General features: G+C 65.7%; 388 protein-coding genes, 9 tRNA genes and 2 riboswitches (1 of these 399 only partly in view). Of the genes, 205 read left to right on the top strand and 192 right to left on the bottom strand.

Annotated features, from left to right (window positions below; translation table 11 throughout):
• The 4 genes from peaA to LC060_RS15915 all read right to left on the bottom strand — a co-directional run.
• Nucleotides 1-515: the start of a quinohemoprotein amine dehydrogenase subunit alpha gene (gene peaA / locus LC060_RS15930; RefSeq protein ID WP_226637223.1), read on the bottom strand. 1357 nt of this gene lie to the left of the window's left edge; only the first 515 of its 1872 coding nucleotides appear in the window; its start codon is at nucleotides 513-515; its stop codon lies off the left edge, out of view.
• Between the two features lie 233 nt (nucleotides 516-748).
• Nucleotides 749-1948 (bottom strand): MFS transporter, encoded by a 1200-nt coding sequence (locus LC060_RS15925; RefSeq protein ID WP_226637221.1) that lies wholly within the window; start codon nucleotides 1946-1948, stop codon nucleotides 749-751.
• A gap of 98 nt (nucleotides 1949-2046) precedes the next feature.
• Nucleotides 2047-2742: a TetR/AcrR family transcriptional regulator gene (locus tag LC060_RS15920; RefSeq protein WP_226637220.1), complete on the bottom strand. Its 696-nt coding sequence runs from the start codon at nucleotides 2740-2742 to the stop codon at nucleotides 2047-2049.
• A 150-nt stretch (nucleotides 2743-2892) separates the two neighbouring features.
• The gene (locus LC060_RS15915) at nucleotides 2893-4932 is read right to left on the bottom strand and encodes a tetratricopeptide repeat-containing sulfotransferase family protein (RefSeq protein WP_226637218.1); all 2040 of its coding nucleotides are present in this window, start codon (nucleotides 4930-4932) and stop codon (nucleotides 2893-2895) included.
• 463 nt (nucleotides 4933-5395) lie between these two features.
• Here LC060_RS15915 and LC060_RS15910 point away from each other — a divergent pair, with 463 nt between their 5' ends.
• The 4 genes from LC060_RS15910 to LC060_RS15895 all read left to right on the top strand — a co-directional run bounded on the left by LC060_RS15910 (nucleotide 5396) and on the right by LC060_RS15895 (nucleotide 12455).
• Nucleotides 5396-8092 carry a TonB-dependent receptor gene (locus tag LC060_RS15910; RefSeq protein WP_226637217.1) on the top strand — a complete coding sequence of 899 codons (2697 nt, stop codon included), beginning with the start codon at nucleotides 5396-5398 and terminating at the stop codon, nucleotides 8090-8092.
• Between the two features lie 256 nt (nucleotides 8093-8348).
• A complete protein-coding gene (locus LC060_RS15905) occupies nucleotides 8349-8804 on the top strand; it encodes a (2Fe-2S)-binding protein (RefSeq protein WP_226637211.1) in 456 nt (151 codons plus the stop codon).
• Nucleotides 8801-11080 (top strand): xanthine dehydrogenase family protein molybdopterin-binding subunit, encoded by a 2280-nt coding sequence (locus LC060_RS15900; protein ID WP_226637210.1) that lies wholly within the window; start codon nucleotides 8801-8803, stop codon nucleotides 11078-11080. The genes LC060_RS15905 and LC060_RS15900 overlap by 4 nt, the downstream gene beginning before the upstream one ends.
• Before the next feature lie 280 nt (nucleotides 11081-11360).
• Nucleotides 11361-12455 carry a TauD/TfdA family dioxygenase gene (locus LC060_RS15895; RefSeq protein WP_226637209.1) on the top strand — a complete coding sequence of 365 codons (1095 nt, stop codon included), beginning with the start codon at nucleotides 11361-11363 and terminating at the stop codon, nucleotides 12453-12455.
• A gap of 40 nt (nucleotides 12456-12495) precedes the next feature.
• Here LC060_RS15895 and LC060_RS15890 read toward each other — a convergent pair whose 3' ends face one another.
• Both LC060_RS15890 and LC060_RS15885 read right to left on the bottom strand, forming a co-directional pair.
• Nucleotides 12496-13170: a cysteine hydrolase family protein gene (locus tag LC060_RS15890; protein ID WP_226637208.1), complete on the bottom strand. Its 675-nt coding sequence runs from the start codon at nucleotides 13168-13170 to the stop codon at nucleotides 12496-12498.
• Entirely contained in the window at nucleotides 13170-14000 is an 831-nt protein-coding gene (locus LC060_RS15885) for an oxidoreductase (RefSeq protein WP_226637204.1), read from the bottom strand. Before LC060_RS15885 ends, LC060_RS15890 begins: the two co-directional genes overlap by 1 nt.
• Before the next feature lie 96 nt (nucleotides 14001-14096).
• Here LC060_RS15885 and LC060_RS15880 point away from each other — a divergent pair, with 96 nt between their 5' ends.
• The 7 genes from LC060_RS15880 (at nucleotide 14097) to LC060_RS15850 (ending at nucleotide 22658) form a co-directional block, all read left to right on the top strand.
• Nucleotides 14097-15167: a ribokinase gene (locus LC060_RS15880; RefSeq protein ID WP_226637202.1), complete on the top strand. Its 1071-nt coding sequence runs from the start codon at nucleotides 14097-14099 to the stop codon at nucleotides 15165-15167.
• A 36-nt stretch (nucleotides 15168-15203) separates the two neighbouring features.
• Nucleotides 15204-16328, top strand: coding sequence for an LLM class flavin-dependent oxidoreductase (locus LC060_RS15875; RefSeq protein ID WP_226637200.1), 1125 nt, complete (start codon nucleotides 15204-15206; stop codon nucleotides 16326-16328).
• Nucleotides 16321-16971, top strand: coding sequence for a cysteine hydrolase family protein (locus LC060_RS15870; RefSeq protein WP_226637198.1), 651 nt, complete (start codon nucleotides 16321-16323; stop codon nucleotides 16969-16971). Before LC060_RS15875 ends, LC060_RS15870 begins: the two co-directional genes overlap by 8 nt.
• A gap of 76 nt (nucleotides 16972-17047) precedes the next feature.
• Nucleotides 17048-18298 (top strand): MFS transporter, encoded by a 1251-nt coding sequence (locus LC060_RS15865; protein WP_226637196.1) that lies wholly within the window; start codon nucleotides 17048-17050, stop codon nucleotides 18296-18298.
• Between the two features lie 41 nt (nucleotides 18299-18339).
• On the top strand, nucleotides 18340-19740 hold the full coding sequence (locus LC060_RS15860; RefSeq protein WP_226637194.1) for a peptidase M20: 1401 nt from the start codon (nucleotides 18340-18342) through the stop codon (nucleotides 19738-19740).
• Between the two features lie 133 nt (nucleotides 19741-19873).
• On the top strand, nucleotides 19874-22240 hold the full coding sequence (locus LC060_RS15855) for an acetamidase/formamidase family protein (protein ID WP_226637192.1): 2367 nt from the start codon (nucleotides 19874-19876) through the stop codon (nucleotides 22238-22240).
• A 199-nt stretch (nucleotides 22241-22439) separates the two neighbouring features.
• On the top strand, nucleotides 22440-22658 hold the full coding sequence (locus LC060_RS15850; protein WP_226637191.1) for a hypothetical protein: 219 nt from the start codon (nucleotides 22440-22442) through the stop codon (nucleotides 22656-22658).
• 7 nt (nucleotides 22659-22665) lie between these two features.
• On the opposite strand, the gene LC060_RS15845 is transcribed toward LC060_RS15850, so the two are convergent.
• The 10 genes from LC060_RS15845 to LC060_RS15800 form a co-directional block, all read right to left on the bottom strand.
• On the bottom strand, nucleotides 22666-24096 hold the full coding sequence (locus LC060_RS15845; RefSeq protein WP_226637189.1) for an MFS transporter: 1431 nt from the start codon (nucleotides 24094-24096) through the stop codon (nucleotides 22666-22668).
• Nucleotides 24097-24202: 106 nt separating this feature from the next.
• Entirely contained in the window at nucleotides 24203-25015 is an 813-nt protein-coding gene (locus LC060_RS15840; RefSeq protein ID WP_226637187.1) for a TauD/TfdA dioxygenase family protein, read from the bottom strand.
• Nucleotides 25016-25138: 123 nt separating this feature from the next.
• On the bottom strand, nucleotides 25139-26233 hold the full coding sequence (locus LC060_RS15835) for an acetamidase/formamidase family protein (protein WP_226637186.1): 1095 nt from the start codon (nucleotides 26231-26233) through the stop codon (nucleotides 25139-25141).
• Between the two features lie 60 nt (nucleotides 26234-26293).
• Nucleotides 26294-27076, bottom strand: a complete 783-nt coding sequence (gene ygiD, locus LC060_RS15830; protein ID WP_226637184.1) for a 4,5-DOPA dioxygenase extradiol — start codon at nucleotides 27074-27076, stop codon at nucleotides 26294-26296.
• A gap of 166 nt (nucleotides 27077-27242) precedes the next feature.
• Nucleotides 27243-27728 carry a VOC family protein gene (locus LC060_RS15825; protein WP_226637182.1) on the bottom strand — a complete coding sequence of 162 codons (486 nt, stop codon included), beginning with the start codon at nucleotides 27726-27728 and terminating at the stop codon, nucleotides 27243-27245.
• Between the two features lie 192 nt (nucleotides 27729-27920).
• Nucleotides 27921-29135 carry an aromatic ring-hydroxylating oxygenase subunit alpha gene (locus tag LC060_RS15820; protein WP_226637181.1) on the bottom strand — a complete coding sequence of 405 codons (1215 nt, stop codon included), beginning with the start codon at nucleotides 29133-29135 and terminating at the stop codon, nucleotides 27921-27923.
• A 168-nt stretch (nucleotides 29136-29303) separates the two neighbouring features.
• Entirely contained in the window at nucleotides 29304-30563 is a 1260-nt protein-coding gene (locus LC060_RS15815; protein ID WP_226637179.1) for a CynX/NimT family MFS transporter, read from the bottom strand.
• A 298-nt stretch (nucleotides 30564-30861) separates the two neighbouring features.
• On the bottom strand, nucleotides 30862-33270 hold the full coding sequence (locus LC060_RS15810) for a TonB-dependent receptor (protein WP_226637177.1): 2409 nt from the start codon (nucleotides 33268-33270) through the stop codon (nucleotides 30862-30864).
• A 353-nt stretch (nucleotides 33271-33623) separates the two neighbouring features.
• Entirely contained in the window at nucleotides 33624-35045 is a 1422-nt protein-coding gene (locus tag LC060_RS15805) for a sensor histidine kinase (RefSeq protein WP_226637175.1), read from the bottom strand.
• Nucleotides 35042-35698 carry a response regulator transcription factor gene (locus tag LC060_RS15800; RefSeq protein ID WP_226637173.1) on the bottom strand — a complete coding sequence of 219 codons (657 nt, stop codon included), beginning with the start codon at nucleotides 35696-35698 and terminating at the stop codon, nucleotides 35042-35044. Before LC060_RS15800 ends, LC060_RS15805 begins: the two co-directional genes overlap by 4 nt.
• A gap of 115 nt (nucleotides 35699-35813) precedes the next feature.
• Between LC060_RS15800 and LC060_RS15795 the strand changes: the two genes are divergently transcribed.
• The 3 genes from LC060_RS15795 to LC060_RS15785 are packed head-to-tail and all read left to right on the top strand — an operon-like array spanning nucleotide 35814 to nucleotide 41290.
• A complete protein-coding gene (locus LC060_RS15795; protein ID WP_226637171.1) occupies nucleotides 35814-36932 on the top strand; it encodes an efflux RND transporter periplasmic adaptor subunit in 1119 nt (372 codons plus the stop codon).
• A gap of 4 nt (nucleotides 36933-36936) precedes the next feature.
• A complete protein-coding gene (locus tag LC060_RS15790) occupies nucleotides 36937-40047 on the top strand; it encodes an efflux RND transporter permease subunit (RefSeq protein ID WP_226637169.1) in 3111 nt (1036 codons plus the stop codon).
• The gene (locus tag LC060_RS15785; RefSeq protein ID WP_226637167.1) at nucleotides 40040-41290 is read left to right on the top strand and encodes a TolC family protein; all 1251 of its coding nucleotides are present in this window, start codon (nucleotides 40040-40042) and stop codon (nucleotides 41288-41290) included. The genes LC060_RS15790 and LC060_RS15785 overlap by 8 nt, the downstream gene beginning before the upstream one ends.
• 17 nt (nucleotides 41291-41307) lie before the next feature.
• On the opposite strand, the gene LC060_RS15780 is transcribed toward LC060_RS15785, so the two are convergent.
• Nucleotides 41308-42597, bottom strand: coding sequence for an MgtC/SapB family protein (locus LC060_RS15780; protein WP_226637165.1), 1290 nt, complete (start codon nucleotides 42595-42597; stop codon nucleotides 41308-41310).
• A gap of 205 nt (nucleotides 42598-42802) precedes the next feature.
• On the opposite strand from LC060_RS15780, the gene LC060_RS15775 reads away from it, so the two are divergent.
• Nucleotides 42803-45586: a DUF3857 domain-containing protein gene (locus LC060_RS15775; RefSeq protein WP_226637163.1), complete on the top strand. Its 2784-nt coding sequence runs from the start codon at nucleotides 42803-42805 to the stop codon at nucleotides 45584-45586.
• On the opposite strand, the gene LC060_RS15770 is transcribed toward LC060_RS15775, so the two are convergent.
• On the bottom strand, nucleotides 45579-46700 hold the full coding sequence (locus tag LC060_RS15770; protein WP_226637161.1) for a putative zinc-binding metallopeptidase: 1122 nt from the start codon (nucleotides 46698-46700) through the stop codon (nucleotides 45579-45581). The two genes, LC060_RS15775 and LC060_RS15770, sit on opposite strands and share 8 nt — an antisense overlap.
• Nucleotides 46701-46946: 246 nt before the next feature.
• Between LC060_RS15770 and LC060_RS15765 the strand changes: the two genes are divergently transcribed.
• From LC060_RS15765 to paoC, 4 genes are all read left to right on the top strand, one after another.
• Complete coding sequence (locus tag LC060_RS15765; protein ID WP_226637159.1) at nucleotides 46947-49223, top strand: FdhF/YdeP family oxidoreductase; 2277 nt, start codon at nucleotides 46947-46949, stop codon at nucleotides 49221-49223.
• Between the two features lie 315 nt (nucleotides 49224-49538).
• Nucleotides 49539-50183: an aldehyde dehydrogenase iron-sulfur subunit PaoA gene (gene paoA, locus LC060_RS15760; protein ID WP_226637158.1), complete on the top strand. Its 645-nt coding sequence runs from the start codon at nucleotides 49539-49541 to the stop codon at nucleotides 50181-50183.
• Nucleotides 50180-51136 carry an FAD binding domain-containing protein gene (locus tag LC060_RS15755; protein WP_226637156.1) on the top strand — a complete coding sequence of 319 codons (957 nt, stop codon included), beginning with the start codon at nucleotides 50180-50182 and terminating at the stop codon, nucleotides 51134-51136. The genes paoA and LC060_RS15755 overlap by 4 nt, the downstream gene beginning before the upstream one ends.
• Entirely contained in the window at nucleotides 51133-53334 is a 2202-nt protein-coding gene (paoC, locus tag LC060_RS15750) for an aldehyde oxidoreductase molybdenum-binding subunit PaoC (RefSeq protein WP_226637154.1), read from the top strand. The genes LC060_RS15755 and paoC overlap by 4 nt, the downstream gene beginning before the upstream one ends.
• Nucleotides 53335-53531: 197 nt before the next feature.
• Here paoC and rlmN read toward each other — a convergent pair whose 3' ends face one another.
• Nucleotides 53532-54857 (bottom strand): 23S rRNA (adenine(2503)-C(2))-methyltransferase RlmN, encoded by a 1326-nt coding sequence (gene rlmN / locus LC060_RS15745; RefSeq protein ID WP_226637152.1) that lies wholly within the window; start codon nucleotides 54855-54857, stop codon nucleotides 53532-53534.
• Between the two features lie 241 nt (nucleotides 54858-55098).
• Between rlmN and LC060_RS15740 the strand changes: the two genes are divergently transcribed.
• On the top strand, nucleotides 55099-55770 hold the full coding sequence (locus LC060_RS15740) for an outer membrane protein (RefSeq protein WP_226637150.1): 672 nt from the start codon (nucleotides 55099-55101) through the stop codon (nucleotides 55768-55770).
• An 87-nt stretch (nucleotides 55771-55857) separates the two neighbouring features.
• Here LC060_RS15740 and LC060_RS15735 read toward each other — a convergent pair whose 3' ends face one another.
• Both LC060_RS15735 and LC060_RS15730 read right to left on the bottom strand, forming a co-directional pair.
• A complete protein-coding gene (locus tag LC060_RS15735) occupies nucleotides 55858-56370 on the bottom strand; it encodes a hypothetical protein (RefSeq protein ID WP_319005438.1) in 513 nt (170 codons plus the stop codon).
• Nucleotides 56367-56861, bottom strand: a complete 495-nt coding sequence (locus LC060_RS15730; RefSeq protein ID WP_226637149.1) for a GreA/GreB family elongation factor — start codon at nucleotides 56859-56861, stop codon at nucleotides 56367-56369. Before LC060_RS15730 ends, LC060_RS15735 begins: the two co-directional genes overlap by 4 nt.
• Before the next feature lie 124 nt (nucleotides 56862-56985).
• Between LC060_RS15730 and LC060_RS15725 the strand changes: the two genes are divergently transcribed.
• Nucleotides 56986-58410, top strand: coding sequence for a glycoside hydrolase family 27 protein (locus LC060_RS15725; RefSeq protein WP_226637147.1), 1425 nt, complete (start codon nucleotides 56986-56988; stop codon nucleotides 58408-58410).
• A gap of 147 nt (nucleotides 58411-58557) precedes the next feature.
• On the opposite strand, the gene LC060_RS15720 is transcribed toward LC060_RS15725, so the two are convergent.
• Entirely contained in the window at nucleotides 58558-60534 is a 1977-nt protein-coding gene (locus LC060_RS15720; RefSeq protein WP_226637146.1) for a lytic transglycosylase domain-containing protein, read from the bottom strand.
• Between the two features lie 103 nt (nucleotides 60535-60637).
• Here LC060_RS15720 and dapA point away from each other — a divergent pair, with 103 nt between their 5' ends.
• Nucleotides 60638-61519, top strand: coding sequence for a 4-hydroxy-tetrahydrodipicolinate synthase (dapA, locus tag LC060_RS15715; protein ID WP_148628043.1), 882 nt, complete (start codon nucleotides 60638-60640; stop codon nucleotides 61517-61519).
• Between the two features lie 67 nt (nucleotides 61520-61586).
• Here dapA and LC060_RS15710 read toward each other — a convergent pair whose 3' ends face one another.
• Nucleotides 61587-63542: an alpha/beta hydrolase family protein gene (locus LC060_RS15710; protein ID WP_226637144.1), complete on the bottom strand. Its 1956-nt coding sequence runs from the start codon at nucleotides 63540-63542 to the stop codon at nucleotides 61587-61589.
• Between the two features lie 311 nt (nucleotides 63543-63853).
• On the opposite strand from LC060_RS15710, the gene smpB reads away from it, so the two are divergent.
• The 4 genes from smpB to recA all read left to right on the top strand — a co-directional run bounded on the left by smpB (nucleotide 63854) and on the right by recA (nucleotide 68988).
• Nucleotides 63854-64336, top strand: coding sequence for an SsrA-binding protein SmpB (smpB, locus tag LC060_RS15705; RefSeq protein ID WP_226637143.1), 483 nt, complete (start codon nucleotides 63854-63856; stop codon nucleotides 64334-64336).
• A 115-nt stretch (nucleotides 64337-64451) separates the two neighbouring features.
• Nucleotides 64452-65054, top strand: a complete 603-nt coding sequence (locus tag LC060_RS15700) for a DUF2062 domain-containing protein (RefSeq protein ID WP_319005437.1) — start codon at nucleotides 64452-64454, stop codon at nucleotides 65052-65054.
• Complete coding sequence (locus LC060_RS15695) at nucleotides 65051-67516, top strand: ATP-binding protein (RefSeq protein ID WP_226637141.1); 2466 nt, start codon at nucleotides 65051-65053, stop codon at nucleotides 67514-67516. The genes LC060_RS15700 and LC060_RS15695 overlap by 4 nt, the downstream gene beginning before the upstream one ends.
• 398 nt (nucleotides 67517-67914) lie before the next feature.
• Nucleotides 67915-68988: a recombinase RecA gene (gene recA, locus LC060_RS15690; RefSeq protein WP_148628041.1), complete on the top strand. Its 1074-nt coding sequence runs from the start codon at nucleotides 67915-67917 to the stop codon at nucleotides 68986-68988.
• Between the two features lie 296 nt (nucleotides 68989-69284).
• Here the strand turns inward: recA and LC060_RS15685 are convergent, their stop codons facing one another.
• The 4 genes from LC060_RS15685 to LC060_RS15670 are packed head-to-tail and all read right to left on the bottom strand — an operon-like array spanning nucleotide 69285 to nucleotide 72422.
• The gene (locus tag LC060_RS15685; protein WP_226637139.1) at nucleotides 69285-69539 is read right to left on the bottom strand and encodes a hypothetical protein; all 255 of its coding nucleotides are present in this window, start codon (nucleotides 69537-69539) and stop codon (nucleotides 69285-69287) included.
• A gap of 16 nt (nucleotides 69540-69555) precedes the next feature.
• Entirely contained in the window at nucleotides 69556-70533 is a 978-nt protein-coding gene (locus LC060_RS15680) for a threonine/serine dehydratase (protein WP_226637138.1), read from the bottom strand.
• 16 nt (nucleotides 70534-70549) lie between these two features.
• A complete protein-coding gene (locus LC060_RS15675) occupies nucleotides 70550-71188 on the bottom strand; it encodes a class I SAM-dependent methyltransferase (protein ID WP_226637136.1) in 639 nt (212 codons plus the stop codon).
• Nucleotides 71189-71192: 4 nt separating this feature from the next.
• Complete coding sequence (locus LC060_RS15670) at nucleotides 71193-72422, bottom strand: DUF3419 family protein (protein WP_226637492.1); 1230 nt, start codon at nucleotides 72420-72422, stop codon at nucleotides 71193-71195.
• Nucleotides 72423-72657: 235 nt separating this feature from the next.
• On the opposite strand from LC060_RS15670, the gene LC060_RS15665 reads away from it, so the two are divergent.
• The 4 genes from LC060_RS15665 to LC060_RS15650 all read left to right on the top strand — a co-directional run bounded on the left by LC060_RS15665 (nucleotide 72658) and on the right by LC060_RS15650 (nucleotide 77251).
• The gene (locus LC060_RS15665; protein ID WP_226637134.1) at nucleotides 72658-73869 is read left to right on the top strand and encodes a saccharopine dehydrogenase family protein; all 1212 of its coding nucleotides are present in this window, start codon (nucleotides 72658-72660) and stop codon (nucleotides 73867-73869) included.
• Nucleotides 73870-73886: 17 nt separating this feature from the next.
• The gene (locus tag LC060_RS15660) at nucleotides 73887-74417 is read left to right on the top strand and encodes an O-acetyl-ADP-ribose deacetylase (RefSeq protein WP_226637132.1); all 531 of its coding nucleotides are present in this window, start codon (nucleotides 73887-73889) and stop codon (nucleotides 74415-74417) included.
• 6 nt (nucleotides 74418-74423) lie between these two features.
• Nucleotides 74424-75626, top strand: coding sequence for a carboxynorspermidine decarboxylase (locus LC060_RS15655; protein ID WP_226637131.1), 1203 nt, complete (start codon nucleotides 74424-74426; stop codon nucleotides 75624-75626).
• A 395-nt stretch (nucleotides 75627-76021) separates the two neighbouring features.
• Nucleotides 76022-77251: a type III PLP-dependent enzyme gene (locus LC060_RS15650; protein WP_226637129.1), complete on the top strand. Its 1230-nt coding sequence runs from the start codon at nucleotides 76022-76024 to the stop codon at nucleotides 77249-77251.
• Nucleotides 77252-77327: 76 nt separating this feature from the next.
• Here LC060_RS15650 and LC060_RS15645 read toward each other — a convergent pair whose 3' ends face one another.
• From LC060_RS15645 to murI, 3 genes are all read right to left on the bottom strand, one after another.
• Nucleotides 77328-78425, bottom strand: coding sequence for an NADH:flavin oxidoreductase/NADH oxidase (locus tag LC060_RS15645; RefSeq protein ID WP_226637127.1), 1098 nt, complete (start codon nucleotides 78423-78425; stop codon nucleotides 77328-77330).
• A 156-nt stretch (nucleotides 78426-78581) separates the two neighbouring features.
• Nucleotides 78582-79796 carry a 5-aminolevulinate synthase gene (hemA, locus tag LC060_RS15640; protein WP_226637126.1) on the bottom strand — a complete coding sequence of 405 codons (1215 nt, stop codon included), beginning with the start codon at nucleotides 79794-79796 and terminating at the stop codon, nucleotides 78582-78584.
• A 361-nt stretch (nucleotides 79797-80157) separates the two neighbouring features.
• Entirely contained in the window at nucleotides 80158-81003 is an 846-nt protein-coding gene (murI, locus tag LC060_RS15635) for a glutamate racemase (protein ID WP_226637124.1), read from the bottom strand.
• A gap of 161 nt (nucleotides 81004-81164) precedes the next feature.
• Between murI and plsY the strand changes: the two genes are divergently transcribed.
• The 4 genes from plsY to LC060_RS15615 all read left to right on the top strand — a co-directional run bounded on the left by plsY (nucleotide 81165) and on the right by LC060_RS15615 (nucleotide 86054).
• A complete protein-coding gene (gene plsY, locus LC060_RS15630) occupies nucleotides 81165-81746 on the top strand; it encodes a glycerol-3-phosphate 1-O-acyltransferase PlsY (RefSeq protein ID WP_226637122.1) in 582 nt (193 codons plus the stop codon).
• 19 nt (nucleotides 81747-81765) lie between these two features.
• Nucleotides 81766-82917 (top strand): DNA-processing protein DprA, encoded by a 1152-nt coding sequence (gene dprA / locus LC060_RS15625; protein WP_226637120.1) that lies wholly within the window; start codon nucleotides 81766-81768, stop codon nucleotides 82915-82917.
• A 180-nt stretch (nucleotides 82918-83097) separates the two neighbouring features.
• Nucleotides 83098-85761 carry a type I DNA topoisomerase gene (gene topA, locus LC060_RS15620; RefSeq protein WP_226637118.1) on the top strand — a complete coding sequence of 888 codons (2664 nt, stop codon included), beginning with the start codon at nucleotides 83098-83100 and terminating at the stop codon, nucleotides 85759-85761.
• Nucleotides 85762-85874: 113 nt separating this feature from the next.
• Nucleotides 85875-86054: a hypothetical protein gene (locus tag LC060_RS15615; protein ID WP_148628027.1), complete on the top strand. Its 180-nt coding sequence runs from the start codon at nucleotides 85875-85877 to the stop codon at nucleotides 86052-86054.
• Between the two features lie 157 nt (nucleotides 86055-86211).
• Here the strand turns inward: LC060_RS15615 and LC060_RS15610 are convergent, their stop codons facing one another.
• From LC060_RS15610 to lepB, 4 genes are read right to left on the bottom strand one after another with little or no spacing between them, the layout of a single operon-like run.
• The gene (locus tag LC060_RS15610) at nucleotides 86212-87246 is read right to left on the bottom strand and encodes an SGNH/GDSL hydrolase family protein (protein WP_226637117.1); all 1035 of its coding nucleotides are present in this window, start codon (nucleotides 87244-87246) and stop codon (nucleotides 86212-86214) included.
• Between the two features lie 46 nt (nucleotides 87247-87292).
• Entirely contained in the window at nucleotides 87293-88204 is a 912-nt protein-coding gene (gene era / locus LC060_RS15605) for a GTPase Era (protein ID WP_226637115.1), read from the bottom strand.
• The gene (gene rnc / locus LC060_RS15600; protein ID WP_226637114.1) at nucleotides 88201-88869 is read right to left on the bottom strand and encodes a ribonuclease III; all 669 of its coding nucleotides are present in this window, start codon (nucleotides 88867-88869) and stop codon (nucleotides 88201-88203) included. Before rnc ends, era begins: the two co-directional genes overlap by 4 nt.
• A 3-nt stretch (nucleotides 88870-88872) precedes the next feature.
• The gene (lepB, locus tag LC060_RS15595; protein ID WP_226637107.1) at nucleotides 88873-89763 is read right to left on the bottom strand and encodes a signal peptidase I; all 891 of its coding nucleotides are present in this window, start codon (nucleotides 89761-89763) and stop codon (nucleotides 88873-88875) included.
• Nucleotides 89764-89930: 167 nt separating this feature from the next.
• Here lepB and pgi point away from each other — a divergent pair, with 167 nt between their 5' ends.
• The 15 genes from pgi to LC060_RS15520 all read left to right on the top strand — a co-directional run bounded on the left by pgi (nucleotide 89931) and on the right by LC060_RS15520 (nucleotide 107039).
• On the top strand, nucleotides 89931-91451 hold the full coding sequence (pgi, locus tag LC060_RS15590) for a glucose-6-phosphate isomerase (RefSeq protein WP_226637106.1): 1521 nt from the start codon (nucleotides 89931-89933) through the stop codon (nucleotides 91449-91451).
• 277 nt (nucleotides 91452-91728) lie between these two features.
• On the top strand, nucleotides 91729-93075 hold the full coding sequence (gor, locus tag LC060_RS15585; RefSeq protein ID WP_226637105.1) for a glutathione-disulfide reductase: 1347 nt from the start codon (nucleotides 91729-91731) through the stop codon (nucleotides 93073-93075).
• A gap of 347 nt (nucleotides 93076-93422) precedes the next feature.
• Nucleotides 93423-94949 carry an acyl-CoA carboxylase subunit beta gene (locus tag LC060_RS15580; RefSeq protein ID WP_213502316.1) on the top strand — a complete coding sequence of 509 codons (1527 nt, stop codon included), beginning with the start codon at nucleotides 93423-93425 and terminating at the stop codon, nucleotides 94947-94949.
• Nucleotides 94950-95039: 90 nt separating this feature from the next.
• On the top strand, nucleotides 95040-96221 hold the full coding sequence (locus LC060_RS15575; RefSeq protein ID WP_226637104.1) for an acetyl-CoA C-acyltransferase family protein: 1182 nt from the start codon (nucleotides 95040-95042) through the stop codon (nucleotides 96219-96221).
• Nucleotides 96221-96661 carry a VOC family protein gene (locus LC060_RS15570; protein WP_226637103.1) on the top strand — a complete coding sequence of 147 codons (441 nt, stop codon included), beginning with the start codon at nucleotides 96221-96223 and terminating at the stop codon, nucleotides 96659-96661. The genes LC060_RS15575 and LC060_RS15570 overlap by 1 nt, the downstream gene beginning before the upstream one ends.
• Nucleotides 96658-97107, top strand: a complete 450-nt coding sequence (gene mce, locus LC060_RS15565) for a methylmalonyl-CoA epimerase (protein ID WP_226637102.1) — start codon at nucleotides 96658-96660, stop codon at nucleotides 97105-97107. Before LC060_RS15570 ends, mce begins: the two co-directional genes overlap by 4 nt.
• Entirely contained in the window at nucleotides 97107-97886 is a 780-nt protein-coding gene (locus LC060_RS15560) for an enoyl-CoA hydratase-related protein (protein ID WP_226637101.1), read from the top strand. The genes mce and LC060_RS15560 overlap by 1 nt, the downstream gene beginning before the upstream one ends.
• Before the next feature lies 1 nt (nucleotide 97887).
• The gene (scpA, locus tag LC060_RS15555) at nucleotides 97888-100035 is read left to right on the top strand and encodes a methylmalonyl-CoA mutase (protein ID WP_226637100.1); all 2148 of its coding nucleotides are present in this window, start codon (nucleotides 97888-97890) and stop codon (nucleotides 100033-100035) included.
• Nucleotides 100036-100063: 28 nt separating this feature from the next.
• Nucleotides 100064-100867 carry a heme-dependent oxidative N-demethylase subunit alpha family protein gene (locus LC060_RS15550; RefSeq protein ID WP_226637099.1) on the top strand — a complete coding sequence of 268 codons (804 nt, stop codon included), beginning with the start codon at nucleotides 100064-100066 and terminating at the stop codon, nucleotides 100865-100867.
• A 20-nt stretch (nucleotides 100868-100887) separates the two neighbouring features.
• On the top strand, nucleotides 100888-102162 hold the full coding sequence (locus LC060_RS15545; protein WP_226637097.1) for an O-acetylhomoserine aminocarboxypropyltransferase: 1275 nt from the start codon (nucleotides 100888-100890) through the stop codon (nucleotides 102160-102162).
• 2 nt (nucleotides 102163-102164) lie between these two features.
• A complete protein-coding gene (gene bioB / locus LC060_RS15540; protein ID WP_226637095.1) occupies nucleotides 102165-103217 on the top strand; it encodes a biotin synthase BioB in 1053 nt (350 codons plus the stop codon).
• Nucleotides 103218-103220: 3 nt separating this feature from the next.
• Nucleotides 103221-103850 (top strand): hypothetical protein, encoded by a 630-nt coding sequence (locus tag LC060_RS15535; protein ID WP_226637093.1) that lies wholly within the window; start codon nucleotides 103221-103223, stop codon nucleotides 103848-103850.
• Between the two features lie 5 nt (nucleotides 103851-103855).
• Nucleotides 103856-105877 (top strand): acetyl/propionyl/methylcrotonyl-CoA carboxylase subunit alpha, encoded by a 2022-nt coding sequence (locus LC060_RS15530; RefSeq protein ID WP_226637091.1) that lies wholly within the window; start codon nucleotides 103856-103858, stop codon nucleotides 105875-105877.
• 3 nt (nucleotides 105878-105880) lie between these two features.
• A complete protein-coding gene (locus LC060_RS15525) occupies nucleotides 105881-106252 on the top strand; it encodes a tRNA-binding protein (protein WP_226637089.1) in 372 nt (123 codons plus the stop codon).
• A 4-nt stretch (nucleotides 106253-106256) separates the two neighbouring features.
• Nucleotides 106257-107039 carry a thioesterase family protein gene (locus LC060_RS15520; protein WP_226637087.1) on the top strand — a complete coding sequence of 261 codons (783 nt, stop codon included), beginning with the start codon at nucleotides 106257-106259 and terminating at the stop codon, nucleotides 107037-107039.
• A gap of 6 nt (nucleotides 107040-107045) precedes the next feature.
• Here LC060_RS15520 and LC060_RS15515 read toward each other — a convergent pair whose 3' ends face one another.
• The 4 genes from LC060_RS15515 to LC060_RS15500 all read right to left on the bottom strand — a co-directional run bounded on the left by LC060_RS15515 (nucleotide 107046) and on the right by LC060_RS15500 (nucleotide 110713).
• Nucleotides 107046-108440: a peptide MFS transporter gene (locus LC060_RS15515; protein WP_226637085.1), complete on the bottom strand. Its 1395-nt coding sequence runs from the start codon at nucleotides 108438-108440 to the stop codon at nucleotides 107046-107048.
• Nucleotides 108441-108537: 97 nt separating this feature from the next.
• Nucleotides 108538-108723 carry a DUF3008 family protein gene (locus LC060_RS15510; protein WP_226637084.1) on the bottom strand — a complete coding sequence of 62 codons (186 nt, stop codon included), beginning with the start codon at nucleotides 108721-108723 and terminating at the stop codon, nucleotides 108538-108540.
• 308 nt (nucleotides 108724-109031) lie between these two features.
• The gene (gene aroB / locus LC060_RS15505; RefSeq protein WP_226637082.1) at nucleotides 109032-110147 is read right to left on the bottom strand and encodes a 3-dehydroquinate synthase; all 1116 of its coding nucleotides are present in this window, start codon (nucleotides 110145-110147) and stop codon (nucleotides 109032-109034) included.
• Complete coding sequence (locus tag LC060_RS15500; RefSeq protein ID WP_226637081.1) at nucleotides 110138-110713, bottom strand: shikimate kinase; 576 nt, start codon at nucleotides 110711-110713, stop codon at nucleotides 110138-110140. Before LC060_RS15500 ends, aroB begins: the two co-directional genes overlap by 10 nt.
• A gap of 58 nt (nucleotides 110714-110771) precedes the next feature.
• On the opposite strand from LC060_RS15500, the gene LC060_RS15495 reads away from it, so the two are divergent.
• Genes LC060_RS15495 through LC060_RS15485 form a run of 3 tightly spaced genes read left to right on the top strand, consistent with a single transcriptional unit; the run spans nucleotide 110772 to nucleotide 113747 of the window.
• Entirely contained in the window at nucleotides 110772-110924 is a 153-nt protein-coding gene (locus LC060_RS15495) for a hypothetical protein (RefSeq protein WP_159108079.1), read from the top strand.
• On the top strand, nucleotides 110921-112837 hold the full coding sequence (locus LC060_RS15490; protein WP_226637079.1) for a hypothetical protein: 1917 nt from the start codon (nucleotides 110921-110923) through the stop codon (nucleotides 112835-112837). Before LC060_RS15495 ends, LC060_RS15490 begins: the two co-directional genes overlap by 4 nt.
• A gap of 22 nt (nucleotides 112838-112859) precedes the next feature.
• On the top strand, nucleotides 112860-113747 hold the full coding sequence (locus LC060_RS15485) for a tyrosine recombinase (RefSeq protein WP_226637077.1): 888 nt from the start codon (nucleotides 112860-112862) through the stop codon (nucleotides 113745-113747).
• 144 nt (nucleotides 113748-113891) lie between these two features.
• Here LC060_RS15485 and LC060_RS15480 read toward each other — a convergent pair whose 3' ends face one another.
• Together LC060_RS15480 and LC060_RS15475 are read right to left on the bottom strand one after the other, a co-directional pair.
• Nucleotides 113892-114065, bottom strand: a complete 174-nt coding sequence (locus LC060_RS15480; RefSeq protein WP_148628005.1) for a Flp family type IVb pilin — start codon at nucleotides 114063-114065, stop codon at nucleotides 113892-113894.
• A gap of 126 nt (nucleotides 114066-114191) precedes the next feature.
• A complete protein-coding gene (locus LC060_RS15475) occupies nucleotides 114192-114365 on the bottom strand; it encodes a Flp family type IVb pilin (RefSeq protein ID WP_226637075.1) in 174 nt (57 codons plus the stop codon).
• Nucleotides 114366-114424: 59 nt separating this feature from the next.
• Here LC060_RS15475 and LC060_RS15470 point away from each other — a divergent pair, with 59 nt between their 5' ends.
• From LC060_RS15470 to LC060_RS15455, 4 genes are all read left to right on the top strand, one after another.
• Entirely contained in the window at nucleotides 114425-114952 is a 528-nt protein-coding gene (locus LC060_RS15470; RefSeq protein WP_226637073.1) for an NUDIX domain-containing protein, read from the top strand.
• Nucleotides 114953-114989: 37 nt separating this feature from the next.
• Nucleotides 114990-115066: transfer RNA gene (locus tag LC060_RS15465), tRNA-Arg, on the top strand.
• 50 nt (nucleotides 115067-115116) lie between these two features.
• Nucleotides 115117-115193, top strand: a tRNA-Arg gene (locus LC060_RS15460).
• 50 nt (nucleotides 115194-115243) lie between these two features.
• Nucleotides 115244-115320 (top strand) — tRNA-Arg (locus LC060_RS15455).
• 104 nt (nucleotides 115321-115424) lie between these two features.
• On the opposite strand, the gene LC060_RS15450 is transcribed toward LC060_RS15455, so the two are convergent.
• Complete coding sequence (locus LC060_RS15450; protein WP_226637071.1) at nucleotides 115425-116729, bottom strand: chloride channel protein; 1305 nt, start codon at nucleotides 116727-116729, stop codon at nucleotides 115425-115427.
• Between the two features lie 283 nt (nucleotides 116730-117012).
• The gene (locus LC060_RS15445) at nucleotides 117013-117591 is read right to left on the bottom strand and encodes a hypothetical protein (RefSeq protein WP_226637070.1); all 579 of its coding nucleotides are present in this window, start codon (nucleotides 117589-117591) and stop codon (nucleotides 117013-117015) included.
• 451 nt (nucleotides 117592-118042) lie between these two features.
• Between LC060_RS15445 and LC060_RS15440 the strand changes: the two genes are divergently transcribed.
• Both LC060_RS15440 and folE read left to right on the top strand, forming a co-directional pair.
• On the top strand, nucleotides 118043-119641 hold the full coding sequence (locus LC060_RS15440; protein ID WP_319005436.1) for a phospholipase D-like domain-containing protein: 1599 nt from the start codon (nucleotides 118043-118045) through the stop codon (nucleotides 119639-119641).
• Nucleotides 119638-120246, top strand: coding sequence for a GTP cyclohydrolase I FolE (folE, locus tag LC060_RS15435; protein WP_226637068.1), 609 nt, complete (start codon nucleotides 119638-119640; stop codon nucleotides 120244-120246). The genes LC060_RS15440 and folE overlap by 4 nt, the downstream gene beginning before the upstream one ends.
• Nucleotides 120247-120332: 86 nt before the next feature.
• On the opposite strand, the gene LC060_RS15430 is transcribed toward folE, so the two are convergent.
• Nucleotides 120333-120812 carry a peroxiredoxin gene (locus LC060_RS15430; RefSeq protein WP_226637066.1) on the bottom strand — a complete coding sequence of 160 codons (480 nt, stop codon included), beginning with the start codon at nucleotides 120810-120812 and terminating at the stop codon, nucleotides 120333-120335.
• Nucleotides 120813-121211: 399 nt separating this feature from the next.
• Between LC060_RS15430 and ahcY the strand changes: the two genes are divergently transcribed.
• The 8 genes from ahcY (at nucleotide 121212) to trxA (ending at nucleotide 134255) form a co-directional block, all read left to right on the top strand.
• The gene (ahcY, locus tag LC060_RS15425) at nucleotides 121212-122633 is read left to right on the top strand and encodes an adenosylhomocysteinase (RefSeq protein ID WP_148627998.1); all 1422 of its coding nucleotides are present in this window, start codon (nucleotides 121212-121214) and stop codon (nucleotides 122631-122633) included.
• Between the two features lie 152 nt (nucleotides 122634-122785).
• Nucleotides 122786-125143 (top strand): PAS domain-containing sensor histidine kinase, encoded by a 2358-nt coding sequence (locus LC060_RS15420; protein ID WP_226637064.1) that lies wholly within the window; start codon nucleotides 122786-122788, stop codon nucleotides 125141-125143.
• Nucleotides 125140-125604, top strand: coding sequence for a tRNA (adenosine(37)-N6)-threonylcarbamoyltransferase complex ATPase subunit type 1 TsaE (gene tsaE, locus LC060_RS15415; protein ID WP_039392791.1), 465 nt, complete (start codon nucleotides 125140-125142; stop codon nucleotides 125602-125604). The genes LC060_RS15420 and tsaE overlap by 4 nt, the downstream gene beginning before the upstream one ends.
• On the top strand, nucleotides 125601-126599 hold the full coding sequence (locus LC060_RS15410; protein ID WP_226637063.1) for an aminoglycoside phosphotransferase family protein: 999 nt from the start codon (nucleotides 125601-125603) through the stop codon (nucleotides 126597-126599). Before tsaE ends, LC060_RS15410 begins: the two co-directional genes overlap by 4 nt.
• Nucleotides 126596-127321, top strand: a complete 726-nt coding sequence (locus LC060_RS15405) for a nucleotidyltransferase family protein (protein WP_226637061.1) — start codon at nucleotides 126596-126598, stop codon at nucleotides 127319-127321. The genes LC060_RS15410 and LC060_RS15405 overlap by 4 nt, the downstream gene beginning before the upstream one ends.
• On the top strand, nucleotides 127314-130358 hold the full coding sequence (gene addB, locus LC060_RS15400; protein WP_226637059.1) for a double-strand break repair protein AddB: 3045 nt from the start codon (nucleotides 127314-127316) through the stop codon (nucleotides 130356-130358). The genes LC060_RS15405 and addB overlap by 8 nt, the downstream gene beginning before the upstream one ends.
• On the top strand, nucleotides 130355-133855 hold the full coding sequence (gene addA, locus LC060_RS15395) for a double-strand break repair helicase AddA (protein ID WP_226637057.1): 3501 nt from the start codon (nucleotides 130355-130357) through the stop codon (nucleotides 133853-133855). The genes addB and addA overlap by 4 nt, the downstream gene beginning before the upstream one ends.
• Before the next feature lie 79 nt (nucleotides 133856-133934).
• A complete protein-coding gene (gene trxA, locus LC060_RS15390; protein WP_039392795.1) occupies nucleotides 133935-134255 on the top strand; it encodes a thioredoxin in 321 nt (106 codons plus the stop codon).
• Between the two features lie 67 nt (nucleotides 134256-134322).
• Here the strand turns inward: trxA and LC060_RS15385 are convergent, their stop codons facing one another.
• Genes LC060_RS15385 through argJ form a run of 3 tightly spaced genes read right to left on the bottom strand, consistent with a single transcriptional unit; the run spans nucleotide 134323 to nucleotide 137019 of the window.
• A complete protein-coding gene (locus LC060_RS15385; protein ID WP_226637055.1) occupies nucleotides 134323-135132 on the bottom strand; it encodes an inositol monophosphatase family protein in 810 nt (269 codons plus the stop codon).
• A 23-nt stretch (nucleotides 135133-135155) separates the two neighbouring features.
• A complete protein-coding gene (locus LC060_RS15380) occupies nucleotides 135156-135779 on the bottom strand; it encodes a glutathione S-transferase family protein (protein WP_226637054.1) in 624 nt (207 codons plus the stop codon).
• A 13-nt stretch (nucleotides 135780-135792) separates the two neighbouring features.
• Nucleotides 135793-137019 (bottom strand): bifunctional glutamate N-acetyltransferase/amino-acid acetyltransferase ArgJ, encoded by a 1227-nt coding sequence (gene argJ, locus LC060_RS15375; protein ID WP_226637052.1) that lies wholly within the window; start codon nucleotides 137017-137019, stop codon nucleotides 135793-135795.
• Nucleotides 137020-137102: 83 nt separating this feature from the next.
• On the opposite strand from argJ, the gene LC060_RS15370 reads away from it, so the two are divergent.
• Nucleotides 137103-137423 carry a hypothetical protein gene (locus LC060_RS15370; RefSeq protein ID WP_226637486.1) on the top strand — a complete coding sequence of 107 codons (321 nt, stop codon included), beginning with the start codon at nucleotides 137103-137105 and terminating at the stop codon, nucleotides 137421-137423.
• A 136-nt stretch (nucleotides 137424-137559) separates the two neighbouring features.
• On the top strand, nucleotides 137560-140307 hold the full coding sequence (secA, locus tag LC060_RS15365; protein ID WP_226637051.1) for a preprotein translocase subunit SecA: 2748 nt from the start codon (nucleotides 137560-137562) through the stop codon (nucleotides 140305-140307).
• Nucleotides 140308-140409: 102 nt separating this feature from the next.
• Here secA and LC060_RS15360 read toward each other — a convergent pair whose 3' ends face one another.
• The 3 genes from LC060_RS15360 to LC060_RS15350 form a co-directional block, all read right to left on the bottom strand.
• Nucleotides 140410-140817, bottom strand: a complete 408-nt coding sequence (locus tag LC060_RS15360; protein ID WP_226637049.1) for a hypothetical protein — start codon at nucleotides 140815-140817, stop codon at nucleotides 140410-140412.
• Nucleotides 140818-140912: 95 nt separating this feature from the next.
• Nucleotides 140913-141359, bottom strand: a complete 447-nt coding sequence (locus LC060_RS15355) for a GFA family protein (protein ID WP_226637048.1) — start codon at nucleotides 141357-141359, stop codon at nucleotides 140913-140915.
• An 85-nt stretch (nucleotides 141360-141444) separates the two neighbouring features.
• Entirely contained in the window at nucleotides 141445-144042 is a 2598-nt protein-coding gene (locus LC060_RS15350) for a TonB-dependent receptor domain-containing protein (protein ID WP_226637046.1), read from the bottom strand.
• Nucleotides 144043-144190: 148 nt separating this feature from the next.
• On the opposite strand from LC060_RS15350, the gene LC060_RS15345 reads away from it, so the two are divergent.
• Nucleotides 144191-144703 carry an RNA polymerase sigma factor gene (locus tag LC060_RS15345; RefSeq protein ID WP_226637484.1) on the top strand — a complete coding sequence of 171 codons (513 nt, stop codon included), beginning with the start codon at nucleotides 144191-144193 and terminating at the stop codon, nucleotides 144701-144703.
• A gap of 6 nt (nucleotides 144704-144709) precedes the next feature.
• Entirely contained in the window at nucleotides 144710-145774 is a 1065-nt protein-coding gene (locus tag LC060_RS15340; protein ID WP_226637044.1) for a FecR family protein, read from the top strand.
• Nucleotides 145775-145901: 127 nt separating this feature from the next.
• Here LC060_RS15340 and LC060_RS15335 read toward each other — a convergent pair whose 3' ends face one another.
• From LC060_RS15335 to LC060_RS15310, 6 genes are all read right to left on the bottom strand, one after another.
• Entirely contained in the window at nucleotides 145902-147395 is a 1494-nt protein-coding gene (locus tag LC060_RS15335; RefSeq protein WP_226637038.1) for an amidohydrolase, read from the bottom strand.
• A 101-nt stretch (nucleotides 147396-147496) separates the two neighbouring features.
• The gene (locus tag LC060_RS15330; RefSeq protein ID WP_226637036.1) at nucleotides 147497-150493 is read right to left on the bottom strand and encodes a TonB-dependent receptor domain-containing protein; all 2997 of its coding nucleotides are present in this window, start codon (nucleotides 150491-150493) and stop codon (nucleotides 147497-147499) included.
• Nucleotides 150494-150642: 149 nt separating this feature from the next.
• Nucleotides 150643-153423: a M14 metallopeptidase family protein gene (locus LC060_RS15325; protein WP_226637034.1), complete on the bottom strand. Its 2781-nt coding sequence runs from the start codon at nucleotides 153421-153423 to the stop codon at nucleotides 150643-150645.
• Nucleotides 153424-153539: 116 nt separating this feature from the next.
• Nucleotides 153540-154991, bottom strand: coding sequence for a 2OG-Fe(II) oxygenase family protein (locus LC060_RS15320; RefSeq protein ID WP_226637032.1), 1452 nt, complete (start codon nucleotides 154989-154991; stop codon nucleotides 153540-153542).
• A 150-nt stretch (nucleotides 154992-155141) separates the two neighbouring features.
• Nucleotides 155142-155216 (bottom strand) — tRNA-Asn (locus tag LC060_RS15315).
• A 121-nt stretch (nucleotides 155217-155337) separates the two neighbouring features.
• Nucleotides 155338-156147 (bottom strand): NAD kinase, encoded by an 810-nt coding sequence (locus LC060_RS15310; RefSeq protein ID WP_039392863.1) that lies wholly within the window; start codon nucleotides 156145-156147, stop codon nucleotides 155338-155340.
• 110 nt (nucleotides 156148-156257) lie between these two features.
• On the opposite strand from LC060_RS15310, the gene LC060_RS15305 reads away from it, so the two are divergent.
• Entirely contained in the window at nucleotides 156258-157595 is a 1338-nt protein-coding gene (locus tag LC060_RS15305) for an EAL domain-containing protein (protein ID WP_226637030.1), read from the top strand.
• A 38-nt stretch (nucleotides 157596-157633) separates the two neighbouring features.
• Here LC060_RS15305 and LC060_RS15300 read toward each other — a convergent pair whose 3' ends face one another.
• From LC060_RS15300 to LC060_RS15285, 4 genes are all read right to left on the bottom strand, one after another.
• The gene (locus LC060_RS15300; RefSeq protein ID WP_226637029.1) at nucleotides 157634-159190 is read right to left on the bottom strand and encodes a S10 family peptidase; all 1557 of its coding nucleotides are present in this window, start codon (nucleotides 159188-159190) and stop codon (nucleotides 157634-157636) included.
• A 110-nt stretch (nucleotides 159191-159300) separates the two neighbouring features.
• Complete coding sequence (mfd, locus tag LC060_RS15295; protein ID WP_226637027.1) at nucleotides 159301-162774, bottom strand: transcription-repair coupling factor; 3474 nt, start codon at nucleotides 162772-162774, stop codon at nucleotides 159301-159303.
• 67 nt (nucleotides 162775-162841) lie between these two features.
• Nucleotides 162842-163111: a succinate dehydrogenase assembly factor 2 gene (locus LC060_RS15290; protein ID WP_213502275.1), complete on the bottom strand. Its 270-nt coding sequence runs from the start codon at nucleotides 163109-163111 to the stop codon at nucleotides 162842-162844.
• 80 nt (nucleotides 163112-163191) lie between these two features.
• Nucleotides 163192-163611 (bottom strand): host attachment protein, encoded by a 420-nt coding sequence (locus LC060_RS15285; protein ID WP_226637026.1) that lies wholly within the window; start codon nucleotides 163609-163611, stop codon nucleotides 163192-163194.
• A gap of 107 nt (nucleotides 163612-163718) precedes the next feature.
• On the opposite strand from LC060_RS15285, the gene recG reads away from it, so the two are divergent.
• Nucleotides 163719-165776, top strand: a complete 2058-nt coding sequence (gene recG / locus LC060_RS15280; protein WP_226637020.1) for an ATP-dependent DNA helicase RecG — start codon at nucleotides 163719-163721, stop codon at nucleotides 165774-165776.
• 11 nt (nucleotides 165777-165787) lie between these two features.
• Here the strand turns inward: recG and LC060_RS15275 are convergent, their stop codons facing one another.
• The 3 genes from LC060_RS15275 to LC060_RS15265 are packed head-to-tail and all read right to left on the bottom strand — an operon-like array spanning nucleotide 165788 to nucleotide 167396.
• Nucleotides 165788-166357, bottom strand: a complete 570-nt coding sequence (locus LC060_RS15275; protein WP_226637018.1) for a hypothetical protein — start codon at nucleotides 166355-166357, stop codon at nucleotides 165788-165790.
• A complete protein-coding gene (locus LC060_RS15270) occupies nucleotides 166354-166629 on the bottom strand; it encodes a hypothetical protein (protein WP_226637017.1) in 276 nt (91 codons plus the stop codon). The genes LC060_RS15275 and LC060_RS15270 overlap by 4 nt, the downstream gene beginning before the upstream one ends.
• Nucleotides 166626-167396, bottom strand: a complete 771-nt coding sequence (locus LC060_RS15265) for an N-acetylmuramoyl-L-alanine amidase (protein ID WP_226637015.1) — start codon at nucleotides 167394-167396, stop codon at nucleotides 166626-166628. Before LC060_RS15265 ends, LC060_RS15270 begins: the two co-directional genes overlap by 4 nt.
• A 337-nt stretch (nucleotides 167397-167733) precedes the next feature.
• On the opposite strand from LC060_RS15265, the gene LC060_RS15260 reads away from it, so the two are divergent.
• On the top strand, nucleotides 167734-169260 hold the full coding sequence (locus LC060_RS15260) for a tetratricopeptide repeat protein (protein WP_226637013.1): 1527 nt from the start codon (nucleotides 167734-167736) through the stop codon (nucleotides 169258-169260).
• 77 nt (nucleotides 169261-169337) lie between these two features.
• Here LC060_RS15260 and LC060_RS15255 read toward each other — a convergent pair whose 3' ends face one another.
• The 3 genes from LC060_RS15255 to LC060_RS15245 form a co-directional block, all read right to left on the bottom strand.
• Entirely contained in the window at nucleotides 169338-170051 is a 714-nt protein-coding gene (locus LC060_RS15255; RefSeq protein ID WP_226637011.1) for a cistern family PEP-CTERM protein, read from the bottom strand.
• Between the two features lie 254 nt (nucleotides 170052-170305).
• Nucleotides 170306-171772 carry an alginate export family protein gene (locus tag LC060_RS15250; protein WP_226637010.1) on the bottom strand — a complete coding sequence of 489 codons (1467 nt, stop codon included), beginning with the start codon at nucleotides 171770-171772 and terminating at the stop codon, nucleotides 170306-170308.
• Between the two features lie 135 nt (nucleotides 171773-171907).
• Nucleotides 171908-173251: a dicarboxylate/amino acid:cation symporter gene (locus LC060_RS15245; protein ID WP_226637008.1), complete on the bottom strand. Its 1344-nt coding sequence runs from the start codon at nucleotides 173249-173251 to the stop codon at nucleotides 171908-171910.
• 232 nt (nucleotides 173252-173483) lie between these two features.
• On the opposite strand from LC060_RS15245, the gene LC060_RS15240 reads away from it, so the two are divergent.
• Nucleotides 173484-175232, top strand: coding sequence for a sensor histidine kinase (locus LC060_RS15240; protein ID WP_226637007.1), 1749 nt, complete (start codon nucleotides 173484-173486; stop codon nucleotides 175230-175232).
• Entirely contained in the window at nucleotides 175229-176557 is a 1329-nt protein-coding gene (locus LC060_RS15235) for a sigma-54-dependent transcriptional regulator (protein ID WP_226637005.1), read from the top strand. The genes LC060_RS15240 and LC060_RS15235 overlap by 4 nt, the downstream gene beginning before the upstream one ends.
• A 67-nt stretch (nucleotides 176558-176624) precedes the next feature.
• On the opposite strand, the gene LC060_RS15230 is transcribed toward LC060_RS15235, so the two are convergent.
• From LC060_RS15230 to LC060_RS15220, 3 genes are all read right to left on the bottom strand, one after another.
• Nucleotides 176625-176701 (bottom strand) — tRNA-Pro (locus tag LC060_RS15230).
• A gap of 98 nt (nucleotides 176702-176799) precedes the next feature.
• Complete coding sequence (locus LC060_RS15225; protein WP_226637003.1) at nucleotides 176800-178335, bottom strand: methyl-accepting chemotaxis protein; 1536 nt, start codon at nucleotides 178333-178335, stop codon at nucleotides 176800-176802.
• Complete coding sequence (locus LC060_RS15220) at nucleotides 178332-178676, bottom strand: hypothetical protein (RefSeq protein WP_226637002.1); 345 nt, start codon at nucleotides 178674-178676, stop codon at nucleotides 178332-178334. The genes LC060_RS15225 and LC060_RS15220 overlap by 4 nt, the downstream gene beginning before the upstream one ends.
• A 131-nt stretch (nucleotides 178677-178807) precedes the next feature.
• On the opposite strand from LC060_RS15220, the gene thyA reads away from it, so the two are divergent.
• The 7 genes from thyA (at nucleotide 178808) to LC060_RS15185 (ending at nucleotide 185663) form a co-directional block, all read left to right on the top strand.
• Complete coding sequence (gene thyA, locus LC060_RS15215; protein ID WP_264191914.1) at nucleotides 178808-179791, top strand: thymidylate synthase; 984 nt, start codon at nucleotides 178808-178810, stop codon at nucleotides 179789-179791.
• A 135-nt stretch (nucleotides 179792-179926) separates the two neighbouring features.
• Nucleotides 179927-181255, top strand: a complete 1329-nt coding sequence (locus tag LC060_RS15210; protein WP_226637000.1) for a thiamine pyrophosphate-dependent enzyme — start codon at nucleotides 179927-179929, stop codon at nucleotides 181253-181255.
• On the top strand, nucleotides 181252-182304 hold the full coding sequence (locus LC060_RS15205; protein ID WP_226636998.1) for an alpha-ketoacid dehydrogenase subunit beta: 1053 nt from the start codon (nucleotides 181252-181254) through the stop codon (nucleotides 182302-182304). The genes LC060_RS15210 and LC060_RS15205 overlap by 4 nt, the downstream gene beginning before the upstream one ends.
• Nucleotides 182305-182308: 4 nt before the next feature.
• Complete coding sequence (locus tag LC060_RS15200; protein ID WP_226636996.1) at nucleotides 182309-183640, top strand: dihydrolipoamide acetyltransferase family protein; 1332 nt, start codon at nucleotides 182309-182311, stop codon at nucleotides 183638-183640.
• Between the two features lie 357 nt (nucleotides 183641-183997).
• Nucleotides 183998-184074, top strand: a tRNA-Asp gene (locus tag LC060_RS15195).
• Nucleotides 184075-184174: 100 nt separating this feature from the next.
• Nucleotides 184175-184251 (top strand) — tRNA-Asp (locus LC060_RS15190).
• Nucleotides 184252-184352: 101 nt separating this feature from the next.
• Nucleotides 184353-185663, top strand: coding sequence for an Hsp70 family protein (locus LC060_RS15185; protein WP_226636994.1), 1311 nt, complete (start codon nucleotides 184353-184355; stop codon nucleotides 185661-185663).
• Nucleotides 185664-185676: 13 nt separating this feature from the next.
• Here LC060_RS15185 and LC060_RS15180 read toward each other — a convergent pair whose 3' ends face one another.
• The 5 genes from LC060_RS15180 to LC060_RS15160 form a co-directional block, all read right to left on the bottom strand.
• On the bottom strand, nucleotides 185677-185892 hold the full coding sequence (locus LC060_RS15180) for a DUF2842 domain-containing protein (protein WP_226636992.1): 216 nt from the start codon (nucleotides 185890-185892) through the stop codon (nucleotides 185677-185679).
• Nucleotides 185893-185895: 3 nt separating this feature from the next.
• Nucleotides 185896-186492 (bottom strand): 5-formyltetrahydrofolate cyclo-ligase, encoded by a 597-nt coding sequence (locus tag LC060_RS15175; RefSeq protein ID WP_226636990.1) that lies wholly within the window; start codon nucleotides 186490-186492, stop codon nucleotides 185896-185898.
• Nucleotides 186493-186725: 233 nt separating this feature from the next.
• Nucleotides 186726-186980, bottom strand: a complete 255-nt coding sequence (locus LC060_RS15170; protein WP_226636989.1) for a hypothetical protein — start codon at nucleotides 186978-186980, stop codon at nucleotides 186726-186728.
• A 628-nt stretch (nucleotides 186981-187608) separates the two neighbouring features.
• Nucleotides 187609-187959, bottom strand: coding sequence for a cell division protein ZapA (locus LC060_RS15165; RefSeq protein ID WP_226636987.1), 351 nt, complete (start codon nucleotides 187957-187959; stop codon nucleotides 187609-187611).
• Nucleotides 187956-188183 (bottom strand): hypothetical protein, encoded by a 228-nt coding sequence (locus tag LC060_RS15160; RefSeq protein ID WP_226636985.1) that lies wholly within the window; start codon nucleotides 188181-188183, stop codon nucleotides 187956-187958. Before LC060_RS15160 ends, LC060_RS15165 begins: the two co-directional genes overlap by 4 nt.
• Before the next feature lie 213 nt (nucleotides 188184-188396).
• Here LC060_RS15160 and tkt point away from each other — a divergent pair, with 213 nt between their 5' ends.
• The 6 genes from tkt (at nucleotide 188397) to thiE (ending at nucleotide 195060) form a co-directional block, all read left to right on the top strand.
• Complete coding sequence (gene tkt, locus LC060_RS15155) at nucleotides 188397-190385, top strand: transketolase (RefSeq protein WP_226636983.1); 1989 nt, start codon at nucleotides 188397-188399, stop codon at nucleotides 190383-190385.
• A gap of 15 nt (nucleotides 190386-190400) precedes the next feature.
• Entirely contained in the window at nucleotides 190401-191408 is a 1008-nt protein-coding gene (gap, locus tag LC060_RS15150) for a type I glyceraldehyde-3-phosphate dehydrogenase (protein WP_226636982.1), read from the top strand.
• 5 nt (nucleotides 191409-191413) lie between these two features.
• Nucleotides 191414-191890 (top strand): MOSC domain-containing protein, encoded by a 477-nt coding sequence (locus LC060_RS15145; RefSeq protein ID WP_226637480.1) that lies wholly within the window; start codon nucleotides 191414-191416, stop codon nucleotides 191888-191890.
• Nucleotides 191887-193086: a phosphoglycerate kinase gene (locus LC060_RS15140; protein WP_226636980.1), complete on the top strand. Its 1200-nt coding sequence runs from the start codon at nucleotides 191887-191889 to the stop codon at nucleotides 193084-193086. The genes LC060_RS15145 and LC060_RS15140 overlap by 4 nt, the downstream gene beginning before the upstream one ends.
• 266 nt (nucleotides 193087-193352) lie before the next feature.
• Nucleotides 193353-194264 carry a fructose bisphosphate aldolase gene (locus LC060_RS15135; RefSeq protein WP_226636977.1) on the top strand — a complete coding sequence of 304 codons (912 nt, stop codon included), beginning with the start codon at nucleotides 193353-193355 and terminating at the stop codon, nucleotides 194262-194264.
• Nucleotides 194265-194406: 142 nt separating this feature from the next.
• A complete protein-coding gene (thiE, locus tag LC060_RS15130) occupies nucleotides 194407-195060 on the top strand; it encodes a thiamine phosphate synthase (protein ID WP_226636975.1) in 654 nt (217 codons plus the stop codon).
• A 26-nt stretch (nucleotides 195061-195086) separates the two neighbouring features.
• Here the strand turns inward: thiE and LC060_RS15125 are convergent, their stop codons facing one another.
• The gene (locus LC060_RS15125) at nucleotides 195087-196193 is read right to left on the bottom strand and encodes a helix-turn-helix transcriptional regulator (protein WP_226636973.1); all 1107 of its coding nucleotides are present in this window, start codon (nucleotides 196191-196193) and stop codon (nucleotides 195087-195089) included.
• 10 nt (nucleotides 196194-196203) lie between these two features.
• On the opposite strand from LC060_RS15125, the gene cysD reads away from it, so the two are divergent.
• From cysD to LC060_RS15110, 3 genes are read left to right on the top strand one after another with little or no spacing between them, the layout of a single operon-like run.
• The gene (gene cysD / locus LC060_RS15120) at nucleotides 196204-197214 is read left to right on the top strand and encodes a sulfate adenylyltransferase subunit CysD (protein ID WP_264191913.1); all 1011 of its coding nucleotides are present in this window, start codon (nucleotides 196204-196206) and stop codon (nucleotides 197212-197214) included.
• Nucleotides 197214-199151, top strand: coding sequence for a sulfate adenylyltransferase subunit CysN (cysN, locus tag LC060_RS15115; RefSeq protein WP_226636972.1), 1938 nt, complete (start codon nucleotides 197214-197216; stop codon nucleotides 199149-199151). Before cysD ends, cysN begins: the two co-directional genes overlap by 1 nt.
• Before the next feature lie 5 nt (nucleotides 199152-199156).
• A complete protein-coding gene (locus LC060_RS15110; protein ID WP_413465130.1) occupies nucleotides 199157-199888 on the top strand; it encodes a 3'(2'),5'-bisphosphate nucleotidase CysQ in 732 nt (243 codons plus the stop codon).
• A 93-nt stretch (nucleotides 199889-199981) separates the two neighbouring features.
• Here the strand turns inward: LC060_RS15110 and LC060_RS15105 are convergent, their stop codons facing one another.
• From LC060_RS15105 to infA, 9 genes are all read right to left on the bottom strand, one after another.
• On the bottom strand, nucleotides 199982-200470 hold the full coding sequence (locus tag LC060_RS15105; RefSeq protein WP_226636969.1) for a MarR family winged helix-turn-helix transcriptional regulator: 489 nt from the start codon (nucleotides 200468-200470) through the stop codon (nucleotides 199982-199984).
• A 153-nt stretch (nucleotides 200471-200623) separates the two neighbouring features.
• A complete protein-coding gene (locus LC060_RS15100) occupies nucleotides 200624-202066 on the bottom strand; it encodes an efflux transporter outer membrane subunit (protein ID WP_226636967.1) in 1443 nt (480 codons plus the stop codon).
• Nucleotides 202063-205275: an efflux RND transporter permease subunit gene (locus tag LC060_RS15095; protein WP_226636965.1), complete on the bottom strand. Its 3213-nt coding sequence runs from the start codon at nucleotides 205273-205275 to the stop codon at nucleotides 202063-202065. Before LC060_RS15095 ends, LC060_RS15100 begins: the two co-directional genes overlap by 4 nt.
• Before the next feature lie 6 nt (nucleotides 205276-205281).
• Nucleotides 205282-206364, bottom strand: a complete 1083-nt coding sequence (locus tag LC060_RS15090) for an efflux RND transporter periplasmic adaptor subunit (RefSeq protein WP_226636963.1) — start codon at nucleotides 206362-206364, stop codon at nucleotides 205282-205284.
• Nucleotides 206365-207035: 671 nt separating this feature from the next.
• Nucleotides 207036-207111 (bottom strand) — tRNA-Phe (locus tag LC060_RS15085).
• A gap of 98 nt (nucleotides 207112-207209) precedes the next feature.
• Nucleotides 207210-207401 (bottom strand): DNA gyrase inhibitor YacG, encoded by a 192-nt coding sequence (gene yacG / locus LC060_RS15080; RefSeq protein ID WP_084592214.1) that lies wholly within the window; start codon nucleotides 207399-207401, stop codon nucleotides 207210-207212.
• Entirely contained in the window at nucleotides 207398-208372 is a 975-nt protein-coding gene (locus tag LC060_RS15075) for a ribonuclease (protein WP_226636961.1), read from the bottom strand. Before LC060_RS15075 ends, yacG begins: the two co-directional genes overlap by 4 nt.
• A gap of 7 nt (nucleotides 208373-208379) precedes the next feature.
• On the bottom strand, nucleotides 208380-208976 hold the full coding sequence (locus LC060_RS15070; RefSeq protein WP_226636959.1) for a Maf family protein: 597 nt from the start codon (nucleotides 208974-208976) through the stop codon (nucleotides 208380-208382).
• An 18-nt stretch (nucleotides 208977-208994) separates the two neighbouring features.
• Complete coding sequence (gene infA, locus LC060_RS15065; RefSeq protein ID WP_039392992.1) at nucleotides 208995-209246, bottom strand: translation initiation factor IF-1; 252 nt, start codon at nucleotides 209244-209246, stop codon at nucleotides 208995-208997.
• 228 nt (nucleotides 209247-209474) lie between these two features.
• Between infA and LC060_RS15060 the strand changes: the two genes are divergently transcribed.
• Together LC060_RS15060 and uvrC are read left to right on the top strand one after the other, a co-directional pair.
• Nucleotides 209475-212192: a hypothetical protein gene (locus tag LC060_RS15060; RefSeq protein WP_226636958.1), complete on the top strand. Its 2718-nt coding sequence runs from the start codon at nucleotides 209475-209477 to the stop codon at nucleotides 212190-212192.
• A gap of 76 nt (nucleotides 212193-212268) precedes the next feature.
• Nucleotides 212269-214212 carry an excinuclease ABC subunit UvrC gene (gene uvrC, locus LC060_RS15055; RefSeq protein WP_226636956.1) on the top strand — a complete coding sequence of 648 codons (1944 nt, stop codon included), beginning with the start codon at nucleotides 212269-212271 and terminating at the stop codon, nucleotides 214210-214212.
• 16 nt (nucleotides 214213-214228) lie between these two features.
• Here uvrC and LC060_RS15050 read toward each other — a convergent pair whose 3' ends face one another.
• The 6 genes from LC060_RS15050 to LC060_RS15025 all read right to left on the bottom strand — a co-directional run bounded on the left by LC060_RS15050 (nucleotide 214229) and on the right by LC060_RS15025 (nucleotide 220228).
• Nucleotides 214229-216331: a sodium-translocating pyrophosphatase gene (locus LC060_RS15050; RefSeq protein ID WP_226636954.1), complete on the bottom strand. Its 2103-nt coding sequence runs from the start codon at nucleotides 216329-216331 to the stop codon at nucleotides 214229-214231.
• A gap of 116 nt (nucleotides 216332-216447) precedes the next feature.
• Nucleotides 216448-217407, bottom strand: coding sequence for a thiamine-phosphate kinase (thiL, locus tag LC060_RS15045; protein WP_226636952.1), 960 nt, complete (start codon nucleotides 217405-217407; stop codon nucleotides 216448-216450).
• 52 nt (nucleotides 217408-217459) lie between these two features.
• Nucleotides 217460-217903: a transcription antitermination factor NusB gene (gene nusB, locus LC060_RS15040; RefSeq protein ID WP_226636950.1), complete on the bottom strand. Its 444-nt coding sequence runs from the start codon at nucleotides 217901-217903 to the stop codon at nucleotides 217460-217462.
• A complete protein-coding gene (gene hisD, locus LC060_RS15035; protein WP_226636948.1) occupies nucleotides 217903-219192 on the bottom strand; it encodes a histidinol dehydrogenase in 1290 nt (429 codons plus the stop codon). The genes nusB and hisD overlap by 1 nt, the downstream gene beginning before the upstream one ends.
• Nucleotides 219192-219848, bottom strand: a complete 657-nt coding sequence (gene hisG, locus LC060_RS15030) for an ATP phosphoribosyltransferase (RefSeq protein WP_226636946.1) — start codon at nucleotides 219846-219848, stop codon at nucleotides 219192-219194. The genes hisD and hisG overlap by 1 nt, the downstream gene beginning before the upstream one ends.
• A gap of 107 nt (nucleotides 219849-219955) precedes the next feature.
• A complete protein-coding gene (locus LC060_RS15025) occupies nucleotides 219956-220228 on the bottom strand; it encodes a BolA family protein (protein ID WP_039393004.1) in 273 nt (90 codons plus the stop codon).
• Nucleotides 220229-220268: 40 nt separating this feature from the next.
• On the opposite strand from LC060_RS15025, the gene LC060_RS15020 reads away from it, so the two are divergent.
• A complete protein-coding gene (locus LC060_RS15020; protein ID WP_226636943.1) occupies nucleotides 220269-220868 on the top strand; it encodes a J domain-containing protein in 600 nt (199 codons plus the stop codon).
• Nucleotides 220869-221048: 180 nt separating this feature from the next.
• Here LC060_RS15020 and LC060_RS15015 read toward each other — a convergent pair whose 3' ends face one another.
• Together LC060_RS15015 and LC060_RS15010 are read right to left on the bottom strand one after the other, a co-directional pair.
• Nucleotides 221049-221531 (bottom strand): GFA family protein, encoded by a 483-nt coding sequence (locus LC060_RS15015; RefSeq protein WP_226636941.1) that lies wholly within the window; start codon nucleotides 221529-221531, stop codon nucleotides 221049-221051.
• A 30-nt stretch (nucleotides 221532-221561) separates the two neighbouring features.
• Nucleotides 221562-222194 (bottom strand): glutathione S-transferase family protein, encoded by a 633-nt coding sequence (locus LC060_RS15010; protein ID WP_226636939.1) that lies wholly within the window; start codon nucleotides 222192-222194, stop codon nucleotides 221562-221564.
• Between the two features lie 206 nt (nucleotides 222195-222400).
• Between LC060_RS15010 and LC060_RS15005 the strand changes: the two genes are divergently transcribed.
• The 3 genes from LC060_RS15005 (at nucleotide 222401) to LC060_RS14995 (ending at nucleotide 226223) form a co-directional block, all read left to right on the top strand.
• Nucleotides 222401-223138, top strand: a complete 738-nt coding sequence (locus LC060_RS15005) for a winged helix-turn-helix transcriptional regulator (protein WP_226636937.1) — start codon at nucleotides 222401-222403, stop codon at nucleotides 223136-223138.
• 121 nt (nucleotides 223139-223259) lie between these two features.
• Nucleotides 223260-224237 carry a cobaltochelatase subunit CobS gene (gene cobS / locus LC060_RS15000; RefSeq protein WP_413465125.1) on the top strand — a complete coding sequence of 326 codons (978 nt, stop codon included), beginning with the start codon at nucleotides 223260-223262 and terminating at the stop codon, nucleotides 224235-224237.
• Nucleotides 224238-224603: 366 nt separating this feature from the next.
• Nucleotides 224604-226223 carry an FAD-dependent oxidoreductase gene (locus LC060_RS14995; RefSeq protein WP_226636935.1) on the top strand — a complete coding sequence of 540 codons (1620 nt, stop codon included), beginning with the start codon at nucleotides 224604-224606 and terminating at the stop codon, nucleotides 226221-226223.
• 64 nt (nucleotides 226224-226287) lie between these two features.
• Here the strand turns inward: LC060_RS14995 and LC060_RS14990 are convergent, their stop codons facing one another.
• From LC060_RS14990 to fmt, 3 genes are all read right to left on the bottom strand, one after another.
• The gene (locus LC060_RS14990; RefSeq protein ID WP_226636933.1) at nucleotides 226288-227103 is read right to left on the bottom strand and encodes an acyl-CoA thioesterase; all 816 of its coding nucleotides are present in this window, start codon (nucleotides 227101-227103) and stop codon (nucleotides 226288-226290) included.
• A 277-nt stretch (nucleotides 227104-227380) separates the two neighbouring features.
• On the bottom strand, nucleotides 227381-228127 hold the full coding sequence (truA, locus tag LC060_RS14985) for a tRNA pseudouridine(38-40) synthase TruA (protein ID WP_226636932.1): 747 nt from the start codon (nucleotides 228125-228127) through the stop codon (nucleotides 227381-227383).
• On the bottom strand, nucleotides 228124-229032 hold the full coding sequence (gene fmt, locus LC060_RS14980) for a methionyl-tRNA formyltransferase (RefSeq protein WP_226636930.1): 909 nt from the start codon (nucleotides 229030-229032) through the stop codon (nucleotides 228124-228126). The genes truA and fmt overlap by 4 nt, the downstream gene beginning before the upstream one ends.
• A 73-nt stretch (nucleotides 229033-229105) precedes the next feature.
• Between fmt and recR the strand changes: the two genes are divergently transcribed.
• From recR to rmuC, 3 genes are all read left to right on the top strand, one after another.
• Entirely contained in the window at nucleotides 229106-229702 is a 597-nt protein-coding gene (gene recR, locus LC060_RS14975) for a recombination mediator RecR (RefSeq protein ID WP_226637478.1), read from the top strand.
• 79 nt (nucleotides 229703-229781) lie between these two features.
• Nucleotides 229782-230348, top strand: coding sequence for a peptide deformylase (locus tag LC060_RS14970; RefSeq protein ID WP_226636928.1), 567 nt, complete (start codon nucleotides 229782-229784; stop codon nucleotides 230346-230348).
• A gap of 71 nt (nucleotides 230349-230419) precedes the next feature.
• A complete protein-coding gene (gene rmuC / locus LC060_RS14965) occupies nucleotides 230420-231991 on the top strand; it encodes a DNA recombination protein RmuC (protein ID WP_226636926.1) in 1572 nt (523 codons plus the stop codon).
• A 110-nt stretch (nucleotides 231992-232101) separates the two neighbouring features.
• Here rmuC and LC060_RS14960 read toward each other — a convergent pair whose 3' ends face one another.
• The 8 genes from LC060_RS14960 to LC060_RS14925 form a co-directional block, all read right to left on the bottom strand.
• Nucleotides 232102-232515 carry an META domain-containing protein gene (locus tag LC060_RS14960; protein ID WP_226636925.1) on the bottom strand — a complete coding sequence of 138 codons (414 nt, stop codon included), beginning with the start codon at nucleotides 232513-232515 and terminating at the stop codon, nucleotides 232102-232104.
• 91 nt (nucleotides 232516-232606) lie between these two features.
• Nucleotides 232607-233413 (bottom strand): TrmH family RNA methyltransferase, encoded by an 807-nt coding sequence (locus tag LC060_RS14955; protein WP_226636923.1) that lies wholly within the window; start codon nucleotides 233411-233413, stop codon nucleotides 232607-232609.
• A gap of 16 nt (nucleotides 233414-233429) precedes the next feature.
• Nucleotides 233430-233714 carry an HPr family phosphocarrier protein gene (locus LC060_RS14950; RefSeq protein WP_039393091.1) on the bottom strand — a complete coding sequence of 95 codons (285 nt, stop codon included), beginning with the start codon at nucleotides 233712-233714 and terminating at the stop codon, nucleotides 233430-233432.
• The gene (locus tag LC060_RS14945; protein WP_039393093.1) at nucleotides 233711-234115 is read right to left on the bottom strand and encodes a PTS sugar transporter subunit IIA; all 405 of its coding nucleotides are present in this window, start codon (nucleotides 234113-234115) and stop codon (nucleotides 233711-233713) included. The genes LC060_RS14950 and LC060_RS14945 overlap by 4 nt, the downstream gene beginning before the upstream one ends.
• Before the next feature lie 42 nt (nucleotides 234116-234157).
• On the bottom strand, nucleotides 234158-235150 hold the full coding sequence (gene rapZ, locus LC060_RS14940) for an RNase adapter RapZ (protein WP_226636921.1): 993 nt from the start codon (nucleotides 235148-235150) through the stop codon (nucleotides 234158-234160).
• Nucleotides 235151-235239: 89 nt separating this feature from the next.
• Nucleotides 235240-235689 carry an HPr kinase/phosphatase C-terminal domain-containing protein gene (locus LC060_RS14935; protein ID WP_319005434.1) on the bottom strand — a complete coding sequence of 150 codons (450 nt, stop codon included), beginning with the start codon at nucleotides 235687-235689 and terminating at the stop codon, nucleotides 235240-235242.
• Nucleotides 235686-237272, bottom strand: a complete 1587-nt coding sequence (locus LC060_RS14930) for a sensor histidine kinase (RefSeq protein ID WP_226636917.1) — start codon at nucleotides 237270-237272, stop codon at nucleotides 235686-235688. Before LC060_RS14930 ends, LC060_RS14935 begins: the two co-directional genes overlap by 4 nt.
• 27 nt (nucleotides 237273-237299) lie before the next feature.
• Nucleotides 237300-238103, bottom strand: a complete 804-nt coding sequence (locus tag LC060_RS14925) for a response regulator transcription factor (protein ID WP_226636910.1) — start codon at nucleotides 238101-238103, stop codon at nucleotides 237300-237302.
• A 269-nt stretch (nucleotides 238104-238372) separates the two neighbouring features.
• Between LC060_RS14925 and LC060_RS14920 the strand changes: the two genes are divergently transcribed.
• Both LC060_RS14920 and LC060_RS14915 read left to right on the top strand, forming a co-directional pair.
• Nucleotides 238373-239980, top strand: coding sequence for a phosphoenolpyruvate carboxykinase (locus LC060_RS14920; protein WP_226636908.1), 1608 nt, complete (start codon nucleotides 238373-238375; stop codon nucleotides 239978-239980).
• A gap of 111 nt (nucleotides 239981-240091) precedes the next feature.
• On the top strand, nucleotides 240092-240442 hold the full coding sequence (locus tag LC060_RS14915) for a hypothetical protein (RefSeq protein WP_226636906.1): 351 nt from the start codon (nucleotides 240092-240094) through the stop codon (nucleotides 240440-240442).
• Between the two features lie 75 nt (nucleotides 240443-240517).
• On the opposite strand, the gene LC060_RS14910 is transcribed toward LC060_RS14915, so the two are convergent.
• A complete protein-coding gene (locus LC060_RS14910) occupies nucleotides 240518-242380 on the bottom strand; it encodes a DUF885 domain-containing protein (protein WP_226636903.1) in 1863 nt (620 codons plus the stop codon).
• Between the two features lie 117 nt (nucleotides 242381-242497).
• On the opposite strand from LC060_RS14910, the gene LC060_RS14905 reads away from it, so the two are divergent.
• Nucleotides 242498-242710, top strand: coding sequence for a hypothetical protein (locus tag LC060_RS14905; RefSeq protein WP_039393103.1), 213 nt, complete (start codon nucleotides 242498-242500; stop codon nucleotides 242708-242710).
• Nucleotides 242711-242753: 43 nt separating this feature from the next.
• On the opposite strand, the gene LC060_RS14900 is transcribed toward LC060_RS14905, so the two are convergent.
• Entirely contained in the window at nucleotides 242754-243410 is a 657-nt protein-coding gene (locus LC060_RS14900) for an alpha/beta hydrolase (RefSeq protein WP_039393106.1), read from the bottom strand.
• Nucleotides 243411-243597: 187 nt separating this feature from the next.
• On the opposite strand from LC060_RS14900, the gene LC060_RS14895 reads away from it, so the two are divergent.
• From LC060_RS14895 to LC060_RS14885, 3 genes are read left to right on the top strand one after another with little or no spacing between them, the layout of a single operon-like run.
• Nucleotides 243598-244608: a cysteine desulfurase family protein gene (locus LC060_RS14895; RefSeq protein WP_413465124.1), complete on the top strand. Its 1011-nt coding sequence runs from the start codon at nucleotides 243598-243600 to the stop codon at nucleotides 244606-244608.
• Nucleotides 244605-245684: a cysteine desulfurase family protein gene (locus tag LC060_RS14890; protein ID WP_226636901.1), complete on the top strand. Its 1080-nt coding sequence runs from the start codon at nucleotides 244605-244607 to the stop codon at nucleotides 245682-245684. The genes LC060_RS14895 and LC060_RS14890 overlap by 4 nt, the downstream gene beginning before the upstream one ends.
• Before the next feature lie 2 nt (nucleotides 245685-245686).
• A complete protein-coding gene (locus LC060_RS14885; RefSeq protein ID WP_226636899.1) occupies nucleotides 245687-246019 on the top strand; it encodes a 2Fe-2S iron-sulfur cluster-binding protein in 333 nt (110 codons plus the stop codon).
• A 78-nt stretch (nucleotides 246020-246097) separates the two neighbouring features.
• Here the strand turns inward: LC060_RS14885 and LC060_RS14880 are convergent, their stop codons facing one another.
• Both LC060_RS14880 and LC060_RS14875 read right to left on the bottom strand, forming a co-directional pair.
• Nucleotides 246098-246637, bottom strand: coding sequence for a type 1 glutamine amidotransferase domain-containing protein (locus LC060_RS14880; protein ID WP_226636897.1), 540 nt, complete (start codon nucleotides 246635-246637; stop codon nucleotides 246098-246100).
• 122 nt (nucleotides 246638-246759) lie between these two features.
• Entirely contained in the window at nucleotides 246760-247629 is an 870-nt protein-coding gene (locus LC060_RS14875; protein ID WP_226636895.1) for a DUF4349 domain-containing protein, read from the bottom strand.
• Nucleotides 247630-247737: 108 nt separating this feature from the next.
• Between LC060_RS14875 and parC the strand changes: the two genes are divergently transcribed.
• Nucleotides 247738-250026, top strand: coding sequence for a DNA topoisomerase IV subunit A (gene parC, locus LC060_RS14870; protein ID WP_226636892.1), 2289 nt, complete (start codon nucleotides 247738-247740; stop codon nucleotides 250024-250026).
• A gap of 141 nt (nucleotides 250027-250167) precedes the next feature.
• Here the strand turns inward: parC and LC060_RS14865 are convergent, their stop codons facing one another.
• From LC060_RS14865 to LC060_RS14835, 7 genes are all read right to left on the bottom strand, one after another.
• Entirely contained in the window at nucleotides 250168-250833 is a 666-nt protein-coding gene (locus tag LC060_RS14865; RefSeq protein WP_226636890.1) for a TIGR02281 family clan AA aspartic protease, read from the bottom strand.
• 55 nt (nucleotides 250834-250888) lie between these two features.
• Nucleotides 250889-251512 carry a TIGR02281 family clan AA aspartic protease gene (locus LC060_RS14860; protein WP_226636888.1) on the bottom strand — a complete coding sequence of 208 codons (624 nt, stop codon included), beginning with the start codon at nucleotides 251510-251512 and terminating at the stop codon, nucleotides 250889-250891.
• Entirely contained in the window at nucleotides 251509-252681 is a 1173-nt protein-coding gene (locus LC060_RS14855; protein WP_226636887.1) for a CCA tRNA nucleotidyltransferase, read from the bottom strand. The genes LC060_RS14860 and LC060_RS14855 overlap by 4 nt, the downstream gene beginning before the upstream one ends.
• Nucleotides 252674-253267: a CoA pyrophosphatase gene (locus LC060_RS14850; protein ID WP_226636884.1), complete on the bottom strand. Its 594-nt coding sequence runs from the start codon at nucleotides 253265-253267 to the stop codon at nucleotides 252674-252676. Before LC060_RS14850 ends, LC060_RS14855 begins: the two co-directional genes overlap by 8 nt.
• Nucleotides 253264-253809 (bottom strand): DUF1285 domain-containing protein, encoded by a 546-nt coding sequence (locus tag LC060_RS14845; RefSeq protein WP_226636881.1) that lies wholly within the window; start codon nucleotides 253807-253809, stop codon nucleotides 253264-253266. Before LC060_RS14845 ends, LC060_RS14850 begins: the two co-directional genes overlap by 4 nt.
• A 103-nt stretch (nucleotides 253810-253912) precedes the next feature.
• Nucleotides 253913-254440, bottom strand: a complete 528-nt coding sequence (locus LC060_RS14840; RefSeq protein WP_226636879.1) for a GNAT family N-acetyltransferase — start codon at nucleotides 254438-254440, stop codon at nucleotides 253913-253915.
• A gap of 38 nt (nucleotides 254441-254478) precedes the next feature.
• Entirely contained in the window at nucleotides 254479-255666 is a 1188-nt protein-coding gene (locus LC060_RS14835; protein WP_226636877.1) for a PQQ-dependent sugar dehydrogenase, read from the bottom strand.
• 16 nt (nucleotides 255667-255682) lie between these two features.
• On the opposite strand from LC060_RS14835, the gene LC060_RS14830 reads away from it, so the two are divergent.
• The 5 genes from LC060_RS14830 to LC060_RS14810 all read left to right on the top strand — a co-directional run bounded on the left by LC060_RS14830 (nucleotide 255683) and on the right by LC060_RS14810 (nucleotide 260789).
• Entirely contained in the window at nucleotides 255683-256321 is a 639-nt protein-coding gene (locus tag LC060_RS14830) for a ribonuclease HII (RefSeq protein ID WP_052322643.1), read from the top strand.
• 263 nt (nucleotides 256322-256584) lie between these two features.
• Nucleotides 256585-257718, top strand: a complete 1134-nt coding sequence (locus LC060_RS14825) for a site-specific DNA-methyltransferase (RefSeq protein WP_319005433.1) — start codon at nucleotides 256585-256587, stop codon at nucleotides 257716-257718.
• A gap of 58 nt (nucleotides 257719-257776) precedes the next feature.
• The gene (folP, locus tag LC060_RS14820) at nucleotides 257777-258889 is read left to right on the top strand and encodes a dihydropteroate synthase (protein WP_226636875.1); all 1113 of its coding nucleotides are present in this window, start codon (nucleotides 257777-257779) and stop codon (nucleotides 258887-258889) included.
• A gap of 239 nt (nucleotides 258890-259128) precedes the next feature.
• Nucleotides 259129-259503 carry a hypothetical protein gene (locus tag LC060_RS14815; RefSeq protein ID WP_226636873.1) on the top strand — a complete coding sequence of 125 codons (375 nt, stop codon included), beginning with the start codon at nucleotides 259129-259131 and terminating at the stop codon, nucleotides 259501-259503.
• Between the two features lie 128 nt (nucleotides 259504-259631).
• Nucleotides 259632-260789: an alkaline phosphatase D family protein gene (locus LC060_RS14810; RefSeq protein ID WP_226636871.1), complete on the top strand. Its 1158-nt coding sequence runs from the start codon at nucleotides 259632-259634 to the stop codon at nucleotides 260787-260789.
• Here LC060_RS14810 and LC060_RS14805 read toward each other — a convergent pair.
• Nucleotides 260786-262210 carry a sigma-54-dependent transcriptional regulator gene (locus tag LC060_RS14805; RefSeq protein WP_226636869.1) on the bottom strand — a complete coding sequence of 475 codons (1425 nt, stop codon included), beginning with the start codon at nucleotides 262208-262210 and terminating at the stop codon, nucleotides 260786-260788. The two genes, LC060_RS14810 and LC060_RS14805, sit on opposite strands and share 4 nt — an antisense overlap.
• A gap of 284 nt (nucleotides 262211-262494) precedes the next feature.
• Here LC060_RS14805 and LC060_RS14800 point away from each other — a divergent pair, with 284 nt between their 5' ends.
• The 11 genes from LC060_RS14800 to gcvPB all read left to right on the top strand — a co-directional run bounded on the left by LC060_RS14800 (nucleotide 262495) and on the right by gcvPB (nucleotide 272820).
• A complete protein-coding gene (locus LC060_RS14800) occupies nucleotides 262495-262620 on the top strand; it encodes an aa3-type cytochrome c oxidase subunit IV (RefSeq protein ID WP_084592220.1) in 126 nt (41 codons plus the stop codon).
• A 44-nt stretch (nucleotides 262621-262664) separates the two neighbouring features.
• Nucleotides 262665-263798: an NAD(P) transhydrogenase subunit alpha gene (locus LC060_RS14795; RefSeq protein ID WP_226636867.1), complete on the top strand. Its 1134-nt coding sequence runs from the start codon at nucleotides 262665-262667 to the stop codon at nucleotides 263796-263798.
• Nucleotides 263799-263818: 20 nt separating this feature from the next.
• Nucleotides 263819-264103, top strand: coding sequence for an NAD(P) transhydrogenase subunit alpha (locus LC060_RS14790; protein ID WP_039393145.1), 285 nt, complete (start codon nucleotides 263819-263821; stop codon nucleotides 264101-264103).
• Between the two features lie 32 nt (nucleotides 264104-264135).
• Nucleotides 264136-265602 (top strand): NAD(P)(+) transhydrogenase (Re/Si-specific) subunit beta, encoded by a 1467-nt coding sequence (locus LC060_RS14785; RefSeq protein ID WP_226637456.1) that lies wholly within the window; start codon nucleotides 264136-264138, stop codon nucleotides 265600-265602.
• A gap of 39 nt (nucleotides 265603-265641) precedes the next feature.
• Nucleotides 265642-265959, top strand: coding sequence for a hypothetical protein (locus LC060_RS14780; protein WP_226636865.1), 318 nt, complete (start codon nucleotides 265642-265644; stop codon nucleotides 265957-265959).
• A 48-nt stretch (nucleotides 265960-266007) separates the two neighbouring features.
• On the top strand, nucleotides 266008-267168 hold the full coding sequence (locus LC060_RS14775; protein WP_226637454.1) for a deoxyguanosinetriphosphate triphosphohydrolase: 1161 nt from the start codon (nucleotides 266008-266010) through the stop codon (nucleotides 267166-267168).
• Entirely contained in the window at nucleotides 267161-267862 is a 702-nt protein-coding gene (locus LC060_RS14770; RefSeq protein ID WP_226636863.1) for an NAD(P)H-binding protein, read from the top strand. Before LC060_RS14775 ends, LC060_RS14770 begins: the two co-directional genes overlap by 8 nt.
• 62 nt (nucleotides 267863-267924) lie before the next feature.
• A riboswitch (glycine riboswitch) is annotated at nucleotides 267925-268045 on the top strand.
• A riboswitch (glycine riboswitch) is annotated at nucleotides 268046-268173 on the top strand. It begins immediately after the preceding riboswitch.
• A 44-nt stretch (nucleotides 268174-268217) separates the two neighbouring features.
• On the top strand, nucleotides 268218-269366 hold the full coding sequence (gcvT, locus tag LC060_RS14765; protein WP_226637452.1) for a glycine cleavage system aminomethyltransferase GcvT: 1149 nt from the start codon (nucleotides 268218-268220) through the stop codon (nucleotides 269364-269366).
• A 13-nt stretch (nucleotides 269367-269379) separates the two neighbouring features.
• Entirely contained in the window at nucleotides 269380-269751 is a 372-nt protein-coding gene (gene gcvH / locus LC060_RS14760) for a glycine cleavage system protein GcvH (protein ID WP_039393152.1), read from the top strand.
• Nucleotides 269752-269884: 133 nt separating this feature from the next.
• The gene (gcvPA, locus tag LC060_RS14755) at nucleotides 269885-271255 is read left to right on the top strand and encodes an aminomethyl-transferring glycine dehydrogenase subunit GcvPA (protein WP_226636861.1); all 1371 of its coding nucleotides are present in this window, start codon (nucleotides 269885-269887) and stop codon (nucleotides 271253-271255) included.
• Nucleotides 271252-272820: an aminomethyl-transferring glycine dehydrogenase subunit GcvPB gene (gene gcvPB, locus LC060_RS14750; protein WP_226636859.1), complete on the top strand. Its 1569-nt coding sequence runs from the start codon at nucleotides 271252-271254 to the stop codon at nucleotides 272818-272820. The genes gcvPA and gcvPB overlap by 4 nt, the downstream gene beginning before the upstream one ends.
• A 94-nt stretch (nucleotides 272821-272914) precedes the next feature.
• On the opposite strand, the gene LC060_RS14745 is transcribed toward gcvPB, so the two are convergent.
• The 3 genes from LC060_RS14745 to LC060_RS14735 all read right to left on the bottom strand — a co-directional run bounded on the left by LC060_RS14745 (nucleotide 272915) and on the right by LC060_RS14735 (nucleotide 274423).
• Nucleotides 272915-273046 carry an entericidin A/B family lipoprotein gene (locus tag LC060_RS14745; protein ID WP_226636857.1) on the bottom strand — a complete coding sequence of 44 codons (132 nt, stop codon included), beginning with the start codon at nucleotides 273044-273046 and terminating at the stop codon, nucleotides 272915-272917.
• A 164-nt stretch (nucleotides 273047-273210) separates the two neighbouring features.
• Nucleotides 273211-273342: an entericidin A/B family lipoprotein gene (locus tag LC060_RS14740; RefSeq protein WP_148627888.1), complete on the bottom strand. Its 132-nt coding sequence runs from the start codon at nucleotides 273340-273342 to the stop codon at nucleotides 273211-273213.
• A gap of 70 nt (nucleotides 273343-273412) precedes the next feature.
• Nucleotides 273413-274423: a DMT family transporter gene (locus LC060_RS14735; RefSeq protein ID WP_226636855.1), complete on the bottom strand. Its 1011-nt coding sequence runs from the start codon at nucleotides 274421-274423 to the stop codon at nucleotides 273413-273415.
• Nucleotides 274424-274467: 44 nt separating this feature from the next.
• On the opposite strand from LC060_RS14735, the gene LC060_RS14730 reads away from it, so the two are divergent.
• Nucleotides 274468-274674 carry a hypothetical protein gene (locus LC060_RS14730; RefSeq protein WP_226636854.1) on the top strand — a complete coding sequence of 69 codons (207 nt, stop codon included), beginning with the start codon at nucleotides 274468-274470 and terminating at the stop codon, nucleotides 274672-274674.
• Between the two features lie 76 nt (nucleotides 274675-274750).
• Nucleotides 274751-276064 (top strand): phospholipase A, encoded by a 1314-nt coding sequence (locus tag LC060_RS14725; RefSeq protein WP_226636852.1) that lies wholly within the window; start codon nucleotides 274751-274753, stop codon nucleotides 276062-276064.
• 74 nt (nucleotides 276065-276138) lie between these two features.
• Here LC060_RS14725 and LC060_RS14720 read toward each other — a convergent pair whose 3' ends face one another.
• Nucleotides 276139-277659 (bottom strand): CpaF family protein, encoded by a 1521-nt coding sequence (locus LC060_RS14720; RefSeq protein WP_226637450.1) that lies wholly within the window; start codon nucleotides 277657-277659, stop codon nucleotides 276139-276141.
• Between the two features lie 154 nt (nucleotides 277660-277813).
• Here LC060_RS14720 and LC060_RS14715 point away from each other — a divergent pair, with 154 nt between their 5' ends.
• The gene (locus tag LC060_RS14715; protein ID WP_226636850.1) at nucleotides 277814-278092 is read left to right on the top strand and encodes an HNH endonuclease; all 279 of its coding nucleotides are present in this window, start codon (nucleotides 277814-277816) and stop codon (nucleotides 278090-278092) included.
• A 235-nt stretch (nucleotides 278093-278327) separates the two neighbouring features.
• Here LC060_RS14715 and LC060_RS14710 read toward each other — a convergent pair whose 3' ends face one another.
• From LC060_RS14710 to LC060_RS14685, 6 genes are all read right to left on the bottom strand, one after another.
• Nucleotides 278328-278585, bottom strand: coding sequence for an ATP synthase F1 subunit epsilon (locus LC060_RS14710; RefSeq protein ID WP_039393165.1), 258 nt, complete (start codon nucleotides 278583-278585; stop codon nucleotides 278328-278330).
• A 127-nt stretch (nucleotides 278586-278712) separates the two neighbouring features.
• Nucleotides 278713-280170, bottom strand: coding sequence for a F0F1 ATP synthase subunit beta (gene atpD / locus LC060_RS14705; RefSeq protein WP_226636849.1), 1458 nt, complete (start codon nucleotides 280168-280170; stop codon nucleotides 278713-278715).
• Nucleotides 280171-280195: 25 nt separating this feature from the next.
• Nucleotides 280196-281077 carry a F0F1 ATP synthase subunit gamma gene (locus LC060_RS14700; RefSeq protein ID WP_226636847.1) on the bottom strand — a complete coding sequence of 294 codons (882 nt, stop codon included), beginning with the start codon at nucleotides 281075-281077 and terminating at the stop codon, nucleotides 280196-280198.
• Between the two features lie 103 nt (nucleotides 281078-281180).
• Nucleotides 281181-282710: a F0F1 ATP synthase subunit alpha gene (atpA, locus tag LC060_RS14695; RefSeq protein WP_226636845.1), complete on the bottom strand. Its 1530-nt coding sequence runs from the start codon at nucleotides 282708-282710 to the stop codon at nucleotides 281181-281183.
• Nucleotides 282711-282724: 14 nt separating this feature from the next.
• Complete coding sequence (locus LC060_RS14690) at nucleotides 282725-283279, bottom strand: F0F1 ATP synthase subunit delta (protein ID WP_148627881.1); 555 nt, start codon at nucleotides 283277-283279, stop codon at nucleotides 282725-282727.
• A gap of 540 nt (nucleotides 283280-283819) precedes the next feature.
• A complete protein-coding gene (locus tag LC060_RS14685) occupies nucleotides 283820-285997 on the bottom strand; it encodes a primosomal protein N' (RefSeq protein ID WP_226636843.1) in 2178 nt (725 codons plus the stop codon).
• A gap of 48 nt (nucleotides 285998-286045) precedes the next feature.
• Here LC060_RS14685 and LC060_RS14680 point away from each other — a divergent pair, with 48 nt between their 5' ends.
• Both LC060_RS14680 and fsa read left to right on the top strand, forming a co-directional pair.
• Nucleotides 286046-286771 carry a DUF4197 family protein gene (locus LC060_RS14680; RefSeq protein ID WP_226636841.1) on the top strand — a complete coding sequence of 242 codons (726 nt, stop codon included), beginning with the start codon at nucleotides 286046-286048 and terminating at the stop codon, nucleotides 286769-286771.
• Nucleotides 286772-286952: 181 nt separating this feature from the next.
• Nucleotides 286953-287603, top strand: a complete 651-nt coding sequence (gene fsa, locus LC060_RS14675; RefSeq protein ID WP_039393175.1) for a fructose-6-phosphate aldolase — start codon at nucleotides 286953-286955, stop codon at nucleotides 287601-287603.
• Here the strand turns inward: fsa and LC060_RS14670 are convergent.
• On the bottom strand, nucleotides 287591-287815 hold the full coding sequence (locus LC060_RS14670) for a hypothetical protein (RefSeq protein ID WP_226636839.1): 225 nt from the start codon (nucleotides 287813-287815) through the stop codon (nucleotides 287591-287593). The genes fsa and LC060_RS14670 overlap by 13 nt on opposite strands.
• A gap of 135 nt (nucleotides 287816-287950) precedes the next feature.
• Here LC060_RS14670 and LC060_RS14665 point away from each other — a divergent pair, with 135 nt between their 5' ends.
• From LC060_RS14665 to LC060_RS14635, 7 genes are all read left to right on the top strand, one after another.
• On the top strand, nucleotides 287951-288220 hold the full coding sequence (locus tag LC060_RS14665) for a hypothetical protein (RefSeq protein ID WP_039393177.1): 270 nt from the start codon (nucleotides 287951-287953) through the stop codon (nucleotides 288218-288220).
• Nucleotides 288221-288454: 234 nt separating this feature from the next.
• Nucleotides 288455-290278 (top strand): cobaltochelatase subunit CobT, encoded by a 1824-nt coding sequence (cobT, locus tag LC060_RS14660; RefSeq protein ID WP_226636837.1) that lies wholly within the window; start codon nucleotides 288455-288457, stop codon nucleotides 290276-290278.
• The gene (locus LC060_RS14655) at nucleotides 290275-290937 is read left to right on the top strand and encodes a nitroreductase (RefSeq protein ID WP_226636835.1); all 663 of its coding nucleotides are present in this window, start codon (nucleotides 290275-290277) and stop codon (nucleotides 290935-290937) included. Before cobT ends, LC060_RS14655 begins: the two co-directional genes overlap by 4 nt.
• Before the next feature lie 25 nt (nucleotides 290938-290962).
• Nucleotides 290963-291868 carry an EamA/RhaT family transporter gene (locus LC060_RS14650; protein WP_226636833.1) on the top strand — a complete coding sequence of 302 codons (906 nt, stop codon included), beginning with the start codon at nucleotides 290963-290965 and terminating at the stop codon, nucleotides 291866-291868.
• Nucleotides 291869-291920: 52 nt separating this feature from the next.
• The gene (gene cysS / locus LC060_RS14645; protein ID WP_226636825.1) at nucleotides 291921-293372 is read left to right on the top strand and encodes a cysteine--tRNA ligase; all 1452 of its coding nucleotides are present in this window, start codon (nucleotides 291921-291923) and stop codon (nucleotides 293370-293372) included.
• A 275-nt stretch (nucleotides 293373-293647) separates the two neighbouring features.
• Nucleotides 293648-294598, top strand: a complete 951-nt coding sequence (locus tag LC060_RS14640; RefSeq protein WP_226636823.1) for a D-2-hydroxyacid dehydrogenase — start codon at nucleotides 293648-293650, stop codon at nucleotides 294596-294598.
• Between the two features lie 118 nt (nucleotides 294599-294716).
• Nucleotides 294717-296390 carry an acetolactate synthase large subunit gene (locus LC060_RS14635; RefSeq protein ID WP_226636821.1) on the top strand — a complete coding sequence of 558 codons (1674 nt, stop codon included), beginning with the start codon at nucleotides 294717-294719 and terminating at the stop codon, nucleotides 296388-296390.
• A gap of 12 nt (nucleotides 296391-296402) precedes the next feature.
• Here LC060_RS14635 and LC060_RS14630 read toward each other — a convergent pair whose 3' ends face one another.
• Together LC060_RS14630 and LC060_RS14625 are read right to left on the bottom strand one after the other, a co-directional pair.
• Nucleotides 296403-296786 (bottom strand): hypothetical protein, encoded by a 384-nt coding sequence (locus LC060_RS14630; protein WP_226636819.1) that lies wholly within the window; start codon nucleotides 296784-296786, stop codon nucleotides 296403-296405.
• Nucleotides 296776-296976, bottom strand: a complete 201-nt coding sequence (locus LC060_RS14625; protein ID WP_039393190.1) for a hypothetical protein — start codon at nucleotides 296974-296976, stop codon at nucleotides 296776-296778. Before LC060_RS14625 ends, LC060_RS14630 begins: the two co-directional genes overlap by 11 nt.
• A gap of 103 nt (nucleotides 296977-297079) precedes the next feature.
• Between LC060_RS14625 and LC060_RS14620 the strand changes: the two genes are divergently transcribed.
• Together LC060_RS14620 and LC060_RS14615 are read left to right on the top strand one after the other, a co-directional pair.
• Entirely contained in the window at nucleotides 297080-297724 is a 645-nt protein-coding gene (locus tag LC060_RS14620) for a helix-turn-helix transcriptional regulator (RefSeq protein ID WP_226636817.1), read from the top strand.
• Nucleotides 297725-297801: 77 nt separating this feature from the next.
• Nucleotides 297802-298482: an MBL fold metallo-hydrolase gene (locus LC060_RS14615; RefSeq protein WP_319005432.1), complete on the top strand. Its 681-nt coding sequence runs from the start codon at nucleotides 297802-297804 to the stop codon at nucleotides 298480-298482.
• A 13-nt stretch (nucleotides 298483-298495) separates the two neighbouring features.
• Here LC060_RS14615 and LC060_RS14610 read toward each other — a convergent pair whose 3' ends face one another.
• Nucleotides 298496-298888: an MAPEG family protein gene (locus LC060_RS14610; RefSeq protein WP_226636815.1), complete on the bottom strand. Its 393-nt coding sequence runs from the start codon at nucleotides 298886-298888 to the stop codon at nucleotides 298496-298498.
• 163 nt (nucleotides 298889-299051) lie between these two features.
• Here LC060_RS14610 and rpmF point away from each other — a divergent pair, with 163 nt between their 5' ends.
• The 5 genes from rpmF to LC060_RS14585 all read left to right on the top strand — a co-directional run bounded on the left by rpmF (nucleotide 299052) and on the right by LC060_RS14585 (nucleotide 302133).
• Nucleotides 299052-299231: a 50S ribosomal protein L32 gene (gene rpmF / locus LC060_RS14605; RefSeq protein ID WP_013833797.1), complete on the top strand. Its 180-nt coding sequence runs from the start codon at nucleotides 299052-299054 to the stop codon at nucleotides 299229-299231.
• 28 nt (nucleotides 299232-299259) lie between these two features.
• Nucleotides 299260-300321, top strand: coding sequence for a phosphate acyltransferase PlsX (gene plsX / locus LC060_RS14600; protein ID WP_039393202.1), 1062 nt, complete (start codon nucleotides 299260-299262; stop codon nucleotides 300319-300321).
• The gene (locus LC060_RS14595; protein WP_319005440.1) at nucleotides 300318-301292 is read left to right on the top strand and encodes a beta-ketoacyl-ACP synthase III; all 975 of its coding nucleotides are present in this window, start codon (nucleotides 300318-300320) and stop codon (nucleotides 301290-301292) included. The genes plsX and LC060_RS14595 overlap by 4 nt, the downstream gene beginning before the upstream one ends.
• A gap of 110 nt (nucleotides 301293-301402) precedes the next feature.
• Entirely contained in the window at nucleotides 301403-301699 is a 297-nt protein-coding gene (locus LC060_RS14590; protein WP_148628114.1) for an integration host factor subunit alpha, read from the top strand.
• 17 nt (nucleotides 301700-301716) lie between these two features.
• The gene (locus LC060_RS14585; RefSeq protein ID WP_413465129.1) at nucleotides 301717-302133 is read left to right on the top strand and encodes a MerR family transcriptional regulator; all 417 of its coding nucleotides are present in this window, start codon (nucleotides 301717-301719) and stop codon (nucleotides 302131-302133) included.
• Nucleotides 302134-302955: 822 nt separating this feature from the next.
• Here the strand turns inward: LC060_RS14585 and LC060_RS14580 are convergent.
• The 4 genes from LC060_RS14580 to LC060_RS14565 all read right to left on the bottom strand — a co-directional run bounded on the left by LC060_RS14580 (nucleotide 302956) and on the right by LC060_RS14565 (nucleotide 308769).
• The gene (locus tag LC060_RS14580; RefSeq protein ID WP_226636811.1) at nucleotides 302956-303501 is read right to left on the bottom strand and encodes a SixA phosphatase family protein; all 546 of its coding nucleotides are present in this window, start codon (nucleotides 303499-303501) and stop codon (nucleotides 302956-302958) included.
• A 59-nt stretch (nucleotides 303502-303560) separates the two neighbouring features.
• Nucleotides 303561-306281, bottom strand: coding sequence for an ATP-dependent DNA helicase (locus LC060_RS14575; RefSeq protein ID WP_226636810.1), 2721 nt, complete (start codon nucleotides 306279-306281; stop codon nucleotides 303561-303563).
• A 90-nt stretch (nucleotides 306282-306371) separates the two neighbouring features.
• On the bottom strand, nucleotides 306372-307814 hold the full coding sequence (locus tag LC060_RS14570; RefSeq protein ID WP_226636802.1) for an amidohydrolase family protein: 1443 nt from the start codon (nucleotides 307812-307814) through the stop codon (nucleotides 306372-306374).
• Nucleotides 307815-307893: 79 nt separating this feature from the next.
• On the bottom strand, nucleotides 307894-308769 hold the full coding sequence (locus LC060_RS14565) for a mechanosensitive ion channel family protein (RefSeq protein ID WP_226636800.1): 876 nt from the start codon (nucleotides 308767-308769) through the stop codon (nucleotides 307894-307896).
• 135 nt (nucleotides 308770-308904) lie between these two features.
• On the opposite strand from LC060_RS14565, the gene LC060_RS14560 reads away from it, so the two are divergent.
• Nucleotides 308905-310524 carry a lysine--tRNA ligase gene (locus LC060_RS14560; RefSeq protein ID WP_226636798.1) on the top strand — a complete coding sequence of 540 codons (1620 nt, stop codon included), beginning with the start codon at nucleotides 308905-308907 and terminating at the stop codon, nucleotides 310522-310524.
• Between the two features lie 17 nt (nucleotides 310525-310541).
• Here the strand turns inward: LC060_RS14560 and LC060_RS14555 are convergent, their stop codons facing one another.
• The 4 genes from LC060_RS14555 to ettA all read right to left on the bottom strand — a co-directional run bounded on the left by LC060_RS14555 (nucleotide 310542) and on the right by ettA (nucleotide 316096).
• Nucleotides 310542-312305 carry a DUF885 domain-containing protein gene (locus tag LC060_RS14555; RefSeq protein WP_226636797.1) on the bottom strand — a complete coding sequence of 588 codons (1764 nt, stop codon included), beginning with the start codon at nucleotides 312303-312305 and terminating at the stop codon, nucleotides 310542-310544.
• Nucleotides 312306-312451: 146 nt separating this feature from the next.
• Complete coding sequence (locus tag LC060_RS14550; protein WP_226636795.1) at nucleotides 312452-313117, bottom strand: 2OG-Fe(II) oxygenase; 666 nt, start codon at nucleotides 313115-313117, stop codon at nucleotides 312452-312454.
• 113 nt (nucleotides 313118-313230) lie between these two features.
• Nucleotides 313231-314163, bottom strand: a complete 933-nt coding sequence (locus LC060_RS14545) for an RcnB family protein (protein ID WP_226636793.1) — start codon at nucleotides 314161-314163, stop codon at nucleotides 313231-313233.
• Nucleotides 314164-314416: 253 nt separating this feature from the next.
• Nucleotides 314417-316096: an energy-dependent translational throttle protein EttA gene (ettA, locus tag LC060_RS14540; RefSeq protein ID WP_226636792.1), complete on the bottom strand. Its 1680-nt coding sequence runs from the start codon at nucleotides 316094-316096 to the stop codon at nucleotides 314417-314419.
• A gap of 177 nt (nucleotides 316097-316273) precedes the next feature.
• Here ettA and LC060_RS14535 point away from each other — a divergent pair, with 177 nt between their 5' ends.
• Nucleotides 316274-317647 carry a M28 family peptidase gene (locus LC060_RS14535; RefSeq protein ID WP_226636790.1) on the top strand — a complete coding sequence of 458 codons (1374 nt, stop codon included), beginning with the start codon at nucleotides 316274-316276 and terminating at the stop codon, nucleotides 317645-317647.
• Between the two features lie 48 nt (nucleotides 317648-317695).
• On the opposite strand, the gene LC060_RS14530 is transcribed toward LC060_RS14535, so the two are convergent.
• Entirely contained in the window at nucleotides 317696-318574 is an 879-nt protein-coding gene (locus LC060_RS14530) for an HpcH/HpaI aldolase/citrate lyase family protein (protein WP_226636788.1), read from the bottom strand.
• A gap of 389 nt (nucleotides 318575-318963) precedes the next feature.
• On the opposite strand from LC060_RS14530, the gene LC060_RS14525 reads away from it, so the two are divergent.
• The 4 genes from LC060_RS14525 (at nucleotide 318964) to LC060_RS14510 (ending at nucleotide 323225) form a co-directional block, all read left to right on the top strand.
• A complete protein-coding gene (locus tag LC060_RS14525; protein ID WP_226636786.1) occupies nucleotides 318964-319503 on the top strand; it encodes a peroxiredoxin in 540 nt (179 codons plus the stop codon).
• 185 nt (nucleotides 319504-319688) lie between these two features.
• On the top strand, nucleotides 319689-320816 hold the full coding sequence (gene prfB / locus LC060_RS14520; protein ID WP_226636785.1) for a peptide chain release factor 2: 1128 nt from the start codon (nucleotides 319689-319691) through the stop codon (nucleotides 320814-320816).
• Nucleotides 320817-320959: 143 nt separating this feature from the next.
• Entirely contained in the window at nucleotides 320960-321712 is a 753-nt protein-coding gene (locus LC060_RS14515) for a class I SAM-dependent methyltransferase (protein WP_226636783.1), read from the top strand.
• Between the two features lie 106 nt (nucleotides 321713-321818).
• Nucleotides 321819-323225, top strand: coding sequence for an NAD(P)H-dependent flavin oxidoreductase (locus LC060_RS14510; RefSeq protein WP_226636782.1), 1407 nt, complete (start codon nucleotides 321819-321821; stop codon nucleotides 323223-323225).
• 59 nt (nucleotides 323226-323284) lie between these two features.
• On the opposite strand, the gene LC060_RS14505 is transcribed toward LC060_RS14510, so the two are convergent.
• Together LC060_RS14505 and LC060_RS14500 are read right to left on the bottom strand one after the other, a co-directional pair.
• Complete coding sequence (locus tag LC060_RS14505; protein ID WP_226636774.1) at nucleotides 323285-324613, bottom strand: ammonium transporter; 1329 nt, start codon at nucleotides 324611-324613, stop codon at nucleotides 323285-323287.
• 93 nt (nucleotides 324614-324706) lie between these two features.
• Nucleotides 324707-325723, bottom strand: a complete 1017-nt coding sequence (locus LC060_RS14500; protein ID WP_226636772.1) for a 2-hydroxyacid dehydrogenase — start codon at nucleotides 325721-325723, stop codon at nucleotides 324707-324709.
• 82 nt (nucleotides 325724-325805) lie between these two features.
• Here LC060_RS14500 and LC060_RS14495 point away from each other — a divergent pair, with 82 nt between their 5' ends.
• Nucleotides 325806-326282, top strand: coding sequence for an SH3 domain-containing protein (locus tag LC060_RS14495; protein ID WP_226636771.1), 477 nt, complete (start codon nucleotides 325806-325808; stop codon nucleotides 326280-326282).
• Between the two features lie 82 nt (nucleotides 326283-326364).
• Here the strand turns inward: LC060_RS14495 and LC060_RS14490 are convergent, their stop codons facing one another.
• The gene (locus LC060_RS14490) at nucleotides 326365-327558 is read right to left on the bottom strand and encodes an acetyl-CoA C-acyltransferase (protein ID WP_226636769.1); all 1194 of its coding nucleotides are present in this window, start codon (nucleotides 327556-327558) and stop codon (nucleotides 326365-326367) included.
• Between the two features lie 504 nt (nucleotides 327559-328062).
• Between LC060_RS14490 and ndhC the strand changes: the two genes are divergently transcribed.
• The 20 genes from ndhC to LC060_RS14390 are packed head-to-tail and all read left to right on the top strand — an operon-like array spanning nucleotide 328063 to nucleotide 346499.
• Nucleotides 328063-328437, top strand: coding sequence for an NADH-quinone oxidoreductase subunit A (gene ndhC / locus LC060_RS14485; RefSeq protein WP_039393231.1), 375 nt, complete (start codon nucleotides 328063-328065; stop codon nucleotides 328435-328437).
• Nucleotides 328428-328997 carry a NuoB/complex I 20 kDa subunit family protein gene (locus LC060_RS14480; RefSeq protein WP_413465128.1) on the top strand — a complete coding sequence of 190 codons (570 nt, stop codon included), beginning with the start codon at nucleotides 328428-328430 and terminating at the stop codon, nucleotides 328995-328997. Before ndhC ends, LC060_RS14480 begins: the two co-directional genes overlap by 10 nt.
• Before the next feature lie 13 nt (nucleotides 328998-329010).
• Nucleotides 329011-329760: an NADH-quinone oxidoreductase subunit C gene (locus tag LC060_RS14475; RefSeq protein ID WP_226636767.1), complete on the top strand. Its 750-nt coding sequence runs from the start codon at nucleotides 329011-329013 to the stop codon at nucleotides 329758-329760.
• Nucleotides 329757-330968 carry an NADH-quinone oxidoreductase subunit D gene (locus tag LC060_RS14470; protein ID WP_226636766.1) on the top strand — a complete coding sequence of 404 codons (1212 nt, stop codon included), beginning with the start codon at nucleotides 329757-329759 and terminating at the stop codon, nucleotides 330966-330968. The genes LC060_RS14475 and LC060_RS14470 overlap by 4 nt, the downstream gene beginning before the upstream one ends.
• Entirely contained in the window at nucleotides 330965-331315 is a 351-nt protein-coding gene (locus LC060_RS14465) for a nuclear transport factor 2 family protein (protein ID WP_226636764.1), read from the top strand. Before LC060_RS14470 ends, LC060_RS14465 begins: the two co-directional genes overlap by 4 nt.
• The gene (locus LC060_RS14460) at nucleotides 331312-331512 is read left to right on the top strand and encodes a hypothetical protein (protein ID WP_039393239.1); all 201 of its coding nucleotides are present in this window, start codon (nucleotides 331312-331314) and stop codon (nucleotides 331510-331512) included. Before LC060_RS14465 ends, LC060_RS14460 begins: the two co-directional genes overlap by 4 nt.
• Nucleotides 331505-332173 (top strand): NADH-quinone oxidoreductase subunit NuoE, encoded by a 669-nt coding sequence (gene nuoE, locus LC060_RS14455; RefSeq protein ID WP_226636762.1) that lies wholly within the window; start codon nucleotides 331505-331507, stop codon nucleotides 332171-332173. The genes LC060_RS14460 and nuoE overlap by 8 nt, the downstream gene beginning before the upstream one ends.
• A 3-nt stretch (nucleotides 332174-332176) precedes the next feature.
• Nucleotides 332177-333478, top strand: a complete 1302-nt coding sequence (nuoF, locus tag LC060_RS14450) for an NADH-quinone oxidoreductase subunit NuoF (protein ID WP_226636760.1) — start codon at nucleotides 332177-332179, stop codon at nucleotides 333476-333478.
• Nucleotides 333478-335496, top strand: coding sequence for an NADH-quinone oxidoreductase subunit NuoG (gene nuoG / locus LC060_RS14445; RefSeq protein WP_226636758.1), 2019 nt, complete (start codon nucleotides 333478-333480; stop codon nucleotides 335494-335496). Before nuoF ends, nuoG begins: the two co-directional genes overlap by 1 nt.
• Nucleotides 335493-336536 (top strand): NADH-quinone oxidoreductase subunit NuoH, encoded by a 1044-nt coding sequence (gene nuoH / locus LC060_RS14440; protein WP_039393247.1) that lies wholly within the window; start codon nucleotides 335493-335495, stop codon nucleotides 336534-336536. Before nuoG ends, nuoH begins: the two co-directional genes overlap by 4 nt.
• On the top strand, nucleotides 336536-337021 hold the full coding sequence (gene nuoI, locus LC060_RS14435; protein WP_039393248.1) for an NADH-quinone oxidoreductase subunit NuoI: 486 nt from the start codon (nucleotides 336536-336538) through the stop codon (nucleotides 337019-337021). The genes nuoH and nuoI overlap by 1 nt, the downstream gene beginning before the upstream one ends.
• 15 nt (nucleotides 337022-337036) lie before the next feature.
• The gene (locus tag LC060_RS14430; protein WP_226636755.1) at nucleotides 337037-337654 is read left to right on the top strand and encodes an NADH-quinone oxidoreductase subunit J; all 618 of its coding nucleotides are present in this window, start codon (nucleotides 337037-337039) and stop codon (nucleotides 337652-337654) included.
• The gene (nuoK, locus tag LC060_RS14425; RefSeq protein WP_039393252.1) at nucleotides 337651-337956 is read left to right on the top strand and encodes an NADH-quinone oxidoreductase subunit NuoK; all 306 of its coding nucleotides are present in this window, start codon (nucleotides 337651-337653) and stop codon (nucleotides 337954-337956) included. The genes LC060_RS14430 and nuoK overlap by 4 nt, the downstream gene beginning before the upstream one ends.
• 4 nt (nucleotides 337957-337960) lie before the next feature.
• Nucleotides 337961-339988: an NADH-quinone oxidoreductase subunit L gene (gene nuoL / locus LC060_RS14420; RefSeq protein WP_226636753.1), complete on the top strand. Its 2028-nt coding sequence runs from the start codon at nucleotides 337961-337963 to the stop codon at nucleotides 339986-339988.
• 4 nt (nucleotides 339989-339992) lie between these two features.
• Nucleotides 339993-341528, top strand: a complete 1536-nt coding sequence (locus LC060_RS14415; RefSeq protein ID WP_226636751.1) for an NADH-quinone oxidoreductase subunit M — start codon at nucleotides 339993-339995, stop codon at nucleotides 341526-341528.
• On the top strand, nucleotides 341528-342991 hold the full coding sequence (gene nuoN / locus LC060_RS14410; protein WP_226636749.1) for an NADH-quinone oxidoreductase subunit NuoN: 1464 nt from the start codon (nucleotides 341528-341530) through the stop codon (nucleotides 342989-342991). The genes LC060_RS14415 and nuoN overlap by 1 nt, the downstream gene beginning before the upstream one ends.
• 12 nt (nucleotides 342992-343003) lie before the next feature.
• Nucleotides 343004-343726: a biotin--[acetyl-CoA-carboxylase] ligase gene (locus LC060_RS14405; protein ID WP_226636747.1), complete on the top strand. Its 723-nt coding sequence runs from the start codon at nucleotides 343004-343006 to the stop codon at nucleotides 343724-343726.
• Between the two features lie 17 nt (nucleotides 343727-343743).
• A complete protein-coding gene (locus tag LC060_RS14400; RefSeq protein ID WP_226636745.1) occupies nucleotides 343744-344523 on the top strand; it encodes a type III pantothenate kinase in 780 nt (259 codons plus the stop codon).
• Nucleotides 344520-346148 carry a ribonuclease J gene (locus LC060_RS14395; protein WP_226636743.1) on the top strand — a complete coding sequence of 543 codons (1629 nt, stop codon included), beginning with the start codon at nucleotides 344520-344522 and terminating at the stop codon, nucleotides 346146-346148. The genes LC060_RS14400 and LC060_RS14395 overlap by 4 nt, the downstream gene beginning before the upstream one ends.
• A 60-nt stretch (nucleotides 346149-346208) precedes the next feature.
• Nucleotides 346209-346499, top strand: coding sequence for a DUF1467 family protein (locus LC060_RS14390; RefSeq protein ID WP_226637443.1), 291 nt, complete (start codon nucleotides 346209-346211; stop codon nucleotides 346497-346499).
• A gap of 46 nt (nucleotides 346500-346545) precedes the next feature.
• Here the strand turns inward: LC060_RS14390 and LC060_RS14385 are convergent, their stop codons facing one another.
• The gene (locus LC060_RS14385) at nucleotides 346546-349308 is read right to left on the bottom strand and encodes an ATPase (protein ID WP_226636741.1); all 2763 of its coding nucleotides are present in this window, start codon (nucleotides 349306-349308) and stop codon (nucleotides 346546-346548) included.
• Nucleotides 349309-349398: 90 nt separating this feature from the next.
• On the opposite strand from LC060_RS14385, the gene LC060_RS14380 reads away from it, so the two are divergent.
• From LC060_RS14380 to LC060_RS14365, 4 genes are read left to right on the top strand one after another with little or no spacing between them, the layout of a single operon-like run.
• On the top strand, nucleotides 349399-349680 hold the full coding sequence (locus LC060_RS14380) for an Hpt domain-containing protein (RefSeq protein WP_413465123.1): 282 nt from the start codon (nucleotides 349399-349401) through the stop codon (nucleotides 349678-349680).
• Nucleotides 349681-349737: 57 nt separating this feature from the next.
• Nucleotides 349738-350949, top strand: a complete 1212-nt coding sequence (locus tag LC060_RS14375; RefSeq protein ID WP_226636733.1) for a hypothetical protein — start codon at nucleotides 349738-349740, stop codon at nucleotides 350947-350949.
• A gap of 35 nt (nucleotides 350950-350984) precedes the next feature.
• Complete coding sequence (locus LC060_RS14370; protein ID WP_226636731.1) at nucleotides 350985-351956, top strand: hypothetical protein; 972 nt, start codon at nucleotides 350985-350987, stop codon at nucleotides 351954-351956.
• A complete protein-coding gene (locus LC060_RS14365; protein ID WP_226636729.1) occupies nucleotides 351946-353328 on the top strand; it encodes a sensor histidine kinase in 1383 nt (460 codons plus the stop codon). Before LC060_RS14370 ends, LC060_RS14365 begins: the two co-directional genes overlap by 11 nt.
• A 129-nt stretch (nucleotides 353329-353457) precedes the next feature.
• Here the strand turns inward: LC060_RS14365 and LC060_RS14360 are convergent, their stop codons facing one another.
• Entirely contained in the window at nucleotides 353458-354741 is a 1284-nt protein-coding gene (locus LC060_RS14360) for a citrate synthase (RefSeq protein ID WP_039393269.1), read from the bottom strand.
• A 13-nt stretch (nucleotides 354742-354754) separates the two neighbouring features.
• Complete coding sequence (gltX, locus tag LC060_RS14355; RefSeq protein ID WP_226636727.1) at nucleotides 354755-356224, bottom strand: glutamate--tRNA ligase; 1470 nt, start codon at nucleotides 356222-356224, stop codon at nucleotides 354755-354757.
• Here gltX and LC060_RS14350 point away from each other — a divergent pair.
• Complete coding sequence (locus tag LC060_RS14350) at nucleotides 356187-358532, top strand: ComEC/Rec2 family competence protein (RefSeq protein WP_226637440.1); 2346 nt, start codon at nucleotides 356187-356189, stop codon at nucleotides 358530-358532. The genes gltX and LC060_RS14350 overlap by 38 nt on opposite strands.
• Nucleotides 358533-358557: 25 nt before the next feature.
• Here LC060_RS14350 and lexA read toward each other — a convergent pair whose 3' ends face one another.
• From lexA to LC060_RS14305, 9 genes are all read right to left on the bottom strand, one after another.
• Nucleotides 358558-359244, bottom strand: coding sequence for a transcriptional repressor LexA (gene lexA / locus LC060_RS14345; protein WP_226636725.1), 687 nt, complete (start codon nucleotides 359242-359244; stop codon nucleotides 358558-358560).
• A 122-nt stretch (nucleotides 359245-359366) separates the two neighbouring features.
• Nucleotides 359367-360614: a molybdopterin molybdotransferase MoeA gene (locus LC060_RS14340; protein WP_226636723.1), complete on the bottom strand. Its 1248-nt coding sequence runs from the start codon at nucleotides 360612-360614 to the stop codon at nucleotides 359367-359369.
• Nucleotides 360611-361108 (bottom strand): cyclic pyranopterin monophosphate synthase MoaC, encoded by a 498-nt coding sequence (moaC, locus tag LC060_RS14335; RefSeq protein ID WP_226636721.1) that lies wholly within the window; start codon nucleotides 361106-361108, stop codon nucleotides 360611-360613. The genes LC060_RS14340 and moaC overlap by 4 nt, the downstream gene beginning before the upstream one ends.
• A gap of 194 nt (nucleotides 361109-361302) precedes the next feature.
• Nucleotides 361303-362094 (bottom strand): indole-3-glycerol phosphate synthase TrpC, encoded by a 792-nt coding sequence (gene trpC / locus LC060_RS14330; RefSeq protein ID WP_226636719.1) that lies wholly within the window; start codon nucleotides 362092-362094, stop codon nucleotides 361303-361305.
• Nucleotides 362095-362108: 14 nt separating this feature from the next.
• Nucleotides 362109-363119, bottom strand: coding sequence for an anthranilate phosphoribosyltransferase (trpD, locus tag LC060_RS14325; protein ID WP_226636717.1), 1011 nt, complete (start codon nucleotides 363117-363119; stop codon nucleotides 362109-362111).
• Entirely contained in the window at nucleotides 363116-363712 is a 597-nt protein-coding gene (locus LC060_RS14320) for an anthranilate synthase component II (RefSeq protein ID WP_226636715.1), read from the bottom strand. Before LC060_RS14320 ends, trpD begins: the two co-directional genes overlap by 4 nt.
• On the bottom strand, nucleotides 363709-364530 hold the full coding sequence (locus LC060_RS14315) for a phosphodiester glycosidase family protein (protein WP_226636713.1): 822 nt from the start codon (nucleotides 364528-364530) through the stop codon (nucleotides 363709-363711). Before LC060_RS14315 ends, LC060_RS14320 begins: the two co-directional genes overlap by 4 nt.
• Nucleotides 364527-366074: an anthranilate synthase component I gene (gene trpE, locus LC060_RS14310; RefSeq protein WP_226636712.1), complete on the bottom strand. Its 1548-nt coding sequence runs from the start codon at nucleotides 366072-366074 to the stop codon at nucleotides 364527-364529. Before trpE ends, LC060_RS14315 begins: the two co-directional genes overlap by 4 nt.
• Before the next feature lie 52 nt (nucleotides 366075-366126).
• The gene (locus tag LC060_RS14305; RefSeq protein ID WP_226636710.1) at nucleotides 366127-368097 is read right to left on the bottom strand and encodes a peptidylprolyl isomerase; all 1971 of its coding nucleotides are present in this window, start codon (nucleotides 368095-368097) and stop codon (nucleotides 366127-366129) included.
• A gap of 428 nt (nucleotides 368098-368525) precedes the next feature.
• On the opposite strand from LC060_RS14305, the gene tpiA reads away from it, so the two are divergent.
• The 6 genes from tpiA to LC060_RS14275 all read left to right on the top strand — a co-directional run bounded on the left by tpiA (nucleotide 368526) and on the right by LC060_RS14275 (nucleotide 375203).
• Nucleotides 368526-369284: a triose-phosphate isomerase gene (gene tpiA, locus LC060_RS14300; protein WP_226636708.1), complete on the top strand. Its 759-nt coding sequence runs from the start codon at nucleotides 368526-368528 to the stop codon at nucleotides 369282-369284.
• Nucleotides 369285-369474: 190 nt separating this feature from the next.
• Entirely contained in the window at nucleotides 369475-369867 is a 393-nt protein-coding gene (gene secG, locus LC060_RS14295) for a preprotein translocase subunit SecG (protein WP_226636706.1), read from the top strand.
• A 170-nt stretch (nucleotides 369868-370037) separates the two neighbouring features.
• Nucleotides 370038-371669 carry a CTP synthase gene (locus LC060_RS14290; RefSeq protein WP_226636704.1) on the top strand — a complete coding sequence of 544 codons (1632 nt, stop codon included), beginning with the start codon at nucleotides 370038-370040 and terminating at the stop codon, nucleotides 371667-371669.
• Entirely contained in the window at nucleotides 371666-372727 is a 1062-nt protein-coding gene (locus tag LC060_RS14285) for an oxidoreductase (protein WP_226636702.1), read from the top strand. Before LC060_RS14290 ends, LC060_RS14285 begins: the two co-directional genes overlap by 4 nt.
• A 220-nt stretch (nucleotides 372728-372947) precedes the next feature.
• A complete protein-coding gene (locus LC060_RS14280; RefSeq protein ID WP_226636697.1) occupies nucleotides 372948-373673 on the top strand; it encodes a PepSY domain-containing protein in 726 nt (241 codons plus the stop codon).
• Nucleotides 373674-373718: 45 nt separating this feature from the next.
• A complete protein-coding gene (locus tag LC060_RS14275) occupies nucleotides 373719-375203 on the top strand; it encodes an MFS transporter (protein WP_226636696.1) in 1485 nt (494 codons plus the stop codon).
• Between the two features lie 66 nt (nucleotides 375204-375269).
• Here LC060_RS14275 and LC060_RS14270 read toward each other — a convergent pair whose 3' ends face one another.
• The gene (locus tag LC060_RS14270) at nucleotides 375270-375746 is read right to left on the bottom strand and encodes an Hsp20 family protein (RefSeq protein ID WP_039393302.1); all 477 of its coding nucleotides are present in this window, start codon (nucleotides 375744-375746) and stop codon (nucleotides 375270-375272) included.
• A gap of 175 nt (nucleotides 375747-375921) precedes the next feature.
• Here LC060_RS14270 and grxC point away from each other — a divergent pair, with 175 nt between their 5' ends.
• The 4 genes from grxC to LC060_RS14250 all read left to right on the top strand — a co-directional run bounded on the left by grxC (nucleotide 375922) and on the right by LC060_RS14250 (nucleotide 377740).
• Complete coding sequence (grxC, locus tag LC060_RS14265) at nucleotides 375922-376185, top strand: glutaredoxin 3 (protein ID WP_226636694.1); 264 nt, start codon at nucleotides 375922-375924, stop codon at nucleotides 376183-376185.
• A gap of 12 nt (nucleotides 376186-376197) precedes the next feature.
• A complete protein-coding gene (locus LC060_RS14260) occupies nucleotides 376198-377049 on the top strand; it encodes a carbon-nitrogen hydrolase family protein (protein ID WP_226636692.1) in 852 nt (283 codons plus the stop codon).
• Nucleotides 377050-377067: 18 nt separating this feature from the next.
• Nucleotides 377068-377595, top strand: coding sequence for a DUF1178 family protein (locus tag LC060_RS14255; protein WP_226636691.1), 528 nt, complete (start codon nucleotides 377068-377070; stop codon nucleotides 377593-377595).
• A gap of 68 nt (nucleotides 377596-377663) precedes the next feature.
• Nucleotides 377664-377740: transfer RNA gene (locus LC060_RS14250), tRNA-Arg, on the top strand.
• Between the two features lie 10 nt (nucleotides 377741-377750).
• Here the strand turns inward: LC060_RS14250 and LC060_RS14245 are convergent.
• The 8 genes from LC060_RS14245 to LC060_RS14210 all read right to left on the bottom strand — a co-directional run bounded on the left by LC060_RS14245 (nucleotide 377751) and on the right by LC060_RS14210 (nucleotide 386147).
• Complete coding sequence (locus LC060_RS14245) at nucleotides 377751-379367, bottom strand: PepSY-associated TM helix domain-containing protein (protein WP_226636689.1); 1617 nt, start codon at nucleotides 379365-379367, stop codon at nucleotides 377751-377753.
• Nucleotides 379364-379654, bottom strand: a complete 291-nt coding sequence (locus LC060_RS14240; protein WP_226636688.1) for a hypothetical protein — start codon at nucleotides 379652-379654, stop codon at nucleotides 379364-379366. Before LC060_RS14240 ends, LC060_RS14245 begins: the two co-directional genes overlap by 4 nt.
• Nucleotides 379651-379950, bottom strand: a complete 300-nt coding sequence (locus LC060_RS14235) for a hypothetical protein (protein ID WP_226636686.1) — start codon at nucleotides 379948-379950, stop codon at nucleotides 379651-379653. The genes LC060_RS14240 and LC060_RS14235 overlap by 4 nt, the downstream gene beginning before the upstream one ends.
• Nucleotides 379947-380621 carry an alpha/beta hydrolase gene (locus LC060_RS14230; protein ID WP_319005431.1) on the bottom strand — a complete coding sequence of 225 codons (675 nt, stop codon included), beginning with the start codon at nucleotides 380619-380621 and terminating at the stop codon, nucleotides 379947-379949. The genes LC060_RS14235 and LC060_RS14230 overlap by 4 nt, the downstream gene beginning before the upstream one ends.
• A complete protein-coding gene (locus tag LC060_RS14225; RefSeq protein WP_226636683.1) occupies nucleotides 380594-380812 on the bottom strand; it encodes a hypothetical protein in 219 nt (72 codons plus the stop codon). The genes LC060_RS14230 and LC060_RS14225 overlap by 28 nt, the downstream gene beginning before the upstream one ends.
• Nucleotides 380806-383067, bottom strand: a complete 2262-nt coding sequence (locus LC060_RS14220) for a TonB-dependent siderophore receptor (protein WP_226636682.1) — start codon at nucleotides 383065-383067, stop codon at nucleotides 380806-380808. The genes LC060_RS14225 and LC060_RS14220 overlap by 7 nt, the downstream gene beginning before the upstream one ends.
• 333 nt (nucleotides 383068-383400) lie before the next feature.
• Complete coding sequence (gene cueR / locus LC060_RS14215) at nucleotides 383401-383793, bottom strand: Cu(I)-responsive transcriptional regulator (RefSeq protein WP_226636680.1); 393 nt, start codon at nucleotides 383791-383793, stop codon at nucleotides 383401-383403.
• Complete coding sequence (locus LC060_RS14210) at nucleotides 383790-386147, bottom strand: heavy metal translocating P-type ATPase (RefSeq protein ID WP_226636678.1); 2358 nt, start codon at nucleotides 386145-386147, stop codon at nucleotides 383790-383792. Before LC060_RS14210 ends, cueR begins: the two co-directional genes overlap by 4 nt.
• A gap of 139 nt (nucleotides 386148-386286) precedes the next feature.
• Here LC060_RS14210 and LC060_RS14205 point away from each other — a divergent pair, with 139 nt between their 5' ends.
• The 3 genes from LC060_RS14205 to LC060_RS14195 are packed head-to-tail and all read left to right on the top strand — an operon-like array spanning nucleotide 386287 to nucleotide 389221.
• The gene (locus LC060_RS14205) at nucleotides 386287-387522 is read left to right on the top strand and encodes a GTP-binding protein (protein WP_226636677.1); all 1236 of its coding nucleotides are present in this window, start codon (nucleotides 386287-386289) and stop codon (nucleotides 387520-387522) included.
• Nucleotides 387519-388118, top strand: coding sequence for a DUF1826 domain-containing protein (locus LC060_RS14200; protein WP_226636675.1), 600 nt, complete (start codon nucleotides 387519-387521; stop codon nucleotides 388116-388118). The genes LC060_RS14205 and LC060_RS14200 overlap by 4 nt, the downstream gene beginning before the upstream one ends.
• Nucleotides 388115-389221, top strand: coding sequence for a CobW family GTP-binding protein (locus LC060_RS14195; RefSeq protein ID WP_226636673.1), 1107 nt, complete (start codon nucleotides 388115-388117; stop codon nucleotides 389219-389221). The genes LC060_RS14200 and LC060_RS14195 overlap by 4 nt, the downstream gene beginning before the upstream one ends.
• Here the strand turns inward: LC060_RS14195 and LC060_RS14190 are convergent.
• Entirely contained in the window at nucleotides 389218-390783 is a 1566-nt protein-coding gene (locus tag LC060_RS14190; RefSeq protein WP_226636665.1) for a hypothetical protein, read from the bottom strand. The two genes, LC060_RS14195 and LC060_RS14190, sit on opposite strands and share 4 nt — an antisense overlap.
• Nucleotides 390784-390904: 121 nt before the next feature.
• On the opposite strand from LC060_RS14190, the gene LC060_RS14185 reads away from it, so the two are divergent.
• On the top strand, nucleotides 390905-391540 hold the full coding sequence (locus LC060_RS14185) for a TetR/AcrR family transcriptional regulator (protein WP_226636663.1): 636 nt from the start codon (nucleotides 390905-390907) through the stop codon (nucleotides 391538-391540).
• Nucleotides 391541-391542: 2 nt separating this feature from the next.
• Here the strand turns inward: LC060_RS14185 and LC060_RS14180 are convergent, their stop codons facing one another.
• Nucleotides 391543-392544, bottom strand: coding sequence for a helix-turn-helix transcriptional regulator (locus LC060_RS14180; RefSeq protein WP_226637438.1), 1002 nt, complete (start codon nucleotides 392542-392544; stop codon nucleotides 391543-391545).
• 499 nt (nucleotides 392545-393043) lie between these two features.
• Between LC060_RS14180 and LC060_RS14175 the strand changes: the two genes are divergently transcribed.
• The 6 genes from LC060_RS14175 (at nucleotide 393044) to LC060_RS14150 (ending at nucleotide 397269) form a co-directional block, all read left to right on the top strand.
• Nucleotides 393044-393592 carry a hypothetical protein gene (locus LC060_RS14175; RefSeq protein ID WP_226636662.1) on the top strand — a complete coding sequence of 183 codons (549 nt, stop codon included), beginning with the start codon at nucleotides 393044-393046 and terminating at the stop codon, nucleotides 393590-393592.
• Nucleotides 393593-393624: 32 nt separating this feature from the next.
• Nucleotides 393625-393879 (top strand): hypothetical protein, encoded by a 255-nt coding sequence (locus tag LC060_RS14170; protein WP_226636660.1) that lies wholly within the window; start codon nucleotides 393625-393627, stop codon nucleotides 393877-393879.
• Nucleotides 393880-393947: 68 nt separating this feature from the next.
• Complete coding sequence (locus tag LC060_RS14165) at nucleotides 393948-394211, top strand: GlsB/YeaQ/YmgE family stress response membrane protein (protein WP_226636659.1); 264 nt, start codon at nucleotides 393948-393950, stop codon at nucleotides 394209-394211.
• Nucleotides 394211-395275 (top strand): L,D-transpeptidase family protein, encoded by a 1065-nt coding sequence (locus tag LC060_RS14160; protein WP_226636657.1) that lies wholly within the window; start codon nucleotides 394211-394213, stop codon nucleotides 395273-395275. Before LC060_RS14165 ends, LC060_RS14160 begins: the two co-directional genes overlap by 1 nt.
• Before the next feature lie 59 nt (nucleotides 395276-395334).
• Entirely contained in the window at nucleotides 395335-396126 is a 792-nt protein-coding gene (locus LC060_RS14155) for a hypothetical protein (RefSeq protein WP_226636656.1), read from the top strand.
• A gap of 210 nt (nucleotides 396127-396336) precedes the next feature.
• Nucleotides 396337-397269, top strand: coding sequence for a LysR family transcriptional regulator (locus LC060_RS14150; protein ID WP_226636654.1), 933 nt, complete (start codon nucleotides 396337-396339; stop codon nucleotides 397267-397269).
• On the opposite strand, the gene LC060_RS14145 is transcribed toward LC060_RS14150, so the two are convergent.
• Together LC060_RS14145 and LC060_RS14140 are read right to left on the bottom strand one after the other, a co-directional pair.
• Nucleotides 397266-398702 (bottom strand): sulfatase, encoded by a 1437-nt coding sequence (locus tag LC060_RS14145; protein WP_226636653.1) that lies wholly within the window; start codon nucleotides 398700-398702, stop codon nucleotides 397266-397268. The two genes, LC060_RS14150 and LC060_RS14145, sit on opposite strands and share 4 nt — an antisense overlap.
• Before the next feature lie 108 nt (nucleotides 398703-398810).
• Nucleotides 398811-401378 (bottom strand): TonB-dependent receptor, encoded by a 2568-nt coding sequence (locus tag LC060_RS14140; protein ID WP_226636651.1) that lies wholly within the window; start codon nucleotides 401376-401378, stop codon nucleotides 398811-398813.
• 156 nt (nucleotides 401379-401534) lie between these two features.
• On the opposite strand from LC060_RS14140, the gene LC060_RS14135 reads away from it, so the two are divergent.
• Nucleotides 401535-402461 carry a LysR family transcriptional regulator gene (locus tag LC060_RS14135; RefSeq protein WP_226636650.1) on the top strand — a complete coding sequence of 309 codons (927 nt, stop codon included), beginning with the start codon at nucleotides 401535-401537 and terminating at the stop codon, nucleotides 402459-402461.
• 162 nt (nucleotides 402462-402623) lie between these two features.
• Here LC060_RS14135 and LC060_RS14130 read toward each other — a convergent pair whose 3' ends face one another.
• The 3 genes from LC060_RS14130 to LC060_RS14120 all read right to left on the bottom strand — a co-directional run bounded on the left by LC060_RS14130 (nucleotide 402624) and on the right by LC060_RS14120 (nucleotide 408274).
• Complete coding sequence (locus LC060_RS14130) at nucleotides 402624-403991, bottom strand: FAD-binding oxidoreductase (protein ID WP_226636648.1); 1368 nt, start codon at nucleotides 403989-403991, stop codon at nucleotides 402624-402626.
• A gap of 84 nt (nucleotides 403992-404075) precedes the next feature.
• Nucleotides 404076-404984 carry a mechanosensitive ion channel family protein gene (locus LC060_RS14125; RefSeq protein WP_226636646.1) on the bottom strand — a complete coding sequence of 303 codons (909 nt, stop codon included), beginning with the start codon at nucleotides 404982-404984 and terminating at the stop codon, nucleotides 404076-404078.
• Nucleotides 404984-408274: a hypothetical protein gene (locus LC060_RS14120; protein WP_226636644.1), complete on the bottom strand. Its 3291-nt coding sequence runs from the start codon at nucleotides 408272-408274 to the stop codon at nucleotides 404984-404986. Before LC060_RS14120 ends, LC060_RS14125 begins: the two co-directional genes overlap by 1 nt.
• A 546-nt stretch (nucleotides 408275-408820) precedes the next feature.
• Between LC060_RS14120 and LC060_RS14115 the strand changes: the two genes are divergently transcribed.
• The 3 genes from LC060_RS14115 (at nucleotide 408821) to LC060_RS14105 (ending at nucleotide 415429) form a co-directional block, all read left to right on the top strand.
• Nucleotides 408821-412699, top strand: coding sequence for a hypothetical protein (locus LC060_RS14115; RefSeq protein WP_226636643.1), 3879 nt, complete (start codon nucleotides 408821-408823; stop codon nucleotides 412697-412699).
• 55 nt (nucleotides 412700-412754) lie between these two features.
• Nucleotides 412755-413819 carry a DUF2235 domain-containing protein gene (locus tag LC060_RS14110; protein WP_226636641.1) on the top strand — a complete coding sequence of 355 codons (1065 nt, stop codon included), beginning with the start codon at nucleotides 412755-412757 and terminating at the stop codon, nucleotides 413817-413819.
• Nucleotides 413820-414028: 209 nt separating this feature from the next.
• Nucleotides 414029-415429 carry an aldehyde dehydrogenase gene (locus LC060_RS14105; RefSeq protein ID WP_226636639.1) on the top strand — a complete coding sequence of 467 codons (1401 nt, stop codon included), beginning with the start codon at nucleotides 414029-414031 and terminating at the stop codon, nucleotides 415427-415429.
• A gap of 88 nt (nucleotides 415430-415517) precedes the next feature.
• Here LC060_RS14105 and LC060_RS14100 read toward each other — a convergent pair whose 3' ends face one another.
• A complete protein-coding gene (locus LC060_RS14100) occupies nucleotides 415518-415982 on the bottom strand; it encodes a MarR family winged helix-turn-helix transcriptional regulator (RefSeq protein ID WP_226636638.1) in 465 nt (154 codons plus the stop codon).
• 82 nt (nucleotides 415983-416064) lie between these two features.
• Here LC060_RS14100 and LC060_RS14095 point away from each other — a divergent pair, with 82 nt between their 5' ends.
• From LC060_RS14095 to LC060_RS14085, 3 genes are all read left to right on the top strand, one after another.
• Nucleotides 416065-416898, top strand: coding sequence for a p-hydroxycinnamoyl CoA hydratase/lyase (locus tag LC060_RS14095; protein WP_226636636.1), 834 nt, complete (start codon nucleotides 416065-416067; stop codon nucleotides 416896-416898).
• A 93-nt stretch (nucleotides 416899-416991) separates the two neighbouring features.
• Nucleotides 416992-419121, top strand: a complete 2130-nt coding sequence (locus tag LC060_RS14090) for an acetate--CoA ligase family protein (RefSeq protein ID WP_226636634.1) — start codon at nucleotides 416992-416994, stop codon at nucleotides 419119-419121.
• Nucleotides 419122-419206: 85 nt separating this feature from the next.
• Nucleotides 419207-420532, top strand: coding sequence for an MFS transporter (locus tag LC060_RS14085; protein WP_226636632.1), 1326 nt, complete (start codon nucleotides 419207-419209; stop codon nucleotides 420530-420532).
• Here LC060_RS14085 and LC060_RS14080 read toward each other — a convergent pair.
• The 11 genes from LC060_RS14080 to LC060_RS14030 form a co-directional block, all read right to left on the bottom strand.
• The gene (locus LC060_RS14080; RefSeq protein WP_226636630.1) at nucleotides 420529-422280 is read right to left on the bottom strand and encodes a hypothetical protein; all 1752 of its coding nucleotides are present in this window, start codon (nucleotides 422278-422280) and stop codon (nucleotides 420529-420531) included. The two genes, LC060_RS14085 and LC060_RS14080, sit on opposite strands and share 4 nt — an antisense overlap.
• A 3-nt stretch (nucleotides 422281-422283) precedes the next feature.
• Nucleotides 422284-423366, bottom strand: coding sequence for a protein-glutamate methylesterase/protein-glutamine glutaminase (locus tag LC060_RS14075; protein WP_226636628.1), 1083 nt, complete (start codon nucleotides 423364-423366; stop codon nucleotides 422284-422286).
• Nucleotides 423367-423370: 4 nt separating this feature from the next.
• On the bottom strand, nucleotides 423371-424234 hold the full coding sequence (locus LC060_RS14070; protein ID WP_226636626.1) for a CheR family methyltransferase: 864 nt from the start codon (nucleotides 424232-424234) through the stop codon (nucleotides 423371-423373).
• Between the two features lie 31 nt (nucleotides 424235-424265).
• A complete protein-coding gene (locus tag LC060_RS14065) occupies nucleotides 424266-426482 on the bottom strand; it encodes a methyl-accepting chemotaxis protein (RefSeq protein ID WP_226636625.1) in 2217 nt (738 codons plus the stop codon).
• Between the two features lie 77 nt (nucleotides 426483-426559).
• Nucleotides 426560-427051 carry a chemotaxis protein CheW gene (locus LC060_RS14060; protein ID WP_226636623.1) on the bottom strand — a complete coding sequence of 164 codons (492 nt, stop codon included), beginning with the start codon at nucleotides 427049-427051 and terminating at the stop codon, nucleotides 426560-426562.
• On the bottom strand, nucleotides 427048-427596 hold the full coding sequence (locus LC060_RS14055; RefSeq protein ID WP_226636621.1) for a chemotaxis protein CheW: 549 nt from the start codon (nucleotides 427594-427596) through the stop codon (nucleotides 427048-427050). Before LC060_RS14055 ends, LC060_RS14060 begins: the two co-directional genes overlap by 4 nt.
• Before the next feature lie 6 nt (nucleotides 427597-427602).
• Entirely contained in the window at nucleotides 427603-429615 is a 2013-nt protein-coding gene (locus tag LC060_RS14050) for a chemotaxis protein CheA (RefSeq protein WP_226636619.1), read from the bottom strand.
• Nucleotides 429612-429977: a response regulator gene (locus LC060_RS14045; protein ID WP_039393349.1), complete on the bottom strand. Its 366-nt coding sequence runs from the start codon at nucleotides 429975-429977 to the stop codon at nucleotides 429612-429614. Before LC060_RS14045 ends, LC060_RS14050 begins: the two co-directional genes overlap by 4 nt.
• Complete coding sequence (locus tag LC060_RS14040; protein ID WP_226636617.1) at nucleotides 429974-430288, bottom strand: STAS domain-containing protein; 315 nt, start codon at nucleotides 430286-430288, stop codon at nucleotides 429974-429976. Before LC060_RS14040 ends, LC060_RS14045 begins: the two co-directional genes overlap by 4 nt.
• 163 nt (nucleotides 430289-430451) lie before the next feature.
• Entirely contained in the window at nucleotides 430452-431510 is a 1059-nt protein-coding gene (locus LC060_RS14035) for a sugar phosphate isomerase/epimerase family protein (protein ID WP_226636616.1), read from the bottom strand.
• A 30-nt stretch (nucleotides 431511-431540) separates the two neighbouring features.
• The gene (locus tag LC060_RS14030; protein WP_226636614.1) at nucleotides 431541-432683 is read right to left on the bottom strand and encodes a Gfo/Idh/MocA family protein; all 1143 of its coding nucleotides are present in this window, start codon (nucleotides 432681-432683) and stop codon (nucleotides 431541-431543) included.
• A 254-nt stretch (nucleotides 432684-432937) separates the two neighbouring features.
• Between LC060_RS14030 and LC060_RS14025 the strand changes: the two genes are divergently transcribed.
• The gene (locus LC060_RS14025; protein ID WP_226636612.1) at nucleotides 432938-433969 is read left to right on the top strand and encodes a LacI family DNA-binding transcriptional regulator; all 1032 of its coding nucleotides are present in this window, start codon (nucleotides 432938-432940) and stop codon (nucleotides 433967-433969) included.
• A gap of 317 nt (nucleotides 433970-434286) precedes the next feature.
• On the opposite strand, the gene LC060_RS14020 is transcribed toward LC060_RS14025, so the two are convergent.
• Entirely contained in the window at nucleotides 434287-435684 is a 1398-nt protein-coding gene (locus LC060_RS14020) for an amidase (RefSeq protein WP_226636610.1), read from the bottom strand.
• Nucleotides 435685-436435: 751 nt separating this feature from the next.
• Between LC060_RS14020 and LC060_RS14015 the strand changes: the two genes are divergently transcribed.
• A complete protein-coding gene (locus tag LC060_RS14015; protein ID WP_226636608.1) occupies nucleotides 436436-437254 on the top strand; it encodes an alpha/beta fold hydrolase in 819 nt (272 codons plus the stop codon).
• 10 nt (nucleotides 437255-437264) lie between these two features.
• On the opposite strand, the gene fabI is transcribed toward LC060_RS14015, so the two are convergent.
• The 6 genes from fabI to LC060_RS13985 all read right to left on the bottom strand — a co-directional run bounded on the left by fabI (nucleotide 437265) and on the right by LC060_RS13985 (nucleotide 447427).
• The gene (gene fabI, locus LC060_RS14010; RefSeq protein ID WP_226636606.1) at nucleotides 437265-438038 is read right to left on the bottom strand and encodes an enoyl-ACP reductase FabI; all 774 of its coding nucleotides are present in this window, start codon (nucleotides 438036-438038) and stop codon (nucleotides 437265-437267) included.
• Nucleotides 438035-439225, bottom strand: coding sequence for an acetate/propionate family kinase (locus LC060_RS14005; protein WP_226636604.1), 1191 nt, complete (start codon nucleotides 439223-439225; stop codon nucleotides 438035-438037). Before LC060_RS14005 ends, fabI begins: the two co-directional genes overlap by 4 nt.
• On the bottom strand, nucleotides 439222-440634 hold the full coding sequence (locus LC060_RS14000; RefSeq protein ID WP_226636602.1) for a bifunctional enoyl-CoA hydratase/phosphate acetyltransferase: 1413 nt from the start codon (nucleotides 440632-440634) through the stop codon (nucleotides 439222-439224). Before LC060_RS14000 ends, LC060_RS14005 begins: the two co-directional genes overlap by 4 nt.
• A gap of 13 nt (nucleotides 440635-440647) precedes the next feature.
• Entirely contained in the window at nucleotides 440648-442429 is a 1782-nt protein-coding gene (locus tag LC060_RS13995) for a PHA/PHB synthase family protein (RefSeq protein WP_226636600.1), read from the bottom strand.
• Between the two features lie 209 nt (nucleotides 442430-442638).
• Nucleotides 442639-444630 carry a tetratricopeptide repeat-containing sulfotransferase family protein gene (locus LC060_RS13990; RefSeq protein ID WP_226636598.1) on the bottom strand — a complete coding sequence of 664 codons (1992 nt, stop codon included), beginning with the start codon at nucleotides 444628-444630 and terminating at the stop codon, nucleotides 442639-442641.
• 109 nt (nucleotides 444631-444739) lie between these two features.
• On the bottom strand, nucleotides 444740-447427 hold the full coding sequence (locus tag LC060_RS13985; protein WP_226636597.1) for a TonB-dependent receptor: 2688 nt from the start codon (nucleotides 447425-447427) through the stop codon (nucleotides 444740-444742).
• A gap of 423 nt (nucleotides 447428-447850) precedes the next feature.
• Here LC060_RS13985 and LC060_RS13980 point away from each other — a divergent pair, with 423 nt between their 5' ends.
• Complete coding sequence (locus tag LC060_RS13980; RefSeq protein ID WP_226636595.1) at nucleotides 447851-449374, top strand: BCCT family transporter; 1524 nt, start codon at nucleotides 447851-447853, stop codon at nucleotides 449372-449374.
• A gap of 9 nt (nucleotides 449375-449383) precedes the next feature.
• Here the strand turns inward: LC060_RS13980 and LC060_RS13975 are convergent, their stop codons facing one another.
• Entirely contained in the window at nucleotides 449384-450079 is a 696-nt protein-coding gene (locus LC060_RS13975) for a trehalase-like domain-containing protein (protein ID WP_226636594.1), read from the bottom strand.
• Nucleotides 450080-450232: 153 nt separating this feature from the next.
• The gene (locus LC060_RS13970; protein ID WP_226636592.1) at nucleotides 450233-452917 is read right to left on the bottom strand and encodes a cation-translocating P-type ATPase; all 2685 of its coding nucleotides are present in this window, start codon (nucleotides 452915-452917) and stop codon (nucleotides 450233-450235) included.
• Between the two features lie 141 nt (nucleotides 452918-453058).
• On the opposite strand from LC060_RS13970, the gene LC060_RS13965 reads away from it, so the two are divergent.
• On the top strand, nucleotides 453059-454069 hold the full coding sequence (locus tag LC060_RS13965; protein ID WP_226636590.1) for a 2-hydroxyacid dehydrogenase: 1011 nt from the start codon (nucleotides 453059-453061) through the stop codon (nucleotides 454067-454069).
• A 25-nt stretch (nucleotides 454070-454094) separates the two neighbouring features.
• Here LC060_RS13965 and LC060_RS13960 read toward each other — a convergent pair whose 3' ends face one another.
• The 3 genes from LC060_RS13960 to LC060_RS13950 form a co-directional block, all read right to left on the bottom strand.
• Complete coding sequence (locus tag LC060_RS13960) at nucleotides 454095-454322, bottom strand: hypothetical protein (protein ID WP_226636589.1); 228 nt, start codon at nucleotides 454320-454322, stop codon at nucleotides 454095-454097.
• Between the two features lie 112 nt (nucleotides 454323-454434).
• Entirely contained in the window at nucleotides 454435-455625 is a 1191-nt protein-coding gene (locus LC060_RS13955) for a CaiB/BaiF CoA transferase family protein (protein ID WP_226636587.1), read from the bottom strand.
• 3 nt (nucleotides 455626-455628) lie between these two features.
• Nucleotides 455629-456198, bottom strand: a 570-nt coding sequence (locus tag LC060_RS13950; protein ID WP_226636585.1) for a hydantoinase B/oxoprolinase family protein, incomplete at its 5' end; no start/stop codon positions are given.

Below are 456198 nucleotides of genomic sequence, written 5' to 3'. Positions count from 1 at the left end.
ATGATGGTCTCGTCCTGGATGCGCTTTTCGGCGAGATACATCACCGGCTTGGCTTCCTCGGGGGCAAGGCCATGGTAGGTCGAGAGGTACTTCACCACTTCGCGCGCTTCGCCCGGTTCGATCTCGAGGCCGTTCAGCTTGACCATGCGCTTGATGGTCTGCGCCCAGCCTTCGGGCGTCGCGCGGATCCAGGAGATGCGCGAGAGATTGCCGTCCGCGTCGGGCGCGTGGCAGGTGCCGCACTTCTGCATGGTAAGGCTGTCGGTGACCGGAATGCCGGCTTCGGTTTCATCCCAGCCGGCCGGGTCGCTGGTGAAATCGTCCTCACCCCCGGCCTGCGCGACGACCACGCTGGTCGAAAGGGCGCCTGCGGCCAGCAGCGCGGCGACGGGCAGACGGTGCCAGCTGCGGGTGGATGGGCCCGTGGCGGCAAGTACGCTGTCCGCTTCAACATCGGATGTGACTTGGGGCGTGCGCGCAAGGGCGTCGCCGCGATTCTTTCGCGAAAGGCGCATTATTTGAAAATACCCCCCTGATTACACGCGCAATTCGGTGATTCCGCGCTTGGGCAGTAGAAAACTGGACAATCATCAAGAGTTGGTCAAGGCGCTTTTTCGTGTCGCCGCATTTTTGTGTCGGGGCAGCGCTGGGATCGGGCTTCGTTGCCTTCGCAAAGGGCCGTAAAAGCGCCAGATCTTGCGCAATACCTGACGCCTTCAAGCCATCACGCAGATGCAGCATGGGGGGCTCAGGCGGCCTGGCGTTCCTCGTAATAGAGCTCCGCCGGGAGGACTTGCGGTACGGGGCGGCGCTGCCAGGCGATGAAGGCGCTGCAGGCCAGGATCGTTGCGAGCGCGGCAGCCTCGAGAGGGCCGTTGCGGCTGTCGCCCATCGCGGCCAGCGATCCCAGCGCGGGGCCCGCGATCATGCCCAGGGTCTGCATCGAGGAGACGAAGCGCAGCGCGCGGGTGGAGGTGCACGAAGCCGCGGCAAGCCCGGAGCAGCGAATGACGCTGGCCGTCGCGCCGATGTTGAAGAGGACGATGGTTGCAATGAACAGCTCCGGCTGGCCCGGGCGCGCGCCCAGCATGGGGGCCAGCAGCGCTGCCCCGCACAGGAGCGCGGTCAGGGCAGGGGGCACCACGATCCGCTCGCGAAGAACGGCGAGGGCGGTCACGGCTCCGGCGAGCGAACCCAGGCTGACTGCGGTTCCAAGCGTGTCATTGCCCAGCCCGGCGCCGAGCGCGAGCGCCCCGGTCAGCGACCACACAATCATGTTGGCGCAGACAAAGGCGAAGATGGCGCCCGCGATCAGCAGTGTGCGGGGCGTGATCGCGCGCGCGGTGGCGCTGGTGTTCCTGGCCTCAAAGCGGGGGGCGATGTCCCATTCGGCACGCTGGCCCAGCGCATCGCGGCAGGTGGCAAGGATAAGCAGAATGGTGAAGGGGGCGAGGGCAAGCAGTTCGAGAGCCGCGGGCGCGCCGCGCTGGTCGGCGAGGCTGGGCAGAGCGGCGGCCACCACCATCGAAAGCAGCAGTTGGACAAGCAGCGCGGCGGCAAAGGCACCGGTCGGGCGATGGCGCGCGGCGTGGGCCATGGCCTGCGTGTAGATGAGCCCCATCGCCGCGCCGTGGGCGGCGCGTAAGGCCAGGAGCGCAGGGAAGTCGGCAATCGCGCCGGTCGCCAGGGCGGCGACCATGGCGGCCAGCGCGGCGGCGGCAAAACTCCATGAGGGCAGGCGTGCACCCGCAAAGAGGCTCAGCAGCGAGCCGAGGGCGAGGCCCGCCTGGGCGGCGGCCACGACCCAGCCATGAAGTTCCGGCGAGAGAGCATGGGCCTCGCTCAGCAGGGCGAGGAAGACCGGGTCGATGCCCGGTTGCAGGATCGCGAGCGCGGCGACGCCGATGGCCGGTGCAATGCCGCGAAATCCGGAACCGAAAACCTCCACGAGCCCCCCTGATGTGCACGAGTGCATGCACGCCCCCACGTGCATGTCCCATCAGGTCATCGCTCTCCCCGTCCGGCGAATTCGCGAAGTCCTCTTCGTCAGAAATCGATCGCCTTGGTCATCTCGGCAATGTCACCGGGTTTCAGGGTCTTTGCAAGATGAATAAAGGTCTCGACACTGAGCGCCATTATCTGGGGCATCTTGGCACGCCAGGGCTTCTCGTAGCCCAGGAACGGCGTGGTGCCTTCCATCGAGGCGCTGATGAAGAGGGCGAGGGTGTGGACCTCCTCGTCCTCGAGCGCGGGGTTGAGCACGCGGATCTGCTCGCCGATCTGGACGTGGACGTCGCTGTAGAAGGCCTCGATGCGCTCGGCGATGAACGCGCTCTGGTTGGCGAGCGACCACAGTTCGGTGAAAAGGCGGGTGGTGCGCTTGGAGCAGATGTCCTCCAGGCACATCAGGATCACGCGGCGCAGGCGCTCCTCGGCCGAGATGTCGGCAAGGCGCACATCGTCGTCGAGCTTGGTCTGGTAGCTCTCCATCATGTCGTCGAGCATGACCTTCACCAGCAATTCCTTGCGAGGGAAATGGTAGCTGACGTTGCCGACCTTGAGGCCGCACTCGGCGCCGATCCGGCGGATCGAAAAGGCGGTTGCGCCCTCGTCGATGATCACACGCAGCGCGGCCTTGATGATGGTGTCGACCGTGTCCGCACCGCGCGCGTAGACGCCGGGGCGCTGGTGCTCGGAGCCTGTGTCCTTGGGATTCTCGTTGGTTGCCGCTTTGCGGGGCATGGCGATTCTCCCTTGCCGTGTTGCCCGTCGATCCTCTTCCCTCGGTCCGCGTGTACCCGAGAAGGTGAAACGGGGCCGGAGGGGCGCCCTAGGCCCCTTTGCTGCGCACGTAAATACAGTGTCTTGCCCGTCCTGCGGGTGAGAGCGCTCTCAGCGTGCGGGAGGTTCGGGGTAGATCGCCTCGATCGGGCCGAGCGCCTCTTGGAGGGGCGCGAGCCAGGGGGCGTAGTGGGTCCAGGCGTCGAGCCCTGTGGTGAAGATGGGTTGGCGTACCTGCTCGGAACTGGCCGTACGCACCGCGCGCGCGTTGGTGTGGAAGTGGAGGCAGGCTTCCTCGAAAGGAAGATCGAGGTAGGTGAGCAAGCGGCGGATCTCAGCCTCGGTGGAGCGCACCATATCCTCGTAGATCACGCGGTGAACAGCGCCCGGCGCGGCGGCATCGTAGGCGGCCATCAACCCCACGTAGTCGCGGTAGTAGCGCGCGATCTCGGCGAGGTCATAGGTGAAGGTCTGCCCGCGCGCGAAGTGCTGTTTCCAGCCTGAGAAGCAGCACGACATCGGGTGGCGTCGCGCATCCACGATCTTCGCGTTGGGCAGGATCGTGCGGATAAGGCCAACGTGCTGCCAGTTGTTGGGCATCTTGTCGATGAAGAGCGGCGCATCGCTCTTGCGGTGGACGCGCGTGCCTTCAAGATATTCTTCGCCCAGGCGCACGCGGTCGCGCGCCGTCAGGCTTTCGATCATGGTCTTGAAATCGGCAAACTCACCCTCGTCGACGCGCGCCTGCAGGCGGCTGGCGATGATCATCATGTCGGGCAGTTCGAGCGTGCCTTCGACCTGGCTGTGGCTGGAGAGGATCTGTTCGACCAGCGTCGAGCCTGACCGTGGCAGTCCCACCACGAAGATCGGGTCGGGCGCCGGGCATCCGCCGTCGCCCAGCGTGGCGAGGAAGGGGGCGGTAAAGGTCTGCGCCGTGGCGGTCGCTTCCGCGGAAAAGGCTTCCGGATCGTGGGGTACGCGGGCGCGGCGCAGGCGGTTGCCTTCATCGTAATGGCGAAACGAGGCGGCGTAGTCCTTGGCATCTTCCAGCGCCTTGCCGAGCGCGAAGTGCAGGTGGAAGCGGTCTTCGGCCTGCTCGTCGCCGTCCTCGGGCAAGGTTGCCAGAGCGGCCTCCATCGCGGCGATGTCCTCGGCCCCGAGCCGGGCGGTCTTGAGGTTGGCGAGGCTCCACCAGGCCTCACCCATCGAGGGCTGGCGGGCGACAGCCTCGCGGTAGGCGGCGATGGCCTCGGCCTGTTTGCCCAGGGTCTTGAGAACATGGCCCAGGTTCTGCCAGAGCTGGGGCTGGTCGGCCTTGAGATCGAGCAGCGCGCGGTAAAGGTCGCAGGCGCGCTCGTGTTCGCCCAGGCGCACCAGCACCGAAGCGAGGAGCAGGCGATGCGCCGGGTTCTCAAGCGGGGATTCGACCAGAATCTCGGCTTCGCGGCGCGCGTCGTCCAGGCGGTTGGTCTGGAGTAGCAGGCGGATGCGGAAATCGCGGGCAAGGTCGAAGCCCGGCGCGCGTTCGAGTGCGCGTCCGGAATAGTCGAGCGCCTCGCTCATGTCGCCCCGGCGCCAGTGCAGTTCGCCCAGCAAGCGCAGCGAGGGGGCATCCTCGCCGCCCCGCGCCGCACGGGCTTCCAGCAGGGCAATGCCCTCGTCCAGCCGTCCCTCGTTCATGGCGAGGGCCGCGTCGACCAGTTCGGGATCGCCCGCCGAGGCGTGGACGCCCGAGATGTCCGCGCGCCAGGCGTCCTGGGCCCTTCCGGCCTTGCGCAGTTCGCTGGCGAGGAGGAACCAGCCGTGGCTGATGCCGGGCTGCAGCGCGGTCAGGCGTTCGAGCGCGGAGATGGCCGTCGCGCTCGCGTTCGCGGCGAGCGCGGTCTGGGCCAGATCCCAGAGTACGGCCGGTACCCTGGTGTCACGGCGTGCGAGCGTTTCGAGCCGGGACAACGCCTCTTGCGTGCGGCCAAGCTGGCGCAGCGCCTGGCAGGCAAGCAGTTCGGCTGGGCCAAGGCCGGGCGTGGTCTGCAGCAGGTTCTCGGCTTCGGCCAGAGCCCGGGCGGGCGCGCTGCTGATAAGCGCGGCGATGCGGGGCAGAGCGCGTGCGGGCGAAACGGGACGGGCGGCCTCAGTCGTCGATCCGGTCATGGTCTGGCGGTCTATGTCCTTTCTGCGAGAGGCAGGCCCGATTGCCAAAGGCGTCGCGGCGCGGGTGAAGTTGCGCGGCTGCGAACATTTTTACGTGTGCACATGCACATCTTCAGGATCATCATTTCCCCGGCTTCGGCAAGCACGAAATAAAGCTCCAAAATTCGTACCGATAGGCGCTTGACAGGATCGGGTCGTGTCGGTTTACTCAATCTAGGACAGGCGTTCAAGTTTGTGCAATAGCGAACGCGTCCGGACGAATTTTTCAATACGAGTTCTTTGTAGGTGCAAGTTGCACCTGCGAACCCGAGGGCGACTTCGGGGCAGGAGGTGTGCGTCTGCAAGGGCCAGCAAAAGGTCGCGGGCGCACTATTCGTGAAAATGGGGGGACCCGCGCCAAGCGGGCAGTCTTCTTGGGGGAGGAGACGCACGAATTTCAGGGAAATAGGGGGACTCCAACAGTATGAGTATTCGTACCCGTGTGCGCCGGTGGAACGCCGTGTGCCTTCTTTCCACGACCGCGATCGTCGCGCCGCTCGCAGGAGCCGGAACGGCCTACGCCGAGGACGACGTGCCGGCGGCGGCCGCCGAGGCACCCGCGCCGGCCCCCGAGGCCGCGCCCCAGGCGCAGTCCTCGCTCGGCGATATCGTCGTGACCGCGACGCGCACTTCGGAGAGCGTCCAGAAGGTGCCGATCTCGATCCAGGCGCTGGGCGAGGCAAAGCTGGAGGCGCGCCAGATCAACGGCCTTTCGGATTTTGCCAACCTGCTTCCCTCGGTCACCATCGCCGGGCTTGGGCCGGGCCGTCAGACCCCGTATTTCCGCGGCATCGTGCCCGCAGGTGGCGCCTATGCCTCGGTCGGCTACTATCTCGATGACATTCCCATCGCGGGCACCGACCTTCCCGACATCCACGTCTATGATATCGAGCGCATCGAGGCGCTTTCAGGGCCGCAGGGCACGCTCTATGGCGCGGGCTCGCTCGCGGGCACGATCCGCTTCATTTCGAAGAAGCCCGAAATTGGCGAGTTCGAGTGGGGCTACAACGCCGAGCTCAACAAGTACGGCTCGGGCGATTTTGGCCAGCAGATCGAGGGCTACGTGAACATTCCGGTGAGCGACACGCTCGCCGTGCGCGCGATGGGCTACTATCGCCATGATGGCGGTTTCATCGACAATGTCGCCAACAATGGCCTCAACAACGTGGGCGATTCGCTTGCGCTGGAGCTGGGCGACCTCAACCCGGCCACAAGCTATACGCTCGACAATGGCGACATTGCCGAGAACGACTACAACCCGATCTACGAAGTGGGCGGGCGCCTCCAGCTTCTGTGGGAGCCGGCACCGGGCTGGGAAATCCGCCCCGAAGTCACCGCGCAGCGCCAGATCGCCTATGGCTATTTCGGCTACGATCCGCGCGTGGGCGATCTGGAAGTCCACGACTACGACCTCACCCGCCAGAACGACAAGTGGTACCAGGCGCAGCTCGCGATCCATGGCCACATCGGGGACTGGGACGTGGTCTCGGCAACCGGGTACTTCAACCGCAAGGTGAACCTGCGCAACGACTACACCTACTACACCGTCACCTACGACAGCTTCGGCCCGGGTTACGAAAGCTACCTGCAGTTCTGGGATCCGGCGAGCTGTTCGGGCGCGGGTGCGGACATGGCTTGCACCGGGCTTATCAACCCGCAGCAGTATTATAAGGGCCTGACGCGCGACAAGCAGTTCACCCAGGAACTGCGCGTGACCACCCCGTCGAGCTGGCCCTTCGATGTCACCTTCGGCGGCTTCTACCAGTCGCGCAAGGAGCAGACGAACGACCAGTACGCGACCCACGGGCTCGCCGACATGATGGGCTACACCCAGGCCGGTGGCGGCGACGTCGCGGGCGGCTTGCTCGGTGTTCCGGGCATGTACGGCATCGCCTGGGACGATGATGGCACGCCGTTCTTCGACACCAGCGACGTCATCAATCCCAACGGCGATCCGATGGGCACGATGATCCTGGGCTCGCGCGCGGTGAAGTACGATGCCTTCTACCTTTCGGAACGCAACAACGACTGGAAGGACAAGGCGCTCTTCGCCGAAGGGCACTACGACATCACGCCGACCCTCAAGGTCACGGGTGGCATCCGCTTCTTCTGGACCAGCTTCAAGTCGGAAGGCTTCAGCGGCGTTGCGGCCTCGGCGGCAGGCGCGGGCTGTTCGGTGCCGTTCCCGATGGAGCGCCTCTCGTGCATCAACGCCAACGGTTCGTACAAGGAATCGGGTGAGACCCACAAGATCGCGCTCGACTGGCAGATCGATACCGACAAGATGGTCTACGCCACCTACTCCACCGGCTTTCGTCCCGGCGGCTACAACCGAGCCCTGCGCGTGAACGGGGTAGGTTTGGTGACGGTGCAGCCCTACGATTCCGAAACGCTCTCCAACTACGAAATCGGCTTCAAGACGACCTGGGGCAACATTTTCCGCTTCAACGCGGCAGTCTACTACGAAACCTGGGACAACATTCAGTACAGCGTCGTCGTGTCGGGCACGCAGGGCGCCGGCATGACCGGCAATGCCGGCAAGGCCGAGGTGAAGGGCATCGAATACGATGCCGATCTGAAGCTGGGCGATGTCACGATCTCGTCGTCGGGCGCGTTCAACGATGCCAAGCTGAAGGGCAACTTCTGCAACTTCGCGCTCGATCCGGTGGCCATGTCGATCTCGCAGCTTTCAAGCTGTACCGCCGGGGCTTATGTGCCCGATTCCTATCCGCCCACGCCGCAGGTCGCGGCCGCGGACGGCACCCGCCTGCCGCGCCAGCCCCGCTTCAAGGGGACGACATCGGTGCGTTACGACACGTTCCTGGGCGGGATGGATGCCTACCTGATGGGCTCGGCCAACTACCAGACCGGCGCTACGCAGGACCTCAACGTCGCGAACAACGCGCTGCTCGGTAACACGCCCGGCTTCGTCTCGTTCGACTTCTCGGCGGGCCTCAAGCGCGATGGCTGGACGCTCGACCTGTTCATCCAGAACGCCTTCGACAAGCGCGGGCAGCTGACCAAGAACACCTTCTGTTCGATTACCTTCTGCTCGGGCTCGTCGCGCACCTTCGCGATCAAGCCGCAGTTCTTCGGCCTGCGCTGGGGGCAGAAGTTCTGAACCATCCGTCTCTGACGACCTGAACGGCTCCCTCCTGTGGTCTTGCACCCCGGGAGGGAGCCATTTTTTCAGGGGCTTGAAAGAAAATTGATCGAGGGCGGGGGAGTCTCTAGAGGCCCAGGGGCTGCGCACCTGCGTTGGGGCGTTGTCTCGCGCGAAACGATTGCGTATTCCTTTTGGCCGGGTTGGACGACAGGTACGCGCCGCCGCTGCGATGGACGGCCACGAAGCCGACAGAATTATCAGGGGAAAGACCATGAAGCTTGAGATCAACGGCGAGATGCGCGAGCTCGACGCCGAGCCCGAAATGCCGCTGCTGTGGGCACTTCGCGACGTGCTGGGCATGACCGGCACCAAGTACGGCTGCGGTATTGCGCAGTGCGGCGCCTGTTCGGTGCTGGTCGATGGCGTCGTTACCCGTTCGTGCGTGACGCCGGTCGGCAGCCTTGAAGGCAGCAAGGTCTCCACCATCGAGGCGATGGAACAGGACGCGGTGGGCCAGAAGGTCGTCGAGGCCTGGGTCAAGCACCAGGTCCCTCAGTGCGGCTACTGCCAGTCGGGCCAGGTCATGGCGGCGGTCTCGCTGCTCAAGGAAAATGCGGCGCCGAGCGAAGAGGACGTGCGCGCCTCGATGCAGAACCTGTGCCGCTGCGGCACCTACAACGCCATTCACGCCGCGCTGAGCGACCTTGCCGGACAGGAGAACGCATGATGGCCCGCATCTTCCTCGATGGTCCCGCGAACGGCAGCGGCGATGAGCGCTTCGCTGCGCCCGCAAAGCCTGTAAACCTTTCCCGCCGCCGCTTCCTTCTGGGCAGCGCAGGCGTCGCCACGGGCGCGCTCGTCCTGGGCTTCGGGATCCCCGTCGGTCCGGCGCGCGCGCAGGGCCCGGCCGCGCCTGCGCCCAAGGCGCTCGACGTGCCCGCGTTCCTGGAAATCCGCCCCGACAACACGGTGCGCTTCCTCAGCCCCTTCATGGAAGGCGGGCAGGGGGCCTTCACCGCGATGGCGCAGATCGTGGGCGAGGAACTCGACATGGACCCGGCTGTCTTCGAGGTGGAAGCCGCCCCTGCGGGCAAGGTCTTCCAGGTCATGTTCGGTGGCACCATGCGCATCACCGGCGGCTCGATGTCGGTGCGCACCAGCTATGACACGATGCGCCGTCTGGGCGCCTCGGCCCGCGCGATGCTGGTCAGTGCGGCTGCGCAGCGCCTGGGCGTCGGCGCCGACACGCTCACGACCGAGCCGGGCAAGGTGATCCACGCCGCCTCGGGCCGCTCACTCAGCTACGGCGAACTGGCCGAGGGCGCGCTTGACATGGGTGTGCCCGAAGCGGGACGTATTTCGCTGAAGGATCCCAAGGACTTCCGCTGGATCGGCAAGCCCGTCGCGCGCATCGACATGCACGCCAAGTCGACGGGCCAGGCGATGTACGCCATCGACAGCCAGGTCGAGAACATGCTTCAGGCCGCGGTGCAGCACGCGCCGCGTCTGGGCCTCCAGCCTGGCGCCATCCGCAACGAAGCGGCAGTAAAGGCGATGCCGGGCGTTCACTCGGTGCACACGCTCGATGGCGCGGTGGCCGTGGTTGCCCCGTACTGGTGGCACGCACGCCAGGCCGTCGATGCGCTCGATGTCGACTGGCAGGATCCGGGTGAGAGCGAGGACGTGCGCTACATGCCCGCCGATTTCGCGACCGATGCCTTCACGCAGCACCTCTCCAGCCAGACCGGGCGCGGCGAGGAAGCCGAGACCGCGGGCGACAGCGCAGCCGCCTTTGCCTCGGCGGCCAAGGTCGTGGAAGGCGAATTTACCAGCCAGTACCTTCACCACGCCCAGCTGGAGCCGCCCTCGACGCTCGCGCGTTTCAATGACGACGGCAGCCTGGACCTGTGGATGCCCAACCAGGGGCCCGAGATCTTCCAGGCGGCAATTGCTGCCAAGACCGGCCTCGCGCCCGAGAAGATCAACATTCACAGCCCCTTGCTGGGCGGCTTCTTCGGGCGCCACTTCCAGTACACCTGGGGCAATCCCTATCCCCACGCCATCGCGCTCGCCAAGGCGACGGGGCGTCCGGTCAAGGTGATCTGGAGCCGCGAGGAGGAGTTCCTGCGCGATCCGATGCGCCCGATGGCGGTCGTCAAGTTCAAGGGCGCGCTCGATGCCGATGGCTGGCCGGTCGGTCTGGACGTTGTCAGCGTGTGCGAGGGCCCGGGTGAAGGCATTGCCAACAAGCGCGGTGAGAAGCTCGACGAATCCGCGCTGGAGGGCATTACCGCCAAGTCCTACGCGATCCCCAACCGGCGCATCGCGCAGCTTTTCGTCAAGAACCCGACCACGCTCGCCTACTGGCGCTCGGTCGGCAACTCGATGAACGACTTCTTTTACGAGAGCTTCCTCGACGAAATGGCCGATGCTGGCGGCAAGGATCCCTACGCGCTGCGCCTGAAACTGCTGGAGGGCAACGAGCGCCTGACGACGCTCCTCAACGCGGCGGTCGAACTTTCGGGCGGCTGGAAGCGCGGGCCCTTCACGGCAGCCGATGGCACGCGCCGCGCGCGCGGTATCGCCATGGCCTCGCCCTTCGGATCGGAAGCGGCGGCGGTTGCCGAAGTTTCCATCCAGGACGGGCAGGTCGTGGTCCATGACGTGTGGGAAGCCATCGATCCGGGCAGCATCGTCAACCCGGCCATCGTCGAGGCGCAGGTCAATTCGGCCGTGGCCTTGGGCCTGTCGCAGGTCCTTGTCGAAGGGGCCGAATACGAGGCCGGGATGCCGGTCGCGCGCAATTTCGATGTCTACCAGATCCTGCGCCCCGAACAGATGGCCAAGGTCCACGTGAAGATCGTCGAAAGCGGCGCGGAGATGGGTGGTATCGGGGAGCCGCCGCTGCCCGCGATCCCGCCCGCCGTCGCCAACGCGGTTTCGGTCCTCACCGGCAAGCGCGTGCGCGTGATGCCGCTCTCGAAAGAAAGCTTCGAGGCGTAAGGCGGGAAGACAGCAAGACAGCAAGAATAAGGGTCCGAGGGCCATCGCCCTCGGGCTCCCCAAACTGGCGACCTCACCTTGCATGCGCCCGGGTGGCTGAGATTGGTGAGGTCTCCCGTTATGGGGTCAAGGGGTAATAACTCCTTGAATCAAATTCTTGCTGATTCTTCACTGCAGGGCTTACCCAACTTTTTGAACATCGCGCGACAAGTCTTGCCCTGACTGCGCGGCTAGTCTGCCCGTAACACAGACCGCATTTTCAAGGAGCAAGGATCAGCGCATGGCCACCAATCCGTCCGCGTCGATGGAGGCAATTCCTCCGGTTACCACCGCGGCTGCCTGGCGCGGCGATGAACTGGTGAAGTCGGGGGAGTGGATCTACCTTCTCTCCGATGCGCAGGTCCTCGAACTGGAGCAGCTGGGCAAGCGCTTCCTGGATGAAAACCCGGACCTTCGCACCGTGCAGGCCTCGGACTATCCGCTCGTCGCCTGTGCGGATGCGGTGAAGGAATGGGGCGCGGACGTCGACTACGGGCGCGGGTTCGTGCTCGTGCGCGGTCTTCGCACCTATCTCTATTCCGACGCGTTCTCTGCGGCGATCTATTATATCCTCGGCCTGCATATGGGCGATCCGATCCGCCAGAACGAGATGGGCGATCTCATCGACCATGTCTACGCGACCTCAGACAAGACGATGGACGATCCGACCGCCCTTTCGGCCAAGGTGCGCGACAAGCTGGTGTACCACTCGGACAGCTCGGACATCGTTTCGCTGATGTGCCTGCGCCCGGCCAAGGAAGGGGGCGCCTCGTGCCTCGTCTCGGGCGCGCAGATCTACAACGAGATCCTGAAGCGGCGTCCCGATCTGGCCCCGCTGCTCCTGGAGCCTTTCCACTGGGACTGGCGCAAGCAGGATCACAGCGCGCCGGCCGACACGTATACATCGCCCATTGTCAGCCTCGTGGACGGCGTGTTCTCGATGTACGCGGGCTCGCTCTACATCCTGACCGCGCAGGAGTATGAGGGCGTGCCCAAGCTGACGCCGGAGCAGATCGAGGTGCTCGAACTCTTCGACACGATCACCTACGAAGAGGGCATGGCCATCGAGATGGATTTCCGCCCCGGCGACATCCAGTGGCTCTCCAACTACGCGGCGCTTCACGCGCGCACGACGTTCTGGGACTATCCCGAACCGCAGCGCCGCCGCCACCTGCTGCGCCTGTGGCTGAGCCGCGATGCCGGGCGTCCGGTCGTTGACGGGTTCGGCAAGAACGGCGTCGTCCAGGTCCGCTCGGCCCCGCGCGACGGCGCGCCCGAGCATCCCGAAGCCCATTTCGACATTTACGGCATGTCCGTCCCGCGCGTCATCGAATGAGCGCGGGGTAAAGAGGTCCCAACTGCAAGGGCGCCGTTCCTCAAGGAGCGGCGCCCTTCGTCATTTCCAGGACCTGTGCGGAAGGCTTTACGTCGGCGAAGTTGAGCCGAAGGTTGAGAAGCGCGGCGTCCTGCTCGGCATCGGTGACGGCCGAGCAGGCATCGGCGACAACCAGCACCTTGTAGCCGCGCATGTTGGCTTCGCGCGCGGTCGAATCCACGCAGACATTGGTGAGTGTGCCCACCAAGACCACCATCTCGATCCCGCGCCGCGCCAGGGCCCGGGCAAGCCCGCCATCGGGGCACGAGAAGGCCCCGTAGCGATACTTGTCGAGAAGGGCGTCGCCCTCGTGAAAGTCCATCGCGGGATGCAGCGCGTGGGAGGAACTGCCGGGCCGCAGGGCCTCGACCGCACGGGCGACCTCGGGATCGGTGAGATTGTACTGCCAACTGGGCATGGCCAGTGGCGCGCGGTCGCTGACGGTCTGGCGCGTCCAGATCACCGGCGCGCGGAGGGCTCTAAAGGCGGCGCAGAGCGTGTTGATCGCCGGGATCGTGGCGCGCGAACTGGCCTTACCGAAAACCTCGCCGTCGCCCACGAACGCGCTTTGCATGTCGATGACGACAAGCGCGGTCGCGCCCGGTTCGAGCGCGTCGAAGCGGTTGAGGCCTTGGCCGCGCGCGACGGCCCAGTCGGGCAGGTGGAACGGATGCATCAGGCCTTGGCGAAGGCGATGGAGCGCGCGAGCGTTTCCCAGGTCTGCATGTCTTGCGCGACGCGGGCGTGCTGGTCGCTCGCGTAATGCAGCGCATCCTCGCCCAGAAGCAGATGCAGCGGCGGCTCTGGGGCATCGAGCGCTTCCAGGATCGCTTGCGCAGCGCGTGCGGGATCGCCTGCTTCCGTGCCCGCATTCTCGGTCAGCGAGCGGCGGGCGAAGTGGGCGACCTCGTCGTATTCGGCAATGTCGCGCGCGGCGATGGTGAGGCTGCCGCTTGCAAACTCGGTGCGCATGCCGCCCGGTGCGACGTTGGTGACGCCGATGTTCATGGGAGCGACCTCCTGGGCAAGCGTCTGCCCGATGCATTCAAGAGCGTACTTGCTGGCTCCGTAGATGCCGGTTCCGGCCCAGGGCGCGTGGCCGCTGACCGAGGTCACGTTGACGATGTGGCCGCGCTTTTGCGCGCGCATCGCAGGCAGCACGGCGCGGATCATGCGCAGGGCGCCGAAGACATTGATTTCGAAGAGCGCGCGGGCCTCTTCGATGGAGACTTCCTCGATTGCCCCGACAAGGCCGTATCCGGCGTTGTTGACCAGCCGGTCGATGCCGCCGGTGAGGATCTGCGCGCGCGCGACGGCCGCTTCGACCGAGGCTTCGTCGGCGAGATTGACCTGGACGATGTGCATGCGCTCGGGTGCGAGGGCGGTCAGCTCTGCATCCTCCCGCTTGCGGGTAAGGCCCACGACCGTGTCCCCGCGCGCGAGGGCGGCTTTTGCCAGTTCGCGGCCAAGCCCGCCGCCGATGCCCGTGATAAGCCAGTTCGTCATGTCTGAGGTCTCCTTGTTGGCGCTGAGACTAGGTAGTGGCCCTGTGCATCCTCTTTGCGCTGGCGCCCGCAAATCTTGTGCGAGGGCGCACCGCCCGTGCCCACGCTTGACCAGCGCGCGCAACCCATGCTGCACCAGTCGGGCTGCAATGCCATTCGCGGCATTTTCGGCAAGGTTTTTTGGGTAACGGGACGGGGCGCGCACTTGGCTGTTCACATCGTCGGTTCGATCAACATTGATATCATCACCTCGCTCCAGCGCCTGCCGCTGCCGGGCGAAACGGTTCTGGCCGAAGCCACCGCCCGCCTGCCGGGGGGCAAGGGCGCCAACCAGGGCGTGGCCGCGGCCCGCATGGGGGCGCAGGTCCACTTCGTGGGCGCGGTCGGCGAGGACGACTCGGGCAAATGGATGGTCCAGCGTCTGGCCATGGAAGGCATCGACGTCGCGGGTATTCGCACGCTTCCCGGCGAGGCGACCGGCACCGCCTACATCGCGGTCGATGCGCTGGGCGAGAACCAGATCATCGTCGTCTCGGGTGCCAATGCGCGGCTGGAAGGCTGCGCGCCGGTGGAGAGCGGGGTGCTGCTCTCGCAGCTCGAGGTGCCGGTCCCGGCGCTCGCCTCGCTTCTGGCCGAGAGTCGGGCGCTGCGGATCCTCAACACCGCGCCCGCCCTGGTCGAGGCCAAGGCGCTGTTCGCGCACGTTGATATCCTTGTCCTTAACCGTCCCGAACTCGACGTCTACGCGCCAGCCGCGCAGGTCAGCGCGCCGTTGCCGGGCGAGGACGTCGAGATGGCGGCGCTGGCGACACGCACGCGCACGCTGTTCTGCCGCGAGGATCAGGCCGCGATCGTGACGCTGGGCGCGGCAGGCGCCTTGATCGTGCGCCAGGGGAGCCTTGTCCATGTGCCCTCGATCCCGGTGCAGCCGGTCGACACGGTGGGCGCGGGCGACTGTTTCTGCGGGGCGCTGGCCGCGCTGCTTGACGAGGGGCGCACGCTCGAACAGGCGGTTCCCTTCGCCTGCGCGGCGGCGGCGCTCTCCACGCTTTCGCATGGGGCCGCGCCCTCGATGCCCTCGCGCGCGGTGGTTTCCGACCTGCTTTCCGAACCGGCAACAGAACATGCGCTGCCAATCAAGAACCGGTCGGCCGCCATCCTACCTTGATGGGGCGAGACACGAGAGAGACGATGGGACAAAGTGATGGCTGAACTGCAACCGACCCAATTCGGCGTGCCTTCCGATACGGGCGGCAAGGATCTCGGGATTTTCCTGCCGATCGCCAACGGCGGCTGGATCATCTCGAAGAACAAGCCCGAGATCGACGGCTCCTACGATTACTGCCGCCAATGCGGTGTACTGGCCGAGGAGGCCGGGTTCGACTTCATCATGGCGATGGCCAAGTACCGCGGCTACGGCGGTGAGACGCACCACTGGGACAGTTCGCTCGATTCGGTGATGACCATTGCCGGTCTTGCCGAGGCGACCAGCCGGGTGAAGACCTGGGGCACGGTTCATACCCTGCTCCAGAACCCGGGCGTTGTTGCCAAGATGATCGCAACGCTCGACCAGATTTCGGGCGGACGCGCCGGGCTCAACGTCGTCACCGGCTCCTACAAGGGCGAGTTCTCGCAGATGGGGGCCTGGCCCGAAGGCGTGGACCACGACGCGCGCTACGATCTCGCCAAGGAATGGGTCACTGCGATCAAGCGCCTGTGGGCCGAGAATTCGGTCACGATGGACGGCACCTACGTCAAGCTTGAGGACTGCCAGTCCTGGCCCAAGCCGCAGAAGCGCCCATTTCTCGTGTGCGCAGGCTCGTCCAAGAAGGGCATGCGCTTCACCTCCGAGGAGATGGACGCGATCTTCCTGTCGGGCGGCGATGCCGAGCAACTGGCGCAGGCCAGCAAGGACGCCAAGGAGGATGCCGCCAGCATCGGGCGTTTCGTGCGCACCTATTCGATGATGACCATCGTGCTGGGCGAAACCGACGAGGAGGCGCAGGCCAAGGCGAAGCACTACGCCGACGGGTTCGACGAAGGCGCGCTGGAAGGCATGATGCGCGCCTACGGGTTCCTCGATAATGAAATCGGCAAGGAAAACGACTTCACCCGCAAGGCGCGCTCCAGCTTCATGTCGGCGCACATCGCGGGCTCCTCCGAGACAGTTGCAGCGCAGCTGACCGAGCTGTTCGAGGTGGCCGGGACCGATGGCCTGATGCTGATCTTCGACGACTACGTCACCGGGATACCCAAGTTCGGCAAGGAAGTCCTGCCTGTCCTGCGAGAGCGCTTCCCGGGCAAGATCGCGGTCGGCTCGAATGCCTGAAGTGGCCGATCTGCCCCACGTTGCGGGCCCTGATCTTGCAGGCATGATCGATCCGGCAAAGACGGCGCTCGTCGTCGTCGACATCCAGGTCGATTTTGCCTCGCCCGAAGGCGTAGCAGGCACGTTCTGCAGCGACTTCGCGCCGATCGCGACGACCATTGATCGGATCGAGGATCTGATCGCGGATATGCGCCGTGCAGGCGGCACGGTTGCCTTCATGCGCGTGGTGACGCGCCCGGAAACCGACAGCGATGCGCTCAAGACCCTGATGGTCCGGCGCGGGATGCCGGGCGGTGAGGCGATCTGCCGGGCCGAGGGCGGCGGGGCGGACTATTACCGCGTGGCCCCGCAAGCGGGGGACATCGAGATCGAAAAGCTGCTCTTCGACAGCTTTCACGGAACCGATCTCGATGCGCAGCTGCGCGCCCGCGGCATCGACACGCTGCTGATGAGCGGCATGACTACCGAGTGCTGCGTCGACAGCACCGCGCGTACGGCCTTTCATAAGGGCTACAACGTGTTCCTCGTGAGCGATGCCTGCGTGGCTTACGAGGAGCATCTGCACGCCAGTACGCTCGACGTGCTGGCGCAGAACATCGGTCTTCTGACCACGAGCGCGGCCGTGCACGAGGCGCTGGCCTGATGCGCGGCGGGCCGGGCCTTGCACAGCGGCACGCCCGGCCAGCCTCCCGAGACATTTTCAGGAAAGGTGCTTGCCGATGACCCCGCGAGATCCCTCCGCCGTAGCGGGACGCACACCTGTCCTGTTCGCCTGCACGCTGGGCAATGCGGTCAGCGTGACGCCTGCGGTTCACGCCGTCTTCGGCCTGTTTCTGGTGCCCTTGTCCGAGACCTTCGGATGGTCGCGCGCGAGCATTTCGGGCGTGCTCGGCATTCTCGCGGTCGTGGGTGCGGTCAGTTACCCGATCATCGGGCGCCATGTCGACGCGCACGGCGCGCGCCGTACCCTGCTGACGGGTGTGGTCGGACTGGCTCTCTCCATCGCCGCGCTGGCGCTGACGAGCGGCAGTCTGATCCAGTTCTACGCGACCTTTGCCGTACTCTCGGTCTTCAGCGCGATGGCCGGGACGCCGATCTACCAGAAGGTGGTGGCCGACTGGTTCGAAAGCAACCGGGGCACGGCGCTGGGCATCAGCGCGGGCGGAGGCTGCGGGATCGGATCGGTCATCATGCCGGTGCTGGCCGCCGTTCTCGTCGGCGCTTGGGGCTGGCGCGCAGGGTATCTGGGGATCGCCGCCTTCGTCCTGCTACTGGCCTTCCCGCTCCTCGTACTGTTCCTGCGCGACCGGGTTGCAAGCGCGAGCGCGGCGCAGGAAGAGGCCCCGCGCGAAGGTCTGACGCTGGCCGAGGCTGCCAGGCTTCCCGCATTCTGGCTGGTTCTTCTGGCGGTTGCCGCAGGGGCTGGTGGGACGACCGCGATCTTCAGCCACGTCGTGCCGATCCTGGGGGACCGGGGCGTTTCTGTCGCGACGGGCACTGCGGTGGTCAGCGTCTTTGCGCTCGCGACCTCGGGCTGGCAAGTCGTGACCGGGCGGGTCATGGACAAGATCCAGACCCCGCGTGTCGCGGTGCCGATGTACGGCCTTGCCATCGGCGGCCTCGCGCTCCTGGAATTCGGGGTGGGAACTCCGGTGCTGCTCTTCGCCGGATTGCTGCTGGGCGTGGGCATGGGGGCGCAGTACGGAGCGCTCCCCTATTACATCGCGCGCTATTTCGGGGTGCGCCACTTCGGCTCGATCATCGGGGCCATGTACTCGGCGGTGATCGCCGCACAGGGCATCACCCCGATCCTGCTCGACCTCGTCTTTGATAACGTCCATTCCTATCGCCCGGCGCTCCTGGGTGTAGGTGCGGCGCTTGCGGGCGGCGCGGTGCTGCTCCTGCTGCTGCCGCGCTATGGCGAAGTAGAGGGCACTTCCCCGGACGCCATGCCCGTGCCATCCCACTGACGCCTTACCTCCGGCAACACCTTACAAGACAAGGATCTTTCGTGGCCGATATTCCTGCCTGTGCCCCCATCTTCGCTGATCCTGCCGCTGCGCCTTACGCGGTGAGCGAGGAGGAGCGCGAGGCGATTGCCGCCGCGATCGACACCGACGAACTGGTCGCCCTGGCGCTGGAGTTGGGCAATATTCCCAGCCGTTCGCGCGAGGAACTGGCGGCGGCCGAGTTCGTCCACGACTGGATGGGCCGGGAAGGCTTCAAGCCGCGCAAGGTCGGCGCCGTGCCCGAACGACCCAACGTGATCGGTGAATACGGCGGCACCGCGCCGGGCGCGAACCTGCTCTTCACCGCCCATCTCGACACCGAGAGCCCGAGCGGCATCGCCGAGCAGGACCGCTTCCGCTACCGCGAGAGCACGATGGCCGACCCTGAGTGGACGAAGTGCTGGCTCGACGAGGAGGGATGCCTGCGCGGCTTTCCCATTTCCAACGACCGGGGGCCCATGTCCTGCTTCCTGATCGCGGCGAAGGCGCTGAAGAAGGCGGGCATCGGGCTTGCCGGAAAGACCTGGCTGACCGCATGCCCGGGCGAGATTGGCCCTGAACCGATCGAGGAATTTTCCGGCATCGACTACATGGGCAAGGACATCGGCGCCCACTACCTGTTCCACCACGGCGGCGTAGCGCCCGATTACGCCATTGCGGCGGAAGGCACCGACTTCGGCCTCACCTGGCAGGGCTCGGGCTATGCGGTCTTTCGGGTGCGGATCTATGGGCAGGGCATGTTCACACCGATCCTAGAAGCGCCGCGCCTGGCCACGGCCCACCCCAACCCGATCTACCGCCTTGGTCCGGTGATCGAGGCGCTGCATGCCTGGGGCCTCACGTGGGAGGCGAACTCGGTCCTGCGCACCGCGAGCGGCGAGGTCGCGCCCAAGGTGCAGATCGCCTCGGTGCGCGGCGGCATGCCCACCGACTTCGGTGCGGGCACCGAGATCTGCGCGCTCTACATCGAGGTCGGCCTCAACCCGCGCCAGAAGGCGGCCGAGGCCATGCACGGGATCATGGCGGCCATGCGCAGCGTCGATGTCGAGAGTTTCGATGTCGAGCCGGTCGTCGTGCGCCACGGTTTCGAGGCCGCCGAACGCGAAGTCGCCGCTCTCTCGGGCGCTGTCGATGCCGCGACCCGGCTGGCGCGTGGTGCCCCGCTGGAGGTGGCCCATCCGGTCTATTCGAGCATGTGGCGCGACCATAACGTCTTCAACATGCATCGTATTCCGGCGGTGACGACAGGGATGCCGCGTTGGCGCCCGACCCCTGACGACATGGCCTCCAGCGCGCTTGTCTACGCGCTCACCATGCTTGCTGTCTGCGGACGCGGCGAAGCTCCGGGCGACGATGGTCCGACCAGCGTCTATGGCAGCGCCGAGACCCCGTTCGAGAGCTGATCCCTGCGCTTTTGTCTGGGTACTTGCCGTAATGGGAAGGGCGCGCTAGCCATGCGGGCGCGGTGGCGGATGAGGGTGGAGCGAAGGCTCCGGCCGCCCCCGTGCAGATAGCAGGATAACGGGTGGAAATTCCTTGCGCATAACGACAAATGTCTATCCCAAGGAACAGCGCCGCGATGCCTGGCGCTTTGCCTTGAAACGCCTTTCGCTAACGCTCGATGAGGCCGACGAGGCGACGCTCTATGGGGAGCTGATCCAGTTCAAGTCGAGCACGGGCATCAGCTTCATCCGTGTGACCGGGACCCAGCAGACCTGGACCATCGATTTTCGCGATCAGCCTCAGACTTACTGGGTAGCGCTGCTGCTGGATGGCAGCGCGACGATGCGCGATGCCAAGCAGGAACTGCGCCTTTCCGATGGCGAACTGATCTGCGGGCAGGGCGATGTGCCGGTGCAGCTCTCCTTTGCAGGCGACAACCGCACGCTCATCGTGCAGGTGCCCCACAGCGAACTGACCGCGCGGCTCAAGACCCCGGTCGGCGCTGCGCCGCGCCAGATCGCGACCGACACGGGGACCGCGCGCGTCTTTGCCGGCATGCTGCGCTCGCTGGCCGACACCATCAACGAGATCACCACTGACCAGGCGCGCCCGGTGGAGCTGGCCTTCCCTGAGTTCCTCGTCACCAGCCTGCTCGACAACGCGCCGCCCAAGGCGCTGGGCGGGGCGGCGGGTATGCGCGCGGCCCTCTTGGAGCGGATCTTCCAGACCATCGAGATCCGCCTGTCCGATCCTGATCTCAACTACCAGCAGGTCGCAGCCGAGCACGGCATTTCGCCGCGCTACCTCCAGAAGCTGTTTGAATCGATCAACGACAGTTTCGGCCATTACGTGAAGGTGCGAAGGCTGGAGCGCTGCCGCCTCGACCTGCGCAGCCCACTGCACGTCCAGAAGTCGATCTCGGACATCCTGTTCGAATGGGGCTTCAACGATTCCGCCTCGTTCAGCCGGGCCTTTCGCGAGCAGTACGGCATCTCGCCGCGTGAGTACCGCAAGGGCCAGCCGCAGGAAAACGAGGCGGTCGAGCTCCTGCGCCGCGGCAAACCTGCACGCGGGGAGGCACCTGCCGCCAAGGCCGAGAACGAACCTGCCGAGAGCGAAGATGCCACTGATGCGGAAGCCCCGGACATTGCGGAGGCAGCGCCGGGCGGTCCGAAGGTCGGCGCGCCCTACAGCCCCCATCCCGAAGGCGAGCAGGTGCGCCACCACCACCTTCCCGCATCGCCTGAGACGGTGCACTGGGGTTTTTTGAGCAAGGACCTGAAACCGGCGCTCTCCATCCGCTCGGGTGACTTCGTGACCCTCGAGACTCTGACTCACCACGCCAACGACGATGCCGAACGCATGGTCGAAGGCGATGGCGGTGCGGAAAGCGTGTTCCATTGGGACGTGCAGGGCAAGGCGGTCAACCGGCGCGGCGCCGGGCCGATGGACGCCTCGGCGCTCGGGCGTGGTCCTGGCGAGGGTTTCGGCGTTCATATCTGCACGGGCCCCATCGCCATCGAAGGCGCGATGCCGGGCGATCTGATCGAGGTGCGCATCCTCGATCTGAAGCCCCGGCCCAGCGGGAATCCGCGCTTTGCGGGCAAGTCCTTCGGCTCGAACGCGGCGACCTATTGGGGCTTCCACTACCAGGACCTTCTGACCGAGCCCAAGCAGCGCGAGGTCATCACCATCTACGAGGTGGAAGCAGGCGGCATGCGTCCACCCACGGCCCACGCAGTCTATTCCTACCGCTGGACCGAGCAGACCGACCCGGCCGGTGTCGTGCACCCGCGCTACGATTATCCGGGCGTGCCGGTCGATCCGGCGACGATCGAGAAGAACTTCGATGTGCTGCGCAACGTCGAGATCCCGATCCGGCCGCACTTCGGCGTGATCGCAGTGGCGCCCAACCACAACGGCCTTGTCGATTCCGTGCCACCGTCCAGCTTCGGCGGCAATCTCGACAACTGGCGCACGGGGCCGGGCGCACGCGTGTTCCTGCCGGTACAGGTCGAGGGCGGGCTCCTTTCGCTGGGCGATCCGCACGCCTCGCAAGGTGACAGCGAGCTATGTGGCACGGCCATTGAATGCTCGATGACCGCGCTGATCCAGGTCGTGCACCACAAGGCGCAAGGCGTCATGGAGCAGCTGCGCGATGTCGATTACCCGCTGATCGAGACCGAGACCGAGTGGGTCATCATGGGCTTTTCGCACCCCGATTACCTCAAGGAACTGGGCGCGGACGCGCAGAGTGAGGTTTACAAGAAGTCCTCGCTCGACGAGGCCATGCGCGATGCCTTCCGCAAGGCGCGGCGCTTCCTGATGACGGCCAAGCAGCTTTCCGAGGACGAGGCGATCTCGCTGCTCTCGGTCGGCGTCGATTTCGGCGTGAGCCAGGTCGTGAACGGCAATTACGGCGTTCACGCGGTGATCCGAAAGGCGCTCTTCACGAGTTGAGCAGGAAGAGATTATTCAAGGGGTTATTACCCCTTGATCCCAAGAATGAGCGACGTTGCCTGTCTCGGCCAGGATAGCGCGTGCGAGGTGAGCTCGACCGTTCGGGGAGCCCGAGGGCGATGGCCCTCGGATATGTTCTTCCTGCTCTGGGGCAATTCGTCCGCTGGCAGCTCTCGAGGCCCTGTGCTAGCGGCTGCCCATGCCTTCCAAACTTGCTGCCGGGGCGTTCGTTCTCCTCGCCCTTGTCTTCACGTTCGTCATCCTCTTTGCGATCCTCGTCATTGTAGGCTTCGCCGGGTTCGATGCGCTGTTTCGACGTCCGCTCGAATTTCTGATCGTGCTGCTTCTGGCAGGCTCGCCTGTCCCGGTGTGGAGCTGGAGCGCGCGCCGTGCGCGGCGCGCCTGGGCGAAGGGCTAAGCCGGGCTCAGGCCTGCGACTTGCGGCCCACGAAGCTGTCGCCCGCATCGCGCGGCAGGCGTAGCGCTTCGATCAGCGTGGCAAGACACAGCAGGCTGAGTGGCAGGAAGGCGAGGCGGTAGGGCACGTCGGGCGCGCCGCTGTCCAGCGTGTCGCCCAGCTTCACCGCGAGGGCGGAGAGCGCGATGCCGCTGGCCATCATCAGCTGGATCGAGGTGTTGAACAGGCTCGTCGCATCGCTCATCTGCGGCTTGGGAATGTCCGAGAAGGCCATCGTTCCCAGAGTCGTGAAGTGCATCGAGCGGGTCATGCCTGAGAAGAACAGAAAGGCGCAGATCAGCGTGACGGGGGTTCCCGGTGCGAGCAGCGCGCCGCCGGCGATCCCGGCAAAGCTGGCGAGCGAGGAGCCGATGAGCACGCGGCGATAGCCGAAGGTACGCAGGACCGGTGTCGTCACCGACTTCATGGCCAGGTTGCCCGCAAAGAGCGCGATCAGGATCAGGCCCGCTTCGGACGAGCTGTAGCCCAGGCCAACCTGCAGCAGCAGCGGCACGAGGAAGGGCGCGGCGGCTACCCCGATGCGCGAGAGCGAGCCGCCCCGGATGGTGGCGCGGAAGGTCGGTATCGCGAAATTGTCGAGCCGGACCATGGGCGTGGGTACGCGCGCCATGTGCCGGAGCGCGAGGACCAGGAAGGCCAGTCCCAGCGCGACGAGGGCGAGTGCGGCCGGATTTCCGGTTGCCCCCATGAGTTCGAGCCCGGCCAGGAGGCCGAAGGTGCCGAGCGCCGTGATCGCAAATCCCGCCCAGTCGAAGCGGCGGCCTTCTGCCGTGCGGGCGCTCTCGGGCACCAGTGCCCAGGCACCTACAAGGCCGATGAGGCCGAGCGGTACGTTGAGATAGAAGATCCAGCTCCAGCCCAGGTGCTCGGTGATGAAGCCACCCACGGGCGGTCCGACCACCGGCGCGATGAGCGCGGGCCAGATGAGGTTCGACATCGCCACCATCAGCTTGTCGCGCGGCGTGCAGGTCAGGACGATGACCTGGCCGACCGGCACCATCATCGCGCCCGCTGCCCCCTGGAAGACGCGCAGGGCGACGAACTCGGTCAGGGAGGATGCCTGCCCACACAGCGCCGAGGCGAGAGTGAAGAGACCGATGGCTATGGCGAAGATACGCCGCGCCCCGAAACGTTCGGCGACCCAGCCACTTGCCGGGATGAGGATGCCGAGGGTCAGGATATAGGCGGTGACGCCGATGTTGAGCCCCACAGCGCTCGTCCCGAAATCGCGCGCCATGCGCGGCAGTGCGGTGATGATGATGGAGGCGTCGAGGATCTCCATGAACAGGGCGCCGGTGACCAGCGCCATGATGAGACGCAGGCGCAGCGGCGAGAGTGCCTCGGGCTCGGGGGCAGGGCTCGTCGTGTTGCGGCTCATCGTGCGGCTTGCCTCGTTGCTGGCGATGGTTGGGACCACCTCTCTAACGCACTTGGCGGCCCGGGACCTTGCGCCAGCGCAAATGCCTGCGCTTTGCAGTTGCGGCTCAGTAGGGGCGATCGCCCGCGATGGTCACGCGGTACCCCGAGCGCGTTTCGGGGAAGTAGTCCCACACCGCGAAGTGCTGGGTACAGCGGTTGTCCCAGAAGGCGATGGAGTGCGGGCGCCAGCGGAAGCGAACCTGGAAATTGGGGTCCTTCACGTGCTCGTAAAGGCACTTCAGGACAGCATCGCTTTCGGTCTTGGACAACTCGTTGATCTTCGTAGTGTAGGAGGAGTTCACGAACAGCAGCTTGCGGCCCGTTTCCGGGTGGGTCCGGATGACCGGGTGCGTGTTGCACTCGTACTGCTTGTCGATGTCCGGGAAGATCGCCTTGTAGACTGGGTTCGCGTCGTGAACCGCGGTGAGCGGTTCGAGGAAGCGCTTCATCGGCTCGGACAGCGCTTCGTAGGCTGCGGTCATGCTGGAAAACAGCGTGTCGCCGCCGTCCTCGGGCATGGTGTGCATGTAGAGGATCGAGCCCATCGGCGGTTCGGGATCGCACGAGAGATCGGAATGCCAGTTGTCGCCCGCGATGTACTTGCTGTCGGCATCGGCGTGGATCTGCACGATGTGCGGGTGGTCGGGCAGGCCCTTTACCGCCGAGTGCGTGTGAAATTGCCCGAAGGCCTGCCCGAAGGCGAGGTGCGCTTCGTGGTCGATCTCCTGCTCGCGGAAGAACACGACCTGGTGCTTCAGAAGGGCTTCGCGGATCTCGGCATAGGTCTGGTTGCCGAGCGGCTTCGTCAGGTCGACCCCGAAGATCTCCGCGCCGATCCGCTTGGTCACCGGCCGCACGTCGATCGTTTCATAGCTCATCGTCATTCTCCGTCGGGGCCTTGCCCGTCTCTCTAGCGCGGTCGGTGAAGAGGCGCGAGGCCGGACGGGAAAGAGGAGGTTTTCCGGTCCGGCCTCGCCTTGCGGTCGCCCGCAAGCGGTATGTCATTCAGGATCGGTGAAGGTGCCCTTTTCGGGGAAGATGCGCCGTTCGATGCGGCAGTGGATGCCCTGCGTGCCGTCCACCACCTGCGTTACGCCGAAGTCCGAGGCGACGCTCATCAGCGAGTAGCTGTCGTGGCGCGAGAGGCCCTGATGCTCGGTCAGAAGGTGCATCATGTCGAGCGAGGCGCCCTTCATGGCCGCGTCGAGATCCTCGCCGAAGCCGTGGACGATCCAGTAGTCGGGCGTCTCCAGAAGCGGCGAGGGGAACGAGAAGTCCTTGCGCAGGATGATCTGGAAGAGGACGTCGAGCGAGCTTTCGATCGCCGTGCCGCTGATCTCGCCGTCGCCCTGGCTGACGTGGGGGTCGCCGATCGAGAAGAGGCCGCCCTTGACCTGCACGGGGTAGTACATTTTCGCGCCGGCACCGATGCGCCAGTTGTCGATGTTGCCGCCGTGAAGGCCGGGCGGGATCGTGCTGACCGGCTCGTTGACGGCGGGCGCGACGCCTGCGGTGCCCAGGTGCGGACGGGCCGGGATGGTGATGCCGGGCAGCGCCTCGGAGCGGTCGCAGGTGGGGCAATGGGTGATGCGCCCGGGCGTCGTGTATACGCCCTCGACATCGTAGGCGTAGAGCGCAGACGCCGTCATCGCGTTGGGATCGAGCTTGTAGATCGTCACGCGCTCGGTCTCGTCGAACTCCTTGTAGAGGTGGCCCCAGTTGGCCTGGAGGTTCGAGCCGTAGTTGTGGCGCGGCTTCATCTCGAAGTAGCGCACTTCCAGCATGTCGCCTGGTTCCGCGTCCTCGATGTAGATCGGGCCGGTCATGATGTGGCAGCCGGGCGCGCGGGTGGTGGGATCGATCTCTGTGAAGATGCGCTTGATGTTCTCATCGAACATCAGGTCCGGGTCATCGCCTGCGTGGTGGGTGATGGCCTCGCCGTGGATGAGGTCGCCGCTCTTCACGCGCAGCACCGGCTTGATCTCGGGCGAGAAATAGCCCCAGTGCACGGTCTCGGGCGTGGCCTTGAGGTGGTGCAGGGCGCCGGGCATCGCGGTCGCGCGCGCGGCTTGGGACTTGGGGTTGATGAGGGCCATCGAAACTCCTGTGGGCGTAGAAAGGGCGAATGCGCGAGGTGCAGGATACGGCGGGACGGATCAGTCCGCGCCGATCAGCACGCTCGTCATGGAAAGCGACTTGTGCTGGATGAAGTGGGGCGCGAAGGTGGCGTCTTCCCCGTCATGGCGGGCACCCAGGAAATAGAGCAGCGGCAGGAAGTGGTCCGAGGAGGGCACCGAATAGCGCGCCGCATCGCCCAGCTGCTGGTAATCGATCACGACCTGCGGATCATCATTCTCGACCGCCTTGCACATCGTGTCGTTGAAGAGGGTGGCCCAGGGGTAGGGCTCGGCCATCGGATTGGCCCAGTCCATCGCGGGCAGATTGTGGACGATGTTGCCGGTCGCCATGATGAGCACGCCCTCGTCACGCAAGGGGCGCAGCGCGCGGCCCACCTCCCAGTGCTCCTGCGGGGTCTTGGCCAGGTCCATCGAGAGCTGGATCACCGGCACGTCGGCCTCCGGGTAGGCGTGGACGAGGACTGTCCAGGTGCCGTGGTCGAGCCCCCAGTTGGCGTCCATCTTCACATCCATGGGCGCGAGCAGTTCGCGCACGCGCTGGGCAAGTTCGGGATCGCCAGGCGCGGGGTACTGCACGTCGAAGAGCGCCTGCGGAAAGGCGCCGAAGTCATGGATGGTGCGCGGCTGGGCCATTGCGGTGACGGCGGTGCCGCGCGTCTGCCAATGGGCCGAGATGCACAGGATCGCGCGCGGCTTGCCGATGCGCTCGCCCATGGCCTTCCACTGGCGGGTCACGTCGCTCTTTTCCAGCGCGACCATCGGGCTGCCGTGCCCGAAGAAGACGATGGGAAGTCGGCTCATTGCTCTTGGCTCTCCTTGGACCTGTCGGCCCCCTTGCCGTGTTGTCGTGGGTCGGTGGGGGCTGCTCGGACGCTATGGCGCAGGCTGCCTTCCGGTCTTGGATCGCGGCGCACAAGAACTTGTCGCGCGGCTTTCGGGCCGGAAGGCAGGTCCTCCTGCGTCCCGCTTATTCGCGGGTATAGTTCTCGGGCACCTTGGGCGGATTGCCGGCCTTGCCCCAGAGCATGATGTGGTTGCCCCAGGGGTCCACAAAGCAGTGGTTGAGGCCGTTGAACTCGGCCCAGTAGTGGTTGCGCCACAGGACCGTCGCGCCCAGCTTCTCGGCGGTGGCGAGGATGCGCTCGGGCGTGTCGTTGTCGTCGATCAGGATCCAGATGCGCGGGCCCCGGCCACCGCTGCTCATCGTGCGCGGCTCGATGCCCTCGGGATCGGGATGCGGACGCATGTTGGAGACCTTGCCGATGCCCATGTGCAGGTGTCCGATCTCGCTGTCCGAACCGTCCTTGTTGGCGAAGAAACCGCCGGGGACCATGCGGTGGTACGCGCCGCCCAGGCGCGGATCGTCTTCCCACCCGAAGACCTCGGCGTAGAACTTACCCGCCGCATCGGGATCGTCGCTGGGAATGTCGAAGAAGATGAGGCTGTTGGTCATGTGCCGGTATGCTCCCCTTGGCTGGCATGTCACGGCCTCGTGGGTAGCCAGGGGTCGCGCATGAAGGCTGGAGCGGGCACGCACGAAAGCTTGATCGGCAGCGACCGGAGCCTGTCTTGGTCCGCAAAGAAAACGGCGCCCGGACAGGCCGGACGCCGCGAAGTTGGGAGGGTATCCAGTGAAGGATCAGGTTCAGCCGGACGAACCGGCACGAAGGCGGGTGACGGGTGCGGAGGGGCCGCGGCGGCGGTCCCATTCGGCCCAGTAGCGATCGACCAGCCAGACGTTGAGGAGGCGCTGGGCGCCTTCCTGCCAGGAATAGCGGCCGCGCGGTGCATGGCGTGAGCGCAGGCCCTGCTGGACGAGCTCGTCGACATGGAAGTCCTGCGCGACGATGCGCTCCACCGCCTCGTCGGTCATCTTGACCTTGAGGTCGTAGAGCGGGTCTTCCATCGCCTCGGGTGCCATCAGCGTGCCGATGGTGAGCGCGTGCGAGTTCGCGGACTTGGGGTCCATGATGAGGTAGATGACGCTGTCGTTCAGCACGACCAGGCTGAGGCTGGGCGGCAGGTTCACGAAGAGCAGGCGGTTCTGCTCCTCCTCGGTCAGCTTGGGGAAGACCGGGAAGATCGACTTCTGCGTCGCGTTGAACCCGGCGTTCTTGTGGAGCGTGCCGTTCAGGCGATAGTAGCCTGCGCTGTCCGCCGGAACTTCGGGGAAGGTCGCAAGCCCGCTCGGGATGAAGTCGTGCAGGGGCCCGGCATGGAGACGGCTGGCGTGGTAGCCGTCGTTGTTGTTCTCCAGCATGACCTTCCAGTTCCAGGGGAACACGGTGGGCTCTTCGGGCCGGGGGCCGCGCAGCGAGGCGAAGTCGTAGTTGGCCACGACGTCCTCCAGCGCGGCGAGGCGCGGGGTGAGCGGCTCGGCTTCGGGATCGAGGTTCACGAAGATGAAGCCGTGCCAGATCTCCATGCGGATTTCGGGCAGCGAGGCGGCCTTCTTGTCGAAGTTGCAGGTCCGGCTCATCGCGGGCGCGCCGACCAGCGTGCCGTCGAGGTCGTAGGTCCAGTGGTGGTAGGGGCACACGAAGGCGCGGGTGTTGCCATGGCCTTCGGCGACCAGCATCGCGCGGTGCTGGCAGACCGAGGAGAGCGCCTTGATCGTGCCGTCGCGGGTCTTGCACACGATCATGGGTTCATCGGCGCGGCTGACGGTGAAGAAGTCGCCCGGCTCCTCCAGCCATTCCGCGCGCCCGACGCAGAGCCATTCGTGGGCGAAGACGGCTTCCATCTCGAAGTCGTGGAATTCCTCGCTCGCGTAGCATTCGCGCGGCAGGGTCTCGGCCTCCAGCGTATCCAGCTTCGAGCTGGCGAGGCTGTCGAAGAACTGGTCGGTGAGGAGTGTCATGCGTGCCTGTTCCCGTCGTTGTGGTCTGGTGCGGCCTTCATCTGGCGCACGAGGGCGCCGGGCCGATACGAGGGAGACTAGAAAGGCAAGAGCGCGCAGGCTTTACCCAGCGCGCCCTCATTCTTGGCAAATGTGATCCTGGACGCCGGTGCGCGTGGAGGAAGGGCCTTATTCGGCGGGTTCCAGCTTGAGTGCACGCGCGTCCGGGGTGTCTTCGCTCTGTGCGGCGCCCAGCGGGCGCGGGGCCTTGAGGAAGAGCAGCGCGATGATCGCGGCGGCGAGCAGCAGGCCGGAGAAAACCACGATGGCAGGCGCATAGGTGCCGGTAACATCGGCGACGCGGCCTGCGCCGATGGGGCCGAAGACGGCGAGTGTGGAGGCGGTCGTCACCATCGCAGTCATCGTGCCCGCAAGGCGCGCGCCGAAGTAGCGCAGAAGCAGGATATGGCCCGAGAGCCAGGCCATGCCCCAGCCCGCGCCGAACACGATGGCCGCGGCAATGGCGATGGCAACGCCCGGGGCATAGGACAGGAGCGCCATGGCGAGCGCCTGGAGGACGAGGCCGCCGATCAGGATCAGGCGCGGCGAGACCCGCTCGCAGATGGCGCCGGTTACCCCCTTGGTGCCCGTGCCGGCAAAGGCCAGGAGGCTCATCGCGATGGCGCCCGGCGCCGCGCCATGGCCCAGATTGGCGATGTGCGCGACCAGCAGCGAGTGGGTCGCGGTGACGACGGTCTGCACGACGGTGAGGATCACCGCAAGGATGAGGAAGGTGCGGGTGAAGAGCGCCTGGCGCACGGTGTATCCGCTGTCCGCGATGGTGCCGCTGGCCTCGGTGCTCTCCTGCGTTTCGGTCGTGGTGGCGGCCTCGGTGTCGCGGATGCAGACAAAGCAGATAAGGCCAAGGACGGCCGCGGCCACGGCCATGACCATCCAGTGCAGGCGCCAGTCTCCGGTCGCCCCGGCAATGGCGCTGACGATGAGGGGGCCCGCGATCCCGCCCGAGGAGCCCACCATGAAGTAGAACCCGATCATCCGGCTGGAGGTGCGCGGAAACCAGTTGGCGAGGAGATAGACCGCAGGCGAGGGCGCCAGCAGGGTGAAGCCTGCCCCCATCAGCGAGGTCGCGACAAAGAAGAAATTGAGGTCGTTGATGACAGAAGCCATCGCGAAGCCGCCCGCCAGCACGAGCGCGCCCAGAACCATCGTCAGGCGCGTCCCGAAGGTCTTCATCAGGTAGGGCGGCAGCGGACTGGCAAGCCCGCAGGCAAGGCCGAGCAGGGCGAAGCTGAAGCCCGCAGCCGCAGCCGACCAGTCGAGCTGGTCGACCATGATGTAGAGGACATAGCCCAGCGAGGTGAAGGTCGTGGCCGTCACGAAGAAGAACGCCAGCGAGGCGGCAATCATGACCTGTGCGTTGCGGGGCATCGTATCTCCTGCTTACAGCTTCGTCCCGGCTTCGTGGCCGGGATTCGTGTGGCAGCATGTTCCCGAACTGGCGGGGTGCACTCTTGATGGTGTGCGCCTCAACACTTGATCCGGCAGCGGTTTCAGCTCTGGTGTCCTTGCGTGCGACAGGGGCATGGCGGCGTGGCGGCTCATGGGGTCCATTCTACACCTCCATGATGCGCTGCAGCGTCTTATGCCGCACTTGCGCACAAAAGGGAACGGGCGCGAGGAGCCTTGCTCCCCGCGCCCGCAGACCGGCCATTGCGGATGGATTGGCTTAGAAGGTGTAACCGAACGACAGGATGAACTGGCGCGGCGGAATGTAGGTCTCCATCACCTGCGCGCTGCCATAGGGATCGGAGAAGCGCGAGTTCACACCGTTCGTGTCGAACAGGTTGATGACGCGGAACATCATCGAGAAGTTCGTGTCCTCGGGCTCGTACTTCACCATGGTGTTGACCTGGGTGTAGGAGGAGGCGAGGTCGACGTCGGCGTCGTTGAAGACGCGGTACTGGTACTTGCCGCGATAGATCGCCTGGGCGCGGGCGGTCAGGTTACCCGGGCCAACCTTGTTGGTGTAGGTTGCCGCCAGCGTGCCCTGCCAGCGCGGCAGCTTGGGAATGCGGTTGCCGTTGATGTTGGCGCGCGCGCCATCGCGCACGACCGAGGCGTCGTAATAGTTGCTCCAGAACAGCCAGTCGCCATAGCCCGCCGCGTTCTGCGCCGCCGCCGCCGCCGCCGGATCGAGCGCGAAGTAGTCTTCGGTGAACTCACCCTCCAGCCACGAGCCCGAGGCATCGACGCGGAAGTGCTCGGTTGGCGCCCACTGGGCTTCGAGCTCGATGCCGTAGACGCGGGCCTTGGGCGCGTTCGAGATGCCCTCGCCGTAGAGCACGGGGTCTTCCTCCAGGAACTGCATGTCCTTGTAGAGATAGAGGAAACCCGAAGCGTTCAATTGGAGCGTGTCGTTCGCGAAGCGGTTCTTGGTGCCGATCTCGAAGCTGTCTACGGTCTCCTTGGTGTAGGTGGGCTGGACCGAGTCCATCAGGCCCAGCGCGAGGCCCCCGCTGCCCGCCGAGGCCGCCGAGTTGATGCCGCCCGGCTTGAAACCGCGCGTCCAGCTGGCGTAGACCATGTTCTCCGGCGTGATCTGGTAGTCCAGCGCGACCTTGCCGGTCCAGGCCTTGGTCTTGCGGCTGCCGGTGTAGGCGGGCTGGAGATAGGCGCCTGATGTCTGGCTGGATGAGCCGCCCGACACGCTGTCCGACATGCCCTGTGCCTTGTCGTGGTTGTAGCGAACGCCTGCGGTGAGCGCGAGCTTGTCGGTCAGGTCGTAGGTGGCTTGCGCGTAGACGGCCCAGAGGTCACGCTCGATCGAGGAAAGTTCCGCATAGGCCAGGTTGCCCACCAGCGGGTCGTCCCAGGGCGTGGTCAGGGGCAGCGCGGGCTGGATGATGTTGTCGTCGGCCGCGCGGTACTCGTTGATGTACTGCTCGTTATCGGAATGCAGGTAGACGCCGCCCGCAACCCAGCTCAGCGGACCCGAGCCGTTGGAGGTGATGTTGAATTCCTGGCTCCAGCTTTCCGTGTCCGACTGCCACAGGGGCACGTGGTCGTAGTTGGAGTAGGTCCAGCTGTCCGGGTTGTAGGTCACAGCCGAGAAGGTCGCGGCATCAAGCCCGTCCGCGTCCCAGGCCTGGATCGAGTGCAGCTTCTGGTAGCCGGTGATCGACTTGAACGTGGCGAACGGTGCCTCGTAGCGGATCGTGCCGGTGTAGAGCTCGGTCTCGACCAGCGAGCGGCCCGGATAGTCCTGGGTCAGGATACGCGGATCGTCCTCGGGATCGAGGATGTTCTTCTGCGCCGGGCCGTTGGTGTCGGAGTGGAAGTTGATCGCGTTGAGGGTAATCGAGAAGTTGGCCGTGGGCGCCCACTTTGCGCCGAGACGCCAGCCGTACTCGTCCTGATCGTCCAGATCATAGCTGTCGGTGCCGGGGACCTCGGTGGCCTTGGCGTAGCCATCGTGCTTGGTCATCTGGAAGGCGCCGCGCACGGCCAGCGTGTCGGTGAGTGGCACGTTGAGCGCCGCGCTCGCTTCCTTGTAGGCGTAGTTGCCGAAGCCGCCGTTGGCATAGCCGGTGACCGCGTCCATCGTCGGGTCGACCGAGACGACGTTGATCGTGCCGCCGGTCGAGCCCTGGCCGAACAGCGTGCCCTGGGGGCCGCGCAGGACTTCGACCTGGGCGACGTCGATGAAGGCGGCCGAGGCGGCGATCGAGTTGAAGATGTAGACGCCGTCGATGTGGTAGGAGACGCCGGGCTGGGTGTTGGTGTTCTCGGGCGTTTCCGAGCCGATGCCGCGGATCGAGATGATACGCTCACCACCGCCCGAACGCGCGACGACAAGGCCCGGGACCGAACCGTTGAGGCCGGTGATGTCGGTGATATTGGCAGCCTTCAGGTCCTCGGCGCTGATCGCCGAGACCGAGAGCGGAGCATCCTGGAGGCTGACCTCGCGGCGCTCGGCGGTCACGATAATGTCGTTGAGGCCGGTGGCGGCCGGAGCCGGGGCGGGTGCAGGCGCTGGTGCCGGCGCGGCCTCTTCGGCCTGCGCGGTCCCGGCCGTGAAGGCTATCAGCGAAACACTGCAGGCCAAGGCCCTGGCGAAATGGATCTTCGTCAACATGAAAGCTCCCCAAACCATGAATCTAATGGCAGTCCCGTGGTGGCGGCCGCTGGTTTTGTGGTTTGGCCGCTTGCCGGGGAAGCTGGCGAGAATTGGCCCGTCCGGTCTTGTGCGCGTGCGAATAAGTAGTTGACTGTAGACCCTCGTGGAGATGCCGTTTCGGGCAATCGTCGGGCCGATTTCAGGCGCGTGGGCAAGGATTACTGTTCCATAAGGGCTGTGGGGCGCGGGCCGCGACAGGGCGCGCTGCAGTGCAGGGTGGCTCCTCTACTGCGCGTGCGCGAAGGGTCAATGGGGCGGGGCGATGCGCGACAAGACGCGCTATCTCCCGCAGACCGACCGGCAGGCCTGCGTCAGTCGGTGCCGTCCGGGACGGGAATTTCCACGCGCGCTTCGAGGCCGCTTGGGGCATCGCGGCGCGGGGAAAGGGCAAGTTCCAGGCCATAGGCCCCGGCGATGTCGCGCGCGATGGCAAGGCCAAGGCCTGAGCCCGCCATGGCCGGATCGAAGCGTGAGCCGATTTCGAAGGCTTGTGCGATCTGTTCGGGCGTGAGGCCCGGACCATCATCCAGGATGCGCACCACGAGCAGGCTTCCCGTCGCCGTGCCCCGTTGCTCGACGGCGACGAAGACCTTGCGCGTGGCCCACTTGCCCGCGTTGTCGAGGAGGATCGCGAGCAGTTCGGAAAGGTCCACCGGGTCGACCGGAAGGGCAAGGTCGGTCTGCTCGGACATGGCGACGGAGAAGCTGGTGTCGCGGTGCAGGCGCTGCATCGCGGAGACCAAGGGGGGGAGGACCTTGGCGATGCGGCTTACCGTTCCGGGACGCCGCGCGCTGGCCGTCGCGCGGGCGCGGGCGAGCTGGTACTCGATCTGCTGGACCATGATCCGGCTCTGCTCCAGCAGCGTTGCGCCCGCCGCCTGCGTCGCCGGATCCTGGCTGAGGCGCTCGGCCTCGTCGGTCATCACCGCAAGCGGGGTACGGAGCGAATGAGCGAGGTTGCCCGCCTCCAGCCGCGCGCGTTCGACTGCGCCCTGGCTGTGCTCGATGAAGACATTGAGGTCCGAGACAAGCGGGGCAATTTCGGTCGGGTAGGTCCCTTCCAGGCGCGCGGCCGTGCCCTCGCGCAGCCGCGCGCTGGCCGCGCCCAGCCGGTCAAGCGGACGCAGGCCGAAGGCAACATACACTACCCCGGTCGTGCCCAGCAGCGCGGCCAGCAGCCCCAGCCAGAGCCGCAGCTCGTGATCGAAACGGGCGATGATGTCGTCGAGGATGCGCTCATCGGTGGCGATCACGTAGTGGACATCGCCCAGCCCCTCAGCCTTGCGCACGAAGCCGTAGGTGATGGTAGGGCCCGTGGGGCCGCTCTCGACGTGGTGGTGGATCGAACTGTCATGCGCGATCGAGGTGTCGAGCTCACCGTGGGTGAGCGAGGCCGAGCGCAGCGGCGGATAGCCATCGATGCTGACCTGCCAGTAGAAGCCGCCATCGGGCACTGCGAAGCGCGGATCGGACAGCGGACGGTCGAGCCGGATCGTGCCGTCGGGCTCGACGCGCACGAGGCGGCCCAGTTCCCGGACGTGGACCTGAAGCTCGTCGTGGTAGTTCTGCTCGACGTGCTTGGCAAAGAGGCGGGTTGCCGAATACCAGATCCCGGCGATGCCAAGCGCGATCCAGGCCAGCGAGGCGAAGAGCAGGCGCACTCTCAGCGAGCGCCAGTTCCAGCGCCCGCGCCTCGGGGTGTGCGCGGTGGTGCAGGCGGCGGAATGGCTCATGCGCCGAACCTGTAGCCAAGCCCGCGCACGGTGCGAATGCGGCTCTTGCCGATCTTGCGGCGCAGGCGCGAGACCAGGACCTCGACCGAGTTGAGATCGTAATGGCTGGACAGCTCGTAGAGGTGCTCGCCGATATCGGCCTGCGAGAGGATCTGGCCCGAACGCCGCACGAACAGGCTGAGCAGGCGAAATTCCTGTTTGCTGAGCGCCAGTGCTTCCCCGTCGCATTCGACCACGCGGCCGACCGGATCGATGCGGATGCCGCTGTCCTCCAGCCAGGTTTCGCGTGCGCCGTTCTCGCGCCGCAAGAGCGCGTGAAGGCGGGCGAGCAGTTCCTCGAAGCGCACCGGCTTGACCACGAAGTCGTCCGCGCCCGCGTTGAGCCCGGCAACCTTGTCCTGCCAGCTACCGCGTGCGGTGAGGATCAGGATCGGGCAGGTCACCTTGCGCCGCCGCCAATAGTCGAGAAGCTCCATGCCCGAGCCGTCGGGAAGGCCAAGGTCGAGGATGATGACCGCGATCTTGTCCATGTCCGGCCAGTCCTCGCCTTCGCTGCGCGAGCGCGCGACATCCACGGCAAAGCCTGCCGAGCGCAGGCGCCCGGAAAGGCGCTCGCTCAGTTGGTCATCATCTTCCACCAGAAGTGCGCGCATGGCCGCTGTTCTCCCTCGGCTGGGCTAGGGCCTCATCGGCCTGTCCTCGTGAACCTGTCAATACGCTGCGAAACTGACAGGGTCCTGTCAGGTTGAAGGCGCATTTCAGGAGACCATGAACAGGACCACTCTTGCCGGCCTTGCCGCCGCCGCGCTTGCCCTTGCGGGCGGTGTCTATTTCGCCTTGCGCCCGGACGCCCGGGTCGAGGAAAGCAGCGAGGCGGCGCAGGATGGCCCTGCGGGTGCCCTGAGCGCCGAGCAGGTCAAGGCGCTGGGGGTCCGGACCGAGGCGGCCGTACGCGCCGAGGGCGTGCCGCTGGGGACCGTCCCGGCGCAGGTGACGCTCCCGCCTCAGGCGAAGGTCGCGGTGACGACGCCGTTCACCGGCACGGTCGCGCAGCTCTTCGTGCTCGAAGGCGAGAATGTCGCGCACGGGGCTCCGCTCGCGGTGGTGCGCGCGGCCGATGCGGTGCAGTTCAGCGCGGCCCTGCAGCGCTCCCGCGCCGATCTCGCGCTCGAACGGGCGCGGGCACAGCGGCTGGAGACGCTCGCGAAGGAAGGCGTCGTGGCTGGAGCCCGCGCGGACGAGGCGCGCGCCAGCCTGCGGCAGGCAGAGGCGAGCGTATCGGAAAACCAGCGCCTCCTCGCGCTCGCAGGAGCAGGGGCGGATGGTACCGTGACCCTGCGTGCGCCGATTGCCGGGCGTGTCGCCCATGTCGGCGTGGAAACGGGCGGCGGTGTCGGCAGCGACGAAGCTCCTTTCGTCATCGAGAATACCGCGGCGTTGACCCTCGATCTCCAGTTGCCCGAGCGGCTGGCGGGCAAGGTGCGTCCGGGCATGGATGTCGAAGTAGCAGTGCGGGAGGGCGACGCTACGCCGATTGCGGGCCGGATCGTGTCCGTTGGCGCCTCGCTTGATCCCCAGACGCGCTCGATCCTTGCCAAGGCGCGGCTGCACGACACGGCAGGCCTTGTGCCCGGGCGCGGGGTCATGGCGGTGATCCGCGATCCCGGCAGTGGGGGAGAGGGGGTCTCCGTCCCCGCCACCGCAATTACCCGGATCGGCGAGGCGAACGTCGTCTTCGTAGCGCAGAAGGGCCGCTTCGTGCGCCGCGATGTGCAACTGGTCGCCGAGGCCGGTGGGCGTGCCATCGTGGCCGAGGGCCTGAAGGCGGGAGAGCAGGTGGCAACGCACGGCGTGGCCGAACTCAAGTCCCTTCTGGCGGAGCAGTAAGGCCATGTTGCGCACCCTTGTCGAACGGGCGCTGGCCTGGCGTCTCGCCATGCTTGCGCTCGCGATTGCGCTGGCCGGGCTCGGCACCTGGTCGTTCCTGCGCCTGCCCATCGATGCCTTTCCGGACATCTCCAGCACGCAGGTCAAGATCATCCTGAAAGCGCCGGGCATGACGCCCGAGGAGGTCGAAAGCCGCGTCATCACCCCCATCGAGATGGAGATGCTGGGCATCCCCAGCCAGGCCACGCTGCGCTCGGTCGCCAAGTACGCCATCGCCGACATCACCATCGACTTCGACGACAGCGCCGACATCTACTGGGCGCGCACGCAGGTGGCCGAGCGGCTGAACGGGATCATGGGCGACCTGCCCGAGAACGTGTCGGGCGGCATGGCGCCGATCTCGACACCGCTCTCGGACATGTACATGTTCACGCTGGAGGGACCACAGAGCCTTGCCGAGAAGCGCCGCACGCTCGACTGGGTGATCCGCCCGGCGCTGCGCACGGTGCCCGGCGTTGCCGACGTCAACGCGCTGGGCGGCCGGGTCGAGACCTTCGAGGTCGCTCCTGACATGAGCGCGCTGGCCGCAGCCGGGCTCACCATTTCGGACCTTGCCGAGGCGGTCGAGGCCTCCAACCGCAACGATGGTGCGGGCCGTCTCGATACAGGTGAGGAGGCGCTCATCGTGCGTTCCACCGCGCGGGTGGAAACGCTGGAGGATCTGGCCGCCGTGGTCGTGCGCAGTGACGGGCAGCGCGTGGTGCGCGTAAGCGATGTCGCCGATGTGCGCACCGGCAGCCTGACCCGCTACGGCGCGGTCAGCAAGAACGGCACGGGCGAGGCGGTGGAAGGCCTTGTCATCGGTCTTCGCGGGGCGGACGCAGCGCAGGTCGTCGATGGCGTGAAAGCACGCCTTGAGGATCTCCAGCCGAGCCTTCCCGAGGGCATGAAGGTGGCGGTCTTCTACGACCGTTCGGACCTCATCGAACGGGCCGTGGGCACGGTGGAAAAGGCGCTGCTGGAGGCGACCATCCTGGTCGTTGTTCTGCTCCTCCTGTTCCTGGGCGACGTGCGCGCCTCGCTGATCGTGGCGCTGGCGCTGCCCATGGCGGTGCTCCTCACCTTCATCTTCATGCGCGCGATCGGCCTCACCGCCAACCTCATGAGCCTTGGCGGCATTGCGATCGCGGTGGGTATGCTCGTCGATGGCGCGGTCGTCGTGGTCGAGAACGTGGTCGAGCGCCTTTCCGACCCGAAACATGCCAAAAACGGCAAGCTTCCCAACGTGCTCGTCGCCTCGGCCGAAGTGGCCAAGCCGGTCGCTTCGGGCATGGCGATCATCGCGCTGGTCTTCCTGCCGCTCCTCACGCTGCAGGGGCTGGAGGGCAAGCTTTTCGCGCCCGTCGCCATGACCATCGTCCTGGCGCTGTTGTCCGCGCTGGTGCTCTCGCTGACGCTGGTGCCGGTGCTTGCCTATTTCGTCCTCAAGGTGAAGGCCGAAGAGCACGGGCACGCGCACGAACCCTGGCTGATGCGCCAGCTCAGCCCGCGCTATCATGGCGTGCTGGCAGGCGCCTTCGCGCGGCGGCGGCTGGTCTACGCGGTTGCGGGGCTCTCGCTGGTGGTCACCGTCTTTGCCTATAGCCTGACCGGCAAGACCTTCCTGCCGACGATGGACGAGGGTTCGGTCATCGTGCAGCTGACCAAGCTGCCCTCGATCTCGCTCGAACACAGTGTCGAGGGCGACATGAAGGCGCAGCGGGTGATCCTCGACAAGGTGCCCGAAGTGCGTGCGGCAATTGCCCGCGTGGGCTCGGACGAACTGGGCCTCGACCCGATGAGCCCCAACGAGACCGACACCTTCCTGGAACTTGCCCCGCGCGAGGAATGGCGCGTGGCCGACAAGGAGTGGCTGATCGGCGAGATCCGCACGGCGCTTGCCGCGCTGCCCGGCATCGAGCCCAGCTTCACCCAGCCCATCGACATGCGCATTTCCGAAATGCTCACCGGTTCGCGCGGGGACCTTGCGATCAAGGTCTTCGGGCCGGACCTGGTCGAGCTCTCGCGCATCGCGGGCGCCATCCAGGGCCGTCTCGAAGCCATTCGCGGAACCAGTGAGGCGATGACGGTCGCGAACGACAGCGTCGACTACCTCCAGCTTGCGGTTGACCGCGTCGAGGCGGGCCGCGTCGGCATGCCGGTCAGCGACCTGCAGGACGCCATGCGCGCCCAGATCGAGGGCGTGCACGCGGGGGTCGTCGCGCAAGGCATCCGGCGTGTCCCCATTGTCATTCGCGGCGAAGGCGAGGGGCTGACCGCGCAGACCTTTGCCGATACGCTCTACCGTTCGCCCAGTGGCCAGCTCGTGCGTGCGAGCGACGTCGCGCACGTTGCACGGGTCGAGGGGCCGGTGAAGCTGGAGCACGAGAACGGCTCGCGCTTCGCGCTTGTCCAGGCCTTCGTCTCGGGTCGCGACCTTGTCGGTTATGTCGAGGAGGCCAAGGCCGATATCGCGCAGAACGTAGCGCTGCCGGCGGGCTATCGCATCGTCTGGGGTGGCCAGTTCGAGAACCAGCAGCGCGCCTCGGCCCGGCTGATGGTGGTGCTGCCGATCTCTCTGGTGATGATCTTCGTGATCCTCTACGCGACGCTCCACTCGCTGCGCGCCTCGCTGCTGATTCTGGCGATGATCCCCTTCGCGGTGGTGGGCGGCATGGTCTCGCTCGCGCTCTCGGGCGAGTACCTCTCGGTGCCTGCCTCGGTCGGCTTCATCGCGCTGCTCGGCATCGCGGTGCTGAACGGGCTCGTCATGGTCAGCTACTTCCGGCAACTGCGCGAGGAGGGCGTGCCTCTTGCCGAGGCCGTCCGGCGCGGCGCGGAGCGGCGGCTGCGCCCCGTTCTGATGACCGCAACGATCGCGGCTTTCGGCCTTGTTCCGCTGCTCTTTGCCAGTGGTCCGGGCTCGGAGATTCAGAAGCCGCTCGCCATCGTTGTCATCGGGGGGCTCGTCTCCTCCACGCTGCTGACGCTGATCCTCCTGCCCATGCTCTACGAACGCTTCGGGGAGAGCCGTGCCGAGACCCGCGCCGAAGAGGAGGATAACGCCCATGCGTAAGCGTCTTCCCATCACCGCGGCGCTGGTCCTGACCCTGGCCGCCCCATGGGCCCATGCGCAGGAGGCCGGACTGCCCGACCTCGCCCAGGTCCAGGCCGCGCTCGATGCACACCCGTCGGTCCAGGCCGCGCAGGCGCGGACCGGAGCCGCGCAGGCCCAGGCCCGCGCGCTTGCGCGCGGCAGCCACGAGGTGACCTTCCAGGGTAGTTACATGAACCGCTCGGTCACCCGCGAGGGAACCTACGACGAGTTCGACGCTCAGCTCATGCGGCCCTTCCGTCTGCCCGGCAAGGCGCGGCTCGACAAGGAGATCGGCAGCTACGGCATTGTCGCGGCCCAGAACCGGGCCGAGGATGCACGCCATCAGGCCGCGACACTCCTCAACGACAGTTGGTGGGACTGGCTGGGCGCGGCCGAGGACGTGCGCATCAACCGCCAGGCGGTGGCGAACTACGAGACGCTGCTCAAAGCCGTGTCCCGGCGCGTGGAGCTGCGCGATGCGGCCCAGCTCGAAGCCGATCAGGCCGAAGCGAGTCTGGCAGCGGCGCGGCTCGCGCTTCAGCAGTCGGAAGGGCGCGCGGCGCTTGCCCGCACGCGCCTGAGAGCTCAGTTTCCCACCCTTGCCCTGGATGGGGAGGCACCTTCGGTTCCCGTGCCGGTGTTGCCCGAAGCGGGTATCGCCGCGCTCGGCCAGAAGGTGATCGAGCACAGCCATGAGATCGCGGCGGCCGAGGCAGCGGCGGGCGGTGCGGACGCTTCGGCAGCGCGCGCGCGGGCCGAGCGCACGGCAGATCCGTCGCTCGGCTTTCGCGTCTTTTCCGAGCGCAGCGGCGAGGAGCAGGGCGCCGGCGTCCTTTTCCAGATGCCGCTGGGGGGAGGGCACCGCCGGGCGCTTGCCGATGAGGCGCAGGCGCAGGCCAGCGCCGCACGCGCCGAGGCCATGGCAACCCGCTTCGCCGTGACCGAGATGGCCGAGGCGGACATGTCCGAAGCGCGCTTCCGGCACGCGGCCTGGCAACGTGCGCGCGAGGGCTTGAAGGCGCAGATGGCAGCGCTCCTGAAGCTGCGCATCGGCCACAAGGCGGGCGAGATCGACCTCTCGGACGAGCTTCTGGGCGAGCGGCAGGTGCACGACGCCTTGCGCCAGGAAGTCCAGGCACGGGCCGAGGCGATGCGCGCGCTGACCCGGTTGCGGCTCGATGCCCACGCGATCTGGATCGGCGATCCGGCGGAACGCGACTAGAGGCGGGCGCGGCGCGTTCAGCGAAGGAGCGGGATTGCGCCCAAGGCCAGCGTGACCAGCAGTACGGCCAGACTGGCAAGGAGGGCGAGCCCGGCGCGTCGCCCGGCGCGAGGACCTGCGTTGACAAAGACGAGGACGGTCTTGAAGGCCATGTTGCTCGCCACGGTCCCGGCAAGCGCGAGAGAGGCAATGGCCGAGGCGACCGCGCCTTGTGGCAGCGTTGAATAGGCCACCATCGCGGCATCGACGTCGAAGCTTCCCGCGAGGAACAGCGAGAGCCCTCCGCCCGCCTCGCCGAACTGGTCCTGCGCCCAGCGCACCAGAAGCGCGGCGCCCGCAACAGCCAGAAGAAAGCCGAAGGCGGGGAGCAGTTCGAAGGGCTTGCCCCCTTGCGCGGGGCTGCTCGCGCCGGAACTCGTCTCGCGGCGCCAGGCAAGACCCGCGACGAGGAAGGCGACCAGGAGCGCAGGCCCGAGCAGTACGGCGAGGCGCATCAGGATGTCGGGCGCGAGGACAGCGGCGAGGATCAGCACGCGCAGGTACATCACTGCCGAGGCCAGCGCGATGCCGGTTGCGAGCGGTCCCTCGCTCCCCTTGCGCAGCTGGCTGGCGAAGGCGGCGGTGACCGCGGTCGAGGAATAGGCTCCGCCGATGAGAGCCGTTGTCAGCGTCCCGGCCGAGGCACCGATGGCGCGCCGCGCGATGTAACCCGCAATCGAGAAGCCGGTAATGAGAATTACGACGAGCCAGAGCTGGAACGGGTTCCAGGCCGCGTAAGGGCCCATGCTGCGGTCGGGGAGGAACGGGAGGACGGCCACCGCGATGACCGCAAAGCGCACCAGCGCGCGCAGTTCTTCCGGGCTTAGTGCGCGCAGCAGGGCATGGGCCTGCTGCCGGGCCGAGAGGAGAAGCGTGGCGATCGCGGTCAGGGCCAGCGCAAGGGCGGGGTATCCCGCTCCTGCAAGAAGCCCGAGACCGATCGTCATCAGGGCCGCGACGGGCGTGGTCGCATCGAAAGTGGCGGCGGCCCGGCGCGAGACGAAGAAGGCGCCAATGAGAAGGGCGAGGAGGGCGCTGAGCAGCACGGCGCCCAGGATCGCGGAAACGGTGAGCGAGAGCGCTGCGACGAGCCCCCCGCAGGTGCCGATGAGCGCGAAGGTGCGCACCCCTGCGACCCGGCTGCCATCAGCGGCCTCGCGCTGGCGCCAGCCGCGCTCGATGCCCACCAGCAACCCTGCGGCGAGCGCCGCCAGGAGGTGGCTGGCAAGATCCAGCTGGCTGTTCCAGTCCACGGTCTCGATTGGCACGCGCATTTTCCCTGGTGACTGCCTGGAACGATCCGCTTCCCCTAGGCCGGATCGGACCTGGGTGAAAGCGTCCTGTATACTTTCCGAAATAGTCCTGTAGTCCCACGACTTGTGCAATAGTTTAACCCCAAGTCGGAGGTGAGCCACCTTGCCTTGGCGCGGCGTTCTTGCCACTCTTCCACCGAGTAATTCTTGAGGGGGTATGATGCGGTTTGTTTCTCTGTGCCTGGCCGGGGTTTCGTTGCTGGCGGCGGGTACGGCCATGGCGGGTGAAGAGGTGCTCTATGCGCCTGCGCCCGATTGGGTCGAGGAAGTCGATGCGGATGTCATCGATACCTCGACCTCGACGCCGCTGGCGCTCTACGACATGCAGCAACGCATCGAGGATGGCACGCTGTCGATCTATGTCGACCGGGCGTTCAAGCTCGATGCGCCCCAGGCACTGACCCAAGCAGGGACAAGCACCGCATCGTGGCTCCCGGACAAGGGCGATCTCACCATCCACAGGGTCGAAATCCTGCGTGGAGACAAACGCATCGACGTGCTGGAAGGCGGCGCGAAATACACCGTTCTGCGCCGGGAGACCCAGCTGGAAAAGCGCACGCTCGATGGCGCGCTGACCGCAACGCTCGCGGTGCCGGGGCTCGAACTGGGCGACGTGCTGCGCATCGCCTTCACCCAGTCGGTCAAGGACCCCACGCTAAAGGGCGAGGTCCAGATGACCAATGTGCTGTTCGCGGCTCCCACCGAGGCGGGCTTCGCGCGGGACATCGTGTCCTGGCCCGAGGACGAGGACGTGCGCTGGCAGACCGGCCCCGTCGACGTCGCGGTGGAGGAAACCAGCAAGGGCGGCGAGCACCGGCTCACCGTCGCGCTCCCGCTGCCTGAGCCCGAGGACATGCCCTCCGATTCGCCGGTCCGCTACCGGCGCCCCACGCTCATCCAGGCAGGGACCTTCTCGACCTGGGAGGAAGTCTCCAGCATCTTCGCGCCGCTTTACGATCCGGCAGGGCGTATAGAGCAAGGCAGCGCGCTCGCGGGTGAAGTCGCGACGATCCGCGCGGTGAGCACCGATCCGCTGGAACGCGCCGCACTCGCGACCCGCCTCGTCCAGGACAAGGTCAGTTACCTGATGAACGGCATGGCCTCGGGCAACTACGAGCCCCAGGCCCCCGACGAGACCTGGCAGCTGCGCTATGGCGACTGCAAGGCCAAGACGCTGCTCCTGCTTTCGCTGCTCCATGAACTTGGCATCTCCAGCGAGGCGGTGCTCGTCCACTCCTCGGCCGGCGATGCGATTCCCGACCTTCTGCCCATGCCCAGCGCATTCGATCACGTGCTGGTGAAGGCGAATATCGGCGGGACCGACTACTGGCTCGATGGCACGTCGGCGGGCACGCGCATGAGCAACATTGCCGACACCCCGCCGTTCCGCCACGTCCTGCCGATCCGGGCCGAGGGGACGGGCGTGATGGCTCTGGCCCCGCGTGTCCCCGCTACCCCGCAGGCTTTCGTCAAGCTGACATTCGATGAGCGGGGCGGGGTTGATCTGCCCGTGCTCGTTACCGCTCGGGCGACGCTGTCAGGGCCCGTGGGCGTGGGCCTTGGCGCGGTCATCAAGCAGGTCGGGGAGGACCAGAAGGACGAGCTGATCGACAAGTTCGCCTCCTCGACGCTGGACGGACTGGTCGTGACCGAAGGTTCGATGTCCTTCGACGAGGAGCAGGGCATTGCCCATGTCGATGTGTCGGGCATTCGCACCGCAGCCTGGAGCCGGCAGGGCTCGCGCAAGCGCCAGGACTTTGCCGACCTGCCAAGTCAGGATGTCGACTTCTCGCCTGACCGCGCGCGTCCGGCCTGGCGCGAGATCCCCGTCGACACGGGCGCTCCCACGCTTCAGGTGACCGAACTGACCGTGCTCCTGCCCGAGGACGAGGACGGCTATCTCCTGCGCGGGCGCCCCGAGCTCGACATGAGCTATGGCACCACCCATTTCGTGCGCCGTGCGCAGCTGGAAGGACAGACCCTCACCGTGACCGAGCGGGTCGAGGGGCTGGGCGGGGAAGTGCCAAGCGAGGCCATCGCGGCCGAGAAGGGCAAGGCGGCGCGGATCTCCAATTCCGCCATCTTCCTCCTCGCGCCCGGAGATGCGGTGCGCCAGTGGCAGCTGGCCATGCCCGCCTACAAGAGCCGCCTGACACCTTACGAAGAGGCCTACGCCAAGGCCATCGCGCGCGATCCGGACGAGGCGCAAGGGTACATCAACCGCGCGCTGTTTCGCTGGCGCACGGCGAACCTTGAAGGTGCACTGGCCGATTACGACAAGGCGCTGGAGCTTGACCCGTCTGCAGGAACCTACCGCTCGCGCGGTTCGGTCCTGTTCGCCATGGACCGCTTCGAGGATGCTCTGCCGTCCTACAGGAAGGCGTTCGAGATCGATCCCTCGGCGGCTTCCGCGCTTGGCCTCGCCGGTGCGTTGGGACGCAACGGCGAGGCCGAAGAGGCGTTGGCGCTGCTCGACGAATACGATGATTACGGAACCCAGCACCCTCAGTTCGTGGAGCTGCGCGCGGAGGTCCTTGCCTATGACGGGCGTGCCGAGGAGGGCCTGGCGGCCATCGACGAGTTGATCGAGGAGCGTCCCGGACAGGGGTACCTCTACAACAATTCGTGCTGGTACCGTGCGCGCTTCAAGGTGGGCACCGAGGGCATGATCGAGACGTGCGACAAGGCGGTCGAACAGTCCTCGATGGCGGCCGCCGCGCTTGACAGCCGCGCCCTTGCCTGGCTGCAACTGGGGGAGCCGGCAAAAGCACTGGCGGACGCGGATGCGGCCATCGATCTGGCGCCCGAACAGACTTCGAGCCGGTACTTCCGCGCCGTGGCGCAGCAGCGGCTGGGCGATGACAGCGGCAAGGACTTCATCGCCTATATGGATCGCTTCTGGCCCGGACAGGCCCGTGATTTCGCCTTCTACGGCCTCAAGTAGCCGTCACCGGCCGGGCCTTCGCGCCCGCCTCGACGCGGTTTTTCGCGACGAGGCGGGCGATGAAGTCGAGCTTGGCGACGATGGTTCGTGACAGGCGGAAGGGGTAGAGGTCCCCAGTCCCCATGGCGCGGTTCATGGAGTTCAAGGCAAAGGCGATCGGCTCCATGTGCCGGGCGAGGGTTGCGGCATCGGCGCGGTAGGGATCGAAGCGCACCTCGACATCGTTGCCGGGCGTGGCATCGGCACTTTCGCCGGGCAGGTGCAGCGAGAGGTCGAAGCTCTCGGCCGTTGCCTGCAGGTCCACCATGTGGAGGTAGTGCGCCCAGGTCTCGGCGAAATCCTCCCATGGGTGCGAGGTCGCGTAGTAGCTGACATAGGCGTCGGTCCACACGGTATTGCCTTTGCCGTTGTAGTGCTCGGCCAGCGCCTGCTGGTAGTCGATCCGCTCATCGCCGAAGATTTCGCGGAATTCGGCAAGGCTGTTCGCGTCCGTCTCGACCAGGCGCGACCAGTAGTGGTGGCCGACTTCGTGGCGGAAATGGCCGAGCAGCGTGCGGTAGGGCTCTCCCATGTTCTGGCGGATGCGCTCGCGCTCGGCATCGTCGGCCTCGATCAGGTTGAGCGTGATGAGACCCGAGGCATGGCCTGTCATGACTTGCGGGGCCTCGTCGTTCTCGGCCGCCGGGTCGTAGAGGAAATCGAAGGCAAGGCCCTGGCGCCCCGGCGCCTCTTCGGCCTTGGTCTCCATCGGCAGGCCCAGCTTGAGGAGCGTGTGGACCATGCGCCGCTTGGCTGCCTCGATCCGCGCCCAGCGCGGCGGTACGGAGGGTTCGGCAAGATCGGGGATCGTGCGGTTATGACGGCAGGCCCGGCACAGGTGCGAAGGCTCGTCCGGTTCCACCAGCCAGTTGCAGATCGCGTGCTCGTTGTTGTTCGCGCAGACCACCACGTCGCGCGCCGCGCCGTCCTCGCCGCGCCAGCGCGTGGCTCCGTCGGTCAGGTGGCGGAAGGCGTCGAGGACGGGATCGTAGCCCAGCGTCGCCTGGCAATGCGGGCACAGGCGGGCCTCGAAATGGATCGGCTGGTGGCAGTTGGGGCAGGCAAAGGCGTGCATGGACACTCTCGTTCCCGAAACAGGACTTCTGGATAAGCGGCGGGACGCCGTCTCGTGGCTCGCATAACGCATGGAAGGCGCGTAAGGTTCGAGAAGAGATGAAGGGCGGCGCGGCAAAGCGTTTTGTGCCGTAAGGTGTCAGTTCCTATACCATTGGAATGCTTACCCCTTGCGGGCCCTTTGCGAAACGTGGAACCAGCGCTAGGCGTCGCGCATTGCGCGCACAGGAAGATCGGGAGAATACGAATGACGAAGGCCCCCAAGGTGCAGGGTTACAAGGGATCGGCAGGGGGCTGGGGATCGCTCAAGGGCATTTCGCGTATCGAGCGCTCGCAGAAGGCGGGCCCGTCCGTGCTCGACACCCTGCGCCAGCTCAACAAGCCGGGCGGCACGATGTGTACCTCCTGCGCGTGGGTAAAGTCGGAGAAGCCCAAGCCCTTCGAGTTTTGCGAAAACGGCGCCAAGGCCACCTTGTGGGATCTGACCACCGACCGCTGCTCGCCCGAATTTTTCGCCCGGCACACCGTCAGCGAACTGGCCATGTGGTCGGACTACGAACTGGAGATGGAAGGGCGCCTGACGCACCCCATGCGTTACGAGCCCGAGGTTGATCGCTACGTTCCGACCAGTTGGGAGGAGGCCTTCAAGGCCATTGGCGCGAAGCTGCGCACCCTCGATCCCAAGGGGGTGACCTTCTACGCCAGCGGGAAGGCGGCGCTGGAGCCCAGCTACCTCTACGCGATCTTCGCGCGGATGTACGGGCACAACAACCTGCCCGACAGCTCCAACATGTGCCACGAGACGACCTCGGTCGCGCTCAAGAAAGTGGTCGGCTCGCCCGTCGGCACCTGCCAGATGGAGGATTTCGAGCACTGCGACGCGATCTTCTACATGGGCCAGAACCCGGGGACGAATTCCCCGCGCATCCTCCACCCCTTGCAGAAGGCGGTGAAGCGCGGATGCAAGATTGTCGTCTTCAACCCCCTGAAGGAAAAGGCCCTTACCGAGTTTCGCAGCCCTCAGAACCCGCTGCAGATGACCTTCGGCAAGGCCACGAAGATGAGCCAGCTCTACCTGCAGGTGCGCCCGGGCGGCGACATCGCGGCGCTGATGGGCACGATGAAGCGCGTTCTCGAACGCGACGAGGAAGCCAAGGCGCGCGGAAGCCGCCGCGTCCTGGACACCGCGTTCCTCGAACAGCACACCAACGGCCTTGAGAGCCTCCTGGAAAAGCTGGCCGCCACGAGCTGGGACGAACTGGAAGAGGCCAGCGGCGTCACCCGCGCCGAGATGGAAGCGGCTGGCGACATCTACGCCGATGCCACCAAGGTTATCGGCATCTACGGCATGGGCCTCACCCAGCACGTCCACGGCAACCAGGCCATCGGCATGCTGGTCAACCTGCTGCTCCTGGGCGGCAACATGGGCCGCCAGGGTGCTGGCTGCTCGCCGATCCGCGGGCACTCCAACGTGCAGGGCCAGCGCACCGTCGGCATCACCGAGAAGGTCGCGCTCGCCCCGGTCGAGAAGTACCGCGAGGTGCTGGACCTGGAGACCCCGCAGGAGGACGGCCACACCACCGTCGAATTCCTGGAAGCGCTGCTGGCGGGTACCAACACCGGCTTCATCGGGCTTGGCGGCAACCTGGCGCGCGCGATTCCCGACCATGATCGGGTCTATCCGGCCTGGCGCAACATGGAACTGACCGTCCACGTCGCGACCAAGCTCAACAAGACGCACTGCATGCCGGGTAAGGAATCCTGGCTGCTGCCCTGCCTCGTGCGCGCCGAGGAGGACATCCAGGCGACCGGCAACCAGTGGGTCTCGATGGAGGACAGCTTCAGCCACGTCTCTGCCTCGAAGGGCAAGCGCAAGCCTGCGAGCGAGCACCTGATGAGCGAGACCGCGATCATCTGCGAGATCGCCAAGGCCACCCTCGATCCGAACCCGAAGTGGCAATGGGACGCCTGGCGCGGCGACTATGCGCGCATCCGCGACCTCATCGCGCGGACCTACCCCGATCAGTTCTACGAGATGAACACGCGCATGCACGAGCCGAGCGGCTTTTATCGCGGCAATCCGGCGCATGAACGGATCTGGAAGACCGAGAGCGGCAAGGCCGAGTTCACCACGCCCAGCGTTCTCAACGCCTGCGGCATTCGCGGCAATCCGGGCGGCATGCACCTTGTCACGCTGCGCTCGAACGACCAGTTCAACACGACGATCTACGGCTTTTCCGACCGCCTGCGCGGGCTAGAGGGCAACCGCATGATCGTGCTGGTCAGCCCCGAGGAAATCGCGCGTCTGGGCCTGCACGAATACCAGCAGGTCTCGCTCGTCACCGAAGTGGACGACAACATCGAGCGCCGCGTTTCAGGGCTCTCGGTGCGCGCCTACGATCTGCCCAAGGGGGCGGTGGTCGGCTACTTCCCCGAGCTCAATCCGCTGGTGCCGCTGTGGTACCACGACGAACTGGCCAAGGTGCCCGCGAGCAAGGGCATTCCGGTCCGTATCGAGCCCTGAGGTCCGCCGTGAGCGGTCCCGATGCGGACCGCTCATCGCGACGGTGAATTATTTACAGTGTCGTTTCGTGTGCGTTTGCGGAACGAGTGCGCCGCATACGCATTAGCTTAGGCGAGGGGCCCCGGACCATTTGGGTTTCGGAGCCCTTTCGTATTCTGGCGTCGAGGCCGGGTGCTCTCGATGCCTGCGGGCAAACAGGCAGGATAATCGCGCATCGGGCGCAGAAATACGGGTCGCTCGCGCCTTGCAAGGGGGCGTGGTCCGGACATCGCCCCCGAGGATAGGTGCGCGGCACAGGACGGAGAAGCTTTCCCGATGGATCAACCCGACTATTTCTCGGTGTCCCGGCGCGGCGTGCTCGCCAGCGGCGCGGCAGGGCTGGCAGCCGGATCGATATCGCCACAGGTCGCCTTCGCGGCCTCCACACCGGCCGCGGAAAGGGCAATCACGATGCAGACCGTTTCGATGCGCATCAACGGCAAGGCGCAGACGCTCGAACTCGACACGCGTACGACGCTGCTCGATGCCCTGCGCGAGCACGTCAAGCTGACCGGCACCAAGAAGGGTTGCGACCACGGCCAGTGCGGCGCCTGCACGGTGATCGTGAATGGTGAGCGCATCAATTCCTGCCTCAGCCTTGCCGTCATGCACGAAGGCGACGAGGTCACCACGATCGAAGGCCTCGGCACGCCCGAGAACCTCCACCCCATGCAGGCCGCCTTCGTGAAGCACGATGGCTATCAGTGCGGATACTGCACCCCGGGCCAGATCTGCTCGGCTGTCTCGGTTCTGAAGGAAATTGCCGATGGGGTTCCCAGCCACGTCAGCGCCGAACTGACAGGACCGATGGAAGCCAGCAACATCGAGATGCGCGAACGCATGAGCGGCAATATCTGCCGCTGCGGCGCCTATTCCAACATCGCCGAGGCCATGGCCGAAGTCGCAGGAGAGCGCGCATGAAGCCCTTCAGCTACGAACGCGTTTCGAGCCCTGCCGAGGCGGCCGCCGCGGCCGCGCGCGCAGGCGGCGCCAAGTTCATCGCAGGCGGCACCAATCTCCTTGACCTGATGAAGCTCGAGATTGAAACCCCGCGCCACCTTGTCGACGTGACGGGAACCGGCCTCGATGAGATTACTGAAACCGACGAGGGTGGCCTGCGCATCGGCGCGCTTGTCAGCAATACGGCGCTCGCCAGCGATGAGCGGGTCAAGCGCGACTACGCCGTCCTCTCGCGCGCCATCGTGGCGGGGGCTTCGGGCCAGTTGCGCAACAAGGCGACGACGGGTGGCAACCTGCTCCAGCGCACGCGCTGCCCCTATTTCTACGACACCAACCAGGCCTGTAACAAGCGCAAGCCCGGGAGGGGCTGCGCGGCCAAGGAGGGCGTCAGCCGTCAGCTCGGCATCGTCGGTGTCAGCGATGCCTGTATCGCGACCTATCCGGGCGATATGGCCGTGGCGCTGCGCGTGCTCGATGCAGTGGTGGAAACGGTCAAGGCCGACGGCACGACCCGCGCCATCCCGCTGGGGGACTTTCACCGCCTCTGGGGCGATACCCCGCACATCGAGACCGTGCTGGAGCCGGGCGAGATGATCACGGCGGTGACCCTGCCCAAGCCCCTTGGCGGCACGCATATCTATCATAAGGTGCGCGACCGCCGCTCCTACGCCTTTGCGCTGGTTTCGGTGGCCGCCGTTCTCGACGCAGATGGCCATGGCCGGGTCGCCATCGGCGGCATCGCCCCCCGCCCCTGGCGTGTCGAGGCGGCCGATGCGGCGCTGCCTGACGTGAAGGTTGCCGCGCGTGCGCTCACGCAGGGGGCCAGCCCCACCGATCAGAACGCGTTCAAGATCGCCCTTGTCGAGCGCACGCTCGCGGGCGTCATGGCCAAGGCACGAGGAGAGGCGGCATGAAGTACACCACCCCTGCAGGCGACACCGTCATCGACCGCCAGCGCGTTGTCGGTCAGCCCACCACCCGTATCGACGGCCCGCTCAAGGTGACCGGCCACGCGCCCTATGCCTACGAGCGCCACGATGTCGCGGCGAACCAGGCCTATGGTTACATCGTGCCCTCGGCCATCGCCAAGGGCCGCGTGCGCAGCATCGATCTGGCCGAGGCCAAGGCCCAGCCCGGCGTCATCACCATCCTGACGACGACCGAGGTCGACGAACTTCCGCTGGGCATGGGGCACACCGTGCCGCTGTTCGGCGGTTCGGAAATCCGCTTCTACCACCAGGCGCTCGCGCTCGTCGTGGCCGAGACCTTCGAGCAGGCCCGTGCGGCGGCCAAGCTCGTGCGCGTCGATTACGAGCGCACGCAGGGCAACCACGATTTCCACGCGCTTGCCCCCGATGCTCCGCTCGTCGAGGGATCGGATGGCCCCGACGTCAGCAAGGTCGGTGACTTTGAGGCCGCCTACGCCTCGGCGCCGGTCTCGATCGACGTGACGTACGAGACCCCGCACGAGAGCCATGCGATGATGGAGCCTCACGCCAGCATCGCGGCGTGGGAGGGCGAGAAGCTAACTCTGTGGACTTCGAACCAGATGATCGCTTGGAGCAAGCAGGCGGTTGCCAAGATGCTCGATCTCGACCCGGCCAATGTCCGTCTCGACAGTCCGTTTCTGGGCGGCGGCTTCGGCGCCAAGCTGTTCGTGCGTGTCGATGCGGTCGTGGCCGCGCTGGCCGCGAAGAAGGCGGGCCGTCCGGTCAAGGTCATGCTCGACCGACCGCTGGTGTTCAACAACACCACGCACCGTTCGGCCACGATCCAGCGCCTGCGCTTCGGTGCCGAGCGCGACGGGCGCCTGACCGCGATCTCGCACGAGTGCACCTCGGGCAACCTGGCGGGCCAGGAAGGCGAGAACGGCATTGCCCAGACGCGCCTCCTTTATGCGGGCGCCAACCGCTACACCGCGCAGCGCATTGCCCGCCTTGACCTTCCCGAAGCGAACGCGATGCGCGCGCCGGGCGAGACGGCGGGCCTCATGGCGCTGGAAGGCGCGATGGACGAACTGGCCGAGAAGCTGGGCATGGACCCGGTTGAGCTGCGCATCGTCAACGACACGCAAGTTGATCCCGAGACGCCCAACCGTCCCTATTCGAGCCGCATGATGGTCGAATGCCTGCGCCGCGGCGCCGAGGCTTTCGGCTGGGACAAGCGCAACAAGACGCCGGGCGGCATGCGCGAGGGCCGCTGGCTGATCGGCCACGGCATGGCCGTGGGCTTCCGCAACTCGGTCCAGATGAAGTCGGCCGCGCGCGTGCGCCTGTCGAGCAACGGCAAGCTGACGGTCGAGACCGACATGACCGACATCGGCACCGGCTCCTACACCATCCTTGCTCAGACCGCGGCGGAGATGTTGGGTCTGCCGCTGGAGGACGTCACGGTCACGCTGGGCGATTCCGACATGCCCGCCTCGTGCGGTTCTGGCGGCCAGTGGGGCGCGCAGAACTCGACCTCGGGCGTTTATGCTGCCTGCGTGAAGCTGCGCGAGGACATCGCGGGACGCTTTGCAATGGACCCCAACACGGCGGAATTCATCGATGGCGAAATCCGCGCCGGGGCCGAGAGTCGCAAGCTCACCGAGGCCACCGCCTCGGGCGAAATCGTGGCCGAAGACTCGGTCGAATACGACGAGCTTTCCAAGAAGTACCAGCAGTCGACTTTTGCCGGGCACTTCGTGGAGATCGCGGTCGATGCCTACACGGGCGAGACCTACGTGCGCCGCATGCTCGCGGCCTGCGCAGCCGGGCGCATCCTCAACCCGATCTCGGCGCGAAGCCAGGTGATTGGTGCGATGACGATGGGTGTGGGCGGCGCGCTGACCGAGGAACTGGCGGTCGACACCCGCTTCGGCTTCTTCGTCAACCACGACCTTGCCGGGTACGAAGTGCCGGTGCACGCCGACATCCCGCACCAGGAAGTGATCTTCCTCGACGAACTCGACGCCATTGCCTCGCCGATGAAGGCCAAGGGTGTGGGCGAGCTGGGCCTGTGCGGTGTGGGCGCGGCGGTTGCCAACGCGCTCTACAACGCAACCGGCGTGCGCGTGCGCGAGTACCCGCTGACGCTCGACAAGTATCTCGACAAGCTGCCCGCTGTCTGAGCGGGCAGAACGTACGAAAAAGGGCGGCCGGAGTGATCCGGCCGCCCTTTTTGTATGTCCAGGAAATAGATCCGAGGGCCATCGCCCTCGGGCTCCCCGAACTGTCTAGCTCACGTCCCGCGCGCCGCCGTGGCGGAGGGACGTGAGGTCGCCCATTCTGGGGTCAAGGGGTGATATCCCCTTGAATCCTGCCTTCCTTATTCGGGAAGCTGCGCCAGTTCCTCGACCACTTCCTTGTCCTTCTCGGCATAAAGGCGGTCGATCTCGGCGCGGCTCATCTTCTTGGCTGCGGTCTTGAGCTGGCCGCAGGCCGCATCGATGTCGCGCCCGCGCGGGGTGCGCACAGGCGCCGAGATACCCGCCTCGAAGACGATGTTGGAAAACGACTTGATACGTTCGGGCGTCGAGCATTCATACGCCGCGCCCGGCCAGGGGTTGAACGGGATGAGGTTCACCTTGGCGGGGAGCTTGTACTTCTTGAGCAGGCGGACCAGTTCGCGCGCGTCCTCGTCGCTGTCGTTCTTGTCCTTGAGCATCACGTATTCGAAGGTGATGCGCCGCGCGTTGCTGGCGCCGGGATAGTCGGCGCAGGCCTGCAGCAGTTCCTCGATGCCGTACTTCTTGTTGATCGGCACGATCTCGTCGCGCACTTCCTTGGTCACCGCGTGGAGCGAGACCGCCAGGTTGACGCTGATTTCCTGGCCGCACCGTTCGATCTGCGGGATCACGCCCGAGGTCGAGAGCGTGATGCGCCGGCGCGAGAGGGCAAGGCCATCGCCGTCCATGACGAGCTTCAGAGCATCGCGCACATTGTCGAAGTTGTAGAGCGGCTCGCCCATGCCCATCATCACGATGTTGGTGAGCAGGCGCCCGTCCGCGCTGTACGAGCCTTCATCCTCGTCCTCATCAAGGCCAGCCATGGTGGCAAGGCGCGTGTCCGAGGCGGACTTGGGCCATTCGCCCAGCGCATCGCGCGCGAGCATGACCTGGCCCACGATCTCGCCCACCGTCAGGTTGCGCACGAGGCGCATCGTGCCGGTGTGGCAGAAGCGGCAGTTCAGGGTGCAGCCAACCTGCGAGGATACGCACAGCGTGCCGCGGTCCGCATCGGGGATGAAGACCATCTCGTAGTCGTGGTTGTCGGCGGTGCGCAGCAGCCACTTGCGGGTGCCGTCGCTCGAATGCTGGGCCTGCACGATTTCCGGGCGGCCGACCACGAAACGCTCGGCCAGCCAAGGGCGCATGGTCTTGGCGATGTCGGTCATCGCCTCGAACTCGGTCACGCCGCGGTGGTAGAGCCAGTGGTAGACCTGCTTGGCGCGCAGCTTGGCCGCCTTCTTGTCGAGACCGGCGGTCTCGAACAGTTCGGCGATGCGGGTCTTGGGCAGACCGATGAGATCGGTGCGGCCATCTTCGCGCGGGGTCACGCCGTCCACCAGCGTCGGGCGCGGGACGGGCATCGGTTCGTTCGGGCCGGGGATCGTCATGATCCCCCCGGAGGGCTGGGAATTCGTGTCTGTCATGATTGGGCCTGCCTATACCCGATTTGGTCTCCAAGCGAAAGATGGCCTCGCGAACGCCGCTTCGGCCCTTTCCGTTCCCGGAATCCATCGCGCCCAAAATGCGTCTCGTCGATCCAGTGTGGCCTAAAAACATCAGTGATTTCGTTGTCTTACGTTAATGAAACTGGCTGGCTCGCTCTCGCATTTGACAGGTCCATGCGGGTCGCAACCTGCAACAGGACAACAAGACTGGAGTTTGAGAATGAAGAAGATCGTGTTTGCTCTCGCCGCCGGAACCACCGCGCTCGCAACCCCCGCGATGGCGCAGAATGTCGGTCCGGTCGGTCCCTTCGAGGGTTTCCACGTCGAGGCTCTGGGCGGCTATGACCGCGTGGAAGCCGGCAGCAGCATCGATGACATGCCCCAGTTCGACAACGACGAGGGCATGGATGGCTTCACCTACGGCGTGGGCGCGGGTTACGACCTCAAGATCGGCGAGCGCTTCGTGGTTGGCCCCGAGGCGGAAATCACCTGGTCGACCGGCGATACCGACTTCGAGGATGGCAATTTCGGCGGCTTCGGCATCGGCGATGTCAGCGCCAGCCGTGACATCTACGCAGGCTTGCGCGCCGGCTACATCGTCAGCCCCTCGACCATGATCTACGCCAAGGGTGGTTACACCAACGCCAAGTTCGACGTGAACAACGCGTTCGAAGGTACCCGCTACGAGCGCGATGTCGACGCCGACGGTTGGCGCATTGGTGCCGGTGTCGAGCAGGCGGTGACCAACAACGTCTTCGCCAAGGTCGAGTACCGCTACTCCAACTATGGCCGCGCCGAGATCGACTATGGCGCCGACATTCCCGACAGCTCGCGCTTCGATGTCGACTTCGACCGCCACCAGGTCATGGCCGGCGTGGGCGTGCGCTTCTGATCTGTTCCGGTTTTACGACCACCGAGCGGGAAGGGCGGGGGACCGAAAGGTCGTCCGCCCTTTTCCGTTGTGCGGGACTTGTCGGTTTCAACGCAGGCGCGCGCAGCCCAGCAGCGCGGAGTCGATGGCCGAGGCCGCACCTTGAAGCTCCCAGGTATTGGAAAAACGCCCGCCCTTGGCACCGGTCGCGCTTAGCGTCATGCGCGGGGCGGCGCGCATGGCCGCGATAATCGCGGCGTTCTCGGCGTCGTCGGCAGGCCAGGCATCGCCGCCACCGCCGGTCAGGCGAAAGCGCTCCGATCCGACTCGAAGCGAGATCGCGCTGCCCTTGGCTATCGCGCGCGAGACGCGGAAATGCAGCTGGTTGCGCCGTCCGCGCTTGGGCCAGGTGCCGATCGCGGCAAATGGCTCGTAGTCGCGCCAAAGCTGGCTGGGCGCGGCCTTGGCAATGGCATAGCAGCGCGGCACCACCGGATCGCGGAACACGCCCCAGTCGCCATAGAGCCCCAGGCTTTCGCGCGCCGTGGCCGGTGTGGCGAGAAGCGCCCCGCCACAGACCGCCCCAAACAGAGCCAGGACCATCGACCAGGCGCGTGTCACGGCAGCCGGTCTTCGGGGTAGGTGATGGTCATGACTTCCCATTCCTTCGCGCCCGACGGCAGGCGCACCGTGCGCAGGTCGCCAATGGCCGCGCCGCGAAGGGCCTTGGTGAGCGGGGCGCTCCAGCCGATGCGGCCCTGGCTGGCGTCCTGCTCATCGTCACCGACAAGGGTCACGACCATGCGTTCGTCGTCCTCGTCCGCCAGTTCGACAGTCGCGCCGAAGAAGACCTTGCCGCGCTGGACCTGGCGGGAAGGGTCGATCACGCGCACCTTCTTCATGCGCCGGGCCAGATAGCCCAGTTCACGGTCGATCTCGCGCATGCGCTTGCGGCCGTAGAGGTAGTCGCCGTTTTCCGAGCGGTCGCCATTGCCCGCGGCCCACGAGACGATCTCGACAATCTCGGGGCGCTCCTTGCCCAGAAGATGGTCGTAACGCGCGCGCAGGGCGGCAAATCCGGCAGGGGTGATCGGCGGGCCTTCGGGTTTCATGGGCTGTGTCATACGGTGCGGGAGAGGCGGGGCCAAGATGGCTTGCGATCTTCGTCCCCGGCTTGCGATCCGGTTATTAGTCGGACAAAAGGGGCGCGAGAGTTCACGGGAGCAAGGACCGGACATGACGAAGACGAGCATCGACCTTTCGCGCCGCAAGGCCCTCCAGGCTGCGGCGGGCCTTTCCGGCGTGGTCGCGGGCGCGGTGCCGCTTTGCGCCCTCGCGGCAACGGGGGCAAAGGGGCAGACAAAAGCTGGCGCGGGTGCGCAGGCGAGCGCGCTGGCTCCGGTCACCGATCTCGCGCCGAGGCCGCCGATGGGCTGGAACAGCTGGAACAGCTTTGCGGGCACGATCAACGAGGAGCAGTCACTGGAAACGGCGGCCATCATGGCCGAGAAACTGCTGCCCTTCGGCTACGATGTCTTCACCGTGGACATCCAGTGGTATGAGCCCGATGCGACGAGCTACTCCTACAATCCCAACCCGGTGCCCGCGCTCGATGCCCATGCGCGCCTCCAGCCCGCACCCAATCGCTTCCCGTCCGCCAAGGATAAGCAGGGCTTTGCGCCGCTAGCCGCCAGGGTTCACGCACTCGGGCTCAAGTTCGGTATCCACGTCATGCGCGGGATCGCGCGCCATGCCGTGAAGCTGGACCTGCCGATCGAGGGCACGCCCTACACCGCGCGCGACATCGCCGACACGTCCAGCGTGTGTCCCTGGAACCCGGACATGTACGGCGTCGACATGAGCAAGCCCGGTGCGCAGGAGTACTACGACGGGCTCTTCCGCATGTACGCGAGCTGGGGCGTCGACTTCATCAAGATGGACGACATGAGCCGTCCCTACGACGCGCACGCGCCCGAAATCGAAGCTGCAGCCAAGGCCATTGCACGTTGCGGCCGTCCGATGGTGCTCAGCCTTTCGCCAGGCGAGACGCCGGTGCCGCGTGGAGGTCACGTGCGCCAGCACGCGCAGATGTGGCGCATCTCCGACGATTTCTGGGACGATTGGGGCCTGCTTGCCGCGCAGTTCACCCGGCTCGAGAACTGGAACATGTGGATGGGGCCGGGGTCCTGGCCGGATGCCGACATGCTGCCGCTCGGGCGCCTCGCGCTGGGCGACAGGGATACCAAGTTCACGCCCGACGAACAGGGTACGCTGATGACGCTGTGGTCGATTGCCCGTTCGCCGCTCATCATGGGCGGGGACCTGCGCTATCTTGACGCCAAGACACTGGCGCTGCTGACCAATCCCGAGGTGCTGGAGGTGAACCAGAACTCGACCGCGAACGCGCCGCACTTCCTGGAGGATGGTCTCAAGGTCTGGACGGCACGGGACGAGCGCGGCTTCGCAATCTACCTGGCGCTCTTCAACCTGGCACCCGAGGCGCGCGAGGTCTCGATCCAACTCGACAGGGTGGGACTTGTCGGAAGCTTCCTGCTGCGTGACCTCTGGGAACGCCGGGACATGGGCGATGTGAAGGACACTGTCACGGCGCAGGTGCCGGGGCATGGGGCGAAGCTCTACAAGCTGACGCCGCTGGTTTGAGGACGAAAAGGATCGTTCCGAGGGCCATCGCCCTCGGGCTCCCCAAACTGTCGACCTCACCTCTCGCGCGCCGCGCTGGCTGTGAAAGGTGAGGTCGCCAATTTTGGGGTCAAGGGGCGATGGCCCCTTGAATCGTTCTTCTTATTCTTAACCCGGCGTACGCTTGCCCATCAGCTTCGAGGTCAGGTTGGGGCCCTTATAGTCCCCCTTCGCAGGATACATCGCCTCGTAGACAGTCGCGTTTTCGAGCACGCGCATGACGTAGTTCTTGGTCTCGTAGAAGGGGATCTGCTCGATCCAGTCGACCCATTCGATCTCGCCCTTGCGCGGGTCGCCATTGGCGCGCAGCCACTTGTTCACGTTGCCCGGACCTGCGTTGTAGGCGGCAATCGCCAGGGGGCGTGCGCCGCCATAGTAATCCATCATCCGCGCGAAAAAGCCGGTGCCGAGCTGGATGTTGTAGACCGGATCGGCCGTCAGCTTGTCGACCGAATAGGAAAGGCCGAGCTTGCCTGCCGTTTCACGCGCGGTCGCGGGCATGAGCTGCATCAAACCGCGCGCGCCTGCATGGCTGATCGCGTTCTGGGCGAACTGGCTTTCCTGCCGGGTGAGGGCGTGGGCCATCGTCCAGTCCGCGCCGGAGGGTAGCGGCATGGTCGGGAAGGCGACGGCACCGAAGGCATCGTGGCCTTCGCCGTGTGCGCTCTGGCCCAGGATCACGGCAAGGTCGCGCCGCCCGATTTCGCGGGCAAGGTCGGCGACAAGCTTGTGCTCGATCTCGGTCTCGGCCTGGCCTGCGATCTCGCGGAAGAACTGGACGCCGGTGCGCCAGTCGGCGCTGCGGGCCACGTCACGCACGGCCTTGGTGATGGGCCTTGCGTTGAACTCGGCGCGCTGGGCCGGCGTGGGCTGCGCGTTGGAACGGGTGTCGAGATCGGGCAGCGGACGGCCAAGGCGTTCGAGCGAGAGCTGACCGTAGAAATAGTGCGGGTACTGGGCCGCCATCTCGAAGTAGCGGCGTGCGCCGCTTTCATCGCCCGCCTTGGAGAGCGCACGACCTGCCCAGTAGAAGCCCTTGGAGCGGGTGCCGGGTGTCTGCGCAGCCGCGCCGTAGCGGTAGAACAGCGGTGCGGCGCGGCGCGCATCGCCCAGCGACCACAGCGCCTTGGTTCCGCCCAGCCACACGAGCGAGGTGTAATCGTCGCGCAGGCGGTAGGAGAGGCGGGAAATGTCGGTGCCGGGGGCGAAGGCATCGTCGATCGACGCGGCGATGGCGACGGCGTTCGACGGGCCCGTGCCGCGCGCGGCGGTCAGCAGTTCGCGCACCCACTTCTCGGGTTCGGGAACCGGCGCGCGAAGCTTGGGGCGATTGACCAGAAAGGCGATGGCGCCGGGCAGGTTGCCGTTGCGGCGCGCTTGCGAGACACGGTTGTACGCATAGCCGGGATCGGTCGCGACATCGCCGGGAAGATCGAGGCCGAGCGTGCCGGGTGCGGTCCCCTGAAGCAGGGCGAGGCGCTCCATGAAGACGGGGCGGCGTGCAGGGGAGACGAACGAGATCTGCCGTTCGGCCTGCGGCGTCTGGCCCTGCCACAGGAGCGCATCCATGCGCGCGTCGTGATCGGCCGGGGTGAACTGGTTGCGATAGAGCGAGAGCAGGGTGGTTTCCGCGTTCTCGGTCAGGTCACCGCCGCGCCAGGCCGCGCGGGCCTTGTCCAGCGCATCGTCGCGGCGCACGGCGGCAAGGGCCGTCGCATAGCGGCCAGATGCTTCGTTGCCGAGCGGGGGGAAGCGGTCGAAGAAGGAGAGCACGGTGCGTGGCTCGGGCGATTCGCGCAGCATCGCCTTTTCGGCGTAGCCGCGCATCTTCTCCTCCTGCGGATAGCCCGGATAGGTGAGCAGGAAGCTGGCGTAGGTGCCGAAATCGAGTCGGTCGCTGGCCACCACGCGGCGCCAGTCATCGATTGATTGGTGGACGCGAATGTCGATGTCCTGGGACTGACGGGCGCGCGCAAGGTCCCATTCCCGGGCCTCCTGGGCCGATTCCTGGGCCATGGAGGGCGAGGGGAGTGCGCCGAGCGCAACCGTCGCCAGGAGAGAAGAAACTCGCAACATACTGGACATCGTGGAGGGTGGCTCCTTATCAGGCCCTGAACGTAAGGCTTGGCGGCGGGACATGTTCCCGATGGCCAGCCCGAACAATTGCGCATCACTAGGGGTAAAGTCCATGTTCTCGGGGTCCATACCGGCACTTGTCACACCGTTTCGCGACGGTGCGTTCGATGAAGCGGCGTTTCGCCGCCTGGTCGACTGGCAGATCGAAAGCGGTTCCTCGGCGCTCGTGCCGTGCGGCACGACGGGTGAGAATTCCACGCTTTCCAACGCCGAGCACCACCGCGTCATCGAAGTCTGCATCGAGCAGGCCGCGGGCCGGGTCCCGGTCATCGCGGGCTGCGGCAGCAACGACACGATGAATGCACTTCTCCACATGAATTTCTCGAAGAAGTGCGGGGCCACCGCGGCCCTCGTCGTCGCGCCCTACTACAACAAGCCGAGCCAGGAAGGCCTCTTCGCGCATTTCGCCTATCTGGCCGAGCATGCCGAGCTGCCGATCCTGCTCTACAACGTGCCGGGCCGCACGGTCTCGGACCTCAAGCCCGAGACCGTGTGCGAGCTGGCGCGTCGCTATCCCGGCAAGATCATCGGCATCAAGGATGCAAGCGGAGACCTTAGCCGCGTGACCGACCACCGCATGGGGATCGGCAAGGACTTCTGCATGCTCTCGGGCGATGATGAACTGGCGCTGCCCTTCAATGCGGCGGGCGGCGCGGGCTGCATCTCGGTGACGGCAAACGTCGCGCCGGCGCTGTGCGCCGAGTTCCAGGCGGCCTGTGCGGCCAATGACCTGGCCCGCGCGCGCGAGCTCAACGACAAGCTCTACCCGCTGCACTACGCCATGTTCGAGGACAGCTCGCCGGGCCCGTGCAAGTACGCGCTGGCGCAGGTCCATGACTGGATGGAGAACGAGCTGCGCCTGCCGCTCGTCCCCTGCAACGACACGGCCCGCAAGGCCGTGGACGAGGCGCTGGTTCACGCCGGTCTGCTCTGAGCCTTCCGGCCAGACACCGATGAAAAGAAGAAGGGGGCGGGCCGCAAGGTCGCCCCCTTCTTCGTGGTCAGTCCGCCGGGTTGTGCCTGGCAACGAAGCCGACGACGGCTTTCAGCATCGCCTTGCGCGTTTCGGCGCGTGAGAGCCAGTGATCCTCTTCGTCGAGCACCACGACGTTATAGGGTTTGCCCGCGTCCTTCAGCGCATCGGCCATCTTGCTGCTCTGCTCGAAGGGCACGACCGTGTCGTCCTTGCCGTGCACGAGAAGGATCGGGGCGTCGGCATCCTCGGCATGGCGGCGCGGCGAGATCGCATCGAAGTCGTCCCTGTCGCCCAGGTCCTCCTGAAGGGAATTGCGTACCATGCGCGAGCCTCCGCTCTCGTAGACGTCGGTGCGGTACATGAGCGCAATGTCCGAGACCCCCGCGACCGAGGCCGCGCAGCGGTAGAGGCCCTGTTGCAGCGTGACCCCCGCGAGCGCGGCATAGCCGCCGTAGCTTGCGCCCACGATGCAGGCCCGCGTGGGGTCGATGATCCCTTTCTCGGCGAGCGCGTGTACGCCATCCGAGATGTCGGTCTGCATGGCGCGGCCCCATTGGCCATGTCCGGCGTTGCGCAGTTCGGCCGTTCGGCCGGTCGAGCCTCGAAAGTTGGGCTGGAACACGGCGTAACCGCGCGAGGCAAAGGCCTGGGCCCACCAGTCGAAGCCGACCTCGTCGCTCGCATGCGGGCCACCGTGGGGCAAGACGACGAGCGGCAAGTCACGCGCCTCGCGGCCCGGCGGCAGGCTGAGCACGCCATCGAGTTCGAGGCCGTCGCCGGCGGTGTATTCGAATGCGGAGACAGGGCCGACCTGCGCGGTGTCGATTGCAGGGCGATCATTGCCAATGGCCTCGGCTCTGCGGCCGGGAACGTCGACCCAGTACCAGGTGCCGCTGTCGGCGTTGCCTTCGGTATGGACAAGCACCTGGTCGAGGTTCGCCGTCCAGTCCTGGAGGCGCGGGTTGCGGCCGGGAAAGGCCTTGAAGATCATCGCCAGCTTGGTGTCGAGCAGGGGATCGAACATGACCGTCTTCGGGCTCTCGCCCGCTTCGCGGTAGCCCATGATCTGCCCGTTGCGCGGATCGGTGTACAGCCGTCCGATGGCGATATTAGGCAGGTATTCGACGGGTTCGCCGCCTGCGAGGGGAACCTCGAACCAGCGGTCGCGGCCTTCCTGGTCGCGCAGTTCATAGACGATGGTGCGCCCGTCCTTGCCAAAGGCGATGAGGCCCGCGCCATGGGTGGGGTCGTTGCCCCGCGCCAGTTCGTCGCCCTGCGCATTGACGATGTCCCAGGCGCCGGTGCGGGTATTGATGTCGAGCGTGGCTGCGACCACGCCCTGGCCGTCGACCAGCCAGTCGCGCCGGTGATCCTCACTGGCTGCCCGCGCGGCAAGATCCACCCGGTTGCGTGCCAGATCAACGGCGTAGAGTGTCGGGCGGCCGTGGAGGAACTGCGGATCGCCCATCCCGCGTACACCCAGTTCGATCCCCCCGTAGTAGCCGATGGTCCTGCCATCGACTCGGCGGATGCCATGCGCCCCGCGCGTCGTGTCCGCGACCCTGCGCGTGTTGCCAAAGACAAGCCCGGTGGCGTTATCGGGATTGAGCGGGACGATGATCGTGCCGGTCATCTCGTATTTGGAAGCGGTGAAATTCATGCCCAGCGACACCGTCGCCGAGTTGGTGATGAGGATCGTCTCGTCGTCGGCCCAGGTCAGACCGCGAAACTTGTTGGTGCCCATCGGTACGCGCTCGATCGGCTGGATCTGCGAATCGAGAACGACCAGCCAGAACTGTCCTCCGGAGTAGCGGATCGATGCGGTCCGGGTGCCGTCTGGCGATATTGCGATGTCGACAACGGCGGGAAGATCGCCATAGGCATCGAGCGCGGGCGGTTCGGGCGCGGCGGCGAGGGCGGACGCGGAGCCAAACGTCGGCATGGCGGCGAAAAGAAGGCAGCTGCCGACAAGGCGCGCCACGGTGCGCCGTTTCCGGCGGCTGCAAGCTGGCATATCGAAAAGAGGTCCCCCCTGGCCGGTCCCCCATGACCGGCCGGACGAGACTAACCTGCGATTTCTTAAAATCCAGATTTGCTTTCAGAGAGTTAATACATCAGTCGTGGACAGAGCCGTTGCGCGCAGGGGCGCGCGCTCTGTCCGCCAGGCGAGAGCGCACCAGCTTCGCTTCGTTCAAATTCCGCAGGCGCGTGATACGCATGTCCTCCCAAAGTCGGGCTAATCGTTTTCAGCCGTTTCTTTTTGCCGCGCGCATCACTACATGCGCCTTCACCATGGCACGTCCGCAACGCACTACATTCGACAAGACCAAGACCGTCGCCGAAAACCGCCGGGCCCGCTTCGATTACCATATCGAGGAAAAGTTCGAGGCCGGCATCGCGCTGACGGGCACCGAGGTGAAGTCCCTGCGCTTTGGCGAGGGCTCGATCGCCGAATCCTACGCCGAGATCAGCGGTGGGGAATGCTGGCTGATCAACGCCAACGTGCCCGAGTTCAGCCACGGCAACCGGTTCAACCACGAGCCCAAGCGCCCGCGCAAGCTCCTGCTGCACGAGCGCGAGATTGCGCGCCTGCAGGGCGCGGTCGAGCGCAAGGGCATGACCCTCGTACCGCTCTCGGTCTACTTCAACAGCCGGGGGCGGGCGAAAGTCGAACTCGCGCTCGCCAAGGGCAAGAACGCCGCCGACAAGCGCAACACGGTCAAGGAGCGGGACTGGAAGCGCGAACAGGGCCGCTTGCTGCGAGAACACGGATGATCACCGCCTTCGGGCGCCGGGCACGCCGGTTTGACCGGCACGTGCCGGCCCAGGATCAGATCGCGGCCAAGTGCCGCCCGGACCTGCGCCTCGGTCTTGAGGGCGGTTTGGTCTCGTGAGCCACGGATCTCTCCTCCACCGGATTTCGGCGGCGCTGCAAAAGCGCATGCCGAGCCGTGAAGACGTGGCGGGGAACAAGTGGCTTGCGCCGGTCGCGGGTCGGGCGCTCAGCCCCGAGCTTTGGCGCTTTACCCGCCGCTCGGTGCCGCGCGGTGTGGCGCTGGGCCTCTTTGCAGCCTTCATCATTCCAATCGGGCAGATCTTCCTGGCCTGCCTGCTGGCCTTTCCGGCCCGCGCGAACGTGGCGGTCGCCGCGCTCCTCACCTTCGTGACCAACCCGCTGACCCTGCCCTTCTGGTTCGTGGTCGCGAACCGGGTCGGGCACTTCTTCCTGAAGCCGGGAAGCGCTGACGAAGTGGTGCAGGCCGCCGCGCAGGGCAGCAGCGTGTGGAACGATGTCAACTGGTTCGCCCATTCTGCAGGCCAGGCCGCGCTCGGCTTCGTCATCCTCGCCATCGTCAGCTCGGCGCTGGGATATCTTGTCGCGGGTTGGGTATGGCGGTACTGGATCGGGCACAAGCAGCGCGAGCGGCGCCTGCGCAAGCCGGGCAAGCGCGGGCGCACGCCGCCGGACATGAGGACGGAACAGGACGAGTGATCTCAGCCGAGGATACGCCGCAGCCTGCAAGCCGCCGCTCCCTGATCGATGTACTCGTCGTGGTCGGCGCCCTTGCCGCGAGCCTCGCCCTGGTCTGGGTCCTGACCCGCGATCCGGTGCTGAGCGCGGTCTTTGGCGGGGCCATGCTCGTTTTTGCAGGACTGGCCTTCGCTCTGTCCCGGCGCGGCGGCGAAGTTGCCAGCCCCGATTTTGCCCAGCCCGACTGGTCGGTCACGGTCGCCGCGATCGAGCGTCCGGACGTGGCCGTGGCGATTACCGACAGGGCCGGGCGGCTAACCTGCGCCAACACCATCTTCGAGAGCCAGTTCGGGGTCGCGAGCGCGCCGCCGATGCTGGCGCTCGATGCGCCCTCGCAGGAGCGGCTCGCCCAGGCGACGCGCATGGCCCTGCGCGATGGACAGGCCGCGTGCGATGTCGCAGCCGAGTCCACATCCGGGCTCGGTGCTCCGCTCTGGACCGCGCAGCTGCGCCGGGCCGGGCGCGGTGACGATTTCCTGATCTGGACCTTTACCCCCCAGTCGGCGCCCGATCTTGTCGGGGGCTTCGTCCAGCATCTTGAAGGCGGCCTTGGCCGGGGGCTTGCGCGGGCGGGCATCGCCGCGGCGCTGGTCGAGCCAGATGGCACGATCCGCGCGGCCAGTGCGCTCTTTGCCGAACAGGCGGCGGGCGATCCCGAGGCAAGCCTTGCCGGAACCGACTTCATCGAACTTCTCGCCCGTGACGAGAATGATACGATCAGCTGGGCCCGCAGCGAAGGTCACGGCGAGCCGATGGTTCTCTACGCCGTGCCGGTCGCCGATCCCGATACGCCCGACCCGCTCGACGAGACGACGACCCCTTCCTTGATGCTGGCGGTTCCCGCCTCGCAGGGGATCGGCGCGCGCGCCGGAGGCAGCGGGGCTTCACCGCATCTGGAAGCGCTTCTGGCGCAGCTTCCGCTGGGGCTCGCCATGGCGGATCGCGACGGCCGTCTGCTCTTTGCCAATTCCGCCTTCATGCGCGCGGCTGGCCGGGAGGGTGAGGAGGCGCCGACCTATCCCACCGACCTTGTCGTACGCGAGGACAAGCGGGCACTCTCCGAAGCGATCCGACGCTTTGCGCAAGGCCCCTCCAGCGCGGGCGACATCGCCGTGCGCCTGTCCGCACAGGCCGAGGATCCGGTCTCGCTCAGCCTGGCAGGCGTGCGCGGCCTGGGCGATGCGGCGGTCCTCCTGGGGCTTACGGATACGTCGGAGGAAACGCGTCTCAAGCGCCAGGTCGCGCAGGCCACCAAGATGCAGGCCGTGGGCCAGCTGGCGGGCGGTGTCGCCCATGATTTCAATAACGTGCTGACCGCGATTCTGGGCACCTGCGATCTCATGCTGATGCGCCATACTCCGGGCGATTCCGACTACGACGACATCCAGCAGATCCGCGCCAATTCCAACCGCGCGGCCTCGCTGACGCGCCAGCTTCTCGCGTTCTCGCGCCAGCAGACGCTGCGCCCCGAAGTGCTCCAGTTGCCCGATGTCGTCGCCGATGTCGCGCAGATGCTGCGCCGCCTGATCGGTGAGAAGATCGAGCTGGTGGTCAAGCACGACCGCGACCTTGGCCCCGTGCGCGCCGACCCCACGCAGCTCGAGCAGGTGATCGTCAACCTGTGTGTCAATGCTCGCGATGCCATGCAGGGTCGCGGCGACGGCTCGGGCAAGCTCACGCTTTCTACCCGCAAGGTCCTGACAAGCGACGCGCGCACCTCGCGCAGCGAGATCATCCCGGCAGGTGACTACACCGCGCTCATCGTCGAGGATACGGGTGGCGGCATTCCGCCCGAGGTCATCGGCAAGATCTTCGAGCCGTTCTTCACCACCAAGGAACAGGGCAAGGGCACCGGCCTTGGTCTCTCCACCGTCTATGGCATCGTCAAGCAGTCGGGCGGCTTCATCTTCGCTGAAAGCGAACCGGGCAAGGGCACGCGCTTCGTAGTTTACCTGCCGGTCTACCATCCCGCGCCAGGCGCACAGGTAGAGGGCGATGCGCCCGAGACCCAGGCCGAGGTCGAGCCCAGCCAGTGGGCCGGGGGAGGGCGCATCCTGCTCGTCGAGGACGAGGTGACCGTGCGGATCATCGCCGAGCGCGCGCTGGTACGTCAGGGCTACGAAGTGACCTGCGCCGAGGATGGCGAGGACGGCCTTGCCAAGGTCGAGGACGTGATTGCGGCAGGGGGCGGCTTCGACTTGGTCGTCTCCGACGTCGTCATGCCCAGCCTCGACGGGCCCGGCATGGCGCGCGAGATCCGCGCCATCGTGCCGGGCATGCCGGTGCTGTTCATGTCGGGCTATGCCGAGGAGCAGCTGCGCAAGGAAATAGGCCTCGCCAATGCCTGGTTTATGCCCAAGCCGTTTTCGGTGCAGCAGCTCTCCGAAAAGGTCGGCGAGGTTCTGGCCCGCACGGCAAAGTAGCGCCGACTCCGCGCGCATCTGTTCGAAACTGTGGAAACGGGCGGTTCGTGCATCCGTGTCGCTGTGGCCATGATGTGCTGGCCTTCGAGACCGGTGTTGGCGGGCGGTGAGTGGCGCTAGAGGGCGAAGGCGTACAGGCGATCATCCGAGGGTGGTAGAAGTGTGCGCCGCCGAAAAGTCCCCATTTCGGAAGGTTTAGGGGCGGGGGTACGTGCGGCCAGAGCGTGCACACCTTCGCCATGCGCATGATCGATGCAGTCCGCGGCACGCCCACCGGCAGGCGGTTAAAATTTGTTCAAATGCAGATGTTCTCATCTTGTTCACGAAGAACAAATGGAATACATAGTCCCCGGTGACGTTGACCTTTCCGGTCAGCCCGGTAGCACAGGGGAAGTTTTATGGCTGCTCAGCTCAAGCTGATCCAGGAAGGCAAGGAAAAGGACGCGATGGACCGTCAGAAGGCGCTCGACGCGGCACTCGCACAGATCGACCGTGCGTTTGGCAAGGGCTCGGCTATGAAGCTGGGCTCGAAGGAAACGATGCAGGTCGAGGCGATCTCGACCGGCTCGCTGGGGCTCGACATTGCGCTCGGTATCGGCGGCCTGCCCAAGGGCCGCGTGATCGAGGTGTACGGCCCGGAAAGCTCGGGTAAGACCACGCTCGCGTTGCACGTCATTGCCGAGGCGCAGAAGAACGGCGGCACGGCGGCCTTCGTCGACGCCGAGCACGCGCTCGACCCGGTCTACGCCAAGAAGCTGGGCGTGGACATCGATGAACTGGTCGTCTCGCAGCCGGACACCGGTGAGCAGGCGCTGGAGATCACCGACACCCTGGTGCGCTCGAACGCGATCGACGTGCTGGTGGTCGACTCGGTCGCCGCGCTTGTTCCCCGCGCGGAAATCGAAGGCGAGATGGGCGACAGCCACGTCGGCCTCCAGGCCCGCTTGATGAGCCAGTCGCTGCGCAAGCTGACCGGCTCGATCAACCGCTCCAAGTGCATGGTGATCTTCATCAACCAGCTGCGCATGAAGATCGGTGTCATGTACGGCAACCCGGAGACGACGACGGGCGGCAACGCGCTCAAGTTCTACGCCTCGGTCCGTCTCGACATTCGTCGCACCGGCCAGATCAAGGATCGTGACGATATCATCGGCAACTCCACCCGCGTGAAGGTGGTGAAGAACAAGGTGGCCCCGCCCTTTAAGCAGGTCGAGTTCGACATCATGTACGGCGAAGGCATCTCCAAGATCGGCGAGATCCTCGATCTGGGCGTGAAGGCGGGTATCGTCGAGAAGTCGGGTTCGTGGTTCAGCTACGATTCGATCCGCATCGGCCAGGGCCGTGAGAACGCCAAGAACTTCCTTAAGGAAAATACGGAAGTCTGTGAGCGTCTCGAGAAGGCGATCCGCGGCCAGCGCGAGGGCCTCTCCGAAGAGATGATGGTGGGCCCCTCGGCAGAAGACGAGGAATAAGCCTTCCCATGTCTTCGCCGCGAAGCGGTGGGAGGCACGATCGAAACACGAAAAGAGCCCCGGCCGGAAGGTCGGGGCTCTTTTCGTTTCGCCGTGATAGGGCGCGACGAAGTTCAGGAATGTAGGAGGAAGAAAGACAAGAAGGTCTTGATTCAAGGGGCCATCGCCCCTTGACCCCGGAATTGGCGACCTCACCTTTCCCAGCCAGATTAGCGCGAGTGAGGTGAGTGTGGCCGTTTGGGGAGCCCGAGGGCGATGGCCCTCGGAACTATTCCTTCAAACCTTATGGACCTGTTTCAGGAATTTCGATCCAGCAGGTCGAGGAAATTGCGCGCAGCCTCGCGTTCGGCTTCGTCCTTGAAGGCGACGTCGAGATCAGGCGCCTGTCCGAACATGTGTATGAGCGCCCAAAGCGCGAAGCGACGGCCGGGATCTTTCTCCATGCCCAGGTCCACTTTCATCTTTTCCAGTCCGCTCTCGAGCGCGCCGGGGCTGATGGTTGTGGGATCGTCGGTGCCGAAGTAGCGGCGAAGTTGGTCGTTGAAATCCATGGCGTGGGCTCGCGTGTCAATCGGTGGAGGTCAAGACCTTTGCGTAGGCCTGCGCGTCGGTATTGCCGCCGGAGAGGACAACAGCGGTTTGCGGGCCGACCTCGACCTTGCCCGCAAGAACGGCGGCAAGCGCGGCCGCGCCGCCCGGTTCGACGACCAGCCGTAGTTTCTCGAAGGCGAGGCGCTGGGCGCGGCGCACTTCGGCAAGCGAAACCGTCAGCCCGAAGGGGCAGTGCAGCGAAAGCACCGCGAAGTTGATGGGGTGCGTCGCGGGTGTCTGCAGCGCATCGCATGCTGTTGGCGGGGCATCAGGCCCGACGGGGAGGATCTTTCCTGCCGCCAAGCTGCGGCAGACATCGTCCCAGCCCTCGGGCTCTACGGGTATGATTGCGGCGTCCGGGCAGGCGAGGGCAAGGCCGGCGGCGAGGCCGCCGCCACCGCAGGGGGTGACGATCCGGTCGGGTCCAAGGCCGGTCATGTGTCCCATCTGCGCGGCAATCTCGATCCCGACCGATCCCTGTCCCTCGATAACCCAGGGATCGCCGAAGGGATGAACGAGCGTCGAGCCGCGCTCGGCGCAGAGTTTGCGGGCGACCTCATCGCGGTCGACGCCGCCGGGGCGGTCGTAGAGCACCACTTCGGCGCCAAGAGCGCGCGTGTTGGCGAGCTTCACGGCGGGCGCATCGGTCGGCATGACGATGGTCGCTGCAATGCCCAGCCTGCGCGCGGCCCAGGCGATGCCTTGCGCGTGGTTGCCGCTGGAAACCGCGAGGACCCCACGGGTGCGGGCCTCGGCGTCGAGATCGGTCAGTCGGTTCCAGGCGCCCCGGATCTTGAAGGCCCCGATGGGCTGCAGGCACTCGGCCTTGCACCAGATCGTGGTGCCTTCGATGTCGAGGGGGAGCAGGGGTGTCTCGGGCAGGATCTCGGCGACCTTGCGGGCGGCGAGTTCGACGCCTTCGTGCGTCGGATGGCGTAGATGGGGCTCGGTCATGCCCCGTTTCATAGCCTCAGCGTGTCAGCCGTACCAACTGGTAATAGCGCATGGGGCCGTCCTGAATGTCACAGGCAAGCCCGTGGGCATGGGCAAGGTCACGGGCAACATCGGGTAGCGCATGGCGTGGGCTGACGTGGAACTTCGTGAGCCAGGCACGAAGCGCGCGCCGGGCGGGTTGGGGGAGGCCCGCCGCGTCGCCAAAGTCGACAATATGGAGTGAGCCGCCCGGCGCGAGGCAGGCGGCCGCGTGGGCTACGCAGGACTGCCAGTCCGGGATCATCGAGATCGCGTAGGAAAGGACGATCCGGTCGAAGCCCTCGCGTCCGAAGAGGGCGATGGGATCGAACGCCGTCGCATCTCCAAGCGCCAGTTCGCCCTGGCCACCCAAGCGTTTGCGCGCGCTCTTGAGCATCTCGCGCGAGATATCGAGGCCGAACGGGCGGACACCGGGCCAGGCCTCAGTGATCTGGGCAAGGTTGCGCCCGGTGCCGCAGCCCAGTTCAAGCACGGCCATGCCGGGCTGCGCGTCCAGCTCGCGGATCAGCCGGTCGCGCCCGAACAGGTAGTACTTGCGCGTCAGGTCATAGATCGGGCGCTGCCAGCGGTAGATCGTGTCCATCAGGCGCGCGTGATCGCGGGGCTGGCTGGCCATGGCCCTATCCCTTGCGCACGTAGAGGTGGACCCCGCCGTAGATCGAGGAGCGGTCCGCCTCGGTCGCGCGGCGCGATTCGTCCTCGCGGTAGTGCCAGCAATCGAGAATGGCGTCGGGCACCCGGCCCGGCAGCAGCGAGGGTTCGGCCGCGGTGCGGAAGAGGACGCGCGCGCCCGGGGCGGCGACTCGGGTCATCTCGTGCCACAGGTCGGTCAGCTGCGTGTCGCTCATCCAGTCCTGCGCATCGAGGAGGATGAAGCGGTCGAAGGCGCCGTGATCGCTTGCACGCACGGTCTCTGTGAAATTGGCATGTTCCACCTGCACGCGCTCCAGACGGTCGCGCACCGCCTGGATGTTGTCGCGCTGGAGGTAGGGCGGGAGCGGCGCCTCGCAGGTGCGGCCATAGCCGCGCGAAAAGGCCTGCCAGGCAAAGTAGTTGTCGTTGACCGGAAAGCCGCAGGCGAGCTTTTCGAGGCGCGCGCGCAGCACATCGGCCATGCGCTGCTCGCCGCCCAGCGCGTCGTACTGGGCAGGCGGAATGCCCAGGCCGAAAAGCGAGGCGGGATGGTTGGTGAGCCAGCGCACGAGGCGGCGCTCGAAGACAGGGGCGAAGCGCTCGTCGAACAGGCGGCGCTGTTCCTCGACGCTTTCCGCGCCCAGGATCTCGGCCGGATCGAGGCGATAGAGGCGCGCGATCATGTGCGCCGCGCCGATGAACCCGCCGAGCAGACCCTGCTTGTAGATCCCGCGCGTGAAGGCACGGATACGGCGGCGCCCGACAAGGTCGCGCCCTTCCCAGTAGCGGCGCGTCGTTTCATCGAGGTGCGGGGCAAGCCGTTCGCGGTAGATCGCGACATTGCTCGGATGGTCCGCCTCGGCGATGAAGCGGCGAAGTTCGGCGTAAGTGGTGAGTTCGCGGATCGCGACGTGCTTTAGCTTGTTGAGCGCAACGTGCGCGGTGTTGAGGTCCACCACCGTCACCGAGGCCGGGTTCGCGGTGAGGTAGGAGAGCGCGTTGCAGCCGCCGCTCGCAATCGTGAGGATGCGGCTGTCGGCATCGAGCGCGAGCGCCTCCATGTCCGCGACCGGGTCCTCCCAGATCTGGGCGTAGACCAGCCCTTTGAAGGCGAGCGCGAAGGCCTTGTCGAGCAACCTGGCGCCCGCGCGCGCTTCGCGGCGGACGACGGCGCCATCGATCAGGTTGGCTTTCGTGGCGGGGGCTGTGGCGGTCATGCGGGAGGTCACGGGCGGGATGTCCTTTGCCGATGCGAGGGTGTGTCGCGTCTCGTGACCGCTGTGCCGCCTTCGCGTGACCGCGCGATGACGTCTCGGGGACGCTTTATGACACCTCGAAAAGCGCACCTGCATGCACCTTGATGTGCAAATCGGGGAGGGCGCGCAGTTGAGTTGTCACGCAGGACCCTTATATGCGGGCCTTTCCCCGGCTCGCGGCGAAGGAGAATGACAGGTGAGCAAGGTTCTGGTGATCGGCGCAGGTGGCGTCGGCTCGGTCGCGGTCCACAAGATGGCCATGAATCCCGATATCTTCAGCGATATCCATCTTGCGAGCCGCACGGTCTCCAAGTGCGAGGCGATTGCCGAATCGGTCAAGGACCGCACCGGCGTCACGATCAATACCTACGCCATTGACGCCGACGATGTCGCGGCGACCTCGGACCTGATCCGCCAGATCGGCCCGGAACTCGTCGTCAACCTCGCGCTGCCCTACCAGGATCTCGCGATCATGGATGCGTGCCTGGCGACCGGCGTCAACTACATGGATACCGCGAACTACGAGCCCAAGGACGTGGCCAAGTTCGAGTACCACTGGCAGTGGGCCTACCAGGACAAGTTCAAGGAAGCCGGCCTCACCGCCCTCCTGGGCTCGGGCTTCGACCCGGGCGTGACCAGTGTCTTTGCGATGTGGCTCAAGAAGCACAAGTTGAAGACCATCCGCACGCTCGACATCCTCGACTGCAATGGCGGCGACCACGGCCAGGCCTTCGCGACCAACTTCAATCCGGAAATCAACATCCGCGAAGTGACCGCGCCCGCGCGCCACTGGGAGAACGGCGAGTTCGTCGAGACCCCGGCGATGGCGAACAAGCAGGCCTTCGACTTCGAGGCGGTCGGCCCCAAGAACATGTACATGATGTACCACGAGGAACTGGAAAGCCTCGCCAAGTTCCTGCCCGAGATGGAACGTGGCCGCTTCTGGATGACCTTTGGCGATGAGTACATCAAGCACCTCACCGTGCTGCAGAACGTGGGCATGACCCGCATCGATCCGGTCCTGTACAACGGCGTCGAGATCGTGCCGCTGCAGTTCCTCAAGGCGGTCCTGCCCGAGCCCAGTTCGCTCGGCTCGACAACCAAGGGCAAGACCAACATCGGCGACATCGCGACCGGCGAAGCGCTCGACGGTTCAGGTGAGAAGACGTTCTACATCAAGAACATCTGCGATCACGAAGACGCCTTCGAGGAAACCGGCAACCAGGCCGTCTCCTACACCACCGGTGTTCCCGCCATGGTCGGCGCGGCCATGCTGCTGACGGGCAAGTGGAAGGGCGAGGGCGTGTTCAACATGGAGCAGTTCGATCCCGATCCGTTCCTGGAGATGCTGGGCGAGCAGGGCCTGCCCTGGCACGTCGAGGAACTCGCCGAACCTCTGCCGTTCTGATCGCACGCGGCGCGTCGATGGAGTTGGGCGGCACCCGTGTCGAGGTCTGGCAGGGGGACATCACCCAGCTGGCGGTGGATGCCATCGTCAACGCGGCGAATTCCTCCCTGCTGGGCGGTGGGGGCGTCGATGGCGCCATCCATCGCAGCGCAGGGCCCCAGCTCCTGGCCGAGTGCCGCGAACTGGGGGGCTGCCCGACGGGTGAGGCGCGCCTGACGCGAGGCCACCAGCTTCCTGCGCGCCACGTCATCCACACCGTCGGGCCGGTATGGCATGGCGGGGAGCAGGGCGAGCCGGAGCTTCTTGCCCGGTGCTACCGCTCCAGCCTTGATCTGGCTCGCAGCGCAAGCTTGCGCACGCTGGCCTTCCCGGCGATCTCGACCGGGGTTTATGGCTATCCCGCGGCGAGGGCGGCGCAAGTCGCGGTTAGCACGATTGCCTATGCGCTTCGGGAACATCCCGGAGCTTTCGACACTATCCTGCTGGTCGGTTTCGACCAGGACGCCACGGCCGTGCTCCGCGCGGCGCTGGCCGCGCTGGAGAACTAGGGAACCATGGAAACCAAAGCCGGTGATCCGGGCGCCTTTGCCCATTTCGATCTGTCGCGCGTCGACAGCCCTGCCTTCGTGGTCGATGCGGCCAAGCTGCGCGCCAACCTGCAGATCCTGCAGGACGTGGGTGAGCGATCGGGGGCCAAGGTGCTGTCGGCCCTGAAGGCGTTTTCGATGTGGTCGACCGCGCCCATCATTGGCGAGTACCTTGATGGCGTGTGCACCTCGGGGCTGTGGGAAGCGCGTCTGGCGAGCGAATTCTACGACGGCGAGATCGCGACCTACTGCGCGGCCTACAAGCCCGATGAGCTGGACGAGATCCTGCGTCTGTCGGACCATGTGATCTTCAATTCGCCCCAGCAGATCGTGCGCTGCTCGGCGATCATCGAGAACGCGCGGGCGCGCGGCGAGACCTTCGACATCGGCCTTCGCATCAACCCGATGCAGCCCGAGGGCGAGGTCGCCAAGTACGATCCCAGCGCGCCGCATTCGCGTCTGGGCTTCCCCATCGACCAGCTCAGCGAAGAGCATGTCGAGCTTGTCGACGGCATCCACTTCCACAACTTGTGCGAGCAGGGCTTCGGCCCGCTTGACCGCACCTGGGACAAGGTGTTCGACTACCTCGAACCCTTTTTCGGCCAGCTCAAGTGGATCAACGTGGGCGGAGGCCACCATATCACCCGCGCCGATTACGAGCGCGAGGAGCTGATCACCTTCCTCTCCGACATGGCCGAGGATACCGGCGCTGAAATCTACATCGAGCCGGGCGAGGCCGTGGCGCTCGATGCGGGCATCCTGGTCGGCACCGTTCTCGACACGGGCTGGAACGGCATGCCGGTCGCCATTGTCGACATCTCGGCGACCTGCCACATGCCCGACGTGATCGAGGCGCCTTATCGCCCCGCCATGCTGGGCGAGATCCCGGCGGCCGATCACGGCATGGTCGATGAAGGTGAGGGCGGGGCGATCCGTCTGGGCGGTCCTTCGTGCCTCGCGGGCGATGTCATCGGCGACTACCGCTTCCCCAAGGACCCGCAGCCCGGCACGCGCTTCGCGTTCCTCGACCAGGCGCACTACTCGATGGTCAAGACCACGACCTTCAACGGGGTCACGCTGCCTTCGATCTGGCTGTGGGATTCGGAGACCGATGCGCTCGAGTGCATCCGCCACTTTGACTACGAGGATTTCCGTAACCGGCTGAGCTGAGCTTTGGTTGAAACGCACGCCAAGGCCTGTTAGGCGCGCGCCCCTCAGCTGGTCCCGGACAGGGGCCGGGTGGGCACGTGCCACGCGAATCGTGCGGAGCGACTCGTTAAGTTCTGCGTTTGGAACGGCTGATAGAGTCGGTTCGAGGCGCATGCGAGAGCGGCGCCGCGCGGATCGATGGTCTGCAACATCGTGTTGTTACGGAAAGGAAAAATTTGGCTGATTGGCAAGCTCTCGTACGTGTGAACCGACATTTGTGACGGTTTCGTGAAATCTTTGGTTTTTCACTTGCGATTCAGCGCATCAGTCTTATATCCCGCCCCTCGCTGCCCCATGGGGACTTCCAAACCGCAAGGCAGCTTTGTCGCTAACAATTTCGCTGGGGGTCCCTTGAATTGCTCCAACATCTCGACGCACCGGCCGTAGCGCGCGAAATCGCGCCTGACGAACCCGTTATCCTGAACCGCCCGCACGCTGCAGCGCGCGCGGCCCGATTCTTCGCTACGAAGTTTCCGGGCAAGTCGCTCTATGCGGTAAAGGCCAATCCCTCGCCCGATCTGATCCAGATCCTGTGGGACAACGGGATCACGCATTACGACGTGGCCTCCATCACCGAAGTGCGCATGGTGCGCGCGACGCTTCCCGAAGCGACGCTGTGCTTCATGCACCCGGTGAAGACGGCGAGCGCGATCCGCGAGGCCTATTTCAAGCACGGTGTGCGCACCTTCAGCCTGGATACCCAGGAAGAGGTCGACAAGATCGTGGCCGCGACCACCGACGAGAACGGTGTGCGCGCGAAGGATCTGCGCCTGTGCGTGCGTCTGCGTGTCTCCTCGGAATATTCCGAGCTCAGCCTCGCCTCCAAGTTCGGTGTCGACCTTGTCGATGCGGGCCAGCTGCTCCAGTCGACCCGTCAGGTCGCGGACTGGCTGGGCGTGTGCTTCCACGTCGGCAGCCAGGCGATGACGCCGTTTGCCTACGTCCAGGCGCTGGAGCGCGCGCGCGCGGCGATTGCTGATGCCGGTGTCGTGATCGACATGATCGACGTGGGCGGGGGCTTCCCCTCCAGCTACCCGGGCATGGAACCGCCGCCGCTCGAGGACTACTTCGCGATCATCCACCGCCACTTCGAGGCAATGCCGATTGCCTACAACGCGGAGTTGTGGTGCGAACCCGGCCGTGCGCTGTCGGCCGAGTACAACTCGCTGATCGTCAAGGTCGAGAAGCGCCGCGGCGAAGAGCTGTACATCAACGACGGGGCGTACGGCGCGCTCTATGACGCGGCGCACGTGGCCTGGCGTTTCCCGGTCCGCCACATCCCGCGCGATGTCGACAACGACAATGCGGCGATGGACGCGGCCGAACTGGAAGCCTTCTCGTTCTACGGGCCCACCTGCGACGATGCCGACTTCATGGAAGGCCCCTTCATGCTGCCCCCGGGCATCAAGGCGGGGGACTGGATCGAGGTCGGCATGCTGGGCGCCTATGGCGCGGCGATGAAGACCGCGTTCAACGGCTTTGGCGGCGCGGAAGTCGTCATTGTCGAGGATGAGCCGATGGCCAGCCTCTACACCGGCGAGCGTGCGGATCCGCGCGTGTCGGACAACGTGGTCTCGCTGCGCTGAGGCGTCGCTTCCGAACGGAATGAAAAAGGCCCCCGGAACGATGTGTTCCGGGGGCCTTTTCGTGTGGCTCAGGCTCTTACGTGGAGAACAGGTCCTTGAGGCGATGGGGCTGGCAGCGCAGGTACTGCGGCGCGGCCTTGACTTGCGCACCCAGCGCGGCGGCGGCGTGCCAGGGCCAGCGCGGGTCGTAGAGAACCGTGCGCGCCAGCGCGATCATGTCGGCATCGCCCGTCGCGACGATGGCTTCGGCCTGTTCGGGCTCGGTGATGAGGCCGACCGCGATGACAGGGACGTTCACCGCCTCCTTGACGGCGCGGGCGAGCGGAACCTGGTAGCTGGGGCCGACAGGGATCTTCTGGTCCACGTGTAGTCCGCCCGAGGAAATGTGCATGGCCGCAACCCCGCGCGCTTCCAATGCCTTCGAGAACGCCACGGACTGCTCGATGTCCCAGCCACCCTCGACCCAGTCGGTGCCCGAGATGCGCATGGTGACAGGCTTTTGCGCCGGAAAGGCCGCGCGCACGGCGTCGAAGACCTCAAGCGGGAAGCGCATGCGGTTTTCGAGGTTGCCGCCGTATTGGTCGGTCCGGTGGTTGGAGAGGGGCGAGAGGAACTGGTGGAGCAGGTAGCCGTGCGCGCCGTGAAGCTGGATGGCATCGATGCCAAGGCGCGCGGCGCGCACGGCGGCGTTGGCAAAGGCGTCGCGAAGGCGCGCCAAGCCCGCGGCGTCGAGGCCGGTGGGGGCGTTGTCGTCGGCATCGAAGGGAATGTCCGAGGCTGAGACGGTCTGCCAGCCGTTTGCCGCGTCAGGCGCGATCTGGCCGCCACCGTCCCAGGGCTTCTCGCAGCTGGCCTTGCGGCCCGCGTGGCCGAGCTGGATGACGATGGGCATGTCCGACCAGCGCCGCACCGATTGCAGCACCTTGTCCATCGCGGCTTCGGTCGCATCGTCCCACAGGCCGACGTCGGCATAGGTAATGCGCCCTTCCGGGCTGACCGCGGTGGCCTCGATGGTGAAGGCGCCCGCGCCCGATTGCGCGAGCTGGCCGATGTGCATCGCATGCCAGTCGGTCATGCAGCCATCCTGTGCCGAGTACTGGCACATAGGCGCGATGACGATGCGGTTGGAAAGGGTGAGATCGCCCAGCGTGATCGGCGCGAAGATTTTTGCCATTGGGTCCTCGGATCAACGGGCCGCGAGACGTGCGGCCCTTGCGTGACCCTCTAGATGGGACCTTGCGGGCATAAGGGAAGGGGGCGGCGGGCCGGAAGCTATCCAGCCGCGCCAAAAAGGAATTTTCTGCTGGGAAAGGCCGGGGCGCAGGTGCGCTCAGGCGGCCTTGCGCATCTCCAGGCGTTCCCAGATCTCGACCAGAGCGCGGGTGAGGTCGTCCATCATCGCCTCGGTGTGTGCAGGACCCGGCGTGAAGCGCAGGCGCTCCTTGCCGCGCGGTACGGTCGGGAAATTGATCGGCTGCACGTAGGCGCCGTACTCGGCGAGCAGGATGTCGCTGATCTTCTTGGCCTTGACCGGATCGCCCACCATCAGCGGCACGATGTGTGTGGTCGAGTTCATGACCGGAAGACCTGCCTCGCGGAACTTGGCTTTCATCATCGCGGCCGACTTCTGCTGCGCCTCGCGCTCGACGCTCGAACTCTTGAGGTGCTTCACCGAGGCGAGCACGCCCGCGACCAGCACCGGTGAGAGCGAGGTCGTGAAGATGAAGCCCGGCGCATATGAGCGGATGCAGTCGATGATTTTCTGGTCGGCGGCGATGTAGCCGCCCATGACGCCGAAAGCCTTGCCCAGCGTGCCCTCGATGATGTCGATGCGGTGCGCGGCTTTGTCGCGGTCGGTGATGCCGCCGCCGCGCGGGCCGTACATGCCCACCGCGTGAACCTCATCGATGTAGGTCAGCGCGTTGTACTTTTCGGCAAGGTCGCAGATCTCGTGGATCGGGGCGACGTCGGCGTCCATCGAATAGACCGATTCGAACGCGATCAGCTTGGGCAGGGCCGGGTCGGTCTCGGCCAGCAGTTCCTCGAGGTGTTCAAGGTCGTTGTGGCGGAAGATCTTCTTGGGGCAGCCTGCGTTGCGGATGCCAGCGATCATGCTCGCGTGGTTCAGCTCGTCCGAGAAGATCACGCAGCCCGGCAGCAGTTTGGCGAGCGTGGAAAGCGTCGCATCGTTCGAGACGTAGCCCGAGGTGAAGAGCAGCGCGCCTTCCTTGCCATGCAGGTCGGCCAGCTCGGATTCCAGCTCGATATGGTAGTGGGTGTTGCCGCCGATGTTGCGCGTGCCGCCCGAGCCCGCGCCCACGTCGTGCAGCGCCTCTTCCATGGCCTCGATCACCTTGGGGTGCTGGCCCATGGCAAGGTAGTCGTTCGAGCACCACACCGTGATCGGCTTGGGGCCATTGTGCCCGGCAAAGCAGCGGGCGTTGGGGTAGGCCCCCTTGTTGCGCAGGATATCGATGAAGACGCGATAGCGACCTTCGGAGTGAAGGCGATCGATCGCCTGGTCGAAAATCTGATCGTAGTTCACGAAAGCCTTGTCCTGCTCTACGCCGTCATGCCTTTTGCTCTGCGCCGGCTTAACCTTTGCCTCTATCCGTCCCCCGGTCCAGTCCTTTCGGGACTTTCCCATGGAAAGACGAACTCTACCCCGTATCGCGGGCCAATACATTATCCCTTGGTCCATGACCAGAACGTTGTCCCATATAGACGTATCGACTTTGTACGGAAGTGGACGCCTTGTCCTAGCCGTGATGCCGGTTTTCTCCCGATTTGCGAAAGCTTCTGTGGCTCTCTGCGTGACTGTGCCTATTGCCGCGCGGCGACTTGCAAACATTGATCGCCATCAAGGTTTGCAAGGAGTTTCAATCTGAAGGGCGCTCAGGGCGGTGTCAGAAGTGTTCGATGCTCGCGAGCCCGAAGCGGGCAAGGGCAGTGGTGTAGGCGCGCGCAGCTACGGGATCTCCGGTGAAGAGCGCGCGGTCGGGCGCGCGGCGGGCAAAGGCCTGTCCCTGGGTCAGCCGTGCGACCTGCCGCGCGATCCCCTCAGCGCCGTGGACGAAGCGCACATCGGGCCCGAAGGCGTTGGAAAGTTCAGGTTCCAGAAGCGGGAAATGGGTGCAGGCCAGCACCACCGTGTCGATCCGCGCGCCGCCGGGCATGGCGCGCAGGGCCTCCACCGCGCGCGAAATGGCGGCGGGATCGACGCTTTCGCCGCGCAGCTTGGCTTCGGCGGCATCGACCAGTTCCGGCGCGCCGTGGCGCAGGAGCTGCTGGTCGGCGGCAAACTCGCGCTCGAGCCGGTCGACATAGCCCTGCCGGATCGTCGCCTGGGTGCCGAGGAGGCCGATCACCCCGCTTTGCGTCATCGCGGCGGCCGGCTTTATCGCGGGGACGGTGCCGACGATGGGCGTTTCGAGGACTTCGCGCACCATGCCCAAAGCGATCGTGGAGGCGGTGTTGCAGGCAATGCAGATGAGCCGGGGGCGAAAGCGCTCGGCCATGCGGCCAAGGAGGCCCGCCACGCGCGCGGCGATCTGCGCTTCGGTCTTGGTGCCATAGGGCAGGCCGGCGGTGTCGGCGGCGTAGAGGATCGGAGCCTCGGGCAGGAGTCGGCGCACCTCGTCAAGGACGGTGAGACCGCCCACACCCGAATCGAACAGCAGCACGGGTGCGGCTGCGTCGAGCCCTCCGATATCCGCCTTCACCGTGTCCGCTTCGAGAATTTCGCCTGCCATCACCTTGCCTTGAGCCCACTAGGCTGCCTTGAGCCAAGCTCCAGTTAGCCGCGATAGCGCGCATGTCGCAACGCGGGAAGCGGCAACTGGTCGCACCAGCGCGGCAGTTGCGCGCGCAAGATGTCTTCGCCTTGCCTTCCAATCGGGCTATGGGGCGCGCCATGGATTGGATTCTTGCTCTTCTTGTCGGCTACGGCTTCGGCTCGGTGCCCTTCGGTCTCATGCTCACCCAGCTTGCCGGGATGGACGATCTGCGTTCCATCGGCTCGGGCAATATCGGGGCGACCAATGTCTTGCGCACGGGCAACAAGAAGCTCGCCGCTGCAACCCTTCTGCTTGACCTCGCCAAGGGCCTGGCGGCGGTGGCGATGACGTCGCTGCTCTGGCCGGAGTGGACCTGGCTGGCCGCGCTCGGCGCCTTCTTCGGCCATTGCTTCCCCATCTGGCTCAAGTTCAAGGGCGGCAAGGGCGTGGCGACGACGGCGGGCATCGCCTTTGCCTACGCCTGGCCCATTGGCCTTGCCTATGCGGTTGCGTGGATTGGCCTGCTTGCTGTGGTGCGTATTTCCTCGGTCGCGGGGATGAGTGCGGCGGTCATCGCGCCGCTCGTCGCCTACCTTGTCGGTCAGAACGAGGCCGCGATGGTGCTTGGGGTTATTGCCCTTGTCGTCCTCTTCCAGCATCGTGCCAATATCGGGCGCCTGATCGCGGGGACCGAACCCAGGGTGGGCAGCAAGAAGTAGAACGTATCGGCGGGGGCGAATGGACGAGGCGAAGGAGCCTGCGGGCACGGTCGGGAAAGAACGACTGCAACTGAGCCAGGAGGAAGCCTTCGCGCGCATCCGCCTGCTGCGCTCGCCCAATGTCGGGCCGGTCAGCTACCGCCAGCTTCTGGGCCGCTTTGGCTGCGCTGTCGCCGCGCTTGAGGCGTTGCCCGATCTCGCGGGGAAGGGCGGCAAGCGCTACACTGCCTCCCCGGTCAAGCGGATCGATGGCGAGACGAGCGCGATGCGCAAGCTTGGTGCGCGCTATCTCTTCCACGATTCGCCGGACTATCCCCCATTGCTCGCGCAGGGGAGCGGGGCGCCGCCGATCCTGACCTGCCTTGGCGATCTGTCGCTCATGCATCGCCCCAGCGTTGCCATGGTCGGCGCGCGCAACGCTTCGGCCGCCGCGGTGCGGCTGTCGCGCGACTTCGCCTATGGTCTGGCGCAGGCAGGTTTCACCGTCGTCTCGGGGCTTGCTCGGGGCATTGACGGGGCCGCGCACCAGGGTGCGCTTGCAGCGGGCGGCGCGACCGTGGGCGTGATCGCGAGTGGTATCGACATCGCCTATCCTCCCGAGCACGAGGCACTTCAGGCCGAGGTTGCGGAGAAAGGCCTGCTGCTTGCCGAACAGCCCTGCGGCACCGAGCCGCTGGCGCGCCATTTTCCGGCCCGTAATCGCATCATCGCCGGGCTTTGCGCAGGCACGCTTGTGGTCGAGGCCGCGCCCAAGTCCGGCTCGCTCATCACCGCGCGGCTGGCAGGCGAGATGGGGCGCGAGGTCATGGCGATCCCCGGTTCCCCGCTCGATCCGCGCGCCCACGGCTGCAACGGTCTCATCCGCGACGGGGCGGTGCTGGTCCAGTCGGTCGAGGACGTACGCGAACTGATCACCGCCTTCGACGGCACGTCCCCGCGCTCCACCTTCCGCGAGGAGGGCGAGGACTGGGACGTCTGCGAAGAAATCGCGCCGGTGGATGACAGTCCCGCCGAAATCGCCGATCTTCTCACCACCGCGCCGGTTGGCGTCGATGAACTCATTCGCCAGACCGGGGCAAGCCCGTCGGCGGTGCAACTGGCCTTGCTCGAACTCGAACTGGCCGGGCGCCTGACCCGCCATGCCGCAGGCCGGGTCAGTCTTGCGGGGTAAGTCGGTGGCTCTGCTGCGCACCGGAACCTTGTTCGCAGGCCCTGCCATCCCCACCTTTGCCATCGCGCCGTCACGCATTGGTGCTTGACGAACGGTTCATCCGATTCCCACCCTATGCGTACACACATACACGTGTATGTGCATGCGCACGCACGTGAGGGGCATACTAGAAAGTCTGAAATGCAGCTTGTTATCGTCGAGTCACCCGCCAAGGCCAAAACCATCGAGAAGTATCTCGGCAAGGACTACAAGGTGCTCGCCAGCTACGGCCACGTCCGCGACCTGCCGCCCAAGGACGGCTCGGTCCGCCCGGACGAGGGCTTCGAGATGGACTGGGAGCTTTATGGCGACAAGCAGAAGCAGGTCCGCGCGATCACCGATGCGGCAAAGGAAGCCGACCGCCTGATTCTCGCGACTGACCCTGATCGCGAAGGCGAGGCCATTTCCTGGCACGTGCTGGAGCTTCTCAAGAAGCGCCGCGCGCTGCCCAAGGAGGTGGAGCGCGTCACCTTCAACGCGATCACCAAGGCCACCGTCACCAAGGCGATGCAAGAGCCGCGCGAGCTCGACCAGGACCTGATCGACGCCTACCTCGCGCGCCGTGCGCTTGACTACCTGTTCGGTTTCACGCTCTCGCCGGTGCTCTGGCGCAAGCTGCCCGGCGCCAAGTCGGCGGGCCGCGTGCAGTCGGTGGCGCTGCGCCTGATCGTGGACCGTGAGCGCGAGATCGAGGCGTTCAAGCCGCAGGAATACTGGTCGGTCGCTGCGCTCATGGCGCACGATGGCACGGACTTTACCGCCAAGCTCGTGCAGTTCGAGGGTGAGAAGCTCGACCGCCTGTCGCTCGGCGATGAGGGCGTTGCGATGCGCGCCAAGGCCGCGGTCGAGAGCGGGGCCTTCAAGGTCGAGAACGTCGAGACCAAGCCGCACCGCCGCAACCCGCAGCCGCCGTTTACCACCTCGACCCTGCAGCAGGAAGCCGCGCGCAAGCTCGGCTTCTCGGCCAGCCAGACCATGCGCGTGGCGCAGGGGCTCTACGAGCAGGGCGCGATCACCTACATGCGTACCGACGGCGTGCAGATGGACCCGAGCGCGATCCAGGACTGCCGCAAGGCCGTTGCAGACCGCTATGATGGCCACTTCCTGCCCGACAAGCCGCGCCACTACGAGACCAAGGCGAAGAACGCGCAGGAAGCCCACGAGGCGATCCGCCCGACCGACTTCACCAAGGACAAGCTGGGCTCGGGTGACGCCGGGCGTCTCTACGACCTCATCTTCAAGCGCGCGATGGCGAGCCAGATGGCCTCGGCCCAGATGGAGCGCACCACGGTCACCTTGCGCGATGGAACGGGGCGCACCGAGCTGCGCGCCTCGGGCCAGGTCGTGAAGTTCCCGGGCTTTCTGGCCGTCTACGAGGAAGGTCAGGACAACAAGTCGGACGATGATGAAAGCGGCCTGCTGCCCTTCATGAAGGCCGGTGACATGCCCGCCAAGAAGGACGTTTCGGCCGAGCAGCACTTTACCCAGCCGCCGCCGCGCTTCTCCGAGGCCAGCCTCGTCAAGCGGCTGGAGGAACTGGGCATCGGGCGCCCGTCGACCTACGCGGCGACGATCCAGGTGCTGAAGGACCGCAACTACGTGCGGACCGAGAAAAACCGTTTCTTTGCTGAGGAATCGGGCCGACTTCTCACCTCGTTCCTTCAGCGCTTCTTCGAGCGCTATGTCGCCTATGACTTCACGGCGGGCATGGAGGACGAACTCGACGACGTCTCAGACGGCCGCCAGGCGTGGAAGGACCTGCTCGAAGCGTTCTGGCGCGACTTCAAGCCCAAGTCCGACGAGATCATGGAGCTCAAGCCCTCGGATGTGACCAAGGAACTCGACGAGTTCCTGTCCGACTTCCTGTTTCCGCCCAAGGACGATGGCTCGGACCCGCGCCAGTGCCCCAAGTGCGCGGATGGCAAGCTGGCGCTGCGCGGAGGCCGTTATGGCGCCTTCATCGCCTGCTCGAACTACCCCGAGTGCAAGTTCACCCGCAAGTTCGCCCAGCCCGGCGCCAATGGCGAGCAGCAGGACGATCAGGAACTGGGCTCGCACCCGGAAACGGGTGAAGAGATCCTGCGCAAGGTCGGACGCTTTGGTCCCTACATCCAGATGGGTGAGGGCAAGGAAGCCAAGCGCGCCTCGATCCCCAAGGACATCGACGAGCTTGATCTGGACTGGGCGGTCAAGCTGCTGAGCCTGCCGCGCACGGTCGGCACGCACCCCGAAACGGGTGAGGAAATCGTTGCGAACATCGGGCGTTACGGGCCGTACCTCCTGCACAATGGCAAGTACGGCAAGCTCAAGACCACCGCGGACGTGTTCGAGACGGGCATGAACGCCGCGGTCTCGATCCTCGCCGAAGCGGCGGCGGGCCGGGGCGGGGGGCGCACCAAGGCCGAACCGATCAAGGTCCTGGGCAAACACCCCACCAGCGAGGGTGAGATGAAGGTCATGTCGGGTCGTTATGGCCCCTACGTGACCGACGGCACCTACAACGCCACGCTCCCGCGCGACAGCAAGCCCGAGGACCTGACCGAGGCCGAGGCGATCGCCCTGATCGACGCGAAGGCCGCCAAGGGCCCGCCCAAGGGCAAGAAGAAGGCGCCCGCGAAGAAGAAGGCTCCGGCCAAGAAGGCCGCGCCCAAGAAGAAGGCCGACGACGGCGAGGGCGAGACGGCCGCGAAAAAGGCTCCGGCCAAGAAGGCGGCGCCGAAGAAGGCCGCCGCGAAGAAGGCCCCGGCGAAGAAGTCGGCTGCCTCGGGCGAGGACCAGGGCGACGACGTGCCCTGGGACGCGTAAGTTCCCATGATCGCGCTGCGGATGCGCTTGTGTGCGCTCCGCGGCGTGGATCAGCAAAGGGCTGAGTTCAGCCCCAATCAGTTGAGGCCCATGTCGGGGCCGGAAAGCAGGCCGTGAGCAACAAGATCGCCAAGCACAAGCAGCCCTGGAAGCCCGAAGAATTGCAGAAGCTGCAGACGCTTGCGGGCAAGGGCAAGGGCCTCAAGGAAATCGCCAAGGCCCTCAACCGTACCGAGGAATCGACCAAGGACGCCGCGCGCCAGCACGGGTTCTCCATCGCGAAGGCACGGTAAGGTAGAAACAAGAGGTTTCCGAGGGCCATTGCCCTCGGGCTCCCCGAACTGGCGACCTCACCTTCCTTGCGTGACCGTGGCTGAAAGACGTGAGGTGGTCCGTTCCGGGGTCCAAGGGGCGATGGCCCCTTGAGCAGTCCTCTTTATCTTCTTGAAATTAGCCGATTGCGGCCGCGCTGTCCTGGCTCTGTACCTCGGGCGCATCGTCGTACGCAGGCGGGTTGATTTCCTTGATACCGCTGTTGATCAGCCACCAGGAGATGTCCTGTGCGGTTGCGCGCATGCCCGCAAGGTTGAGGTGCCACTGGAGGCCCAGACTCCCGTTGTAGCCCGCCGGTGAACCGATCATCCAGGCGTTTTCGCCGTCGCAGGGCGTATGCCCCTTCGAGGCGATATTCATTTCCACGACCAGAACACCGCGCTCGCGGGCAACCTTGTCGGTAATCTCGCCAAGGCGCTTGCCGATGGTGCGCACGATGGCGGCGTGTTCGGGGCTGACAGGCGTCGCCTCGCACAGCTGGCCTGCGGGCGGCAGCGGGGTCAGATACTGGACGAGTACGATCCGCGCGCGCGGGGCCTGGCTGCGCACGCGGCGGACTATCTCGTTCATCTGCATCTCGACGCGGGCGTAGTCGACGTTCTGGGGTGTGCGCACGGCATTGCACGTGCGAGGCTTGGAGCCTGGCGTGCGGTTGGCGTTGCGATAGTGGCAGGTCGCCGAGAAGAGGTTCCCGATGTAATTGAGATCGTTGCCGCCGATGGTGATCGTCACCAGCCGGGTCTGGGGCGTAACCGCCTCGATCTGCGGGGCGATTTCCTTCCACGGGCCCAAGATGTTCGTCGTCATCGCACCCGAGCAGGTGCGGTCGGTCAGGTTCAGCCCGAAGCGCTCGGCAAGAAGCGTGGGATAGTTGTTCTGGCTCTGCCCGCAGCGCGGGTGGGGGCCGGGCTTGGCCGGGCGCAGGCCCGGGCCCGCCGAGAACGAGGAGCCCATCGCCACGTAGCGCTCGCCTTCCAGGCTCACGGGGTCGGGCGGCGGGGGTGCCTCGATGGTCACGAGCGGTTCGGGTGTGGTCGGCTCGACGCGGATGGGAGTGCGTGTCTGGGCCTGTGCCGCACTCATCGAAAGCGCGCAGGCACCGGTAAACAGCGCGGCCAGCCCAAGGCGGCCCGCGCGGGAAAAGAACGTCATCGTGCCTCCTGGAAGGGAACGCGGGGGTATCTCCCGCGAGAAACGCCTAGCGGACCCAGTCGAGCCCGATTTCCTCGTAGATATCTTTCGTCTCGGCCCAATTTTCCTCGACCTTCACGTGGAGGAAGAGGTGGACCTTCTGCCCCAGGATCTCGGCGAGTTCCTTGCGGGCCGCTTCGCCGATGGCCTTGATCTTGGCGCCACGCTTGCCCAGCACGATGGCGCGCTGGTTGTCGCGGGTGACCACGATCTGCTGGCGGATCTCGACCGAGCCGTCCTTGCGCTGGGTGTAGCTTTCGGCCCGCACCGCGCTGTCGTAGGGCAGTTCCTCGTGGAGCTGGCGGTAGAGCTGTTCGCGCGTGACCTCGCAGGCGAGCAGGCGCTCGCTGGCATCCGACACCTGTTCCTCAGGGTAGTGCCAAGGGCCCTCGGGCATGAGCCCGGCCAGATGGGCCTTCAGTTCCGGCACGCCGTCCCCGGTCAGGGCGGAGACGAAGTAGATTTCATCGAAGGTGACCGAGGCGGCGAGGTCCTGAGCGAGCTTGAGCAGCGGTTCCTTGGCGCAGGCATCGACCTTGTTGAGGACGAGGATCTTGCGCTCCGAACGGTCTTTCAGTGTCTCGAGCAGGGGCTCCAGTTCGTGGCGACGCTGCTTGATCGGGTCGACCACGAGCAGGATCGCGTCGGCTTCCTCGGCGCCTTCCCAGGCCGCGGCCACCATCGCGCGATCGAGCCGGCGCTTGGGCGCGAAGATGCCGGGCGTGTCGGCCAGGATGATCTGGACCTTGCCTTCGAGGGCAATGCCCATGAGGCGCGCGCGGGTGGTCTGCGCCTTGGCCGAGGTGATCGCCACCTTCTGGCCAACAAGGGCGTTGACCAGCGTGGACTTGCCCGCGTTGGGCGCGCCGATGACGGCGACAAGGCCGCACTTCTCCGCGCTATTTTCGGGCGACGTCATGCAAACTTCCTCATGAATTCCTCAGCCGCGCGGGTTTCGGCATCCTGCTTGGAATTGGCCGTGGCCTGTGCGCGGCCCACATTGTGAATAGCAACCTCGACGGTGAATTGCGAGGCGTGATCGGGGCCGGAGCGGTCGAGCAGCTTGTACTCGGGCATGCGGCGGCGGTTGCCCGCGGCCCATTCCTGCAGCGCCGACTTGGGGTGCTTGCGCTGGCCGGTCTTGCCCTCCAGCGTCTTGGCCCAGAGGCGCCGCACCATGGCCTGCGCGGCTTCGAAGCCGTGGACGAGGAAGCAGGCGCCGATCAGGGCCTCCATGACGTCGCCCAGGATGTTCTCGCTGTCCTCGCCCCCGTCGTCGCGCGCCTGCTTGCCAAGGCGCATGTGCGGACCAAGGCCCAGGCCACGCGCAATGACGGCGCAGGTCGCGCGGCTGACGAGCGCGTTGAGGCGCTGCGACAGGCGGCCTTCCGCTTCGGCGCTGTGTTCGTAGAGCCACTCGGCAATGGAGAGGCCAAGAACACGGTCGCCCAGGAACTCCAGGCGTTCGTAGTTGCGCTTCTCACCGGTGCTGCCGTGGGTGAGGGCGGCGATCCAGATCGCCTCGTCGCCGATGGGCTGGCCGACCGTCTCTTCGAGAAAGCGGCGGGTATCGTCAGTGAGCACGGATCAGAAGGTCCCACCGATGCGGTTCCAGCGCGCGGCCGTGAACCAGGTCCAGGGCAGCAGCCAGTTGGCCGAGCCGTCGGTCGAGAACATCATCAGCGCCGCCTTGCCCACCAGGTTTTCCTGCGGGACAATGCCGATGCCACCGCCTTCGATGGCCGGGAATCGGCTGTCCAGCGAGTTGTCGCGGTTGTCCCCCATCAGGAACATATGGCCTTCGGGCACGATGTAGGTGCCGGTGTTGTCCTTCTCGCGCGACCCCATGTCGAGCACGTTGTAGCTGACCCCGTTGGGCAGCGTTTCACGGTACTGCGGATAGCGGCAGGCCGACGAGCCATCGGCGCGTACAATCTCGAAACGCGGCTCGACGCAGGGGAGGCGCATTTCCGTCTTGGCGGAATCGCGCATGTTCTGCGTGACGGGCAGGATGAAGTCGTCGATGCGTTCCTTGGGCACGGGCGTGCCATTGAGGATGACCTGGCCGCCCTGCATGCGGATTTCGTCGCCGGGGAGGCCGATCACGCGTTTGATGTAGTCGAGGTCGTTGCCCGGGGGCGCCTTGAAGATGACGACATCGCCGCGCTCGGGCTGGCTGGCGAAGACGCGGCCCGGGATCAGCGGCGCGCTGAAGGGCAGCGAGTACTTCGAGTAGCCGTAGGACCACTTCGAAGCGAACAGGTAATCCCCGATCAGCAGGCGCGGCAGCATCGATTCGCTGGGAATGTTGAACGGCGAGACGATGAAGCTGCGCAGCACGACCACGCCCAGCACCAGCCAGAACAGGAACGCGAAGAAGTTCTCGTCCTTCTTGGGCTTTTCGTCAGGCTTGGCCGCAGGGGGCTGGGGCGCCTTGGCGGCGGGCGCCGTGTCGGGAACGCTATCGGTTTCGCTCATGCCCGACCCATGTTGCGCGAGGCCCCAAAGGTCAAGTGAATTGCCGAGGAGCGGCGAACTTGGCTCGACCGGGGACAGGCGCGTCGCCGCTCTTGTGAAACGGCTTGGTTTTCGCATCTGCAATAACCATAAGGCGATCCAAATGCGCCATGAACGAGGAGACTGGCATGACTGACGCGATCTGGGACGCTCTCAAGGGGCTTGCAAAACCGAGCCTGACCGAGCTCTTCGATGGCGATTCGCAGCGCCTCGACAAGCTTTCGACCCGTTTTGAACTGGGCGAGGAAGAGACGCTGGGCGAGATCCGATTCGACTGGTCGAAGACCCACCTCGATGACGCGCACATCTCCGCGTTCGAGGAACTGGCCGGCGCCATGGACTTTGCCGGGCGCCGCGCGGCGCTGTTCGCGGGCGAGATCGTCAACCCGACCGAAGGCCGCGCGGCCGAGCACACCGCGCAGCGCGGCGTGGGCAAGGAAGAGAGCGTCCAGCTGGCGCTCGACTACCACCACAAGACCGCCGCGATTGTCGAGGCGATCCTGCGCGGCGCGATGGGCGAGGTGAAGCACCTCATCCATGTCGGCATCGGCGGTTCGGCGCTGGGCCCGGCTCTGGCGGTCGACGCGCTTTCGGAAGAAGGTGCGCTGGTCGACGTGCATGTCGTCTCCAACATCGACGGGGTTGCGCTGGAGCGCGCGCTGCGGGCCTGTGATCCGCAAACCACGATGCTGGCCATCGCGTCCAAGACCTTCACCACCATCGAGACCATGACCAACGCGGAAAGCGTGATGAACTGGTTCCGGGAGAACGAGGTCGCCGATCCCTATGGCCGCGTCGTCGCGCTCACGGCCTCGCCGGAGAAGGCGGTCGAATGGGGCGTCGATGAAACGCGCATCCTGCCGTTCTCGGAAAGCGTGGGCGGGCGTTATTCGCTGTGGTCTTCGATCGGCTTCCCGGTCGCGATGGCGCTGGGCTGGCCGGACTTTGCCGAATTTCTCGCGGGCGCGGCTGCCATGGACGAGCATTTCCGCGACACCGACGGGGCCGACAACCTGCCGCTGCGCGCGGCCTTTGCCGACCAGTACTACGCGCGCCTGCGCGGCTGCCAGACCCGCGCGGTCTTCGCCTATGACCAGCGCTTGGCGCTGCTGCCTGACTATCTCCAGCAGCTCGAGATGGAATCGAACGGCAAGAGCGTGAAGGCCGACGGCACGCCGGTCGAAGGGCCGACCGCGCCGATCACCTGGGGCGGCGTGGGGACTGATGCGCAGCACGCGGTGTTCCAGCTCCTCCACCAGGGCACCAACCTTGTGCCGGTGGACTTCATCGCCTGCATCGCGCCGGGCGATGACCTGGCAGAGGATCACCACCGCATCCTGCTCTCCAACTGCTTTGCGCAGGGCGCCGCGCTCATGGCGGGCAAGGCGAGCGACGACGCGGCGCGCGCCTATCCGGGCGACCGTCCTTCGGCGACGATCCTTCTCGACGACCTGACGCCCGCCACATTCGGTGCGCTGGTGGCGTTCCATGAACACCGCACGTTTGCGAACGCGGTACTCATGGGGATCAATCCCTTCGACCAGTTCGGCGTCGAGCTGGGCAAGGCGATTGCCAAGCAGATCGAGAAGGGGGGCACGACCTTTGACCCCTCGACCGAAGCGCTGCTCCAGGCCGCCGGGATCGCCTGAAGTATAAACAGAGGATTCAAGGGGCCATCGGCCCTTGACCCCAAAATCGGCGACCTCGCTATTCTGCGCCCGCCTGGTGCGGGAAGGGTGAGGTTGCCCGTTTTTGGGAGCCCGAGGGCGATGGCCCTCGGAATCCTTCCTGCTTGCATGCTCTTGATTGTTTGCTAGGCAAACAATCGGGGTGCGCGGTTGTCAAAGGGACCTGTCCCGGCCCATATGCGCACGCAGCGATCCATAGTCTCGAATGCAAGGCCCACGCGCCGGGAGCGACCAGCAGATGTCCGAATACGATTACGACCTTTTCACCATCGGTGCCGGTTCGGGGGGCGTGCGCGCCAGCCGTGTGTCGGCGGCCCATGGTGCGCGCGTGGCGGTGGCCGAGGAGTTTCGCGTGGGTGGTACCTGTGTGATCCGCGGCTGCGTGCCCAAGAAGATGCTCGTCTATGGTGCCCACTTCGCCGAGGATCTTGAGGACGCCAAGCACTTCGGCTGGGAAATCGGTGAAGCCAAATTCGATTGGGTGAAGCTGCGCGACAATGTCCTCAATGACATCGACCGTCTGAATGGCCTCTACAAGCAGACGCTGGAGAACAACGGCGTCGAGGTGTTCCACGAACGCGCGACGATCACCGGCCCGCACGAGATCACGCTCTCGAGCGGCGAGGTGAAGACCGCCAAGGTGATCCTCATCGCCACTGGCGCGCGTCCTTTCGTGCCCGGCTTTGCAGGGCACGAGCACGGCATCACCTCGAACGAGGCGTTCCATCTCGACGCCATTCCCCAGCGCGTCCTGATCGCAGGCGGGGGCTATATTGCCAACGAGTTCGCCGGGATCTTCAACGAGTTCGGCGCGAAGGTCACCATCATGAACCGCTCGGATCAGATCCTGCGCGGCTATGACGAGGCCATGCGCGACCGCCTGCTGCAGATCTCGATGGCCAAGGGCATCGACTTCCGCTTCCAGGCCGAGTTCGAGAAGATCGAGAAGAACGCGGACGGCTCGCTCAAGGTCTTCATGACCAACCATGATCCGATGGACGTCGACTGCGTGCTCTATGCCACGGGCCGCGTCCCCAATGTCGAAGGGCTTGGCCTTGGCGAGGTGGGGGTTGCGACCAACGATCGCGGCGCCATCGCGGTGGACGAGTACAACCGCACCAGCGTTGAGAGCATCTATGCGGTGGGCGATGTCACCGACCGCATCCAACTCACCCCGGTCGCGATCCGCGAGGGCCAGGCCTTTGCCGACACCGTCTTTGCCGGCAAGCCGACCACGGTCGATTACGGCTGCGTCCCTTCGGCGGTGTTCAGCCACCCCCCGATTGCCTCTGTCGGCATGACCGAGAGCGAGGCGACCAAGGCGTTCGGATCGTGCAAGGTCTACACCAGCGATTTCAGGCCGATGAAGAACGCGCTCGCGCATCGTAACGAGCGCGCGCTCTACAAGATGATCTGTGAGCCTGAGACCGGCAAGGTGCTGGGCCTGCACATGATCGGCCCGGATTCGCCCGAGATCATCCAGGTCGCCGCCGTGGCCGTTAAGGCCGGGCTCACCAAGGCGGACTTCGATGCGACCGTCGCGGTGCATCCCACGATGTCGGAGGAACTTGTCCTCCTGAAGTAGAGCGCGTCCGACAGGGGCCACTTCGCCGCAGATGCGAAGCCAGTGGCGAAATGGGGCAGGGGGTAACTCCTGCCCTTTTTCGTGCGCGCACGTGCATGAAACGATACAGTGTTTCGCGCAAAGTGACGCAAGCGCACCGTTTGCGCCTGCCGGACGGGAAGATCGCTTGCCGGATATTGTCCGGCCAGAATACGATTTCTGTTTAACCGGGCGATTAAAACTGTTGACCTGAGCGCCGTGACCTGCCTTAGCACGCGCAGAAAAAGTTTTGCTCGTACCACCATGGACCGTTCCGCAGCGGGGCCATTTCCGCCGTGGTCTGGGACAGCACTGCCAAGGGAAGTCGGATGTCAGCCAATATTGCCGAACTGGAGAAGCGTCGTGCCGGTGCCAAGATGGGCGGAGGCCAGCGCCGCATCGATGCACAGCATGCCAAGGGCAAGCTGACCGCACGCGAACGCCTGGAAGTTCTCCTCGATGAGGACAGCTTCGAGGAGATGGACCTCTATGTCGAGCACGATTGCATCGATTTCGGCATGGAAGAGCAGAAGATCCCGGGCGACGGTGTGGTGACCGGATCGGGCACGATCAACGGCCGTCTTGTCTATGTATTCAGCCAGGACTTCACCGTGTTCGGCGGCTCGCTCTCGGCGCGCCACGCGCAGAAGATCTGCAAGGTGATGGACGCGGCGCTCAAGGTCGGCGCGCCGGTGATCGGCCTCAACGATTCGGGCGGCGCGCGCATCCAGGAAGGCGTCGCTTCGCTGGGCGGCTATGCCGACGTGTTCCAGAAGAACGTGCTGGCCTCGGGCGTGGTGCCGCAGCTTTCCCTGATCATGGGCCCGTGCGCGGGCGGTGCGGTCTATTCGCCCGCGATGACCGACTTCATCTTCATGGTGAAGGACAGCTCCTACATGTTCGTGACCGGCCCGGACGTGGTCAAGACGGTGACGAACGAGGTCGTCACGCAGGAAGAGCTGGGCGGCGCGATCACCCACTCGTCCAAGACCTCGGTCTCGGACCTGGCGCTGGAAAACGACATCGAGGCGCTGCTGGCCGCGCGCGAATTCATCGACTTCCTGCCTGCCTCGAACCGCGACGAAGTGCCCGAGCGTCCCAATGCGGACCCCTGGGACCGTCTCGAGCCGAGCCTCGACACGATCATTCCGCCGTCTGCCAACCAGCCCTATGACATGCACGAAGTCATCCGCAAGACGCTGGACGAGGGCGAGTTCTTCGAGATCCAGCCGCTTCACGCGGGCAACATCCTGTGCGGCTTCGGCCGTGTCGAGGGCAAGACGGTGGGCATCGTCGCCAACCAGCCGATGGTGCTGGCAGGCGTGCTCGACATCAACGCGTCCAAGAAGGCCGCGCGCTTCGTGCGTTTCTGCGATGCCTTCAACATCCCGATCATCACCTTCGTTGACGTGCCGGGCTTCCTTCCGGGCACCGACCAGGAGCACAACGGCATCATCAAGCACGGCGCCAAGCTGCTCTTCGCCTATGGCGAGGCGACCGTGCCCAAGATCACCGTGATCACCCGCAAGGCCTATGGCGGCGCCTATGACGTCATGGCCTCCAAGCACCTGCGCGGCGATCTCAACTACGCCTGGCCGACCGCCGAAATCGCGGTGATGGGTGCCAAGGGCGCGGTGGAGATCATCTTCCGCGGTCTCGACGCCGATGGCATCGCGGCCAAGACCAAGGAATACGAGGACCGCTTCGCCAATCCGTTCGTGGCGGCGAGCCGGGGCTACATCGACGAGGTCATCTACCCGCAGTCGACCCGCAAGCGCATTGCGCTGGGCCTTCGCAAGCTGCGCAACAAGAACCTCGAGAACCCCTGGAAGAAGCACGACAACATTCCGCTGTAAGGCGGGCCATCGTCCGGGCGCAGGCGCGATGCCAGGAAGGCCGCGCCGCCTCCGGGGCGAACCATCATTTGAAGAGGATAGAGGGCACTCATGGAAGAGATCTACATCGTCAGCGGTACACGCACGGCGGTCGGCACCTTTGGCGGCAGCCTGGCCTCGTTCCGTCCGGCGGAGCTCGGCGCCATCGCCATCAAGGAAGCCATCGCCCGTGCCGGGATCGAGGCCGACCTGATCGAGAACGTGGTCGTGGGCACGGTCGTCCCGACCCAGCCCAAGGACGCCTATGTCTCGCGCATGGCGGCGGTGAACGCGGGCGTGCCGATCTCTTCGCAGGCGATGAACGTCAACCGCCTGTGCGGCTCGGGCCTCCAGGCTATCGTTTCGGCGGCGCAGGCGATTGCGCTGGGTGAGCACCAGTTCGCCGTGGGTGCCGGGTGCGAGGTCATGTCAAACTCCACCCACATGACCAGCGCCGTGCGCAAGGGCGTGAAAATGGGCGGCGTCACTTTCGAGGACGGCATGCTCGGCGCGCTGACTGATCCCTTCGACGACATCCACATGGGCGTCACCGCCGAGAACGTCGCGGCGCAGTGCGAGATCACTCGCGAGGACCAGGACGCGCTTGCGGTCGAGAGCCACAAGCGCGCCGCGAACGCGATCGAGAAGGGCTACTTCAAGGACCAGATCGTTCCGGTCGAGATCAAGACCCGCAAGGGCGTGACCGTGTTCGACACCGATGAGCACGTGCGCGCCGACGCCACGCTGGAATCGATGGCCAAGCTCAAGACCGTCTTCAAGAAGGACGGCACGGTGACCGCGGGCAACGCCTCGGGCATCAACGATGGTGCGGCCGCGGTCGTCCTGGCAAGTGGCAAGGCCGTGGCCGAGAAGGGCCTGAAGCCGATGGCCAAGATCCTGGGCTGGGGCCACGCGGGCGTCGAGCCTACGGTCATGGGCCTTGGCCCCGTCAAGGCGGTTCCGGTCGCGCTGGAGCGCGCTGGCCTCACGCTGGACCAGATCGACGTGATCGAAAGCAACGAGGCCTTCGCCGCGCAGGCCTGCGGCGTTGCTAAGGAGCTGGGCTTCGATCCAGCCAAGACCAACCCCAACGGCTCGGGCGTCTCGCTCGGCCATCCGATTGGCGCGACCGGCACGATCCTCACCGTCAAGGCGATGTACGAGCTGAAGCGCACGGGCGGCAAGTACGCGCTCATCACCATGTGTATCGGTGGCGGACAGGGCATTGCCATGGTCATCGAGGCCTGCGCCTGATGCAGCTGGGCCGGCTCAATCACGTGGGCATCGCGGTCCCCGACATGGAGGCTGCGCTCGCGCACTGGACGGGCGTGATGGGCGCAATCCATGTCCACGAGCCCATCGTGATCGAGCGGGCCGGCATCCTCATCCGTTTTGTCGACACGCCTGCGGGCGGGGCGATGAACGGCACGCAGGTCGAGCTGATCCAGCCCCTGCGCGCAGACAGCACGGTGAGCCCGTTCCTGGCCGAGAACCCGGGCGGCGGGCAGCATCACCTGTGCTTCGAGGTGCCCGACATCCACGAGGCCAAGGCCTGGTTCGAGGCCCAGGGCAAGCGTGTCCTGGGCGAGCCGCGCCCGGGCGCCCACGGCCATCCGATCTTCTTCGTCCATGGCGATGACATGGGCGGCATCCTCACCGAAATTCTCGAAACTCCCAAGGAGCCTCAGCCATGAAGCTTGGCCGTCTCAACCACGTCGGCGTCGCGACGCCCGACCTCGATGCCGCCATCGCCTTCTACAAGGACGTGATGGGCGCGGCTGTCGTGACCGAGCCCTTCGTGCTCGAAAGCCAGAAGGTGCGTGTCTGCTTCGTCGAGACGCCGCAGGAGAGCGGGGCGCTGGGCACCACGGGTGGCACGCAGATCGAACTGCTCGAACCCACCGATCCCGATTCCGCGGTTGGCAAGTGGCTGGCGAAGAACCCGCTCGGGGGCCAGCACCACATCTGCTACGAGGTCGAGGATATTGCCGAGGCCAAGGCCTGGTTTGAGGGGCAGGGCAAGCGGGTCCTGGGCGAGCCGCGCATTGGCGCACACGGCACGATGATCTTCTTCGTCCACCCCAAGGACATGGGCGGCCAGCTGACCGAGATCATGGAACGTCCCAGGGGCGCGCACTGATGGCCGAGGTTCTCAAGGTCGAGCGTGAGGGCGATGTCGCCATTCTCACGCTCTCGCGCGAGGAGCGCCTGAACGCGCTGACCCCGCGTCTCATCACCGAACTGCGCCTCGCGCTGGAGACGAGCGTGGCCGAAGGTGCGCGCGCGCTGGTGCTGACGGGCGCGGGCCGGGCCTTTTCGTCGGGCGCGGACCTGCAGGCTGATGGCGAGGACGCGCTGCCCGAGGACCTGGGCGAGATTCTGGGCACCACCTACAACCCGCTGGCGCGCACGCTGGCCGAACTGCCCGTGCCGCTCGTCGTCGCCGTCAATGGCCCGGCGGTGGGCGCAGGCATGGGCTTTGCGCTTGCCGGTGATATCGTCGTTGCCGAGCGCTCGGCCTACTTCCTGCTCGCCTTTGCCAACATTGGCCTTGTCCCCGATGCAGGCGCAACCTGGATGGTGGCCAAGTGCGTGGGCCGCGCGCGCGCAATGGAACTGGCGCTGCTGGGCGAAAAGCTCTCGGCCGAGGATGCGCAAGGCATGGGCCTTATCGCGCGCGTGGTCGAAGACGGAACTTCGCTGGCCGAGGCGAAGGCGTTGGCCGCGAAGCTCGCCAAGGGGCCAACGCGGGCGCTGGGGATGATCCGCAAGCAGGTCATCCACGCGCTTGACCATGATTTTGACCAGAGCCTCCGAATGGAAGCGGCGAACCAGAGCGATGCCGGCTTCTCCGAGGACTTCAAGGAAGCGGTCACCGCCTTCCGCGAGAAGCGCAAACCCGAGTTCAAGGGATTCTGAGATGAGCGACACACCCAAGCTGGACGACTGGAAGGCCCTTGCCGACAAGGAAGTGAAGGGCCGGGACCTCACCTGGAACACGCCTGAAGGTATCGCGGTAAAGCCGCTCTACACCGCCGAGGACGTGACCACCGATCCGGGCCTGCCCGGCTTTGCGCCTTTCACGCGCGGTGTGAAGGCCTCGATGTACGCAGGGCGCCCCTGGACGATCCGCCAGTATGCGGGCTTCTCGACCGCCGAGGAATCGAACGCCTTCTACCGCCGTAACCTTGCGGCAGGGCAGAAGGGGCTCTCGGTCGCCTTCGACCTTGCTACGCACCGTGGCTACGATTCCGATCACCCGCGCGTGACTGGCGACGTCGGCATGGCGGGGGTCGCCATCGACAGCGTCGAGGACATGAAGATCCTCTTCGATGGCATTCCGCTGGACGAGATGTCGGTTTCGATGACGATGAACGGCGCGGTGATCCCGTGCCTTGCCTTCTACATCATCGCCGCCGAGGAACAGGGCGTTTCGCCCGACAAGCTGACCGGTACCATTCAGAACGACATTCTGAAGGAGTTCATGGTCCGCAACACCTACATCTATCCGCCCGAGCCTTCGATGCGGATCATCTCGGACATCTTCGCCTATACGGCGGACAACATGCCCAAGTTCAACTCGATCTCGATTTCCGGCTACCACATGCAGGAAGCGGGCGCGACGCAGGTCCAGGAACTCGCCTTCACCATCGCCGACGGCATGGAATACGTGAAGTACGGCGTGGCCTCGGGCCTCGACATCGACAAGTTTGCGGGCCGCCTTTCGTTCTTCTTCGCGATCGGCATGAACTTCTTCATGGAGATCGCCAAGCTGCGCGCTGCGCGCACCTTGTGGCACCGCGCGATGACGCAGCTCGGCGCCAAGTCCGAGCGCTCCAAGATGCTGCGCACGCACTGCCAGACCTCGGGCGTCAGCTTGCAGGAGCAGGACCCGTACAACAACGTCATGCGCACCACCATCGAGGCGATGGCCGCGATGCTGGGGGGCACCCAGTCGCTCCATACCAACGCGCTGGATGAGGCGATCGCCCTGCCGACCGACTTCTCGGCCCGCATCGCGCGCAACACCCAGATCGTGATCCAGGAAGAGACCGGCATGACCAATGTCGTCGATCCCCTGGGCGGCTCCTACTACATCGAGGCGCTGACCAGCGAACTGGTCGAGAAGGCCTGGGAGATCATTGAGCGCGTCGAGAGCGAAGGCGGCATGGCCAAGGCCGTGGCGGCTGGCTGGCCCAAGGGCATGATCGAGGAAGCCGCGGCCGGGCGTCAGGCCCGCGTCGACCGGGGCGATGACGTGATCGTGGGCGTCAACAAGTACCGCCGCGATCAGGAAGACCCCATCGAGACCCTCGCGGTCGACAACGCCAAGGTCCGCGCCAGCCAGATCGCGCGCATCAACAAGGTCAGGGCGGGCCGCGATGAGGCCAAGTGCCGCGCCGCGCTCAAGGCCCTGACCGAAGGTGCGAAGGGCAAGGGCAACCTTCTGGCACTCGCCGTCGATGCCGCGCGCGAACGCGCAACGCTGGGCGAGATCTCGGCGGCGATGGAAGAGGTCTTCGGCCGCCACGGCACGATGCCGACCCCGGTGAAGGGCATCTATGGCACTGCGTACGAGGGCGACAGCCGCTACCAGCAGGTGCTCGACGGGGTGGAGGCGGTCTCGCGTCGCCTCGGCCGCGCGCCGCGCCTGTTCGTCGCCAAGATGGGCCAGGACGGCCACGACCGCGGCGCCAACGTGATCGCCTCAGCCTTTGGTGACATGGGTTTCGATGTGGTGTCGGGTCCGCTGTTCCAGACCCCGGAAGAGGCCTGCAAGATGGCGCTCGACAACGAGGTCGAGGTGGTCGGCGCTTCCAGCCTTGCGGCTGGGCACAAGACTCTCATCCCCGAGATGATCGAGCACCTGCGTGAAGCCGGGCGCGGCGATATCAAGGTGGTGGCGGGCGGCGTCATTCCGGCGACCGACTACGACTACCTCAAGGAGCGCGGCGTTCAGGGCATCTATGGGCCGGGTTCGAACGTGGTGGAATGTGCGGCCGACGTGCTGCGTCTTCTGGGCCACAACATGCCGCCTGCGGGCGAAGCGCTGGACGCGGCCGAGTAAGCGGCGGGACGGGCGTGGGATAGAGACGATGACACTCGGTTTTTCCGTGGAGGCACTCCTCCCCCAGGCGCGGGTCGAAGGGCCTTTGCGCATGGGGCTGGTGCGCTTGCGCGAGGCCGACTGGCTCGATCCCACGCCCGACCTCACCGCGCGCGCCGCCGCCTTCGATGCGCACCCGCACAGCGTGATTGTGCGGCCCGAGGCGGCCGACGCGATTGCCGAGCTGGGCGAGTTGCTGGGTGTCGAGGGGGACCTTGAGGATTGCGCACGGGCCTGCTGGGAGGACCTGTGCATCATGGTTCAGGATGCCCCCGGCGCGCCGTTCCGTCTTGCCGCGGGGGCGGTCGCCTTTCCAACCGACTGGCGTCTTGAGGAGAAGATGGGCCTCTCCACCGCGGCGATCCATGCGCCCATCGATGGGTATGAAGAGGCGCTTGCCAGCGGCGTCGACAAGTTCATGGAGGGCTTGCAGTCCTTCAACATCTTCGGGCGCACCAACGCCTTCGTAGTGGCGAGCGATGCGCTGCGGTATCTCCCCGACACGGCGCCCGAGGCCCGCTTCGCGCATGTTACGCCCGAGAACGCAGGCAGTACTCTCTTCGTGCGCTGCGAGCGTGAGGCGCTGCGCCGTCTCAAGCGCTCGCGCGCCATCGTCTTCACCATCGGTATCTACCGCGCGCGGCTGGACAGTCTGAGCGATGCGGCTCTGGCGCGCATTGCGCGTTCGGTCGAAGGGTTCGGGGCGGACGAGGGCGCACGCCGCGCCGCGCCGCACTACGCCGATGCACTGCGCGGTTATGCGACGCGCCGCCTTGGCGAAACGGTTCAGTGACGAGAGGACAGGAGAGGGACATGACGCACAAGCTCGAGACCATGACCATCCACGCCGGTACCCAGCCCGATCCGGCGACGAATGCGCGCATCACGCCGATCTATCAGACGGCCAGCTACGTTTTTGACGGCCCCGAGCACGCGGCCGACCTCTTTGCGCTCAACGAATTCGGCAACATCTATACCCGCATCATGAACCCCACCAACGGCGCGCTCGAAGGCAAGATCGCCGCGCTCGAAGGCGGGGTGGCGGCGCTCTCGACCGCCTCGGGCCATGCCGCGCAGTTTCTTGCCTTCCACACGCTGATGGAGCCGGGCTGCAACATCGTGGCGGCCAAGAAGCTCTACGGCGGTTCGCTCAACCAGATCGGGCACAGCTTCAAGAAGATGGCCTGGGATTCGAAGTTCGTGAACGCGGACGATCCCGAGGAAGTCGCCGCCGCCATTGATGACAAGACCCGCGCGGTCTTCATCGAGAGCCTCGCCAATCCCGGCGGCGTGGTTCAGGACATTGCCGCGATTGCCAGGGTCGCCCATGCGGCAGGCGTGCCGCTGATCGTCGACAACACCATGGCGACGCCAGCGCTGTGCCGTCCTATCGAACATGGCGCCGACGTTGTGGTTCACTCGGCCACCAAGTTCCTGGGCGGGCACGGCAATTCGATTGCGGGCCTGATCGTGGACGCGGGCACCTTCGACTGGAACGCAGGGGGCAAGTACCCCTATCTTTCCCAGCCCAACCCCAGCTACCACGGCAAGGTCTTCACCGAGGCGTTTGGCAACCTGGCCTTTGTCCTGGCCTGCCGCGCGCTGGGAATGCGTGACCTTGGCCCCACGCTCGCGCCGCAGAACGCCTTTAACGTATTGACAGGCATGGAAACCCTTGCGCTGCGCATGGAGCGCCACTGCGACAACGCGCTGCATCTGGCCACGTGGCTCCAGGCCCATCCCAAGGTCGCCTGGGTCAGCTATGCGGGTCTGCCCGAGAGCGACTATCACCAGCTTGCGAAGACCTATCTGGGCGGCAAGGGCGGCGCCGTCTTCACCTTCGGGGTCAAAGGCGGCTATGAGGCGGGCGTGAAGCTCGTGTCTTCGGTCCAATTGTTCAGCCACCTGGCCAATATCGGGGACACGCGCTCGCTGATCATCCACCCGGCTTCGACGACGCACAGCCAGCTGCGCGACGACGAACTGGTCGAGGCAGGCGCAGGGCCCGATGTCGTGCGCGTGTCCGTGGGGATCGAGCACATCGACGATATCGTGGCCGACCTCGCGCAGGCCCTGGAGCAGATTTGACTATGACCGACGCCCCCCACACCGCCATCCGCAACGACTGGACGCGCGAGGAGATCGCCGCGCTGTTCGACCTGCCGTTTACCGAGCTGGTCTTTCGCGCCGCCGAGGTCCACCGCGCCAATCACAAGGCGAACGAGGTCCAGCTTTCGACGCTGCTCTCGATCAAGACCGGCGGCTGCCAGGAAGACTGCGGCTACTGCTCGCAGTCGGTCCACGCCAAGAGCGGCGTCAAGGCGACCAAGCTGATGGGCGTGTCGGAAGTTCTCCAGCGCGCCGCGCAGGCCGCCGACCAGGGATCGACCCGCTTCTGCATGGGCGCGGCCTGGCGCAACCCCAAGGACCGCGACATGCCCGCCATCATCGAGATGGTGAAGGGCGTGCGCGCAATGGGCATGGAAACCTGCATGACGCTGGGCATGCTGACGGCCGAACAGGCCGACATGCTCAAGGAAGCCGGTCTCGACTACTACAACCACAACATCGACACCTCGCCCGAACGCTATGACGATGTCATCACCACGCGCACCATGGAGGACCGTCTCGACACGCTCTCCAACGTGCGCATGGCGGGCATGAACGTGTGCTCGGGCGGCATTGTGGGCATGGGTGAGACGCGGGCTGACCGTGTCGGCTTCGTCCACACGCTGGCGACGCTCCCCGATCATCCGCAGTCGGTGCCGGTGAACGCGCTCGTGCCGGTCAAGGGCACGGTGCTGGGCGACATGCTGGCCGACACGCCGATGGCCAAGATCGACGATGTGGAGTTCGTCCGCACCGTCGCGGTCGCGCGCATTACCATGCCCCATTCGATGGTGCGCCTCTCGGCGGGCCGCGAATCCATGTCCGAGATGACGCAGGCCATGTGCTTCATGGCGGGCGCCAACTCGATCTTCACCGGCGACAAGCTGCTCACCGCCCCCAACGCGGGCGATGACAGCGACCTTGCCATGTTCGAACGCCTGGGCCTCAAGCCCATGGCGATCACCGAGACATCCGCCGATGTCGAAGCCAGCCGCATGCCCAAGGGCTGCGCCAAGCTCGAATTCGAGGAGTGAATATTGGCTTGGTCTTGGGTGAAGAAGGATGAGCGATATAAATATCTGGCTCCAGCGATTGAGAAGATGATAGCTGGCGCAGATGAAATATCTGAGGGGATGGCGGCTTGGTATGAGCAGTATTCGCCATTCTTTGACAATGAGACTGCTGGAGTGAGTGTTCTTTTGGCGGGGGCGAGCCGTAAGGGAATGATCCCGTTGGCTGAATACCCGCTGAGCAAGCGAGCTTGGGAGGTTTTAGAGAAAGAACGTCTCGGGAAAGTGCTGTCTAAAACAGATCGGGAAAATCTCATCCAAGGGCGTGCCGATCTTTGGTTTCATGATGGTGAACGCTCATTTTCGTTTGAGTTTAAGAAGACTTCTGAACGCGACAATTGGGGGTTTGGCGAGAAGCGTACAATTAATGATCTAGTGAGGATGATGAATTGGGCTGTGGAAGAAGTCAGCAGACTGGATTCTTATGAGTATAATCATGCGATGGGTGGCTTGATTTCTCCAGTTTTTGATTTGGAGAGAGTCGATCTGTACGAGGAGTTTGCTGGTTACGTTCCTCTTTCTTTAAAGATCGAATCTTCTGGCGGTCCTGTTACGTACTTCTATTTTGCTAATAAGTCGCTGAGTTTGATGAGGTAGTTGGGATGTTCAAGAAGATTCTGATCGCAAACCGTGGCGAGATTGCCTGCCGCGTGATCAAGACCGCGCGGCGCATGGGTATCGAGACCGTGGCCGTGTACTCCGATGCCGACGCACAAGCGCCCTTCGTCAAGATGGCGGATGAGGCGATCCACATCGGGCCCTCGCCCGCGGCGGAAAGCTACCTGATCGCGGACAAGATCATTGCCGCGTGCAAGCAGACAGGCGCCGAGGCCGTACACCCGGGCTATGGCTTCCTCTCCGAGCGAACCTCGTTCGCCGAGGCGCTGGCCAAGGAAAACATCGCCTTCATCGGCCCGCCCCCGGGCGCGATCGCGGCGATGGGCGACAAGATCGAATCCAAGAAGCTGGCGCGCGAGGCCGGTGTGAACGTGGTCCCGGGCTTTGTCGGCGTGATCGAGGACACCGAGCACGCGGTGAAGATCTCCAACGAGATCGGCTACCCGGTGATGATGAAGGCGTCGGCTGGCGGCGGCGGCAAGGGCATGCGCCTCGCCTGGTCGGAAACCGACGTGCGCGAAGGCTTCGAGGCAACCCGCCGCGAGGGTCTCAACTCCTTTGGCGATGACCGTGTCTTCATTGAAAAGTTCATCGAGAACCCGCGCCACATCGAGATCCAGATCCTGGGCGACAAGCACGGCAACATCCTCTACCTGAACGAGCGCGAATGCTCGATCCAGCGCCGCCACCAGAAGGTGGTCGAAGAAGCGCCGTCGCCCTTCGTCACCGACAAGATGCGCAAGGCCATGGGCGAGCAGTGCGTCGCCCTGGCGCGCGCGGTGGACTACCACTCGGCGGGCACGGTCGAACTCATCGTCTCGGGTGCGGACCCGACGGGCGAATCGTTCTACTTCCTGGAAATGAACACCCGTCTCCAGGTCGAGCACCCGGTGACCGAGGCGATCACCGGGGTCGACCTTGTCGAGCAGATGATCCGCGTCGCCTATGGCGAGAAGCTGGCGATGACGCAGGACGACGTGAAGATCGAGGGCTGGGCCATCGAGAACCGCGTCTACGCCGAGGACCCCTACCGCGGCTTCCTGCCCTCGACCGGGCGCCTTGTGCGCTACAATCCGCCGGTCGACGGCTGGAGCGATGATGGCACGGCCAATGGCCGCCGGGGCATCGACGGCATCCGCGTCGACGATGGTGTCTACGAAGGTGGCCAGGTCTCGATGTTCTACGACCCGATGATCGCCAAGCTGATCACCTGGGGCGAGACCCGCGACGAGGCGGCCGACAAGCAGATCGCCGCGCTCGACGCCTTTGAGATCGAGGGGCTGGGCCACAACATCGATTTCGTGAACGCGATCATGCAGCACGAGCGGTTCCGTTCGGGCGAACTGACCACCGGCTTCATTGCCGAGGAATACCCCGAAGGCTTCCACGGGGCACCCGCTTCGGACGAACTCAAGATCAAGCTGGCGGCCGTCGCCGGTTTCATCGCCGCCGCCCGTGCCGACCGTGCGCGCCGCGTCGATGGCCAGCTGGCGACCCCGCTCGATCCGCCGGGTGAATGGACCGTGACGCTCGGGAAGGAGCCCTACACCGTGGTCGTCGAGGAGGACACGATCCTCGTCAACGATGTCGAGGTGGACCTTGCGCTCGAATATACGCCGGGCGATCGCTTCATCGATGCCGACATCGATGGCGAGCCGATCACGATCAAGCTCGAGACCACGCGCATGGGCTTCAAGATGACCACGCGCGGGGCGATCCACACGCTCGACTGCTTGCCGACCCGCGTGTCGCAGCATTCCAGGCACATGATCGAGAAGATTCCGCCCGATCTTTCCAAGTACCTCATCTGCCCGATGCCGGGCCTCCTCGTCTCGCTCAACGTGGGCGAGGGCGACAAGGTCGAGACCGGCCAGCCGCTGGCCGTGATCGAGGCGATGAAGATGGAGAACATCCTGCGCGCCGAAAAGTCGGGCACGGTCAAGGCGGTCAACGCCAAGGCGGGCGACAGCCTGGCAGTCGACGCGATCATCCTGGAACTGGAGTAACCCTTGCACCTCGACCACGACGCAGATGCGGCGCCTGCCGAAACCATTGCCTTTGACGATTTCCTGAAGGTCGACATTCGCGTGGGGACCGTGGTCGAGGCCACGGTCTACGAGGGGGCGCGCAAGCCCAGCTACAAACTCCTGATCGACTTCGGGCCCGGCATCGGGACGCGCAAGTCGATCGGGCAGGTGGCTGCGCTCTATGAATGCGAGGACCTGGTCGGCAAGCAGATCGCCGCGGTGGTGAACTTTCCGCCGCGCCAGATCGGCAAGGCCATGTCCGAGTGCCTGACGCTGGGGTTCGGGGACGAAGAGGGGCGCATCACGCTCTTCTCGCCCGACACGCCGGTTCCCAACGGCGCGCGGCTGGCCTGAGGCGATGCCTGCGCTTGTCGAAATGCTCTCCGGCGCCGAGGTGCTGGAGGACGGCTTTGCCCTTGCGATCACGCCCGACTGGCAGCAGGGGCGCACCGCTTATGGCGGGTTGACCTCGGCGCTGGCGGTGGAAGCCGCGCGCCGGGTTCTGCCCGAGCCCTTGCCGCTGCGTTCGGCGCAGTTCTCGATGATTTCCCCGCTGGTGGGCCGCATCGAGGCGCGCGCGAAGATCGTGCGGGCGGGCCGCAACGCGGTCTGGGTGACTGCCGAGCTGGTGGGGGAGAAGGGAACCGGGTTCCTGGCGAACTGCGTCTTCATGCACCCGCGTGAAAGCGTGCTGGCGCTGGGCGGCTATGCGCTGCCCGATGGCCTGGTGCCCTTGGAGGACGCTCCGGTCTTCGAGACCAAGGTGCTTCCGGCCTTCATGCAGATGCACTTCGACGTGCGCGTGGCGGTTCCGGCGGATCGCCTTCAGGAAGCGGACTTGTGCTGGTGGGTCCGCGTGCGCGAGCGCGAGGGGCTCGATGCCGATGTCGAGGCGGTGCTGCTGGGCGATGCCCTGCCGCCTGCCGTTCTCCCGCATCTGCCGCCGCGCACGCCCGTCAGTTCGATGCAGTGGCACGTCAACATGCTGAATACTGCGGCGCGGCCGCGCGATGGCTGGTGGCTGATCCGCTCGACCAGCCGTCAGTCGGGGCACGGTCTGGCGAGCGAGGACATCCTGCAGTGGGGCGAGGGCGGCACGCCGGCCGTGGCCGGCATGCAGTCCGTCGCGGTCTTCGCCTGATTGCGATCAGGCGGGGGCCTGATCGGCGAGAGTCTTGCCCAGGAATACCTTGAGCAGTGCGAAGGCGACGAGGCCGAAGGCCGCGCTCGCCACGTGCAATAACCAGAACTGCGTCGTGTCCATCGAGGAATACCACCCGCCCACGATGCCGATGGTCTTGTTCGCGGCGAAGAAGGCCAGATAGTAGATGCCCACGACCGTCGCGTTCAGCGCGCGCGGGGCGATCTTGGTGAAGAGCGCCAGGCTGACCGGCATGAGGTGGGCAAAGCCGATCGAGTTGAAGAGGTGGAACAGGACCGGCCAGAACAGGCCGATCTTCACGTCTGCCGCCGTGGTGGCCGAGGCGACGACAAGGCACAGGCCGCCCACGATCACGAAGACCGAGCCGATCACCATCTTGCCCAGCTCATCGGGCTCGGTGCCGGTGCGCTGCGCGCGCCACTTCCAGAACCAGGCGACCGCAACCAGCATCGAGAAGGCAAGCGCGGCATCGATCGTGATCATCCACGAGGTCGGCACCTTGTGGCCGAAGAAGGTGAGGGCAAAGCGTTCATCGGCCCAGACGAGGTAGGCGTTGAAGATTTCCTGGTTGGTCAGCATCGCGATGGCGAGCACGGGTACCAGGACGGCGAGCGTCGCGAGGCGCGGCACGTCGGCGCGGGTGAGCTTCGCGCCGTCCTTGGCGGCTTTGGTCCCCATGGCACTCTCGCCGGGCAGCCAGGGTCGGGCTTTCAGGTAAATGAGAAGGCCGATCACCATGACCACGCCCGCGGTGCCGAAGCCGTAGTGCCAGCCCAGTTCCTCGCCCGCGGTGCCCGCGACAAGCGGGGCGGCGATGACCGAGACGTTGATCGCGATGTAGAAGATCTGGAAGGCCATCGCGCGGCGCAGGTCCCCGGGGCCGTAGAGTTCGCCAACTTGGCTGGCGATATTGCCCTTGAAGAGGCCCACGCCAACGACCAACGCGATAAGCGCAAAGAGGAACAGGCCCTCGAACGCCATGAGGAAGTGGCCCACCGACATGATGACGGCGCCTGCGACGAGCGCGGCGCGGCGGCCAAGCCAGCGGTCAGCGAGGATGCCGCCCAGCACCGGGGTCAGGTAGACAAGCGAAGTGTAGTCGCCAAAGATCGCCGAGGCGAGGGGCTGCCCCTCCAGCCCGGTGTAATGCACCGAACGCAGCCAGGAGAGGCCCACCACATTGCCCACGTTCTCGGGCAGCAGCAGGTACTTGACCATGTAGAGCACGAGAAGCGTCTGCATGGAGTAGTAGGAGAAGCGCTCACACCCCTCGACGAAGGACAGATAACCCAGGCCCTTGGGGTGGCCGAGGAAGGCGCGGTCGTCGCGTGAGGGTATGTCGTCGTGTTCGAAATCGGGTGTCGCTTCGGGGGCTGTCATGCAGGGGATGCTCGCGTAACTTTCTTATGATTGCGGGCACCATTACCATATGTTTGCGCAATGTCATGGGGGAGCTTCCCGGCGCTTTTGCGCGGGCTCAGCCGTCCTTGCGTTCGGGCTTTCCGCTCTGCTTGGTCGAGGCCATGTCCTCGAGTTCGGCCTCGCTCATGGTCTCGACCATTTCGTGCGAGGCGCCTTGCAGTTCGGACTTGGGCGTCTCGCCGCGCTTGGCCGAAAGGGCCGCGCCTGCGGCTTTCTGCTGGGCCTTGGATTGGGCTTTCATGGAGTATCTCCTTTCGCAAAGGAGAATGCGCCGGGGCATGTAGCCGTTCCCGAGGCCGGGCATCGCTCCCGGCGCGGACGGCGGCAGGCCGTGGGGACCTGCCGCCTGTGCATGCCGCTGTCAGGGGGATTCGCGAAGTGGCATGCGCGCCGCTCCCCGATCGGGCCTCGGGGACGACCTATGCGTATACATACTCCCATTTCCTGACGGCTTTGCGAACAGAGCGCGCGCACGGTCGCACGCCGCACACATGTCGTCGCCTTTTGGATGGTGGCGATAGTTTGAAGGAACTTGGCGCCCCCTGAAAACTACTTGGTCAGGCGGGCCAGTTCACTGTCGAGGAAGGGGGCGACATCGGAAAGATCGACCTTCTTGTCGAGATAGGTCTTACCGATTCCCTGCATCAGCAGGAAGGGCAGGGTGCCCGCGTCCATCTTCTTGTCGTGGAGCATGTGGCGCACCAGCGCGGCGCCGTCGCAAGTAAGGCCAAGCTCGGCGATCTCGGCGCGCAGGCCGACCTCGGCGATGTGGCGGGCAACGCGCTCGGCACTGGCGGCGCTCATGTGGCCCAGACGCGCCGAATAACGCGCGGCGAGCACCATGCCGAGCGCCACGCCCTCACCGTGAAGAAGGTCGCTCGAAAAGCCGGTTTCGGCTTCCAGGGCGTGGCCGAAGGTATGGCCAAGGTTGAGCAGTGCGCGCTTGCCGGTCGTCTCGAACTCGTCCTCGGCCACGATCCGCGCCTTGGCGGCGACCGAGTGGGCGACTGCGTATTCGCGAAGCGCGCCGTCGCCCGCCAGCATGGCCGCACCGTTTGCCTCGCACCAGGCGAAGAAATCGGCATCGTCGATCAGGCCGTACTTCACGACTTCGGCGTAGCCTGCGAGGCGCTCGCGTTCGGGCAGGGTGTCGAGCGCGGCAAGATCGGCAAGCACCAGCGAGGGCTGGTGGAAGGCACCGACGAGGTTCTTGCCAGCAGGCGTGTTGATCGCGGTCTTGCCGCCCACGCTCGAATCGACCTGGGCGAGGAGCGTCGTGGGGATCTGGATGAACTTGCAGCCGCGCTTCAAGATCGCCGCGCAGAAGCCGGTCAGATCGCCGATCACGCCGCCGCCCAGCGCGATCACATGGTCGCCGCGCTCGACTTCAAGCGACAGAAGCCAGTTCACCGTGGCGGCCAGTTCGTCCCAGGACTTGGTCTGTTCGCCGGCGGGCAGGATGCGCCAGTGAACCTCGTGGCCGTGCGCGCGCAGCGAGGCCTCGACGACGTTCCCCCAGGCCGCGTGCACGTTCGCATCGGTGATGACAGGAACGGCGCGTTTGCGCAGAAAACCGCGGCACTCGGCACCGATCTCGGCAAGGAGGCCCTGGCCCACGCGGACCTCGTAGGGGCGCTGGGCGATGTCGACACGGATCACAGCCATTGGGTAAGTTCCTGCAAGACCTTGTTGATTGTCTGGACGTGGGGCCCTTGTCCGCTGACGATGTGGATCGGGGCCTGCGCATAGAAGGGCTGGCGGGTCTCACGCAGTCGCGTCAGGATCTCGCGCGGATCGCCGTTCTGGAGAAGGGGGCGGTTGTCCTTGCGCGCGGTGCGCTCGACCAGGGTATCGACGTCGCTGTCGAGCCAGATCGTGACTGCCTTTTCCAGGATGAGTGCGCGGGTTTGTGCGTTGACGAAGGCGCCACCGCCCGTCGCGATCACGATGCAGCCTTCGTTCTCGGCCATGAGGCGGGCGATCACGCGGCGTTCGCCATCACGGAAATAGTCCTCGCCATAGGTCTCGAAGATTTCGGGAATGGGCATCTGCGCCGAGCGTTCGATCTCGTCATCGGCGTCAACGAAAGGGCAGTCGAGGATCGAGGCGAGGCGCTTGCCCACGCTCGACTTGCCGACGCCCATCATACCGACGAGCACGATGGGGCGATCGATCTGGCGGGCAAGCGCGGATATCTCCTGCGCCGAGTAGCGGGTCTGTTGAACGTCCATTGCCCCACCGCCTATAGTTGCGCTAGGTCGCAGCGCAAGCATCGGTGAAGGAAGGCGAGTGACGATTAGAATGCGTGGGCGTTTGGCTCTGGCTATGGGGCTTGTCGTTCTGGCCGCAGGTGCGGTTCTGGCCGTTGCCTGGATCGATGCCGGCGAGATGCCGATCGAGGACCAGGTCGTGCCGGTCGCCGTGCCGGAGCTGCAGCCGTGAGGGCGGTCTATCTCCTTGCGGGCGCCGCGCTCAGCCTGACGTCGGCCTGGGCGGTCGCGCAGGATTCGCCCGAGTCGCTCCTTCCCAAGATGTTCCAGGATCCCAAGCCGGCCGCAACGCCGAGCCCGGCGCCGACGCCCGCGCCGCGCACGAGTGCGCGTCCGGCAAACCGGCCCGCGCCAAGTGCCGCGCCAAGCCCTGCGGCTGCCGCGACGCGGCCCGGTTCGGCGCAGCCTGGCCAGGGGGCGGTCGTACAGCCGTTGCCGCAGCAGGTCGCGGCCGAAGATGATGCGCGCCGGAATGATGACGGGCTCACCCTCAAGCGCCTTCCCACACTGGAAGAATTGGCCAAGATGTCCCCGGAAGATTTCGAGGGGCTGATCGGGCGCAAGGTCGAGTTCGACATGCCCCCGCAGGCGCGCCGCGCGATGACCCATGTCGGCCTGTTCGATGCCGATGAAGGCGGTCTGGCGGCGGATTCGCTTCAGGACGGTGACCCGGGGCTGCTGCGCCTGGCGCTTTCGGGGAATCGCGGCGCGCTGGTTTCGCGCTGGGGGCACATCGCGCTGCGCCGCGCGCTGCTCTCGCGCCTCGATGCGCCCGAGGGCATGAGCGCGCAGGATTTCCTCGCGCTGCGCGTGGCCCTGCTGGTGCGCATGGGCGAATATGATGCGGCCCGCGCGCTCCTGCAGGACATTGATATCGCGAACTACACGCCCGAGATCGGCGCGCAGGTGCTCGACGTCTATCTCGGTACGGCGGACATGACGGGTCTGTGCCCGATCATGGCGACGCAAGGCTCGATGCGAAGCGATGCCGAATGGAATGTCGCAGGCGCCATCTGCGATGCGTTTCGGGGCAACAGCAACGCCGCGCTGTCGCGCCTCGACCGGGACATGACCCGCAAGGAAATGCCGCGCATCGATCTCCTGCTGGCACAGCGCTATGCGGGCGCGGCGGGCAAGGCGCGCCGTGCGGTCACGATCGAGTGGGACAATGTCGCGGACCTCACCCCCTGGCGTTATGCGCTGGCGCGCGGGGTCGGCATTGCGCCGCCCGAATCGCTCATGGCCCCCACCGAGGGACGTTATGATGCGGCCACGGCGCTGGCGCCGATGGTGGGCCTGGAGCGCCGTGCGAAGGCCTCGGTGCGGGCAGGGGCCTCGGGCATCCTCTCGAACGCGGCGCTGGTCGATCTCTACGCGCAGCTTTATGCCGATCCCGATACTGGCAGTGCCTGGCAGACGCGCGCGGAAAGCCTGCGCGATGCCTACGCGCTTCCCTCGTCGGCGGCGCGCATCGCGGCGATGCGCACGCTGTGGAGCGAGCTGGAGGACGATGGCAGCGCCTATTGCGGGCGGGTTCTGACCGCCGCTGCCGCCGCGCGGATCGCACCGAGCGAGGATGTCGCTGCCGAAGCTCCGGCCCTGCTGGGCTCGATGCTGGCGGCCGGCTTCGATGCCAATGCGGCGCGCTGGGCGCCGGTTGTCGAAGGTGGCAGCGAGGGCTGGGCACTGATCGTACTCTCGGCGCCCGGTGCCAACCAGAGCGCATCGTCGGGAAGCCTCGACAGCTTCATCGACGAGGACGCGAGCGCGGGCAAGCGCAAGGCCGGGTTCCTCGTGGCCGGACTGGCCGGGCTGAACCGCATCGATCGCAGCCGTGCGATGGGCTATTCGAACGATCTGTCCTTGGCGCTCGATGGCGAGACGCGCTGGACGCGGGCCATCGATGCGGCGGCGGCACGCGGCGATGCCGCAAGCGTGGTGATCCTGGCAGGCTTTGGCATGCAGGGCGCCAACTGGAGGCAGATGACCCCGCGTTATCTTTACCACATCGTGGCAGCCATGCGCGAAGTTGGTCTCGAGGCCGAGGCGCGCATGATCGCGGCCGAGGCGGTCGCGCGCACCTGATCGCGACCGGCATGGAGGCGTGATGGCATTGCGGGAGGATCCGCTCGAGGCGTTCCTCACCATGATGGCCGCCGAGCGCGGTGCGGCCGCCAACACCCTTGCTGCCTATCGCAGGGACCTGGAAGGCGCACAGTCGGCGCTGGGGGACCTGGCTGGGGCGGACGCAGAGAGGCTGGCCTCGCTTGCCGATCATTGGGCCTCGCTCTCGGCCTCCAGCCTTGCGCGCAAGTGTTCGACCCTGCGCCAGTTCTACGGGTTCCTCGTCGATGAGGGGCTGCGCGAAGACGATCCTTCGCCCGCCTTGCCGCGCCCACGCACGCGGCGTCCCTTGCCCCGGCTGCTCTCGCGTGAGGACGTGACGCGCTTTCTCGCGCAGGCGGAGGACGAGGCGCGAGATGGCGAGAGCGGACCCGTTCGCCTGCTGGCGCTGTTGGAACTTCTTTACGGATCGGGGCTCCGCGCAAGCGAACTCGTATCCCTGCCACTGGCTGGCGTACCGCGCGACACGCCGTTTCTGCATGTGCAGGGTAAAGGTGGGCAACAGCGCATGGTGCCTGTCAGCACGCGTGCGCGCGGGGCTCTCTCGCGCTGGCTCGCGGTGCGCGGGGAGGCGGTGGGCTCGCGCTTCCTGTTCCCTTCGCGCGGAAGTTCCGGGCATCTGACCCGGATTCGCCTTTTCCAGCTGCTACGCGATCTTGCCGTTCGGGCCGATCTCGACCCGGCGAGGGTTTCGCCCCATGTCCTGCGCCATGCCTTTGCGACGCATTTGCTGGAGGGCGGGGCGGATCTTCGTGTGCTGCAGACGCTGCTGGGCCATGCCGATATCGCCACTACCCAGATCTACACCCATGTCGACAGCGCGCGGCTCGTCGCGCTCGTCAATGCGCGGCACCCCTTGGCCGGGCGTTGAGGCTGACGGGGCGGGCGTCGTCGTATTGTAAAGATTTCCGACGGCGTGCTGGGGGTACACGAAAACGGGCGGCAGGATGCCCTGCCGCCCGCTTCTGTGACCCGCCATCGCCGGGACGGCGAATGGCTCGGTAGACCTGCGAAATTAGGTGTTCGCGTTCGACAGCGTGGTCGAGGTCTTGTTGAAGGTGTTGCTCAGGTTGGTGCCGAGGCTGGTCATCGCGGTGATCGCGGCAACGGCGATGAGGGCGGCGATCAGGCCGTATTCGATCGCGGTGGCACCTTCTTCGTTGCGACGCAGCTTGGTGAGAAACTTCATGAAATGTCTCCTGATGAAAAGCAGTCTAATGTACCCGGTCCGGCCCACCTTCATTTTGTCTCAGGCTTGCCGAACGTCTTGATTGGTAGGTTGGAATAGTTGAAAAATGTTTAAGTCTGCAGAGGGCTAGCCCGATGATGAAATGGCCTCGGAGGTCTTGTCGTTGACGTTGCCCCACATCGCGATGGTCTCGTCGGCGACGCTCTGCATGGCCACTACGATGACGAGGGTGATGAGGCCCATGATCAACCCGTATTCGATTGCACTCGCGCCCTGGGCGTCGCGAAGCAGGGTTTGCATTCTGGTCAGGGGGAGCATCGCGGCCTCGGCCCTCGTCGTGGTTGGATTGACGTTGAAACTTGCGGATCGAGCTTAAGGATTCATTAAATGAAGGCGGCAAAGTGGAAAAAAATCTGACACCGCTCGTGGTGGTCGCGGTGGCGCTGGTCGATGCGCAAGGGCAGGTCCTCATGCAGCAACGGCCTGAGGGAACGATGCACGCGGGGCTCTGGGAATTTCCGGGCGGCAAGGTCGATCCCGGTGAAAGCGCCGAGCAAGCCGCTGTGCGCGAGATGGAAGAGGAACTGGCCGTGGGGCTGGATCGGGAATCGCTTGTGCCTGTGGGGTTCGCCAGCGGCCTTTTGGGCGAAGGGAGTGCGGGAGCGGTTGCAGGCGGGGCATCCGGGCGCAGGGCGCTCATCCTTCTCCTCTATGCCGCGCGCGCGTGGGAGGGGGCTCCGGTCTCGCAGGAGGGCGGCCAGGCGCAATGGTATGCGGCTCAAAGCCTTGGAAAATTGGCCATGCCGCCGCTCGACTACCCGCTGGCAGATGCACTTAAGATTTGGCTGAAACACGATTTTTCAGAAAAATATGCAGATAGGCATTGACCGATTTCGATTCCTTTTCTAGAGGCGCCTCTCCAACGCGCCCGTAGCTCAGCTGGATAGAGCATCAGACTACGAATCTGAGGGTCGGACGTTCGAATCGTTCCGGGCGCACCATTTTCTCCGAATGGTCTGTTGGAGTTTCAGGAGAAACACAAAGTGCATGCGCGCCCGTAGCTCAGCTGGATAGAGCATCAGACTACGAATCTGAGGGTCGGACGTTCGAATCGTTCCGGGCGCACCACTTGTTCCAAATGGGCTGCTGCAGCATCAGAAGGAACACAAAGTGCATGTGCGCCCGTAGCTCAGCTGGATAGAGCATCAGACTACGAATCTGAGGGTCGGACGTTCGAATCGTTCCGGGCGCACCATTCACTTCCAAGCGTTGATCGCATCAAAAAGCCGCATCCCACGGGAGTGCGGCTTTTTTGTTGTCTATGCTCCGGAGAGCCTGAGGAGGGGCGAGGGCGGGCGCTCAGGCCTGCCGCTCGCGGTTGTCCTCTCCCTGGCGCAGGAAGCCCTGCGAGAGCCCGTGGTAGAGCTTGGTCTGGCACACCAGCTTGCTGGCCGCGTCGGCGATGATGGCGGTCAGGAAGAGCGGCAGGATCATGCCCCGGTTCGCGGTGGTCTCCATGAGGATGATGACGGCCGTAAGCGGCGCGCGCACGACGCCCACGAAGTAGCCGGTCATGCCCAGGAGGACGACCGCAGGCATGGCGTCGTCGGGGAACGCGAACGTGAGAAGTTCACCGAAGCCCGCGCCCACGGAGAGAGACGGGGCGAAGATACCGCCCGGGGCTCCCGAGACCGCCGTTGCGGCCGTCGCCAGGAACTTGGCGGGGCCAAACCAGCCCGAGGGGGTGGATTCGCCCTCGATCATCAGCTTGGTCGTTTCGTAGCCGGTGCCCCAGGTCGCACCGCCTGTGGCCACGCCCACGATGGCGACAACAAGGCCGCAGGCAAAGGCCGAGAGCACCGGGCGCCTGCGGATGGCCTGGAAGACCGGGTGCCCGCTGCGCGCGAAGGAGAGCATGATGCGGGCAAAGAGGCCGCCTGCAATACCGCCCAGGATCCCGGCGACGGGCGTGATGAGGAGCACCGAGGTCAGTTCCAGCGTCTCATGCATGACGCCGAAGTAGACATAGTCGCCCGCGATGCCGAGCGATACGAGGCCGGCGATGACGACCGCGCCCATAACGAGGACGGCAACGCGTTGCTCGAAGGCGGAGGCGAGCTCTTCGATGGCGAAGGCGACACCGGCGAGCGGGGTGTTGAAGGCCGCCGCGACACCGGCGGCGCCGCCTGCGATGAGCACGCCCGCCGTCATCGGCACGCGCATGACCTTGTGGCAGGCGACCATGATGGCCGCCGCGATCTGGACGGTGGGGCCTTCACGGCCGACCGAGCCGCCCACCAGCAGCACGCCAACGGTCAGCAGCAGCTTCACGACCGCGGTGGGGATCGTGAGCAGCCGGGTGTAGGCGAGGTCGAGGTTCTTGGTCGCGGCCATGACCTGCGGGATGCCCGAGCCGCGCGCCGCCGGGCTGACCCGGTTGGTGAACCACACGATCGCGGCAAAGCCGCAAGGCGTGAGCGCAAGGGTCAGGTAGATATTGTCGGATTGGAAGCGGGTGAACAATTCCTGCGCCTTGTCACCCATCCAGGCAAAGGCGATGGCGATGAGCCCCAGGATGATCGCGCCGATGGCAGTGGCAATGCGGCGGCGGGCAAGGTCGAGCGATGAGTCGAAGCTGTGAAGAGCCTGTAGAATGCGTCTCATGCGCGCAGGGAAGGTCAACGCGGGTCCAATCGTGGTTATAAGGGGCTTGCAGGTCTCGTGCAGGTTGTTGCCGGGACAATTTCTGCGCCCTCTTGCTCCAAACCTGCGATGAATCGCAAGGTATTTCCCCGGATTTCCGCGCGCAGGGGCTGAAGTTGCAATCTATGCAATGCGATGGCGGGGCCCTTTACGCAACGCGCCCATGAAAAAGGGCCGGGATGGTATGTCCATCCCGGCCCCGTTTCGTCTGAGGCTCTCCAGCCGGGGCTGGAGCCGCACATCATTATTCGGCTGCGGGGCTTTCCTCGGCAGGCGCGGCCGGAGCCGAGCCGCCGATGGCCTGCGCGAAGGCGGCCGCGGTCATGCCGATGGCGAGCGAGCCGTCGGGCATGAGGCCGATGTTGGCCTTCTTGAACAGGGCGGTCGCGCCGTCGCCGTTGGCGAGTTCCATGGTTACGTCCTCACCCTCGAGCTTGGCAATGGTGCCGAGCACCTGGCCGTCGCTGCTCTTGATCGGGGCGTCGACGACCATGGCCGCTTCCTTGGCCTGGCCGGTTTCGGCCTTGGCGCCCATGACGGCGGATTCGAGCTGCGCCTTGGTCATGCCGATGGTCAGACCCTTTTCGCGCATGGCGAAGGCCTTGGTGGGAAGACCGGCACGGGCCACGCCCGTGTTCACGGTGACCACCTCACCCGCAACGGCTTCAACGGCGCCGACTTCGTTCCCCTCGGGATCGAAGACCTTGGCGCCCACCGTCGGGGCGACCGTCTCGGCTGCGGGAGCCGCAGCATCCTGCGCCACGGCGGCGGCGGGAGCCAGGCCCGCAGCGAGGATCGCGGCGGCGATGAGCGAATTCTTCATGGTGTACTCCTTGTTTGCTCCACGAGGCCGGTTGGGCTCGACTTCACGGAGAGTTGCCCCGGGATAACGCAGGGCCGTGAATTTGGGTCCGGCTCAAGTTGTCCGGACAACGAACGCCGTCCGAAAACGAACCGCGCGAGGCCGCGCCGGGCAACAGCGTGCTGCACTGCAAATGGGCGACCAGAGGTGGTGCATATGTTGCACACGCCTAATGGATGACCGCTGAACGGCTCCAGATCAACCGCTAAAATGACACTTTTTCACGGCTCGCTGCTCCAGGTCCTTGCTATCCGTTCGCCATCTCTCTGAAACCGAGCGTGGGCAGGGGGCGTCTCTATAATGTGCGCAGGTGGTACCAGTAATGCCTATGCTGCAGTGCACAATCGCAGCCAGCGCAGAGCCCTGATCTCCTTTTCAGAGGGGAACATTCCGGTATGTCGGCACTTTAGGGATGAGCAATCGGGCGCAGCAGGACATGGACATCGCAATGGACGAGGAGGATCACACGGGCCTTGGAACGGACCTGGAGGAGGTCTCCGGCCCCTCGGTGTGGCGCTATGCGATGGCGCGCAAGGCCCATGTCGTCATCGATGCGGACGACTATTTCAAGCTCGTGCGTGAGGCGATGGAGGCGGCGCGCCAGCGAGTCTTCCTGATCGGCTGGGACTTCGATTCGCGGATCCTGCTCTCCGATGGGCGCCGGTGGTGGCAGAAGGGACGCAAGCACCGTTTTCCGGCGCGCCTGGGCTCTTTCATCCTATGGCTGGTGGACCATAACCCGGACCTCGAAGTGCGCATCCTCAAGTGGAATTTCGCGCTCTTCAAGTCGCTGTTTCGGGGCACCATGCTGGTCGACCTGCTGCGCTGGGCGCGGCGCGAGCAGATCGATTTCAAGTTCGACGCGGCGCATCCGCTGGGCTGCAGCCACCATCAGAAGATCGTCGTCCTCGACGATGTCTTTGCGGTGTGCGGTGGGATCGACATGACGACGGACCGCTGGGACACCAGCGAGCACTTGCCGCGCGACACCCGCCGTCGCCGTCCGACCGGGCGCCTCTACGCGCCCTGGCACGACATCACGATGATGATGGAAGGCGAGGTGGCCGGCGCGCTCGGAGAGCTGGGGCGCGACCGCTGGGACGTGGCGGGCGGCAAGCCGCTCGAGCCCTGCAAGGCGCAGGAGGAAAGTCCCTGGCCGGATAGCCTGCACGGCGAATTTCGCGACGTGGAGCTGGGCATCGCGCGTACGCGCGCAAAATATGGCGACTGCCCGCAGGTGAGCGAGATCGAGGCGCTCTTCGTGGAGCAGATCCGCTCGGCCCGGCACTTCATCTATGCCGAAACGCAGTACTTCGCCTCGCGCGTTATCGCCGAGGCCATCTGCGAGCGTCTCATGGAAGAGGATCCGCCCGAGATCATCATCGTCAATCCCTTTACCGCCGATGGCTGGCTGGAACAGGTGGCGATGGATACGGCACGAACGCGGCTTCTTGAGATCGTGCGCGAGGCTGATCACGCCGGGCGCTTTCAGCTCTACTATCCGGTTGCGAGTGACGGGACCCCGATCTACGTCCATGCCAAGCTCACGATCATCGATGACCGTATCCTGCGCATCGGTTCGGCCAACATGAACAACCGTTCGATGGGGCTCGACAGCGAGTGTGATGTCTTCCTCGACCTGGACCGGCCCGCCAACGCCGGGAGGCCCGAGCTGGCGCAAACCATCCGCAAGGTGCGTCATCGCCTGATTGCCGAGCACTGCGCGCTCGACATGGACGAGGCGGCGCGCCGTCTGAAGGAAACCGGCTCGATGCGCACGATGATCGATGGCCTGAATGAGGCGCGCGGAAATCAGGGGCGCCGACTGGTTCCTCTGCCCTTGAAAGAGCTCTCCGACACCGAAAAGAAGCTGGGCGACAGCGCGCTGCTCGACCCGGAACGTCCTGACGAAATGTTCGAGCCGATCGAACGTCGCGGGTTGTTTCGCCGGAAAGGGGCTCTAATGCGGGTGCGCCTGAAAGAAAGATGGAAAAGGAGAAGGCGCAGATGAGCTGTCTGGACGAGCCGGACATGGACAATCCGCTCGGCAAGCCCGATGTGCCGGAGAACGTCCAGGAGGCCATTCGCACCCTGATCGGCTGGGCGGGCGATGATCCGACCCGTGAGGGGCTGCTCGATACGCCCAAGCGCGTGGCGCGCGCCTGGCTGGAATATTGCCAGGGCTACCAGGAAGATCCCTCGATTCACCTGTCCCGCGTCTTCGAGGAAGTGGGCGGCTACGACGAGGTCGTGTTGCTCAAGGACATTCCGTTCCAGTCGCACTGCGAACACCACATGGCGCCGATCCAGGGTAAGGCGGCAATCGCCTACCTGCCGCGCGATCATGTCGTGGGCATTTCCAAGCTCGCGCGCGTTCTGCACGGCTATGCGCGCCGCCTGCAGATCCAGGAGCGCCTGACCGCCGAGGTTGCCCAGTGCATCTGGGATCACCTCAAGCCCCACGGCGTAGCCGTGGTGATCGAGGCCCAGCACGGCTGCATGACCGGGCGCGGTGTGCGCACGCCGGGCGTGGGTATGATCACCAGCCGCATGATGGGCACGTTCCTGGAAGACGAGCGCAGCCGCAAGGAAGTGCTGAGCCTGATGGGCTACTGATCCTTCACCGCAGGTCCTGAACGAATGAAAAAAGGGCGGCGCACCATAGGTACGCCGCCCCTTTTCGTTTCGGATGGTGTCCGGGCTCAGAGCTTGCCGAGCATGTATTCCGCCGCGCTCACCTCGAAGGTACCCGGAGCCTCGACGTTGAGCTGCTCGACCACGCCGTCGTTCACGACCATCGAGAAGCGCTGGCCGCGCGTGCCCATGCCGAAGCCCGAGCCGTCCATGGTAAGGTCCATCGCCTTGACCAGGTCGCCGTTGCCGTCCGCCAGCATCGTGACATCGGACGAGCCGGCGGCCTTGCCCCAAGCGCCCATCACGAACGCGTCGTTGACGGCGGTGCAGGCGATCTCGTCGATGCCCTTGGCCTTGAGTTCGGCCGCCTTGTCGACGAAGCCGGGAAGGTGCTTGGCCGAACAGGTTGGGGTGAAGGCGCCCGGAACCGAGAACAGCGCGACCTTCTTGCCCGCGAAGTATTCGGCGCTCTGGACCGGCTCGGGGCCGCTCTCGCCCGCCTTCATCAGCTTCACGTCGGGAAGTTTGTCACCTACGGCGATGGTCATGCGTTCATCCTTCTTGGCATGGGTGTGCGGTTTCGCGTCCCCGATATAGGCCGGGCAGGGCGCCCTGCAATGCCCTTGCACGCAATACCGAGGGGGCGGGCGGTGCTGCCGTACATTCCTGAAATCGGGAAACTCCGGACCCGTGCGGATGGCGCGAGAAAGCAGGCGTGCATGTTTGCGGGATAGCCCTGAGCCGCTCGCGAGGTCCGGAATGATGCGTCTTTGTGCGCTCGCCCGGCGCGGTCAGGGCGGCGCTTAGTGGTGGTGCGTTCAGGGTGGATATAAAGATGTCTTTATATTCGGTTTGCGTTTTGGCCGGGGGTCCTTTAATCCCTCACCAACCGCCGGCGCTTTCGGGCGTCGACATCATTCACACGATCATTCCCCAGGAGTTCCCTCGTGGCCACAGCTGATACCGCCGTTCACGACTACGCCATCGCCGACATGTCGCTCGCCGATTACGGCCGCGCCGAAATCGCGATCGCCGAGACCGAAATGCCGGGCCTGATGGCCCTGCGCGAGGAATATGGCGCACAGCAGCCGCTCAAGGGCGCGCGCATCACCGGCTCGCTCCACATGACGATCCAGACCGCCGTGCTCATCGAGACGCTGGTCGCGCTGGGTGCTGAAGTGCGCTGGGCGACCTGCAACATCTTCTCGACCCAGGACCACGCCGCCGCCGCGATCGCCGCGCAGGGCATCCCGGTCTACGCCATCAAGGGTGAGAGCCTGGCCGATTACTGGGATTACGTCGGCAAGATCTTCGAATGGGGCACCGAGGCCGACGGCGAGCAGACCGCCAACATGATCCTCGACGATGGCGGCGATGCCACCATGTTCGCGCTGTGGGGCGCGCGCGTGGAAGCGGGTGAAGACCTGTTCGAGCCGAGCAACGCCGAGGAAATCGAATTCGTCCGCTCGCTCAAGAAGTTCCTCAAGGAAAAGCCGGGATACCTGACCAAGTCGGTCCAGGCCATCAAGGGCGTTTCGGAAGAGACCACCACCGGCGTGCACCGCCTCTACCACATCGCCAAGCAGGGCAAGCTCCCGTTCCCGGCGATCAACGTGAACGACTCGGTCACCAAGTCGAAGTTCGACAACCTTTACGGCTGCCGTGAATCGCTGGTCGACGCGATCCGTCGCGCCACCGACGTCATGCTCTCGGGCAAGGTTGCCTGCGTCGCCGGCTTCGGCGACGTCGGCAAGGGCTCGGCCCAGTCGCTGCGCAACGGCGGCGCCCGCGTTCTCGTCACCGAAGTCGACCCCATCTGCGCGCTCCAGGCCGCTATGGAAGGCTTCGAGGTCGTCACCATGGAAGAGGCTGTCACCCGCGCCGACATCTTCGTGACCGCGACCGGCAACGAAGGCGTCATCACCGGCGAGCACATGAAGGGCATGAAGGACAAGGCCATTGTCTGCAACATCGGCCACTTCGACAGCGAGATCCAGATTTCCGCGCTCGACAATTACGAGTGGCAGGAAATCAAGCCGGGTACCGACCTCGTCACGCTGCCCGACGGCAAGCAGCTGCTGATCCTCGCGCAGGGGCGCCTGGTGAACCTGGGCTGCGCCACCGGCCACCCCAGCTTCGTGATGTCGGCCAGCTTCACCAACCAGACGCTGGCGCAGATCGAGCTTTTCACCAAGTCGGAGAACTACAAGAACGACGTCTACGTCCTTCCCAAGTTCCTCGACGAGAAGGTCGCCGCGCTTCACCTCAAGAAACTGGGCGTCAAGCTGACCGAGCTTTCGCAGCGCCAGGCCGACTACATCGGCGTGCCGGTGGAAGGCCCGTTCAAGCCGGACCACTACCGCTACTGATTTCGGGCGGGCAGCCGGTCTGCCCATCCGTTTCGCATGAGGAAGGGGCTGCGCGAAGGCGCGGCCCCTTTTTCGTTATCCGGCACAGTTTTGGGGTGGCCTTGCGGAGAGGGCATTGTCTTTGTGCGCCGTGCGCACCATAGCCAAAGGTGATGGAGACTGATCGTTTTCTGCCCCTCGTGATCGGCATTCTGCTTGCGGCCTGGACGCTGACAGCCGCTTGGGCGATCCTCGTTGCGCGCCGTCGCCAGAAGCGTGCGGAAATGCAGCTTCGCTCGGCCCGGCGGCTTGCCCGCATGATCGAGGAAAGCCCCGCGCTGCCCTTGCTGGTCCGCTCGGACGGCCGGATCGAAGCCTCGCCCCGGCTGGCGCAGTGGCTGGGGCTCGATTCCGTGCCGCAGTACCTGACCGAACTCGACAGCGGCGAGCGGGGCCTGCCCGCCGACAAGCTGACCGAACTGGCCGAAGCGGTGCGCCGCACGCAGAAGACGGCTTCGCCCTTTCGTCTGGCCGCGACGCCGCGCAATTCCTCGCGCAGCCTGGCCTTGCGCGGGCACCTGGCCGATCCGCAAGTGTCGCCCGGCGGCGCGGCGCTGGTCTGGGTTTTCGACTTTTCCGAAAGCGAGAGTGAACTCAGCCGTCTGCGCGAAGAGGCCGCGCGCGCGCGCGGCGATTTCAGCGCGCTCGTTTCGCTGATCGAGGCCGCGCCGATGCCGATGTGGTTCCGCCGCCCCGATGGCGCGCTGCAACTGGTGAACCGCGCTTATGTCGACGCCGTGGGCGGGCAGAGCGCGGAACAGGTCGTCAACGCAGGGATCGAGCTGATCGAGACGGTGGAAGGCTTCACGCCAGGCGATGTCGCGCTGCAGGCGGCAGAGCGCAACGTGCCGGTCGAGCGCGTGGTCTCGACCACCATCGATGGCGAACGCCGGGCGCTGCGCGTCTCCGACCTCCCGCTCGGCGGCGAGGGTGTGGCCGGGTACGCGGTCGATATCGAAGACATGGAAGAGCTCTCGCGCTCGTTCCGGGCCTTCCGTGATGCACAGCGCGCGCTGCTTGACCAGCTTTCGGCCGGTGTCGCCCAGTTCGACCGCCAGCGCCGCCTGTCCTTTGCCAACCAGCCTTTTCAGCGCGTCTTCAACCTGCCCGCGAGTGCCGAGCACGACCCGCCCGCCTTTGAGCGTCTGCTCGATGCCGCGCGCGATGCCGGGCGTGTGCCCGAAGTGCGCGACTTCCCGGCCTGGCGCCGCGAGAAGACGGCCTGGTTCCTTTCGGATGTCACTCGGGAAGAAGCCTGGACCCTGCCTGATGGCACCTACATGCGCATTGTCGCGCAGCCGCTCCCCGATGGCGGGCTGCTCCTCATTGCCGAGGATCGTACCGAGCAGCTGCGCCTCTCGGCGATGCGCGACACGCTGCTGCGCACGCGCACGGCCATCGTCGATAGCCTGTTCGAATCCATTGCCGTTTTCGCGCCCGATGGTCGCATGCAGATCTGGAACCGGCGCTTTGCCAACGACTGGGGGTTGGAGAGCGATTTCCTCGACACCCACCCGCACGTCGAGACCCTGCTCAAGAAGATCGCGCCGCGCCTTCGCCGCGGTGCCGAGGCGGAGAAGGTGGGCAACGTGGTGCGCGCCTCCACACTCGACCGTACGCAGAAGGGCGGGCGCATCGCGCTTTCCGATGGCCGTATCCTGGAGTTTGCAGGCGTTCCGTTGCCGGACGGGAACGGGCTTCTGGCCGTCCTCGATATCACCGATTCGCAGAAGGCCGAGGACGCCCTGCGTGAAAGCAACGCCGCGCTGGTCGAGGCCGACGCGATCAAGACGCGCTTCCTGGCGAGCATGAGCTACGAACTGCGCACCCCGCTCACCACCATCGGTGGCTTTGCTGAGATGCTGGACGCAGGCATCGGCGGAGACTTGAACGACAGCGGTAAGGAATACCTCGCGGCAATCCTCGCCTCGGTCGCGCAGTTGGGTGAGCATATCGAGAGCCTGCTCGATCTGTCGCAGAGCGAGGCGGGCATGCTGCCGCTGCGCAAGGAACCGCTCGAGCTCATGCCGTTCCTGCGCCAGGTGGCCGAGGAAAGGGCGGCCCGGCTCGACGCCATGGAACTCACGCTCGACCTGCGCGCAGACGGCCTGCTGCGCCCGATCGAGGCGGACCGCAAGCGCCTCGCCCGGGCCGTTGGCGCGCTGCTCGACAACGCCATCGGCGCCTCGCCCAAGGGTGGACGCATCCTCTTGCAGGCCACGCGCAAGAGAAACGCGGCAGGTGCCGACGTCGTGCGTATCCAGGTCGAGGACAAGGGCGCAGGCATGGACGGCCGCACGCTTGCCCGCGCGCTCGACGGGATGAAGGTGAGCGCGGACGGCAAGAGCGTCGAGCGCCGTCAGGGCCTCGGCCTGCCGCTCGCCCGCCAGCTGATCGAGGCGCACGGCGGTACGCTCACCCTGCAATCCGAGCCCGGCCAGGGCACCCAGGCCCTCGTGGAGCTGCCATGACGACAACACTCGAACTTCCCGACCTTGCCGCCATGGAACGGCTGGGCAGGACGATTGCCGAGGCGCTGCGCCCCGGCGACGTGGTCGCGCTCGAGGGCGGACTTGGCGCGGGCAAGACCACCCTTGCGCGCGCCATTGTCGCAGGCCTCGGGCACGAAGGCGAGGTTCCCTCGCCCAGCTTCGCGATCATCGAGGTTTACGAGCCGGGCCCGGACGGCACGGGGGTACGCCTGCCGCTGGTCCACGCCGACTTTTACCGGCTCGAACATCCCGACGAAGCCTACGAGATCGGTCTTGACGAATACCGCGAGGGCGCGGCGCTCATCGCCGAGTGGCCCGATCACGCCGGAGGCTTTGAACATGAGCCCGCCTGCCTCACGCTTGCGCTCGAAGTTGCGGATGCCGGGCGCATCGCCATTGCCCGGGGCGGGGCGGATTGGCTAGGGCGGATGCCGAAATGACAGACGCTGGTGTGACAGGCCCTGAAGGGCTCGATTCGTTTGTGGCCAAGGCTGGCTGGGGGGGCGCGCGCGTGGAGCCGCTGCCCGGCGATGCCTCGTTCCGCCGCTATTTCCGCCTGCGCCGGGGTGAGGACGCCTCGGCCATGCTGATGCACGCGCCCCCGCCGAATGAGGACCCGGTGCCGTTCCTGCGTGCCGCGCGCTGGCTCGATGACAATGGCCTGCGTCCCCCGCGCATTCTGGCCGAGGACGCCGCTCAGGGTTTCGTGCTCCTCGAAGACTTCGGCGATGCGCGTGTGCGCGATTACCTTGATGAATGGCCGGGCGATGAAATGGCGATCTACACTGGCGCGGTCGATGCACTGGTCCAGCTTCATGACCTTCCGGGCGGACCGTTCAACGACTACACGCTGAGCGAGTACCTGCGCGAGGCGAGGCTCTTTACCGAGTGGTACGTGCCCGCCCAGAAGCTTTACGTCGATGTCGAGGGCTATGCGAAAGCCTGGGAGACGGTGCTGGCCGACCTGTTGCCGCGTCAGCGCCCGGGCGTCGCGGTCCTGCGCGACTACCACGCCGAGAACATCATGCTCCTGGGCTCGCTGGAAAAGCAGGGCCTGCTGGATTTCCAGGACGCGCTGGTCGGGCACCGCGCTTACGATCTCGTCTCGCTGCTGCAGGACGCGCGCCGCGACGTCTCGCCCGAAGTCGAGCAGGCCATGATCGCGCATTACGTGCGCGCGACCGGTTGCGATCCGGAAGTGCTTCTGGCCGACTACGCGCGTCTTGGCGCGCAGCGGAACGCCAAGATCGTGGGCATCTTCGTGCGCCTGTGGAAGCGCGACGGCAAGCCGCGTTACCTCGACATGATCCCGCGCGTCTGGGCGCATCTCGAACGCGATCTTGCGCACCCCGCGCTCGCCCCAGTCGCGGACTGGTTCGCCGCCAACATCCCGGCCGAATTGCGCCAGGCCAAGGGCGGGAGCTTCGCGCTGTGAGCCGCGCGCCCCTTGCCAGCGACACCGCGATGATCCTGGCCGCTGGTCTGGGCAAGCGGATGCGTCCGCTCACCGCGACCCAGCCCAAGCCGCTCGTGCGCGTGGCGCACAAGGCGCTGATCGACCATGCGCTCGACAAGCTCGAGGCGGCGGGTATCGCGCAGGCCTTGGTCAACGTGCACTATATGGCCGATGCGCTGGAAGGCCATTTGAAGGTGCGCAAGGCAGGCCCGCAGACGGTCATTTCCGACGAACGCGTGCAGCTTCTGGAAACGGGCGGAGGCATGGTCCATGCCGCCGACAAGCTGCCCGATCCCTTCTTCTGCCTCAACAGCGACAACATCTGGCTCGATGGCCCCGAGAACGTCTTTGCCGACCTTTCGAACGGCTGGGACCCGGAGCGCATGGATGCGCTGCTCCTGATGGTGCCGCACGCCCGCGCGCGCAACTACCGGGGCGAGGGGGACTTCCACCTCGACGCCGAGGGTCGCGTTTCGCGCCGCAAGCCGGGCCGTGTCGCGCCCTTCATCTACACCGGCATCCAGATCGTTTCGAAGCGCCTCTTGCGTGAGGCGCCGGAAGGCCCGTTCTCGACCAACCTTCTGTGGAGCCGCGCCATCGAGGAAGGCCGCCTCTTCGGCATCTCGCACCAGGGCGAGTGGTTCGAGGTGGGCGAGCCAGGCGCGATCAAGCCGACCGAAGAGTATCTCCTTGGTGCCTGATCTGTTTGCGGCGGGGGACGAGCCTTCGCCCAGTGTCTATTCGATTGCCGCCCACCGCGGGTTTGCCGATGCGCTCGTGGCAGGTCTCGTGCCGCGCTACGCCGATGCGGATCTGGGCCTTGCGCGGCTGACCTTGCTGCTCCCCAGCCGCCGTACCGTGCGCACGGTGACCGAGGCCTTCGTGCGCTATGCGGGCGAGCAGGGGCTGGGAGCCGAGGCCGCCGACGGGGCGCGCGCGCCCACGGGCATGCTGCTGCCGCGCATGGCGGTGGTGGGCGACCTTGATCTTGACGAGGCACTCGGGCCCTTGCTCGATCCCCTGGGCGCGGCGGACATTCCGCCTGCCTGCGATCCCACGCGCCGCTGGCTGCGTCTGGCCCATTACCTGCGCCATGTCGAAGGCGATGCGGCGGGCAAGGGGCCTGCGCTTCTGCGCCGTGCGTTCGAACTTGGCAGCACCATGGATCGGCTTCTGGTCGAAGGCATTGCGCCGATCGATCTCCTCTCCGACGAGGTCGTCGCTATCGTTGGTGACCTCTCGAAGCACTGGGAGGACAACACCCGCAGCTTCCTCAAGGTCCAGCAGTTCTGGATTGCCGAACTGGCGGGGCGCGGCGAGATCGACGCGCCCGAGCGGCGCAACCGGCTCTTTGCCCACGCCGCCGAGAGCTGGGCGGCGAACCCGCCCGAATTCCCCATCGTCGCGGCCGGTGTGACCAGCGCCTCGCCTGCGCTTGCCCGCCTGCTGCGGGTGGTGAGCGAACTGCGCGATGGCGCGGTGATCCTGCCCGATCTTGACCTTGGCCTCGATCCGGAGGTCTGGGAGGAATTGGGCAGCGCCGGCAAGCCCGCCGAGCCCGAGGACCCGCCCTTCGGGCGCCACGATGCGGTCACGCACCCCCAGTATCACCTGAAGCTCCTGCTCAACCGCATGGGCCTGTCGCGCACGGACGTGCGGCCCTGGCACCGCTCGGGGATGGCGGCGTCACCGCCCGAGCGCAAGGCGGCGATTTCCAACCTCTTCCTGCCGCCGCGTGCCTCGGCAGCCTGGGTGAACCTGCCAGCTGACAAGCGCCGTCTTTCCGACGTGCGGCTGATGGAGAGCGTCCATCCCGGCGAGGAGGCGCAGGCCATTTCGCTGCTCATCCGCGAGGCGCTGGAAACACCCGAACGCCGCGTCGCGCTGGTGACGCCCGACCGCGGCCTTGCCGCACGCGTTGTCTCGCACCTTCAGCGCTGGGGGATCACCGCAGACGATACCGCAGGCCAGCCCCTGCCGCAGACGGCGGCCGGGCGCCTGTTCCTGTTGTTGGCCGAAGTGCTGGCCGAGCAGGGCGCTCCGGTCCCGCTCATCGCACTTCTTACCCATCCGCTGGCGGGGAGCGGCGAGGGGCGTGCGCGCTGGCTCGAATCCGCGCGCCGTCTCGATCTGGCGCTGCGCGGGCCGCGTCCGGCCGCCGGGCTTGCCCCGCTGGCGGCACTCGCCCACGAAAACAGGCTCGGCACATGGTGGCAGAAGGTCGAGGCCTGCCTTGCGCCCCTGTTCGAACTCTACGCCGCCGAGCCGCTCGAAAAGGCGCTGGGGGTCCTCACCGAAGCGGCCGAGGCGCTGTGCGGCGAGAACCTGTGGACCGGCGCGGATGGCCGCGCGCTCAGTGCTTTCATCGAGGAGCTGCGTGCCGGAGCCTCGGCGGCGGGCACACTTGTCGACGCGCGCGATATCCATGCGGTGCTGCGCGATGCGATGGACCGCACTTCGGTACGTCCGCCCTGGGGCGGGCATCCGCGCGTCTCCATCTACGGCCTTCTCGAAGCGCGCATGAGCCGCGCGGATCTCGTTATCTGCGGCGGCCTCACCGAGGGTGTCTGGCCCGCCAGTCCGTCGCAGGATTCGCTCCTGCCACCGGCTGTCCTGCGCGCTCTGGGCGTGCCGGGTGCGGATTTCCGCATCGGCCTTGCCGCACACGACCTTGCTGCCGCGCTGGGCGCGCCCGAGGTGGTGCTGAGCTGGGCGCAGCGCGATGAGGGTGGCCCCGTCATTCCCTCGCGCTTCGTCCTGCGCGTCAAGGCGATGCTGGGCGATCAGGTCGGGCGCCATCTGGAGCGCGAGATCCCGCGCCTCGCCCGTCTCCTCGACGATGCGCCGCGCGGCGCGCCTCACCCGCGCCCGCAGCCGATGCCGAGTGCTGAGCAGCGCCGGGTCGCCGTCTCGGTCACCGGGCTCGACCGCCTGCGCGGCGATCCCTACCAGTTCTACGCCAGTGCGGTTCTCAAGCTGCGCAGCCTCGACAGCCTCGATGCGGAGCCGAGCGCGGCCTGGCGCGGCGAGATCGCGCACCTCATCATGCAGAAGTGGCACGAGGCGGGCGAACCCAGGGAGGGCCTCCACGCTATCGCGCAAAAGGTGCTCGACGATGAGAGCGCCCACCCGCTGATGCGGGCCTTGTGGTGGCCGCGCCTGTCCGCCGCGCTGGAAACCTTCGAGGGCCTCGTCTTGGCTGGCAAGGAGCAGGGCCGCGAGGTGCTGGGCGTCGAGAAGTGGGGCCGCATGGACTACCGCGAGGTCACGATCCTGGGGCGGACCGACCGGCTCGACCGCAAGGCCGACGGCACCATCGCGGTGGTCGACTACAAGACCGGACAGCCACCTTCGGGCACGCGCGTCGAGGAAGGCTTCGCGCTTCAGCTTGGCGTCACCGGCCTCATCGTCGAGGCGGGTGGTTTCGAGGGTGTCGCGGGCGATGTCACGGGCTTTGAATACTGGTCGATGGCCAAGGCCAAGGACGGCTCGATCGGGTATATGAACGAGCCGGTGCGCGAGGGGCGCAAGAAGTCGGGCCTCTTGCGTGAAGAGTTCCTCGACCGCACGCGCGAATATCTGGACGATGCTTTGAACCGCTGGATCCTGGGCAATGAGCCTTTCACCGCGCGGCTCAATCCTGATCTCGATCTCTATTCCGATTACGACCAGCTGATGCGCCTCGACGAATGGATAACCGGGCTGGGTAAGCCCGCCCGCAAGGAGGACACCCCATGAGCGGTCCGGCCAAGGTCTACCCGCTGCACGGCAACCAGATGCCCGCGGTGAACCCTCTGGACACCGTCTGGCTCTCGGCCTCGGCGGGAACGGGCAAGACGCAGGTACTCTCCTCGCGCGTGCTGCGGCTGCTGCTGCAGCCGGGGATCTCGCCTTCGCAGATCCTGTGCCTGACCTTCACCAAGGCGGGCGCAACCGAGATGGCCGCGCGCATCAACGGCACGCTCGCCGAATGGGTGCGCATGGAGGACGTCGAGCTTTTTCCGCGCCTTGAAGCCATCGGCGCGCCGACCGATGCGGCGACGATGGCGCGCGCGCGCACGCTCTTTGCCGCCGTGCTCGATTGCCCGGGCGGCGGGCTTCGTATCGACACCATCCACGCCTTCTCGCAGTGGCTGCTCGCAACCTTCCCTCTGGAAGCCGACCTCATTCCGGGCAGCCGCCCGATGGAGGACCGCGAACGCACGCTGCTCGCCAAACAGGTCCTCGCCGACCTGCTGGTCGAAGCCGAGGAGGACCCGCTCGGCGATCCACAGCTGCTCGATGCCATCTCGGCGCTGTCGCTGCGCCATGGTCCCGATGCCGTGGTCGGCTTCCTGTTGCGTTGTGCGGGCGCGCGCGAGGTCTGGTTTGGTCCCGGAAGCTGGCAGGCAGGCGACATGCGCGCACATGTCCTGCGCCTCCTCGACCTTCCCCCGCAGGCCGACGCCGACATGCTGGCCGAGCTGTGCTCGGACGCGCGTTTCGATGTCGCCTCGCTGCGCCGCTGCATGGAGGTGAACCACGAGTGGGGCACCAAGACTGGCCTCGAAGCGGTCGACCGGATCAGCGAGTGGCTGCTGGGCAACCCGACCCAGCGGGCGGCCTCCATCGACGACATGGCCAAGGCTTTCCTCACCCAGAAGGGCGAGCCCAAGGCCAGCAAGTCGCAGGACAAGATCGAACCCTCCTATCCCGACTACGCCGCGCGCGTGGTGGCGGGGATCGAGGGCGTGCGCACCCTGCGCGCGATGCTCGACCTTGTCGATCATCTGGTCCCTTCGCTGCGTCTGGGCCGGGCCTTTGCGATTGCCTGGGACGAGGCGAAGAGCCGCGAGGGGCTGATCGACTTCGACGACCAGATCCGCCGCGCCGCCTCACTCCTCAAGGACAAGGCCCAAGCCGACTGGATCCGCTACAAGCTCGACCGCCAGTTTGATCACATCCTCGTCGACGAGGCGCAGGACACGAACGAGCAGCAGTGGGACATCATCTTCGCGATGGCCGAGGAGTTCTGGGCGGGCGCGGGCCAGCACGAGGATCGGCTGCGCACGCTTTTTGTCGTGGGTGACTACAAGCAGGCGATCTTCCGCTTCCAGGGCACCAGTCCCGAAAATTTCCGCAAGGCGGCCGGGCGCGTGCGCAGCCTGATGCGCGCCGCCGCGCGCAATGCCGCGCAGCTGCGCGCCGAATACACGCCGCGCGAGATGCAGGAACTGGGCCTCGAACGCAGTTTCCGGACAGCCCAACCCGTGCTCGATTTCGTCGACCAGGCAATTGCCGGGATCGGCCACGAACGCTTCGGCCTCGACCGGGCCGCGCAGCGCCACCAGGGCGAGGAGCGCCCGGGCTACGTCGCGCTGTGGCGTCCGGTCGGCTTCGACACGGGCGAGGACGAGGACGCGCCGGAGGACCCCGGCGAGGGGGACGAAGGCGAGGAGACCTGGCTCTCCGGCCCCAACCGCCAGATGGCCGACCGTATCGCACAGCAGGTGCGCGAGTGGCTCGACCCGCACGGCGATGGCTTCACGCTCTCCAAGGGGAAGGTCCGCCGCGCGACGGCCGGCGACATCATGGTGCTGGTGCGCCAGCGCAAGGAGCTGGCCGGGCTCATCGTTGCGCGGCTCCATGCCGCGGGCGTGGATGTGGCCGGTGTCGACCGCTTGCGCCTCGGCGCGCCGCTCGCGGTCAAGGACCTGGTTGCGGCGCTGCGCTTTGCGGCCCAGCCGCTCGATGACCTGAACCTGGCGAGCCTGCTTGTCTCCCCGCTCGTCGGCTGGAGCCAGGAGCAGCTTCTCGCCCATGGCTACCGCGACAAGCACGTGCGCTTGTGGGATCACTTGCGCGCCTCTTCGGACGCCGAGGTCGGGCGCACGCTGCTCCAACTGGGCGAACTGCTTGCGCTGGCCGATTACGAGCCGCCCCATGCGCTGCTGCAGTGGTTGCTCGTCGGGCCGTGGAATGCGCGGCGCAAGTTGATCGCGCGGCTGGGCAGCGAGGCGGGCGATCCCATTGACGAGCTGGTCAACGCCGCGCGCGCCTATGCCGTCACCGATACGCCGAGCCTGGCCGGGTTCCTCGCCTGGTTCGAGGCGGGCGATGGCGAGCTGAAGCGCGAGGCGGACAACGCGGGCGGGCAGGTACGCGTGATGACCGTGCACGGCTCCAAGGGTCTGCAGGCGCCCATCGTGATCCTCGCCGACGCTACCGGAAATCCTGAAAGCGCGCGTGAAAGCGGGGTTTCGCTGCCCGATCCGCGTGACAAGAACCGGCGCATCCCGTTCCCCCCGCTCTCCAAGGCGGAGAAGGTGGGCCCGGTCGCCGAGGAAATCGCGCAGGCGCGCGAGGCGGACGAGCAGGAGCACTGGCGCCTCCTCTACGTCGCCATGACCCGCGCCGAGGAAGCGCTTTTCGTGGGCGGCGCGCTGGGCCCGCGCGACAAGGGCCAGCCTGCACCCAAGAGCTGGTACGCGCAGCTGCGCACGCTGTTTGAAGGGCAGGAGGAAGAGGCCGACGCGATCTGGGGCGGGGCCTTCACGCAAGGCTCGCTGGGGCCCTTCGTGCCAATGCGCACGGCACCGGCCGAGCTTCCCCTGCGTGCGCCTCTGCCCGAGTGGACCGGACGCGCGCCAGCCGCCGAACCGCGCCCGCCGCGCCCTCTGGCGCCCTCGGCGCTGGGCGAGGAGGATGCGCCCGATCCGCCGTTTCCGCCGGGCGCCGGGCAGCAGGCCGCGCGGCGCGGCACAGTGCTCCACGCGCTTCTGGAGCGGCTTCCCGCACTTGCACCTGAACAGCGCGAGGCCGAGGCCGAACGCTGGCTCAAGCGCAACGCGAAAGACCTGCCGACAGAGATGCGCAGTGCTATCCTGGCGGATGCTCTGGGCGTGGTGGCCAATCCTGCGTGGGCCGAGATCTTCGGGCCGGACAGCCTCGCCGAAGTGCCGGTGGCCGCCATTGTCGGCGGACAGGTGGTGGCGGGCACGATTGACCGGCTCGTGATCGGGCCCGACCGGGTGCGGCTGGTCGACTACAAGACCTCGCGCCGTCCGCCCGCTTCACTAAGCGAGGTTCCGCGCGGGGTTCTGCGCCAGATGGCGGCCTATGCCGCGGCGCTCGAACAGACCTTCCCGGGCCGCGATGTCGAGGTCGGCATCCTCTACACGTCCAGCCCGCAGCTCATCGAGGTGCCCAGCGACGTGCTCGAGGCGCACAAGCCCGTCTTGGCGGCAACGCAGTAAAGCTTTCGGTCCCAGCCGTTGCCAGCGGCGGTTTCATCCCTAGATTGACGATCAAACACCGTTTCGAGGAGTTCTCCCAATGCCCACGATTGCCGTAACCGATTCCAGCTTCGAAGATGACGTCCTCAAGTCCGAGACGCCCGTTCTCGTCGATTTCTGGGCCGACTGGTGCGGTCCGTGCAAGATGATCGGCCCGGCTCTCGAAGAGATCTCGGACGAGCTCGACGGCAAGGTCAAGATCGCCAAGATGGACATCATGGCCAACACCGAAGTGCCCGGCCAGATCGGCGTGAAGTCGATCCCGCTCATGGTGCTGTTCAAGAACGGCGAAGCCGTCGCCCAGAAGCTGGGTGCCGCGCCCAAGAACGCGCTCAAGGGCTGGATCGAAAGCGAGATCTGATCGCGCCGCTCCCAAGCGCCCTTCAGGGCTCTACCGGACCCCTTCCACGCCTCGGCGCGGGAGGGGTTCAGTGCATCTGGAGAGCGAGCTTGGCGAAGTCGGCCCACAGTTCGGGCGAGGCCGCGCCGACGAGATCACGGCGCTCGTATTCGTCAACCCGGTACGGGGAGCCGTCGGGGCGCGCAGCCATGCCGCCCGCTTCGTTGAGGAAGAGGACGCCCGCCGCGTGGTCCCAGGGGAGCGTGCGGTTGAACATCGAGACGTCGTTGGTGCCCAGCACCAGACGCGGGTACTGCTCGGCCGCACAGCGCGGGATGTCGACGAGCGTGTAGTGCGGGGCGGCCAGCGCCATGAATTTCTCGCGCATGCCATCGTTCATGAACAGCGTCGAGATTGCCGCGACGGGCGGGGCCTCGCCGCTGGTGCGTGCCTGGATGCGGTAGTCGCCGATATGTGCGCCCTTGCCGAGCCCTGCGTGGCAGAAGCGTCCGGTCAGCGTGTCGAGGATCCAGCCGCCGATGGTCTCGCCCTTGTCGGCAAGCGCGACGAGCACGCCGAAGGGGGCTTTGCCCTGCGAGAAGTTCATCGTCCCGTCGAGCGGGTCTACGATCCAGCACAGGTTGTCCTTGAGCTTTTCCATCACTGAGGGATCGGTGGCGACGGCCTCTTCGCCCACGACACAGGCTTCGGGCAGGATCTGCGAGAGGCGCGCGGTCAGGATCGCCTCGCTCTCCTGGTCGGCGATGGTGACGACATCGTTCACCCCCTTCTCCATGATCTGGTCGAGCTCGAGCTTGCGGTAGCGCGCCTTGATGGCCCGGTCCGAGGCTTCGCGCATCACCGTCTCGACGGCGCGGGTCAGGGCAGGGGTGATCATGGGAGGGACCTTTCGGGTCTGGCTCAGGAGAGGGGGAGGGCGACGTGCTCTGCGTAGGCCGGGCGTTCGAGCAGGCGCTGGTACCAGGCGTGGACGCGGGGCAGGTCGGCGGTTTCGGGCGCGAGCGTGAACCACGAGTGGATGAACGGGCCCATCGCGATGTCACCGACGCCGATCTGGTGGCCCGAGAGCCACGGCGTTGCCGCAAGCTGGGCTTCCAGCACGGCCAGCAGGCGCTCGCAGGCGGCCTTCGAGGTGGCAATGGCGGTGGCATCGCGCTGATCTTCGGGCGTGCGCACGAGGCCAAGGTACATGTCCTTCTGCGCCGCGCCGTAGCCGGTCTGCCAGTCCATCCAGCGCTCGGCGAGGGCACGGTCGATGGGATCGGCGAGGTACCAGCGCGGGCCGCCGTATTCGGCCGCCATGTAACGCACGATGGTGTTCGATTCCCACAAGGTCAGCTTGCCGTCCGCGATGGTCGGGATCAGCCGGTTGGGGTTCTGCGCGAGGTATTCCTCGGAGAACCCGAAGGACCCGCCCATGTCGATGCGCGTGAAGGCGAGGCCCAGTTCGGCGGCGAACCAGACGACCTTCTTCACGTTGTGCGAATCGGGCCGTCCCCAGATGCGGAAGAAAGGCTCGGTCATGGGGGGCTGTGCCTTAGCTGCGGTAGTCGGCGTTGATCGAGATGTAGCCGTGCGTGAGGTCGCAGGTCCACACCGTCGCCTGGCCTTCGCCAAGCCCCAGGTCCACCTCGATGGTGACGTCCTGGCCCTTGAGGTGGGCAGCGACCGGTGCCTCGTCGTAGTCGGCCAGCGGCAGGCCTTCCTTCGCGGCCCAGGTGCCCCCGAAGCCGATGGAGAGCGTGTCGCGATTGGCCGGCTCGCCCGCCTTGCCCACGGCCATGACGACGCGGCCCCAGTTGGCGTCCTCGCCCGCGATGGCGGTCTTCACCAGCGGTGAGTTGGCAATGGCCATGCCGACCTTGCGCGCGCTCTCGTCCGAAACCGCGCCCGTCACCGAGACGGCGATGAACTTGTTGGCGCCCTCGCCATCACGCACGACGAGGTGGGCGAGCTGGCGGCACACGTCCTGGATGGCGGCGGCAAAGGCATCGGCGCCCGGGCTCTGCGCGGTGACGAGCGGGGCGTTGCCCGCCTTGCCGGTCGCAAAGGCGAGCACGGTGTCGCTGGTCGAGGTGTCGGAATCGACCGTGATGCACGAGAAGCTGCGCAGGTTCGCGGCCGAGAGGCATTCCTGCAGGAAGGCCGGTTCCACCGCGGCATCGGTGAAGATGTAGCCCAGCATCGTGGCCATGTCGGGCGCGATCATGCCCGAACCCTTGATGATGGCACCCAGCGTCACCTTGGTGTCGCCGATCATGGCCGTGGCGCTCGCGCCCTTGGCGAAGGTGTCGGTCGTCGCGATGGTGTTGGCGGCCTCTTCCCAGGTGCAGGGCGCGGCGGAGAAAGCCTTTTCGACACCCTCGCGCGCCTTGTCCTTGGGGAGCGGCACGCCGATCACCCCAGTCGAGGAAACGAACACTTCCTCGCGTGGACAGGCAAGGTTTTCGGCCACCTGGTCCATGATCTGTTCGACCGCCTCGCGCCCGCGATAGCCGGTAAAGGCGTTGGAATTGCCCGCATTCACCACCAGCGCGCGGGCGGTGCCGCGCTTCACATTCTCGCGGCCGATCTCGACCTCCGAGGAGCAGCACAAGTTCTTGGTGAACACCCCCGCGACCGCGGTCCCCTCGGTAAAGGTCACGTAGGTGAGGTCGCAGCGGCCCCAGTCCTTGTACCCCGCGCGCACGACATGCGGGGTCACGCCTGCAATGGCAGGCACTTCGGGGAAGGGCTGGGCGAGCGGGCTGACGGGATGACTCATGGCAAAAGCGCCTAGCGCATGGCCCCGCAAGGTCAAGTATCGGCGAGGAAGCGGCCGAAATTTGGGACCAATTGCGCTTGGTAGTGGACAGTGGTGATGAGGGTTACTATCTCCCCGGCATGGCCAATCGCCTGCTATTGACCCTGCTTGCCCTCCTGACGGGCCTTGCCGCCCATGCCGAGGCGCCGCAGGCGCGCGCCGGTCAGGTGCCTTCCGCGCAGCAGGTGGCGCTTCTGGTCGACACCGGACAGACACGCGCGCCCCGGGCGCCCGTGGCGCTGGCCCGTCTTCCCGAGCCGGGGCTTCGCAATACGCGCCTTGTCGCGCTTTCGGCCCAGCCGGGACAGCCCGCTGCGCCGCGGGTTCGGACCGCGCAGACCGGGATTGACCGCGCACGCGAATAACGCGCCCTGCCATCACGAATTTCGCCGCCCCACCGGAGCGGCCTTTTCCGCGTGCGCCTGCCCTCCTGTGTGAGGGACATTCGCGCCGCGTGATCACCGCATATTCCAAATTCTCCTAAAAACAGGGATTCCCGCCATGCTCGGCGCACTCGTCAAGAACATCTTCGGCTCGTCCAACGAGCGCCACGTCAAGTCTCTGCGCAAGGTCGTGGACCAGATCAACGCGTTCGAACCCGCCATCGAGGCGATGAGCGATGAGGAACTGGCCGCCCAGACGCCCAAGTTCCGCGAGATGCTCGCGAACGGCTCTACCCTCGATGACCTTCTACCCGAGGCTTTTGCGACCGTGCGTGAGGCCTCGCGCCGCGTCTTCGGCATGCGCCACTTCGATGTGCAGATGATTGGTGGCATTGTCCTGCACCGCGGCGAGATCGCGGAAATGCGCACGGGTGAGGGCAAGACCCTGGTGGCAACGACCGCCACCTACCTCAACGCGCTGGAAGGCAAGGGCGTCCACGTCATCACCGTGAACGACTATCTGGCTCGCCGCGACGCCGAGGAAATGGGCCGCCTGCACAACTTCCTGGGCCTCACCATCGGCGTCATCGTCCCCAATCTCGATGAGTTCCAGCGGCGTGAGGCCTATGCTGCGGACATCACCTACGGCACGAACAACGAGTTCGGGTTCGATTACCTGCGCGACAACATGAAGCACGAGCGCAGCCAGATGGTGCAGCGCGACTTCAACTTCGCCATCGTCGACGAGGTCGACTCGATCCTGATCGACGAGGCGCGCACCCCGCTCATCATTTCGGGCCCGACCGACGACAAGTCCGAGCTCTACATCGCGGTCGACGCGGTGGTGAAGCAGCTCTCGGACGAGGACTACGAGAAGGACGAGAAGACCAAGAACATCACGCTGACCGAGGATGGCGTGGAGAAGGTCGAGCGCATTCTCGAAGCCGAGGGTCTGCTGGAAGGTTCCAACCTCTACGACGTCGAGAATACGCAGGTCGTCCACCACCTCGACCAGGCCCTGAAGGCCGTGGTCATGTTCAAGCGCGACACCGACTACATCGTGAAGGACGACAAGGTCGTCATCATCGACGAGTTCACGGGCCGCATGATGGACGGACGCCGCTGGTCGAATGGTCTGCACCAGGCCGTCGAGGCCAAGGAAGGCGTCAAGATCGAGCCGGAGAACCAGACGCTCGCCTCGATCACCTTCCAGAACTACTTCCGCATGTACCCCAAGCTTTCGGGCATGACCGGTACCGCGGCGACCGAGGCGGCCGAGTTCTTCGACATCTACAAGATGAACGTCGTCACCATCCCGACGAACAAGCCGATTGCGCGCATCGACGAGGAAGACGAGTTCTACAAGAACACGATGGACAAGTTTGCGGCCATCGCGAAGCTGATCCGCGACAAGCACGAGATCGGGCAGCCGGTGCTGGTGGGCACGGTCTCGATCGAGAAGTCGGAACTGCTCTCCGACTTCCTCAACAAGGAGGGCGTCAAGCACTCGGTCCTCAACGCCCGTTTCCACGAGATGGAAGCGCACATCGTGGCTCAGGCGGGCCGTCTGGGGGCGGTGACGATCGCCACCAACATGGCCGGGCGCGGCACCGACATCCAGCTGGGCGGTAACCTTGAGTTCCGGATCGAAGCCGAGCTTGCCGACGTGTCCGAAGGGGCTGAGCGCGAAGCCGGCGTGGCCCGCATCAAGGAGGAAATCGCGGCCGAGAAGGCGCAGGTGCTGGAAGCTGGCGGCCTGTGCGTGATCGGTACCGAGCGCCACGAAAGCCGCCGCATCGACAACCAGCTGCGCGGCCGTTCGGGTCGTCAGGGCGATCCCGGCCTTTCCAAGTTCTACCTGTGCCTCGAAGACGATCTCCTGCGCATCTTCGGCCCGGACACGCTGTTCTCCAAGATGATGAACAGCAACCTTGCCGATGGTGAGGCGATCGGTTCCAAGTGGCTCTCCAAGGCCATCGAGACCGCGCAGAAGAAGGTCGAGGCGCGCAACTACGAAGTGCGCAAGCAGGTCGTCGAATACGACGATGTGATGAACGACCAGCGCAAGGTCATCTACGAGCAGCGCTCGGACATCATGGATGCAGAGGCGCTCGATGACGTCGTGCTCGACATGCGCCACGACACGGTCAACACACTGGTGGCCGAGGCCTGCCCGCAAGGCTCCTACCCCGAGCACTGGAACATCGAGGGCCTCAAGGAACGCGCGAAGGAAATCCTGGGCGTCGAGGCTCCCATCGATGCGTGGGTCGAGGAAGACGGCATCGACCCCGAAGGCATCGAGGAGCGTCTTGCCGAACTCGCCGACGCGCATATGACCGCCAAGATGGAGAAGGACGACCCTGCGATCTGGCGCCAGGTCGAGAAGTCGATCCTGCTCGATCGTCTGGACCACCACTGGAAGGACCACCTCGCCACGCTTGACGCGCTGCGCCAGGTCGTCTTTCTGCGCGCCTACGCGCAGAAGACCCCGATCAACGAGTACAAGCAGGAAGCCTTTGGCCTGTTCGACTCCATGCTCTCGGCCATCCGCGAGGATGTGACCCGCATTCTGGCGATCAGCGAACTGCGCATGCCCGAGCCGATCCAGGAGCCGAGCCTGCCCGAACTGCCCGACTTCCTGACCGGGCATATCGATCCGCTGACGGGCCTCGACAATTCGAACGACGGCGACGGTTCGGCGCTCAACCCGGCGCTGTTCGGCTCGCTCGCGGGCAGCCCGCAGGCGACCGCGAGCCCGGGCGGCACGGCCGAGAACCCTTACGCGCACATGGAGCTCAGCCGTAACGCGCTGTGTCCGTGCGGTTCGGGCAACAAGTACAAGCACTGCCACGGCGCGCTCGTCTGAGCCTGCGACCGACCGGCTGAATAGAACGAAGGCCCGGCTCCCGCAGATTGTGGGAGCCGGGCCTTCGTGCATTTGGTGGTAGCAATATGTCCGGCCCGCTGGTCAGACTGGCATGTCGATGAAGGTCCCGTGCGCGATGGTGTGAAGGTAGCTGTCGGCGTCCTCCTGCCCATAGGCGCTGGCCACCAGCGGAATGGCGCGCGCGCTGCCGCTCTCATCGAGTGTCTCTTCCCGCGACTCCGCTGATGGCGCGAAAGTGCGCACGAGCGCCTGGCGGATCGCGCGGGCGTCCTCGGCGCTCAGCTTGCCGCTCGCCACATCGCTGTCGATGCGCCGGGCGAGCGCAGTGCGGAAGGCGTCGGCATCGAGCGTGCGCGTGGCGATGGCGGCCGCTTCCTGCGTGAGGTCGCGTATCTCGTGTTCGACATAGGCCACCCTCTGCGCGGCCAGTCCGCTTCCACGCAGCAGGTTGGTCACTTCGGCCCCGGATACGACAGCACTGATGCTCATGTCCCTCACCTCGCGTTTCCCGTCGATTGCATGATGGCACCGCAAAAAGATTGCAAAGGTGCAAGCGTGGTGTTCCGCAGAGTTCCGGGGGACGCTCAGGTGGGCTCGCGGGTGACCGGGTCGAACGGGGGATAGAGTTCGTAGACTTCAAGCGCCGGGTCGAAATGGTCCCAGGGCAGGGCGTCCTTGCCGTAGATCACGTTCTCGGGCGTGACTTCGCCAGGCTCGTCGAGCGATCCGGCCTGGATCATCACGTTTTCACCCGGCAGCGCGCCTGAGGTGAAGATGCGCCCGCCGCAGGTGCCGCAAAAGTGGCGCGAAACCGCACCCCCGCTCTCGCCGACGCTGGTGTAGATCGCCGGCTCACCGTCGATGTGGAGCTGGTCGCGCGCGATCCCGACGATGGTCGTGTGCCCGGTTCCGGTCGCCTTCTGACAGTCCCGGCAACAGCACTGCGTCTCGAACAGACTGGGGCCGCTCACGCGGTACCGGATCGCGCCGCACAGGCATCCTCCGCCGTATTCACGGTTCGCTTTCAGCATCCTCTTACCTCTTCCATTTTGGTTCTTGTCGTTTGGAGCAAGGCTAACAGCGATGCTCCGGCCTGCCTACCGGCAAGAGAGACCTTCAGAACGCCAAGCCAAGTTCCAGACCAAGTGTGCGCGGGCGCGGGGCGAAGATCTGACGCGCGCCCAGCGAGGTGGCCAGCACCTGCTCGGGGCGGTGCGTATCGAGTGCATTGCGCAGGTTGAGCGACAGGTCCCAGCCGCTCCGTTCCACCCCCACCGCCAGATCAAGGCTCGCCCGCGCGGGCGTTCGGGCGTAGCTCGATTGCAGGGTATTGAACTGCGAGGCAAAGCCGCTCGAGGCCACGGCGTCGAGGTGTCCCCATAGCCTTGTTCCCGAAGTGAGGCGGCGTTCGTAGGCCAAGCTGAACGAGGCGGCGAGGCGCGGGATCATCGGCACCCGGTCGCCTGCGAAAAGCTGGCCCAGCGTGCCGGCTCGTTCCTGGTCGCGGGCGACACGGGCATCGGTCCAGCTGGCGGAAAGCGCGAGGGCGAGCTCGTCGCTGGCCTGCCAGTGCGCGTTCACTTCTGCGCCGTCGATCGCGATCGAGCCGATATTGGTGTTGTAGACGAAGGCGCTGTTGGGACTGGAGGCGTTGTAGATCATGTCCGACCAGCCGATGTGGTAGAGCGCGCCTTGCAGCTCGATCCCGGCGGCAGGCAGACCAAGGCGCAGGCCCACTTCGTAGCTGCGCAGCGAATCGGCGGCGTAACTGCGGTTCTCTTCACTCAGCGAAGGGGTGATGTTGACGCCGCCCGGACGGAAGCCATCGGCCATCTGCAGGTAGGCCACGAGATCGGGGGAGGGGCGCCAGGTTGCCTGCAACTTGAGGTTCGAGCCGCTCTCGCGCGTGCTGAAGCGGCCCGGGGCAATATCCGCGGTGCCCGTGATGAGGTTGGGCGTGAAGATGTCGCCCCTTGCGGTCTTGCCATAGTGGAACAGGCGCAGGCCTGCGGTCAGGCGGACGCGGGGGAAAAGGTCGTAGGAGGCTTCGCCAAACAGCGCGGTCTGGTTGAGGCCGGTCCAGATGGCCCGTGCCCCGGTGATGTCGAGCGGGCGAACCAGCAGGCCCGAGCCCGCATCGGCGCGGGCGGTGATGCTGTCGACGCGGTCGCGCCGGGTTTCGGCAAAAAGCCCCAGGGTGAGGGAGGTGCGGGCGAGGGCCTCGCTGTGGAAGCGCACTTCGCCGTTTGCGCTGGTGACCCACATCGGCTGATAGAGGATCGCGGGAAGGCGCGTCGAAACGAAGGCGCGATAGGCCTCCCATTGCGACGGCGTGCAACTGGCGCTCTCGCCAAGTCCTGCGTGGCGCAGGCAACTGGCCGGATTGTCAATGAGCCCTGCAAGGACGTCGCTGAAGTCGCTCTGGCGTAGGACCTTCCAGCGGTAGAAGGTCGCAAGCGCGGTCAGCGTGCCCCAATCGCTGCGCCAGTCGAAAGCGGCGTTGGCGAGGTTGAGCGTGTTCGCATTGGGGGTGCGCACGGCAAGGTCGTTCGTTCGCACGCCGTCGCGCTGGTCAAAGAACTGCGCACCATCGCTGCGCGTCTCCTGGTGGAAGAACGAGATCTTGAGGTCGAGATCGGGCCTGGGCGTCCAGGCGAGGGCCAGGCGTGCGCCTTGGCGCTCGGTTCCGCCCTGGTCGGCGAGGGCGAAGCGGGGGTGATCTATATAGCCCCCCGTCGTGCGGTCATAGGCCACCGCGCGCAGCGCAAGCGTGTCGGAGGCAAGCGGAAGGTTGACCATGGCCGAGAGGTGATGGCCGGGGCGGCCATGCCGGGTAATCGAGGCTCCGCCGCGCACTTCGCCGGAAGCCCCCGTCGCATCGGGCGTGTTGAAGAGGAAGCGCAAGGTGCCTCCCATCGAACTTGCCCCGTAAAGGGTCCCCTGCGGGCCGCGCAGGACCTCGATGCGGGCAAGATCGACCAGTTCGAGATCGAGCGCGATACCGCCCGGATCGAACGTCGTGCCCGAGGGGCCGCTGACGGGGGAATCGCCGTAGTAGACGCCGACCGTCGGCTCGCCGCGCCCGTAAACGCCGCGCAGGGTGAGGCGGCTTGCTGCGCTGTTGTTCTGGGCGATGTTGAGCGAGGGCGTGGCCTGCGCGAGCGTGGCAAGACCGTCGATGCCCCGCTCGCGCTGGAGCTGGGCACCGATCACCGTGAGATCGGCCGCACTCTGGGCCAGCAGGGTCGGGTACTTGAAGGCGGTGACGAGAATGTCCGGACGCGGGCTTTCGAGCCCCTGCGGGCGCACACCATCCGGCGACTGGTCATGGGCGGAAACGAGCGGGGGCGCGGCGGGGGATGCGGGAACGATGAGGATGGCGCCGGAGTCCAGCTTACGGGCCGAGAGGCCGCTTCCGGCAAGGATCCGGGTCAGGGCCTCGTCGATGGTATGGCGGCCCGTCAGCGGAGGGGCTTGTTTCCCGACTACCAGTTCGGGGGCGAAAAGGATCTGCACGCCGCTCTGGCGGGCAAAAAGGACGAGGGCGAGCCGCAAGGGGCCCGCCGCGATCGTGTAGGGCGCGGCCGGAGTGCGCGCCGCGGCGATCTGCGGGAGTGCGAAGAGGAGGCCGATCTGCAGCGCCAGGGCGCAGCGCAACAGCACGCGGGGCGCGCGCGTCCGGTCAGTGAAACCGGTCCTGGTCCTGTCCCTCATGTGCTGCGTGCCCTGTCGCGAGAGAGCCCGATTCCCCCTTGGTCGTGAATACTATCTTCTCTGCTTGACCCACCAATTTCAATATGTTGTTCTTCAATGCGAGAAGAGTATTCATTGGGGGAAGATGTCTGCCGGACAGGGGGTGGACATGGGGCTTCGTTTGAGTGTCATTCGCCCTCGTGAGGCGGATCACAGGGATACAGTCGTGGGTGCCGTGCGCGATTTTCTTGCGCGGCGCGTCGGTCTCCAGGAGGCCGAGGACATGGCTCAGGAGGTTGCTCTGCGCCTGCACCAGCGGCGTGGCGACAGCCGGATTGAATCGCTGGAAAGCTATGCGTTTCAGGTGGCGCGCTCGGTGCTGACCGACCGTTGGCGGCGTGAGGCCGTGCGCCAGCGCGAGGCGCATGTCTCGCTTGAAGATTACCACCATCCGGTCGAGGAAATCTCGCCTGCGCGCGTGCTCGAAGGCAAGCAGCGGCTCGCGAGGGTGATGGTTTCGCTACGCGATCTGCCGGATCGGACACGCCAGGTCTTCGTCCTTCACCGCTTCGAAGAAATGAGTTATGCGGCCATCGCATCGCACTTCGGTATTTCGATCAGCGCAGTTGAAAAGCATATCATGAAGGCCATTCGCCACCTCAGCGCCTGCGTGGGAGAGTAATTCCCCATGACAGGTACGTGCGTTAACGACGCAGCCGCCTCCTGGTATGCCAGCCTCTCCAGCGATCATGTGGAGCCGTCCGAACGCGCGGCGTTCGAAGCGTGGTATGCGGCCGATCCCGCGCATCGCACGGCCTGGGACCGGGTTGAGCGAGCCGCGCAGTTGGCCGACGAAGCGGCGCTGTCCGAAGAGGCCCGGCTTCTTGTTGCCGAGGCCCTGGCTGCTCCGGCGCGTGGGGAAGTGCAGGGGGATGGCAAGGACGAAGCTGCGGACTGGATCGAAGCGGCTCGGACTTGCGGCGAGGAGCCTCAGGGGGCGCCGGAACGGGGCGCACGGCGGCTGGTTCTCGCCTCGTTGCTGGCGGCAGTGCTGGGTATCGGCACGCTGACGTTTCTGGCCTACCAGGGAGGCATCGGCGGCAGCGCAGGCGCGCCCGCCGCTCGCATTCTTGCGACGAGCCGGGGTGAGGCTCCACAGGCCTTCACGCTCGAGGACGGAAGCGAGGTCACGCTCGATGCCGCCTCGAAGGTGCGTGTCCTGCCCGGAAGTTCGGGACGCAGCCTGGAACTGGCGCAGGGGCAAGCCTATTTTCGCGTGGCCAAGGACGCGGTGCATCCCTTCACGGTGACCTCAGGCGGGTACCGGGTGACCGCGCTTGGCACCGAGTTCGACGTGGACCTGCGCGGGGATGGCCTTGATGTCGGCCTTGTCGAGGGGCGCGTGAAAGTGGAAGCGATTGCACAGAGCGATCACAGCTGGACGCTGGAGCCGGGAATGGTGCTCTCCATCCGTGGCGGCGACGCGCAGTTGGTCGAAGGGCAAGCATCCGACACGCGCAGCTGGATGGACGGGCGCATCAGTTTCGACAACGCGCCGCTCGGCGATGTCGTCGCCCGGCTCAACCGCCATCTCGCGCATCGTCTGGTGCTGGACCCGGCGCTGGAGCACCGCGTCTTCAGCGGCGTGGTGCGCACGGACGATCCGGCAGCGCTGATCGAGGCGCTGGAAGCCTACCAGATCGCGCGGCCTGACGTGGATGCTGACGGTGAGACGCGGCTCGTCCCGTATTGATCAGAAAAGAATGGTTCCGAGGGCCATCGCCCTCGGGCTCCCCAAACGGTCGACCTCACCTCTGCAAAGCCGCCCAGGCTGAGAGAGGTGAGGTCGACCGTTTGGGGGGCAAGGGGCGATGGGCCCTCTATTCCGAAGCGGTCTTGCGATAGTCGAGCGGGGGCGGGCGGTCGCCGATCATGGCCTCGTACTTGAAATCGGCACCTCGGCGTTTCTCGAACTCGGTCGTGGCCTCGGCGATTTCGGCGGGGCTCACCAGCAGTTCGGCGGCGGTGAGAGCCAGGGTCTTGGCCGCGACCATAGCGCCCTTGAGGCCAATGCTGGAGCCTGCCGCAGCGGTGTTCTGCCAGCTGTGCCCGGCTGAACCTGGCACGAAGGTCGCGGTCGAGAGGCCGACGGTCGGCTTGACCCAGCTGACATCGGCGACATCGGTGGAGCCCGACAGGGCCTTTTCCTCGAGTACGGCAGGCTGGATTTCGCCGACGCTTTCAAGCGGCGCGGCGCGGTTCTTGAAGCTTTCCTGAAGCTTGCGGGCAAAGGCGGTCTCCTCGGCCGTCCAGGTGATCGCGCCGGCCTTGTGCAGCGAGCGGTCCATGACCTTCATCAGTGTCTCGTTGGGCAGGAGCGAATAGACGCCGCCGGTCTGTTCGAAGTCGACGCTGGTCTGGGTCCCCATGGCCGCACCTTGCGAGGCTTCGCGCACCCAGCCCATGACATCGCGCACGACCTGCGGATCGACGTGGCGCACGTAGTAGTACACCTCGGCCTCGTCGGGCACGACGTTGGGGGCCTTGCCGCCATCGGTGATGACGTAGTGGATGCGCGTCCCATCGGGAATGTGCTCGCGCATCATGTTGACCATGGTGTCCATCGCCTCGACGCCGTCGAGCGCGGAGCGGCCCGCGGCAGGGGCCCCGGCGGCGTGCGAGGAGCGGCCGTGGAAGCGGAACTTGCCCGAGATGTTGGCAAGGCTGGGGCCTTGCGCGGCTGAATTGGTGTTGCCCGGGTGCCAGTGGAGCGCGATGTCGATGTCGTCGAATACCCCGTCGCGCACCATGTAGGCCTTGCCCGAGCCGCCTTCCTCGGCCGGGGTGCCGTAGACCCGCACCTCGCCCTTGATGCCGTTCGCCTCCATCCATTCCTTCACCGCGATCCCCGCGTAAGTGGAGGCGGTGCCGAAGAGGTTGTGGCCGCACCCGTGTCCGCCTTCGGTTTCCAGCGGCTGGCGTACGGGCGAGGCGGCCTGCGAGAGGCCGGGCAGGGCGTCGTATTCGGCGAGGAGCGCGATGACCGGGCCCTCGCCGGTGCGGTAGCTGGCGACGAAGGCGGTGGGCTCGCCCGCGATGCCCGCCTTTACGTTGAAACCGGCCTCGGCCAGGCGCGACTGGAGGAGGCTGGAGCTTTGTGTCTCGAGGTAGCCCAGTTCGGCGTAGTCCCAGATCTTGAGCGCGGTTTCATCGAAGACCGCCTTGTCGCTTTCCAGCGCGGCGAGGATCTGGTCCTGCTGGGTTTCGGGAATGGGGGCGGCGAGGGCAGGCGTGGTGAGGGCGGTGCTTGCCGCCAGCAGCGCGGCACCGGCGACACGGCGCAGGCCGCGAAGGGGAATCGGAAGGAAGGTCATGTGCTGTCCTTGGTCACAACGTAGATCGCAAAAGGACCTTCGGGGCCGACGCCGCGTCCTGTTCGAGGGCGCAGCGCCGGTCCCGAAGGCCAGGGCGGGTATCAGAAGCGCTTGGTGATCGAGGCGTTGAAGTAGCGCCCGATGACGTCGTAGTTCTGCGCGTTGTAGGTGCCCTCGCTGTCACCCACCTGCGGGGGGTGGCGGTTGAACAGGTTGGTGATGCCGATGCGCAGTTCGGTCTCGGCGGGCAGTTCCGCACGCGCGTTGAGATCGAAGACATCGTAGGCGCTCACCCCGCGCGTGGTGCTGGTGGGCGAGACAACGCGGTTGGAGGCGATCATCGAGGAAATGTGCCGCCAACGAAGGCCCAGACTGTAACCGTTCTTGGACCAGGTGAAGGCGCTCACCGACTTCCAGCGCGGGTGCGCGGTGCCTGCGCCGGATTCGATGCCGGTGCCGATGCTGCCCGCATAGTCGTAGGTCGGCGCGCCCGGCAGCGCCTGGATCGAGAAGGTGTCGAGGTAGCTGCCCGCCACGTTGATCGCGATCTCGCCCGGATCGCCGCCGAAGATGGTGTCGAGCCCGAAGTTCCAGTCGAACTGCACGTCGATACCCTTCACGTTGAAGGTGCCCAGATTCAGGAGCGGCTGGACCGGATTGACCGGCACGCCGCTGTCCGAGCTGCGCTCGATCAGCGAGCAGTAGTAGTTCTGCGGATCGAAGTTCGGGTTGTTGCCGCCCGAGTTGAAGCAGAACTGGATGCCCTGTGCGATCGAGAGCGGCCCGATCGCCTCCTTCATCTTGATCTGGTACCAGTCGAACGAGAGCGACATGTTGGACAGCATCGGCGAGACGAAGGGCGATGTCAGCACCGCGCCGAAGGACAGCGTGTCGGCCTTTTCTTCCTGCAGATCCGGGTTGCCCCCTGTGAGGGCAAAGACCTGTGCGGTGCCGAGCTGGTAGCTGTCGATGATGCTGGCCGGGACACCTTGCGCGAGGCACAGGGCACGTACGTCGTCACCCGCCGCGCCCTGGCGGTACGAGGAGCGCACGTCGCACGGATCGCCGTTGGTGTTGGTGGGCGAGGGCGTGCCGATGCCTACACTGCCGGTTGATACGGGGGCGTAAAGCTCGCCCACGCTGGGAGCGCGGATGGCGCGGTTGTACCCGCCGCGCAGGCGCACATTGTCGATCACGCGCCAGTCGAAGTCGGCCTTGTAGGTGTGCACTCCGCCGATCGAGCTGTAATCGGAATAGCGGTAGCCAAGGTCGAGGTTGAATTCCTGGATCGCGGGCAGGTCACGCAGGATCGGCACGAAGAGTTCGGCGAAGAACTCCTTGGTCGAGACCGAACCGGACGCGGAGCGCAGCACGCTGTAGCCCAGGATGTCGCTGGTGCCATCGGCCTGGCTGAGCTGGTTGTCGGGCTCGAAGGTGTAGGCGTTGTAGCGGTAGTCCGCGCCCACGGCGAAGCGCACCTGGCCTGCGGGCATCTCGAACAGGCCGCCCTGCATCGAGCCTTCGACCGTGCGCTGCTTGAGCGTATTGGTGTTGAGCGTGCGGCGCGAGATGAAGTCGATGCAGTCCTGCGAGGGCGTCAGGTTGCCGAAGGGGTTGAAGCCGGCTTCGCACAGGTCGCTGCCGCCAGTGGGGCTGTAGAGCAGGTCGCGCAGGGCCGAGGCACTGGCGCCGCCGGTCTGCTCGTTCTCGAACTTGGCCTTGCTGAGCGCGCCGTAGACTTCCCAGGTCCAGTCCTTGACGCCCACGTCACCCGCAAGACCCGCCGTGCCCTGCCAGACGTTGTAGTGGTAGCGCTGGTAGCGCGGGCCCAAGATGTTGAAGGCCTTGTAGAAAGTGAAGTCGGCCTCGGGATCGGGGCGCGAGGCGAGGATCGAGGCGAACTCGCTGGAAATGAAGGGGTTGGAGACCGGAACGCTCAGGCCATAGACATTGGAGGCCAGCGTCGGGTTGGCCCGGCCGACCGAGGTGTAGTCGGTCATCGAGAAGTCGGCGAAGGCGCGGATGCTATCGGTGAGTTCGTAGTCGAGCTTGCCGTAGAAGCTGTAGCGGTCGAGGTCGGACTGGATCGAGCCACCGGTGTAGCCGAAGTTCAGCTGCTGGTTGGTGGGCGAGGTTGTGACGAGGTACGCCTCGTCGGAATCGCCGTCGCGGAAGTTGTAGACCGGCACGCCGACATTGGTGAAGAGGCTCTGGTCGGTGTTGAACCCCATCCAGCCCGTATACTGGCCCGTCGCATTGCCGGTCAGCGCAGGCGTGCCGTAGGTGCCCTGGAAGACGTCGTTGACGGCATCGATGCTGGGCAGGTTCGAGCCGAACAGGGCCGTGCCCTGCGGGATCGTGGCGAGCCCGGCGACCGTGGAACGGTAGCGGTAGTAGTCGCGGTTGTACTGGTAGGCGCGCGAGCGCTTGGTGTAGTCGAAGGACATGACCGCCGAACCGCGACCGTCTGCGAACTCCGAGCCCGCGACCGCGCCGATGCGGTAGCTTTCACCGTCGTTGTAGTCGCTCGTACCGATCTGGCCGTGCATCTCGATGCCGTCGAAGCTGCGCTTGAGGCGGAAGTTGACAACGCCCGCGGTCGCGTCCGAACCGTAGGTTGTCGAGGCACCGCCGGTGATGACCTCGACACTTTCGATGAGCGCTTCGGGGATGGTGTTGAGGTCGACCGAGCCGTCCGGGTTGGAGGGCTGGAGACGGCGCCCGTCGACCAGCAGCAGCGTGCGCTTGGCGCCAAGGCCGCGAAGGCTGGCGTAGGCCTGGCCGCCGTTGAGGCCGGTGCTGGTGGAGCCGCCATTGGATTCGCCGAACGCGCCGGTGAACTGGGGCATCTGGGAGAGAGCCTTCTCGACCGTCAGGCGCCCGCTGTCTTCCAGCGCTTCGTTGCCGATGGAGACGATCGGGCTGTTCGCTTCGTAGTCGGGGCGGGCGATGCGCGAGCCGGTGACGACGATGCTGCCCACGTTCTCGGGCTCGGGAGGGGCTTCGGGCAGGCTCTGGGCAAGTGCACCGGTGGCAAGCAGGGCGCAAGGTGCGCACGTGCCGGTCAGGAATAGGCGAATGGGCGTTCTGGACTTCATCGTTACCCCTCATTTGGTGAAGTGATGTCACGTTCACCAACAAGAGACGCAGTGCCTCCAAAATCCCTCACTTTGAATACGAAATAATTTATAAAAAATGCCGGACATGGATATTCCATGTCCGGCACGCTGTGTGGCTGAGTGCTTGGTTACTTCTTGCTCGAGGGGCCGTAGAGGATGCCGTTGAAGAGGAACTTGAAGGTCGGATAGGGCTGTGCGCGCTGCGTGACTTCGGGACCCATCACGAAAAGCTTGCCCTTGCCCAGGTCCACGTCGGCAATCGCGGTCGTGCCCTGGAGCTTTTCCTGACCCATCGCCCAGCCGCTCTTGAGCGGGGTCGGGCTCTCGTACCAGGAGACCTTGCGGGCCTGTGAGCCCCCTCCCGTGAAGGTGAAGGACTGGCTGCGGTCGAAGAACATGTCGACCGTTGGCGTGATGCCGTAGGCCAGCGGCTGGGAGGGATCTACGCGGGCTTCCACAAGGGCGCCCGGGATGAAGAACTCGCTCGTGGTCAGACCCTTGAGTTCGCCGTCCTCCTCCTTGGCCAGCGCGGGGACGAGCGGGGCCTTGAGCATAGTCGCCAGCCGGGCGGCGTTGCCGATGGCGATGATCGTGCCGCCCTCCTTGGCGAATGCGGCCAGTGCGGGCGCGGTCTTCTCTTCGCTGACGAGCCCAAGCTGCGAGCGGTACTCGGCCGGGATCGTCTCGGGATCCGGCATCGAGGAGGGGCGCCCGCTCCATGGGCCGTCCTTTACAGGCGGCACGGTGCCGTTGGCGAAGACGAGGACGTCGAACTTGTCGGCAAGGTTGCCCTGGTCGAGCTCGCTTGGGAAGACGACCTCGAAGGGGAACTCGTACTGCTCGAAAAGCCAGCGCGTCCAGCCCGAGGGCATGACCCCGCCGTACTGGTCGACGAGCCCGACGCGCACCGGCGCAATGGCCATGGTGTCCTGCGAAGGTGCGGTGCCTTGCGCATAGGCGTTGATGCCCAGGTCCTTGACCGAGGCCTCGACGATGCTCCGGGCCTCACCCGAAGCGGGGATCCAGACCGCGCCGGGCGCAAATTCGACATCGCCTGCGCGCGTCGCGCTCTTGATCCACGAGACCGGCAGGCCTGCTTTCAGCAGGCGGTTGGTGAGGATGAAGCTGTTGTTCGTCTCGTGGCGCACCAGCCAGCCCGCATCGCCCGATCCCACGACCTGGCCAGCGGGCACGTCGAGCAGGCCGGTGATGGGGGACGCGGCCGGATCGATGGTCTCGAACACACGGTCATAGCCTACGCCCATCTGGTCGGAGAGCGTGTAGCCGGTGATGTCGTAGGGCCGCTTGGGCGGACCGCCGGGGTATTCGACGTCGTGCGGGTGATCCTGCGGCTCGAACATGTCGAGGACGTGGGGGCGATAGGCCTGCGAGGTCTTCACGATCCACGAGCCTGCCGGATAGCTGGTACCCGCGGCCGAGAAGGGGGCATCGGCTTCCAGCACTTCGACGCCGTTCTTGAGAAGTGCGTTGAGGAAGGCGACCGTGGTGGGCAGGTCGCGCTGGCTGCGCGAGATGACATAGGCGCGCGGGTCGCGCTTCTCGCTTGCCTGAAGCACTTCGCCGTAGAGGGCGGGATCGACGCGGTTGGCACGGAAGTAGCTGTTTTCGTCCTTGGGCGCCGGGCGGTCCTTGCCCGCTTCCTGGAGCTCCTCGATATCGGTGGGCGTGGTCGTCCAGCTGTCGGTCAGGCCCTCCTCGATGGAATTCTTGCCCATGCGGTAGTAGTTGAACAGCAGCCGGTCGCGGTTGCGCGAGGCATAGTCCAGCACCGCGCGGTCAAGGCTCCACTGATATTCCAGGCTGTCGGCCAGATGCCATTCGCGCGGGGCGATGGGCATGGGCTTGTCGTTGTCGGGCAGCTGTACTTCCGGGACGAGCGGGATATTCATGGGCGTCGGGCCGCCGATGATCTCGGTAAGAAGGCCGATCGAGTTGTGGAAGTAGGAGACCGAACGCTCCATGCCGTTGTGCCAGGTGGAGTACGATGCGGAACTGCGCATGCCCGAGCCCGGCTTGTTCTCGGCAATGAGGCGGCTGTGCATGGTCGAGCCCACTTCCTGCAGCTCGGTCATCAGCAGCGGGTCGTAGTTGTAGTTGAAGGGATCGCGGAACGGGGGCACGAACACGACCATGCCTTCGGGCCCGGTCTGGTGCTGGTTGAAGATGATCTGCGGGAACCACTCGCGGAACAGCACGCGGTTGACGTTCTCGGTCTCAGGCATCTGCGCCATGAAGCTGTCGCGGTTGTTATCGTGCCCGACGTACTTCTGGTAGAGGCGCGGGATCGTGCGGAATTCGCGCTTCTCCGGGTCCTCGTTGCGCATGTACCAGTCGGCGACAAGCTGGAGGCCGTCCGGGTTGTCATGGCCAAAGAGGATGATGACGTCATCGAGAATGCGCTTCGTCTCGGCGTCGGTCTTCGTCAGCATGCGGTAGAGAACGTGGATCTGTGACTGGGTGGTCACCGTCTCGGTCGCGTGCATGCCGGCATCGATCCAGACCACGGCCTTGCCTTCCTCGGCCAGCGCCTGCGCCTGTGCATCGTCGAGCCCCTTCGCCTTGGCGAGGCGGGCGTTGATGTCCTTGTAGTGATCGAGCTTGGCGAGGTTTTCGGGCGAAGAGACGATCGCCACCCACATCGTGCGGCCTTCCGCGCTCTTGCCGATATCGACCAGCTTCATGCGGTCCGACTGGCTGGCCAGCGTCTTCAGGTAGGCCTCGTACTGGTCGTAGTTGGCAAGGAAGTAGTCGCTGCCCGGTTCCTGCGGGAAGCTTTCGGCCGGTGTCGCGATGCCCATTGTGTTGGGCTGTGAGATCTGGGCCAGGCCCGGTGAGGTCAGCAGGAGCGCCATTGCCGTGAAGCTCGCCGCCCTAAGCCCAATTCGCATATCCGTATCTCCTCTTCGCGCATCGTGTGCCTTGCGTCGTAGGGTAGGACGCAGGTCCGGCGCGAACCCTCAGGCAAAAAACCGAAAAAAGGGAAACTTTTTTCGCGAGGGCGAGTTCAGGCGCGGTTTTCCGGCACGATGTCGAAGGCAACCGTGAGACGGTCGGCCTTGCCGTCGAAGGGCTCGGTGCCGTGCCACAGGTAGCTGGGGAAGAGGACGAGGTGCCCCGGCTTGGGGCGGATATGCGCAAGCGGCTCTAGCGCGGGCGAGGTCGCGCAGCCCGGGCGTCCGAAGGCGAGCCAGCCTTGCTGGCCGGTGTCGGTCGCGGGCGGCGTTTCCACATGGAAGGCGCTCGAAAGCCAGCCCTCGGGATGGACGTGATCGACGTGGTGCCCGCCGCCCGCGCGCAGCAGGACCGACCATGCGCCTGTCAGACGCCAGCCCGGGCTATCGGTGTTGGCAGGTTCGGGAATGCGCGCGCGGGTCGGGTCTGTCCCGGGGCCAAGCTCGGCAATGTAGCGCGCGATTGTCTCGCGCACGCTGGCAAAGAATCCGGCGAGGACGGGCTCGGGGCTGCGGGCGAGGTCTTCCTGGGTCTGACTGCCCCCGCGCAGCGATTGGCCGGGCGGGTGCATGGTCCAGCCATGCCGCGCGCGCAGCGCCTCGCCAAGCGCGCTCAGCCAGGCATCGCGGGAAGACCAGCCCTTAGGTGTGGACACCTCCATCTGCTGCACCAGCCCACTATCGCGATAGGGCGCGCTGCCCTGCGGATCGCCGAGCAGGCGCTGGGCGGTGAGAAGGAGGGCGCGTACGCCCTGATCCTGGGGATGGTGGGCGAGGATGCGCGCAGCAAGGTCGCGGCCTTCCTCGGCGCGGCCCAGCCCGAGGAGCGCCTCGACGGCGGACTTGGCGGCCATCTGCGAGGACGGCGCGAGGCGCAGGGCCTGGACGGCATGGGTCAGATGGACCTCGCGGGCATCGGCGGCCGCTGCGGCCTGCGCGGCGGCAAGGTGCAGGGCCGGGTCATTGGCGTGGGACGAAAGGCGCCGCTCCAGCCGTGCCAGCGCGGCTGGAGCTTCGCCTGCAGCAATGTCGAGCCGCGCGCGCAGGATCATCAGCGCGGACGTTGCGGGGGACTGACGGGTAAGGGCGGCGTCGAGGTGCGCGGCGGCATGACCAAGATCGCCGGTGCGCATCCAGCGCAGCTGGGCGAGGTCCTGGTGGGCGTCGAGATAGTCGGGGCGCAGTTCCAGCGCGCGGCGAAAGGCATGCTCGGCCTCGTCGAGCTGGAGGAGACCCTGGAGAGCGCGGGCCAGCACGAGCTGGGTTTCCGGTGCGGTGGAGCCCTTCCTCAACGCTTGGCGAGCCGCCTCGGCAGATTCGGCAAAGTGGGAGAGGTCGCCCAGCGTCGAGGCAAGATTGTGTTCGGCAATGGCGCTGGAGGGGCGGGCCGCCACGTCGCGTAGGTGTGCCTCAAGAGCCTCGTCGAGACGTCCCTGCGCTTTCAGCTCGCGCGCCTCACGCGCCGGATCGGGCGTTGCAGCGGCGTGGGTCGGGACGGTGCTCATGCGGCCAGAGGTAACGGCCTCACCGGACGCTTGTCCAGTGCTCCCGGAAGGGAGTTGTCATGGCTTGCTGCGATAGGAGAGCAAGGAGTTTGCGGTAAGCCCGGCTTGGGGCGTAACTCCTTTGAGCCGCTGAACTTCCTGGGAAGGAAGTGGCTCCCCGAGTAGGATTCGAACCTACGACAACTCGATTAACAGTCGAGGGCTCTACCGCTGAGCTATCGGGGAGCAGCCAGTCAGTGTTTCCACCGCCGCGGCAGGACTGGCCCTATACGCAGGGTGTTTTGGGTTGGCAACCCTGATCTTGGCAAAAATTTGATTTTTTTTGAGGGGCTCGCAGAAAACCGCCTCAGACTTGGAATTGTTCGGCGAAGATGCGTTCCTCGAGGGTGAAGCCGGGATCGAAGAGGAGGGTCATTTCCCTTTCGGTCGAAGTGCTTATCCGAACGGTGCGGACGTCGCGCACTTCCTTCTGGTCGGCGACCGCGGCGACCGGGCGCTTGCCCGGCTCGCGGATGCGGAACTCCACTTCGGCGCTTTCGGGCAGGATCGCGCCCTTCCAGCGGCGCGGACGGAAGGGGCTGATCGGGGTGAGGGCGAGCATGCGGCATCCCAGCGGCAGGATCGGCCCGTTGGCGGAGAGGTTGTAGGCGGTCGAACCGACCGGCGTCGCCACGAGAATGCCATCGCCCGCCATCTCGCCCATGCGCACACGTCCGTTGATGCGGATCTCCAGCTTGGCGGTCTGGCGCGTCTCGCGCAGGAGCGAGACTTCGTTGATCGCGTAGTAGCTGAATTCCTCGCCCGACTGGGTGGTGGCGTGCATGCGCAGCGGGCTGACCGGAATGCGCCGTGCGGCGTGGATCCGCTCGAGCACGGTCGCATCGCCATGGAGGCTGTTCATGAGGAAGCCCACGGTTCCCAGGTTGATGCCGTAGCAGGGTTTGGAAATCCCCTTGTCGAGCATTTCGTGCAGCACATGCAGCATGAAACCATCGCCGCCCACGACCACCAGGATTTCGGCCTCCTCGGGCTCGACCCAGGGGTGGGCCTCGCGCAGCTCCTCCGCGCGGGTCTGGGCCTGCGCGCTGTCAGAGAGGATGAGAGCGAGCCGCAAGGGCGGGCTAACCGCTTCATCTGAGGGGGAAATCTGACTCATGGAAACTCCGCAGAAATGTGTTCCCGAACGGGACAGCTGTTCCCGGCCCGGCCCATGGGGCTGGTAAATTTTGAACGGTTTGGCAAGGCCTTTGGCATAAAGGAGAAAAGATGACGTCGTCGCACCCTGGCCAGGCCGAACGCCTCGCGCTGAGACTGGAAGATCGCCTGAGCGGCCTTCCCGGCGTGGAGCTCGTCCATGAACGCATGGCCGCGTGGCAGGCCGAGGCGCAGGAGAACCTGGCCCCGGTGCACGTCCACGCGATGCTCATCAGCCTGCGCCGTCTCGATGCGATCAATATGGCCTATGGTGCGGCTGCCGGCGACGGCGCGCTCGAGGAAATTGCCGCCCGGGTCAGCCACTACGCTTCGGAAGAGCTGGACGCGCCCTGGGTGCTGACCCGTGCAGGCGGTGGCAATTTCCTGCTGGTCGCCAACATCTCGTGCAGTCGTGAGCGCTGGCAGCTTCTGGCCGACCAGCTTTCACATCTGCTTTCGCGGCCCATCGCCGTGCCTTCGGGGGTGATCCGCCTCTCGCCGCGCTTCGCCCTGATCCGGACGCTGGCCGAGGAAGCGGTCGAGTCGATGCTCGAGCGGCTCGGCGTCGCGCTTCAGGCGGTGAACGAGCAGCAGGGCGCGCGGCTGGTCTGGGCCGATGGCGAGGCGATCCCGCCCGGGATCTCGACCGCGCAGCTCGAGGCCGACCTCCTGGGCGCGATTGACCGGGATGAGATCGAGGTCCTCTTCCAGCCCCAGTTCAGTCTGGAGGATGACCGCTTGACCGGGGCTGAGGCGCTGGCGCGCTGGGATCATCCCGAACTGGGCCGGATCGGGGCAGGGGCATTGTTTAACCTTGCCGAGCGGACCGATCATGTCGGGCCGCTGTCGCAGCATATCGCGCGCAAGGCGCTGTGGGCCGCGCGCGACTGGCCCGAGGACCTGCGGCTTTCGATCAATGTGACGCCCGAGGATCTGGCCTTCGAGAGCTACACCTCCCAGATGCTCGACCTCGTGGGCGAGAGCGGGTTTCCTCTGCGCCAGCTGACGCTTGAGATTACCGAGCAGTCGCTGATTGCCGATGTCACGGCCGCCGCGCAGATCATGGCGGAATTCTCGGCGCAGGGCATCCGCATCGCGCTCGACGACTTCGGCGCGGGCTTTTGCAATTTCCGGTACCTGAAAGTGCTGCCGATCCATTACATCAAGCTCGACCGGGCGATGATCGAGGGCATCACCACCGACCCGCGCGATGTCGCGATCCTGCGCGCAATCGTGGCAATGGCCACAGCGCTCGATCTGGAGGTGATTGCCGAGGGGATCGAGCGCGCCGACCAGCGTGAGGCCGTCGCGCGCGAGCATTGCGGGTACTATCAGGGCTTCCTGCGCGCCCAGCCGATGAGCGTGGTCCTGTTCGAGAAGCTGGCGCGGACCGAGATGGCAAGGGCCTGAGGGCCTGATCCCGGTCCGCGCGTGCCTGTGTCCTAAGCTTACTTGCCCTGTGCGTAGAAGGCTTCGAGGTCGAGGCGCATCTGGTGCAGCGCTTCGGGGTTCAGATAGATCATGTGCCCGGCCTCATAGTACCTGAACTGGAGGTTCCCACGCAGCTTGGGCTCCAGCATCATGTGCTTGAGGTCCCGCTCGGTCGAGTGGAAAGGCGTTGCCATGTCGTAGTAGCCGTTCAGCGACAGCACCCGCATGTACGGGTTGGTACGCATGGCGCGGCTGAGGTCCTGCGTCACGTCGACCTGGTTCTGGAAGCTCGAATAGCCGTAGCCAGGGGCCTTGTGCGACCAGTCCCAGTCAAAGTTGCCGGCTTCGCGCGCGCTGCGGCGGTAGGTGAGATCGGTGTCGTACCCGAAAGTCGTGTGCAGCTGGTCCATGAAGCTGGAGATGTAGAGCCCGGTGATCCCCGTGCTGGAGGGATCGTACTCGGGCCCTTCGCCCGCCGCATCCGCATCCGTGCCGGTGTAGCGCGAATCGAAGCGGCCCAGCGTCTCGCGCTCGGTCCGCAGCAGTTCCTTGCGGAAACGGCTGAGATCGACGCGCAGGTTCGCGTCCTTCAGGAAGTCGACCGAGAGGCCGGTGTAGCGGCTCATCTGGCGCGCGATCGCGTCTTCCTCTTCGGGCGTGATGTCCGAACCCTTGCCCAGCGCGGTCGCGTAGGGGCCGTTGGCGAACTGGCGCGCTTCCTCGACGAACTGGGCGAGCGAGGCGGGGCGGTCGGCGACGCGGTTGTGGTACCAGGCGGTCGCGGCGTAGCTGGGCAGATAGCCGATGTGGATGTTGTCGAAGCCTGACTGGCGCACGCCGTAGTTCAGGATCGAGGAGAGCAGGACCACGCCGTTGAGCGCCATGCCGCGCCCTTCCATTTCCTCGGCCAGCGCGCCCGAACGGGTCGTGCCGTAGCTCTCGCCGAAGATGTACTTGGGATCGCCCCAGCGCCCGTTCTTGGAGATGTAGCGCTGGATCGCGTCGGCAAAGGCGCCCACGTCCTGATCGACACCGTAGAACGTGGCCGGGTCGGTATCACCCAGCGCGCGCGAGTAGCCTGAGCCCGGAGCATCCAGAAAGACCATGTCGGTTGAGCCGATCAGGCTGTCGGGGTTGGGGCCCACGTCATAGGGGGCGGGGGCCACCGCGATGGGATCGTTCGTGCGCACGTGGGTCGGCGCGAAGCTGCCCATGCGTAGCCACAGGCTCGCCGAGCCGGGGCCACCGTTGTAGAAGAAGGTCACCGGGCGGTTCTTCCCCGGCGCGGTGTAGGCGGTGTAGAAGATGCTTTGGGTCGGCTTGCCCTTGGCATCGCGGATGGTGAGCGTGCCTGCCGTTGCGGTGTAGGCGATGGAGCGGCCATCGACGTTGACCGAGCCCTTGGCGGTCTTGGCGATTTCCTCAACCGGAGCGCTGGCCCAGCCAGCCGCCACTTCCTCGGCCACGGCCTTGTCGTGTTCGCGCGCGGCATCCGGCCCTTCGCCCTTCTGCGCCAGCGCGGGATGCGCGAGCACGAGGAGGGAGGCGGCGGCGAGCGACGTAATTCGTTTCATGGGTGTCCCTGTCTGTCTTTCGAGTGTGACCTCGCGGCCCAGACTGGTCGCCCGCCGGTTTCAAGGCAAGGATATATTGTATATCGTTTCTGTAACTTTCTGTCGCAGCCTCACTTGGCCTTGCGCGCCACCCCGGCAAGGCCCTTGGTCAGCTGGAACAGGCCGTTGAGGCGCGACTTGGGATCGCCCCAGGCGCGCTGGAGCACCAGCTTGTGGTCCGGGCGCAGCTTGATCGCGCCCTTGAGCCGCTCGGCATAGGCGATGAGGCCGGTGGGGTTTGGGAAGCTGTCGTTGTGGAAGCTGACCAGCGTGCCGCGCGGGCCCACGTCGATCTTGGCGATGTGGGCGGCAATCGCCTGGCGCTTGATCTGGATGAGCTGGATGAGGTTCGTGGTCGGATCGGGAAGGGGGCCGAAGCGGTCGATCATCTCGGCCGAGAGCGATTCCACCTCGTCCTGGTTCTCCGCATCGTTGAGGCGGCGGTAGAGCGCCATGCGCACGGCGAGATCGGGGACGTAGTCGTCTGGAATCATGATCGGCGCATCGACGGTGATCTGGGGCGAGAGGCCCGTGGTGTCCTTCTCCAGCCCGACGCCGCCCGCACGCGCGGCCATGATCGCGTCTTCCAGCATCGACTGGTAGAGCTCGAAGCCGACCTCGCGGATGTGCCCGGACTGCTCATCGCCCAGAAGGTTGCCCGCGCCGCGAATGTCGAGGTCGTGGCTGGCAAGCTGGAAGCCCGCGCCCAGGCTGTCGAGATCGCTCAGCACCTTGAGGCGCTTTTCCGAAACCTCGGTGAGCGCCTGGTTGGCGGGCGTCGTCAGGTAGGCGTAGGCGCGCAGCTTGGAGCGGCCCACACGCCCGCGCAGCTGGTAAAGCTGGGCAAGGCCGAAGCGGTCGGCGCGGTGGATGATGATGGTGTTGGCACGCGGAATGTCGATGCCGCTTTCAACGATGGTGGTCGAAAGGAGGACTTCGTACTTGCCGTCGTAGAAGGCGCTCATGCGCTCCTCCACTTCGCTGGCCGACATCTGTCCGTGCGCGGCGATGACCTTAACTTCAGGCACGTACTTGGCCAGCCACTGCTCGACCTCGGGCATGTCCGAGATGCGCGGCACGACGATGAAGCTCTGGCCGCCACGGTGATGCTCGCGCAGCAGCGCCTCGCGCATCACCATGTCGTCCCATTCCATCACGTAGGTGCGCACAGCAAGGCGGTCGACCGGCGGGGTCTGGATGGTGGACAGCTCGCGCAGGCCCGACATCGCCATTTGCAGCGTGCGCGGGATCGGCGTCGCCGTGAGCGTCAGAACGTGGACGTCGGCGCGCAGCTGCTTGAGCTTCTCCTTGTGGGTGACGCCAAAGCGCTGTTCCTCGTCGACAATGACAAGGCCCAGGTTCTTGAACTCGACGGTCTTGGAGAGGATCGCGTGGGTGCCGCACACGACATCGACGGTGCCGCTGGCCAGCCCTTCGCGGGTGGTGCGCGCTTCTTTCTCGGGGACGAGGCGCGAGAGACGCCCGACGTTGAGGGGAAAGCCGTTGAAGCGCTCAGCAAAGCCGGAGTAGTGCTGGCGTGCGAGGAGCGTGGTGGGAGCCACCACCGCGACCTGCTGGCCGGCCATGGCCGCGACGAAGGCGGCGCGAAGAGCCACCTCGGTCTTGCCGAAGCCGACATCGCCACAGACCAGGCGATCCATCGGCTTGCCGCTGCCCAGGTCATCGAGGACGTCGGCGATGGCGTGCTCCTGGTCGTCGGTTTCCTGCCAGGGGAAGCGGTCGACGAACTGGTTGAAGCTCGATTCGTCGGGGAGCAGCGCGGGGGCCTTGCGCAGCGCACGTTCGGCCGCAGTCTTCATCAGCTCGCCCGCGATCTCGCGGATGCGTTCCTTGAGACGGGCCCGGCGCTTCTGCCAGGCTTCGCCGCCCAGCTTGTCGAGCTGGACGCCTTCGGATTCGCTGCCGTAGCGTGAGAGGACGTCGAGGTTCTCGACCGGGATGTAGAGCTTGTCGCCGCCATGGTAGGTCAGCATCACGCAGTCGTGCGGGGACTGGCCGACCGGGATCGACTGCAGGCCCTCGTAGCGGCCGATGCCGTGGTCCATGTGGACGATGAGATCGCCGGGCGTCAGCGCGGCGAGCTCGGCCATGAAGGCGTCGGCGTCCTTCTTGCGCTTCTTGCGCCGGACCAAGCGGTCACCCAGGATATCCTGCTCGGTGACGACCTCGAGCGCCTCGTTGGCAAAGCCGGTCTCGAGCGGCAGGACGAGCGCGGCGGCGCGGCCCTGGACCGCCATGCCCAGGGCTTCCTGCCAGGTTTCGGCCAAGCGCGGCTCGGTGCCTGAGGCCTCCCCCAGAATCGAGACGAGACGCGCGCGGCTGCCCGTCGAATAGGCCGCGAGGATGGGTTTACGGCCCTGCTTGCCAAGCGCGGCGAAGTGCTTGGCGGCGGCCTCGTAGGCGTTGTCGCCGCGCGCGCGTTCGGGCGCGAAATCGCGGGCGTTGGAGAAGCCGAAGTCGAGGACCCTGGCGCTCTCGGGCTGGGCGAAGGGATCGGCCTTGTGCGCGGGCTGGGCCTCGGCCAGCTCGGCGAACTCATCGGGTGCCAGATAGAGCGCATCGGTGGCCAGCGGGCGGTAGGATCCCGCTTTCTGTCCAGAGGTTTCCTTGCGGTTCCTGAAGTAGTCCGCGATGTCGCCAAAGCGCTCTTCGGCGGCCCCTGCGACCGTGCTGTCGAGGACCATCACGTCCTCGGGCGCGAGGTGATCGAAGAGCGTGACGAGGCGGTCCTCGAAGAGCGGCAGCCAATGTTCCATACCCGCCAGGCGCCGTCCGTCGCTCACCGCCTGGTAGAGCGGGTCGGCGGTGGCGTTCGCGCCGAACAGCTCGCGGTAGCGGGTGCGGAAGCGCTTGACGCTGGCCTCGTCGATCAGCGCCTCGCTCGCGGGCACGAGGAGGTGTTCCTTGACCGTACCGGTCGAGCGCTGGGTGTTGGTGTCGAAGAGGCGCAGCGTCTCCAGTTCATCGCCGAAGAAGTCGAGGCGCAGGCCTGCATCAAGGCCTGAGGGCACGATGTCGAAGATCGAGCCGCGCACCGCGAATTCGCCCGCGTCGATCGCGGTGTCGGTGCGTTGGTAGCCCTGGCGGCGCAGGAGCGCGATCAGGCTCTCGTGGCCGATCTCGAGGCCCGGTTTCAGCAGCTTCACCGATTCGCGGATGCGGAACGGGGTAAGCACGCGCTGGGTCAGCGCGTTGGTCGTGGTGACGAGAAGCAGTGGCCCGGTGCGCTTGGCCTGGAGCTGGTGGAGTGCGGCCAGACGCCGGGCGCTGACCGAAAGCGCGGGGCTGGCACGGTCGTAGGGCAGGCAGTCCCACGAGGGAAATTCGATCACCTGCAATTCGGGGGCAAAGAAGCGCGCGGCCTCGGCCAGCGCGCTCATGCTCGCCTCGTTGTCGGCGACGAAGACCGCGCGGCCCTTGGCGGCGCGCGCGAGGTCGGCCATCACCAGCGGCTGGCTGCCGCGTGTAACGGAGGCCAGCGTGAGAGGCGAAGTGGCGGAAAGAATGCGGGAAAAGTCGGTCATGGCTTCTGCGTGTGGCGAACGGCCGTCGCCACGCTCAGGCCAGGAATACGGGTGGGAGCGGGAAAACTCAGTACGGAATTTCGACGTAGTCGAGCTTCATCATGCGGTCCATCAGCGGACCCTGGAACTTCTCGGGGACCGGCTCGGTCTTGAGCGCCCAGGCCATGATCTCGACGTCCTCTTCCTCGATCAGGGTCTCGAACCAGTCCATGTCGGCCTCCGACCAGGTTTCGTGGAAACGGTCGAAGAAGCAGCCGATCATGTAGTCGGCCTCGCGCGTGCCACGGTGCCAGGCACGAAAGCGAAGTCGGGCGAGACGGGACGAGGTATCAGTCATGACCCGCGCCGTTACAATGCGGCGCGGGCCGGGGCAAGGTTTTCAGTGGTGCGAAAGGCGCACCGGGGAGGTCGGTGGGCTCAGGCGCGCAGGGCCGCGACGATCTCGGGGCCCGAGCGGCCGGTGAGGGTCTTGGGCACTTCCTCCAGGATCGTGGCTTCGAGCGTCTTGTGGTAGTGGCGGCGCATCTCGCCCAGCGATTTCGGGTCGGCAATGACCACCAGCTTGTCCATGTGGTTTTCCATGGCCTGCTTGTTGAGCCAGTCCGTCACCGCCGCGACATGGGCGGCCTCATCAAGACGCGATGTGCGGTCTTCGGGGTTGGCGGGATGGCGTGAGCCCGCGTCGTGATCCTTGATCCCGGCGCTGTAGTTGGTGGGGGCCAGATCGGGCACGTCGAGTGCGGTCAGCTCAGGCGCGGCTTCCTTGCCAGCGTTGCGGTAGAGCTCGAAGTTCTCCCCGTCGACCAGCGCAAACATCGTTCCATGGGGCAAGAGCATGCTCTCTCTCCTTTTTTCGTTGCCGTTTGCTCCCATCAACGGGGAAAGTTGTCGGTATGTTCCACGGGCTCTGGTGAAATGCCCGAGAGGCGCGCTAAGAGGCGGCCATGCGGCCCGAAGCGCTCAACTCCCTGTTTGTCGATTCCGAGTCCCTCGACGGGGTCGGCCCCCGAATCCGTCGCCCGCTGGAAAAGCTGGGCCTGACGCGGATCAAGGATCTCGCCTACCATCTGCCTGACCGTTTCGTGGAGCGGCGCATGGTGACCCGCCTTGATGAGGCGGGCATCGGCGAGAACGTGATCGTGCGCCTGACCGTGCGCGAACACCGCGCTTCTTCGGGCCGAGGCCCTTACCGCATCATCACCGAGGACGATGCGGGCGATATCTGCACGATCGCCTACTTCGGGCGCGCCTCCTACACCGGCAAGAAGCAGCTTCCCGTGGGCGAGACGCGCTGGGTGGCAGGGCGCATCGATGAATACGGGCAGACGCGCCAGATGGTGCACCCCGAACACGTCTCGGAAAGCGACACTGCGCCCATCGGCCAGCAGCGCGAAGCCGTCTACGGTCTGTCGGAAGGGATGACGCAGGGGCGTATGGGCTCGCTTGTGAAACAGGCGCTGGAGCACCTGCCCGAGTTGCCCGAATGGATCGAGCCCAGCCAGATGGCCAAGAGCGACTGGCCCGCCTGGCACGAGGCCCTGCGCGAGGCGCACCGTGGCCCCAACGAGCCTGCGCGCGATCGCCTCGCTTATGATGAACTTTTCGCCAATGCGCTGGCGCTCATGCTGGTGCGCGCAAGCAACCGTTCGCAGCGCGGCACGCCGCTGCAGGGCGACGGGCATCTGCGGGCCAAGCTCAGCCTGCCCTTCGCGCTGACCGGCGCGCAGGCCCGTTCGATCCGCGAGATCGAGGGGGACCTTGCCCAGACTGCGCCGATGCTGCGGCTGCTGCAGGGCGATGTCGGTGCGGGCAAGACGGTGGTCGCGCTCTCGGCGCTGCTGATCGCGGTGGAGGCGGGCGCGCAAGGCGCGATGCTCGCCCCGACCGAGATCCTCGCGCGCCAGCACTACACCACGCTGCGCAAGATGCTGGAAGGTACCGGCGTCGAGATCGCGCTCCTGACCGGGCGTGACAAGGGCAAGGCGCGCGAGGCGATCCTGATGGGCCTGCTTGATGGCTCGATCCAGATTGTGGTGGGCACTCACGCGATCTTCCAGGACGCGGTGGCTTACCACAATCTGGCCCTCGTCGTGATCGATGAACAGCACCGCTTCGGTGTCGGCCAGCGCCTGATGCTGGCGCGCAAGGGGCGGCGCACGCCGCACACGCTGGCGATGACGGCGACGCCCATCCCGCGCACGCTGACACTGGCGCAGTACGGCGAGATGGAAGTTTCGCGTCTCGATGAACTGCCGCCCGGACGCCAGGCCATCGACACCCGCGTCGTCTCGACCGACCGGATGGACGACGTGGTCGGTGCGCTCTCGCGCCACATCCAGTCGGGCCAGCAAGCCTATTGGGTCTGCCCGATGGTGACCGAGAGCGAGACCGACGACATTGCCGCTGCCGAAGCGCGCTACGAAGCGCTCAAGGAGCGCTTCGGCAACCGCGTCGTCATGGTCCACGGCCAGCTCAAGGGCGAGGAAAAGGACGCCGGGATGGAGCGCTTTTCCTCGGGCGAGGCGAGCCTCCTGGTTGCAACGACCGTGATCGAGGTTGGCGTTGACGTCCCCAACGCCACGCTCATGGTGATCGAGCAGGCCGAGCGTTTCGGCCTGGCCCAGCTGCACCAGCTGCGCGGGCGTGTCGGACGTGGCTCGGAAAAATCGACCTGTCTGCTGCTGCGCGGAAAGGCGCTCAGCCAGACCGGCCGCCAGCGCCTCGCGCTGATGCGCGAGACGCAGGATGGCTTTCGCCTTGCCGAGGAGGACCTGCAACTGCGTGGCGGAGGCGAACTTCTTGGCACGCGGCAGTCGGGCGACACGCCGTTTCGCATCGCCAGTCTTGAACAGATCACCAAGCTGCTCCCGCTTGCCCACGACGATGCCCGCCTGTTGATGGAGCGCGATGGTGGCCTTGAAGGCGCGCGCGGCGAGGCGGCGCGGATTCTCCTCTATCTGTTCGAGCGCGACTACGGGGTGCAGCTCCTGCGCGGGGGCTGAGCGGCCTGCAGTCAGGGCGTTTCGGGCGGAAAGGCGAGGCCTTCCTCGACAAGCCGCTGGCCCCAGGCGTGGACGCGCAGGAGCCGCGCGGTGTTCGCGCTCAGGGCGTCGAAGTCGGCGCGGGAGAGAGTGACGGAAGGCCTACCGGATCCGTCACCGCGCGGGGCAGGGTAATCCGCGCCGGCGGCAAGGGCGCCGCTGGGCGAACCGCTAGCGGTGTTTCTACACGCGATGCGCATGCCGCCGTCATCGGCAAAACGGCCAGCGCGAGCGCGCCACAGATCGGCTTCGTGAAGGGCATCGTCGGCTTCCTTTGCAAGGCGGGCGTGCGTTTCTTCGGTGGCGAGGCGTTGTTCCTGCGCGCGCTGCGCGGCCTCTTTCTGCGCGCTCTGGTAGTTCGCCTTGGTCGCGGCGTGGCTGGTAGCTTCGCTGCGGGCGCGTTCGCGCCAGTCGCGCGCGCGTCCGTGTTGCAACCAGGCGAAGGCGGCAAGGGCGAGCGCGAGCGTGGGCCAGGGGTGTGTGCGAAGCAGGCGCCAGGGCCAGGCCAAAGCGCGAAGCAGGCCAACGGGGAGCGGGATCATCGCGCGGTCTCCTTGTCGATGGCGCGCGAGCGGGCGACCTGGCGGTCTTTCAGAGCTGCGACGCCGCCTGCGGTGCCGATCAGAAGGACAAGGCCGCCGGGAAAGGCCGTGCAGTAGGTGGCGAGATCAAAGGGGCGGCCGCGTCCGATTGTCTCGAACAGGAGAAGGCCGTGGGCCCCCAGAGCATAGAGGAGGACGCCGAAGGTGCCGAGTACGCGGGTCGTTTCGAACTCGCCGCTCGACGCGCGTAGGATCGCCGAGAGGCCCCTCATGCCACGTGCTCCCCAAAGACCCATTGGCTCGGCGCAATGGCGATCCAGTCGCGATGGCGCTGGGTGACCTCGACGGGCGTGCCCCGGGGCAGAGCGCGCAGGACTGGGTGATCGAGGCCCGGGCCGCTGCGCACCCGCAGCGAGGAGGCCGTGACTCGTGCGCGCAGGGAGGCCCCCAGCACTTGCGTACGGAACGCAGGCATATCGAAGGCGGGGCCGGGGTCGAGCTTGCGGCCCGGCGCGATGTCGTCATGTCCGACGATTTCGTGGATCGGGTAGGTTTCGGCGAGGGTCCGGGCAACGGCGATGGCGGCCTTGATCTGGGCCTCGGGATAGACTTCCCAGCCGCGGACCGGTCCGCCATGGCGGTGGGCGGCCTCGATGGCGGGAATGGTCGTGCCGCTCGCATCGCACCATCCTTGAGGCGACCACGTGAGGGGGCCGCGGTTGGCAAGTTCGATGCCGATGGCGTGGCTGTTGAGGCCGGATAGCCCCCGCCAAGCCGAGCGCCCGGCATGCCACGCCCGCCTTTCCAGGTTGACGCACTGGATGACCGTACCGTCCCGCCCGATCACGAGGTGCGCCGAGGCGCCCGCTGCGGGGTTGGCGAGCCAGCTTGCCGAGGACGCCGCACTGCCACCGGCTGTGTAGTGCATCACGACAAGACGTGGGGGACGGCGGAATGCGCCCGAATGGTTGGGGCTGGGAACCTGTGTGACGGCGGCGTCCTGGGTGTGGAGCACGCCCTTGCGGATCGAGAATGGCATGAGCCTCCTGTGCGCCCGGTGGGCGCGTGCGGGATGGGAAGGGGGCGAACGGCTCCCGCATGGCGCGGCGGCGCGAGGCGCGTTGCAGGCCAAACGGGTGTTCGGAATCATCGCTTTCGGGAGAGGGTGCGCGCTGCCAGGGCAGGGCCACCGTCACGCAGGATTACATCGTGCGTGTGGGTGTAGGAAAGTTGTTTTTGCGAAGGCTGCGGTGCGGCGCAGAGTGTCAGCGTGGGACATGAGGCCCGTTTTGCTTGCTCAATTCCGTAAAAATCCGGAAGAACAAGGCGTGAAAGCGGAGAGCCGTCGGGCGAGTCCGCGCCTGTGGAGGGGCTCAATGAAACGCGTATTGCCGTTGGCGCTGGTACCGGCTCTCGCCTTGGCTCTGTCCGGGTGCGGACTTGATCCTGCTGAGCAGATGGAGCGCGCGCGCGCCTCCTATGCCGCGCACGACTTCCCTCGCGCCCGGCTCGATCTGGTCAGTCTGCTCCAGGAGGAACCGCAGAACGAGGCGGCCCGCAAGCTTCTTGCTCGCACGCTTCTGGCCATGGGAGATGGGGAGGGCGCGCGTCAGGCGCTCGAACGGATCGCGCCCGGCCAACGCAGCGCCGATCACGCCGTGCTGCTTGGCGAGGCGGCTCTCCTGCGCGATCGGCCCGATGAGGCGCTGGCTCTGGTGGACGGGGCCCGTGGCAGTGGGGCGCAGTGGGTGCGGGGCATGGCCCATCTGGTCAAGGGCGATCCCGCAAGGGCGCGCACTGCCTTTGCCCGGGGACTGGAGGAGGGGCCTGCGAATGCGCGCCTGCTCGCCGATTTTGCGCGGCTGGAGCTGAAAGAGGGGCACGTTCCCGAAGCGCGTGGCCTTGTCGACCGGGCGCTCAAGGTCGATCCTGCCTCGCGCGAGGCGCTGCTCGCCGATGGCCAGGTGGCCACGGCCCAGGGGGATCTGCTGCGCGCCCTCGAGGCCTATTCCGCTGGGCTCGAATCCTATCCCGGGAACCTGGCCGCACTGACCGGAAAGGCCGCGATCCTGGGCGATCTTGGCCGGACCGAGGAGATGGGAACCGTGCTGGCAGCGGTTCCCGAAGGCACGGGCGCGAGCGCGGAGCTTGTCTACCTGCGCGCTCGGCTGGCCGGAGCACAAGGCGATTGGGCGAAAGTGCGCGGGATCTTCCAGTCGCGTTCCGAGGTCGTGCGCACGCGCGACGAGGCGGCCATCCTCTATGCCCGCGCCTTGGTGGAGCTCGGACAGGACGAGCAGGCGCGCGCGGCCTTGCAGCCCGTGGTGACCCGGGCCCCATCCAATGTCGCGGCGCGGCGCGAACTCGCCCGCATCCAGATCGCGCAGAAGGACTTTGCCGGCGCGCTTGCAACGCTGGAGCCGTTGGTCGCGAAGTCGACAGCTTCGGGCAGCGACCGGCGGCTCTATGCCGCGGCGGCGAAAGGGGCTGGGCGAAGCGATGCGGCGCAGGCCGCGCAAAGAGCGCGCGCGCCTTCGCCTCAGGCGCTCGCGGCCCAGCTGGCCGAGGCCGACACCGCGATGAAGGCGGGCAACTGGGCGAACGCGAGCGCGCTCTACAAGAGCCTCCTCGCCGTCACCGATGGTGCCAATCCGCTTGTTCTCAACAACCTGGCACTGGCGGAGAGCCGCCTCGGGCGTAGGCAGGAGGGGCTCGCGTTTGCGCTGCGGGCGCTGGAATCCGCGCCGGAAAACGCCTCGGTCATGGATACGGCGGGCTGGCTTCTGGTGGAAACCGAGAGCGATCATGCGCGCGGGTTGCGCTTGCTCGAAGCGGCCGCGAAGAAGGCCCCCGACAACGCCACGATTGCGGGGCACCTGGCTTCCGCCCGCAAGGGAACCTGATCACGCGGCATAGGCCGGATACGAAAGGAGGGCCCGTCTTGCGACGAGCCCTCCTTTGTCTGGTCCGGATCTGACCCTCAGGCCATCGCGTAGGCTGGGCGAAGGCTGCCGCGGGCCACGACCGCACGGCGGCGGTTGATGGCAAGGCCGATCAGGGCGACGCCGAAGAGTGCCAGCATACCCGGTTCGGGAACGTCCGAGCCGCCGCTCGTCGAGGAGACTGTGCCCGCGCCGCTTGCCGAGGTGACGCCCGATACGCCGGTGATCGACTGGTAGCGCACGTAGAAGTCGCTGAGCGAGAGTGTGTCGGTGGGGCTCGCGAACGAGAGGGTCAGCGTGCCGTCACCGCTGCCGCCAAGCTCGATGCCGCCGCCGCCGCCGCCTGCGCAACTGCCCGTCGAGGCATCCTTGAAGCAGACGTCGACCGTGCCGATGCCGTTCGGGTAGGTCGAATTCAGCGTCGTGTAGCTGAAGGCGCCCGTGCTCGAGGCTGCGGAGATCGTGGGGTCGGTGTTGAAGGCAAAACCGGAGATGCGCGATCCGGTGACCGGTGCCGAGGTGGTGTTCGAGACATTGTAGGCGAACATGTAGTCGTTGCCCGAAATGCCCGTCAGCGTCAGCCGGATTTTGGCGGTGAGGCCATCGATTGTCGAGCCATCGGAGAACCCGTCGTACATGAGGGTGTACTCCGAGCCGACATCGGCATCCGAGAGGGTTATCTCGTCGGCAAGGGCGGGTTGTACCGCCAATCCCGTTACGAGCGCGGCAAGGCCGCATATGCTCTTCTTCATGACTTTCCCCTTTCTCCCGTTCTCCCGCAGAAGAACCGAAAGAAGATGAGCAAAGATCGTGCCATCTATGGATTTGTTGCGTTTATTAGTTAACGCATCCGGCCAATTGTAAACATTCCCGACATTGTTTCGCCCAAATTTCCGGGAGACGTGCGCTTCAAAGGGTTCTGATGAATACGGAGGAAGGAAAAGTTCCCGTATGTGCGTCTGTCAGGATAGTTGACGCGCATACGGGAGGAACTCGCGAACTGGGGTCAGAAGCGCAGGCTGATCCAGGTTCCGAAGAAGTCGGAATCGCCGTAACCGGCTTCGCGCAAGGCCGGTCCTGCAAAGACATGTTCGTAGCGCGCGGTGATGCCTACGCGCGGCGAGATGTTCCACTGCACCTGCAGGCGCGGCATCTCGGCGGTCTTGTGGGACGTCGAGAGCTGCGTGCCTGCCAATGGGCGGGTGTTGGCGCGGTAGATCGCATCGCCTGTCGTCGCACGCCAGGCGAAGCTGTAGTCGGCCAGGATCTTCACCGATTTGACCGGGCTCAGCGACAGGGTCGGGGCGACCTCGACCAGATTGCTGGCAGTCAGGAACAGGTGGTGGCTGAAGGGCGTGTTGGCGCCGTGCGGGGAGATCGCGTTGCGCATCTTGCCTGCACCGGGACCGTCCTCGTTGCCGCCGCCACCGCTGGCGTAATCGAAGTTGAAGCCGACGCGCGGCGCGCCCTTCTGCGCGCCCAGGGCGACCGTCTGGCTCAGGAAGACCTGCCAGGCGTCGATCGCGCGATCCTCGAAGCTGCCGGACTGGTGGTTGACCGTCCAGTCGATGTTGACCGGGCCGATATCGCCCCAGGCATGGGCGCCGACATAGACACGCTCTTCGCGGCCGACGGTACCGACCCACGCGGCCTCGCGGCGGCGCAGGCGCCACACGAAGGGATCGAAGGAGAGCTTCGATCCGCCGAGCAGATCACGCGGAAGCTGGGTGCCCACGGTCACGCCGCTGAAGCGGATCTCGTCGTTGATCCGGTCATCGCCGGTGCCCTGGCGGCCATAGGCGGTGGGCTTGAAGTCGAACAGGTCGACCCTGACGTCCCGGCCACGCGCCCACAGGCGCAGGCCGTTCTGCGTGTAATGGATGGCGTTGTTGTCGCGCTGGCTGACAAGCATCTTCGAGCCATCGTAGAACATCTGGCGTCCGTAACGCGCGCCGAGATCAAGTCCGCGAAGCGTGCCGGTAACCTCGACGAAGCTCTGCTCCACGGTGAGATCGTTTTCCTGGTAGACCGAGGGTGTACCGATGTTGTGGCCGCTGCTGTCGGCGTGCGAGAGCTCGCCATAGAGGCGCACGTGTTCGCCCAGGTGCAGGTCCGCGCCGCCGGTCACGCGCAGGATGTCGTGGCGCTGGTGCTCGCCCTTCACAAGGCCCGGGTTGCTGGTGAAGTTGGTGCGCAGGCGCATTTCACCGGCCAGCGTCAGGTAGATGTCATCATCGCTGTCGAGGCGGATGTGCTTGAGGCGGTCGAGCGGATCGTCGATTTCGCGAGCCTCGCCCGGCGCGCTCCAGTTTTCGGACCAGCGCGCGGTGGCGTAGGCGTTGGTGACGCGGCCCTCGCCATTGGCGGCGGGCGGATAGGGCGTGTGCTCGGTGGTGCTCTGGGCAAGAGCCGGGCTGGCGCACAGCGCGCAGCCGAGGGCAGCGGCCATAAGCGGCCGGTTGTCGATGGTCATGGATTTCAGCTCTTGTGTGGTGCGACCCGAAGGGCTGTTGAGGGGAAGGGAGGGGCGCTTCGTGCGTCAGCTTTGCCGTTCGCCGTGCGGTCCCTCCCGCTATGTCAGGTGTGGAATGCGGTCATGGTCGTGGTCTTATTCCGCCGCAATGAGGGCGGCCGCGGCGGCATCGGGATCGGCCGGGGCGCGGCCGCTCTTGGCGATGGCGGCGCGGAAGGCCGCGGGATCAAGCGACTTTTCCCAGCGCGAGACGACGACGGTGGCCACCGCGTTGCCCACGAAGTTGGTGAGGCTGCGGCACTCGGACATGAAGCGGTCGATACCCAGGATCAGCGCCATGCCGGCAACCGGGACGGACGGGACGATCGAGAGCGTGGCGGCCAGCGTGATGAACCCGGCGCCGGTGACGCCCGCCGCGCCCTTGGAGGACAGCATCGCCACTGCAAGCAGCAGGATCTGCTGGCCCAGGGTCAGGTCCACGCCGCAGGCCTGGGCGATGAACAGCGCGGCCAGCGTCATGTAGATGTTGGTGCCATCCAGATTGAACGAGTAGCCAGTGGGAACGACAAGGCCGACGATGGTCTTGGGGCAGCCGGCCGCTTCCATCTTCGCGATCAGCGAAGGCAGGGCGCTTTCCGAAGAGGATGTGCCCAGGACCAGCAGCAGCTCTTCCTTGAGATAGCGGATGAGCGCGAAGATCGAGAAGCCGGCGAAGCGGGCCACCGTGCCCAGCACGACCACCACGAAGAGCAGCGAGGTGATGTAGAACAGTGCGACCAGTTCGGCCAGGTTGGCAAGGCTGCCCACTCCGTACTTGCCGATGGTGAAGGCCATCGCGCCGAACGCACCGATGGGGGCGGTCTTCATCACGATCGAAACGAGGCGGAAGAACACACCCGAGACGTCTTCGAGGATCGAGAGCAGCTTGTCGCCGCGCTCGCCCATGCCCGCCAGCGAAACGCCGAACAGGATGGCGATGACAAGCACCTGGAGGATGTTGCCCTGGGTCATCGAGGACAGGAACGTGTCCGGGATCATCGAGGTGAGGAAGCCGACGAGCGAGGTCTCGTGCGCCTTCTCGGAATAGGAGGCGACGGCGGCTGCGTCGAGCGAGGACGGGTCGATGTTGAGCCCGTCACCCGGACGCATGACATTGGCGATGATCATGCCGATGATGAGCGCGAGCGTCGAAAAGGTCAGGAAGTAGGCGAAGGCCTTGGCCGCGACACGGCCCACCGCGCGCAAGTCGCGCATCGAGGCGATGCCGGTCACGATGGTCAGGAAGATGACGGGGGCGATGACCATCTTCACCAGCTTGATGAAGGCATCGCCAAGCGGCTTGAAGGCTTCGCCGGTCTGCGGCGCGAAGTGTCCAAGAGCCACGCCCGCGGCGATGGCCACGATCACCTGGACATAGAGATGCGTGTACCAGCGGCGGCGCGACCCGGCCTGTGGCATGGTGGGGGAGGGGCTATGCATGGTGTACCTTTTCGTCCTCTCGCAAGCGGGAGACTTCGCCTCCTCGCAACTTGGTGCAAGGAATTGCCCGCTCGGGGGATGCGGGGCCAGCGCAATCGTGCTTGCATTAAATGGACGCATTTACAGGGGTTTGGGAGCGTTTCCAGAATGTTTCTGTGGCGAAAATTGCATGCAATGCCTGCAAATGTGTCGGAAATTGCACATGATGCGCGCGCCGCGTATTGAGACAGGGATGATTCGGACCAACTCCCTCCTGCCCGTTCTGGGCTGCCTTGTGCTGGCGCTGCTGGTGGGGCTGGGAGCTGGGTATCTTGCCCGCGAGCGCGCTCTCGATGCCCTTCTGGTATCGGGGGAGGCGGACGCGCGGATACGTCAGGCCCTGATCGAAAGTGAAGTGGCGCGCTATCGCCTGTTGCCGCTGGCGCTTGCCGATGACCGCGATGTGATCGCGGCCGAACGCGGTGAGGGTGATGCGGCGGTGGCCGTTCTCAATGGCAAGCTGAAGGAGCTCGCCCAGACGACGGGCGCCTCGGCCATCTATGTGGTGAACCGGGACGGGCGCGCAATCGCGGCCAGCAACTGGGATAAGCCCTATAGCTTCGTGGGCTCGAACTACAGCTTCCGCCGGTACATCCGCGAGGCGCAGAATTCGGGGGCAGGACGGCAGTTCGCGCTGGGCACGGTCAGCCGCAAGCCGGGGCTCTACCTTGCCCAGCGCACGCGCGGCGGCGGCGCGGTCGTGGTCAAGCTCGAGTTTGACTGGATCGAGGACCAGTGGCGCCAGGCCGGAGGGATCACCTTCGTGACCAACCCCATGGGCGTCATCTTCGTGACCAGCCGACCGGCCTGGCGTTTTGCGGCCACGCGCAAACTCGATGCGCAGGAGCGGGCGCAGACCCAGCGCGACAGCGGCGCAAACGCGATCCATCCGCGCCCCTGGGTCGAGCGCCGCGATGGCCTGCTCGAGGTACCAGGGCGTGAGGGGCCTTTTGTCCGGATCGATACGCCCGGAGGAAACGAGGGCTGGCAGCTGTTCCTGCTGCTGCCCGCAAAAGGAGCGGTTGCGGGGCAGGCCCGGTTGGTGGGCGTCACCGCAGGGGTTGGGGCTCTGGTTGCGAGCCTGTTCGTTCTCTGGCTTCTGCTGCGCAGCCGGCGCCGGCGCGCCCGTACACTGGAACTCGAAAGCGCGGTTGTCGCGCGCACGGCCCAGTTGCGCGAGGAGATGGAGCAGCGCGCCCAGGTCGAAAGCCGGGCCGCTCAGCTGCGCGAGGAACTCCGGCTTGCCAATCGGCTGGCCACATTGGGGCAGGTCAGTGCCAGCGTCGCGCATGAGACCGCACAGCCGGTTTCGGCGATCCGCAATTACGCTTCGAACGCCAAGGTCTTCCTGGAGCGCGGGGACAGTGAACAGGTGGCGGAAAACCTGGGGGCGATCGATCGATTGGCCGAGCGTATCGGCGTCGTGACCGCCCAGCTGCGCGGGTTTGCCCGCAAGAAGACCGTCGGGGGCACGCAGTGCGCGCTGGCCGAGGTCCTCGAAGGGGCCGAGCTTCTTCTGCGCGACCGGCTCGACCACGTCGATGCGGTGATCCCCGATCTGCCCGCAGACCTGATGGTGACGGGGGACAAGGTCCGGGTTGAGCAGATTCTCGTGAACCTCCTGCAAAATGCGCTCGATGCTCTGGGTGGGCATGCGTATCCCAGGATCGTCATCGAAGTCGAGGTGGATCGCCCGCGCGGGCAGGTCGCCGTGGTCGTCCGCGACAACGGGCCGGGGATTGCCGAGGAGGTGGCCGAGAAGCTCTTCACGCCGTTCGCGACGAGCCGCGAGGAGGGGCTGGGGCTCGGGCTTGTCATTGCACAGGACATTGCCGCCGAATTCGGTGGCTCACTACGCTGCCTGATGGCGCGCGGCGCCTTGCCCTCGGCGCAGGGGCAGGGCGGCGCAGCTTTTGAACTGATCTTGAGGATTGCCCGATGAGCGAGCCCGCATCTGTAAACCGCATTGCCCTGGTCGAGGACGATGAAGAGCTTGCGCGTTCGACCGCGCAGCTTCTGAAGCTCGCGGGCTTCGAAGTGACGCTGTTCGAGCGCGCACAATCCGCGCTCGACGTGCTTGATGCCGATTGGCCGGGTGTGGTCGTGACCGATGTGCGCATGCCCGGGATCTCCGGGATCGACCTGTTTCGCACCGTTCGCGAACGCGATGCCGAACTTCCGGTCGTGCTCATCACCGGACACGGCGATGTCGACATGGCGGTCGACATGCTCAAGTCCGGCGCCTGGGACTTTCTTACTAAGCCCTTCGATCCCGATGGGCTGGTGACGGTCTGCGCGCGCGCGATCCGAGCGCGCGAACTGGCGTTGGAGAACCGGCAGTTGCGCGCACTTGCAGGCGACGAGGCGGCCCCCGTCCTGCTGGGGCAGAGCCCTTCCATCCGGCGCCTGCGCGAAATGATCCCGATGCTTGCCAATGCGGACATCGACATCCTCATCGAAGGGGAGACCGGCACCGGCAAGGATCTGCTTGCCCGCCTCATTCACCGCTCGGGCAAGCGTTCGCGGCGGCGGTTCCTGCCGCTGCCCTGTGCCGGAATGGACGAGGCGCTCGTAACGCGCACCTTCGGCCCGGCCAGCGATCCGGCAATCCTCGCGGTGGACCGGGGCACGCTCTATCTCGATGATGTCGACCGTGCGCCGCCGCGGCTTCAGGATCGCCTGATCACCTTCGTCGAGAAGCGCAGTGTCGAATCCGGCCCGAACGAAGTTCCTCTGGACTTTCGGATCATCGCGACAAGCCTGCCGCTCGAGGAGGGCGATGCGATGCCGGTGCAGCCGGCGCTGTTCTATCGTCTGGCGGCCATGCGGCTGGTGCTGCCACCCCTGCGCGAGCGGCGCGAGGATGTTTCGCTCCTGTTCGCGCGCTTTGCCGCGGCGTGCGCGCAGCGTCTCGGGCGCAATGTGCCGCCCTTGTCTGACGCCGTGCGCACGCGCCTGGCCACGCACGACTGGCCCGGCAACGTGCGCGAGCTGCGCAACTTTGCCGAGCTGTTCGTCATGGATCTCGTCGGAGACCCGGCTGGCGCAGATGGAGGGGGCGATAGCGTTGCGCCGGGCGGTGAACAGGCAAGCCTCGCTGAACGTGTCGATGCCTTCGAGCGGGGCGAGATCGTTCAGGCGGTGCGCGCTACAGGCGGCGAGATCGGCGCGGCCATCCGCGCGCTCGGCCTGCCGCGCAAGACCTTCTACTACAAGGTCGCCAAGCACGGCATCGATCTGCCAAGCCTCAAGAAAGGGGGAAGCTGAAGGGAGAAGGCGCCTGCGCGTACGCCAGGCATTAAAAAAGCCCAACGTTTCCGCTGGGCTTTTTTAGTGGTCGGGGAGAGAGGATTCGAACCTCCGGCCCCTGCCTCCCGAAGACAGTGCTCTACCAGGCTGAGCTACTCCCCGACCGATGTCTGGAGCGCCGAAGCGCCCCGGGCAGGTGGGCGCCTATATAGGGGGTGTTCGGGGCTGGCAAGGGAAAAATTCAATTTTCGTTCCGCTTTTTACGCGGCCTGGCGCATTCCGCCCAGATTTCCGCCATGTCCTTCTGCGGAAACCTGAAAATGCTGAACCAGGCGCGCCATGGCTTCGGCTTCGCTGGAGAGGTGGCGCGCCGCTGCGGTACCTTGCTCGACCATGGCGGCATTCTGCTGTGTGGCGGAATCGAGGCGGCCGACCCGCTCGTTGATGCGGCCGATTTCGCCCGCCTGGTCCTGCGAGACAGAGGCGATACGTTCAATTGCCTCGTTGATCTCGGCGATCCCGGAGACGATCGTCATCAGCGATTCGCCCGACTGGCCAACAAGCTTGACCCCGCGAGCGACCTGTTCGCCTGAGGTGTCGATCAGCGCCTTGATGTCGTTGGCCGCATCGGCCGAGCGCTGGGCAAGCGCGCGAACTTCCGTGGCGACGACCGCAAAGCCCTTGCCCGCCTCGCCCGCGCGGGCGGCTTCGACGCCAGCGTTGAGGGCAAGGAGGTTGGTCTGGAAGGCGATACCGTCGATGAGCGCGATGATCTTGCCGATCTCGTCGGCCGAGCGCTCGATTTCGCTCATGGCGAAGACCGCGCTTTCGACCACTTCGCTGCCGCTGAGCGCATCGTTACGGGCCTTGGCTACATTGGCTTGGAGATCGCGCGCGGAAGTGGCGTTGTCCGACACTGTGATATTGAGTTGGCGCAGCGTGTTGGCGATATCCTCCAGCGTGGAGGCCTGCTGTTCGGTGCGCAGAGCCAGATCGTCGGTCGCGGAGCGGATCTCGAGCGATCCGGTCTCGATCTGCCCGGCCGAGCGCGTGACGTCGCGCACGATGCGGTCGAGATCGCTCGCCGCGCCGTTGAAGTCGTTGCGCAGGGCCTCGTAGCTCTTGGGGAACGCGTTGGCGATCCGGCGCGACAGGTCGCCGCCGGCAAAGGCACGCAGGCCCTCGCCGATCTCGTTGATGACCTGCTGCTGTTCGCGCGCGGAGCGGGCGCGTTCCTCTTCGGCGATTTCCTCGGCGCGGATGCGCGCGCTTTCGGCCGAGGCCTGTTCGACGACCAATCGTTCAAAGTCGCGTGCGATGATCACGAGGACGGCCGTCTCGGCGACGACGATCACCGCGTGCAGCAGGACGCGGGCAAAGTCCGGTCCGTCCGGGAAGACGAGCGAGGGGGCAAGGAAGTTTGCCAGCAGGTGGTGGGCCGCCGCGACACCCGCGCCGAGCAGGACCGGACGCCAGTCAGCAATCAGCATGAGCGTTGCGAGCGAGGCGAAGATCGTCATGTGCAGGTCGATCATCCAGTGGCTGCCGGTCCACTGCCACAGCAGGATCGCGGGATAGATCGGCGAGGTAAAGCCCAGGACCATGCGCATCTGCTGCCCCTCGGGGTGTTGCAGGGCGAGCATGGTGGGGACGATGGACACCACGATGGCGAGTACCGGGGGAAGGAAGCCGGTTTCCGCAAAGAAGGCGCACCCGATCGTGATCAGGACGTAGACCCAGCCCAGGGCGACCAGGGACAGCGCGCCCTTGCGGCGCAGTTCGTTGAGTTCGTTCATGGTTCTAAAGCCAGTTTGGTTTGGGCAGGGCTGCCGCAGAGAAATTCCGGAACGGCGAAGAGCAGGGCGCCGCTTTGCAGGGCTTCACCCGTGAGGTTGCCCGCGGGCACCCGGACGAAGAAGGAGCCGCGGTAGGGGCCGGGCGCAACGAGCGCGGCGCCGTGCGTGCGCGACCAGGCAACGGTACGTGCCGGGCTCGTGGCGGTCAGGGGCAGATAGAGCGCAGTCCCGCGCGAGGCCGGGGACAGCGCGATGAGCAGGACGCCCAGTGCAAGGATAGCCTGCACGGCGATGGGGCCGGGCAGGATCTTGCGCAGGGGGACGGGCAGGCGGACGTGCATGTGCGTTTCATGCACGCGTGTGCTTTTCGGTCGCACAAAGGCGTGCTTACGTAGAAATAAGGAGGCCCAAGCCGGGTGATCGTTGCGCAGGCGTAGTGCAAAGCGGGCATCTTGCTATTAGAGCCAGAGCCATGACCGAGTCTCTCTCTCCCGCCAAGCCGACCGCTCCCGCTTCCTTGCAGGGTGAGGCCCGTCCGCGTCACTGGGAGTGGCAGTATCTCGATCTCATGCGCCACATCTGGGAGCATGGCGACGAGCGGGTAGACCGCACAGGCGTGGGCACGCGTTCGGTTTTCGGGGCAACCATCCGCTTCAATCTGGCAGGGGGCGCAATGCCGCTCCTCACCACCAAGCGGGTCTATTGGAAGACCGCCACGCGCGAACTGCTGTGGTTCCTGACCGGCGACACCAATATTCGCAAGCTGTGCGCGCAGAACGTTCAGATCTGGACCGACTGGCCGCTTGAGCGCTACCGCCGCGAGACCGGTGATGCCATTACCCGCGAAGCGTTCTCACAGCGGATCGTCGAGGATGCGACGTTCGCATGGCTGTGGGGCGATCTCGGTCCGGTCTATGGCAAGCAGTGGGTTGACTGGCCCACCTACGAGCCGGTGGGTGAGGGGCTGTTCCGGAAAGGGGCGGGCATCAACCAGGTCGCGCAGGTCGTCGAAAGCCTGAAAAGCAATCCTGGCAGTCGCCGCCACATCATCGAGGGGTGGAACGTCGCCGAACTCGATTCGATGGCGCTGCCGCCGTGCCACAAGACTTATCAGTTCCATGTCGCGGACGGAAAGCTCTCGTGCCTGCTCTATCAGCGCAGCTGTGATCTGGGGCTGGGTTTTGCCTTCAACATGTGGTCGCTCGCCGCGCTGACGCGAATGATGGCCCAGCAATGCAACCTCGAGCCGGGTCACGCCGTTTGGACAGGAGGTGATGTCCATCTCTACCTCAACCACGGGGCGCTGGTGGAAGAGCAGTTGGCGCGCGAACCTGCGGGCGAGGCGACGCTGACCTTCGCACGCCGTCCGGCCTCGATCTTCGACTATGTGATCGAGGATTTCGAAGTGACCGGCTACGCGCCCCAGGCCCATATTGCCGCGCCTGTCGCGGTCTAGTTCGGGTTTCCGGAGGGATTGATTGACATTGCCACGGTTTGAAATATTCTGACCTAACCGTGGAATTTTGATGCACTGCAAAAGATAACCGCAGGCGCCTGTTCTCACGGTCCGTAAACGACGGGAGAGAACGTGATGGTCGACCAGACGGGACGAATCGGCATGCCGCGCGGCAACCTGCCGCCGCTTGAGCTGCATGTGCCCGAGCCGCGCTTCCGGCCGGGCGATCCGGTCGACTATTCCTGGCTCGATATTCCGGGGGCCGGGGAGCTCCCCCGCTTCGACGAGGCCTGCGAAGCGCGCGAGACGATGCCCGCGACGCTGGGCATGGTGCGAGTGCTCGACGACAAGCACCGCGCAGTCGGCCCCTGGGACCCACGCCTCGATCCCGAAACGCTGCGCCGGATCCTGCGCACCATGGCGCTGACCCGCGCCTTCGATGACCGGATGTACCGGGGGCAGCGGCAGGGCAAGACCAGCTTCTACATGAAGTGCACGGGCGAGGAGGCTGTCTCGGTCGCCCATGCCTATGCGCTGGCGGGCGATGACATGGTCTTCCCGAGTTACCGCCAGCAGGGAATCCTGATCGCGCGCGACTATCCCCTCGTCGAGATGGTCAACCAGATCTACTCGAACCGGGCCGACCGGCTGAAGGGACGCCAGCTCCCCATCATGTACTCGGCGCGCGACTATGGCTTCTTCACCATCTCGGGCAATCTGGCGACGCAGTTCCCGCAGGCCGTCGGCTGGGCCATGGCGAGCGCGATCAAGGGTGACACGCGCATCGCGACCAGCTTCGTGGGCGAAGGCTCGAGCGCGGAAGGAGACTTTCATGCCGCGATGACCTTTGCGGCGGTCTACAACACGCCGGTCATCCTGAATGTGGTCAACAACCAGTGGGCGATCTCCAGCTTCTCCGGGTTCGCCGGGGCCGAGCGTTCGACCTTTGCGGCGCGCGCGGTCGGCTATGGCATCGCGGGGCTCCGGGTCGACGGCAACGACGCGCTCGCTGTCTATGCGGCGACGCAGTGGGCCGCGAACCGCGCGCGGGCCAACAAGGGGCCGACCCTCATCGAGCACTTTACCTACCGCGCGGAAGGCCATTCCACCTCGGATGATCCCAGCGCCTATCGCTCCGCGCACGAGCGGGAGGAATGGCCGCTGGGCGATCCGGTCATGCGTCTTGCGCGCCACCTCATTGCCCTTGGCGAATGGGACGACGAGCGCCACGCGGCCATGGACCGGCAGGTGGCCGAAGAGGTGAAGGCAGCGGCCAAGGCGGCCGAAAAGAACGGCGTGCTCGGCCACGGCTTCCATCATCCGTTCCATACGATGTTCGAGGACGTCTTCGAGGAACTGCCATGGAACCTGCGCGAACAGGCCGAGCAGGCCATCCGTGAGCGCGAGGCCAAGTGGCCCGATGCCAGGGGGCCGGGCACGGGCGAGGAAGGAGAGGGCGCATGATCGAGGAAACCGCCGTCAGCCTGCAGGAGGGCGAGGCGCGGCCGATGAACATGATCGAGGCCATTAACGATGCGCTGCACGTGATGATGGGCCACGATCCCGACGTCGTCGTCTTCGGCGAAGACGTGGGCTACTTCGGCGGGGTGTTTCGCGCGACGGCAGGCCTGCAGGCCAAGTTCGGCAAGATGCGCGTCTTCGACACCCCCATCAACGAGTGCGGTATCATCGGCGCGGCGGTCGGCATGGCGGCCTATGGCCTGCGCCCCGTGCCCGAGATCCAGTTCGCCGACTATATATACCCCGGCCTCGACCAGCTGATTTCGGAGGCCGCGCGCCTGCGCTACCGCTCGGCCGGAGAGTTCACCGCGCCGATCACGGTGCGCTCGCCTTTTGGCGGGGGCATCTTCGGCGGTCAGACGCACAGCCAGAGCCCGGAAGCGCTGTTTACCCACGTCTCGGGCCTGAAGACGGTGATCCCGTCCACCCCGCACGATGCCAAGGGGCTTCTCATCGCGGCGATCGAGGACAACGATCCCGTCATCTTCTTCGAACCCAAGCGCATCTACAATGGCCCGTTTGACGGCTATTACGACCACCCGAGCAAGACCTGGAAGAACTATCCGGGCGGGCAGGTGCCTGAAGGCTACTATTCCATCCCGCTGGGCAAGGCGCGCACCGCGCGCGAGGGCTCTGCGATGACCGTGCTGGTCTACGGGACCATGGTGCATGTCGCCGAAGCCGTGCTCGCCGAAAAGGGCGTGGATGCCGAAATCCTTGATCTGCGCACGCTCTGGCCGCTCGACATCGAGGCTGTGGAAAAGTCTGTTCAGAAGACGGGGAAATGTCTCGTCATCCATGAGGCTACGCGCACCTCGGGCTTCGGCGCTGAGCTCGTCAGCCTCGTCCAGGAGCGCTGCTTCTACCATCTCGAAGCTCCGATCGAGCGCGTGACCGGCTTCGACACCCCGTATCCGCACAGCCTGGAGTGGGCCTATTTCCCCGGCCCGGTCCGCATCGGCGATGCGGTCGACCGCCTGATGAAGGAGTGATCCCATGGGTCGTTACACGTTCCGTCTTCCCGACATCGGGGAAGGGATTGCCGAAGCCGAGATCGTCGCCTGGCACGTCGCAGTAGGCGATCATGTCGAGGAGGACGCGCGCCTGGCCGACATGATGACCGACAAGGCCACGGTCGAGATGGAGAGCCCGGTCACGGGCACTGTCATCGAGATCGCGGGCGAGGCGGGCGAGATGGTGGCCATCGGATCGCCGCTCGTCGTGCTGGAGGTTGAAGGCGCGGGCAACGCGCGCGAGGAGGCTCCCGCGAAGACCGAGAAGGTTCAGGCGCCGGTCGAAGAGCCGATACAGGCGAAGGAACCGGAAACCGAACCGGCACCGGTCGCGGATTTGCCGCCCGAGCCGGAAGTTGCATCGATGGCCTCAAAGCCCTCGCCGCCTCCAGCCCCGGCGCGCACGGCCTCTCAGCCGAAGGTTGGTTCGCAGGATGATGGCGGGCGTATCCTTGCCAGCCCGGCTGTGCGCAAGCGGGCAGAGGACCTTGGCATCGATCTTGGCGAGGTCCGCCCGGCCGAGGACGGGCGCGTGCGTCACGGCGATCTCGATGCCTTTCTCTCCTACAACGCGAGCGGAGGCTTCCAGCCCGCCGGGCGCACGGGTGAGGATGAGCAGGTGCGCGTCATTGGCCTGCGCCGCCGCATCGCCGAGAACATGGCTGCCTCCAAGCGCCACATCCCCCACTTTGCCTATGTCGAGGAATACGACGTCACCGCGCTGGAGGAGACGCGCGCGCAATTGAATGCCGGGCGCGGCGAGCGGCCCAAGCTGACCATGCTCCCTTTCCTCATCGCGGCGATCTGCAAGTTGATCCCCAGGTACCCGATGCTGAACGCGCACTATGACGATGAGGCAGGCGTGGTGACGCGCTACGGTTCGGTGCACCTGGGCATGGCCGCGCAGACCGCCTCGGGCCTGATGGTGCCGGTCATTCGCGATGCACAGGGCCGCAACCTGTGGCAATTGGCTGCCGAGATATCCCGGCTGGCCGAGGCTGCGCGCGAAGGGAAGGCTGCGTCCGGTGAACTGAGCGGTTCGACCATCACCATCACCTCGCTTGGCCCCAAGGGCGGGGTTGCGACGACGCCGGTGATCAACCGCCCCGAGGTCTGCATCATCGGGCCCAACCGCATTGTCGAGCGTCCGATGTTCGTGACCGATGCCAGCGGGACGGAGCGGATCGAAAAGCGCAAGACGATGAACATCTCGATGTCCTGCGACCACCGCGTCGTCGACGGGTGGGACGCGGCCAGCTTTGCACAGGACCTCAAGGCCCTGATCGAGGCTCCGGCGCTCATCCTCGCCGGGTAAGGGCGCGGGGACGAATCACGCAGAGATTATGATTCGTGTTCGCGAAAAATTTCGCAGCGCGCTGAATGTATCGGAAATCTGCCATTTTTCGCGTTATTTGGTTTTGAAAACAGAAGTTTGGGTGAATTTTTAGGGCCTCTCTCCATTTGCCTCGATGCGGGATGGAGGGGGCCGTGAAGCCGGCTTCGCCATTTTTGCGGTCTGCCTTTTGCCGCGCCAACCACGCATTTCTGCGGGCCTTGCGAGGGGCATCCGGGGGAGGGCATAAAAAAATGCATCGGCCGGTGTAATTCCGTTGACAGGGTCGCCTCCCCGTCATAGATGCGCGGCTCCCAAGCGGACGCACCGCCCAAGTATGCGGGTGTAGCTCAGTTGGTTAGAGTGTCGGCCTGTCACGCCGAAGGTCGCGGGTTCGAGTCCCGTCACTCGCGCCACTTGGGAGTTGCTTCGTTCCAGTCTCGACTGGGCGGGGTCTTTCCGGGAAACCGGAGGAAAACATAGGAATGCGCGGGTAACCGTTTGTTCCATCGCTGCGCGGGTGTAGCTCAGTTGGTTAGAGTGTCGGCCTGTCACGCCGAAGGTCGCGGGTTCGAGTCCCGTCACTCGCGCCACTTTCCTTGCCGAAAGTGGCCATACAGCGCGCAAGAGGCCGGGGTAACACCCGGCCTTTTTCCTTTTCGGCGTATATTTCGGCACAGGACCTTATTTCGCGATGGTGGACAGCGCGCGCCCGACTCTGGGCATCGACTTTGGCACGACCAATTCGGTCATGGCGCTGGCGGGCAGCGAGACCGAAGGGGAGATGATCCGCTTTGCCGCACCGTCCGGCGCCAGCTCGGTCTTCCGCTCGGCGCTGTGCTTCTGGCAGGAAGAGGGCGTGCGCGGTGGTCTCGCCCATGAGGCAGGTCCCTGGGCGATCGAGGAATTCCTCGAGTTTCCGCAAGGCTCGCGCTTTATCCAGTCCTTCAAGTCTGTGGCGGCCAACCCTGCGTTCGAGACCGCGGGCATTTTCGAGAAGCGTTACCGCTTCGAGGACATGGGCAAGGTCTTTCTGGATCACCTCCTGGCGCACGCGGGCGATGCCCTGCGGAATCTGCCCGAGCGCGTCGTCGTCGGGCGTCCGGTGCGCTATGTCGGCGCGCGTGCCGATGCGCAGCTGGCCCGCACCCGTTATGACGCGATGTTCGCCAGCCTCGGGCGTGAGGTGCACTATGTCTACGAACCCGTGGGGGCGGCCTTCAGTTTTGCCTCGCGCCTGAGTGAACCCGCAACGCTCATGGTCGCGGACTTCGGGGGCGGTACGAGCGACTTTTCCATCGTGCGGGTCGAAGCGCCGGGGGCGGCGCAGCGCTGCACGCCGCTTGCCGCGGCCGGTATTGGCCTTGCCGGGGACCGCTTCGATTACCGCATCATGGACAACCTGGTTCTGCCGCAACTGGGCAAGGGCGGGACGTACCGGTCCTTCGACAAGGTGCTGGAGATCCCGCCGGGGCACTTCACCGATTTCGCCGACTGGTCGCGCCTCGCCATGATGCGCAACAAGCGGACGCTCGAGCAGCTTAGCAAGCTGAAGCAGAATGCGACCGATCCGGCCTCGATCGCGCGCATGATCTCCGTGATCGAAAATGAGCTGGGCTTCGGTCTCTACGAGGCGGTGGGGGCTCTCAAGCGCGCTCTGTCCGGGGAGGAGCAGGCCGCGCTCGAGTTCGAGAGCGAGGACCTGCACATTCACGCCGAAGTGACGCGCGCCGAGTTTGAGAGCTGGATCGCGCCCGACCTTGTCCGCATCGGCGAGACGGTCGACGAGGCACTGGCCCGCGCCGCTCTGGCGCCCGAGCAGATCGACCATGTCTTCCTGACAGGCGGATCCTCGTTGATCCCGGCTGTACAACGTCTATTTGCCCAGCGCTTTGGCGAGGAACGCCTCGCCAGCGGCGACGAGCTCACCTCGATTGCGCATGGCCTTGCGATGATCGGGCAGTCGGGCGACCTGGCGCAGTGGGCGGCGCGCGACGAGGTCTGAGCGCGCGGGCGCTTCAGTCCCAGCGTCCGGTCTCCATCCAGGCGAGGTAGCGCTTCAGCGGAAAGATCCAGATGATGCCGAGTACGACGTAGACCGGTAGCTGGAGAAGCGCGTGCCAATCCGCGATCACGGGGTGTACGTAGCGCGCGATCAGGATTCCATAGACAAGGAGGGCTGCGCACAGCGCCAGTACGCCCACGGGAATGCGCCAGGTTGGCGTTTCGCGCATGTCTCAGCCCATTCCGTGGTAGATACGTGTGGGGGTAACCACGGCGCTGAGCGGCTGGTCGTGCGATTCAACCGGGAGTTCGTCGGCAAGCTGGCAGTCCCAGGCAAGGCCAATGGCTTTTGTGGTGGGGTTGGCTGCAAGCCAGCGGTCATAGTGCCCGCCCCCCTGGCCCAGGCGGTGCCCGTCCTGCGTGAAGGCGATCAGCGGTACGACGACGATGTCCGGGGCTGTAAAGGTGGCCGTGCCGGGCGGTTGGGGCATACGGTAGGGCCCTTCTTCCAGTGCCTCCTCGTCGAAGGGGTTGGCCCATTCGCGAAATTCCATGGCGGCGCTGCGCGCGGCAAAGCGGGGAAGTGCGATCTGGCGATCGTTCTCGGCAAACCAGCGCGCCCACCCTAGCGAAGGTGCTTCGGGGCCGAGCGGATAATAGAGGCCAACGGTCGCCCCCTCCGGGATCATATCGCTGACCGGAGCCGGGGGGCGATTGAGAATCAGCGCGCGCAGGCTCTCGGGCAGGCTCGCGACGTGTTCGGCGCGCGCTGCTCGGAATTTCCTGCGCAGGAGGGCCTTCGCATCGGTCAGGCTGGGAGGGGATACCATCAAACGTCTTCCTGCGCGCCGCTCGCGGGAGGCGAGGGCGCCCAGAGGGACTAGCGCAGGCTGGGCCTTGCAACAATGCTGGTGTGGCAGGTGCATGGTGCTTGTGCGACCAGGATGCTCCTGATGGGCTTGCAGTCCGCACCCAGCGGTCTTGCGCGACCGTCTCCAGGGTGCCTTCCAGGCTTTCCTCTCATTCAACATTCATCCGGATTTCCGGATTGGACTATTGTGTCTCAGCACCCGTTGGACGCGTTGTCGTGGATGTGGCCCTTGCCGCGACCGTTGCCATGGCCCTTGCCTTTGCCCTTCGTGTGGCCCTTCCCCTTGCCGGAGGCGCCCGTTGCCTTGCTCGCGGACCAATTCAGGGCCGCGCTCTTCATCGACGCAATGCCGAACTTGGCGTCACCGGCGTGGGTGCCAGCCAGGGCGGGGGTTGCGACACCGAGCGAACATGCTGCGACAAGCATGGCCGTAGTGGCTTTTTTCATCAAGTAGTCTCCGGTTTTTAGGTTTAGCGACTAACCCAACTGATTTTATGTCTCGATATGCGTTGGGATAATCGATTGCACCTCATGTTCCGGGTGTCGTCAATCGAAGTAACCTGATATTAACTAGCGATATTAATTAGATATAAAGTGTCTTCGGAGGCGTTAACTAAGTTTCTCGGCGGATAAGCGAAGAGGTTTATGGCGCGTTAGGGATTCCAGGTGCGGTGAGTGCTGACTTCGCATGAAAGTGCCCGCCGCTGTGCGCCGTTGGCCCTATGTCCAAGATGAAGATGAAATTTTTTTCCCGTTAATCACCTTTATTCCGCTCCGGGCTGCGGGTGAGCAGCACGGTGCTACGCCGAAGTGGCCATGCGGCGCGCTTCGGTGTTTGGGGTGTTGCCACGCACGTTCTCAACCGTGCGCTCAGGCGACTGACCAGATCGGATTGGGGGAAAACGGTGACGGGTCCACCATGGGTCGTTTTCCTAGAACTCCTCTGACGCCTCAACGTCAGGTGGGGGCCATGTACGTCGGACCACGGTCCGGGCAGGGACAGCCCCCTAGGATTGCTTATAGCCTCAGGGATGTTCGAACGGCTCGTGCCGGGCAGATCCCGTCGCGCGCCTAGTTAGAGATCCTTGGGCCCATCCTCAAGTGGCGTCTCAAGCAGGTCGGCAAGTTTTTCCATTTTTTCGGCAATCCGCGAGAGGCGTGCGGTCTCTTCCGGATCCGGCTCAGGGGGCTTGGCGTCCGTAGATACAGGCGTGGCGGTGCCTGCACTGCGCTTCAACTCGTCGTTCTCGTCGGCGAGCAGGAGGGCGGCGAACAGGAGCATGCGCGCTTCCGAGAGCCCGCGCGCATTGGCCGCGTCGACCTTGTCGGCAATGACCTTGCCGAGCGCGCGGACATGCTCTTCCTCGCCCGGACCACAGCCGACGAGGAAGTCGCGTCCGCCGATGACCAGTTCGACGTTGTTCATGGTGCGCTTCCTTCGATCAGCGTGTCGAGCTCGCCCAGCGTCTCCTCGACACGGGTGCGGAGCGCGCCGTGGCGCTGGAGGAGGGCGTCCTCCGCGCGCAGGCGATGCGCGCAGGCACTCTCGATGCGGGCAAGGGCAGCTTCGATCCGGGCAAGGGGGGAGGCGTCGGGGGCCTCGCCCGTCTCGGCGGACGGCGCGGGCAGGACAGTTTCTGTCTCTTCCATGATGTCTCGCTATCGCACTCGCCGCAGAACGCAATCGCCTCGGCGCGTTTGTTCACAAGCCAGCCTGCATCGCCATGCAATTGTGCGAATGTCCAAGATTGGGCTGGACGGCGCATTTCCGCGGTGCTGAACTTGACGACGGTGCGGCCTGCCCTAAAGGGGGTCGGCAAGTCCGAATCATAGTGTAATAATCCGTTTTCCGGAGCCAGTCTGATGACCCTTGCCCCCGCCCGCCTCGCGCCGATGGCCAACGCCATTCGCGCGCTTTCCATGGACGCGGTCCAGGCGGCGAACTCTGGCCACCCCGGCATGCCGATGGGCATGGCCGACGTTGCCACCGTTCTCTACGCCAAGCACCTCAAGTTCGATCCGAAGAACCCGCAGTGGGCCGATCGCGACCGCTTCGTGCTGTCGGCGGGGCACGGCTCGATGCTGATGTATTCGCTCCTGTACCTCACCGGGTACGAGAGCCCGACGATCGAGGACATCCGCAATTTCCGCCAGATGGGCAGCCCCTGCGCGGGCCACCCCGAGAACTTCCTGCTGGAAGGCGTGGAATGCACCACCGGTCCGCTGGGCCAGGGCCTGGCGATGGCGGTCGGCATGGCGATGGCTGAGCGTCAGCTCAACGCGACCTTCGGCGATGACCTCGTTGACCACAACACCTGGGTGATCGCGGGCGACGGCTGCCTCATGGAAGGCATCAACCACGAGGCGATCGGCCTTGCCGGTACGCTGGGCCTGGGCAAGCTCAAGGTCCTGTGGGACGACAACGACATCACCATCGACGGCAAGACCGGCCTGTCGACCTCGGAAGACATCCCCGCGCGCTACCGCGCCTCGGGTTGGGACGTCTTCTCGTGCGACGGCCACGACTTCGCCGATATCGAGCGTGCGCTCGCCGAGGCGGCGGCTTCGGACAAGCCCTCGCTGGTCGCCTGCAAGACCGTGATCGGCAAGGGCGCGCCCAACAAGCAGGGCGGCTCGGGCGTCCACGGCTCGCCGCTTGGCGCGGACGAGATCGCGGCAGCGCGCGAAGTCCTGGGCTGGAGCGCGGAGCCTTTCGTGATCCCCGAGGACATCCTCGCTGACTGGCGTTCGCTCGGAGCCAAGGGTGCCGAGGCGCGCGAAGCCTGGGAAGCGCGCAAGGTCGCGAACCCCGAGGCGGCCGAGTTCAGCCGCCGCATGGCCGGTGAACTGCCCGACACCGAGGAAGTCGCCAAGACCTTCGCGGGCTGGCTGGAAGGCGATGCCAATGTCGCCACCCGCAAGGCCTCGGAAAACTGCCTCAACGTGCTCGCCCCGGCGCTGCCCGAGATGATTGGCGGTTCGGCTGACCTTACCGGCTCGAACAACACCAAGGCCAAGTGCCAGGAGCCGTTCACGGCCGAGAACTACGCCGGTCGCTATGTCTATTACGGCATCCGCGAATTCGGCATGGCCGCGGCGATGAACGGCATGGCGCTGCACGGCGGCGTGATCCCCTACGGCGGTACGTTCCTGATCTTCTCGGACTACTGCCGCAACGCGATCCGCCTCTCGGCCCTGCAGCAGGTCCGCGCGATCTACGTGCTGACCCATGACAGCATCGGTCTTGGCGAAGACGGTCCGACCCACCAGCCGGTGGAACAGGTCATGTCGCTGCGCCTGATCCCGAACCTCAACGTCTTCCGTCCGGCCGACGTGATCGAGACGGCGGAGTGCTGGAATATCGCGCTGCAGACCCAGGAAACGCCCTCGGTCCTCGCGCTGACCCGCCAGAACCTGCCGCAACTGCGCACTTCGGGCGAAATGCTCTCGGCACGCGGCGCCTACACGCTGCGTTCGGCGGAAGGAGACCGCAAGGTCATCCTCATCGCCAGCGGTTCGGAAGTCGAACTGGCCTGCACCGTGCGCGACGAACTCCAGGCCCAGGGCATCGGCGCGGACGTCGTCTCGATGCCGTGCATGGAACTCTTCGACGCGCAGGAAGAGGCCTACAAGCACGAAGTGCTGCCCCACGACCCCACGATCCTCAAGGTCTCGATCGAGGCTGGCACGACGATGGGTTGGGAGCGCTACACCGCGACAAGCCGCAATGGCGGCCTCAATATCGGTCTGGACCGTTTCGGCGCGTCGGCCCCGGCCAAGGATCTGTTCGCTCGCTTCGGCTTCTCGGCCGCTTCGATCGTTCCCAAGGTCCTCGAAAAGCTTAGCGTCTAAGGAGGAGATTTGAATATGGCGACCAAGGTTGCGATCAACGGTTTCGGACGTATCGGGCGTCTTGTGGCCCGCGCTATTCTCGAACGTCCCGACTGCGGTCTGGAACTGGTCTCGATCAACGACCTGGCCGACACCAAGTCGAACGCTCTCCTCTTTGGCTTTGACACCACGCACGGGCGCTTCCCGGGCACGGTCGAGGCCGGCGAAGGCAAGATCATCGTCAACGGCAAGGAAATCGCCGTGACCGCCGAGCGCAACCCCGGTGACCTGCCGCACGCCGCGCAGGGCATCGACATCGTGCTCGAGTGCACCGGCATCTTCCAGTCGAAGGAGGCCTCGCAGCCCCACCTCGACGCTGGTGCCAAGCGCGTGCTGATCTCGGCTCCGGCCACGGGTGTTGACAACACCGTCGTCTTCGGTGTGAACCACGATTCGCTGACGGCCGACCACATCGTCGTGTCGAACGCCTCGTGCACCACCAACTGCCTGGCGCCCGTCGCCAAGGTGCTGAACGACACCGTCGGTATCGAGCGTGGCTTCATGACCACGATCCACTCGTACACCAACGACCAGCGCATGCTTGACCAGATGCACAAGGATCTGCGTCGCGCCCGTGCAGGTGCCGCCAACATGATCCCGACCACCACCGGCGCGGCCCGTGCGGTCGGTCTCGTGCTGCCGGAACTCAAGGGCAAGCTCGACGGTTCGTCGGTGCGTGTGCCGACCCCGAACGTCAGCCTCGTTGATCTGTGCTTCGTGCCCCAGAAGGACACGACGGTCGAAGAGATCAACGCGGCGCTCAAGGCGGCGGCCGAAGGTCCGATGAAGGGCGTTCTTGCCTTCACCGACCAGCCGTTGGTCTCCTCGGACTTCAACCACTACCCGGCCTCGTCGACGGTCGACAGCCTGGAAACGGCGGTCATGGAAGGCAAGTTCGTGCGCGTCGTTTCGTGGTACGACAACGAGTGGGGCTTCTCGAACCGCATGCTCGACACCGCAGGAGCGATGGCGAAGTTCCTCTGAACGTGATGTCGGCTCACGGTACGCTCCAGGGCATTGCGCGGCGAACACGTTCGCGTGCGCCCATGGAGACCGTGCCGCGGGCCGAAGTGACAATCGCCGCGGGAATCCAGGGGGATTCCCGCGGCGTTGCACGTGAGGGCAAGGTCCCGCGCCGCCAGGTGGCGCTGATCGAGGCCGAAAGCTGGCAGGCGGCGATGGCCGACCTGGGGCTCATGCCGGGCATGGAACTGCCCTGGTATGCGCGCCGTGCGAACCTGTGCGTGGCGGGCTTGCGCCTCCCGCGTGAAGCGGGCCGTGTGCTTGCGATCGGGCCGACCTGCCGGATCGAGACAACCCTGGAATGCGATCCATGCAGCCGCATGGACGAGATAGCGCCCGGGCTCATGGCCGCGCTGACGCCGGACTGGCGCGGCGGCGTGCTGGGCCGGGTCATACGCGACGGACCCGTCTCCGTCGGTGACGAGGTGAGGATAGTTAGATGAGCGCTTTCAAGACTCTGGATGACCTTGGCGATGTAGCTGGCAAGGTCGCGCTGGTGCGCGTGGACCTGAACCTGCCGATGCAGGACGGTCTCGTGACCGACGCCACCCGCATTCGCGCTGCGGTGCCGACCATCAACGACCTGTGCGCCAAGGGCGCGAAGGTCCTGCTGCTGGCCCACTTTGGCCGCCCGAAGGGCGAGCGCCACTCGCAGATGTCGCTCTCGATGGTCGTGGGCGCGGTCGAGAAGGTGCTGGGCAAGGAAGTGATGTTCGTGCCCGAGATCACCGGTGACGTCGTCGCGCAGACGGTGGGCATCCTCAAGGGCGGCGATGTCGCCATTCTGGAGAACACCCGCTTCTGGAAGGGTGAGGAAGCGAACGATCCCGAACTGGCCAGGGCGATTGCGGCCAACGCCGATTTCTACGTGAACGACGCCTTCTCGGCCGCGCACCGCGCGCACGCCACCACCGAGGGTCTGGCTCACGTGCTTCCCGCTTACGCGGGCCGCTCGATGCAGGCCGAGCTCGAAGCTCTGGACAAGGCGCTGGGCGCGCCGGTGAAGCCGGTGGCGGCGGTCGTGGGCGGCGCGAAGGTCTCGTCCAAGCTCGACGTGCTCAAGCACCTTGTCACCCAGGTCGATCACCTGATGATCGGTGGCGGCATGGCCAACACCTTCCTTGCCGCGAAGGGTGTGGACGTGGGCAAGTCGCTGTGTGAGCACGACCTTCTGGACACCGCCACCGACATCCTCGCCAACGCCGAGGCAAGCGGCTGCACCGTGCATCTGCCCTACGAGGTCGTGGTCTCGAAGGAATTTGCGGCCAACCCGGGGTCGCTGCGCACCTGCAATGTGCACGAAGTCGCGCCCGACGAGATGATCCTCGATGCGGGGCCACTGGCCGTCGAGGCGTTGGCCGACGCGCTCAAGACCTGCCGCACGCTCGTCTGGAACGGTCCGCTTGGCGCCTTCGAGATGGAGCCCTTCGATGCCGCGACCGTCTCGCTGGCGCGTACGGCGGCCGCGCTCACCATCGAGGGCACGCTGACTTCGGTTGCGGGCGGCGGGGACACCGTTTCGGCCCTGAACCACGCCGGAGTGGCCGAGGACTTCTCGTACATCTCGACTGCGGGCGGCGCTTTCCTGGAATGGATGGAAGGCAAGGAACTGCCGGGCGTCGCTGCACTCTCGGCCTAAGCAGATCGGGCCGCTGGCACTGCGGCGGCCCAGGATCCTGCGCTGCAGCAAAGGCGCGGAGCGAAAGTTGCCCGGATGCACGAGGAGGCGTGATTCGGGCAACCCACTCCGGCACACGGGCCATTCACCGTATTCCAGGCCTGTCTGGTCTGGTTGGGGATTATTGTATCCCCAAGATACATCCTGGCACCTTTGCCGCAGTTGCGAATTTCTCAGGCGGGCTCTAGCCTGCCATCCACACGACGCATGACTTGAGGAGGAGTTTTATGCAGGTTTCGGAAATGACGGCCAAAATGGCCGACGGTGACGGTTTTATCGCTGCGCTGGACCAGAGCGGCGGGTCGACCCCCAAGGCGCTCAAGGGCTATGGCATCGAGGACGATGCCTGGGGCTCGGAAGAAGAGATGTTCGGCCTCATCCACGAGATGCGCAGCCGCATCATTTCCTCGCCGGTGTTCACCGGTGAGAAGGTCATCGGCGCGATCCTGTTCGAACGCACGATGGACGGCACCGTGGGTGGCGTGCCGACCCCGTCCGCGCTGATCGCCAAGGGCATCGTGCCCTTCATCAAGATCGACAAGGGCCTCGAGGACGAAGCCAACGGCGTGCAGCTGATGAAGCCGATGCCCACGCTCGATGCGTTGCTCGAACGCTCGAAGGCGCTCGGTGTCTTCGGTACGAAGGAGCGTTCGGTGATCCACTCGGCCAATGCCGAAGGTATCGCTGCGGTCGTCAAGCAGCAGTTCGAGATCGGCGCACAGGTCATCTCGCATGGCATGATGCCGATCATCGAGCCCGAGGTGAACATCAAGAGCGAGACGCGCGCCGAGTGTGATGCGATCCTCTGCGCGGAAATCCTCAAGAACCTCGACGCGCTGCCCGAGGGTCAGAAGGTCATGCTCAAGCTCTCGCTGCCGGTCGTGCCGGGCACGTTCGATGCACTTGTCGATCACCCCAAGGTGCTGCGCGTGGTGGCGCTTTCGGGTGGCTTCTCGCGTGACGAAGCCTGTGTCGAACTGGCCAAGAACAAGGGCATCATTGCCAGCTTCAGCCGCGCCCTCCTGTCCGAACTGCGCGCGCAGATGAGCGACGACGAATTCGACGCCGCGCTCGGTGAGGCGATCGATGCGATCTACAAGGGCTCGACCCAGAAAGTCGCGGCGGCTGCCGCAGTCTGATTACCGCCTTGGCGTGCTGGCCGCGCCATGACGGAATATGCGGGGCGCTTTCCTGTGGGAAGGCGCCCCGTTTCGTTTCGCCTTGCCGCCCATGTCGTGAGGCGGCTTCCCTTGTTCGCTGGATTTTCCTAAGGGACAGGCCATGACCGACGACACCGATATCGAACGCGAACCCACGCAGCTCTACCTGATTTCGCCGCTGGAGGTGGGAGGCGACTTCCCCCAGCGTCTGGAGCGTGCGCTCGACGCGGGAGAGGTCGCGGCGTTCCAGTTTCGCGTGAAGGATATCGACCAGCACGAGGCCGTGCGCCTGGCTGAGCCGTTGCAGGCGATCTGTGCGACGCGCGGCGTGGCTTTCATCGTCAACGATTCGATCAGCCTCGCCAAGCGCCTAAAGGCCGATGGCGTGCATCTGGGGCAGGACGACGACACGGTGGAGGAAGCGCGCAAGGCGCTGGGCATGGACGCGCAGATCGGTGTGACCTGCCACGACAGCCGTCACCTCGCCATGGAAGCGGGCGATGCGGGCGCGGATTACGTCGCCTTTGGAGCGTATTTCCCGACGACCACGAAGGAAACCAAGCACGTCGCGGGCACGGATCTGCTCGAATGGTGGCAAGCCATCTTCGAGATCCCCTGCGTCGCCATTGGTGGCATCACTCCGGAAAACTGCGTGGATCTGGTTCGCAAGGGCGCGGACTTCATCGCGGTTTCGGGCGCGGTCTGGAATGGCGATGAGGCTGAGGCTGTGGCCGCGTTCACCAAGGCCATCGCCGAGGGCATGGCCCCGGCCTGATAGGCTATCCCGGCGCGCATGGCCGATCAGGTCATGTGCGCTGTCCCCTCCAGGATCCGCCGCACCAGTTCGGCTTTTCCGCGCACGCCCAGCTTGGCGTAGATGCGCTTGGAGTAATTGCGCGCCGTCTCGACGGTCAGGCCCATGGCCTGCGCAGCTTCGGCAATGCTGAGCCCCTCCGACAGCTTCAGTGCCAGTTCGGCTTCGCGCGGGGGCAGGGCGTGGAGGGCCGTCAGGCGCGCCTGGGCATCGCGTGACGGCGCGTGGGGGAGGGCGAAGACGGCGAGAAAGCGCGCCGTGTTCGCGGGTGCCTGAGCATCGTCCATCGCGATGCGTTGCACCAGCGCTTCGACCTGCGGCGTGTCGCTCAGAAGTACAGGCCGCGGCGGGGCCGTCTGGTCCTGCGCGAGGTCCTCGATGGCGGTGAGCAGAGCGCGTTCGGCCGGACGTGCGAGGCCAAGGAGGCGCTCCCCGATACGTGGAGGCTGGCCGTAACGCTCGCTCCACCAGGTCTGTGTTTGCCCGCTGAGGTCGACGAGACGTCCGTCGGCATCGAAGGTCATCCAGCCATTTCCCGAGCGCGCCATGCCGGCCGCGTTGATCCGGGCACTATCGCGCGCGGCGTCGAGATCCCGGCCCGAGCGCAGCGCTTCGGCAACGTAGGGAGCCAGATTTGAAAGCAGGGCGCTGTCGCTCGCGCTGCAGGGGCTCGTGCGGGCGAGTACCAGCCAGGCGTCGAGACCGGTATCGGCAAGGATGCGCACGATCCGTTCGTCGGCCAGCCCAAGCTCGCGCAGTTCGCGCCAGCGTTGGGCCCTCAGCAGCGGGTCGTGGTCGACCAGCTCTCCCAGCGCGTAGACGCGTCCGGGCCGCAGGCTGTCGTAGTGCGCGCGGTCAAGGTCGAACAACGCTGAACTGCCCGTCACGGGGCTTCCGCTAGGAAGGGGGGCTCCGGCGTGAAATTCGATGATCGGAGCTTTGCCAAGCGCGCCCTGACGCGTGAGAAGGGCAATGTAGCGAGCCCCGGTGCGCCGCCGCAGGCGTTCCAGAAAGGTGGAAAAGCGCGGCGTTTCGCGCATCGCACCCAGCAGCGGGAGCAACAGATCCGTCTCGTCGGAGCTTGTCAGGGCCATACCCTCCCATATGGGAGGTTCGCGCCGCTGTCATCCCTGTAAGTTCAGGCTATTCCCGTCCCTAGGCGCTGTCGCCCGGGGGACGCGCACGGCTCGAAGAGGGAGTTCGATGAAGAAACTGACGCATCTTGAAAGGCTGGAAGCGGAAAGCATCCAGATCATCCGCGAGGTCGCCGCCGAGGCCGACAAGCCGGTCATGCTCTACTCGGTGGGCAAGGACAGCGCGGTGATGCTCCACCTTGCGCGCAAGGCCTTCTACCCCTCGCCGCCGCCGTTCCCGCTGCTCCACGTCGACACGACCTGGAAGTTCAAGGCCATGTACGACCTGCGCGACAAGATGGCCGAGATGTCGGGCATGGAACTGCTCGTCTACAACAACCCCGAAGCCAAGGAAAAGGGCATCAACCCCTTCGACCATGGCTCGCTCCACACCGATATGTGGAAGACCGAGGGGCTGAAGCAGGCGCTCGACAAGTACGGGTTCGACGCCGCGTTCGGCGGGGCCCGCCGCGACGAGGAAAAGAGCCGCGCCAAGGAGCGTATCTTCTCGTTCCGCACCTCCTCGCACGGCTGGGACCCGAAGAACCAGCGTCCCGAGCTGTGGAACCTCTACAACGCGAAGAAGGCGCGCGGCGAATCGATCCGCGTCTTCCCGATCTCGAACTGGACCGAGCTCGACGTGTGGCAGTACATCCGCCTCGAGAACATTCCCATCGTGCCGCTCTACTTCGCCGAGAAGCGCCCGACCTTCGAGTGGGAAGGTGGCCTGTTCATGGCCGATGATCCCGAGCGCCTGGAAAAGGTGCTGGGCTACATGCCCGAGATCACCGAGAAGTCGATCCGCTTCCGCACGCTCGGCTGCTTCCCGCTGACCGGCGCGGTCGAGAGCGAAGCCTCGACACTGACCGAGGTCATCCAGGAGACGCTCCTGACCACCACCAGTGAGCGGCAGGGCCGCGTGATCGACAAGGATGCCGGCGGCGCCGGTATGGAAGTCAAGAAGCAGCAGGGGTACTTCTGATGGCCGATATCGAGACCAAAGAGTCCGCATACGTCGTCGACAAGCTGATCGCCGAAGACATCGACAGCTATCTCGACCAGCACGAACACAAGACCATGCTGCGCTTCATTACCTGTGGCAGCGTGGATGACGGCAAGTCGACCCTGATCGGGCGCCTCCTCTACGATTCGAAGATGATCTTCGAGGACCAGCTCGACGCGCTCGCCAACGACTCCAAGAAGGTCGGCACGCAGGGGCAGGAGATCGACTTCGCGCTCCTCGTCGATGGCCTCGCGGCTGAACGTGAGCAGGGCATCACCATCGACGTTGCCTACCGCTTCTTCAACACCGAGAAGCGCAAGTTCATCGTCGCCGACTGCCCGGGCCACGAGCAGTACACGCGCAACATGGTGACCGGCGCCTCGACCTCGGACCTGGCCGTCATCCTGATCGACGCGCGCAAGGGCGTGCTCGTCCAGACTCGCCGCCACAGCTACATCTGCAAGCTGCTGGGCGTGAAGAACATCGTCCTGGCCGTCAACAAGATGGACCTTGTCGACTACAGCCAGGAGGTCTTCGACAAGATCCTGGCCGACTACCGCGAGTTCGCGGAATCGATCGGCATCGAGAACTTCACGGCAATGCCGATCTCGGGCTACAAGGGTGACAACATCACCACGCTGTCCGAGAATACGCCCTGGTACAAGGCCCCGGAATACGCCGGTGTTCCCCTTATCGAGCACCTCGAGACCGTCGAGGTCCTGACCTCGGATGATGCCGACAAGCCGTTCCGTATGCCGGTGCAGTGGGTGAACCGTCCCAACCTCGATTTCCGTGGCTTCTCGGGTCAGATCGCGACCGGCGTGGTCAAGCCCAAGGACAAGATCCGTGTCCTGCCTTCGGGCAAGACCAGCACCGTCTCCAAGATCGTCACCTTCGATGGCGAGTTGGAAGAAGCCGGGGCCGGTCAGTCGGTGACGATCTGCTTCGAGGACGAGATCGACTGCTCGCGCGGGTCGGTGATCTCGGTCGCCGATGCACCGCCGCAGACGGCTGACCAGTTCGAATCGACCTTCGTGTGGATGGCGGACGAGGCGATGGTGCCGGGCCGAGCCTACTGGATGAAGATCGGCACGCAGATGGTGTCGGCCTCGGTTGCCGAACCCAAGTACGAGATCAACGTCAACACGATGGAAGAGCTGGCGGCCAAGACGCTGGAGCTCAACTCCATCGGCGTGGCCGAGATGACGACCGACAAGCAGATCGTCTTCGAGCCCTACACCGAGAACCGCCAGCTTGGCGGCTTCATCCTGATCGACAAGATGACCAATGCGACGGTCGCGGCGGGCATGATCAACTTCAGCCTGCGCCGTTCGCAGAACGTCCACTGGCAGGCGGTCGACATCAGCCGCAAGCAGCACGCCGATCTCAAGAACCAGAAGCCGGCCGTGCTGTGGTTCACGGGGCTTTCGGGTTCGGGCAAGTCGACGATCGCCAACCTGGTCGAGAAGAAGCTGCACCGGATGAACCGGCACACCTTCCTGCTCGATGGTGACAACGTGCGCCACGGTCTCAACAAGGACCTGGGCTTCACCGAGAGCGACCGCATCGAGAACATCCGCCGCGTGGGCGAAGTCTCGAAGCTGATGACCGATGCGGGCCTGATCGTGATCACCGCGTTCATCTCGCCGTTCCAGGCCGACCGTGAACTGGTGCGCGCGATGCTGCCCGAAGGCGAGTTCCTTGAGGTCTTCATCGACACGCCGCTCAAGGTCGCCGAGGCGCGCGACGTGAAGGGCCTCTACAAGAAGGCCCGTGCCGGTGAGCTCAAGAACTTCACGGGTATCGACAGCCCCTATGAAGCTCCGCGCAATCCTGAAATCCGCGTCGACACGACCAAGCTCTCGCCTGAAGAGGCGGCGGACCTGATTGTCGACACGCTGCTGGGAGACGTCTGATGACGATGACCGACGGTGACCTTGCGGCCCATCTCGCCAACGTAGCGGGCAAGATCCTCATCGAGGTGCGCGAATCGGGCATGTTCGAGGGCAAGTCCCTCGGCAAGGCCGGGGACCAGACGGCCAACCAGTTCCTCGTTCACGCGCTGCGCGAGCAGCGCGCCGAGGACGGCCTTCTCTCCGAAGAGGAGAAGGACAACGCCGAGCGTCTCGCCAAGGAGCGCGTGTGGATCGTCGATCCGGTCGACGGCACGCGTGAATATGGCGAAGCGCGCGCCGACTGGGCGGTCCATGTCGGTATGGCGGTGAACGGCGTACCGACGCTGGGCGCGGTCGCGTTGCCAGGTGCCGACATGGTGCTGCGTTCGGATCAGCCGGGTGAAATCCCGGCTGCGCCCGAGAAGCTGCGCATGGTGGTCAGCCGTACGCGTCCGGCCAAGGAAGCGACCGGCGTATGCGAGGCGATCGGTGGCGAGCTGGTCCCGATGGGCTCGGCCGGCGCCAAGGCCATGGCGATCCTGCGCGGCGAGGCGGACATCTACCTGCACTCGGGCGGTCAGTACGAGTGGGACAGCTGCGCGCCAGCAGCGGTCGCGCTGGGCTGGGGCCTTCATGCCTCGCGCATCGATGGCAGCCCGCTCGTCTACAACCAGGAAGACGTCTATATGCCCGACCTGCTGATCTGCCGGAAGGAGCATGCCGACATGGTGTTGGAGAAGGTCAAGGCCTTCCTCTGACACCCATGTCCGTGAAAACGCGAAAGGCCCGTCCCGGGATGCCGGGGCGGGCCTTTCGCGTTTCGGATGGAGAGCGGCGCTGGCTGGGCGGGTTTAGCCCTCGCTGGCGTTGGCGTGGACACGGTCCATGAACGCGCACATCTGTTCGAGTTCTGCGTCGCTGAAGCCCTTGAAGAGCTGGGCCTCGTTCTCGGTTGCAGCCTCGCCCAAGGCGGCGAGTACCGGGGCTGCTGCCTCGGTCACGTAGACGACGCGCGCGCGGCGATCGTCCTCCTTGGCGCGGCGTTCCAGCAGGCCTTCCTGGCACAGCTTGTCGATTAGCCGTCCGGCCGAGGCCTCGGACATGTCGAGATACTCGGCAATGCAGCGTTGGGTCGAGCCGGGGTAGCGTGCGACAATCGCGATCATCGTCCATTGCGAGCGGGTCGCCTGGAGCGAAGCGGCCTTGCGGTCGAAAGTGTTGCGCAGCAACCGGGCGAGGACGGAAAGGCGGATGCCGACCTGCCGCTGCAGCGTATCTGTCTCGGTAAACAGCGATTTCATGGTCTTGCCGGTGCTGGCATCCGGCGCATTGGTGCTCACGTCTCGTTCCTCGTAGTCGCGCATCGCCCGCGCAGGTGCATCGTTGATCTGCCTCTTGGGGCAAGGCGACACGCACGGTGCATCGCCGCCCATCGCGTGTCGCGCACGCGGGGTCAAGTGGACGCGCGCTGCGCCGATTGCATGGGCGGGTGCCTAGTTCGCAGCCTCGTCGGGGCGCGGCTGGCTCACCCACTCGCCGCCGAGCACGCGGTATAGCGTGATGCGGTTGACCGCGCGGGCCAGCCGCATGCCCACTTCGGCCTGGCGTGCGGCATAGAGGCTGCGCTGGGCATCGAGGTTCTCCAGCGAACTGGCCATGCCCTGCCGATAGGTCGCCTCGACGAGGCGCGCGTTGTCGGCCGAAACTTCGGTGAAGTTGGTGGCTGCATTCAGACGCTCGGCGATGGTGCCCTGGTCGGCAAGCGCGTCGGCGGTCTCGCGAAAGGCGGTCTGGATCGCACCTTCGTAGGTCGCGAGCGCGGCATCGCGCTGGGCCTTGGCGACGCCGACGTTGGCGCTGCGGCCACCGGCGTTGAAGATCGACCACTCGCCGCTGCCGCCATAGCTGGTGGAGCGCGAGGCCTCGTCGAAGAGGCCGGAAAGCGACTGCGCGGCAAAGCCGGTCAGAGCCGAAAGCGAGATGGTGGGGAAGAGCTGTGCGCGCGCAACACCAATGTTGGCGTTGGCCGCCCGCAGGGAATACTCGGCTTCCAAAACGTCGGGACGGCTGAGCAGGATGGTCGTGTCGGCGCTGGCCGGGACCTCGGCAAGAGCGGCGTTGACGCGCGTGATGCTGCCTGGGAGCGCGCTTTCGTCGAAGTCTGCGCCGACGAGCAGGCGAAGGGCGTTGACGTCCTGTGCGAGCGCGGTCTTCTGGGCGGCAAGGTCGCTGCGCGCGGTTTCGAGCACCTGCTGGGCCTGGCGCAGCTCGCTGCGGGCCGCGATCCCGCCTTCGAGGCGAGCCTGGGTCAGGCGCACGCTTTCCCCGGCGATGCGGGCGGTGTCTTCGGCGATGCGCAGGAGTTCGCGGTCTGCAGCGTAGGTGGCCCAGCCTTGCGCGATGTCGGCAACGAGGCCGAGCTGTACGGTCCGCGCGGCGGCCTCGGTCGAAAGCGCGGTGTTGACCTGCGCGGCGGTGGCGTTCTTGAGCCGCCCGAACAGGTCGAGCTCGAAATTCGAGACGCCAGCGCGAAGGGCATAGGACCAGCCATTGAGGCCAAAGCCGCCACCGGTTTCCTGGTGGGTGGCGGACGCGGTAGTGGCAAGGGCCGGGAACTGGTTGGCCCGCGTGACCTTCACCTGTGCGCGGGCTGCCGCGATATTGGCCGCCGCGACCCGGAGGTTGCGGTTGTTCTCCAGCGCCTGTGCGATCAGCCCCTGCAGCGCCGGGTCTGCGAAGACCTCGGCATAGGTGAGCGGGCGCGGTTCAGTGCTCACCGTGTCGCGGTAGGCTTCGCCGTCAGGCCAGGACTGGGGCACCGGGCTGTCCGGCTGGACGTACTTGGGCGCCATTGAGCAGGCGCCCAACAGGGCGGCGGTGAGCAGGGCGCTCGTGCGCTTCAGGCGCGCGCGGGCGGGGCGCATCGACGGCCTCATGCCGCGTCTCCTGCGTTGGAGGACTTCATCTCGCGGCGCGTTTCGAGGCGGGTCCGGATGGCGGCCAGGCCATCGCGCACGCTGCGGCGCACGATCACGAAGAACAGCGGGATGAAGAAGATGGCAAGGATCGTGGCGGTCAGCATGCCGCCCACGACCGAGGTGCCGATGGCGATGCGGCTGTTGGCGCCAGCGCCCGAGGCGGTCGCCAGCGGGATCACGCCGAAGATGAAGGCGAAGCTCGTCATCAGGATCGGGCGCAGGCGGATGCGCGCGGCTTCGACCGCAGCCTCAATCACGCGCATGCCCTGACGTTCGGCCTGCTCGGCAAATTCGATCATCAGGATGGCGTTCTTCGCAGCAAGGCCCATCGTGGTTAGCAGGCCAATCTGCAGGTAGACGTCGTTCTCCAGCCCGCGCAGGGTGACGGCAAGGATCGCGCCCAGAAGACCCAGCGGAATGATCAGGATCACCGCGATCGGGATCGACCAGCTTTCATAAAGCGCGGCAAGGCACAGGAACACGACCAGCAGTGAGAGCGCATAGAGCAGCGGCGCCTGCCCCGAGGAGAGGCGCTCCTGATAGGACGAGCCTGCCCAGGCGACCGAAATGCCCTGGAACTGGTGCGAGAGCTCTTCCATCACGTCCATGGCCGTACCCGAACTGACCCCGTCTGCCGGTGTGCCGGAGAATTCATAGGCCATCAGGCCGTTGAAGCGCGAGGTGGAGCTGGGCGCGGTCGACCAACTGGTTTTCGCAAAGGCGGAGAAGGGTACCATCTGGTTGTCCGAGCCGCGCACGAACCATTTGTAGAGGTCTTCCGGGCGCGAGCGCGAATCCGGCTCGCCCTGCACGTAGACGCGCTTCACGCGGCCCTTGTCGATGAAGTCGTTGACGTAAGTGCCACCCCAGGCGGTCTGCAGCGTCGAATTCACGTTCGCGGGCGTCAGGCCATAGGCGGTCAGCGCAGCGATGTTGTTGTCGACCTTGAGCGTGGATACCTCGGGAAGGTCGGAGAGACGCACGCTGGAGAGGCGCTCATCGGCCTGGGCGGCGGCGAGCAGCTGGTCGCGCACCTCCTGGAATTTCTCGCGCGTCAGGCCCGATTGGTTCTGCAGCTCCATGGTGAAGCCAGAGGACTGACCAAGGCCGCGGATCGCACCGGGCACGAGGACGAAGACCTGCGCGTTGCGCAGCTTGGCAAAGGCCTGGTTGGCGCGTGCGACAATGGCGGTCGCGGCCTGGTCGGGGCGCGTGCGCTCGGACCAGTCGCGCAGGCGAATGAAGCTGGAGCCTGCGTTCTGGCCCGATCCGCCCGGACCGCCGCCCGAGATGGCGAACAGGCCGGTGATGTTTTCGGCTTCTTCCTTGAGGAAGTACTGCTCGACGATGTGCTGGATCTCTTCGGTTTCCGAGCGCGGCGTGCCCGAGGGCAGGCGCCACTGCACCATGATGTCCCCCTGGTCCTCGTTGGGGAGGAAGCCGGTGGGCAGGCGCTGGAACAGGAAGAAGGTGCCCGCACAGATGAGGGCGAAAAGTGCGAGCCAGCGCCACTTGTGGGCGACCACGGTCTCGACCTGACGCGCGTAGGCATCGCTCATCCTGTCAAACGAGCGGTTGAACCAGGTGTGGAACTTCTCCCAGGCGCGCGCGAGCCAGGGCAGATGACGTTCGGTCCAGGTCTTCTTGCGATCAGGGGCCCGGTTCTTGCCCTTGAGAAGCTGCGCGCAGAGCGCCGGGCTGAGCACGAGGGCCACGAGCACCGAGAGCACCATGGCTGCAACGATGGTGAGCGAGAACTGGCGGTAGATGACGCCGGTGGAGCCCCCGAAGAAGGCCATCGGCATGAACACGGCCGAGAGCACAAGGCCGATCGCGATCAGCGCGACCTGGATTTCCTTCATGGACTCCAGCGTCGCGTCGCGCGCGCTCATGCCCGGATTTTCCTCGAGCAGGCGCTCGACGTTCTCGACCACGACGATGGCGTCATCGACGAGGAGGCCGATGGCCAGGACAAGGCCGAACAGCGTCAATGTGTTGAGCGAGAAGCCCATGAGGTAGAAGATCGCAAAGGTGCCCAGCAGCACGACCGGAACCGCGATGGCCGGGATCAGCGTCGCGCGCCAGCTTTGCAGGAACACGAACATGACGATGACGACGAGGATGATCGCCTCGAACAGGGCCTTTTCGACCTCGTCGACCGAAAGCTGGATGAACTTGGTGCTGTCGCGGCCGTACTCGAACTTGATGCCCTCGGGCATGTTCAGCGCCAGTTCCTCGACCTTGGCCTTGACCCTCTGCGCTGTAGCCAGCGCGTCGGCGCCCGGCGAGAGCGAGACGGACAGGCCCGCGCCCGGGAAACCGTTGTAGTTGGTGACGACCGAGTAGCTTTCCGCGCCCATTTCAACACGGCCAAGATCGCCCACCGTGACGGTCGAACCGTCGGGGTTGCTCTTCACCACGATGGCCCGGAACTGTTCGGCGGTCTGCAAGCGCGAGCCCGCCGTGACCGTGGCGGTCAGGGCCTGATCGTCCGGTGCGGGCAGATCGCCCACGCTGCCTGCGGCGACTTCGGTGTTCTGGGCCTGGATCGCCGAGACGACGTCGGCCGGGATCAACGAGACGGCCGAGAGCTTGCGCGGATCGAGCCAGATGCGCATCGCGTGCGGTGCGCCAAAGACGTTGACCTCACCCACGCCCTCGACGCGCGAAAGCGGGTCCTGGATGTTGGAGGTGAGGTAGTCGGACACGTCCTGGTTGGAACGGTTACCGGTCGAATCGTAGACCGAGACGACCATCAGCTGGTCCGGGTTCGACTTGGTGACGCGCACGCCCTGCGCCTGCACGGCCTGGGGCAGGCGCGAGAGCGCCGACTGGACCTTGTTCTGGACCTGGACCTGCGCGATGTCGGGATCGGTGCCCTTGGCGAAGATTGCGCTGATCGAGGCGCGGCCTCGGTTGCTCGACTGCGAGCTGAAATAGAGAAGGCCGTCGATGCCGGTCAGGTTCTGCTCGATGACCTGGGTGACGCTGTTCTCGATCGTTTCCGCCGAAGCGCCGGTGTAGGTCGCGCTGATGTTGACCTGGGTCGGCGCGATGTCGGGATACTGCTCGTTGGGCAGGAACATGAGCGCGCCCAGGCCCGCGAGCATGACCACGATGGCAAGCACCCATGCGAAGATGGGGCGGTCGATGAAGATCCGTGACATGGGGGCTTAGCGACCCTGCCCGGCTGGCTTGGGACGTTCGACCGGCTGCGGCTCCGAAGCGGCCACGGCCTTGACCGGCATGCCCTGCCTGAGACCGTTGAGGCCCTGCACGATGATCCTGTCGCCCTTCTTCAAGCCCTTGGTGACGACGAAGAACTCCTTGTAGGTGCGCCCGGCATCGAGGTTGCGGCGCACCGCCTTGCCGTCCGGCCCTGCGAGCATGACGTACCCGGTCCCGTCGAAATCGCGCTGGACGGCGCCCTGGGGGACGAGGAAGGCGCCCGGATTGCGGGCCTGGTCGAAGATGGCGGTTGCGAACATGCCGGGCAGCAGAAGCCCTTCGGGATTGGGGAACTGCGCGCGCAAGGTGACCGTGCCCGTGTCCTGGTTGACCGTCACTTCGGAGAACTGGACCCGGCCGGGCAATCCGTAGTCGGTGCCGTCGTCGAGCTGGAGGTGCACTTCGGTGCTGCCGGGCTCGGCGCCGCCCTGGCTGAGCTGACGGCGCAGTGCGACAAGCTCGGAGGCTGACTGCTGCATGTCGACGTACATCGGGTCGGTGCGCTGGATCACCGCCATGGGGTCGGCCTGGCTATCGCTGACGAGCGCGCCGACGGTGACGAGGTTGCGTCCGATGGTCCCTGAAATCGGGGCAGGGACGGTGGAGAAGCGCAAGTTGACGCGCGCGGTCTCCAGTGCGGCGCTGGCCTGCGCGATGGCGGCCTGGGCTACGCCCGCATCGGCCTTGGCGTCGGTGTAATCCTGCCGGGCGACGGCTTCCATTTCGGCGAGCGGCTTGAGGCGCGCGGCGCGGGCCTTGGCGGATTCGGCCGTGGCCTTTGCGCTGGCGAGGTTGGCTTCGGCTTCGTGGACGGCCGCGCGGTAGAGGCTGGGGTCGATCTGGTAGAGAGGTTGCCCGGCCCGGACGGTGGACCCTTGCGTGAAGTAGATCTTCTTGATCACGCCCGTTACCTGCGGGCGCACTTCGGAGGTTTCGTAGGCGACCGTGCGTGCGTTCAGCGAAACCGGCATCGGCACCGTGCTGGGCTTGGCCTCGATGATCCCCACTTCGACTTCGCGCCCGCCCATTCCGGGGCCTCCCTCCTGCTGCGAACAGCCGGAAACCGCGACACTTGCGAGCATGAGGGCCGCAAGAGCCGGTTTGCAATGGTGGAAGGCATGCGAAAATGGGGAGTAGTACAAGCCGGTAACCTCAGTCGCGGGGAATGCGCCGTATCGAAAGAATTGTAGCGCAGTGCAAGCACTTGTGGACGCTGTGCGACAATTTGTGACGACTGAATTCGGCGTCCGAACAGAATATTCCCGCGTATCAGCCGTTTGCGGCGAAATGCCTGCTTGGGTGCGAAGAGAACTTGCGGCAATTCGCATCTGTCGAGCGCGTAGTGGGGTGCCGGAGTGCCCTGCATTCGCGCGCTTGCGGAAGGGGCTGGCCGAGCCTGGGCCAGCGTTTTTGCGCACCCGTGCCGAAACAGCGGAGGTTTGGAGGAGGAGGAGCCGCCTCGGGCACGGGCACGCGCGCCGCGTGCTCCCGCTAAGGGGCGCGCGCGACGGATCGCAATCTCGAAGGATCGAGGTTGCAAGCCAAGTGAAAAACGCTTCACATCGGCGAGTTGTTCCAGCTCGCAGGAGCGTTGGTCGACACCACGCTTGCTGAAAAGCACGCCTTGAAATTTTGGTTGAGGGGCTGACTTGACCTGATCTTGTCAGGTTTTCAGCGTTGCACCAGCTTCATGGGGAAGTGGTGCCCGAGGGCGGATTCGAACCACCGACACTGCGATTTTCAGTCGCATGCTCTACCAACTGAGCTACTCGGGCATCTTCGTGATCGGGGTTTTCGTTCACCGCCGATCAGCTGGTTGCGGGCCTATGAAGAAGGGATTGATTCGTTGCAAGCCCTAAATTGGCAAGTTTTTTCAATCTTCGTCCTGATCCCCGGAAAACGGGGCCAAATCGCTTGAAGAAAGATCGGGAGGGCCCGGCAGGGCATAGCCGCCATCGAGCCACTGCAGCAGGTCGCGGTCCCGGCAGCGCTTTGAACAAAAGGGAGAATGTTCCTCGGACCGGGCCTTGCGGCAGATAGGGCAGGTGCGTTTGGGAGTCGTCATGATGCGACGGCCTGCGCGAAACCACCGCCGAGGGCAAGGCTATCGTCCACGCTCCAGCGCAGTGTGCGGCCAGTGCGGCGGGCAAGTTCCTCTTCCCATTCGGGGCGCACCGCGGCGCGCACGGCGCTCGAGGCGCCAAGGAGGAGGATGCCCGGCTCGCTCACGGCTTCGGCCCGCCGCAGCAGCAGACGCGCCCCGGCGCCGGCAGGATCGTTGTGCACGCGGTGCAACAGGGAAGGGCCCTCGCAGCGGGCGACGAGCTGGACGAAGCCAAAGCCATTCATGGCCGTGGACTGGTGAGGCCAGTGGTCGAGCGCTGCGGCCAGGGCCGTATCGACGGCGCGGCGGTCGTCCTTGCGCTCGAGAGAAGGGAAATCGATGCCGATCGCCCCGTTGAGATCAAGTTGTCCGATGCACGCGGCAATCGCCGGGACGGCGGCCATGGCAAGGGTGGCTGGGGGGAGGGCGCCGTCGATGTCGATCAGGGTCATCGCCGGCGTCGGGCTGACAAGAAGCGTGCCGCCGGGAAAGGGGATCTGTCCATCGAGCGCCTGAAGCACGAGCTCGGGCCAGGGATCGTCCGGGAAGCGGCGCACTTGCTCGACGGGAAAGCCGTCGCGTTCCAGTTCCTCGCGCGGCGTGGGCGGCGGGCAGGGCGCCTTGTCGGTAGGGCGCACCTGCATGCGCTTGATGCGGCTGCCTTCGCGGATGGCGCTGCGCGTGACGACAATACGTAAGAGCGCGCCCTCGCTGGCGCTCTTCTCAAGTCCGTCGATCAGGGCGTCCTCGCCCGAGGGCAGGCGCACCGTACCGCGCCGTGAACCGGATTGGCGCGCGACGAGCCTGGCCTCGAGGACCGCGCCCGCGCGCGTCTCGCCGGGGAGGAACAGGCGCGCGGCCAGGACCTCGCCATCCTCGACAAGGACGGCGCGGGTCTCGCCGATGCCGTCCTCGATCAGCCAGCGCGGCATCGAAATGTCAGGTGAGGGGGAAACCAGCGGCCTTCAGCAGGGCGCGGGCTTCGAACAGGGGCAGGCCGACGACAGCCGAATGGCTGCCCTGGATCCAGGCGATCAGGCCTTCGGCGCGGCCCTGGATGGCGTAGCCACCAGCCTTGCCGTCCCAGTCGCCACTGGCAATGTAGCCGTCGATCTCTTCGGCGGTGAGGGGCTTGAAGCGGACCACGGTTTCGCTCAGGCGTTCGTGCAGCGTGCCATCGGGATGGCGCAGGGCAATCGCGCTGAGGACACGGTGGCGCCGGCCCGAGAGCAGCGTGAGGCAGGCGCGTGCGGTCGCTTCGTCCTCGGCCTTGGGCAGGATGCGGCGTCCGCAGGAGACCACGGTGTCGCCGGCGAGGATGTGCGCGTCGCTGCCGGGGATCGCAAGCGCCTTTTCGCGCGCCATGCGGCGGGCGTAGACACGCGGGAGTTCGGCCTTTGCTGGCGTCTCGTCGATGTCGGCGGCGCAGATCGCTTCGGGTGCCACCCCGAGCCGCGCGAGCAGTTCGCGGCGGCGCGGGCTGGCAGAGGCCAGGACCAGGCGCGGCGCAGGCGCCGCGTCAGCAGTCTCGGTCATGGCGGATCAACCGGGTGATCAGGACGAGTAGCCGCCGGGGCCGCCGCGTCCGGGCATGAAGCGGTAGGTGATACGGCCTTTGGTCAGGTCGTAGGGGGTCAGTTCGACCAGCACCTCGTCGCCCACCAGCACGCGGATGCGGTTCTTGCGCATCTTGCCTGCCGTGTGGCCGAGGATCTCATGGCCGTTTTCCAGTTCGACGCGGAACATGGCGTTGGGCAGCAGCTCAACGATACGGCCGCGCATTTCGAGAAGTTCTTCTTTCGCCATTGGCGATCAATATCCAATCGTTTTGTAGGGTGTTTGCGGCGCGACATAGCCATCAACCGGCCAAAATGGAAGCCTTCACGCAACAAGAAGGCCAATCAGGACTTATTGGCCTGTCGCAGGACCCACAATTTGCGACAAAGTGATACCGCGCGAAGGCTTGTCGAAACACATCCGAAACGGCAGCAGGACGTCACAGGGAGAGGCCGAATTTCTTTACGGAGACAGTGTTTGCGACTGACCTACCTTCTGGCCTTGGCCACCAGTGTTTCGATGCCGGCACTTGCCGCAGCCCAGGACATGTCGGTCCCGCAGGGCAGCGCGGCCACGAATACGGACGACGAGGAAGAACTCGGCGGTGCGCTCGGCTCCGACGCCGTCATCGGTAACGAGATCATCGTGACCGGCCGCAGCGTGTTGCCCGGGGCTGTCGATACACCCTACGAGCCGATCCAGACCTTCGAGGAAAGCGACATCGCGGCTTATGGCGCGTCCTCCATCGCCGAGCTGCTCGACGCGATCTCGCCCCAGACGGGAAGCGGGCGTGGGCGCGGCGGCGGGCGTCCGGTGATGCTGGTCAATGGTCTGCGCATCACCAGCTGGCGCGAGATGCGCAACATTCCGCCCGAAGCCATCCGGCAGATGCAGGTTCTGCCCGAGGAGGTGGCGCTGCAATTCGGCTATTCGGCCGACCAGCGCGTCGTCAACCTGATCCTCAAGGACAATTTTGCGGCGGGGACCGGCGCGGGCGAGTACAACCGCCCGACGCGCGGCGGCTATGACAACTACGAGCTGGAAACCGGCATCTTCAGCGTGTCGGGCCCGCGCCGCTACAACCTGTCGGCCAAGCTCACCGAAACCTCGATGCTGACCGAGGACGAGCGGGGCATCGCGCGCGAGCCGGGCGAGATGCCGACCGTGCCGGGCGATCCCGATCCCCGCCGCTTCCGCAGTCTGGCGGGTGACGAATCCGAACTGGAGATCAACGGCACCGTCACGCAAGGCCTGGGCGAGGGGGGCATGAATGGCCAGATCACCGGGAACCTCGCCTATACGCGCACAGTCACCAATTCGCTCTCAGGCCTCGACACCTTCACGCTGAGCGACGGCGCGGGCAATTCCGAGATCCGCACGTATGATGATCCGCTTGCGCAGCGGGTTTCGACCGATCTGTTCGAAGGCGGTCTGGGGTACAACCGGCAGATTGACGGCTGGCAGCTCAGCATCACCGGCGACGGCGCCTACACCGACACTGCGACGCGGGTGGACCGTCGCCGCGACACGAGCGCGATCGAGGCCGATGCGCTTGCCGGTGACCTCGATATCGCGGGCGCCTTGCCCCAGCTTCCCGGCCCGGGCGTCGACTTCGCGCGCAACCGCACGCTGGCGCTGACCTCGCTTGCCACCTTGTCGGGCCGCCCGGTCAGCCTGCCTGCGGGCGATGCGAGCCTGACGCTCAAGGCGGGGTATAATTACTCGCGCACGCTGAGCGATGACACCCGCAGCGAGTTCGACACCGTGCGCCTGACGCGCGGCGATGTCTCGGCGGGCGTCAACCTGGCACTGCCGCTGACGAGCCGGAACAACTACTTCCTGGATGCCATCGGCGATCTATCGCTGAACCTGGGGGCCGGGATCAACCACCTCTCCGACTTCGGCACGCTGACCAACTGGACGGCGGGGCTCTCCTGGTCGCCGACCGAGACGTTGACGCTCCAGGCGACGTATCTGGGCGAAGAGGCTGCGCCCACGCTCTCGCAGCTGGGCGCCCCGCAGATCGTGAACTACAATGTCTCGGTCTATGATTTTACCAATTCGACGACGGCGTTGGTGACCGCGACAAGCGGGGGCAACCCGGATCTGCTCAAGGAGAAGCGGCGTGACATCAAGCTGTCGGCCAACTGGCAGCTGCCTTTCCTCGATCGTTCGAACCTGGTTCTGGAGTATTTCCGCAACCGTTCGGACAATGTCTCACAATCGTTCCCGCTGCTGACGCCTGCCATCGAGGCCGCCTTCCCCGACCGGGTGACGCGTGACGAGAACGGATCGCTCATCGCCATCGACCAGCGCCCCGTCACCTTCGACAAGGTGTCGAGCTCGAACGTGCGCTGGGGCTTCAACATCAGCGGCAGCCTCGGCGCCTCCGAGCCTCCCTCGGGAGGCGCGGAGGCGCGGCCGCAGAACAGCGAAGCCCGGCGCGGTCCGGGAGGTCCTGGCGGCGGGCGCAACTTCGATCCGGCGCGCTTCGAGGCGATCAAGGCGGCGCTTTGCACAGAAGGACAGGAGCCCGACCTTTCCGCGCTGCCCGAACCGATGCTGGCGCGTCTGCGCAAGGAGGACGGATCGATCGACAAGGAGCGCCTCGCCGCGATGCGCGAGCGGATCTGCAAAGCGGACGGTCCGCCTTCGCGCGCCGGAGGGGCGGCTGCGCCAGCTTCACCCCCGCCGGCCCGCCGTGGTCCTCCGGGCGGGCGCTGGAACCTCTCGCTCTACCACACCTGGCGCCTGTCCGAGGACGTGCGGATCGGCCCGAACAGCCCCGTGCTTGACCAGCTATCGGGCGAATCACTGGCGGCTGGCGGAACGCCGCGTCACTCGATCGAGGCCGAGGGCGGGTTCTTCCTCAACGGTAACGGCGCGCGCCTGAAGGGCGAATGGAGCGCTCCGGCGCGGGTCAACGGGACTGGAGCACCGGGCAGTTCGGACCTGCGCTTTGGCAGCACCTTCGTGCTCGACCTGCGCATCTTCGTGGACCTGGGCGGCAAGGAAAGCCTGGTTCAGAAGATGCCCTTCCTCAAGGGTTCGCGCCTCTCCTTCACGGTCGATAACATCCTCGATTCGCGCCAGAAGGTAACCAATGCCGGGGGCGAGATCCCGATTGCCTACCAGCGCGGCTACCGCGACCCGCAAGGGCGCGTCATCGGCATCGACTTCCGCAAGCTGTTCTGATGCCGGGCACCGCTTAACTGCGGATAGGACGCGGACGGGGCTGGAGAAGCGCCGTCCGTGCCCCTATCTGGAGGACATGTCGCGAACACCGGCCGGAACTCCGGAAACTCCCCAGGGCACCGAACGCTTCAACGAGGATCGGGCCACCTCCACCGTGCGTGGGTCGGACAAGCCTGACCTGGAAGCCGGTGTCGAGGTGATCCGCGATACCGTGCGCACGCTGCCCACGCGCCCGGGCGTGTACCGCATGCAGGATTCGCGCGGCGAGGTCCTGTACGTCGGCAAGGCCCGTGTGCTGCGCAACCGCGTTGCCAACTACACGCAGTGGGAACGTCTGCCCTCGCGCCTCCAGCGCATGGTCAGCCAGACCCGCTCGATGACCATCGTCACGACCAATTCCGAGGCCGAGGCGCTGCTTCTGGAAGCGCAGCTCATCAAGCGCTTCCGGCCCGCCTACAACGTGCTTTTGCGCGACGACAAGTCGTTCCCCTTCATCCTTCTGCGCGCCGATCACGAGTATCCGCGGATCATGAAACACCGCGGTGCGCGTAAGGCCAAGGGCAACTATTATGGCCCTTTCGCCAGCGCGGGATCGGTCAATACGACGATTAATGCACTTCAGAAGCTGTTTCTTCTAAGGAGCTGTACTGACAGCTTTTTTGCGCGCCGTGATCGCCCCTGCCTGCTCTACCAGATCAAGCGCTGTTCAGCGCCGTGCGTAGGCCGCATCGATGAGGCGGGCTACGCAGAACTGGTGCGCGAGGCGAAGGATTTCCTGGGGGGCAAGTCCAACGCCGTGCAGCGCAAGATCGAGGCGCAGATGGCCGAGGCCGCCGAAGCGCTCGACTTCGAGCGCGCCGCGATGCTGCGTGACCGCCTGCGCGCGGCGACCTTCATTCAGGGTAGCCAGGCGATCAACGCCGAGGGTCTCGATAGCGCCGACATCTTTGCGATGGCGGTGAACAATGGGCAGGTCGGCATCCAGGCCTTCTTCATCCGCGGCGGGCAGAACTGGGGCCACCGCGCCTTCTTCCCGACCCACACCGAGGGCCTCTCTGACGATCAGGTGCTGCAGAGCTTCCTCACCCAGTTCTACGAGGAAGTGCCGCCGGCCAAGGTGATCCTGGTTGACCGCGAAATTCCCGAGAACGACCTGCTCTCCGAAGCCTTCCGCGAACTGGCCGGGCACAAGGTGGAAATCTTGGTGCCCCAGCGTGGATCGCGCCGCCGCCTGATCGAACAGGCCACGCGCAACGCGGTCGAGGCCTTGGAGAGGCGGCTGGCCGAACGCGGCACGCAGGCCAAGGTCATGCGCGAGATGGCCGAGTTCCTCGAACTTCCCGAGATCCCGCAGCGTATCGAGGTCTACGACAACTCGCACATTCAGGGCACCAAGGCTTTGGGCGCGATGATCGTGGCGGGGCCCGAGGGCTACATCAAGAACCAGTACCGCAAGTTCAATATCCGCGAGGCGCAGTCGAACGATGACTATGCGATGATGCGCGAGGTGATGACCCGCCGTTTCGGCCGTGCGATGGAGGAGGACCCGGACCGCGAAAGCGGCACCTGGCCCGATCTTGTCCTGATCGACGGTGGCAAGGGGCAGATGAGCGCGGTCAAGGAAGCCCTGGAGGAGCTGGGCGTCGAGGACGTGACCTTGATCGCCATTGCCAAGGGCCCGCACCACGGGCGCGAGGGGCGCGAGGTGTTCCATTTCCCCGATGGGCGCGAGAAAATGCTTCCGGTCAATTCCCCGGTGCTGTTCTACCTGCAGCGCCTGCGCGACGAGGTCCACCGCTACGTCATCGGGGCGCACCGCGCCAAGCGCAGCCGCGCCATCACGGCGAGCCCGCTCGACGAGATCCCGGGCATTGGCCCGGCGCGCAAGCGCGCGCTGCTGCTGCATTTCGGGACAGCAGGCAAGGTGCGCGCGGCGAGCCTGGAAGACCTGCAACGTGCGCCCGGCGTCAGTGCGGCCGTGGCTCGGACGATCTACGACTTCTACCACCCGGGAGGGTGATCGACAGGGCGTGCGCCTAGCCTGCCGCGAGTGCGGCAAGAAGCAGGAGCGCGACGATGTTGGTGATCTTGATCATCGGGTTCACGGCAGGTCCGGCGGTGTCCTTGTAGGGATCGCCTACGGTGTCGCCAGTGACGGCGGCCTTGTGGGCTTCGGAACCCTTGCCGCCGAAATTCCCGTCCTCGATGTACTTCTTGGCGTTGTCCCAGGCCCCGCCGCCCGAGGTCATCGACAGCGCGAGGAAGAGGCCGCCGACGATCACGCCCAGCAGCAGCGCGCCGAGCGCGGCAAAGCCGTTCTCCCGGCCCGCCACCAGCGTGATCGCGAAATAGACCACGATGGGCGCCAGCACCGGAAGCAAGGAGGGTACGATCATCTCCTTGATCGCGGCCTTGGTGACCAGATCGACCGTGCGCGCATAGTCGGGGCGGGTCTGGTGGGTCATGATGCCCGGGTTCGCCTTGAACTGCGCGCGCACGTCGCGCACGACATCGCCCGCCGCGCGTCCGACGGCGGTCATGCCCATCGCGCCGAAGAGATAGGGCAGGAGCGCGCCGAGCAGCAGCCCGACGATGACGTAGGGGTTCTCCAGGCTGAAATCGACGGTGAGCTCGGGGAAGAACTCGCGCAGGTCCGTGGTGTAGGCGGCGAAGAGTACCAGCGCGGCAAGGCCCGCCGAACCGATGGCGTAGCCCTTGGTGACGGCCTTGGTCGTGTTGCCGACCGCATCGAGCGCGTCGGTCTTGGCACGCACGCTGTCATCGAGCCCCGCCATCTCGGCAATCCCACCGGCGTTGTCGGTGACCGGCCCATAGGCGTCGAGTGCCACGACCATACCCGCCAGCGCCAGCATGGCGGTCGCCGCATAGGCAATGCCCAGGAGGCCTGCGATCTGGTGGGCAACGATGATCCCGGCGACAATCAGCAAGGTGGGAAGGGCGGTTGCCTCCAGGCTTATCGCAAGGCCCTGAATGACATTGGTGCCGTGCCCCGTGACCGAGGCCTTGGCGATGGACTTGACGGGGCGAAAGCTGGTGCCCGTGTAGTACTCGGTGATCCAGATGATGAGCCCTGTGATGGCAAGGCCCACCATCGCGCTGTGGAACAGGTCGAAGCCATGAACTTCGCGCGCGCCGACCTGGAACTCACTCGCCATGCCGCCAAGGGTATAGGAGATGGCAAGCCAGATCGCCGGGACCGAGAGCACGGCCGAAACCAGGAAGCCCTTGTACATGGCCCCCATGATGTTGGCTTTCCGGCCCAGCTTGACGAAGAAGGTGCCCACGATGGAGGTGACGATGCAGGCCCCTCCGATAAGCAGCGGAAGCGCCATGAGCGAGGGGAGCTGCGGGCCGATATCGCCCAGCAGCAACGCGGTGAGGATCATTGTCGCGCCCACGGTCACGACGTACGTCTCGAACAGGTCGGCGGCCATCCCGGCGCAGTCGCCCACATTGTCGCCCACGTTGTCGGCAATGACGGCGGGGTTGCGCGGATCGTCCTCGGGAATGCCCGCCTCGACCTTGCCGACAAGGTCCGCGCCCACGTCCGCCGCCTTGGTGAAGATCCCACCGCCCAAGCGCGCGAAGATCGAGATGAGCGAGGCCCCGAAGGCCAGGCCGGTCAGGCCGTTGACGACGCTGCGGTCCTCGCCGCTCCAGGCATGGCCGGCAGGCCCGGTCAGGTACCAGGCGAAAACGGCTATCGCGAGAAGGGCCAGGCCCGCCACCAGGAGTCCAGTGATCGCGCCCGCTCGAAAGGCGAGGGTTAGGCCCTCCTGCAAACCGTCCTGAGCGGCCGAGGCGGTGCGTACATTGGCGCGCACCGAGATGGTCATGCCGATGAAGCCTGCTGTCCCAGACAGCACCGCGCCGATCACGAAGCCGGTCGCCGAGATCGCACCCAATGTCAGGAAGAGGACGACGGCAACGACCACGCCGACGATGGCAATGGTGGTGTACTGGCGTTTGAGGTAGGCCTGCGCGCCTTCCTGGATGGCGGCGGCGATTTCCTGCATGCGGGTGTTGCCCGCATCAGCGCCAAGCACGAACCGGCTGGTGACGAAGCCGTAGATCAGCGCCATCCCACCCAGGGCGATTGCAATCGTGAGTGCATTCACGCGATTGTCCCCTTCCCACTGTTATTATCGTTCTTGCGGCGGGTTTTGCCCGCTCAGGTGCTTTCAGAGCTACGCCTGTGCCGGGAAACTGGCAAGTTGCTTGTCAGGGGGGGAGGTCAGTGCTCGTAGCCAAGGTGGGCGGGAAGGGGGATATCCGTGCCCTCGCAGGTGAGGCGCAGGCCTGCCTCGGCCTGGATCGCGCCGAGCGCACGTACCGAGCCGCCCGTGGCCTTGGTGATCGCTTCGATGTCGGCCGTGTTTTCCGGCGGCGCGGTGAAGAGCAGGACGTAGTCATCGCCCGCACAGGCCGCGTTCATGCGGACTTCGCACGTGGTTCCGGCAATCGCGGCGTAGGCCGGAGACAGCGGTATGGCGCCAAGGTCGATCCGGGCGCCGACATGGCTGGCATTCGCCAGGCGCGAGAGGTCGACGAGGAGGCCATCCGAGACATCCATCATCGCATGAACGTAGGGCGCAAGCGCCGGGCCGAGCGGGGTGAGGGGCATGGGGCGGCGGTAGCGCGCCGTCAGCCATTGCGCTTCTGGCCCGGTTGCCGTTTGTGTTCCCAGCAGGATGTCGAGGCCGAGCCCGGAATCGCCGATGGACCCGCTGACCCACACGATATCGCCGACGCGCGCCATCGTGCGGGCGGGCGGCTCGGTGCCTTCGGGGCCTTGGCCCAGTGCGGTCAGTGAGAAGCTGCGCGGCGCACCAGCAGGCATGCGCACGGTGTCCCCGCCCAGCAGGGGGAGCGCGAAATGGCGGCAGGCTTCGCCCAGTCCTTCCAGGAAGGCGGTGTCCCACGCGTCCTCGCCCAGCGCGTGCGAATAGAGGCAGCCGAGCGGCAGGGCGCCTTTGGCCGAAAGGTCCGAGGCGTTGACTGCAACCAGCTTCCAGGCCACGTCCTGCGCCGGATCGTCGGGAAGAAAATGCACGCTCTCGACCACGGTGTCCATGGTCAGGACGAGATCCGCGCCGCCCACGTTCAGGACGGCGGCATCGTCCATCAGCCCGCGCGCAGCGGTGCTGGAGGCAAGGTTGCGCAGCGCCGAGATGAAGGCGGTTTCGGAGCTCATGGAAAAGAGGATAGACCGGAACGCGATGCTCCGGTCAATCCGGGTATCGGGCTTAGCGGACCGACTTCGCGACCGCGTCGAGGACGCCGTTCACGAACTTGGCTTCGCGCTCGTCGAAGAAGGCGTGGGCAACATCGACGTACTCGGTGATGACCGCACCGGTCGGCACATCGGCGCGGGCCATCAGTTCGTAGGCACCAGCGCGCAGGATCTGCAGCATGGTCTTGTCGAGGCGGGTGAGGGCCCAGCCTTCGGCCAGCTTGGCCGAGAGCGCTTCATCGATTTCGTCGCGGCGCGCGATCACGCCCTTCACCACGTCGTCGAAGAAGGGGATGTCCGCATCGGCAAACTTCTCGTCGTCGATTTCCATGCCGAGGCGATGGCGGCGGAATTCGTCGAGGAGGCTGGCCTGGGGCGTGCCTTCCATGTCGAACTGGTAGAGCGCCTGGACGGCGGCGAGACGGGCGGCAGCCCGCGATTTCTTGGAACCGGACATTACTTTTCAAGCCTTACGGAAACGGAGCGGGCGTGCGCGGGAAGACCCTCGGCCTCGGCCAGCGCCACGGCGGCGGGGCCGACGGCGCCAAGGGCGGCTTCGTCAAGCTGGATGAAGCTGGTGCGCTTCATGAAATCCAGCACGGAAAGCCCCGAGGAGAAGCGCGCGCGGCGCCCGGTGGGAAGAACGTGGTTCGGGCCAGCGACATAGTCCCCGACCGCTTCGGGGGTCATGCGCCCGAGGAACACCGACCCTGCGTGGCGGATCCTGGCAAAGATCACTTCGGGATCGTCGGTGGCGATCTCGACGTGTTCGGCAGCGAGGCGATTGGCGAGTGCAGGCGCCTCGTCGAAATTCTCGACCACGACGATGACGCCGTTGTCGTTCCACGAGGTGCGCGCGGTACCTTCGGTCGAAAGCTTGGAGAGCTCACTCTCGACGGCCTTGGCGACGGCATCGGCGAATGCCGCATCGTCGGTGATGAGGATCGACTGTGAGGTCGGGTCGTGCTCGGCCTGGCTGAGAAGGTCGGCGGCGGTGTGAACGGGGTCGTTCTTGCCATCCGCGATCACGAGGATTTCGCTCGGCCCTGCAACCATGTCGATGCCGACGACGCCGTAAAGCTGGCGCTTGGCTTCGGCGACCCAGGCATTGCCCGGGCCAGTGATGACGTCGACCGGCGCAATGCGCTCGGTGCCATAAGCAAGCGCGCCCACTGCGTGGGCCCCACCCACGCGCCAGACTTCGTCGACACCGGCGAGGTGCGCGGCGGCGAGCACGAGCGCATTTACCTCACCCTTGGGGGTCGGGGTGACGACGACGAGACGCTCCACGCCCGCAACCTTGGCGGGAATGGCGTTCATCAGCATCGAGGAGGGGTAGGCAGCGCGCCCACCCGGCACGTAGAGACCGGCCGCATCGACCCCGCGCCAGACCGCGCCCAGGCGCACGCCGGCGGCATCGGTGTAGTCGCGGTTCTCGGGCAGCTGGGCCTCATGGTAGGCGCGGATGCGGGCTGCGGCGAGTTCGAGCGCGGTGCGAAGGTCGGTGTCGAGCGCGTCGAAGGCGGCCTTGCAGTCCTGCGCCGAGACCTGCCAGCCCGTGGCGTCGAGATCGTGGCCGTCGAACTTCGCGGTCAGTTCAGCGAGCGCAACATCGCCGCGCGTGCGCACATCCTTGAGGATCGCGGCGACATCGGCGGCAACGTCGGTCGCGCTTTCGCGCCGGTCATCGACGACGCGTGCGAACGCCTCCTCGAAGCCGGGATCGCGGGTGGAAAGGCGCAGCATCAGGCGGCTTCCTTCTCGCGCGCGACGGCGGCGCGGAAGGCATCGACGAGGGCGGCCACGCGCTCGTCGGTCTTGAGCGCGGCGCGGTTGACGATGAGGCGCGCGGAGATATCGAGGATCTTGCTCGTCTCGATGAGGCCGTTTTCCTTCAGGGTCCGTCCGGTCGAGACAAGGTCGACGATCCGGCTGGAGAGGCCGAGCGTCGGGGCCAGTTCCATCGCGCCGTTGAGCTTCACGACCTCGGCCTGCACGCCCAGCTTTTCAAAGTGGCGGCGGGTGAGGTTGGGATACTTGCTGGCGACGCGCAGGTGCGAGGGCAGCGTGTCGGTCTGCTCGCCCTTGATCTCGGCGACCGAAAGGTGACAGTGCCCGATGTCGAGATCGACCGGCGCGTAGAGATCGGGGTAATTGAACTCCTCGACCACGTCCGAACCGACGATGCCGACTTGCGCCGCGCCATGCGCGACGAACGTCGCGACGTCGAACGCGCGCACGCGGATGAGGCGCATGTCGCTGTTCTCGCACGCAAAGGAAAGCGCGCGCGACTTCTTATCGTGAAACTCGGCGTCGGGAACAACGCCTGCGCGCGCCATCAGCGGCAGAGCTTCATCGAGAATACGCCCCTTGGGCACGGCAAAGGTCAAAGGTGTCGGCATGGTGCGCGCATTTAGGCGCACGCAGGCCAAAGGGCAACCTGCAGAAGCCCGCGATTTTGGCGATGGCTGTCATCGCCAGAATCGCGAGGCAAATTCGCAGGCCGCGATCACTCGCCGGGCGCGCGCGCCTTGATGGCAAGAGCATGGACCCGCTCGCCGGGAATGTCGCCCAGCGCAGCGTTCACCATGCGCTGGCGCTGGAGGCGCGAAACGCCTTCAAATTGCGCACTTTCGATATGGATTGTGAAGTGCGATTCGCCCGTGCCGTCATCGCCCATGTGGCCCGCGTGATGGGCCGAGTCGTTGACGATCTCAAGCTGGGTGGGAGCAAGGGCAGCGGTCAGGCGCTGGGCGATTTCCTGGGCGATAGGTCCGGTCATGGGGTTTCATTTAGCGACTGTTTCGCCCATCTTGAAGCGGGTGAGACAGCATAGATTTCATGGAAGATACGATTCCGACGGGCGCGAATGCAGCTGGCCGGGATGTGAAGAGGCGGGCGAATTTCGCGCGCCGGGCTCGCGTTCGCCCAGTTTCGACGGGCCGGGCGACTACCGGTGGTTCTGCCTTGAACACGTGCGCGAGTTCAACGCCGGCTACGACTATTTCGAGGGCATGGAGGCCGAGGAGATATTCCGGGCGCAGTCCCCGCTGCATGGCTGGGAGCACACCGCGCGCGCCTTCCGCCCCGAGGAAACAGTCGATGGCGCGCCGCACTGGGCGCATTTTTCCGATCCTCTGGAAGCGATCCAGGCCCGCGCACGCCAGCACGTCAAGCGCCGACGAAGCGAGGTCCAGGACGAGATGCGTGCCAACGCCCGCTTTACGGCGGCCGAACGCGGTGCCTTGAAGGTTCTCGGCCTCGAACTCGATGTCGACCGCAAGACGATGCGCATGCGCTATACCCGCCTCTTGCGCCAGTACCACCCGGACCAGAATGGCGGCGATCATGGCCACGCCGAGAAACTGCAGAAGGTGGTTGAGGCCTACAACCTGCTCAAGAAAGCGGCGGCCTTCGCCTGAGAAGTGGAGTAGAAGAGTTTGAAGGAGTGACTTCCGAGGGCCATCGCCCTCGGGCTCCCAAAACTGTCTGGCTCACCTCTCACGCGCCGCGCTGGCTGAGAATGATGAGGTTGCCCATTTGGGGGTCAAGGGGCGATGGCCCCTTGAAAAAGCATACTTCCCTTGCCTTAGCGCTGACTGTCAGCGCTCCAGCACGGCCTTCCAGCGCGCCGCGTTGGCCTCGCCGAACACGCGCGGCACGTCCTTGCCGCTGTAGAAGGCCTCGAAGGCCTCGGCGCCTTCGGGGACGACCACCCAGTCCTGCTTGGCCTTGGTGAAGATATGCAGATCGGGAACCACGGCGTGCGTGTTGTCGAGGGTACCTGCCCGCACGAAACGGGCCTTGTCTCCGGCCTGGTGGAATGTGGACCACAGCGAGATGCGGCAGTGGGGGCAGCGGAAGTTCGCCTGCCCGTGCCCGCTCTCGGTGGGCATTTCCACCGCTTCGGGGGATTCGCCGAGCAGGGTGATGTGCGCGGTTTCGATCACGAGGTTGAGGGCAAAGGCGCTGCCGGTCTGGCGTTGGCAGGCATGGCAGTGGCAGCACTTGGTGACGATGGGTTCGGCCTCGAGCCGATAGCGTACCTTGCCACAGTCGCAGCCGCCTTCCTCTCCGCTCAGCATCGCATCACACTCCTTTGATGGACAGGTGCCTTACGCCTTGTCGGACTTGGCGATCAGTGCGCCGTCGATGGCCTTGGCCTCCTTGTAGGCGCTGCGGGCCTGGCAACGCTCAGTATAGGCAACGAAGGACTCGTTGGGGGGGAGCAGGCCGAAGTTGAGCCCCCAATCGATCGAGCTCCCGACATAGACATCGGCCATCGTGAAGCGTTCACCGCACACCCACATGCGGTCTTCCAGCAGGTGATCGAGCGTGGCGATCAGGCGCTCGAAATTGCCGAAGCTGACGAGGCCTTCCTGCCGCGTATCGGAGGGGCCGAAGCCCAGTGCCTTGGCGGTGAGGGCCTGGTCGACGGGGCCTGCGCAGAAAAAGGTCCAGCGGTAGTAGTCCGCCATCTGCGTGTCGTCGGGCAAGAGTTCGGCTTCGGGGTGCATCTCGGCAAGATAGAGGCAGACGGCGGCGGCCTCGCTCACCACGCGCGGGCCTTCGTTGGCGTGATGGATGAGGGTGGGCACCTTGCCCATCGGGTTCGCGGCGAGGAAGTCGGCGCTCTTGGCGCTCCAGTCGACCAGTTCCTGATCGTAGTCGGCTTCGACTTCGTGCAGGGCCCAGCGCGCGATCTGTCCGCGCGACATGGGATTGGTGTAGAACGTGTAGTCAGCCAAGAACCGTTCTCCTTGCCCGGCGCACCCCTGGCGCCACGCCTCGTCTCGGGCAAGCTGCGGCATGGCGCCCCTGCCGTCAATCGCTTCGCGGCGGACCGAAGGTGTCGACGTGCCGGGATATCGCGGGGGCAAAGCGGCCCTTTTCGCTCCGATCCGGAGACAGTCCTGTTTTGTGCGCGCCGGGCGCAGGGTTACCATTTGCAACCATGGGACTTCAGGACATCTCGCGTCAGAAGGATGGCAAGGCGGGTGCGACACTTGCCCAGGCTCCGGCCCACAAGGCCCGGCGCTGGTACCAGGATGGCTGCGGGGCCGCGCAGGCGCTTGAGCTCATGGGGGAGCGCTGGTCGCTGCTGATCGCGCGTGAACTTCTGCTCGGGGCGCGGCGCTTCAACGAGATTCGCGCGGCCTTGCCGGGTCTCTCGGCCAAGATCCTGAGCGAGCGGCTCGAGACGCTGGAGGCCTGCGGCGTGGTCCAGCCTTGCCTGCTCGCGCCGCCGGTTTCTGCGCGCGCTTACGGGCTCACGCAATGGGGCCAGGGGCTTGAGGATGTGCTGTGCGCGCTCGTGCGCTGGGCGCGCCGGAACGGGGAGGTGCAGGGCGATGCACTTCCGCTCACGCCGGTCGCCTTGATGCTTGCCTTGCGGGCTTGGCTGGTTCCCGAACGCATTGGAGAGCTCGATCTGTGGGTTGCCTTCGACATTGCCGAGCAGCGCTTTGCCGCGCGCGTTCGCGCCTCCGGGATGACCATTCATCCCGGAGGCGCGGATCTGCGCGCACCGGACCTGCGCTTCACGGCGCGAAGTGCGCGCGATCTGCACGAGGTGCTTTTTGCGGGCGCGGAGCGTGACGTGCCGGAGACGGGCCTGCGCTGTGCGGGGGATCCGGCTCTTGCCAACCACTTCGCAGGACTTTTTGCGAAAGCGGGTCCCGAAGTACTCTGACTCGTTCGTACCGCGATGGGGGCAAGGCACCAGCGGTCCGGGAAAAAGCCTTTGCGGTGCAAAGCATGTTGCGGTGCGATGCTCTGTCCTTTAGTCGGGTAACGCGATGACAGAGACAGCGATGACCCAAGCCGAGAACCGCGAAGCCACCGTGCTCGCCGCCCCCGATATCGAACTGGATGTTCGCGAAACCTTCGGGATCGACATCGACATGAAGGTGCCTGCCTTCTCCGAAGCGGACGAGCGCGTTCCCGATCTTGACGAAACCTACGTGTTCGATCCGGACACCACGCTCGCGATCCTGGCTGGCTTCGCCTACAACCGCCGCGTGATGGTCCAGGGCTATCACGGCACCGGCAAGTCGACCCACATCGAACAGGTCGCGGCCCGCCTCAACTGGCCGTGCATCCGCATCAACCTCGATGCCCACATCAGCCGTATCGACCTTATCGGGCGTGACGCGATCGTTCTGCGCAATGGCATGCAGGTCACCGAATTTCGCGAAGGCCTGCTTCCCTGGGCGCTGCAGCACCCGGTCGCGCTGGTCTTCGACGAATATGACGCGGGCCGTCCCGACGTGATGTTCGTGATCCAGCGCATCCTCGAGACCGAGGGCAAGCTGACGCTGCTCGACCAGAACCGCGTGATCCGCCCGGACAAGCACTTCCGCCTGTTCGCGACGGCCAACACGGTGGGCCTTGGCGACACCTCGGGCCTTTATCACGGCACGCAGCAGATCAACCAGGGGCAGATGGATCGCTGGAACCTGGTCGTCGGCCTCAACTATCTGCCTTCGGAAACCGAAGTCGACATCGTGAGCAAGAAGGTCACGCAGGTCGCCCCCGAAGTCATCGCGCAGATGGTGAAGGTCGCCGACTTCTCGCGCCAGGGCTTCATGAACGGGGATATCTCCACCGTGATGAGCCCGCGTACCGTCATTACCTGGGCACAGAACACCGCGATCTTCAACGACGTGGGTTTCGCCTTCCGACTCTCGTTCCTCAACAAGTGCGACGAGACCGAGCGCATGCTGGTGGCCGAATACTACCAGCGCGTCTTTGGCAACGACCTTCCCGAAAGCGTCGTCGGCAAGGCCTGATTTTCCGTTGCACCTGGGTGCGGCGAAGGCTCTGGAAGACAAAGATAGATCGCAATTGCGCCCCGGAGCGGGAGGGAAGCCTCTCGGTCCGGGGCGCAATTGTGTGGGCCGCATGGTGAAAAATACTCACGCGGTGCTGAGAAATGGGTTACAATGCGTATCTGGCAATCGCGCTTTGTTTAACTACATAGCATAGCAACAGGGGCTGACACCAAGCTGACACAATCCCGCAATCCGGTTTCGTGTTGGCCGTGGCCGTCGATGGTCTGAAACGCACTGCAAACCCCCGAAGAGGGCCGTTTCGGCGACTGGATGTAGCCTCCCTGTGTGAAGCTGTGTCCCCATCCCGGAAACGAAGACCCTGTCATGATTATCGATTTCAAGTCCACCGAACTGTCCACCTTCGACGCCGACGTGTGCGTCGTGGGATCCGGCGTTGCGGGTATCACCGTCGCGCGCCGCCTGCTGGCGGCCGGGCGAAGCGTCACGATCCTGGAATCGGGCGGCTTCGACTACGAGGAGGACACGAGCGATCTCAACGCGGGCGAAACGGTAGGCGCTCCCTACTACCGACTCGACCACGCCCGGATGCGTTTCTTTGGCGGCACCACCGCGATCTGGGGTGGGCGTATCGCCGAACTCGACCCCATCGATTTCGAGCGCCGCGACTGGGTGCCGCACTCGGGCTGGCCGGTCTCTTATGCACAGATGCAGGAATACTACGACGAATCGCGCGGCTATTTCGGCCTGCCCGAGCGTCGCTTGGAAGCGAAGGATCTGGAGCGCGTCGGCGTCTGGTTTCCCGAATTCGACGATACGATGACCGTGAAGTTGTGGAATTTCGACCCGGAATTCAGCCGCTTCAACATCAAGAATTGCCGCGACCTCGTCAGCCATCCGCGCTGCACGATCCTTACCCACGCCACGGCGACCCAGATCCGGACCGACCATAGCGGGGCTCATGCGACTGGGCTCGATATCGCGAACCTGGCGGGCCGCCGGGCGCGCATCAACGCGCGTGAGGTCGTTCTCGCCTCGGGCGGGATCGAGAACCCGCGTCTGCTGCTCGCGTCCAACCAGGTCCATGCGAAAGGCCTTGGCAACGGGCACGATCTAGTCGGACGCTTCTTCATGGAGCATCCCCACGCGCGCGGCGGACACGTCACGACCAAGCTCGTCTGGGACATGTTCAAGGCCTATGGCCGTCGGCACACCCTGAACGGCCAGACGGTGGCCGCGCTGCTGGCCGCCGCCGAGGGCACCCAGCGCCGCGAGGGCATGCTCAACACCTCGATGACGATTGCCCCGCGCCAGCCGTCGGACAGCCGCCAGTTCATGGGCATGCGCGCCTACAACAAGATCAAGCACGATCTCTCGCCTACGCGCCATGCGCGCCTCATGTGGCTGGTCACCAAGCGCGCGGCGACGATGGCGCAGAAGGTGGCTGATCCGGCGCGCTCGTGGCTGCTCTACAAGCTGCACCGGGTGGAAGCGGCGCTGCTGGTACGTGCCGAACAGGCGCCCAATCCCGACAGCCGCGTACGCCTCTCGGGCGAGCGCGATGCGCTGGGCATGCCGCGCGTGGAGCTGGACTGGCGCCTGACCGACCTCGACGTGCACTCGGTCGATCGGCTTGTCTCCACTTTCGGGGCCGAGATCGAGCGGATGGGGCTGGGCAAGGTGGACAAGGAGCCCTGGCTTTCGAGCGCGCGCCGCGAGTGGACGTTCGATCCTCTGGTCAGCGCGCATCCCATCGGCGGCTACCACCACATGGGCACGACGCGCATGTCCAACTCGCCGTCCGAGGGCGTGGTTGACGCGCAGTGCCGCGTCCACGGGGTCAACAACCTCTATATCGCGGGCAGCTCGGTCTTCCCGACCTCGGGCTGGGCGAACCCGACCTTCACCATTGTCGCGCTGGCGCTGCGCCTGGCCGATCAGATCGCGGGCCAGCCTGCGCAGCCGGTGCTGAAGAAGATCGCCTGATCGCTTGTCCCCTGCATGTAAAAAGGGCCTGCCGTTCCGTGGGGAGCGGCAGGCCCTTTTCGTGTCAGGCGCCGGTAGGGGCGAAGTGCTTGGGCCGGCCGTCCTTGTCGACGGCGACCATGGTGTAGCGCGCGGTCGCCGCGTGGCTGCGCAGGCCGCTGAGCAGTTCCTCAGCCCACAGTTCCACCTCGACCAGCATCGAGCTGCGCCCGGTCATGCGGATGCGTGAGACGAGCTCGATCATCGAGCCCTCGCGGATCGGCGAGGTGAAGTCGATGCGATCGGAGGAGGCCATCACCACAATCTCGCGGCAATGGCGGGTGGCCGCGATGAAGGCGGCCTTGCCCATCATCTTCATGGCATCGCCGCCGAACAGGTTGCCGTGGTGGTTGGTGGAAGTGGGAAAGACCATCTCGACCATGCGCAGCGGCTCGTCCTCGCCCGGCTCGGGCGCGGGGGCAGGCATCGGCGGGAGGGGCAGGCGCGTATCGGGGCCCTTGCGCGCAACCATGGTGAAGAGCCCGCGCGTCAGGTTGCGCCGCTCGCCACTCACCAGCTCCTCGGCAATGACGTTGACTTCGACATCGAGCGAGCTGTTGCCCACGCGCGTCAGCGTGCCATGCACTTCGACCATCTCGCCCGAGAACCCGGGCGCGGTGAAGTCGATGCGTTCCGAGCGCGCGGTGACGAAGGGCGCGCGGCCGTGGCGCGTGGCGGTCAGGAAGGCGACCTTGTCCATATGGGCCAGAGCCACACCGCCGAACAGCGTGCCATGGTGGTTGGTGTCGCCCGGAAAGATCATGTCGATCAGGCGCACCGAGCTGTCGGCAAAGGTCTGGGTGTCTTCGGGGCTAGGGGCAATCAGGTAATCAGAGGACATTCGGGTTCCCGCGTGGACGTGGTGGCAACAGGGACGGCGCAAGGCATACCCCAGCTTCGGCGTAATGCCGGGAAGGGGGACCTTTGCTCTCCTGTGGGGTTCGGGCGCGGCTCGTGCGGGGCGCTGATGCGTCCGCAGCTTTGATGCGCCCCGGTTGCAGCGCCGCCGTTCCGGGGCCGCAACACGTGCGTTGCGCGTCCTTGTGAGCGTTACCGTTTCAGGTCAAGGTCTTGGTACCAAGGCTTATTGCTGTGCGGATAGCGCGCGATCGAAGCGCTCAGGCCTCGGGATAGATGGCGCGCACGAAGTAGAGCCCGTCGGGCGGCGCGTTGAGGCCAAGCGCCTGCCGGTCCTTGGCGGCCAATGCCTTGCCGACTTCACTCTCGTCCCAGCGGCCCATGCCGACCAGCGCCAGGCAGCCCACCATCGAGCGTACCTGGTGGTGCAGAAAGCTGCGTGCCTCGGCCTCGATCAGCACCATGTCGCCTTCGCGCCGCACGTCGAGCCGGTCGAGCGTCTTCAACGGACTTTGTGCCTGACAGTGGACCGAGCGGAAGGTCGTAAAGTCGTGGCGCCCGACGAGCGACTGGGCGGCGCGGTGCATCGCCAACTCGTCAAGCGGGCGCGAGACCTGCCAGGCCTTGCCGCGCTCCAGAGTCAGGGGGGCGCGGCGGTTGGCAATGCGGTAGATGTAGGAGCGCCCGATGCACGAAAAACGCGCGTGCCAATCGTCGGGAACCACCTCGCAGGCGGTGACGGCGACAGGATCGGGGCGCATCCTGGCGTTGAGCGCTTCCATCAGGCGAAAGGCATCGAAGGGCTTGGCGATCTCGATGTGCGCGCGCATGCCCAGCGCATGGACGCCCGAATCGGTGCGTCCCGCCGCATGCATGATGACGTCCTCGCCGGTGATGGCATGGGCCGCATCCTCAACCGACTGCTGCACCGAGGGACCGTGCGACTGGCGCTGGAGGCCCATGAAGGGCGCACCGTCGAATTCGAGGGTCAGGGCAAAGCGGGTCACGCGATCTGGGTTCCCGCCGGGATCGCACGGCCGCGCAGCAGGTCCTGCGTTGCCATGGCCGGCTTTCCGGCGCGCTGGATGCGCGTTACGCGCAGCGCGCCCGTGCCGCAGGCGATGGTGAGCGCATCGTCGAGCGTTGTGGCGGGCGTGCCCGTGCCGTCGACGACCTCGGCCGCGTGGATCTTGTAGCGTTCGCCCTGGAACTCGAAAAAGGCGCCGGGCGCGGGCATGAAGGCGCGCACCTTGCGTTCGATGGCCTGGGCATCCTGCGTGAAGTCGATGCGGGCCTCGCCCTTCTCGATCTTTTTCGCATAGGTGACCCCATCTTCGGGCTGGGTGACGGGCCGGTGATTGGTGAGCTCGCGCAGCGTGCCGACCATGAGATGCGCGCCCTTGTCGGCCAGTTCCGCGGTCAGCTCGCCGGTGGTCTTGGCATCGATGGTGGTGCGCAAGGTGGCGAGCATGGGGCCGGTGTCGAGGCCCTTTTCCATCTGCATGATGGTGACCCCGGTCGTCGGGTCTCCGGCTTCGATTGCGCGATGAATGGGCGCAGCGCCCCGCCAGCGCGGCAGGATCGAGGCGTGGATGTTGAGGCAGCCATGGCGCGGGGCATCGAGGATCGCCTGGGGGAGGAGCAGGCCATAGGCCGCGACAACCGCGACATCGGCCTCGAGCGCGGCGAAGGCGGCCTTCTCCTCCTCGCTCTTGAGCGAGACCGGCGTGCGCACCTCGAACCCGCGCATCTCGGCAACCTTGTGGACGGGCGTCGGGGTCAGTTCGCGGCCGCGGCGGCCACCGGGACGGGGCGGCTGCGAATAGACGCAGACGATCTCGTGGCCCGCATCGGCCAGGGCTTCCAGCGCCGGGACCGCGAAATCGGGGGTTCCCATGAAGATGATACGCATATTGTGGGCAACTTCCTCGCTCGTCGTGGTGCCGGGCTTCCGCTCGGACCGGGGAGGCCCTATCTCTCTCCTCATGGCATCGCAAGAGATCGAGACGCTGACCGCCGCGCTGGCCCGCTTGCCGGGCCTTGGCCCCCGTTCGGCCCGGCGCGCGGTGCTCTGGCTCATCAAGCGGCGTGAAAGTTCGCTCGTCCAGCTGCTCGAAGCGCTTGATGCGGTGCGCGAAACGCTGGTCGAATGCAGTGTGTGCGGCAATGTCGATACGCGCGACCCTTGCGGTATCTGCGCCGATCCCAGGCGCGACCAGCGCTCGCTCTGCGTGGTTGAGGAAGTGGCCGATCTGTGGGCGCTTGACCGTGCGCATCTCTTTACCGGGCGCTACCATGTCCTGGGCGGACGGCTATCCGCGCTCGATGGCGTGCGGCCCGAAGACCTCGCCATCGACAGTCTGCTCGCCCGGATCGAGGAGGGGGGCATCGACGAGATCCTCCTTGCCATGAACGCCACGCTCGAAGGCCAGACGACCGCGCACTACATTGCTGAAAAGTTGGAGAACCGGCCCGTGCGCATCACCCAGCTGGCGCATGGTTTGCCGGTAGGGGGCGAACTCGACTACCTGGACGAGGGTACCTTGGCACAGGCGATCCGCGCACGCCGCCCCGTCGCCTGAGCGAGGGGACCGGCGGCACGATTTCTGTGATCGGCATCGCAATCTTGCGAAACGCGCAGGCTGCGCTTATTTGCAAGACATGGCTATCCGCGAAATCCTTGAAGTTCCCGATCCTGTCCTGAAGCAGGTCTCCAAGCCCGTCGAAACCTTCGACGATGAGCTCAAGACCCTTGTCGAAGACATGTTCGAGACCATGTACGATGCCCCCGGCATCGGTCTTGCCGCCATCCAGGTCGGCGTTCCCCTGCGTGTCCTCGTGATCGATCTCCAGCCCGACGATCCCGATGCTGAGCCCGAAGTGTGCAACCACGGCGGCCATCAGCACACGCACCAGCCCACGCTCAAGGAGCCGCGGGTCTTCATAAACCCGGTCATCCTCGACCCGTCCGAAGACCATAGCGTCTATCAGGAAGGCTGCCTCTCGGTTCCCGAGATCTACGCCGATGTAGAGCGTCCCGCGACCTGCCGCGTGCAGTATCAGGACCTCGATGGCAACCACCACGAGGAAGCCATTGAAGGCATGCTGGCAACCTGCCTGCAGCACGAAATGGACCACCTCGAGGGCATCCTTTTCATCGACCATCTCTCGCGTCTCAAGCGCCAGATGGCGCTGCGCAAGCTGGAAAAGCTGCGCCGCGCGGCCTGATTTCTCCAAGATTGAGGACAACGGACCGGGAAGGTCTGGCGTTCTTGAATTGTTCTAACTAGAATGGCGGCATGGACATCATCCTTGCCGCCATTCTTGCACTCGTCGTCGGCCTTGGTGCCGGCTGGTTCTTCGGCTCGCGCCCGGCCGCGCAGGCCAATGCGCGCCTCGCCAAAAGCGAACGCGCCCTCCATGAACTGGAAGAGCGCTTCCGCGCCGCGATCCGCGATCTGGCAGGAGCCGAGGCGCGTGCGGGGCGGGCGGACGAATATTCCGCTGCTCTGACCCGCGAGCGCAGTGCCTATGCCGATCAGCTGGAGCGTGTGCGCGGCGAGGCTTCGGCCACTCTGGAGCGCGAACGCGCCGAGGCAACCGCGCGTTACGACGCCGCCCGCAGCGCTTTTGATGCCGAGATGGGCAGGCTGCGGGAGGCCTATCGCGAGGCCTGCGACGAACTTTCTACCCTGCGCGAAAAGACCGCCAACTTCGATGAGCAGAAGCGCCTTCTGATCGAGGCGCAGGAGGCGCTGCGCAAGGAGTTCGAAAATGCAGGCGCCAAGGTCCTCGAAGGTGCGCAAGAGGCGTTCCTGCGCCGGGCTGGGGCTCGATTTGAGGAAAGCGAGAAGGCCAACGCCGAACGCATCCGCGCGCTGCTGGAACCGGTGGGCGCGCGTCTCCAGAGCTACGAGGCGCAGGTCTCAGAACTGGAAGCCAAGCGCGTCGATTCCTTCGGCCAGCTGACCGGCCTCATCCAGTCGATGCGCGAAGGGCAGGAGCGCGTGCGCGAGGAGGCGCAGCGCCTCGGCAACTCCTTGCGCAATGCCCCCAAGGCGCGCGGGCGCTGGGGCGAGCAGCAGCTTCGTAATCTCCTGGAACAGTGCGGCCTTTCCGAACACACCGATTTCGTGACCGAGCATTCGATCGACACCGAGGAGGGGCGCCTGCGTCCCGACGCCATCGTCAACATTCCGGGTCAGAAGAAGCTGGTGATCGACGCCAAGGTCTCGCTCAACGCCTACCAGGAGGCCTTTGAGGCCGAGGACGATACCGCGCGCGAACTGGCGCTGAAAGCCCATGTCGCCTCGATGCGAAATCATGTCCAGACGCTCGGCACGAAAAGCTACCAGAGCCAGTTCGAAGACGCGCCGGACTATGTGGTGATGTTCGTGCCGGGTGAGCATTTTGTGGCCGCGGCGCTCGAATACGATCCGGAACTGTGGGACTTCGCCTTCCGCAACCGCGTTCTCCTGGCCACCCCCACGAACCTTGTCGCCATCGCGCGCACGGTCGCGCAGGTTTGGCGCCAGGATGGCCTGGCCCGTGAAGCGCGCGAGATCGGCCGCATGGGCGGTGAACTTTACGACCGTATCGCGGTGGCCGCCGAGCATATGAAGCGCGTGGGCGCCGGGCTGGAAACGGCAGTCAACAACTACAACAAGTTCGTTGGCAGCTTTGAGCGCAATGTGCTGTCGTCGGGACGGCGCTTGCGCGAAAAGCACATCGAGATCGGCAAGCGTGAGATCGAGGAGGCTCCCCGGGTCGAGGCCGCGCCGCGCTACGGCGCTGCCGATATCGAGGCTGCGCTGCCCGAGTATCCCGAAGGTGAGCCGCCCGCTGCGCTGGCATCGGCCGAAAAGGACTAAGGCGCGCTTCGAGCATTTTCCAAGCAGATGGGATCATCTGCTGGTTTAGAAAATGCGTCAAGCCAATGATGTAGAGCGGTTGATCCGATGCAATTGGATCTTAAACCGCTCTAGTCCTCGACGCGGATAAGCTCGGCGGTGTGGCCGCTCGATTGCAGGATCATGCGCTCCTCGTTCACGTGGATGCGCGGCGTGGACGCGAGGAGCGAGCCGACGGCTTTTTCCTGGTCCCAGGCTGGGGCAGGGCAGGCCATCTCGGTCTGCACCAGGGGGCCAGCGACGAGACGGTCGGCGGAAATTCGCCAAGGCCCGCTCATGCGATTGCAGCCGACGAGAACGCGCACTTCCCCCTTCTCGAAGCGCATGTCGGCCGCGTCCGACATCGGCGACTGACCGTCGATCAGGGCAAAGCTCCAGCGGCTGGCGCTGAGGTGCTGGCCTTCGGTGTCCGGCGCGCAGGCGACGAGGGCCAGCGCGGGAAGGGCGCCTGCCAGCGCGCGGCCGAAGGAACAAGCTCGAATCATGCCTGCATGGTGCCATGCAGCATGTGAGAGCGGGATGAACGGTCCTATCCGCAAATGGCAGGCGCAGCAGCGCCGGTGCTATCCGTCCAGCTCAGGGATCGAGGTGGGCGAGCGCTTCGTAGGCGAGGACCGCGCCCGCGACAGCGGCGTTGAGGCTGTCCGCGCGCCCGCGCATCGGGATCGTGACCCGCAAGTCACAGGCATCTTCGTATTCGGCTGGGAGCCCCTGCGATTCGTTGCCGACCATGAGAAAGCAGGGCGCCGCATAAGGGGCCTTGCGGTAGTCGGTCGGGTCGCGCAGCGAGGCCGCGACAAGCTGTCCCTCGCTCTCGCGCAGCCACGACTGGAATTCGTCCCAGCGCGCCATCGCCAGCTTCTGGGTGAAGATCGCGCCCATGCTGGCGCGCACGGCCTCGACCGAGAAGGGATCGGCGCAGTCGTCGATGAGGATGAGGCCGCCAGCCCCGACCGCATCGCCGGTGCGCAGCATCGTCCCCAGGTTCCCCGGATCGCGCAGCGCTTGCGCGACGAGCCAGATGGGGGCGGCCTGCCGGTCGATCCCGGCAAGCCGCGTGTCGAACTCGGCGAAAACCCCGGCTACGGCCTGTGGGTTGTCCTTGCCGGTCACCTTGGCAAGGATGTCCTGGTCCATCTCCACGACTTCGCCGCCCGCCGCGGTCACCGCGTCTTCAAGCTGGTCCAGCAGGGGATGGGCGGCCCGGCCTGTCGCCATGACCAGCATCTCGGGGAGAATGCCCGATTCGCGCGCGTCGGTCAGCAGGCGCAGGCCTTCAGCCAGGAAGCGCTGCTCACGTCGGCGGTGCTTCTTGTCGCGCAGCGAGCGCAGGAACTTGACGAGCGGATTGGAAAATCCGGTGATGGTGCGGCGGTACGTCACGTCGGGATGCGCCTTCTCAGCCCTGGTCTTCGCCAAAGCCGTCGCGCACCAGCGCAACAAGCCGGTCGAGCGCGGACTGCGCGTCGTCGCCGGTGCACGCGATTTCAATGCTGTCGCCCTTGGCTGCGCCCAGCATCATCAGGCCCAGGATTGAATTGCCCACCGCGCTTGCGCCATCCTTGCTGACTGAAACCGACACGCTCGCGGGCAATTCGGTGACGTAATTCACGAACTTGGCACTGGCCCTGGCATGAAGTCCGCGCTTGTTAACGATGGTCACCGTCTCACGGCAGTCGTTCATGCATCCTGTCCCAGGTATTCGCTTGCGATGGTGATGTAGTTGCGCCCCGCTTCACGCGCGGCCACGGCGGCGTCGCGCACCGACATGCAGGCGCGGGCCTTGGCGAGGCGGATCAGCATGGGCAGGTTGATCCCGGCGATGACTTCGACCGTTCCGGCTTCCATCAGCGAGATCGCGAGGTTCGAGGGTGTTCCGCCGAACAGGTCGGTGAGGATGATTACGCCTTCGCCGCTGTTCACCTTTACGATGGCCTCGGCAATCTCGGCGCGGCGCCGCTCCATGTCGTCGTTGGGACCAATGCACACGGTCTCAACCGCCGTCTGATCGCCGACGACATGTTCCATTGCGTGAACGAACTCTTCGGCAAGATTGCCGTGAGTGACCAGAATCATGCCGATCATGTTGAGGAAACGCTCCGAATACCCTGCAGTTGCACCCGGATCTTAGTGCTTGTCATCACGCCGCGGCTCTCCTTCAAGAAGATCGGCTGCTCGTGAGCCCAGGTTGCGGTGCAGCAATGTGGGGGAAAATCCCGAGTGGCGCAAGGCCGATGCCATCTGTTCCGCGGTAAAAACCGAACGGTGTTTCCCGCCGGTACACCCAAAGGCGATATGAACGTAGCTCTTGCCTTGCGCCTTGTAGCGCGGCAGCAAGAGCAGGAGCAGGTCGCGTATCCGGCTGAATGCCTCGGAAAAAGCCGGGTCTCTGCGGATGAAATCGCCAACGGCCGCGTCCTGGCCGGTCTGCGGACGAAGCTCCGGGTCCCAATGGGGATTGTCGAGGAAGCGCATGTCGAAGACCAGGTCGGCGAGTGGGGGCATCCCGCGCGCGAATCCAAAGCTGGAAATGGTGAGGGTCGTGCCCTCGGTCGCGCTTTCGGCAAATCTTTCGCGAATCACGCGCTGGAGATCGTTGCTGGTGAATTCGCTGGTGTCGATCAGCACTTCGGCCCAGCGCCGCAGCGGTGTGAGCAGTTCGCGCTCGGCCTGGATGCCGGTCGCGACAGGGGCGTCGGCGGCAAGGGCGTGGCGGCGGCGGGTCTCGTTGTAGCGGCGCTCGAGCTCGGCGCTCTGGCAGTCGAGGAAGAGCGTGGTCAGCGCGATGTCAGGACGTTCACTAAGGGCTTTTACCTGGGCGATCACGCGCTCGGGATCGAAGCCGCGCGTGCGCGAATCGAAGCCGATGGCCAGCGGCGTGGGAAGATCGCTCTGCGCCTCGCCCGGTGCATCGAGAAGGCCTTCGAGTAGGCGGATCGGAAAATTGTCGATGATTTCCCAGCCAAGGTCCTCCAGGACCCTGAGAACCGTGGTTTTTCCAGCGCCCAGCATGCCGGTGACGAGCAGGACCGATTGACGCTGGGGCAGCGCCGGGTCGGGCCCCGTGTCGTGAGCGCCGTGTGCGCTGGCCTCGGGGGTGGGCTCAGGTGTTGCGGTCATCGGGGCTGTTTGCGCTCCTCTGCCCGGAAAGGAAAGGGAGAGTTTGGTCTTATCCGACCGATTTTGCCGGGACTTGCTTGCGCGTGTTTTCAGCGAGTTGTGGGCCTCAGTCCATGGACGGCGAGCGCACGTTCGACCTTGATGGCCATCGGGCCGCTCAACGGCGAAAGGCGCAGCGAGGGAATGACCAGCCCCGCCAGCTCGATGCCCTCGGCCTTCTCGATGAAACGCGGGGCCTTGCTATCCAGAAGAATGTGGAGGCAGACCTGGGCTTCGGCGCAGAACGGTTCGTCGAGGATACCGAGATTGCGGACCTCTATCAGGCCGGCCGTGCGGGGGTGGGGCTTGGCGACGAGATGATCGGCCTGCCTTTCGAGGACCACGCCATCATCGCCTACGAGCACTGCGCCCCGGTCTATCAGCTCGAGCGCGAGCGAGGTTTTGCCAGTGCCCGAGGGGCCTTCGATGAGAACGGCGCGTCCCTCGCGCGCGACGCAGGTCGCCTGACGGACTAACCAAGGCGAGGCACCGGTGGTCACGCTTCGGACTCGCTCGGCCATTGGGGCAGGGTGAGAACGAAGCAGCCACCCGGCAATCCGTCGTCGCGATCGGTTGCAAAGAGCGACCCGGAATGGGCATCGACAATGGTGCGGGCAATCGAGAGCCCCAGCCCGGAATGGCGGCCGAATTCCTCTGACGAGGGGCGCAGCGAGTGGAAACGCTCGAAGATTCGTTCGCGCGCGGCCTTGGGAATGCCCGGGCCGTGGTCGCTGATTGTGATGCGCACCTTGCTCTTCACGCTCTCCAGGGTGACGTCGATGGGTGCGCTCTCGGGCGAGAAGGAGACGGCGTTGTCGAGCAGGTTCTGGAGCACGCGTTCGAGGCGCGGGGCGTCACCCGGCACGACGAGCGGGCCCGCGCCAGCCTGCGCGATCACGACCTCGCTTGCGCCGTTGACGCCGCGCTGGGCGCGCTCGGCGACAAGGGCGCGCAGGAGGCTGTTCATGTCGACCGGCTCGAAGGTGGTGCGGCTGAGCTGCGCGTCGATACGGCTGGCATCGGCGATCTCGGTCACGAGGAAATCGATGCGCCGTACGTCGTCGTTGGCCACCGTCACGAGCTGGCGGCGCAGATCGGGATCCTCCACGCGGTCCAGATTTTCGAGGGCGCTGCGCAGCGACGTGAGCGGGTTCTTGAGTTCGTGCGCAACATCGGCCGCAAAGCGCTCGACCGCATCGATGCGCAGGCGCAGGGCACCGGTCATGTCGGAGACGGCACGGGCGAGGAGGCCGATTTCGTCGCGCCGGTCGGGCAGGCGGGGGACGACCACGCTGCGCTCGCGTCCGAGGCGCACGCGCACCGTGGCGCGAACGAGCTTGCGCAAGGGATCGACGATGGTGCGGGCGAGGAACAGCGAGAGCAGGATCGAGATCCCGAGCGCGGCGCCCACGATGATTGCAAGCGTCTGGCGGGCCATGCGCACGTTCTCGGTAATGTCGCGCGCGTTGCGGGTCATCAGCAGGATTTCGCCCCTGTCGCCGAGCGGCGTGGCGGCAAGGATGACCGGGGTCTGGTCGGGCGCGGCCTTCTGGTCGATGCGCGTTTCACCTGTCGACAGAGCCTCGCGAGCGACCGGCCATTCCTGGATCGCCTGTTCGGGCGGGTTACGGTAGGCCGGGATGCGCCGGGCGCCCAGGAGAAAGTCCATGCCCTGGTCGAGCAGGCGCGCCGCATCCTGGAGCCAGGGCTCGCTGTCGGGATCGATGAAGCGGTAGGACGGCGGGGCCAGCTTGAAGCTGTCCGCAACGAGATCGCCATCGGCATCGTAGAGGCGCAGGCGCAGCTTCTGCGTCGTGCCGATGCGTGCGATCAGGTGGCGTTGCCTGTCGAGGCTTTCCCCGGAGAGGGCCTGGGCGGTGATTTCCGCCTCGCTGCGGGCGAGGCGAAAGCGCTCGTCGAGAAGTTCGCGGCGGTAGCTGTCGATGTAGAAGAGGCTGCCCGCCATGAGTGCGAGCGCGATGATGTTGACCGCGAGGATGCGCGCCGTCAGCGAGACGCGCCAGGACAGCCCCAGGCGAACGGGCAGCGAGGCCGCGATACGGGCGTGCGAACGCTCGGCCATGGGCTCAGGCGGTCCGTCGGGGCATGGTCACACTTCCTGTCCGGCGGACGGCCCGGCGGCGTGTTCGTCCGAAAACGAGTAGCCCGCGCCGTAAAGGGTATCGATAGCATTGAAGGACGGGTCGACCGCGCGGAACTTGCGGCGCAGGCGCTTGATGTGGCTGTCGATGGTTCGGTCATCGACATAGATGTCGTCGTTGTAGGCCGCGTCCATCAACTGGTTGCGGCTTTTGACGACGCCCGGGCGCAGCGCCATGGCTTCCAGAATCAGGAACTCGGTGACGGTGAGCGAGACCGCCTGTCCGTCCCACTCCACCTGGTGGCGCGCCGGGTCGAGTGCGAGGCGCCCGCGCACGACGGGTTCGGGCAGGTTCTCCTGGATGGGCTGCTCTGGCCCTGTGCGCACCAGTTCGCTGCGCCGCAGGATGGCGCGGATGCGGGCGGCAAGAAGACGCTGGCTGAAGGGCTTCGTGATATAGTCGTCCGCGCCCATGGCAAGGCCAAGCGCTTCGTCGGGTTCCTCGTCCTTGGAGGTGAGGAAGATCACCGGCAGGCTGGAGCGCTCGCGCAGATGGCGCAGCAATTCCAGGCCGTCCATGCGAGGCATCTTCACATCGAAGATGGCCAGGTCCGGCGGATTCTCGAGGATCGCCTTCAGCGCGGTTTCGCCGTCGGTGTAGACCCTTGTGGAAAAACCTTCGGCCTGAAGCCCGATCGAGACCGTGGTCAGGATGTTGCGGTCATCGTCGACCAGCGCGATCGTGTGGCGGCGCGTCTCGCTCTGGGCGCTGCGGAGCTCGGAAGCGGAGGACGGGGATGCTGGCACGGACATCGCAGGTGCCCTGGTCCTTTCTCAAAACGCGAAGAGGCTGCCTAGCCGCTGGACGCCTGACTGGCAATGTGGCGAACCTTCGGAACGGGGCGCGCAGCGAGGGGCACCTGAGGCATCTGGCCTGTTTCTTTCGCGTTTCGGCCCTTTGCGGTTCCATTTGTTGTCGATTTGACGGAAAAGAATGTGTCGATTATCCGCGATCCCGATTCCTGAGGAGGAATTGATGATGCCATCGCCGGATAGTCTGGCGAGGTGTCACGTTGGAGGAGATGACATTGACCGCTTCCCTAAGCTACCCGCTCGAGAAACAAGGGATCGCCACCAAGGCGGAGATTTTCGCGAACCTGGGCACCGCGCCCCTGGTTGAGCATGCCATCCGAAACGAGGAAGGCACCTTGTCCGCGGACGGGCCTTTCGTTGTCGCGACGGGCAAGCACACGGGCCGTTCGGCCAAGGACAAGTTCATCGTCAAGGACGCCGAGACGGAAGATACGATCTGGTGGGGCAACACCAATGTCCCCATGACGCCGGAGCACTTCGCGGCGCTGAAGGAAGACTTCCTTGCCGCCGTCGGCGACAAGGACAAGCTCTACGTCGCGGACCTGTTCGGTGGCTCGCAGCCCGAACACCGCGTCAAGGTGCGTGTCATCAACGAGTTCGCCTGGCACAACATGTTCATCCGCACCCTGCTGGTGCGTCCGAGCGCCGAGGAACTCGAAGGCTTCGCGCCGGAATACACGATCATCGACCTGCCCAGCTTCAAGGCCGACCCGGCCCGCCACGGCAGCCGCAGTGAGACCGTGATCGCGGTCAACTTCTCGGAAAAGCTGATCCTCATTGGCGGTACGGCCTATGCCGGCGAGATGAAGAAGTCGGTCTTCGGCATCCTCAACTACCTGCTCCCGACCAAGGGCGTGATGCCGATGCACTGCTCGGCCAACATCGGCCCGGACGGCGATACGGCGGTCTTCTTCGGCCTTTCGGGCACCGGCAAGACGACGCTTTCGGCTGACGCTTCGCGCACGCTCATCGGCGATGACGAGCACGGCTGGTCGGACACCGCGGTCTTCAACTTCGAAGGCGGCTGCTATGCCAAGATGATCCGTCTCTCGGAAGAAGCCGAGCCGGAAATCTACGCGACCACCAAGCGTTTCGGCACGGTCCTTGAAAACGTCGTGATCGATCCGGTCACTCGCACGCTTGACCTCGACGACAACTCGCTCGCCGAGAACAGCCGTGGTGCCTACCCGATCGACTTCATCCCGAACGCCTCGGAAGAGAACCTGGGCCCCGTGCCGCAGAACGTGATCTTCCTCACCGCGGATGCCTTCGGCGTGCTGCCTCCGATCGCGCGTCTGACGCCCGACCAGGCCATGTACCACTTCCTTTCGGGCTACACCGCCAAGGTTGCGGGCACCGAGATCGGCGTGACCGAGCCGGAAGCGACCTTCTCGACCTGCTTTGGCGCGCCGTTCATGCCGCGTCACCCCTCGGTCTACGGCAACCTCCTCAAGGAGCGTATCGCCAAGGGCGGCGTGAAGTGCTGGCTGGTCAACACCGGCTGGTCGGGCGGCATGGCTACGATGGATGGCATCAAGCGCATGCCGATCAAGGCCACCCGCGCGCTGCTCAACGCCGCGCTCGACGGCAGCCTCAACAACGCCGAGTTCAAGGAAGATCCCAACTTCGGCTTTGAAGTGCCCGTGGAAGTGCCCGGTGTCGACACCGCGCTGCTCGACCCGCGCGGCGCCTGGGCCGATGGCGCCGAGTACGACAAGACTGCGCAGGTTCTGGTCAAGAAGTTCATCGACAACTTCGCCCAGTTCGAAGCGCATGTCGACGAGGGCGTCCGTCAGGCCGCGCCCGTCACCGCCTGACAGGCGCGCGAGCAACTATGACATGAAGAAGGCCCCGGACGCTTCGGCATCCGGGGCCTTCTTGCGTTGCGGGTGGCACGCGGTGCCTCCCGCCAGAATCAGGAGAGAGACATGGGACTATTGGACGGCGTACTGGGGCAGATGGGCGGCAACGTCGATGTGGCCAATCTGGCCGGGCAGCTCGGTATACGACCGGAAATGGCCGAGAAGGCCGTGGCCGCGCTCGGCCAGGCGCACCAGCAACCGGGCGATACGGCCGAGCTTGCGGCGGGGCGCACGGGGCTCGATGTTGCCACCATCCAGCAGATCATCACCGCCATCGGCGGCGAGAGCGCACTTGCGCGTTTCGCCGGAGAGATCGTCTCCAACCCGCAGGTGATGGCGTTGCTCGACCGCGACGGGGACGGCGATGCGATGGACGATATCGCGGGGTTTGCCTCAGGGCTATTCGGGCGAAAGTAGAGCTTTCCGGATGGAAGAAGGTCCCCGGGTGCGGACATGCACCCGGGGGCCTTTTCGATTCGTGGGACGTGGGCGTCAGGCCTTCACACCTGCGATGTAGCGCGTGATGTTGTCGCCCAGCACGTCGAGGGGGACGTTGCCGCCATCGACCACGGCCTGGTCGAAATCGCGCAGGTCATAGGCATCGCCCAGTTCGGCAATCGCGCGCAGGCGCTGGCGGTTGATTTCGTTGTGGCCCATCTTGTAGCCACAGGCCTGACCCGCCCAGGAGCAGTAGCGGTCGACCTCGTTGACCACTTCCTCGCGCTTGTTGCCGTTCTTCTCCATGAAGAAGCGGATGCCTTCCTCGCGGCTCCACCCCTGCGAGTGCAGGCCGGTGTCAACGACCATGCGGCAGGCCCTGAACGCGATGGACTGGAGGTAGCCGAGGCGCCCGACCGGATCATCGTCATAGGCGCCCAGCTCGTCGCCCAGCTGCTCGCCGTAGAGCGCCCAGCCTTCGGAATAGGCGTTGAAGGCCAGGATCGAGCGGATCAGCGGCAGCCGGTTGGCGTATTCGCCCTGCCAGACGTGGCCGGGGATCGTCTCGTGGTGGACGAGGGTGGGCAGGTCGTACTTGCGGTGAAGGTCCGTGGTGCGCAGGTTGATCCACATTTTGCCCGGCACCGTGCCGTCCTTGGACCCCGCGCCGCCATAGGCCGTGGGAGCGCCCGGTTCCTCGGCAAGGGGGAGGCGCCGGACCTCGACGTTACCCGGCACCAGCTCGCGAAACGCGCGCGGCATCTGCGAGGTGATCCAGTCGATGCGCTGGCGGATGAAGGCCATGATCTGGTCGCGGCCCTCATCGCCCTTGGCGAACATGAAGCGCGGGTCCTTGCCCAGCGCGGTCATGCGCGCGCCGACGGTGCCCTGCGTGTAGCCCAGATCGTTGAGGATCGGGTCCATCCGGCCATGCAGTTCGGCCAGTTGCTCGTGGCCGAGCTTGTGGATTTCCTCAGGGAGCATGGTCGTGGTCGTGCTGGCCTTGAGCGCCCAGGCATAGAACTGCGCGCCGCCGGGGCGTTCGCGCAGGCCCGGTGCGCTGGTGGCGAGGCCGCGCTGGCGCTTGAGTTCGGCGAGCTGGCGCTGGAGTGCGGGCAGCACATCGCCTGCGACAAGGCTTTTCGCCTGCTTCTCCCAGTCGCCTTCGAACGAGGCGGTGCGGTTAGCAACCGAGGCGACGAGGCCGCCACCGTCCTTGCCTGCGTCCGCGACCGTGCTCTCCATCTGCGCAATGGCGCGGTCAAGCAGGAAGTCGGGCGGCACGAGGCCCTTGTCGGTCGCCGCCTTCATGCGCACCAACTCGCCGTCGAGCTGGTCGTCCATCTGGGCAAGGCGTGCGACGTAGGCGTCGGCATCGTCGGGCGTCTTGATCGGGTGATCCGCGTCAAGGAAACGCGGCGTGTCGAGATAGGCGCCTACGTTCTGGATGACGACGTAGGGCGTGTTGCGCCAGCTGCCCACGGCCACATCGCCATAGGGCTGCGCGAAGCCTTCAAGCGAGGTCGTGTAGGCGCTCTTGATGACTTCCAGACTGGTCCGCGTCGCGGGATCGAGGCCGGTCTCATCGACGGCAGAGACCGCTGCGAGATCGCGCCGCAGCAGGGCGGCCATGCGGGCCACGCCATCGGGGGAGCGGTCCTCCATCCGGCTGCGCAAGGGTGCATGCGCCCCGATGTCGACGCCGAGGCTGGTGGCCGTGCCGGGATTGAGATCGAGGAAATTCCAGGCGAGCGTGTCGAGAAGGCCGCTCGCCTCGGCTGGGGCGGGCGAGCTGGAAGCACTCTGGGCAAGCGCGCGGGAGCTGCCCGGAAGGGCCATGGCGGCGACGCCGCAGGACAGGATCTGGAGAGCGTTGCGACGGGAAAGCGGCGCTGCGGCCGATGTAGGGTGTGTCATGGCGCGAAACTGGCTCCGACAGGCGGACAAGTCAAACGCGGATGGGGAAGAAAGGCCGGGGGAAGCGGGGTCGGATCGGGGCTCGCTTGGCGTCCGGGGATCGGCTATCGCTTCGCCATGGCTATCGCGCTTTCCCTCATGGTCCTCGCCAGCATCGCGCTGGTGCTGGGCAGTATCGCCCTTTGGCGTCGCCCAGGTCATCGCAAACGGGCCGTGCTGATGCTCGTTCTTGCAGGGATCATGGCGATCAACGTCGCGATCCTCACCGTGCCCACGCCCGATGGCCGCTCGCTTGCCGGTATCGCCGAAACGCAAGAGGCGCCGCAGTAGCCCTGCGACGCCTCTTTCTGCGTGTCCGTGCGGCGCTGCGCGATTACTTGATCGGGCAGTCCGGCGCGAGGCGCATGTCGAGGTAGTTGTTGACCGACTTCATCAGGTCATCGGTTTCGTTCTCGAAGAAGTGGTTGGCCTTGCGCACTTCATCATGGTGGATGGTGATGTGCTTCTGGGTGCGCAGCTTGTCGACCAGTTTCTGCACCGCGTTGGGCGTTACCACCGTGTCGGCTTCACCCTGGATGATGATGCCCGAGGCGGGGCAGGGCGCAAGGAAGCTGAAGTCGTACATGTTGGCGGGCGGCGCGATCGAGATGAAGCCGCGGATCTCCGGGCGGCGCATCAGGAGTTGCATGCCGATCAGCGCGCCGAACGAGTAGCCCGCGATCCAGGTGGTCGAGCTCTCGGGATGGATCTGCTGCACCCAGTCGAGCGCGGCGGCCGCGTCCGAGAGTTCGCCGATACCGTTGTCGAAGCTGCCCTGGCTGCGGCCCACGCCGCGAAAGTTGAAGCGCAGCGTGGCAAAGCCGCGCGCCACGAAGGTCTTGTAGAGATGCTGCGTGATGCGGTCGTTCATCGTGCCGCCCGCCTGCGGGTGCGGGTGGAGGATCATGGCGACCGGCGCGCGCGGACGCGGCGCGGGCTGGAAGCGGCCTTCGAGACGGCCTTCGGGTCCGGGAAAGATCACTGCGGGCATGGAATAGCGAACCTGACTTGTTGAGGCTCCGGCAAGAAGGGCCGCGCAGGAAAGGGGCCGTGATTGCAGGAGTGGAAATGGGAGAGCAGCTTATATAGAAACATTCGTACCAAAAACAATCACGACAAAACAAGCGGAGCCGCCAATTTCTTCCCCTGTCTACCTGGACCATGCCGCAACCACCCCCTTGCGGCCCGAGGCGCGCGCCGCGTGGCTTGAAGGTGCCGAAATCTGGGCCAATCCCTCCAGCCCACATAAGCAGGGGCGCGCCGCGCGCGCTGCGCTTGAGGAGGCGCGCGAACGGGTGAAGCGGGCGCTGGGCTGGAGCGGTGAACTTCTTTTCACCTCGGGCGCGAGCGAGGCGCTGGCACTGGGATTAGGCCGTGCGAAGGCGCAGCGGCGTCTTGTTTCGGCGGTCGAACATGACGCGGTTTTCCGTGCCGCGTCTGATGCCGTTGAAGTGCCTATGGCAGGGGGGCAGCTGGACGCAGAGGCCCTGGCCGAGCACCTTGGTGAGGAGGGGCGCTGCGTGCTCGCGCTCCAGTCGATCAACTCCGAGACAGGGACCGTGCTGCTGCCTTCAGGGGCGAGCGAGGCGTTGGAGGCGATGCGGGCTGCCGGAGGGCTGCTACTTGCCGATTGCTCGCAGTCAGCCGGCAAGGCGCCGCTGCCCGAGGCTGACCTCATCGTTGCCTCGGCCCACAAGCTGGGTGGTCCCGTCGGGATCGGCGCGCTGCTGGTGCGCGACTTTGCGCTGCTGGCGCCGACCGGCGGGCAGGAGCGTGGCTACCGCGCGGGGACGGAAAACCTGCCCGGCGCGATGGCCTTTGCCGCCGCGCTGGACGCGGGCGGCGTCGAAAGCTGGGCGACGAGCGAGGAGGAACGCTTTGCCTTCCGCGACCGCCTTACCGAATCTGGTGAGGTGATCCAGCCCGGCACGGCCTGCTCGCACATCTTCGCGGTCGCGGCGCCCAAGCTTGCGGCAACCGCCATGCTGATCCGGCTCGATGCCATGGGCTTTGCCATTTCGGCGGGAAGTGCATGTTCGTCGGGCACCCTCAAGCAGAGCCGGGTGCTCAAGGGCTTCGGCATCGACGAAGACACCGCGCGGCGTACGGTGCGGGTCAGTATCGGCTGGAACACGACACGCGAGGACCTCGATGCCTTCGCGGACGCCTGGGCGAAGGTGAACGCATGATCTATCTCGACTATCAGGCAACGACCCCATTGGCGCCCGAGGCGCGCGAGGCCATGCTGCCCTGGCTGGGTGGGCCTGAGACCAGCGGCTTTGCGAACCCGCACAGCCCGCATCGTCCCGGACGCATGGCGGCTGCCGCGGTGGAAGTCGCGCGCGACCAGGTGGCCGCGCTTCTGCCACCGGGCGGCCGCGTGATCTTCACCTCGGGCGCGACCGAGGCGATCAACCTGGCGATGGTTGGAAGCGGGGCCAAGCGGCTGGCCGTCTCGGCCATCGAGCATTCGGCCGTGCTCGACACCGCGCGCTGGATCGATCCGGGCGTTCAGGAAATTTCGGTCGGAGAGGATGGCTGCGTGGCTGCCAGCGCGTCGCTGCGCGAGGGCACCGACCTCGTTGCGGTCATGCAGGTCAACAACGAGATCGGCACGATCCAGCCGGCGGACGAACTGGCGCAGCGCGCCCATGCGGCAGGCGCGCTGTTCCTGTGCGATGCGGTGCAGGGAGCCGGCAAGATCGCGCCGCCGCAAGGCGCGGATATGATCGCGATCAGCGCGCACAAGATGTACGGGCCCAAGGGGATCGGTGCGCTCTGGGTGCGCGATGGGCTCGATCTCGCCCCGCTGATCCGCGGCGGCGGGCAGGAGCAGGGCCTGCGTTCCGGCACCTTGAGCCCGGCGCTGTGCGCAGGGTTTGGCGCTGCGGCCGCGCTGGCGCTCAAGAGCCGAGATGAAGATGCGGCGCATATTAGCCGACTTTGGGATATTGCGCGTGCGGCCCTGCAGGACTGGGATCTCAATGGCTCGGCCGAGCGGCGCTGGAAGGGAAATTTGAACTTGCATCGCAAGGGTTTGGATGTAGCCAGGCTGATGTCCGATCTTCGCGGAGTGGCTTTTTCGGCTGGCTCGGCTTGCGCCAGCGGCTCGGGGAGGCCCAGCCACGTGCTGCGCGCACTCGGACTTGCCGACAGTGCGACCAAAGCCTCTATCCGTTTGGGATTCGGGCGATATAGTACGCAACGGGACATAGAGGATGCCTGCGCTCAAATAGAAGCCGCTGCGGCGGCGCAGGGAGTCTGAAATTGGTAAACGTGCAATTCGTCACGACCGAAGGGAACACGGTTTCGGCACAGGCCGAGCCGGGAACGCGCCTGCTCGAAGTGGCCCAGGCCGCGGGCATGCCGCTCGAAGGGACGTGCGAGGGGCAGATGGCCTGTTCCACCTGCCATGTCTATTTGTCGGATGAGTGGTTCGACAAGGTCGAGCCCGCCTCGATGGATGAGGAAGACATGCTTGATCTGGCTGCGGGTGTCGCGCGAACCAGCCGCCTTTCCTGCCAGATCGAATTGACTGAGGATCTCGACGGGATCGAGGTGCGTATTCCCGGCGTTTCGCGCGACATGCAGATCGGCTGAACCGCAAAAAAGGCGACGGCCGCACCCGTTCAGGGATGCGGCCGTGCGGCTTTCAGGACATTATCGGAGCTGCCCTCGTCATGCGGCCTGCGCGGGAACCCGGACGGCCTCGATCAGGGCGTTCGAGAAGGCCGGGATGTCGTCGGGGTTGCGGCTCGTGATGATGTTGCCATCGACGGCCACTTCGCGGTCAACCACGTTGGCGCCCGCATTGGCAAGGTCGGTGCGGATCGAGGGCCAGCCCGTCACGGTCTTGCCGCGAACCGCGTCCGCTTCCACCAGCAGCCAGGGCGCGTGGCAGATGGCACCAACCGGCTTGCCCGAATGGACGAACGCCTGAACCAGTTCTACCGCCGTGGAATTGAGGCGCAGGGTGTCCGGATTGATCCGTCCGCCGGGCAGGACGAGAGCATCGAACTCGCTTGCCTTCACATCGTCGAGGGCGAGATCCACCTTGATCGGATCGCCCCAGTCGGTGTGGTTCCAGCCCTTGATCTCGCCCGCCTCGGGGCTGGCGATCTGAACCTCCATGCCAGCTTCGCGAAGGGCATCGCGCGGACCGGTGAGCTCGGAGGGCTCGAAACCGTCGGTGGCGAGGATGAGGATGCGCTGGGTCATGTCGTAACCTCCTTTTCTGTTCGCATTCCCTCATCAAACACCGCCGCGCCGCGTGCCGTTCCCGGTCTCGGCACGGCCTGCCGCGCCTCGGCCACGGATCGGAGAATGCCGCGTCGACCCGCTCAGCTATCCCGGCGACGCCGCAGGTGGCCCACCAGCCAGACGATCCCCCAGATCACGAGGCCCAGCGGAATGCCGATGGCCCCCAGGATGATGAGCGCGCCAATCACGGTGCCCAGGATCGTGTCCAGGTTTCGGACAGCCTCGCGAATAGGTCCAAGAAACCCAGCGCTCGACGGCGTTCGCGAGATGTAGGAGAGGTTCATCTCGCTGAAGTCGACCCGGCCCTGCATCTGCGCCAGCCAGCTCTCGGCCTGGTCGATCTCCTCATTGACCTTGGCCACGCCGCGCTCGGCCTCGACCAGTTCGGCGACCGAGCCCTTGCGGGTGGCGAGGACCTCCATCAGGCGGTCGCGCAGCAGGCGGCGGGCCTTGAGGCGTGCGGTGGTATCGACGATCTGCTTGGAGAGATCCTCGCCTTCGATCGCGCTGCCGATCTGGTCGCCGCCCTGGCCGCTGACCAGTTCGGCCAGGTCCTGCCCGAACGCCCGTGCGCGGGGAGCGGCGACGGCCAGTGTCAGCGACCCGCTGGCATAGTCGTTCTCGCCAAGGTCGGTCTGCATGGACAGGACGCGGCAGACCTGTGGCCCCTGTTTGTCGCACAGGCTGGCCTGCCGGGCCTGGACTTGCGCGATGCGCTCGGCGGGCAGGCGGTATTGGTAGCGGTACGTGTAGGCGATCCGCGGAACCGAGACGGGGATTTCGCCGCTTTCCGGCGCTTCTCCTGACGGCTCTTCGCCGATGTCTACCGTGGTGATCTTGTCGGGCCTGCCTGGACCGGCGCCATGGTTGCCCGCCTCACCGCAAGCGACCAGCAGAAACGAAGCAAGAACAGGCGCAAGCGGCCATACGGGCCTTGTCGGACGGGGCATTCTCTCTCCATTCTGATTCTCAAGAGAGCCTAGCGCGCCGCAAGCCTGCGGAAAACGGCGAATTGTCGCTTTGGAGAGTGGCCCTGCGCTGCTACGCTCCTGCCCATCATGGTGACTTCTCTCGACGACAATTCCGATCCGTTCGACGCCATTGTCGATGCGCCTTTCGACGCCGCGCTTTCCGAGCGCTACCTCGTCTACGCGCTCTCGACGATCACCGCGCGTTCGCTGCCCGATCTTCGCGACGGCCTCAAGCCGGTCCACCGGCGCCTGCTCTGGGCGATGCGGCAGCTGAAGCTCGATCCGGCGAGCGCCTACAAGAAGTCCGCGCGCGTCGTTGGCGACGTGATCGGTAAGTACCACCCGCATGGCGATGCGTCGGTCTACGATGCGATGGTCCGCCTCGCGCAGGACTTCTCGCTGCGCTACCCGCTGGTGCAGGGGCAGGGCAACTTCGGCAACATCGACGGCGATAACGCGGCGGCCTACCGCTACACCGAGGCGCGCCTGACCAAGACCGCGATCCAGCTCATGGCCGGGCTCGACGAAGGGACCGTCGACTTCATCCCGACCTACAATGGCGAAGAGAGCGAGCCGGACATCTTCCCGGGGCTCTTCCCGAACCTGCTTGCGAACGGGGCAACGGGCATCGCGGTGGGCATGGCGACCTCGATCCCCAGCCACAACGCGGCCGAGATCATCGATGCGACGATGCTCCTGATCGAGAACCCGCAGGTGGAGCATGAGCAGCTCATGGAAGTCTTCCATGGGCCCGACTTTGCAACCGGCGGCCTTGTCGTCGACAGCGCGGCGGCGATCTCCCACGCCTACGAAACGGGCAAGGGCGCCTTCCGCATGCGCGGGCGCTTTTCCAATGGCCGTGACGAGGCGGGCAACTGGGAGGAAACCGGCATCGAGAAACTGGGCGGCGGCCAATGGCAGCTGGTCGTTTCCGAAATTCCCTACATGCTCGCCAAGGGCAAGCTGATCGAGCAGATCGCCCAGCTGATCGCGGACAAGAAGCTGCCGATCCTGGAAGACGTGCGCGATGAAAGCGACGAGCAGATCCGGATCGTCCTGGTACCCAAGAGCCGCAATGTCGACCCGGAGCTCCTGAAGGAAAGCCTCTACCGGCTGACCGACCTGGAGTGCCGCTTCTCGCTCAACCTGAACGTGCTTGACGCGCAGCGCACGCCCGGCGTCGTCGGTCTCAAGGACCTGTTGCGCCAGTGGGTCGTCAATCAGATCGACATTCTCCAGCGCCGCACCCGGCACCGGCTGGACAAGATCGCCGCGCGCCTCGAACTCGTCGAGGGCTACATCATCGCCTACCTCAACCTGGACCGGATCATCGAGATCATCCGGACCGAGGATGAGCCCAAGCCGGTGATGATGGCGGAGTTCGATCTCACCGACCGGCAGGCCGAAGCGATCCTCAACATGCGTCTGCGCTCCTTGCGCAAGCTGGAGGAAATGGAGCTTCGCCAGGAGCACGAGGAACTGCTCAAGGAGCAGGACGAGCTCACCAAGCTGCTCGAAAGCCCGGCCCGGCAGCGTACGCGCCTCAAGCGCGACCTGATGACGCTGCGCAAGGACTACGCCGAGGATACCGAGCTTGGCCGCCGCCGCACCACGATTGCCGAGGCGCGGCCCACGGTCGAATTCTCGATGGACGCGATGATCGAGAAGGAGCCCATCACGGTTATCCTCTCTGAGCGCGGCTGGATACGCGCGGCCAAGGGGCACGTCGCGCTCGACAGCGAGTTCAAGTACAAGGAAGGCGACGGCCCGGCCTATGTCTTCCACGCGCAGACGACCGACAAGCTGCTCATCGCGCTGGATAATGGCCGCTTCTACACGCTGGGTGGCGACAAGCTGCCGGGCGCGCGCGGCTTTGGTGAACCGATCCGCACGATGGTCGATATCGACGCTGAGGCGCAGATCGTGGCCGCACTTGCCCACAAGCCCAAGGGGCAGCTCCTGCTCGCTTCCAACGTGGGCCGTGGTTTTGCTGTGGTGACCGATGAGATCCTGGCGGAAACCCGCAAGGGCAAGGCGGTTATGAGCACAAAGCCGGGCGTCAAGCTGGCCGTGGTGCGCGAGATCCCGGCCGAGCACGACCACGTCGCCGTGGTGGGGGACAACCGCAAGCTGGTCGTCTTCAATCTCGACGAACTGCCGATCATGGCCAAGGGGCAGGGCGTAACGCTTCAGCGCTACCGCGACGGGGGCATGGCGGACGTGACCACGCTCAAGTTGGAAGAGGGTCTCTCCTGGACGATGGGCGGCGACACCGGGCGCACGCGCACCGAAAAGGATATCGCCATGTGGAAGGTCGCGCGCGGCGCGGCGGGACGCCTGCCGCCCAACGGTTTCCCGCGCGACAACAAGTTCTGAAGAAGGAAGTGATTCCGAGGGCCATCGCCCTCCGGCTCCCCGAACTGTCGACCTCACGTCGAGCGCGCCACGTTGGCCGAGCGAGGTGAGGTCCCACATTTTGGGGTCAAGGGGCGATGGCCCCTTGAAAGAATCCTTCTACTAAACCTCTTCCACTGGCTGCGGATGGTTCGGCACGAGGATCAGCGTGCGCCCTTCAACGCGCCAGCTGGCAAGGCGCGAGAGGAGGTTCATTCCGATCACGTTCTGCTCGCCCAGGCCCGGTGCGACGACCGCATCGAGATCGCGCGCGACGATGTTGCCGAAGCGCAGTTCGTCGACAGTGACCAGTTCGGCGGGGACGGTGCCGTTGGCCGTGCGCATCGCGATCCGGCGCGGGACGGGCGAAGGCTCGATCTGCGCGGCTTGGGCGGTCACGGGGGCAAGCGCGGTCAGGGTCGCGCCGGTGTCGACGAGAAAGTCGCGCTCGACGCCGTTGATGCTGGCGCGGATCCAGAAGTGTCCGTCCGGGGCCATGGCGACCCGCGTTTCGCTCCCTTCGACGCTTTGCCGCTCGATCCCGACCTGGGGCAGGGCAAAGTCGAAGCCGGTGTTGAGGCGGGCAAATTGCGCGATTGTGAGGAGCAGGGCGGCGACGAGGCCGAGGTTGCCGATGCCTTTCACAAAGCCGCCGAGGAACGGCAGCGGACCGCGCAAGAGGCCGCCAATCATCGTGACCAGCAGGGCGCCCAGCGCGAGCGCAAGAAGCGGCTGGCCTGCGAGATAGGTCGCAAGGTCATCGACCTGGTCGGGAATTTCGAGGTTCATGGTCCCTATACTACCCGCAGATAGCTTGCCGGTTCCTGACCGGGGCGGGCCGTGGTCACGGCGTCAGGATCAGACGCTCGCCTTCCACGCGCCAGCTTTTCATCTGTGAGAGCAGGTTCATGCCGATGACGGAGGTGTCGTTCTGCGTATCGGGCAGGACGGCGAGTGGCAGGTCACTCGCCTCGATGGTGCCCAGGCGCAGCGAACGGGCAAGGCCCATGCGCGCGACAACCGTGCCGTTGGCGGTATCAAGCAGGCGGCCTTCGCCGTTCTGGCTGGCGGCAAGGCCGGTACGCTGGGCAACACTTTGCGGAACCGTGGTGTAAGTGGCGCCCGTGTCGATCATGAAGTCGACCGGTTCGCCGTTCAGTTGCGCCTTGACCCAGAAGTGCCCGTCCGCGCGCATGGCGATGACGGTCTCGTCGCCCTCGATCCTGGCCTCGCGGGTGTGATCGAGCCAGAGCGCGGCGTCCGAAGTCCGGTTGCTTCCTGCGAACTGAACGACCGTGAGAAGGCCTGCCACGAGAAGTCCAAGATAGGCGACATTGCGCATCCCTGTGCCAAGGCCGGGACGCTGCGCGCTCACCATCTGCGCGGCAACGGCGAGCACGATGGCGGCTACCGTTAACGCGAGAAGCGGCTGGCCTTCCAGCGTGGCGCCAAGGTCACCTCCGCTCACGCGGGGCCTTGCGCGATCACGTCGTCGAGCAGTTGCTCGACGCGCGAGCCTGCTGGAAAGCCTTCTTCGATCCACCGCGTTTCGACGGCGCGCAGGACGCGCGCGACCTCGGGGCCGGCGCCGACACCGCGCGCGACGATCTGGCCGCCCTTGAGCGGGAAGGTGGGGATGGTCCAGTCCTTGAGGGGCGTGACATCGGCCCCTGCGATCAGCAGGCGGTCGAGCGCCTGTTCCATGCCCAATCGGAAGGCAAGGGCCTGCGGCGCACCGGGAATGTCTTCACGCGCGGCGGCCAGCGCCAGGCGTTTTTTCTGGGCGCCCGAAAGCCGGAAGCGCGAGGCGATCTGTTCGGCAAGAGCAACATCGGCCGGGAGCAGCGCGGCAAGGCGGCGTACCGGATCGGGCGCGATCCCCTGGCGCTGCTCGCAGGCGATGAGGGCGGCGAGCGCTTCGGGGCTGGCCTCGGGCAGGATCACGTCGAGAACACCCAGCGCCTTCATGCGCGCGATGGTTGGCGCGGGGTCGGCGAGCCCGAGGAGGTTCATCGTTTCCATACCCACCCGCTCGCGCGAGAGGCCCTTGAGCGTCGCGGCAAGTTCGCGGCAGGCGCTTTCGGCTTCTTCGTCGGCGGGTTGGCTGCCGAACCGGGCCTGGAAGCGGAAGTAGCGCAGGATGCGCAGGTGGTCCTCGCGAATGCGCTGGCGGGCATCGCCGATAAAGCGCACGGTGCGCGTGGCAAGGTCGGCCTGGCCCTCGAAATAGTCGAAGATCGTGCCGTCCAGAGGATCGGCGTAGAGGGCATTGATGGTAAAGTCGCGGCGCGCGGCGTCCTCGTGCCACTCCTGCGCGAAGGCGACCGTGGCGCGGCGCCCGTCGGTGGAGACGTCGTGGCGCAGCGTGGTGATTTCGACCGGGCCACCGGAGAGGACCGCCGTCACGGTGCCGTGTTCGATGCCGGTGGGCACGCGCCGGATCCCGGCATCCTCAAGGCGCTGCATGACCTCTTCAGGACGCAGCGTGGTGGCCATGTCGATGTCCTTGACGGCGAGGCCTAGCAAGGTATCGCGCACCGCGCCGCCGACGTAGCGGGCGCAGCCCTTGCCCAGTGCCGCGACCAGATCGGCGAGATCCGCGCGGCCCATCCATTCGGCGCGAAGCCGTTCAGTCATGCCAGTTCAGCCTATGCGTCAGGTTGGTGATGATGGCGCCGGTGACGCCCCAGATGCGGTGCCCTTCCCACATGATCTCGACATATTCGCGCTGTGCGCCTTCCCATTCCAGGCTTCTGGCCTTCTGGTTGGCGGGATCGAGCACGAAGTCGACCGGGGCCTCGAACCACTTGGCAACCTCGGCGGGGTTCGGGCGGATCTCGATGTCAGAGGGCACGATGCCCAGGACCGGCGTGATCTCGTAGCCGCTGCCGGTGCGGTAGAGATCGCCTGTGCCCACGACCCGCACGCAGGCGGGATCAATGCCCAGTTCCTCGTTCGCTTCGCGCAAGGCGGCTTCGACAGGCGCTTCTCCGGGATCGATCCGGCCACCGGGGAACGCGACCTGCCCTGGATGCGCACGCATCGAGGAAGGGCGGTGAAGGAGGAGCATGCCGGGGCGTTCGCGTTCGGTCAGCGCGATGAGGACGGCCGCCGGGATGAAGCTCTCGATCTGCGCGGTGCGCGGATCGGTGAAGCGGTGGGGCTGGGCATGGCCTTCGCGCGCCTCGAAGCGGCGCTTCACGGCCTCGAACAGGGCGCTCATGCCGGGCTCAGCGAGAAACGGGCGGTGCCGCTCGTGACCGAGAGATCATCGCTTGCAAGCGCGATCTCGGCGAGTTGGGCGTACGTGCTGCGGTTGAGGCGGGCACGGCAGCCGTGGCGCACGCCCAGGTAAATGGCGGGGGTGTCGGGATCGCCCTCGGCCGTGATCGGGTGCGCAGGGCCCGCAATCACGAGGTCATCGGTGTTGAGGCGAAAGACCAGATTGCCGTCCTCCTCCTTGAGGTCGACGGCGAGGAACGCGGCGTCCTCCACCGCGATCGACAGCTTCTGGGTGGGGGTGACCAGCCAGTGCTGGCCGTCCCCGTCGCACAGCAGGAGCGATGCAAAGGCGCGCACCATCGCGGGGCGCGTGATCGGGCCGTCCTCGTGGTACCACCGTCCGTCGGCGGCGATGCGCATGTGGCTGTCCCCGACATGCGCAGGCTCCCAGGTTTCGACAGGCGGCAGCCGCCGCGCTTCGAGGAGCGCGGCCACGTCGGCGAGGGAAAGGCCGGCAAGGTCGGGTGGGGCGTCGTAAGGCATGGCGTGTGCGATGCCAGATAGGCACGCACGCGCCAAGCGCCAAGCCTTTCCAGCTTCATTCCCGAGCCATGCACCGCAATGCGTGGCCGGGGCCTGATCCCGTTCAGCGCGTCCAGGGGCCGAGCGTGCCCTTCGCGGGCAGCACGGCCGGGTTGTCGCAGCGCACCAGCAGACGGCTCGCCTCGAACGGACCGGGCAGGTCCCAGCCTTGCGTCTGGGCGTTGCTGAAGCCCCAGAAACGACCGTAGTATTCGGGATCGCCGATGAGGACCTGCGGAAGCGGGGCCCGCTCGTCGATGCCCGACATGGCCGCCGACATCAGCGCCTGGCCGTAACCGCGGTTCTGTTCCTCGGGCAGGACGGCAACGGGGCCAACCATGATCATCGGGTGCGCGCGGCCATCGTCGTCGGTCAGCGCGACCGGCCAGCACTGGATCGAGCCGACCATCATGTCCTTGTCGTCCATGACCGCGAAGCTGAGCGCGGGCAGCCATTCCATGCCTTCACGCACCTTGTAGGCAGTGCGCTGGCGTCGCTCGGGTTCGAACGCACGGTCGAGCAGATCCTCGACGAGGGCGGGGTCGACGTTGTCGAGCGGAATGACGGTTGCGGTTTCGGACGAGTTGGACATGGCGCGCGCCGATAGGGCCGGGCGCGCGTTTTGTCGATTCAATTCGCGCTTTGGTCCTTGGCAGGCGGCACCAGTTTGAGGAGGTGTCCGCTGTCCGGAGCCGGTCCGTCCTCCAGCAGCCAGATCTCGCCCGAGGGTGTCTCGCGCACCTCGCGGATGCGATGATCGAGCTCATAGCGCGCTTCTTCAACACCTTGCGTGCCGTTGAGGGCGACCAGGACGAGGCCGGGGACGGAGAAGGAGGCGATCACCGCCTTGTCGTGGAAACCCGGGTACCGGTCTCCCTTGTAGAGGATGAAATCGCCCGGTGCGATCACCGGGTTCCAGCTGATGGCGGGCCCGGCCAGGTCGGGGCGGGTGGAGTGGCGCGGGATCGGGTCACCGTTGTAGTGATCGCCGTCCGAGACCAGCGGCCAGCCGTAGTTGAGCCCTGCCTCGACGCGGTTGATCTCGTCGCCGCCAGCCGGTCCGTGTTCAAGGTCCCACAGGTCCCCGTTCGCATCAAAGGCAAGGCCAAGGACGTTGCGGTGGCCATAGGACCAGATCTCGTCCGAGGGTGAGCCCTGATCGGCGAAGGGGTTGCCAGGCGCCGGGGAGCCATCGGGCAGCAGGCGGACGATGGTGCCCAACGTGTTCGAGGTGTCCTGCGCGGGCTCGCCCTTCTGCCGTTCTCCCGAGCTTACAAAGAGGTAGCTTTCATCGGGCGAGAAGGCGAGGCGGTGCGAATAGTGTCCGGCTCCTGTCACTTTTGGCGTCTGGCGCCAGATGACCTCAAGGCCTTCGAGTGCGCAGCTGGCGGGCGCCGAACAGGCCAGAGTGCCAAGGCCGACGGCTGCGCCGCGCGTGTCGCCGTCGCCCGGCTCGGCCCACGAGAGATAGACCCGGCGGCCGTCGAGCGAGCCATTCTCCGGAGGTGTCCAGTCGGCCTGCGGGGCGAGGCGAACATCGCCAAGCCCGCCCTGGCCCTGGTAGGCGACCTCAGGCGCGCCGCTGACGGTTCCAGTGCTGCCATCGGGGAGGTAGAGGCGGATCGTCCCAGCCTTCTCGGTGATGATCGCGGTGTTGGTGGCCGCATCGATGTCCATCGCCCAGGGTTCCTCGAAGCTTGCCAGCGTTTCCACTGTGAAGGGGGGAGGCGCGGCCTCGGGAGCGGGCGGCGTATCGGAGGCCGACGATCCGCAGCTTGCCAGCGCCAGCCCGAGCGCCGATAGGGACGGCAGAAACATGGATTTTCCGGAGATCATGACGCTTCCTTCTATCGGCCCCTACGGGGGCATCGCGCTGGTTCGCCCGCATGTCATGGGCATCGACGAGGCCGGTCGTGGGCCGCTGGCAGGGCCCGTTGTGGCGGGCGCTGTGCTGCTTGGCAAGAACGCCCCGGCCGGGCTCGACGATTCCAAGAAACTCTCGGCCAGCCGCCGGTTGCAGCTGGAAACAGAAATACACAAAACCTGTCTCTGGGCCGTCGGTGTGGTCGATGTCGAGACGATCGACCGCATCAACATCTTCGCAGCGACGATGCTGGCGATGACCCGCGCGGCCAGTTCGCTGTGCTCCAAGGCCGGGCTCGAGCCGGACGAGGTGCTTGTCGACGGCAACAAGACGCCGGAGGGACGCAGCGAAGGCTGGCGCTGGCCCAACGTGCGCGCGATCGTCGGAGGTGATGGCAGCGAGGCGGCGATTTCGGCGGCCTCGATCATCGCCAAGCAGCACCGCGACCGGATCATGCGTGTTCTGGCGCAGGCCTTTCCGATGTATGGCTGGGAGCGCAATGCCGGTTACGGCACGGCGGGGCACCTTGCCGCCCTGCGCGAACACGGCCCGAGCCCGCATCACCGCCGCAGTTTTTCGCCCATCGCCCAGCTCGAGATGGCCTTCTGATCGCGCGCCGCTGATCCCGGGTGCGACATCGGATTTCGGGCTGGCGTAAAAAAATTTCACGAGGGTGCTCCGCTCGCCCGACACAAGATGTTGAGTCGGTCGCGAATCGGCAGACTCCATATGCTGTGTCGGATTCGTTTTGTTCCGTTTTATGATACCCTGAATCATCAGGATTCCCGGCGAGTCGCAGCTTGACGGCGACTCGCCGATGAATCATTAGGGTCGTCTTTCCACAGTTAATTACGGTTTTAGACGGGGTCATAATGGGTCAGGTACTGGTCAAAGAACGGATTCGTGCGAAGGCACCTGCGCCGACCCCGAAGGAACTGCTGCCGCTTGGCCAGATCATTCCGGGCGACTGCATCGAGGCGATGCGCCAGATCCCCGACGCGAGCGTCGACATGGTCTTCGCCGACCCGCCGTACAACCTGCAGCTTGGCGGCGATCTTGATCGTCCCGACGGTAGTCGCGTCGATGCGGTCAACGACGAATGGGACAAGTTCGCCAGCTTTGCGACCTATGATCAGTTCACCCGCGACTGGCTGACCGAGGCGCGCCGTGTCCTCAAGCCCGATGGCTCGCTGTGGGTGATCGGCTCGTACCACAACGTGTTCCGTCTTGGCGCGATCATGCAGGACATGGGCTTTTGGATCTTGAACGACATCGTGTGGCGCAAGGCGAACCCGATGCCCAACTTCAAGGGCACGCGCTTCACCAACGCGCACGAGACGCTGATCTGGGCGAGCATGGGCGAGAAGGCGAAGTACACCTTCAACTATCGCGCGATGAAGACGCTCAACGATGAACTGCAGATGCGTTCGGACTGGCACCTGCCGATCTGCAACGGCGCCGAGCGCCTGAAGAAGGACGGTCGCAAGGTCCACCCGACGCAAAAGCCCGAGGCGCTGCTCTACCGGGTGCTGCTCGCCACCACCAACAAGGGCGATGTCGTGCTCGACCCCTTCTTCGGCACCGGCACCACCGGCGCTGTCGCCAAGCGCCTGGGCCGCGAATGGATCGGCTGCGAGCGTGAGGGCGACTACCGCGAAGCGGCGATGGAGCGCATCGAGATGGCGCTTGAACTCGACGAGAGTTCGCTCAAGACCATGCAGTCCAAGCGTGCGGCGCCCAAGGTTGCTTTCGGCACGCTGGTCGAGACCGGCTGGATCGCGCCGGGCACCGAGCTGACCGCCAAGAAGGGCAAGTTCACCGCCACCGTGCGCGCCGACGGCTCACTTGCCGCAGGTCCCGTGACGGGCTCGATCCATGGCGTGGGCAAGGAACTGCAGGGCGCACCCTCGTGCAACGGCTGGACCTTCTGGAGCATCCAGCACGAAGGCAAGCTCAAGCCGCTCGACGACATCCGCCAGCTCTACCTGCTTGCCACCGAACCGTGAGACGAGGGCCTTCCTCACCCTCTCTCGACACCGTCCGGTAAAAGGCTAAAGAGCCGCCATGCCTCGCAAGATCTATATCCGCCCGATCGCTCTGGTCGACAGTCCCCAGAGCGAAGCGGGCAACGCTGTCCGCCTTGGTGGCTCGCTGGTCTGGGCCAGCCACTTTGCCCTTATGGAACGCAAGGGGCGCAAGGTCGTCGCGCGCACGCTCGTCGATGCGGCCGGCATGCCCGAGGCGATTGCGGCGCTCGATGCGCCCCTGAAGGCGCAGGCTGAGGCGCAGTGGGCGGCGCTTGCAAAGGTTCACGCGCCGATCACCTGCGGCGAGCGCACGATCCGGCTCGACCAGCCGCAGGTCATGGGCATTCTCAACATGACGCCCGACAGCTTTTCCGATGGCGGGCGCTTCCTGGACCACCCCGATGTCGCCATCGACCACGCCGTGGGGATGCTGGAAGAGGGCGCCGCGATCATCGACGTGGGCGGCGAATCCACGCGGCCCGGCGCAGCTGCGGTCTGGGAAGGCGACGAAATCAAGCGCGTCGTGCCCATGGTCGAGCGGCTTGCCATGATGGGCGCCGCGATCAGCCTCGACACCCGCCGTGCGGCGGTGATGGAGGCGGCGCTGGCGGCTGGCGCACACATCATCAATGACGTCTCGGCGCTGCGCTACGATCCCCGCAGCTTGGAACTGGCGGCCGCGTCGAACGCGCCAGTGGTCCTGATGCACGCGCCGGGCAAGGGCGATGACCTCCATTCGGATGGGCACTACGCCGATGTCGTTCTCGACGTCTTCGACTGGCTGGAAGAGGTGCGCGACGAAGCCGTGGCCGCGGGCATTGCGCCCGAGCGCATTCTGCTCGATCCGGGCATCGGCTTTGGCAAGACGCTGGCCGAGAACCTGGCGCTGATGAACGCCCTCGCGCTGTACCATGCGCTCGGGCATCCGCTGCTGGTGGGCGCGAGCCGCAAGCGCATGATCGGGGCCCTTTCGAACGAGGCCGCAGCGCACGAGCGTCTGGGCGGTTCGATCACGTTGGCGCTCAAGGCCATCGAGGCGGGCGCGCACATCGTGCGGGTCCACGACGTGGCGGAAACGGTGCAGGCCGTGCGCGTGTGGCGCGGCATGCGTGATGCGGCGCTCACCGACTTCTCGCAGTTGGTGGATTGATCGGACCGCCACAGGGCGCGTCCGATCTTTCGAAATCTTGACCGTGGATGAACCCCAGATTTCTGCGGGATGAACCCGCAAGGCGCGGTGCGTGCAGCGGTGCACGCATTGCCGTTTTCGTCGCGCCAAGGGCCCATTTCGTCTCTTCGCCGGGAGGGATTTGCCCGGTCGGCCCGTTTCCCTCTCGAACGCAAGGCAATCATGCCCGGCGCTGATTTCGAAGAAGGGAGATACGTCCCATGATCAAGACCAAGACCTTTCGCACCGCCGTTCTCGCCGCAGCCGTGGCCATCCCCGCAGGCGCTGCTGTCGCCGCCATGCCGATGAGCGACCTGCCCATGACCGCCGAGCAGCAGTGGGCGCAGACCGAGGAAGGCCGCATCATGACCTCGCCTATCGCGGGTATCGAGAACTCCCAGTGGTTCGACTACCAGGGCAATGTCCTGGAGACGAAGAAGGAGCTTTCAAGCGACCTCAAGCGCGCGACCGACCTGGAAGATGCCCGCGATGCCTACGGCGAGTACGCGCACGAGTTGAAGGACAACCGCCTCGATTACGCCGAGTACATGGCGAAGAAAGGCCACACGGTGCCCCGCGTCTACCTCGAGAACTGATCCGACCTCTTTCCCCTCAAGAGATTTGGACAAAAGCGTCGTTGGCCTTGGGCCAGCGGCGCTTTCGCGTGGGGGGAGGTTCGGCCGGGATGTCTTGAAAAGGTCATGGTGCTTTGGGAGAAAGCGCCATGCTGACCTCCTCGCGCCGCCGCTTCCTGTTCCTGTCCACAAGCGGCCTTGTCGCCGGTGGAGCCGCCCATGCGCAGAGCTCCACGCCAGCCGTGCTGCTGGAGCCCTACTACCGCGACCTTGAAGACGAGGTCGCGCTCCCTCGTGCGCCCGAGGGGCCACCGCTCGCGCTGGAAACCGAGATCACCCGCTTTGCGGTCGGCAGCTGCAATAACCAGGAGGGCGACCAGTCCTTCTGGCAGGGCATCGCCAGCCGCAACCCGCAGCTTTTTCTCTACATCGGCGACAACGTCTACGGCGATCCGGGTTGGGACGGGGGCGCGGATCTGGGGTCGCTGCGCCGCGCCTACGAACGGCTCAATGGCCACCCGCAATTCCAGGAATTTCGCAAGACTGTCCCCATGCACACGGTGTGGGACGATCACGATTACGGCTTCAACGATGGCGGCGCGGTGTTCCCGTTCAAGCGCTGGTCCGAGCACATCTACGAGACGTTCTGGAATTCGCCCGAGGACGTGCGCGGGCGCGAGGGCGTCTACCATGCGCGCACTTACGGGCCGCAAGGGCGCCGCGTGCAGGTCATCCTTCTCGACACCCGTTTCCAGCGTTCGCCGCTCGTGCCGCCTGCGCCGGGCCAGACCCTGCCGGTAAACGGGCGCTACGTGCCCGATACCAGCGCGGACGCGCAGATGCTGGGGGAGGCGCAGTGGGATTGGCTCGCCGAGGAACTGGCAAAGCCTGCGGACCTGCGCGTGGTCGTCTCCTCGATCCAGGTGCTCTCCGATGCGCACTTGTGGGAGGGCTGGGAGCTCATGCCGCGCGAGCGGGAACGTCTTTACGCTGCGTTGGGCGCGCGCAGGGGCGGCGGGCTTGTCCTCCTGTCAGGCGACCGGCACGTTGGCGCGATCTACCGCAAGGACGTTCCCGGGGCCGCGCAGGGCCTCTGGGAGATGACCGCCTCCTCACTCAACCGCCCCAACGCCAGCAATGCCGAAGCGACCGCGCGCGAGCCCGATGCGGACCGGCAGGGGATGTGCGTGGGCGATGCGAACTTCGGCGAAGTCGCCGTGGACTGGGCAGCCCGCAAAGTGACGCTGACGGTTTGCCGTACGGACGGGCAACCGCTCGTCACGCGCAGCTTTGGGTTCGCGGCCTAGGCCGCGTTGTCGATGCCGAGGTCGGCCAGCTTGCGGTAGAGGGTCGAGCGACCAATGCCCAGGCGCCGGGCCACTTCGGTCATGCGGCCCCGATAGAGCCCTATGGCAAGACGGATGACGTCGGCCTCGATGTCCTCCAGGCGGCGCAGGTTGCCGTCGGGGGTGTAAAGCATCACGCCCGCGCTCTCCTGCAGCGGATTGCCCGCGACGTTGGAGGGGCCGGGGCCAAGAATGGCGAGGAGCTGCGGGAAGTCCTCGGAGGTAAGGGCATCGCCGTCGCAGAAGACCGACGCACGGAACAGCGCGGCCTGAAGCTGGCGCACGTTCTCGGGCCAGTCGTAGGCGGCCAGAAGCGAGAGCGCGCCATCGGTAATGCCCAGTTCGCGCAGGCCCGGCTGTTCGCCGATCCGCGCGAGGAAATAGCGGGTGAGGGCCGGGATATCGCCCGAACGCTCGCGCAAGGGGGGCAGCGTCACCTTGGTGTGGCCCAGCGCTTCGGCAAGCTCGGGAAGGAAGTTGCCGGTCGCGGCAAGGTCGGCCAGGGGCAGGTTGCTTGAGGAAATCAGGCGCACGTCGATGCGGAAGGAATGGCGCGCGCCGATGGGGCGCACGTCCCCCTTGCGGATCGATTCCAGCAGGCGCTCCTGCACGGACATTGGCAGGCAATCGACTTCGTCGAGAGCAAGGGTCGCGCCGTCGGCGTGCTGGAGCGCGCCGACCTGGCGTTCGAAGGCGCCGGGAAAGGCGCCTTTCTCGTGCCCGAACAGGACAGATTCGATGGAGTTGGCGGGAATGCCGCTGATGTTGATGAGGCGCAGCGGCATCTTCGCACGCGAAGAGGCCGCGTGCATGGCGCGCACCAGCATCTCCTTGCCGGTGCCGCTCTCCCCCTCGATCAGGACGGGATGGTGGCCGCGCGCGGCCTTGGCGGCGACGGCCAGCGCCTTGCGGAAATTGGGCGCGGCCCCGATCATGGATTCGAAGTCGGGACGCGAGGGCATCTTCTCGGTGAGCGGGGCGAGCTCGTCGCGCGCGGCTTCGCGCGTGGTGGCCGAGCGCAGCGCGTGCATCAGCCGCTCGGGCGCGACCGGCTTTACCAGATAATCGCTGGCCCCCGCGCGCATCGCCTCCACCGCGAGCAGCGGCGAGGTGCTGGCCGTAATCATCAGGATGGGCAGAGCCGGACGCCGCGACTTGAGTTCACTGATGAGCGCGCAGGCATCATCGCCAGGCACCCATTGGTCCAGGATGATCGCGGAGAGCTGCATGCCCTGGCGCGTGCCAAGCATGGCGATAGCGGTTTCCGCGTCCTGCGCGATGACCGTGCGCCACCCTTCACGCGCCGCCAGCGCCGAAATGAGACGGCTCTGGGCCGGCTCGTCGTCGATCAGCATCAGCAGGCGTTGCTCGTATTCGGCCATGGTGCGCGTCAGGGTCCTCACATGTACCGGTTTGATACAGCACCTTATGTGCGGGAGGTAAAGACGGGATTAAGCCTGTTCCTTGCGAGACGTAGCGTTGCGTTCGTCTTTAGGCTAATAGACCCGGCGTGCGGTGGACCCGATAACACTTGGGCGCCGTGCAACGTGAACATTTCGACTGCCCCCGCGATATTGCGCCTGGCGCCAGGCGGGGAAGGTTGAGGGAACAGGACCGGCACCCTAGGCTGGCGGCGGTCCGAATGAACAGGGGAAGGACGCAAGACATGGCTTCGGGGCACGACATCAAGACTTCGCAGGCAACCTACAACGGCTTCATCAAGGCCGCGACCTGGGGCACGGGCTTCTGCATCCTGGTGACCGCGTTCGTGGTGGGGCTCATCGCCTCCTGACCTGACACCAGGTCCACACCATTCGATAGAACAGGGGCTCGAACATGGTTACGGGCAGGAAGATCGCCGTTCTACGCGAACGTGCGAGCGGTGAGACGCGCGTCTCGGCAACGCCCGAGACGGTGAAGAAACTGATCGCGCTGGGCGCGGCGCTCCATGTCGAGAGCGGGGCGGGGCTGTCGGCCTCGATCCCGGACACGGCTTACCGCGAGGCGGGCGCGGAAATCGGCGAGGCCGGGGCGGTTGTGGCCGGGGCGGACATCGTGCTGGGCGTCCAGGGCCCCGAAGCCGCGCTGCTTTCCGGCATGGCACCGGGCGCATGGGTGGTCGGCGGGCTCGATCCTTTCGGCCAGCGGGCCCGAGTAGACGCCTATGCGCAGGCCGGTCTTGAGGCGCTGGCGATGGAATTCATGCCACGCATCACCCGCGCGCAGTCGATGGATATCCTCTCCAGCCAGTCGAACCTTGCCGGGTACAAGGCGGTGATCCTTGCGGCCGACACTTATGGCCGGGCCTTTCCGATGATGATGACGGCGGCGGGCACGATCAGTGCGGCCAAGTGCTTCGTGATGGGCGTGGGCGTAGCCGGGCTCCAGGCGATTGCCACCGCGCGGCGTCTGGGCGCACAGGTCTCGGCGACCGACGTGCGCTCGGCGACGAAGGAGCAGATCCTCTCGCTCGGTGCCAAGCCGATCTTCGTGGAGAATGTCGCGGGGATCGAGGGCGAAGGCGCGGGCGGCTACGCCACCGAGATGAGCGAAGAGTACCAGAAGGCGCAAGGCGAACTGGTGTCGAGCCACATCGCCAAGCAGGACATCGTCATTACCACCGCGCTCATTCCTGGGCGCCCCGCGCCGCGCCTCATCAGTGATGCACAGATTGCCTCGATGAAGCCGGGCAGCGTGATCTTCGACCTGGCCGCCCCGCAAGGCGGCAACGTGGAAGACACCGTCGCGGACGAGGTGGTCGAAAAGCACGGGGTGAAGATCATCGGCCTGTCGAACACGCCCGCGCACCTGCCTGCGGACGCCTCGGCGCTGTTCGCGCGCAACCTGTTCAATTTCCTCTCCGCCTTCTGGGACAAGGAGGCAGGTGGGCCCGTGCTTGATGCGGAGATCGGCGATGCCATTCGCCTGACGCAGGGCGGCAAGATCGTTCACGAACGCCTACTCGGCTGACAGGGAGGAGGAGAAGACCCATGGATTTCATCAGTATCCTCTCGATCTTCGTGCTGGCCTGCTTTGTGGGCTACTACGTCGTCTGGTCGGTGACGCCCGCGCTGCACACGCCGCTTATGGCGGTGACCAACGCGATTTCCTCGGTCATTATCGTCGGCGCGCTGGTGGCAAGCGCGGCGGCGGGAGTGCCCGGCGCAAAGTGGCTTGGCCTGGCCGCGGTCGTGCTTGCCAGCGTCAACATCTTCGGCGGCTTTGCCGTCACCGAACGCATGCTCGCGATGTACAAGAAGAAGGAGAAGAAGTGATGGGGCTTCCTCTCCTCTCGGCCGTGGCGCCCATGCCGGCTATCGAGACCGTTCAGGAGATCGAGATCATCGAGGGGCACGCGGTGAACCCTTGGGTGGCGCTTGCCTATCTCGTTGCGGGCGTGTGCTTCATTCTTGCGCTGCGCGGCCTTTCGCACCCCACCACCAGTCGTAGGGGCAACCGCTACGGCATGATCGGCATGGGCATCGCTGTGGTGACGACACTGGTCACGCACGAGATTGCCAGCCTGCCCGAGATTGCCGGGGCCATTACCATTGGCGGGTTGATCGGCTTCGTGATCGCGCGGCGTATCGCGATGACCGCGATGCCCCAACTCGTGGCGGCCTTTCACTCGCTCGTCGGGCTTGCCGCGGTGCTGGTGGGCTTGGCGGCCTGGCTCAATCCCGGCGCCTTCGAAATCCTCGATGCAACGGGCCAGATCATGGTCGCCAGCCGTATCGAGATGGGCCTTGGCATAGCCATCGGCGCGATCACGTTCTCGGGTTCGATCATCGCCTTCCTGAAGCTCAACGGGAACATGTCGGGATCGCCGATCCTGTTGCCCGGGCGGCATCTCCTCAACCTGGCCGTGCTCGCCGCGATCCTGGGCCTTGTAGGGGCTTACGCGATGAGCGGGGCGGGCGGTCCGGGTGAGGGTCTGCTGATCGTCTGGATCACGCTCTTGGCCTTCGTGATCGGCTTCCTGCTCATCATTCCGATTGGCGGGGCCGACATGCCGGTGGTCGTCTCGATGCTCAATTCCTATTCGGGCTGGGCGGCCGCGGCGATGGGCTTTACGCTCCACAACACCGCGATGATCATTACCGGCGCGCTGGTGGGATCCTCGGGCGCGATCCTTTCCTACATCATGTGCAAGGCAATGAACCGCTCGTTCGTCTCAGTCATTGCAGGCGGCTTTGGCGCGGATGCCGCAGGTTCAGCAGGGAACGGCGGAACCGGGGAACAGCGCCCCTGGAAGCGGGGTTCCGCCGAAGACGCGGCCTTCCTGATGAAGGAGGCCGAGAACGTCATCATCATCCCGGGCTACGGTATGGCGGTCGCACAGGCGCAGCACGCGCTGCGCGAGATGACCGATATGCTCAAGGATCACGGCGTCTCGGTGAAATTCGCGATCCACCCCGTGGCCGGGCGCATGCCCGGGCACATGAACGTGCTCCTCGCCGAAGCCAACGTGCCCTATGACGACGTGTTCGAACTGGAGGATATCAATTCCGAGTTCGCGCAGGCCGACGTCGCCTTCATCATCGGTGCGAACGACGTCGTGAACCCGGCCGCGCGCACCGACAAGTCCTCGCCCATCTACGGCATGCCCGTGTTCGACGTGGAGAAGGCCAAGACGATCTTCTTCATCAAGCGTTCGATGGGCGGGCAGGGCTATGCGGGCGTCGACAACGAGGTTTTTTACATGGACCAGACCATGATGCTTCTGGCCGACGCCAAGAAGATGGTCGAGGAAATCGTCAAGGCGCTCGATTAACCCCTTGGAAAATTGGGTGGCACCCCCGACCTTGCGGGAATGACCACACTCATCCGACTGGCCGTGTTGGCCGCTGCCCTGTTTGCCGTCTGGACCTTCGGTGTGCCTGCCTATGCCCAGTTGCGGATCGACGGCGCGCTGCGCGATGCCGGTGTGCGCGAAAAGGTCGCCTCCTGCATTGCAGGCCGAATGGCCGGGGACCTGTCGCCCCTGCAGCTCTGGTCGCTGCGCAGCCTGGAAGGCGAGAAGACGACGATGCGCGAGTGGCTGGACGCGGTCGGCCGGATCGAGGATCCCCAGGTGCTGCGTGTCGCGGGCCAAAGCGCGGCCTTGTGTTCGAGTGGGCTCGCCCGCTAGGACGGGAGGACGGATCGCTCAACGCCGAATGCGGGAAAGAAATTCAGCCTGATGCTTGCACCTTACGCTTCTGATCCGGCCCGTTCGCGCGGCCGGGAATTTCCCATGGAAAACGGGCTCGCGCGGGGTGAGCGCAGCCCTTACCAGCGCGACCGCGACCGTATCATCCACTCGATCGCGTTCCGCCGCCTGCGCTACAAGACGCAGGTCTTCGTCGCGCCCGATGGCGATCACTACCGCGTGCGCCTGACCCATAGCCTGGAAGTGGCGCAGATCGCCCGCGTGATTGCGCGCATTCTGGGGCTCGACGAAGACCTCACCGAAGGTCTCGCGCTGGCCCACGACATCGGCCATCCGCCCTTCGGCCATGCCGGGGAAGAGGCGCTCGACGCCGCGCTCCACAAGGCGGGCGGCTTCGATCACAACGCCAACACGCTGCGCACGCTGATGCGCATCGACAGCCCCTATCCCCACCATGACGGGCTCAACCTGACCTGGGAGACGCTGGAGGGCCTGGCCAAGCACAACGGGCCGGTCGCCAACCCGACCTGGGCGCTGAGCGAACTCAACGCGGCTTACGATCTGGAACTGGGCACCCACGCCTCGCTCGAGGCGCAGGTGGCCGCGCTTTCGGATGATATCGCCTACGACAACCATGATATCGACGATGGCCTGCGCGCCGGGTTCCTGGACCTCGATGAACTGCTCGCACATCCTTTCATCGCGGCCAATTGGGGCGAAGTGGAGCGGCGCTACCCGGACATTTCACGCGAGCGCCAGCTGGCCGAACTGCTGCGCAGCCAGATCGGCACGATGGTCAACGATCTGATCGCGGAATCGCAAAAGCGCCTTGTCGGTGTTGAAAGCGTTGAAGAAGTTCGCGCGGCAGGCCGTCCCCTGATCGCGTTCTCCGCCGAAATGGAAGAGGGTGAGCGCGCCTTCAAGCGCTTCATGTACGAGAAGCTCTATTACCATCCCGAACAGCTGGAGACGGCGAAGCGCGCCCGCGCGGTGCTGGCCGAGCTCTACGCCGCCTATTCGCAGGAACCCGTCCTCATGGACGAGAGCTGGATCGAGACGCTTCCGCGCACCGAGCCCGAACGCAGTCGGCATATCGCGGATTACATCGCCGGCATGACCGACCGCTTCGCGATCACCTGCCATGAGAACATCTACGGCCGTACGCCCGCGGGCCTGCGCAATGTCTGACAAGGGCCGCGCGGCGGGCTCGGTCCGCCGTATCTGCCTGGTCGGGGCAAGCGGCCTTGTCGGGCAGGCCGTGCTGGCCGAGGCGGTGGGACGCGAGGACGTGCGGATTATCGCCGTGGCGCGCGGCGAGGTGCCCATGCCCGACGGCGCGCGCATGGACGTCCTGACCGGATCGCTCGAAAGCTGGCCCGATCTTATCGCTGCCGCGCGCGCCGACGTGCTGGTTTGCGCGCTGGGAACGACTATCGCCAAGGCCGGTTCGCAAGAGGCGTTCCGTGCGGTCGACCGCGATCTCGTGGTTGATTGCGCGCAGGCCGCGCGCAGTGCCGGGATCGACCACATGATTGTCGTCTCCTCGGTCGGCGCGGAGCGGGGAAGCCGCAATTTCTACCTCTCGGTCAAGGGTGAGATGGAAGAGGCCTTGGGCAAGACGGGTTTCCGCCGTCTCGATATCCTGCGCCCCGGATTGCTGCGTGGCCATCGCGCGGAGCGACGGCGGCTGGAGGGGCTCGGGCAGGTTTTCGCTCCGCTGGCCGACAGCCTCGTCCTGCACGGACGCTGGCGCCGGTTTCGCTCGATCCGGGCGCGCGATCTGGCGCGGGTGATCCTCAGTGTAGCGATGGAAAAGGCGCAGGGTCGCTTTGTTGCCGAGCACGATAATTTTCGCAGGGTATTACAAAAAATACCTGCTTAATTGTGCAATGCGGTGATGCCCGATTGACTTGGGCCCCCGCCTGAACCAATCGTGAGGCGATCGCTGGCAGCGCGGGAGAGACCTGCGTGATTCGCAATTGCTTATGGCCGTTGCGCATTACGAATAGGCGCCGAAGGAGCAACCGCCCCGGAAACTCTCAGGCAAAAGGACCGCGCCTGCTGATAGCGATACTCTGGAAAGTGTCGGGCCCGAACGGGTCAGGCCGCCGACGGTGTAACCTCGACGATTGGTCCTTTTCGGGCCGCTTCGAAGGGGGAAAACTCTCAGGTTTCCGTGACAGAGGGGGCACCGAACTGGTGTGACCTGACTGTTGCGGAGCTATGCCTTGAGCGAAATTTCCGATTTTGAGAATGACCCCGACCTGGAGCCCATCGAGCCGGCCATCCTGCCGCTTGACGCCTGGCACCGGGACAAGGGCGCGCGGATGGTCGAATTTGCCGGCTACCCCATGCCCATCCAGTACGAGGGCATCCTGGCCGAGCACCTATGGACGCGCGAAAGCGCAGGGCTGTTCGATGTCAGCCACATGGGCCAGCTGTACATCGCGCCGGCCGAAGGTGCCGAGATCGACGTCGAGGCCGCGCTGGAAGCCGCGCTCCCCATCGATCTGGCGACGCTGAAGACCGGCTCGGTGCGCTATTCGCTGCTGCTCGATGAAGAGGGCGGCATTCTCGATGACCTCATGGTGACGCGCTGGAACAGCGGGTTCTACCTTGTCGTCAACGGCGCGACCAAGTGGGACGACATCGGGACCCTGCGCGAGTATCTGCCCGACGAGGTGAACATCAATCACCTCGACGAGAGCGCGCTTCTGGCGCTGCAGGGCCCCAAGGCGGTCGACGCGCTGGCGCGCCATGCCAAGGGCGAGGCCCCGCTCACCGAGCTGAAGTTCATGAAGGGCGCGGCCTACACGCTCGGCGGCGTCGATGCCTGGATCAGCCGTTCGGGCTACACCGGCGAGGACGGCTTCGAGATCGCGATCCCGGGCGAAGACGCGGCCAAGGTCGCGGACCTTCTCTGCGGTGAACCCGAGGTCAAGCCGATCGGTCTGGGCGCACGCGATTCGCTGCGTCTGGAAGCGGGCCTGCCGCTCTATGGCCACGACATGACCCCCGAGCAGGGCGCGGTCGAGGCCGGGCTGATCTTTGGCGTCAACAAGCGCCGCCGCGCCGAAGGGGGCTTCCCCGGCGCCGCGCGCGTCCAGAAGGATCTGGCCGAGGGTACGCAGCGCCTGCGCATCGGCCTGGCGCTCGAAGGTCGCATGGCCGCGCGTGAAGGCGCCAAGGTCATGTCGGGCGACAGTGAAGTCGGCATCGTTACTTCGGGCGGGTTCGCCCCGACCCTCCAGCACCCCATTGCCATGGCCTATGTCGACACCGCCCTCGCGGCGAACGGCACGGCCCTGCAGATCGAAATGCGTGGCAAGCGGCTCGACGCACGTGTCGTCGCGATGCCGTTTGTCCCCAACCGTTACGTCCGCTGAGGAGCTTGCACCCATGTCTGTTTACTATTCCGAAGATCACGAGTGGATCGAAGTCGAGGGCGACCTCGGCACCGTTGGCATCACCGATTACGCACAGGGCCAGCTCGGCGACATCACCTTTGTCGACCTGCCTGAAGAGGGCGCGACGGTCGCCAAGGGCGATTCCATTGCCGTTGTCGATTCCGTGAAGGCGGCAAGCGACGTCTACACCCCGGTTTCGGGTGAGATTGCCGAGACCAACGACGCGCTCGCCGACGAGCCCGAACTCGTCAACTCCGACCCCGAGGTCGGCGGCTGGCTGTTCCGCGTCAAGCTGGCTGACGCCAGCGAGCTCGAAGAGCTCATGGACGAGGCGGCCTACAAGAAGTTCGTCGCGGGTCTCTGATGCCGGTGGCCTCCCGCTCGCACGAGGGGGAGGCCCTGGGACCGCAGCTTACGGACAGGGCTGCGGCCCCTTTCTGGGCGCCCCCGGCATGGACCGGGCGTGCGCCTCCCTCTCATTCAGGAATGCAAGCCTGATGCGCTATCTCCCCCTTACGCCCGCCGACAGGTCCAGCATGCTGGAGACCGTCGGGGCCTCGTCGGTTGACGAGCTCTTCTGCGATGTGCCCGAAGCGGCGCGTCTTTCCGGCCCCATCGCGGGCCTGCCCATGCACGCCAGCGAAATGGCCGTGGAACGCCACCTCGGCAAACTTGCCGCGAAGAACCTCGATGCGGGCTCGGCTCCGTTCTTCCTGGGCGCGGGCGCCTATCGCCACCACGTGCCGGCCTCGGTCGACCACCTCATCCAGCGCGGCGAGTTCCTCACCGCTTACACCCCCTACCAGCCCGAAATCGCGCAAGGCACGCTGCAGGTTCTCTTCGAGTTCCAGACGCAGGTCGCGCGCATGTTCGGCACCGACATCGCCAACGCCTCGATGTACGACGGCTCGACCGCGTGCTGGGAAGCGATCCTGATGGCCGCGCGCGTGACCCGCAAGGGCAAGGCCGTGCTCTCGGGCGGCCTGCACCCGCACTACGGCGAAGTGGTGCGCACGATGGCCAAGTTCACCAAGGACGAGATTGTCAGCCTGACGCCGGAGATGTCCGCGCAGACCGACGATGCGGCGGTGATCGCGGCCATCGATGAGACCACCTCCAGCGTGGTCGTGCAGTACCCGGACATCATGGGTCGCATTCCCGACCTTGAAGCCATCGCGCAGGCGGCCCACGCGGCCAAGGCGCTGCTGATCGTGGTCGTGACCGAGCCGGTCGCACTGGGCCTCCTCGAAGCGCCGGGCCATCTTGGCGCGGACGTCGTGGTGGGCGAGGGCCAGTCGCTGGGCGTCGGCCTGCAGTTCGGCGGACCTTACCTTGGTCTCTTCGGCTGCCGCGAGAAGTTCGTGCGCCAGATGCCCGGACGCCTGTGCGGCGAGACCGTCGATGCCGAGGGCAAGCGCGGCTTCGTGCTCACCCTTTCGACGCGTGAGCAGCACATCCGCCGCGAGAAGGCCACAAGCAACATCTGCACCAACTCGGGCCTGTGCGCGCTGGCATTCAGCATCCACATGAGCCTGCTGGGCGGCGAGGGCCTGGAGCAGCTGGCCGCGATCAACCACGATCGCACGCAGGCCCTGGTCGAGCGTCTGACGCAGATCCCGGGCGTGTCGCTGCTGAGCGATGCCTACTTCAACGAGGTCACGCTGGTCCTGCCGCGCGATGCGCGCGAGGTCGTGCGCGAACTGGCCGACAAGGGCATCCTGGGCGGTGTCTCGCTGGGCCGCCTGTTCCCCGAGCAGGCTGACCTCCACAACGGTCTCCTCGTCACCGCGACCGAGACCGTCACTCTGGAAGATATCGAGGAATTTGCCGCCGGCCTTGCGGCGGTCCTGGAAGGAGAAGCGGCATGAGCGGTGTGAACACGGCAGGCTGGCGTCCCAGCATGAACGAAGTTGCCCCCGGCGACATGGCACCTGCAACGCAGAGCGGCGACCGCGCGCTGATGCTGGAAGAAGCGCTGATCTTCGAACTGGGCTGCGAAGGCCAGACCGGCGTCGATATCGAGGCGCCGAGCAAGGCCGTTTCACCGGCGCTATCGAAGTTCCGCCGCAAGGCCGCGCCCGCGCTGCCCGGCCTGTCCGAACCCGAAGCGGTGCGCCACTACACGCGCCTCTCGCGCCAGAACTACGGCATCGACCTTGGCCCGTTCCCGCTTGGCTCCTGCACGATGAAGCACAACCCGCGCCTGAACGAGAAGATGGCGCGTCTGCCCGGCTTCGCCGATGTCCACCCGCTCCAGCCGCAGAAGACGGTCGAGGGCGCGCTCGAAGTGATCGAGCAGTTGGCCGACTGGCTGATGAAGCTGACCGGCATGGCGTCGGTCGCGATGAGCCCCAAGGCGGGCGCGCATGGTGAACTGTGCGGCCTACTGTGCATCCGCGCCGCGCTCGACGCGCGCGGGGAAAGTCGTGAGATCGTTCTGGTTCCCGAAAGCGCGCACGGCACCAACCCGGCGACCGCTGCGTTTGCAGGCTTCAAGGTCCAGGCTATTCCGGCAACGCCCGAGGGCCGCGTCGATCTGGAAGCGCTCAAGGAAAAGCTGGGCCCGGACGTTGCGGGCGTGATGATCACGAATCCCAACACTTGCGGCCTGTTCGAACCGGACCTCAAGGAAATCGCGGACGCGGTTCACGAAGTGGGTGGCTACGTCTACTGCGACGGCGCGAACTTCAACGCCATCGTCGGGCGCGTGCGTCCGGGGGATCTGGGCGTCGATGCCATGCACATCAACCTGCACAAGACCTTCTCCACGCCCCACGGTGGCGGCGGTCCGGGCGCAGGTCCGGTAGTGCTGTCCGAAGCGCTCGCCCCTTATGCGCCGCTTCCTTTCGTGACGCGCGGCGAGGACGGCGAGGTTCACCTTGTCGAGGAAGAGAACCGCGGGGAAGGGCACGAACGCGCCTTTGGCCGCATGGTCGCCTTCCACGGTCAGATGGGCATGTTCACCCGCGCGCTGGCCTATATCCTGAGCCATGGTGCGGATGGCCTGAAGCAGGTGTCGGAAGATGCCGTGCTGAACGCCAACTACATCCTGCGCAGCCTTGAGGACGTGCTGGAAGCGCCGTTTGGCAAGAGCGGTCCGTGCATGCACGAGGCGCTGTTCAGCGATGCAGGGCTGCCCGAGGGCATCTCCACGCTCGACATCGCCAAGGGCCTGATCGACGAGGGCTTCCACCCGATGACGGTCTACTTCCCGCTGGTGGTCAAGGGCGCGATGCTGATCGAGCCCACGGAGACCGAGAGCAAGCAGGGGCTCGACCGTTTCATTGCCTCGATGCGCAACCTTGCCCAGCGCGCGCAGGAGCAGGACGAGAGCCTGCACACCGCGCCCCACTTCGCGCCGCGCCGCCGGCTCGACGAGACCCGCGCCGCGCGCAAGCCGGTGCTGGTGTGGAAGGGCGACGAAGCGGCCTGATCTGCCAGCTTCGGCACATACGAATTCGGCCGCAGTCCTTTTCAGGATTGCGGCCGTTCTCGTTTGTGGCGCGCGTGAAACGCGGTTCGCGCGATCAGTTGATGGCGCGCTCGCCTGCCTGGCCTACCGATTCCACGTCGCGGCCGAGGCCCTTGACGGTGTTGCAGGCGCCAAGGCTGGCCAGAAGGCCCAGCGTGGCGAGAAGAGTAAGCGATTTGCCGATCATGCGGTCGATCTTTTCGTGGTGGATGGAGCGACCTTCTTACGCGAAGCATCGCCATCCTGCCAAGATCGACCTTCCCCGTTCGGCTTGGGGACGGCACCGGACCGCGCAGGAGCTCCTGTTGGAGGAGAGGGGCGCTTGCACGGTCCGGATCTGTCGGGGGTGGCTCAGTTGATGGCGTCGTCGCCTGCCTGGCCGACCGATTCAATGTCTTCGCCCGCGCCCTTGACGGTGTTGCACGCGCTCGCACCCAAGACGAGGCCGCTGGCAAGGAGGGCAAAGGTGAACTTCTTGATCATGGTGTCTTTTCCTTTTCGTGCCGCGAGGCCGCAAGCGGCCGGGTCGCAGGGAAAAACACGCAAACCATGATCAGGTTCCGGTGCGGGGGACAGCATCGTCCTCGGCGGCCTCTTCCAGAGCGCTGGAATCGAGCGCGGAGGCCGGGGAGACCCGGCGTGAAAGATAGTGCTCGCGCCAGGTGATGATGAGGCCTGCCGCGATGATGAGCGGGGCCCCCAGCCAGGTCGTGTGGGGCGGCCAGCTGCCGAAGATGACGAGGCCGTAGGTCGTCGCCCAGATGAGCGAGACGTAGTCGATGACAACCACGGTTGCGACCGAGGCGTAGCGCAGCGAGGCGGCGATGAAGAACTGCCCAAGCGTGCCCGCAAGTCCCAGCGCGATCAGGATGAGGTAGACCTGCGGTTCGTGCCAGCGCCCGTAGAAGGGCAGGAACAGGCTGGCCCCCAGCATCCCGAAAAGCGCGAACCAGAACACCATAGAGATTGGCGTGTCGGTGCGAGCCAGATCGCGGATCTGGAAGCTGACGGTGGCGACGATGATCCCGGCGCCAAGGCCCGCCGCGACGCCCAGTACCGGCACGTTGGCGATCTCGCCAGGCCCTGCGATCACGAGGACACCGGCAAACCCGGCGATTACGGCGGTCCAGCGCCAGCGCCCGACATGCTCGCGCAGGATCAGCGCGGTGATGAGGACGGCGAAGAGCGGGGCGGTGAAGCCCAGCGTCGTGGCCACGGGCAGGGGAAGCAGGGTGGAGGCGGCAATGTTGCAGAACAGGCCCGCGGTCCCCACCGCCGCGCGCCCTGCATGGGCCAGCGGACGGCGCGTGCCCAGTTTGCCGAACTGCCCCGTGAAATAGAGCGCCCCTGCAATGAGCGGCACGCTGATCGCCTGGCGCCAGAACATCAGCTCGGGCATCGAGACCCCATAGGTCCCGGCAAGCTTGATCAGCATGAACATCGTTGCCAGCGCCAGCGTGGCGCCCAGACGCAGCGAAATCGCCAGCAAAGGGTTGTGCGGGCGCTCGGCAGGAGCGGGGGGCGTCTTGGCGCTGGTTGCGGGCATGTCTGGGGAAGAGGTCACGAAGCCGCTTTAACTCCTGCGCGCTTCGGGGCAAGGGCAAGGGCATGGAACCGACCGATCAGATCATGGTGACGTGCGGCGCGGTGCTCGCCGTGCTGGCGCTGGTGGCAACACTGGCCGAGCGGCGACGCCTGCGGCGAACCGATCTCGACCGCGTGGGTTTCATGCCATGGAACGCGATCTTCCTTTTTGCGTTTCTGGGAGCTGTGCTGCTGATCGGTGTCGGCGGTCGTCACTGGCTGGGCGTCTGACCCGGCGACGCCGCGATACAGGTCCAGACAGGGAGGAAGCCCCTTCGCCGGGGCGTTAACGGGTGACAAGATCAAGATGACTATTGCACGCAGCCGGGCCGGATGGCTTCGGACAGGCGCCGTCCTGCCACTGGGGGGGCTCGTCCTCGCTCTTTCTCATGCCCCGGCCTTGGCGCAGGATCAGGCACCGGATGCGCCGCGCCTGCTCGTCGCGCAGATGGCGCCCACGCAGGACGAGGCCACCGTCGAAATCGAGGTGGTCGCGCTTCCCGGTGCAGGTGCACCCGCAGCCGTCCCCGATACCCTGGATGCGATCCTGACAGTGGGTATGCAGCGGGTTCCCGCAACGATTACCTGCGCTTCTGTCGCAAGCGGTGAAGCGGTCCCGGCCAGTCTCGCCACGCGCCAGTGCCAGCTGCGCCTGCCCAACGCAGTGGCGGCGAGCGAGCAGGCAGGCGAGAGTACCGCGATCTCGCTCAGCCTGGCCGAGGGCGCGGCCTCGCCCCGCTATCTCGTGCCCAGCCGTTCCCAGCGTCTCGCCATGGCTGCCCCCAAGGTGGCACCGTCTGGTGAGGAAACGGCCATCGCGGCAGCCCCCGAGGCGAAGCAGGCCGAGACCGGGATCGTGCTCGCGCCCAGCGAAGTCCCCTCGGCAAAGGGCGAGCGGGGCAATGCCTTCCTCGACAACCTCTCGGCCTATGGTCCGATCTATGCGGCCTATGGCCCGGGCACCAACAGCGAGGGGCGCATCCAGATCAGCTTCAAGTACCAGCTCTTCGGTGATCCTGGCGACGTCGGGCTGGGCGCGCCCTTCGCCAACGGCCTGCACTTTGCCTATACCCAGCGCCTGTTCTGGGATCTGGGCGCGGATTCCTCGCCGTTCCGCAACATCGATTTCATGCCCGAGATCTTCTACCTGCAGCCCGCCATCGAAGTGGGCGATGGGCTGTCGCTGGGCGGGCAGGTGGGCCTTCGCCACGAATCCAACGGCCGCGACGGGGATGCCTCGCGCAGCGCGAACACGGTCTACATCCAACCGGTGGCCTCCGTGGAAGCGGGCGACTACACGGTGTCGTTCGGACCGCGCCTGTTCTTCTACGTGGGCGATCTTTCGGACAACCCGGATATCCGCCACTACCGGGGTTCGACCGGCCTCTTTGCCGAGATCGGCAAGCCTGATGGCCTGCGTCTCACCACGACCAGTCGCCTCAACTTTTCTTCGGGTAAGGGCGCGGTCGAAGGGGAGCTGTCCTATCCCATGGACAACATCATCGACACCGGCCTCAACCTCTACCTCTTCGGGCAGGCCTTTGCGGGCTATGGCGAAAACCTGCTCGACTATGACCGCAAGGTCACGCGTCTGCGCTTCGGTGTCTCCATCGTGCGCTGATATGGCGCTGATACGACAGGGCCCCGCCGGCACGAGGCTGGCGGGGCCCTGACGATTGACTCGCTGGTTCGGGTTTAGAGGCAGGCCTCGAGGTAGGCCTGGTCGAAGCCGAACTGGCGTGCCTTTTCCAGCGTGTAGGGGCGTAGGCCCGAGGCGCGGAATTCACCGACGATCTTGCCGTCATCGGTCTCGTCCAGATACTCGAACTTGAACAGTTCCTGGGTGACGATGACGTCGCCTTCCATGCCGATCACCTCGGTGATGTTGGTGGTGCGGCGCGAACCGTCGCGCAGGCGCTTGACCTGGACGATGATGTCGACGGATTCGGCAATCTGGCGGCTGATCGCTTCCTTGGGAATCTTGATGTCGCCCATCAGGATCATGTTCTCCATACGCCCCAGACACTCACGTGGGGAGTTGGCGTGGAGGGTACACATCGAACCGTCGTGGCCGGTGTTCATGGCGGCGAGAAGGTCGAAACATTCCGCGCCGCGAATTTCGCCCAGGATGATGCGGTCAGGGCGCATACGCAGGGCGTTCTTGACGAGGTCGCCGATGGTAATGGCACCCTGGCCTTCCAGGTTCGGCGGGCGCGTTTCAAGCGGCAGCCAGTGCGGCTGCTGCAGGCGAAGTTCGGCCGCGTCCTCGATGGTCAGAACGCGCTCGCCCGGATCGATCATCTTGGACAGGGCGTTGAGCATGGTCGTCTTGCCCGAGCCGGTACCGCCCGAGATGACGACGTTCATGCGGCACGCGCCCGCGATCTTGAGCGCGGTCGCCATCTTGTCCGACATCGAGCCGAAGTCGCGCAGCATGTCGATCGTGATCGGCTTTTCGGAGAACTTACGAATCGAGATCGCGGTGCCGCGCAAGCTGAGCGGCGGCACGATCACGTTGACGCGGCTGCCGTCCTTGAGGCGGGCGTCGGCGAGCGGGGTCGTCTGGTCGACGCGGCGGCCGACCTGGTTCACGATGCGCTGGGCGATCTGGAAAAGGTGCTGTTCATCGCGGAACTTGGTTCCGGCGAGCTGCAGCTTGCCCTTCTTTTCGATGTAGGTTTGGTTGGGGCCGTTGACCATGATGTCCGAGACGTCAGGATCGTTGAGAAGCTCCTCCAGCGGACCGAAACCGAGCAGCTCGTCGATCAGAACCTTCTCGAGCGCGAACTGCTCGCGCCGGTTGAAGGTGATCTTCAGTTCGGCCAGCACCTCGACGATGATCGGACGGAATTCCTCGGAGAGTTCATCCTTGGTGAGCGTCGCGGCCGCCTCGGGATCGACACGTTCGAGGAGACGGGGAAGGACCTGCTCCTTGATCTTGTGGATCGAGGCCTCGAAGCTGTCCTGCTCCTGGTTCTCGTGGACGGCGTTGGCGCGGTCGGCAAGCCGCGACATCGCGTCTTCGCGCGAGTTGGGATTGCCGGGGGCCTTCTCGGCCGTAGGAGAAGACGGGGCATCGTTGCCCGGGACGGGCGCGGAACCGGGAGCCGGGGCCTGCTGATCTTTGGCGCCTGCTCCGCCCTTCAAGGGTTTGGCCACCCCAAAAGCTGGACGCGTACCCTGTCCGATCCCACTGCGCCGCCCGAATGCCGTCATCGTATCGTCAACCCTAGTATCCATGGCCCGGTCTGGCGCCGGGCGAATTTCCATGTTTCAGGTGGGAGATTAAGGTTGAAACTTTGATAACTCCCTAATGCGTCGAGGGAAGGGAGGGGCTGGCAAGGCGCTCGCTGATCCCTAGATTGAAGGCATGGACGACGCGGACAAGACCTGCTGGCTGTGCCTGCGCGAACTGGGACGCAAGGTGGAATGGCACCACCCGGTTCCCAAGAGCCGGGGAGGGCGCGCGACGCGGCCCGTCCATCCGATCTGCCACCGCACGCTGCACGTGACGTTCAGCAACGCCGAGCTTGCGCGGATCGGCGAGGACGTCGAGGCGCTGCGCGGCCAGGCCGAGATCGCACGCTTCCTTGCCTGGATATCGAACAAGCCTTCCGATTTTCATGCGCCGACGCGGCGGAAGAAGTGAGGCGGGGGCTATACCAATAAAGAAAAAGACAGTTCCGAGGGCCATCGCCCTCGGGCTCCCCAAACTGTCTGGGGCAGGTTCGCAGCCTTGGCTGGTAAGGGTGAGGTCGCCCATTTTGGGGGCAAGGGGCGATGGCCCCTTGGAAAATTCAGGCATCTGCGCGGAAAGCGAAAAGGGCGCCGCCGGAATTCCGGGGCGCCCTTTTTCGCGTAAGATGCGAGATGATCGCTGAGAATCAGTTCTCGACGTGTTCGGCCAGGACGGTCAGGCCCTTGTCGCCGACTTCGGCAAAGCCGCCCGAGATCACGATCTCTTCGGGAATGCCGTTCTCGGTCTTGTAGACCTTGATCGCGCCATCGGCGACGGTCGACATGAAGGGGGCGTGACCGGCAAGAACACCGAACTCACCTTCGGTGCCGGGGACGACGACCATGTGGACGTCCTCCGAGCGAACGAGCTTCGCCGGCGTCACGAGTTCGAAATGCAGTGCCATGTTGCGTTTCCTTGCGCTTGGAAGAGGGCCCGAGGGGCGGGAATGGCCCTGTCGGGCATGCCTTCAGGAAGAGGCCGGGCCCGGCACCTGAACCTTGCGGGACGGTGCCGGGCTCCGAACGAATTCCTTAGGCGTCTTCTGCCAGCTTCTTCGCCTTGGCAACCGCTTCCTCGATGCCGCCGACCATGTAGAAGGCCGCTTCGGGGAGGTGGTCGTATTCGCCTTCGACGACGGCCTTGAACGACTTCACGGTGTCTTCGAGCTGGACGAACTTGCCCGAGATGCCGGTGAAGACCTCGGCGACGTGGAACGGCTGCGAGAGGAAGCGCTGGATCTTACGGGCGCGGGCGACCGTCAGCTTGTCCTCTTCCGAGAGCTCGTCCATGCCGAGAATGGCGATGATGTCCTGCAGCGACTTGTACTTCTGCAGGATTTCCTGGACGGCGCGGGCGGTCTCGTAGTGCTCGTTGCCGACAACGCGCGGTTCGAGAACGCGGCTGGTCGAGTCGAGCGGGTCGACGGCCGGGTAGATGCCCAGCTCCGAGATCGCACGGTTCAGCGTGGTCGTCGCGTCAAGGTGGGCGAACGAGGTAGCCGGAGCCGGGTCGGTAAGGTCGTCCGCGGGGACGTAGATGGCCTGGACCGAGGTGATCGAGCCCTTGGTCGTCGAGGTGATGCGCTCCTGCAGCTGGCCCATGTCGGTCGACAGTGTCGGCTGGTAGCCCACGGCCGAAGGAATGCGGCCAAGCAGAGCCGACACTTCGGCGCCGGCCTGGGTGAAGCGGAAGATGTTGTCGACGAAGAAGAGAACGTCCTGGCCTTCCTGGTCACGGAAGTACTCGGCCATGGTCAGGCCCGAGAGCGCGACGCGGGCACGGGCGCCCGGGGGCTCGTTCATCTGACCGAAGACGAGAGCAACCTTCGAACCGTCGGAGATCGCGTTGCCTTCGGCGTCCTTGGCGATAACGCCGGCGTCGAGGAATTCGTGGTAGAGATCGTTACCTTCACGGGTACGCTCACCCACACCGGCGAACACGGACACGCCGCCGTGGCCCTTCGCGATGTTGTTGATGAGCTCCTGGATGAGCACGGTCTTGCCCACGCCTGCGCCGCCGAACAGGCCGATCTTGCCGCCCTTGGCGTAGGGAGCGAGAAGGTCGATGACCTTGATGCCCGTCACGAGGATGGCCGCTTCGGTCGACTGCTCGATGAACGGGGGCGCTTCGGCGTGGATCGCCGAGTGCATGTCCGAACCGATCGGGCCGCGTTCGTCGATGGGATCGCCCACGACGTTCATGATGCGGCCGAGCGTCTTGGGGCCGACCGGCACCGAGATCTGCTTGCCGGTCGAGGTTACGTCCTGACCGCGGGTGAGGCCGTCGGTGCCGTCCATGGCGATGGTGCGCACGGTGTTCTCACCAAGGTGCTGCGCGACTTCGAGAACCAGCTTCTGGCCGTTGTTCTCGGTCTCGAGCGCGGTGAGGATGGGGGGCAGCTCGCCTTCGAAGATGACGTCGACGACGGCGCCGATGACCTGGCTGATCTTGCCAGCGGTAGTCTGGTTAAGCACGGGTGCAGTGGCCATTTGAGGTTTCCTTGCCTGCGATGTCTTAGAGCGCTTCCGCGCCCGCGATAATTTCAACGAGTTCGGTGGTGATCGCGGCCTGGCGGCTGCGGTTGTACTGGATGGTCAGCTTCTGGATCAGGTCGCCCGCGTTGCGCGTGGCGTTGTCCATGGCCGTCATCGACGCACCCTGTTCGGATGCGGCGTTCTCCAGCAGGGCACCGAAGAGCTGGGTCTTGAGGTAACGCGGCAGCAGCGCGGCGAGGATTTCTTCCTCTTCCGGCTCATACTCGGTCACCGCGTCCTGACCGGCCGTCGCAGCGGCAGCCTCAGGCGTGGGAACGGGGATGATCTGCTGACCGGTCGGCTCCTGAACCAGCGCCGAGCGGAACTTCGCGAAGAACAGGTGCGCGACGTCGAACTTGCCCTTTTCGTAGAGGGCAACCAGTTCGTCCGCGATCTGTTCGGCTTCGTTGAAGCCGGGATTGCGCACGTCGGTCGTGTCGAACATGTGCTCGATCTGCTTGGGGAATTCGCGCTTGATCACCGCGCGGCCCTTGCGGCCCACGAGGTAGAACAGCACGGTCTTGCCTTCGGCTTCGAGCTTGCGGGCCTTCTGGACCGCCGCCTTCACGATGTTCGAGTTGAACGCGCCGCACAGACCCTTGTCCGAGTTGGCGACGACAAGGAGATGAACCTGGTCGCTGCCGGTCCCAGCCAGGAGCTTGGGGCTGTTCTCGCTGATCGTGACCTTGCTCGCGAGCGAGCCCATCACCTCGGCGAGGCGAGCGGCATAGGGGCGCGCCTGTTCAGCGGCTTCCTGTGCCTTGCGCAGCTTGGCCGCGGCGACCATCTGCTTGGCCTTCGTGATCTTCTGGGTCGACTTGACCGAGTTGATCCGGCCCTTGAGTTCCTTGAGCGATGCCACTCAATTTTCTCCATTCGTCATCCCGGACGAAGCCGGGATCGTGTGCGGCAGGACTTGCGTCGTGCCGGGTGCGGCCCCGGCTTTCACCGGGGCGACGCAGGGCTTACGCGAAGGTCTTGGCGAACTTGTCGAGCGCGGCGACGGTCTTGTCCTTCACCTCGCCCTCGAACTTCTTGCTCTCGCGGATCTCGGCCAGAACCTCGGCGTGCTCCGAACGCATGAAGCTGAGCATCTCGGCTTCGTAGCGAACCACGTCCGACACCGCGACGGTGTCGAGGTAGCCGTTGGTGCCCGCGAAGATCGACACGGTCTGCTCTTCGAACGGAAGCGGCGAGAACTGGGGCTGCTTGAGCAGCTCGGTCAGGCGCGCACCGCGGTTGAGGAGCTTCTGGGTCGAGGCGTCGAGGTCCGAACCGAACTGCGCGAAGGCCGCCATTTCGCGGTACTGCGCGAGCTCGAGCTTGATCGAGCCGGCAACCTTCTTCATCGCCTTGGTCTGGGCCGAACCGCCGACGCGGCTGACCGACAGACCGACGTTGATGGCCGGACGCACGCCCTGGTAGAACAGACCGGTTTCAAGGAAGATCTGGCCGTCGGTGATCGAGATCACGTTGGTCGGAATGTAGGCCGAGACGTCGCCTGCCTGGGTCTCGATGATCGGCAGCGCGGTCAGCGAGCCGGCACCCATCTCGTCGCTCATCTTCGCAGCGCGCTCAAGGAGACGGCTGTGGAGGTAGAACACGTCGCCGGGATACGCTTCGCGGCCCGGGGGACGGCGAAGGAGCAGCGACATCTGACGGTAGGCAACGGCCTGCTTGGAAAGGTCGTCGTACACGATCACGGCGTGCATGCCGTTGTCGCGGAAGAACTCACCCATCGCGGCGCCGGTGTAGGGCGCGAGGTACTGCAGCGGGGCGGGCTCCGAAGCGGTCGCGGCGATGACGATGGAGTATTCCATCGCGCCGTTCTCTTCGAGCTGACGCACGATCTGCGCGACGGTCGAGCGCTTCTGGCCGACGGCGACGTAGATGCAGTAGAGCTTCTTGCCTTCGTCGTCGCTCTGGTTCGGACCCTTCTGGTTGATGAAGGTGTCGATGGCGACGGCGGTCTTGCCGGTCTGACGGTCACCGATGATCAGCTCGCGCTGGCCACGGCCGACGGGAACGAGGGCGTCGATGGCCTTGAGGCCGGTCTGCACGGGCTCGTGCACCGACTTGCGCGGGATGATGCCCGGAGCCTTCGATTCCACGCGGCGGCGCTCGGTGTACTCGATCGGGCCCTTGCCATCGATCGGGTTGCCCAGCGCGTCGACGACGCGGCCCAGAAGGCCCTTGCCGGTCGGCACGTCGACGATGGTGCCGGTGCGCTTGACGGTGTCGCCTTCCTTGATCTCGGCGTCCGAGCCGAAGATCACGACGCCGACGTTGTCGGCTTCGAGGTTGAGCGCCATGCCCTGGATGCCGTTGGCGAATTCGACCATTTCACCAGCCTGGCACTGGTCGAGGCCATGAATGCGGGCGATACCGTCACCGACGGAGAGCACCTTGCCCACTTCCGAAACCTGAGCTTCGGTGCCGAAGTTGGCAATCTGGTCCTTGATGACCTTCGAGATTTCTGCTGCGCGGATATCCATTCTAATGCCTTTCTTCAGCCCTTCATGGCCTGGGCGAGCGAATTGAGACGGGTGCGGATCGAGCTGTCAATACGCTTCGAACCGATCGTGACGACAAGGCCGCCAAGAAGGTCCGGATCGACGCTCGTCTTGATTTTTACGTTGCGGCCTTCGCGCGCTTCCAGCTTCTGGCGAAGCTGCTCGACCTGCAGGTCGTCGAGCGCATGGGCCGAAGTGACTTCGGCCGTTGCCTCGCCGCGCTGCGCAGCGGCAATCGCGCTGAAGGCCCGGATGATTTCGGGCAGGGCCGAGAGGCGACGGTTGTCCGCCAGCACGCCCAGGAAGTTCTTGCTCACCGGGGACAGGCCCAGGATGTCGGCCACGGCGTCCATCGCCTTGGCGGCATCCTTGCGGCTGACTTCGGGATTCCGAATCAGGCCGGCGAGGTCCTCGTTCTCGGCAATCGCCTGAGCGGTCTTGTCGAGGTCGCTTTCGACTGTCGTTACGGTGCCGTTTTCGCTGGCAAGTTCGAACAGCGCCGAAGCGTACCGTCCTTGCAAGCTGGCCTTGATTCCGCCGGAGTTCTCCACGCGTGTCCTATCCTTACATCGGGTGGGCTGAGGCACTGAACGGGGAACCTGTTGTGCACGTCCCCCCGGCCTGCAGACGGGGCGCGCATAGCGACGATAATGCGACTATGCAAGGCACCCCGGCACACGAGCCCACGTTGATGTGGGAACTTAGCCGCAGTCGCGGCAAAAGGGTAGCGTTCACAGTAGTCGGTGCAGTCTTGTGCGTGGGCGATATCCAATTTCCGCTGCGAGGCCGTTCAGCGCTCTGGAAATTCTAGGGAATTACACGGTGGTGCGTGCAAATTCGTCGGCAGGCTTTCTGAATTTCGTTGCCGGTTTGGTGGGGGCGGCGTGCCGCAAGTTGCAAATTGCGGCGCGCGGCGCGCAACTTCGCATATGGCAACATTATCCTTTCGTCTGGGGTGCGGGCCAGGTTCCTTGGGGAATCGACTGAATGCCAGATGAACATGGCGTCCTGGACCGTTTGGGGCGGTGCGGTGCGTTCATTCGGTCTGCAAATTCGCGACCTGTTCGTTCGTCGGAGACTCGCCGTGCCGGTCAGACGAAGCTGTAGGGGTCGACGTCGACGTGGACGCGCACACCCTTGGGGAAGTTGAGGGGGCCGAGCCAGGCGCGCACGATCTTTTGTAGTTGGGCCGAGCGGCGCGCGTTGATGAGAAGGCGAAAGCGATGCCGTCCGCGCAGAAGCGATAGGGGGGCAGGGGCAGGGCCCAGGACCAGCATGTCGGGCAGGTCGGGTGCGGTGCCGCCGATGGCGCGGGCCGCATCGCGCGCTTCGGCCATGTCCTCGGAGGAGACGATGATCGCGGCCCAGCGTCCGAAGGGAGGAGCGCCTGCGTCGCGGCGAGCTTCGGTCTCGGCGTCGTAGAAGGCGTCGCGGTCGCCTGCGGCCAGCGCGGCGATGACCGGAGCTTCAGGGTGGCGCGTCTGGATGAGCACTTCGCCGGGCTTCTCACCGCGTCCGGCACGCCCTGCGACCTGGGCGACCTGCTGGTAGGTGCGCTCGGCCGCGCGCAGGTCTCCGCCTTCGAGGCCAAGGTCCGCATCGATCACGCCGACCAGCGTCAGGTCGGGGAAGTGGTAGCCCTTGGTCACGAGCTGCGTGCCCACGATTACGTCGATGGCCTTGTTCTCGGCCTTGGCAACGAACTCGGCGATAGCCTCGGGGCTGTTCATCGTGTCCGAGGTGATGAGCGCGACGCGCGCTTCGGGGAAGATCTCGGCGACCTCGTCGGCAATGCGTTCCACGCCAGGGCCGCAGGCGACGAGGCAATCCTTCGCGCTGCATTCCGGGCAGGCGTCGGGCACAGGTTCCTCGTGGCCGCAATGGTGGCAGGCGAGGCGTTGGCTGAAGCGGTGCTCGACCAGCCAGGCGGTGCAGTGGCTGCACTGGAAGCGGTGGCCGCAGTTGCGGCACAAGGTGAGCGGGGCATAGCCGCGCCGGTTGAGGAACAGCAGCGACTGTTCGCCACGCTCCAGCCGGGCCTGCATCTGCGCGACGAGGGGCTTGGCGATCCAGCGGCCCTTGTCGGGAACGTCCTTGCGCAGGTCGAGGATCTGGATGTCGGGCAGTTGCGCGCCGCCAAAACGAGCGGGGAGTTCGATCTTGGTGTAGATGCCCGCTTCGGCCAGCTGCATCGATTCCAGAGCCGGCGTTGCGCTCGCCAGGATGATCGGCGCCTTTTCGTAGCGCGCGCGTATGACGGCGACGTCGCGTGCGTTGTAGCGCACGCCCTCGTCCTGCTTGAAGGAGACTTCGTGCGCTTCATCGACAATGATGAGGCCAAGGCGCGCATAAGGCAGGAAGAGTGCCGAGCGGGCGCCCACGACGACCTGCGCGCCGCCGTCGGCTGCGCCCTTGACGATGGCGCGCCAGGCGCGGCGGCGCTCGCTGGCCTTCAGGGAGGAATGCCACTGGATCGGCGCAACGCCAAAGCGCTCCTCGAAGCGGCGCAGGAAGTTTTCGGTGAGCGCGATCTCGGGGAGAAGGACAAGGACCTGCTTGCCGCCTTCAATGGCCGCGGCGACCGCTTCGAAGTAGGTCTCGGTCTTGCCCGAGCCGGTGACCCCGTCGAGGAGGAAGGGGGCAAATTCGTCGGCCTTCACGGCGTCCACGAACGTATCCGCAGCCTTGCGCTGGTCTTCGCTGAGCGTGGGCGCGTTGTGCTGCGGGTTGGCGGGCGGGTAGGGTTTGTCGAGATCGACCGTGACCGCTTCGAGCAGGCCCGCGCCGACCATGCCGCGCAGAACCCCTTCCGACACCGAGGCGAGTTCGGCGAGTTCGCGGATCGAGGCCTGCTCGCCGTGCAGCGCATCCATTGCGGCGGCGCGCTGGGGGGTGAGGCGCTTGGGTTCCAGACCCGTCAGGCGATACTCGGTGGTCGTGCCGCCCCCGCGCAGCGCCGCCATCGAGCCGAGCGCCATGCGCGCGACTGCGGAAAGTGGCGCGCAGTAATAGTCCGCGGTCCACTCGATCAGGCGGCGCAGCTCGGCCTTGAGCGGAGGGACAGGCAGGACTTCGAGGATCGGGCGCAGCTTGGCCTCGGGCACGTCCTGGGCTTCCAGGCGCTCGGGCTCCCAGGCAATGCCCAGGATCTGGCGCGGCCCCAGCGGCGCGATCACAATGGAGCCGGGTTCGACCTGCACCCCCTCGGGCACGCGGTAATCGAGAACGCCAAGTGCGGCATTGAAAACTAGGAGTCGAACACGGAGCATTGCCCGTGCATATAGGCACTTGAAGTGAGGCTCGGGAAGGAGTGGATGATGCGTAGTTGGGGAATGCAGTCCAAGGGCACGGCGGTATGCGGTGCGGCGAAAGGTCTGAACCGGCGCGATGTGCTGGCGGGCGGCGCTGCTGTGGCTGCGCTGTCTGTGCTGGGTGGTGGGCTGCTGGGAAGTCAGAGCGCACAGGCGGCGGTCGCCCCCGATCAGCGGGCCGATGTCGTGCGCCACCTCTTGGCCGCAGCGGCCAAGGAGGCCATCGCGATCCTGACGAAATCGGAAGGGTTCTGGAACAGCTCGGTCGCCCGGGTCGGTCTGCCGGAAATCTTCAAGTCGCAGCCAAGCCTCAGCGAGACGCAGAAGAGCGCGCTCATGTACGAGCAGAACCGTCTTGCCGAGGAAGCCGTTCGCGAGGTGGCACCGCGTGCGCGTGCGCCGATCGCGAAGCTGGAGGTTCCCGATACCGACGAAATTCTGGGCGGCTCGTTCACGGCCGCGACGTCCTACCTGCGTGCGCAGGTCGGGATGGGGCTGATCGAGGCGATGACGCCTATTCTTGTCGACATCCTGAAGAAGCACGACGATTCGTACACGATGAAGGTCGTGAAATCCCTGCCGGAGGTCACTCTCGCGCAAGCGGCCGCGGCCATGGCCGTCGAGGCGGACAACGCGATCTGGTATGAAGTCGGCGTCCAGGAGGCGAGCCTGCGCCGCGATCCCGAGCCGAGTGGCGATCCTCTGCTCATATCGGCCTTCGGCGACGCGTGACCGGAGCTTGCGTGGCGTAAGCGCGCGCCAGATGACCGGGGCGGTCGCTGGCGGGTGTCTTCGGTCGCGTGGCTCGGGAGAGGCTGGTCCGATGCGAAAGCTGCGCCTATAGGGGCGCCAGATTCGCATCCGGCCCGGACCGGGGCCGTCCCCCAGCTTCAACCCAGTTCAGGAACCCGCCATGAAGTTCTTCGTCGACACCGCCGAAATCGCCGACATCAAGGAAATGGCCGACACCGGCCTCCTCGATGGCGTTACCACCAACCCTTCGCTGATCGCCAAGTCGGGCCGTGACTTCATGGAAGTCACCAAGGAGATCTGCGAGCTCGTCGATGGTCCGGTCAGCGCCGAAGTCGTCGCGCTCGACCACGCAGGCATGATGCGTGAGGCCGAAATCCTGCGTAAGATCGCCGACAACGTGTGCATCAAGGTACCGCTCACCGTCGACGGCCTCAAGACCTGCAAGGCGCTCAGCAGCGAAGGTACGATGGTCAACGTCACGCTGTGCTTCTCGGCCAACCAGGCGCTGCTCGCCGCCAAGGCCGGCGCCTCGTTCATCTCGCCCTTCATCGGCCGTCACGATGACAACGGCTTCGACGGCATCCAGCTGATCGAAGACATCCGTCTCATCTATGACAACTATGCCTTCGAGACCGAGATCCTCGCGGCCTCGATCCGTCACCCGATCCACCTGCTGCAGTGCGCCAAGATCGGTGCGGACGTCGCGACGATGCCGCCCTCGGTCATCAAGAACCTGTTCAAGCACGTTCTGACCGAAAAGGGTATCGAAGGCTTCCTCGCCGATTGGGCGAAGACTGGTCAGTCGATCTGATGGTTTGACTTGATGATTACTTCTGGCGAAAGCGAGAGGTGATGTGAATACGCCGCTGCACCTGTTTGAATACGGTGTGGCGGCGTTTTTATTTTGGGCAATAGTTTGGTTGGTGTGTGGGTGTGTTTCTTTTGCAACACATGTCGACGGCTCGAAATCGTTAAAATTTTGAATTCCGGCACTTTTGGTTTTTCCCTGGCGAACTGCTCCATTCCTGAACGGGTTTCTCCTCAGTATCCCCGATTCCTGCGGCCTCAAGCTGTGGTATCCTGCCCGCACACCCTGGGTTGATTCGCATCGATCAAGGGGCGGGGCGGCGAGATGCGCCGTCAGGTGAGGAGAGTTCAATGGCGCGAACAATCGAGGCCTACGTTGATGACCGTGGGCATCTTCATACTTCTCCATCGACGGCTGTTGTCGCCGATATTGCCGCCATACTTGGTCGCGTGGGCGACGAGGGCGGGCTGACCAGCGGCGTGGCCGCCTTGATCCTGGAAAAGCGCGAGGCCATCGAAAAGGCCTTCGCCGATTTCGACAAACTCACGGCCAACGGCGGCGAAGTGATCGACGCGAGCGATCGCCTGCGCTGGAAGGCATCGGGCGACAAGTCGCTCTGACGAGAGGGCTTCGCCGCGCGGCCTGAAGCTCCCGACGTTCTGTTCGGGTGGGGCGGCTGGCCGCGGGCAGAGACGGGCCGGGGCGCGCAACGCGTTCCCGGCTCTTGCGTCCTTGTCCGGAGGGATTTGCGGCTTCGGATCACGGTCCTCGATCTCAGCCTGTTTCTTTGGCCAAGTCGTTGGCATGGCAAACCTGTTTGAGGCTCGGGGCCGTATGCGCTAGCTGTCATCGCCATGTCCGACGAATCTCCAGCCGACCGCTTCAAGTCCGCCCTTGCCGTAGCCTCGCGCGCCATCGCGCAGGACAACGAGATCGAGGTGAACTGGACTGCCGATACCGCCAGTTCCTCGGGCAGCCTTTTCCGCATTCCGATGCCCGGCCGCCAAGTACCGCGCGATGCCGCGATGAAGGCGCGCGGCGAGGCGGATCGCCTTTCGCTGCGCCTGCGCTACCACAACCCCAAATCGCACATGCGCGAGGCGCCGAGCGAACCCATCGCGCGCGCCTGTTATGATGCGGTCGAGGCGGTGCGCTACGAGGCCATTGGCAGCAATGCCTACGAGGGCATGCGCGCCAACCTCGACAGCGCGCTCGAGGCGCGCATCGCGACCGATCCCATTGCTCGCGCCGAAGCGCCCGATGAGGTGCCGATTGCCTCGGCGCTCTCTCTGCTCCTGCGCGAGCGGCTGACGGGCCAGGACATTCCCGAAGTCGCACGTCCCGGTGTCGACATGGTGCGCACCTGGATCGAAAGCCGTGCCGCCTCCGATTTCGAGGCGCTTGCCAATTCGGTAGAGGACCAGCGGGCCTTCCAGTCGCTCTCGCTCGACATGCTCCAGCATCTGGAGCTGACGCGCATGGAGCCGACCGACATGCCGCCCGAGGACAACGACGACCTCGACGGCGACGAAGAGACCGAAGAGCAGCAGGATGGCGAGGACGCCGGGCAGGAGCCCCAGCCCTCCGAGATGGCCGCCGAACCCCAGATGGGGGAGAACGAGGGCGAAAGCGACGCCGAGGGCGATGCCTCCGACGACATGGAGGAAGGCCAGGAAGGCGACGAGGGCGAAGAGGGCATGATGCCCGTGCGGCCCAACCGCCAGTGGACCGATATTCCCGCCGATTTCGACTATGAAGTCTTTACCGAGGCCTTCGACGAGGTCGTGAGTGCGGCGGACCTGTGTGACGAGGATGAACTGACGCGCCTGCGTGCCTATCTCGACGCGCAGCTGAAAGGTCTTCAGGGCGTCGTCACGCGGCTTGCCAACCGCATGCAGCGCCGCCTCATGGCGCAGCAGAACCGCTCCTGGGACTTCGACCAGGAAGAGGGCATGCTCGACGCCGCGCGCCTCGCCCGTGTCGTCGTCTCGCCCGGCTCTTCACTTTCCTACAAGGTCGAGCGCGACGTCGAGTTCAAGGACACGGTCGTGACCCTGCTGCTCGACAATTCGGGATCGATGCGCGGACGCCCGATCTCGATTGCCGCGATCAGCGCAGACGTCATGGCCCGCACGCTTGAGCGCTGCGGGGTCAAGGTCGAGATCCTGGGCTTCACCACGCGCGCCTGGAAGGGCGGGCAGAGCCGCGAGCACTGGCTGGCCAACGGCAAGCCCGCGCATCCCGGCCGCCTCAACGATCTGCGCCACATCGTCTACAAGAAGGCCGACGAGCCCTGGCGCCGCGCGCGCAAGAACCTGGGCCTGATGATGCGCGAGGGGCTGCTCAAGGAAAACATCGACGGCGAGGCGCTGCTCTGGGCGCATGAACGCCTGCTCGCCCGGCCGGAGGACCGCCGCATCCTGATGGTCATTTCCGATGGCGCGCCGGTCGACGATTCCACCCTTTCGGTCAATTCCGCCGGGTACCTTGAGGCGCACTTGCGCCGGGTGATCGAGTGGATCGAAGGCAAGTCGCCGGTGCAGCTGGTCGCCATCGGCATCGGGCATGACGTGACCCGCTACTACCGCCGCGCCGTCACGATCATGGACGCCGAACAACTGGGCGGCACCATGATCGAGCAGTTGGCCGGCCTGTTCGAGGAAGAAAAGAAAGCATGAATGTTACCGAGGCTGTCGCCAGCCGTCGCTCGATCCGCGCCTACACGGACGAGAAGGTGCCGCTCGACGTCCTGACCCGGGTTCTCGACAAGGCGCGCATGGCGCCCTCGGGCTGCAACTTCCAGCCTTGGGAAGCCACGGTTCTGACCGGTGAGCCGCTCAAGGCCCTGCAGGCCAAGCTCCTGCCCGCCGAGCGTCAGGATCCGATCGAGTACAGCTACTCCGAACCGCAGAAGTCGGAGCGTTACCTGCCCCGCCTCCAGGAACTGGGTGCGCAGATGTACGGCGCCATGGGCATTGCGCGCGACGACAAGGAAAGCCGCAACCGTTTCGTCGAGGCCAACAAGGCCTCGTTCGGCGCGCCGGTCCTGATGCTCATCTACATGGAGCGTCTGCACGCTGCGCCGCAGTGGTCGGACGTGGGCATGTGGCTGCAGACGATCATGCTGCTGCTGCGCGAGGAGGGGCTCGATTCCTGCCCGCAGGAATGGATGAGCGACTTCGGCCGTCTCATCAAGGACCACATCGGGGTGAGCGATGAAACGCACATCCTCTTCTGCGGCCTTGCCATCGGTTACGGCGACCGTTCCGATCCGGTCAACCAGTTCGAGCGGACCCGCGCGCCGCTTGAGGATCAGGTCCGCTTCGCGGGCTTCTGATGCCTAGCTGCGAGAGCCTGCGCGCATGACGTCGACCTTCCTGTGGGTGCCCTTCACCCTGGCGGCCGCGCTCGCGCAGGTCTTTCGCAACGCCTTCCAGTCCCGCCTGACCGGACGGATCGGCACGGCTGGAGGCACGCAGGTGCGCTTCGTCTTCGGCCTCCCCTTCGCGGTGCTATTCCTGGCTGCCCTTGTCGCAATTACCGGACAGGACCTGCCGGCCATACCGCCCGCTTCGTGGGGCTGGGCGGCGCTGGGCGGGGTGACCCAGATCGCCGCGACCGCGCTGATGCTGGTCGTCATGTCGCGCCGGGACTTCGGCGTTGCCTATGCCTACATCAAGACCGAGCCCGCGACCGTGGCGGTCCTTGGGCTCGTGCTGATCGGGGATCGCCTGCCTGCGCTGGGCTGGCTGGCGGTGCTGGTGGTCACCATCGGCGTCGTCCTGGCCTCGCTCAGGCCGGGGGACGGGGCCGGGGACCTGGCCGACTGGAAGTCGCTTGTTGTCGGCGTGGTCAGCGGGGCGCTGTTTGGCCTCACCGCCATCTGCTTTCGCGCTTCGATCGAGGCGGTGGGGGAGGGCACCTTCCTCATGCGCAGCCTGCTCATGCTGGTGACTTCACTGGCGATCCAGAGCGGGGTGATGGCGCTCTGGTTCGTGTTTCGCGATGCCCAGGCCTTCACGCATTCGCTGCGCGAATGGCGCCTCAGCGTCCCGGCGGGCGCGCTGGGCGCACTGGCGTCTGCAGGCTGGTTTATCGCCTTCTCCCTGACGATGGCGGCGAACGTGCGCACGCTGGCGCTGATCGAGATGCCCGTGGTGGCGCTCGTTTCGCGCTACATGTCGGGGCGCTGGCTCTCGACGCGCGAATGGGCGGGCTTTGCGCTCATAACCGTGGGCGTGGCCGCACTCATGCTCGCGCACGCCTGAGGCCGCGCGAACGCTTGACTGCGCGGCACCGCTGCCTAATGCGGCAGGCATCATGACCGATCTTCCCGAACTGACGCTGTTCAACAGCCTGACCCGCCAGATGGAACCCTTCCAGCCCGTCCACGAGGGCGAGGCGCGGGTCTATACTTGCGGGCCGACGGTCTACAACTACCCTCATATCGGCAATATGCGCGCCTATGTCTTTGCCGACATCCTGGGCCGGACGCTCAGCCACCGGGGCCTCAAGCTCACGCACGTCATCAACATCACCGACGTCGGCCACCTGACGGATGACGGCGACGAGGGCGAGGACAAGATGGAGAAGATGGCCGCGCAAAAGGCGCAGTCGATCTGGGACATCGCGCGCCACTACACGCAGGCCTACTGGGACGACATCAAGGCGCTCAACATCCGCCAGCCCGCGCACTGGTCGATCGCCACCGACTACGTCGAGCAGATGATCGACTTCGCCAAGGAGATTGCGCCCAGGCACTGCTACGAGCTGGAAAGCGGTCTCTACTTCGATGTCTCCACCGTCGCCGACTACGGGCGCCTTGCGCGTGCGGTCACCGAAGAGGGCGAGGGCCGTATCGAGGCGGTCGAGGGCAAGCGCAACGCGGCCGACTTCGCGATCTGGCGCAAGACCCCGACGGGCGAGAAGCGCCAGATGGAATGGAATTCGCCCTGGGGGCCGGGTGCGCCGGGTTGGCACCTGGAATGCTCTGTCATGTCGGGCAAGCTGCTGGGCTTCCCCTTCGATATCCACACCGGCGGCATCGACCACCGCGAGATCCACCACCCGAACGAGATTGCCCAGAACCAGGCATTCTGCTGCGCAGGTGGCCTTGACGTGCCCGGAAACTCGGGTGCGAAGGTGTGGATGCACAACAACTTCCTCGTCGAGCGTTCGGGCAAGATGAGCAAGTCCTCGGGCGAGTTCCTGCGTCTCCAACTGCTCATTGACAAGGGCTACCACCCGCTCGGCTACCGCATGATGTGCCTTCAGGCCCATTACCGCTCGGAGCTGGAGTTCTCGTGGGATGGTCTAGCCGCTGCGCTCACCCGTCTGAAGCGCATGATCATGGCGGCAGAGCGCCTGAAGGACGTGGCAGCGGGCGCGCCTGCCCACCCCAAGCTCGCTCCGATGATCGCGACGTTCGAGAAGGCCCTGGCCGAGGATCTCAACACCCCTATCGCACTTACCGCACTGGAGGACGTCCTTGCGGCCAAGAAGGTCGACCCGGCCTCCAAACGCGCCGTGGTCGAGATGATGGACGGGGTTTTTGGCCTTGGCCTGTTCGAGACCGGCCGGGCGGACCTGCGCTTGCGGCCGCTGACCGCTGAAATCTCCGAAGAGGAAATCGAGGAGACGCTGGTGCGGCGAAAGGAGGCCCGGGCGAACAAGGACTTTGCGACCTCCGATGCCCTGCGCGATGAACTTGCTGGCAAGGGCGTTGAGGTCATGGATGGTGACCCGCTCGGCTGGGAATGGAAGCTCGGCTGATTTCAGCGCTTCCATTCAGGAAAGGCTGAGAGAAGAAAAGGATAGTTCCGAGGGCCATCGCCCTCGGGCTCCCCGTACCGTCGACCTCACCCTCCGAACGCTATGAGCGTGGGGGGGCTTGAGGTCGCGCATTCTGGTGGCATCGGGACCTTCCTGTATCGGCGCCGTAGTCTCGGCGCATGGCGCGTGTAAAAAAGACGATTGAACCTGAACGCAATTGCGTCCGTTATCTCTTGAAACGCCGTTTGATTTCCGACGCTTTTGAGGGATAGCCTGTGACCCGCGCTCTTGTTCATGCCAATTTTCGCCGCTTTCTCGACGGACAGATGCCTGAGGGTGTCGAGCCGGTCTGGTACGAGAACGATGAGGAGTTCGCCGCGAACCTCGGCGATGTGGAGGTGGTCTGGCCCGACTATCTCATTCGCGATTCGGCCGATGCCGTGCTGGGCAAGGCGCTGGAAGGCGCCAATGTGCTGCAATGGTGCAGCGTCATGTCCTCGGGCGTTGACTGGCTGCCGCTTGCCTCGTTTCGGGCGAACGGCATTACGCTCACCAATGGGGCCGGGCTGCACGCGCATAGCGTGGCCGAGTTCGCGCTCCTGGGTATGCTCTCGTACAACAAGAAGTGGGGGCAGATACGCGACAGCCAGGCGCGCCATGAATGGCTGGAGGAGGCCCCGGGCACGGGCGAACTGCTCGACGCGCGCGTGCTGGTGATCGGCGCGGGCGAGATCGGCCAGCGTATTCGTACGCTGCTCGAAGCCTTCGACGCGCAGGTCACGATGGCCCGCCGCACGCCGCAGGGCGAGGATCTAGGCCAGGACGAATGGCGCGCGCGGCTGGGCGAGTTCGACTGGGTTGTGCTGATCGTGCCCTCGACGCCGGAGACGGTCGGCATGTTCGGCAAGGACGAACTGGCCGCGATGAAGAAGGGCGCTGCGCTTGTGAACGTGGCGCGCGGGGAAGTGCTGGATCAGGACGCCTTGCTTGAGGCGCTGCGCTCGGGCCACCTCGGCGGTGCCTATCTCGATGTGACCGACCCGGAGCCCCTGCCGGCCGATCATCCGCTCTGGGACTGTCCGAACGTGGAGATTTCGATGCACTGCTCCGGGCTCGCGCAGAACAGCCTTCTGCGCCGGGCATCCCTGCGTTTTCTGGAGAATCTGCGCCGGTTCCAGGCGGGTGAGGATCTCGTCCACCGGGTCGATTTCGACCGCGGCTATTGAGCCCGGAACGGAACTTTGCGCCCGGCCGTTGGTAGGACAAGGTGCCCGTTTGCAAGGTCGCGCCCATCCGGGCAACCTGCGGCGGACACGTAGCTGGATCGAGAAGGAGGACCCCTAGATGGCGGAAGCGGATACGACCAAGGCTTCGGACCTGTTCGTGCAGTGTCTGGAAAACGAAGGGGTCGAATACGTCTTCGGCGTGCCGGGAGAGGAAAACCTCGACTTTCTCGATTCGCTCTCGCGCTCGGGTTCGATCCGGCTGATCCTCACGCGCCACGAACAGGGTGCCGGTTTCATGGCGGCCACTTATGGGCGCCATACCGGCAAGGCGGGCGTGTGCCTTTCCACGCTGGGGCCGGGCGCCACGAACCTGGTCACCGCGGCGGCTTATGCGCAACTGGGCGGCATGCCGATGGTGATGATCACCGGCCAGAAGCCGATCAAGAAGTCCAAGCAGGGGCGTTTCCAGATTCTCGATGTGGTCGCGCTCATGCATCCGATCACCAAGTACGCGCATCAGATGGCCTCGGCGGACAATATCCCGAGCCGCGTGCGCGAGGCGTTTCGTCTCGCGGAAGAGGAAAAGCCGGGCGCCTGCCACATCGAACTGCCCGAGGATATCGCGGATGAACGCACGCTCTCGTGCCCGGTCGCAGGGTCGGTGGTACGCCGCCCCTCGGCGGACGTGAAATCGATCCGTCAGGCCTGCGAGGCGTTGGAATCCGCGCGCAAGCCGCTTCTCGTCATCGGCGCGGGCGCCAACCGCAAGATGACCAGCAACATGCTGAGCGAGTTCGTCGAGAAGACGGGTATCCCTTTCCTGACGACGCAGCTGGGCAAGGGCGTGATCGACGAGCGCCATCCCAAGTTCCTGGGCTGCGCGGCACTTTCGGCAGGCGACTTCGTCCACCGCGCGATCGAGGATGCGGACTGCATCGTCAACATCGGCCACGACGTGATCGAGAAGCCGCCGTTCTTCATGCACAACGATGCCGCGTGCCAGGAGCGCAAGGTCATTCACGTTTCGACCCAGACGGCTGAAGTGGACCCTGTCTATTTCCCGCATATCGAGGTGATCGGCGATATCGCCAACGCCATGTGGCAGATCAAGGAGGCGATCAAGCCGTCCTCGAAGTGGGATTTCTCGGCAATGCTGCGCTACCGCGAGGCCGAAGTCGAGCACACCGCCGGGCTGGCGTCGGACGCACGCTTCCCGGTCTTTCCGCCGCATCTTGTACAGGAAGTGCGCGATGTCATGCCGGAGGACGGCATCGTGTGTCTCGACAACGGCATCTACAAGATCTGGTTCGCGCGCGGCTACACGGCCTACCAGCCCAACACGGTGCTGCTCGACAACGCGCTCGCCTCGATGGGGGCCGGACTGCCCTCGGCCATGGCCAGCGCCATGGTCTATCCCGAGCGCAAGGTCATGGCCGTGTGCGGGGATGGTGGGTTCATGATGAACAGCCAGGAACTCGAGACGGCGGTGCGTCTCAAGCTCAACCTGACCGTGCTGGTGCTGAACGACAATGCCTATGGCATGATTCGCTGGAAGCAGGCGAACATGGGCTTTGCCGATTTCGGATTGACGTATGGCAATCCCGATTTCGTCCAGTACGCGCAGAGCTACGGGGCCAACGGATACCGGGCCGAGAGTGCGGGGCACTTGCGCGAATTGCTGGAGCATTGTCGGGACACGCCTGGCGTCCACCTGATCGACTGTCCGGTCGATTACTCGGAAAACGACCACATCCTCAATACCGAGATCAAGGACCTTTCCCGGGCGCTCTGAGTGCGCCGTGACCTAGATGTCGTCGAGGAGGAGGATTTCGATTTCCACCGAAAGGCGGGGCGGCGCGCCATTGACGTGATCGGTCCCGCGCAGGGCGGCATCGGCGACGAGGTGTCCGGGGATCACGAACTCGTGGTCGGCCAGGGCCTCGATGAACTGTTCTCCATCCTCGATCGCCTCGCCTCCCTGGAATGTCAGCGCAACCGTATGGCGTGCGCCGGCGAAGGTCGCGCTCGACCAGGGGCGCTCACTGTGGCGCAGGAATTCGGCGCGGGGGCCTGCCAGTTGCAGGACCTGGGTTACGATCTGCAGCCAGGGGCCGCGCTGCGGGCGGGGGCGCGGGGCGGGTGTGTCTTGCCCCTTGGTCTCGGCGTGGAGGGCGAGATCAACGTGCATGGGCGGTCTCCCCGTTGGCGGCGCGATAGCCGGACATGAACCCTTCGACCCTGTGGGTCATGGCTGCGCGCGGTTCGCGTCCGTTGCGCAGGTCTTCCACGAAGCGGGGATCTCGGGCGACGAGCCTGCCGAAACGGGTGCGGGACATCTTGGTCGCGCTCAGGAAGCGCTCGATCTCGCGAATCAACATGAGGCGGATTTTCCTTTCCTTCATTGGTTGAGCTAATGTTCATCATATGTTCCAACTCAAATCCTACTTGTCTAGGAAATTTCCTTCGTGTACGGATTACATTATGGTAAGCGATCCTATCCGAAGCCGCCTGTTGGAACTCGCCGATGCGCGCGGGGTAAGCCTCTCCGCGCTGTCGCGAATGCTTGGGAAGAACCCAAGCTACCTCCAGCAATTCGTGCGTAAGGGCAGTCCGAAGAAGCTTGAGGAGACGGACCGTGGTGCTTTGGCCCGGTTCTTCCGGGTGGGCGAGGAGGAGCTCGGTAAGCCGGAGGATATTTCCTCCGGTTCTGGAGGAAATTCGTCGCAGTGGGTGGAAATTCCCCGTCTCGTGCTGGGCGCGTCGGCGGGGCCGGGAGCGCTCGATTCGCAGGATGCCGCGTTCGATTCGGTCCGTTTTTCCAGGCGTTGGCTTCGCGCCATGGGGCTGCAGTCTGGGAACCTCGCGATGATCGCCGTCCTCGGCGATTCGATGGAGCCGACTTTGCGCGATGGCGACGAGATCCTGGTCGATCAGGGGCAGCGCGGCTTGCGCGATGGCATCCATGTCGTGCGCGTGGATGGCACGCTGTTGGTCAAGCGTGTCGAGACCGGCCGGCCGGGCCTTGTCGCTTTGCGTAGTGATAACCCGGCCTATGGCGTGATCGAGTGCCGTCCCGAAGATGTCGCGGTTATCGGGCGTGTGGTCTGGAAGGGCGGGCGTATCTAGGCCTGGGGAGCATCCGCAAGGGCGCGCGCGAGATCACGTGGTTGCATTCAGAGCGGGCCGGAGTCATGTCCCGGAGCATGACCGAACCAAGCCAGCCCATGCGTGTGGGCATCATCCCTGTCACTCCGCTCCAGCAGAACTGCTCGCTCCTGTGGTGTACCAAGACCATGCGTGGCGCGCTTGTCGATCCAGGCGGTGACCTGCCCAAGCTCAAGCAGGCTCTGGAGCAGACCGGCGTCATCCTGGAGAAAATCCTGATCACGCATGGTCATCTCGACCACTGTGGTCAGGCGGGTGTGCTCGCCAAGGAGATGGGCGTGCCTATCGAAGGGCCGCACGAGGAAGATCGCTTCTGGATTGCCCAGCTCGACGATGACGGGCCGCGCTGGAACATGGAGGCGCACACCTTCGAGCCCGATCGCTGGCTGGAACATGGCGATACGGTGACGGTCGGTGACCTGGAGCTCGATGTCGTTCATTGCCCGGGCCACACGCCGGGTCACGTCGTGTTCCACCACGCGCCGAGCCGCTTTGCGATGGTGGGCGACGTTCTCTTCCAGAATGGCATCGGGCGCTGGGACTTTCCGCGCGGCAATCTGGAGGACTTGGTCAACTCGATCACGCAGCGGCTCTGGCCGCTGGGCGATGACGTGACGTTCGTGCCCGGGCACGGGCCTGTCAGCACTTTTGGGGACGAGCGCCGTGCCAACCCCTACGTCAGCGACAAGGCGCTCGAGCGCGGTCTTCCCATGAGCTGAGGGCCCAGTTCGCTCAGAACAGACCGAGCGCGATCAGGACGGCGACAACGGCGAGGCTCAGCGTGACAAGGAGGCCGATCCCGAATCCGCCGGCGCGCAAGGCGTTGATATCGCTGCGGTCCATGCCCAGGCCGTGGCACACGCGCGCGGCCATGAAGAGGGCTCCGGCAAGGGGGAGCCAGATGCCGCCCTTGCCGGAAATCTCGATGGCGCCTGTCAGGATCAGCAGGAAGGGCGCGTTCTCGATGAAGTTCGCCTGCGCGCGCATGCGCTGCATCAGGCGCGGATTGCTGCCGTCCCCGTGGAGGATCTTTTCCTGCCCGCGTATCTTGCCGATACGGGCGCCAAGCCAGAGGTTGATCAGTACTGCAGTCGCAGCGAGGCACAGTGTTGTAGGCAGGATCATGGTGGTTTGCTCTCTCGTGAAGCCCGTTAGTTTGTGATGGGGTGAGGAACGGCTTGCAACTCTCCAGAAATCGGGTATAGGCCCGCCTTCGCAAGCCGCCGGTCCGAGTACGGGCCCTGGCGGCCTTTTTTACATTAACGCATTTCCAGGAACAGGTGCCGAGATGGCAGTCCCCAAAAGAAAAACCACCCCGTCCCGCCGGGGCATGCGTCGCAGCCATGACGCGCTCAAGGTCGAGGCCTTTCACGAGTGCCCGAACTGTGGTGAGCTGAAGCGCCCGCACAACCTCTGCAACGCTTGTGGCCACTACAACGGCCGTGAGATCGTCGCGGTCGAAATCTAAGACCTCGCACGAAGTTCGGAGATTGCCCATGAGTTTGCCGCGTATCGCCATCGATGCGATGGGCGGCGACGAGGGGGTGCGCGTCATGATCGAGGGCGCTGCACTTGCGCGCCGTCGTCATGACCAGTTCCAGTTCCTGCTCGTCGGCGACGAGGAGCGGATCAAGAATGCGCTTCAGGATCATCCGAACCTGCGCGCCTCGTCCGAGATCATCCATACCGATGGTGTGATCAGCGGTGAGGACAAGCCGAGTCAGGCCCTTCGCCGTTCCAAGGGGACGTCGATGGGGCGCGCCATCGAGGCGGTGAAGGCAGGTGATGCCGGCGCCGCCGTCAGTGGTGGCAACACCGGCGCGCTGATGGCCATCTCCAAGTTGACCCTGCGTACTATGCCGGGGATCGACCGGCCTGCGCTCGCTGCACTCATGCCTACGCTCGGCGACAACGACCTGATCATGCTTGATCTGGGCGCCAACACTGAGTGCGACAGCCGCAACCTGGTCCAGTTCGCGATCATGGGGGCTGCCTATGCGCGCGTCGTGTCCGGCCGGGCCGAGCCGCGCGTGCGTCTGCTCAACATCGGCACTGAAGAGATCAAGGGCACCGAGCTTCTGCGCGATGCCTCCGCGATCCTGCGCGAAGCGGCCAAGGAACTGTCGATTTCCTTCGACGGGTTCACCGAGGCCGACAAGATGGCGCATGGCAACGTCGATGTCGTGGTGACCGATGGCTTTTCGGGCAACATTGCCCTCAAGGCCGTGGAAGGGACGGCGCGTTTCGTCGCGGACCTCCTGCGCCGCAGTTTTTCCAGTTCACTGCGCTCGAAGATCGGTTTCCTGATCTCGCGCCCTGCCACCGAACTGCTCAAGCACCATCTTGACCCCAACAATCATAACGGCGCGGTCTTCCTGGGTCTGAACGGCATTGTCGTGAAGAGCCACGGGGGCGCCAGCGCTGCAGGTGTCGCAAATGCGGTCGCCGTGACCGCCCGCCTTCTGGAGGAACGAGTGACCGAGCGTATCAGCGCCGACCTGGCCCGCGTAGGCGATTCATCGCTGTGGATGCCGGGTGCCCAGGAAGAGCGCGCCTGATGCGCCGTTCGGTTCTGCTCGGTACCGGTTCGGCTCTCCCCGAAAAGGTTGTCTCCAACAGCGAACTCGCCCAGCGTGTCGACACCAGCGATGAATGGATCGTCGAACGTACCGGGATCACCCAGCGCTATATCGCGGGTCCCGATGAAACGACGTCGAGCCTTGCCACCAAGGCGGCGTTGAAGGCGATCGAGGCCTCGGGCATCGAAGCGGCCAGAATCGATCTCATCGTGCTGGCAACGGCCACCCCCGACCAGACGTTTCCGGCAACGGCGACCACGGTGCAGCACAATCTGGGCTGCGGCGGCTGCATCGCCTTCGACGTGGCGGCGGTCTGTTCGGGCTTCCTCTATGCCGTGGGCGTGGCCGACTCGATGCTGCGTTCGGGCATGGCCCAGCGCGCGCTCGTGATCGGGGCTGAGACGTTCAGCCGGATTCTCGACTGGGAGGACCGCACGACCTGCGTCCTTTTTGGAGACGGTGCGGGTGCGATCGTGCTCGAAGCGCAGGAGCAGGCCGAGGGTGAAACGCCCCGCGGTATTCTCGCAACCAAGCTCCATGCCGATGGCGCCCACAACCAGTTGCTCTATGTCGATGGCGGCCCTTCGACCACCGGTACCGTGGGCAAGCTGCGCATGAAGGGCCGTGAGGTGTTCCGTCATGCCGTGGTGAACCTGGCTCAGGTGCTTCACGAAGTGCTCGAGGCGGAAGGTCTGACAACGGCCGATATCGACTGGCTGGTGCCGCACCAGGCCAATGCCCGCATCCTGGATGGCACCGCCAAGAAGCTCTCGCTCTCGCCCGAGAAGGTCGTCAAGACCGTGGGTGAGCATGCGAACACCTCGGCCGCCTCGGTTCCGCTGGCGCTCGACCAGGCCGTGCGCGACGGCCGGATCACGCAGGGCGACCTTGTCGTACTGGAAGCCATGGGTGGTGGTTTCACTTGGGGCGCGAGCCTTCTGCGGGTCTGAATTCGATAAAACGCATTTTGGATGCGTTCCTTATTCGACCCAGCATTGCAATTTTCGTTGATTTTCATATCATCCCCTCAGGATAAGCGTTTGAAGGGGATGCAGGCTTGATGCGGTCAGTGGATACATTGACGCGAGCGGAACTCGCGGACGCGATTCATCGTCAACTCGGACTGTCGAGGGCGGAGTCGCTCTCCATGGTGGAATCTATCCTCCAGCACATGGTGACGGCCCTTGGTGACGGTGAGAACGTGAAGATCTCCGGTTTCGGAACATTCCTCCTGCGCGACAAGGGTGAGCGCATGGGGCGTAATCCCAAGACCGGGGTGGAGGTGCCGATCACGCCGCGGCGTGTCCTCACCTTCCGGGCCAGCCAGATGCTGAAGGACCGCATTGCCGGGGCCTGAGGCCAGACGGAGTGCGGATTCTGAAGACTTCTTCCAGCAATTTGAAGGCGGTGCACGGAGCGCCGGGCTCGCACAAGCAGCCTGGCGCTCTGCGTACGATCGGTGAGGTCAGCGTGTTGCTGGGCCTGCGCCAGCATGTCCTGCGCTACTGGGAAACCCAGTTCCCGATGCTGCAGCCGGTCAAGCGCAGTGGTTCGCGGCGCTATTACCGTCCCGAAGACATCGCACTGCTGCGCCGTATCGATGATCTGGTCCATCGTGAAGGGTATACATTGCGCGGTGCGAGCCAACTCCTGGAGCAGGAGGCGTCCGGCGCGGAGACACAGCACTTGTCGCGATCGCCCGAATACTCGGAGCTGAATTCAGACGAATCACTGCGGAAATCCCTTAGTAAAATTCGTGAAAAGCTCAGATCAGCACTTGAGGCTGGTTAATAATCTGTAAGGTGGAATGGCTGGCGTCGGCGAGGAATTGTCCCGAAATCGCCAGGAAAATACCCCGGCGGCCTCCGCCCATATGGATGGTATTGCCACTGCTCCTACTGACGTTTGATCGCATAAGGGTGCCGCATCACTTCCGCTGCCGGGCTATCCTGTGCTTCAACTTCGCCTTCGTTGCGCTTTCACTGGCGTGATATTCGGGCGCCAGAGCGAACTTGTCGCGCGCGTCAAATTGGCGATCGCCGCGAGCGGTAAAGGCTTTGAACAACCTGAAAGCTCGCCATGCTGTAAAGACGGTCCAGGCACTAGCAACAATGCCGGCAATGACCCAGGCAGACGTCGCAGCCGTAGTGCCCACATGCGACTGGATCGCCCCAGCCAGCACGAACGGCAGTATTGCCAAAAGCGGTGTAACCGCCCGAACTCGTGTGCTCAGATCGTGATCCACGAAGCGGCCAACCGCAGATATGGGCTTGTTTTGCGTTTCACACGGGCTGTGTGCCACACTTGACGGATTGCCGCCATCTGACGGCATCTCTGGGCAACGGTGATGCGGCGTCGCCTGAAAAGTCTTGGGGGCACCGATCCAGCTTGAGGCGCTTCGCGTGATTGTGGAACGAGGGCGTCCGGGGAGGGGCGACTAGAAGGGGCTGCCTATCCGGAAGTTTGACGCCTGGTCAGTCCGTGAGGTGAAATCAATCAAGCGCTGCTTTTCCACGCAAAGATACGCTCGCCGATTTGATGCTTGTCCGAAGAAGCTGGCCGATAGCGTCCTCGCCACAGGGCGACGTGCCTTCTGCTTTCCGAACCTGACGCCTAGAAGTTGGCGTTCGGGCCCAGGTCGGGATCGAGGTCACGCGGGCGCTGCAGGTGGACGAGCTTGGCGCACCCCATGTCGACCTTGTCCCAGCTGTCGATGTCGAGCTGGAGTACGGCGAACGCGGCAGTTGGCAGTTTCTCCTCCACGATGTCGCGCAGGGGGCTGTTGCCATCGTCGGGCACGAGATCGAAGATGAGGTCTTCGAGGCCGGGGTTGTGGCCGACCATCATGATCGAGGCGGGGTCGCCGTCCTGTTCGCGCAGCACGTCGATGAGCGTGGCGGAACTGGCGAGGTAGATGCGCCTGTCCCAGGTGATCGACGGGGCCGCGCCAGCCGCTTCGCTGGCGAGGTCGAGCGTCTGGGTGACGCGAACCGCAGGCGAGGCGAGAATACGGCCCCAACTTTGGGCATGGTCGCGAATGTGCAGGCCCATGATGGCCGCGCCCTTGCGGCCGCGCGCGTTCAGGGGGCGGTCGAAGTCGCGAAGGCGCGCATCGTTCCAGTCCGACTTGGCGTGGCGAAAAATTCCAAGGGTCTTCATGGGCTCTGCCGCTTCCTAAAACATCTGCCTGCGCGCCAGGCGGGCGTGGTGCCGGTTCGTCATCCGCGCTCCGCCGGGTTGGCCGGGTGCGCTGTCGGATTCCCTGAAGCATGACCGGCAACGCGCTGTAAAGCCTCGTCGAGCGAAATTCGCGCGATGGGGGTGCCTTCGGGGAAGGCGTCGAGCAGCCGCGAGGGAAAGGCCGAGGACAGCACGATGAAGTGCCCGCGATCCTCCTTGCTACGGATAAGACGCCCGAAGGCCTGCGCGAGGCGGGCTCGAATGATGCTGTCGTCATAGGCCGACCCACCGCCCGCCATGCGCCGCGCACGGTGCAGGATCGTGGGCCGGGGCCAGGGCACCTGTTCCATGATGACGGTCCGAAGCGAGTGGCCGGGAACGTCCACGCCGTCGCGCAGCGCGTCAGTGCCGAGCAGCGAGGCGCCCGGATCGTCGCGGAAGATGTCGACCAGCGTGCCGGTGTCAATGGGATCGACGTGCTGGGCATAGACGGGAAGGCCGCCCCGTGCGAGGCGGTCCGCGATACGCCCGTGTACGGCACGAAGGCGGCGGATCGCGGTGAACAGGCCGAGCACGCCTCCGCCCGAAGCCTCGATCAGACGGCCGTAGGCGGCGGCGAGCGCGGCAATATCACCGCGCGGGACATCCCGCACGATCAGGACTTCGGCCTGCGCGGCATAGTCGAACGGGCTGGGGCTGAGCGACAGGCGCGGCGTTACCTCGATATGCGGCGCGCCCGAGCGGGCGATGGCGCGCTCCCAGCTGTCGCCGTCGCGCAAGGTGGCCGACGTCATGATGACCCCGTGCGCGGGTTCAAGCACGACCTTCGCGAAGGGCTTCATCGGATCGAGCCAGTGGCGGTGGATGCCAATGTCGAATTCGCGCGCCTCCGAGCGGGCAAGGGCGAGCCAGTCGACATATTCGGGGTCTGCGGGGCCACCGAGCCGTTCGAGCAGGTTTTCCCAGGCGACCAGCAGGTCGATGCGCCAGGTCAGCGAATGGCGTGCACCTTCGATGCGCGCGCGGCCCTGGCCGTCGAGCCAGTCCGGCCCGTCTTCGAGCAGGGCCTCAAGGCGAAGGCCGAGCTGGATCAGCGGACGGCGCAGCTCCGAAAGGGCGAGGCGTGCGGCCTGGGATGCCTCGACGAAGGCCCCCTCCAGCCCGGCCGCTTCGGTTTCGAGGCCATATCCGGCTTCCTGCCCGCCGCTCTCATCGCGCGCGTAGACTGTGGCGCGGACGGCTGCCAGCAATTCTTCGAGCGGACCGGATGGCTCGCCGTCATTGATGCGTTGCAGCCAACCGTCCGAAGGCAGCGCTTCGGCGGCGGAAAGGGCGGTCAGGATCGCCTTGTCGCCTTCGTCGTCGTAGCTGGCGACATCGGCGAGGCGGGCCGCAAGGCCGCGGCGGCGTCCGCGTGATTTCTTTTCCGGGCCGATCACCCAGCGCCGCAGCTCGATCATTTCGGTGCCCGACAACTCGGCAGCGAAAGTCGAATCGGCCGCGTCGAAGACGTGATGGCCTTCGTCGAAGACAATGCGGGTCGGGCGGGAGGCCACGTCGCGGCCGCGCGCCGCGTTGATCATCACCAGCGCGTGGTTGCCAATAACGAGGTCCGCGTTGACGCTGGCGCGCGTGGCGCGCTCGATGAAGCATTTCCGGTAGTGCGGGCAGCCTGCATAGACGCATTCGCCGCGCTGATCGGTCAGCGCTGCGATGCCGCGTTTGTGGAACAGGGTGCCGAGCCACCCGGGCAGATCCCCGCCGATCATGTCGCCGTCCTGCGTGTAGGCAGCCCAGCGCCCCACCAGGTGGGCGAGGATGGCGGCGCGGCCAGCAAAGCCGCCTTGGAGGGCATCTTCAAGGTTCAGGAGGCACAGGTAATTCTCGCGCCCCTTGCGCACCACGACCGGTTGCGAGCCATCGGGCCGCGTGTCGGGCCAGGCGCGGCGGCTTTCCTTGCGCAGTTGGCGCTGCAGCGCCTTGGTGTAGGTCGAGACCCAGACTGTACCGCCGCTGGCCTCGCTCCAGACCGACGCAGGCGAGAGGTAGCCCAGCGTCTTGCCGACCCCCGTGCCCGCCTGGGCCAGAACGACATGGGGAAGGCCAGCGCGGGTGCGCGGCGCAAAGGCGTGGGCGGCCTCGACGGCGAAGGCCTTCTGGCCCGCGCGCTCCTCGGCGCCTTGTCCGGTGAGGTGGGCGAGGCGGTCGAGAACGGCGCCATCGGGGATGTTGAGTTGGCGCGGCTGGGGCGGCTCGGGCGATTCTTCCCACTCGGGCAAGCGCGTGAAGATCCAGCGCTCGGCCTTCTGCGGCTTGGCGAGGCGCGGGGCGAGAAGCTTGGCCCAGGGCCAGCGCATCTTCACCAGCGATTGCAGCGAGGTCCAGGCGCCTTCGCGCTCCGCCCAGTCGGGCTGCTCGCAGGTTTCCAGGAGGCGCATCGCGGCGCGCTGGAGAAGTTCGGGCACTTCGCTGTCGGCTTCGGGCCGTGGCAGGCCCAACGCATCGGCCAGGCCCTTGGGCGTGGGCACGACAAAGCGGGCCGGGTGCATGAAGGCGTAGAGTTCGAGCAGGTCGAGCCCGGCAAGATCGGGATAGCCAAGCCGCGTGGCAAGCAGCGGCGCATTGAGGATCAGGTGCGGGGCATCGGCGACCGCGGTGACGGCCTGTCCCTTGGAAAGGGCGCGCGCGCTTCCCTGTCCGTCGTGCAGCCAGCAGCCGCTGTGGCTGGCGTGAAGAGCGGGTAGTCGGGGCGCGGACATGGTTCAGGTCTTAAGCGCAGGTGAAACGGAAGGGAATGCGCGGCGTGCATCTATCCGCACCTCAATGGCAGTGCGGAAGCTCTGGCAAAATCACAATCCCAGCGCGGCGGGATCGAGCGGCGTGCCTTGCGCTTCCATTCCAGCCATGAGGTTGCGCAGGGTCCGCTCGCTGTTGGGATGTCTGGCGCTTTCGAGGAGCGTGTCGAGAGCCTGCCTGTCATGATAGCGGCCACGGGCGATGACGGCCTCGATCTCGCGGGAGCAACGGATCGTTTCGGCAGGGTCGCAGCGGGTGAGGACGATATCGGCCAGGCAGCCTTGGGAGAGGCAACCGCTTGTCTGTTCCTCGTCCAGAACCTTGGCGATGTTGGTGGTGCTTGCGCGCAAGGCTCGGAGAGGCGCCAAGCCGCCGCGTACCATAAGGGCGAGTTCGTCGTGCAGGGACTGGCCGGGAATGTTCGTGAAGATACCTGCATCGCTGCCGGTGACCAGGGTGACGCCAGCTTCGTCGAGCATTGCGGTGAAGCGACCGAGCCACAGATCCTTGGCTGCGTGTGCGGTGGGTTCCTGCCTGGACCACAGCGCAATGTACTCCGCCTCTGTCTGCTGGGTGACCGGGTTGAGGGTCTCGGTCCCGGCGCGCGCGGCGTACGCGCCTTTCGTGCGGGCCACCATGACGAGATTGTGATGCGCCAGAAGCGTTGGCGTGACCGGCGTGCCGCTCTGCGCGATCCGCAGGGCAAGGGCCTTGGCCGCCGCGTCGTCCTGCCGGTCGGAGAGGCCATGCCACAGGATCGATTCGGCATGTTCGATGGTCTCGAAACCGTCGTCGAGGATTTCCTCGAAGGCGATGGAGAAGGGGATATCGCGGGGCATGCCGGGGCGGCGCTCGCCTTCGGGCGTGTGGCCGGTGAGGTGCATCTGGCGCTGTTCGGCTTCGTCGCGGATTGCCTCATAGGCTTGGCGGCGCAAGTTGGAATAGGTTTTCAGGCGGGCGAAGCCAGCGGCATGCTGGGCCGCGACGGCGGCGCGGGCCTCCTGCGCGGTCTCGACGATCTGGTGGTTTATCTGCTGGTTCGCGCCCGCGCTGTTGAGGATGGGGCCGCTGGTAAGAAGGCGAGGGCCATCGAGTTCGCCTCGCGCGATACGCTCTGCGAGCTCAAGGTGGAAGGGCATGCCCGACATGTTGCGCACGCTCGTCACACCGTGGGCGAGGTAGGCGCCCAGTTCCGCCTCGTCCCAGACATGGACATGCATGTCGGTGAGGCCGGGAAACGCGGTGAGGCCCGTGCCATCGATGACGCGCGCGCCGTCAGAGGGTGGGGCGGAGCCAGACGGTCCTGCGTAGACGATGGTCTCGTCCGCGATGACCAGAGTGGCATCGCGTGTGCGTGGGTTGGCTTCGTGCCCGGGATCGAGGAGCGTGATCCCGGTAACGAAAAGGCGTTCGTCAGCGGCGCAGGCCGGAGCCGCGGCCGAGAGTGCCAGCGCCAAGGCGGCAGGCAAAAGGTGCTGAATGTGAAAGGCCGGCATCAATCCCCTCCATGCCGGCCAGTCTGCCGATTGTCACACCCGGTTCAAGTCTGCGGCTCTGACCGGAGATTTAGATTTGTCAGGATTCGTTGGCGGCCAGCGGCGCCTTCTCGACCGGAAGCGCTTCCTTGAAGGTGTGCGTGACGTAGGGGAAGGGGATCTCGATCTCGGCGTCGTCGAGCGCCTTCTTGATCGCCATGATCACGTGGCTCTTGGTCAGACGCTTGTCCTGCTCGCCGGTGTTGCTCCACCACAGTACCAGGAAGTCGACCGAGCTTGCGCCGAATTCCTGCGCGAAGACGAGCACGCCCTTGTCCTTCTCGACTTCGGGAATGCCTTCCACAGCCTTGCGGATGGTCGCTTCGGCGGTCTCAAGGTCGGTGTCGTAGGACACGCCGACGACGACCTGCTCGCGGCGCACGGCCTGGTCATTGAAGATGTCGACCGCGTTCTTGAACAGCATCGAGTTGGGAACGACGGTCAGTTCGCCCGAGAACTGGCGGATGTAGGTTTCACGCAGGGTAATGCGCTCGACCGAACCCATGATGCCGTTGCACGAGATCGAATCGCCGATGTTCATCTTCTCGCGCAGCATGATGAGAACGCCAGCGAGGAAGTTCTCGAAGATATCCTGGAAGGCAAAGCCGATGGCGAGGGCACCGACACCCAGACCTGCGACGGCGCCTGCCGGGGTGAAGCTGGGGATCGCGACGGTGAGCGCGATCAGGATGCCCAGGATCCAGACTGCAAGCTTGGTCACCGTCTCGAAAAGCTGCTGCAGATCGGTGCGCAGGCCTGCGCGCTTTGTCACCCGGCCGATGACGCGCACGAACACGCCCACCATGATCCAGGTGAGTACGACGATGCCAAGAGCGATGGCGAACGAGGGCAAGAGCTGGAAGAAGCCCATGGCCATGCCTTCCAGCTCCTTGGTCAGGGTCTCGATGTAATTCACGAAGATTTTTCCGTCCTTCTGGTGCGTTTGGCACCTAACTGACGAGGACCGCCGGGGGTTCCTCTTCCGGTTTGCGCGCACACGGAGTGCCGAAGGCGCTTGCGAAATCGCGCGCAATCGCAGATGAGCGCGCGCATGACTGAAAATGCCCTGATCGAAGCCGCCCGTGTGTCCAAGGCCTGGCCCTTCCAGGAGGCCCAGAAACTGCTCAAGCGCTATCCCAATGGCAAGAGCGCAGCCGACGGTTCTCCAGAGCCTATCCTGTTCGAGACGGGATATGGTCCCTCAGGGCTGCCGCATATCGGGACGTTCCAGGAAGTCCTGCGCACCACGCTGGTGCGCCGGGCCTACGAGGCGCTTGTCGGCGCGAAGCCCGAGGACGGCGTGACCCGGCTGGTCGCGTTCTCGGATGACATGGACGGCCTGCGCAAGGTGCCGGACAACATTCCCCAGGCTGAACTTCTGGCTGCGAACCTTGGCAAGCCGCTCAGCCGGATCCCCGATCCGTTCGGCAAGTTCGAGAGTTTTGCGCATCATAACAACGCGATGCTGCGTGAATTTCTCGATCGCTTCGGGTTTGACTACGAGTTCGTTTCGGCCAGCGATCGGTACAATTCGGGTCGTTTCGACAATGCCCTGAGCAGCATTCTGAGCAACTACGATGCCATCATGGGCGTGATGCTGCCCACGCTGCGCGAGGAGCGTCGCAAAACCTATTCGCCGGTGCTGCCGGTATCTCCGACGACGGGCGTGGTCCTGCAGGTTCCGGTCGAGGTCCTCGATCCGGCGACGGGCATGATCCGCTTCACCGACGAGGATGGCACGACTGTCGAGCAGAGCGTGTTCGGCGGCCAGGCCAAGCTGCAGTGGAAGGTCGACTGGGCCATGCGCTGGGTGGACCTGGGTGTCGACTACGAGATGTGCGGCAAGGATCTGACCGATTCGGTGACGCAGTCGGGCAAGATCGCCAAGATCCTCGGGGCTCGCCGTCCCGAAGGGCTGATCTACGAACTGTTCCTCGACGAGAACGGCGAGAAGATCTCCAAGTCCAAGGGTAATGGTCTCACCATCGAGCAGTGGCTGACCTACGGCACCGAGGAATCGCTCGGCTTCTACCTGTTCCGCGAGCCAAAGAGCGCCAAGCAGCTGCACATCGACGTGATCCCGAAGGCCGTTGACGAGTACTGGCAGTTCTATGGCAATCTGCCCAAGCAGGCGCTCGACAAGCAGCTGGGCAACCCGGTGTGGCATCTGCTGCGGGCCAACGGCCAGGACCAGAACGACGTTCCCGCACCGCCGGTGACATTCGCGCTGCTCCTGAACCTTGTCGGTGTGCTTGGCGCCAACGCCACGCGTGAGCAGGTCTGGTCCTACCTCGCCAACTACGTGGAGAGCGCCGACCCGGCCGAGCATCCCGCGCTCGACGCGATGGTGAGCTGCGCGCTCGCCTACAACCGCGACTACATCGCGCCGACCCTCCAGCGTCGCAAGCCCGAGGGCGGTGAAGTCGCCGCTCTTACCGAACTCGATGCGCAGTTGGCCAAGGTCGCGGCCAATGCCTCGGCCGAGGAGCTCCAGAACATCGTTTACGAGATCGGCAAGGACGAGCAGTACGGCTTTGAGAGCCTGCGCGACTGGTTCAAGGCGCAGTACGAGACGCTGCTCGGCTCCAGCCAGGGGCCGCGCATGGGCAGCTTTATTGCGCTCTACGGTGTGCCTGAGACGCGCAAGCTGATTGCTGAAGCGCTGGCCTGAGGCCGCGCGAACCCAGACTAGCGGGCATGCCGCGCAAGGGGAGACCCCTCTTGCGCGGCAACCCAACCCTCGACCCTCTCTTGCAGGAGGCCGAGTGGCAACGCGCCCGAGCCTAGAACGGCCTCGTGGAAGTCCCGGATGTCGAAACGTGGGCCGAGGCGTTGCTCGGCGTCCCGGCGCAGCTTCTGGATGGTGAGCGCGCCGATCTTGTAGGACAGCGCCTGCGCGGGCATCGCGATGTACCGGTCGACTTCGGCCTCGGCATCGCTGCGGCCCATCCCGGAATGGGCGAGCATGTAGTCGATCGCCTGCGCGCGCGACCAATGACGTGCGTGTATGCCGGTGTCGACGACGAGGCGCATCGCGCGAAGCATCTCATCGTCGAGCGTTCCCCAGTGCTGGAGCGGGTCGTCGTAGAGGCCCATGTCGTAGCCCAGCGTCTCGGCGTAAAGCGCCCAGCCTTCCACGAATGCGCTGGTCTGCGAATTGCGCTGGAAGGCGGGCAGGGCGGAATTCTCGCGCGCAAGGCTGATCTGCAGATGATGGCCGGGCATGGCTTCGTGCAGGTAGAGCGTCGTCACACCCGAGACGAAGCGATGTTCCAGGTCGTAGGTGTTGTAGAAGAAGGTTGCCGGGACGCTGCTCGCACCTTCCACGTAGGATCCTCCCGCTTCGTAGCGGGCGCGATCGGGCGGGTAGGGCTGCACTTGGAGCGGGCTCTCGGGGCGCACGCGAAAGAAGCGGGGGAGCGCCGTATCAACGCGGGCAGCCACCTCGCCAAAGCGCTGGGGCAGGTCTTGGGACGAACGGGGATGAAAGCGCGGGTCGCTGCGGATATTCTCGAAGAATTCCGGCAAGGCGACATGGCTGCCCAGTTCGCCAGCAACCTTGGTCATCTGCGTCTCGATCCGCGCGACCTCGCGGGTGCCGAGAGCGTGGATTTCGTCGGGGTCGAGTGAAAGTGTGGTCTCGCGTGCGATCAGCGCCCGGTACAGAGCGTCGCCGCCCGGCATGTCGGAAAGGCCGATCGAAGGGCGTGCAGCGGGAAGGTAGTCCTCGGCCAGGAAGGCGCGAAGGCGACGGTAGGTGGGCAGGATATCCGTGCGCGTGGATGCCGTGAACGTGCGGACGAGATCGACCTCCGCGCCCTGTGACAGCGAGGGCGGAAGATCCTCGATGGGGGTGAGGAAGCGCTCCTCGGGAGCGGTGCCATCCAGCAGGGCGTCGATCTGCGCGACCATGTGCTGCACAGTCAGGCGAGGCAGGACTACTCCTTGCCGCGCGCCCGCGCGGAACCGGGCAATGGCGGTATCGATGATCGTCGGGAAGGCGGCGTAGAGTCGCAGGACCTCACGGTAGTCGCTTTCGTTCTTGTAGGAAAAGGCCCCTCCGGGCGCGATAAGCGAGGGAAAATCGAGCTGGAGCCCTGCAAAATGGTGGAACGGGAATGCCCCTTCGAGGCTCCGCATTTCCGGCCGGAGCGAGGCAACTTCCTCGGCCTTGCGGGCGCCGAAGAGGGCATGGGAAAGGCGCAGGTCGTCCGTCAGCGCGCATCGGTCGATAGCTGCAAGCAAGGTAAGGCTGCGCCGGGCGGATGCGAGCCGTTCGCGTTGCAGCGCATCGGTGTAGATGCGCGCGAGATCGGCGCTGTCAGGGACTTCGCCCCTGTAGAGCGCGGCAATCGGATCGAAGGCCGCCTCGCGCGCCTCGTCGTCCGCGAAAAGTGCGCGCAGGGCCCGCACGTCCTGACGGCGTTCCGCCTGCTCGGGCGCGGTTATCACCGGGCAGGGCGGCTGGGGGCCGGGCGCAACTGCGCACACCGCTGGCGCAGTGGACGCAATCCATCCAAGGATGACAAGGCTACCGGCCAACAATCGCCGCCCCCGACTCTGCCGCTCTCGACGTGCGGGAGATGGGCCTGCGCGGCTTATTGCCAGGTGTGGGAGCGAAACCATTTCGTGACGATGTACTTGGTGCCCCGCACGACCGGCCGGGCGGCGTGGAGGGTATAGGGATTGGGACGCCCGTCAGGCAAGGCGTTGTTCCAGAGGAGAAGACCGCCCAGTCTTGGACGAATGCGCAGCGAAAGCCGGGTAAACTCGGTCGCGCCCCCTTCATCGACGGCGTTGAGGTAGATCATCGCGGTCCAGCTGCGTTGGCCCCCGCAGTTCTTCTCGCGCTGCCAGTATTCGGCGCTGGTGTCGAACCAGTCGCAATGTTCGGCGAAGAACTGGCCACACTCGTAGCGCTGCCCCTGCGCAGCCTCGCTGCGTTGGCCGGAGAGGCCCGTCAAGGCGCACAGGCGCGCGTCGAGGCGGCGTACCACCGAATCCTCGGGGTCTATGTCGCTGGAACAGCTCGTGCGGATCTGCGTGTTGTCGGAGTCGTCGACAAGGGCGGAGGGCTGCGCTTCGGCATCAATCAGGTCGATCAGGTGGCGGCAGCAGTCCGCGTCGAGAAAATTGTCGAGCGTGTAGATTTCGGCGCGTTCGTCAGGGAGGCGGCGTACGGCGGGTGCGGCGTCGAGCCGGTTGCGCACCCGGGTGCCGATGCGGGCGAGGATCTTTCGATCCAGAAGTCGCTCTGCGTCCATCAAGCCATGCTCGCAGGTTCACGAGGATGGATCAATCTCGGGATTGTCCCTGATATGAAAAAGCCCCCTTGCCGCACGGCAAGGGGGCTGATGACGTACAAACAGAGGGGCCGTTACCAGAAGAAGTCGTAGATCACGTCGACAACTTCGCCCGTATAGGTGTTCACCAGAAGCACGTCGTCATAGTAACGGACCCAGCGGTAGGGGCCGTAGACGGCGGGCAGACGGTAGGCCCAGGGGTCGTTGATCCAGTAACGGCTGCCGTAGAACATCGCGCCCAGCGAGAAGCCGATGCTCAAACGGCGGTAGGCATAGCCGCGGTAGGGAGCGTAGTAACGTCCCAGACGGTAATGCGAGCGATGCTGGGCCCGATAGCTGCGCCAGTTGTAGCGGTTGTTGCGGCGCCACTCGTTACGGTCCCAACGCCGTTCCGCGCGGCGGCTGGAGCGATAGTCGCGGCGGTTGTCGCGCCGCTCGTAGCGATTCCCACGACGGTCGTCGCGGCGGTCGTACCGGCTGTCCCGGCGCTGATCCCGGCCATCGTAGCGGTCGTTGCGCGCGGGGTTCCGGCGGTCATAGCGGGTGTCGCGTCGTGTCTCGCGGCGAGTTTCCCGATTCTGGGCCTGGCGGTTGTCGCGCACATTGCGCCGGACGTCCGGCCGGTCCGTGCGCTCGGGGCGGCTGGCGCGGCTGCGCTCGAGGCGCTGGGCGCGGCTCATCTCGCGGCGGCTGTAATTGCGCTCTGCGCGCTCCTGCCCCCGTTCGATACGTGCCTCCCCGCGGTTGTTGCGGGTCTGCGCCGGACGGCTGGGGCGGGCCTGGCGTTGCGGACGGGCCTGACGTTGCGGGCGGGCCTGGCGTTGCGGACGGGCCTGGCGCTGGCCGCCGCGGTTCTGCGCAGCGCTGGGACGTCCACCGCGATCACTGCGGTTCGCGCGCTCGTGGCGGCTGCGCTCCTGCGCCATGGCGATGTCGGGAAGGACCATTCCGGTCGTGGCAAGGAGCATGGCTCCCCAGGCTCCCGCTTTCAGAAGTGTTCTGGACATTGTGCGATACCTCTTCTGCTCTCGCAGCCAATCTTTCCGTGACCATTGCGCGGGGGGGTGGGGTGAGAGCCTTATCCAATCGTTTTCAGCGTTGATCCGGTTCTACCCGGAGGCGACTTGCCCGAAGCTGAACTGGGTTACGGTATTTTGTTCATGTACGCGGTCTTTTGTGTGAACGGCCTGCCCAGGTCACCAGATACGAAAACGGCCCGCCGTTTCGGGCGGGCCGTCTCGATCCATCAGGAAGGATGCGTCAGCGCGTCAGCTTCTTGTAGGCCAGCGCGGTCGGACGGTCGGCCGCATCGCCCAGACGGCGGCGCTTGTCTTCTTCGTAGGCCTCGAAGTTGCCTTCGAACCATTCGACGTGGCTATTGCCCTCGAAGGCGAGGATGTGAGTGGCCAGACGGTCGAGGAAGAAGCGGTCGTGCGAGATGACCACGGCGCAACCGGCGAAGTTCTCGATTGCTTCTTCGAGCGCGCCGAGGGTTTCGACGTCAAGGTCGTTGGTCGGTTCGTCGAGCAGGAGGACGTTGCCACCCTCCTTGAGCATCTTCGCGAGGTGGACGCGGTTGCGTTCACCGCCCGAGAGCTTGCCGACGTTCTTCTGCTGGTCCTGGCCCTTGAAGTTGAAGGCGCCGACATAGGCACGCGTCGATACGTCGTGGCCGTTGACTTTCATGTAGTCGAGGCCATCGGAGATTTCCTCCCAGACGTTGTGCTTGCTATCGAGGTGGTCGCGGTTCTGGTCGACGTAGCCCAGGTGCACGGTCTGGCCGATCTCGATCTCGCCGGTGTCGGGCTTCTCCTGGCCGGTGAGCATCTTGAAGAGGGTCGACTTACCCGCACCGTTGGGGCCGATGACGCCGACGATGCCGCCCGGAGGCAGGATGAACGAGAGGTCCTCGAACAGGAGCTTGTCGCCAAACGCCTTGGAGATGCCCTTGGCCTCGATGACCTTGCCGCCAAGACGCTCAGGAACCTGGATGACGATCTGGGCCTTGCCGGGGGTACGCTGGTCCTGCGCGTTCTGCAGTTCCTCGAACTTGCGGATACGGGCCTTGGACTTGGTCTGGCGGCCCTTGACGCCGGCGCGGATCCACTCGAGCTCGTCCTTGAGAGCCTTCTGACGACCCGTGGCCTCGCGGTCTTCCTGCTCGAGGCGCTTGGCCTTCTTCTCGAGGTAGGTCGAGTAGTTGCCCTCGTAGGGGAAGTACTTTCCGCGGTCGAGCTCGAGGATCCAGCCCACCACGTTGTCGAGGAAGTAGCGGTCGTGGGTGATCATCAGCACGGCGCCGTGGTACTCGGCGAGGTGATTTTCCAGCCAGTTGACGCTTTCGGCGTCGAGGTGGTTGGTCGGTTCGTCGAGCAGCAGGATGTCGGGCTTCTGGATGAGCAGGCGGGTCAGCGCAATGCGGCGCTTTTCACCGCCCGAGAGGCTCTTCACGTCCCAGTCGCTGGGCGGGCAGCGCAGGGCTTCCATCGCCACTTCAAGCTGGTTGTCGAGCGTCCAGCCATCGACGGCGTCGATCTTGTCCTGCAGCGTGCCCATTTCCTCCATGAGCGCGTCGAAGTCGGTGTCGTCCTGGGGATCGCCCATCTCGGCCGAGATGGCGTTGAAGCGGTCGACCATGTCGGCCACTTCGCGCGCGCCGTCCTTGACGTTTTCGAGCACGGTCTTGCTCTCGTCGAGCTGGGGTTCCTGCGGGAGGTAGCCCACGGTGATGTTCTCACCCGCCCAGGCCTCGCCCGAGAAATCGGTGTCGATACCGCCCATGATCTTCATGAGGGTCGACTTGCCTGCGCCGTTCGGGCCGACGATGCCGATCTTGGCGCCCTGGTAGAACTGCAGGTTGATGTTGGAGAGCACCGGCTTGGGTGCGCCCGGGAAGGTCTTGGTCATGTCCTTCATGACGAAGGCGTATTGCGCGGCCATGCGGTCCTCGGATGCTGTGTTGATGGGATACTTGGCCTTGGCCCTTACAGAGCCCGTCCCCGGCCTGCAAGCGGCCCGATGCGTCGGAAGGGTCCGGCAAGGCATGGATGCGGATAGCTTGCGCGCCAGGGCGTTTCGTTGCTTGGCAGGCGCGTATGGGCGCGATACCTTCGTGCTATGATACGCAAGATTCCTTCAACCGCGCTCGGCGCGGTGCTCACCGCCGTTGCCCTTTACGCCTCTCCCCTTGCCGCCAAGCCCGTCGAGGGCGAAGGGGTCGCCTGGGAAATCACCGAGGGACTGACTACCGAGGTCGGCCCGCGCATGGCAGGCTCCCAAGCCGAGGACCGTGCCCGCGACTGGGGCAAGGCCAAGCTCGAGGCGCTGGGCTTCCAGAATGTGCGGATCGAGGAATTTGCGACCACGACCTGGCAGCGCGGGTCTGAGGCGGCGCGCCTGACCGCGCCCTATCCGCAGCCCCTTGCCATCACCGCGCTGGGCTTCTCGGTGCCCACGCCCGAGGGCGGTCTGACCGCACCGCTGGTCTATTTTCCGACGCTCGAGGCACTGGAGGCGGCCCCGGACGGATCGCTTAAGGGCAAGATCGCCTTTGTCGACCATGCCATGCGCCGTGCGCAGGATGGTTCGGGTTACGGCCCTTATGGCAACGTGCGCCGGGCCGGGCCGGCAATGGCGTCCGAGCGCGGGGCTCTTGCTATCGTCATCCGTTCGGCGGGCACCGACAGCCATCGGAATCCGCACACCGGCGTGACCGCCTTTGGAAAGGCAAACCCGATCCCGGCGGGGGCGGTGTCGAACCCCGACGCGGACCTGATCGCGCGGATTGCAGGCGGCGGCAAGCCGATGGAGATCGCTCTTCGTCTTGAAGGCAGGCCGCTGGAGAAGGCGACCTCGGGCAACGTGATCGCGGATCTGCCGGGGCGTAATCCCAGCCTGCCGATGATCCTGGTGGGCTGCCACCTCGATTCCTGGGACCTTGGCACCGGGGCCATCGACGATGCTTCGGGCTGCGGGATCGTGGCCGCGGCGGCACTCGCCGCGCAGGACGGTGGTCAGGCGCTGCGCACGATCCGCGTGCTGTGGGCGGGCGATGAAGAGCAGGGCATCTACTACAGCGGCGGTGACCATTACATGAAGCTGCACGCAAACGAGCCGCATGCGCTCGCCATGGAAAGCGATTTCGGTGCGGACCGGGTCTGGCAGGTCAAGACCCGCTTTGCGGCGGCCAACAGCGATCTTGCCGACAAGGTGAATGGTGCCGTCCTTCCGCTCGGTATCGTGCCGCACGAGGGCGCGGCGCACGGCGGCACCGACATTGGCCCGATCATCGCCGAGCAGGAACTGGCCGTGGTCGATCTTGGCCAGGATGGCACGCACTACTTCGACCTGCACCACACGCCCGATGACACGCTCGACAAGGTCGATCCGGCCGCGCTTCAGCAGAATGTCGAGGCGTGGACCGCGGTTCTGAAGATCGTCGCGAATGAGCCCGGGGCGATCAGCCCGGTGCCTGTGCACGACGAACCCTGAGGCAAAGCCGGTCGCAGCGCATCTGAATACGCTGCGACCGGCCAGGCATTAGCCCATCGCGGCGATCTGCTGCGCGACAGCCAGCAGCTGGCGGGCCTGTTCGAGGTGGAGCAGTTCGGTCATCTTTCCCTCGACGCGGATGGCGCCCTTCCCAGCGTTCTCGGGAAGGTCGAAGGCTGCGATCACGGCTTCGGCCCAGGCCAGCTCCTCGGCGCTCGGGCTGAACATGGTGTTGCAGGGCTCTACCTGAGCGGGGTGGATCAGGCTCTTGCCGTCGAAGCCGAAGTCCAGACCCTGGCGTGCCTCGGCTTCGAATATGTCGAGGTCGCGGAACTCGTTGCACACCCCGTCGAGAATGGTGAGGCCGTGAAGTCGCGCGGCGGCTACCGCCTGCGCCATGAAGGGCAGGAACGGTGTGCGCTCGGGCGTCAGGCGGGCACGCATTTCCTTGGCAAGGTCATTTGTGCCCATGATCCAGAGCGAGAGGCGCGTGGTTGCGGCCATCGCCGCAAGCGGTTCCAGATTGAGAACCGCGCCGCAGGTCTCGATCATGGCCCACAGCTGCATCGCCTCGGGAGCGGTCTCGAGCGCTTCCTCGTAGCGGCCGATGTCGAGCGGGGTGGAGACCTTGGGGACGAGAACCGCGTCCGCCTTCGATCCGGCAAGCGCGGCAAGGTCGTCGACGCCCCATTCGGTGTCGATCCCGTTCACGCGCACGGCAACCTCGCGCGCGCCGAAACCACCTTCTTCCAGCGCCGCAAGAGCCGCCTCGCGGGCATCCGCTTTGGCTTCGGGGGCAACGGCATCCTCAAGGTCGAGCACGACCACGTCGCAGGGCAGGGTGCGCGCCTTGGCAATGGCCCTGGCGTTCGAGGCCGGCAGGTAGAGGGCGCTGCGGCGCGGACGGATCGGGGCGTTTGCGGACATCAGAGGCTCTCCTTGTATCGGTCTCGTCCTTGGGGTGCGGGTGCGTTCGGGTCAAGCGGCCGCACGTGGCATCTTTGCGCGCAGGGCAAAAGTCCTGGGTCCCTAGCGGCCCCAATCTCCACCCAAAGTGCTAGTGCAATCGTTTCCAAGCGCGGCTAGTAAGAATGGCAAGCGGGGTCGCATCCTCCAGGACCGCGCTGAGACTAAAAACACCCTCGTGCCGGGCCTCTCTCACTCTCTCTCCTGTTCGGCACGGGAAAACTCCAAGGGTCGCCCCACCGCCCCGTTCACCCCGCCAACGTGCAAGGTGAACGGGGCGTTTCTCTTTGCGGGGAAGGTTCCTGGCGAGCAGGCTGGACAGCGCGACGCGGGCGCGCCAGAGTATCGCCATGCGCAAGATCATCCTCCCGCTCGCCGCTCTCGGGCTTTCCGTCCTCTCCGTGTCGGCGCAGGCCGCTCTTCCTGTCGGGGCCAAGGCGCCGGCGTTCGTGACCAAGGGTGCGAAAGCCGGCAAGGAGACGACGTTTGATCTGTCCGCAGCGCTGCGCAAGGGGCCGGTAGTCCTGTACTTCTATCCCAAGGCGTTCACGCAAGGGTGCACCCTGGAGGCGCACGCCTTTGCCGAAGCGACCCCCGAATTCGCCAAGCTGGGCGCGACGGTCGTGGGCATGTCGGGCGATGACTTGCCCACGCTCAAGAAGTTCTCGACCGAGGAATGCCGCGACAAGTTTGCCGTCGCCATCGCCTCGCCCAAGGTCATCAAGGACTACGACGTCGCCCTCAAGGTCGAGGGCCTTCCCGATGGCCTGACCCAGCGCGTCAGCTACGTGATCGGGCAGGACGGCAAGGTCGTCATGGTGCATTCCGACCGCGACTACCGCGACCACGTCAAGCTGACGATGGCGGCGGTAAAGAAGCTCGCCCGCTAATCCTCTGTAGGCCTGTCTCGCCGCGATGATACGCAGGCGAGGGGGAATTGCAGGCGAGGGGCTTGAACACCACGCCGGTCCGCGGATATGGGGCAGCCTTTCCGGCTCGTCTCGTCGCGGGCGGCTTTGCATTCTGCGCGGCGCCCGCTAGGGCGAGCGCGCAATCTGATTTGGAGTATCGCGCCATGCGTGCCGAGGGGCAGGCCCACATTGACCGTATCGAAAAGGCGCTCGCTCTCGTGCGCAAGTCGCTCGACTGGGAGCGCGCGCTGCGGCGATTCGATGAGCTGAACGCGCGCGTCGAGGACCCCACGCTTTGGGATAACCCCAAGGAGGCCGAGGCGGTCATGCGCGAGCGTCGACGCCTTGAGGCCTCGATCGGTGCGGTCAACGAGATCACCGCGGAAATGAACGATGCGGTCGAGTTCGTGGAACTGGGCGAGATGGAAGGCGATGACGAAACCATCGCCGAGGGTCTTGCAACCCTGTCGGAACTGGCTGCGCGCGCCGACCGCGACAAGATCCAGGCCCTGCTCTCGGGCGAAGCCGATGCCAACGACACCTACCTCGAAGTCCATGCCGGTGCCGGTGGGACCGAGAGTCAGGACTGGGCGCAGATGCTGCAGCGCATGTACACCCGCTGGGGGGAGCGCAAAGGCTTCAAGGTTGAGCTCGTCGAATACCACGCGGGCGAAGCGGCGGGCATCAAGAGCTGCACGCTTCTGCTCAAGGGCGAGAACGCGTACGGCTGGGCCAAGACCGAAAGCGGCGTTCATCGCCTCGTGCGCATCAGCCCCTATGACAGCTCGGCGCGCCGTCACACCAGCTTCTCCTCGGTCTGGGTTTACCCGGTGATCGACGACAGCTTCGAGATCGATATCAACCCGGCCGATCTCAAGATCGACACCTACCGCGCTTCGGGCGCGGGCGGACAGCACGTCAACACGACGGACTCGGCCGTGCGTATCACCCACCAGCCCTCGGGCATCGTCGTGGCGAGCCAGATCGACCGTTCGCAGCACAAGAACCGCGAAATCGCGATGGGCATGCTCAAGTCGCGTCTCTTCGAGGAAGAAATGCGCAAGCGCGAGGAAGCCGCCAGCGCCGAGCACGCGAGCAAGAGCGACATCGGCTGGGGCCACCAGATCCGCTCCTACGTTCTGCAGCCTTACCAGCAGGTCAAGGACCTGCGCACGGGCGTCGTCTCGACGGCGCCGGACGACGTTCTCGATGGCGAACTCGATCCCTTCATGGCCGCCGCGCTTTCGCAGCGCGTGACCGGCGAGAAGGTCGAGATCGAAGACGTCGACTGAGATCGACGCGCGAGAAAGGGATGCCAGCGCGAGGTGTGGGGCGGACCGGGAGGTCGGCCTCCTTTCAGGGCTTTGCCAAGCCGAAGCGAACGCGGTACACCAGCGCGATGCTGCGTTCCTCGCGTAAGTTTCGGCCTCGCCCGATGCGGTCCTCCAAGGCCAGCCTGATCTCCTCTGGACTGCTGCTGTGCGCAGTGTCGGCGCTGGCTGCCTGCACGCCGAGCGAAGCCGATGCGGATCGTCCGGCCACCTCGCGCGATTTCCCGGTGCCCGACCGTCCGATCTCTCCGGGGGGCTCGACGGCCTTTTCCAACGAAGTCCAGCGCGACAGCGTCAACGAAGCGAAAGTCGTGATGGACCTTGCCCGGATTTCCGAGGGCATGACGGTCGCCGACATCGGTGCGGGCGATGGTTACTACACGGTGCGTCTGGCGCAGCGGGTGGGTTCTACCGGACGGGTCCTGGCTGGCGATATCGACCCCGAAGTCATCCAGAAGCTGGGCCTTCGCGTGGAGCGTGAAAGGCTGGAGAATGTCTCCATCAAGCTGGGGACACCCGACGATCCACGCTTGCCGGAAAACAGTTTCGACCGCATCTTCCTGGTTCACATGTACCATGAGGTGAGCGAGCCCTATGCCTTCCTGTGGCGCCTGCGACCGGCGCTGCGTGAAGGGGGTAAGGTCATCGTCGTGGACGTCGATCGCTCGACAGGTGAACATGGTATGCCGCCGGAACTTCTCTTCTGCGAATTTGCAGCGGTAGGCTTCCGTTTGAGCCAATTTGTCCGTAAGCCTGAGCTTCAGGGCTACTACGCGCAGTTCGAAGCTTCCGGAGGACGACCGGGACCGGAGGCGATCGTGCCGTGCCGTATGTCCAGTGAGGCGGACACGGAATAGCTCTGTATCAGGGTTCAGGCAGGAAAATTCCATTCACGGGCGTTGAATGGTTACGCCGACTTCCTAAGTCGGAGTTTGACGCCGAGGGGGAAAGATAAGAGTTACGATGGGTTTCAAGGGTTTAAAGCCGATTAATTATGGTGGACGTGAAGTCTGGCCGCTGATTGAAGGCGGTAAGGGCGTCTCGGCCACCAACCATATGAGTTCGGGTGCCTGGGCGGCAGCGGGCGGCATCGGCACGGTTAGTGCCGTCAACGCCGACAGCTACGACGCCGAGGGCAAGATCGTTCCGCAGGTCTACAATGCACTGACCCGCAAGGAGCGCCACGAGGAACTGATCCGCTATGCCATCGATGGCGGCGTCGAGCAGGTCCAGCGGGCGTACGAGATTTCCAACGGCCAGGGCGCGATCAATATCAACGTCCTTTGGGAAATGGGCGGTGCACAGCAGGTTCTCGAGGGTATCCTCGAAAAGACGCCGGGTCTCGTGACTGGCGTGACCTGCGGGGCGGGCATGCCGTATCGCCTGTCCGAGATCGCGGCGCGTTACAACGTCAACTATCTTCCCATCGTCAGCTCGGGCCGTGCCTTCCGCGCGCTCTGGAAGCGTGCGTACCACAAGGTCGCGGACCTGATGGCTGCCGTGGTCTATGAGGATCCCTGGCTCGCTGGTGGGCACAACGGCCTTTCGAACGCGGAAGATCCGCTCAAGCCGGAAGATCCCTATCCGCGTGTCAAGGCGCTGCGCGACGTGATGCGCAAGGAAGGTATTTCCGACGATGTGCCGATCGTGATGGCGGGCGGCGTATGGTACCTGCGCGACTGGGAAAACTGGATTGACAATCCTGAACTGGGCAGCATCGCCTTCCAGTACGGCACACGTCCTCTGCTGACCACGGAAAGCCCGATCCCGCAGGCCTGGAAGGACGCACTGCGCGACCTCGATCCGGGCGATGTCCTGCTGCATCGTTTCTCGCCGACCGGTTTCTATTCCTCGGCCGTGCGCAATCCGTTCCTGCGCTCGCTTGAAGCGCGTTCGGAGCGCCAGATCCCGTACTCGAAGGTCGAGGCCGGTGAGCATACCGTGCGTCTCGATGTCGGTGTGAAGGGCAAGAACTTCTGGGTCGCGCCCAAGGATCTCGACCGTGCCCGCGGCTGGGCGCAGGAAGGGTTCACCGACGGTCTGCGCACACCCGACGATACCATCGTTTTCGTGGCTCCGGGCGAGCGCGATGAGATCCGCAAGGATCAGGCCGATTGCATGGGCTGCCTCTCGCACTGCGGTTTCTCGTCGTGGAAGGATCACGACGATTACACCACGGGCCGCCTGGCTGATCCGCGCAGCTTCTGCATTCAGAAGACGCTTCAGGACATCGCCCACGGCGGACCGGTGGAAGAGAACCTGATGTTTGCAGGCCATGCCGCCTACAACTTCAAGCGTGATCCCTTCTACTCGAACGGGTTCACACCGAGTGTGAAGGAACTGGTGGATCGGATCCTGACCGGCGACTGATCGGTTCGAGATATCTGTAAAAAAGCCCTGCAAGATGTAGATCTTGCAGGGCTTTTTTATCAGAATCCCTCTGGTGTCCCGACGTCGAGGCCCTGTTCGATGCGCTCTTGCGACGGGCGCATTGGCCGAATTAGGGAAACCATGGTGGCCAGAACGAGCGTGGCCCCTGCAACCCAGACCGTGGCTATTGCGAGCGTCGCGGTCTGTCCGATCAACTGATCCATAAGGCTAGTGTCGGAGGGGAGTCCTGTGCCTCCCAGCGCAGGCTGGATGAAGGGCACGACAAGCAGGCTGCCGCAGGCTCCGCCCCCTGCGAACACGCTGGCGAGCATGCCGGCATCCCCCAGACGGGTCCTGGCTTGCAGTGTCCGGGCAAGCCCGTAGCTGACCGTCGTTCCAATCGCGCCGATCGCAATGGCTCCTCCGGGCGATACGTAGCCGGCCGCAGGCGCAATGCAGGCGAGGCCACAAAGAATGCCGCGAGCCAGTGAAAGCGGCCCTGGCGGACGGTTCGTGGCACGTCCCAGAAGCAGCCAGGTCATCGCCCCCGCGGCGGCCCCGAGCAGGGTTGCCAGCATTGCTGCTGCGGCATCGTCGTTGCCGGTGAGCGCCTGCCCACCACTTGCCGCGACACGCCCGACGAGGAAAAGTGCCGCTCCGAGCAGGACGAGCAGAATGCCAAGCGGCGACATCGGGGAGGGGACTGGCTCGCGCTCTGCACCCACGAGCGCGAGGACGAGTCCGCTCACGCCGGCGGCGAGGCCGATCACGATGCCTCCGTTCCAGTCCATCGGGAAGAATTTCTCCGAGATCCATCCTCCACCCCAGATTGCGTGGGCCAGCGGAGCATAGGCGACCAGGGACCACAGGGGCGCAAAAACCATGAACCAGCCCGTATTCATGCGGCCGGATCGGAACGCGGCCAGGATCGCGACCGGCAGAAGGGCCGAGGTTGACTGAAAGAGGGCAAAGCCGCTCTCGGGGACGCTTGAACCTGCGCGCAGATTGCCGAGTTCGCGCAGCATCCATGCGTTTCCCGCGCCAAGCCAGCCCCCTGTTGTATGGCCGAAGGCAAGTGTGTAGCCCGCGACCGCCCAGGCAAGCGCGCTGGCGAGTACCGCGGCCATGCCCTGGTACAAAGTCGTGATCTGGTTGCGCCCGCGCGCCTGGCCGCAGGCGAAGAGGGCGAAGCCGGGAAGCGTCGCGGCGAGTGCGAGAACGCTCGCGGCCAGAACCCACGCCGTATCGCCCGTGTTGGCGATATCGAGCGCTCCGCTCTGGGCTGAGGCGGGGCCGGCAATGGAGGCAAGGAGGAGGCTGCAGGCCAAAAGGGCGAGGCGGTGTCCGGCCTTTCCTTTCTGTCCGTCTGTGCGTCCCATCCCGTTCATATGTCTAACTCGTGCGTCACCATTGAGGTGTCACTTAGAGCATGGGAACGGTTAACGCCAAGCGCACGCCGATCACGCCGATCACGCCGATGGTCAGTCGATTTCGGGCAAGACCTGGTCGGGCGGGCGATGGCCGTCGACCCAGAAGCGGATATTGGCGATGATCTTGTGACCGGCGGTCTCTCGCCCTTCGAAGGTCGCGCTGCCAAGGTGGGGCAGGGCAACAAGATTGGGCGCCGCAAGAAGTCGGGGGCTCACCTCGGGCTCGTGCGCGAAGACATCCAGGCCAGCGCCCGCGATCCGTTCCTGTTCCAGCGCTTCGACAAGTGCGTCTTCATCGATCAGGCCGCCCCGGCCGGTGTTGATGATGCAGGCGGTGCTCTTCATGCGCGCTAGCTGTTCGGCGTCGACAAGGTGATGCGTCGCGGCGGTTAACGGGCAGTGAAGGCTTACGGCATCGGACGTGGCGAACAGCCGTTCAATCTCGGGCTCGAAGGAAGCCGAGAGCATGTTCTCGAGCGCTTCGGGCAGGCGATGGCGATTGTGGTAGGCGATATTCATGCCAAAGGCGCGCGCGCGGTGGGCTACGGCCTGTCCGATCCGGCCCATGCCGACGATGCCCAGTGTCTTGCGTGACAGGCTGTGGCCCAGCATGCTGGTCGGCCCCCAGCCTTGCCAGGCACCGTCCTGAAGGGTCTGGGCACCGGCCTTGAAGCGCCGCATGGTCAGTATGAGCAGCGCGAATGTCAGATCCGCGGTATCATCAGTGAACACGCCCGGGGTGTTCGTGACGAGAATGCCCCGGGCCCGTGCTGCCGCCAGGTCGATATGTTCGGTTCCTGCTCCGAAATTGGCGATCATGCCAAGGTTGGGGCCCGCCGATTCGATAAGGTCCCGGTCGATCGTGTCGGTCACGGTGGGTACGAGTACGTGGCAATGCGCCATCGCCGCGCGCAGTTCCTCACGCGAAAGGGGAGTGTCGTCCGTGTTGAGATCGGCATCGAACAATTCGCGCATGCGCTCTTCGACCGCAGGGGCGAGGCACCGTGTCACGACGACCGAGGGGCGTGCGGGAAGCGGCGGGCGAGCGGTAATATCGGATGCAGACATGGCGTCTTTAGGCTATCGCGCTGTGCAGTCGCGCGCTCAAGATGTCTTGATGAAGCCGCGTTCCGGGAAGTAAGTCAGAACCATGTTGCGCAAATACTCGATCCTGGCCGCTCTGGCGGCTGCGTGCATCCTTCCTTCGCTCGCGCAGGCCGCGGACGAGGATAAGGTGCCTTACTGGGCGTCCATCGACGTCGATGAAGCGAATATGCGCGTGGGGCCCGGCAACAGCTTTCGTATCGAATGGGTCTACCGGCGCCTGCATCTGCCGGTGAAGGTCATTCGGCGCGAGGGACCCTGGCGCCAGGTGGAAGATCCGGACGGTGCCAGGGGCTGGATGCGCGACCTTTTGCTTTCACGCCAGCGCGGAGCCATCGTGCGCGGCGAGGACGTTATCGAGATGCACGCGGAGCGCGGTGAGGCCGCGCCTGTCCTGTGGCAGGTCGAACCGGGTGTCGTCGGCCTTCTTGGCGATTGCGAGGCGGGGTGGTGTGAACTGGACATCCAGGGGCATCGCGGCTGGGTTCCTGAAAGCAGCCTCTGGGGTGTTGGCACGCCCTGAGGCGCACGCTGGTACGGTAACGAAAAAGCCCCTCAGATGGGAACCATCTGAGGGGCTTTTTCGTAGGCTGGGTTAAGGCAGATCAGGCCAGTTCGACCGCGATCGCAGTGGCTTCACCGCCGCCGATGCACAGCGAGGCAATGCCCTTCTTGAGGCCGCGGCTCTTGAGGGCGTTGATGAGGGTGACGATGATACGCGTGCCCGAAGCGCCGATGGGGTGACCAAGTGCGGTCGCCCCGCCGTTCACGTTCACCTTGTCGTGCGGAATGCCCAGGTCCTTGATCGCGAACATGGCGACGCAGGCAAAGGCTTCGTTGACCTCGAAAAGGTCGACGTCCGAGGCGCTCCATCCCGTTTTTGCAAGCAGCTTCTCGATGGCGCCGACAGGGGCGGTGGTGAAGTCCTTGGGCTCCTGGGCGTGGGCTTCCACAGCAACGACGGTGGCGACCGGCGAAAGGCCCTTCGCCTCGGCAACGCTCTTGCGAGTGAGTACGAGCGCGGCCGCGCCATCCGAGATCGAGCTCGACGAGGCGGCCGTGATCGTGCCGTCCTTGGCGAATGCAGGGCGCAACGTCGGGATCTTGTCGGGCTTGCCCTTGGGCGGCTGCTCGTCCGTTTCGACGATGGTGTCGCCCTTGCGGCTCTTTACCGTCACGGGGACGACTTCATCGGCGAAGGCGCCGGTGGTGATGGCCTCGTTGGCGCGGCGCAACGACTCGATGGAATAATCATCCTGCATCTCGCGCGTGAGCTGGTAGTCGTTGGCTGTAACCTGCGCGAACGAGCCCATCGACGCGCCCTCGTAGGCATCTTCGAGGCCGTCGAGGAACATGTGGTCGTAGATCGTGTCGTGCCCGGCGCGCGCGCCTGAGCGGTGCTTCTTGGAGAGATACGGGGCGTTGGTCATCGACTCCATGCCGCCGGCGATGACAAGATCGATCGAGCCCGAGGCGAGGGCCTCAGCGCCCATGATGACGGTTTGCATGCCCGAGCCGCAGACCTTGTTGACGGTCGTGGCCTGGACCGACTTGGGCAGGCCGGCCTTCAGGGCAGCCTGGCGGGCAGGGGCCTGGCCAAGCCCGGCCGGCAGGACGCAGCCCATGTAGATGCGTTCGACATCCTCGCCCGCGACGCCGGCGCGCTCGACCGCGGCCTTTACGGCAGTAGCCCCGAGCTCGGTGGCGTCGACCCCGGCAAGAGCGCCCTGGAGGCCGCCCATTGGGGTGCGTGCATAGGAAAGAACGACGATGGGATCGGAAGCGGAAATCTGGGTCATGGCGTGGAGCCTTCCTGCCTGAATGCGGATCGCGTCTGCATTCGATAATGCTGCGCTGCGCCATTTTCAACGCCGCTTCTTCCAACAACGCCCGGGTGGTGTCCGTGGTGCGGCGCGGGGAGGGCGGTGACTCCGGCGAGGGAAACAACCCTAATCCGATCTTTCGTATGTCGCATTAAATGCAAATGCCTCGCAATAGCCTTATTGTGCGTGATTTTCAAGAAAAGAGAGGCGAATCGTGCCGCAATTGGCTTGCAAAGAGTTCACCCTGCTGTGCGCACTATTGCAGATTGTTTCCTTCAAGTGACCCGATAAGATCGCTGCGGGCCTAGAGCTCCTGCGGTTTTGCGTCTTTTTGTTGCAGTGCGATGGACGGGAAGGGAATAATCCTGACGGACACCTTGCGGTGTGCGGAGGGACGGCCTAAGGACCCGCTCAACGCCCGGAAACCACACACGGTGCCATAAGCGGCTCTGCCGCCACCCGGTAAGAGGCCAGAGACCATTGACTGATCTGTCGCAATATCTGCCGATATTCATTTTTCTCGCGATCGCGCTCGCCCTGTCCGCGATCATCGTGTTCCTGCCCATGGGCGTGGCGCACCTCACGGGGTCTGCCAAGCCGAATGCGGACAAGCTGAGCGAATACGAGTGCGGTTTCCCCGCATTCGAGGATCCGCGCAGCCAGTTCGACGTGCGCTTCTATCTCGTCGCGATCCTTTTCATCGTGTTCGACCTTGAAGCCGCGTTCCTGTTCCCTTGGGCCGTCTCGCTTGACCTCACCGGCTGGGCCGGTTGGGGCACGATGATGGTGTTCCTTGGTGAACTGGCCATTGGCCTCGCCTATGCATGGAAGAAGGGAGCTCTGGACTGGGAATGAGCACGCTCGTCAACGCATCCGGACAGCCGCTGGCGTCGGGCCAGAGTGGTCAGGTGACCGCCCCCGACCAGGCGTTTTTCAACGATCTCAATCAGGAAGTTTCCGACAAGGGCTTCCTCGTGACCTCGACCGAGGAACTGTTCCAGTGGGCCCGTACCGGTTCGCTGTGGTGGATGACCTTCGGCCTTGCCTGCTGCGCGGTCGAGATGATCCACGTGAACATGCCGCGTTACGACATGGAGCGCTTCGGTGCCGCCCCGCGCGCCTCTCCGCGCCAGTCCGACGTGATGATCGTCGCGGGCACGCTGTGCAACAAGATGGCCCCGGCGCTGCGCAAGGTCTACGACCAGATGTCGGAGCCGAAGTACGTCATCTCGATGGGGTCATGCGCCAACGGCGGCGGATACTACCACTACAGCTATAGTGTCGTGCGTGGCTGTGACCGCATCGTTCCGGTCGACATCTATGTCCCGGGCTGCCCGCCGACCGCCGAGGCACTGCTCTATGGCGTGATGCAGCTGCAGCGCAAGATCCGCCGCGTCGGCACGATCGAGCGTTGAGAGGAAGTCGACCATGACCGTTCTTCACTCCGCTCCCAAATACGCTTCCAACGACGGTGTCGTGGAAGCGCTGAGCGCCGCCCTGGGTTCGATGCTGATCTCCGCCACGGAGCAGCACGGCGAAGTCGTCCTGACTGTCGCGCGCCCGGAAATCGCCAACGCCCTCAAGCTGCTGCGTGACGAACACGAATACCAGCAGATGATGGAGATGGCGGGTGTCGACTACCCCTCGCGCGTCGAGCGCTTCGAGGTGGTCTACATGCTGCTTTCGGTGACCAAGAACCACCGCCTGCTCGTCAAGTGCACGGCCTCGGAAAGCACGCCCGTGCCGACCGTGACCACGCTGTGGCCCAACGCGGGCTGGCTCGAGCGCGAAGTCTTCGACATGTACGGCGTGATCTTCGCTGGCAACAAGGACCTGCGCCGCATCCTCACCGACTACGGTTTCGAGGGGCACCCTTTCCGCAAGGACTTCCCGCTCACGGGCTATGTCGAACTGCGCTACTCCGAAGAGGACAAGCGCGTTGTCTACGAGCCGGTCAAGCTGGCCCAGGACTTCCGCAGCTTCGACTACATGAGCCCCTGGGAAGGTTCCGACTACATCCTCCCCGGTGACGAGAAGGCCGACGCGCCGCCGGTCGCCGAGAAGAAGACGACCGACAGCCCCAAGGATACCGGTGCCGACAAGGACACCGACGCCAAGGCTGCCAAGAAGGAATCTCCGCCGGCGCCCGCCAAGGACGAAAAGGGAGACAAGGCATGAGCATGCAGCTTGAGCAGTCGCCCACGACCGGCGACGAGGTCATCAGCAACTACACGATCAACTTCGGTCCCCAGCACCCGGCGGCCCACGGCGTTCTGCGCATGGTCATGGAGCTGGACGGCGAGATCATCGAGCGTGTCGATCCGCACGTCGGTCTTCTCCACCGCGGCACCGAGAAGCTGATCGAGAACAAGACCTATCTCCAGGCGCTGCCGTATTTCGACCGGCTCGACTACTGCTCGCCGCTGGGGATGGAATACAGCTACGTTCTCGCGGTCGAGAAGATGCTCAACATCGAGGTCCCGCTGCGGGCTCAGTACCTGCGCGTGTTCTTCGCCGAGCTGACGCGTATCTCGAACCACATGATGAACATCGGCAGCCACATCATGGACGTCGGCGCGATGACGCCGAACCTGTGGCTGTTCGAGATCCGTGAGGACTGCCTCAACTTCTTCGAACGCGCCTCGGGTGCCCGCATGCACTCGGCCTGGTTCCGTCCGGGCGGCGTGCACCAGGACGTGCCGCTCAAGCTCCTCGCCGACATCGGTGACTGGCTCGACACGCGCCTGCCCGAGCTGTTCGAGGACGCGATGAGCCTCGTCGTCGACAACCGCATCTTCAAGCAGCGCAATGTCGATATTGCCAAGGTTTCGCGCGAGGACGCGCTGGCCTGGGGTTTCTCGGGTCCGATGATCCGCGGCGCCGGTATCCCGTGGGATATCCGCAAGAGCCAGCCCTACGACGTCTACGACCGCATGGAATTCGATGTTCCGGTCGCCACGGAATCGGACTGTTACGGCCGTTTCATGGTTCGCGTCGAGGAAGTGCGCCAGTCGGCGAAGATCATGAAGCAGTGCCTCGCGCAGATGCCCGAAGGCCCGATCATGACCACCGATCGTAAGGTCGGTCCGCCCAAGCGCGCTGAGATGAAGACTTCGATGGAATCGCTGATCCATCACTTCAAGCTCTACACCGAGGGCTTCCACGTCCCCGCAGGCGAAGTCTACGTCGCGACGGAAAGCCCCAAGGGCGAATTCGGCGTGTACCTGGTCTCGGACGGCTCCAACAAGCCGTACCGCTGCAAGATCCGCCCGACGGCCTTCAGCCACCTCCAGGCGATGGACTTCCTGTGCAAGGGGCACATGCTGCCCGACGCCACGGCCATTCTTGGTGCCCTTGATATCGTGTTCGGAGAGTGTGACCGGTGAGTAAGCTCGAAACAGCCAAGGCGATGATCGCGGCCTACAACGCCAAGGACGCCGATCTCTACGTCTCCTACATGACCGACGACGCCTGCGAGGCAGGTTACCGCGGTGCGGTCGTGCGCGAAGGCAAGGAAGGTACGCGTACCGGCCTTGCCGCCGCCTTCGTCAAGTGGCCCGAGAACCATGCCGAGATCGTCTCAGTCGAGGAAACCGAGAACTTCGTCGTCTTTCGCGAACACGTCACGCGTGGTCCGGCAAGCGATGGGTCCGAACTCGTCGAGCCGTTCGACGTTCTCGCCGTCTACAGCTTCGAGGGCGACAAGTGCAGCCGGGTGGAGTTCATTCGATGAACCTCTCCTCGGTTGAGATGCTGCGCGTCTGGGCAGGGCTTACGGGCCTCTGCCTCGTCGCGTTTTATTTCGGCGTGATGTCGGTGGGCGGGGTTCCCTCGCAGACCGTCGCCATGCTGGCGACCGCCATCGGTGGTTTTGAAATTTTCTTTTTCGGCCAGGAACAGTGGCTGAAGCGCAGGGGTAAGCATGGCTGACCGCTATATCGAACCGGATACGCCGGAAATGCGGGCGCGCTGGGGCAATTTTGCCTGGACGCCCGAAAATGCCGAGAAGTCGAAGGACGTACTCTCGCGGTACCCGGAAGGGCGTCAGCGCTCGGCCGTGATGCCGCTGCTCGACCTCGCCCAGCGCCAGGTCGGCGCCGAAGAGAACACGCAGGGCTGGCTGCCCATCCCGGTGATGGAATACGTGGCGGCCTATCTCGACATGCCGATCATTCGCGTCGTCGAGGTTGCGACCTTCTACACGATGTACAACATCGCACCGATCGGTCGGTTCCACGTCCAGGTCTGCGGCACGACGCCCTGCATGCTGCGTGGGTCGGATGACCTCATCTCCGCCTGCAAGAAGCGCGGGATGAAGGCCGGCCACATTTCGGAAGACGGCCTCTGGTCTTTCACCGAGGTCGAGTGCATGGGTAACTGCGCGTCGGCCCCGATGGTTCAGATCAACGACGACAACTACGAGGATCTCACCGCAGAGCGCCTCGACAAGGTGCTTGATGCACTGGCCGCAGGCGAAACGCCCAAGGCCGGTACGCAGGAGCCCGGTCGTCATACGGTCGAGCCGGTCGGTGGTCCGACCACGCTCAAGGACATGGTCACCGAAAATCACGATTACCGGGGGGAGTGGTAAGTCATGGCACTCGCCGACAAGGATCGCATTTTCACCAACCTCTACGGGTTCCAGCCCTGGAACCTGAAGGAAGCCATGGCGCGCGGCGCCTGGGACGGTACCAAGGATATCCTCGCCAAAGGCAAGGAAGCCATCGTCGAGGAAATGAAGGCTTCGGGTCTTCGTGGCCGCGGCGGCGCAGGCTTCCCGACCGGCCTCAAGTGGTCGTTCATGCCCAAGGAGCCGCCCAAGGACGCAGCCGGCAATCCCAAGCCCAGCTTCCTGGTCATCAACGCGGACGAATCCGAGCCCGGTTCGTGCAAGGACCGCGAGATCATGCGCCACGACCCGCACCTTCTCTTCGAAGGCGCGCTTGTGGCCGGTTTCGCGATGGGGGCGCGGGCGGCCTACATCTACATTCGCGGCGAATACATCCGCGAAGCCGAGGTCCTCTTCGCTGCACGCGAGGAAGCCTACGCGGCGGGCCTGCTCGGTAAGAACGCCTGCGGTTCGGGTTACGACTTCGACGTCTTCGTCCACCGCGGTGCGGGCGCGTACATCTGCGGTGAGGAAACCGCGATGATCGAGAGCCTGGAAGGCAAGAAGGGCCAGCCCCGTCTCAAGCCCCCGTTCCCGGCCGGTGCCGGCCTCTATGGCTGCCCGACCACCGTGAACAACGTGGAATCGATCGCGGTTGCGCCCACCATCATGCGGCGCGGCGCGGCCTGGTTCTCCAGCTTCGGCAACGAGAACAACCGCGGCACCAAGCTGTTCCAGATCTCGGGCCACGTCGACAAGCCTTGCGTCGTGGAAGAGGAGATGTCGATCTCCTTCCGCGAGCTGATCGAGAAGCACTGCGGCGGTATCCGCGGCGGATGGGATAACCTCCTTGCCGTGATCCCGGGTGGTTCGTCGGTTCCGCTGGTGCCCGCCAAGGACATCATCGACTGCCCGATGGACTACGACGGCCTCAAGGCCGTGGGCTCGGGCCTCGGTACCGCGGCGATCATCGTCATGGACAAGTCCACCGACATCGTGCGTGCCATCAGCCGCATCTCGTACTTCTACAAGCACGAGAGCTGCGGTCAGTGCACGCCGTGCCGCGAAGGCACGGGCTGGATGTGGCGCGTCATGGAGCGCCTGCGCACCGGCGACGCGTCGGTCGAAGAAATCGACATGCTGTTCCAGGTGACCAAGCAGGTCGAAGGCCACACCATCTGCGCCCTGGGTGACGCCGCTGCATGGCCGATCCAGGGTCTGATCCGTCATTTCCGCCCCGAGCTGGAACGCCGGATTGCCGAAAACATGCCGGAGGCTGCTGAGTAATGCCCAAGGTCAAAGTAGACGGCGTAGAAATCGAGGTACCGCAGGGCGCAACCGTCCTGCAGGCCTGCGAACTCGCCGGCAAGGAAATCCCGCGCTTCTGCTACCACGAGCGCCTGAGCATCGCCGGCAACTGCCGCATGTGCCTGGTCGAGGTGAAGCCCGGACCGCCCAAGCCGCAGGCCTCCTGCGCGCTGCCCGCCAACGAAGGCCAGGAGATCCGCACGGACTCCGAGATGGTCAAGAAGGCGCGCGAAGGCGTGATGGAGTTCCTCCTCATCAACCACCCGCTCGACTGCCCGATCTGTGACCAGGGCGGCGAGTGCGACCTGCAGGACCAGTCGGTGGCCTATGGCCGTGGCGGTTCGCGCTATGACGAAAGCAAGCGCGCCGTCACCACCAAGAACATGGGCCCGCTCATCAAGACGACGATGACGCGCTGCATCCACTGCACCCGCTGCGTGCGCTTCTCCGAGGAGATCGCCGGTGTGGACGAGATCGGCGCGATCTATCGCGGCGAGAACATGCAGATCACGACCTATCTCGAAAAGGCGGCCAGCCACGAGATGTCGGCCAACGTGATCGACCTGTGCCCGGTCGGTGCGCTGACTTCGCGTCCCTACGCGTTCGAGGCCCGTCCCTGGGAACTCAAGAAGACGATCGGCATCGACGTCTCTGACGCGGTGGGTTCGAACATCCGCATCGACAGCCGTGGCCGCGAAGTGCTTCGCGTGCTTCCGCGCGTCAACGATGACGTCAACGAGGAATGGATCTCGGACAAGGCGCGCTACCAGGTTGATGGCCTGACCAAGCGCCGCCTCGACAAGCCGTTCCTGCGCAAGGACGGCAAGTTGGTTGCGGTGAGCTGGCAGGAAGCCTTCTCGGCCATCGCCTCGCTCAATCCGGGCAACTCGATTGCCGCTGTTGCGGGTGACATGCTCGATTGCGAGACCATGTTCGCGGCCAAGAAGCTCCTCGGCGCGCTCGGTTCGTCGCTTCTGGAAGGTCGTCAGACCGGCATGGACTACGACTGTTCGAGCCTGGCTGCGGTCAACTTCAATACCGGTTTCAACGACATCGAGACCGCTGATGCGATCCTGATCGTGGGCAGCCAGGTCCGTACCGAGGCCCCGCTCGTCAACGTCCGTCTGCGCAAGGCGGTCAAGCGCGGCGCCAAGGTCTTCCTGATCGGTCCGGAGTGGGAAACCACATTCGGTGGCGAGTTCCTCGGCGAAGACCTCTCGGTTCTCAACCAGCTTCCCCAGCACGCGTGGGATGCCCTTTCCGCTGCCAAGCGTCCGGCGATGATCGTCGGCGGGGCAGGGCTTGGCCGTGGTGGCCTCGAAGCATCGCTTTCGATCGCCAGCCAGCTCAAGCTCGTGCGCGAGCTGGAAGACGGTTCGACCTGGAACGGCTTCAACGTCCTGCACCTTTCGGCGGCCCGCATGGGCGGCCTGATGCTGGGCTACGCACAGAAGGGCGGCATCGCTGATCTCGTCGCAGCAGCTCCCAAGGTGCTGCTGGCGCTGGGGGCGGACGAAGTGGACTTCACGAAGTTTGCGAATTCCATGGTCGTCTACATCGGCCACCACGGCGATAAGGGCGCGCACGCGGCCGACGTCATCCTGCCGGCCGCGGCCTACACCGAGAAGAACGGCACCTACGTCAACACGGAAGGTCGCGTTCAGCTTTCGGACAAGGCGGTCTTTGCTCCGGGCGACGCCCGTGAGGACTGGACGATCCTGCGGGCCATGGCCGATGCCTTCGGTGTCTCGGTCGGCTTCGACAACTTCGAGGAACTGCGCGCCGCAATGGCCGCTGAGGTTCCTGCACTTGGCAGCGAAGGTCTGGCCGACTACGGGCATGACCTGCCTGCCGGGGGCGGCTCCGCTTCCGGTGTGATCGCTTATCCGATCAAGGACTTCTATCTGACCAACCCCATCGCGCGCGCCAGCGCGGTGATGCAGCAGTGTTCGGCTGAACTGCTTCACGGGGAAGAGATCGCGGAGGCCGCGGAATGACCGCTTTCTTCCAATCGCTTGGAATGACCTATGACTGGGCGTGGTTTGTCGCGACCATCTGCGGCATTCTTCTCATCGCCCTGCCGCTCATGCTGGCCGTCGCGATGATCATCTACGTCGACCGCAAGATCTGGGCTGCCATGGCGCTTCGCCGTGGCCCCAACGTCGTCGGCCCGTTCGGTCTTCTCCAGTCGTTTGCGGACGGCCTCAAGGTTTTCCTCCAGGAAACCATTGTTCCTTCGGCCGCGAACAAGGGCATCTTCCTCATCGCGCCGGTGGTGACCTTCACCATCGCGCTGATGGCCTGGGCGGTGATCCCGTTCAACTCGGGTGCCATGCTCGCCGACATCAACGTCGGCCTGCTCTACATCCTCGCGATCAGCTCGCTTGGTGTCTACGGCACGATCATGGCGGGTTGGGCTTCGAACTCGAAGTATCCCTTCTTCTCGGCGATGCGCGCATCGGCCCAGATGATCTCGTACGAAGTCTCCATCGGCTTCATCATCATCTGCGTCGTCCTGTGGTCGGGCACGTTCAACATGAACGACATCGTCAAGGCGCAGCAGGGACATGTCTTCGGCATCTTCAACGGCTTCGTGTTCAACCCGCTGCTGTTCCCGATGTGGGTGATGTTCCTCATCTCCTCGCTCGCAGAAACCCAGCGCGCTCCGTTCGACCTTACCGAGGCGGAATCGGAGCTCGTGGCCGGTTACCAGACCGAGTATTCGTCGATGGCGTTTGCCGCCTACTGGCTGGGTGAGTACGCGAACGTCCTCCTGATGTGCGCGCTCAACACCACGCTGTTCTTCGGTGGCTGGCTGCCGCCGCTGGACTGGGCACCGCTGTACCTTGTCCCGGGCTTCATCTGGTTCCTGCTCAAGGTCTTCTTCTTCTTCTTCGTCTTCTCCTGGGTGAAGGCGACCGTCCCGCGCTACCGCTACGACCAGCTGATGCGTCTCGGCTGGAAGGTCTTCCTGCCGGTTTCGCTCCTCTTCGTGGTCCTGGTCTCGGGCTACCTGATGCTGACGAGGTATTCCTGATGAGCGTCGCTCAACTCGTAAAGTCCTTCACGCTCTATGAGTTCGTGAAGGCCCACACCCTGACGCTGAAGTACTTCTTCAAGCCGAAGGCGACGATCAACTACCCCTTCGAGAAGAACCCGCTTTCGCCCCGCTTCCGTGGTGAGCATGCCCTTCGCCGTTATCCCAACGGCGAGGAGCGCTGCATCGCGTGCAAGCTGTGCGAGGCGATCTGTCCGGCACAGGCGATCACGATCGAAGCCGCGCCGCGTGATGACGGTTCGCGCCGCACCACGCGTTACGACATCGACATGACGAAGTGCATCTACTGCGGCTTCTGCCAGGAAGCTTGCCCTGTGGATGCGATCGTCGAGGGGCCGAACTTCGAATACGCGACCGAAACGCGCGAGGAACTGCTCTATGACAAGGCTAAGCTTTTGGCGAACGGCGATAAGTGGGAGCGGGCAATTGCCGCGAACCTTGAAGCCGATGCGCCGTATCGCTAGGGGGCTCGCGGGGTCATGATTCACGTTATTGCCTTCTATCTTTTCGCGGTGATGACCGTTGCCTCGGGCGCGATCACCATCCTTTCGCGCAACCCGGTGCATTCGGTCCTCTGGCTGATCCTGGCGTTCTTCAACGCGGCGGGCCTGATGGTTCTGGTCGGTGCCGAATTCATCGCGATGCTGCTTGTCATCGTTTACGTGGGCGCGGTCGCCGTCCTGTTCCTGTTCGTCGTCATGATGCTCGACATCGACTTCGCCGAACTGCGTGCAGGCTTCGTTCGCTACTTCCCGCTGGGGGCGCTCGTGGCGCTCGTGCTTCTGGCTGAAATCGTTCTCGGGATTGGTGCCTACCGCGCCGGTTCGCTCGAGCTCGGCACGCCGGACGGTACCGCAGCCGTCGCGGAGGATGTCTCCAACACCACCGCGATCGGTGCGCTCCTCTACAGCCGCTACCTGTTCCTCTTCGAGGCAGCCGGTATCATCCTGCTTGTCGCCATGATCGGCGCCATCGTCCTGACCCATCGTCAGCGCGGCGAGGCTCTCGTTCAGAACATCTCCAAGCAGAACGCGCGTCGTCCCGACGAGGCGACCGTCAACGTGAAGCCCGAAGTGGGCAAGGGGGTTACGCTGTGATCGGCGTCGAACACTATGTCGTGGTGAGCTCGATCCTGTTCGTGCTCGGTGTCCTCGGCATTTTCCTCAACCGCAAGAATGTGATCATCGTCCTCATGGCGATCGAACTCATCCTGCTTGCGGTGAACATCAATCTCGTTGCGTTCAGCGCCTTCCTGGGTGATCTGACCGGCCAGATTTTCGCCATGTTCGTTCTGACCGTCGCTGCGGGTGAAGCCGCAGTTGGTCTGGCGATCCTCGTTATCTACTTCCGTGGCCGCGGCACCATTGCCGTCGACGACGTCAACCGGATGAAGGGATAAGGCCTTGCACCCGATCCTGATCATCGTATTCCTGCCGCTTCTGGCAGCGATCATCACTGGCCTTGGAAACAAGGATCTCGGTGGAATGCCGGCCAAAGTCATCACGACTGTGGGTCTGTTCATCTCCGCCGCCCTGTCCTGGTCGGTCTTCATCCCCTACCTCACCGGCTCGGCCGAGCCGACCGTGGTCCCGGTCCTGCACTGGGTCGCCTCGGGTAGCTTCGTTTTCGACTGGGCGCTGCGCGTCGACACGCTGACCGCGGTCATGCTGGTCGTCGTGACGTCGGTCTCCTCACTCGTGCACCTCTACTCGTGGGGGTACATGGACGACGAACCGGACAAGCCGCGCTTCTTCGCCTACCTCTCGCTCTTCACCTTCATGATGCTCATGCTGGTGACGGCCGACAACCTGGTGCAGATGTTCTTCGGTTGGGAAGGCGTGGGCCTCGCCTCGTACCTTCTCATCGGTTTCTACCTGCGCAAGCCTTCGGCTGGTGCCGCCGCCATCAAGGCCTTCGTCGTCAACCGCGTTGGTGACCTTGGCTTCATGCTCGGCATCTTTGCGACCTACATCGTCTTCGGTACCGTCTCGATCCCCGAGATCCTGGATGCGGTTCCGGGCATGGCGGGCTCGACCATCGGCTTCCTCGGCATGCGTGCCGATACGATGACGGTGATCACGCTGCTTCTGTTCGTGGGTGCGATGGGTAAGTCGGCGCAGCTGGGCCTCCACACCTGGCTCCCGGACGCGATGGAAGGCCCGACCCCGGTCTCGGCCCTCATCCACGCAGCGACCATGGTCACCGCCGGTGTCTTCATGTGCTGCCGTCTCTCGCCCATGTTCGAAGCCAGCGCGACGACGATGACGGTGATCACCTTCATCGGCGCGGCGACCTGCTTCTTCGCGGCAACTGTTGGCTGCACGCAGTGGGACATCAAGCGCGTGATCGCGTACTCGACCTGCTCGCAGCTCGGCTACATGTTCTTCGCCATCGGTGTCGGCGCGTTCGGTTCGGCGATGTTCCACCTCTTCACGCACGCCTTCTTCAAGGCCCTGCTGTTCCTTTGCGCCGGTTCGGTCATCCACGCGATGCACCACGAGCAGGACATGCGGTTCTACGGGGACCTTCGCAAGAAGATCCCGGTAACCTTCTGGGCCATGACGATGGGCACGCTGGCCATCACGGGCGTGGGTCTCTTCGGTGTCGGCTTTGCCGGGTACTACTCGAAGGACTCGATCATCGAAGCAGCTTTCGCAAGCGGCACCTCGATGGGCCTCTTCGCCTACTGGATGGGTATCGCCGCCGCGCTCATGACGAGCTTCTACTCGTGGCGCCTGGTGTTCCTCACCTTCTTCGGCAAGCCCCGTTGGGCCGGTTCGGAGCACATCCAGCACGCCGTCCATGATGCGCACGGCCATGGTCATGACGACCACGGCCACGCTGATCACGGCCACGCGCTCGAAGGCACCGGTGGTTACCACCCGCACGAGAGCCCGCTGGTCATGCTTCTGCCGCTGATCATCCTCTCGGTTGGCGCCGTGGTTGCCGGCTTCGCGTTCCAGCACTGGTTTGTCAGTGAAGGCACGGGTGAGTTCTGGCAGGGCGGTCTCGTCTTCCACGAGCACCTGATCCACGCGCTCCATGAAGTCTCGGGTATCTACAAGTACATGCCCTTTATCGTGATGCTGATCGGCCTGGTCATTGCCTGGTACGGTTACATCAAGAACACGTCGTTCCCCGCCAAGGTCGTGGAGCAGATCGGTCCGGTCTACACCTTCGTCTACCGCAAGTGGATGTTCGACGAACTTTACAATCTCGTGTTCATCAAGGGCGCCTTCGCTTTCGGCAAGCTGTTCTGGAAGGTGCTCGATATCGGGATTATCGACCGGTTCGGTCCGGACGGCGCGGCCTGGGTCGTGTCCAAGGGTTCGACCTACGCGCAGAAGGTCCAGTCGGGCTACCTGTACAGCTACGCTCTTGTCATGCTGCTGGGCCTTGTTGGCGCCATCAGCTGGGTGATCGCGGGATAAGATGATGAGTGGTTTTCCGATCCTCAGTCTGATGCTCCTGGTGCCGCTCGCGGCGGCACTGGTGTGTCTTTACCTTGATGCCAAGTCAGCGCGTGTCCTCGCGCTGGCGGCAACCCTGGCCAATCTGGCTCTTGGTGTTGTCCTTTGGCTTAACTTCGATGTGGGCGGTGCCCAGTGGCAGTTCCAGGAGAGCCATGAGCTCTTCGCGGGCTTCAAGTATGCCCTGGGTATCGATGGCATTGCGCTCCTCCTGATCATGCTCTCCGTCTTCCTCATGCCGGTCTGCATCGGCGCGAGCTGGAAGTCGGTCGAGAAGCGTGTGGGCGAGTACATGGCCGCCTTCCTGCTGGTCGAGATGCTCATGATCGGCGTGTTCGCCGCTCAGGATCTCTTCCTGTTCTACATCTTCTTTGAAGCCGGCCTGATCCCGATGTATCTGATCATCGGCATCTGGGGCGGTGCGGACCGTATCTACGCGTCCTACAAGTTCTTCCTCTACACGCTTCTCGGCTCGGTACTGATGCTGATCGCGATGCTGTGGATGGTGAACGTGTCGGGCACGACCGATATCCCGACCCTGATGGCCTACGATTTCGATCCGCAGGCGCAGACCTGGCTGTGGCTGGCCTTCTTCGCGAGCTTTGCCGTGAAGATGCCGATGTGGCCGGTGCACACCTGGCTTCCCGCAGCGCACGTTCAGGCGCCGACGGCAGGCTCGGTCATCCTGGCCGGTGTCCTTCTGAAGATGGGCGGCTACGGTTTCATCCGCTTCTCGCTTCCGATGTTCCCGGAAGCCTCGGCGCAGTTCGCGCCGCTGATCTGGGGCCTCTCCATGACCGCGGTTGTCGTCACTTCGCTCATCGCGCTGGTGCAGGACGACATGAAGAAGCTGATCGCCTACTCGTCGGTCGCGCATATGGCGATCGTCACCGTCGGTCTCTTCGCGTTCAACGCGCAGGGTCTTGAAGGATCGATGCTGGTCATGCTGAGCCACGGCCTGGTGTCGGGTGCGCTGTTCCTGTGCGTGGGCATCATCTATGATCGTCTCCACACCCGTGAGATCGCTCGCTACGGCGGTCTTGCCATCAACATGCCGCGTTACGCGCTGTTCTTCCTGCTGTTCACGATGGCTTCCATCGGTCTGCCGGGTACCAGCGGGTTCGTTGGCGAATTCCTGAGCCTTGCAGGCGCCTACCAGGTCTCGAGCTGGGTTGGCCTTATCTCCACCACCAGCATCATCCTGGGTGCGGCCTACATGCTCTACCTTTACCGCCGGGTGGTCTTTGGCCCCCAGAAGAACGCCGATGCCGCCGCCATGCCGGACCTGGACGCGCGTGAGATCCTGATGGTTGTCGCGCTTGCTATCCCGGTCCTGTGGATGGGCATCTACCCTGAGAGCTTCATGGCTCCGATGCGCGCCGACATTGCCGCGCTGGAAGCCCGGATTGCCCGTGCGGCGCCGGAGGGTGATGCCAAGCCGACGGCAGGCAATCCTAAGCCTGCGCACGAAGAAGTCTCTGCGCATGGGGGGGCACACTGATGGACTGGTCGCAGTCGCTGCGCCTGATCGCGCCTGAAGAAACAATCACCGTCGCAGGCCTGGTTCTGCTCCTTGTCGCCGCCTGGGGCGGGGACAAGGCGAGCCGCCTCATCTCGATCGTGTCGGTCGCCACGCTCGTCGCGGCTATGGCTCTTGTCGCTCCTGCCCTTTGCGGCGGGGCGATGGGGCCGGAAACCTCGGCCTTCTTCGGCCAGTTTCGCGCGGATGCCTTTGCCAGCTACGCCAAGATCCTGATCTACGGATCGGCCGCGGTCACGCTGGTTCTCGCGCCGAGCTACTTCGAACGCTACGATTCGATGCGTGCCGAATTCCCGCTGCTCGTGCTTTTCGCGACTGTGGGCATGGGCATGATGGTCTCGGCCGCCGATCTGCTGACGCTCTACATCGGTCTCGAGATGATGTCGCTCTCCTCCTACGTTCTGGCTGCCATCCTGCGCAGCGACGGACGTTCGGCGGAAGCGGGCCTCAAGTACTTCGTGCTGGGCGCTCTGGCCTCGGGCATCCTGCTCTTCGGCATGAGCCTGACCTACGGTTTCGCCGGGACCACTTCGTTCGCCGGCATTAACGCCAGCGTTTCGGAAGGTCTCTCGAACGGCGCACTGTTCGGCATCGTCTTCATGCTGGCGGGTCTGGCCTTCAAGATCAGCGCCGTGCCGTTCCACATGTGGACGCCGGACGTCTACGAAGGTGCACCGACCCCGGTAACCACCTTCTTCGCGACGGCGCCCAAGGTGGCGGGTCTCGGTCTCATCATGCGCGTTCTTCTGGATGCGTTCGGTGAGCAGGCAGCCGCCTGGCAGCAGATCATCCTCTTTGTCGCGCTGGCTTCGATCGTCGTGGGTGCCCTTGGCGCAATTGGTCAGAGCAACATCAAGCGTCTGATGGCCTACTCGTCGATCAACAACGTTGGCTTCATCCTTGTTGGCCTTGCCACGGCGACGCAGGCCGGTGCCTCGGGCATGCTGATCTACGTGACCATCTATGTTGCGATGTCGATTGCCGGTTTTACCGCGATCCTCATGCTCAAGGACGAGAACGGCAACTACGTGGAGGACATCCCCAAGCTGGCTGGCCTTTCGCGCACCCGTCCGGGCCTCGCCCTGGCGCTGGCGACCGTGATGTTCAGCCTTGCCGGTATCCCGCCGTTGTTCGGTTTCTGGGGCAAGTTCGTGGTCTTCCAGGCTGCGGTCCAGGCCGACATGCTCGCGCTGGCCTTCATCGGTATCGCAGCTTCGGTGATCGGCGCCTTCTACTACCTCAAGGTCGTCAAGGTCATGTACTTCGACGAGCCTGCCGATGTGGTGAAGGGTGAGAGCGACATCTGGCACAAGCTCATCCTCGTGGTGGCCTGTGCGTTCATCTCGCCGCTCGGTTACCTGCTGACCTCGTGGCTGGGCGAGACCGCCAATACGGCGACGACCGCTTTGTTCGCCGCTCTCTGATCCGGATCTGTCTTGATCCGGTATATTGAGGAAACCGGTTCGACCAACTTCGATTTGGTCGACCGGTTGAAGCGGGGCGATTACCCTCCCGAAGGCGACTGGCTGGTTACGGACCGCCAGTCGCAGGGAAGGGGCCGCTTGGGTCGCGACTGGTTCGATGGCTCGGGCAATTTCATGGGCTCGACAGTGGTCCATTGGGGCTCCGGCCAGCCCGCTCCGTCGACACTGGCGTTTGTCGTTGCGTTAGCCGTTCACGAAGCCGTGGGCGGCTTTCTGCCTTCCCGTGATGGTCTTGTCATCAAGTGGCCCAACGATCTCCTGCTCAACGGTGCCAAGCTGGCCGGCGTTCTCCTGGAAATGATCCAGGGACGCGTTGTTGTTGGTGTAGGGGTGAACTTATGCTCGGCTCCGGATTTGCCCGATAGGCCCGCAACGAGTTTGCGTGATCTGGGCGTGACGGTTGATCGTGACGCCTTTGCCGAGCGCCTTCAGGGGGCTTTCAGCCTCGAACTGGAGCGCTGGCGGGGGGCAGGGCTTGCTCCGGTGCTGCGGCGCTGGCAGACTGTGGCCCATCCAGAGGGGACGGTCCTTCGCGTTCATCCTCCCGGGGAAGAGCCTGTGTCGGGGCGTTTTGCTGGGCTGTCGCCGGAAGGGAGCCTTCGGCTGCGATGCGCGGATGAGACTGTTCGTGAGATCCACGCCGGCGATGTGTTTCTACCCGATATCCCGGGTTGAGTTAGAGGTTGCCTTTCATGCTGCTTGCGATTGATGCCGGGAACACGAATGTCGTGTTTGCGCTGTTCGAGGGCTCCGAGGTACGCGCAAGGTGGCGGATTGCTTCGGATGCGCGCCGGACGGGCGATGAATACGCCGTCTGGCTGATGCAGTTGCTCGACATTCATAAGGTGGATCGGGGTGCCATCGACAGCATCATCATTTCGACCGTGGTGCCGCGCGCGCTGCACAATCTCGAAGTGCTGTGCCGCCATTATTTCGATGTCGAGCCTCTCGTAGCGGGCGTCGGCAACGCTACTTACGACATCGAGATCGACGTGGATGAGCCCCGCACGCTGGGTGCCGACCGTGCGGTCAACGCGATCGGGGCCCATGCCAAGTACGAAGGAGACCTCATTGTCGTCGACTTCGGGACGGCGACAACCTTCGATGCGGTCGATTTCAATGGTGCCTACAAGGGCGGTATCATCGCGCCTGGCATTAACTTGTCCCTCGATGCGCTTGTAGGCAATACCGCCAAATTGCCGCGCATCGGCATTGCCGTACCCAGCTCGACGTCGGTCATCGGTCGCAATACTGAGGATCAGATGCTGATCGGCGTATTCTGGGGCTACGTTGCGATGATGGAAGGTCTGATCGCACGTATGCAGCGTCAGATTGGCCGTCCGGCGAAGGTCATCGCGACCGGAGGCCTCGCGGTGCTGTTCGACAAGGCAACCGACATTTTTGACGCCGTCGAAGCGAATCTGACGCTCGAGGGGCTGGCCATTCTTGCAGAGAGAGCATCGACCAAGTGATACCGGGTAAGGAACTGATCTTTTGTGCCCTCGGCGGCTCGGGGGAGATTGGCATGAACGTCAATCTCTACGGGTGTCAGGGCAAGTGGCTGATGGTCGATCTGGGCATGACCTTTGGCATGAATGAATATCCGGGGGTCGATCTTGTCTTTGCGGATCTGGAGTTCATTGAGTCCGAGCGGGAGAACCTGCTGGGCATCGTGCTGACCCACGCGCACGAGGATCATATCGGTGCGGTGCCCTATTTCGCACAGGATCTTGGTGTTCCCATCTACGCAACGCCTTTCACGGCCAAACTGGTCGCGGCGAAGCTGGAAGAGGCAGGAATTGCGGGCGAAGTCGAATTGATCGTGGTCCAGGACGAGGAGCCCTTCGACCTGGGGCCTTTCGGCATCCGCTATGTACCGCTCGCCCACTCGATTGCCGAAGGCAACGCGCTCGTGATCGATACGCCCTATGGCCGCATCTTCCACACGGGCGACTGGAAGCTGGACGAAGCCCCTCAGGTTGGTGTGCCTGCGACCGAGGAAGAGCTGCGCGCGATTGGCGAGGAGGGCGTACTTGCCCTCGTTTGCGATTCCACCAACGTGTTTAACCCCAAGGCTTCCGGTTCCGAAGGCGCTGTTTACGAGGGCCTGCTCCAGGAAGTTTCGCGGCACGAAGGGCGACGGGTCCTGGTTACGACGTTCGCCTCCAATGTGGCGCGCCTCCAGACCTTGGGCGCGATTGCCGTCAAGACGGGGCGCCAGCTCTGTGTCGCGGGGCGCTCACTTGACAGGATCATCGGGGTTGCCAAGTCTTGTGGCTATCTTCCTGATTTTCCTGAGGTTATCGATGCGGATGAGGCCATGGACCTGCCGCGCGACGACGTCCTGATCGTGGCCACGGGTGGGCAGGGCGAGGCGCGCGCAGCGCTGGCCCGCATCGCTGATGGCAACCATGCTATCAAGCTCGACAAGGGTGATGTCGTCCTCTTTTCGAGCCGTCAGATCCCAGGCAACGAAATCCCTATCGGTCGGATCCAGAACCGACTGGCCGAGGCCGGTGTCAAGGTCGTCACGGATCGTCAAAGCATGATCCACGTGTCGGGACATCCGGGCCGTCCTGAACTCGAAGCCTTGTACAGCTGGATCCGGCCCGAGGTCCTGATGCCGGTGCATGGTGAAGTGCGCCACATGAAGGAACAGGCTGCCTTTGGCCGGTCTTGCGGAATTCCCAAGGCCGTGTTCCAAAAGAATGGCGACCTTGTCCGCCTGGCTCCCGGGCATCCGGGCAAGTTCGGTGAAGTGCATTCCGGACGCCTGATCCTCGATGGCGACATCATTGCGCCCGCTGATGGCGAAGCGATGGCGATGCGTCGGCGCATTTCCTACCAGGGCGTGGTCTCGGTGGCTGCGACACTGGATGGAAAGGTCAAGGTCAGTGCCGTTGGCTTGCCGCTCGATGAGGACTACACCGATTTCGTGGCTGAGGCGGAGGAAGACGTCGCCAAGGCTTTGCAGCGCACGCGCAAGGCAACCCCTGAGGACCGCCATGAGGCGGTGCGCCTTGCGACCCGCCGCGCGGCGACGCGCTGGTCGGGGAAGAAGCCGCAGGTTCAGGTGCTGATCCTGGGTAACGACTGAACACCTCCGACCGACCCGCCATCATAGGGCGGGCGGCCGGGAGAGGAGACGATGACGCCGATGCAATGGACGTCCCTGATCGCGATTTTTGGTCTGTTCTGGGTTTTGAGCGCCTTCATTGTCCTTCCGATCGGCTTGCGCACGCCCGACGAGGTCGAAGGCCATGAGGTCCAGGCAGGCCATGCAGATTCCGCGCCGGTGAATTTCCGTCCCGGCAAGGTGGCCTTGCGGGCTACGATCCTTGCTGCGGTCCTTAGCGTCCTGTTCGCCCTTAACTGGTCCTATGGGTGGATCACGCGCGAGGATCTCAACTTCTACGGCGAGATGCCGAGCGAAGACCTGGGCTACTGAGGTCGGTATAAGCCGCGGCCTGATCGCGGCCGCGGCTTTTGCCTGCTCAGTTGCGCAGGCGTTCAATCGCTTGGGCGAGGGCTACGTAGAGCTTACCCATGTCCGAAGAGAGCAGCGTCACCCCCATAGCATTGCCATCGCGGGTCGAGAGGACCTGGCGAAGGAGCGATTCGAAGTCGTGGATGTACCGGCTCACGTGCTCACGAAAGGCGTCGTCGCTTTCGAAGGCCTGCTGGATCGCCTTGGCTTCACTCGAATCGATAAGGGTGACGGCGCGGCGTGTGAAAATACCGCGATCACCGCGCAGATAGGAGGCCCAGGCCGTGTCGGAGACCTCGCTTGACATGGCGGCGGCGATGTCGATGGCGTTGGAGTTGAGAGATTCCGTGATGAGTGCGGCGCGGCGGGCAAAGTCGTTGTTGACCTGCTCGCTTGCCCGTTCGCGGGCTTCGTCGAGCCGTGCTTCCAGGTTCCCGACCAGTTCGGTGACCTTTTCCATCTGCTCGCGCAGCTGGACCGTGGCCTCGCGGCTGACACCCGTTGCATGGGCCACGGCCTGCTCGAGCTGTCCCGAAATTTCGGCCGCGGTGGTCCGCATGGCCTTGTCGATGGCCTTGCCGCTTTCCTCACCCAGCGTCTGTGTGACGTTCTCGATGCGGGCGGGCGCGTTGGTTTCGATGTCGGAGATCGCCTCGTTGAGATTCTGGCGCAAATCGGAAATTGCCTGCGTCAATTCCCCGCGCGCATGATCGGCGTTCTGAAGCAACGTGCTTTCGATCTCGGTCAGGCTGCGCTGGAGGTGCTCCAGGCGCTGTGCGTGATCGTTGGTGCCCTCGGCGATGGCGGCCTGCGCCTCGATAAGGTGTTGGTGCAGCCTGTCCAGTGACGTTCCGGATTGCAGGATCGTCTCGGAAAGTGCCTGACCGCTCGTGGAGGAGTCGGCCAGCTTGCCGCGTACCTCGTTGATCGCGATGTCGATCCGGCCGAGTTGCTCTTCGGAATGGCTGAGTGCCTGGGGCAGTTCGTTCTGCGCCTGGCTGGCACTGGCGCGCAGGAGATCGAGCAGGCGCAGGCTGTCGTCCGTCAGCTTGGCAACGTCGCCATCCGCCGCCGAAAGCGAGGCGCGGCTTGCGGCAAGGTTTTCAGCCAGGCCGTGCAGCGATGTTGAAAGGCGTCCTTCGGCATCCGCGCTTTGCGTTGCGATGGAGCGAAGGCGCGCGTCGAACTGTTCGAGTTGCGAGGTCACGCTGCGCGCGCGTTCAGTCAGAGCTTCGGCCTGGTGGCGATGCCCTTCGAGCCTTTCGGCCACCGCGTTGTCGAGTTCGACCAGCATGTGCTCGATATGGGCCAGCGCATGACGCTCCTGTTCGAGCTGGCGCTGGTGGCGTTCGCTCGCCTCGCTGGCGAACTGGCCGTCGCGGTCCTTCAGACGTGCAAAGGCGGCGTCGGCCTGCGCGCAGACCTCGGAGAGTCGGTCGGTAAAGGTTGCGAGAACGGTCTGCTGAGCGGAAGAAATCCGGTCTTCGGTGCGGGCAGCATCCGTTCCAAGGGCCTCGATGCGCTGGGTGAGCTGATCGAGCGTGGTCTCGTGGGCGGCGACAAGAAGGTCGTGCGCGGTCTCTTGCTCGGCCTTGAGTGTCTCGAAGCTTTCCTGAACGGTGCGGGTGGCCTGGCCTTGGGCATCCGTGATGCTGCGACCGACCACGCCGCATTCCTCGCGAAGCGCGGAAAGACGCGCGCGCAGCGAGGTGAGGGTGGCTGCCTCGCTCTCGTCAAGTTGTTCGCGGGTCTGGTGAAGCTCGCTTTGCAGGGCGGCCGAGCGGGTGCGGATCGCCGCGAGCGCGTCGGTCTCGTGGCGCTCAAGCTCGCTCCGGAATTCCTGTCCCTTCTCGGCCAAGGCCTCGAAGCGCTGGCGGGCAAGGACTTCCAGATCCTCGCACTGACCGGCGAACTGGGCGAGCGCTGCATCGACTGCAGTGCGCACGGAGGCAATCTGCCGTTCGTTCGCCTGTCCGAATTCGTTCAGGCGATGGAATCCGGCGATCATGTCCTCGATCTGGGAGCGCGCCGTTCGCCCGGCGTTGCCGATGTTGCTGGTCACATCCTTGGCCGAGCTGGCGATCACGGGAAGCTGGCCGCGCAGCTTCTCCATGTTGTCGAGGGCCGTGGTACTGACCGAGCCGATGGTCTCGAGGCGTTCGCCGTTCTCTTCGATGAGTTCCTGCAGTCTCTGCGCGTTGCCGGACAGGCGCTCCGACGCCACGCGGCCCAGTGATTCCAGATCGCGCGACTGGGCCGCGACGAACTCGCGGGCAAGGCTCAGTTCCCGATTGACGCTGAGGAGGCGGCGTTCGAGGCGCTCGCTTTCGAGCGAAAGGGTGCTGGCAATGTCGCCGAAGCGCTTGCCCTCACGTGTGGAATGGCGAAGGGCGAGCAGCCAAATGACGCCGATCAGTAGCGGGGGGACACACCACTGGCTGATGAGGGCGGGAACCGCGGCGAGGGTGAAGTCCGCCTGGAAATAGGTCCAGTGCGCGGCGAGGAAGAGACCGCTCCACGCGAGGAGAGCGAAGCCCGCCAGGGCCGGGGCGATCCAGCTTCTGGGATGCCGTGCATCGCTGCTTTCGCTCGTCGCTTCGCCGCTGCCGATCCAGGCATCGTCCCAATCCGAAGCGGCCGGGGCGCCCTCCGTATCGCTGGAGGGCGCAAGCGCATCGCGCAGCCGGGTTGGGTCGTCGGCCTTGGCCTGCGTGGCGCTGTCCTCGGTGGAGGCCCCGCCGAACGATATGATCCTGCTATCTCCAGACATCGCTCTACGATACCACGCCGGGGGGCTCAGGAAACCCCGGATTAAGACTTGGTTCGGTAATCTGGGGATATGGAGTATGAGACAGGAGCCTTGGAAGCAACGTTCGCAGCGGCGGCGGGAGGGGATCCTGAGCTGCTGGCACAGTTGCGCCAGTCCTATCGAGAAAGTGTATCGCGTCAGGTGGATCTCCTGGCGCGGTCCCGGTGCGACGGGAATTGGACGCTCGCGGCAACCCGTTTGCAGGGGCTTGCTGCAAGTTTTCATTCCGGTGAGCTGCACGTTCTGGCGCTCGAGGCGCTGGATGCAGCTCCGGGTGAGCCAGCGGTCCTGCGGCGTCTACGTGACTATTTGCAGCGTTTTCCCGATTCGTAATGCCGCCTGACGCTTGGCACCGGGCGGTACCGGGCCTAGAAGGACGCCCTCGGTGGAGTGAGTGTTCTGCGCATAGCCTTGTTATCGATGACGGAGCCAACCGGTGCCGGCCAGACCCCGCCGCGCGCCGGTCTGCGGGTGGCTGGAGCAAGTCTGGCGAGGCACCAGCTTGGCCTTGTTCTTGCCTTGAAGTGCCATCGCATCGTGTGCCTTGCTGCAGGCGGTTCGTCGGAGGTCCAGGATCTGGAGCGCGCTGCCCAGGATGCAGGCGTGCAGTTCAGGATCGTTTCCGGGCCGCATGACGTACCCGCCCAGGTAGGGGAAGCCGACGAACTGTTCGTCATCACCGACGGCTTGTTCGTTGATCCGGACGTGGCTCTCCCGCTTCTGGATGACATTCGCAGCTGCGTTCTGGTGCAGCCTGTCGAAGGCGCCCGGACCGCCGGATACGAACGGATCGACCTCAATCGTTGCGCCGCGGGGCTGATGCGATTGCCGGGAGGCGTAGTGGAAAGATTGCGCGAAGTGCCCGAGGAAAGTGATACGATCTCGATCCTGACGCGCCTTGCCCTGCAAGCCGGTACGCCCATGCGCGATGTGCCGGCCGCTGTGTGCGGAGGTGCGAACTGGCGGCTTGTCACCTGTGAAGCCGATGCGATCGGCCTGGAGGAGGAGTGGCTGCACCGGCATTTTACGGCCAGTCGCGGACAGTCTCCGGGCAGGCTCCTGGCCCAGTATGGTGCGGTCGCGTTCGGAGCGACGTTGCTTCAGGTCGGCCGTGCGAGCAACGTCGTCAGTGCAGCGGCGCTGGTCCTTCTCGCACTGGGTGGCCTGCTGGGATGGTTCGGCTTGCCGGGAGCGGGCTTTTTCGTGGCCGGACTGGCCTGGATAATCATCGAGGGCGGGCGCAAGGTGCGGGCCGCCGAGCGCAGGCCGCTGGGCGAAGCTGTTCCGGCGATCGAGCGGGCGGACGCGATGGTCTGGCTGGTCGATGTTGTCTTGGCCGGTCTCGTTCTGCTTGCGGCCGAGCGTCTGCCGGGCCAAGACGTCCTGCACTGGCTCTATGCGCCGCTGTCGCTTTTCCTCGTCATTTCTCTGGCGCCACGGATCCTGGGGGGATGGGCCGGTGCTCTCATCAGTGACCGTGCCGTGCTGGCCTTGCTCCTCGCCCTGGGCGCGACCTTTGGACAGGTTCTCGGCGTCGTCCAGGTCCTTGCCCTGTCTATTCTCGTGGCCGAACTTGTCCTGGCAAAACGGACGGGAGTATAACCTCGATTTAACCAAGGCCGGTTTAGGCACATGGCATGAACGACCAGGCAGCCTTCAGGGATGGGGCCCGTCAGCTGGAAAGCATGATGGGTGAGGAACTTGCGCGAGGCGATGCCTCGGCGCAAACGATGTTGCCCATTCTCAGGCACCTCATAAGTGCCCAGGATAACTCGGTTTTCAGCGATGAGATCCTTGCACGTGTTCGCGGCATGGTGGGAGATCTGGCGGGCCAGCTCATGGCTGCGCTCACGTCCTGCCGAAGCGATCCTGACGCGCTGGCGGATGACGGATCGCAGACGGCCCTTCTGGGGCAGGCTCTCATCGATAATCCGCAGTTGCTTACGCACCTGCACGGGCTCGCGCTCGAATGGCAGCTGACCGAACGCCTCCAGGCACGCCATGCTCTCGACCCCGTCGTACCGCCCCTGCTTCAGGCCCTGATCTCCTCGAACGACCCGGAAACTCAAGACACGGCCATGCGCTTCCTCGCCGCGCAGGCGCGGTGGGGGCAGGCGCAGCGGCGCATGCGATTGCCGCTTACCGAACTTCCGGGCGAGCTTCTTCATGCCACATTGATGACCCTGGTCCAGCTGGACGGGGAGAATCCGCGCTGGACTGCGGACTGCGAGCGGGCGGCTGCTGAAGTGCGGGCGCGCTTCGATGAAGGGGCGTCCCGTATCGGGCTGGCCGCGCAGCTGATCCTGGCCCTGGGCGGGGGTGCGCACGCGGCCCTGTCCGTCTGCAGCGCGGGACTGGCCCTTTTCCTGAGTGCCCTTGGTATCGCCTCGGGACAGGAGCGCGATCACGTTATCTTCTCGACACACGAGGGGCAGATGGCGCGACTGGCCCTCTCGCTTCGGGCCGCCGGGCTGAAAACCGGGGCAATCGAGCAGGAGTTTCTGGCCCTGCATCCCGATGTCCTGCTTCCCGAAGGCTTTGGCAGCATCGGTGCGGATCGCGCGGCGGCCATTCTCAATTCGGTTGGGGCGCGCGCCGATGCGTTCTGACGGGACCATCCTCGCGCGCGGGCAAAGCGATGCCCAGGATTGCCTGCTGAGCGCTGATGAGCCGCTGGCTGGTTTGCACCTTCGTTGCGGCGGACAGCTGCCGGGGCCCATCGCCGTTCCCGAATTGATGGAACTGGTGCGTAAGGCCAGGCGCTATGGCTTTCGGCTCGCCCGCGCCGTGTCCGCGCATGATGGCGGAGAGGTCGTCACGGCCTGGGTGGAAGCCGAACCGCGCGACGGTGGGCAGGGCTGCGAGATCCGAATTCGCAATTGGCGCAGCGCCCCCCAGCCTGCCGAGGATTCCACGGCGAGCGAGGCACGGCGAGCCGCGACCGACCGCCACCTGGCCGAGCTGACCGCGCGCCTGGACGCGGGGCAGCGTATTCTTGCTGTGGAGACGGAAAGCGCGGAATTGCGCGAGCTTGCCGCGGCCATGGAAAACGGCATTGGACGGCTCTGGACTGATTTCCTGCCCCCCGAAAATGTCACCCACCATCAACCGCTGCACTGGCGGCTGCTCGATGGCAGCCGGGTGATCGTGCCAGCCTCCTCGCGCCCGTTTCAGGTGCGCCTGCTCCCCGCGATGCAGCCGGGCTTTGATCCGGCGGGCTTCGAACTCCTGCTGCTTTCGGATGTTCCGGCTCCCACGGCAGCGGCTTCGGTGGGAGGCGCGGCGCTGCCGAGCAATCGGCGGGGGTTGGTCGGGCAGGAACTGGCCCCGGTTCTGCGCCAGCCCATCGCCCGTATCATTGCCAATGCCGAAACCATTCGCACGCGCATGGCCGGCCCCTTGCCCGATGCCTATGCGGGCTATGCCAGTGAAATTTCGAGCGCCGGGCAGCTTCTGCTCGACCTGCTCGACGATCTTTCGGACCTGGAAGTTGTCGAGTCCCGCGATTTCCAGACCGCGCCCGATCAGATTGACCTAGGCGAAGTCTCGCGCCAGGCGGCGGGCATCCTCAATGTGCGGGCCCGGGAAAAGAGTATCGCGCTGATCGCACCCGAGCCCGGCGAGACATTGCCGGCCATCGCGGAATTTCGGCGGGTTCTTCAGGTTCTTCTGAACCTCATCGGCAATGCGATCCGCTATTCCCCGGAAGGTTCGCAGATTTGGATACGTCTGGAAGGCGAGGGGGCGAACGCACGGGTTATAGTGGCCGACGAGGGGCCAGGTATCTCGCCCGAGCAGCAGGCGCGCGTATTCGACAAGTTCGAGCGTCTCGGGCGCGTGGGCGATGGTGGATCGGGCCTTGGCCTGTTTATCTCACGCCGCCTCGCCCGGGCGATGGGCGGCGATCTCACGGTCGAGAGCGAACCGGGGCGGGGGGCGCGCTTCATTCTGACCGTGCCCGCAGATCCGGACGCGCCCTGACGGCGCTGCCGCACGAGGTGGCGCTGAGCGGATCTGCGCGCTCTTCCACAAAAGACATGAAGCCAACGAAAAAGGCCCCCGCTTTCGCGGAGGCCTCTTCGTTCAGATGGTCAGATCCTGACCGTCTGCTCAACGCTGGCTGAGCGGCACGTAGTCGCGCTGCGTCGGGCCGGTGTAGAGCTGACGCGGACGGCCGATGCGCTGGCCGGGATCCGAGATCATTTCGTTCCACTGCGCAACCCAGCCCACGGTGCGGGCAAGGGCGAAGAGCACGGTGAACATGTCGGTCGGGAAGCCGATCGCCGAAAGCACGACGCCCGAGTAGAAGTCGACATTCGGGAAGAGCTTCTTCTCGATGAAGTACGGGTCGTTGAGGGCGATTTCCTCGAGGCGCATGGCGGTCTCGAAGAGCGGGTCCTGAACGTTGAGTGCTTCGAAGACTTCGCGCACGGTCGACTGCATGACCGTCGCACGCGGGTCGTAGTTCTTGTACACGCGGTGACCGAAGCCCATGAGACGGAACGGGTCGTTCTTGTCCTTGGCGCGTTCGATGTAGTGCGGAATGCGGTCGGGGGTGCCGATTTCACGGAGCATGTTGAGGCACGCTTCGTTCGCGCCGCCATGGGCAGGGCCCCACAGGCAGGCGATACCGGCCGCGATGCACGCGAACGGGTTGGCGCCCGACGAACCGGCGAGACGCACGGTCGAGGTCGACGCGTTCTGCTCGTGGTCGGCGTGCAGGATGAAGATGCGGTCCATCGCCTTCTCGACGGCGGGGATCACTTCGTATTCCTCGGCGGGAACGCCGAAGGTCATGCGCAGGAAGTTGCCCGTGTAGGACAGGTTGTTGTCCGGGTAGAGCATCGGCTGACCGACCGAGTACTTGTAGGCAGCCGCCGCGATCGTCGGCATCTTCGCGATCAGGCGATGGCTGGCGATCTTGCGCTGCTCGGGGTCGGTGATGTCGGTCGAGTCGTGGTAGAACGCCGACAGGGCGCCGACGATGCCGCACATGATAGCCATCGGGTGCGCGTCACGGCGGAAGCCCTGGTAGAAGTGACGCAGCTGCTCGTGGATCATCGTGTGACGGCTGATCGTGTACTCGAAGTTCGAGAGCTCGTCCTGGCTCGGCAGTTCGCCGTTCAGCAGCAGGTAGCTGACTTCCATGAACGAGGAGCTCTCGGCGAGCTGGCCGATCGGGTAGCCGCGGTGCAGCAGGACGCCCTCGCCACCGTCGATGTAGGTCAGCGCGGATTCGCAGCTTGCCGTCGACGTGAAGCCGGGGTCGAAGGTGAACTTACCGGTCTGGCCGTAGAGCTTGCGGATGTCGATGACTTCCGGGCCCACGCTGCCCTTGAGGACGGGGTATTCCAAATCCGCGCCGTCCGCGCTCAGTTTAACCTGATCACCCACCAGTTCTTACTCCTTATGCTTGTGTCTCGGTATGCTCCCCGGCCTGCGCAGCGATGCGCGCGAGACTTTCGTCCCGGCCAAGAAGTACCAATACGTCAAAAATCCCTGGCGACGTTGTCTGACCCGTCAGGGCCGCCCGCAGGGGTTGTGCGAGCTTGCCGAGGCCCAGTTCGAGCTCTGCGGCCATTGCCTTCAGGTTGGCTTCCAAAGCCTCAAGGGTCCATTCGGGCTCCCCGCTCAGACGCTCGTGGATCGCGGCCAGGCGCTCGCGCGCCTCGTCGGTCAGGAGCTTCTGCGCCTTCTCGGTCATAGTGAGAGGACGTTTGGCAAAAAGGAAAACAGCGCCTTCTGCAAGATCGTTGAGGTCCTTCGCACGGACCTTCAGTTCGGCCATGGCGCGCGCCAGCAGGGCCTTGTCGGCGTCCGGGTATCCGGCAGCGACAAGCCGCGGCAGAACGAGATCGGCGAGATATTCGTCGCTCGCTTCGCGCAGGTAGTGACCGTTGAGATTTTGCAGCTTCGCGAGGTCGAACCGCGAGGCGCCCTTGTTGACATTGGTGATGTCGAACCATTCGACAGCCTGCTCGCGGCTGATGATTTCCTCATCGCCGTGGCCCCAACCGAGGCGCAACAGGTAGTTGAAGACCGCATCGGGCAGGAGGCCCATCTCGTCGCGATAGGCATCGACACCGAGCGCACCGTGGCGCTTGGAAAGCTTGGCACCATCGGCGCCGTGAATGAGCGGAATGTGGGCGTAGACCGGGTCTTCCCAGCCTCCCTCGATCGCGTTCATCGCGCGCAGGATCACCAGCTGGCGAAACGCGTTGTTGATATGATCATCGCCGCGAATGACGTGGGTCACGCCCATGTCGCGGTCGTCGACAACCACGGCCAGCATGTAGGTCGGCGTACCGTCCGAGCGCAGTATGACGAAATCGTCGAGCTCACGGTTCTGGACCGTGATCGGACCCTGCACCTGGTCGTCGATAGTGGTCTCACCCTCGCGCGGGGCCTTGACGCGCACCACGTAGGGTTGATTGTCGGGCCACTGCGAAGCGTCGGCGTCGCGCCACTCGCTGTCGAGGCGGAAAGGACGACGTTCGTCCTGTGCCTTCTGTCGGCGTTCGGCGAGCTGCTCGCTGGTCAGATAGCAGCGATAGGCCTGGCCTGCCTCCAGCAGTTTCGCGGCGACTTCGGCGTGACGCTCGGAACGGGCGAACTGGAAGACGGGCTCCTCATCACCGTTCAGCCCCAGCCAGGACAGGCCGTCGAAGATGGCCTCGATCGCCGCGTCGGTCGAGCGGGCACGGTCGGTGTCCTCAACGCGCAGGAGGTACTTGCCACCATGGTGGCGGGCAAAGAGCCAGTTGAACAACGCGGTGCGGGCACCGCCGATATGCAGAAAGCCGGTCGGCGAGGGAGCAAAGCGCGTAACGACGGCCTTGGTGCCGCTCGATCCGCTCGTTGCACTTCCACTTGCCATTCCAATCACCTTCTGTCCTATTCCGGGCATGGCGATCGAGGTCACCCGACCCGGTAAAATTGTGGGCCCGGACATCATGTCCGGAGACGCTGCATTGCGGGGTCGGCAATGGAACAGCGAACGCAACTTGTCGAGTGCTTTGGCGGCAATCGAAGGATTTCTTTCGCAATCGTGTCGCGATCGTGTCCCCTGGCTTTCCGTGGCTTTCGGGACCGGCATCGCGGCATGGTTTGCGCTTCCGAAGCCGTCCCAATGGGCAGGCCTCATTGCGTTGTGCTGTGCAGCAAGCTTGGCGACCCGAGTTTGCTGGCGGCGATGTGGTGCGTTTCAAACTGTCTCGCAAGCTTTTTTTTGGGTGCCCCTGATGGTCGCCGGGGGCTGCGTCCTGATCTGGGGGCGCTCCATGATGGTGGGGACACCTCCCATCGAGCGGCCTTTGTATGGAGCCTTCACCGGGAGGGTGCTCGCGGTGGAGCCACAATCGGCCCAATCGCGGCGCCGGTTGGTGGTTGCCACGCGCGATCCGGCAAGCGGGCGGGCTCTCAAGATCCGCCTCAACCTGCCGGATGAGCTGTCCGATGGCGAATCTGTCCGACCGGCGGAGATCGGTGAGGGCAGTCTCATCCAGTTCGAGGCGCGGATCATGCCGCCGGCCGCGCCGCTGCTTCCGGGTGGTTATAATTTTGCAAGAACGGCCTGGTTCGCCGGACTTGCCGGTTCAGGAACGATTCTGAAGCCCGTCACCGTCCTGGAGCCAGCGGCAGGAGGGGAAGCGCCGTTGGCACGCTTTCGGCGCCGACTGGCCGGGCATGTCCGCGAGCAGGTTGATGAGCGGGCGAATGGCATTGCCGTGGCGCTCGTCACCGGGGATCGGGGAGGCATCAAGGCAGACGATGCGCAGGCCATGCGCGATTCCGGCCTGGCGCACCTGTTGGCCATAAGCGGGCTTCACGTGACGGCCGTCATCGGCCTGATCTATGTCCTGTCCGTTCGGGCGCTCGCCTTGTGGCCCGCCTTGGCCCTGCGGGTTCGTCTGCCGATACTGGCCTCCGGGCTCGCGGCGCTGGGGGGGATTGGATATACACTGCTGACTGGCGGGCAGGTCCCAACGGTTCGTTCGTGTATCGCGGCGCTGCTCGTGCTTGGTGCTCTGGCACTGGGCCGTGAGGCGTTGTCCTTGCGCATCCTGGCAATGGCGGCATTCGCCGTGATGCTTCTATGGCCTGAAGCCGTGGTGGGGCCGAGCTTCCAGATGAGCTTTGCCGCTGTCCTCGCCATCGTGGCCCTGTCGTCCTGCGCGCCCGTGCGCAATTTCCTAGGTCCGCGTGAAGAATCCCCTTGGATGCGCGGCCTGCGCTGGTTCGGCATGCTCATGCTGACCGGGCTGGTGATCGAGCTTGCCCTGATGCCGATTGCGCTGTTCCACTTTCACAAGGCCGGGCTCTACGGTTCATTGGCCAATCTCGTGGCAATCCCGTTGACGACCTTCGTAATCATGCCCGGGGTGGTCCTGGCCTTGGCAGCCGATGTCGTGTCCCTTGGCGGGCCGCTCTGGGGCCTTGTGGGATGGACCATCAATGCGGTGCTGGGACTGGCGCACTGGGTCTCGGCGCAGCCGGGGGCGGTGACGCTGGTGCCGGGCATGGGCGAGGCGGCCTTCACGCTGTTCCTTGTCGGAGGTTTCTGGTTGGCGCTGTTGGTCGGAAAGGTGCGCCTGCTGGGTGTTCTTCCCTGCCTTGTGGGCTCTCTTATCCTTTATAATCAGTCGCCGCCTGATCTGCTGATCGCCGGGGATGGCCGCAACGTAGGCGTCGTGGAGCGGACGGCCGGGCGTGATGCGCCAAGGCTGCTGCTGCTGCGCGACACGCGCAGCGATTACGTGCGCGACAATTTTCAGGAAAATGCGGGGCTGCGTGGGGAGGCGATCTACCTTCCCGATCATCCGAGCGCGCGCTGCAATGCCGATTTCTGTTCGATCACGTTGCAGGTGCGGGAGCGCGCAGCCAATGTCCTGTTGTCAAGGAGCCGGGACATCGTACCCGAGAGGGAACTGGCCGCCGCCTGCGACCGGGCTGACATCGTTATCTCGGATCGCTGGCTGCCGCGGGCATGCCGACCGCGCTGGTTCAAGGCTGACCGGGGAACGCTCAGCCAGACGGGAGGCCTGAGTGTCGATCTGTCGCGCGGCGCGGTGCGCAATGTCGCCCAAGGGCAGGGGATGCATGGATGGTGGCATGGACGCAAAGGCGAGATGTCCCTGAAGGACCTCATCCCGCCCATGCCCTCATCGATGTCCCCGGATCGTTAGCGCGGGGCGCTGCGGTCCGGTCGGCTCAATGGAAGTAGCGACGCAGGAGGCCTGCGAGCTTACCCTGCACCTTGATTTCGTCGGCCGCATAGATCTGCGGTTCATAGGCCGCGTTGGCCGGGTCAAGGCGGATCATGCCGTTTTCACGGCGCAGGTACTTGAGCGTCGCCTCTTCCCCGCGGACGAGGGCGACCACGATTTCGCCATCGTTGGCGATCTCGGTGCGTTTCACGAGGGCGAAGTCGCCGTCGAGAATGCCCGCTTCAATCATCGAATCGCCGGAAACCTCCAGCGCGTAGTGTTCACCCGCGCCCAGAAGCGCGGCGGGCACGGGAAGGATCGCCTGATCTTCGAGCGCCTCGATCGGGACGCCTGCGGCGATGCGCCCGTGCAAGGGAATCTCGATCACATCCGCCGCAGGGGCAGGAGCGGCGGCTTCGGGCCTGGCGAAGGGTACGACGTTTGAGTTGGCAGCCGGAGCCGTTGTCTGGCCGCCTTCGTCGGCGCGGCGCAGCACTTCGAGAGCGCGGGCACGGTTGGGCAGGCGGCGAATGAAGCCGCGTTCCTCCAGCGCGGAGATCAGGCGGTGCACGCCCGACTTGGACTTGAGGTCCAGCGCGTCCTTCATCTCTTCGAAGCTGGGCGAAATGCCGGTTTCGTCAAGCCGGGTCTGGATGAACCGGAGCAATTCGTGCTGCTTGCGGGTCAACATGTTCGCTGCCTCTTTCCTGCGCGTGCCGCACACGGAAATTTGGCTTCCCGCGCATCAGCTGTTCTTCTGGATGTTCCACTTGTGAACATTCTGAGAACAATTAAGCAACAGAATTTCCCACGTCAAGCGATACCGCCATTCTGGAGTATGTAGATGCGCACGTTTGCGCCGGAAGGTGTTTCCGGTCCGTTCGCAGGACGGTCGATGAGGACGTTACTGCCAGCAAGAGCGCCGAGGGCCCCGCTGTCCTGGACGCGCACGGCCCGCACGCATTCCCCGTTCCAGATGCCACGCAGGAATTCGCGGCGTGCGCCGGTGGCCGGCAGGTCGCCGTCGAGACGGGTGGTGACAGCCATCGGAGCAGGATCGAGTGCGCCCATCAGGCGGCGCAGCAGCGGGAGCAGGAAGTGGTAGCCGGTGACGAGCGCAGACACCGGATTTCCGGGCAATCCAATGATGATCTGGCGGCGCTGCGAGCGGGGGCGGGTGGCGACGAGGAGCGGCTTGCCCGGCTTGATCGCGATGCGCCAGAAGTCGAGCTTCGCGCCCCAGGCTTCGAGCGCGGGGCGGATGAGGTCATGGTCGCCAACGGACGCGCCGCCGCTGGTGACAATGACGTCGGCGTGGGCGGCCTCGTCAAAGGCGGATAGGAGCGCGTCGAGCGTGTCGCCGACCGGTCCGATGCGCCGTGTCTGGACCGCGAGCCCGGCGACCATTGCCTCCAGCATGGCGCCATTGCTGGCCGGGATCTGGTGCGTGGCGCAGTTCTCTGGGTCGGAGGAAAGCTCATCGCCGCTGTCGATGATCGCGACTTGCGGCGCGCGGAATACGGGCAGGTGCCGGTGGCCGGCCGAGACCGCGAGCGCGATCTGGGCGGGGCCGATGCGGGTTCCGGCGGGCAGAACCTCCTTGCCAGCCACGAAGTCCGAGCCGAGGCGGCGTACGTGGCGATCCTGCGGGCTGGGGCCTGTGCCGGTGAGCGTGAGTGCCGTGTCGCTGCGCGCGAGGTCTTCCTGCACGATGACCCCGGCGGCATCGCACGGGAGCAGGGCGCCCGTGGAGATGCGCACGGCTTCGCCGCGCGCCATGCGGCCTTCGAAGGGGTGCCCGGCCGCGCTTTCGCCCACGATGGTCCAGGGGCCGGCAAGATCGCCATCGGTGACCGCGTAGCCGTCCATGGCGGAAAGGTGCCCGGCGGGCTGGGTGCGGCGCGCGAGCAGGGGCTCGGCAAGATAACGCCCGATGGCACCGGCCATGTCGACATGTTCGCGGCGCATCGGGTCGGCAAGTGCGAGGAGGCGGCGCTGCGCTTCTTCGAGCGGGATCGGGGGCGTCATGACGGGCGTGTCGGGAGAGGTCGCGGTGCTCATACCCAGCCTTGCGCCTTCCAGTGGCCCGATTTGCCGCCCTGCTTCTCGACGAGGCGGATGTCGGAGATGACCATGCCCTTATCGAGCGCCTTGGCCATGTCGTAGATGGTGACGAGCGCAATCGAGACGGCGGTGATCGCCTCCATCTCGATGCCGGTCTTGCCGGTGATCGAGGCGGTCGCGGTGGCGCGGATGGCGCCGGTGAACTCTTCCTCGTTCTCGAAGCTGAAATCGAGGTTCACCGCATCGAGGGGGAGGGGGTGGCACATCGGGATGAGATCGGCGGTCTTCTTGGCCGCGAGGATCCCGGCGATGCGCGCGGTGCCCAGAACGTCGCCCTTGGGGGCATCGCCCGCGCGTACGGCGCCCAGCGCCTCGCGGGTCATGGTGATCGTGCCGCTGGCGACCGCGAGGCGGCGGGTCTCGGCCTTGGCGCCGACATCGACCATGCGCGCGGTTCCGTCCGTGTCGATGTGGCTAAGTGATGAGCTCACGAGAGGGTCCTTGGCGCGGGGTGGGTTACAGGGAGGGTGACAGTCAGGTTGACACAGGTGACACAGTCCAGAGAGGTCTGTGTCCGGCCCCTGTCACCTGCCATGGCAGCGGTGTTCGAAGAGGCGCGAAGGGGCGTCATTGCGGGCAATCCTCGCAGATTGCGGCGGTGTAGGACAGCCCCTTTTCAGGAGGCTCAGGCGCCGGTCAGGAGGCGACGGGTGGCGGCCTCGACATCGGCCTCGCGCATCAGGCTTTCGCCCACCAGGAAGGTGCGCGCGCCGCAGGCCGAGAGGCGCACGAGGTCCTCGTGCCGGTTGATGCCGCTCTCGCTGACGAGAAGCGCGCCCTCGGGCGCACGCGGGGCGAGCCGCTCGGTGATGCCGATGTCGGTGACAAAGCGCTTGAGGTCGCGATTGTTGACGCCAATAAGCCTTGATTTCAAACGACTTGCGCGTTCCATCTCGGCCTCGTTGTGAACTTCGACAAGGCAGTCCATGCCGCGTTCGTGCGCGGCGGCCTCGATCTCGGCCATCTGCGTATCGTCCAGCGCGGCGACGATGATGAGGATGGCATCCGCCCCGATCGCTCGGGCCTCGGCGACCTGCCAGGGGTCGATCATGAAGTCCTTGCGGATCACCGGCAGCGAAATCGCGGCACGCGCCTCGACAAGGAAATCCTCATGCCCCTGGAAATAGGGCGCGTCGGTCAGGATCGAGAGGCAGGCCGCGCCGCCCGCTTCATAGGCCTTCGCGTGTTCGGCGGGCCGGAAGTCGGGGCGGATAAGGCCCTTGGAAGGGCTTGCCTTCTTGATTTCGGCGATAAGGGCGAAGCCATCTTGCGCCTTAGTACGCAGCGCGGCCTCGAAGCCGCGCGGCGTGCTCTGGAAGGAGGCCTGCGCGTCGAGTTCATCCAGCGTCGAGAGGGTCTTGCGCACGGTCACTTCGCCGCGCTTGGTCTCGCAGATTTCGGTCAGCTTGTCGGACATGGGATTCCCTGTTGTCAGCCGCGCGGTTTGGTCGCGGCGATCCAGCAGTTGAGGAGGGCGTTGGCAAGGCCCTTGTCGATGGCCTCGGCGGCTTCCTCGACGCCTTCGGCCCAGCTCTCGACCTCGCCCGCGACCATCAGCGCGCCCGCCGCGTTGAGCAGCACGGCGTCGCGGTAGGCGCCAGGCTCGCCCTGGAGCAGGTTCCGCAGGGCCTGCGCGTTGAAGGCCGGGTCACCGCCGCGGATGGCCTCGACTGGCGCGCTCGTCAGGCCAAGTTCGGCGGCGGTCACGCGCTTCATGGCGACCTCGCGGCCCGCGACGTCGGCAACCTCGTTGCCACCGGCAAGGCTCAATTCGTCAAGACCCTCATCGCCGGAGACGACCATCGAACGGCTGGTGCCGAGCCGGGCCAGCGCCTCGGCGTAGATGGGGACATAGGCCGGGCGGGCGATGCCGACCAGCTGGCGCGAGACGTTGGCCGGGTTGGCGAGCGGGCCCATCAGATTGAAGATCGTGCGGCGCGCGATGGCCTTGCGGATCGGCATGATGCGGCCCATCGCGGGGTGGTGCTTGGCCGCGAAAAGAAAGCCGATGCCGATGTCCTTGAGGGTTTCCTCGGCGGTTTCGGCGGCGCGGTCGAGGTCGATGCCGAGCGCCTCCAGGGTGTCGGCCGCGCCCGCCTTGGAGCTGGCCGCGCGGTTGCCGTGCTTGGCGACCGGCACGTCGCAGGCCGCGACCACCAGGCTGACCGCGGTCGAGACGTTGAGCGTGTGGTGCCCGTCGCCGCCCGTACCGCACACATCGATGGCGTTCTTAGGCGCGTCGATGGGGATCATGCGTTCGCGCATGGCGCGCGCGGCGCCCGCGATCTCGCTCGCCGTCTCGCCGCGCTCGGAGAGGGCGACGAGGAAGTCCTTCACGGCCTCGTCGTCGACCTTGCCGTCGAGGATCGCGCCGAAGGCCTCGTGCGCTTCGTCCTCGACAATGGCCGTGGCGGTATCGGGAAGCTGGGTGAGGGCGCTCACGCGCTCAGCCTTTCGGGAAGCTTCGCCTCGATCCCGCAGATATTGAGGAAGTTTGCCAGCATCGCGTGGCCGTGCTCGGTCGCGATGGACTCGGGGTGGAACTGGACGCCGTGGATGGGCAGGCTTTCGTGCGCAAAGCCCATGACGTGGCCGTCCTCGGAGCGGCAGTTGACCTTGAGGCACTCGGGAATGTCCTCGACGATCAGCGAGTGGTAGCGCGTCGCCGTGAAGGGCGAGGGGAGCCCCGCAAAGACGCCGGTGCCATCGTGCGTCATGGTCGAGGTCTTGCCGTGCATGAGCCCGCCGCGCACGACCGTGCCGCCAAAGTGCTGGCCGATCGACTGGTGGCCCAGGCACACACCCAGGAGCGGCAAGCCCTTCTCGGCCGCCGCGCCGACGAGATCAAGGCTGATGCCTGCCTCGTTCGGGGTGCACGGGCCGGGCGAGACGAGAAAGCCCTTGGCGCCTGTGGCCAGCGCTTCTTCGACGGTGAGGCTGTCGTTGCGCACCACCTTCACCTCGGCGCCCAGTTCCATGACGTAGTGGACCAGGTTCCAGGTGAAGCTGTCGTAATTGTCGATGACGAGGATCATGGGTTTGCCTTCTGGCTTTCGGCCTGTGTCTCTTGCGCCTTCGCGCGTTTCTCGACGACGATCAAGGGGCCAAGCTCGGGTCCGGTGTCGAGGCGGCCGTGTTCGGGGTCCCACAAGGACGAGACCGAGCCGTCGAGGAAGAGCGCGTTGGCGCATTGCAGGTCGTCGCGGAAATAGCGGGCGAGCTTGCCGAAAGAGACCGGCTCCTCGGCAATCACGAAGTGCGCGCGGCCCGTCGCATCGACGCCCACGCCGTTGCGCAGCTTGTGCGAGGTGCCGTCGGGATCGATGGCCGGGTGCAGTTTGCCGTCGATCACCAGCATCGGGCCCGACTGCGTGCCGAAGGCCGGGCGGTGCGTGATCTTCGCGGCGAAGTCGTCCGAGGTCATCACCCGCCAGTGCCCCTTGGCATCGCCAAAGAAGACACCGTTGGGCAGCAGGTGAAAGTTGCCCGGCCCCTCGTTGGTGTTGAGCGTGTGGAGGCGCTCGCCTTCCTCGACGTAGTAGCCGATGGGCTGTCCGGCGCTGTCGTACATCCCCGCGTTCATCGCGAAGGCGACAGGCGCGCTGCCCTCGGGGCGGCTGACGGCGAGCTGGCTCAGCGTGCGGTAGGGCTTGCCGCCCTCAGGCCCGAGCACGGTGTGGATCGCGTGGCGCCCGGGGACGGCCGTGCAGTGGACGAAGGCCGCGCCCTCGAAGCGCGCGCTCTCGCAGGCCGGGGGCGGCGGGGCTTCGGCGGGTTCGTCCGACGAAGTGCAGGCAGCAAGAAGCAGCAGGGCCAGCGCAGCGGGGGCGAGAGCCGCCCGTGCGCGGTTCACTGCCCGAAGCCCGGCTCTCCGGCGATGCGGATCGCCTCGCGTGCGGCAGCGAAGAGCGCGCCCGACTTGTGGAGGCACTCGTTCTGTTCCGAGGTCGGGTCGCTGTCGGCAACGATGCCTGCGCCCGCCTGGACGTGGAGCACCCCGTCCTTGAGGACGCCGGTGCGCAGGACAATGCACGAATCGAGCGAGCCGTCGGGCGAGAAGTAGCCGACGCCGCCCGCGTAGGCGCCGCGCGTTTCCGGCTCCAGTTCGGCGATGATCTGGCAGGCCCGCACCTTGGGCGCGCCCGAGACGGTGCCTGCGGGGAAACCAGCGAAGACCGCGTCGATGGCATCGTGGGTCTTCGTGTCGAGCGTGCCCACCACGTTCGAGACGATGTGCATGACGTGGCTGTAGCGCTCGATGGTGTAGCTGTCGGTCACTTCGACCGAGCCCGCCGTGGAGACGCGGCCGACATCGTTACGGCCAAGGTCCAGCAGCATGAGGTGCTCGGCGCGTTCCTTCTGGTCGCCGAGCAGGCTGATCTCGTTGGCCTTGTCCTCGGCCTCGGTCTTGCCGCGCGGGCGGGTGCCCGCGATCGGGCGGATGGTGACCTGGGGCTGGCCGTCCTCATCCTTGCGCACGCGCACCAGGATCTCCGGGCTCGAGCCGACGACGGCAAAGCCAGGCAGATCGAGGAAGTAGAGGAAGGGCGAGGGGTTCACGCGGCGAAGCGCGCGGTAGAGCGCGAGCGGGGGCAGCGGGAACTCGCAGGTGAAGCGCTGCGCCAGCACGATCTGGAAGATGTCGCCCGCGGTGATGTAGTCCTTGGCGCGGGTCACCATCGCTTCATATTCGCCGGGCTGCAGGACCGGGGTCTGCACGGGCTCGGGAAGGTCTGTGAGGACCGGGCTCGCGGGCACCGGCTGGTTGAGGCGGCGCAGCGTCTCGGCGATGCGGTCCTCGGCGGCCTCGATGGCGCGGGCCGGGTCGGCCGCGCTCTCGGGCCAGAGCGGGGCGATGCAGAAGAGCTCATCGCCCAGGCTGTCGAAGACGAGCAGGATCGAGGGGCGCACGAACAGCATGTCGGGCACGTCGAGTTCGCTTTGCGGCGCGCGCGGCAGCTTCTCGACAAGGCCGATGGTCTCGTAGCCGAAGTAGCCGACCACGCAGGCGAGCGCGGGGGGAAGTTCGGCGGGAACGTCGATGCGGCAGCTTTCGACCAGCGCGCGAAGTTCGATCAGGCTGTCGCCCGGAAGAGGCGTGAAGGCCTCGGTGTCGCTCTTCCAGGTGCGGTTGATCTGGGCCTCGTGGCCCTGCGCGCGGAAGACCAGGTCGGGATCGAGCCCGAGCAGGCTGTAGCGCCCGCGCTGGGCGCCGCCTTCCACCGATTCGAGCAGGAAATCGCCGCGACCGTCCTCGAACAGCTTGAGCGCGGCGCCGACCGGCGTCTGGGTATCGGCAACGAGACGGCGCCAGACCAGCGCGGGCTTTCCGTTCGAGAGCCGCGTCTGGGCGTCGGTACGGATGGCATCGCTGCTGGTCTGGCGCTGTGTCGTCATGGTCCTGTCGGTTTCGCTATCGGATGGTGTCTGGAAGTGGCGGTGGAGGCGATCAGGCGCCGGGCTGGACGGTGCCGCCCAGGCGCTCGCGCACGGCCTTGATGGTCGCGGCGTTCTTCTCGACCTTCATTTCCCCGGCAACGGCATGGCCAAGCGAGGTGACGAAGGCGTTGCCCATCTGGGCGCCCAGTTCCTCGCGGGCCTGCGCGACCATCTCGTCGGACTCGACCTTGCCGGCCTTGATGTCCTTGAGCTGGACCACGAACCACCCGCGCTCGCCGTCGGCCGACTGCACCTTCACGCTGTCCTTGGTCATGTGGAACATTAGCGAGACGGGCGGGGGCACCTGGCGGCCGGACTGCAGCGCGCGGCTGAGCGTCGCGCGCGACATGCCCAGTTCCTCGATCGGGGGCAGACGCTTGCCCAGGTCCTTCATGGCCTGCGCCATCGTCTTGCCCTCGGCCATCGCCTTGCGCACCTTGAGCGCGGCGGCCTTGGCTGCCTTGGAACCGGCGTCGAGCGCCCAGGCCGACTTCACGTCGTCCTGGATGTCGTCGAACGGTGCGGGCGCGGACGGGGTGATCTCGGTCACGTCGTAGATCACGAAGGGACGGTTCGCCTCGAAGTTCTGGCCCTGGCCCATCTGGGTGAGCTGGGGCTGCTCCTGCTGCATCTTGAAGACGGTGGCGAGAAGCGGCTGGAGGCCCTCATCGACGCTCTTGTCGATTTCGCCATAGATGCGGCCATCGGCGGTGACAGGGCCAGTGGTCTCGACCTCGACACCCAGCGACTTGGCAACCTCGGGCAGGCTCGCGCCGTCGGCGAACTGGTCCTCGATGCCTTCGAGCTTGGCGGCGAAGGCCTTGCGCTTGGCGTCGGCCTCGAGCTCGGCAACCAGTTCCTCACGCACGTCCTCGAGGGTGCGCGCGGGCTTCTTGCTTTCTTCCTCGACGCGCACGACGTGCCAGCCCAGCGCCGACTTCGCCGGAGCCGCGAGCTCGCCCACCTTGGCCGCAAAGACCGCGTCGGAGACGGGCTTGGCGAACTGGTCGGTAAGGTCCTTGCGGCTGAAGAATTCCAGCTTGGCCGCCGAGAGGCCCTTTTCGGTGGCGGCCGCTTCAAGCGTCTTGCCGCCCTTGACGGCCGCGATGATGGCCTTGGCCGCATCCTCGGTCGGTGCGATCACCTGGGTGATGCGACGATCATCCTTGGCCGCGTAACGCGCGGCGTTGGCCTTGTAGGCCTCCTCGATCTGCGCGTCGGTGGGGGCGGCGGGCGCCTCCATCGAATCGATGGTGAACTGCGCGTAGCGCATCATGCGGCGCTCGGGCCGGATGAAGTTCTGGGTGTGGCTGTCGTAGAAGGCCTTGAGCGTCTTTTCGTCGGGCTCGTCCTCGGGCACGAACAGCATCGAGGGCAGGGCCAGGACCGAACCGCTGCGGGTCTCGTCGATCATCGCGGCGTAGCGCTTGGCCATGTAGGCGGGCATCTTCGCGCCGAACTGCGCCGGACTGGCCAGCTGCTGGCCGACGAGGCCTTGCGCGATGTCCTCACGCAGCGCCTTCTCGGAGAGGCCCTGCTGGGCAAGCGCCTGGCGGAAGGTGTCTTGGTCGAACTTGCCGTCGACGCCCTGGAAGGCGGCGATCTGCGCGATCTCGCTGTCGACCAGGCGGTCCCCGGCGACGATCCCGTGCTCCTTGCCGAAGGCGAAGAAGGCGGTGCGCTGGACCAGCTCGTCAAGGATCGTGTCGAGCCCGCCCTGGGCGAGCAGCTGGCTCATCGAGGCCTGCGGGTTGTTCTGCTGAACGCGGCGCAGCGCGGAGTTCGCACCCTGTGCCAGTTCATTGGCGTCGATGGTCTCGTCACCGACGCTGGCCACGGTGTTGGCATCGCCTGCACCGCCTGCACCCTGGATCCCGGCGATGTCGCCGCTGGCGAAGGCGAGGGCGATGACGCCGAGCACGAGCAGCGCGATGGCCGCGCCGATCTTGGACTTGATGAACGATCTGAAGAAGCTGAGCATGTCCTGTCCGGCCGTTGACTGAGCGGTCTGTGAAGCGCTCCTGCCCGGGGTCACCTGCCGGGGCAGGGGCCTTCATGCAGGAGGCGGGAAATGGCGCAGGCTTTAGGGGGGCTTTCGCCGTCCTGCAATGGCATCGCATCGCTTTGCGCCCGATTCCTGTGGTTTCGGGCGCGCGGGCGCGATGCGAAGGAGCCCCGTGGTCGCAAGGACTGGATGAATGTGGGCTTGCTTGCCCATTCTTGCGAATACTATCGGGTCCACTTGTGGCTCTTGCGTGGGCCTGAAATGGTCGCAGTGGAAAGAGAAGTCTCCCCCGGCTTTGACAAATCCGCTAGTGCTGGCCTAGCAGCGCCCCGCTACAACGGCGTTCCGATTCCCCTTTCTGCGGGATTCGCTCGGTGTGTCGTCGATTTGATCAAGGGACCAAGATGGCCGGATTGCCTTACATCGTCGGAAACTGGAAAATGAACGGCACGCGCGCGATGCTGAACGAAGTGCGCGCGATCGACCGTGCCGCGGGACGTTTTCCCAGGGTTCAGGTGGCCATCGCGCCGCCCGCGACGCTTATCTATCGTACGCGTGATGCTGCTGAAATCATTGGCGTTGGTGGCCAGGATTGCCACGTTCAGGAGAGCGGCGCCTTCACCGGCGACATCTCTGCCCCGATGCTTAAGGATGCCGGCGCCGACTTCACCATCGTCGGCCACTCCGAGCGCCGCACGCTGCACGGCGAAAGCGACGGGGATGTGCAGGCCAAGGCGGACGCCGCCATTGCCGCCGGGCTCGGTGTGATCCTGTGCGTGGGCGAAAGCGAAGCGCAGCGCGATGCGGGCGAGGCGGAAAGCGTCGTCGCAGCCCAGGTAGCCGCGTCGTGCCCGCAGGGCGAACAGGCGCCCGAAAAGTTCTCCGTGGCCTACGAGCCGATCTGGGCGATCGGCACGGGCCGCGTTCCCTCGGTCGAGGATGTCGCGGCCATGCACAGGGCGATCCGCGCCAAGCTGGTCGAACTCTACGGCGAGAGCGGTACGGGCGTGCGCATCCTCTACGGCGGTTCGGTCAAGGCCGAGAACGCCGCCGAACTGCTTTCGGTCCCCGAGGTGGGCGGTGCGCTCGTCGGCGGGGCGAGCCTGAGCGCGGAGAGCTTCCTTTCGATCGTCGGTGCCGCCGCCACGCTGGCGGCCGACTGAATAAGCGCCTGATCTTCCGGCACTTGCGCGCGCCCGCGCGCGGCGAGGTCGGGGGAGGGTGGCCGTGCATGTTGAATCCCGTGTCCGGGCCGGGTTGCGTTCGGGGGGCGTTGCGCTTATCTGCGCCGCTTGTGATTGCGGTCTGTGATCCTGTTTCGCAGACCCGTTGAGAAGAGCTGAGATCGAGCTGATGTTTGTTTTCCTGACCGTCGTCCAGGCGCTGGTGGCTGCCGCCCTGGTCGGTGTTATCCTGGTTCAGAAGTCCGAGGGCGGTGGCCTTGGCGTCGGTGGTGGGGGCAACCCCGGTGGCCTGATGTCGGCGCGCGGCGCGGCCGATTTCCTGACCCGGGCGACGGCGATCCTCGCCGGTCTCTTCGTCGTTCTCAGCATTCTTCTTGCCGCGATGGCGGTCGACGCCAACAGCGTCGGCGATATCGATACCTCGCTGCAGCGCGGCGGTGAACCGGCGGCTGAGGAAGCCCCGGCGGACCCGCTTGCCGGCTCGGCTGGTGGCGAATCGGACGAAGGCGCTGCAGCCGCGCCCGCGAACGATGATCCGCTCGCCGGAGCTGCGCAGCAGTAAGAGCTTCGCGAAGGCGGGTTCGGATCGGAAAGTCCGGAGCCGTCTCGAAACAGCATTGTAACCGAAATGCCGTCTGGCGCAGTCAGGCGGCATTTTATTGAGTTTGACCTGTGGATTCGGGTTCTTGGCGCTTGCGCTGAACCCCCCACGCAATTTAAGGCCCAATTCCCATGGCGCGGCACATCTTCATCACCGGCGGCGTGGTCTCCTCGCTTGGCAAGGGCCTCATGGCCGCCAGCCTGGCCGCGTTGCTGCAGGCCCGTGGGTTCCGAGTGCGGATCCGCAAGTTCGACCCCTATCTCAACGTCGACCCGGGCACGATGAGCCCGTACCAGCACGGCGAGGTCTTCGTGACCGACGACGGTGCGGAAGCCGACCTTGACCTTGGCCACTACGAGCGCTTCACCGGCGTCTCGGCGCACCAGGGCGACAACATCACCTCGGGCCGCATCTACCAGGACATCATCGCCAAGGAGCGCCGCGGCGACTATCTCGGCGCGACTGTTCAGGTGATCCCGCACGTGACCGACGCGATCAAGAACTTCGCGCAGGCCGACACCGAGGACCTCGACTTCGTGCTGTGCGAAGTCGGCGGCACCGTGGGCGACATCGAGGGCCTGCCCTTCATCGAGGCGCTGCGCCAGATGCGCAACGAGCTGGGCCGCGAGAACACCTGCTTCGTCCACGTCACGCTGGTGCCCTACATCGCGGCCGCGGGCGAGTTGAAGACCAAGCCGACCCAGCACTCGGTGCGCGAGATGACCGGCCTTGGCATCCAGCCCGACATCCTCCTGTGCCGCTGCGAGCACGAGCTGCCCGAGAGCGAGCGCGCCAAGATCGCGCTGTTCTGCAACGTGCGCCGTGAAGCGGTCATTCCTGCGCTCGACGCGCCCAACATCTACGCGGTGCCCCTCCAGTACCACGCCGAGGGTCTCGACGCCGAAGTGCTCCACCACTTCGGCCTCAATTCGCCCGCGCCGGAACTCTCGCGCTGGACCGGCATCGTGGATCGCTTCCAGAACCCGGAAGGTGAAGTCACCATCGGCGTGGTCGGCAAGTACGTCGGCCTGCCAGATGCCTACAAGTCGCTGAACGAGGCGCTCGTCCACGGCGGCATGGCCAATAAGACCAAGGTCAAGATCAAGTGGCTCGACGCGGAAATCTTCGAGAAGTCCGACGACGAGATCGCGCACGCGCTCGAGCCCATGCACGGCATTCTCGTGCCCGGCGGCTTCGGCGAACGCGGGACCGAGGGCAAGATCGCGGCGGTGCGCTTTGCGCGTGAACGCAAGGTGCCCTTCTTCGGCATTTGCCTTGGCATGCAGATGGCCTGCATCGAGGGCGCGCGCGCGGCGGGCATTGCCGCGGCGAGCTCGACCGAATTCGGCCCGACCGACGAGCCGGTGGTGGGCATCATCACCGAGTGGATGGGCAAGGAAGGCCTGGAGACCCGCGCCGAGGGCGGCGATCTGGGTGGCACCATGCGTCTTGGCGCCTATATCGCCAAGCTCGATGGCAACAGCCAGGTCTCCAGCATCTACGGCGGCGCGACCGAGATTTCTGAGCGCCACCGCCACCGCTACGAGGTCAATGGCAAGTACCGCGACGCGCTCGAAAAGGACGGGTTGATCTTCTCGGGCATGTCGCCCGATGGCCTGCTGCCCGAAATCGTCGAGCGTCCCGATCACCCGTTCTTCGTGGGCGTGCAGTTCCACCCCGAACTCAAGTCGCGCCCGTTTGAACCGCATCCGCTGTTCTCGGGCTTCGTGGCGGCCGCGCTCCAGCACTCGCGTCTGGTTTGAGCGCTTCGGAGCGCCTCGGCGTCGGACTTGTCGGCAACGGCATGGCCGCGCGGGTGTTTCACGCGCCCTACATAGCCGCCTGCGCGGGTCTTGACCTGCGCGCGGTGGTGAGCCGCCGGGCCGAGGCCGAGCTGCCTCTGCCCGGGCTCGCACGCGTTCCCGACATCGCCGACCTGCTCGACGATCCCACGATTGACCTTGTCGTGATCGCCACCCCCAGCGCCACGCATGCGCAGCTGGCCGGGCAGGCGCTCGACGCGGGCAAGCACGTTGTCGTCGACAAGCCCTTTACCCTCGATCTGGCGAGCGCGCAGGACCTTGTCGCGCGCGCCAAGAGTGCGAACCGCGTCGTGACCGCCTTCCACAACCGGCGCGGCGATGCCGATTTCCTCGCCATCGAGGCGGCCATTGCGGCAGGCGAGATCGGGCGGGTCGTCCACTTCGAATCCCACTTCGACCGCTTCCGCCCCAAGGTGCGCGAGCGCTGGCGTGAGGACGGCAGCGAAGGCTCGGGCGTGTGGTTCGACCTTGGTCCCCACCTCGTCGACCAGGCGCTGTGCCTGTTCGGTGCCCCCGAAGCCGTAAGCGCCGATATCGCGGCGCTGCGCGAGGGCGGACAGTCGGACGACTACGCCCACGTCACACTTCACTACCCGCAGATGCGCGCCATCCTTCATGCCGGAATGTGCGTGGCGGGCGGCGAACCGCGCTTCTGTGTCCACGGCACCGGCGGATCGCTGGTCAAGTACGGCATCGACCCGCAGGAAGCCCAATCGGTGGCTGGCATGCGTCCGGGCGATCCCGACTGGGGGCGCGATCCTGAACCACTGGTGCGCTTTGACAGCGAAGGCACCTGCCACGAGATCGCTCTTCCGCGCGGGTGCCAGGAACGCTTCTACGACGATGTTGCTGCCGCGTGCCGGGGCGAGAAGGCGGCCGCTGTTTCGGGCAAGGACATCCTCCTCGTCCAGGCGGTGATCGAGGCCGCGCGCACGGCGAGCCGGACGGGGCAGCGTGTGGCGCTTTGCGACGTGCTGGAAGAGGCAGTTAAGAAGTAGGATTTTCCGAGGGCCATCGCCCTCGGGCTTCCCCAACTGTCTAGCTCACGTCCCGCGCGCCACGCAGGCCGAGAAAGGCGACGCTGCCCATTTTGGGGTCAAGGGGCGATGGCCCCTTGAATCATTTCTTGTCTACTTCCCTGTTGCCTTTCCCGTCTTTTCTCGGAACCTTGGGTGTTCGGGGCCTCATCGTTTTGGGCCTGGCGAAGAGGGGGAACATTTGGCCGTACCGCGTTCGCGCAAGCAAAGGCTGCACATCCTGGGCAGTCGCCTTCACAAATGGTTGGCGGTCTGTGTGGGAATCCAGGTCCTCCTGTGGATGGGTTCGGGCGCGGTCATGTCCTGGCTCAAGATCGAGCATGTGCGCTCCGAGCATGTCATCGCGCGCACGCCTGAAGTGCTCCCGGCCGACGCGCCGCTGCCCTCGTGGATGGCGAATGACGGGGCGCTGGTTTCGGTGACGACGCGGGCCGTGAACGGGGGGAGCGTCCTCGAAGTGCGCCGCCGCGATGGCGCCGCCGCTCTGCACGATCCGTCGTCCGGTCGTCGGCTTTCCCCGCTTTCCGCCCGCACGGCTTCCGAGATCGCACAGGGCGCGTGGAAGGGGACGCCGACGAAGGTGCAGACTATTTCGCCTGTGCGCGCGCCGGTCGGGACAGAATATGCCGGGCCCTTTCCGGCCTGGCAGGTGACGTTCGCGGACCCGGACCGCACCCGGCTCTACATCGACGCGTCGAGCGGTGCCGTCCTGGCTGCGCGCAGCGACACCTGGCGCTTCTTCGACTTCGTGTGGGGCCTGCACATCATGGACTGGACGCTGCGTGATCGGATCAACAGCTGGTGGCTGTTCGTCTTTGCGCTGGGCGGTACGGCCATCGCGCTCTCGGGCTTCGTGCTTCTGGCAAACCGCTTTCCGCGCCTGCGACGGGCTCGCCGCAAGCGCTAAGTCCCTGAGCTTGCTCTTGCCCTGCCGCTTGCTAGCATGGGGGGCATGGCAACCAGACACCAGGGTGAGGGGCATGGGGCGCAGTCCGCGTTGCCCGAAGGCGTGATCGAAAGCGACGTTCCGGCCCGGCTCGACCGTCTGCCGTGGTCGCGCTTTCACTGGCTGGTGGTCTGCGCGCTGGGCATCACCTGGATTCTCGACGGGCTGGAAGTCACGCTCACCGGCTCGATTGCGCCCGCCTTGCGCGAAAGTCCGGTGCTCGCCTTTTCCGCGCGCGAGATCGGTCTTGCCAACAGTCTGTATCTGGCAGGCGCGGTCTCGGGTGCGCTGTTCTTTGGCTGGTTGACCGACCGGCTGGGGCGCAAGCGCCTCTTCACACTGACGCTTCTCATCTATCTGCTCGCCACGGCTGGCACGGCCTTCACCTGGGACCTGCCAAGCTTTGCGCTCATGCGCTTTCTGACGGGCGCTGGCATCGGGGGCGAATACAGCGCGATCAATTCGGCCATTCAGGAACTGATCCCCGCGCGCCGCCGGGGCTGGACCGATCTTGTCATCAACGGCTCGTACTGGGTGGGGGCAGGGGTCGCAGGCGGCCTCTCGGTGGTGGTGCTCGACCCGCGCCTCTTTGCGCCCGATATCGGCTGGCGCATTGCCTTCGGGTTCGGGGCGGTGACGGGGCTGATCGTTATCGCGCTGCGCCGCTACATCCCGGAGAGCCCGCGCTGGTTGCTCACTCACGGGCAGGGCGCCAAGGCCGAGGCCATCGTGGGCGAGATCGAAGCGCGCACGCGGGAACAGGGCCTCACCATTCACGGCGAGACCCCGAGGGCCCGCCTCAAGGCGCGCCGCGCGACGCCGCTCAGTGAGGTGTGGGAGGTGCTGTTCCGAACCTATCCCCGCCGGACCGCGCTTGGCCTCGTGCTGATGGCGGCGCAGGCCTTCCTCTACAACGCGATCTTCTTCACTTACGCCCTGATCCTGAGCGATTTCTATGGCGTGCCTTCGGGCCAGGTGGGCTGGTACGTGCTGCCTTTCGCGGTGGGCAACGTGCTGGGGCCGCTGCTGCTTGGCCCCCTGTTCGATAGCTGGGGGCGGCGTCCGATGATCGCGCTGACCTATGGCGTCTCGGGGCTTCTGCTCGCCGCGACGGGCCTCGCCTTCCGGCTCGAGATGCTCGATGCCACCACGCAGACCCTGTGTTGGAGCGTGACCTTCTTCTTCGCTTCAGCGGCCGCATCCTCGGCCTATCTGACCGTCGCGGAGAGTTTCCCGCTCGAAGTGCGCGCGCTGGCCATTGCGGTGTTCTATGCGCTAGGCACCGGGATTGGCGGGGTCATGGCCCCCTGGCTCTTCGGTGTCCTCATCGAGAGTGGCTCCCGCGCCGACGTGCTGGGCGGCTATCTCTTCGCCAGCGCGCTCATGCTGCTCGCCGCTTACGTGGGCTGGCGCTTCGGGCTCGACAACGAGCGTAAGGCTTTGGAGAGCGTGGCGCGGCCCCTGTCCTGGCACGGCGAGGACGGCGCGTAATCCCGCGAAAAAGGGCGGCCCGCCTGTGCGGACCGCCCCGAATGCTATCATCGAATGGACGAAGCCTCAGGCCGCGGCGCTATCCGCGTCCTTGTTGGGCTCGCTCTCGATCACCTTGAGCTGGTTGCCGCCAATGGCGATCTTCTTGGGCTTCATCGCCTCGGGCACTTCGCGCACGAGGTCGATCACGAGGAGACCATCGGCCAGGTCCGCTGCGTCCACCCGCACGTAGTCGGCGAGTTCGAAGCGGCGATCGAAACCCCGCTGGGCGATGCCCATGTGCAGGTAGTCGCCATCCGCGCCCTCGTCGGGCTTGCGGCCCTTGACGATGAGCAGGTTGGCCTGCGCGGTGATGTCGATGTCCTCGGGCTTGAAGCCGGCCACGGCCAGCGTGATGCGGTAGGCATCCTCGCCGCGGCGTTCGATGTTGAAGGGCGGATACTTGTCGCCCGCGTTCACGCGGTGCTGGTTCTCGAGCATGTCGAAGAGACGGTCGAAACCGACCATGGAACGGCGATAGGGCGCAAAATCGATACGGTTCATGACAAAAATCCTCATCTGAGCAATCTTCGTGAGTGAAGCCCGGCTGCCCGGCGCTTCGTCAGGTGTGTCATCCCCTTTTGGCTGGTCCATGACACATGGAATTAGATATGATAGCGCCGCGCCAAATCAAGGGCCTGACACCCGGGCCTTTTGCAAAATTTCAGGAGACACCCGCATGAGCCAGCCCAAGGTCGAGATCTACTCCAAGTGGGGCTGCCCCTATTGCGTGGCCGCCAAGGCCCTGTTCGACCAGAAGGGTGTCGCTTACAAGGAATACGACATCACCATGGGCGGCCCCAAGCGCGACGAGATGGAAGCGCGCGTGCCTGGTGCGCGCACGGTTCCGCAGATCCTTGTCGACGACAAGGCCTACGGCGGCTTCGACGATGTCAACGCGCTGGAGCGCGAAGGCAAGCTCGACCCGATCCTCGGCTTGTGATCGGCTGAAGCGATGCCCCGCGCCGCGCTTTTCCAGATGACCAGCGGGATCGATCCCGCGGCCAACGCCGAGGCCATCGTCGGCGCCATCGCCGAGGCGCGCCGCGAAGGGGCGGCGATGCTCTTCACGCCCGAGATGTGCGGCCTGCTTGACCGTGACCGCAAGCGCGGGGCGGCGCATGTCGTGGCCGAGGGGGAGAACCCGGTCCTGGCCGCCGCGCGCGAGGCGGCCGCGCGCGAGGGCATCTGGGTGCATCTGGGCTCGCTCGCGGTGAAGGGCGATGATGCGGGTGAGGGCGGCGACGGGCGTTTTGCCAACCGTGCCTTCGTGATCGACGATACCGGTGCGGTGCGCGCACGCTACGACAAGATCCACATGTTCGACGTGGACCTGGCAAGCGGAGAAAGCTGGCGCGAATCGAACGCCTATGCGCCGGGCCGCGAGGTGGTGACGGTGGACACTCCGTTGGGCAAACTTGGCCTCGCGATCTGTTACGACATCCGCTTTCCGGCCTTGTTCGAAGCGCTGGGCCGCGCGAAGTGCGACCTTATCGCCATTCCGGCTGCTTTCACGGTGCCCACGGGCCGCGCCCACTGGCATCTTCTGCAATGCGCCCGCGCGGTGGAAGCAAGCGCCTACGTGGTGTCGGCCGCGCAAGTCGGCGAACACGCGGACGGGCGCACGACTTATGGGCATTCTCTGATAGTTGACCCCTGGGGCGAGATCCGCCTCGACATGGGCGGGGCCGACGATGGCGGGCGCCCCGGCCTTGGCTTTGCCGAGATCGATCCGGCCCGGATCGCCGAAGTGCGCGCCCAACTCCCCAGCCTTGCCAACAGGCAGGCCTTGCCAAGCCCCCTGTGATCGCCACATAGGCGTCACATGATTGTCTACGATCTGGAATGCCGCGGTGAGGGCCATCGCTTCGAGGGCTGGTTCAAGTCCTCGGACGATTTTGCGCGCCAGCAGGAGCGGGGCCTCGTCGCTTGTCCGTTCTGCGGCTCGGGCGATGTCGAGAAGGCGCCCCAGGCCGCCCGTCTCGCGCGTAAGGGCAACCAGAAGCCCGAACCCTCCCGCCCCGCCGCCAGGTCGCTCGAGCGCGAACCCGCGCCCACACCGCGCGAAGAGGGCGAACCTGTCGCCGTGGCCCCTGTCGCCTCGCACGAACTGCCCCAGCAGACGGTGGAGATGATCCACAAGCTTGCCGAGATGCAGGCCAAGGCGCTCAAGGCCTCGCGCTACGTGGGCGAAAGCTTCGCCGAGAACGCCCGCCAGATGCACTACGGCGAACGCGAGGTGGAGCAGATCCACGGCGAAACCACGCTCGAGGACGCGCAGGAACTGATGGACGAGGGCATCTCGGTCGTCCCCCTTCCGTTCCCGATCGCGCCTCCTGAGGAAACCAACTAGGTTTCCAAGCCCTGCGCGCCATCCCCCGCTTGCCTAGCCGCGCTCCCGCCGCTAGGACGCCCTTGCGTGCGCCCATAGCTCAGCCGGATAGAGCACCAGATTCCTAATCTGGGGGCCAGTGGTTCGAATCCACTTGGGCGCACCAACATCCCTTCTCAGATTGCCGGTTTTCGTTCGGGCGCCGTGGCGTGTGTCGTCGTGTTTGCCTGGGCTTCGCGGCGCGGGTGGGACCAGACGCTGTCGCGCGGGCCGTTGCGTGTGCGGCGGCGGGTCGCGCGGGCGGTGAGGGCGAGGCTGGCGGCGAGCGCGACGCTGACGGCATCGACCAGCGGCTGGCTCCAGGGGTGCAGGTCGAGAAAGGCCAGGCTTGCCAGCGGGATGGTGAGGAGGGCGAGCGCGGCTGCGGGGACGAGTTCAATTGCGCCCCGTGCGGCACCGCGCACCAGCGCCCAGGCGACGAACCCTGCAAAGACCACGTAGTAGATAGCGCTGTGGATGCCCGCGGTGGCCTCGGTGCCGAGTGGTTTGGCCGCTGCAAGCGTCACAGAGATGCCCGCCACACACCCTAATGGCACGCCCACTGTGAGGGCGCCCAAGGCTCGTGTCGCACGGGTCTGCGTCACCGCACCGGCCTTGCGCTCGCGTTTGCGGCGCGATTCCACCCAGAGCAGGTTGCCCGTGTAGAACAGCATCGCACCGGCCAGTCCCAGCAGGAAGTAGGACCAGCGGATCGGCGCTCCCCCGAAGCTGCCGAAATGGAGCGCGAAGAAGCTAGTGATCGTGGCGCCCCAGGCGTCCTGCAGCCCGGGCATGTAGGTCGTGTCGGTCAGCGCGCCGGTAACCGGATCGGCCTCGACCATGCCGAAGGTGGGGCCGCGCAGGCCAAAGCGCGGATCGTAGCCGCTGATGCGTGCCTGCGGCTCGCCCTCGCGGCCCGTGTGGTAGGTGATCGCGCGGAGGGTGAAACCCGGCGCCTGGCTCTCGATACGCTGGGCCAGCTCGGCTGGAGTGAGCAATTCGGGCCCCTGTGCGCGCGGCGGCGGCGGCGCAGGCGGCGCCATCTGCGCGCGCGGGGCACCCCGGTCCATGAAGGCGGCGCCCTGCAGGTCGTAGAATTCGTCGTGGAAGGCGAAGACCACGGCGGTCAGCGCCATGATGACGTGGAAGGGCAGGCTGACGATGCCGAGCACGTTGTGGACATCGAGCCACATGCGCTTGGCGTTCTTGCCCACGCGCACCGCGAAGAAGTCCGAGACGAGGCTGGGCAGGAGCACGATCACGCCTGAAGCCAGCGCGATGAAGTAGAGCAGCGAGATCGCGCCCATGATCGGCATGGCAACCTCGTGCGCGAAGGGCAGGCCGACCTGCTGGTGCAGCATGTCGATGAACTGGGCCACGGGCGAGGCGGCCTGCCTTTCGACCTCGAGCGTGCCGTCAGGGGCCAGCGCGGCGAGGAAGACCTGCGGATCGCGTCGGCTGCCTTGCGACCAAGTGACGCGGGCCGGGTTTTCCGGTCCGGTTTCAAGATGCACGTCATAGGACCGTGCGGCCTCGGGATGGGCGGCGAGGACCGCCTCGACCAGCTCGGGCGCGCGCTCCAGCGGCACCGGGGCCGAGAGCGAGGTGGGGGGCGAGGCCCAGCGCTGGATAGGCTCCTCGAACATGGTCACAGCGCCCGCGAAGAAGGCGATGAACAGGGCGAGGCCGGAGACGATGCCAACCCAGCCATGTATCTCCTTGTACATCCGCAGGATATCGGTGCGCACTTTCATGACAGGCTCCCCAGGGCAAACAGTGTGAGCCACACGGCTGCGGCGGCAAGGCCGAGCCAGAGCCAGGCGCGAAGGCCACTGCGAAAGAGGAAGCACAGCGACAGGACAGCGCACCAGACCGGCGCAATGATCCACATCGTGAACTGGCCTTGCGGGGAAAAGAAGCTGTCACGCACGCCCAGCAGAGCGGCGAGCAGTCCCGAGACACCAACCGCAAGGGCGAGGCCAAGGACGAGGCCGGCGGCGGTCTTGCCCGCCCAGTTCCGGCTGGTGAGAGGCGGCGTCATTTGAAAGCCTTTCGATCTCCGGCACGCCAGGCCGCGGCGAGCGGGAGCAGTGACCAGACCAGCATGAGCGCGGTCAGCCAGATGAAGACGGAAGTGGCCGGGCCCGACCAGGTCAGGAGTACAAGAAGGCCGAGCAGGGTGGCGCCCCAGCCTCCACGGGCAATCCCGCGACCTGCGGGCTGGCCCGGGCGCAGCGCCTGGTTGGGCGCGGCGCGGTAGAGCAGCGCGGCGCCCAAAAGGGTCAGGATGAGCCCGGCGGGCAGCGCCAGCTCGGTGGCAAGCGTGGTCCCGGTCATGGCTGGTTTTCCTGGAATGCGACGCGCACTGCCTGGCCGAGGCCCGGCAGCAGCGTGCCGCCATGGCTCTCGCCCGAATAGACGCGGCTGTGGACATCCAGGTTGGCGATTGCGGCGAGCCGGTCGGCCAGTTCGCGGTGGGTCATCGCCATGGCCTGGCTGCGGGCACGCACACTGTCCTGCTCGCGTTCACCCACCCCGAGGTGGAGCGTTCGGGGGCCGGCCGCAGCAAGGCGCGCGGGAAGGCTGGCTAGACCGCCCAGCAGGCTGCGCGCACCAAACCAGAGCGAGGGGCTGGTCGCAACGTAGGTGCGGAACAGCTCGGGCTTGTCCAGCAGCGTGTCGAGCACGAAGAGGGCGCCGAAGCTATGACCCCAGAGCGTCTGGCGCGCGGTATCGACGCGGTAGCTGGCCGCTATGCGGGGCATGAGTTCGCCCGCGAGGAAGCGGCGGAAGACAGGGGCGCCGCCGGTCGGGTGGGCCACGGCGTCGGGCGGGCCTTCGGGCGTGTAGTCGAAGCTGCGCCGCGCGAGCATGTCGTCGCCGTCCGGGTAGCCGATGGCAACGACGATGCCTTCGCTCTGCCCTTCATCGCGTCCGAAGCGGGCCAGGCGCTGTGCGGTCTCGACCGCGCTTGCAAAGGTCATGTCGCCGTCGAGCAGGTAGAGCACGGGAAAGCCGCCCGGCGGTGCGGGGTGCTTGGGCACTGGACATGGACGCGGTAGTGGGCACCTGCCTGCGACGTCATGGCGAATGTGTCGCTGCCCGCAATCACGTAAGGCGCCGCCAGCAGCGGGGCGGGCGCGGCGAAGGTCGCAAGGGCAAGCCCGGCGGCAAGGGCGCGTTCCTTGAAGCTCACCATGTGAACTGCACCCGCGCGGTCACCACGCGGCCCTGTCCGTAGTAGCACGAGGCAACCGTGGTGCAGGTGACGACGTAGCGCTTGTCCGCGACGTTGCGCGCGTTGAGCGAGAGGCCGATGCCCTCCAGCGCCGGGTTCGTTTCGCCCAGATCGTAGCGCAGCATGAGGTCGAACAGGGTGTAGTCCTGGATGCGGAAATCGGCGTTCATCGCATCGCCCCAGCTCTTGCCGGTATAGCGCACGCCGCCGCCGAAGCCGAGCCCGGCCAGCGGGCCGCTTGCGATGCGCTGGTTGACGAAGAGCGAGGCCATGTAGGCGGGCACCTGTGGCAGGCTCTTGCCGAGGAGGTCCTCGTGGGTGTCCTTGGTCACGTCGGAATCGAGGTGGGTGGCGGACGCGATGACGGTCGTGCCGGACCCCAGCGAAGCACGGGCCTCCAGTTCCGCGCCGCGAATGCGCGCTTCGCCCGCCTGGACCAGGCAGACATTGCCGTTGCCGCAGATGGTGCCATCGGGATCGCTCGTCTGGACGTTCTGCTGGGTGATCTCGAAGACCCCGGCGGTGAGGTAGACGCCCTTGCCCGCCTGGTAGCGCAGGCCTGCCTCGAACTGCTCGCCGGTGGTGGGGCGGAAGGGCTGCTGGTCGAGCACGCTTTCAAGGGGCACGAGCTGCGGAATGAAGCTCTGCGAGTAGCTGAAGTAGGGCGCGAGGCCATTGTCGAAGAGGTAGACCGCGCCCGCCCGCCAGGTGAACTTGCTGGCGTCATAGTCGTTTTCGGTGTCGGTCAGGCGGTTGCGGGTGTGGTCGCTTGTCCAGTCATAGCGCCCGCCGATGTTGATGCGAAGGCGCCCCCATTCGATCTCGTCCTGCGCGTAGAGGCCAGTCTGCTCGCTTGTCGCCGCGCCGTAGACCTGCGGGGCCATGTTCGCGGCGTAGTGCTGGCTGCCGCGCGGCTGGGGATCGAAGATGTCGTAGAGCGGATCGACCTGGCCACGCGGCAGGCCCAGCAGGCTGACGAGGTCGCGGTCGTGCGTCCAGTCGGTGTGGAAGTAGTCGAGCCCGGCGAGCAGGGTATGGGCGAGAGCGCCTGTGCGCACGCGCCATTCCAGCTGGTTGTCGATGGCAAAGCCGTCGCTCGACCCGGCCGAGGCGATCGCACGGCGCCCGATGGTCTGCCCGTCGATGCATGAAGGGCCGTACTGCGGGACGGCGCTGCAGTCGGTGACGGTTCCCCCCGAAAGCACGGTCACCCGGTAGGCCGAGGTGATGTGCGTATAGCGCATGTTGTTGCGGAAGGTGAGGTTGTCCGTGAACTCGTGGCGGAAGAACGAGGCGGCCAGGTACTGGTTGCGCGTGAAGTTGTTCCACGAAGGCTCGCCGATGTTGGCGTCGTTGGCGATATGGCCGCCGTTGCTGGGGGCATAGGTGCCCAGTGCGGGCAGGAACTGGTAGGTCGCGCCGCCATCATCGTGCTGGTACTGGCCCAGAAGGGTCCAGCTGGTGGCCGAGGTGGGCTCCCAGGTCAGGCTGGGCGAGACGTAGTAGCGGCTGTTCTCGACATCGTTGACCTGGCTGCCGCCGTGTTGGGCGAGGCCGACGAGGCGGGCGGAAAGCTGTCCATCCGTGTCCAGCGGGCCACCGAAGTCCGCGCCGATGCGCCCTGACCAGTTGCCAAGATCAGTGTAGCCCTGGGCCTGGAGCAGCACTTCGCCCTGGAAGCTGGAGGTGGGACGCTTGGTCACGATGTTGACGATACCGCCCGGTGCCGACTGGCCGTAGAGCACACCCGAGGGGCCTTTCAGGACCTCGATCTGCTGGAGGCCGAAGGTGTCGAAACCGAAGCGGGTGAACTGGCCGCCGGTGGGCAGGCGCAGGCCGTCGACGAAGTTGTTGTTCGACGAATAGCCGCCCGCGCTGAAGCCGCGCACCGAGACCTCGTCGGTGCGGCTGTCGATGCCCATCGGCTCGGCCTGGACGCCGGCGGTGTAGGAGAGGGCATCGGCGATCGTCGTCGCCCCGCGCAGGTCCATTTCCTCGCGCGCGACGATCGAGACGCTCTGCGGCGCCTCGATGATGGGCGTGTCGGTCTTGGTGGTTGAGGTCGCGCTGGAAAGGCCCGTTGCGGTGACGATGATGCGCTTGCCCGCATCCTCGGGCCCCAGATCATCTGGACCCGGAGCGGGCGCTCCTTGCGCGGCGCACAGGCTGCTCCATCCGGCGCTGAGCATCAGGCCGCCAATTGCGTACTTTCTCACGATGTCCCCTCATTCTCTCTAACCTACGGCGACTCCTTCTAATGCGACTCAGTCGCAGTAGCAACACTTGGTGGAGTTTTTGGACGTCGGAAGGAGGGGGGCGCGAGAGCGCAAAGTTCGCCGACACGGCGCTTTAGGCCGCGCGCAGACAGGAGAGAGAACCTTCAGAAAAGTGGTTCTGTGGGCCATCGCCCTCGGGCTCCCCAAAATGTCTACGTGACCTTGAACGAGCAACGCGGGCTGAGAACGCCGGGGTGGCCGAGTTTGGGGTCAAGGGGCGATGGCCCCTTGAAAAAGGTCTGTTTTCTTCTTCCGGCTAACCCGGTCCGCGCCTCACGCCTCCCCGGCCATCCGGGCAATGATCGGGCAGTCCGGGCGCGCGTCGCCCGCGCAGCTTTCGGCCAGGTGGAGCAGGCTTTCGCGCATGTCGCTCAGCGCCCTGGCCTTGCGGCCCAGTTCCTCGGCCTTGGCAAGGGCGAGCGCCTTGACCTCGGCACTGGCGCGGTGGTCGTTACCCCATAGCGCCAGCAACTCGCCGATCTCCTCGATGGCAAAGCCCAGGTCGCGCGCGTTGGCAATGAAGCGCAGCCGCGCGATGTCGGCATGGGCGTAGTCACGGTAACCGCTGTCCCGGCGCGCGGGCGCCGGGATCAGGCCGATCTTCTCGTAATGGCGGATCATGCGCTGCGAGACGCCTGTGCGCGCGGAGGCTTCCCCGATGTTCACAGCTTCGTCGCCTTCAGACGCAGCGCGTTGCCGATCACGCTAACCGAGGAGAGGGACATGGCCGCCGCCGCGATCACGGGGGAGAGCAGGATGCCGAAATGCGGGTAGAGGACACCGGCGGCAACCGGCACGCCCAGCGCGTTGTAGCCAAAGGCGAAGAGGAGGTTCTGGCGGATATTGGCCATGACCTTGCCGCTCAGCGTACGGGCCCGGGCAAGGCCGGTGAGTTCGCCGGTGAGAAGCGTGATCCCCGCGCTCTCGATCGCGACGTCGCTGCCCGATCCCATCGCGATGCCCACGTCCGCTGCGGCCAGCGCGGGGGCGTCGTTGACCCCGTCTCCCGCCATCGCGACCACCCGGCCTTCGGCGCGCAGGCGTTCGACCACCTCGCTCTTGCGGTCGGGCAGGACTTCGGCCTCGACCTCCTCGATGCCGAGACGGCGGGCGATGGCCGTGGCGGTCGTCGCGTTGTCGCCGGTGAGCATGACCACGCGTATTCCCTCTGCGCGCAGCGCGGTGAGGGCGTCGGACGTGCTGTCCTTCACCGTGTCGGCCAGCGCCAGAACGCCGCCGAGGTCTCCATCAAGCGCGACGAAGATCGCGGTGGCGCCGTCCTTGCGCAGCGCCTCGGCCGTCTCGGAGGCCGCATCGGTCGCGATGCCGTTTTCCTCCAGGAAACCGGCCGAGCCCACAAGGACATGGCGTCCCTCCACCTGGCCTTGCGCGCCCTTGCCGGTGGGAAAATCGGCCTCGGTCACCTCGCCCAGTATCAGTTCGCGGCGCTGGGCTTCTGTAACGACGGCGCGCGCGAGCGGGTGTTCCGAGGCCTGCTCGAGCGCGGCGGCAAGGCGCAGCACATCGTCCTCCCCGTATCCGCCGAACGTGCGGACCTGCGTGAGCGAGGGGCGCCCCTCGGTCAGCGTGCCGGTCTTGTCGACGACCAGCGTGTCGACTTTTTCCATGCGCTCAAGCGCCTCGGCATTCTTGACGAGGATGCCTTCTTCCGCGCCGCGCCCGATGCCGACCATGATCGACATGGGCGTGGCAAGGCCGAGCGCGCAGGGACAGGCGATGATGAGAACGGCGACTGCGGCGAGCAGGGCATGGGTGGCGCGCGGCTCGGGGCCCCAGATCATCCAGGCCGCGAAGGCCATCGCGGCCACGGCGAGGATCAGCGGCACGAACCAGCCTGCGACCTGGTCGGCGAGGCGCTGGATCGGCGCGCGCGAGCGCTGCGCCTGCGCGACCATCTGGACGATGCGCGCCAGGAGCGTGTCGCGCCCCAGCTTCTGCGCTTCCATGACGAGCGCGCCGGTGGAGTTGAGCGTGCCCCCGATCACGGCATCGCCAGCCTCGCGGGTGACCGGCATGGCTTCGCCCGTCACCATCGATTCGTCGAGCGAGGAGCGCCCCTCCAGGATCGTGCCGTCGACCGGGATCTTCTCGCCCGGACGCACGCGCAGACGGTCGCCGATCGTGAGGTCGTCGAGCGGCACGTCCTCTTCGCCGCTTTCGGTCAGCCGCCGTGCGGTGCGCGGGGCGAGGCCGAGCAGCGCCTTCAGCGCGTCGGAGGTACGCTCACGCGCGCGCAGTTCGAGCACCTGGCCCAGGAGCACGAGGACGGTGATCACCGCCGCAGCCTCGAAATAGACCGGCACCGTGCCGTCCATGGTGCGCATGGCAGGCGGGAAGAGGCCGGGGACGAGCGTGGCTATGATCGAATAGGTCCAGGCAACGCCGGTCCCGAGCGCGATCAGAGTGAACATGTTGAGATGGCGCGTGCGCACCGAGGCCACCGCGCGGGTGAAGAAGGGCCAGCCCGCCCAGAGCACGACCGGAGTGGAGAGCACGAGCTGGATCCACACCGAGACGTGCATGGGCACGAGGCGGTGAAGCGCGGGGACGACATGGCCGCCCATTTCCAGCAGGAAAACCGGAAGAGCAAGCGCCAGCGCCACCTTGAAGCGGCGCGTCATGTCGAGCATCTCCTCGCTCGGTCCGGCGTCGGGATCGACCATCTCGGCCTCGAGAGCCATGCCGCAGATGGGGCAGGCGCCGGGGTGATCCTGGCGCACCTCCGGATGCATCGGGCAGGTCCAGACGGCGCCTTCGGGGACAGGCGCATCGGCGCCCGTGCCCTCCAGCCAGCGGGCGGGATCAGCCTCGAACCGGGCCTGGCAGCGCGCGCTGCAGAAGTGGTAGTCCTGCCCTTCGTGCTCTGAGTGGTGCGGGCTCGTCGCCGGATCGACCGTCATACCGCAGACCGGATCGGTCACTGTGTGCGCATCGTGCGCGTCGTGCGCGTCTTGTGCGCTCTGCGGAGCGTGGTGATGGCAGTGCTGTTCGTCGTGCATCGCAGTCCCTCCTTGGACCCGCTTCCCATATAGGGTCTGACATCGTGTCAGGGTCAAGGTGTGGCTGCCTATCGGTATTGTAATGATACAACATATCATGATAGGCGGCCTGCGAACCTCTCTGGATTGCAGGATTGCCATGACCCCATCTTCCCAACCCGACGCGCGCCTGCCCGTCACCGTCCTCTCCGGCTTCCTCGGCGCGGGCAAGACGACGCTGCTCAACCATGTCCTCTCCAACCGGGAGGGACGCCGCGTCGCGGTTATCGTCAACGACATGTCCGAGGTGAATATCGACGCCGATCTCGTGCGCGGGGGCGGCGCGGCCCTCTCGCGCAGCGAGGAGACGCTGGTCGAGATGACCAACGGCTGCATCTGCTGCACCTTGCGCGACGACCTTCTCCAGGAAGTGCGCCGGCTCGCCGAGGAGGGGCGCTTTGATTACCTCCTGATCGAGAGCACGGGGATTTCCGAGCCGCTTCCCGTCGCCAGCACCTTCTCGTTCCGCGATGAGGCAGGTGCCGCGCTGGAGGATGTTGCCCGGCTCGACACCATGGTGACCATGGTCGATGCGGTGAACTTGCTCGCGGACTATTCGAGCCAGGATTTCCTCGCCGACCGGGGCGAGAGCACGGGCGAGGAGGATACCCGCTCGCTGGTCGGCCTGCTGGTCGAGCAGATCGAGTTTGCCGATGTCGTGATCGTGAACAAGGCATCGTCGGTGAGCGCGCAGCAACTGGACGTGGTGCGCAAACTCGTGCGCAGCCTCAACGCCGAGGCCCGGATCGAGACCTGCGACCATGGCCGGATTGAGGCGGGTGCGATCCTCGATACCGGGCTCTACGACGAGGAGCGCTCGGCGCAGCATCCGCTCTGGGCCAAGGAACTCTACGGGTACGCGCAACACCGGCCCGAGACCGAGGAATACGGCATCGAGAGCTTCGTCTACCGCGCACGCCAGCCTTTCGATCCGGCGCGCTTTCACCGCTTCCTCACCGCCGACGGGCTCGACCACGTGGTGCGCGCCAAGGGGCATTTCTGGCTGGCGACCCGGCCCGACTGGGTGGGCGAACTCGCCGTGGCGGGAAGCGAGACGGTGACCGCGCGCATGGGCCGGTGGTGGGACAGCGTGCCCCGGCATCTGTGGCCCGAGGAGGATCGGTTCGAGAATTTCGTGCGCGAGCGCTGGGACCCGGTCTGGGGCGACCGGCGCCAGGAACTGGTCTTCATCGGCATCGGCATGGACGAGGCACGCATCCGCCGCGCGCTCGAGGCCTGCCTGGTGCGCAGTGCGGTCTTTGCGCCCGAAGACTGGGCGGACCTGCCCGATCCCTTCCCGGCCTGGGCGCCGGTTCCTCAGGAGGCCCTGGCATGAGCGCGGCCGTTTGCGCCAACGCGCCCGAAGTCCTGACGCGCATTGCCGAGCCCGAGGTCCACCTTGCGATCTGGGAGGCGGGCCGTCCGGCCGGTCTCGACTGGCTCGACACGTTCGACCTTGCGGGAATTTCGGACCTGTCCTTCCCCTGTGCGCTTACCGATCTGGACCGGGAGATCGGGGAAGGGCTGGAAGAGGCGGGCTATCCCGACGGCGCGAAGAGCGACGCGCTCGCCGGGGTCATGGCCGATCTCGCGCGCCGTTTTGCCGCGATCATGGGCTGCGATGCTGTGAAGGTCCGGCTCGAGGTGATCCGCACCGACGCCTGCCGCAAGTTCCACGCCGACTACGTGCCCGCGCGCCTCATCGCCACGCTCGCCGGGCCGGGCACGCAGTGGATCGCGGCGGACAGGATCATTGAAGGCAGTCCCGAGGAGATTCACCAGATGCGCGCCGGGGATGTGGGCCTGTTCAAGGGGCGTCTGCTCGCCCCCGAACCGGCGATCCTCCACCGCTCGGTCCCCCTGTCGGCGGTTGGGGGCACGCGGCTGCTTCTCGTGCTCGATCCGCTGGGTGTGGGGGAGGGCACCCGGTGAGCGGGGTGCTCTCCAGCCTCGATGGGCTGATCCCCGTCTCGGTCCTCACCGGGTTTCTGGGAAGCGGCAAGACGACGACGCTCAACGCCCTTGTACGCAGCCCCGAGATGGCGCGCGCGCTTGTCATCATCAACGAGTTCGGCGAAGTCGGGCTCGACCATGATCTTGTCGCGCAAGGGCACGAGGAGATGAAGGTCGAGATGATCGGCGGATGCCTGTGCTGCACCATTCGCGGCGATCTTCTGGCGACCTTGCGCGATGCCCCCTGGCGTTTCGCGAGGGAGGGGCGCTGCTGGTTCGACAGGGTGGTGATCGAGACCACCGGCCTCGCCGATCCCGCCCCGATCCTCCACACGCTGATGCGCGACCACACGCTGGAGACGATCTACCGGCTCGACAGCGTGATCGCGACGGTCGATGCGGTGAACGGCGCGGCCACACTGGAACGGCAGGAGGAGGCGGTGAAGCAGGCGGCAATCGCCGACCGCATCCTGCTCACCAAGATCGACCTCGTCGGGGAGCCCGAGCGCGAAGCCCTGACCGCGCGGCTGCGGTCGCTGAACCCGGCCGCGCCGATCCTGCCCGTGAAGCACGGCGCGGTTGCGGCGCACGAATTATTTGGCGGCGGGGCCTTCGATCCGGCGGGCAAGAGCGCAGATGTGCAGGACTGGCTGCGCGCCGAGGCCTACGCGGATCATACCCATGCGCATGACCACGCGCATGACGTGAACCGCCACGGTCCCGACATCCGCGCCACTTGCCTCACCTTCGACGAGCCGCTCGACCCTGAGACCTTCGAGCGCTGGATCGAGCTTCTCACCTGGATGCGGGGGGAGGACATCCTGCGCATCAAGGGCATCCTCAATCTGGAAGGGCAGGCAGGGCCGGTGGTGGTCCACGGCGTCCAGCACGTCTTCCACCCGCCGGTGGTCCTCAAGGAATGGCCGTCGGATGATCGGCGCACCCGGCTGGTCTTCATCACGCGGGGGCTGGACGGCCCCGCGTTGGAGGAGACGTTCGCGATGTTCAGGCCCGAGCCTGTACCGGATGCGACCGCGGACGCTGTCACCGCCGGGGGCACCCTGACCGGCTGGATGCGTTAACGGCAGGCCGGGTTGTCGGCCTTGGCAAAGGTGAGGAAGGTCACGCTCGAAGGCGTGAGCGTGACCGAGCCTGCCCGGCGAATACCGTCCAGATCGGGCAGGGCATCGCCCGCGCCCAGTTCCAGCGGCGTGCCGTTAAGCGCGGCGTGCGCGGGATCGCTTTCGGCCTGGGTCAGGCTGCGCACCTCGGCCTCGCTGGACAGCGCAAGATCATGGGGCTGCGTGCGGTCGGGATTGATCGCGAGCACGCTGACCCCGCCCGCAACACCGCGCTGGCACTGGGCGTAGAGCCGAAGGCCGGTCTTGGCATCGGCGCTCCCGGCATCGAGCACCCTCGTTCCCATCGTGCGCTTCCAGAGGAGCGCGGCCCAGTAATTGGGGCGCGGCGCGAAGCTCTTTTCGTCGAGGAGCGCGTAGTCGCTGGCCGCCAGCGTGTTGTGCATGACGACCGAGACCCCTTGGCGCGCCGCGCGGGCGAGTTGGTCGACGAAGCGGAAGGTGTCGGCAAAGGTCGCGGCCTGCGGGTTGCCGCCACACGCGGTCTCGGCGGTTTCGGTCAGCCAGAGCGGGGCGTCGGGCGCGATTTCGCTGCGCAGGCTCTTGGTCCTGGCAATGGCGTGGTCGATCATGCCCAGCCACTCGGCACCTTGCGGATCGGGCTGCGCGCCCGCGCAGCGCTGGGAAATCTCGCCGTAGAAGTGGAACGAGACCACGTCCGGGCGCGCCGATCCGCTCTGCACCATTTCGCGGGTGGGCAGCGTCTTGATGAAGGCGGGAAGCGGGCTGCCATCGTTGTATTCGAAGGCACCGGGCGCCAGCACCTTGGTCTGGGGAGAGCGCGCCGCCAGCCAGTCATGGAAACGAGTATAATCGCGCAGGTAGTCGGCGCTCGTGTAGCCCTCGGGCGGCTGGGTGCCGCCGATGAGATTGGGCTCGTTGGCAAATTCGCTGGCCCAGATCTGTCCGCCCATCTCGTGGGTGGCGGCCAGCCAGCGCTCGGCGGCCGTGCTCTGCCAGACCCCGCTCTCATCGCGGGCGCCCATGCTGGTGGGCATCGAGGTGACGATCCGGCCATCCACGGCCTTTGCAAAGTCGATTGCGCCGCGCCACTGCGCGCGGGTCAGGACGGCGTCGAAGCCATCGGGCACGGGGCCTTCGTGGGTTTCCGCATCGCGGTAGGTCGTCGCGTTGGCCCAGGTTCCGCTGTAGCGCACGTAAACTGGCCCCAGAGCAGCAGCCAGCGTGCGCAGGCGCGGGTTGGAAAGGTCGATCGGCGGGCGGTATTCGTACTGGTCGGATGGGTCGGCCTTGCCGTCGCGATAGGGCTTCCAGAAGCGCCCGCCCGTCAGTTCCACCATTTCCACATTGTAGGAGAGGAAGCGCTCGCTGACGGTCCCGATCTGCGCCAGCTCGCCCACGGCAAGGGCCGGGCCGGGCGCTTCGGCCACAGCCGGAACCGAGCCGAATGCTGCGAGGAGCCCCGTCGTGAGGAGGACACGGCGAAGGCGCGTGGATGCGGGAGAGTGGGCGGACCGGGATACCGGCGAGGTAAGCTGTGTCATGCACAGGGTCTAGGGGCGGGCGTGGATCGGGCGCAAGCAAAATTTTACAATGTAAAAAATAGTGCAGGAAGATCGCACGCCCATCTCCTTTACGGCGCAAAAGCGTGGTAGGGCTTTGCCGATGACGACGACATCCCCCGATACCGCGCCTGCGCGCGCGGCTGCGTCCGCAAAGGGTGCGGCGCGGCGCGAGAAGATCCTGCGCGGGGTGATCGCGATCATTGGGCGGGACGGCTACCGCCAGCAGTCGCTGCGGGAACTTGCCAAGGCGCTGGAGATGGAGGCGCAGCACGTTCTCTACTACTTTGCGAGCCGGGAGGACCTGCTGCGCAGCGTCATAGAACTGTGGGACAAGGACAGCCTCGCCACTCCCGATTTCGCGCCCGAATTCGCCCAGGGCACGGGGCCAAGCCTTGACCTTTACGTCGCGGCGGTCCGGCGCAGCAGTGCGGCGCCGGGCATGTCCTACCTCTATCTCTCGTTCGCGGCCGATGCGGTGGTGCCCACGCACCCCGGGCACGATTTCATTCGCGCCCGGCAGGCACGTGTACGCCGTGATCTTGCCGAGGCCATCCGCGCCGAACAGGCGGCGGGAATGATTGCGCCCAATATCGATCCGCTGCGCGCCGCACGCCAGTTGTCGGCGCTTTCCAACGGGCTTCAGCTTCAGGCTCTCCTCGACCCGGATGGCGCGGACTGCGATCCGGCGGCCGAAGTCGCCGCGGCGGTGGCTCGCCTGCGCGGGGGCGCGCAATAGGCTCAGGATCTCGCGGTAACGGGGGGAAGCGCACGCGCGCGGTACTGGCTTGGCGTCATTCCGAACCAGCGGCGAAAGCGGCGGTTGAAGTCGGAGGCATCGCTCAGGCCCAGCCGTTCGGCGACGCTGCGGATGGCAAGGCCATTCTCGCGCAGAAGCGCCTGGCTGCGCTCCTGTAGGAGCGCGTCAACCAGCGCATGAAAGCGCGTGTCTTCGGCCTTGAGGTGGCGGATCAGCGTGCGCGCCGAAACGCCGAGTTCACCCGCCACCTGTTCCAGACGGGGAACACGGCCGGTGGAGGCCAGCAGGTTGCAGCAGGCGCCCCGCGTCCGGGCTGACCAGCCTGCCGTTGGCCGGGTGGGCTCCACTTCTGCCTCGCAGCGGGCAAGCGCCTCGGTCCAGACTGTGGGATCGTGGGTGACGCTGGCGCGAAGGGCAAGGGCGCGGGGCAGGGTGATGGCATCGCGCGGTGCGGCGAAATCCACAGGGCAGCGAAAGGCCGCGCGCAGCCGGGCGGCATAGGGCACCTCGGGATGGCGCAATTCGATCCGCGCTTCGTGGACGGGGCGCCCCAGGTTCGCTGCTGCGAGACGGGCGAGGAAGAGCAGCGGCGCTCCGGTCAGGATCGGGCGGGCTTCGCCAAGTGGCATGCGGGCATCGAGTTCGAGCGTCAGCGCGTGCGCATCCATCGAAAGCCGATGCTCGAAGATGCCGGGGCGCTCGTTGGCAAAGCGCGGCAGGATCGCGAAGGCGCTGCGGATATCGGGCGCGTAGCGGGTAGCGAGGTCGATCCCGCCCCGAAAGTAGGGCACGCCGGCCTCCAGGAATTCGATGAAATAGGCAGGGTCCGGGGCATGGCGCGCCATGTTGGACATGATCGTGATGTACTGGCTCACGCGGATCGTTTCGGGGAGCTCGTCCTTCCGTTCGAGCCCCGTTCTGGCAAGAAGCCAGGCGGGCCTTTCGAGCGTGGCGTATAGAGAGCGGACAAAGCGCGCGCACATCCTGCGATCTGCCCGGGCATCCGAAGCTTTGGACGCCATGCCGTGCCTGTCCCATGTATCCATCGCGCTGGCGCGTAATCTGTTCGACATCCCTTCCTCCCTGAAGCGCTGTGCGAACCGGAGGCAAGTTTGCGGAGGCCCGGGAACGAGGTCAACGCGAAAGTAGAGAGAGGCATTCCGGCCCCAGGTGCACAATTGATCGAAGTATATTATTTTCAGAATTTTAGGATCGATTTCGCGAATTGTATAATTTCCATGTTTTAATCCGAAATGCAGACTTGTTCCCAATTTGGCAGCAAATGCCAAGAATGTTGCCATCTATTGCCATTGACCGGTGGGGTATCTGACGGAATGATCTGAGGGTATTTGCGGAATATTTCCGCGCCATGGCGACTTGCAGGAGGGGCAGGTGTACCTTTGTCTTGCACACGTGCTGGGATACCGCTTCAGGCCCTTAGGGCTGCTTGTCGGTCTGTGCGGCCTCCTGACGGCCTGCGGCATGGCTCCTGGGGAAGAGACCACGGTCCCGGCGGCCGAGCCGGTCGCATTTCCCGAAAGCCTCGTCGTCATCGGCGATGGCTATCCGGCAAGTGGCGATCCCTGTCGGCGCCTGGGTGAAAGTGCGGTGACATCCAACTGGCTCGATGACAGCGCGGTCCTTGTCGGCTGTCCGGGCATGGCGGAGGCCAAGGCCCTTGGCGGCACCATTCTCGGCGCAGACGGACCCATTGCCATCGTCTCGGTGCCGATGGGCGATGCCAATGCCGGCCTGGCCGCGGCGGGCTCTGCGGCGACATCGGCGCCCGCAGCAACTGCGCCCGCGACCGATCCGATCCGTGGGGCAGGGGGCATGGAAAGCGCCTGCCATGAACGCATCAACGAAATGACCAGCGGGGAGGTCATCGGCACGCAACGTATCGAGGAGGCGGAGTCGGGCGTCATGATCTACGTGAACGTGCGGACCGCGCAGGCCCCGTGGCAATGCTTTGGAAGCCGCGAAGGCGTGCTCGACCAGGTCTTCTACGGCGGCGACGAGGGGGCGCTCTAGATGGCCACCGCAGCGCGGCCTGGAGCATGGTGATGAAGTGGGTCTTCCTCGTCTTCATCGCGCTCTATCTGGGCGCGCTGGCGCTGCTCGCCATCGGTACGTTCGGTTGGCTGGGGCAGGAGAGGGACCCGCTTTCGGGCGTCTTCCTGGTGCCGCTGGGCCTCCCCTGGAACCGCCTGGCCGACGGTCTTGGCTGGGGCGGCGTGGTGAGCGGTGTGCTGGCGCCGGCGGTCAACGCCGCGCTGCTCTGGGGACTTTGGAAGGGACGGCGGCGCACAGCCGGATAACAAGATCGCGGGCAGGGAGCGAGAGGCTGGCACTGCGCGCACGGATGACACGGACGAGGAGAGACGTCATGGGCTGGATCGTTGCCCTGATCGTGGGAGGGCTGGCCGGGTGGCTGGCGAGCAAGGTGATGAACCGCGATGCCTCGATGGGCATTTTCTGGAACATCGTGGTGGGCTGCGTGGGCTCGGTCGTGGGCAATGCGATAGCCAACAATTTCGGCATTGCGGGAAGCGTGCAGGAGTTCTCGATCGTGGGCCTTCTTGTCGCCTTTGGCGGCGCGGTGGTGCTGCTGGCCATCGTCAACCTGATCCAGCGCGGAAAAGTGCGCTGATGGGGCGCCGCGGGTTCGCGCGCCTGGGCGCGGCCAGGCTGCGTGCTCCGGCCAGCGCATTGGCGCTGGCGCTTGTCCTGGCTCTGGCCTTCGCGCTGCTGCCGGTCCTGGCCCGTGCGCAAGGCTCCAAGGTCAGTTCCGCGCCCGAGCTGGCGCGGGCCATCGAGACACTGAAACCGGGTGAATGGGTCTGGGCTCCCGAGGTCGCGCCCGAGGGGCCCGTGCTCGTCTTCGTCGATCTCTCGCGCCAGATCGCGCTCGTCTACCGCAACGGCATCCGCATCGGGGCGACCACGGTTTCCACGGGGAAACCTGGCCACGCGACGCCGACGGGCGTCTTCACGATCCTGCAGAAAGACGCCAAGCACCGCTCCAGCACCTACAACAACGCCCCCATGCCCTACCAGCAGCGGCTGACATGGGACGGCGTGGCGCTCCATGCGGGGGGGCTGCCGGGCTACCCCGAAAGCCACGGCTGCGTGCACCTGCCATACAACTTCGCGCGCGAGCTTTTCACCGTGACCGAACTGGGCGTGACCGTGGTGGTCGAGGGCGATGCCCAGCACCACCTGGAGACAAGCGGAAACGCGCTTCTCTCGCCCTTCGACGACACGGGCAAGGCGATTGCCTACCACCCGCTGCGGCCCGGCGAGCAGTTCCACTGGACCCCGGATATTGCGCGCGAGGGACCGGTCTCGGTGATTGTCTCCAAGCTCGACCAGCGCATCGTCGTCCTGCGCGGGGGCAAGGAAATCGGGCGCAGTGTCGCGCGCATTCGCGATGCGGACGCAGGATCACACGTCATCACCCAGATCGTGCGGGCGGGCAAACCGCACTGGGTCTTCGTCGGGATGGCGGGGCACGAGGAGGAGGAAGGGCGCGAGATCGACGAGGCCCTGCTCAACCGCGTGGAGATGCCGCGCGCGTTTCACCGCGACCTCGATGCGGTGATCGGGCCGGGAACGACGGTCCTGGTCACCAATTCGCGGGTCGGCGCGGGCTCGTGGGATCACCTTACCGTGATCGATGCAATCCACCCGCACGCCGCGCCCGAAGGGGGCTGAGGCGCAGGGATGCGCGCAGATGGGGCAGAGTTTGGGAAACAGAAGGGGAGAGCCTGATCATGAGTACGCACGTACGCTTCGCTGTCATGGGGTCATTGGCGGTTTTCATCGCGCTGGCACCGCATGCGGTCATGGCCCGAAAGGCCTCCTCGTTCACCGATCTCAACGGTGCGCGTGCTTCGAGCGCGGAGAGCGCGCTCCAGTCGCGCGGCCTCAAGTATATCGACGGACGCAAGGGCAGTTATGGCGAGAGCTATTCCTACTGGTGGGACGATGACGGCGACGACTGCGTGGTGGTCGAGGTGAGCGACGGGCGCGTGATGACCATCAACGATGCCGACAAGAAGGATTGCCACCATTCGGGCGACAACACGGGGGCTGCGGTGGCCGCCGTGGCGGGGCTGGCGCTGCTCGGCGCGCTGATCGCCCACAAGTCCGACGACCACGATGACAAGGTCCATTTCGACAACCACGACCACGAACGCGAATACGACCGTGGCTACCAGGACGGGCTCTACCACAAGTCCTACCACAACTACGACGACTCGAAATATTACTCGCGCGGCTATTCGAAGGGCGTGGAACAGCGCAACAACCGCACCCAGCACCATCACGGCGATGGCGGGTACCAGCGCACGGCGACCTATCTCGACCTCAATGGTGCGCGGGCGGCAGGCGCGGATTCGACGCTCCGGCAGCGGGGCTTCCGCAATGTCGACGGTTTCAAGTCAGGCAGCGCGGCCTACACCATCTGGAACCGTCCCTCTTCCAAGCAGTGCCTCCAGATGACCGTGGCGGACGGCCGCGTGGAGGACATCCGCGACATCCACAGCCACCCCAAGTGCCGCTAGGAGCCGTGGAGGCTTCCGGAACGCGGCGCCATGACCGACTTCGCCGGGACCATACCCCCTCCCGGTGACAGGTCCCGTGTCCCCAGCACCGAGGGGGACGCGGGACCTGGACCTTCCGGCCTCTCCATCCCGCCTTCCCGATTGCCTTTTTGCCGCCCCCGGCGCAGGGTCAACTGGCTCCCGCAAGAGGGGCGATGCAAGGAGGAGAGGGTGCGGGACTACCCGTTCACACTGCGCCAGCTGGAGGTCTTTGCAATCCTGAGCGAGACGCGCAGCTTTCGCATCTGCGCCGAGCGGCTGGGAATTTCGCAGGCCTCGGTGAGCCGCCAGCTCTCGGAGCTGGAGGCGCGCATGGGGCTCGCGCTGTTCGTGCGGGGACCTGGTCGCCGCCCCGACCTCACCACCCGGGGGGAAGCCTTTCTCCAGGATCTGGATGCGCTCGACAAAGCGGGGCGCAAGCTGGCGAGCTACCGTCTCTCGCGCCGTGAACGCGCAAGCACGCAGACGTTTCGCCTGCGCATCGGCGTGGGCCTGTTCGATCCTTACGTGAAGCCCAAGCTGGGGGCCTTCCTCGCCGCGCACCCGGGCATCGCCTGCGAGGTCCAGCGTACCCATCCCGCCGAGGAACTGGCTGCCCCGCAGCGGCGTGAGGCAAGCGATTTTACCGTGTTCTACCTGCGCAGCGACTGGCCCCTGCCGCCCCATTGCCGGCCGCTCGGGCAGGTGCGCTCCGGGATCTACGGGGTCCCCGAGATGGCGGAGGCTGCCGCGCTGCCCCTTGCCGCCGAGGCGTGCGCCGACTTGCCGCTCATCCTTCCCCCGCAAGGCTCGCGCGAGGAGGCGATGCAACTGGCGAGCCTTGCCGAGCAGGGCCTTGTTCCGCAGCGGGTGGTGGCCCGGACCGAGTATCCCGATGTTCTTGTCGCCATGGTCGAGCGCGGGGTGGGCGCGGCCTGCCTGCTCGAACCGCTCCTGACGCGCTCGGCACGCGCGAAACTGCTGCGGCTCTTTCCGCTCTCGGACTGGACGCTCGTGCTCTACCGCAATCCGGGGCTGTGCGGGGAGCGGGCCGATGCGCTGGAGGCGTTCGTGCGCAGTGCGATCCTGGAGGACAACGCCTATCCCACGGCAGAGGAGACTTAGCTGTCGATCCCGAAGTGGTCGGCCAGCATCTCGCCGGTGAAGCCGTAGGAGGCGGCCTCGGGATCGTTGGGCAGCATCTTGGCGTTCCAGGCCTCCCAGGCCGCGCGCAGGCGGGCGAAGGTCTCGGGGTGGCGTTCCTTCAGGTTCGCCCGTTCGAGCGGGTCGGCCTCGACGTCGAACAGGAAGTTGTTGCCCGCAATCGAGAGGTACTTCCAGCGGCCCTGGCGTGCGGCCATCTGGTCATGGTTGCGAAAGCGCCAGAACAGCGCGCGCTCGGGAAACTCGCGGCCTTCCAGCGCACCGCGAAGGTCGCGCCCATCGCTCGGGCTTGCCGGATCGGGCGCGGCGCCCGCAGCGGCCAGGAACGTGGGCATCCAGTCCATCGACATGATCTGCGCCGTGCTCGTGCTCGCGGGCGGGGTCACGCCCGGCCAGCGTACGATGGCCGGGATGCGCAGCCCCCCTTCGAGCAGCTCGGTCTTCTTGCCGGTGAAGGGCCAGGTGTCGGAGAAGCGCTCGCCCCCGTTGTCGCTGGTGAAGACGACCAGGGTGTCCTCGGCAAGGCCCAGCTGCGCAAGGCGGTCAAGGACGCGGCCGATCTGCTCGTCCATCGAGGTCACCATCGCGGCGTAGGTGTCCATCGAGCCCCCGTCGTAATGGGCGATGGAAAAGCCGCCCTTGGCAGCGAGGCGTGCGCTTTCCGCATGGTCCTCGGGCCCTTCCCAGGGCCAGTGCGGGGCGGTGAGGTGGAGGCTGATGAGCCAGGGTTTGTCGTCGCGCGCGCGTTCTTCCAGGGCCTCGATGGTGCGCTCGGCAAGAAGCTGCGTCAGATAGCCCGTCTCCTCGACCGGGGTCTCCCCGTCCCAAAGGTCGGGGAAACCGCCGATCTTGTGCGTGAAGTAGTCGACCCCGCCCTGGCGGATGCCCCAGAACTGGTCGTAGCCGCTCTTGAGCGGGCCGTACTTGGGGAGCGATCCCATGTGCCACTTGCCGATGAGGCTGGTGTGATAGCCCGCTGCGCGCAGGAGCGAGGCCATCGTCGGCTGTTCGGGGGGAAGGCCCACATCGCGAAGGCCGAGCGGCTCTTCCAGGCCCACCGGCAGGCGGTACTGGTAGCGCCCGGTGATGAGCGCGACGCGCGTCGCGGTGCACACCGCGCTGTTTGCATAAGCTTGCGTGAAGCGCATGCCCTCGGCTGCGAGCTGGTCCAGCACGGGGGTCTCGTATTCGCGCCGCCCGTAGCAGGAGAGGTCGGCGAAGCCCATGTCGTCGGCCATGATGAACAGGATGTTGGGGCGCGTGCCCGAGCCCGAAGGCGGTGCAGGCGCGGCGAGTGTGCCGGGCGCATGGGCCAGCGCTGCGCCGGCCAGAAGCCCTGCGACGACGGCGCGGCGCGAGATCGTGCGGGGGCTGGGGGGAAAGGTCTGGGTCATCGTGCGTCCCTTGTCACGAGAAGTATCCGAAGGTGAAGGCAGGGGCGGTCCGGGCGCAAGGCCGGGAGGGGCCAGATCAATCCCCTCCCGGCCCGCCCTCATGGCCTCCTAGAAGCGGCGCTTGACGGTGAGCGCCCATTCGCGCGGGCGCGCCGGGGTGCCCGAAATGAGTCCCGCGCCCGCGCCGGTCAGGTCGAACTTCTGGCTGAAATAGTACTGGTCGAAGAGGTTGGTGACCGCGAGCGAGAGCTGCCAGTTGTCGTCCGGCGTGCGGTAGGTGAGCCGCGCGTTGGTGAGGGTGTAGCTGGGAATCCGGCCGTAGAGGTCGGAGGGCGAGCCCGGCACCGGCACGAGCGCGCTGCCCGCCATCGCCCCCTGGTGCGAGACGTCGATGCGCGGGGTCAGGCTGCCGAACCGGTCGATCTCGATGCGGTACTGGGCGCCGATCGACCACTGCCACTTGGTCACCCCGCGCGGCGGGCTGGCAAGGCGATCGACGATGGCGGCATCCTGGCTGCAGCTGTTGCTTTCGCCGGGGGCGAGGGCGCGCACGACCTGGATATTCACGCAGTCCCAGCTCCAGTCGAGGTAGGAGGCCGAGGCGTTGAGGTCGAGCCCGTCGATGGGCTCGGTGCTCAGTTCCGCTTCCAGCCCCTTGATCGTCGCATCGCCCGCGTTCTGGGGAAGGGCGCAGGGGCCGGGCCCCCCGAACTGGGGGCAGGACAACAGGCCCAGCTGCGCGCCCTTGAACTGGTTGAGGTAGGCCGAGAGGTTGAGCCGCACGCGGTGGCCGAACAGGTCGGTCTTCACGCCGATCTCGTAGGCGGTCAGCTCCTCGGGCCCGAAGGGCTGGACCTGCGCTGCGTTGAACGGGCGCGGGCTGATCCCGCCGCCCTTGAAGCCGGTCGAGGTCGAGGCATAGACCAGCACCTCGTCCGAGATGCGATAGTCCAGGCTGGCGCGGTAGTCGAAGCGGGTGCCCTTGAAGCCGCCCGTCAGCCCGTTGAGCGCGGTCACGATCTCGGCGGTGTTGCCATTGCCGTTGACGTCGAGCACGTCCGGCCCCTGATAGCCGATGCCGTAGGCCGCCCCGATGGGGTCGACGAAGGCGTTGGGGCTGGAGCCGTCGTAGTTCAGGCGCTTATACGTCGTGGACTTGCTCTCGTCGGTGTAGCGCCCGCCGAGCGTCAGGGTGAGGTCACTGGTGGGGCGCACGAAGACGGTGCTGAAAAGCGCAAAGGATTCCACCTCGACCGGCCCACCGCCCAGGAACTGGAGCGGGTAGATAGGCTGGCCTGCTGCTGCGACGTAGCGGATGTCGGTGCGGGTGGCCTGGTCGGTGTCCTCCTTGGAGAAGTAGCTGCCGACCGTCGCCTCGACGATGGGGCCAAGCTCGGCATTGAGGCGCATTTCGTGGCTGAAGAAGCGGCTCTTGAGGTTGACCACCGGCGCATCGAGGCGGGCGGGGGAGAGGTCGCTGTCGTTGGAAAACTTCGAATCAAAGCCCCGGTAGGCGGTGATCGTGGTGAGGTTCATCCAGTCGGCAAGGTCGAACTGCCCGTGGAGCGAGACGCCCCAGCCTTCGAAGAAGGCCTCGTTGGCGTGGGTGGAGGGCTGAACCGGAAAGCCCTCGAGCCCGGGGATCAGGCCCGCCTGGAAACTGTCGCCCGCAGACTGGAACGCGGCGTAGTTGCAGTAGCGCCCGCACACGAAGCGGTTGTCGAAGGGCAGCCCGTTCTCGGTCGCGACGTTGGGGTTGGGATTGTTCGCGTAGAGGAGGACTTCGCCCGCGTTGTAGGTGGAATCGTGCGAGTAGTCGCCGACCAGCTGCAGGTCGATGCCGGGGCGCTCGAAGCGCAGCGCCACGCGGCCGGCGTAGTAATCCTTGTTTCCGTAGTCCGCCGTCTTGCAGTCGCCGCCCGAAGTCTGCGCGGGGACGCCGCTGTCCGGATTGAGGCAGCCATAGTCGTAGCCGGTGACGTATCCGTCCTGGCGGCCGTAGGCGGCCGAGACGCGCGCCGAGAGATCGCCGGCAATGGGAAACTGCAGCGCGCCGCGCAGGTTCACCCGGTCGCGGATGCCGTAGGTCGCCTCGGCATAGCCGCCGAAGGTGCCGTCGGGCTTCTTGGAGATGTAGCGGATCGCCCCGCCTTCGGAATTGCGTCCGGTCAGCGTGCCCTGGGGGCCGCGCAGGACTTCGACGCGCTCGACATCGACCAGCTCGAAATTGGCCCCGGTGAGGCGCGGGAAATAGACATCGTCGATGTAGAGGCCGACGCCGGGTTCCACCAGCGGGTTGAAGTCGATCTGGCCCATGCCGCGGATCGAGGCGCTGATCGATGGCCCGAACGAGGCCGACTGCTGGCGCAGCGCGACGCTGGGGGCCTGGTTGGCGATGTCCGCCAGGCTCTGCTGGCTACGCTCTTCCAGCATGTCCGAGGTCATCGCGGTGATCGCGATGGGGGTGTCCTGGAGGTTCTGCGCGCGGAACTGCGCGGTCACGATGATCGTCGCGAAGTCGGGTTCGGGCTCGGTCGGTGCGGTCTCCTGCGCCCGGGCGGCGTCCAGCGGCAGGCAGGCCAGCGCAAGGCCGAGCGCACCCGTGGCCGTTCCCCGTCCCAGTTCCCGTGCAATCCGGCGCACGCCAAGGGGCGCGGGCGCAAGGCTCCTCGTCATCGTCAACTCTCCCGTCATGTTTTCGTCGTTGTGGGAGGTGTGATGCGGCTGTGCGCGCTTGTCGGCAACGCATCGCCGGGTTACCCATGTGGCAACCCCAGGGTTATGGGCCGGGGAATGGGCACCCATAAGAAGGGGCCCGGGAGAGAGATCGCCATGACGCCTCTGCCGTTCACGCTGCGCCAGCTGGAGCTTTTCGCGGCGCTTGCGCAAGACCTGAGCGTGCGCGGCTGCGCGCGGCGGCTGGGGATCTCGCACGCTGCTGTGTCGAACCAGATCGCGCTTCTCGAAGAGCAGCTGGGTTTCGACCTGGTTGCGCGGCAGGCGGGCAAGGGACTGGAGCTGACCGCGCAGGGTATAGCCTTTGCCGAGGACCTTCGGGCCTTCCACGCCGCCGCCGACCGGCTGGCCGCGCACCGGGCCGAGGAACCGGCAGAGCCCTGTGCTGGGCGTTTCCGCGTGCGGATCGGGCTGGCCTTGTTCGAGCACTATGTCCGGCCACGTCTTGGCCATCTGCTCGGCGCGCATCCCGAACTCGAGATCACCTTCGATACCCATGTGCCGGGCGAGGCGCGCGACCCGGGCCATCCCGAACCCGAACCCGACTTTGCCTTGTTCCATGCTCCGCTCGGAGGAGAGGTGGGGGAGGGGACGCGCTGCCTCGCGCAAGTGCGCTGCGCGATCTACGCCGCGCGCGCGCTGGTGGGAGATGTCGCGGAAGCCCTTTCGCCCCAGGCGGTGAGCGCGCTTCCCTTTATCCTGCCTGCGGCCGGTTCGGACCAGACCCGCGCGCACCTGGACGGGCTTGCCCGGCTGGGTATCGTCCCGCGCCGGATCGTGGGCCACTGCGACGACTTCGACGTGATGGTGAACCTCGTCGAGCGCGGGATGGGGGCGGCCTGCATGACTGAACCGATGATTGCCCCCGCCATCCGGCCGCATCTTGCCGCGCTCTTTCCGCTCGAGAACTACCGTCTGATGTGGCGCCGCCGGGCGGGAGTGGAGGGGCATCTGCCCGATCTCGTGGCGGATTTCCTGCTTGGCTGCGTGATGGACAACCCGGACTACCCGGCGCAGGTATGAGGTTATATAAATCACCTATTTACAGGGATATACGTATAATTCCTGAGATAGCGTGTTAGGCATGCCCGCAAGGTTGCTGTGCGCGCGGTCTGACAGCGAAGGCCTATAAGTTTTAGATATATTGTCCTTAAAACAGCGGCTTATGGATAATTCCTCGTAAGCTTACGTAGTTTGTGAAAGTGGGCCGGGGAAGCGACTTTCCGGGTCGTAGCGGGCTTTTACCGCGCAAAGGCGCTCGTAGTTCGGGCCGAACCCGGCGGGCGCGCGTGCGGCCTCGTCGCGGTCGAGATAGTTGAGGTAGACGGTGCCGTCCGACAGCGGCGCAAGGCGGGCGAAGACCTCGCGCACCGCCGCGATGATTGCGGCATCCTCGGCCGGATCGCACCACCCGGCCGAGATGCCCACGTTGTAGAGCGCATGGCGATTGGGAAAGGCGCTGGCCGAAATGTCGACATCGCAAACCGCACCGCCGAGCGCTTCCAGAAAGATCAGCGTGTATTCGCCGGGGATCGTGGCGATACCCTCGGCAAGGCAGGCGACGAGTTCCGTGGTGAGTTCGTCGGCGAAGATCGACTTCCAGTAGTAGCGCCCGCCCCTGGGGGAGGAATTGGCGAAAGCCTTCTGAAAATCGACATAGGGCTGGGGCGTGACGAAGCCGTGCAGAAGCTCTCCCACCTCCAGCAGGGGCGCAAGCTCGCGCGCGGCGCGCTGGGGTTCGCCTGTGTGCAGGGCGACGAGGGCCAGGCAGGGCTTGCCGTGCAGATGGTTCGGGAAGTCGCGCAGCGGCGGTATCTTCATGAAGGCAGGGACAAGGCCAACCTCGCGCGCGGCAGCGCGCATGAAACCGCCCACGAAGGCCATGACTTCCTGCGCCCTGTCGAGGGGGTAGAAAGCCCAGGCGGTGGTGATTTCGGGGCCTACGGGGGAGAGCTTAAAGTCGAAGCGGGTGACGATCCCGAACTGGCCGCCCCCTCCGCGCAGCGCCCAGAACAGGTCGGGGTGCTCGCGCGCGTTGACTTCGACGCGGCTGCCATCGGCGAGCACGACTTCGGCGCCGATCAGGTTGTCGATGGCAAGCCCCAGTTGGCGCGAGAGAAAGCCGATCCCTCCGCCCAGCGTCAGCCCGCCCACGCCCGTCTCGGGCTCGACCCCGGCGGTGACGGCGAGGCCGTGAACCTGCGTGGCCGCATCGAGTTCGCCCAGGAGCACGCCGCCCCCCACCCGTGCGGTGCGCGCGACCGCGTTCACCTCGATCCGTTTGAGGACGGCCAGGTCGATGAGGAGCGAGCCTTCGACAAGCGCGGCACCCGAGACCGAATGGCCTCCGCAGCGCGCGACGGCCTGCATCCCATGCGCGGCAGCATGGCGGACGGCGGCTTCCACGTCCGCGGCGTCGCTGCACTGCGCGATAAGCGCCGGGCGCCTCTCGATCATGGCGTTCCAGCCTTGCCGGGCGGTGGCGAACCCGGGATCGTCGGGGCCTAGTACGGCCCCTTTGAAATTGGCGATGGAATGCGTGCTGCTGGACATCTCGGGCCCCTCTCCCTTCGTGGGTGCCGTTCGCTGTCTGTACAGACTACGCCTATTGTGGAGCTGTGCAATCCATTGCCGGGGTCAGGGGGCGGGGCGGAACTGGCCGGGTGTCAGGATCCCTTCGTGCTGGAAGGCGCGCAGGACCCGCAGGTTCACGTCGGATTCGAAGGCTTTCTCAAAGCGCGTGTCGAGGACGTAGGCCTTGAGCCGCAGGCGCACGCCGACCAGGTAATCCGACACCCACTGGTTGACGAGGATGACCACGGGCTTGGCGAGGAAGACGTAGCGGCTGGACAGCACGGCCTCGTTCACGATCTCGCGCGCGCGCTCGATGTCCTGATCGGCGGCGATGTGGAAGTCCATCACCACCTGCATGTCGAGCGCGCCGTAGTTGCCCGAGGACGTCACATCGCTGAGGAACTTGCTGTTGGGGATGGTGACGGTGTTGTCGTCGAGCGTCTGCATGCGCACCGAGCGCAGGCCGATGGCGGTGATGTCGCCGTATTCGCCCCCGAAGTTGACGCGGTCGCCGACCTGGAAGGGCCGGTCGAGCATGACGATAACGCCCGCGATGAACGAGGCGACAAGGTCCTTCATCGCAAAGCCGACCGCGACGGCGACCGTGCCGCCGATCACCGCCAGTGTCGTCTCGTCGACCCGGAAGGAGAGCAGGAGCACGAGCAGCGTCGTGGCGACGTAGATCACGAACTGGCCGATCGTGCTGACCTTGTGGAGGGTCAGGCGGCGCGAGGAGAACTCGCTCCCGAAGGCGGCGACAAAGCGTCCGAGAAGACGCAGCAGCATCCACGCGCCAGCCACGACGAAGAGCGAGGTGATGACCCCGCCCCAGCGCACGATGTCGGCGAGGCGGCTGATCGTGTCGATATCGATATCGTCCTGGGCCCACGCGGGGCTGGCGAGAAGGGCCAGAAGCGGGGCGGCTGACCGCAAGGGCCGGAACAGGGCGCGGGCAAACGAGGGGTAGGGCATCAGCGTGTCTCCCGCACGATGAGGTTCTGGCGCGCGAGAAGGCGGGCGACGGTGGTCCACCAGTTGAGTGCGATCTGGTAGCCGGGCGCCAGGTGTGTCACCGCGCCCATGCGTTCGAGGCGGCGCAGCGCGTCGCTGATCTGCATGTCCGAAAGATCGGTGCTGGCGTGGATCGCTGCCTTGTCGGCAACGTCCATCTGGAGCAGCACGCGCAGCACGAAGAGGGCGGGCATCGGAAGCGCCGCGAGGCTTTCCGTGGGCGGTGTGTCGAAGGTGCGCACGGTGACCGTTCTGGTGACCGCCTCGACGAAGAGCGAGCGACGCCAGTAGTCGAGCGCGATGGCCGGGTTGCCACCGACGTGTTCGGCGAGGCGTTCGAAGTAGCCGCGCTTGCGGCGCTCGGTCACCGAGACATCCTCGCCGAACTCGAACACGCCGTCATCGACCATGGCCGAGAAATCGGGGGCGATCCCGGCCTGCGCCGAGCGGCGTTCGATCAGGTCGCGCAGCTCGTCTGCAGTCCAGACGGGGAGCGTGTGGATGGCATCGAAGAGGATGCGTTCGCTGCGCGCGCGCTGGAGGAAGCGCCAGGCGGCATCCGAGATTGCGAAGACCCAGGCATGGCCCTCCTCGCAGGAATGGCGGGCATGGCCGATCAGCCGGTCGAGCGCGGCAAGTCCGCCGATGGCAGGCACGATGAGGCGCTGGATATCGTCGATGGTGATGAAGAGCGGGGCACCGCCGCGTGCCTCTTTCGCCAGTTGGTCGGGCAGGCGCTCCACCCAGTCCGTGGGCGGACAGGGCGGCACTTCCAGGTGGACGTGGTGCATGTCCTTGCCCGACTTGCGGGCGAGGTCGCGCAGGTACGAGGACTTGCCGAGCCCGCGTTCGCCCACGAACAGGGTGAGCGATCCGGCCGGGACCGAGGGCATGGGCAGGTGTCCGGGACGCTCGGCTCCAAGGCGCAGCGTCGAGGGCGGGCGGTGCGGATCGAAGACGGCAAGGGTCTCAGGCGGGAGGCGGTGGAAGCGTCCGCTGGCCTTGTCCTCGGCGACCTGCCGCTCGGCCGCGATGCGCGCGCGCTGCTCCAGCATCTCGCGCACCAGCGCCACGTCGCGCACACGCCGTGCGATGACCGCGCGCACGCCCTTGGCCAGCAGCAACACACCCACCGCGATGCGTCCGGCAACGCCGGTAACGCCGCCCGGGTCACGCGCGATCCAGCGCAGCAGCGCGCTGTCGCCTGCATCCGCCGCGGCAAGGCTGACAATGCGCGCGCGCCACCACTTGGCGAGCAGCACCGCCACCACCGGCACCAGCAGCCAGGCGACGGTCACCACCCAGTTGTAGATCGCGCCTTCCCCCACGCTCGCGCGGGTGAGGTTGAGCATGAGGCCGATCGCCAGCAGGCTGCCCGCGATGAGGCGCAGCGACTTCCAGCGCAGCGCCGCGCGCGGATCGTCCTGCCCGCGCCCGCGCGCCAGCTCGTTGACGAGGCGCACCGTGACCACGGTCGTCAGCGACCAGAACACCACGATCCAGATGAAGCGCAGCCCGGCAAGAGCCAGATCCTCGGGCCAGAGCCACCACAGGACGCAGGCCAGCAGCAGCCAGTCGAGCGGTGCACGCACGCAGCGCCAGTGCTGGAGTGCGGCGCTTTGCAGGGAGCGCAGGACCGTGCGGGGGCGCTTGAGTGCCGCTTCCATCTGCGCGCGCGCCAGCAGGGCATCGCCGCGCTTGCGCCACCAGGCGAAGGCCATCGCGATCAGCATGAGGCGCAGCACGGCGAGGACGAAGGCGGGGCTGGGGCTCGTCACGCGGGCCAGAAGATCGCTGGCGGTATGGCGCCAGGCCTGAAAATTGAAGCGCAGTTCCAGGACGATCTCGAAGACTTCGCGGCGGACCTGCGCCACGCCTTCCGGGCCAAAGCCGGTCACGCGGCCTCGCATCGATCCGCTCAGCGCGTGCAGGAGGGTGAGGCGCGCGCCGTTCATCAGGTTCATGGCCTCGCGCAGTGCGCTGCGCTGCTGCCACAGCCGCTGGGCATGGGCTTCGGTCAGCAGCGCTGCGTCGCGCTCGAGCGCGGCGCGGTGGGTCTCCAGCGCGCGCGTCTCCGGCGCGTCGGAGGACAGCGCGCGGTCGAGAGCTGGCGGCGTCAGGCCGGGCGTTGAGGGCGCTTCGGAGACCTCGAGCGCGGCCTGCAGTTCCCCACGCACCTTGGTCAGTTCGGCGACCAGTTCGGGGTAGAGCGCATCGGCTGTGGCGGGGCCGGCCTCGGCAGCTTCGAGGGCGCGGCGGCGCCAGGCAAGCGCGTTGTCGCCCACGGTGTCGGGCGAGGCGCTGCCGCGCACGAGGTCGGCGCGGAATTTGGCCTGGGCCTGTTCGGTCTTGAGGAGACGCGCGCGCTCGCTGGCGACAAGGCGCTCGTGCTCGCTGGCCGCATCGCGCGCGTCCTGCTCGGCCTTGCTGAGGCGGGTGTTGGCGTTCTTGAGCCGGGCATCGGCCTGGGCAACTTCCTGCGCCGAGCGCGAGGAGACGCCGGACGCGGCTGCGAGTTGGACGAGGCGATCGGGAGGCAGGCGGAAGATCGTGCGCCGGGCAAGCGCCACCTGGTCCTTGAGCCAGGCGATGCGCAGCGCCGGGGACGCGTCTTCGGCGGGCTCGGCCTCGTCGGGGATTTCGGTGTCACGCAGAAGCGCCATCTGGCCCGCGTTGTTGGCGGCATCGAGCAGGTTGATGTCGAGCGCGCCGGGCGGAACGGCCTCCCCCTTGAGGAAGGCCTCAAGCGCGGCGAGCTCGGCCTTCAGGCGCGTGAGTTCCTGGGCCTGCGAGCTTTTTTCCTCGGCGGCCTCGCGGAAACTGCGGTGGGCCTTTTCGTGGCTCTCGAGGAGGGTGCGGCGGCGCTGGTCGGAGAGGCGCAGGAAGGCGGCTTCGGCCAGTGCGAGCTGCGCCTGCGCCGGGGGCAGTCCCCCCAATGCGGCCGGATCGCGCGCGGCGCGCTCATAAAGATCGCGGTCCTCGACCATGCGCGCGACAAGCCTCAGGCGCGGCGTGTCCTGCCCGATGAGGCTGGCTCCGAAGAGGTCGTGGGCGTCGACGGCCGGGTCCAGGTTTCCGGCGAGAAGCGCCTGGATGCGTGCGGCGCGCTGGGCGGCCGGAGCCACCTCGGGCGCATTCTCGGGCGTGCCGTCCGCCGCGGTGGGCTGTGCCACGAGCGGCGTCTCGCAGACGGCCAGCGCCATGATGGCGACAAGGACGAGAAGCACGAGGCGAAGGGGCGAGAGCGTCATGGATGCACGATGCCGCCAAGCGGGCCGCGCTGCAACGGTGGGAACAGGGATACGCACGGTTCACGAACCCGTGCGAGAGCGCCGCAAAGCCTTGTGGCGCGGGGGATTAGTCCGGATCGGCGGGCGGCGCATGGACGGAAGGTTCGGTGCAAGGTTTCGAGTGCGATGACTTTTGTTTTGCCAAGTGGTCAATTCTCGCAGGGGAACTCTCTAGCAGAAGTGCCGCGACAGGCGCTCGATCTTTGATCTGCGAACCTTGCCTGCGCTGCGGACGATTTGGCCTTTCATGGTGGCCTGAGAGGCCATGGGAAAGGCTGTCGTGCGGCGTCCCGCCGCGATCGCAGGCGCGCCGCGATACGCCGCGTTTGCAGGCAGGTTACGCGCGATTTCATGCATCTATTGTGGGTATCTATTTATTTAAATATGAACAATACTGTTATCATTGACGTAAATTTTATTAATGATTGGCCTATGCTCCGCCTGGTGTAGAATTTGGGTGGGTCGCTCTTCGCATTGCATGTCCGGTTTCGGACGAGAGGAGGGCTCATGGCGCGGGCGTCAGCGGTGACGACCAAGGGGGGATTCTTCGGGGGCGCCCTGGGCGAGATTCTCGCCGGCGTCATCGGCGTGCTGCTGGCTGGCAGCCTCTTCTTCGCCTTCTTTGTACAGCCCCGCGCGCAGCACGAGCGCGACCGCATCTACCGCGCGATGGCGCAGGTCGCGCGGCTGATCGATGATCAGGTCGAGGTTGCGAAGTTGCCGCAGTCAATCTGGTCTCGATCCAGCATCAAGAAGAACGGAGTTCTGGAAGACTACCCGCACTTGGAAGGCGGATGCCCGAACGAGCCTGTCCTATGTGTGGGGCGTATGGGCGACAAGGACGAGGGCGCGGAAGAGCAGGCTAAGACAGACGAGGTCGAGGAAGAGCAGGACACCGTGAACGTGCCGTTGAAGACAATAGCGGAGAATGCCGATCTTCCCTATCCCGAGGCCATCCTCCTCATCATGGATGAACATGGAAATGTTCTGGCCGGGCAGGACAGGGATGGTCGCTGGAGCCTGTTCCATTCGCTTGGGAACCTGATCCTGGGGGCGGACGGGCCGGGGGGGAGGGCCACCGAGCAGGGTTCGAAGCCGGGTGTGAACTCCGGAGGAGAGGCCAGTACAACCCGGGAACTGGTCAAGATGAAGCAAACCATCGAGGCCTACCAGCGCGGCGCGCGCAATGCGGTCTTTTCTGGGGCGCCCGCGCGCCTGACCCACAGTTTCGGAGGGCAGGATTATGCGGTGTTCATGGCCGCGCATCGCCTTTCGGCGGCGGGCGTTGCGGTGCGGATCGGAGGGGACGACAGCCCAAACGCGTCCGGCTCGGAGGGGGCCGAGCAGGGGGGGCGCGGGCCCGCGCAGAGCCGTAGCCTGATCTATGCGTTTCTCGTTCCCGAGCGGGTCATTGACCGCACGGCCACGGCGCTGCCCAAGAGCGCTCTCGTTCACCTGCTGATGGTGATCGTCATCCTGTTCCTGGCCATTCCGCTCATCAAGTTGTTCAGCCAGAACGCGCTCAAGCCGATCCGCCGCGCGGACCTCGCTGCGGTCATGCTCTCGATCATGCTGATCACGATGACTGCGACGCTGTTCACGACCGTGGTGCTCTTTCGCAGCAGTGTCACGCGCGACATCGAAAGCGAACTGGCGTGGCTCTCGGACCGGGTCTCGCAGAGCCTTTCGAGGACCATAGCTGCCCGCACACTCAAAACCATTGAAGTGGGCGACCCGACTGAGGAGAGCGACCCGAAAGCATCGCAGAGCACCCCTGACACGTACGACTTGTTGCGCACCACGCACTGGGGCGTGGCCCCGCTGCGGGATGCGGACGCGCTCGTCGGCGTGACGGCGGTTGATGCCAAGGGGGCGTGTCTACCTGAGTTCGAAAACAAGAAGCCGAAGTACTGTGCTGGCGGATTCTACGGTGCGCAACCCAAAGCAGGAACGCTGAATGTTGCCAGGCGGCCCTACTTCAAGGCTTCGCAAATGGGCTTTGGTTTCCCCACGGGCAGCTATGTCCAGTTCCTGCGCTCCAAGGGCAACGGCCGACTTTCGCTCTCGGCCATGGGGGAGAAAGTGTCATGCTCTGAAAAGAACTGTGACAAGGATGGGACACGGCTTTTTACCTTCTTTCCGGTTGCGCTGCGTGCTCCGGTTCTGCCGCCCAATTTCGCCTTCATGGTGGTCCTGAACAGCGATCTTCCCGAGGAGCTTGGCGTGCGCGGCGATCAGGTGGCGGGCGATGTGCTTTACCACAGCCACCAGGCACGCAGCATGAACGAGAACCTGCTGGTCGAAGCGGAATATGATCCGGCGCTGGCCTCGGCTCTCGAGATGCTGCGACAGGGATCAAGCAAGGCCCCGGTGCGCAGTTCGCTGCTGCCGATTTCCTATCAGGGGCACCCCCATTTCGCGCTGGTGCGGCCGGTCCCGGATACGCCCTGGTCGATTGTTGCCATCTATGCGCGCGACGAGGCCCTCGGCCTCCTGGACCTTGCGGTGGTCGAGGCGTTCCTGCTCGGGTGTGGCTGGATCGCCTTGGTCTTCGCGGTGTGCTGGATCCTGCCACGGATTTTGCGCGCGCTCTTCCTGCGCCCCGATCCGGGGCGGGCCGCGGGGCTGGACGGGCAAGCCCCGCCCCCTATCCGGGGTCGGTCCATCTGGTTCTTTCCCAATGCCCTGTGCGAGGGGGCGGGCGACGGCCTGCGCTACTCCTTCGTGACCGGACCGCGCGAGCTGATCTGGCAAGGGGGCGTGTTCCTGCTCCAGGGGGCTGCGCTGTGGGCCTGCGCGCCCGAAGTTGCCGTCCTCGCCAATGGCGGCCTCGCGGTGGTCCTGCTGATCTGCAACTACCTCACCATCATACGCCGCAGCGAGGACACGGGCGGCAAGCGCGGCCGCCGGCACGCGGTCTGGGTTGCGTGGCTACGGAAGGGAACTGCGGCTGTCACGCTGGTCGCAATGGTCTTCGTTCTGGGCTTCTACGGAAAAGTCGATGGCTCTGATCGTGCGCAAGCTTCGCTGTTCCTGCTCGCTGCGGGGGGGGGCGTGGTCATACAGCTGGCGCGTTGGGTGAGCCTGCGCCGCAACCTTTACAAACCGGCGAATACACCTCTGTCGTCTCGGGGCCGCGCTCGTCAGCGCCAGGCCTACATCCTGCGGGTGCTGACTCTGCTGACCATTGTCGTGAGCATGCCCACGGTCTGCATCATGGCGCTGACCTACAGCGTCAATCTCGAGCGGTACATGGGACGCTCGCTGGCGCATGTCGCGGCGCAATCGGAATGGCAGGCTCTCGAGTTCCAGGACGATGCGAGGCGACTGGCACGCGCCACAATGAAGGATGAGGGTGGGGCAGGCAAGATACTCAAGGCGTGGAGGGAGGAACTGGAGCTTGGCTTCCATACGCCGCAAAATCCTGGCTGGTTGGTAAGCCCGCCGCCGGATGCGAATGAGCCCCCCGCTCCGGCCCCGGATATCGAAGCGGACGGCGGTGGGCTGTTTGGGGTGGAAGTGAAGCCCCGCTGCGACAACAGCGAAGAGAAGGATTGCGAAGTCACATCCCACCAGTCTCGGGGGTGGCCGGCCGCGCTGGTCGAGTGGCTGCAGCCGGGCATCGGGGTGCCTGACCCTGCGGCCGCGGATCAGACCAGGGGCTACGTGCTGGTTCGAAAGGCGGGGCACCTTGCGCTGGCGCTACCAAGGCAATTCCAGCCTTTGCGCGCGCAGACGGCGGGCTGGTCTCTTGACGGAAAGGTGCTGATCAGCAGCGATTCCACGCAACTGCCGCTTCACCCCCACTGGTTCACCGTGCTGTTTCTCGGTGCTTTCGTCGCGCTCTTCGGGTTTGCTTTGTATCGGCTTCTCGTAGCCGTCGCGGAGCATCTGACCGGCCTCTATCTCCTTCCGGTCCGGGTGTCGCCGGCACAGCTGAAGGCACGCCGTGAACAAATGAAATCCCATCCGCGCATGGCCTGGGATGCGCTGGGAGGCTATCCGCAGAAGGCGCGTCTTCTGGCGCTGGCGTATGGTCGCACGATCAACTTCCACGAACGGGCCTCGATCCGCGATCTGGTCGAGCGCGGCTACCTGCAACTGACGCCCTACGTGCGGATCGCGAGCGAGGAACTTGCCGAATTCATCCGCCACGACCTCCCCGGCGAGGAGCGCGCCAGGGTGCGCGACTATTGCGCGCAGGTGGAGGACAAGTGGGACCATGTGCGCCTGCCGATCATTGTCGCCTACGTCGCGGCCTGCATGCTTGTGGCCTACGTCTCCCCCAACCTGGTCCAGCTTGTCACGACTTCGTTCTTCGCGCTGGCCGCGCTGCTCCCGCTGATGCGCGATCCGCTGGCTCAGTTCCTGGGCAAGAGGGGCTGAAGCGCGTGCTTGAAAACGACCCACCGGGCCGCCGTGCCCACGAAAGGAGAGAGCCATGTCCAAGAGCCTGATCGTGTGCTGTGATGGAACCTGGAACAGCGCGGACCAGAAAGGCGAGCCGACCAACGTCACCAAGATGGCGCGGGCGATCCTGCCGCGCACCGCGACAGGTCGCGCGCAGGTGATCTATTACGACGAGGGCGTGGGCAGCGGCAACATGCTCGACCGGGTGGTGGGCGGCGCGTTCGGCACGGGGCTGGGCACCAATGTCCAGCAGGCCTACCGTTTCCTGTGCCAGAACTACGATGTGGGCGACAGCCTGTTCCTGTTCGGCTTTTCGCGAGGGGCTTACACCGTGCGCAGTCTGGCTGGTCTGGTCGGCCTCGTCGGGCTGGTGCGCAAGGGCGATCTCGACAAGCTGCCCGAGATCTGGGCCTACTACCGCAAGGACGATCGCAAACGGGCCAAGGCGCCGCTCGATCCGGCCCTCTTTGAAGGGCGGCATCCGGACATCGAAATGGTGGGCGTCTGGGACACCGTGGGCGCGCTGGGTATTCCGACCAATTTCCTGGGGCCTCTGGGACGGCGCCGCCATGCCTTCCACGACGTCAAGCTGGGCGGCAAGGTGCGCCATGCCTACCATGCTCTCGCCATCGACGAGCGGCGCCGCAAGTTCGTTCCGGCCATCTGGGACACGAAGGAGGGCATCGCCCCGGGACAGGAGGTGGAGCAGGTGTGGTTCGCAGGCGCGCATAGCAACGTGGGGGGCGGTTATCCCGACAAGGTGCTGTCCGATATCGCCTTGCTGTGGATGTGCGACAAGGCAAAGCCCTTCCTGGAATTGGATGACGAGTACCTCGCGCGCAAGGTGGAGCGCGTGGAGCAGGGCGCGGCGCGTGGTCTTCTGGTCAATTCGGCACGACATGCATTCTGGAAGCTGCAGGGCCAGGAGGAGCGCGAACTGGGCTCGGACGCGACGGAGACAATCCATCCCAGTGTGCTCGCGCGTCTGAACCTGAGCGGGGACAGTACGGCGGCGGCCAAGCCCCCGTTCAACCCCTTTCCCTATCTCCCGCGAAATCTCCTGCGCTTCCTGGAGAAGACTGGTCTGGTTCGCTGAGCAGCCGACGGCGCGTAGGCTGATTGCTCGCCTCGTCGCGGCGCAGCCCCCTCCCTCCCGGACGCTTTTTCCCTTGCACTTGCCCTCGGTGCGTGGCGCTGTGCGGCACGGCTCGTCGCATCCTCTGATATTACTATTGCTGATAGGCAAAATATCGCTATTCAGCATAGCCAAGTGATTCAGGGCCAGCAGAGCCAAGGGAGATAGGGATGACTGAGTTCTCGCGTCGCAATCCGCTGACAGGCGAAATCGCCTCCAGCGCGCCGGCCATGCAGCCTGGCGATATTCCGGCCATCGCGAAGAAGGCCGCGCAGGGGCAGGCACAATGGGGCCAGATGGGCCCCAACGCCCGCCGCGCCGTCCTCACCAAGGCCGCCGAAGCGCTCGAGGCGCGCCGCGATGATTTCGTGGCGGCCATGCAGAACGAGATTGGCGCAACCGCGGGCTGGGCCATGTTCAACCACGGCCTGTCGGCCAGCATGATCCGCGAGGCCGCTGCGCTCACCACGCAGATCTCGGGGGAGATCATCCCCTCCGACAAGCCCGGGTGCCTTGCCATGGCCGTGCGTGAGCCGGTCGGCGTCATTCTCTCCATCGCGCCCTGGAACGCGCCGATCATCCTGGCCGTGCGCGCCATCGCGACCCCGCTGGCCTGCGGCAACGCGGTGATCCTGAAGGCGAGCGAGATCTGCCCCCGCGTCCATTCGCTGGTGATCGAATCCTTTGCCGCCGCCGGCTTCCCCGATGGCGTCGTCAACGTCGTCACCAACGCACCCGAGGATGCGGGCGATGTTGTCGGCGCGCTCATCGACGCGCCCGAGGTCAAGCGGATCAACTTCACAGGCTCCACCGCAGTGGGCCGCATCATCGCCCAGCGCGCGGCAGGTCATCTCAAGCCCTGCGTCCTCGAACTGGGCGGCAAGGCGCCCTTCCTCGTCCTGGAGGATGCAGATCTTGATGAAGCGGTGAAGGCCGCTTCCTTCGGCGCCTTCATGAACCAGGGCCAGATCTGCATGTCGACCGAGCGTATCATCGTGGTCGAAGCGGTCGCCGAGGCGTTTGCGCAAAAGTTTGCGGCCAAGGTCGCGAGGATGACCACGGGCGATCCGCGCGAGGGCACGCACCCGCTCGGCGCGGTGGTCGACCAGAAGACGGTGGACCACGTCAATTCGCTGATCGAGGACGCCCTGTCCCACGGCGCGACCCTCTTGACGGGCGGAACGGCCGACAGCGTGCTGATGCCCGCAACCGTCGTCTCGGGCGTGACCGATGCCATGAAGATCTACAGCGACGAGAGCTTCGGCCCGGTTGTCGCGGTCCTCCACGCGCGCGACGAGGAGCACGCGATCGCGCTCGCCAACGACACCGAATACGGCCTCTCCGCCGCTGTCTTCACAAAGGACACCGCGCGCGGCCTTGCCGTCGCCCGGCGCATCAGGTCGGGGATCTGCCACGTCAACGGCGCGACCGTCCACGACGAGGCGCAGATGCCCTTCGGAGGCGTCGGGGCCTCTGGCTACGGCCGCTTTGGCGGCAAGGCCGGGATCGATAGCTTCACCGAGCTGCGCTGGATCACGGTCGAGACCCAGCCCGGGCACTACCCGATCTGAGCCGCGGTGCGGTCCGGGCACGGTCGACATCATGCACGTCCCCCACCATGGCTGCGGCCTTTGGGGCCAGCCTCTGGCGGGTTGCGCCTCAGCGCCAGAGGGCGTTGAGGGCGGGGACGAAGTGGTCGCGGTGCTCGGCCGGGATGCGCTGGAGCAGGTCCTGCTCGAAGGTCTGGGTGATCCGGCGCACCTCGTGCAGGGTCGCCTCGCCGTCAGGGGTCAGGATGATCGCCATCGACTTTCCATCAAGCGGTACGCGTTCGACCAGTCCGCGCGTGACCAGGCGCCCGATCAGCGGGGCCATGTTGGCCGAGCGGATGTCGAGTGCGGTGCCGATCTGGCTGGAGGTCATCGTGTCACGCCCGTCGATCAGAAGGAGGATCGAGGCTTCGGATACGCGCAGGTCCACTTCGGACAGCAGCGTGCCCAGTTCCGCCATCATCGCATTGGCCGCACGGCGCAGCGTGTAGCCAGGCAGGATGGCAAGCGGATCGGGTTCCCCATCGGGCGCAGGAAGGGAGCCGCTATCGGGCTTTCCGGATGTGTCGGCCAAGGTTCTCTCCGCAATTGGGCTCTTCGCGAGCCATCTTATTCGTATCGAAGATAGTCAAATACACACATCAAGGAAATTTGCCATGTCCGAACGTGCACCTGAAGATACCGTCTCCTACACCGTCGAGAACCGCATTGCCTGGGTTTCGTTCAACCGCCCGGAAAAGCGCAACTGCATGAGCCCCAACCTCAACCGGCGCATGACCGAGATCCTCAACGAGCTGGAATTCCGCGAGGACGTGGGCGTGCTCGTCCTGACCGGTGAGGGCACCGCCTTCTCGGCGGGCATGGACCTCAAGGAGTACTTCCGCGAGAACGAGGAAAAGGGCATCGGGGCGACCCGCCATGCCCAGCGCGAAGCCTATGGCTGGTGGGAGCGCCTGCGCTGGTACGAGAAGCCGACCATCGCGATGGTCAACGGCTGGTGCTTTGGCGGTGCCTATGGTCCGCTGTTCAGCTGTGACCTGGCCGTTGCGGCCGAGGACGCGCAGTTCGGCCTATCGGAAATCAACTGGGGCATCCTGCCCGGGGGCGGCGCCTCGAAGGTCATCGTCGAGCTGACCGGTTTCCGCAACGCGATGTACCACGCCATGATGGGCGAGAACGTCGATGGCAAGAAGGCCGCCGAGTGGGGCCTCGTCAACGAGGCGGTGCCCAGCGACAAGCTCAAGGCCCGCGTCGAGGAAATCGCCGGCGTGCTGCTGGGCAAGAACCCGACCGCGCTGCGCGCCACCAAGTGGGCGATCCGCCGCGTGGGCGAGATGACCTTCGACAACTCGATGGACTACCTCGTGCGCACGCAGGAAGCGGCCAACTTCTTCGACGGCGAAGGCCGCAAGGAAGCCACCCGCCAGTTCATCGACGAAAAGACCTTCAAGCCGGGTCTGGGCGCCTATGATCTGAACAAGAAGGACTGACCTTCACGGCACGGGGCCACGCCGCAGTGGCGGGCCCCGTCGCCCCCTGACCCATCTCACATTCACCTGAACCTCGCCGGGAGAGGCCCCAGAATGACCGTTACCACCCTTTCGCACGACGCCATCTCGCGTTTCCTGAAGCCCAGCTCGATTGCCATCGTGGGCGCGAGCGACAAGCCCGGCGCACTTGGCGCCTCGGTGCTCAAGAACCTGGAACGCAATGGCTATTCGGGCGCCATCTACCCGGTCAATCCCAAGCGCGAGACGATCGGCACGCACCGCTGCTACCCCAGCGTCGAGGCGCTGCCCGAGGGGGTGGACGTCGCCGTACTGGCAATCCCGCAGCCCGCCGTGCTCGACGCGGTGAAAGGGCTTGCCGCGCGCAAGGCGGGCGGGGCCATCATCTTCTCTGCCGGTTTTGCCGAGGGCGGCGAGGAGGGCAAGGCCCAGCAGGCCGAGATCGCCCGCATCGCCGCCGAGTACGGCATGGTCATCGAGGGGCCCAATTGCCTCGGCGCTGTGAACTACGTCGATGCCGTGCCGCTGACCTTCGTGGAGACGCAGGCGCTGCCGCCCGCCGGGCGCCGTGCGCTCGGCGTCGTCTCGCAGTCGGGTGCGATGGCCGCGGTGCTGGGCGCGACCTTCGGCGCGCGCGACCTGCCGATCAGCTATTCGGTCTCGACCGGCAACGAGGCGGCAAGCGGGGTGGAAGACTATGTCGAATGGCTGCTGAAAGATGACGAGACCCACGTCATCGCCATGATTGTCGAGCAGTTCCGCAAGCCCGCCCGCTTCCTCGAAGTCGCCGCAAGGGCGCGCGGCGCGGGCAAGCCCATCGTCCTTTTGCACCCGGGCAAATCGAGCGCGGCGCGTGAGAGCGCGGCCACCCACACCGGCGCGATGGCGGGCGACTACACGCTCATGCGCCGCAAGGTCGAGCGCGAGGGCGTGATCTTCGCCGAGACGCTGGAGGAGCTGGGCGACATCACCGAGATCCTCATGCACTGCCCGCACATGGAGCGCGCCGACATCGCGGTGCTGGGCGAATCCGGTGCGTTCAAGGCGCTGACGCTCGACTTGGCCGAAGAATTCAATCTGCCCTTGGCGCAGCTGGACGATGCCAACGCACCGGCGCTGCGCGAGGCGCTGCCGCCCTTCGTGCCGGTCAGCAATCCGCTCGACATTACCGCCCAAGGGCTCAGCCAGCCCGAAATCTACACCAATTGCCTCACCGCGCTGCTCGACGATGATCGCGTGGGCGCGGTGGTCGCCGGGATCATCCAGACCGATCCTGTTACCATCGGCATCAAGGCGCCCGCGATCCGCGCCGCGCTTGAGGGGCGCAGCTCGACCAAGCCGCTGATCTATGCAGGGCTCGACGAAGGCGCGCCGATCCCCGAAGAGATCATCACCGATTTCCGTGCGCGCGGCATTCCCTGCTTCCCCAACGCGGAACGCGCGATCCGTGCGCTCTCGCGCCTCGCCGCCTTCGCGCGCCGAGACCTTGCGAAGGGCGCGTTCGAGCCGACCCCGGTGGCAGGCCTCGATGCCTACACGGGCGTCGTCGCCGAATATCAGGCCAAGGAGCTGCTTTCCCCACTCGGCCTGGCCTTCCCCGAAGGCGGCTTTGCCGACAGCGCCGAGGCCGCGGTCGCGGTGGCCGACACGGTGGGCTATCCGGTCGCGATGAAGGCGCAGGCGCAGGCGCTTGGCCACAAGAGCGATGCGGGCGGCGTTCTCCTGAGCCTTGCCGATGCCGACGCGGTGCGCACCGCGTGGAGCACCATCCACGACAACGTCGCGGCCTACAACGCTGCGCTCGCGCTTGACGGCGTGCTGATCGAGAAGATGGGCGCGCGCGGCATGGAGATGATCGTGGGCGGGCGCAACGATCCCGAATGGGGGCCGGTGGTCCTGGCAGGATTTGGCGGCGTAACCGCCGAGATCCTCAAGGACGTCTGCCTCTTCACGCCGGACATGACGATCGCGCAGATCGAGGAAGGGCTGATGGGCCTCAAGTCGGCCGCGTTGCTATCGGGCTATCGCGGGTCGCCCCGGCTGGACGTTCCGGCGCTGGCCGCGCTCGTCGCGCAGGTGGCAGCGGTCCTTAGCGCGGAGCCAAGTCTCTCCGAACTCGACCTTAATCCTGTTATCCTCTATCCCGAGGGACACGGTGTGGTCGCGCTCGATGCCCTGATGCTGGTCGAGCCGGTCGCACCCTGAGGCGAAACGGGCCGCACGGCCCGTTCTCCCCGAACACGAACAACACAGCGGCGCCGAAGAAGCACCGCGAGAGAGGAAGTCCGGCATGAACGCATCACCGCAAGGTGCGACCGATCCCCGCGCCCTGATTGCGCAAGGCCCGATGCGCGCGCGCCAGGTGCTCGCCATCGGGGTGTGCGTCCTTTTGAACGCGCTCGACGGGTTCGATGTCCTCGCCATCAGCTTTGCCTCGCCCGGCATCGCGGCGGACTGGGGGATCGACCGGGGGGCGCTCGGCATCGTCCTCTCGATGGAGCTGTTCGGCATGGCGCTGGGCTCTTTCGTGCTGGGCCCCATGGCGGACCGGATCGGGCGCAAGCCCACCGCGCTTGCCTGCCTTGCGGTCATGGCGACCGGCATGCTGGGGGCGGCCTACGTCGGGTCGGTCTACGAGCTGGCGGCGCTGCGCTTTGGCACCGGCATCGGAATTGGCGGCATGCTCGCCTGCACCAACGCGATGGTGGCCGAATACGCCAACGACAAATGGCGCAAGGCCGCGATCTCGGTCATGGCGGCGGGTTATCCCGTCGGGGCCATTACCGGGGGCGCCTTCGTCAGCGCCTTCCTCCTCGAAGACGGCTGGCGCAATGTCTTCATCTTCGGAGCCGTGGTCAGCGCAGCGCTGATCCCCATCGTGCTGCTGCTCGTGCCTGAGAGCGTGGGCTTCCTCATGCAGGGTGGGCGCTCAGGCCGTCTTGCCAAGGTCAACCGCGCGCTGGCAGGTCTTGGCCATTCGGCGGTCGCGGCCGTGACCGAGCCGGAACTGGCGCCGCGCGCGAAAGTCTCGACCGCGCGCCTCTTCGCGCCCGATCTTCGCCGCACCACCATCCTTCTGACCATCGCCTATTTCACCCACGTCATGACCTTCTACTTCATCCTGAAGTGGGTGCCCAAGATCGTGGTCGACATGGGCTATGCGCCGTCCTCGGCGGGCGGGGTTCTGGTCTTTGCCAACATCGGCGGCCTCCTCGGCTCGTTGCTGCTGAGCGCGCTGCTGCTGCGCATCGGCCTGCGCCCGCTGATGGTGGCGGCGCTGGCCTGCTCGGCGCTGCTTGTCATCAACTTCGGGCGCGGGGCGGGGGACCTTTCGGGCCTGTCCTGGGCGGCGGCTTCGGCGGGCTTCTTCACCAATGCGGGCATGGTCGCCTTCTACTCGCTGATCGCGGGAGCCTATCCGACCGAGGCGCGCGCGGGCGGCACCGGGTTCGTCATCGGCATCGGGCGCGGCGGTGCGGCGCTGGGCCCCGTGCTGGCAGGCTTCCTTTTCGAGGGCGGGCTTGGCCTTCAGGGCGTCGCCGTGGTCATGGGGCTTGGCTCGTTCATCGCGATCCTTGCGCTCCTGGGCCTCAAGGGCGCGGCGCGCGAGATCTAGAACAGGCCATCGTCGAAATCATCGAAATCGTCGAAGCCCTCGAACCCTGCGTCGTCGTCCGAAGCGCTGGCGCAGGGACTGTTCCCGCTTGTGCCCAGCGCCACCATGCCGGGGCGCAGGAAGCGGTTGTGGACACTGCGCTCGCCCGCCATCGTGTAGCTTCCCGCGATGTCTTCCAGGAGGAGGCGCAAGGGACCCTCGTCGCCCGGCGCGCCGGGGGATAGCGGGCTGGCGGCCAGCGCCTGGGCTTCTTCGGCAATACCCGGTGCCATCTGCAGGGCGGTGGCAAGGAAGCTTTCGGTCTGTTCCATCAGCTCGGCCATGCCGATCGCGCCCTGCTCGACGGTGGCCATGGCCATGTCGGTGGCCTGCGCGCTGTCACGGATGGTTTCGAGCGCCCCGGAAAGTCCGGTGCCCACCGCGCCGTCGCCATTGTCGGCCATCGTGCGCATGCGCTCCGAGATCGCGACCAGTTCGGCCTCGGCGGTGTTGATCCCGGCGATCAGCGTGTCGAGCTTGTCGGAGTGGCTGCGGATCTCGTTGGCGATGATCGAGACCGGGCGTCCGATGACCTCGGTCTTGCGGCAGCGCAGGCCGATGTTGATCGCCATCTGGCGCACATCCACCCGCAGGTTGCGGATTGCGGCAACGCGCTCGGTCACGGTCGCCACGGTCGCGAGGATCACGTCGAGCGTGGCCTCGGCCTGAACATCGGCTTCGTGCAACTGGCCGATCATTCCGGCGGCTTCCGCGATGCCGTCTTCCATGCGGCGCAGGAACAGGGCACCGGCCTGCTCATCGAAGGTGTCGCGGTCCTGCAGCGCGGTCAGTTTCTCGGCATTGGTGCGCAGGCGCTGGAGCGCGGCGACGAGCGCGCGGGTATCGCGTTCGTACTCCTGGGCGGTGTCCTCGACCTGCGCGTGGAGGAGGGCAAGGACATGGCCGCGCTGGGGATCGGACAAGGCCTGCCCTGCTGTTTGGTCGAGCCGCGTGCAGGCCTGGCAGACATGTTCGAGGCGCTGGCGCGCCCGGTCACCGACCTGGAGCGCGGTGAGCGCGCTTGCGAGTTCGCCCTGGATCGCGCGGGCGTGGTTCGAGGTGGCCTCGGCCAGGTCGACAAGCCCGTCCTGGTGGCTGGCAAGCGCTTCGGCGTCGCGGGCAAGCCGGTCAGGCACCTGGGGAATGACCTTGCGGCATTCGCGCAGGAGCCGGGCATCGATGCCCTGCATCGAGGTGATGCTGGTGTCGAGTTCGGCCAGCTTGAGAGCGAAAGCCTCGCTCTCGCGGTTGCCCGCCCCCAGCTTCACGTTCATCTCGTCGGCAAAGTTCACGAAGTCGGGGGCGCCCGAGGCTGCGATCTTCACGTTCATCGCGTAGATCTGGAGGACCTGCAGGCAGCGCTGCACTTCGCCTATGGCGCGGCGCAGGTCGCGAGACACCTTGTGGATTGCGCTGATCTCGGCGCCGCGCCGCTCCAGGCTCTGCGCGACCTTACCCAGGCGGCTTGCTGAATCGCGCAAGGTCGCAATGGCCGCGGTGGCCTCGCTCTGCGCGAAGACTTCGGCGACTTCTCGCAGCGCGGTCAGGATGATGTCGATGGTCTCGACCGTCTGGCCGAGCGCGAGCCCGGCCTTGTCGAAATGCCCGTTCAGCCCCTCGGCGACGGCCGCGAGGTTCTGGCGCACGAGGTCGGCGCGCTGATCGGGCGCGTCGGAACCGGCATCGAGACGGTGGGCAAGGGTTGCCATGGTCTAGCGGACCGTGGCCTGCAGGAACTCGCGCGCAATCGCCGAGAGCGGAACGATGCGGTCGACCGCGCCGTGGGCGATGGCCTCCTTGGGCATGCCGAACACGATCGAGGTGGCCTCGTCCTGGGCGATGGTGCGCGCGCCGCCCTGCTTCATTTCGAGCAGGCCGCGAGCGCCGTCATCGCCCATGCCGGTCATGATGACGCCGACGGCGTTGGACCCGGCGGAGCGCGCGGCCGAGCGGAACAGCACGTCGACCGAGGGGCGATGGCGTGAGACCAGCGGCCCGTCGCGCACCGCGACGAGGTAACGCGCGCCCTGGCGTTCGAGCAGGGTGTGCTTGCCGCCCGGCGCGATCAGGACGTGGCCGCGCATGACCGTGTCGCCGTCCTCGGCTTCCTTGACGCTCACCTCGCACAGGCTGTCGAGCCGCTTGGCGAAGGCGCGCGTGAAGTTCTCGGGCATGTGCTGGACGACGACCACACCCGGCGCGTTGGCGGGAAGGGCCTGAAGCACTTCGCGCAGCGCCTCGGTGCCGCCGGTCGAGGCGCCGATGCACACCACCATTTCGGTCGTGCGGCTCATCGGGCGCCCGTCGGGCGGGGGCAGCATCGCGTCGGCGGTGAGCTTTTTTTGCGGTTCCAGTGAGGGCTGGGGGGAGGGCTTGCGCCCGGAGACACGGGCGCGGGCGGCGGCCTTGACGACGTCGCGGATGGTGGCGCGGGCCTCCTGGAGATGCTCGGCCACCCCGACGCGGGGTTTCAGGATCACGTCCACCGCGCCCGCCTCGAGCGCCTCCATCAGCGTGTCGGAGCCATCCTCGGTGAGCGAGGAGCACATGACCACGGGGACCGGGCACTGGCTCATCAGCTTGCGCAGGAAGGTGATGCCGTCCATGCGCGGCATCTCGACGTCGAGCGTGATGACGTCGGGCACTTCGCTCTGGATGATGCGTGCGGCGGCGAAGGGATCGGCGGCGGTCGCGATGACCTCGATCACCGGGTCCTCTTCGAGAATGGCCTTCATCGTCTGGCGTACGCTCGCGCTGTCATCGACGATGAGCACGCGCGTCTTGGCAAAAGGCATCGGGTCAGTTCCTCTGGAAGACGGTGCCGGATGCGGCCGTCAGGTTATGCTGGAATCCGCTGATCGATTCTGAATGGCCCAGGAACAGGTAGCCACCGGGGCGCAGCTGGTCGCACAGGCGGTTGACGACGGCCTCCTGTGTGGCCCGGTCGAAATAGATGAGCACGTTGCGGCAGAAGATCATGTCGACCGGCTCGCCGATGGCGTAGTGGCGGTCCATGAGGTTGAGGCGGCCAAAGGCGATCTTGCGGCGCAGGGCAGGCGCGATGCGGATTTCGCCGCGGCCCGGGTCCTTGGCCTCCATGACGTAGGCCTTGCGCAAGGGGGCGGGCACGGGGTCCACCATCTCGCGCGGGTAGATGCCCCGGATCGCGGTGGAGAGCACCCGCGTGTCGAGATCGGTGGCGAGGATCGAATACTCGAAACCGGAATTGCGCTGGGCAAAGGCGTCAAGCAGCATGGCGATGGTGTAGGGTTCCGCGCCTGTCGAGCAGGCCGCACTCCAGCAGCGCACCTGCCGGCGACCGCTCTCGGCCAGCTGGGGCAGGATCGTTTCGGTCAGGTAGTCGAAATGGCGCGGCTCGCGGAAGAAATCGGTCTTGTTGGTGGTGACCGCGTTGATGAGGTTCTCGATCTCGTCCGCGCCGTGGTCCTGCGAGAGGATCCACTTGCAGTAGGCCCCCAGCGTCGCGTGGCCCCCCTCGCGCGCGCAGCGGCGCAGCCGCCCTTCCAGCATGGTGCGCTTGGCCGGTGGCAGGTTGATCCCGGTGTGCTCGCGGATGAGAGCGGCAAGGCCCTTGAACTGGGCCGGGGAGATGGTGTCCCCGGCCGCAGGGTTCTCGAAGGGTACGAAGGCAGCGTCGTTCATGGCGGGCCCGCTTGCAGGAGGAAGGAAGGGATCAGGCAGCGAACCCGAAATCGGCGTCGTCGGAATCCGGTCCGCCCATGTTCATGTCGAGGGTGAAGCCCTGGGCGCGGCTTTGCTGGTGCTGCACGCTACCGGGCTTGGGGCCGGAGGAACGCGCGGGCGCCTTGGGAGCGGACCTTGCGGCGGGCTGGGGCAGGGCGGCCTGACGCGGCGCGGGGGCCGGGCTGGCGCGCAGCATGCGCGACCCACCCTCACCGGCGCCGACCTGGAAGAAGGTGATCGAGTTCTGCAGGTCGCCCGCCTGTCCGGCAAGGCCGTCCGAGGTGGAGGAGATGAGCTCGGAAGCGTGGGCGTTCTGCTGGGTGACCTTGTCGAGCTGCTGGATCGCATCGTTGATCTGCGAGGCGCCGATGTCCTGTTCGCGGCAGGCTGCGCTGATCTCGGAGACGAGCTCGGCGGTGCGGCGGATGTCGGGAACAAGCTTGCCCAGCATCTCGCCCGCCTCGGCCGCGGCCTTGACCGTGTCGGAGGACACCGAGACGATCTCGGAGGCTGCGCTCTGGCTGCGTTCGGCGAGCTTGCGGACCTCGGAGGCGACGACCGCAAAGCCCTTGCCATGCTCGCCCGCACGGGCGGCTTCGACCGCGGCGTTGAGGGCGAGGAGGTCGGTCTGCCGGGCGATTTCCTGGACGATGGAGATCTTCTCGGCAATCGTGCGCATCGCGCCAACGGCCTTCTCCACGGCAACCCCCGAAAGCTCGGCGTCCTTGGAGGACTGGCGCGCGATCTTTTCGGTCTGGGAGGCGTTGTCGGCGTTCTGCTTGATGTTGGCGGCCATCTCTTCCATCGAGGCGGAGGCCTCTTCGGTGGAGGCGGCCTGCTCGGTCGCGCCTTCGGAAAGCTGCTGCGAGCTGCCCGCGATCTGGCTCGATCCGCTGGCAACCTTGTTGGCCGCCTCGCCGACGTCGCGGGCGAACTGACGCAAGTTGCCGACAAGCGCGTTGATCGCATCCTTCATGCGCTGGTGGTCGCCCTCGCAGGCGATGTCCACGGTCTGGAGCAGGTTGCCCTCGCTCACCAGCGCGAGCACGCGGTTGCCCTCGGCAATCGGGTCCAGGATGGCATCGAGCATGCCGTTGATGCCCGAGATCAGCCCGGCGAAGTCGCCCACGAAGCGGCGATCATCGCCGCGCGTTTCCAGCTTTCCGGCGGTGGAGGCGAGGATCAGGCGCTGGATTTCGGCGGTGATGTCGCGCAGGTTCGAACGCAGTGTCTCGACCGTCTCGTTGATGAAGGCCTTCTTGCCGGGGAAGCGTTCGAGCGGAGCATCGAAGTTGCCTTCGCCAAATTCGCGGATGCAGGCCATGGCCTTCTTCTTGACCGCGATATGGCCTGTGACCATCTCGTTGATGCCGCGCGCCACGTCGGCGAAGTCGCCGTCGAACTTGTCGACCGGGAGGAAGACGTCGATGTCGCCGCGTTCGTGTTCCTGCGCCATGTGCTTCATCTCATCGACGAGGCCCTGAAGGTTACGGCTGAGGGTGTCGATGGTGCGGTTGATGAAGGCCTTCTTGCCGGGAAGTTCTTCCAGCTTGGCGTCGAAGTCGCCCTCGCTGATCGCCTTGACGCAGGCCATGGCCTGCTTCTTCACGTGGATATGGGCGGCGACCATGTCGTTGATGCCGCGTGCCATGGCGCCGAAATCGCCCGCGAACTTCTCGGCCGGAACGAAGACGTCGATGTCGCCGCGCTCGTGTTCGCTCGCCATGTGGGTCATCTCGGAGATGAGCCCCGAGAGGTTGTGGCGCAGGGTCTCGATGGTCTCGTTGATGAAGGCCTTCTTGCCCGGGAACTGTTCGAGGCGCGCATCGAAATTGCCCTCGCTGAACTCGCGGACACAGGCCATCGCCTTCTTCTTGACGGTGATGTGCGCGGCGACGAGCTCGTTGATGTGGCGGGCCATGACCGCGAATTCGCCATGGAAGTCCTGGACCGGGATCACCGCGTCGATGTCGCCGCGGTCATGCTCGGCGGTCATCGTCGAGATCTCGCGGCTGAGCGCCTCGGAGGGCTGGAGGCAGGTGTCGATGAGGCGGTTGACCGCGTCAAGCACGGCACGGGTCTGGCCCTGGCCGTAGGTCATCTCGGTACGCGCTGACATGTCGCCGCGCGCCACCGCCCGTTCAACGCGGGCGATCTCGTCGAGGACGTGGTCCGGATCGAGGCTGGAAAACAGGGTGAAGGGCATGGGGACGTTTCCTTGTGCAGTCGGCGGGCGGTCAGCGGTGTGCCTTCGGCGGTGTGCGGGGGTGGGGGATGGGTGGATCAGGTGCCGGTGGGCGCCAGGGCGGAAAGGGCGAGGCTTGCCGCCTCGGTCCCGGTGAAGATGGCGGCAATGTCGACGAGAAGGACGAAGCCGCCCTCGCGGCGCACGACGCCGAGGAGATAGTCGCTGCTCCAGGCGACCCCGATTTCGGGCGGGGTCTCGATTGCGCTGGTCTCGAAACTGGTGACGCTGAGCACCCGGTCGACGACCACGCCCAGCGTCAGGGCACTGCCCTGCTGCGCGAGGTCGAGAATGAGGATGCGCGTGGCGAGGGAGGCCTCGGCGGGCGGGAAGCCGAGCCGGCGGCGCAGGTCGAGCGTCGCGACCCCCTGGCCGCGCACGTCGGTCAGGCCCAGGAAATAGGCCGGGCCATTGGGCACGGGCGAGGGCGGGGCGTAGTCGAGGATCTCGCGCACGATGGCGACAGGCACGGCAAAGACGTCCCCGCCCATGCCGAATTCGACGACCTGGAGTTCGTTGGTAGCGGTCATGCGGCGTGTCCCATGGAGGTCTCGCCGCCGCCCAGGCCCTGGGGATGGGAGAGCGAGGCGAAGATGGCAGGCAGGTCGGGCAGCACGATCACGGCCTCGCCCTGGCGCGCCAGCTCGCGCGCGTAGGTGCGGCGCCAGCGCATGCCGAGCACCGGGGGCGGGGCCGAAGTCGTGCGCTCCAGAAGGGTCACCTCGTTGACCTTGTCGGTGCGCAGGCCGATCTGCGTTTCCTCGCCGTCGAGCTCGATCTCGATGACGACGATGCGGCTGTCGGGCGTGGGCTCCTCCAGCGGCATGCCAAAGGCAATGCGCAGGTCGGCGATGGGGATGATCTTGCCGCGAAAGTTGATCACGCTGCCGACCAGCGCGTGGGCGCCGGGCACCGGGGTCTCGGGCAGGAGATCGAGGATCTCGCGGATGGTCACGGCCTCGACGGCAAGGCGCTCGTCGCCGACCTCGAAGGTCAGCACCTCAAGCTGGCCGTTCGCGTCCCAGGCGGTCGCGCCATCGACCTCGTTCTCGGGTTTGGGGTGGGATGGGGGCATGGCTGGTTATCCCGCGGCGCGCAGCCGCTCTTCCTGTTGCTGGCCCAGCGCGACAAGCTGGACGATGTCGAGAATGAGCGCGACGCCGCCGTCACCCAGGATTGTCGCGCCCGAGAAGCTGGGCAGGCGCCGGTGCAGCCCGGAGAGTGACTTGATGACGGTCTGGTGGCTGCCGATGATCTGGTCGACGACCAGCCCCACGCGCTCGCCGCCGGTGCCGATGACGACGATCTTCTGGTAGGGATCGGGCCGGGTTCCGGTCTGGAACACCTCGCGCAGGCGCAGGAAGGGCACGAGCCGTCCGCGCAGCGAGATCATGCTGCGCCCGCGCGTGCGGATGTCCTCTTCCAGCGAAAGCTCGATGCACTCCTCGACCGCGGCAAGCGGGATGACGTAGTTGCCCTGGCCCACCCGCACGAGGAGGCCCTCGATGATGGCGAGGGTGAGGGGGATGCGCAGAGTGATCGTCGATCCCTTGCCCGGCTCGCTGGTCATGTCGATGGTCCCGCGCAGCGCCTCGATGGTGCGCTTGACCACGTCCATGCCCACGCCCCGCCCTGACAGGTTGGTGACCTGCTCGGCGGTGGAGAAGCCGGGGTGGAAGATCATCTGCAGAAGTTCGCTGTCGGGCACGACCTGGCCGGGCTGGAGCAGCCCGTTGGCTTCGGCCTTGGCGCGCACGCGCTGGCGGTTGATGCCGCGCCCGTCGTCGGTGATGGTGATGAGCACCTCGCCGCCCGCCTGCTCGGCGCTGAGGCGGATGCGTCCGGTCGTGGCCTTGCCCGCCTCCCCGCGCTCCTCGGGCGTTTCCAGGCCATGGTCGCAGGCGTTGCGGATGAGGTGGACGATCGGATCGGCCAGCTGCTCGGAGACGGTCTTGTCGATCTCGGTGCTTTCGCCCTCGGTGACCAGTTCGATCTCCTTGCCGGTCTCGTGGGCAAGATCGTGGACGAGGCGGCGAAAGCGCCCGAACAGGGCGGCGATGGGCACCATGCGCAGGACCATCGTGGTGTCGCGCAGTTCGCTGGCGAGGCGCTCGACTTCCTCGGAGATCGAGCGCAGGGCCAGTTCGCCCGCCGGGCCGCGCAGGCCGCTTTCGGCAAGCTGGGCGAGGCGGCTCTGGACGATGACGAGTTCGCCCACCCGGTCCATCAGGACGTCGAGGCGGCCGGCGGGCACGCGCACGCTTTCCTCGGCGGCGCGCGCGCTGCGCGGGGCCGGGCTGCGCGGGCTCTCGGCGGGGGCGGCTGCCTTGGCCGAGGCGGCCGCCTGTACCGCTCCGGCAGCCGGAGGCGCCTCGCTCTCGAGCGCCTCGATGGAGAGGTCCATGTCGTCCATCACGAAGATGAAGACGTCCTCGATGTCCTCGCGCGTGGCGGCGCCTTTTAGCGTCACGTCCCAGCCCAGATAGCACAGGGTCGGGTCGAGCTCGTCGAGCGGGGGGACGGTGTCGGTCAGGACGTGGACCTCCGCGTCCCCCAACTCGCGCATTTCATCGAGGAGGATCAGCGGATTGGTGCCATTGGCCATGGCCTCGGCGGGCAGGCGAAATACGATGTGCCAACCGCCGGGGGCGGCCGTGGCGTTCGCCGCAGGCATGGGCTGCGCGGCAGGGGGCGCCTCGCCGCCTGCATCGGGCGCGGAGCCAAGCGCGGCGTGCAGGCGCTCGAGGATCGCGTTTCCGGCCTCGTCCAGCGCGGGGTCGTCGGCATCGAGGTCGACGAGGGCGCGCATGTGGTCCATCGCGCCCAGCGTGATCGCGACGAGTTCGGCGCTGGCCGGGACGATCCCCTTGCGCACCTTGTCGAAGGCGGTCTCGCAATGGTGGGTGAAGGCCGCGAGCGCGTCGAAGCCGAACATCGCGCCCGAGCCCTTGAGCGTGTGCATCCCGCGAAACACCGTGTCGACGAGGTCGCGGCTGGCAAGGTCGTGGGTCAGGTCGAGGAGGGCCTGCTCGGTCGCGTCGAGCAGGTCGGCCGCCTCGATGCGGAAGGCTGCGGCGGGGTCCTGCTCGCTCATCCGCCCAGCACCTTGCGCGCGACCTTGAGGAGGTGGTCGGGGACGAAGGGCTTGACCAGCCATCCGGTCGCGCCCGCCGCCTTGGCCTGGCTCTTGAGGTTGTCGGCGGATTCGGTGGTGAGGAAAATGATCGGGGTGCCCGCCTGGATCGGCAGCTTGCGGATCTCTCGGATCATCTCCAGCCCATTCATGCGCGGCATGTTGAGGTCGGTGATGATGAGGTCGTACTTGGCCATGCGCGCTTTGCCCAGGCCCTCGCTGCCATCGGCGGCCTCGGCCACGGAGTGGCCCGCGCCTGAAAGCGCGATGCGGATGGCCATGCGCACGCTGGCGGAATCATCGACGGTGAGGATGCTGCTCATTGCGGGGCGTCTCCGTGGAACCAGAAGGCAAGGGCGGCGCTGTCCGCGCACGCGGCAAGGCCCCCGCGCTCGAGCAGCGCGGCGAGAGCGGTATTGGCGGGGTGCGCAAGGCGAAGGGGCTTGCCCTCCTGCGCGCCCTGGATGCGCGCGGCCTCGATAAGCTGCACGAAGCTGAGATCGGCCTCGTCCAGCTGCGATGTATCGAGTTCGAGTTCCTCACCCGGGCCAAGCGCGGCGAAGCCTTCGAGAAGGCGCGTCGCGAGGCCCTGGATGGTCCGGATCGTGGCGGTATCGCCTACGCTGATCTGCATTGCTGTCTCACCGTTTCTCGGGTGTCCTTGGCGAGCAGGTACCTGAAACGAATGAGCATATGCTTGGGTGCGCCTAGCGACTTCTACGGGGCGCGCTGGCGATGTCCGGGCAAGAGAGGTGGGGAAGGGGGAGAGGCGCGGTGGCCTCTCCCGCAAGGGCCGGTCAGTCGCCGATGCCCATGAGGCGCGCGTTCAACGCGCGGTCCGAGCCGGTGTCGGCAAAGTCGTCGAAGGCCTTGTCGGTGACGCGGATGATGTGCCGGTCGATGAAGGGCGCGCCTTCGGCGGCCCCGACTTCGGGGTGCTTCAGTGCGCATTCCCATTCGAGCACGGCCCAGCCCTCGAAATCGTACTGCGCCATCTTGGAAAAGATCTGCGCGAAATCGACCTGCCCGTCGCCCAGGCTGCGAAAGCGTCCCGGACGCTCGGTCCAGCCCTGGTAGCCGCCGTAGACGCCTGAGCGGCCCGAGGGACGGAACTCGGCGTCCTTGACGTGGAAGCACTTTACCCGTTCGTGATAGATGTCGAGGAAGGCCAGATAGTCGAGCTGCTGCAACACGAAGTGGCTGGGGTCGTAGAGGATGTTCGCGCGCGCATGGTTGCCGGTGGCCTCCAGGAACCTCTCGAAGGTGACGCCGTCGTGCAGATCCTCGCCCGGATGCAGTTCGTAGCCGATGTCGACGCCGTTCTCTTCGAAGACGTCGAGGATCGGTGTCCAGCGGCGTGCCAGCTCGGCAAAGGCGTCCTCCACAAGGCCCGCCGGGCGCTGCGGCCAGGCGTAGAAGTAGGGCCAGGCGAGCGCGCCGGAAAAGCTGGCGTGTGCGCTGAGCCCCAGGCGGCGCGAGGCGACGGCGGCAAGCTTGACCTGTTCGACGGCCCACTCATGACGCGCCCTGGGATTGCCGCGCACGTGGGCGGCGGCAAAGCCGTCGAACTGCGCGTCATAGGCCGGGTGGACCGCGACGAGCTGGCCCTGCAGGTGGGTCGAGAGCTCGGTGATGGCGATGCCTTTTTCCGCCAGCATGCCCGTGATCTCGTCGCAGTAGTCCTGGCTTTGGGCGGCTTTCTCAAGATCGAAAATGGCCGGGTCGCTGGTGGGAACCTGGATGCCCTTGTAGCCCAGCGAGGCCGCCCAGTCGGCAATCGCAGGTAGTGAGTTGAACGGCGCTTTGCTCCCCAGGAACTGGGCGAGGAAGATGGCAGGGCCCTTGATCGTCTTCATGTAGCTGTCTCCAAAATCCGGTGGGGCCGCTCAGACGGCGAGGTTGACCCAGCCCGCGTTGTCGCGGCTGGCGGCCACGGCCGTGGCGATGAGGGCCATGCCGCGCAGACCCTCTCCCGCGTCCGGGACCAGCGTATCGGACGCGCCGCGCAGGTGCCCGGCAAAGTCGGTGTAGAGGTTGGCGAGCGCTTCGAGCAGGCCTTCGGGGTGGCCGCCGGGAAGGCGCGAACTGGCCTGCGCGGCTGCGCCCAGCGAAGGATCGCCCGCGCGCACGATTTCCATGCCGCCCTCGGCCTTCAGCAGGGTGAGCTGGTTGGGGGTCTCCTGGCTCCAGCGCATCCCGCCCTTGTCGCCGTAGACGCGGATGGCGAGGTCATTGCCTTCCCCGGTCATCACCTGCGAGGCCATGAGGAGCCCGCGCACGCCGCCTGTAAAGCGCAGGAACATCTGGCAGTCATCGTCGAGCACGCGGCCGGGCACAACGGCGCCCAGGTCCGCGTTGATCTGTTCTACCCGCGTACCCGTCACGAATTCGGCGAGATGGAAGGCGTGGACACCGATGTCGGCAATGCAGCCGCCAAGCCCTGCGCTTCTGGGATCCATGCGCCACTCGGCCTGCTTGCCGCGTGCGTTCCCGGCGAGCCAGCCCTGGTTGTACTCCACCACGACCTTGCGCAGCGTGCCGATAGCGCCGCTTGCGATCCGGGCGCGCATCTCGCGCACGAGCGGGTAGCCCGAATAGGTATAGGTAAGCCCGAAGGGGACCGGATTGTCCTTGAGCAGCGCCACGAGCTCGCGCGCCTCGTCCAGCGTTGCGGTCATCGGCTTGTCGCTCATCACGGCAACACCAGCGGCGATGGCGGCCTTCGCGGCCACGGTGTGATGGGCGTTGGGCGTCGCGATGGTGATGAATTCGATCCCGTCCTCGCGCTGCGCCTCGGCGGCAAGCATCGCGTCGAGCGAGGGGTAGCCACGCTGCGGGTCCACGCCGTAGTCGGTCGCGGCCTCGCGCGAGCGCCCGGCATCGCGGCTGAAGGCTCCGGCCACAAGCTGGATGCGGCCATCAAGGCGCGCGGCCATGGCATGGACCGGACCGATGAACGAGCCTGGCCCGCCCCCCACAAGGCCCATGCGCACGGGCGAACGATCAGAGGCAATGTCGGATGCGGCCATGGGAAGGTCCTTGAGATCTGGTGGCGAGGAGGGATGGGATATCCATCTAACCGCGTGGGAGGGGCGCTGCAATGCGCCAATGTAATCGTTACCATGGCGAGGGGTGCAAACGATCCCTGTCAGTCGCCACGGCCCGCTTCCAAGGACTTTCAAGACGGTCCTTGCGTAAGGGGAAGGTTACCATCCTGTAAGGTTACGGGTGTCCGGTGTGAATCACTTGTGCGGGGTCCGTCGCAACTGTAACGATTACAGTAATGGCAAATATCAAGGACATTGCCCGCGTCGCGGGCGTTTCGGTTGCGACCGTTTCGCGCGCGCTGAGCACGCCTTCGATGGTGCGGCCGACCACGATCGAGAGGATCGAGGCCGCCATTGCCGACCTCAACTATCAGCCCAACCACATGGCGGCGGGCCTTCGCCGCCAGCGCAGTGACAATGTCCTGGTGGTCGTCCCCAGCATCTACAATCCGTTCACCTCCGCCTTCGTCGAGGGGATCGAGAACGTCGCGCGTACGAGCCGCATGCGCGTGCTCCTGGGCATCACCGAAGGCGACCGCGATGCCCTCAACACCTATGCCGCGATGATCGCGGGCAAGCAGGCCGACGGGATGATCCTGCTGGAAAGCAACCTGCCCGACATCGTCGTCAATCCGCCCGCCAAGGGCACGCTGCCGCCGATCGTATCGGCCTGCGAATATCCGCTCGACCACGCCTTGCCGCGCGTGAAGATCGACAACCACGAGGCCAGCGCGCTGGTGGTTAGCCATCTTGCCGGCCTTGGCCACAGGCGGATTGCCGCGGTGACCGGGCCGATCAACCTGTTCATGTCGCAGGACCGTCTGGCCGGGTACCGCCTGGGGCTTGCCCGTGCGGGGATCGAGTTCGATCCGCAGCTCGTGCACGAGGGCGATTTCACGCTGCAGTCCGGCTATGATGCGATGGTCCGCCTGCTCGATGCCGGAACGGCCTTCACGGCGGTCGCCTGTTCCAACGACGAGATGGCGCTTGGCGCGATGAGCGCGCTGCGCGCCCGCGGGCTCTCGGTTCCGGACGATGTCTCGGTGGCGGGCTTCGATGACCTGCGCTTCGGGGCCTACGCCAGTCCGCCGCTCACCACCGTACACAGCCCCACTGTGGAGATCGGTGAGGCCGCGATGCGCCTGATGCTCGACGCTCTGCTCCCGGCTGACCGCCAGCCACCCGCACGCGAAGTGATCCTGCCGCACCGCCTGATCGTGCGGGAATCGACCGCGCGGGTTCCGGCCCGGGTCGTTGCGGGCACCTGATCCTGTTGAAGAAAGAAGCCCCGGCCCCGCGATGGGACCGAGGCTTCTCCGCGACCCGAGGGCCTGGTGGAGCCGTGCTCTTGTTATGGGCTCCGCCTCGGGCGAATGCGATGAGGGCGCGCAGCGGGAGAGATCCCGGCTGGCCGGAAAACAGGAAAAAAGACGGCGGCCACGCCGAGGATACGTAGGAGAGAGAGAGCGTGGCCGCCGTCGAAGGATGGCCATGTCGCAGCGGACTTCGCTGCGGCACCGCCAGGGTGTTCGAAAAGGTGCGGGAAGAACATCGCAGAAAGGGAGAGGTGGGGCGGCATGGCGCTTTAGGCCCGGGCGAGGGCCGCGGCGTGCGGGTGGGCGTGCCACCTGGTCGCCTGTTCATAGGCATGGGCTGTGCGCAGGAGCCGGGCCTCGCTGTGGGGCGGTCCGATCAACTGGAGCGCCAGGGGCAGACGCCGGGTATCGAACCCCATCGGGGTCACCAGCGCGGGAAAGCCGAGCAACGATGCGGGCCGGGTCAGTTCCGAAATCTCGCCGATGAGCTCCTGGCGGCTGTCCGGCCCGAGGACCTCCACGTCGCGGGCCAGCGGCACCGACATGCGCGTGGCCGGGGTCAGGAGCAGGTCGACGTTGGCAAACGGGCCGTCGCGCATCGCCACTTGCGCCCAGTGGCGAAGGGCCAGCGCACTGCCGTAGTCGCTTTCGCTGATGGCCGAGCCTCGCGCGAGGCGGGCGCGCACGTCCTCGCCGAAATCGCCCGGGCGCAAGGCGAGCTCGCGGGCGTGGACGCGCGCGCCTTCGTAGAGGGCGATTGTCCCGGCCGCGCGGGCCATGGCGGACTGGTCGGGCACGGTGACATCGACCAGCGTTGCGCCCAGCGCGCGCATCTGGGCCGCAGCGGCCTCCAGCGCGTAATCGATCTCGGGATGGATGCCGTCGGTGTACCAGGTGGTGGGAAGGCCGATGCGAAGCCCGCAAAGATCCTCGCTCATCCCGGCCATGTAATCGCGCCCGTTCGCGGCCAGGACCGTCATAAGTAGCGCCAGACCGCGCGATGAAGTGGCAATGGGGCCCGCCGTGTCGCAGGTGCGCGAGAGTTCCATCATCGCGTAGCTGGGCAGAAGGCCGGTGGTGGGCTTGAGGCCGCTTACGCCGCAGAACGCCGCTGGAACCCGGGCCGACCCTCCCGTATCCGATCCCAGCGAGGCGGTGAGAATACCCGCGCCGACCGCCGCAGCCGAGCCCGAGGACGAGCCGCCCGATATGGCGCGCGGGTGCCAAGGATTGCCGCAGCGTCCCAGGTGGACGTTGTGTCCCGTGGGGCCCAGCGCGAACTCGGCCATGTGGAGACGGCCAAGAGTGATCGCGCCTGCCCCTTCGAGCCGGGCAATGAGCGGGGAGGTTTCCTCTGGTCGAAAGCCCCGCCACAGCGCGGCCCCGGCCTCTGTGGGATGGCCTTCGCGGAAGAACATGTCCTTGTGGGCGAGGGGGACACCGTGAAGGGGGCCACGCAGCGACCCGGCCTGGCGTTCCCGGTCGTACTGGCGCGCAAGGGCCAGCGCGTTCTCGGCCTCGATCTCGACAAAGGCGTTGAGATCGCGCGCGCCCTCGGCGCGGGCGAGCGTGGTGCGCACCGCGTCTTCGCTCGAGACGGTGCCATCGGCAATGGCGCGGGCAAGGGCGCACAGCTCGTTGGGCAGATCCGGCAGGTCAACCATCATGGCACACTCCGTCACGAGCGGGGCGCCGACAGGGTCGGGGCTCCGGGCGAGAAATGGGAAAGGGGCGATGCAGCCGTTGGGAGGAGGAGAGAGAGGACTGCATCGCCCCTGTCACGTGTAGCGGGTTACGGGCAGGCCCCGAACGTCGACAGGAAGGGACATTACCGTCGTCGTTCCGCGTGGGTGGCGTGCATCGCGGGCGACCTGCGGATGGTCGCAATGGGGTGTGCCCCTGGATGTGACCCGTACACGTGATTTCATCTGACATGACCCCTGTTTCTGGGTGGGATGTCTAATCTGTGCGTTTCGTTTTCATGAGAATGCGCGATTCGTTCCGGATTGCAAGCGACGTTCGCGAGTGGGTGGTCGGCTGTGTCCTAGATCGCTGATAATACTACAGTTTAGCGCAACATTTATGCGCAGATATCCGCCTGCCGGATGATTGCGGTGCGGCATGGCGCCGGGTGGGGAGGGGCGCAGAGGCGAGGTACCCCAAGGGCTTGGTACCCGGAAGACGCGCATGCTGCGCTGCGAACACCGCCCATTCCCGCGCTCCAAGCGGTGTGTCTTGTACTTTAGGCCAATTGCGGAGCGAATGTAATCGATCTCGCGAATAGGGTGCGAGTCGGTCGTCTGCTCGCAGGGTGGAGTATGCTGCGGGCAAGGCGTGTTGTGCACCGGTGGGCGTGCGATGTCGGCCTGCGAGGCAGGAGACGTGGCCACCGGCCCGTCCGCAAGAGGAGATGCACGAGTGAAGCGCTGGTCGCGACGCGGTTACACCGAAGGCCCCTACGGGCAGATCCACTATCGCCACGAAGGTGCGGTGACGCAGACCCGCGGGGCGATTGTCCTGTTGCACCAGGCGCCGATGACTTCGGCGCAGTACGACAACGTGCTGCGTCCTCTGGCCGCCCACGGCTTCCATGCCATCGCCATCGACATGCCCGGGTTCGGCATGTCCGACCCCGTCCCCGGCGTCCCGCGGGTGGAGGATTGGGCCGCGGTGGTGGTGCCGGTCCTCGACGCGCTGGGTTATCCCGATGCGGTGGTGCTGGGCCATCACACCGGCGCGATGGTGGCGACCGAAGTCGGCATCCAGTTCCCGGACCGCGTGCGCGCGGTGATCCTGAATGGCCCGATGCCGGTCAGCGAGGAGGAACGCGCCGAGTTCATGGAGGGGCTGCACCAGACCGAGCGCACGATCACCACGACCGATGACGGCACGCAGTTCAACATGGTCCACGCCGCCCGCACCGGCCTTGCCGAGGGCACCGTCGCACCGTCGCGTATCAGTGAGTACGTCGTCCAGGCCTTCGAGGGGCAGGGCGCCTACTGGCATGGGCACCACGCGGCCTTCCAGTACCGGCAGGATGAAACGCTGGCCAGGCTGGAGCGCCCCGCGCTCATCCTCACCAACACCGGCGATGTGATCTACGAGCACGCGCTCGCGGCTCATGCGATCCGGCCGGACTTTGCCTTCACGGCGCTGGAGGGGGGCGGTGTCGACGTCGTTGACCAGATGCCCGAGGACTGGGCCGATGCAGTGACGCGCTACGTTTCAAGCCTTTGAGGCTTTTGCCCTAGCCCATGATGTGTTCGCCCGCATCCACCGGAATCACGGTTCCGGTGATGTGGCGTGCGGCGGAACTCGCTAGGAAGGCGGCGAGCGCGCCGACGTCGTCGATATCGACGCGCTCATGGACCGGCACGCTGGCGGCCGTGCGTTCGAGCAGCTCATCGAAGCGCGCGATCCCGCTCGCCGCGCGTGTAGCAATGGGGCCGGGCGAGATGGCGTGGACGCGAATGCCCGCCGGGCCCAGTTCGGCGGCGAGATAGCGGCTGGTGCTTTCGAGCGCGGCCTTGACCGGGCCCATCAGGTTGTAGTGCTCGACCACCCGCTCTGATCCATAGAACGTCACGCACATCAGGCAGCCACCGTCCGTCATCAGCGGTTCGGCAAGCCGAGCCATGCGGATGAACGAGTGGCACGACACGTCCATGGCGAGCGCGAAGCCTTCGGCCGAGCAGTCGGTCACGCGCCCGTGCAGGTCCTCGCGCGGGGCAAAGGCGATGGAGTGGAGCAGGAAGTCGAGCCCGCCCCAGCGCGTCTTCACCTCTTCGAACAGATCTTCGAGCTGGCCCGGCTCGCGCACGTCGAGGGGCGCGATCCACTCGCAGCCCATCGCATCGGCGACCGGCTCCACGAAGGGGCGGGCTTTCTCGTTGAGATAGGTAGCAGCAAGGCGCGCGCCCGCGTGCGCGAAGGCGCGCGTACAGCCCGCTGCGATGGAGTTCTCATTGGCGATCCCGATGACGAGACCACGCTTTCCGGCAAGGTCGACTAGAGGCTTCATGGCAGGTCTCCTTGAAGAATGCGAAGGGTGTGGAGCGCGATCATGCGCTCCTCGTCGGTGGGGATGACGCGCACGGCGATGCGGCTTTCCGGCGCGGAGATGACGGGAGCATGGGCGGCGTTGGCCTCTTCATCGAGGGTAAGGCCAAGCCAGCCAAGGCGCGCGCAGATATCGGCGCGAAGGTCCGCGTCGTTCTCGCCGATGCCTGCGGTGAAGACGAGGCCGTCAAGACCCTGGAGCGAGGCGGTGAGCGCGCCGATCTCGCGCGCGGTGCGGTAGGCGAAGAGCTCGATCGCCTCGCGTGCGGCGGGCTCGGCGCTGGCGGCCAGTGCGCGCATGTCGCTGGAGATACCCGACACGCCGAGCAGGCCCGACTGGCGATAGAGCATCGTCTCGACGGCCTCGGCGCTGTAGCCCATCTGAGTTTGGAGGTGCAGGACAACGCCGGGATCGAGCCGTCCGCAGCGTGTCCCCATCATCAGCCCGTCGAGCGCGGTGAAGCCCATGGTCGTGTCGATACTGAGGCCGCCCGCCATGGCGCACAGGCTCGCCCCGTTGCCCAGATGCGCGGCGATGACCTTGCCGCGCGCCAAGGCAGGGTCGAGCCGGTCGAGTGCGCGCGCAATGTATTCGTAGGACAGGCCATGGAAGCCGTAGCGCCGGATGCCTGCCTCGTGGAGGCTGCGCGGGATCGCCATGCGCGCGGCGACTTCGGGCTTGTCGTGGTGAAAGGCGGTGTCGAAACAGGCGACCTGCGGGAGATCGGGCGCGAGCCGCGCCAGCGTGCGGATCGCGACGAGGTTGTGCGGCTGGTGCAGCGGGGCAAGGGGGGAGAGCGTCTCCAGTTCGTCGAGTAGTTCGGGTGTCACCCGCTGCGGCGCGACGAAGCGCGTGCCACCGTGAACCACGCGGTGGCCGATGGCGACGATGGTCCCGCTCGCGATGTGGCTGGTGGCCCAGTCGAACAGGAAGTCGAGCAGGTCCGCATGGGTGAGGTGGGCGCCATCGGGACAATCTTTTTCCAGCAGGACTTCGCCTTCGTCGGTGGCGATGCGCAGGCTGGGCGCGATGCCGATCTTCTCGAACTTGCCGCCCGCTGAGTGGACCGGATGGTTACCTTCATCGAGACGGAAGACGCCGAACTTGATGCTGGAAGAGCCCGAGTTCAGGCTGACGATGGCTTTCATTCGGCAAGCCCCGGCGCGGCCATGGTCTGGGCGCGGGCCATCAGCACCGCGACCGCGCAGGAGGCAAGCCGGGTGCGCAGGCTGTCGGCCCGGCTGGTGAGGATCATCGGCACGCGCGCGCCCAGAACGACGCCCGCCGCGTCCGCATCGCTGAGGAAGGTGAGCTGCTTGGCCAGCATGTTGCCCGCCTCCAGATCGGGCACCACGAGGATGTCGGCCTTGCCCGCCACGGGCGAGACGATGCCTTTCTCGCGCGCGGCACTTTCACTCACGGCGTTGTCGAAGGCGAGCGGCCCATCGAGGAGGCCGCCGCTGATCTGGCCCCGGTCGGCCATCTTGCAAAGAGCGGCGGCATCGAGCGTTGCGGGCATGGCCGGGTTCACGGTCTCGACCGCCGCCAGGATCGCGACGCGCGGGGTCTCCTTGCCGATGACATGGGCCAGGTCGATGGCGTTGCGGATGATGTCGGCCTTGCAGTCGAGGTCGGGCGCGATGTTGATGGCCGCATCGGTGATGATGATCGGCTCGGCGTGGCCGGGCACGTCCATCACATAGGCGTGGCTGATGCGCCGTTCGGTGCGCAGCCCTCCGCTGCGGGCGACGACCGCACCCATCAGCTCGTCGGTGTGGAGTGCGCCCTTCATCAGAAGCTGCGCCTCGCCCGCGTGGACGAGCTCGACCGCGCGCTGGGCGGACTGGTGGCTGTGTGCGCTCTCGACGATACGCAAGGCCGAGATGTCCTTGCCCGCCTGCTGGGCCGCCTCGGCGATGCGCGCGGGCGGGCCAACAAGGATGGGCGCGATGAACCCTGCTTCGGCGGCTTCGCAGGCGGCGGTGATCGCAGTCGCCGAGCAGGGGTGGACAACGGCGGTGGGGACGTTCGCGCCGCCCTTGGCGGCCTCGATCAGGCGCTGGTACTGGCCGTGGTCGGAGAGGCGGATGTCGGGCAGGGCAATGCGCGGGCGCGCAACGCGCTCGGTCGGGGCGATGACGCTGGCCTCGCCGGTGATGACCGTCGTGCCTTCCTGGTTGGTGCAGGTGCAGTCGAGCTTGAGGCGCTTCTTGTCCTCACGCCGTTCGGTGACGGTGACCGTGGCGGTGATCGTATCGCCCAGTGCCACAGGCGCGGTAAAGCGCAGCGATTGGCCGAGGTAAATCGTGCCGGGGCCCGGAAGCTCGGTGCCCAGGACCGCCGAGATGAGGCCCGCCCCCCACATGCCGTGCGCGATCACCTTGTGGAACATGTCGTGCTCGGCATAGTCGATATCGACATGGGCCGGGTTCACGTCGCCCGAGACGAGCGCGAAGAGGTGGATGTCGCGCTGCGTAAGCGTGCGCACGACGCTGGCGCTGTCCCCCACGGCGATTTCGTCGAACGTGCGGTTGGTGATGGTCTGGTCGGTCGACATCGGGGCGTGGGTCCTATTTCTCGAGCACGTAGCGGCCGGGGGCGTCGCACAAGGGGGGATAGCCCTTGTCCGGGTTGCCGAGCGGGGGCGGCGTGGTCGGCTCGCCCGAGTTGGCATCAAGCCAGGCACCCCAATCGAGCCACCACGAACCGTCCTTGAGGGCGGCGCGCTCGCACCATTCCTCGGGCGCGAGATTGCCGTTGGGATGGGGGTGGGTGGCGATGCGGTAGTGGCGGTGAGGGTGGCCCGGTTCGGAGACGATTCCCGCGTTGTGCCCCCCGCTCGTCAGCACGAAGGTCACCGCGGTATTGGTCAGGAGGTGGATCTTGTAGACCGAGCGCCAGGGCGCCACGTGGTCGCGCTCGGTGCCCACGGCAAAGACGGGCACCGCGATGTCCTCCATCGTCACGACATGGCCATCGACGCGGAAGCGCCCTTCGGCCAGATCGTCGTGGAGGAAGAGCTTGCGCAGGTACTCGCTGTGCATGGCATAGGGCATGCGTGTACCGTCCGCGTTCCAGGCCATGAGGTCGTTGATGTCGGCCCGCTCGCCCATCAGGTAGGTCTGGAGCATGTGCGACCAGATGAGGTCGTTCGAGCGCAGGATCTGGAAGGCCCCGCCCATCTGGTCGCTCTCCAGATAGCCCCGGCTCCACATCATGTTCTCCAGCACGTGGAGCTGGCTCTCGTCGATGAAGAGGCCCAGTTCGCCAGGCTCGCTGAATTCGGTCTGGGCGGCCATCAGCGTGAGACTGGCGAGGCGTTCATCCCCCTCGCGCGCCATGGCCGCAGCCGCGATGGAGAGCAGGGTGCCTCCCAGGCAATAGCCTGCGCCGTGGATTTTCTCGGCGCCCGTGATCGCGCTGATCGCGTCGAGCGCGGCAAGTGGGCCCAGGCGCCGGTAGTCGTCCATGTCGAGGTCGCGGTCGTGGCCATCGGGGTTGTGCCACGAGATCATGAAGACAGTGTACCCTTGCGCGCGCAACCACTCGACCAGCGAGTTGTGGGTCGAGAGATCGAGGATGTAGTACTTCATGATCCAGGCAGGCACGATCAGCACCGGCTCGGGCCGGACGGTCTCGGTCGTGGGGGCGTACTGGATGAGTTCGATCAGGCGGTTGCGGTAGACGACCTTGCCGTCGGCCGCCGCAACGTCCTTGCCGACTTCGAAGGCCTCGGTGCCCGCCGCCGGGCGTCCGGTCAGGTAACGGCGCATGTCCTCGAAGAAATAGTCGAGCCCGTCAGCAAGGCACTTGCCCCCGGTCTCGGCGATGCGCTTCTGCAGGACCGGGTTGGTGGCGATGAAGTTGGTGGGGGCGAAAATGTCGAGGATCTGGCGCGCGGCGAAGGAGACCATGTCCTCATGGTGTTTCGAGACACCGCCGATGCCGGTCGTCGCCGCTTCCCACCATTGCTGGTTGAGCAGGAAAGCCTGGGTCCACACGTTGTAGGGCGCCTGGTGCCATTCAGGCCCTTGGAAGCGACGGTCCTGCGGCAACGGTTCGACCACGCGCGGGGTCTCAGGATCGCGGGTGGCGCGCGCTGTGTAGCCCATCAGGCGCAGCGCCTTGCCCCCGGCCTTGGCGGCAAGCTGCATCTGCTTGCCCGGTGCCGAGGCGAGGTGGAGCGCCCAGTCGGTTGCCGCGAGGATCATGGTGGCCGGCGAAAGCCCGCTGGTCGCCTGCGCGATCGCGGCCGAGGCCGAGCGGTCGAGCGTCTGGGCGATGCCATCCAGTGGCTCGCGCGGGGAAGAGGCCGCGCCGGAGGATCCGGGCGTGGGGGCGGGAGAAGTCATCGTCGGGCTCCGCGTTGCGTCGCGTGTTGCCTCGCCTTGAAGCAACACGCGTTTCGCAGTGCAGGATGACCGTCCTATTGTTGCAGTGCAATGTCCTCGATCAAAGACAATCGAGTGTAGCTTCCATTTCGCCGCAAAATCCGCGCAAGTTACACCGCCCTAAAGATGGCGTACGCAACTGTTGCAGCGCATGAAAAGCCGTGCCGGGATCAACCTTCCAGAGCCGCGCGCAGCGGGCCGAGCCATTCGTCGTACGGCCTCCACGCGCCCACGCCTGAACGCGAGATGGGGCGGCGGACCTGTTCGGAACTGGCCGTGCGCACCGCGCGGTCGGTCTTGTGGAAGTCCAGGCAGGCCGGATCGAAGGGGACCCCGATATAGTCCAGCATGCGGCGCACCTGTCCTTCCAGATCGTCCAGCACGTCCTCGTGCTGAACGCGCAGGACACGGCCTGGAAGGACACGGTCCCAGTGCTCCATCAGCGCCACATAGTCGCGGTAGTAACGGCCGATTTCGGTCAGGCCATAGGTGAACTCCTGGCCTTCGGCGAAGAGCTGCTTGAAGCCCGAGAAGCAGCAATCCATCGCATCACGGCGCGCATCGATGATCTTCGCGTTGGGGAGGATCAGGTGGATGAGGCCGATGTGCCGGAAGTTGTTGGGCATCTTGTCGATGAACAGCGGCGCGCCCTGGCGGTGGATGCGGGTGTTCTCGATGTAGCTCTTGCCGAGGCTCTCCAACTGCTCGGCCGACAGCTCGTGCAGGATCTGTGGGTAGCGCGGCGCGCTGGCCTTGCGGCCGCGCAGGCGGTGCGCGGTGGCGAGGATGTCGGGCAGCTCCAGAGTGCCGTCGATCATCGGGTGCGAGGCAAGGATCTGTTCGAGCAGGGTCGAGCCCGCGCGCGGCAGGCCAAGGATGAAGATCGGGTCGGGCGCGGCGTGGCCCTTGCCGCCCTGACGCGCGAAAAGTTCGGGCGTGCAGGTCTCGATCTGCGCGGCGATCTCTGTGTGCATACGGTCAGCATCGTAGCGGCTCTGGCGCAGCTTCAGCTCGTTGCCGTGGGTGTAGTGGGCAAAGGCCTGGGCATGAAGCCCTTCGTCCTCGGCGGCCTTGGCCGCAGCGAAAGTCAGGTGGACGCGGTCCATGAAGGCAAGGTCGGGCTGGGCGAGCAGGTCTTCCATGCGCGCGCGCTCGTCCGCGCTGAAGCGCCAGGTCTTGAGATTGGCAAGCGCGTACCAGGCATCGCCGTGCTCGGGCTTGGCGGCAATCGCCGCGCGGTAGGAGGCGACGGCCTCGTCCTGCGCGCCGGTGGTCTTGAGCGCGTGGCCCTTGCTGGTAAGCGTGGCCGGGTCCTGGGGCAGCTTTTCCAGGACCGCGTCGAACAGGGCGAAAGCGCGGGCATAGTCGCCGGTCTGCATGGCCTCAATGGCAAGGTGCGAGGCGAAGACGGGGCTTTCGGGATCGCGGGTGTGGAGGGCCTCGGCCTGCTCCAGCGCCTGTGCGAATTTCTGACGCTTGCGCAGGACCTGGATGTAGTCGAGCCGCAGCTGGACGGTGTCCGGAGAAAAAGTAACCGCACTTTCCAAAAGAAACTCAGCGTCATCGAGGATGCCAAGGCGGCTGGCGATCTCGGCCAGCAGGCGCATGCCCTCGATGTCGGTGCGGTGGGTCTGGAGGTAGGCCCGGCAGATCTCCTCGGCGCGCAAGAGGCGGCCTTCGTGGAGGTGGTTGGAGACGGCCAGAAGCTCGCGGGGGAGGGCGGCGATGCGCTCGGCCTGGGTGCGGGCCTGCGCGGCCTCGGCGTGGTGTCCGGTGCGGGCAAGAAGGTCGGCCTGCGCGCGCCAGCTGGCGTCGAGTACGGGGTTGTAACGGGTGGCGCGGGCATAGGCGCGCAGGGCACCGGGCACGTCGCCCTTGTCGCGGGCGAGATGGCCTGCCTCCTGCCAGGCGCGGCCATATTCGGGCTGCGCGGCGGAGAGGGCGGAGAGATAGCTTTCGGCGTCGGCGAAGCGCTTGAGGTAACGGCACGCGACGGCGGCCATGTAGAGCCCTTCCGTGCTCGGCTCCTCGGCGTCGAGAAGCGGCGCCAGCACGCCCAGCGCGGGCGCGAACTGGCCGCGCTGCATGGCCTCGCGGGCCTCTTTCAGCACGGCGGCTTCATCGAAGGAGGAAGGGGCGGAGAGGGTGTCACGCGATGCCATGGGAATGTCCTTGCCGCAAACGCCAAGCGGCAGGCAAGGCCCGATGCCCGCCTGCCGCCGGATTGTCCGATCCCCGGCGCCTTCACGCAGAAGGCGCCGGGAGATGCGATCAGTAGTGCCAGCCGACGCGCACACCCACCGTCAGCGGACGGTTGGTGTTGATGCGCGGGGCATCGTAGTAGAAGTTGCCCGAGATCTGGGCACGCTTGTCGGTCAGGTTCTCGCCGAAGACCTCGACCGACCAGTCATCCTTCTTGACGCCCGCAGTCATCGAGAAGGTGGTGTAGCTGTCGAGCTTCAGGCGGTTGATGTTGATGATGTCGGTGTACTTCGAACCCGAATGCACCATCTGCGGCATGACGTGGGCAACAAGGCCCGTGTCGCCCAGATCCCACTCGTAACGCACGCGCAGGTTGCCCTGGAAGGACGGCGCGTAGGCCAGCGAGTTGCCCTTGGTGACATCGTCGGTCGGCGTCAGCACCTCGGTGATCTTGGTGTCGAGCACCGAGAAGGCACCGGCAACGGTCAGACCCGGCACCGCGTAGGGGGCGAAGGCGAAGTCACCCTCGACGCCCAGGATGCGCGCGTCGGCCGCGTTGTCCGAGAAGAACAGGTTGACGATCGAGGTGTCGAAGATCGTGGTCTGCAGGTTCGTGATGTCGACGTAGAACGCGCTGCCGTTGAAGCGCAACTGGCGGTCGAACAGCTCGGTCTTCCAGCCGATCTCGTAGTTGTTGACCTCGTCGGTCTGCAGTTCGAAGGGCACCATGTAACCCGAGGGGCTGACCGCGCCGCCGGGACGGTTGAGCAGGCCCGGACGGAAGCCTTCCGAGTAGGTCGCGTAGAACATCACGTCTTCGGTGGGCGTGAAGGTCAGCGAGCCCTTGAAGATGACGCCTTCGGTCTTGGCCTTGTCGGGCGCCGACAGAGCGTTGAAGACCTGCATGGCCTGGCCTTCGGTGAGGCCTGCGTCCATGATGTCCTGGACGCTGTCGCCCTGGTTGAAGGTCAGACCCAGCGTATCGCCGCACGAACCGATGAAGGTGAACTCGCCGTCCCCGTCGTAAAGGTCCGAGAGGTTGGTACCGAACGCATTGGCGTCGGTACCGCCTGCGTTACAGAACGAGCTGTTCGCCGTGCCCTTCAGGTCCACCGCCACGTTGTAGTAGCGCGCGCCCAGCGTGACGCTGAGAAGGTCGGGGACGAGGTCGTAGGAGGCCTCGCCGAAGATGCCGAACTGCTCATCCGAACGCTTGATGTCGTTGCGGAAGTTGGTGCCGGTGGGGAAGGGACCCGGATCGCTCTGCCAGGCACCCGGGAACGGGAAGTTGTCGGGGAAGCCGGTCTGGCCCCACAGGTCGACGTACTGGCTGCCGGGGTAGACGAAGTCGTTGCGCTCTTCGAGGGTCAGCTTCGAGTAGAAGCCGCCCGCCGTCACGCGCCAACGGTTCTCGGCCGGGGTGCTGACGCGCAGTTCCTGGGTGAACTGCTTGGTCTTGCTGTCCGAGGTGACGTAGAGGTTGGGGGCCTGGCAGGTGCCCATCGGGCCCGCGTCACCCGGGTACGAGACCGAGCCGTCGCAGATGTAGTAGGGCAGGTACTGGCCGACGTAGAGGTAGTCGGAGTAGTCCACCTGCTGCGAGGTCTCGCGGTCGGTGAAGGCACCGGTGTAGACGAGGTCGAGCATGCCCAGGCGCCCCTCGACGGTCCAGGCGGTGTTCGAGAAGTTGTCTTCCAGGCGGTCCGGCTGGAAGCGCTGCACTTCGAGGTCACCCAGGCCCAGTTCCGGATCGGCGAAGAAGACGCCATCGGAATCGAGACCCTGGCGCGCGTGGCTGACCGTGATCTGCCAGTCGGGCGCCACTTCCCACAGCGCCGAAACGCGGAAACCGGTGTAGGTGGTGTCGTTGAAGTTGTCTTCGACGAGGTTGGTGTTGTCGGCCTCGATGAAGTTGACGTTCGAGAGGTCGGCTCCGGCCTGCAGGCCTGCGCGGTTCGCGCCCACCGGCACGCCGTTGTAGCGCTGCGCGCCTTCCTCGCGGAAGCGGGCGCTGTCCGCGACCGAACGGGTGCCCTTGACGTTGTCGATGTAGCCGCCCTGGTCGTCCATGTAGACGACGCCGCGCACGGCCAGCGTGTTGGTCACCGGCACGTTGAGCATGAGCTCGGCGTTGTAGCTGGGCTCGCCGTTCTTGGTCCACGAAACACCGCCCTTGGCAGCGGCATCGAAGCCCAGGAGATCGGGCTTGTTGGTGATGAGACGGACCACACCTGCCTGCGAGCTGGCGCCGAAGAGCGTGCCCTGCGGGCCTGCAAGAACTTCGATGCGCTCAAGGTCGGCGGCGTAGACGTCGAGGTTGCGGCCCGGCTGCGCGAGCGGCTGTTCGTCGAGGTACATCGCGACGTTGGGGGCAAGGCCCGCGACGCCTGCGGTCGTGAGGTTGGGCGTCGTCGAGGCGAGGCCACGAATGTAGATCGTGCTCTGGCCCGGGCCGCCGCCGCCTGCGGTGACGTTGGGAAGCTGCTCGAGGTAGTCGTCGAAGGTCTGCACGCCGAGGTTTTCAAGTTCCTCGGTGCCCAGTGCATTGACCGAGACGGCGACGTCCTGGAGGCTTTCGGTGCGCTTGGTGGCGGTCACCACGATTTCGGTCAGGCCACCCTTGCGCTGGGCCGGTGCGGCCCCGGTGCTCGTGGGTTGGGTGCTGGTCGGCTGCGCCGGAGTAGACTGGGCTGCGACCGGGGTGGCGATAGCGATTGCCAGCGCGCCAACCGACGCGCCGGTGCAATGCTTGAACATGTATGTTCCCCTGTTGTTGATCGGAACGTTCGCGACTGGGCAGCGCGTGGGAGACAGCGCTGCCGGGCGGGACAAGATGCCGGGAGGTGGCATGCAAGGAAATGAGACCTTGGTGCCCCGCGCAGGCCAGCTATCCAATCAAGGTGTACATGCCAACCCTTGCGCTTGAGAAAAGTCACATGTTCTCGGCAGTTGTTGCATAATCACCACACGGCCTGTAGACCGGTCTCGAAGCCGCTTCAGGATATGATAAACTCAATTCCACAACGCGAATTTTGATATAATATTCAATTCGCTGTTGGGTTTATTATTTATGCTATTTTTTAGAGGCCAAGTAAAACTCATTTCAGCGTTGGGGGTGTCGTCCGGGTGGCAAGTCAAGGCAGCAATGTATCCAGTCCGATTGCGGATTTTAAACCTAGCGTGTTCTTTGGCGCAATTGCCGCAATCGGTGGGCTCATAGTCTTCGCGCTCTACGATACGGATGTTGCAACCGCCCGCTTCGAGGCCATCCAGGCCTTTGCGACGCACAATTTCGGCTGGCTTTTCGTGGCGACAGCCAATGTCATGCTGGTCGCGAGCGGGTTTCTAGCGATATCGCGGGTCGGACATGTCCGCCTTGGCGGAGCGGATGCAAAGCCGACCTACAGCGCGACCAGCTGGTTCGCGATGCTGTTCAGTGCAGGGATGGGCATCGGCCTTCTGTTCTACGGTGTGGCCGAGCCGATCATGCACTTCTCCAACCCGCCGATTTCCTCGTTCTCCGATCCCGGCGCCACGCTGCCCCAGGGCCTCGCGCGCAACGCGCAGCACGCCATGGGGCTCACCTACCTGCACTGGGGTCTGCACGCCTGGTCGATCTACGCGATCATCGGCCTGGGGCTCGCCTATATTGCCTACAACCGCAAGCTGCCGCTCAATCTGGGCACCTTCCTGCGCGCGGCTTTCCCGCGCATTCCGACGCTGGTCGTCGATCTGGTCGACATCATGGCGATCACCGCGACGGTGTGCGGGGTGGCGGCCTCGCTGGGCTTCGGAGCCTCGCAGATCAACGCCGGGCTGACCCTTCTCTTCGGTGCGCCCGAGGGAGGAATGGTCCGCGCCATCATTATTGTCGTCGTGACCGCGCTGGCCACGCTGTCCGTGGCGATGGGGCTCGATGCCGGGATCAAGCGCCTCTCCGAGCTCAACATGGGTCTGGCGCTGCTCTTGGCACTGTTCGTCTTCGTGGTCGGCCCGACGGTCTACCTGCTCGACAGCTTCATCCAGAACCTGGGCTATTATTTCCAGCGCTTCATCTACCTCTCGACCTGGACCGAGAGCTACACGGACGAAGACTGGCAGAGCAGCTGGACGATGTTCTACTACGCCTGGTGGGTGAGCTGGTCGCCCTTCGTTGGCATCTTCATCGCGCGCATTTCCTATGGGCGCACGGTGCGCGAGTTCATTTCAGGCGTGCTTATCGTGCCCAGCCTCGTGACCTTTGCCTGGATGACCATCTTTGGCGATACCGCGCTCCACATCGAGCTGTTCGGGGCCGGGGGCCTGTCCGAGGCGGTCAACGCCTCGATGCCCGATGCGCTCTTCGCCTTCCTGGCGAACTTTCCCCTGAGCGGGATCGTGTCGGGGCTGGCCGTCGTGATCGTGACCACCTTCTTCGTGACATCGGCAGATTCGGGCGCGCTGGTGACGGCGATGATCGCATCGGGCGGACATCACGAGGCAGGCTTCATTCCGCGCGTGACCTGGGCAATCTCGATCGGTGCGCTGGCCGGGGCGCTGCTGTACGGCGGAGGTCTGCAGGCGCTGCAGACGGCGGCCATCGTGACGGGCCTGCCCTTTGCCGTGGTGCTGCTGTTCATGTGCTTCGGGCTGATAAAGATGCTTCTCGCCCGGGTCCCGGCGGAAGGCGAAGTCGCGCGCGAAGAAGCCCTCGCGGCCGAGTAAACCTGGGGCTCAGGCCCGGGGCGAGCCCGCGCCCTGGGCGGGAGTGCCCTCGGCGCGCCAGAAGGCGTCGCATTGCGCCAGCGCCTTGCGGGCCGCCGAGACACTGCGCACCTGTTCGGCCTGAGAGCCCGCATCGCAGGACAGCGCCAGGTGCGCCTGTTCCCCGGCCTTCAGCGTGAAGGGCATGGCAAGGCGGCTGCCGCTTACCGCGATGTCGAGCGCGCCTTCAAGGCGCAGCGTGATCTCGCCCAGCGGCACTGACCACAGGTTTGGTGCCAGTTCTTCCGGCGCACGCGCCTGGCCATCGAGGTTGAGGATGAGGCGGCCCGCCATGGTGCCGCGCGTGCAGGTCAGGAAGCGCACGATGCGCGCGCCGTCCCGGATGCCGCCGCCCGCCTCGTCCTCATTGCCGGGGCCGGGCAGGGCCACGGGCATGAAGTCGGTCAGCTTGAGAGCGCCTGTCGGCCCTGCGAAGTAGGTATCGAGGATGGTGGTGCCCGCACGGTAGCTTTGCGCCAGCGGCTGCGCGTCCTCGAGGCGGATCGCCGAAATGCCGCCCGGGCGCATGTCCTGGGCGTGGAGCGGAGCCGCTGCGCCCGGCACGTGCCAGGTTAGGCGGGTGATCGTTCCGGTGCGGTCGACAAGGGCGCTCGAGCGCGTGTCGCCGATCATGCCGTGTTCGCCAAGCGCCGTGTGCACTGCCACTGCCCTCCCTCTCGTATCGCGTATCTGGAGCCCTGCGCGTACAACCGCGCGTCAACTGCAACGCACAAGCATGCGATACGATCCAGTTGGACACAGATTTTCATTCCGCGCAACCCGTGAAGGATCTGCAAGCCGGGGCGGGGAGGGGGCGGGTCAGTCGAGTTCGGCAAACCAGCCCAGGCGCCGGACCAGCACTTTCTCCAGTTCCAGGAGGATGAAGATCACGGCGCCGATCGCGATGAGCGAGGCTCCTTGTGTGAAGCTGAGCGGGCGGGTTGCGAACACGGCCTGAAACGGCGGGAGGTAGGTGAAGCACACTTGCGCGAGCGAAACCGTGCCCACCGCGACGAGCACCGCGCGCGTGCCCAGGATTCCCCGCCAGCTGAGCGACTGAACGTGCATGTAGCGCACGTTAAAGAGGTAGAATATCTCCGCGATCACCAGCATGTTGACGACCATCGTGCGGGTCGTCGCGATGTCTGTCCCCGTGCTGAGGGCGGTGAAGTAGACACCCAGCAGCGCCACGGCGAAGAGCAGTGAGACGAGGCCCACGCGCCACAGGATGAAGCCCGAGAGCAAGGGGCTGTCCTTGGCGCGCGGCGCGCGCTCCATGATGCCCGGTTCGGAGGGTTCGAAGGCCAGCACGAGCCCCAGCGTGACCGAGGTGATGAGGTTGATCCACAGGATCTGCGTCGCCGTCATCGGCAGGGCAAGGTCGAGGATGATCGCCAGGACCACGGCGATGATCTCGCCGCCGTTGGTGGGCAGCGTCCAGGCAATGACCTTGCGGATGTTGTCATAGACGGTGCGGCCCTCGCGAACGGCCGCGACGATGGAGGCGAAGTTGTCGTCGAGAAGCACCATTTCCGAGGCTTCGCGCGCGGCCTGCGTGCCGCTGGCGCCCATGGCGGTGCCGACATCGGCCTGGCGCAGCGAGGGCGCATCGTTGACCCCGTCACCCGTCATCGCGACGATCTGCCCGTGCGACTGGAGCGCGCGCACGATGCGCAGCTTGTGCTCGGGACTGGCGCGGGCGAAGACGGCGACTTCGGGCACCTCGCGGCGCAGTTCCTCATCGCTCATCGCCTCGATCTGCGCGCCGGTGAGCGCGCGCGGCTCTTCCTCGATCTCGAGCTGGCGGGCAATGGCGACGGCCGTTGCGGCGTGGTCGCCGGTGATCATCTTGACCGCGATTCCGGCCGAGCGGCATTCGCCGATGGCGATGCGGGCTTCCTCGCGCGGCGGATCGACGAAGGCCATGAGACCCAGGATGCGCGCGCCCTGCAGGTCCTCGAAGCGCAGGCGCGTGGTGCCCGGCGCAAGCGTGATGGCGGCAAAGCCCAGGATGCGCTCGCCTTGCGCGGCGGCCTGGCGGGTGATGCCGTGCCAGCGCTCGAAGTCGGTGCCTGCCGCGCCCAGCGCCAGAACGGCCTCGGGTGCACCCTTGACGAAGGCGATGGCCTCGCCCTCGGGGCTGCGCACCAGCGTTGCCATCAGGCGGTAGGCCGCATCGAAGGGGATTTCGTCAAGGCGAGCCCAGTCGGCGTGGAGCTTGGCGGTGTCGAGACCGGCCTTGCCCGCCAGCGCGAGGAGCGCGCCTTCCATGGGGTCACCGACCACGCTCCAGTTGCCGTCTTCGTGTTGGAGGCGCGCATCGTTGCACAGCGCCCCGCAGTGCAGGATCTCGCCGGGAGGGACAGGCTCGGCCTGTGCATCGCCATCTCCGGCCTTGATCTCGCCTTCCGGGGCGTAGCCGCTTCCCGAGACCTGCCACTCTCCTGAAGGTGTGAAGAGGCGGGTCACGGTCATCGCGTTGCGGGTGAGTGTGCCGGTCTTGTCGCTGCAGATGACCGAGGTTGCGCCCAGCGTCTCGACCGCCGGGAGCTTGCGGATCACCGCCTTGCGCCGCGCCATGCGCTGGACGCCGATGGCGAGCGTAATGGTGATGACGGCGGGCAGCCCCTCGGGGATCGCGCCGACCGCCAGTGCCACGACCGCGATGAGGGCATCGACCCAGGGGTAGGAGCGCGCGGTCACCGAAAAGGCAAAGAGCGCGGCGCTGCCGATGAGGATAAGAAGCGTGAGGCGCGTGCCGAACTGGTCGATCTGCTTCAGGAGAGGGGTGACGAGGCGCGGCACCGACTGGAGGAGGGCGCCGATCTTGCCGATTTCCGTGGCGGCGCCGGTCGCGACGACAAGGCCCGTCGCCTGCCCGCGCACGACGAGCGTGCCCGAATAGGCCATCGACGTGCGCTCGGCGAGGGGCGCGTCGGGCTCGACGGCTTCCTCCTGCTTGTCGGCGGCGACCGATTCCCCGGTCAGCGCCGCTTCCTCGATCGAAAGTGCACGGGCGCGCACGATGCGAAGGTCGGCAGGCACCCGGTCCCCGGCCTCGACAAGGACCGTGTCGCCCGGCACCAGACTTCCGGCGGGGACGGGCTGTCGGCGTCCCTCGCGAAGGACATGGGCCTCCTCGCCGACAAGGTTCTCCATGCCCGCCAGAGCTTTCTCCGCCTTGCCCTCCTGGATGACGCCCACGAAGGCGTTGATGAGGACGACGGCAAGGATGACACCGGCATCGATCGCGTGATCGAGCACGAAGGCCGCCGCCGCCGACGCCAGCAGGAAATAGATGAGCGCGTTGTTGAACTGCGCGGCAAAGCGCATGAGCGGATGCGGCGGCTTTACGCGGGGAAGAAGATTGGGGCCGCAGCGTTCGAGGCGGCGTGCAGCTTCGGACCCGGAGAGCCCGGCGCTGCCCGCTCCCAGATCAGCCGCGACAGTGTCGGGATCGAGGGCATGCCAGCCCCGATCTTCGGGAATTTTCGCTTCGAGCAAGACCCTTGTCCCCCTGCGCGATGGCGTGCCCGGTACGGGCGCGGGGCAAGCCTATCGCTCCCTCGGGCCTTGTGCAATGCAGCACGGATGTTACGAATGATTGCACCGGTGGCGGTTTTCGGACCTCGGGGAGGATAAGGCATGAAGGTCGTCGTCTTCAGCACGCGTCCATACGATCGGACTTTTCTGGAAGAGGCCAATCGCCTAGCCGGAAGTCCGCACGAGCTGACGTTCTTCGACACCCGGCTGACGGCCCATTCGGCCCATTTCGCACAGGGCTTCGAGGCGGTCTGCGCCTTCGTCAACGACGCGCTGGGTAAGCCCGAACTGGAGATCTTGGCACGTCATGGCATCCGCCTTGTCGCGCTGCGCTGTTCAGGGTTCAACAACGTGGACCTGGAGGCTGCGGCCCGGCTCAAGATCGCCTTGGCGCGGGTTCCCGCCTATTCGCCCGACGCCATTGCCGAGCACGCCGTTGCACTCATGCTCGCGCTCAACCGGCGCATCCACAAGGCCTATGCGCGGGTGCGTGAGGGCAACTTCGCGCTCGACGGGCTGCTCGGTTTCGACATGCGGGGCAAGACCGCCGGGATCGTCGGGACCGGGCGCATCGGTCTCAACGTCGCGCGCATCCTCAAGGGCTTTGGCTGCGAGGTGCTGGCAAGCGACCCTTCGCCCAACCCCGAACTGGCGCAGTTGGGCGGCGAATACACCTCGTTCGATGATCTGTTGGGGCGCTGCGACATCATCAGCCTTCACTGCCCGCTCACGCCCGCTACGCATCACCTCATCGGGCGCGGCGCGATCGCGCGCATGAAGCCGGGCGTCATGCTCATCAACACGAGCCGGGGCGCGGTGATGGACGCCCGCGCGGTCATCGCCGGGCTCAAGAGCGGCAAGGTCGGTAACGTCGGGCTCGACGTCTACGAGGAGGAGGGCGATCTCTTTTTCGAGAACCTCTCCGACACCGTCATCCGCGACGATGTCTTCGTACGCCTGATGACCTTTCCCAATGTCCTCATCACCGGCCACCAGGGCTTCTTCACGCGCGAGGCGATGACCGCGATTGCCGAGACGACCGTCGCCAACCTCTCTGCCTTCGAGGCGCACGGCGCTCCGCTTCACGCGGTTTCGGTTGCCTTGCTGGCCTGAGGAAAGGGGGGGGCTGGGTTCGTGCCTAATTGCCCGCCTTGTCCTCGGGCGGCACGTTGGTCATCGGCGTGTCGGGCACCTTCACGTCCACGCCGGTCTCGTCGACGTCGGTGACGATCAGTTCGCCCCCGCTCTTGTCTTCGACATCGGTCGTGTATTCCTTGGCGGGCTCGGGCGAACAGGCCGCGAGGCCAAGCGCGGCAAAGGCCGTAAGGAGCGCCGCAGGCGCTATGGGTGAAGTTCTGAAGATCATGCTACGTCTCCTTCCCAGGGTTCCGATATCGGGTCGGGGAAGGCGAAAACAAGATGGCGCGGCAACCCGAGGATCGCCGCGCCATCGTATGTGGCCTTACAAACCTTGAGAATCAGACGATCCCGTCAGCTTCCATCTTGGCAAGCGCCTCGGCATCGAGACCCAGCAGTTCACCATAGATTTCCGCGTTGTGCTGGCCAACGCGCGAGGGCGCCGGACGGCGGATGCAGCTGGGCGTTTCCGAAAGCTTGGGGAAGGCGTTCTGCATCTTGAGCTTGCCGTGGGTCTCGGTCTCGACCTCGACAATGGCCTCGCGGGCCTGGAAGTGCGGATCGGCCAGCATCTCGGGCGCGCGGTAGACGCGGCCAGCGGGGATGCCGTACTCGATCATCAGCGCGTCCATCTCCTCGATGGTGTAGCCCTTGGTCCAGGCGTTGATCATCTCGTCGAGCTCGGTCTGGTTCTCTCCGCGTGCGAGGTGGGTCGCATAGCGCGGGTCATCGCCCAGTTCCGGCTTGCCCATGGCGGCGGACAGGCGCTTCCACAGGGGATCGGCGTTGGCCCCGATCATGTATTCACCGTCGCTGCAGTAATAGACGTTGGACGGCGCGATGCCCGGCAGGATCGAGCCGGTGCGCTCGCGGATGAAGCCGGAGCTGTCGTATTCCGAAACCAGGCTCTCGGTGATCTGCAGCACGCTTTCGTAGAGCGCAGCGTCGATGATCTGGCCCTTGCCGGTGGTGTCGCGCACGTGGAGCGCGGCAAGGATGCCCATGACGCCATAAGTGGCGGTGAGGGTGTCGCCGATGGAGACGCCCATGCGGCTCGGCGCACGGTCGGGTTCACCCACGATGTAACGCCAGCCCCCCATGGCCTCGCCAATGCCGCCAAAGCCGGCGCGCGAGGAGTAGGGGCCGGTCTGGCCGTAGCCCGACATGCGCGAGATGATGAGGCCGGGCTGCTCTTCGAGCAGTTGCCTCGGATCAAGCCCCCACTTCTCCATGGTGCCGGGACGGAAGTTCTCGATCACGATGTCGGCGTGGCGAATGAGCTCGCGCACCAGCTTCTGGCCTTCGGGTACGCGCATGTTGGCCGAGACCGCACGCTTGTTGCGCGCGACGACTTCCCAGCTCACCTTCTTCTCGCCCTGGCCCCAGACACGCAGCGGGTCGCCCTTGCCGGGCGGCTCCACCTTGATGATGTCGGCGCCCATGTCGCCCAGCAGCTGTCCGGCGAACGGGCCAGCCAGGAGCTGGCCCATTTCCACGACGCGAAGTCCCTTGAGGGCTCCTGTATTTTCCATGGTTTACTCCGCTGCCTCCGCGATGTCCGCATGCCGCCACATGGGCTGCTTGGGAGCGGGGAGGCCGGTTTCTTCGAGGCAGTTTGCGCGCAGGGTTTCGATGTCGGGACCGAAGTTGAAGACATCGACCTCGCCGCGCTCTGTGCGCATTTTGGTGCGCAGGTCCTGGGTGGCCGCCTCGTCGACCGCGCCATTTGCGATGACGACGCCGTAGTCGAGAGCGCCGGTCTCGGTGACGAGGCCCTGGCCGATTTCTTTGAGGATGAGAGCGGGGTCGCGCTCGAGCGGGTCGCCCCAGCCACCGCCGCCCCAGGTGATGAACTGGAGTTCATCGCCCGCTTCGACGGGGTAGTCTTCCAGCTTGTTGCCGACCACGATCTGGGTGCCGTCGGCCTTGGTCAGGATCTTCTTGGCGCGCTTGCCCGGAAGACCGCCGTTGACGCCCCAAGGCGGGACGAACCAGCGGTCGTCGTGGATCGCGATGACGCCCGGCTCATAGAAGCGGTAGACCATGTTGATGCCGTTGCCGCCGCGGTGCAGACCTGCACCGCCGCTGTCGGCGACCGTCTCGTA

Source organism: Novosphingobium profundi, assembly GCF_020524485.1.
GTDB lineage: Bacteria > Pseudomonadota > Alphaproteobacteria > Sphingomonadales > Sphingomonadaceae > Novosphingobium > Novosphingobium profundi_A.
The sequence above is the reverse complement of the archived record's forward strand: the minus strand, read 5'-3'. Positions and strand labels throughout refer to the sequence as shown.

What these genes read in the sequence shown, in the direction of transcription:
- LC060_RS15920 (WP_226637220.1), bottom strand. Translation starts at nt 2,742, where the DNA reads ATGCCCCGCAAAGCGGCAACCAACGAGAATCCCAAGGACACAGGCTCC.
- LC060_RS15915 (WP_226637218.1), bottom strand. Translation starts at nt 4,932, where the DNA reads ATGACCGGATCGACGACTGAGGCCGCCCGTCCCGTTTCGCCCGCACGC.
- LC060_RS15910 (WP_226637217.1), top strand. Translation starts at nt 5,396, where the DNA reads ATGAGTATTCGTACCCGTGTGCGCCGGTGGAACGCCGTGTGCCTTCTT.
- LC060_RS15905 (WP_226637211.1), top strand. Translation starts at nt 8,349, where the DNA reads ATGAAGCTTGAGATCAACGGCGAGATGCGCGAGCTCGACGCCGAGCCC.
- LC060_RS15900 (WP_226637210.1), top strand. Translation starts at nt 8,801, where the DNA reads ATGATGGCCCGCATCTTCCTCGATGGTCCCGCGAACGGCAGCGGCGAT.
- LC060_RS15895 (WP_226637209.1), top strand. Translation starts at nt 11,361, where the DNA reads ATGGCCACCAATCCGTCCGCGTCGATGGAGGCAATTCCTCCGGTTACC.
- LC060_RS15890 (WP_226637208.1), bottom strand. Translation starts at nt 13,170, where the DNA reads ATGCATCCGTTCCACCTGCCCGACTGGGCCGTCGCGCGCGGCCAAGGC.
- LC060_RS15885 (WP_226637204.1), bottom strand. Translation starts at nt 14,000, where the DNA reads ATGACGAACTGGCTTATCACGGGCATCGGCGGCGGGCTTGGCCGCGAA.
- LC060_RS15875 (WP_226637200.1), top strand. Translation starts at nt 15,204, where the DNA reads ATGGCTGAACTGCAACCGACCCAATTCGGCGTGCCTTCCGATACGGGC.
- LC060_RS15870 (WP_226637198.1), top strand. Translation starts at nt 16,321, where the DNA reads ATGCCTGAAGTGGCCGATCTGCCCCACGTTGCGGGCCCTGATCTTGCA.
- LC060_RS15865 (WP_226637196.1), top strand. Translation starts at nt 17,048, where the DNA reads ATGACCCCGCGAGATCCCTCCGCCGTAGCGGGACGCACACCTGTCCTG.
- LC060_RS15850 (WP_226637191.1), top strand. Translation starts at nt 22,440, where the DNA reads ATGCCTTCCAAACTTGCTGCCGGGGCGTTCGTTCTCCTCGCCCTTGTC.
- LC060_RS15845 (WP_226637189.1), bottom strand. Translation starts at nt 24,096, where the DNA reads ATGAGCCGCAACACGACGAGCCCTGCCCCCGAGCCCGAGGCACTCTCG.
- LC060_RS15840 (WP_226637187.1), bottom strand. Translation starts at nt 25,015, where the DNA reads ATGAGCTATGAAACGATCGACGTGCGGCCGGTGACCAAGCGGATCGGC.
- LC060_RS15835 (WP_226637186.1), bottom strand. Translation starts at nt 26,233, where the DNA reads ATGGCCCTCATCAACCCCAAGTCCCAAGCCGCGCGCGCGACCGCGATG.
- ygiD (WP_226637184.1), bottom strand. Translation starts at nt 27,076, where the DNA reads ATGAGCCGACTTCCCATCGTCTTCTTCGGGCACGGCAGCCCGATGGTC.
- LC060_RS15825 (WP_226637182.1), bottom strand. Translation starts at nt 27,728, where the DNA reads ATGACCAACAGCCTCATCTTCTTCGACATTCCCAGCGACGATCCCGAT.
- LC060_RS15820 (WP_226637181.1), bottom strand. Translation starts at nt 29,135, where the DNA reads ATGACACTCCTCACCGACCAGTTCTTCGACAGCCTCGCCAGCTCGAAG.
- LC060_RS15815 (WP_226637179.1), bottom strand. Translation starts at nt 30,563, where the DNA reads ATGCCCCGCAACGCACAGGTCATGATTGCCGCCTCGCTGGCGTTCTTC.
- LC060_RS15810 (WP_226637177.1), bottom strand. Translation starts at nt 33,270, where the DNA reads ATGTTGACGAAGATCCATTTCGCCAGGGCCTTGGCCTGCAGTGTTTCG.
- LC060_RS15805 (WP_226637175.1), bottom strand. Translation starts at nt 35,045, where the DNA reads ATGAGCCATTCCGCCGCCTGCACCACCGCGCACACCCCGAGGCGCGGG.
- LC060_RS15800 (WP_226637173.1), bottom strand. Translation starts at nt 35,698, where the DNA reads ATGCGCGCACTTCTGGTGGAAGATGATGACCAACTGAGCGAGCGCCTT.
- LC060_RS15795 (WP_226637171.1), top strand. Translation starts at nt 35,814, where the DNA reads ATGAACAGGACCACTCTTGCCGGCCTTGCCGCCGCCGCGCTTGCCCTT.
- LC060_RS15790 (WP_226637169.1), top strand. Translation starts at nt 36,937, where the DNA reads ATGTTGCGCACCCTTGTCGAACGGGCGCTGGCCTGGCGTCTCGCCATG.
- LC060_RS15785 (WP_226637167.1), top strand. Translation starts at nt 40,040, where the DNA reads ATGCGTAAGCGTCTTCCCATCACCGCGGCGCTGGTCCTGACCCTGGCC.
- LC060_RS15775 (WP_226637163.1), top strand. Translation starts at nt 42,803, where the DNA reads ATGCGGTTTGTTTCTCTGTGCCTGGCCGGGGTTTCGTTGCTGGCGGCG.
- LC060_RS15770 (WP_226637161.1), bottom strand. Translation starts at nt 46,700, where the DNA reads ATGCACGCCTTTGCCTGCCCCAACTGCCACCAGCCGATCCATTTCGAG.
- LC060_RS15765 (WP_226637159.1), top strand. Translation starts at nt 46,947, where the DNA reads ATGACGAAGGCCCCCAAGGTGCAGGGTTACAAGGGATCGGCAGGGGGC.
- paoA (WP_226637158.1), top strand. Translation starts at nt 49,539, where the DNA reads ATGGATCAACCCGACTATTTCTCGGTGTCCCGGCGCGGCGTGCTCGCC.
- LC060_RS15755 (WP_226637156.1), top strand. Translation starts at nt 50,180, where the DNA reads ATGAAGCCCTTCAGCTACGAACGCGTTTCGAGCCCTGCCGAGGCGGCC.
- paoC (WP_226637154.1), top strand. Translation starts at nt 51,133, where the DNA reads ATGAAGTACACCACCCCTGCAGGCGACACCGTCATCGACCGCCAGCGC.
- rlmN (WP_226637152.1), bottom strand. Translation starts at nt 54,857, where the DNA reads ATGACAGACACGAATTCCCAGCCCTCCGGGGGGATCATGACGATCCCC.
- LC060_RS15740 (WP_226637150.1), top strand. Translation starts at nt 55,099, where the DNA reads ATGAAGAAGATCGTGTTTGCTCTCGCCGCCGGAACCACCGCGCTCGCA.
- LC060_RS15730 (WP_226637149.1), bottom strand. Translation starts at nt 56,861, where the DNA reads ATGAAACCCGAAGGCCCGCCGATCACCCCTGCCGGATTTGCCGCCCTG.
- LC060_RS15725 (WP_226637147.1), top strand. Translation starts at nt 56,986, where the DNA reads ATGACGAAGACGAGCATCGACCTTTCGCGCCGCAAGGCCCTCCAGGCT.
- LC060_RS15720 (WP_226637146.1), bottom strand. Translation starts at nt 60,534, where the DNA reads ATGTCCAGTATGTTGCGAGTTTCTTCTCTCCTGGCGACGGTTGCGCTC.
- dapA (WP_148628043.1), top strand. Translation starts at nt 60,638, where the DNA reads ATGTTCTCGGGGTCCATACCGGCACTTGTCACACCGTTTCGCGACGGT.
- smpB (WP_226637143.1), top strand. Translation starts at nt 63,854, where the DNA reads ATGGCACGTCCGCAACGCACTACATTCGACAAGACCAAGACCGTCGCC.
- recA (WP_148628041.1), top strand. Translation starts at nt 67,915, where the DNA reads ATGGCTGCTCAGCTCAAGCTGATCCAGGAAGGCAAGGAAAAGGACGCG.
- LC060_RS15685 (WP_226637139.1), bottom strand. Translation starts at nt 69,539, where the DNA reads ATGGATTTCAACGACCAACTTCGCCGCTACTTCGGCACCGACGATCCC.
- LC060_RS15680 (WP_226637138.1), bottom strand. Translation starts at nt 70,533, where the DNA reads ATGACCGAGCCCCATCTACGCCATCCGACGCACGAAGGCGTCGAACTC.
- LC060_RS15675 (WP_226637136.1), bottom strand. Translation starts at nt 71,188, where the DNA reads ATGGCCAGCCAGCCCCGCGATCACGCGCGCCTGATGGACACGATCTAC.
- LC060_RS15670 (WP_226637492.1), bottom strand. Translation starts at nt 72,422, where the DNA reads ATGACCGCCACAGCCCCCGCCACGAAAGCCAACCTGATCGATGGCGCC.
- LC060_RS15660 (WP_226637132.1), top strand. Translation starts at nt 73,887, where the DNA reads ATGGAGTTGGGCGGCACCCGTGTCGAGGTCTGGCAGGGGGACATCACC.
- LC060_RS15655 (WP_226637131.1), top strand. Translation starts at nt 74,424, where the DNA reads ATGGAAACCAAAGCCGGTGATCCGGGCGCCTTTGCCCATTTCGATCTG.
- LC060_RS15645 (WP_226637127.1), bottom strand. Translation starts at nt 78,425, where the DNA reads ATGGCAAAAATCTTCGCGCCGATCACGCTGGGCGATCTCACCCTTTCC.
- murI (WP_226637124.1), bottom strand. Translation starts at nt 81,003, where the DNA reads ATGGCAGGCGAAATTCTCGAAGCGGACACGGTGAAGGCGGATATCGGA.
- plsY (WP_226637122.1), top strand. Translation starts at nt 81,165, where the DNA reads ATGGATTGGATTCTTGCTCTTCTTGTCGGCTACGGCTTCGGCTCGGTG.
- dprA (WP_226637120.1), top strand. Translation starts at nt 81,766, where the DNA reads ATGGACGAGGCGAAGGAGCCTGCGGGCACGGTCGGGAAAGAACGACTG.
- topA (WP_226637118.1), top strand. Translation starts at nt 83,098, where the DNA reads ATGCAGCTTGTTATCGTCGAGTCACCCGCCAAGGCCAAAACCATCGAG.
- LC060_RS15610 (WP_226637117.1), bottom strand. Translation starts at nt 87,246, where the DNA reads ATGACGTTCTTTTCCCGCGCGGGCCGCCTTGGGCTGGCCGCGCTGTTT.
- era (WP_226637115.1), bottom strand. Translation starts at nt 88,204, where the DNA reads ATGACGTCGCCCGAAAATAGCGCGGAGAAGTGCGGCCTTGTCGCCGTC.
- lepB (WP_226637107.1), bottom strand. Translation starts at nt 89,763, where the DNA reads ATGAGCGAAACCGATAGCGTTCCCGACACGGCGCCCGCCGCCAAGGCG.
- pgi (WP_226637106.1), top strand. Translation starts at nt 89,931, where the DNA reads ATGACTGACGCGATCTGGGACGCTCTCAAGGGGCTTGCAAAACCGAGC.
- gor (WP_226637105.1), top strand. Translation starts at nt 91,729, where the DNA reads ATGTCCGAATACGATTACGACCTTTTCACCATCGGTGCCGGTTCGGGG.
- LC060_RS15580 (WP_213502316.1), top strand. Translation starts at nt 93,423, where the DNA reads ATGTCAGCCAATATTGCCGAACTGGAGAAGCGTCGTGCCGGTGCCAAG.
- LC060_RS15575 (WP_226637104.1), top strand. Translation starts at nt 95,040, where the DNA reads ATGGAAGAGATCTACATCGTCAGCGGTACACGCACGGCGGTCGGCACC.
- LC060_RS15570 (WP_226637103.1), top strand. Translation starts at nt 96,221, where the DNA reads ATGCAGCTGGGCCGGCTCAATCACGTGGGCATCGCGGTCCCCGACATG.
- mce (WP_226637102.1), top strand. Translation starts at nt 96,658, where the DNA reads ATGAAGCTTGGCCGTCTCAACCACGTCGGCGTCGCGACGCCCGACCTC.
- LC060_RS15560 (WP_226637101.1), top strand. Translation starts at nt 97,107, where the DNA reads ATGGCCGAGGTTCTCAAGGTCGAGCGTGAGGGCGATGTCGCCATTCTC.
- scpA (WP_226637100.1), top strand. Translation starts at nt 97,888, where the DNA reads ATGAGCGACACACCCAAGCTGGACGACTGGAAGGCCCTTGCCGACAAG.
- LC060_RS15550 (WP_226637099.1), top strand. Translation starts at nt 100,064, where the DNA reads ATGACACTCGGTTTTTCCGTGGAGGCACTCCTCCCCCAGGCGCGGGTC.
- LC060_RS15545 (WP_226637097.1), top strand. Translation starts at nt 100,888, where the DNA reads ATGACGCACAAGCTCGAGACCATGACCATCCACGCCGGTACCCAGCCC.
- bioB (WP_226637095.1), top strand. Translation starts at nt 102,165, where the DNA reads ATGACCGACGCCCCCCACACCGCCATCCGCAACGACTGGACGCGCGAG.
- LC060_RS15530 (WP_226637091.1), top strand. Translation starts at nt 103,856, where the DNA reads ATGTTCAAGAAGATTCTGATCGCAAACCGTGGCGAGATTGCCTGCCGC.
- LC060_RS15520 (WP_226637087.1), top strand. Translation starts at nt 106,257, where the DNA reads ATGCCTGCGCTTGTCGAAATGCTCTCCGGCGCCGAGGTGCTGGAGGAC.
- LC060_RS15515 (WP_226637085.1), bottom strand. Translation starts at nt 108,440, where the DNA reads ATGACAGCCCCCGAAGCGACACCCGATTTCGAACACGACGACATACCC.
- LC060_RS15510 (WP_226637084.1), bottom strand. Translation starts at nt 108,723, where the DNA reads ATGAAAGCCCAATCCAAGGCCCAGCAGAAAGCCGCAGGCGCGGCCCTT.
- aroB (WP_226637082.1), bottom strand. Translation starts at nt 110,147, where the DNA reads ATGGCTGTGATCCGTGTCGACATCGCCCAGCGCCCCTACGAGGTCCGC.
- LC060_RS15500 (WP_226637081.1), bottom strand. Translation starts at nt 110,713, where the DNA reads ATGGACGTTCAACAGACCCGCTACTCGGCGCAGGAGATATCCGCGCTT.
- LC060_RS15485 (WP_226637077.1), top strand. Translation starts at nt 112,860, where the DNA reads ATGGCATTGCGGGAGGATCCGCTCGAGGCGTTCCTCACCATGATGGCC.
- LC060_RS15480 (WP_148628005.1), bottom strand. Translation starts at nt 114,065, where the DNA reads ATGAAGTTTCTCACCAAGCTGCGTCGCAACGAAGAAGGTGCCACCGCG.
- LC060_RS15475 (WP_226637075.1), bottom strand. Translation starts at nt 114,365, where the DNA reads ATGCAAACCCTGCTTCGCGACGCCCAGGGCGCGAGTGCAATCGAATAC.
- LC060_RS15450 (WP_226637071.1), bottom strand. Translation starts at nt 116,729, where the DNA reads ATGAGACGCATTCTACAGGCTCTTCACAGCTTCGACTCATCGCTCGAC.
- LC060_RS15445 (WP_226637070.1), bottom strand. Translation starts at nt 117,591, where the DNA reads ATGAAGAATTCGCTCATCGCCGCCGCGATCCTCGCTGCGGGCCTGGCT.
- LC060_RS15440 (WP_319005436.1), top strand. Translation starts at nt 118,043, where the DNA reads ATGAGCAATCGGGCGCAGCAGGACATGGACATCGCAATGGACGAGGAG.
- folE (WP_226637068.1), top strand. Translation starts at nt 119,638, where the DNA reads ATGAGCTGTCTGGACGAGCCGGACATGGACAATCCGCTCGGCAAGCCC.
- LC060_RS15430 (WP_226637066.1), bottom strand. Translation starts at nt 120,812, where the DNA reads ATGACCATCGCCGTAGGTGACAAACTTCCCGACGTGAAGCTGATGAAG.
- LC060_RS15420 (WP_226637064.1), top strand. Translation starts at nt 122,786, where the DNA reads ATGGAGACTGATCGTTTTCTGCCCCTCGTGATCGGCATTCTGCTTGCG.
- tsaE (WP_039392791.1), top strand. Translation starts at nt 125,140, where the DNA reads ATGACGACAACACTCGAACTTCCCGACCTTGCCGCCATGGAACGGCTG.
- LC060_RS15410 (WP_226637063.1), top strand. Translation starts at nt 125,601, where the DNA reads ATGACAGACGCTGGTGTGACAGGCCCTGAAGGGCTCGATTCGTTTGTG.
- addA (WP_226637057.1), top strand. Translation starts at nt 130,355, where the DNA reads ATGAGCGGTCCGGCCAAGGTCTACCCGCTGCACGGCAACCAGATGCCC.
- trxA (WP_039392795.1), top strand. Translation starts at nt 133,935, where the DNA reads ATGCCCACGATTGCCGTAACCGATTCCAGCTTCGAAGATGACGTCCTC.
- LC060_RS15385 (WP_226637055.1), bottom strand. Translation starts at nt 135,132, where the DNA reads ATGATCACCCCTGCCCTGACCCGCGCCGTCGAGACGGTGATGCGCGAA.
- LC060_RS15380 (WP_226637054.1), bottom strand. Translation starts at nt 135,779, where the DNA reads ATGACCGAGCCTTTCTTCCGCATCTGGGGACGGCCCGATTCGCACAAC.
- argJ (WP_226637052.1), bottom strand. Translation starts at nt 137,019, where the DNA reads ATGAGTCATCCCGTCAGCCCGCTCGCCCAGCCCTTCCCCGAAGTGCCT.
- secA (WP_226637051.1), top strand. Translation starts at nt 137,560, where the DNA reads ATGCTCGGCGCACTCGTCAAGAACATCTTCGGCTCGTCCAACGAGCGC.
- LC060_RS15360 (WP_226637049.1), bottom strand. Translation starts at nt 140,817, where the DNA reads ATGAGCATCAGTGCTGTCGTATCCGGGGCCGAAGTGACCAACCTGCTG.
- LC060_RS15355 (WP_226637048.1), bottom strand. Translation starts at nt 141,359, where the DNA reads ATGCTGAAAGCGAACCGTGAATACGGCGGAGGATGCCTGTGCGGCGCG.
- LC060_RS15350 (WP_226637046.1), bottom strand. Translation starts at nt 144,042, where the DNA reads ATGAGGGACAGGACCAGGACCGGTTTCACTGACCGGACGCGCGCGCCC.
- LC060_RS15345 (WP_226637484.1), top strand. Translation starts at nt 144,191, where the DNA reads ATGGGGCTTCGTTTGAGTGTCATTCGCCCTCGTGAGGCGGATCACAGG.
- LC060_RS15340 (WP_226637044.1), top strand. Translation starts at nt 144,710, where the DNA reads ATGACAGGTACGTGCGTTAACGACGCAGCCGCCTCCTGGTATGCCAGC.
- LC060_RS15335 (WP_226637038.1), bottom strand. Translation starts at nt 147,395, where the DNA reads ATGACCTTCCTTCCGATTCCCCTTCGCGGCCTGCGCCGTGTCGCCGGT.
- LC060_RS15330 (WP_226637036.1), bottom strand. Translation starts at nt 150,493, where the DNA reads ATGAAGTCCAGAACGCCCATTCGCCTATTCCTGACCGGCACGTGCGCA.
- LC060_RS15325 (WP_226637034.1), bottom strand. Translation starts at nt 153,423, where the DNA reads ATGCGAATTGGGCTTAGGGCGGCGAGCTTCACGGCAATGGCGCTCCTG.
- LC060_RS15320 (WP_226637032.1), bottom strand. Translation starts at nt 154,991, where the DNA reads ATGAGCACCGTCCCGACCCACGCCGCTGCAACGCCCGATCCGGCGCGT.
- LC060_RS15310 (WP_039392863.1), bottom strand. Translation starts at nt 156,147, where the DNA reads ATGAGTCAGATTTCCCCCTCAGATGAAGCGGTTAGCCCGCCCTTGCGG.
- LC060_RS15305 (WP_226637030.1), top strand. Translation starts at nt 156,258, where the DNA reads ATGACGTCGTCGCACCCTGGCCAGGCCGAACGCCTCGCGCTGAGACTG.
- LC060_RS15300 (WP_226637029.1), bottom strand. Translation starts at nt 159,190, where the DNA reads ATGAAACGAATTACGTCGCTCGCCGCCGCCTCCCTCCTCGTGCTCGCG.
- mfd (WP_226637027.1), bottom strand. Translation starts at nt 162,774, where the DNA reads ATGACCGACTTTTCCCGCATTCTTTCCGCCACTTCGCCTCTCACGCTG.
- LC060_RS15290 (WP_213502275.1), bottom strand. Translation starts at nt 163,111, where the DNA reads ATGACTGATACCTCGTCCCGTCTCGCCCGACTTCGCTTTCGTGCCTGG.
- LC060_RS15285 (WP_226637026.1), bottom strand. Translation starts at nt 163,611, where the DNA reads ATGCTCTTGCCCCATGGAACGATGTTTGCGCTGGTCGACGGGGAGAAC.
- recG (WP_226637020.1), top strand. Translation starts at nt 163,719, where the DNA reads ATGCGGCCCGAAGCGCTCAACTCCCTGTTTGTCGATTCCGAGTCCCTC.
- LC060_RS15275 (WP_226637018.1), bottom strand. Translation starts at nt 166,357, where the DNA reads ATGATCCCGCTCCCCGTTGGCCTGCTTCGCGCTTTGGCCTGGCCCTGG.
- LC060_RS15270 (WP_226637017.1), bottom strand. Translation starts at nt 166,629, where the DNA reads ATGAGGGGCCTCTCGGCGATCCTACGCGCGTCGAGCGGCGAGTTCGAA.
- LC060_RS15265 (WP_226637015.1), bottom strand. Translation starts at nt 167,396, where the DNA reads ATGCCATTCTCGATCCGCAAGGGCGTGCTCCACACCCAGGACGCCGCC.
- LC060_RS15260 (WP_226637013.1), top strand. Translation starts at nt 167,734, where the DNA reads ATGAAACGCGTATTGCCGTTGGCGCTGGTACCGGCTCTCGCCTTGGCT.
- LC060_RS15255 (WP_226637011.1), bottom strand. Translation starts at nt 170,051, where the DNA reads ATGAAGAAGAGCATATGCGGCCTTGCCGCGCTCGTAACGGGATTGGCG.
- LC060_RS15250 (WP_226637010.1), bottom strand. Translation starts at nt 171,772, where the DNA reads ATGACCATCGACAACCGGCCGCTTATGGCCGCTGCCCTCGGCTGCGCG.
- LC060_RS15245 (WP_226637008.1), bottom strand. Translation starts at nt 173,251, where the DNA reads ATGCATAGCCCCTCCCCCACCATGCCACAGGCCGGGTCGCGCCGCCGC.
- LC060_RS15240 (WP_226637007.1), top strand. Translation starts at nt 173,484, where the DNA reads ATGATTCGGACCAACTCCCTCCTGCCCGTTCTGGGCTGCCTTGTGCTG.
- LC060_RS15235 (WP_226637005.1), top strand. Translation starts at nt 175,229, where the DNA reads ATGAGCGAGCCCGCATCTGTAAACCGCATTGCCCTGGTCGAGGACGAT.
- LC060_RS15225 (WP_226637003.1), bottom strand. Translation starts at nt 178,335, where the DNA reads ATGAACGAACTCAACGAACTGCGCCGCAAGGGCGCGCTGTCCCTGGTC.
- LC060_RS15220 (WP_226637002.1), bottom strand. Translation starts at nt 178,676, where the DNA reads ATGCACGTCCGCCTGCCCGTCCCCCTGCGCAAGATCCTGCCCGGCCCC.
- thyA (WP_264191914.1), top strand. Translation starts at nt 178,808, where the DNA reads ATGACCGAGTCTCTCTCTCCCGCCAAGCCGACCGCTCCCGCTTCCTTG.
- LC060_RS15210 (WP_226637000.1), top strand. Translation starts at nt 179,927, where the DNA reads ATGGTCGACCAGACGGGACGAATCGGCATGCCGCGCGGCAACCTGCCG.
- LC060_RS15205 (WP_226636998.1), top strand. Translation starts at nt 181,252, where the DNA reads ATGATCGAGGAAACCGCCGTCAGCCTGCAGGAGGGCGAGGCGCGGCCG.
- LC060_RS15200 (WP_226636996.1), top strand. Translation starts at nt 182,309, where the DNA reads ATGGGTCGTTACACGTTCCGTCTTCCCGACATCGGGGAAGGGATTGCC.
- LC060_RS15185 (WP_226636994.1), top strand. Translation starts at nt 184,353, where the DNA reads ATGGTGGACAGCGCGCGCCCGACTCTGGGCATCGACTTTGGCACGACC.
- LC060_RS15180 (WP_226636992.1), bottom strand. Translation starts at nt 185,892, where the DNA reads ATGCGCGAAACGCCAACCTGGCGCATTCCCGTGGGCGTACTGGCGCTG.
- LC060_RS15175 (WP_226636990.1), bottom strand. Translation starts at nt 186,492, where the DNA reads ATGGTATCCCCTCCCAGCCTGACCGATGCGAAGGCCCTCCTGCGCAGG.
- LC060_RS15170 (WP_226636989.1), bottom strand. Translation starts at nt 186,980, where the DNA reads ATGAAAAAAGCCACTACGGCCATGCTTGTCGCAGCATGTTCGCTCGGT.
- LC060_RS15165 (WP_226636987.1), bottom strand. Translation starts at nt 187,959, where the DNA reads ATGAACAACGTCGAACTGGTCATCGGCGGACGCGACTTCCTCGTCGGC.
- LC060_RS15160 (WP_226636985.1), bottom strand. Translation starts at nt 188,183, where the DNA reads ATGGAAGAGACAGAAACTGTCCTGCCCGCGCCGTCCGCCGAGACGGGC.
- tkt (WP_226636983.1), top strand. Translation starts at nt 188,397, where the DNA reads ATGACCCTTGCCCCCGCCCGCCTCGCGCCGATGGCCAACGCCATTCGC.
- gap (WP_226636982.1), top strand. Translation starts at nt 190,401, where the DNA reads ATGGCGACCAAGGTTGCGATCAACGGTTTCGGACGTATCGGGCGTCTT.
- LC060_RS15145 (WP_226637480.1), top strand. Translation starts at nt 191,414, where the DNA reads ATGTCGGCTCACGGTACGCTCCAGGGCATTGCGCGGCGAACACGTTCG.
- LC060_RS15140 (WP_226636980.1), top strand. Translation starts at nt 191,887, where the DNA reads ATGAGCGCTTTCAAGACTCTGGATGACCTTGGCGATGTAGCTGGCAAG.
- LC060_RS15135 (WP_226636977.1), top strand. Translation starts at nt 193,353, where the DNA reads ATGCAGGTTTCGGAAATGACGGCCAAAATGGCCGACGGTGACGGTTTT.
- thiE (WP_226636975.1), top strand. Translation starts at nt 194,407, where the DNA reads ATGACCGACGACACCGATATCGAACGCGAACCCACGCAGCTCTACCTG.
- LC060_RS15125 (WP_226636973.1), bottom strand. Translation starts at nt 196,193, where the DNA reads ATGGCCCTGACAAGCTCCGACGAGACGGATCTGTTGCTCCCGCTGCTG.
- cysD (WP_264191913.1), top strand. Translation starts at nt 196,204, where the DNA reads ATGGGAGGTTCGCGCCGCTGTCATCCCTGTAAGTTCAGGCTATTCCCG.
- cysN (WP_226636972.1), top strand. Translation starts at nt 197,214, where the DNA reads ATGGCCGATATCGAGACCAAAGAGTCCGCATACGTCGTCGACAAGCTG.
- LC060_RS15110 (WP_413465130.1), top strand. Translation starts at nt 199,157, where the DNA reads ATGACCGACGGTGACCTTGCGGCCCATCTCGCCAACGTAGCGGGCAAG.
- LC060_RS15100 (WP_226636967.1), bottom strand. Translation starts at nt 202,066, where the DNA reads ATGAGGCCGTCGATGCGCCCCGCCCGCGCGCGCCTGAAGCGCACGAGC.
- LC060_RS15095 (WP_226636965.1), bottom strand. Translation starts at nt 205,275, where the DNA reads ATGTCACGGATCTTCATCGACCGCCCCATCTTCGCATGGGTGCTTGCC.
- LC060_RS15090 (WP_226636963.1), bottom strand. Translation starts at nt 206,364, where the DNA reads ATGGGCGGGCGCGAAGTCGAAGTGGGGATCATCGAGGCCAAGCCCAGC.
- yacG (WP_084592214.1), bottom strand. Translation starts at nt 207,401, where the DNA reads ATGACGACTCCCAAACGCACCTGCCCTATCTGCCGCAAGGCCCGGTCC.
- LC060_RS15075 (WP_226636961.1), bottom strand. Translation starts at nt 208,372, where the DNA reads ATGCCGCGCTGGCTGATCGAGGACGGCATCGGCGAGACCCGCGCCGTC.
- LC060_RS15070 (WP_226636959.1), bottom strand. Translation starts at nt 208,976, where the DNA reads ATGACCGAGACTGCTGACGCGGCGCCTGCGCCGCGCCTGGTCCTGGCC.
- infA (WP_039392992.1), bottom strand. Translation starts at nt 209,246, where the DNA reads ATGGCGAAAGAAGAACTTCTCGAAATGCGCGGCCGTATCGTTGAGCTG.
- uvrC (WP_226636956.1), top strand. Translation starts at nt 212,269, where the DNA reads ATGTCGCGAACACCGGCCGGAACTCCGGAAACTCCCCAGGGCACCGAA.
- thiL (WP_226636952.1), bottom strand. Translation starts at nt 217,407, where the DNA reads ATGAGCTCCGAAACCGCCTTCATCTCGGCGCTGCGCAACCTTGCCTCC.
- nusB (WP_226636950.1), bottom strand. Translation starts at nt 217,903, where the DNA reads ATGTCCGGTTCCAAGAAATCGCGGGCTGCCGCCCGTCTCGCCGCCGTC.
- hisD (WP_226636948.1), bottom strand. Translation starts at nt 219,192, where the DNA reads ATGCTGCGCCTTTCCACCCGCGATCCCGGCTTCGAGGAGGCGTTCGCA.
- hisG (WP_226636946.1), bottom strand. Translation starts at nt 219,848, where the DNA reads ATGCCGACACCTTTGACCTTTGCCGTGCCCAAGGGGCGTATTCTCGAT.
- LC060_RS15025 (WP_039393004.1), bottom strand. Translation starts at nt 220,228, where the DNA reads ATGACCGGACCTATCGCCCAGGAAATCGCCCAGCGCCTGACCGCTGCC.
- LC060_RS15015 (WP_226636941.1), bottom strand. Translation starts at nt 221,531, where the DNA reads ATGCTGAGCGGAGAGGAAGGCGGCTGCGACTGTGGCAAGGTACGCTAT.
- LC060_RS15005 (WP_226636937.1), top strand. Translation starts at nt 222,401, where the DNA reads ATGGGACTTCAGGACATCTCGCGTCAGAAGGATGGCAAGGCGGGTGCG.
- cobS (WP_413465125.1), top strand. Translation starts at nt 223,260, where the DNA reads ATGACCCAAGCCGAGAACCGCGAAGCCACCGTGCTCGCCGCCCCCGAT.
- LC060_RS14995 (WP_226636935.1), top strand. Translation starts at nt 224,604, where the DNA reads ATGATTATCGATTTCAAGTCCACCGAACTGTCCACCTTCGACGCCGAC.
- LC060_RS14990 (WP_226636933.1), bottom strand. Translation starts at nt 227,103, where the DNA reads ATGTCCTCTGATTACCTGATTGCCCCTAGCCCCGAAGACACCCAGACC.
- fmt (WP_226636930.1), bottom strand. Translation starts at nt 229,032, where the DNA reads ATGCGTATCATCTTCATGGGAACCCCCGATTTCGCGGTCCCGGCGCTG.
- recR (WP_226637478.1), top strand. Translation starts at nt 229,106, where the DNA reads ATGGCATCGCAAGAGATCGAGACGCTGACCGCCGCGCTGGCCCGCTTG.
- LC060_RS14970 (WP_226636928.1), top strand. Translation starts at nt 229,782, where the DNA reads ATGGCTATCCGCGAAATCCTTGAAGTTCCCGATCCTGTCCTGAAGCAG.
- rmuC (WP_226636926.1), top strand. Translation starts at nt 230,420, where the DNA reads ATGGACATCATCCTTGCCGCCATTCTTGCACTCGTCGTCGGCCTTGGT.
- LC060_RS14960 (WP_226636925.1), bottom strand. Translation starts at nt 232,515, where the DNA reads ATGATTCGAGCTTGTTCCTTCGGCCGCGCGCTGGCAGGCGCCCTTCCC.
- LC060_RS14950 (WP_039393091.1), bottom strand. Translation starts at nt 233,714, where the DNA reads ATGAACGACTGCCGTGAGACGGTGACCATCGTTAACAAGCGCGGACTT.
- LC060_RS14945 (WP_039393093.1), bottom strand. Translation starts at nt 234,115, where the DNA reads ATGATCGGCATGATTCTGGTCACTCACGGCAATCTTGCCGAAGAGTTC.
- rapZ (WP_226636921.1), bottom strand. Translation starts at nt 235,150, where the DNA reads ATGACCGCAACACCTGAGCCCACCCCCGAGGCCAGCGCACACGGCGCT.
- LC060_RS14930 (WP_226636917.1), bottom strand. Translation starts at nt 237,272, where the DNA reads ATGGCCGAGCGTTCGCACGCCCGTATCGCGGCCTCGCTGCCCGTTCGC.
- LC060_RS14925 (WP_226636910.1), bottom strand. Translation starts at nt 238,103, where the DNA reads ATGTCCGTGCCAGCATCCCCGTCCTCCGCTTCCGAGCTCCGCAGCGCC.
- LC060_RS14920 (WP_226636908.1), top strand. Translation starts at nt 238,373, where the DNA reads ATGACATTGACCGCTTCCCTAAGCTACCCGCTCGAGAAACAAGGGATC.
- LC060_RS14915 (WP_226636906.1), top strand. Translation starts at nt 240,092, where the DNA reads ATGGGACTATTGGACGGCGTACTGGGGCAGATGGGCGGCAACGTCGAT.
- LC060_RS14910 (WP_226636903.1), bottom strand. Translation starts at nt 242,380, where the DNA reads ATGACACACCCTACATCGGCCGCAGCGCCGCTTTCCCGTCGCAACGCT.
- LC060_RS14905 (WP_039393103.1), top strand. Translation starts at nt 242,498, where the DNA reads ATGGCTATCGCGCTTTCCCTCATGGTCCTCGCCAGCATCGCGCTGGTG.
- LC060_RS14900 (WP_039393106.1), bottom strand. Translation starts at nt 243,410, where the DNA reads ATGCCCGCAGTGATCTTTCCCGGACCCGAAGGCCGTCTCGAAGGCCGC.
- LC060_RS14890 (WP_226636901.1), top strand. Translation starts at nt 244,605, where the DNA reads ATGATCTATCTCGACTATCAGGCAACGACCCCATTGGCGCCCGAGGCG.
- LC060_RS14880 (WP_226636897.1), bottom strand. Translation starts at nt 246,637, where the DNA reads ATGACCCAGCGCATCCTCATCCTCGCCACCGACGGTTTCGAGCCCTCC.
- LC060_RS14875 (WP_226636895.1), bottom strand. Translation starts at nt 247,629, where the DNA reads ATGCCCCGTCCGACAAGGCCCGTATGGCCGCTTGCGCCTGTTCTTGCT.
- parC (WP_226636892.1), top strand. Translation starts at nt 247,738, where the DNA reads ATGGTGACTTCTCTCGACGACAATTCCGATCCGTTCGACGCCATTGTC.
- LC060_RS14865 (WP_226636890.1), bottom strand. Translation starts at nt 250,833, where the DNA reads ATGAACCTCGAAATTCCCGACCAGGTCGATGACCTTGCGACCTATCTC.
- LC060_RS14855 (WP_226636887.1), bottom strand. Translation starts at nt 252,681, where the DNA reads ATGACTGAACGGCTTCGCGCCGAATGGATGGGCCGCGCGGATCTCGCC.
- LC060_RS14850 (WP_226636884.1), bottom strand. Translation starts at nt 253,267, where the DNA reads ATGAGCGCCCTGTTCGAGGCCGTGAAGCGCCGCTTCGAGGCGCGCGAA.
- LC060_RS14845 (WP_226636881.1), bottom strand. Translation starts at nt 253,809, where the DNA reads ATGCCTTACGACGCCCCACCCGACCTTGCCGGCCTTTCCCTCGCCGAC.
- LC060_RS14840 (WP_226636879.1), bottom strand. Translation starts at nt 254,440, where the DNA reads ATGTCCAACTCGTCCGAAACCGCAACCGTCATTCCGCTCGACAACGTC.
- LC060_RS14835 (WP_226636877.1), bottom strand. Translation starts at nt 255,666, where the DNA reads ATGTTTCTGCCGTCCCTATCGGCGCTCGGGCTGGCGCTGGCAAGCTGC.
- LC060_RS14830 (WP_052322643.1), top strand. Translation starts at nt 255,683, where the DNA reads ATGACGCTTCCTTCTATCGGCCCCTACGGGGGCATCGCGCTGGTTCGC.
- LC060_RS14825 (WP_319005433.1), top strand. Translation starts at nt 256,585, where the DNA reads ATGGGTCAGGTACTGGTCAAAGAACGGATTCGTGCGAAGGCACCTGCG.
- folP (WP_226636875.1), top strand. Translation starts at nt 257,777, where the DNA reads ATGCCTCGCAAGATCTATATCCGCCCGATCGCTCTGGTCGACAGTCCC.
- LC060_RS14815 (WP_226636873.1), top strand. Translation starts at nt 259,129, where the DNA reads ATGATCAAGACCAAGACCTTTCGCACCGCCGTTCTCGCCGCAGCCGTG.
- LC060_RS14810 (WP_226636871.1), top strand. Translation starts at nt 259,632, where the DNA reads ATGCTGACCTCCTCGCGCCGCCGCTTCCTGTTCCTGTCCACAAGCGGC.
- LC060_RS14805 (WP_226636869.1), bottom strand. Translation starts at nt 262,210, where the DNA reads ATGGCCGAATACGAGCAACGCCTGCTGATGCTGATCGACGACGAGCCG.
- LC060_RS14800 (WP_084592220.1), top strand. Translation starts at nt 262,495, where the DNA reads ATGGCTTCGGGGCACGACATCAAGACTTCGCAGGCAACCTACAACGGC.
- LC060_RS14795 (WP_226636867.1), top strand. Translation starts at nt 262,665, where the DNA reads ATGGTTACGGGCAGGAAGATCGCCGTTCTACGCGAACGTGCGAGCGGT.
- LC060_RS14790 (WP_039393145.1), top strand. Translation starts at nt 263,819, where the DNA reads ATGGATTTCATCAGTATCCTCTCGATCTTCGTGCTGGCCTGCTTTGTG.
- LC060_RS14785 (WP_226637456.1), top strand. Translation starts at nt 264,136, where the DNA reads ATGCCGGCTATCGAGACCGTTCAGGAGATCGAGATCATCGAGGGGCAC.
- LC060_RS14780 (WP_226636865.1), top strand. Translation starts at nt 265,642, where the DNA reads ATGACCACACTCATCCGACTGGCCGTGTTGGCCGCTGCCCTGTTTGCC.
- LC060_RS14770 (WP_226636863.1), top strand. Translation starts at nt 267,161, where the DNA reads ATGTCTGACAAGGGCCGCGCGGCGGGCTCGGTCCGCCGTATCTGCCTG.
- gcvH (WP_039393152.1), top strand. Translation starts at nt 269,380, where the DNA reads ATGTCTGTTTACTATTCCGAAGATCACGAGTGGATCGAAGTCGAGGGC.
- gcvPA (WP_226636861.1), top strand. Translation starts at nt 269,885, where the DNA reads ATGCGCTATCTCCCCCTTACGCCCGCCGACAGGTCCAGCATGCTGGAG.
- gcvPB (WP_226636859.1), top strand. Translation starts at nt 271,252, where the DNA reads ATGAGCGGTGTGAACACGGCAGGCTGGCGTCCCAGCATGAACGAAGTT.
- LC060_RS14745 (WP_226636857.1), bottom strand. Translation starts at nt 273,046, where the DNA reads ATGATCGGCAAATCGCTTACTCTTCTCGCCACGCTGGGCCTTCTGGCC.
- LC060_RS14740 (WP_148627888.1), bottom strand. Translation starts at nt 273,342, where the DNA reads ATGATCAAGAAGTTCACCTTTGCCCTCCTTGCCAGCGGCCTCGTCTTG.
- LC060_RS14730 (WP_226636854.1), top strand. Translation starts at nt 274,468, where the DNA reads ATGGAACCGACCGATCAGATCATGGTGACGTGCGGCGCGGTGCTCGCC.
- LC060_RS14725 (WP_226636852.1), top strand. Translation starts at nt 274,751, where the DNA reads ATGACTATTGCACGCAGCCGGGCCGGATGGCTTCGGACAGGCGCCGTC.
- LC060_RS14720 (WP_226637450.1), bottom strand. Translation starts at nt 277,659, where the DNA reads ATGACGGCATTCGGGCGGCGCAGTGGGATCGGACAGGGTACGCGTCCA.
- LC060_RS14715 (WP_226636850.1), top strand. Translation starts at nt 277,814, where the DNA reads ATGGACGACGCGGACAAGACCTGCTGGCTGTGCCTGCGCGAACTGGGA.
- LC060_RS14710 (WP_039393165.1), bottom strand. Translation starts at nt 278,585, where the DNA reads ATGGCACTGCATTTCGAACTCGTGACGCCGGCGAAGCTCGTTCGCTCG.
- atpD (WP_226636849.1), bottom strand. Translation starts at nt 280,170, where the DNA reads ATGGCCACTGCACCCGTGCTTAACCAGACTACCGCTGGCAAGATCAGC.
- atpA (WP_226636845.1), bottom strand. Translation starts at nt 282,710, where the DNA reads ATGGATATCCGCGCAGCAGAAATCTCGAAGGTCATCAAGGACCAGATT.
- LC060_RS14685 (WP_226636843.1), bottom strand. Translation starts at nt 285,997, where the DNA reads ATGCTCCGTGTTCGACTCCTAGTTTTCAATGCCGCACTTGGCGTTCTC.
- LC060_RS14680 (WP_226636841.1), top strand. Translation starts at nt 286,046, where the DNA reads ATGCGTAGTTGGGGAATGCAGTCCAAGGGCACGGCGGTATGCGGTGCG.
- fsa (WP_039393175.1), top strand. Translation starts at nt 286,953, where the DNA reads ATGAAGTTCTTCGTCGACACCGCCGAAATCGCCGACATCAAGGAAATG.
- LC060_RS14670 (WP_226636839.1), bottom strand. Translation starts at nt 287,815, where the DNA reads ATGGAGCAGTTCGCCAGGGAAAAACCAAAAGTGCCGGAATTCAAAATT.
- LC060_RS14665 (WP_039393177.1), top strand. Translation starts at nt 287,951, where the DNA reads ATGGCGCGAACAATCGAGGCCTACGTTGATGACCGTGGGCATCTTCAT.
- cobT (WP_226636837.1), top strand. Translation starts at nt 288,455, where the DNA reads ATGTCCGACGAATCTCCAGCCGACCGCTTCAAGTCCGCCCTTGCCGTA.
- LC060_RS14655 (WP_226636835.1), top strand. Translation starts at nt 290,275, where the DNA reads ATGAATGTTACCGAGGCTGTCGCCAGCCGTCGCTCGATCCGCGCCTAC.
- LC060_RS14650 (WP_226636833.1), top strand. Translation starts at nt 290,963, where the DNA reads ATGACGTCGACCTTCCTGTGGGTGCCCTTCACCCTGGCGGCCGCGCTC.
- cysS (WP_226636825.1), top strand. Translation starts at nt 291,921, where the DNA reads ATGACCGATCTTCCCGAACTGACGCTGTTCAACAGCCTGACCCGCCAG.
- LC060_RS14635 (WP_226636821.1), top strand. Translation starts at nt 294,717, where the DNA reads ATGGCGGAAGCGGATACGACCAAGGCTTCGGACCTGTTCGTGCAGTGT.
- LC060_RS14630 (WP_226636819.1), bottom strand. Translation starts at nt 296,786, where the DNA reads ATGCACGTTGATCTCGCCCTCCACGCCGAGACCAAGGGGCAAGACACA.
- LC060_RS14625 (WP_039393190.1), bottom strand. Translation starts at nt 296,976, where the DNA reads ATGTTGATTCGCGAGATCGAGCGCTTCCTGAGCGCGACCAAGATGTCC.
- LC060_RS14620 (WP_226636817.1), top strand. Translation starts at nt 297,080, where the DNA reads ATGGTAAGCGATCCTATCCGAAGCCGCCTGTTGGAACTCGCCGATGCG.
- LC060_RS14615 (WP_319005432.1), top strand. Translation starts at nt 297,802, where the DNA reads ATGACCGAACCAAGCCAGCCCATGCGTGTGGGCATCATCCCTGTCACT.
- LC060_RS14610 (WP_226636815.1), bottom strand. Translation starts at nt 298,888, where the DNA reads ATGATCCTGCCTACAACACTGTGCCTCGCTGCGACTGCAGTACTGATC.
- rpmF (WP_013833797.1), top strand. Translation starts at nt 299,052, where the DNA reads ATGGCAGTCCCCAAAAGAAAAACCACCCCGTCCCGCCGGGGCATGCGT.
- plsX (WP_039393202.1), top strand. Translation starts at nt 299,260, where the DNA reads ATGAGTTTGCCGCGTATCGCCATCGATGCGATGGGCGGCGACGAGGGG.
- LC060_RS14590 (WP_148628114.1), top strand. Translation starts at nt 301,403, where the DNA reads ATGCGGTCAGTGGATACATTGACGCGAGCGGAACTCGCGGACGCGATT.
- LC060_RS14580 (WP_226636811.1), bottom strand. Translation starts at nt 303,501, where the DNA reads ATGAAGACCCTTGGAATTTTTCGCCACGCCAAGTCGGACTGGAACGAT.
- LC060_RS14575 (WP_226636810.1), bottom strand. Translation starts at nt 306,281, where the DNA reads ATGTCCGCGCCCCGACTACCCGCTCTTCACGCCAGCCACAGCGGCTGC.
- LC060_RS14570 (WP_226636802.1), bottom strand. Translation starts at nt 307,814, where the DNA reads ATGCCGGCCTTTCACATTCAGCACCTTTTGCCTGCCGCCTTGGCGCTG.
- LC060_RS14560 (WP_226636798.1), top strand. Translation starts at nt 308,905, where the DNA reads ATGACTGAAAATGCCCTGATCGAAGCCGCCCGTGTGTCCAAGGCCTGG.
- LC060_RS14550 (WP_226636795.1), bottom strand. Translation starts at nt 313,117, where the DNA reads ATGGACGCAGAGCGACTTCTGGATCGAAAGATCCTCGCCCGCATCGGC.
- LC060_RS14545 (WP_226636793.1), bottom strand. Translation starts at nt 314,163, where the DNA reads ATGTCCAGAACACTTCTGAAAGCGGGAGCCTGGGGAGCCATGCTCCTT.
- ettA (WP_226636792.1), bottom strand. Translation starts at nt 316,096, where the DNA reads ATGGCCGCGCAATACGCCTTCGTCATGAAGGACATGACCAAGACCTTC.
- LC060_RS14535 (WP_226636790.1), top strand. Translation starts at nt 316,274, where the DNA reads ATGATACGCAAGATTCCTTCAACCGCGCTCGGCGCGGTGCTCACCGCC.
- LC060_RS14530 (WP_226636788.1), bottom strand. Translation starts at nt 318,574, where the DNA reads ATGTCCGCAAACGCCCCGATCCGTCCGCGCCGCAGCGCCCTCTACCTG.
- LC060_RS14525 (WP_226636786.1), top strand. Translation starts at nt 318,964, where the DNA reads ATGCGCAAGATCATCCTCCCGCTCGCCGCTCTCGGGCTTTCCGTCCTC.
- prfB (WP_226636785.1), top strand. Translation starts at nt 319,689, where the DNA reads ATGCGTGCCGAGGGGCAGGCCCACATTGACCGTATCGAAAAGGCGCTC.
- LC060_RS14515 (WP_226636783.1), top strand. Translation starts at nt 320,960, where the DNA reads ATGCGGTCCTCCAAGGCCAGCCTGATCTCCTCTGGACTGCTGCTGTGC.
- LC060_RS14510 (WP_226636782.1), top strand. Translation starts at nt 321,819, where the DNA reads ATGGGTTTCAAGGGTTTAAAGCCGATTAATTATGGTGGACGTGAAGTC.
- LC060_RS14505 (WP_226636774.1), bottom strand. Translation starts at nt 324,613, where the DNA reads ATGAACGGGATGGGACGCACAGACGGACAGAAAGGAAAGGCCGGACAC.
- LC060_RS14500 (WP_226636772.1), bottom strand. Translation starts at nt 325,723, where the DNA reads ATGTCTGCATCCGATATTACCGCTCGCCCGCCGCTTCCCGCACGCCCC.
- LC060_RS14495 (WP_226636771.1), top strand. Translation starts at nt 325,806, where the DNA reads ATGTTGCGCAAATACTCGATCCTGGCCGCTCTGGCGGCTGCGTGCATC.
- LC060_RS14490 (WP_226636769.1), bottom strand. Translation starts at nt 327,558, where the DNA reads ATGACCCAGATTTCCGCTTCCGATCCCATCGTCGTTCTTTCCTATGCA.
- LC060_RS14475 (WP_226636767.1), top strand. Translation starts at nt 329,011, where the DNA reads ATGACCGTTCTTCACTCCGCTCCCAAATACGCTTCCAACGACGGTGTC.
- LC060_RS14470 (WP_226636766.1), top strand. Translation starts at nt 329,757, where the DNA reads ATGAGCATGCAGCTTGAGCAGTCGCCCACGACCGGCGACGAGGTCATC.
- LC060_RS14460 (WP_039393239.1), top strand. Translation starts at nt 331,312, where the DNA reads ATGAACCTCTCCTCGGTTGAGATGCTGCGCGTCTGGGCAGGGCTTACG.
- nuoE (WP_226636762.1), top strand. Translation starts at nt 331,505, where the DNA reads ATGGCTGACCGCTATATCGAACCGGATACGCCGGAAATGCGGGCGCGC.
- nuoF (WP_226636760.1), top strand. Translation starts at nt 332,177, where the DNA reads ATGGCACTCGCCGACAAGGATCGCATTTTCACCAACCTCTACGGGTTC.
- nuoG (WP_226636758.1), top strand. Translation starts at nt 333,478, where the DNA reads ATGCCCAAGGTCAAAGTAGACGGCGTAGAAATCGAGGTACCGCAGGGC.
- nuoH (WP_039393247.1), top strand. Translation starts at nt 335,493, where the DNA reads ATGACCGCTTTCTTCCAATCGCTTGGAATGACCTATGACTGGGCGTGG.
- nuoI (WP_039393248.1), top strand. Translation starts at nt 336,536, where the DNA reads ATGAGCGTCGCTCAACTCGTAAAGTCCTTCACGCTCTATGAGTTCGTG.
- LC060_RS14430 (WP_226636755.1), top strand. Translation starts at nt 337,037, where the DNA reads ATGATTCACGTTATTGCCTTCTATCTTTTCGCGGTGATGACCGTTGCC.
- LC060_RS14415 (WP_226636751.1), top strand. Translation starts at nt 339,993, where the DNA reads ATGAGTGGTTTTCCGATCCTCAGTCTGATGCTCCTGGTGCCGCTCGCG.
- nuoN (WP_226636749.1), top strand. Translation starts at nt 341,528, where the DNA reads ATGGACTGGTCGCAGTCGCTGCGCCTGATCGCGCCTGAAGAAACAATC.
- LC060_RS14400 (WP_226636745.1), top strand. Translation starts at nt 343,744, where the DNA reads ATGCTGCTTGCGATTGATGCCGGGAACACGAATGTCGTGTTTGCGCTG.
- LC060_RS14390 (WP_226637443.1), top strand. Translation starts at nt 346,209, where the DNA reads ATGCAATGGACGTCCCTGATCGCGATTTTTGGTCTGTTCTGGGTTTTG.
- LC060_RS14385 (WP_226636741.1), bottom strand. Translation starts at nt 349,308, where the DNA reads ATGTCTGGAGATAGCAGGATCATATCGTTCGGCGGGGCCTCCACCGAG.
- LC060_RS14370 (WP_226636731.1), top strand. Translation starts at nt 350,985, where the DNA reads ATGAACGACCAGGCAGCCTTCAGGGATGGGGCCCGTCAGCTGGAAAGC.
- LC060_RS14365 (WP_226636729.1), top strand. Translation starts at nt 351,946, where the DNA reads ATGCGTTCTGACGGGACCATCCTCGCGCGCGGGCAAAGCGATGCCCAG.
- gltX (WP_226636727.1), bottom strand. Translation starts at nt 356,224, where the DNA reads ATGGCAAGTGGAAGTGCAACGAGCGGATCGAGCGGCACCAAGGCCGTC.
- lexA (WP_226636725.1), bottom strand. Translation starts at nt 359,244, where the DNA reads ATGTTGACCCGCAAGCAGCACGAATTGCTCCGGTTCATCCAGACCCGG.
- LC060_RS14340 (WP_226636723.1), bottom strand. Translation starts at nt 360,614, where the DNA reads ATGAGCACCGCGACCTCTCCCGACACGCCCGTCATGACGCCCCCGATC.
- trpC (WP_226636719.1), bottom strand. Translation starts at nt 362,094, where the DNA reads ATGTCCGACAAGCTGACCGAAATCTGCGAGACCAAGCGCGGCGAAGTG.
- LC060_RS14320 (WP_226636715.1), bottom strand. Translation starts at nt 363,712, where the DNA reads ATGATCCTCGTCATCGACAATTACGACAGCTTCACCTGGAACCTGGTC.
- trpE (WP_226636712.1), bottom strand. Translation starts at nt 366,074, where the DNA reads ATGACGACACAGCGCCAGACCAGCAGCGATGCCATCCGTACCGACGCC.
- LC060_RS14305 (WP_226636710.1), bottom strand. Translation starts at nt 368,097, where the DNA reads ATGCTCAGCTTCTTCAGATCGTTCATCAAGTCCAAGATCGGCGCGGCC.
- tpiA (WP_226636708.1), top strand. Translation starts at nt 368,526, where the DNA reads ATGGCCGGATTGCCTTACATCGTCGGAAACTGGAAAATGAACGGCACG.
- secG (WP_226636706.1), top strand. Translation starts at nt 369,475, where the DNA reads ATGTTTGTTTTCCTGACCGTCGTCCAGGCGCTGGTGGCTGCCGCCCTG.
- LC060_RS14290 (WP_226636704.1), top strand. Translation starts at nt 370,038, where the DNA reads ATGGCGCGGCACATCTTCATCACCGGCGGCGTGGTCTCCTCGCTTGGC.
- LC060_RS14275 (WP_226636696.1), top strand. Translation starts at nt 373,719, where the DNA reads ATGGCAACCAGACACCAGGGTGAGGGGCATGGGGCGCAGTCCGCGTTG.
- LC060_RS14270 (WP_039393302.1), bottom strand. Translation starts at nt 375,746, where the DNA reads ATGAACCGTATCGATTTTGCGCCCTATCGCCGTTCCATGGTCGGTTTC.
- grxC (WP_226636694.1), top strand. Translation starts at nt 375,922, where the DNA reads ATGAGCCAGCCCAAGGTCGAGATCTACTCCAAGTGGGGCTGCCCCTAT.
- LC060_RS14260 (WP_226636692.1), top strand. Translation starts at nt 376,198, where the DNA reads ATGCCCCGCGCCGCGCTTTTCCAGATGACCAGCGGGATCGATCCCGCG.
- LC060_RS14255 (WP_226636691.1), top strand. Translation starts at nt 377,068, where the DNA reads ATGATTGTCTACGATCTGGAATGCCGCGGTGAGGGCCATCGCTTCGAG.
- LC060_RS14245 (WP_226636689.1), bottom strand. Translation starts at nt 379,367, where the DNA reads ATGAAAGTGCGCACCGATATCCTGCGGATGTACAAGGAGATACATGGC.
- LC060_RS14240 (WP_226636688.1), bottom strand. Translation starts at nt 379,654, where the DNA reads ATGACGCCGCCTCTCACCAGCCGGAACTGGGCGGGCAAGACCGCCGCC.
- LC060_RS14235 (WP_226636686.1), bottom strand. Translation starts at nt 379,950, where the DNA reads ATGACCGGGACCACGCTTGCCACCGAGCTGGCGCTGCCCGCCGGGCTC.
- LC060_RS14225 (WP_226636683.1), bottom strand. Translation starts at nt 380,812, where the DNA reads ATGGTGAGCTTCAAGGAACGCGCCCTTGCCGCCGGGCTTGCCCTTGCG.
- LC060_RS14210 (WP_226636678.1), bottom strand. Translation starts at nt 386,147, where the DNA reads ATGCACGACGAACAGCACTGCCATCACCACGCTCCGCAGAGCGCACAA.
- LC060_RS14205 (WP_226636677.1), top strand. Translation starts at nt 386,287, where the DNA reads ATGACCCCATCTTCCCAACCCGACGCGCGCCTGCCCGTCACCGTCCTC.
- LC060_RS14200 (WP_226636675.1), top strand. Translation starts at nt 387,519, where the DNA reads ATGAGCGCGGCCGTTTGCGCCAACGCGCCCGAAGTCCTGACGCGCATT.
- LC060_RS14190 (WP_226636665.1), bottom strand. Translation starts at nt 390,783, where the DNA reads ATGACACAGCTTACCTCGCCGGTATCCCGGTCCGCCCACTCTCCCGCA.
- LC060_RS14185 (WP_226636663.1), top strand. Translation starts at nt 390,905, where the DNA reads ATGACGACGACATCCCCCGATACCGCGCCTGCGCGCGCGGCTGCGTCC.
- LC060_RS14180 (WP_226637438.1), bottom strand. Translation starts at nt 392,544, where the DNA reads ATGTGCGCGCGCTTTGTCCGCTCTCTATACGCCACGCTCGAAAGGCCC.
- LC060_RS14175 (WP_226636662.1), top strand. Translation starts at nt 393,044, where the DNA reads ATGGCTCCTGGGGAAGAGACCACGGTCCCGGCGGCCGAGCCGGTCGCA.
- LC060_RS14170 (WP_226636660.1), top strand. Translation starts at nt 393,625, where the DNA reads ATGAAGTGGGTCTTCCTCGTCTTCATCGCGCTCTATCTGGGCGCGCTG.
- LC060_RS14165 (WP_226636659.1), top strand. Translation starts at nt 393,948, where the DNA reads ATGGGCTGGATCGTTGCCCTGATCGTGGGAGGGCTGGCCGGGTGGCTG.
- LC060_RS14160 (WP_226636657.1), top strand. Translation starts at nt 394,211, where the DNA reads ATGGGGCGCCGCGGGTTCGCGCGCCTGGGCGCGGCCAGGCTGCGTGCT.
- LC060_RS14155 (WP_226636656.1), top strand. Translation starts at nt 395,335, where the DNA reads ATGAGTACGCACGTACGCTTCGCTGTCATGGGGTCATTGGCGGTTTTC.
- LC060_RS14145 (WP_226636653.1), bottom strand. Translation starts at nt 398,702, where the DNA reads ATGACCCAGACCTTTCCCCCCAGCCCCCGCACGATCTCGCGCCGCGCC.
- LC060_RS14140 (WP_226636651.1), bottom strand. Translation starts at nt 401,378, where the DNA reads ATGACGAGGAGCCTTGCGCCCGCGCCCCTTGGCGTGCGCCGGATTGCA.
- LC060_RS14135 (WP_226636650.1), top strand. Translation starts at nt 401,535, where the DNA reads ATGACGCCTCTGCCGTTCACGCTGCGCCAGCTGGAGCTTTTCGCGGCG.
- LC060_RS14130 (WP_226636648.1), bottom strand. Translation starts at nt 403,991, where the DNA reads ATGTCCAGCAGCACGCATTCCATCGCCAATTTCAAAGGGGCCGTACTA.
- LC060_RS14125 (WP_226636646.1), bottom strand. Translation starts at nt 404,984, where the DNA reads ATGCCCTACCCCTCGTTTGCCCGCGCCCTGTTCCGGCCCTTGCGGTCA.
- LC060_RS14120 (WP_226636644.1), bottom strand. Translation starts at nt 408,274, where the DNA reads ATGACGCTCTCGCCCCTTCGCCTCGTGCTTCTCGTCCTTGTCGCCATC.
- LC060_RS14115 (WP_226636643.1), top strand. Translation starts at nt 408,821, where the DNA reads ATGGCGCGGGCGTCAGCGGTGACGACCAAGGGGGGATTCTTCGGGGGC.
- LC060_RS14110 (WP_226636641.1), top strand. Translation starts at nt 412,755, where the DNA reads ATGTCCAAGAGCCTGATCGTGTGCTGTGATGGAACCTGGAACAGCGCG.
- LC060_RS14105 (WP_226636639.1), top strand. Translation starts at nt 414,029, where the DNA reads ATGACTGAGTTCTCGCGTCGCAATCCGCTGACAGGCGAAATCGCCTCC.
- LC060_RS14095 (WP_226636636.1), top strand. Translation starts at nt 416,065, where the DNA reads ATGTCCGAACGTGCACCTGAAGATACCGTCTCCTACACCGTCGAGAAC.
- LC060_RS14090 (WP_226636634.1), top strand. Translation starts at nt 416,992, where the DNA reads ATGACCGTTACCACCCTTTCGCACGACGCCATCTCGCGTTTCCTGAAG.
- LC060_RS14085 (WP_226636632.1), top strand. Translation starts at nt 419,207, where the DNA reads ATGAACGCATCACCGCAAGGTGCGACCGATCCCCGCGCCCTGATTGCG.
- LC060_RS14080 (WP_226636630.1), bottom strand. Translation starts at nt 422,280, where the DNA reads ATGGCAACCCTTGCCCACCGTCTCGATGCCGGTTCCGACGCGCCCGAT.
- LC060_RS14075 (WP_226636628.1), bottom strand. Translation starts at nt 423,366, where the DNA reads ATGCCTTTTGCCAAGACGCGCGTGCTCATCGTCGATGACAGCGCGAGC.
- LC060_RS14070 (WP_226636626.1), bottom strand. Translation starts at nt 424,234, where the DNA reads ATGAACGACGCTGCCTTCGTACCCTTCGAGAACCCTGCGGCCGGGGAC.
- LC060_RS14065 (WP_226636625.1), bottom strand. Translation starts at nt 426,482, where the DNA reads ATGCCCTTCACCCTGTTTTCCAGCCTCGATCCGGACCACGTCCTCGAC.
- LC060_RS14060 (WP_226636623.1), bottom strand. Translation starts at nt 427,051, where the DNA reads ATGACCGCTACCAACGAACTCCAGGTCGTCGAATTCGGCATGGGCGGG.
- LC060_RS14055 (WP_226636621.1), bottom strand. Translation starts at nt 427,596, where the DNA reads ATGCCCCCATCCCACCCCAAACCCGAGAACGAGGTCGATGGCGCGACC.
- LC060_RS14050 (WP_226636619.1), bottom strand. Translation starts at nt 429,615, where the DNA reads ATGAGCGAGCAGGACCCCGCCGCAGCCTTCCGCATCGAGGCGGCCGAC.
- LC060_RS14045 (WP_039393349.1), bottom strand. Translation starts at nt 429,977, where the DNA reads ATGAGCAGCATCCTCACCGTCGATGATTCCGCCAGCGTGCGCATGGCC.
- LC060_RS14040 (WP_226636617.1), bottom strand. Translation starts at nt 430,288, where the DNA reads ATGCAGATCAGCGTAGGCGATACCGCCACGATCCGGACCATCCAGGGC.
- LC060_RS14035 (WP_226636616.1), bottom strand. Translation starts at nt 431,510, where the DNA reads ATGAAGACGATCAAGGGCCCTGCCATCTTCCTCGCCCAGTTCCTGGGG.
- LC060_RS14030 (WP_226636614.1), bottom strand. Translation starts at nt 432,683, where the DNA reads ATGGCCGCATCCGACATTGCCTCTGATCGTTCGCCCGTGCGCATGGGC.
- LC060_RS14025 (WP_226636612.1), top strand. Translation starts at nt 432,938, where the DNA reads ATGGCAAATATCAAGGACATTGCCCGCGTCGCGGGCGTTTCGGTTGCG.
- LC060_RS14020 (WP_226636610.1), bottom strand. Translation starts at nt 435,684, where the DNA reads ATGATGGTTGACCTGCCGGATCTGCCCAACGAGCTGTGCGCCCTTGCC.
- fabI (WP_226636606.1), bottom strand. Translation starts at nt 438,038, where the DNA reads ATGAAGCCTCTAGTCGACCTTGCCGGAAAGCGTGGTCTCGTCATCGGG.
- LC060_RS14005 (WP_226636604.1), bottom strand. Translation starts at nt 439,225, where the DNA reads ATGAAAGCCATCGTCAGCCTGAACTCGGGCTCTTCCAGCATCAAGTTC.
- LC060_RS14000 (WP_226636602.1), bottom strand. Translation starts at nt 440,634, where the DNA reads ATGTCGACCGACCAGACCATCACCAACCGCACGTTCGACGAAATCGCC.
- LC060_RS13995 (WP_226636600.1), bottom strand. Translation starts at nt 442,429, where the DNA reads ATGACTTCTCCCGCCCCCACGCCCGGATCCTCCGGCGCGGCCTCTTCC.
- LC060_RS13990 (WP_226636598.1), bottom strand. Translation starts at nt 444,630, where the DNA reads ATGGCATCGCGTGACACCCTCTCCGCCCCTTCCTCCTTCGATGAAGCC.
- LC060_RS13985 (WP_226636597.1), bottom strand. Translation starts at nt 447,427, where the DNA reads ATGTTCAAGCATTGCACCGGCGCGTCGGTTGGCGCGCTGGCAATCGCT.
- LC060_RS13965 (WP_226636590.1), top strand. Translation starts at nt 453,059, where the DNA reads ATGAAGGTCGTCGTCTTCAGCACGCGTCCATACGATCGGACTTTTCTG.
- LC060_RS13960 (WP_226636589.1), bottom strand. Translation starts at nt 454,322, where the DNA reads ATGATCTTCAGAACTTCACCCATAGCGCCTGCGGCGCTCCTTACGGCC.
- LC060_RS13955 (WP_226636587.1), bottom strand. Translation starts at nt 455,625, where the DNA reads ATGGAAAATACAGGAGCCCTCAAGGGACTTCGCGTCGTGGAAATGGGC.